We start from the raw sequence: 461,373 nt of genomic DNA, 5'->3' as shown, positions 1-461,373 counted from the left end.
CAAGCCAACACATACACCCATTGTTTTTGCGAACAACGTAAATTTGCCCAGGCGTGCCAATGCTAGCCCGCACATACTCGACGCTAAGCCAAACACTATTTTCCCGGTAGAAGGTTCAAACACCGGGAATAAAGCATGCAAAGCAACGCCACTGGCGCTCATAAGCGCAGAGCCCACAAAGAAAGACCAAAGCACAAGATAGGCAAGAAAGATCCACACAAAAACCTTCCCCAGTTTTTGTACAAGGCCTTCGAGTAAGCTATTACCGTTAACCAGTTGCCAGCGCGCAATGCCCTCGGTTAACACGTACTTAAATACACCACCCACTACCACTGCCCAAAGCACCGCCACACCCAACTCACTGCCGGTAAAACTGGCTGTGGCCAAATCACCGGCACCCACACCGGTAGCGGCTACGAGCAGGCCCGGCAATATCAGCGTAAATAGATTTCTTTTCATCTCAGCGTCTTAATTATTGTTGTTTTATTTTTTCTGGAGCAAGCGCTCGATTTACAGCTGGGCTCTAGCCCGGTAAACGATTTTACTCATGTGTATAAAGGCACAGGCGAATAGCGGAAAGTATACACGCTCGATACCGGTATTCGTTTATTGACACTATTGCATTAGCGCTACCGGCCCCCGCCATGCAGCACTTTAAGAACCGGTTAATACTTCATTAGTGGTTTATTGCGACTCCAAATAGCGTCAATCGAGGCGCAGCGGAAGCGAACATACCCAACCCCCCCCCCCATTTAAGCAACTTGGGCTCAGTGACTTATCGGCTTTCGCCTCACCTGTCGCTCAGCCGCCCACGGGCATTCAGCTGTGTGCATTCGGCTAACCCTGCGAATTTGGCACAACAAGAGCCGCCCGCATCCCCGCTTAGCCAATCAAAAGCACAAAAATGGCGTAAATTTCATCTATTAGCCCTCTCACTCATCTCATATCACATTTAGATGTATACAAGTGTGGTGCGCATCACATATTGTTGCACTTGTCGCGCAAGGCGTCCTGGAAGGGAGGGCCAGACGCTTCCTTAATGATATGAGCAATACTTTAGTACTATAAAAGTACAGTATTAATACAAGGTTTGAAAACTTAGGGGAGGGCTAGAATGCATTTACGTAAAGGTGAGACAAAAAAGAAGAGCTGCTATCGCTCAGACCGTTTTTTCCGTAGCGGTGAAAGCTGGTATTTTACCACCAGAGAAAAATGGGATATTGGCCCATTCAAAGTCCGGGATGAAGCTGAGCGCGCAGCCTTGCGCTACGCCAACGCCATTCAGGCACAAAAGACGAGTACCGTAGCCAGAAAGATTGCACTAAAAGAAGGCTGGGATACCCTGGACCTCGACTATAGCTAATAGCCCTTGTGCGTGATTTTTGCTAAGGAGCACAATTTAGCTCCCTAGCAATACGCCATACCCCCATTTACCACAAAAAGCCTTAAAAACGTTTACCCGAGGGTAAAGCGCGTTTAAGGCTACGCATATTCTGGGAGTGTCATCGAGCAATTTCTATTTCCGGGGGCCTGGGCTTTACCAGTACTGTTTTGTACAGTAGGTATTTATTGACGAATTTTCGATGGGTTGTGTCAGATGTGAGGCCTGACTCGAATAGCGATTACTTAAAACGCCAAGCGCATTAAACATTGGGCTTTTAATACAATAAGGCAAAGCTGGAATTATTGGTTTCGATTTATTTTGCAGGCTTCCCCAAAATTTGGATAGGTAGAACGAATTCACCCATTCAATAATGGCCCCCTAAGCCCCTTTATTACTAATACTAGGCTTAAGTAGCTACCATTCAGACCAAACCCCATGTTTTTCATGTATTGAGCGGGCGACTCATTTTTCTCCGGTAAGGGCGCGAGCCTAATTAGCAAAATCGTTCACACGGAATAATCGACTATATTGTGGTGTGACAATATGACTCATTTACATTACCAATAACTAATTTACTATTGGGGTGTATTCTTAAGGAGTCATAGAAAATGAAAATTCCCAAACTACTTACGGTTTCATCTTTGGCATTCCTAACTGTGGCCTGTGGTGGCTCATCCGGTTCGGGTGCAGTGCTGGCTGCAAATCTCGATGAACAAACATCGTTCAAGCCCAACAACCTCAACACTCAGATCGAGCTGCTGCCTCTGGGTGAGATCAGTGAGCAAGAGCTCGAGGGGCTTTTATACATGCGCGAAGAAGAAAAACTGGCGCACGATGTTTATAGTGCGTTATACACCCTATGGAACATGACAATATTGAATAATATTGCGGCATCGGAATCTACCCACACCGAAGCGATTAGGGTTCTGCTGGAACGTTACGGTATAGACGACCCAGTTACGGACTCAACCATTGGCGTCTTCACCAACGCCACCTTACAAAACCTGTACGACTTACTCTTCAGCATTGGCAGTGCCAGTAAGATTGATGCCCTGTTAGTCGGCGCGGAGATTGAAGAGATCGATCTTATCGATATTCAACACTACATCGACCAGGTAGAAGGCAACGATGACATCGTTATGGCGTACCAAAATCTGATGAAAGGCTCGCGCAACCACCTGCGCGCTTTCGTCAAAGTGCTTAAACGGCAGGGTGTGGAATATACGCCGGTTCACCTCGATCAGGAAACCTACGAAGCAATTATAAACGCCGCTACAGGGGCGGATTAGAACACTTGCGCTAAACACCTGTGGACACTTAGCACACTTGCGGACACCCACACTAACATTTGCTCGATGAGGCCCAATGGCTAGCCGTTAAGAAAAAGCTAGGTCAATAGCGGCTTGAGCTAGCCAATATCAACCGATTTACCCAGAGGGGAACACTTTCGGACACCCACATTAACACTTGTTCGCGCCACCGATAGTTAGTTTCAACAATGTCAATTGTAAGGCCTGGCCCGAATGGCACTTTCTTCGGTGTGGTTCCACCATTTTTCAGTTGCTTTACCATCTCCCTACGCTCTCAGCGAATGCTCTGATATTACGCCTTCCCTTTCGTCTTTATCTGCTGTCTTTGATTCACCACACCCTACCACACCAATAATACTTACCGTAGCACCAATAGCTTTTAACATTTTCATTGTATTGGCCCTATTATTTCGATACCGAAATAATGAAAGAGTACTACTCCCTTGTGCAATGCAGCGGCTCTAGCGGTTCTTTTCGCTCCGCCCAGAGCGCATTTCGGCGATGCCAACGGTAGAGTATTAATGGGTCGGCAGTATTGTGAGAAACAATTTCGTAATGTTGGCCCGGCTTTACCTGCCACTTGAATTTACAGCGCAGCACATAGCGATGCGTTTTATACAGAGCTTCCACGGTGTGTATGCCCTGCGATAATTGCACACTATGGTGTTCGCTATTGTTTTCGCCATCAATACTAACAATAGGGTAATTGCTCTTTAGGCTAGCAGAATATTCGTCTTCCAGCTGGGGAGGGTGAACACAACCAAAACACAGCCCACACAGGCTAATTATAATCAAGCGATGCTTTTTCATTGTCCGGTAAGCCCTATGTTGAACCCTTCTAGGGTGTCACCAAAAATAAGCCCGGCACTTAGTCCCACAGAGTTCACGCCAAACCAATCCAAAGGCTTGATATTCCACTCCCAACTCATACCACCACCCAGTTCAAAATAATGGGTAAACCCCAAAGCCAATTCAGATTGGTTGATAAAATCATGGTAATTTAAATAAGCCTTCACTCGCCAAGGGCGATTGAAGCTAAGCCAGTTTAGCTTGGTGCTTATTTCACTTTTTAAAACCAGCGTTTGGCTCCACCCCCAGGTATTGAGGTGCTCGAATTCCTGACTATGAGTGTCACTGTAGTTGAGATTGTAGTGCGCTAAAAATTGGGTTCGATAGCGGCGCTTGATCCAGTGCTTATATTCAGCTTGTAAACTGCCTGTCATGCCAGTGGAACTAAAATGCGTTAAGAACTCGGGCTTGTCCGTTGGGAAATGCACATCAACATTGGCTCGACCTTCAATGAGGTAGGAAAACGTTTCCGTTTGCGTATAAATGGCTGAAAAAAAGGGGCGTAATTTGAAGTGTTCTGTTATAGGTATTACCACACCAAAACTGCCGCGTATTCCCATGATATCCCGGTCGACCGCTAGCAACACCGGAACATCATTACGACCGATAAACATAAGCCCTTCGTCAAGTTGACCTTGAATTAGCGCTGCGCCCCAATGACCATCTACAGGCCAATCCCGTAGACTAAAATCGGCGGAAAACCCCAGGCTTGAACGCGCAATAGACGATTCTCTTTGGGGTTGCGCTAACGACAGGTTTAGCCCTTCAATACCCGGTGAAGTAGTCAGGTTTACAAAGGCTAACGCTGCTTCCTGTATCTGCAGGTCGGTCAGGTCTTCTAAGCGATCAAGCGAGTGGCTATTTAACGAAATAAACAGTAGCAACAGTATTACGCGGTTTAATAGTGCCAAAATGTTCGCCCTTCACACAGGTTAGCCGCAGCTCTAATTGTTCTCTGTCTCATGGTGGTTATTCTAATTAAAATGGTTGTTAATGTGTTTGATCTTTATGGCCTGCTAGCGTTGGGGAAATGACATATTCATAGTCTTTATCATTTGCCGGTTTATTCTGTTGCCCAACCCCTGATTTTTCGTGCATGTATTTAAAACAGCCGCGTAGGACTAGTACCGGTAGTAGCCGTAGCACCAACAGTTTCGGACACCGACCTTAACACTTGAATCCACACTTGCGGACACCCACACTAACATTTGCTCGATGAGGCCCAATGGCTAGCCGTTAAGAAAAAGCTAGGTCAATAGCGGCTTGAGCTAGCCAATATCAACCGTTTTACCCAGAGGGCACGCTGATGTAGGCCTGCCGGTATGGCAAACGCCAAAGACAAATGCACAGGGAGGTTCTGGACTTGCCTCCCATTCTTGAGCGCCTCAATATCTCCAGCCGTGAATGGCTTATTCTCACCACCCCGTTTGAATCCAAACTCAAAAGTTTAGTTGGCTGTAAGGAGAAGCTTATGCTTGCTGCAAAAGCTTTAGGTTTGCAAAGAAGACCCGCATACGCCAATTGTGAAGCGACATTCCACTAACTATTCGACTGTACTTTTTCTTAATATGGCTGTCTTATTTAGCTAGTTATATTAGCTGCCCGGCGGAAACAAACTTACCGCAACTGAAAAGCGCACCAGCCTCCGCTGATAGCGACGGCATGCCAGATAACTGGGAATGTGCAAACGGCCTGAACCCAAATAATGCCAGTGATCGAAATAACAAAGACTCAGTGGGCTATACCATGCTGGAGAACTACCTAAACAGCATTGATACGATTTGATATAAAGCATCGGGAAACTAAGGCCTGCTTAATAACAGTAAAAGCGTGATAATTTTGGTTATCCGCTTGAACAAGGAATGGTTAACAGGCCTTTGTGATCCTCCCACGATAAAACTGATACCAACTTTATCGTACTGCCCGTATTCTATGGGCAGTACTTAATGCACGCCCACATGTCAAGCTTTGATGGTTAGCCCTCGTTAGGCGTATTCGCCAAATCAACATGATTATTTCCAGCCATGAATCCAGTTGCCATCATTTTTTAGCTCATGCCAATTTATCAGCATTGATTGTTTCGACATCACCGCTTCTATACTGCATGAAACAACCAAGCCTTCATCATCAAATTCAACTTCAGACACTATGAAATGCTTTTCCTTATTGCTAGGTATCGTGGCCGTCCACTTACTGCCAAGTAATTTTTTTGAATGTATTTTATTCATTAATCGGAACCCATTAAAATAGTCATGGTAGGAGCGTCATTCACACAAAGCCCCCCACACAGATCCGCACGTGCGGTTTTCCCGCATCCAGCCCCTCGACTGAACTCGCTCTCGCAGCGCAAAACATCTCTCAACTGCCACCATACCTTCATTCGCCATGCCCCAGCGTTTTTGTGTAAAATGGGGCTACGCAACATACACAAAAACGCTCTCCGCCATATTTATCAAGTGTGGCTATCTATACCATTCGGCCCGCCCCACCCCACATAAAAATTATAGCAAACATCTTACTTTCAATACCTTTGTACGAGTAGTGATGGTAGTCTAAAATCATCGCTTTTCGTCATTGGCAAGAGGAATTAAAAAACTTCACCCTTGCGATCTGTTTTCCTTTTTTTTCGCAATATCGTTATGTGAACTAAGTTTCACGGCAATACTGCTTATATCCTCCACTTCGTAGAAGCTCGTAAATTTTTGCCGATAGTAACTTCGCTGTTTAAAATCGCGAAATCAATTTCTTGAATTGGGAAACCACCTTTATCTTTTAATTAATATTCTACTTTGCTTATAAAAACACTATCCATTTCTTGATAGCCAAGCAAAATATCGCCTGTAACGCATATGCAATCAACCTTCCCTTCACAAACAATAGTTTGGCAACCTTCAAAATATACGTATGGTGAAGGCTGCGAAAACTAACCCCATATTCACCTAAAACACTCCTGCAAATATAACGTTTTCAGCAGCGGCAGATTGCATGAAGCTTGTATATTATGGGGCGCAGCAACTATACAAACGAGTGATGCGCTAACTACTTTTTCTTAATATGGCTGTCTTATTTAGCTTGTCCAACAATAAGCGCTTGGCACTTTCGCGCAGCAATGCGGTAGAAAGAGCTTATCCCAATGCGTATTTTATTGGTGAGCTGAAGCAGTTTATCCGCTAGACCGAAATGAAGAAACACCGGTTTAGTCTTCGTCGTTGGTCACGTTTAATGTGAGGAGCAGCGTACGTGACCCGTACGCACGGTTCGGTGGGCATACGGGGCTTCGGCTCTTCTGACCCGATAGCAAAATGGGTCCGCGTGCAGCTACTGGTTATGTTGCTACCTATACTGAACTTTAAAATCATACTCAGTAACTGCTGGCTGCATATTTTTGTAAGGTGCAACTCCCTGAACCTCACACGCATACTCTGGAATAGAAAGTGAGACCACCTCTTTTAACGTTTCATCTTGTATTGAAAGCGAACATTTCATCCCCTCATCCGAGACCTCAAGGAACGCTGCATATTGATGATTTTCAACCGGAGAAAACTTAACGGTAGAATTGCACGCCCTGTTTTCATTAAATCGAGCGTCTCCATAAATTACACTTAAAGTAATTTCTTTCTCCGCGGGTATTTTTGCAGAGTGCAGCTCCTGGAAACCCTCATTTTTTAGGGTATTGCCAAGTCTGGTGCCTTCTTCGAATTGTTGACACTTCCCTTCAAAGACAAATCCAGCCAATGTCCGCACAGTCGTTTTTGTAGAATCATTAGCTGAAGTAATCGCTATAGATGCGACTTTAGAATCAACCTTAGGTACATAATCTGGGACATTTACACAACCCATAAAAATGGTGCAGAAAAATAAAACTGAATACTTTTTCATGAATTTTACTCTTGGTTCAACTCAAACATAACGCCAGAATTTTGCACCTTTTTTGTGTTGCTTAGCCTTTTCAGGCAACGCAAAAAAGGTCGCTCAAGATACTTTTGTCATACATTTACTACCAATCTACTGTCAAAATCTGGATTTAATTCATCGGAATAACCCTTTGGATTCCATGCTATTTGGCAATCGCCAAGCTTATATGATGATGAATTATGTAGATGCCCATGAAGCCAGAGATCTGGTTCATATTCCAATATAGTACTTTCCAAATTAGACACATAATTAGACACATAAGATGAAGTGACAACATCACCAATATACTCTTCAGGAACTGATTTTTCACTTGGACCGTGATGTGTAACAACTACACTTTTAAGCCCGCGTAACTCTCGCAATCTCTCTTCCAGCCACCGAAGTGATTTACGATGTATTATCGAGACGTCAAGCGAACGGATTTTACTGTACCGTGGCAGTATTTTGATTTTCTTATAGTCAGTCATTACATCTTGGCAGCGAGCACCTGCTAGTCTAGGGTCCCCGTACAATTCAAAGTTCGTCCACAAGGCGCTATTTGGCACCAGGAACAGAGCAGGTGAGATACAAAGACCCGACTTACTTTAACGCCGCGAGACTCTCTACAACGTGCCGTAAATCAAACACTTGACTCGTTTCATTTATTTTCGAACCGCCGCGCTCATAACATTTGTTTATGCGACTCCACCATTGAAAATACTACCGAAATATTCGGTTAAATATCTCAGATAATAACGAGGGTGGGCTAATTGCCTCCTTATACGCCTCATCACCCTTACGTCTCTCTTCTTCCGCCACCTCAGATTCGCCGATAGACTGATGCTCTGCAGCTCTTTCGTGATAACCCTTCGCTTTCTCAATATGATCGGAAGTAGTAGCAACACAGCTAGTGACACAGCAAATCAATGCTAAAGCAGAGAGAAATTTTTTCGTAGTCATCATACCGATTCCCTAATGATTTTTAGGTATAAATATTTACAAAAAACAAAGCAACGGCCAAAATGTTCTGTTGATAAACTTGTATGGCGATTCACTATTCATTGTTTCTATGTTTAAATTCTTGTAATTCTGTTGGTAGCTCGCCGTAAATTTTTGCTTTACGAAGGGACTCTAGCGCTTTAGGAGTAGAGCCTGACGATATATGAGCTTGAGCTAGATCCAGATGATGCTTGAGCCGTTTTCTCCGCAATCTATCCCCTTCGTTGCTCAAGTATTTCTTCGCAAGATAAAAACCAGAAAACGATATTGGAATTACTGTAAAGAACAGCCAACCATTTTGCAGAAATACTGCAATAAAAAAGGCCATAGATAGTGATGCAACATACACGAAAATCATACTAAAACACCCCATGCCGCCAGCATAACTGGAGTCAGGGTATTTGAAACCGAATCGTTTGTACCACATACGAATCTCTATTCGTTCATGACAATACTAAAACACTTTTGCACTCCCACATTAACACTTGAACCCAGGGATTAACCACTGTACATTACAACAGCAAAAAAAACTCATGGAATGAGCAATGCCCCGCCCAAGGAAGCAACAAATCTCCCTAGAAGCCACACCTTACTACCACTGCACCTCCCGCTGCGTACGCCGTGCATTCCTCTGTGGGCTTGATTCTCTAACAGGCAAAGATTACGAGTACCGCCGTCAATGGGTTGAAGACCGTATTCTATTCCTCGGTGAGGTATTCTGTATTGACGTATGCGCCTATGCCGTTATGAGTAACCACCACCATGTGGTGCTACACATCAATATGGCTGAAGCCCAAAGCCTAACGGACCTAGAAGTATGTGAACGCTGGCACAAGCTTTACAAGGGCACCCTCTTAACTCAGAAGTTTGCAAAAAGTGAACCGCTCGACGAGGCCCAATGGCTTGCCGTTAAAGAAAAGCTGGATCAATGGCGGCTTGAACTAGCCAATATCAGCCGCTTGATGTGGGCCTTAAACGAACCCATTGCCCGTATGGCCAACGCCGAAGACCAATGTACAGGACGCTTTTGGGAAAGTCGGTTTAAATCACAAGCGTTGCTCGATGAAAAAGCCTTAGCCGCCTGTATGGCCTATGTGGATTTGAACCCCATTCGAGCCAGAATGGCCAAGACACCAGAAAGCTCTGACCACACCTCAATAAAACGCCGTATTGAAAACCAAGAGACTAATAACCCACAACCGTTAAAGCTCGCCGAATTTGTGGGTAACCCAAGAGAACCCATGCCCCAGGGCCTACCCTTTCATTTACAAGATTACGTGCAGCTTGTGGATATTACCGGAAGGGCTATTCGTGAAGACAAACGTGGCTTTATCGACAACAACTTACCCCCCATTCTTGAGCGACTCAATATCTCCAGCCGCGAATGGCTTGTACTGACCACCCAGTTTGAGTCTAAATTCAAAAGTTTGGTTGGCTGTAAGGAAAAGCTAATGCTTGCAGCAAAGGCATTAGGGCTGCAAAGAAGGCCGGCGTACGCCAATTGTGAAGCGATACTCCACTAACACTCCCAACCGATATTAAGCCCGCCCCACTTTCTCCCGAAGAGAGGATTAAGCTCGTTCGAAAATTGGCTACTTTAGCCATTTGGCGCCTATTTTTGGCACACAGGTAACGAGGAAAAATATTAACAACCTAGCCTATAAACCCACTAACTATTCGACTGTACTTTTTTTAATATGGCTGTCTTATTTGTCTGTTCTTTTGTAATATCGATTTTAAAAATACTCATCTCACAACCTTAGGTATAACGCCCGGCTCACCAGCGCCCAAGCCGGAGAGGTTTTTGTGGTAGCGTGTAGCGCAGCGAAACCCACAAAAATAGCGTAGGTTTGGGCGTCTGCGTGGAGCCGTTTGTTAACTGTTTTCTCTCGTTATAGTTAAAACACCAGCTGTATTTTTCCCGCGCTGCCACGCCCTATTAGTCCAGTATGTTCCTTTCAAAACAGTATCCTCAGCACTTACGATAATCTCAAGTTTTGCAGCGCCTTCAAAAGCTCGGTCGTCCGATTCATCTGGAATAGGCACAGATGCCTCGAAAATATAGGACAAATAGAAAGTATTTGTTCTAGGGTCTTTGTATAGTTCACTCTGAATTACTTTGCTATCTTGGTATCCGTCAGACGAACGCAAACTGATATCAAACCCAAATATGTCGGCTTTAATAGTGAGTTCGACATCCTTAGCAGCGTTGTTACCATCAGCATCTCTATAGCTGGATTGGATTTTACCTAACCACTTCCCATTTAAGTTGGGGCATACAGAGGCATGCATGACCCGACCGAGGATTGGCGCCTTCCAGAGAAACAGCCATCCCCATTTTCCAACTACATATATGAAACCAATAAAAATTAGTGTTATAGGTGTCGCTAGCCTAAAGGCTGCGCCAAAATCACCCCAGGTTAGTCCGGCGCCTTGGTCGCCACCTACAACTATTATAAGCACCGTCAAAAACAGTGCAGAGAAAATTGAAAACAGCACTTTAAGAAGCCCAACCTTAGGAAATACCTTCCACATACCTATCGACCTTTATAGTGTTTTTTTCTTGGTGGGTTTCTCAATGGGCGAGAAAATCCAGTTATTCGAACCTTAACTGCACCGATACCTTTAATATTATTCTGATCTAGTATTAAGCATTCCATGTAATGCGTACCGCTATAGCTACACCCTTCATAACGTTCATCCTCAACGCTCAACACAGTTGTATGCCCAAGGTCATTTACCCTCATAGCCTCGGCGTCTTGATTTCTTACGATCCAATGTACTTCAGCTGTTTGACTGTAATCCCCTTTATTATCAATAGAGAAATAGAGCTCTTCATCTCTAAATACTCTTATTTCACTCGTGATATTATTTGATAGTGAATTTTTTCTTTTGTCGTTATGGCGGACTCTAATTTTAGGAGGGGTTGTGATAGCTGGAAGGTTGGTATTTTTAGATACTTCATCTGCCCTCTCAATAAATGGCGGGAACATGTGTTCAAATGTAGCGCTCCATAATACGTACTGCTGGAAACTATCCGTTGACTGACTGATAAACTCACATGAATTTTTAAGCGCCAGTGCCTTCTGCCTTATATTTATGTGGTCATTATCTTTAAATCCAAATAGTTCCCCGCTCTGAACAGGATTGTCAAGCGTCGTATTTTCAGAAACATAATCCATAATTTTTATGGTAGTTTCTACAAATGAATCATCATCGTCTTCCGCCTCTATGTAGTTTAAAACTACTAAAACTGTAATAGCTATCGAAGGGATGGTAATACCATCATCTTTTCCCTTAATGGCACTCCATGTTTTAAGGTACTTAATTACTCTTCTAAGCTGGGATAATGATTTCGAAGATAGGCCAGACGTTTTACTATTGAACCAGTCCTGTAGCGCTTTTGGGTCGCTATTAATCCATTCGTCATCTTGCGTAGCAAGCTTACAGATATTCGAGTCACTATCGAAATAGTAAATTGGGATATCTATATGAAAAGATGATGGGTAACTTAGTCTTTCGCAGCTCGTCTTACTATTCTCAAGCTTTGCCTCGGGTCTATTTGATACGAACCACTCAAGGACTTGCCTATTTAAATTTTTCACCTCAAGTGCAGAAAAACCTTCTTCCTCTGCATTGCACAAGATATAGATACCTACATCTATATCAAATTCATTACCTTTCTGAATTGGTCTAATAAGCGTGTGATTCTTATATGAACCCTGTAGCCAGTGTTTTACAGAAGTCTCTAGTGAAGAGGATAGCTCGGGCTTAATTAATTCTAGAAGCTTATCCTTTTTATCCCTTGCATCCTCGATTTGCTCTGGCGTTAGAGAAATTCTCCTACATAAGGTTTCAGTATCAGTAACATCAAAAAATAATTTTGCACTTAAACCCATAATTCCCTCTATTTAATAGTGCTGACTCGCAGCGGCAGTTAACGCCGTTAGCAGCGGCCGTAGTGGAGGCATTTTTTTGTGTTAGCGTGAGCGGCCAACGCAAAAAAATACCGGAACGGAGGTCCAGCCCGTTTGCGGGCGATGCTGGCTAACCTTGTTAGCTTATGGCCTGAACTTGAATATGAGACCCAAACCTAAGAATAACCACCAATACGTAACCAGGTTAAGCAGAACACGTTCCCCTAAACTCGCTGCCCCAGACATAACTCTTAGCTTTGCCATAGATTTCCAATAGCAAAACAAATGATACTTACTATGTATATATCCAATTAAACCCGCTGTTATGCCAACATGGCATTCTTCAGCACCATCTACTTCTTCAAAATTTGGGTTGTTTTCGAGATTACCTATATAAGGAACCTCTATCCCATTGAAATAATCGTAACCCAGATCAAGTTCAATTATATTCTCCTCAGCCCACTCCACAAACTCAGATTTAAGCGTTTTAGAAATCTCATTATCTAGAACCAACAATCCAATTGTGTCATCGCCAACGTGGTCTTTCACAAGCCAGAATGTATATTTTCCATTTAAAAGCTCAGCCAATGAATTTATCGTTATAAAGCGATCGTGCTTTGTAAAACTAAGCGGTAGCTTAATTTTTTGAGAATCGATATTTAACCAAAGCTCATCATCCTCCCAGAAAGAGCTTAAAGCGACAGAAATCCGACTGGATACGCCTTCAATCACCTCTTCCTCTTCGGATCGGTGATCTATCCATGACACATGCGTATCGTAAAGCGTTTCAATATCTAAATTTACAAGATCACTTGCGGAAAGTGGCATTATTTCTCCATCTTAAGCTAACGCCCAGCTAAGCCGCCGGAACGGAGTTGATTGTTTTGTGCGAGCGTAGCGGAAAAGCACAAAACGAGCAACGCAGTGGAGGTCGGATTGAGCTGTTTGTTAAGTGCTGCTCTAATTGAATTCAGTTTCAATACTTTCATTAGACCAAACCAGCTTCCCTTTTGGCTCAGTAATTGACCATGTGCTAAAAATACAGCCATACGATAGTGCGACGTCATGCATGAACTCTACCCAGCCCAAATGTTGTTCCGCATTAAGATTTACAGCGTATGGCCGCGAAGTGCCATTGATGTGCCAATACTCATCTTTTTTACTGATGATCATTTCGTAGTTTTCACTGAGCTGTTTTTTAATACCATTTGCACCAGCTTCGTCCTGAGTAAAAAAACTAAAGTCTAGAACTAAATCTGTTTCGCTAGTTATATCATTCTTCACTAGCTCAAGATTAATAACTTTAGCCTCAGCAAGGCGACGACTCTTTATACGTTCATGATATTCGTCCCAGGTTTTCTGTGCGTCTTGGTCACTCATCATTTTCTCGTCTGCAATTGCAGCTCCACTAAAGAGTAGAGCGCATAATGTGAATTTGGCGAAAATCTTCATAGGCACTTAACGCCTTTAGCAGCGGCCTGCGAAGCGAGTTGTTTTTTGTGTAGTGGAGCGGGAGCGTAACGAACAATAAAACAAACGTAGCTTTGCAGGTCCGCTGGCTAAACTTGTTATGGGTTTTCGTCTCGCTTAAAAGATATTACCCGCGGACTCTCGCCCTCATCTAAATACCAATACTTGTGCACAACCACCTCCTTTTCTGAGTACTCAACTATTTTCCACTTACAATGATCCGTTGTGAACCCAAAAACTTTCGCATGAATAAGGTGATCCTTTGTATCAACGAAACAAATATGTTCGTTTGCAACGTACCAGCCATAGTAGTGGTTACCAAAACTATCATCAGCAATCTGACAATTTTCCGAACTACGTGAATATTTTCCCGATCGTTTGAACGAGATCCATCCCGACTCAGGGCATACATCGGAACTAATAGAATAAAACCAGCTGCCAAGCATTTGATTAGTAATTACTTTATCTTTTTCCCTCACCAATACAGGATGAGCGCACGAGACAAGTATAAATGAAACTAAAATAATGATTACTCTGATCATAGGCTTACCCATAACGCCCAGCTAAGCCGCCGGAGCGGAGTTGATTGTTTTGTGCGAGCGTAGCGGAAAAGCACAAAACGAGCAACGTAGTGGAGGTCGGTTTGAGCTGTTTGTTAAGAGGCATTTGCACGATCTGATTCCACAAGTTTTTTTAATGCGAATTTCCCTCTTTCAGAGACAGCATCGGAATTATCTGATGCAAATTTTTCCGCTAATTCTTTACCTGTGCTACCTAGAGTATCTAGCTCGCGAATTAATATCTCTGCGGAAACTCGGCGTACAATTGATGACCTATCATTTGCAGATTCATGCAGTAGATCGAGTATAGGTGTTTCAACGCTCAATTTCCGCTCGGATACAATAGGGATTAGCTTTTTTTCACAATATCGAATATCTGTCCATACCCATTTGCGTCCTTCTAACCAAGTTACTCTTTTTTCAAATAGGCTTCGATAAGCTTTCGCACGTAATGATGGTTGTACGGCGAGTGATGCGATTTCATCCACACGCCCGTCCAATATAGGGGTGCGGCCTAGTTGAGAAAATAGAGAGGTCATTGGCCCAGAAGCTGAAAACATTATTTTTTGGATAAGTGATTGCGCAATACTTACATCACTTATAATTTTTAGAAGAACGGTTTTATCTGCATCCTCGATTCTACCCCACGAGCCCCAGTTTGAAAGAGCAATACACAACGCCTCAACTACGTATTCGGGGTCGGATGCCTTGGCTAATTTTAAAAGTGTATCTCGCGCCGCAGCACGAACCTCTGGAACCCAATCATTTAGCCTCCTAACTGCTAATGAAAAAAAGAAAGTGTTTGGCGCTGCTCCGGAAAGGGTACGTAAAGTTTTTTCACGTCTATAACCATCCCAACTGGTAAGATCTAGCCAAGTTAAAATCTCGATGGGCTTTAACCATGGCTTCCATTTAGAAGGGGCGCTTTCTCTCATAGCAAGAGAAAACTCAGATCGGATCAAACGCTCCCAATAGTCGAAATTTGAAAGGGGAATTTGAGACGTAGCGTCAACCAGCGACGACATATCAGCCAAGACTTTGCTTCCTGGTTTGATCGACCTAGCAAATTCTTTGACTGCTGAAACGATTCTATCTTCCATGATATTTGGCTGGTACACCTTCTTGCCTCTTAACGCCGCTATAAATTGCGGCTTTGGAGTTGATTGTTTTGTGGTAGCGTAGCGTTAAGCCACAAAACAAGCGACGGAAAAGCCGTCAATTTGATAGCTTTGTTAGGAGAGTACATATCTATTAAGTAAAACAGCTTCGCAATAATTTCTTAATTTGGAATTCGATTCTCTGTCAAATACATAGAACTTAAAAAACCTTGTATATTCTGAACCAGATGGCGTATATGCTTGAATATTTACACTACAAAGTGATTCAACAACCTTGCTAGACATGGCAGCCATCGCCGTTGCTATAAAGATAATATTAGATATTTCTTTATACCATGACTCCTCATCACAAGACAAATCACCTTCAACTAGGCTACTTACGTAGGTTGAGAGCGATTTACATGCCGGTAGACTTTTACTACCATCAAAATATAAATCTAAATCAGCGCATTCAGCTACTTCAGTTTCGCTTACACCTGCTGGGATAAGTGAAATACTAATACCGCCATGCTGGCCAGGGAAAACATCTACCGCCAGCCCGGAGACGCTTATAAATACTTCGGTAGGTGATTTTTTCTTATACGAAACAATTTTTTCGGAATTATTTTCGATAATCTCAATGATCGCTGACTGAATTAATGTTTTTAACCTTTCTTGAATTTCTTTCATGATTTTTCTCGCGTGAACATGGACTCCTAACATTTGTATATAACACTTCCTATATCTAGACATAATGTCCATATATAGGCATAAAAGTACAGATATAGACACTAGATGGCTACATCTAGACACCTTAACCCAATCAAACCAACCTCTTCAGCCAACCCTCTCCGAATAACAATCATTAACCGAGACAATGCGTTCTTCTTGGAGCATCCGTTTTCCATCCGAAAAAGGTAATTACCACCGTTGTTGCTTGTATCTACCACCGTTGTTGCTTGTACCCCAATTGTCGCCGAACACTCGCATTATCCCCGTATAGCGGCAATGCGCAATCGCTGAAATTCTGGAATGCGTTCATCCACTATCAGCCCCTCATAACCCTATACACCGATGGCGCTCAACTCTGAATCAAACAGTCGGTACTGTATTGCCACAATATAATTACGTGGCAATTAGGCCTCCACAAATAGCCGCCTTCACCCTATTCAGCTTAGAGGCTAGATAAAGTAAATAATTGCGCCAGCTCAATTATTGTTTAGTCCCTACGGTATTGTCAGCGCTCAAACACAGCCTTGGCACCAGCCAACCTCTATTGGCGCGACACCTTCCCTCGCTAACCCGTGCAGCCCAGCAGTTCACGCAGCGGGATTTAAAAATAATTCCAGCTTAAGTTACAAACACAAAAAAGCCTGCTTAAGTAGCAGGCTGCTAATGCGCTATTTTTCAGCGGTTATTGGGCTAGGGTGATCCATGTGAACAGCTCACTACACGCCCAGCGTTACCAATTCCAAAGGGTGCCGTCTTCCAGTCGATTTACGGGTAAGCATGCGCGTTTGTAGGGGTACTTTGCGGCGAGTTTTTCATCGATATCTACGCCATGCCCCGGTGTTTCACCCGGTGTGAAGTAGCCCTTTTCAAATTCAAATGCATGGGGAAAAACCTCCAGCATTTGCTCACTGTGAGCCATATGTTCCTGAATGCCAAAGTTGGGCACCCAAAAGTCAAAGTGTAGGGCTGCACCCATGCAGATGGGGGAGAGGTCTGTGGCTCCGTGAAAGCCGGTGCGCACATGGTAGAGCGCGGCCAAGTCGGCTATACGGCGTAACTGTGTTATGCCGCCGGCATGCACGATGGTAGAGCGAATGTAGTCGATTAATTGATGCTGAATAAGCTCGCGGCAATCGTGAATGCTGTTAAACACTTCACCCACCGCCAGTGGCGTGGTGGTGTGCTGGCGAATGAGTTTCCAGGCTTCTTGGTTTTCGGCGGGTACGCAGTCTTCGAGCCAAAACAGGTGGTAGGGCTCTACCGCTTTACCGAGGCGAGCGGCTTCTATGGGCGTTAACCGATGGTGAACATCGTGCAGAATGTGCAGGTCGTCGCCAAACTGTTTGCGCATTTCTTCGAATAATTGCGGCACATAATTCAGGTATTTTTCGGTAGACCAACAGGCCTCTGTGGGCAGGTCGGCATCGGCGGGTTCGTAGGTTTTACCGCCTTTAGCGACACCGTAGGTGCTGCCAATGCCGGGAATACCACATTGCACACGCACGGCCTTGTAGCCCATTTCTACATGCCGGGCTACCTCTTCCAGCGTATCTTCTAGGGTGGCCCCATTGGCATGGCTGTACACCATTATGCGGTCGCGGCTGCGGCCACCCAGTAATTGGTACAGGGGCATGTTGGCCAGTTTGGCTTTTATGTCCCACAGGGCGGTGTCGATGGCGGCAATGGCGGTCATGCCCACTGGGCCACGTCGCCAGTAGGCGCCACGGTAGAAAAATTGCCAAATATCTTCTATACGTTGCGGGTCGCGGCCTATCAAGGCGGGGCAAAGGTAATCTTCGAGGTAAGAAACAACGGCTTTCTCTCGGCCGTTTAGGGTGGCATCACCCACCCCGTAAACCCCTTCATTGGTGACGATTTTAAGGGTGACAAAATTGCGGCCGGGGCTGCAGACAATAACCTTGGCTTCTTTAATTTTCACAAACTTTAATGCTCCGTTCCTGGGCGGGTGACCACTTAAACATGTATACAAGTGTATTAGATGGCGGGGTGGATGTCTTTGATTTTACTTTTGATTTTAGTCGTGGTTGGGTTTTATCAGCATTTCCTTGCACTAGGCGTCCATTTTGGCGATGTTTAGGCTTGAATCCTAGCGCCAAAAGCTGAATATTGCGACACAGCATTGTTGTTTGTCATTCACGTATAAAAATAACTCGAAATCACCCTATGCCTACTATTGCCTATTATCGCTACCACGTGATGTTGCTCCTTCTTCCGGCGTTTGTAGGGCTATTTAGCGCCTTTGCGCAGGCCCACGACGCTTTTGCCAGTGATGTTCGCGCACAATTACAGCAAGGCGGGCAACTGGAAGTGGAGTTAAAATTTGCATCGGTTACGGTGGAAGGCTTTACCCAGGGCATTTCCGACCGCGACAATCAAGTGAGTGAAGCTAACCTTTTCAATATTGAAGCGCACCTTATACATCAGGCGAAATCGTTTTTTGTTGTGACCAGCAACAACCGCAAGTTGGAGCCAACCGACATTGCGGTGGTGATTAAGGATAACGACGATGCGGTTGTTTTTTCCCTGCATTACACCGGTGTAGAGGTGGGCACTCTGGCCATACTGAGTGAATTTATTACGCGTACTAACCCGGAATTTACCGCAACCTTAACGATTCTGGATACCAACGGCGTACAGCTGGGCCTATTTATTCAATCGCAGAGCCACCTTTTCGACGAGGTACAGGTGGCCAGTACAGCGGCAAAAGTGGCTAACTCTGAGGGTGTGTTCACTAGCTTTTTGGTTCAGGGGTTGGTGCATATCGTCACAGGTTTCGACCACCTGCTATTTCTCTTCGCGCTCTTAATTGTATGCCGCGATTGGCGTTCAACGATTACGATTGTTACCTGCTTTACACTGGCACACTCGGTTACGCTTTCGCTCGCCAGCTTAGATATTATTAGCCTGCCTGCTCGCGTGGTCGAAATCGTTATTGCACTGACTATTGTGTATGTGGGTGTGGAAAACCTGGTAACCCGCCACAAACCGAAATTTAGGTGGGTGCTCACCAGTAGCTTCGGGCTAATACACGGTTTTGGTTTCGCCAGTGTGTTGCGCGATATTGGCTTAGGCAGTGACGGGGCACCTATCGTTATTCCATTATTTGCTTTTAACTTGGGCGTGGAAGCGGGGCAAATTGCTATTGTTGCTCTTTGCCTGCCGCTGTTGTGGCAATCAAGAAAATTAAAGGTTTTTGAAACCTATGGCCTGCCGACGGCGTCTGTTTTTGTGTCCGCTATGGGCGTTTTTTGGTTGGTCGTGCGTGGTTTTAGTTTGTAAATGTATAGTATGCCGCGTTCGCGTATGAGTGTGCGAAATACGTTTAGTCGGCTTGTACTTAAACCTGTGTGCGACGCCTGTAGGCTAGTGTTTGTGGTGGTTTACACCCTTGGTGCAAAGAGTGTGTTTCGAGCGGGGCCAATATTATTTCGTATGCTTGCGCTAGAGGTAAGTAGCATGAGGTATTTTGGGTATTAATTTATGCAGAGGGGTTTTTATTCAATCTGTGCGTAAAAAATAGTGAGGCAATGCAGCAAAATGTTGAAGGGTATAGATACTATTGCCGATGTGCGCGACGGCTTAAATAGAAAAGAGCGGGCCATTCTTTACTGTTTGAAAAAAACGCAGGAAGAAATGGGCGGGCGTAATGTGCCAACCCTTATGCTCTATGGGCGTGTGCTGGAACTCATCGATATTGGCGAGGAAGAGTTTCAACTAATTCTTTCACGCTTTGTGGGGTTAACACACGGGTAATGGCCATATAGTGGTGATTAACAGGGTAAGTGCAATTCGTTTTTTCATGCCTTTACTTGCCCTTTGTTGGCGTTATTGGTGGAAACGAATACGGGTAAAGGTAAACAGCGGAACGCTACCATTCTAATGGAATTATAACGATGATCTAGCGCAGGCAGTTGCCGGTTAGTGGTTCTAGAGGGGGGGGCAGTGAAAAGAGGGAAAACGAAAATTCAGCCACCAATAATGGCTTGCTGAAGAAGAGGGTAATTATTGAAATACGAGAATTTTTAGGTAAAAAAACGCTATGCTTCGCCAAGCTCAGGCATAGCGCGGTATGTTGGTTTCTCCTTAGGGTTATGAGGCTACTATTTTTTCGCCAATTTCATTTTCCCTTTTAATATACGCTCAAGATCTTTTTCGAAATCCTTAAGCAGCTCCTGATACGATACTTTCCAGGCGTTTTTATGTGATGCGCGGTTGTTGCGTGCCTTGGTAACGGGCTTAACCTGAAGTGAATCTTCAAACATCGCGACCATGGCTTTAGTTTTGGTGTCCATTACCACAATGCGATAGGACACGGCGGCGAAATTCCATAGAAATTCAACGCCTGCGGTATCCAGGCCATTATCTAGGTAGGCACTCGGGTATAGTTCGTATAGCTTTACCTGAAAAGCTAGGGTAGGCCCTTTGGGTGATGGTGCCCATTTCAGTACTTTATTTTTTGAGAAAACGGTTTCGGTTACCGCATCGGTAATGGGCGCAATTTCCTGCCACTCTTCGGTATGAAAATTTTGCCAATTTTTTTGTAGGCGTAAACTTACTTGTTTTGAAATGCTGAGCTCTTCTGAGTTTACAGGGTAGTACATAATGCTTTCGTATTGACTGAAATCGATTTTTGTATCGACTAATACTTTGGAAAAATTCTTCGACTTTATAAATTCAAAGGTATTTTTAGAGTCGCCTTCGCTGGTGTTTGCGGCAAAAGCTAAAGTAGGCAAGAGGGCGGCTAAAAACGCGAGGGAGAGGAGTTTTTTCATCGGCGTATCCTGAATAGTGTTTGTCTGCGATGGCAGAGGTAAAGATTGCGCTTAGGCGGTACCTTTTACTTCCAGACCCTACCGGTTTATTGTCGAGTAATAGTAGACGTTCAGTTGCCGTGACGGACGGCGCTCTACCTGCCGTTAGGCTTACAGTGTCATTCTAAACCAGAGTATGCGTTCTAGCCCGTGAAAATTAGGGAATTTAACCCCATAGCGACCTGTTTGAGTAGGCCGTACTGACACCTAAAGCCACTAATTTACGCGTGTGTTAACTGTTTCGCACGGACAGTGTTCGCTTCGTGGGGGTTATCAACGCTCGCATTGCGGGCCGTTACCCGCTAACAAACGCGGTGCTACCCTGAGGGCAAGTTAACGAGTGTATACGCAACCGTGGCGATGAATACCTGAAGCCACCTGCTGAACGCCTGGCTATACACGGTTAGTGGCTTGTGGTTAGCTGCTTCTGGTTAGTTGCGTATACTCTGTTCCGGCCCCAAATAACTAGGCTTTAGGCCACCGGTATTCACCAGTATTTTTTGTATTGCTACACCGGAATCTAGCGCATAAATGCGTAATGTGTTTCGCCCAGCTTTTACGACTTTGTGCACAGATGTACCTATGCGTACACCGCTTTTTACCGTTTCTTCCCATGCTTCGTCGGTACCGGAAAAGCCCTGGGTTAAATCGACAATTTGCGGTTCTTCACCACTCAAGGCAATTGCATAGCGCAGGCCTCGGTTGGGGAGGAAGGGCAAGCTTGGTGCTGCGTGTATGTGAATGTCGAACTCGCCGGTATGGAAAAACGTGAGGTCGTACTCGACGTAGGGCGCCTTGCTGAGATCAGTAAAGCTTTTATGGTTAAACGGTAAGGGTGTGATGGCGCTCTGCGTGCGTCCGTGCTGGGGTATTTCGGACCAGCTAATGCCCAAGGCCGATTTGCCACGGCTAGCGTTGGCGGCTTCAATAGCAATGTAACCATCGGCATCTAAAAACCCCCGTGCTTTTCTTCGCCGTTTTTCATTGGGTTTAAACGCACTTATGTGAATAGAGGCTTTTGCCCAGCTATTTCCTTTAATTACAATTTCACCGAGGCTAGTACCTTCCGATAATTGTTGCCAATCAACAGCAGCCTCAATTTTTTGCACGGAAGCAATTTCGCCCTGCTCGAGTGATAATTTTAACCAGGCGGGTTTTTCCAAAATTTTAAAATTGACCGGTTGTGTACCGCGATTAAACAATTCAAACCCCTGCTGGTTACGACCGTTTTGATCGAAGCGGAGGGTGTGGCCGCCGGCATCTGGCCATACGTGACTATAACCTTCTACAGCGACCGCCATATCGCCGTAATTACCGGGGGTGTATTGATGGATTGAGGGCATTTGGTTGCCGGCGGGGTTGTTCCAGTTAGTGTAACCAATACGCGGCTGGCTCATAAAATGATTCCACTTGCCGTTATTCAGCGCGTGGTATTGGGCTTCTAATGCGGCATCTAGTTTAAATAATCTTTGCGTTTCTTTGGCCCAATGGTTGGCCTCCGCCCTACCCTGTTGCGCATAGAGGCGGTTTTTACCAACGGCAATATTAAGTTGGGTGACCGTGGCGCTGGCTTTAACGGGGTATAAAACCAACTGAAAAAAAGCGTTCTTTTTATTCGTTGGGATAGTGTTATAAAGCGTTTCTGCGCGCCTGACTAAATCGTTTAGTTCGTTGCTAATGCGCTCGGCTTCGTTGTAATTGAGTAGGCTGTAGGTGTCTGGTGCCATTAGTTCGGGTTTGCGCCTGCCATTGTGCCGGGTATAACCGGTAATCAATGATTCAATTTCCTCGGCATATTGTTCACCAAATTCACGTGTGGCCCACAACTGGCCAAACTCCTGCAGCCGTGTGTGTGGCCAGTTCTCTGGGTTCCAGGCCATGCGCAGAAAAAACTCAATGGGGTATTCCATGGGCTTAAGGTCGCCCACGTTGACTATCCAAATAGTGTCAGCCTTGGTGTGATAGGCGAGATTCATTTGCTCCCACACTTTGGCGATGGGTACGGTATTCAGCCAGCGGTAAGAGCGCGGCCCGCCGACATAGTCGAAGTGATAGTAAACACCGGCGCCGCCAACACGATTGCGCTCTTCTGTTGTGGGTAGGCGGCGAATATTGCCCCAGTTGTCATCGCTCCACAGCAGGGTTATATCGTCTGGTACACGCATACCTTTTTCATAGTAGGCTTGCACCTCTTTATATAAACACCACAGTTGCGGCACTTCGGTTAGTTCGCGGTCGGAGAAAACATCGCTGAGAATGCTGCGCTGGTCTTTGACGATGGTTTCCAGTAATTCAATATTTTCGCCTTCGCTCATGGGCTCGTCTTGTTGGCCGCGCATACCCATGGTGTATAGGCTTTCATAGGGTTTATTGCGTTTGGCACCCGCTTGCCAAAAGTCGTAAAGTTCTTTGGGGTTACTGGAATATTCCCAGGGGCCCTTACCGTGGCGATCCCATTCTTTATCGGCGCGCATCATAGGTTCGTGGTGCGAGGTGCCCATAACAATGCCGTATTCATCGGCGAGTATCATGTTAAGAGGGTCGTCGTCGGCAAAGGCGCTGTTCCACATGGCGGGCCACAGGTAGTTGGCCTTTAAACGCAGCAGTAGCTCAAACACTTTTTCATAGAATGCGTGATTATAATCGCCGTGATTTTGCTTAACCCAGTTACTAAGTGCCGGGGCCTCATCGTTTAGAAAAATACCCCGGTATTTCACTTTGGGTGCGTCCTGCACTAGAGTATTTTTACGAATATAAATGTTACTTTTTTTCTGTACAGGAACATCGGCCCAGTAGTACCAAGGAGAAACGCCGATTTGCTCAGAGACATCATAAATGCCGTAGAGGGTGCCACGCTTATTCGCGCCAGCAATAACCAGTGCGCGTTCCACCCCTGGCAGGGGTTTATTCACCACTTGCAGGTGGTAGGCGTCCCATTGGCCTGTTATGGCGCTGGGTTTTAATTTCCCTGTGCGTATCAGTGTGTCGATAAGGTTACTTTTACCGATGGTGCCGACAATAACGCTGTGGCTACCTAGCGCTTGTCGTTGGTGAATGACCGTCGGTGTTTTACCGGTTACCCGCGCGATATCCTGCTGTAAGTCCCCTAGTGCCCGAATTACACCCTTGTGGTCGGTAGGGTCTACGTAAAGGGGGGCGACCGTTGTTTTTCCGACCAGAGTAAGAGCGCCTCGGCTGGGCAAATGACTGACATAGCTTTGCTCGCCCAGTGCTGCTAGTGCCGTAATAGGTGCAAGGCTAAGCAGCACGGCCAATAGCGATTGTTTACTGAACCTAAACATGAAAGGGATCCTTGAGCTTATCGCGCTTATAAATAGTGAAAGCTTTTCTTATAGTTTTAATGACTATAAGCTGGATGTAAAGTGTTAATTTTAAGGAACTTGATGAAAAGTGGTTTTCTAATGGACGAGAGCCTGCTGAAATGGGCCAAGAATTAATTAAGTGAGCAAAGCTATGGGTTGTAAACGATTCAACATTTTTCTGTTAATGCTTTCAGTTTTAGCTATAACCGCCTGTGAAGGCTCGGCCGGCTGGGAAACCGGGCCTACAGCAGAGCCTACCGCAGAACCAACGGCCGTTCCCTCCACAGAACCGACTGCGGAGCCAACAACCGAGCCAAGCGCAGAACCCACGCCGCAGATTAGTGTAACCAGCCTGCATGCCGAAGCCGATTTCCCTATTGGTGTTGGCGTACCGGCTGGTAATGCGTCGAACAGCCTTATCGACAGTTTGGACCGCCAGCAAATAGTAAATGCTCACTTTAGCCAGATAACAGCCGAAAATATTATGAAGCCGGACGCGCTGCACCCGGCTGAAGATGACTATTTTTGGGATGACGCTGTGGCGCTAGTGGATTACGCCGCCGTTAATGGCATGAGCGTACATGGCCACACCTTAATCTGGCATAACCAGATTCCAACTTGGATGTCGAACCACACCGGTACAGCTGAGCAGTGGACAACTATGATGCAAACGCATATCAATACTATCGTTGGGCGCTTTGCCGATACGGCCGCCGTTGTTAGTTGGAATGTGGTAAACGAAGCCTTCACCGATGATGCGCCCAGTGTTTACCGCAATACGCTGTGGTTTAGTAATATTGGTGAAGATTACTTTGCGCAAGCCTTTACCGCGGCCCGGGCAGCCGATGAAGATGCAGACCTCTACTACAACGACGTGCGCCTAGAGCTTAACGGCAGCAAAATGAATAGGGTGGTGACCATGATTGAGGCGTTTAAAGCGAATGGTACGCCTATCGACGGCATTGGTTTTCAAATGCATGTGTCGTTAACTTCACCGGAGAAAACCGCTATTGAATCGGCGTTCGCGCGCGTGGTTAACTTGGGCTTGAAGGTAAAAATAACGGAAATGGATGTGACGGTGAATGATGATAAAAGCCTTTCGGCTCTTGCACTAGACACTGAGCTAGCACAGGCCGCGCGTTATCAGGAAATTGTGAAGGCCTATATGGACGCGGTGCCAGCGGCTCAGCGTGGTGGTATTAGTGTGTGGGGTATTACCGATGACGATAGCGGGTTACCCGAACTTCACCAACGCGATGAATGGCCGCTGTTGTTTAACGCTAACTTTACGCCTAAGCATGCACTCCAGGGGTTTGCTGATGGTTTGGTTGGTGGTGGCTCTGAATAATATTGGGTTATCGAAGCGGGGTGATTTTCTGCACTAAAAGTCGCTTGCAGGTGCACTGGCTATTTCCAGTGAGCGGCTACGGCGTTTGGTGGCTATGGCGCCTGCTTTACGTTTTGGCTACGCAAAAGGCACTACACTAGAACCAGCAACCCCGGTAACCGTGGGCCATAAACGCCGATTTGAGCTGTAATTTAAGATGATAAACCTAAAGAATATCCACAAGTCTTACGGTGTAGGCAGCCAAAGGTTACATGTGCTTAAAGGGGTAGACCTTTCGATTGGTGGCAACGAGCTGGTCGCTATTATGGGTTCCTCTGGTTCGGGCAAATCTACATTGCTTAATATTCTTGGCATTCTCGACAGTTACGACGAAGGTAGCTATGAGCTTGCCAATATTCCCATTCGCAATCTTAGCGAGCGTCACGCCGCCAGTCTGCGCAATCAGCATTTGGGTTTTGTCTTCCAGTCATTTAATTTACTGCCGTTTAAAACGGCGTTGGAAAATGTTGCTTTGCCGTTGTACTACCAAAAAGTTTCGCGCAAAGAACGCAATAAGCGCGCGGCAGAATATTTGGAGCGCGTGGGCTTAAGTGACCGCAGTACTCACCTACCGGGCGAACTATCGGGTGGCCAGAAACAGCGGGTTGCTGTGGCCCGAGCACTGGTGACGAACCCAAAAGTGATTCTGGCCGACGAGCCCACCGGCGCCTTAGACAGCGCGACCTCTGAAGAAGTGATGACGCTATTTAAGCAGGTTCATCAGGGGGGTAAAACCGTTGTTATTGTTACCCATGAAGATGAAATTGCGGCACAAACCGAGCGCGTTATACACATTAAAGATGGCCTGATTGTGGCCGATGAAAGACAGGAAACCGTTGCATGATGGCGACCTAGATGTTTGTCGATAATTTTCAGGAAATTATTTTCACACTGCGCAAAAATAAATTGCGTACCTTCCTTACAGCCTTCGGCGTGTTCTGGGGCATTCTCATGCTTATTCTTTTACTCGGTGCGGGTAAGGGGTTGGAGAATGGCATAGAAGCAGGTTTTGGCACCGACGATAGAACCAGTATTTGGATAGGCAGTGGCCGCACAGCGGTACCCTATAAAGGCATTCCCCATGGTCGACATATTGCGTTTACAGAAGACGACCTAGACGCCGTGCGCCGAGAGTTTGATGGTATTCAACATATTTCAACCGAAATAATGGCGGGCAAACGTTGGCGGCGTACGATTAACGTTGCCTATAAAGAAAAGTCCGGTGCCTTTAGCGTGCTGGGCGTTGCCGACGAATTTTTTAATATTAAACGGTATTTGGAATATCCCGCGGGGCGTACATTAAATGTATTGGACAGCGCCGATATTCGAAAGGTCGCCATTATCGGTACCGCCGTGCGTGACCGTTTATTTGGCCCCGAAGCCGACCCAGTAGGCAAAGACATAACCTTTCACGGCATTGTACTTAAAGTGGTAGGCGTATTTTACGATTCCGGGCGGCAGGGACGAATGTCGGAGCGCGTGTATATACCCTTGGCAACGTTTCAGAAAACCTTTGGCCGTGGTAATAAAGTGGGGCAGCTCGCGCTTACGCCAAAACCGGGTGTAGATTCCTACGCGCTAGAAGAGCGTATTGTGGCCTATTTAAAGCAGAGGCACTGGGTAGCGCCAGAAGATGTTCGCGGTATACGTTCACACAACCGCGCTAAACAAATGGAAGAAACCACGCGAATATTCACCGGCATAACGGCCTTTATTTGGTTTGTCGGTTTGGGTACGCTGGCGGCGGGTATTGTGGGTATCAGCAATATTATGATTATCACCGTAAAAGACCGCACCCGTGAAATTGGTGTACGCAAGGCTTTGGGTGCAACTCCTAGCTCTATAGTCTCTATGGTGTTAACCGAATCTGTTTTAGTTACGGCCATAGCCGGTTATTGTGGGTTGGTTTTAGGGGTAGGCCTTATTGAGCTGGTCGCCATAATGGTGGAAAAGGCTGGCGGCAGCATGGGCTTTTTCGGTGCGCCGGAGGTCGACATTATTATTGCGATTAAAGCCATTGTTATTCTCGTGGTGTTCGGCGCATTGGCGGGTTTAGCACCCGCATTGCATGCGGCAAAAATTCATCCGATCGAAGCGATGCGAGAATAGAGGCGCTGTGAATTAAAATGCATATACTCGACCGAGACATTTGGCAGGAAATATTCGACAGTATACGTCGGCATAAGCTGCGTACATTGCTTACCGCCTTTGGTGTTTTCTGGGGGATTTTTATGCTGGTAAATTTGCTGGCCGCCGGTAATGGACTAGAAAACGGCGCCAGTGCAAGTATGGGCAAGCTTCAAAATGCCGTGCATATTTGGGCGGGCCGGCCCACCAGTATTCCTTACAAGGGTTTAACCAAAGGCCGCTACATTCGCATGAACGACGACGATGTTGCGGCCATCGCTAAAATGAGCGACGTCGATGTCATTGCGCCCATGAACGGTTATGGCGATCAATACACATCGCGCGGTACCCAGGGCGATACCTTCCGAATTACCGGGAATTGGCCAATCGAGTTTTCAGCCAAAGGCTACCATCTGCTTGAAGGCCGTTTTCTTAACGATTTGGATTTAAAGGAAGAACGTAAAAATGTTGTTATTGGCGAAACCGTGCGCGAGCTATTGTTTAAGCCGGGTGAAGTGGCAGTAGGCCAGCTAGTTAAAATTCTTGGCGTACAGTTTCAGGTGGTAGGTGTATTGCGCCCTTCTGCGCTAAACGACTGGGCACAGCGCGATCTTAAGCGCGTTTATTTACCGCAAACAACCCTGCGTAAAACATTTAATCAGCGCGATACCGTACATTCAATGCTGATAACCCCCATGCAGGGTGTCGATTCCAGCCGACTGGAAACGCAGGTTACCGCTCTTTTACAGTCGCGCCATCGAATACACCCAAAAGACAAAGGTGTAATTGGCAGCTGGAACGCACAGGAAAGTTACGATCGGGTGCAGGGTTTGTTTTCCGGTATTACGGCTTTTAGTTGGTTTGTTGCCATAGGTACCATTATTGCCGGTGTTGTGGGGGTGGGCAATATTATGCTTATCTCGGTAAAAGAAAGAACCAAAGAAATTGGTATACGTAAAGCCATAGGGGCTACACCGGCTTCTATTGTTAGTTCTATTTTACAAGAGTCACTTATTATTACGTTTTTTGCGGGTTATTTGGGCTTGGTCGCGGGGGTGCTTATGGTTGAGCTGGTAGGCATGCTATCACCCGAGGCTAATACCACTTTCATGAACCCCGAAATCAGTTTTTCTACGGCTCTTTGGGCTATTGTGGTTTTATTAGTGGCGGGAGGCCTGGCTTCTATATTGCCAGCGAGAAAGGCCGCTATGGTTGACCCCGTAATTGCATTACAAGATGAATAAAACAGGGCACATTGTTAAATGAAAAAATTCTTCGCCATATTATCGGTAATTTTAATAGTAGGTTTGTTTGTTGGTACGGCCGTATTTTTATACAGTAAGTCTCAGGAGAAGCCGGTCGTTTTCGAAACAGAAAAACCTATTGTGACCGATATTGTTAACAAAACGGTGGCTACCGGGAAAATTATTCCACGCAAAGAAGTAGAAATAAAATCGCAGGTTTCGGGTGTGGTCGAACGCATTTATACGGAGGCTGGCGAAGCTATAGCTAAGGGCGAGCTTATTTCTAAAATTCGTATCATACCCAATATGGAACGCCTCAATCGTGCCGAGTCGCAACTGGAAACCGCAAAGCTAGAATTTGCAAATGCTAGCCGAGAGTTAGAACAGCAGAAGAAATTATTTGGCGAACAGTTAATATCGCAGTTTGAGTACAATAAGTATTTTCATGAATATAACCTACAGGCTGAAACGCTGGAATCGGCAGAGAGTAATTTAGCTATTATTCGTGAAGGTGCCTCTCAAAAAGCAGGCAAAGTGTCTAACCTTGTCCATGCAACGCTGGAAGGCCTAATTTTGGATATTCCCGTAAAAGAAGGTACCTTCGTTACGGAAACCAATACCTTTAATGCCGGTACAACCATAGCGACAATTGCTAATATGCAAGACATGATTTTTGAAGGCACAGTAGATGAAGCCGAGGTGGGGAAAATACACGAAGGTATGGAGTTGTTGCTGAGCATTGGCGCAATGGAAGCCGAGCCTTTCAAAGCTGAATTGGAATACATTTCACCTAAAGGTTGGGATGACCAGGGCACCATAAAGTTTCAGATTCGCGCTGCGGTAAAGCTTCGCGACGACAAATTTTTACGCGCGGGCTACAGTGCTAATGCCGATATCGTATTGGCCAAGCATGAACAGGTTTTAGCCATTAATGAGCGATTATTGATTTTTGAGGGTGACGAAGTTTTTGTAGAGGTTGAAACGGCGCCGCAGATCTTTGAAAAACGACAGGTTAAAACGGGTTTATCTAACGGTATTCATATTGAAATACTCGAGGGTGTGAACAAGGATATGTCGCTTAAGAGGCAATAAAGGCCGAATGCAAAAATTAAGTGCACCGCTACACTAGGCTAGTGTCCGGAAAACGGTCACACCGCCCTCCAATCCGTTATTCCTCGCTGCGATTTAGCCACTTCCGTGAAAGCGGGAGCCTAGTGTTTTCTAGGCTTTGTGGAGCAGTTAAAATATCAGGGGCATGACCCCGTGTGAGTTTAAGTGGCGCTAGCCCAATACAAACACCGACAGAATGTGCAGACATAAAAAAACCGGGGCGTGCCCCGGTTTTGTGTGTGTTGTACCTTTACCCTTCCATATCTTCCAGCTCGACACCCTTTGTTTCGTATACATATTTAATAACAAAGAAGATCGAAACAACGGCACCAATGGTATAGAGGCTATAGGCGAAGGCGAGGCCCATTCCTGTGAGCAGCGCGGGGAAACTCAAGCTTACAACAAAGTTTGACAGCCATTGTGCCAAGCCAGCAATGGCAAGGCCCGACCCACGAATTTGGTTGGGGAACATTTCGCCTAGCATTACCCACATTACCGGGCCCCAGCTGAAGTTGAAAAATACTACATAAACATTAGCTGCAACCAATGCGAGTATACCCATGCCGCCTTCGAGCGAGAGCTGGCCTTCTGCGTCGACAGTACCGGAAGAAAAGGCCACAACGGCAAGCGCAAGGGAGATGGACATGCCGATGGAGCCCCACAATAGTAACGGCTTACGGCCAACGCGGTCGACTAGCACTAAACCAAGAATGACCGCGCCAATACTCAAACCACCGGATACAACATTAATTAATAATGCATCGCTTTCAACAAAGCCCACCGCCTGCCAAAGAACGGAACCGTAGTAAAATACAACATTAATACCAACAAGTTGTTGGAACGTGGCGAGGCCAATAGCTATCCAAACAATGGGCCTGACTTTGCCGCTGGCTTTGTCCAATAGGTCTGAGAGCTTTGGTTTGTGGTGGTCTTGAGCCAGTGAAGAATCAATCTGCTCTAATTTAGCCGCCCCAGCCTCACTACCGTAGAGGCGTTGCAAAACTAAAAGAGCTTTTTCTTTATGCTGTTTTACCACCAGAAATCGTGGGCTCTCTGGAATAAAGAAAAGCGCAAAAAGAAAAATTACGGCGGGAATGAGTTCCATCCAAAACATCCAGCGCCAGGTTTCATAGTCGAGCCAGAATTTACTCAGGGACGAGCCAGAAATATCGGCCAAAAAGTAGTTGCTCAAAAACGCCATAAACAAACCGGAGATAATGGCAACCTGCTGAATAGTTGCCAAGGCGCCGCGATAACGAGCGGGTGCTACTTCGGCAATATAGGCCGGAGCCATTACGCTAGCAGCACCTACGGCCAAACCCCCAATTATGCGGTAAATGATAAATTCGAATGAAGAGGTGGATATGCCGGAGCCCCACGCTGAAATAATAAAGAGCACTGACGCGATTATGAGCATGAACCGGCGGCCGTAATGGTCGGCGAGCCGACCGGCAAAGAAGGCGCCTGCCGCACAACCGAGTAGCATTGAGGCTATGTTAAATCCGCTAGCAAAACTTTCGGTGTTAAATGCGGCATCGAGGCCAGCCTTGGTTCCATTAATAACGCCACTGTCGAAGCCGAATAAAAAGCCTCCAATGGTGGCGACACTACTGATAAGTAGAATAAATGCAAAATTCTCAGAATTTTGCCCGCTTGCTTGGTTCATAGAAACTTCCTAATGGTTAATAGTTATAGTTGTGTAGCTATGAGATGAATATTGTCTTGTTGCGTCGGCGCGGCTCTTTTTATTGTTATATTTTTCTATGCCTTTTTTGTTTTATCGAGGTGCATTTACACTTCAAATGTAAAACCTTGCTCCGTTAGTTGCGCGTAAGCGTTCTTGTCGAATCGGTACAAATTGGCGGCCCGATGTGCCACACCCTGTTGCTTTTCATTGCAGGTGGTTAGCAAATTCATCTTCATTATTTTGCGACGAAAATTGGGCTTGTCGAGCTTTGCGTCTAGAATAGCTTCGTACAATTCCTGTAACTGCAGTAGAGTGAATTTCTCGGGCAGTAAATTAAAGCCCACAGGGTGATGCCGAACTTCGTGCTGTAAATGTTTAATACCGTATTCGAGAATTTCCTGGTGGTCGAATACCAGCGGGGGTAAATCGTGGACATTGAACCAGTCGGCTTCAGATGCGCTGAAACCCGCCATTAAGGCGTAGTCATAGGCGCTTACCAGCGCGTAATAAGCGACAGTAACCACGCGCTCAGCCGGGTAGCGATTCACCTTGCCAAATGTTTTTAGCTGCGAGAGGTAGGGGTGTTCTACGCCGGTAAGATCGCGTAGTAGCCTACGGGCGGCATCACGCAGGTCTTCTTCCTGCTTAATCCAGCCGCCGGGTAGTGCCCAGTCACCCATGCGAATACCTTCGCCGTGTTTGATCAGTAGCACCTTCAGCTCGCTGCCATCGAGGCCAAAAATAAGGTTGTCGATGGACAGACCGCGGATAACACCGTCTGGAAGCGGCGCGGTTTCATTACTCAGGCTTACAGAAGTAACTTCCGCCACGTTAATCGGTTTTCTAATTCCTGATGCTTTATTCATCTGACTCAAATATCTATTACGGCTAGAATTTAGTGCGTTCAATAACCAGCACAGGCTATGTTTTTACTGGCAAAAAACAAAGTGGCTGAAAAGCGTGTATCCCCAGTATTTTCGCGAGATAGCGTGCATTTTGGGATGCGGTTTCTGAGACGCATCAAAGTTGATCGATGCTAGCACTAAAGAGTATTGTAGTCAAAACGACAATAAGGCTATACTTCGCCTTCTGAATACAGCGTAAGCTAAGGTTAGAACCCGGTTGCCCTGTTTTCGTAAAACCCTGAACAGGCGTGGCGATGTTTAGTATGGCCAAAAGATGAATCAAAAGGCGCATTCAGGCAGCACAGCATTGTTCAGCAACCCTGTTCCACCAAACCAAATAACAACAGCTTCGGCAGGTAATCATGCTTTTTCTTGGAATCGATGTTGGCAGTTCTTCCGTTAAACTTTCAGTGCTAGATGGCGATACCGGTAAGGCTTTAGCGTCTACTCAATATCCGGATACCGAGCTGGATATTGCCAGCCCACAGCCGGGCTGGGCCGAACAAAACCCCGATACCTGGTGGGACTGTATCAAGCAGGGCTGCGCAAAGTTGTTTAGTACGCCGGGTGTAGATGCCCAACAGATCGAAGCCATTGGTATTTCTTACCAAATGCATGGCCTAGTATTGGTAGATGCCAACCAGCAAGTGTTACGCCCGGCCATTATCTGGTGTGATAGCCGTGCTGTGCCCCACGGCGATGCAGCGTTTGAAGCCCTGGGTAGCAACTACTGTTTCGAGCATTTACTGAATTCGCCCGGAAACTTTACCGCGGCTAAGCTGCGCTGGGTTCAGCAAAGTGAACCTGAAGTTTTTGCCAACATTGATAAAATGATGTTGCCCGGCGACTACGTGGCGATGAAATTATCGGGGCACATAAACACCACGGCATCCGGGCTTTCGGAAGGCACGTTGTGGGATTTTAAGCAGCAGAAGGTAGCTGAAGCGCTGCTACAACACTGGGGAATTGACAGCCGATTAATCCCCGAAGTGGTGCCGAGTATTGGTGAGCAGTCGCAAGTGAGTGCTAGTGCCGCCGCCGAATTGGGTATACGAGCAGGAGTTAAAATTACTTATCGTGGTGGCGACCAGCCCAACAACGCGATGAGCTTGAATGTATTGGAACCCGGAGAAGTGGCGGCAACGGCCGGTACTTCCGGCGTTATATACGGTGTAACCGACAAGCCCGCCGCCGATATTGAATCGCGGGTAAACACCTTTCTCCATGTTACCAATACGCCCGAAGCACCGCGCAACGGAGTGTTGGTGTGTGTGAACGGTGCCGGTCGTTCCTATAGCTGGTTGCGACAACTGTTAAGCGTAGACGGAACGGCGGTCGATTACCGGCTGTTGAACGAGCGCGCAGAGCAAGTACCCGTGGGCAGTGAAGGCCTCATTTTCCACCCTTTCGGAAACGGTGCCGAGCGCATATTCCAGAATCGTAATTTGGGTGCTCAGCTTCGTAACATTGATTTAAACCGTCACGGCCTTGGGCATATTGTTCGGGCTACTCAAGAAGGCATTGTGTTTGCGCTTAACCAGGGTTTTGATGTACTTAAATCTCTGGGGGGAAGTTGCGACGTTGTGCGCGTAGGCCAAGGCAACATGTTCCTCAGTGACGTATTTGCGCAGGCCTTTGCCAACACCACCGAAGCCGCTGTGGAGGTGTATGAAACCGATGGCGCAGAAGGCGCGGCCCGCGCTGCAGCAATAGGCTGTGGATATTTTGCTTCAGCCCAAGAAGCCTTTAGCGGCCTTGCGCGGGTAGATGTTATTGAGCCGGAGACCAGCAAAGTAGAGCAATACCGGCACGCCTATGGAGAGTGGGTGGAGGCCTTGCCAAAACTCAATTGATTTTTGGCTTTTAAAATTGTGCACTGACGACTGCGAATATGCGTTGGTGGTTAGTGCTATGCAGAAGCGCACGTTTGTTGTGAGTTTGCTGAATATTTGCAAGGAAACTAATTCCAACATTATTTAAAGAAGGTAAAGCTATGAGCGTATTAATTGGTGATAAAGAATACTTTCCGGGTGTAGGTAAAATTGCCTATGAAGGCCCGGAATCTGACAATCCACTGGCCTTTAAATACTACGACGAAAATCGCGTAGTGGCCGGTAAAAGCATGAAAGAGTTTTTTAAATTCGCCACCTGCTACTGGCACACATTCTGTGATACCAGTGGCGATCCGTTTGGCCCTGGCACCCGTCGTCACCCCTGGTTCGACGGTCCCGACGCCATCACCCGCGCCAAGCAAAAAGCCGATGCCGCTTTTGAATTTTTTACCAAGTTGGGAACACCCTATTACTGCTTCCACGATGTGGACGTTATTGAAGAAGCGGGCACTACCCGCGCCGCGTTCAGTGATCGTGTTGCCACCATGGTGGATATTCTAAAAGAAAAACAAAACGCTTCTGGTGTGAAACTGTTGTGGGGTACTTCTAACCTGTTCACCAACGCGCGCTTTATGAATGGCGCTTCTACCAACCCAGATTTTAATGTGGTGGCATGGGCCGGCGCACAGTTAAAAGACGCGCTAGATGCAACCATAGCGCTCGACGGTGAAAACTACGTTTTCTGGGGTGGCCGAGAAGGTTACATGAGCCTGCTCAATACTGACCAAGGCCGTGAAAAAGAGCACATGGCACGCTTCCTAACCATGGCCCGCGATTATGCGCGTGCGCAGGGCTTTAAAGGTACGTTCTTTATAGAGCCCAAGCCCATGGAGCCCTCCAAGCACCAGTACGATGTAGACAGTGAAACGGTTATTGGTTTCTTGCGCGCCCATGGTTTAGACAAAGACTTTAAACTTAACATTGAAACGAACCACGCAACACTAGCGCAGCACTCTATGGACCACGAGCTGCAGGTAGCGGCCGATGCCGGCATGCTAGGTAGCATGGACGCCAACCGAGGCGACTACCAAAACTCTTGGGATACGGACCAGTTCCCTTACAACATCAATGAAACCGTTGAAATGATGTTGGTCATTTTACGTGCTGGTGGTTTCCAAGGTGGCGGTATTAACTTCGATGCAAAAGCACGCCGTAACTCTACCGACCTGGAAGATCTATTCCACGGTCACATTGGCGGTATGGATGTTTTCGCGCGTGCACTAATCGTTGCCGACGACCTGATTCAAAACTCTCCCATCGAAAAAATGCGCGCCGAGCGTTACGCTTCTTTTGATGCCGGTAAAGGTGCCGATTTTGAAGGCGGTAAGTTAACATTGGAGCAGTTGGCAAACATTGGTAATGCGGTTGGTGAGCCAGCGGTTACCAGTGGTAAGCAGGAATTGTACGAGAACATTATTAATCGTTATATTCGTTAATGGCTTGATGCGGTTTTAGTAAGAAAATCGTTAACAGTAGAAAACCCTGTGGCTGAGAGGCTGCGGGGGTTTTTTATGGTTTTTCTGAGTTAGTGTTATGGCGCATAAAATACATGGCAAATTAGAGCGTTTATGGGTTTTCTAATATTAGTACTAATTCTGTTTCTTCTGTTTTTTCGCCTATAGCGTTTTTTTATAGTATATGGGAAAGAGGTTTTGGGAAGGAATAACTGTAAGCTAGCGGCACAACCCTAGCTCTGCTCGCGATTGTTTAGGTGCAGTGACCCACCATGAAACTCAGCTTTTTGACGGCAAAGCACAAGGCCGATACCTAAGTCATCTTTTTTGGTTTTGTAAAAGGGGATGACAAAAAAATAGCTCCATATGCATCGCAGGCTACCTCAACGTTAGGCTTTACGGCAGTGCGTTTCAAACCATTTAGCCAGTTGAGTCTCATTAAGCTGGCCTGCCGCTAAATTTGCATAGGTGATAGCTGCATCTGGTTCTGGTGCCGTTAATATGTATCCATTTATTTCCAAAAATAAAGTGCCAATGGTAAAGGCTGTGCGTTTGTTCCCATCAACAAATGGGTGGTTCTTTGCAATCCCAAAACTATAAGCAGCGGCAAGTTCAAAAATTGAAGTTTCTGGCTCGTAAGTATATTTTTGTTTTGCTCTTGTCAGCGCAGAATCAAGCAAGGCTTCGTCTCTAATTCCGATGCCTCCGCCATGTTCCGCTAAAAGCATAGAATGTACTGCTTGCACTACATCATCTAGTACCCAGGTTGGCTCCTTCATTTAGCCAGCTCACGAAGGGTGTTTTTATAGCGCTTCATAACTCCTTCAGCGGCTTCAATTTGGCCATCAAAGTCCTGCTGGTAGGGCGTAAGCGTGTAGCCGTCAGGGCCTTCAACCAAGTAGAGAGTGTCGCCTTTAGCTGCTTTCATCTTGCTAAGTGCTTCTTTTGGCAGCAAAATTCCCATTGAGTTGCCTACGGCGGTAACTTTAACTTTTAACATAGGTTTGGCCTGCAAGTAAGTTATAACAAATGTTATTACGTAGTGTAGCCCAGCCTAGCAAGGCAAGCAACCCGGCGCCGCAGGCGCGGGTTCTTTTGGCGTTAGATTTCAACCTGAGAATAGGGTTCTATGTATAAAACTATTTTGGCTTGTATAGCTGTTGTATTGAGTTATCCGGTGTTGGCACAAGATGATTTTGATCGTGAAAGTGCGCTCGAATCTTATAAATCCGAAGATCAAAAATTTAAAAGATAAAACATAAAAGGACATCCATAAACTTGCTAGACTTGGAGAGGAAATAATAGCTATTGGTTTCTCTCTCCATGGGGTGCTTTCTGCGGACCCAAGCTTAACGGCTGGTAATGTTAACGCTCTCTCTGGTCTAGAGAATGATAAGAATAGCATTCAAATATCATCGCCAATTCAACCGGATAATAGTGGTGGCCCATTACTAAATAAAAAGGGATATTTAGTTGGTGTAGTTCAGAGTAAGCTAAATACGTTGCAGCTCGCCCAGTACACCGGCGACATTGCTCAGAATGTTAACTTCGCCGTAAATACTTCAGCATTGATTCAAGCTCTTGATGCAAGCGGAATTACCTACAAGCGAGAAAAGCAAGTTGAACGAGAAGAACTTCCTACACCGGATATTGCTGATGAGGCTATAAAATACACTGTTCAAGTAATGTGCCGAGGGTGACATACCACCTATATAACCATAGGGTCAGACTTTAAAGCACACAAAGGGAAAAGGGGGAATGCCAAATGTAAGGCCTGACCCCTGTAGCCTACCGGTGAAGAAGAGCACTGAGAGCGATTTCTTTTATCGTGGGCAAAGACGGATGGAGTTAATGGAGGTGGGCAATGGGCTACATAAGCTTAAATAAAATGGTGAGGTTGGAGCTTGATGGCGAATTAATTTTTTCATCCTCACAGGAGCAGGTTCAGGCCATACTTGAGCAGGGTGAGTTAGACGGGGCAACAATTTCTGATCCTAGGTTATTAAAGCTATACAGTGAAAGGGCTCAATTAAGTGAGGATCTTTTACTTGGCTTTAGGCGTGGGGCCTTTTCAAGGAATAAGTGGTGGCCATGCTTTTTGTTGAAACGTGATGGAGGCGTGTTGAGGGTGCATGTACTACCTAGGCAGCAGCAAACGATACAGTTGCCTCTTGAAAAAACGATTTAATCAGGGCCTTATCCCGTTTGATACTTTCCAAATCTAAAACGGCACGATTCTTTAGTGATTCCCCCTTCTTGAGTGGCTTTTTTGATGTGCCGATATTTCTCACCTGATTCCACACAAGCTCGTCTGGGTTTAAATCCGGTGCGTACGGTGGTAGAAACACCATTTCAATTTTTCCTTCAAGTGTTTCAATATAGTCCGTGACCTTCTTTGATTTATGTACGGGATGCCCATCAACGATGAGTATGACGGGGTGGTTACGGCCTTTTTGGAAACTTTTTAAGCATTCAATACATTTATCCGCATTAAATTTTCCGTCAAAAACGTGATACCAAAAGCCCCCCTTATTTGATAACGCTGAGATCGCATTAATGGCCTGTCTTTGACCGCTTGTTCTGACGACAGGTGTCTTTCCTTTTTCACCCCAGGTACGCTGTAAAGGATCATCAGAACGAATAGTGGCTTCATCCAACCAAAATATCTCAGCCCCTTTCTTTTTAGCGTATGCCCTAACTTTAGGGTAGACGTCGTCAACCCATTCTTGCACCGCTTTCTCGTCCCGCTCATAAGCTCTACGTAGCGGTTTTTGTGGCGTCAAGCCCAAGCCATGCAGAATTTTACCGACACCGGAAATGCTTAGGGTAACGCCAAACCGTTCAAGAATTAAATCAGCAACAATTTGGCGTGTCCACAAACCAAATTCAAACCCATGCTGCCTAGGATCTCCGCCGATTATCCACCTCTTTATTTCTTGCTCTTCAAGATCGGATAGTGTTCGATTGCGTCCAGTGCGCGCCTTGGGAGCCAGAGCTTCAATTCCTTTTTCACGCGCTAAACGCAACCAAGTGAAAATTGTTCGGCTTCCAAGACCAAAACTGCGTGTCACTTCGGCCGCACTTTCACCATCATGCACTCGCTGCACGGCTATCTTGCGAACTAAATGCTGCTCTTCTGTACTAAGTTTTCTTGCGTCATTTTTCATGACTTCAATTATACAGGTTTCAAATGAAATGTATTGTTTTTTAGTGGCCCGCTAGTAACCCAACCCAGTGTTTCCAATCAGGTCAAAAAGCTGAGTCAGGCGCTTAATATTGAGCTCTACGAAGTGATCGGTAAAAAAATATACCTTACCCATGCGGGCGAAGAGGTTGTACGTACAGGCAAAGAAATTTTTGAATCCATTAACAGACTCGATGAAAGCATTAACAATATAAAATGTGTGAAGTCAGGCTTGCTTAAAATTTCAGTGGTAACCACGGCAAAATATTTTCTCCCCCATATGCTTGGCCCATTTTGTAAGTTATACCCTGAGATTGATGTTGAATTTAAAGTAGGCAATCGTGCTCAAATTATTGAGCGACTTAAAGCCAATCTAGATGACTTTTATATATTCAGTGACCCACCAGAAGATCTCGACATCATCCGCCATCAGTTTCTACCCAATCCATTAGCCGTCATTGCCTCCACTGACAACCCGCTGAGCAAACGAAAAAAACTACGATGGGAAGATCTAGCAGGCGAGAAGTTTCTTATGCGCGAGCATGGTTCAGGCACCAACAACGCCATCATCAATCATTTAAAAGAACATCAATTAAAAATTGATAAGAAAATGGTGATTGAAAGTAATGAAGCGATAAAGATATCCGTTGCGGAAAACATGGGCATAGCCATTATTTCGGCTTATGTACTCTCCAGCTCAAAAGAAGACGGATTAAAACAACTACGTATACCGACCTTCCCAATCATGTCGTATTGGCAAATTATTCATTTACGAGAAAAAAGGCTGTCGCTCATTGCACAGCATTTCTTAGAATTTGTGCTAAACAAACGTCAGGACATATTGCCGATGAAAAAAATCGAAGCGCATATTAAAAAGTCCCTGCAAAAAAGTTCATGAATGAAAGTAGCATCATGAAAAGATATCTTTAGCGGCGTCCACCAATAGCTTAACGGCTGGGTGTTTGATTTTTCGTTCTGGAGAAATAGCGTAAAACCTTTCACTAACAGCCTCAGTTCTACCAATGACTGAGACACCGTATTGCTCCGTCACATGCGATTCAATCGTGCTCGGTGTAGTAAACACACCATAACCCGACTGGCCAAAAAACTTCATAAGAGCACTATCATCAAATTCAGCTACTATCACCGGGTTTATTTTTTCATCATCAAACCAAGACTGTAGACCAATTTTTTGATTGGATTTATCTCCACAAATAAGAAAAGGATATTGGTCTAATGTTTTTGGAAAGCCTTTCTTTAATGAGGACGCCGTATCATTAGTCGAATAGAAACTAACGCCGCACTCCCCCAAATAGTGATTATATGCTTTAACGGCCACGCCGGGAGCCAAAGCCCTATCCGAGATAATCAAATCGATTTTATTCAGCGCCAAATCAGCCAGCAAATCACCATAGTCACCTTCACGGCTCACTAACTTGATAGATTCATCCAAATCAAAACATTTTTCTAAAATATTGAATGCTAAAATTTTGGGTATCACATCCACAACACCAACGGTAAATACGACACTTTGCTTAGGATCATGCATATTAAGAGACTGCTGAAGTTCAAGCCCTAATGCAAATATATCCTCTGCATAGCTATAAACCAGTTTACCGGCATCATTAACGATTAAGCGCTTACCCTGCCTATCAAATAATTTAAGACCTAAGTACTCCTCAAATACAGTGAGCTGACCGCTAATAGTCTGTGGGGATAGGTGCAGTAGCTCGGCAGCCTTCACAATGCTGCCCTCTCGAGCAATGGTAAAGAAATAGCGTAAATGGTTGTAATTTAACTGCTGTGCCATGACGGTTAGACCTTTATGGTGTATTCCAATTGAGCAATAACAAGACTGAAATTATCGTTGATGTTTTGTTATTGCTTATAGTTTATACGGTTTTTACGATGTTTAGATCAATTATGTACGACTTTTCTTGCTGTTTTTTAGTACCTATAGTTTGAACCTCATGAAACGCAACACATTCAACCAAGGCAACAGCGAGGATCACCATGAAAAATAAACGTTTAAAAATCTATGGTTTAGCCATACTTTTTGTCGGAATGGCTGGGCAAGTGCAAGCAGATAAGCCACTACCAGAACTATGTAAACCAGGTATATCGATGAATTCAACAGGGGTGGTTTCAGAAAAATGCCTTAACGACTTAAACCTTGGCTTCGTAGATAAAATTAAAGACAAAACGCAGGATAAAATAAACCTACGAGCAAGCCTCAAAGAAAGCAGCCAGCAGCAGAGCATAGAAAACAACGTATTTGATACCTTGGTTGCAGGCTCCGTGAACAAAATTGACAGTGATTTAGTTTTGCGCGCATGTACTGCCGAAGAAAAATACCGGCCGGAACTTATCAATAACATGGTTGACCGACTCGGATATTCGGGAGAAAAACGAACTGCAATTATCGAGTCATTCAATGAAATGATCTATCGAGGCAATATTTGCTAGAGCCATACAAATAACTAATAGATGAGGTTAATGATGAAATTAAGTATTAAGTTTAGAAAAGTGGCAGCCAATGGCGACCTGATTGACTATGTTAACCGTCGAATCTCTTTTGCATTTTCTCGAACCAAACATGCAATACACAGTACCGAAGTAACCATTAGCGATATTAACGGCCCCAAAGGCGGTATAGATAAAGAGTGTCTCGTTGTTATCAAACCTGTAGGAATGACACGAATTGTCATTTCAGAGCGCAGGGCTAATTTGCAACAAGCTATTGATCGATGTATCACCAGAGCCAACCAAAATCTAACGAGAAAGATAAAACGTAATCGAACATCATTATATAAATTACGCCCCTCAAAAAAATCACCAATTGAATCAACAGGCGAATCAGCTATGAGCACCGACAATTATTTAACCTTAGAGCCATCATATTGATCCCATAACACGGAGTTTTTGCGTTAACTCAACAAGCTACCCCACTGGATTAACTTACAATGTTTTCTATTTATGCACGAAGCGGAAGAGTATTTTCAGGGCCATTAGAACAATTACGTCGTATCGAAAAGACAGCGGCAACTCGCTTCAGGAAAGTTTCGCTTGAAGACGAAGATGAAGACAACTCGCTATATTATGTTACTGATAAAAGTTATGGGCCATCTAATAATAAATTGGCTCAATATAAAGAATCACTGCGAAGCAAAGGACAGCGTGAACCTGTCTATCATGCCTATCAAATCATGACGTCTTCGATTCATGTATTGATGTCAGATTGGAATCTCACCAAAGCTGTTGAACAGTTTAAAAAGCACCCCTATCAAGCGCTACCTATTGTAAACAGTAGACGTCAACTGATCGGCGTACTATCCAGACAAAAGCTTTATGAATTTTTTCTAAGCACCGATCAGAAAAGTATCTCGATTAACAAGACAATCGAGCAGTGCTTTTTAACTGCAGAATCTCAAATATACTCAGCTGACCCTGTTACCGACATTAGACGCATTGCAACATTACTCGTCGAGGAAAGCTTAAGCGTCTTACCCATTGTCGAAGATACCGGTAGGTTAGTCGGAATTGTGTCACGAACCGATATATTGCGCTCTGCCATTGCTGACCCTCCTTTATCGCTATGGTGTTAATAAAATATGGGGATACAAACCTGTACTAGAGAAAATATGCCTTAATTTTTGAGGTTATTTTTTTATCAAACTTTTCACATTTTTTAATATTTATTTGGGGCAATATAATGAAGATAAAACTATTTTGTACGATCAGCATACTTGCTTTACTTGTCGGAGTGAACAAAGTGAATGCCGTAGAACCACTTTCGGCCACGGAACTGGCTTCGCACTGTAAAGTTTTTCCTGAACAGGCAGAAAGTATCGATGGTCAGTATTGCATTCGCTATATTCAAGGCTTTATTGATGGCGCTGTAGCTACGGATGAGCGAGTATTGATTAACATAGAAGCGGAATTAGAAAAGAAGGAAAGCTATTCCGAGAGGGCCACTCGAACTCGAGCATTTAGCTTGCGTGATCGTGCTGCACGTTATGCAGAGTTTTGTCTTGGTGACCCTATCTCATTATACGAAGTTGTTACCCGTGTGGTTGGCGACTTTAAAAAGAGTGAGCTGGCAGCAGACGCTATGGCGCGAACTGTGGTTTATACCTCATTACGTAAACACTACCCTTGTGAGCCTAACGTCAAGAGCTAGTGGTTTTTTGTAGGAGCTGCTTATTGCAGCTATTTAGTATGTTTGACTATATTATCGATGCCGGTTCCTGATAGTCAGTAGTATCTATTTTTAAAACCGTTAATACGACAGGAAAATAAATGAAACGCATCTTATTATTTCTTATGACCAATATTGCCATCATGGTGGTGTTGAGTATTACGCTGAGCCTACTGGGTGTTGATAGCATATTGGCCGAAAATGGTTCTGACCTGAATATTCAGGCGCTAGTCATACTTTCAGGTGTTATTGGTTTTGGCGGATCTTTCATTTCATTACTGATATCGAAATGGATGGCAAAACGTATGACGGGGGCGGTAGTGATTACCAATCCAAGTAGCAATATAGAAAAATGGTTGATTAGCACGGTCGAAAAGCAGGCAAAAATTGTCGGCATAAAAATGCCGGAAGTAGCTATTTTTCCATCACCGGCAATGAATGCTTTTGCCACTGGGGCATCTAAAAATAAAGCCTTGATGGCAGTATCTCAAGGCTTGCTGGACAACATGTCGCAAGGTGAGGTCAAAGCCGTTGTCGGACATGAAATGAGTCATATTGCCAATGGAGATATGGTGACGCTGGCTTTAATTCAGGGAGTGGTAAATACATTCGTGGTGTTTTTATCTCGTGTTATCGGACATATTGTCGATCGCGTGATTTTGAAAAATGATCGTGGACACGGTATCGGTTACTTTGTGACGGTAATAATAGCGCAGGTTGTTTTATCCATCCTTGCATCAACCATTGTGATGTATTTTTCTAGAAAACGTGAATTTATAGCTGACACCGGTGGTGCCGATTTGGCAGGCCATCAGAATATGATCAGTGCGCTTAAACGACTTGGTCAAGTGGAGCCTGAACCGTTACCGGAACAAATGGCTGCCTTTGGTATCAATGATAAAGGTGGAATTATGGCGCTGTTTTCATCACACCCACCCATGGCTGCCAGAGTCAAAGCGCTGGAAGAGCGGGCAATGAGAAGCTCTTAAATGTAATGTAGGTTCGATCAAGCCAATCACCTCTTAGTGACCATCATCATCTACAGCTCGGGGTCAGAGTGTTTCTATCAAGAAAACCCCCTTGCTGTTCATCGTCTTGGCTCTTCGTCCAAATTACTTAAACGTACTTACTCAAAAATAATTGGTGAAGGATACATTTATACGATCGTAGCTGAACGTAAAATCAGTCACCCAGCTGCTTTATCGATTTATTAAACTAAAGAGCCGTATATTCTCGAGCTAAACCAGTGACCTAGCCCTCCTATATTTTTTATATCAGATATTCATCGGATAATACGATCTAATCTCTCATTTTATTCGTATTGTTCTTACTTGCACCACTGTTAGTATGATAGCCCTAAGAATGAAAATTAATCGGTAACTAAACATAATCGTGACCAACCGTAATGAAAACACACTTCACCCCAGCCAAGGCAAAACGTCATTAGCAAGCTATGAGTTTTTTATACGCTTAGCCGTGTTCAGTATTATTTGGCTACTGCTGACTGAGTGGCAACTAAGCTCGTTAATTGTGGGTAGTATTTTTATTGTTGCCGCTAGTTTATTGAGTCTCTACTTGGCACCCAAGTATCGACACACAACCCCGTTATTAAAGAGCCCTAAGAATATAGTTTTATTCTTAGGCTACTTCTCTGTTCAATCTGTGCGGAGTGGTTGGGATATTGCAAAATTAGCGCTTATACCAAAATCAAAAACATCGCCTGGCATTATCCATTACCGCACTAAGTTGATCGATGACTCGCAGGTATTCACCTTAATACAGATTCTTAACTTACTACCCGGTACCGTCAGTGCCTGTCGTGACGGGCAAGACCTTTCCATCCATGTATTGGATCTACGTTCATTTAAACAATCTGACATCGACGATTGCCAATGGTGGGTTACTCAATTGATAGGGGCTGAGCAAGAGCTTCAACCAGAGGTGAGTAAATCATGACTACTTTTCTGCTATCCCTTGTTATTATTCTGGCTTTCTTTCTACTCATAAGTTTGTTGTCTGTATTACGTACGCCTAATTATGCTGATTGCCTGCTATCAACTCAATTGATCGGAACCATCGGCGTTGCTATTCTCTCAATTTTAGCCATTGCAATAGACCAGCCGAACTTACTTGATGTCGCGTTAATTCTTGCATTGCTCACGTCAATAACACTGGTCACTTTTACACAGCTTCGTGGTCACTCTCTATGAATTTAACCGAGGTATTTAGTTATCTATTTTGTCTGACGGGTCTTTTCTTTTTCCTCGCAGGGACTGTCGGTTTAATCCGGTTTCCAGACATACTTAGTCGTATGCATGCACTAACCAAAGCCGATAATCTTGGCCTTGGCCTCATTGTCATTGGATTATTACTACAAATTCCCCCTCTGATTGATGCATTCAAATTAATCCTCGTTTGGGGTTTAGTTATTTTTTCCAGCGCTGCCTCTAGTTACCTAATCGCTTCAGAAGTAATCAATGAACAATCACTGAGTAAAAAATCAAAGGGGAATAGTTAATGAGCCTTATTACCGCCTTTGACGTATTACTTATGTTGAGTATTTTGTTAGTTGCTTGGATGAGTATTTTTTCAGCTTCACTATTTCGCTGCATCGTATTTTTTGTCTGCTTAGGACTTCTGGTCACCATCGTTTGGGGGCGAATGGGGGCATTCGATGTCGCTATTGCTGAAGCCGCTATCGGTGCAGGTTTATCTGGCTCTCTACTGCTCGCTGCATGGAACCGTATTAGGCCAACTACTGGACAAACTATACCAACACCGAAAGCAACACCTAAAACTATCGACCTAAATAGCCAGAGCAGATGATCGTATGTTTAAAAAAATGGATCTTGAATACCATGGCCGCGCACTTGATCCAAAGGCATCGAGAGTCATTGCGGCACTAGCCGTTATAGGCCTTTTATTCACACTCATTTTGATTGTGTTGAATCATGATGCACGCGGCGAAGGTTTACGGGGCCAGGTTGAAGCAAACATCGATATCAGCGGCGTCACTAATCCCGTCACCGCAGTGTTACTTAACTTTCGCGCCTATGATACGTTGTTAGAAATTGGCGTATTACTCATTGTTGTTATCGCGATTCTACCGAGTCGCAACGATAATGCCCCTCTCGTTCAATCTATTGGCAACCAACATACCGACATTGTTTTAGTGACTCTACAACGCTGGATAGCACCAACTTTAGTAGTATTTGCAGGGTATCTACTTTGGGCTGGCGCTTATAAACCGGGCGGTGCTTTTCAGGCTGGCGCATTACTTGCAGGCACCTGTGTTTTGATGTTTCAAACACAGCGCTACCGTATTAATTACACATCAGTGATTGCCCGCTATCTATTGGCCGCCGGTTTAGCCATGTTTGTCATTACCGGTTCATTACTCGCTTGGTTTGAAGGTAGTCTCCTTACTTACCCACCGGGCTCGGCTCATATATTGATATTACTGATAGAGACTATTGCTACTGTCTCAATTGCAATAGCGCTCGCCGCGCTTTATAGCAGCCTTATCGAAAAACCTCTTTCGGACATGAGTAGTGAGGGGCATAAATGATAAATTCAGAGCTACTCTACAGCATGACGGGTGTGGCACTGTTTGCCATTGGCTTGCTGGGCGTCATCTTGGCAAGCCATATCATGCGAAAAATATTAGCGCTGAATGTCATGGGTGTCGGTATATTTATCTTCTTAATCGCCTTCGCCAAACAGAGTGCATCAACAGCAGACCCCGTACCTCACGCCATGGTATTAACCGGTATTGTTATTGCTGTTGCCGGCACAGCACTGGCTTTAAACCTAATGGTTCGTCTTAGTGATATAAACCGATCTAGCTCGGAGAAACCATTCCCGGAGAAACCACTGTGATAAATGGTTTAGACCCGGCGACATTATTGCCTGTCATCGTATTTTTACCCTTGGTGGCTGGGCTGATAAGCTTTCTTATAAGCCACTCAATAAACCAAGGTCGCATCAATGTAGCGTTTGCCTGTTTGCAATTTCTAGTGGTATCGCTGACCACCATTCTATTTTTTAATGAACAGTCATATCAGAGTGATCGTTATGAAATTGGGGCTTGGGGCGCACCGCTCGGCATCGATCTGGTAGTGGATGGTTTTTCAATCTTAATGATTGCGCTGACTGGACTACTCACGCTAATTTTGACCATTTACAGTGCCGCGTATTTCTCAGGCGACCATAAGAGTCAGAGATTTTGGCCCTTGTGGTGGCTAATGATCGCAGGACTGAATGGGCTCTTTGTCTCTGGAGATGCCTTTAATATTTATGTTTGCCTTGAAATTATAGGGCTATCAGCCGCCGCACTGGTAGCGCTGCAATCAACCAAAGCAGCGCTAGAAGCATCGTTAAGATATTTGTTAGTTGGGCTTTTGGGCTCACTGTTCTATTTAATGGCTATCGTTATTTTGTATCGTAGCTATGGCACCTTAGATCTCGCTCAGATCGCAGCTAGCGCCGGTAATAGTCTTCCCGATAAAGTCGCGATGATACTAATCTCCCTTGGGCTTATGCTTAAAATCGCACTATTCCCTATGCACTTTTGGCTACCACCAGCACACGCAAACGCGCCGACCCCGGTTAGCGCGATACTTTCAGCGCTCGTTGTTAAAGCGTCACTATATGTATTAATCGAATTTTGGTTTGACGTATTAGGTGACGCGACTACGTTTGAAGCCTCTCAGTTACTCGGAGTTTTGGGCGGCACGGCAATCATCTATGGTTCTTGGCAGGCTTTTCGTGCCACGCAATTAAAAGTGCTGATCGCATATTCGACCGTCGCACAACTCGGATACATCTTTTTACTATTTCCCTTAAGCAAGGACCTGTCGGGCATCAGCACATTTTCAGGCAGCGCTTCACAAGCTGCCGTTTATTTCATCGTTGCTCATGCCTGCGCCAAAAGTGCCATGTTTTTATCAGCAGGTAATCTAATTCTCTCGCAAGGTAGTGGTGACATTGCTCAGCTAAAAGGTATAGCAACTCGACAGCCACTTAACTTACTAGTGTTTGCCATTGCCGGCGTCAGCTTGATAGGTCTACCGCCAAGCGCAGGTTTTATTGCAAAGTGGCTACTGCTTACAACCGCTATTGAAAGTGGCCAATGGTGGTGGACGTTCGTCATCATTACCGGTGGATTATTAGCGGCTATTTATTTATTCAAGATACTCGGCTTAGCATTCACTAGCGATCAGGGTAGCGCCGAGATAAATAGTCTTCCACCAGCACACGTTCCTAAGGTGCTAACAATAACCGCACTCATGCTTGCGCTCATTACACTCGCACTGGGATTCAATGCAGAGTTTATTCTCAACATCAGTAATCCATCAGTCAGTGCGGTGACTCTATGAACATGAGTGTATTGCTACCCGTGCTAATAGTTTTAGGGCCTTTTTTATCGGGCTTTGCGATTATGGCCGTACCTGAGCACAAGTTTGCTCTGCGTAAAAATATCAATATAGCCGGCTCGATTATTACCTTAGGGCTTATCGGTTTACTGCTTTGGGGAGTTTTCAACGGCTTAAACTTTGAAACGCGACTACCCCTCTTACCCAATATAGATCTCGTTTTACACGGGGACGCATTATCACTGTTGTTCGTGAGCCTCTCTGGCGTGTTATGGCCGTTCACCACAATTTATGCGATAGGATATTTTAAAAAATCAAAAAACCAAAGCCGCTTTTTTGCCTTCTTCAGCTTATGTGTTGGCGCAACGATTGGATTGGCACTGGCGGGAAACTTAGCCACGTTTCTAATTTTTTATGAACTGCTGACGCTAACCACTTACCCACTGATCGCACACAAAGGTAACGCAGAATCCATCAAAGCTGCACGAATCTATCTTACCTATACGATGATTGGCGGTGCCTTATTGCTGGCCGGAGTCGTTTGGCTCAAGGCGATCGCTGGCTCTCTAGACTTTACCTCGGCAGGCTTATTAGCTGACATGCCTTATCTTGATAGAACACACCTACAAATAATCTTCGTATTAATGATTGCCGGTCTCGGCGTTAAAGCCGCCCTCTTCCCCCTACATGGTTGGCTGCCTGTATCGATGGCAGCTCCTGCGCCGGTGAGCGCCCTACTGCACGCAGTCGCCGTGGTAAAAGCCGGTGCCTTTGGAATCGTACGAATTGTCTATGACATCTACGGGATAGAATTTGCGAGCGACTTAGGGCTAACCATATTCTTGGCCGCAATAGCGGGGTTTACTGTTGTCTATGGTTCCGTTCTAGCATTGAAGCAAGACGATTTAAAAAGACGCCTCGCCTACTCAACCGTTAGCCAAGTGTCTTATATAGCCTTGGGAACAGCAATCGCAGGGCCGATAGCCACGATCGGTGGCTTAGTCCATTTAGTGCACCAAGCACTGATGAAAATCACGTTGTTTTTCTGTGCGGGTAACCTTGCAGAAACCCTCGGTATTCATAAGGTCAGCGAAATGAAAGGCGCCGGTAAACGCATGCCACTCACTATGGGTGCATTTACCATTGCGGCGTTTGGGATGATTGGCGTACCGCCTATCGCAGGATTTGTTTCAAAGTGGTATTTAGGTGCAGGGGCACTAGAGGCCGATGCTTATTGGGTTCTTGGCGTTCTTGCCGCAAGCAGCCTACTTAATGCCGCTTATTTTTTACCGATCATTCACGCTATATGGTTTGAAGAACAATCCGCACCCTGGAAAAAAGATCACACAGAGTTCAAGCTAGAAACACATTGGATGTTACTTTTACCGCCGGTGGTGACAGCATTAGTTGCTTTGGCAATGGGACTGTTTGCGTCGACTATTGCCAGCCCACTAGCCTGGTCTACGCTAATCGCAACAAAGGAATACCAGACGGCCTTCCCTGATCTAATGGGATTAGCATTGAATTATGGCACCAGTAATCCATGGATTTTAATCCTACCAACACTGTTATTGGTGATGATGCTGTTTAAGCGTTTAACCCATCTAGCCGTTAACTTAATTCCACTAGCTCCATTGCCTGGACTTTTTGCTGCGTTCTTTATCGTTAATAATGATTTTACACAACAGGCTTTTCTAGCACTGACGTCTGCCATTTGGTTTATCGCCGCACTCTATGCCAGATCCTCTTTAGCCAGCGACACAAAACGAACAAGATTTTACTTGTTTTTCCTTCTCACGATGATTGGCAATTTAGGCGTTGTCTTATCCCAAGACGTTGCTTCTTTCATCGGGTTTTTCGCATTAATGAGTTTTTCAGCTTATCCATTGATTCTCCATTCAGGAAGTGACGAAGCAAAATCAGCCGCAGCCACTTATATTAAATGGGTAGTGCTTGGCGAAGTTATTTTATTCGCAGCACTGGTTGGTAAAACGTATTACGCTTATTTAGGTGGCTATGATGAATCACAGGTTTGGGTAACCGCATTTTTATTAATAGGCTTTGGTGTAAAAGCGGGTCTTGCGACGTTACATGTATGGCTTCCAAAAGCTCACCCTGTTGCACCCGTGCCTGCAAGTGCCCTATTAAGCGCAGTCATGGTGAAGGTCGGCCTGCTAGGCTGGATACAGTTTTTGCCCTTAGGTGAAGACGCAATCCTCGTATTAGCACAACCCATGATGGCACTCGGTTTTTCTGCCGCCTTCCTCGCCGCTGGGTACGGTTTCTTTCAAGACAATGCAAAAACGGTGTTGGCATATTCCACAGTGAGTCAGCTTGGGATTATTAGTGCAAGTATTGGCTTTGTATTGGCCTACCCGGCAAGTTGGGAATTGTTATTACCCGCGATAACTTTTTTTGCGCTGCATCACGGCATTGCCAAAGCCACTTTATTTTTTGCTGTTGGACTGAAGACAGAATTAACCCAACGCAGCCGGCTTACACCTATTCTCTGGTTACTGATACTGGTACCCGCTGTATCTTTAATTGGCCTCCCACTAAGCACTGGTGCTATCGCAAAAGCATCACTCAAGAGCGCGACATCAAATTGGCCGCTATTTTCGAGCCTGTTAGTTTTTAGCGCAATAGGCACGTCTTTATTGATGGGACGGTTTATTGAATTAATGCGAAAACCTACAAAGCCTGAACCAAGCTCAGCAGAACCACAATGGGGTCTTATCGTACCGACGGTTCTTTCAGCGCTACTGTCAGTGGGTTTGCTATACGCAACGCCGGCTTTTGAAATTAAGAGCTATCTAGGCCTTTGGTCGACGTTTAGCTGGGCAGCACTGTGGCCTGCAGCTGTTGGCATAACAATCGTATTAATCAGTTCAAAACTACGTGCTAATCTAACCGCCCCAGTAGCAGGCGACCTATTAGTTATCTATCAAAAGGTTGGGCTATTACTTATCGCGTTTATACAAAAACTTGAGAAACTGGGCTCAAATACCTTAACCAACATCAATAACGCACTCAATAACTCAGCAATAAAATTGCAATCCTCGGCTAACAGCTTAAGCAACCACCTGGCAGTTGATGCGCCAGGCACCATTATGGCAGTTATTCTGGCGACTCTTTTCTATACCTTTTTAACTAACTAATTGTGGATCATTCATTCACAGGAGAATACCAATGAAACGTTTTAAAAACATACTGGTAAAAGTTAATGAAATGCAATCACCTGAAACCGATGTTGCCGTTTTACGTAGCATCGAGCTGGCAAATAAAACCGGCGCAAAAATAATTTTCTTTGATGTCGTTGAACCACATGAATCCTTTCTTAGTACGTATGCTGATATTTTTAGTCCGACTGAACTCAGTGAATTTATTATTGCTCAGCGTCTCAATCAGCTGAAATACCTAGCACAAAATCTACAAAGTGACGGTCTGGAAATATCCGCTCAAGTGTCTAAAGGAAAAGTTTTTATAGAAGTCGTCAAAGCCGTGATCATGAATAAATGCGACCTGCTAATCAAAGTCGCAAACACAAGTGAAAAAAGTTTTGACAGTAGTGACTTTCATATCATGCGTAAATGCCCTCAGCCTGTATGGCTGATTAAAGAAAATCAGCCCATGGGCGTCAAAAAAATTCTCGCAGCAGTTGATTTATCGATGGAACAACATGCAGAAGGACGTGCACAGAACAGAATGATTATGGATATAGCAACATCACTGAGCGAGTTTAAAGAAGCTCAGTTAACGATTTTTTCATGCTGGCGGCTCTATGGAGAAGAAACATTGAGGCATGGCGCATTTACACGAATTTCTCCCGAAGAAGTTGATGCACTATTGAAAAAAGAAGAACAAGAGCATCAGAAAAGCTTTGACTCCTTGGTTAAAGAATATGAACATTCAAATTTACACCAAGTATTAACAAAGGGCACGCCTAAAACACTCATTCCAGAATATGTTAATAGCCATGATTTCGACACTGTTGTTATGGGCACTATTGGACGTTCAGGAATCCCTGGGCTGTTGATAGGCAATACCTCAGAGACGGTACTCCAATCTATCAATTCATCAGTGATCACACTAAAACCCGCCGACTTTTTGTCACCCATACAGGGGATTTAAATTCACAACTTCCGGTCAAGTACTTACCGAAGTTGGTTAAATTAGTACTTGAAAATATCTAGTAGGAGGCGGAATTACTTCCGCCGTCTTCTAAGACCACCGAGCATACGGTTTAGTAGCACGCCGGTTCACGAGAAACAGTTGAGCCGCTGATTGGGGTCACGAATAACTAGTCTAGACCATAAAAAATAAAAAAAAAATAAAAGGACATCCAAAAACTTGACATTAACAGTGAAAAACCCTGTGGCTGAGAGGCTGCGGGGTTTTTTTATGTCGCGTTTTCTCACTGATTGACGCATGAATGAGGTGGGGGCGGTTTTTATATATCGTTAGTTTTATCGATAAAGCGCCTAGTATTGTCAAAAAATAATGTATAAATCAGTGAGTCGCCTAGGGGCTGCGTGTGCCCGCGAGTTTAAATCTAAGGGGTGTGATATTTAACAGGTCCAAATGTTCGGAGTTGGTACTTTCGTGAATATTTTTCAACAATAAGGACTAATAATAAGCTTTACTAAAGTCAAAATGTAATTCGTTTCTATGAAATTTCGGCACCAATCGTTTAAATCACTTGTTTAAATTAGGTAACATACTACCTAGGCAGCAGCAAACGATACAGTTGCCTCTTGAAAAAACGATTTAATCAGAGCCTTATCCCGTTTGATACTTTCCAAATCTAAAACGGCACGATTCTTTAGTGATTCCCCCTTCTTAAGTGGCTTTTTTGATGTGCCGGTATTTCTCATCTGATTCCACACAAGCTCGTCTGGGTTTAAATCCGGTGCGTACGGTGGTAGAAACACCATTTCAATTTTTCCTTCAAGTGTTTCAATATAGTCCGTGACCTTCTTTGATTTATGTACGGGATGCCCATCAACGATGAGTATGACGGGGTGGTTACGGCCTTTTTTGAAACTTTTTAAGCATTCAATACATTTATCCGCATTAAATTTTCCGTCGAAAACGTGATACCAAAAGCCCCCTTGTTTGATAACGCCGAGATCGCATTAATTGCCTGTCTTTGACCGCTTGTTCTGACGACAGGTGTCTTTCCTTTTTCACCCCAGGTACGCTGTAAAGGATCATCAGAACGAATAGTGGCTTCATCCAACCAAAATATCTCAGCCCCTTTCTTTTTAGCGTATGCCCTAACTTTAGGGTAGACGTCGTCAACCCATTCTTGTACCGCTTTCTCGTCCCGCTCATAAGCTCTGCATAGCGGTTTTTGTGGCGTCAAGCCCAATCGATGCAAAATTTTACCGACACCGGAAATGCTTAGGATAACGCCAAACCGTTCAAGAATTAAATCAGCAACAATTTGGCGTGTCCACAAACCAAAATCAAACCCATGCTGCCTAGGATCTCCGCCGATTATCCACCTCTTTATTTCTTGCTCTTCAAGATCGGATAGTGTTCGATTGCGTCCAGTGCGTCCAGTGCGTCCAGTGCGTCCAGTGCGTCCAGTGCGCGCCTTGGGAGCCAGAGCTTCAATTCCTTTTTCACGCGCTAAACGCAACCAAGTGAAAATTGTTCGGCTTCTAAGGTCGAAGCTGCGTGTCACTTCGGCCGCACTTTCACCATTATGCACTCGCTGGGCGGCTATCTTGCGAACTAAATACTGCTCTTCTGTACTAAGTTGTCTTGCGTCATTTTTCATGACTTCAATTGTACAGGCTTCAAATAAATTGTATTAATTTTTAATGGTCTTCTAGTGCATGCAGTAACGTAGCCGTACCGTTCGTTGCCTAGTGTTTCTTTTCAGGGTAAGGCTCCGCTACGAGCACTAAAAAGGCTAATACCGCTCCGCTATAACAAGTTGCGTAAGCGGACGCGATACCTGCTGGCGTTTGCAGGTGACTGGTAGTTTTCTGTTGTCATGCACACCAATTATATCGTAAGATTCAACCGGTTTTTAAACAAGCCAAAAATAATAAGGGAATATTTATAAAAAAAAGGAGTGCTCTACCTAGCCGGTTCCACATCAACTGCCAGCGTATGATTGCTGCCTTCGGTACCTTTAGGTAAGAGAAGTTTCGCAATGCTTCCCTGTTGGAGTGGATTCCGAAATTTAAGTTCCTTCCTCATTTTGCGAATACTTTTTGGTAAGGGCTGCTCCCTCGCTTGAATTAAACGCAGAGGTAGGCGTTATCCATCCGCCCCAAAATACATTTTGTATATTCATATTATCTCATAGGATGATTTCTGTGTTTCTAATTCTCGAATTAATGTGTTTTTATACCAAAAGGCTAGTTTGTCTATTAGGGTTTTCAGTTTTCGCCTTTTCTGCTATGTCGGCGCAATCGGCATCGTTTTCTGTTTCTTCAGCAGATGCGAATGGAAAATTTACAGTGTCTTGGTCTGGTGCGAGAACCTATGCAATTATTGCAGAGGTGGGTGTCTCATCATGGACGCGTATTACATGGTTGTATGCGGGAATCTCTTCTTGAGCATAACTAAGTATGTTATTCGTCGAACCACAAGGAATTAGTATCGTGTTTTCAGTTCTCGCACTTATATGTTTTTATACCAAAAGGCTAACTTGTCTATTCTGTTTTTCAGCTTTTGCCTTTTTCTCTATGTCAGCGCAATCTGCTTCGTTTTCAATTTCTTCGGCAGATTCGAACGGAAAGTTTACTATATCCTGGACGGGAGTAAGAACCTCCGTTTCTATTTCTGAAAAGGTTGGTTCAACTTGGCGAACTGTGGTGGGCTCCACTCAATCGGGTTCAAAAGATTTTACGCGTGGTGCCGGCAGCTATACGTTTAACATGATGGATTGTTTGAATTACACCACACCCTACACCACCGTAAATGATTGTAAGCAAGTAGCTGCTCAGTCGATAACGGTTATTGCCAAGCCTGGCTCTTCCCCTAGCTTAAGCACTGCTACGAATGATAGCGATGGCTCTTTTAGTCTTACTTGGAGTGGTATACCGGGAGCAACATCCTACAAATGGAGAGAGCGGGAAAATGGAGGTGGTTGGGGTTCGGCTGTTACTGCAGCTAATTCAGGCGTTCCTCGTAATAAAACTAATGGTGTTTGGGGTTACCAACTTGCGGCATGCAATAGTGTGGGTTGTGCCGGTTTTGGTACCGAAAAATCAATAAACGTTGCTCTTAAGCCGGGTGCTCCTTCCGCGATATATATAACGCCGGAAGAAACCGCAGGTAAGCTTACAATTAGTTGGGGTACCGCTTCTGGTTCGGTAAGCCATTATGAGTTACAGGAAAGCAGCAACGGCGGTTCTTCTTATTCGAATACCTTCACTATTGACGTTAGCTTGCCTAAAGAGAAAGTGCGCACCAAAGACCCTGGCACTTACCGTTACCGAGTGAGAGCCTGTCGAAAATCGGGTAGTTATAAAAATTGCAGTGGTTGGAAAGTGTCGGATTCTGTCGTAGTCCCGACCACAACCTTTACCGTACCAGCAACATCGTCGCAGGCCACCTTTAGCCTTTCATGGTCGGGCGCGCGAACTTACGCCAAAGTTGAAGAAATAAATGGGCCCACAGTAACCTCCCATGGCGGAAAGTCCGGCAGTGTTAATGTAACGCGCAGTAACGGCACTTATACTTACCGCTTAATTGATTGCGTTACCTATACGAATCCCTACGGTGTTCCAGGCGAGTCCTGTGCGCAAGCCGCAGAAAAAACAATTGTTGTCGCTGCGCCCCCTCAGGGTGTGCCAACCATAACCAGTGCAAGCAATGATGCAAATGGTGACTTTTATGTAAAATGGAATTCCGTTGATGATGCAACCCGCTATGCTTGGACAGAAAAGTTGACAACCAGTAGTAGCACCCAATCCGGTTCTACTTCCAACTTGCAGATAAAACCCTCAATTAAGGGCAACGGTACTTGGGTGTACACCGTACAAGCCTGTAATGCTCATGGTTGTGCAGGCGACAAGGCGACTACCTCTGTAAACGTAGCCATAGCCCCAGCCATTCCCAGTAGCATTAAAATAACGCCAGCTCTGGAGAGTAATAACTATACCGTGTCGTGGTTAGCTAATGACTCGAGCACAACAAGCTATTACTTGGAAGAAAGCAAAAATGGCGCAGGCTTTAAAAAGGTTACACTACAAAACCCAACCAGTTTAAGCAAAAGTTTTGATAACTCTTACGGCACCTATAGCTACAGAGTGAGTGCATGCCGCGCTACCGGAAACTATACGAGCTGCTCTAACCCCATAGATTCTGAAGCCATACTGGTTACCAGCACTACATTTAATGTTGAGACCACCAGCACCGATGGCGAAATAGCCCTCTATTGGAGCGGTGCTGAGACTTACGCCATAATAAAAGACATAAGCCCTGGCAATGAACAAACACTTAAAGCTAGAGGAGCAACCCAAGGTAGTACTACGGTAATTCGGTCAAATGGCACTTACTCCTTCGAGTTTACCGCCTGTGCGGAGTACGTTAATCCTTATGGTACCAGTGGCACCGGTTGCGGTTCCCGCAAAGTAAAAACAATTACGGTTAGTGTTCCTGCACCCATAATTACAGCCAGCTTCGATTCCTCATCCATATATGAAGGGACAAACGCGCAGTTGAGTTGGAATGCCACAAAGGCCGATAGTTGCACCGTTTCGGGTTTGCCTGGAGTGGCTGTGCAAACAGGTCTTTCGGGTTCATTAATCTATACCGCGCCCACAGAAATAAATAACGAATTTAATGTAACGGCGGAAATTAACTGTAGCGGTTTGGGTGGCAATACATCCAAAGTGGTAGCGCTGGCGGTTAACAGGTTAATTGGTGTGCCCGAGGAAAGCATTAGTTCGGAAATTCAAGCGCCAGTTGTGGCCAGTGCCTCGTTAGTCTCCATAGAGGAGCAAAATGCAACGGACCAAGTTGGCGTCATCGCCGGTAGTTTCAGGGTGAGTGAAATGGGGGCAGCAACCTACTCCATCCCCATAACCTTGGCTGCGGGTACGGCTGGTGTAACCCCACAATTAAGCGTGGGTTATTCCAGCGGTGCAGGCAATGGACTGTTGGGGCAAGGCTGGAATTTGGGGGGGTTAAGTTCAATAAGTCGTTGCCGCCAAACCCTGCATCAGGACGCTCAAGTACAGCCAATAACCTGGAACAATACCGATAGGTTTTGTTTGAATGGCCAGCGTTTGCTGGTGCAAGATGGCGCCGTTTATGGTGAAGTGGATAGCACCTATAAAACAGAAATAGACAGCTTTGTATTAGTTACTGCACACGGTGGTGCGGCTGGTTCTCCAGATTATTTTACTGTGCAAGCTAAAGACGGTTCAACTACCACCTATGGGGGCGCGGGCGCAAGTGTTTCCGAGCAACGAGTGTATTCCGAGGCGGGAGAGCAGCAAGATAAAATACTCAGTTGGTTTATCCAAAAGTTTGAAGACAGCGTAGGCAACCCCATTCGCTATATCTATGAGTCCACAGCTGAGCACCATCAATTAAGCGAAATTCGTTATGCCTATGGCAGTTCGGTAGACGATACCAATGCCTACAATGCCAAGGTTACATTGAATTATGGCGAAAGCGCCCGAGTGGATGCCTCGCAGGCGTATGTAGGCGGTTATGCAGTAAAAAATGATAGCCTACTGCACGGTATAACGGCCTATAGCAATAATGAAAGTATTCGAGAATATAAATTTAATTATGGTGACTATAAGCAATCCTGGAGGCAGGGCGCGGGTTACCAATTACAAAGTGTGGAAGAGTGTGTAGGCAGCGTATGTTTACCTAAAACCGAATTTTCTTGGGAAGCAGAGAGCACGGCCTCGGAGTACAGCGAAGCCGATACTAACCCGCTTTATGGGCCCCCCTTATTTCTGGATGCGTTACTGCAGAACGGCTACGCCGATTTTGATGGTGACGGAGTGTCTGATCTTTATCTTATCTACCAGCGCAATGGGGATTGTTACCTGCGCGCGGCTGGCGTTAGCTTTCTACAGCAATCTTGCGCAGGTGATAACAAAATTTTTCCTTTAGATTACAACATGGATGGGCGTGCAGACCTAATTGTGCAAAATGACAGCCGTACCCGTTTGTATTTGTCTACCCTCGATGACAACAAGGCATGGACAATTAGCGAGCAATCGGTTGCAGATGTCTCCTTACCCAGTGGCGAATACGAAGCTGTCGCAGATATTGACGGCGACGGTATGGTGGATATTTTGGCACACATCGAAGATGACCATCAAAACTACAGCGCGTACTCATTGATTAATAATACAAACGCTTCCGGGGATATTCCACCATACGTATTTTCAGCAACAGGCACGTCAATCAGTGTTGATACCAGTAGCCTGCCAATGTTGGAAGGCTTCTCGCAAAACTCGTGGTCCTTGGGCCCGCACCCCAGTAGTGTGCAAGCGGATTTTAATGGTGATGGCCAATTGGACTTGGTTTTAGTGGGAGCCTATCTAAAAGAATACGATTGGACTCTTGCTGATCCAGCGCCACAAAAAGTTTATGGTCGTGCGATTTTCACCTTTATTCGCAGCGCAGGCCAATATGTTTATTATGGCCAGGCTGAAGTCACTGCAGATGGTTATTCACAAAGAACGGTCTCTGCTGCTACCGATATTGAAGACATTCTTTATCCAGACCGAGCCGGCAGGCAAGGCATATTTATCGACGTTAATGGCGATGGCCTAACCGACGTATTGGGTGTGAGTGAATACCAACTCAATACTGGCTCCGGTTTTGGTGCTAGAGTGGATTCAGGCCTAACTTGGGGGCCGGAGAATGTAGCGGTAGATTTTAACCGCGATGGTCATATCGATATTCTTAGCCATATCGACCGTTCTAACGCCGGAACGACCTCAACTCATCGCTACCTCTCTGCTTGGAACCCCAGTACTAAAACATACGATATCGATGCTCGCATCGATGCACGCCCTGCAACAAATGTTAGTTTCGAATCTTACGCCGACGTCAATGGCGACGGCTGGTTAGACCTTGTTAGTTACGACTATGCAGAAGGCAAATTTACCTATAACAACCACGCTGCAGCGGGCCTATACCCCCAAAATATACTCAAAACCATTACCAATGGTTTGGGAAATACCACCGAGATTCAATACGAAACCTTAAGTACTTCACCGGCCTATACCAGCCTGCGTGGCGTAAACGAGAGCGAAACGGATATTGAGCAATGTGATCTGGTTCAGAATGTCTATGGCTCTGGTCATAGCGCAGAAATTTGCACAAATGTAGCCGTCAACACCCTTAATGTTCTAGATTTTATGGAGCAAAAAAGCAACCCATTGTGGTGGTTGCCAGAAGAGGCGCAACAGCTATCCCTACAAGAAAAAATGCCGCTTATAGAGGCAGCTGCGCCGCTATTTGTTGTTACCAATGTTACCAGCAGCTCGCCTACCGCTGCGGACACGGAAGCAACAGCAGGAGTGGCCTATTTCTACCATCATTTACGTGTGCAAGCGGGTGGCCGTGGCATGTTGGGTTTTGAAAAACTCGCGACAGTGGATTTACAAACAGGCACAAGAACAACCACCCAATATCGCCAAGATTGGCCCTTTATTGGTATGCCGCAAAACACCGAAGTTCGCAGCGCGGCAGGGCACCTGCTTAGCCGTTCAACAAGCAATTACAAGGCCGTAGGGCTGGATAATTATACCGCTGCCAACATCTTTGCGCAGGGAACCCAAACAGCAGGCGCACTACAGGTGTATGCGCAAACGAGCGAGCAAACGGCCTATGCGCTACTGGCTAACGGTACCGCGCAAGGCGAAGCCGTAAAAACCCTAGTGACCACAAGCCAGCAAGACAGCTACGGCAATGTTGAGCAGCTTAGTACCGATACCTACGCAGGCGATAAAACAGGTGCAGCTTTTGTTAGCACCGAAACGATAAACACCTACGGAGAAACAAATGATGAAAAGTTTTTGGGCCGCTTAAGTGCTTCAACAGTAACAACCACCCGCCCAGACGCAACCCCCAGCACTACAGGTTCACGCACGTCCACTTTCAGCTACTACGACCTTAGCGGAAGCTGTACCAGTTCAGAGCACGGTGCCGGTGCAAACTTAGAGGGCTTATTGTGTGACGAAACCGTGGCCGGAGGTGCAACCGTTCGCCATTATTATGACTTGTTTGGTAATGCTACCTTTACCCAAAGCTTCTCCGCCATTGAGGGAGAGGGCTCTCGTGTAAGTTCTTACACACAATACGATGACATTGGGCGTTACGCAGCCGCAACCTATACTGCGTATAACGCGGAGGCCGTTACCGGGCCTGCGGAGGGAGTTAGCAGTGTTTACAGCGCTGCAGTGGCTGCCATCCCCGGCGCTGCGGTTGTCAAGACTAGCCAAATACCGGAAGGCGAACGCAATAAATTTGGTGCGCCCACGCAAAGCCAGGCTTACACTGGCGATCGTTGGTTAACAAGTTACATGGCGTACACACCTTTTGGTAACCTCTATTTTACCGCCAGCGATAGCGGCGGTTATAAAGCCTCCACCGCCACTACAGCCAGTACCCAATGCCCAACTGTTACCCGCTATGTTACCCGTGAGCGGGCAGCCGGTGGTGGAGAAAGCAAGGTATGCCACGACGTATTAGGGCGAGCGGTACGCAGCCTTAAAAAAGGTTTTGACGGGGAATGGATAAAAACCGATACCGACTATAACAACATGGGCCAAGTTGTAAGGAGCAGCGAGCCATACACCGGGGAGCAGGCGAGCTACTGGACCACCGTCACCGGGTACGACCTACTAGGGCGCGTTAAAGCTAGCCTGTTACCGACAGGCGCTACAACCAGCGTGAGTTACGACGACCTACTTTTAACAACCACCTACACCAACCCCTTAGACCAAATAAAAGTTGAGGGAAGAAACGTACTCGGTGAAATTACTGGGGTAACAGAGGGCACAACGGCAACAGCACATTACCAATTTGACCTGTACGGTAATCTTACAAAACTCAAAGACCCCGCCCAAAATGAGACAGACATTACCTACAATGATTTGGGCCAAAAAGAGTCTATGAACGACCCCGACAAAGGCGCTTGGCAGTATTTTTACAATGGTTTTGGTGAGCTTTACTGCCAGCAGGACGCAAAAGGGCAAATCATAAAAAACCAATACGACTTTGCTGGTCGCTTAATAGCACGGCAGGATTACACCGCAGGCAGCTGTGTAAATCCTACGGGCCTTAAAGGTAATGCACAATGGCAATACGACACCGCCAGCAATGGCCTAGGCCAACTGGCGCTGGAGAAAGACTTAACATCGGGTTACATTCAGCAGCCCTACTACGACAACTTTGCTCGAGTAAAAACGGTTGCCACCACCCTTCCGGGAGACGCGCTGCAGGCGACTGAAACGCACTACGCCAAAACTGTCTACGACCAATATGGCCGTGTATTCCAAAACTTTGACGCCGCGCGCGATGGCGAAAATTTTGATACAAACGGCACGCAAAACAAATATAACAATTATGGTTACCTAGAGAGTATTCGCAACGCCGATGAAAATGCGCCAGACGGCGAGCGCGTGTATTACCAAATTGATACTGTAAATGCACGTGGGCAAGTAGAAGAAGCCACCTTGGCCGATGGCGCCATGAATATTTCAAAAAGTTATTTTTCAGATTCTGGCTTAGTGCACGAAATACAAACGCTTGAAGGTGGGCTGTTGCCGCTACAGCATTTGGTGATGGAGTGGGATGTTGCAGGCAACCTAGAAAGCCGTGAAGACTATGGTTTAAATGAAAATCTAGACATACAGACCCGCGAGCAAAGCGAAAGCTTTACCTACGACGGCCACAACCGCCTCGAAACCTATACCGTTAACGGTGTAACCATTACCGTAGCGTACGACGATATTGGAAACATCACCAGCAAATCCGATATGGAAAACGGCGCTACCTATAATTATGGAAATGAAGCCGGCCCCCACGCTGTAACGTCTATTGGAGGAAAAGGTTATCGTTACGATGCCAACGGCAACATGATAAACGATGACCGAGGTCGTATATTAAATTACAGCGTCTTTGAAAAAGTTGAACACCTTAGCAAGGGTTCCCGTACTACAAGCTTTGAATATGGAACAGGCCGCAATCGTTATAAGCGCATAGACGAGAACGAAGAAACCGGTACCAGTAGCGTTACTTTATACTTGGGTAGTGTGGAAAAAATTTACCACTCCGACAAAACCCGCGAGTGGAAACGCACAGTCGCAGGCGGCGTACAAATCACCCAGAAATTTGATAGCAGTGGTTATGCGGGTAGAGAAACACACTACCTATTAAAAGACCACTTGGGATCTGTTAACTTAATAACGGATCACACTGCCGAAATAAAACAGCTAATGGCGTTTGACCCTTGGGGTGCGCGGCGGGACATGACTGACTGGAAGGCCTCTGCGGTTGCCAGTATTGCGAATATCTATACCAGTAGTTTGCCGTTTGAGGTGAGTTTTTATAAGGATCAGAAGCCGATAACTACACGTGGATTTACCAGCCATGAAATGGTGGATGAAATGGAAATTATCCATATGAATGGGCGGATATATGATGCTAAGATTGGGCGGTTCCTTCAGGCAGACCCGGTTATACAAGCGCCGACTAAAATAGCCAGTTTAAACCGCTATTCTTATGTTTGGAATAATCCGCTGAATGCTACTGATCCTAGTGGGTTTAATGTGTTTTCGGATGCTTGGAAGAGTATTAAGCCGTTTGCGGGGATTATTCTTGGTGCTATTTTGGTTGTTGCGACTGCTGGTGGAGCTGCTTTAGCTTCAAGTTGGTTCCTCCAAAGTGCTGGTCATGCAGCACTGCTTGGAGGAATTACTGGCGGTGTTGGAGCTGCGGCCAATGGAGGTAATGTCCTTAAAGGAATTGCGTTTGGGGCCCTTTCGGGTGCTGCGTTTTACGGCGTTGGCAGTATGTTTGATACAGGGGGCACGCTTGCGGGATTAGCCGGTGGAGTGAAAGAGTTTGCGCAAGCTGGGATGCATGGGCTTGTGGGAGGTGTGCTCGCGGAGTTGCAAGGTGGTGAATTTGGGCATGGTTTTTTAGCGGCAGGGATTGCTAAAGGGTTTTCGCTTGGAGCGGCGGCTATGACTGATAACGTAGTGGCGCAGTTCATGGCGGCTACTTTGGCTGGGGGTACGGTCAGTGAGATGACGGGTGGTAAATTCTCTAATGGGGCGCAGACTGCGGCTTTGGCGTTTGCTGTGAATCAGGCGGCGTCTGGTGCGACGAAGGGGATTAAGGATGCTGCACAAAAGGATGAAACAGAACAGCAACGCATGGGAAGGCTGCTCAACAATGTTTATGAAGACTACCCTGAGTTGAAAAAACTAAATATTCAAGTCCGAGCTGTTGATGATATTGATGGAGCTGTTGGTCTATATCAAGGTGGCCGTCGAATTGATATCAAGGCTGGGTTAGGTGATATTGGTACTCAAGCTACAATTTTCCATGAGGCGCTTCATGTGGATGAGTCCGTCGCTACTACTTTGTTTGAAGGTAAATGGGAGTATGGTTTAAAGGAAACTCTAGGGCCTAGCCACTTTATGCAACATGATCCGTGGATCGATAAAGCTGGATCTCAATATCAACATTATTTGAACTTCAATGGCAGATTGCCAGATGTTAACAAGCCTAATTTAAATGATGCGCCATGGAGAAAGTAGTGTTTACCGCCAAACCGTTATTTAAGTGGTTGTTCTTTATATTTGTAGGATTGGTTTTATTGTCTTTCCTTGTGATCAATATTTACTCTCAAAATGAAAAAGAGTCTTACAGGCATCATATAGTAACTTGTCAGCTCATAAGTTTGAGTCGAGCACTCAATAAGTATCATGCTGATACTGGCACATACCCAGAAGCTCCAGGTGGTAGGTTATTATGGGGTTCAGTTGATGTGGAATTCTCTGATTGCAGGGGTAAGTTTGAAAGAGTTGGAGAATTTATCAGCGATCCTTGGGGAGATGAAATTATTTTCGAAAAGCTAAGTGGAGAGCAGTTTGAAGTTTATTCAGAAAACTCTGAGTTTACTAGATTGTTGCTTTCTGGTGGTAGTGTAATTGGAATTGGAGAAAACAAAAAATAAAGCTACCCAGCTACTGCACAAAAGGGTGGAGATAAGAAATGGTTTTGGCAAAGGTGGAAGGATAAGCATAATGCGCGATATTCGGAATGACCAAAAATAAAAGGACATCCAAAATCTTGACAAGCCTTCCTGGTTCGCCAGCTTCAAGATTAAAGTGCACCGGCAGCACAAGTTAACTACTTTTTAGTTTCTGGATCAATGGTTTGCTTATACCAATCGACACTAAGAGATAGTTGTTTTGTGTTTTAGCTCTTGGGGCTTGCCGCCCCAAACCCCGCAGGTATTTTTGGACAAGTTAATCCTGCTGTACTACGCTAAATTAGCGGTACAGGCCGATGGCCGTGACAAGTTGAGGCCGACAGAAATTAATTTCTAGTCGGCCTTTTTCATTCTAGGCTGAGCTTATTGGAAGATCTTTGCGAAAAAAATAAAAGGACATCCAAAATCTTGACAAGCCTTCCTAACATAAAATAAAAGGACATCCAAAATCTTGACAAGCCTTCCTGGTTCCGGTAATTTGTGCAACCATGACCCAAAGCCATGAAACATTAATCTCTCTCGATTCAACGCCGTTTTACCATTGCTATGTACGCTGTGTTCGGCGTGCATATTTGTGTGGTGACGATCATTCGACGGGTGAGAATTACGATCACCGCAAGCAGTGGATAGTATCGCGCTTGCGTTTTTTGTCGTATGTGTATGCGGTGGACGTGTGTGCTTATGCGGTAATGAGTAATCACTACCATGTTGTGCTGCATGCGGATAAGGCTAGGGCGCAGGCATGGAGTAATAAAGAAGTGGCCGAGCGCTGGATGCAGTTGTATAGCGGCCATATGCTGGTTGATCACTGGCTGGAGAACCCGGAGGCTATTGATGCGGCTACGCAAGCGGCAGTGGATGAGATTATCGAAAAGTGGCGTAAGCGCTTATACGATATCAGCTGGTTCATGCGCGGCGTTAATGAAACCATAGCCCGCATGGCAAACAGCGAAGAGGGTTGTAAAGGCCGGTTTTGGGAGGGGCGTTTTAAAAGTCAGGCCCTATTGGATGAAGCCGCACTACTAAGCTGCATGGCCTATGTCGACCTCAACCCCATTCGGGCGGCGATGGAAACAGATCTTATGGAAAGTGATTTCACCTCCATACAGCAGCGTTTATTCGATTACGTGAAATACAAAAATACCAAATCTAAAGACGAGCAGAAATTGAATGCTCGTATTCAAAAGCAGCGTGAAATTAAAGCTGAAATGGGTTTGGATGCCTTACCCGAAGCGCCGTTAATGCCTTTTGATGGTTCCTCTCATACCGATACTCACCATGCCTTACCCTTTACCCGTGAAGACTATTTTGAGCTTGTGGATACTACTGGCCGTATTCTACGAGACGATAAGCGCGGAGCTATCGCCAGCGAACTTCCGGCCATTGTGTCGCGATTGGGTATTAATCCAAATAAGTGGATCGACCATGTCCAGAATTTTGGCCGCCGTTACGGTTCCAGTGCTGGTTCGGTGGCGCGCATGGCCGATTATGCCCAGGTGTTTGAGCGTAATTGCGGCAAGGGTGTGGCGTGTTCGCAGGCACTTTATTTAAATACGGGTTAGTGTGCCTGGAGTCATTGAATTCGCTTTTTTATAAAAAAGAAAAAGGGGAATTTAAATAAATAAAAAGGTGCCGTGTTGATCTGGCAAACTGAAAGAGGTAATGCTTAATCGCATTAATTGACACCAAATGACCTGCTTGGATTTCAAAAAATAGCTCTTCCTTTAGTGCCTGCTCACAGGGTCTATCAATTAAAGTCCGCCGCAGCGCGGCGACCATCCGTTTGCATGCTTCATGGAACTCGAACACTTTATCGGCGTATTGCCACAGTTGTGGTGGGGGAGAATGCCGTTACGTAGTTGTGAGTGAAATGTTTTTTACGAGATTAAAAATTTAACCAATATCACCCATGAGACTGTCGGCGATATTATTCCGCACCTCCGCACCTCCGCACCTCCGCACCTCCGCACCTCCGCACCTCCGCACCTCCGCACCTCCGCACCTCCGCACCTCCGTAAATCATATAAATCATAGGGGTCAGGCCTTACATTTGACATCAAGCCTTTTTTGAAATTATTTTCTCTTTAGTTGTAAAAGCCCCGGTCAGAGATGGTCGGAAGGTAAATAGGACATCCACTTTAAGCCCCCAAAAAAAGTTCTTTCCTTAGCCGCCTTTAGCGGCTGGGGTATTGGTGACGGAGATAATCGGGACACCCACCCTTAGGAAATCTTAGGAAATCAAAAATCCAGCCGCGTGCTGGGTTTTTTATGCCTGTTATAAACCTATTGCCTTGCCCCTAGCTGACTAGCGGTATGCTTCAAAATCATGCCATCAATCAAAGATTGGATAGCCTTCTGGTCTTCTTCCGACATCTGACTAACCGCCTCAAACTTGAGTTGTAGGTTGTTAGGTAAGTCTCTTTCCCCTTCATCAAAAAGCAGCAAGTCTGCGCTGATATTAAGCGCAATAGCGATTTTACGTAATACGTCTAAAGATGGTTGGGTGTCGCCGGACTCATAGCGCTTTATCTGGGAAACGTGGATACCGATAGTATCAGCCATGACCTGCTGGGTCATTTTTTTATCTTTACGGATCTTTGATAATCGTAGGGAAAAGCTCATGCTTAACGTAACCGTTCATTCCACCCCGTCCTACCCCAAGCCCCCCAGCTAACCTAACCTACCGTCTCAACAAATAAGAAGAGACAAACACCATGAGCAAACAACGCGCCGCCCGAAAGTCACTAACCGAATGGCAAGCATTGGTACAAAAACAAACGAATTCCGGCTTATCAGCCGCCCAGTTTTGCGAAACACACGATATTGGCTACGTTAGCTTTTGTCGGTGGCGCAATAAAGTTCTCTCGGAGCAGGTATTATCGGGTTCAAAAGAGCCATCAAACACGCGTCAAGAATAAGGACATCCACAAACTTTGTTTCAAAACAAGCCTAGGTCGAAAAGAGAGAAAAAGGACATCCAAAAACTTGACATTTAGCTTGTGGATACCACCGGCCGAAAAAAATTAAAGGACATCCGAAAACTTGACAATGAGCTGGATGCAACGCCTCAAGCGAGTGTTCGATATCGAAGTCTGCGAACACTGCGGCGGACAGGTAAAGGTGATTGCCAGTATCGAAGATCCGAAGGTGATTGAGCAGATCCTTAAGCATCTCAAGCAGAAAGCAGCTAAGGTAGATGCTGAAAAACAACACGAATTACCACCGGAGCGGGCACCACCACTGACCCCCACCCTGTTCGACCCATCACAAAGCCGCCTCTTTGACTGACGGCCCCAAATCCAACACTGCCAACTTTGAAAAGGAGCGGTGGGGCAACTTACACCCAGTCAGCCATCACTCAGTGACTTTACCACCAAGCCGAACCTTACTTAGAGTGATTTGAACTGATCCAGCAGTGAAAATTGGGGCTTGAGCGGACTTGAGCAGTAAACGAGTGAGAAGATTTCGGGTATGATGCTTCACTAGAAGGGCAAAAAGGTGGTTTATACTTCCTATACCTTGAGGTGGCACTCCATGCGCGGTGGATGTTATTTGATAATGCAGGAAAAACTGAGTTGGCTGTAGGTAACATTAACTTGTATGCGCAAGCCGAAAATGAATCGGTAGAGGCTTATGTTACTGCTTTAAATGAGTTGTTAAATAGATTTTCTGTAGAGTTGAGTGGTGCTGTTTCTGCTGTGCTCTAATCATTAAAAAAATACGGTGGGGGAATAATGATAAGGGCCGTTTGGGTTCTGTTGCTTTTTTTTGTGAGTGCTCTGTTGCATGCAGATTCATTGAAAAGTGAATATGACTTGTCTAGGGGGGATGAGGTAACTATTCCTATAGAAAAGAGTCTTGGGGATCAATTGGAGTTTGTTGCTGAGATAGAGGTGCCTGTAAATCAATATTCCGTTCCCAGTTTTTACCTTTTCTTAAAAGGCAAAAAGAAAAGCTTGGTTACGCTGGGGCTTGCCGACCATGAATGCACTGGTGCCTATGAGGTTGATCTGGACTATTGGCCCAATAAAAACGATAAAATCAGTCATTACTTTCAAAATAAAATCCCCTGGGAAAACTCTCCGTTAATACGCTTGATTTTCAACAAGAAGATAAAAAGAAAACGCTGGGAGCATACCATTATGGTTGATAATGAACTCTCTACAGTAATAACATACGAACCGGCCAAAGAAATTAAATTAAGCGGCTTCGGTAACGTGAAAGTAACTGGCGTGGCCTTTTCTCAAGCAGAGAGTAATGATAAAGAATGAAAATTACGGTTCAGGCTATTGGGTTTGTCTTGATATTTATTGCATCGCAAGTAGCGCATGCAATTACCTTTTCCGAAGCAATGGGGTTCTATAGTCGAAATGATTTTGATAGAGCTAAAGACGCATTTCTTGAGTTGGCTGTCCTGGGTAATGATCGCGCGATTTTTAATCTAGGAGTTATGAATGTTCGGGGAGAGGCTTTTGAAAAGAATTATGTGCAAGGGCACGCTTGGCTAAAATTATCCGCACTCTATGGAAATGAGACGGCTGATAGTATTGCTAATAAAGTAGCGGCGCGGTTGAATAAAGGTCAGATAGCTAGAGCTGAAGAAGTGTTCGCCGAGTTATTGAAAACCCATGGGCCAAGTGCTGTCCACAAAAACCTACTCTCCTCGGATACAGCTGGCCCATCTCTCACATATTCAAAGCCAAGAGCGCTTCGCAAACGAACCCCTAAGTACCCTAGAACTGAACAGAAAAGAGGGCGTGTAGGGATAGTGGATATTCAGTATTCTATTGGTATTGATGGGACTGTTAGAAATCCAATCGTAATTAATGGGTCCTCAAAAGCATTCGAGAATGTGGCCCTAAAAGCGATAAAAGCATTCCTGTATGAGCCGGCCAGGGTTGGTGATGTTCCCACTGAAGAGTATGGCAGGCGACTACGCTTTATTTTCCAGTTGACAGGCGCTGAAATTAATAAAGATTATGTCGAAGATCTGGTAGGCAAGGCCAAGGCGGCGGCCTATGATGGAACGGGCAAGGATAAATACATCTACGCGGTTACCTTAGCCATGATTCGCAGTGTGGGCTCTAGTATGAAAGGTTATTCAGAGCTTGAATTGGAAAGGGAAGGTAAGTGGTATCAAAAGTCTGCTCAGGATGGATTTTCAGTGGCGAAGTACGAGTTGGGGCGCCGGTTGTCATACGGCCAACAGTGTGCGATTGATCTGGATAAATCGTATTTTTGGCTGGAAAGCGCTGCGGAGGAAAAGGTGCCTGATGCTCAATTACTATTGGGCATTGAGGTTTATCATGGCGCGCGCTACGAAAGAAACGTTGACCAGGGCATAGCTTTATTGCGAGAGGCCGCTGATTCGAATTTTGTGCCTGCAAAAATCCAGTACGCTTGGGTGTTGGCGACGTCTGCAAATGATGCGATTTACAACCCGAAATTGGCGAAGCGTTATCTTGAGGGTATAGAGGCGAAGACGCTGACTGAAAAGATAGGGTATTTCGATACCATGGCGGTAGTACAGTATTCCATGGGCGATTTTAAGCAGGCAAAGTCAGCGATCAAAAAAGCCTATAAAGAACGAAAGGAATCAGACCTGCCGGGTGGGACAACGGAACAAATTGAAACGCTAATGATGAGTGGGAAATCCTTTCGGATTTAAGCGTTACTTATGGCTTTCCAGTTAATCTCGGTTTGATGGTATCAACAAGCTTTTTAGCCAATGGAAAAAACCGTTGTCTTTGTTAAATACAGCCTCCAGGGTTTCCTGGCTCTGCCAATAATCCTCAGGCTGATTAAATAAATATTCCCGTTTTAACATCCGCTTATTCGGGTTGATCTCTTTCACTATTTTTGCAGGGTTACCAGCGGCAATGGTATTGGCGGGAATAGATTTAGTGACTACTGCGCCAGCACCGATAATACTGTTCTCCCCAATAGTGACACCCTTGCCAATAATCGCCCGCTGGCCAATCCATACATTTTCTTTCAGCGTTACCGGTTTTGTGCAGCGAAATGGCCGAACGCGATTATACTGGAGTGGCAGTACGCGGGACTGGAGCAGGGTCGGGCCGGTGTGGCTAAACCCTGACGATAACAAAGCGAAGTTAGATAAAGTAATTTAAGTTGATGCGACTAAATAAAAGGACATCCAAAAAAATAAATAAAAGGACATCCAAAAACTTGACAAGCCTTCCTGGTCCGGTAATTTGTGTAACCATGACCCAAAGCCGTGAAACATTAATCTCTCTCGATTCAACGCCGTTTTACCATTGCTATGTACGCTGTGTTCGGCGTGCATATTTGTGTGGTGACGATCATTCGACGGGTGAGAATTACGATCACCGCAAGCAGTGGATCGTATCGCGCTTGCGGTTTTTGTCGTATGTGTATGCGGTAGATGTGTGCGCTTATGCGGTAATGAGTAATCATTACCATGTGGTGTTGCATGCGGATAAGCCTAGGGCGCAGGCTTGGACTAATAAAGAAGTGGCCGAGCGCTGGATGCAGTTGTATAGCGGCCATATGCTGGTTGATCACTGGCTGGAGAACCCGGAGGCTATTGATGCGGCTACGCAAGCGGCAGTGGATGAGATTATCGAAAAGTGGCGTAAACGTTTATACGATATCAGCTGGTTCATGCGTGGCGTTAATGAAACCATAGCCCGCATGGCAAACAGCGAAGAGGGTTGTAAAGGCCGGTTTTGGGAGGGGCGTTTCAAAAGCCAGGCCCTATTGGATGAAGCCGCGCTATTAAGCTGCATGGCCTATGTCGACCTCAACCCCATTCGGGCGGCGATGGAAACAGACCTTATGGAGAGTGATTTCACCTCCATACAGCAGCGTTTATTCGATTACGTAAAATACAAAAATACCAAATCTAAAGACGAGCAGAAATTGAATGCTCGTATTCAAAAGCAGCGTGAAATTAAAGCTGAAATGGGTTTGGATGCCTTACCCGAAGCGCCGTTAATGCCTTTTGATGGTTCCTCCCATACCGATACTCACCATGCCTTACCCTTTACCCGTGAAGACTATTTTGAGCTTGTGGATACTACTGGCCGTATTCTACGAGACGATAAGCGCGGGGCCATCGCCAGCGAACTTCCGGCTATTGTGTCGAGGTTGGGTATTAATCCAAATAAGTGGATCGACCACGTTCAAAACTTTGGGCGCCGTTACGGTTCCAGTGCCGGTTCAGTGGCGCGCATGGCCGATTATGCCCAGGTGTTTGAGCGTAATTGCGGCAAGGGTGTGGCGTGTTCGCAAGCACTTTATTTAAATACGGGTTAGTGTATCTGGAGTTATTGAATTCGCTTTTTTATGAAAAAGAAAAAGGGAAATTTAAATAAATAAAAAGGTGCCGTGTTGATCTGGAAAACTGAAAGAGGTATTGCTTAATCGCATTAATTGACACCAAATGACCTGCTTGGATTTCAAAAAATAGCTCTTCCTTTAGTGCCTGCTCACAGGGTCTATCAATTAAAGTCCGCCGCAGCGCGGCGACCATCCGTTTGCATGCTTCATGGAGCTCGAACACTTTATCGGCGTATTGCCACAGTTGTGGTGGGGGAGAATGCCGTTACGTAGTTGTGAGTGAAATGCTTTTTACGAGATTAAAAATTTAACCAGTATCACCCATGAGGCTGTTGGCGATATTATTCCGCACCTCCGCACCTCCGCACCTCCGCACCTCCGCACCTCCGCACCTCCGCATGGCGAATACGGATAACAGCCGTTTTTTTGTGTACCCAATGGCTTTAGAATTAAATTCTTGCCGGCACAATTATTCCTGCATTGTTCAAGCTAGTTATATGCTTGTAGCTGTGCGCGGGAGTACTAGAATTGGAGGTTTAAAAAATTCTGACAGCTGAGCGGCTTTGCGTGTTGGAAGTGTTTTGTTCTAGAAGCTAAATAAGGACGTGAGATATTAAACCCATGCACATATCTATGGGTTATGGTCAGCGAAAAAAACCGAGGGCGAAAGATTTTCGGTGCAAATAAAAACGCCCCTGCAAGAGGGGCGTTTTAGGTTCGTAGGGTTAATGCCTATCGATGGTTAATCGATCTGAATATCGGTGATTGTAAGGGTGCCGGTGGGTGCGACACTGTTGGCTTCTTTAACTTGAATACCGATTTTCATTGAATCTGTATCGTCGAAATCAAACGCGCCACTTTCTTCGACCGTGCATTCATAGGATATGCCATCTGTAGTAAGGTTGGCGCCGCCATTAATCCAGCAGCCCCACTCACCGGTGCCAGAGTTCAACTGAGCATATGGCTGAATGTTTGCGCCGCTATCTATGAACTCCTGACTCGGTTTGATGGAGAAAGTAAACTTGGATCCATCAAAGTTTTGCGGGCCAGCGTATGTGTAATACAGCTGGTGGTCCGCAGCTGTAGGTGAGTAGGAAACACCTGCATCACTGTAGTCGACAGTGAGATCAGTTGAGACTGTCCAGCCAGAGTCGAGCGGTACATCTGACCCACCACTTTCTTCTGCATAGTAAATACGCTCAATGGAAATATTTTCAACGGGATCGAAGCTTCTACCTTCGCCCTTTATTTGTAGAGCGATTCGTTGCGTATCGACGGGAGCAGAAGCTACGTTATAGCTGATTATGAACGTGCCTTCTGTAAGTGAGCTTTTGTCTACCCATTGAGACCAGTCAGCGTCATACGATCCGGAGTTTTGTTGAACGTACGGCTGGAGGCTGATTCCTGCGTCAATGAACTCCTGAGGAATATCTAGGACGTAATATATGGTAGTGCCGTTGAAGTCTTTTGGCGCTTCGATTGTATACATGGCGATTTGATCGTCATTGTCCCAGTCCGGTTCGATAACAACGCCACGGTCAGCATCATAGGACAGCGTGTTTGATCTCCAGTCAGGGCTCCAGCCGGCTAATCCAGGCTCAATAGGGATATCTACTACTTCAGATCTTGGCGCTTCGCCCTTTAGGGAGGCGTGGTCGATATAGATCACGGCGCCGTTGTTGAGTTCGTCTGATAGCTGCGCAGGCAATTGAATACTAGTAACTCCAGCAGGTACCTCAAAGCTAAAGGCCACTTTCTGCCAAGAACTGGTGATTTCAATTTGCTGTGAGCCAAGTGCTGTCCAGGGTGATTCTTCAAGTTGGGCAGTAAAGTTGGCTATAGCGCCATTGGTTCCTAGCACCCACGCTGAAAAATGGTAAGTGTAGAACTCCTCTACAGGCACGGCGACAGGGCCAGCGCCTATATCCCATAGATTATCACCGGCTGCTTCAATCGACACTTTGAATGACTGCGCGCCAGTGTAGTATTGTTCCGTACTTAACTCGAAAGTGGCTGTTCCGGAATTCGCATATCCATTCCAGCCTATGGCCTCTGTAGTACTTTCTTCAAGGTTTCCGTTTTGAACAACACCGCTATCGGGCAGGCTGGGTTCTACGCGTGGGGGAATTTCTTCGTAAGGGCCGGAGCTGTAATTCTCGTAGCTCTCCCCGAAGCAGGCGGTTAAGCCTAACGCTATAACACTGATTAGTAGGGGTCTGTATAACATTTTTAATCCTTCTAATTATTATTTGTAGGCGGAGCTTACTCTCACGTATTTTGTGTTTTTAACTGTCAAGCGGGCTGGTGTTTCTCTGTTTTTTTATAGCCAGCACAGCGCTGCTTGCCAGCTAGCATACCTGCGCAATTTCGGCGTGTCTAGATAATAGTCTTATCTACTTTAAGGTGGTGTCTGGGGGGGTGTGGTTAGCGAAACATAAGGCAATTAACGGGTTGAAAACGCTTTATGAGAAAAGCTTTTCGTAGATTGCTGTATATAATTGCGATACTTTAGCGGTAGGGTGCGAGTAGTTAGAGCGCGCTGAAAAATGGCGTCAAAAATGGCAGTGAGACTCAATTTTGGTTTGCTTGTAATACTGTCTAACCGTACGGTCATACCAAAAGCGTTATTTTTGGTATGCCGATTAAGGCGTTAATGTTTGATTGTGGTAATTAAGGTGCCGATTGGTCTTATAGGGGGCTTATTTCCCGTTTGACTAAAAGTCTTGATTGTTGCAGTATTTATCGCGCGTAATATTTATTATGTAAAAATGCTGTGTTCATAATCATAATTCGCAAGGCATTTTGCATTCGGGCGCTGTCGCTTCCCACCTGGCGGCCCAAAAACCAAAAAATTAATTTGTTCAAGAAACAATAATAAAGAGAGTTTGTGTATGTCTGCTAATACTAAGAAGTTTGGGGCTAGAGCGGGAATTAGCTTGGCGTCGTCTCTGGTGGTGCTCACAAGTGCCTTGGCAGCGCAGCGAGTGCTTGCACAGGATGCTGTAGAGGAAGCCCAACTAGAAGAAGTTGTAGTAGAGGGGTCTCGTGCAAGCCTGCAGAATGCGCAGGAGATTAAGCGCCAGGCCGATACCTTTGTGGATGCCGTTTCGGCCAATGATATAGGCGCGCTGCCCGATCGAAGTGTACTGGAAGCCATGCAGCGTATTCCTGGCGTATCTATTGAGCGTTTTCAGGCGAATGACGATCCGGACCATTTCAGTATGGAAGGCTCCGGCGCTGTTGTTCGGGGTATGACGCAGACACGATCTGAATTCAATGGTCGTGATACGTTCACCGCCAACTCTGGTCGAGGACTCTCGTGGCAAGATGTGCCCCCCGAATTGATGAAAACTGTAGCGGTATATAAGAACCAAACCGCGGATATGATTGAAGGTGGTATTGCGGGGAGTGTCAACTTGGTTACCCGTTTGCCGTTCGATGCCGACGGTATGCAGGTCGCCTTCTCGTATGATATGACATACGGCGACATTATAGAGGAGTATTCTCCTAAGTATTCCGCATTATTCAGTAACCGATGGGACACCAATATTGGTGAGGTTGGTTTCCTCGTTAATGTTTCCGATGACCATCTGGAAGGCACGTCCCACGGTATTCAAACCGATAAATTCGAATTGCGTGGTCTCGATTCTCCTCTGCCCGGGGTTATTCCTGATTTTGAGATTGCAAACCCTTATGTTTACGATGGCTCATTTGGCCGCGGTGTTGTAGATCGTCAACCTCGAACCAACATAGATGGTTCGCAATTGTTCTGTGTTGACCCCAATGCCGCAGATGCGCCGGCGAATTGCACTAATCAAGGTGCCTTGATTCCAAACGGCGCCAATATCAGTATGAAAAATGATAAGCGTGATCGTTCCGGTCTGAATGTTGCGTTGCAATGGCGCAGCCCTAATGAAACAGTTGAGGCGACAGCGTCTTATCTGCGTTCTGAAGCAACTCTGGACTGGCTGGAAAATTCACTGCGTAACCAAAGCGACTATAATTCCGCCGAGCAGTGGTATCAGCCTTATGCAGAAACCGAATATGGTTTCGACGACGAAGGTGTTTTCACCCATGGCTCATTGACCAATATTGCTACCGGCTGGCGCGGTGATGGCGACCGTATACCTCAGAATGCCGATTGGGCGGCTGCCCCAGTGCAGCATTTTGGTATTCGTTATGTTACGGAAAGCCGTCATCAAGTACAGCATACAACTGTGGAAGATACGGCATTTAATTTGAAGTGGACGCCCAACGAAAAATTGGAACTTGAGGCCGATTTTCAATATGTAAACGCCGATACCGATGACGATTCAAATACCTATATGTTCGGCACCTTTATGAACCAAGGTTACGATACTCGCGGTAAAACACCGAAGTTGACTATATACAACCCTTGGTCATTGGCTACTCAAGAAGAGGCCGATAAAGCCGCTACCGAGCCGCAAGACAACCCTACTGATTGGGCTAGCGAAGAGGCGTATTTTTCACAAGAAAGCTCCTATGTTAACTATGCGGCAATGGACCACATTGAACGCAGCAATGGTGAATCTACGGCAGGTCGTTTTGATGCGACCTATTTCATAGACGATAGTATTATTACCAAAGTGAAGGGCGGTATTCGTCACGCCGAGCGCGAGCAGATTGTGCGTAGAACTACCTACAATTGGGGCGCTATCGAGCCTTTCTGGCAGAATGATGGTGCTTGGTTAGATGAGTATCCAGACCGTCTTATGGATAATAATGGCAGAGTGGTCACGCTTGCGGACAGAATAGACTGGAGTAATTTTTTTCGTGGTGGCGTTGCAGAGTTTGATGGCCCCGATAGTACCACCATTCATCCCTCTGCAGAGTTGATGGACGCTAAAGCGAGTTGGGGTGATATGTTCTGGGATTTAATCCAAGACGATTGTGGTGACTGGCGACCACTTGACGGACGGATTGATCAAGAGCTATTTAACGATGACGGCTCTTGTGCGAACGTACCTCTGGATGATTTAAATGGCCCTTATCGCAATAATGAGATTACCGATTCTACTGAAACCAATAATGCTTACTATATTCGTGCGGATTTTGAATTGGATACAGCGGTTAGGCTTATCGGTAATGTGGGTGTACGAGTAGTTTCAATAGAGTCGACATCTGTGGGCAATACTCGATATCCTGATTTAAGGCCAGGGCGTTTACCGCCAAGTGGGTTTAATCCATATACCTTTGACCCTCACGACAGGGATTTGTATCCAAACCCTGCTACAGACCTGCCGTATAACCTTTACGATGATAGTTCTGAGTTTTTGGGTGACGTAAATAACTTTCTTCCTCAGGAGTGGACAGATTTCGGAAACGGGGTGTCGTCTGTTGATTATGCGAGTCAACGCTACACAAAAACCCTGCCGAGTTTGAATATTAAGGCAGAATTCACACCTGAACTGATTGGCCGTTTCGCGGTATCGAAAGCGATTGCACTACCTGATATTGGCGATATGCGTAATTACACAAGCATTAGTGCCTCTGAATTACAGAAGTCGAATTTGGAACCCGTGTTTACTGCGCAAAACCCTCATCCAGATGCGCCAGCGGGTTCTGGTTCGGGTAACCCTGTGGATAACGATGGTGCAGACCTTAGTCAACAGGACATAGTCGATGTTAACAGTATCACTCTTGCCAGCTGGACAGCAGACGCCGGTAACCCCTTCCTCAAACCTATGGAATCAATACAGTTTGATGCATCGGTTGAGTGGTACTTCAGCGACAGCAACAGTTTAACGGCATCGATATTTTATAAAGATTTGAAGAACTTCTTTATACGTGGAGCCGTGAATCGAGAGTTTATTAACCCGGCAACGGGTGTTGCGCAGGATGTAGTTGTTACCAGTAGAATGAACGGTGGTGAGGGCAAGATGCAGGGCATCGAGCTAAACTATCAGCAATTCTTTGACATGTTGCCCGAACCGTTTGACGGTCTAGGAACACAAATCAATTACTCCTACATTGATGCCTCTGGTGTGCCTAATACTGGTACGAATGGTGGTGATTCATTTGAAGACACTGATGAATTAATATCGGCTACTAACTCCAACGAAATTGGTCTGGAGGGGCAGTCTGAACATACCACTAACCTTATTTTGATGTACCAGAAGAGCGACTTTGATGCGCGTATTGCCTACAACTGGCGTTCAGAATACTTGCTGACATCCTACGATAATATTTCGCGCATGCCGGTGTACAATGAAGCTGCAGGCTTTATGGATGCCTCAATATTTTATAATTTAACCGATAACTTTAAGATTGGCCTGCAGGGCGTAAACTTGCTTAATACACAGACTCAAACTTACCAGTTAGTTGATGATGAGCATAAGCTTGGCCGCTCTTGGTTTGTGAATGATCGTCGTTATAGTTTGATTGTTCGCGCGAATTTCTAATTAACTCGTTCAGTTAAGCCTGTTCAATAAAAGCGCACCCATTGGTGCGCTTTTTTGTTTGTGTTAAGTGAGCGTTCGGGTTTTAAGCATGTTTGTGTGGTTTTAAAAATCTAGTAGTCAATTGAGCTTAGGTGCACTGTGAACGAAACAGTCCAAAGAAAAATTATTATAGTGGGCGGTGGAACGTCTGGCTGGATGACTGCGGCGTTAATGGTCCGATTACTTGACCAAGACAAGTTTTCCATTTGTTTGATTGAGTCCGAACAACTCGGGACCGTGGGGGTGGGCGAAGCTACAATACCCCCTATTCGCGAATTTAATTATCTTTTGGGTATAGATGAAGCCGAGTTTTTAAAAGAAACGAGTGCTACATACAAATTGGGCATTAAGTTCGAGGGTTGGGGTACTGCGCAGTCGAGTTACCTGCATTCGTTTGGTGTTCACGGCCGCAAACTTGATGGTATTAGTTTCCACCACTACTGGTTGAAGGCCAGGCAATATAGCCAAACTACACCGCCTTTTGATGGTTTTGCACTGCCAGGCCGTATGGCTAAAAACAACACCTTTTGCTACCCCGAGCATAACAACTCAAATCTACACACGCATTCCTATGCCTATCATTTTGACGCCGTTCGTTACGCACTCTTTTTGCGTAGGTGGAGCGAAGGCAAAGGGGTTATTCGCCAGGAAGGGCAAGTTGAACAGGTTATTCTGGATGCCGAAGACGGCAGTATAAGCCAGCTACGCATGACCGATGGCAGTGAGCATGCCGCCGATCTGTTTATCGATTGTTCAGGGTTTAAATCGTTATTATTAGGCGAGGCTCTTGGGGTTGGCTATGAGGATTGGAGTCAATGGTTGCCTTGCAACAAAGCCTTGGCCATGCGAACTTCGTTAGAGTGTGCACCTGCGCCCTATACTCTTTCAAGTGCAAAATCGGCGGGGTGGCAGTGGAAAATTCCGTTGCAGACCCGTATGGGGAATGGTTTGGTTTACGCCTCTGATTTTATCAGCGACGAACGCGCGGAGCATCATTTTACCGCTGATTGTAGTGGTACGCCCGAAGCTTCAATTCGAACCTTTAACTTTACCGCGGGGCGGCGTAAAAAAAGCTGGGAAAAAAACTGTATCGCAATTGGTCTTTCCTCCGGTTTTTTAGAGCCGTTAGAATCGACAAGTATTTATCTCATTCAGGCGGCTATCTACAAGTTGATGGAGTTATTTCCTCTGGATGGCCATGCGCATAGCGAGCGAGATGAATTTAATCGTGGCATGGCGACTGAATATGAACGCATTCGTGATTTCCTGATTTTGCACTACAAGTTAAATCGTCGGGAAGACAGTGATTTTTGGCGTTATTGCGCCAATATGAGTGTGCCGGATAGCCTTCAGCATAAGATGGCGTTGTTTAGAGATACAGGAGCAATTATTGAATACGATGAAGGCTCTTTTGCCGAACCTAGCTGGCTCGCGGTTTACCTTGGACAAGGTTATTATCCAAATAATGTACACCCGCTAATTGAGCGCTACTCCATAAAGCAACTGGATAGCGTGCTTTTCGATATGACCAGTGAATTGGATGCATGCATGAGCAATGCTTCGAATCCACAGGAAGTTTTAGCCAAGGTGATAAGCGGCGAAAAAATAATTAGCCGCCAGCCGGTAACCGGCATGTACGGAAGTTGATGATGACGAGTAGTGAATGTGGGGGCCGGGCTCCAGCCAGTATTTTGATTGTCGGCGATGCTGTTAGCGCCCTGATGACCGGCGTTTTTTGCAGGCGAATGTATACTGAGACAAGCACGTCCATTCGTATCGTTATAACAGATACTGAAGAGCTTGCCGATGGCCCGGTCAGTGTTCGCCCCGATTTCAAAGATTTTCTGGACTATATCGCGTTACCCGAACATCAATTTGTGGCATCTACCGCCGCTGCATTTAAACTGGCAAATGTGTACACCGGATGGCCTGCACAAGGGCATTACTTTTTTCATACGTTTGGTAGCTACGGTCTGCCTATGGGCGCTGTACCTTTCCATTTGGCCGTTAATCGATTGCGAGATTCGGGTGCTGCCACAGGCCCGTTTCATGAATATTCTCTTTCTGCAGGCGCGGCTATGGTCGATAGATTTGCGCATCCTTTGGAAGATACACGCTCGGTTTTTTCTACGTTAAGTTACGGCTTGCATTTTAATGTCAAAAAATTCTGCCATTTACTGGAATCGCAATGTGTTGATGCGGGGGTCGATATTTTAAGGGAGCGCAGCGTTGGTGTGAGCGTGTCTGAAGATGGGGTTAGTATAAGAGCCGTACAATTAGCGAACCAACACTGTGAGGCTGACTTATTTATCGATTGTTCGAAACAGCGTTTTTTGTGCGCAAAGCTCGAAACCAGCAGAAAGCAGCCGCCGATTAGTTGGCAGGGTACTATGCCATTTAATCTTCAGCGTAGCGTTACGGTGAAAAAACGACCGCGAAGCTATGCTTGCGACGCCATTGTCGCTAAAAAATTCGGTGTGGAGTTTTTGCAGGCCGATAGAGAATTTATGCGTATCACGCGGTACTCCAATACGCAGGCAGTGGATAGTGAATATGAGGCCAATATAGCGCCTGAAGGTGAATGGCCCCGCGTCGAGCAGCGCCTAGTTAATAGTGATTTTCGCGCCGCGCAGAGTTGGTTAGGGAATTGTATTGCGATAGGCCCGGCTGCTATTGAGATTAGCTCGCCTATTGTTTCGGCCGTGGATTTAACTTGGGCGGGGTTAAGGCCACTTAAGCTGTGCTCCCCGGTTGTGTCGAACAGTGAAAGTGTGCAAAAGGCCTATAGCGATAAACTTTCGTATTTATACGATAGCGTTAAAGATTACGCAGCATTGGTATATGACTTAGTTGAACCGCGCGACGGCGTTCCCTGGCGTAAAGCCTGTGAGTTTAACTACACGCCCGCAATGTTGAGATTGCTGCAACTCTACGATTCGCGAGGCAGGGCGCCAACTCAGGAGAAAGGCTTGTTCGGCGCGGAAGAGGTGCTTTCTTTGTTGATGGGTTTAGGGCGTTTTCCGCATAGTGTAGACGTGTTGACGCAACAGGTATCGATTGAGCAAGTTCAGCAGCATGTTCAGCAGATTCGAGCGGCTGTAAGTGTAGCGGTGCAAAAATTACCGCATCACGAGGACTATCTGAGGCGATTTCTGGCTAAATCGTGATAAAAAATATGATGACTAAAGTGGAAAGGTAGCGGTATGACGACGAATAATAATATTAAAAAAGTGCTCATCGTAGGCGGTGGTACCGCAGGCTGGATGGCAGCAGCGGCGATTTCAAAATTTGTCAGTGCCGAAGCCTGTGAAATTCAGCTGGTAGAATCGGAGAAGTATCCTACTGTCGGCGTCGGTGAAGCTACAATTCCACAAATAGTGGTATTCAATAAAACATTGGGCTTAGATGAAAACGAGTTTATAAAAAAAACCCAAGGCACATTTAAGTTGGGCATTGAATTTGTGAACTGGGGTAAAAATGGCGACCGTTATATGCATGCCTTTGGTGATGTTGGGCGCAATATGCATTCATTGCCTTTTCATCAGTTATGGTGGAAGCAATTCCAGCAAGGCAAAGCCGAGGACCTTGGTGCCTATGCTTTGAACAGTGTTGCCAGCTATCAAGGCAAATTTATGCGGCCGGTGAATGCGGGTGACTCGCCATTATCCAGTATTTCGTATGCTTTTCAGTTTGACGCAGGCCTGTATGCTGCTTTTCTTCGCGAGCGCGCAGAAGCGCAGGGTGTGAAAAGAACTGAGGCGCATATCGTCGATGTGAAACTCAATAATGAATCCGGTTTTATTGATTCGGTTGTGCTTGAGGATGGTTCAAATATTGAGGCGGATTTATTTATCGATTGCTCCGGCTTTAAGGGATTGTTGATTGAGGAGGCTCTGCATACCGGGTACGAAGATTGGTCTCATTGGTTGCCGGCAGACAGCGCCTGGGCTGTACCTTGTGCGCGTACCGAGCCATTATTGCCGTATACCCGCGCTACCGCACACTCAGCGGGCTGGCAATGGCGTATTCCATTGCAGCACCGTACAGGCAACGGTCATGTATTCAGTTCCAAATATATGGATGAAGCAGAAGCTAAAAATATTTTGCTGAATAATTTAGACGGCAAAGTTTTGGCCGATCCGCGGCTGATTAAATTTACCACGGGTAAGCGAAAAAAGTTGTGGAATAAAAACTGTATCGCCTTGGGGCTGTCGAGTGGTTTTATGGAGCCGCTAGAATCTACCAGTATTCATTTGGTGCAGTCGGCCATTTCGCGTTTGATGGCTATGTTTCCAACTAAAGATTTTAACCACGGAGACATTGACGAATTCAATCGTCAGATGGACTTTGAGTACGAGCGCATTCGCGATTTTGTGATTTTGCATTATAAAGCGACGGAGAGGAACGATTCAGAATTTTGGAACTACTGTCGCACTATGGCGATACCCGAAACACTAGAACACAAAATATCGGCTTTTAAATCCTGCGGGAATATACACCGCTTTAACAATGAGTTGTTTAACGAAGTTAGTTGGGCCGAAGTACTTTACGGCCAAGGGGTTCATCCCGAGCGTTATCACCCACTTGCGGATGGTATTTCAGACGTGGAGCTAGAGCAGCGCATGATGCATGTAAAAAGTGTTGTTGATAAATCAGTGGAATATATGCCATTACAGTCAGAATTTATTGACAAAAATTGCAAAGCCAAAGTGCCAGAGTGATAACGCCATTTACACGGCGCTGCGTAAAAAGGACGTAACCGTTAGTCGGCCTGTTTTTGGGTTTGGGTCGTAATTGTAGTTTTCTGCAATATCGCCGGAATGCAAGCTGGTGCCGCGATAAACTAATAGCCGATTAAAATTTGCGGCGCAGGTTTCAACTCTTTCGAAAAGTTGACTTGTGCCGTGTGTATAACCTTCAGGTAAGCCCAGCGTTTCAAATTCTTTTTCGAGTGATTGGGTAAAGCTGTTTAAGCGTTCATCGTTGATGAATTCATAGCCGGTAGCGCGATGGCGATAAAACGATGTGCCTCCGTATTTTTCATCACATAAAAAGTGCAGAAAGGCGATATCGTTTGGATTGGCGCCATCAATATGAGGGATGCGCTGTAGTGGGTGTAAATTTTTCGCTGGTGTATTGACAATGGACAGGTAAGATTCGGCCAGCTTTACATTCTGGTGATTTAGTTTAAAGGTTGAAGCAATTAAATCGCCCAGTTGTGCGCGAATGAGTTGCAAGTACTGAGGTGGCGAATGTGTGCGAATACCCGGGTATAAGTCGTTACTGGGGGTAAGCTGGCAGTGGCTGCTGGCAAATTGAACAAGCGAGTGGGGGTCTGAGAGAAAGTTCTCGACAATAATTAGGGGTTGTTGATCTTGCCCAATGGATTTAACGGAGTATGTCAAAGAGGGGTGTGCTTGAGAGCTATTCGACATGGACATTGGCGAGCTTTTACGTTGGAATTCGAACTCAGCTTAAGTGTAAAACTGCGAAAACACCAGATACAACCATGAAACGAATAGACGTACTCCTAGTAGACAATCAATTGGTTAAATCGCGTACGGAAGCGCAAAAACTGATTGCAGCCAATTTAGTTGATGTTCGCGAAATGGGTGTTTGGCGTAGGGTGCTGAAGTCGTCGGAAAAGTTTGAAGCCAGTACACTGTTTAAGGTCGCTTTTTCGCAGGAGCAAAAATATGTTTCACGTGCGGGTTTAAAGCTTGAAGCGGCACTAAATCATGTACAGTTGAGCCCGGAAGGCGCAATAGCGCTGGATATTGGCCAGTCTACCGGTGGCTTTACGGACTGCCTGTTACAGCAGGGAGCTGCACAGGTGGTGGGTATTGAGGTTGGCCGGGCCCAGATTGCATCGAGCCTTTTAAGCGATAACCGGGTGGTGACGCTGGAGCAATATAACGCCCGTAACCTCACCCTTGAAGACATGCCTGCAATGGCCCGTCAGGGCTTCGATATAGCGGTAATGGATGTATCGTTTATCTCACAGCACCATATACTTCCGCGTATTCCTGCTGTGTTAAAGCCGGGTGGTCATCTGCTTAGCTTGGTTAAGCCGCAGTTTGAAGTGGGCAAAGACTTTGTCGGCAAAAACGGTATTGTGCGCGATAAGGCCTCATTTCAGCGGGTGGAGCAGCGTATTCATGAGCACCTCACAGAGTTGGGTTTCACCGTGTTAGCGTATCTGCAAAGCCCAATAAAAGGCGGGGATGGAAATCACGAATTCTTAGTGGCAGCTCAAATGAGTAATAACTCAGCCGAGTGAAATGTGCGCCAGATAGAATCCTTGCAACTTCGAGTCAATTTGTTCGTGCCAAGTGCTCCGTGTATTGTTACATTTAGGCTGATATGCCAACGAAGTAGAGTCTGATACTGAATGCAGTTCCTCCTAACAGCCATAATTCTTTTTTGCACACTCTTGGCAACCGGGTGCGGCGGTGGTTCGGATAGCGGACAGTCGAGCCCTCCGGTTGTTGTTCCCTCCCCTGAGCCACGTCAGACACCCACATCTGGGCCTGTATTTTCGCCTGTATCGATTGAAGGTGATATTACAATCTCTGGCCACATTACCTTCGATCTTGTGCCCCACAATGCTTTCGGTGGTCTGGAATACACTAAAGCTGCCCCGGAAGCGGTGCGGGGGGTTACGGTGCAGCTTATGGATGCGACCGACAGCGTGATTCGCCAGAGCAAAACCGACAACGATGGTTTTTACTCTATTGGCGCACCGCCCAATACTCAGGCGCGTGTAGTGGTATTGGCTGAGTACTATAGCGACGCCGGGCCGCAATGGGATTTTGCTGTGGTCGATAACACCGAGGGCGACAGCCTCTACCTGCTGGCCGATACGCTGGCGTTAACCACACGGCTGAACGAAACCCGAGATATTCATGCCGAGTCGGGCTGGAATCGAGTACTCGGCGAGTTTGACGACGAAGCCCATCGCCCCGCTGCGCCCTTTGCTGTTTTACATGCTGTGTACCAAGTTGTGAGTGCTATAGCGGCCGCCGACGATTCCTTTGTTCTACCGGCCTGTACTTTGAATTGGAGTTACCGCAATAAGGCTTCGGCGGGGGATGTAACCGAGGGCTATGTGGGTACGTCCTATTACGACGTATTCAGCAATAGAATTTACATTCTCGGTGATGCCTATAACGACACCGATGAATATGATTTTAGTGTTATTCAGCACGAGCTAGGTCATTTCTTTGAAGATGGCCTATCGCGCAGCGATAGCATTGGAGGTTCGCACGGATTGAGCTCCAAGTTGGATATGCGGGTGGCTTTTAGTGAGGGTTTCTCTAATGCGCTGACCGCGCTAGTGTCGGGTGAACCGAATTATATGGATTCCGCTGGCACTGGCTTGTTCGATAGCTTTCGTTTTAATCTTGAGGACAACCTTTACGGTAATGCCGGCTGGTATAACGAAAATTCCATTGGCAAGGTGCTCTATGACCTAGCAGACAGCCATAATGAATCTGGCGATGCACTGAGCCTGGGTTTTTCTGCCATTTACGATGTTATGACCGCCGATGGTTTTATTCATAGCGATGCCCTGGGCAGTATTTTTCTGTTCAGCGAAATTTTTCGTGAACAACAGCCCACCGCGGTGACAAATGAATTTAAATCGTTGCTGGCCAGTGAAGCTATTTATGGCACAGATCGGTTCGGTTTAGATGAGTCTAACGATGGCGGTGATGTTTCCGTGTTGCCGATCTACAGCAGTATGGTTCAAGGTGAAACAATTGAGGCGTGCAGCAGCAACCGATTTTCTGAAGCTAACGGGCTGGGTGTAAATAGGTTCATTCGACTTAGCATTACCAACCCAGGTTCTGTTCAGTTTCGTATTGAGCGTGTAAATGGAGGGAGTGAAGTCTCTAATCCGAATGCGCGACTTTACAAGAATCGACGATTTATTGCACAGATGATCAGCTCAGTGAATGATCTTGAGGTGGGTGTTGCGCTTTTATCGACGGGCGAGCACGTACTTGAAATATTCGATAAGTATAACGCCGATGAAGACAGCAGTTTGCGTAATACAACCTGTTTTAACGTTAGTGTAATTTGAGAAGGCGGGAATAAGTGAAGCACTCCTATAGGCTAAAACAATGGGTCACCTTAATGGTTTTCTGCCTTATGTTGCCGTCTATTTATGGTGTTGCGGCCGGGCTACCGTATCAAAAGCCGGGGGCACCCGTATGGCTCACAACGGAGCCTATTACCTTACTGCCTGGCGAGCTGCTCAATCAAACCATCGAGCTGCAAGTACCGGATGGGCAGCATTTATTGGACATTCAATTACGAGAGCCTCGGGGGTTGGAGTTAATGGGCGCAGAGAATCGGTGGGTAATAGAAGCCACTGGCGGCGCACTAGAAATACCGGTGGTTTTGCGTGCTGGAGACCAGCCCGGCAACTATGCCATCAATTTTTTGGTTCGAGCTTGGCCTAATGAATCGAAACAAAATATTGATAACCTACGACAGCAGCCGGGGGGGTTAAGTCGTGTTTTGGGGGTGGCGGTTATTGTTGCAGGCCCCCATATTAAGGAAACCTATCAGCAAAAAACGTCAACCCCTGGGGCTCTGCCTGTTAGAGTTCTTGGCGATGGTCGCAAAGTTCGCTGGACAGAAGTGAAACAATAGAGGCGCCCAGTAGTTATACGGAATACTAAGCTGTGCAGTTACAATCTGGCTAACTTTAGGCCGTCATTTCAACAGCCGTTCTGATACAATCTGCCGCCATGCAAATCGATACCCTTCTCAAAGATCTTAACAGCGCCCAACAGCAAGCCGTAGCCGCAGATCCACAAAACCAGCTGGTATTAGCGGGTGCCGGCTCGGGTAAAACGCGTGTGTTGGTACACAGAATAGCTTGGTTAATTCAGGCCCATGGCTATTCGCCCCACCAAATACTTGCGGTTACTTTTACCAATAAAGCTGCGCGTGAAATGAAAGAGCGCCTCGGCGGGTTAATGGAAGATACGGCTGGCCCGTTTAGCACTCGAAGTATGTGGGTGGGCACCTTCCATGGTATAGCGCATAGGCTACTAAAAGCGCATTGGCAGGAAGCCGGATTACCGCAAGGCTTTCAAATCCTCGACAGCGATGATCAATTGCGGGTGGTTAAGCGTATTTATCAACAGCTTAAGCTAGACGACAGTCACTGGCCGCCAAAACAGGCGCAATGGTATATCAATGGCCAAAAAGACGAAGGCATTCGCGCGGCACATATGGACGAAAGCCGAGACCCGTTTCTGGTAATGATGAAAACGGTTTACCACGCCTACGAGGAAGCCTGTGAGCGTGGTGGTATGGTCGATTTTGCCGAACTGCTTTTACGTTCGCACGAACTCTGGTTAAAAAACCCCACCCTGCTTAAACACTACCAAATGCGGTTTCGCGCGTTACTTGTGGATGAATTTCAGGATACCAATGCGGTGCAATACGCGTGGTTGAGGGTGCTCGCGGGCAAGGAATCTAACATATGCGCGGTGGGTGACGACGACCAATCTATCTATGGTTGGCGCGGTGCTAAAATTGAAAATATTCAGCAGTTCGAGCAAGACTTTTCGCCGGTTGCCGTTACCCGGCTTGAACAAAATTACCGATCTACCGCGACAATTTTGAATGCGGCCAATGCGGTAATCAAAAACAATGCCGAGCGCTTGGGCAAATCCTTGTGGACTAGCGGCGAAGACGGTGAGCTTATAGACCTTTACGCCGCTTTTAATGAGCAGGACGAAGCGCGTTACATTGTTGATAGGGTAAAAGACTATATAGAAACCAGTGGCTGTAAAAACAGCGATTGCGCCATTCTCTATCGATCCAACGCTCAGTCACGGGTATTGGAAGAAGCGTTTATTCGTGAAAATATTCCATACCGCATATACGGCGGTCAGCGTTTTTATGAGCGGCTAGAAATTAAAAATGCGCTAGCGTATTTACGTTTACTGTTAAACCGTAACGATGATGCGGCTTGGGAGCGTGTCATTAATACGCCCACCCGTGGAATTGGTGCAAAAACCATTGAAACTATACGGCTGTTTGCGCGTGAGCAGGGCACCTCGCTGTTTGCCGCAACGGAAGGCGCTATACGCAATCAGGTTTTCACCGCGCGGGCATCCAATGCGTTAAAAACATTTATCAACTTAATAGCGGAAATGGAAGACGCTATTGACGGGTTGGACATGGGCGAAGTGGTAGAGCGGGTAATCGAGCAGAGTGGCCTGCTCGATTACCATCAAAAAGAAAAAGGTGAAAAAGGTCAGGCGCGGGTGGAAAACCTGCAGGAGCTGGTGAATGCCTGTAGGGGCTTTGACGCAGAGGATGAAGACCTTTCGCCGCTTCAAGCGTTTTTAGATAATGCCGCGCTGGATGCCGGCGATGCACAGGCCGACGAATTTGAAGATGCCGTGCAAATGATGACGCTACACAGTGCCAAAGGGTTGGAGTTTCCTTTGGTTTTTCTTGTGGGTATGGAAGAAAACCTATTCCCACACAAAATGTCGCTGGAAGAGCATGGCAGGCTAGAGGAAGAGCGTCGCCTTTGCTACGTGGGTATTACCCGCGCTATGGATAAGCTCGTCATCAGTTATGCCGAAAGTCGGCGTTTGTACGGCAATGAAAACTTTAATGCAATTTCTCGGTTTGTACGTGAAATTCCGAAATCCCTCATTCAGGAAGTGCGCATAAAAGCGACCATCAGTCGCCCGGCTTCCTATGCGCCCTCTTATTCTTCGCAATCGGAGGTTAATGATTTTCCGGATTTGTCACTGGGGCAATCGGTGCTGCACCCTATCTTTGGCGAAGGCACGATTACTCAGTTTGAAGGGCAGGGTGCCAGTGCGCGCGTGTATGTTAATTTTGCCACCGAAGGCAGTAAATGGTTGGTATTACAGTACGCAAAATTAGAAGCAATTTAATTTAAATTCTTATAAAGAGATGCTATGGAAACCCAATCGTTAATGCCGCGATACTCTCCCTGGTGGATGCCTGCGGCAATTATATTACTGCTGGGTTTGTGCGTGCTTATGTTTGCATTGCTGGTGATTAATTCGGGTAAAGAGCGTAATGCGCCGGTTAACACCATCAGCAAAACTGAACAACAAATATTCGAATGGAAAATGGTGACCACCTGGCCGAAAAACTTCCCTGGACTTGGTTTAGCTCCCGAAAATTTCGCACGCATGGTAGGCCAGATGAGTGCTGGCCGATTAAAAATTCGGGTACACGGTGCTAATGAAATTGTGCCGGCTATGGGTGTGTTCGGTGCGGTATCGTCCGGTAGCGTGCAAATGGGTCACGGCGCAGCTTATTATTGGAAGGGCAAAATTCCATCGTCGGTATTTTTCACCTCCGTGCCCTTTGGTATGAATGCGCAGGAATTAAATGGTTGGTTGCATTACGGCGGCGGTTTGGAGCTGTGGCGAGAGCTGTATGAGCCGTTCAATTTAATTCCATTTGCCGCGGGCAATACCGGTGTGCAAATGGGCGGTTGGTTTAATCGCGAAATTAATTCAATGGATGATATTAACGGTTTAAAAATGCGTATTCCGGGTATTGGCGGCGAAGTGTTTAGCCGTGCCGGTGGCGAAGCCATTAATATTCCCGGCGGTGAACTGTATACAGCATTACAGTCTGGCGTAATCGACGCGACAGAATGGGTTGGCCCCTACAATGATCTGGCATTTGGTTTTCATCAGATTGCACAATATTACTACTACCCCGGTTGGCATGAGCCCGGCCCAGCGCTTGAAATTATTGTTAACAAAGGGGCCTACAACTCACTGCCGGACGATTTAAAGGCGGTGGTGGAAGCGGCGGCGCGCATGGTTAATCAGGATATGCTCGACGAGTACACCGCACGCAATAATGCGGCTTTGGTGGAGCTGGTGGATAAACATGGGGTGCAATTGCGTCGTTTTCCCGATGATGTGTTAGCCGAATTCAAGGCGATTTCAGAAGAGCTTTATGTGGAAATGTCGGCAAGCGACCCCACATTTGCAAAAATTTACGCCGCCTATAGTGAATACTTGGTTGGGCTACGCGACTATCATGCGCTTACCGAAAAAGCTTATTATCAAACGCGTTAGGGCGAAAGAGTGGCAGCAATGCTGCCATTCTTGCGCGCCTAGTGAGCCTAGCCGGTAGTCGGTCAGCTCATTTTTTCTCCTTAAAAACTTTCTCTTTCCAGTCTGGCCCTAGCTGTTCCTCGATGTATTCGCGCATAAATTGGCGGATTTTTTGCGAGGGGGTTACGTCCTCTATATCGCATAGTTCTTCAAACGCGGTTTTTTTCTTTGGGTCTACAAGCACGGTAAGGCGTGCGGTCCTGTTTTCCATTTTAAAGATCCGAAGTTTGGAAGTGGCTGATATTAGCAGGTTATGACTCTGTGTTCGTGCCACAGGCTCAGACCTCCGCAAAGGTCGGTGCGAGTTTTGCTATGCGTCGGCACGGTTGTACCCCATTATTTGAAGATTCAAAGTACCCTTTATACGGCTCATTAGCTGAGTGATCTATGGGCTATTAAGTGCTTTATATACATATTTGATGATAATTTAATGATAATTAGAATATAATAGCATCTTCGTCTCTAGGTTAGGGGCTCTGCTACAAGTTTCGCTTGGTTTAGCGAGTCTTGGCCGATTTATCATCATGGCGGTCTACCCGACGATCTGAGGTTTGTTAGCGGCATCGGCATCGGCATTATGGCGGTGTGAACTACGCCTTATCGGCTTGCATGGGCGAGCCGATGCTGTTGCCCCCAGAGTGCGGCGGGGTAAGTTTCGGGCCAACCTCCATAGCATAGTCGTGGGGGTTACAGATTAGTTGAGGCAGCTTGCGTGGTCAGCCTTTGCTGGTGATGTGTCTAGACCTCACTTGAGTGTTATCCGAGCTAATCCTTCGGTGATGACGGCGTTTAATCTGGCCTGTTTACTCTGTTAAGGGCATGTTGCTCAACGTTGCCATACAAGCAGTCGATTGGCTGCTTGCATCATTTGTTGTCGACAACCTGCAAGCTGAAGCGCAAGGCTCTGACCGAGGCCGTATTGGCTATACATTGGTTGTGGGCGCTTAGTTCAGGCTAGTGGCAGGCTAAAAATTTGCTTTAGTCGTTTGGTGTCGCTGGTTGCTGAATAAAATGACAACCGGATATTCAGTGGGTGCTGATTAGAAAGCGAACGACGTTAAATTTGGGGTGTGTAAATGATCGAATTAACAGGCGCTATGTGGTTTTCCGGCATAATTTTATGTTTAACATTTGTAGGTATTTTCACTGAACATTTTCACGGGGTCGAGCGGGCCAAGTTCGCTATGGCCGGTGCCGGTGCAATTATTATTACTGGCCAGCTTTTTGGTTTTTATTCGCCGGAGCTAGCGCTGGAAGCAATTGATTGGAATGTGGTATTTCTACTAGCGATTATGATGATAATTGTCTCCATTATGATCAGCACCGGTGGCTTTGAACATCTGGCGCAGTATTTGGCGCGCCTAAGCGGTGGTTCTCAATTTCGTTTAATTGTGCTGCTGGGCAGTGCGGTCACAATTATTTCTCTGTTGTTAGATAACGTCACCACGGTAATAATTTTTGGCCCGTTAATCATTTTGATTTGCCAGAAAATGGGTGTGTCACCTATACCGTATTTGTTGGCAGCAGCACTGTTGTCCGATACGGGTGGTGTAGCAACTTTGGTGGGTGATCCACCCAACCTGATGATTGGTTCGGCTGCCGGCATTGACTTTAATACATTTTTTTATCACATGGGGCCACCGGTTTTGTTGGCCTGGGTTGGTATTTTATTTGGATTAAAATTTTTGTTTGCCAAGGAGCTGAGGGCAAAAGTTGAACATGAATTCGAAGTAGTCGTTGGCTACAAAAATAAGAGGTTGTGGCAAAAGTCTCTTGTGGTGATGGGCATAATGGTGGTGTTGTTTGTAGTGCACCATCACATTGGTTGGGCACCCTGGCTAGTAGCCGCAGCATGTTTGACACTGTTGGTATTTGTTAGCCGAAAAATCGAATTGGAAAAAGTAACCGCGCACTTGGAAACACCGCTACTTATATTTTTTATCTCGTTGTTTATTTTGATTGGTGGGGTAGAGAGTTCAGGCTTGTTGGAGCTGGTGGGTGAAAAATTTAAACCGGTTATTATTGAGCACCCGTTGATGGCGGCGTTCATGTTGTTGTGGATTGCGGCGGTATTGTCGGCTCTGATCGATAATATTCCATTCACTGCTGCAATGATCCCTGTGCTCGCCGGCCTACAAAACGAAGGTATAAACGTAAGTGTTATGTGGTGGGCGCTGGCGATGGGTGTAGGTATGGGCGGTAATGGTTCTCATATTGGTTCAACTGCAAATGTCTATATCGTAACAATATCCGAACGTCTTGCGCGTGAGAAAAACGACCCGAGCTTAGCGATTACGCCTGGCCTATGGTTTCGTAAAGGTACGCCGGCCATGATCATCACGCTTATGCTGTGCAGTTTGTTTATTTGGTTGGGGTACGACTTTCTGTATGTCGAACATTTTTAGACATTTTGGGTTTTTGTCATTTACAACCAACGCCGCTTGCTTGAACGTATTAGGCCCGTTTTTTGATACCCTTGGCGGTAATTTTTAGCCGCTGAAGTATACGGGCACCTTGGATTTGTCGGGTGCGGTGTTCTGAGCCGACTGGAATACGGGCCTTGCTGTTCCTATGGTTGTGGGTTTTGTAGGGTTTTAATCATGCTTTGGAATGGGCCGTATACGGCCTGTGTCGTCAATAGCCACATACACGAATTCACCCTCGGTGACCTTCTGCAGTTTTCGCGTATATTGCTTTACCCAGACTTCCACCAGCGCTTTTACGGAAGCCCTACCAACATCAATAATTTCGGCGTAGCAGGTGACGGTAGAGCCAACCGGTACGGGCCGTAAAAACGCCATACTACCCACAGCGACCGTTGTAACCCGCCCTTGAGCGACTTCTCTGGCGGCAATGGCACCACCAAGGTCCATCTGCGACATTAGCCAGCCACCAAAAATATCTCCGTTGGAGTTGGTATCTCTCGGCAGTGCTAGCGTTTGCAGTACGAGCTCTCCGTTAGGTGTTGGCTCTTCATCAATACTCGCCATTTTGGGTTTCCTTAATTGGACAGATTTTAGCATTGTTTAACGATGCCCTTGTTCGTGCTAGTGGAGAATTCCGGGCAACCATGTCGCCATTGTGGGCCATACGGCGAGTAATATCATCATCAGTACCTGTATAGCAATGAAGGGCAGCACACCGCGATATATTTCTTGGGTTGTGACCGATTCTGGTGCAACACCGCGTAAATAAAACAAGGCAAAGCCGAAAGGTGGCGTTAAAAATGATGTTTGTAAGTTGACGGCAATCATTATGCCAAGCCATATGGGGTCCACGCCCATTCCCAGTAATACCGGCCCAATAATAGGAATGACCACAAAGGTAATTTCAATGAAATCGAGAATAAACCCAAGGAAGAAAATCGCCAGCATGACCACCAGTAGTGCCATAAAGGTACCACCGGGGAGGTCTGCGAAGAACTGGGCGACTAAATGATCGCCACCAAGCCCCTGAAACACCAGCGAAAAGAGTGAAGCGCCCAGCAGTATGGCAAAAACCATGGCGGTTACTTTAGTGGTGGAGCGCACGACTGCGCGCAGGGTAGCAATATTGAGTTGCCTTTTTGTCGCCGCCAGTAGAATGGCTGCCAAGGCTCCAACACCGGCGGCCTCTGTGGGGGTGGCAGCGCCACCGATGATTGAACCTAATACCAGAATAATCAGTAATATTGGGGGTGCAATACTGAAAAATAGATCGCGTTTGGATACGTATTCATGTTCTTTGGCCGCAGGGGCAGAGTTAGGCCAAAGGCTACCGGTAACCAGCAGGTAGACTATATAGAGGATAACGAGCACCAGCCCCGGGATGATAGCGCCAATAAACAGGTCGCCAACCGACACGGGCGCGGCATTAAAAATACCTAGCTTTAATTGTGCTTGCTGGTAGGCGCTGGACAGAACATCACCCAGCAATACTAGGGCAATAGAAGGGGGAATAATTTGGCCAAGTGTGCCGGTTGCGCAGATAGTGCCGCAAGCGAGCGCGGGGTCGTAATTGCGCTTAAGCATGGTCGGTAGGGACATCAGCCCCATGGTGACTACCGTAGCGCCCACAATACCGGTGCTGGCGGCCATCAGTACGCCCACCAGAATTACCGATAGCCCCAGCCCTGCAGGCATGCCCGCGCAGGCGTGAGACATACGTTCTAATAATTCTTCGGCGATTTTCGAACGCTCCAGCATTACCCCCATAAACACAAACAGCGGCACCGCAATCAGCGTGGTATTGGTCATGGTGCCGCTGTAAATGCGGTCGGGGTAAAGCATGAGCAGGTTCGGGTCAAAGCTACCCAGCAAGCTGCCTATACCGGCAAATAACAGGGCTGAACTGGCAAGGGTGAACGCTACCGGGTAGCCCATCATTAGGGCAATGCACACTAGCAGGAACATCAGCAGGGGAAGGTATTCGATCACAATGGTTTCTTATAGTTGATGGTTGTTTTCCGGCGATGCTGTGTTGTGCTGCCAGGTTATCTTGATGAGTGAACGAAAAATTTCACTGACTGCCTGAAGGGCTAACAGAATACCGCTGAGGGGAATCAGGGTTTTAAGTAGGTATACCACAGGCAGCCCCCCGGGGTCGGCCGATGTTTCACCAATGGCCCAACTTTTGGTGACAAAGTTGATACTGGCAAACACTAAAAACAAGGCGAACGGCAAGAGAAATACCACGCTGCCTAGGGCATTTACCCAAGCCTTGCGCACGGCCGGCAGGCGACCGTAAAAAACATCCACTCTTACGTGTCCGCCCTGTTGAAGGTTATAGCCGAGGCATAGCATAAGCACGGTTGCGTGTAAGTAGGTTACCGATTCTTGCAGAGCGATAGAGCCAACACCGAAAAATGTGCGCATGAGCACAACAAGCGCCACGAGTAGCACCATCAGCAGCGTGAGCCACGCCAGCGTTCGACCAACCCCAAGGTTGATGTTATCGATAAGAGCCACCACTGCATTCCCTGGTGGCTTGGGGGCGTTGTATGTTGTTTTGTTAATCATGGCGCTTGTCTGTGGGCGAAGGCGAATTACTTTGCCGCTTGAGGGTACGCAGAGTCAAGCGTGGTTGTTCGCCGGAAGGCCGCTTTGAGCGGTTAATTTTGGTGTGTCACAAACCTGTCACAAAAGTGACTTAGTATGCCCACATCGCAGTTCTAGGGCGTTTATTCGGGTTATACCTGGTTGCGCTAGAGCTCTTGCCAGACGCTAACTTGGTTGGTGCGATTTATTTAGTCATAACATTTCTCAAAGGAGATAGTTCGTGAAAAAAGTTCTGGTTTGGACATTTGCTGCTGCGACCATTATGGCGGCTTCCTCGGTAATGGCCGCGCGTGATTCTATCAGCATTGTAGGCTCTTCTACGGTTTTTCCTTTTTCTAAAGTTGTTGCCGAGCGCTTCGGCAGAGCGACCAAGTTCAAGTCGCCTACCGTTGAATCTACGGGTACTGGCGGTGGCTTCAAACAATTTTGTGGTGGCGTGGGTGTATCCTTTCCAGACATTTCTAACGCTTCGCGTCGTATCAAGCCCGCAGAGTTTGAAAACTGTCAGAAAAACAATGTTAAAGATGTTGTTGAAGTTCTGATCGGCTACGACGGAATCGTTATCGCCAATTCAGTAAAGTCAAAGCAGGTAACACTAACGCGTAAAGACCTGTTCCTGGCGTTGGCTAAAAAAGTACCTAATAGTGATGGCTCCGAAAGCCTTATCGATAACCCCTATAAAACCTGGAAAGACGTAAACTCAACCCTGCCAGCGAATAAGATCGAAGTACTTGGCCCTCCCCCCACTTCTGGCACCCGCGATGCTTTTGTAGAGCTGGCAATGGAAGGTGGTTGTAAAAAGTTTGAGTGGATTGCGGCGTTGAAAAAGTCTGACAAGAATAGGTACAAGGAAATCTGCCACATTATTCGTGAAGATGGCGCCTTTATAGAAGCGGGTGAGAACGACAATCTCATCGTACAAAAGCTGAACGCGAATAAGAATGCTCTGGGTATCTTCGGCTTCAGCTTTCTTGATCAGAACTCGGACAAGGTGCAGGCCTCTTTCGTTGACGGTACTGAGCCAACGTTCGAAACCATTGCCGACGGCAGGTACCCTGTGTCCCGTCCGCTCTACTTTTACGTGAAAAAAGCCCACGTTGGCTTAATTCCAGGTATTGCTGAATACCTAGCTGAATTTACCAGCGAGAAAGCGTGGGGCGAAGAGGGTTATTTGACTGAAAAAGGTATGATTCCGCTGGGTGATGAAGAGCGCGCTCGTATAGGTAAGGCCGTTGCGGGTATGGAACCCCTTAAAAGCCTCTAAACTTTGCGTTTATGGGGCAGGAATTGTGGGGCTGGAATTACCGAACCGGTATATAAAATATACAGCCCAATGGCAGTAGAAGCCAACCCGTAATAAATACAGGTAAAAGTAATTCAGATACAGCTCGGACGGCAGTCATGTCGATTCCGAGCTTTGTTTACTTTGGTGAATCCACTGTTTTTTACACACAACAGTATTTTATTTCACACAGAACTTTTTTATTAGACGCAGAAACAGTGCTTAAGCTACAGGCAGAAAGCTGAATGGATATTTGGGTATTAACAATACTGATGGTCGGACTCTTCGTCGCGATCTTCTTTCTTGGCAGAGGACGCTCACTGGCGGTAGCGTCCTCCGTTGGCGGTACCCGCTACCTTAACTCGCTGCCCTACTACTATGGCATGCTTACGGCGCTTTGGGCCGCCGTGCCAGCATTGGTAATGCTGGCGCTGTGGGAGATGTTTGATACCCGTATTATTGAAGGCATTGTACTTAGCGAGCTGCCTGCGGATGTGGACCTGAGCGATGAATCCCAGCGTGGTCTGGTGCTGAACCAAATATACAATTTAGCGGTTAGCGAGTTAAGTTTACAAAATGCGCCCGATTATATGTTGGCGGCGGCGGAGCGAACGCAAGCGTTAACCAATACCAGCCGCTGGTTGGTAGGAATGCTGGCAATGCTACTAATGGCCATTTTTGGTGGGCTTGCTTGGTGGCGAGTTAACCCGCAAATGCGGGCGCGGGCTCAGGTCGAAAATGTCTTTCGCTTGACGCTTTTGTCCTGTGCGTCATTGGCCATTTTGACAACCGTGGGTATCGTGATGTCGGTGCTAGTGGAGTCGTTGCGCTTCTTCCATGCTGTGCCAATTTCCGAATTCTTGTTTGGTTTGGAGTGGAGTCCACAAACCGCGATTCGGAAAGATCAGGTTGCCGGGTCCAGCAGCTTTGGTGCTGTGCCGCTGTTTGCGGGTACTTTGCTTATTGCTTTTATCGCCATGGTGATCGCTGTGCCTACAGGGCTTATGTCGGCCATATACCTGTCTGAATATGCGCCGCGTAAAGTTCGCACTTATATAAAACCACTACTCGAAATTTTGGCGGGTATACCAACGGTGGTATACGGCTTCTTCGCGGCTATCACAGTTGCCCCTTTTATTCGCGACCTTGCATTGGCTATTGGCTTGGATAACTGGGTAACCGTAACCTCTGAAAGCGCCCTTGCTGCGGGCTTGGTGATGGGCGTAATGATAATTCCGTTTATCTCGTCGCTATCGGATGATGTTATCAATGCCGTGCCTCAGTCGCTGCGTGACGGCGCCCTAGCGCTGGGCGCTACGGGTTCTGAAATGATTCGCCAAGTCGTTATTCCCGCCGCCCTTCCGGGTATTGTGAGTGGTGTATTGTTGGCCGCATCGCGGGCCATTGGTGAAACAATGATTGTAGTGATGGCGGCGGGTCTTGCCGCCAAGCTAACCGCTAACCCACTGGATTCTGTTACTACCGTAACCGTACAAATTGTGACGCTGCTGGTTGGTGATCAAGAGTTTGACAGCCCGAAAACCCTAGCGGCGTTTGCCCTGGGGTTGATGCTCTTTATCGTAACCCTGGCACTTAACTATGTAGCCCTATATGTGGTGAGAAAATACCGTGAGCAATATGAATAATTCCCGGCCGAGCACCGCACAGCTGGTGGAGCGCAGCCTAAAGAAGCGTTATGCCGCCGAAAGGCGGTTCAAACTATACGGAATGCTATCCATTGGCATTGGCCTATTGGCATTGATCATTCTAATTACCGACATTGTTGGTAATGGCAGCGGCGCTTTTCGTCAAACCTATTTACAGCTTGAAGTTAACTTCGACGCCGACGTGCTGGATATCACCGAGGTGAACGAAGAACAGCTAATGCAGGCCAACTTCAACGGTGTTGTGCGCAAGGCGTTACTGGCACAGTTTCCCGATGTTTCGGCGCGCAAACATAAACGCAAACTTTATGCGATGGCCAGTTACGGTGCTGCTTTCGATCTGCGCGATATTCTTGAAGCCAAGCCAGCATTATTGGGGCAATCGTTAGTGGTCGACATTCTCGCCGATGACGATGTTGACACCTATGTGAAGAGCCTTAATGAAGACGAACCCTTTGTCGGTCGTTTGACCGAACAGCAGGTGACGTGGGTGCAGACTCTGGTAGAGAGAGATGTCGTTGAAATGCAATTCAATACGAATTTCTTTACCTCCGCAGATTCCGCCGAGCCGGAAATGGCTGGGATTTTAGGTGCACTCTTGGGCAGCCTGTTAACACTGGTTGTAACCGCAACCCTGTCTTTCCCCATTGGTGTTGCCGCCGCGATTTATTTAGAAGAATATGCAAAGCGCAATAAGTTTACCGACTTTATTGAAGTGAACATTAATAACCTTGCCGCTGTACCCTCGGTTATTTTTGGTTTACTGGGCTTGGCGATATTTCTTAATTTCTTCGGTATGCCCCGTTCAATTCCGTTGGTGGGCGGGTTGGTGTTAACACTGATGACGTTACCCACGGTGATTATTTCCAGCCGTGCGGCGATTAAAGCCGTACCTCCCTCGATTCGCGAAGCCGCGTTGGGTATGGGGGCATCGAAAATGCAAATGATTCTTCAGCACGTTCTACCCTTGGCCATGCCTGGAATGCTAACGGGTGCTATTATCGGTATGGCGCAGGCACTGGGAGAAACGGCACCATTGCTAATGATCGGTATGGTTGCGTTTATTGCTGATGTTCCGGGTAGTATTTCTGACCCGGCCACCGTGTTACCTGTGCAGATATTCCTCTGGGCCGACAGCCCTGAGCGCGCTTTTGTTGAGCGTACTTCAGCGGCGATTATGGTGCTGTTGGCATTCTTGATAACCATGAATACCCTCGCCATTTGGTTGCGTAAGCGCCTTGAACGACGATGGTAACAAGCGTTAATTGGCCCTAGGGGGACACGAACGTGCAAGTAATCGAAGACGCACAAGTAACCGAAAATGTACAAGACACTCAGGCAAGGGCCCAGCAGCAATTGTCGGATGCAATGCCGAAAGAGACAGCGAATATGATAGACCAAACCGCCATACAGGGTGGAACCGAGACAGGCGAGAAGAGCAAAACCGTAGGCAAGCCACTGGTTGAAAACCCAAAGTTCACCATGCGCGGCGTGGATGTTTTTTACGGGGACAAACAGGCCGTGTTCGATGTGAATCTCGATATTGCCGAAAACGAAGTGATTGCCATGATCGGCCCATCGGGTTGTGGTAAATCCACTTTTTTACGTTGCTTGAACCGCATGAACGATACCATTGAAACCTGCCGGGTTGAGGGTGATTTAAAGCTCGACGGCATGAACATTTACGATCCAAAGTTGGATGTAGTGCCACTGCGCGCGCGCGTGGGTATGGTTTTTCAAAAGCCCAACCCGTTCCCCAAATCGATCTACGACAACGTTGCCTATGGCCCGAATATTCACGGCTTGGTACGTCGTCGTACCGAGATGGACGAAATAGTTGAAACCAGTTTGCGCAGAGCCAGCCTTTGGGACGAAGTGAAAGATCGACTGCACCAGCCGGGTACAGGCCTTTCCGGTGGTCAGCAACAGCGTTTGTGTATTGCCCGTACTATCGCCGTAAGCCCAGAAGTGATTTTGATGGATGAGCCTTGCTCGGCGTTGGATCCAATCGCGACGGCAAAAATTGAAGAATTAATCGCTGAGCTGAGTCAAAATTTTACTATTGCCATTGTGACCCACTCTATGCAGCAGGCTGCGCGCGTTTCACACCGTACGGCCTACTTCCACCTAGGTAACCTGATTGAAGTGAACGATACTAAAAAGGTATTCACCACACCCGATCACGCATTAACAGAAGCCTACATTACCGGCCGCTTTGGATAAGATTAAGAACAGGAATCTCAAATGGAAACAATGAATCTTGACCAACATATTTCTCAGCAGTTTAACGCAGACTTAGAGCAGTTGCGTACCGACCTGCTGGAAATGGGTGGCCTAGTTGAAAACCAAGTGGCGAATGCTGTGCAGGCGCTGCAAGACGCCGATGCAAACTTGGCTGAACAGGTACTGCAAATTGAAAATGAGGTGAATAACCGCGAAGTCAGTATTGATGCTGAATGCACCGAGATTCTTGCTCGCCGGCAGCCGGCGGCATCGGATTTACGCTTAGTGCTGAGTGTAACCAAGGCCATTCGCGACTTGGAACGCGTGGGCGATGAAGCCAGTAAAATAGCACGTATGGCACTAGAACTCGGAGATACCGACTTTGCAGCTAAGGGCTACATTGAAATTCGTCATCTTTCTACCAACGTACAAAAAAGCCTCAATGCAGCGTTGGATGCCTTTGCGCGTTTTGATGTGCGTTCGGCGATTAAAGTGATGCAAGACGATCGTTATATCGACCGCGAATACAAATCGGCGATGCGAGAAATGGTTACCCAAATGATGGAAGATCCGCGCAGCATCTCTCGTGTGCTGAACATTATTTGGGCGTTGCGCTCATTGGAGCGCATTGGTGATCATTCACGGAATATTGCCGAGCACGTGATCTATTTGGTACGCGGCACTGATGTTCGCCACGTGTCCATTAAAGATATCGTAAAGCAGCTCGACGAAGGGAAATAGCACCGACTAAATACCCTATAAAAATAGCGTAAAAATTCAAAGGGCTGTTTGGCCCTTGTTTATCTTCTTAGCCCTAGCGTGTAATTGCCTGTTTGGAATGGAATAGCAAGCAAATATAGTCGCCATAGGCCGCATACGCGGCAACAAAAATTTGAAGTTGATCCATAATTATCGAAATGGGCGAATTTTCTATCGGTTATACCGTTAAGTTGTCATAAACTTGTCATAGTTCAGAAATAAAATTTACATTCTTTTGTAGAATCTCGCCGATTACATTCCGCGCCCTTGAGCGCATTTATATCATTCATTTTTTGGGGAAAAATATGAACAAAAAACTCTTACCTGCACTTATTGCTTTGAGCATGGTTGCGTCTGCTCAGGCAGAAGATGTCGATGTTTACGGTAAAATGAACCTTACTCTGCAAAACGCAGATGAAGGTGATACATCCGTATTCGAAGTTAAGAGCAATGCTTCGCGTTTGGGTTTTAAAGGCACCGCAGAGACTGACAGCAATTTTACGGTTGTTTATCAGTACGAATTGGGTATTAATCCTGATGACACCACTACTTGGACTCAGCGTAACTCCTTCTTGGGCGTGAAGGGTGATTTTGGTTTGGTTAAGGCTGGTCTGTTTGATACGGCCTTTAAATCGTCACAGGGCAAAGTGGATGTATTCGGTGATCTTGAGGGCGATATCGCCAGCGCGATAACCGTGAATGACAACCGTGTTGCCAACACCGTTGCTTACACCACACCCAATATGAGTGGCTTCTCGGGTACCGTTCAATATGTGGCCAGCGAAGAAGATGGCGTAGACGGGGGTATTTCATCAGCGGCAAGCTATAAAGATGATGCCCTGTATTTAGCCGTTGCCTACGATAATGGTATTGAAGAAATCGATTCCAGTGCGGTCCGACTGACCGGTACTTACCAGCTGGGTAATGCGCAGCTGGGTGCACTGTACGAAACCGTTGAGCCTGCAGAAGGCGATAGCCTAAGTGGTTGGTTGGTGTCGGCAAAGCTTGCGGTTAGTCAGTGGGATATTAAAGCTCAGTATGGTGCTTCCGATATCGTTGAAGAAGCTGCTACCACTGCCAGTGTTGGTGCTGACTATAACTTCACCAAGAAATTCCAGTTTATCTCCTACATCACGAGTGAAGAATCTGACGAAGGCATCGACGACACTTACATCGGTGCCGGTGCAATCCTGAAGTTCTAAATTACTTTAATCGTTAATCAAAAGGGGCCGAAAGGCCCCTTTTTTATGTACAGGATGTACGGTATCCGGCGGGCGCATGGATGCGCAGGAGCCGGGGTACAGGATGTACGGTATCCGGCGGGCGCATGGATGCGCAGGAGCCGGGGTACAGGATGTACGGACAGAAAATTGCTCCTCGGCAATTGCTCCTGCATTGCACTAATTTACTACGTCCGTGTAGCGATGCATTTTCTGCACTTCCGCCATCCGTGGCGGTCGTATCCGGCGGGCGCATGGATGCGCAGGAGCCGGGGTATGGGATGTACGGACAGAAAATTGCTCCTCGGCAATTGCTCCTGCATTGCGCTAATTTACTACGTCCGTGTAGCGATGCATTTTTTGCGTATCCGGCCAGCAATACGCGCAGGTAAGCGTTTCTCGCGGTCCTAGCCTCTGAACTTTAGGTCTAATAAGAAAACTGATGCCCGTATGCGCTATCAAGCGCCTTGAGCAACTCACACCCCTGTCAATCCCTCACAACTAGCGGTTATAAGCTACACTCAAAAGACGTTCTCTGCCCAAAGAGTCTTCTGGGGCGCAACGGTAAAAACCCCACAAACTGACATTGAGGCCCATGTTGATCATGAGAGTTATCGGCATTTTTATTCTAATTGCAGCTCTGCTCGGGTGTGAAGGCGGTATGCGCGGTATGAGCAATCAGGAGCTGGCAGCAAAAAATGATGAATGTGTTACCGGAAACCCAACATCACCAGGCAAAGTGACGGCCTGTGAGAATATTCGCAAGGAATGTGAGCGCCGCCGGAAAGAAGGTAATTTTGCCTGCTAAGGCCTAGCGCCAGACATTAAGAGCCTGGCGCCAAGCGAAAAATTACTGGTTGGCACCAAGAGTTTTCAATTTTTGTTGCGCCGCTTTGCCAATATCACTGTTTTCCGTTGCGGCCTGCTTGTAGTACTCAATTGCCTGCTGGCGGTTGCCCTGCTTTTCTTCTATCTCACCTAAATTATAAATGGCCAGCGAGGTTGGCAGTAGCTTTACACTTTTCTGTAGAGACTGTTTAGCATTGCTAAAGTTTTTCAATTTAACTTCGCTCACCCCTAGGCCTAGCTGGCTCATAAAATACTCAGGGTTAAGGCGTGCTGCTTTAGCGAAGGCGTCGCGTGCGCCCTTGTCGTTTTTTTGCGCAGCGAGCAGCTGCCCTTTGGTGACATAAAACAACGACTCGTTGGGCTGTTTCTTTATGGCCTTATTGGTCAGTGCTAGTGCGTTAGCGTAGTCTTTGTCACCCACGGCCTTGAGCGCTTTCGCATGCAGGTCGTAGGCAGGTTGGTCTTTTTTCACTTGCGCTATAGCTCGCTGGAAAGCTGCCTTATTACGTTTCCCCGTAGGCAGCTTTTCGGCTTTTGCGCGATTGCGGTCTACGCGGTTTTGCGAAGGGGGGTGGCTGGCAAATAACTGGCTGAAGAAATTACTTTGGCCACCGGCTGAAAGCTTCACAAATGTTTCTTGAAGTTCAATGGAGGCGCGCGGGTCATAGCCTGCGGCAACCATATAGTTAATACCTATATCATCGGCCTGTAATTCCTGCTTGCGGCCATAATGCGCTTGGTAAGCTTGAGCACCCACCACCGCACCGGTGGCAACAAGAAGCGCGCTCTTATTGTCGGACTGGGTCGCGGCCACACCGGCGAGCACAACACCTACCCCGAGAATCTGCTGTTTACGCATTTGAGTGGCCGAGTGTTCGGCCGCAGCATGCACGACCTCGTGCCCGAGCACGGCTGCCAGCTGAGCTTCGTCTTCCAGTAGCACTAAGAGTCCGCGGTTAATCGCTATTTTGCCGCCGGGCAGTGCCCAGGCGTTGGGTATGTCGCTGTTTAACACCACAAATTCGTAGGGTAAATTTACCGGGCTGGGTTGGGCTACGGCTTTACCAACTCTATTGACGTATACATTGAGGTCTGGGTCGACAACGTAACGCCCCCCCTGTTGCTGTTGAGCGGGCATATACTGTTTGCTGCCAAGGGCAATTTGTTCCGACATAGGCATGCTTAATTGGCGCTCGCCCGTTACTTGGTTCACGCTACACCCTGTGGTGGCTAATAAAAGAGCAGTAAGAGCGAGAAGGAGTCGAATTCGGATCATGGTAGGGTCCTTTTTTCCTTTGTGGTGTAAGGCCATTATAATGGTTGGTTCAATTCAAGGCATGATGAATCCATGACGAAAGAGCAACAAGTAAAAAGCATTCGCCTTTATGCTGGCGAAAAGGTAGACGGTAAACCCGTTGTTGAAGACCTCAATGTCACTGAGCCAGAACCCGGTCAGTTTCTACTAGAGCAATCCCCGGGTTTTATTCGCGGGCTTGCCCGTGGTGATCTAATACAGGTAAACGAGGATAAAGGCACGCATAAAGTTCTGAAACGTTCGGGTAACCTGTGTGTTCGAGTCATTGCTAGAGCCGAAATCGAGAAAATTGCAGCGGCACTGGTACCTGAGATAGAGAAGCTAGGGGGTACGCTGGATTTTCAAAACGCACGCATGCTGATTTTCAGCATACATGTGAGTTGCGGTTTTACCGTTATAGAGCAAATATTGAATAAGCATGCTTCCACTGAAGGCGAGAGCGGTTGGCTTTACGGGAATGTGTATACCGAACAGGATGGCGAGCTGGTGCCGATGCTCTGGTGGCAGGATATACTCAAGCCAGAATAGCGGCAGGCCATCTATTTGGCCTCTGGCTTGGCGTGCCATTTATACGCAAGGCAAAGGTACAAGTATGCTGGTGCCTGTAATTAACACTAAAAATTTTCACTGCTTTTACCGCTTGGGCGACAGAGACATAATGTGTCGCCTATTTCATTTGTGAGCCCTCCCTATGCTGATTGTCATTTCCCCCGCAAAAAATTTGGATTACGAAACCCCCACACCCACAAAAAAACATACAAAAGCGGCGTTGCTGGACGACGCCAGCGAGCTGATGGTGGGGCTGAAAGAGCTGTCGCCACAGGGCGTGTCTTCGCTTATGGGGATAAGCGACAAACTGGGCGTGCTCAATTACGACCGTTTTCAGCAGTGGAGCCTGCCTTTTAATGCCAGCAACGCGCGACAGGCTGTTTTAGCCTTTAAAGGCGACGTGTATGTGGGCCTGGATGCCTACAGCTTTGACGAACAAGCGTTTGCTTTCGCGCAGCAGCATTTGCGGATTCTTTCCGGGTTGTATGGCGTGCTAAAACCACTGGATTTGATGCAGCCCTACCGTTTGGAAATGGGTACTAGCTTTGCAAACGAACGGGGTGCAAATCTCTATCAGTTCTGGGGTGACAATATTGTGTTACTGCTTAATAAGCAGTTAAAAAAGTTGGGCACTCAAACGCTAGTAAACCTCGCGTCCAATGAGTATTTCAAATCGGTAGATAAAACCAAACTTAGCGCCAGCATTATTACGCCGGTGTTCAAAGACTGGAAAAACGGCCAATATAAAATCATCAGTTTCTTTGCCAAGAAGGCGAGGGGGCGAATGAGCGCCTATATTATTAAGAATGGAATTACCGATCCCATGAAATTAAAAGGTTTTGATTGGGACGGCTACCGCTATAACAGCGCTATGTCGGACGGCGGTGAGTTAGTATTTACTCGCATGCAAGAGTAGAGACCTGGGGGTTTGTGGCCAAGCAGGAACTATCTCTACGCTTCGGGTACAGCGCAGGTACTGTCGGAGTGTATTCCGGCTGGGGAATACAATGCCTCTAAAAGTTTTAATCGTGGATGATGCCAGTTTTGTTCGTGACACCATAAAGCGTACGCTGCGACAGTTCATTCCTAATGTCGAAATTCATGATGCCGCCGATGGCCGTAGAGCGGTTTCGGCTATGAAAATGAACAAGTTTGATATCGTTTTGTCCGATTGGGAAATGCCGGAGATGACCGGAGAGGAGTTTCTGTGTTGGGTGCGCAGAGACTCTAATAATCCTACAGTGCCTTTTATAATGATCAGTAGTCGCGGAGATCGTGATCACATTATCAAGGCAATACAAAGCGGTGTAAGCGACTACCTGAGCAAACCCTTCACCGCTGAAGAGTTGCGTAAGAAAATTGCCAAACAACTGAAGAAAATTGGACACAAAGATTCGCGCGCACAACCGCAAACTGCGAGCGGATTCAGCTCACTCGATGTGCTTACCAGTAGCTCGGTTAATCGGGTAGCCTCTGGCCCGCCCGAAGTAAAAAGTGCCTCCTTGTTTGCCAAGCCTGCAGCGGTGGTAGCGACGAGTAAAAACGATGGCATCCAATTCCAGGGTAAGGCCCAGTTGCGTTTCCCCCACCTCACCTGTGAGTGCGCGATACGCGATTTATCGCTGCAGGCCATGAGCGGTTTTATGATGCGCCCTGAAAACCTACCCACGGTATTTGATCAGGCGGTGGTAGATTTGGAAGATAAACACGGATCGGCAATGGCGCGTTTGAATGGCTATGTACACAGTATTCAAGCGGTAGAAAATAACCCCAATACAACCAAATTGAAAATTGTTGTACGATTTGTCGATAATGACCCAGACAAATTTGAAGCTATTTCCAAAGCCATTGCCCATTAAGGGTGAAACTCCGTTAGAACGAGTAAAAGAGTACGCAAATGGACAAACCTTTTTCCCAAGCCTGTGAAAACAATAAACAACCCATAGCCGATGTGTTAAAACGCGTTTTTGATCACTCGGAAAGGGTTTTTGAAATAGGCTCTGGCACGGGGCAGCATGCAAGCTGGATGGTTAGTGAGCTGACGCATTTGCAATGGTTGCCCAGCGATTGTGAAGTGAATCTGCCGGGTATTCGCCTGTGGTGTGAGGGGGTAAATACAGAGCAGCTAATGCCTCCGGTAGTCTTCGATGTAAACGATAGTGACTGGCCCGATTTACATATAGATGCGGTATTCAGCGCGAACACGGCGCATATTATGCCGCTGGATGCGGCTGAGCGGATGGTGCGGCGGGTGGCTTTGAAATTGCCGACAGGTGGGGTCTTTGCTCTTTATGGCCCGTTTAATTACAGCGGGCAGTTCACCAGCGAAAGCAACGCTAATTTTGATCAGTGGTTAAAGTCAAACAATTCTCTTCAGGGTATCCGCAATTTTGAAGATATCAATAAAATTGCCACACATTTCGGGTTAAGCCTTTACGAAGATAATAGCATGCCCGCCAACAACCGGTTGTTGGTGTGGGTAAAGCAGGCGGTAGCGCCACTCAAGCCAGAGCAATAGTCGATTTAGGCTGGGTTAGCGGGGCGAAATTCTCGACGATAGGGGCTGAAAGCTGTCGTCTTCATTACCTATAAATGTCACCAGAAAAAGTATGGGCCGTATTGCGAGAGGCTCGCAACACGAGGTGCTCTTAAGGCCGAAGTGAGTCTATTATTGCTCACGCATCAATTTTTGATTCCGAAACCACTGACGTGGCCATGCCTACAATTGCTATAAACTGCAGCTACCCGTTTATGGGTCACGATTATGAAAAGCCTCCCGGATTGTTTGGGATTGGTAATTTTTCTACATGATTCTTATGGGTAAATGAGTAAATATTTAAAATAACTAGCTGGAGGTTCGACATGAATCCACATTTCTCTCGCCGTAATTTTATAAAAACCGTAGGCGCCTTGGCCGCCACTTCGAGTGCCTACAGTCAGCGTGTTTTTGCTCTTCCTGCAAAACGTAAAATCGGTGTGGCGCTCGTTGGCCTTGGCTATTATAGTCGCGACTTACTTGCCCCCGCGTTACAACTCACGCAACATTGTGAATTAAGAGGTATCGTTACCGGAAGCCCGGAAAAAATTCCCGTATGGCAAAAGCGATACGGTATTGCCGATAGTAATGTGTACAATTATGACAATATGCATCAGGTAGCGAATAATCCCGATATTGATGTCGTTTATATTGTGTTGCCAACATCGCTGCATGAAAAATATTCGATTATCGCTGCCAACGCGGGTAAGCACGTGTGGTGTGAAAAGCCCATGGCGATGACCGAAAAAGAGTGCCAAAACATCATTAATACCTGCAAGAAAAACAAAGTACAGCTCACCATTGGCTACCGCCTGCAGCATGAACCTAACACTCAAACGGTTATTCAATACGCCAGCGCCAAACCTTACGGAAAAATAAAATCCGTTATTGCTCACGCCGGTTATGCCGGTGGCGGCCCCGGCCCCAACAACTGGCGTGGTAAGCGCGCAATGGGTGGCGGCGCGCTCTATGATATGGGTGTTTACCCCATTAATGCAGCCCGCTACACCTCCGGGCAAGAACCCATCGCGGTAACCGCTAAACTTGCCGTAGACCGAAAAGAGTTTTTCTCTGAGGTGGACGAGCATGCATTTTTAACATTGGAATTTAAAAGTGGATTAATGGCCGAATGTGCCGCTAGCGTCGGCAAAAATATGAATGTGCTAAAAGCACAGTGTGAGAAAGGTTGGTACGAATTGTCGCCCATGCAGGCTTACAGCGGTGTACGGGGACAAACCAGCGACGGAAAGTTGCTGAATAAAACCATTGTAAATCAACAGGCTAAACAAATGGACGATGATGCTTTGGCGATAATGGAAGAAACGCAAGTGCTGGTGCCCGGCGAGGACGGGTTGGCCGATATTCGTGTAGTGGAGGCTGCTTTAAGGTCTCATGGAAGTGGCAATGGGCGTATAGTACTTTGACGTGCTTGGATATGTAATGTGAAATGCTTAGTCAAGTATTGTGAGTTGCCGTAGATTCTTGATGGTCTACGGGCGAGGTAATAAAAAATAAGGGCGAGTACGAGAGGCGTTCAGTCGGAAATCTAGTTGAATATTTTTTCGATGCTGACGAAAAGGAATTGTGGTTGCTTTTACTGTTGAAAATAGTGGTTACTGTTTTTCTTGTCGTATTACCTCTCTTGTTTTTACCAAAAGCAAAACTCGAAAGAATGCTGAATATCTCAGCTTCTTCTCACTTTATTCGGCTGTACGGGCTCTCAGTGCTTCCCTTACTTATTACCTGTGCTTCGGGCATTCCTGTCGCCGAGAGTGGCGTCGTGCTTTGGTGGGTTGTGGGGATGGGGTTAGTCTCAAATAGTGGCAGTGCATTCATGTTGTTTTTTGTTGGTGGCAATACGAGAAGTCGATTGGCCGGTTATATTTTTGGGTTGGTTGCGCTTGGTCTTGTTAGTACCGTGATTTCACCTGAATTGGTTTTGAGAAAAGCTTGGTGATTCCTGCCGCTGGGTCATGGTGCCGGTTAGGCCTGGCTTAGATGTAGGCAGCAAAAGGCACACAAGTAAATGGGTCTGGCTTGACGAAACTTTACATTGGCTGGTTGTATTCCTTTGCCAAGGTTGCTTCAATAGCCTTTTCCTGCACAGATTCAATAACGTGGCCAAAATCGAAAGCCAACCCGCGCATAGCAAAAAAATCCCACCGGAAAATTTACCGGTCACTACGTTAAAGGGCGTGGGTGACAAGCTTGCGCTCACCTTAGAAAAACTCGGGTTGAAAACCCTGCAGGATTTACTCTTCCATTTACCCATTCGTTATCTTGATCGCACGCGTATTACACCTATCGGGCATTTACAAACTAACACCTCGGTTATGATTCAGGGCAATGTCTTGCGTGCGCAGGTAACGTTTGGGCGCAAGCGTAGCTTGGTTGTGCATGTGGAAGACAATACGGGTGTAACCTGTTTACGCTTTTATCATTTTAGCGGCTACCAGAAAGACAAATTCCAACCTGGTGCGCTTGTGCGCGGTTATGGCGAGCCACGTTTGGGTAGTTCAGGGCTGGAGTTTTATCATCCTGAATATGAATTTATTGATGAACGTAACCCCGAGCCCGTGGACCAAACCCTAACGCCCATATATGGGTTAACCGACGGTATTTCCCAGCAGCGTATGCGCGGCATAGTTGAACAGGCGGTGGCGGTTATTAACCAATCGCCGCCGGACGAATATTTACCGGTAGGCATTAACGATGAGTTTGGTTGTGAATCCTTAAGTCAGGCGCTGACTTATGTGCACCAGCCGCCTAAGGGCGCGCCCGTGCCAGCGTTACTCGAAGGCTTGCACCCTAGCCAACAGCGCTTGGCATTTGAGGAGTTACTCGCGCACTTTTTAGCGCGACGTAAAATCCATGAGTTGGCCGCCATTGAGCAGGCGCCGGTGCTGAAGCTTGATGCCGCATTGAAAACCCAATTTCTGCAACAACTGTCCTTCCAGTTAACAGCTGCCCAGCAGCGGGTAGTGGCTGAAATCCAAACCGATTTAGTGGCTGGCAAACCGATGTTGCGCATGGTGCAGGGGGATGTAGGCTCGGGTAAAACCCTTGTGGCTGCCTTGACGGCACTGGCCGGTGCCGGTTGTGGTTATCAGGTCGCGGTTGTTGCGCCTACGGAAATTTTGGCGGAGCAACATTTCCATAATTTTTCCGGTTGGTTGGAGCATTTGGGCTTTACGGTGGAGTGGTTGGTTGGAAAGCTAACGGTGGCGAAAAGGCGCGATGCCCTAACGCGTATCGCTAGTGGTGAAGCCCGAGTGGTGGTGGGTACCCATGCGCTATTTCAGGATGATGTTGAGTTTCACAGCTTGGGGTTGGCCATTATCGACGAACAGCACCGCTTCGGTGTGCATCAGCGCTTGAGCCTGCGACAAAAATCACGCCCCAATGCAATTGCTCACCAGTTGGTTATGACGGCCACGCCCATTCCTCGTACCTTGGCTATGACAGCCTATGCTGAATTGGATTACAGCATTATCGATGAGCTGCCTCCGGGGCGCACGCCGGTGAATACCGTACTGGTGAGTCAGTCACGCAGGGCTCAAGTGATTGAGCGTATACGGGTAGCCAGTGGCGAGGGGAGGCAAGTGTACTGGGTGTGCACCCTTGTGGAAGATTCAGAAACCTTGGCTGCCGCAAATGCTGAGGAAACCGCGGTGCTACTGCGTGAAGCCCTGCCTAATCTCGCTATTGGGCTTGTCCATGGCCGATTAAAGGCCAAAGAAAAAGAAGCGGTTATGGCAGGTTTTAAGCAGGCAGAGCTACAGCTACTGGTTGCTACTACCGTGATCGAGGTGGGGGTAGATGTCCCCAATGCCAGCTTGATGATTATTGAAAACCCTGAGCGCTTGGGCTTGGCGCAATTACATCAATTACGCGGTCGTGTTGGTCGCGGGTCGGTGGCTAGTCACTGTGTACTGCTCTATGGCGCCAAGTTGTCGGAGCAGGCCCGTGAGCGCCTGCAGGTATTGCGTGAAACAAATGATGGCTTTGTTGTGGCCGAGCGAGATTTACAGCAACGTGGGCCTGGAGAACTGCTGGGCACGCGCCAAACCGGTGAGGCCCAGTACCGAGTGGCTAACCTACTACGCGACGAACACTTAATAGAGCGCGTTAATGCTCTGGGAGAGCAACTTTTGGGCAGCCAGCCGGGTATAACCGAAAAGCTGGTAAAACGTTGGGTAGGTGAGCGAAAGGTGTATGCACAGGTATAATTTCTCTATCATTTCTCATTCAGCTTGATTCGACGCCAAAACTTTCCCTTCGTCACTAGAAAAAGGCCAGCCCCGGTCTATATTAAAAAATACACTTATAGGTTTTATTGTTTTATATGGCCCATTCCCGGATTTGGAATAGGTCGGCAATAGGTCGGCGACAACCGCAGGAGAATGCCAGTGCCCCTACCCACCAGTATCCAAGAGCTGTTAGATACGCAGAAAGTTAATTACAGCATTGCCCAAATGGATGAACGTATGACGAATATTGCGCTTGTTCACTCTAAGCAACAGGCAAGTCTTGTTCAGTCTGTCCTTTTACAAGACAGTCAGGGGCGGGTGCAGGTGCTACTGCCGGGAGGCACTATGGTCGACCTAGAAGCACTGCAACAAATTACCGGTCGTCATTTTGAGGGTGTAAATATAGAAGAAATTAAACCTTTGATGCAGGAGCATGACCTTACGGGCGTACCGGCGGTGCCGCGTTGGCAGGGTATGCCAACATTGGTCGATGAGTCGTTACTAAAGGTGAAAACTTTGTGGCTGGATGCCGGTGGTGGAAGCGATATGCTGGAAATCAGTCAGCAGGAATTTCGCACCATTATAAAATCTTCCGACCCGGTAAAATGCTCGGTGCGAGTACCAGACTTGGCGGGCGACCCAAGCAGCGATGAAGGGCAGATTTTCGATTCCGTAAAACGCTTTACCCAAAAGCGGATTAAGCAGCGCCTTGACGAAACCTTGGAGTTGCCCCCGCTGCCTGAAACGGCACAACGTATTATAAAACTTCGCGCCGACCCGAATGCCGATATCAACGACCTTGCGAATATTGTTGAAATTGACCCTAGCCTCGCAGCGCAGGTAGTGAGCTGGGCGGCATCACCCTATTACTCTGCACCGGGAAAAATTAAATCGGTGCACGATGCCATCGTACGGGTACTTGGCTTCGATATGGTGCTAAACCTTGCGCTTGGTTTAGCGTTAGGTAAAACGATGTCTATGCGTACCCTGTCGCCGCTGCATATTGCTAAATACTGGCGCGGCGCTGTGTATACCGCTGCTGCAGTGGAAGGGCTGGTAACCAGTATTGACCGTGAAAATCGCCCAGGGTTTGGTATGGCCTATCTGTCGGGGTTACTCAATAATTTTGGTTACCTTATTATGGCTGAGGTTTTTCCACCCTACTTCACTAATATTGAAAAAATGGCAAAAGCTAACCCGCATGTAAATCGTGCGGCTATTGAATCACACATGCTGGGTGTTACCGGCAATCAGGTAGCTTCGTGGTTGATGGATAACTGGAATATGCCGCAGGAAATTGTCGTGGCCTTGAGTCAGCAGCATAACCCCACATTTCAAGGCGAGTTTGGCGTTTATGCCAAGTTGGTGCATGTTGCACAAACGATGTTGGGGCAAGCGGGTTTCGGTGATAACTTGGTTCGACCGGTGCCTCTCCAATTATTTACTGACTTAAAGCTCGACCCTGAAACCGCAAAGGTTACCATAGGCAACCTGCTGGAATCAGGCGATGATCTTGATGCCATTGCTGAAAAAATGCGGGGGTAATCCTCCGTAACTTTTAACTAGTACTCGTATTCTCCGTCAAGCTTGGCGCTTTTTGGCATGCCTGGCGAAAAATTTTTCGTGTAAAATTCCACGTAAATTTCTAGCTACACAGATCTTGGCCGTAATCACTTGCAAGAAGCCACAATTTAACCGGTGGGCTTAGGGGCTGTTATGCCGATGCCGCCGATCGGGTAGTTGGGGTAAAGCCCCGAGTGTCGAGCTATTTGTAAAATAGCACGAAGGACGACATCCGATCCCGTGCTAGTGGTTGAACCATCAGCTACCTATTGAGCTTAGCTTCACAGGCGTCAGCGTAAGATAGCACAACGAATAGTGGCTTTGGTTGTGTCTAGTGGAAAAACTATCTTTAACGTCGATTCCAGTGTTGGCCATTTATATAACATCGATGCTAATCGGCGGTTTATACGCGCTTGTTATTCCTACCCTTAGCGTTTTTCTCGCTAATGAACTCTACGTTCGGCCAATTTTGATTGGTTTATTTTTTGTTTGCACTTCGTTAAGTATTTTTTTACAAGGACAGGCCGTTGCGTTTTGGACAGACAAAATAGAGGATCGACGAAAATTAATTTCAGCAGCGATGATGTTGGGTGGGTTGGCGTGTTTTGGTTTTGCCATTGCACGTAGTTACGCTCTGGTATTATTAATATCCGTTACACTTTACAGTCTGGCGTTTGTGGCTGTCGGACAAATATTTGAAATTGCTAAGGAGTTTTCCGCAAAGGCTGTTTCCGAAAAGCAAGCGCGCGTTTTTAATTACAGTTTGTGCGCGTTTATTGCGCTAGCCTGGATGTTGGGCCCGCCATTGGCGTTTGCCTCGCTTAAACTGCTCGACTTTGGTCAGCATTATGCCACAGCAGGTGTGCTGTATTTTGTGGTTGCGCTTGTCGCACTTTATTTTCTTCCTAATACCGTTAAGGCCGTGGAGATTCGGGAGTTTCCTGAGCCACAAACACATACGCGGTCTATTTATATAACCGTGATTGCTTTTTCGTTACTGTTTTCAGCTAACCAGGTTTTTTTGGTGGTGTTACCCTTGTACCTACAACAGCAATTAGCCGTAGACAGTTTTGGCGCCGGCTGGGTGTTTGGCTTGGCCGCTGGGCTGGAGATTCCTATGCTGTTTCTTGCTGGTTGGTTAACATTACGGTTTCGATTAATGTCGCTTATTAAGGTGGCAGCCTTTGCGGCGTTTTTACTCAATCTTGGGCTTTGGCAAGCCACAGCGTTGTGGCATATTTATGCCCTACAAATTTTAAATGCTATTTTTATTGGATTTATTTCGGGCGTGGGTATTACGTGGTTCTATCAGCGTAAGTTGGGGGTCGCTAGCTCGTCGTCAACACTGTTTTTTCAGAGTATCAATCTTGGCGGGGTAATGGGCAGTATTGCCATTGTGTTACTGGCTGAAAATTATGGTTATCGTCATCTTTTTGCTGTGAATGCTGTTGTTTGTTTTATCGCAATGGCGATGCTTTTTGTTATAAGCAGGCGTATGGAATCGAAACCGGTGCAACTATAAACAATTCGTCTAGATAAACACATGTTTGAAATTGACGACTTGTCTGTAACTTCTGGATAATGTGCTTAAGCATTGTTGTACGACACATTGAATTTGAGCTCTAAGCCATTAATGGAGGTGTCCTAAAGTCTAATGTAGCGAGGCGGTTAAGTTCCGGCTCACAAAAAGGCAAACCCGTGGGAACGCGGGGGCGCAAAGCCAGTGCCCGACCCTGCTGATTAGCAGCAGGTGGGTCGAACGGTTGCTGAGAGAACTGAACACATCGATCGCGAGAGCTACGGGTAGGCATTCCCTAAAATTCTCAAGATTTTTGGCGTATTGCGCCATTCACTCTAATGAGAATTTTAATATGTATATGGTGTTTGCCGATTTCGTTCAATACCACGCTCAGAAACTTCACCAGCGACTTTTTATTGTAGAAGAGGGAATCTCGCCCTGGCAGGTGCCGGGTATTCGGTTGGTTGCCGGGGTTTTGGTGTCGTTACTGTGCGCTTCGGTGTTTTACTGGTGGGGTCAGAACTATGACAAGGAAAGCCCCGGTAAGTACTTTGACGCCAATCGTGATTACACCCAGATTCCGTTCGGTATGCTGGACGCCACTGATATTTGCGCAGCGAAAACCTCCAAACGCTTCAGTGAGCAGCTAGTTATGTCATATGTGGACTATCATTCTACCCACTGGGAAGCAAATAAAAACCTCTACAAAGTCTTTATGTTAGCCCATGTAGGTAACCCGCAGATATACAGTGAAGTGAGTGTTCACTGTTTTGTTGACCCCACGCATTACATGGTTGATCACTATCGAACGTTTGGGCCAAAACGTGACTCATTGATGAGCCGTGCGGTCAAATTGTTCACCAGTTGATCCCTATCTTCAGCCCTTGAGCGCTAGTTAGTGTCTCGTTCTTGGTTGTTAGGGGTGAATTTAGCTTTTATCTCCTTTGGTATTGGGCCTAAATCAAATAAACTCCACAAATAGATCTAACCAAATTGAAGGTTAGTCGGCCAATTTCTAGAATGGCTCCAGTTTTATCGGCTATTATGCCTTAACCGTTTACGTCTGCAGTGGATGACACATTTATGATTAACGAACTTTTTGATCTCACAGGCAAAGTTGCCTTGGTTACCGGCGGTACCCACGGTATTGGCTATGCAATTGGCAAGGTTTTAGGGAAGGCTGGCGCCAAAATTTGTGTCAACGATATCTCACAAGAAAGACTTGATTCAGCAAAAGAAACCTATGCAAAAGAAGGTATCGACATCTACACACTGGTGTTTGATGTTACCGATGAAGCTGCGGTAGATAAGGGCATTTCCGAAATTGAAAAAAATGTTGGCGATATAGATATCCTCGTTAACAACGCTGGCATCATTAAGCGAACGCCTATTTTGGAAATGGATGTGGCTGATTTTCGTCAGGTGATCGACGTGGATCTGGTTTCGCCGCTGATCATGTCTAAGCGCGTTGCGCCCAAAATGATAGAAAAGCGTGCAGGCAAGATAATCAATATGTGCTCGATGATGAGCGTTTATGGCCGCAGTTCGGTTTCGGCGTATGCGTCGGCGAAAGGTGGTTTAAAGTTACTTACACAGAATATGTGCTGCGAATGGGCGAAATACGGTTTACAGGTAAATGGTATTGGGCCTGGCTACATTGCCACGGAGCAAACGGCGCCTATTCGTGAGAATGGCCACCCGTTTAATGATCTGATTATGACCCGTACACCGGCTGCCCGTTGGGGTGAGCCTGTGGATATTGCGAACGCAGCTCTATTTCTTTCTTCGCAGGCGGCGGAGTTTGTGAATGGTCAGGTGTTGTACGTTGATGGTGGTATTCTGGCGAACTTTGGCTACGTGAAGGGTGAAAACGATTTGCCAGCGGAAAAAGCTTGAATATTATTTTGTAATGTCTATACGGCCGCAATAGCGGCCGTTTTTTTATTTGGAGTGTCTGCCAAACTCGTTTACTGGCGTTTGCACATGAGCGAGCATGCTATTTTTCCTGTTCTTTTTTCGTAGCACCTTCTTCCTCGGTTACCACACAACCTTTTTCGCCTTCTTTTAGTGGCAAAATCTTTACGTCGGCGATGGATAGCTCCAACTTACCATCGGTGCCAATATTCAATGGCGTTTGTACCTTCGATAAATCGGCCCCTTTGGCCGAAAAACAATTGAGCGCAACGGGAAGTGCAAACCACTGGTTTAAGGGAGCGTTTTTCAGTGCGGGGGTGAGAGGGAATTCTGCATTGCAGTCTTTTCCACAGTTAAGGCTGATTTTTACCAGGCTGCGCGGCTTTTTATGTAGCTTGACGACCATGGAAAGCTCTGCATATTTTGAAAGATCGGTTGTGCGCCCGGTGATGGCTACGCTACCCCAAATCTGTTTTTTGTTCCAAGTGACTTTCACCGCATCGCCTTCGTTGCGAAAGGTTGTGGGTTCCATTTTAACCTTGCGTTTATCCGACTCGCCGGTGTTGCCTTCTAGCGGCAGCCACCAGTTACCTGGGTCGGAGATAACCCAGTGCCAGCCGTCGGGTGTATCGCCGCTGCTAAAAAAGACGTAATCGGGGTTAACTTTGTTTTCTGCCACTGTATTGGTGGCGGACAAAATCAATATGAATGAGATGAGTAACTGTGTGGCTCGCATGGAGGTTCCCCTATTTTTTATAATGTGCTCTAACGGTATTACGTACTGTTTTTCAGTGGCTAGTGCCGACGGTACGATCGTTACTGGGGTGTTTATTTTGCTTGATTTTCGGTCGCCTTGTGAAAATATTCGGCAGAGGTCACGCCCATGGACATATAAATATTTAACAACCCATCAAAACCGAAGTCGACCTGCTCTACCCAGTCTACGGGTACATAGAGAATGGCGCCGCCAAACGGAACCGGTGCAGTTGGAATCATAATGGCGTAGTAGCCTTGGCCCTTAAAGTCCACGGCTTGTGGGCTGGTGAGTAGCGCAAGTACCGCCGTGCCATTGCGGTCACCGCCAAAAAAACACATAACCGCCGACATGCTCTTAAACTCGGCCTGATCCTGAGCTTCAAAAATGGTAATAAATTTTGACAGGGTTTGGTAGATGGTACGTACCAAGGGAACACGGTTGATTATACCGCTGGTTAAAAATCGAAAGTGACTCTTTAAACCCAGTTGAACGGTAATACCTAGCAGGTAAATCAGTAATAGTACGCTACCAACGCCTATGGCATAGGCGGTGATTTCGGTGGTAACAAATTGTAGGCCAATGGAGCCAAACAGGCTGCCGACAAAACTTTCTGGGCCTAGGTGGCGATGCACCATTTCCCCAAACCAGATAATAATGACCACGGTAATGGCTAGCGGCAGCGCCGCCAGAAGCCCAGCGAAAAACGTTTTACTTAAACCGGAAAATATACCCGGCGCCGGATGTTGGGGCATTGCGTCTGCTCCTTACTAAAATAACGATAGTAACCCGATATTCGGCTGAATAGTAATGCCGTTAATAAGGTAAACGATAATTCATCGGTACGCTAAAGGCGAACTCTTCACCGGACAGACTGGCGGGAATAGGTGGAAATGGGGCCGCTTCGGCAACGGCGTCGAGGGCCTGTTGGTTCAACAGCTTGTGTTTTGAATCGTGTGCCAGCTCCAGTGATTTTAATTTTCCGTCGCGATGAATTTTTATCAATACGCGCACATCGCCTTCTAGGCGTCGCTGAAAAGCCTGCCGTGGCAGAGCTTGATACTTTAAAATCTGGTTGCTGAGCTGAACGTAGTATTCCTGTTGCGCCTGCAAAGTTTCTTCGCTCAGGGTAAATGACGCTTCTTCTGCTTTAGTGGCTCGGGATTTGTCGGTAGTTTGCTGTGCTTCTGTTGTGTTTGGCGTAGCGGCAACGACTGTTTCGCTCTGTGCTTTTGCTTGGGCAGCTGGCCTAGGGAATTCTGTTTTTTCGGGTTTGTGTTGGTCTGTTGTGCTGACGATACTAGATTGAACCGCCGTAAGCTGCTGCGGCTGTGTGCTTGCCGGTTGTGCCACTTTTGGTGTTGCTTGCACGGGTGGGGTTGGTTCTTGTTCCTGTGCGGACTGATGCCAATCGGCCACATCTGAAGCGCGGAGCTGGCTGGGGTTCAGGCTGCTAAACCGTTGAGTTAGTGTTTCGTCCTGATCGTTGGGGCTTAACATTTGGCTACGAAACGAAGACGAGATCGGTACTGGGCCAATCCAGCTGGCCAATAGCAGGCGGAAAAAACTGCCAGAAGTAATTTCCCCCAGCGCTACGTCATTGAGTATTACACGCATACCCGCCTGTGGCTGGTAGTCGATAACCAACTGATCGCCTTCATACAGCGAGCCTTTAAATAGTTGGTTAAAGCTAAGGAGTTCCTGCATGTGCTGTTGAACCATGGCCGAATCATTGTTTACTGTAATCGCCTCAATCCACATGGAGACGAAACGCCTTTGGGGAATGCGTTTGGTGGCAACACGCAGCTCCATGGTGGCGGGCAGGTCTTGTTGCAGTAGCGATTTAGACTCCGTGGAGGGCGTGGCAAGTGATAATTTGGCAATGTATTGTTCTCTACCTAGTGCGTGGTAACTGCCCACACCATTGACGTGCTTAGCCGATGCTATATCGCCGGTGAATAACAGGAATAATACGCAGATACAGCCGTACAGACGCGAACTGCCGCTTGCGCGGTATAAACGAGTGGTCAACATTACAATGAGTTACTCCGCCAGCAGATCAGCTTTGAATAGGTGAAGCTTGGGCTTCGAGAGCGAAGAGACATCGAACAGAAACCGATAGCGCTTACCGTCATCTTCACTGGGGATGGTATGCCAATGGTCTTGGTTAAATAGCGCAAAGTTCTGGCGGCCTGCCTGTACAGAACGCGTTACTGAATAAAGGTTGTTACCGAGGTATTTCAGTTCTGCTTTACCAAATGAACGTCGAGCAAGGATTTCAACTTTGTCTAGCGGAGCCTTATCTGTTTCGCCGCGCTTTTTCAGCTGCTGGAGCTCTGCCAGCGTTTGTTGTGCAAACACGATGTTTTGCTCGGTTGCCTGATTAAGGTATGGCCAACTAAAGGATATAGGTTGCTTGGGCTGCTCAAGTGCCAAGCTGCCGGTAGAACCTAGTGTTGGCGGTTTTTTTTCCGTGCGTTTCGCTGCATTTTGTTTGTCCTGCTCCACTAAGTCGCGCAGGGCATTGGTATAGCGAATTCTCTGTTGCTGGAGCGCATTCACTTTGGTTTCCAGCGCTTTAATAACGGCGAGGGAGTGGACTTGGCGCTCTTTCTGACGGGTGACTTTGGCCGAGTGGCGATTAAAGCGAATCTGAATGCGGCGTGCATCCCGTTGCACAGCTTCGTCTTGGTTAGCCGCTGCAGCAGTACTTGCGACGCTGAGTTCAAGTTCGCTCTGGCGTTGTAATTCTACCGCATTCGACAAATTGTGATTGTGCCGCTCCAGTATCGATTGTTCTGTAGCTAACTGCGTACGCAGGGTTTTTAGGGTTTGCTCGATTTTGTCGAGTTTAATGCGATGCGTTTGCACGGTAGGGCTAGCGCTCGCTTCTGCTCGAGCCGGGATCACAGCGGTGGCTATGAATACCGCTAGGCAGGGCAAAAAAAGCTTATACATCAGATAGATCCGTTCAGTTAAACAGGTGTTTGGGGGGGCGACGGTGGCACAAGATACCACATGATTAAAATATGTACAGAGGGAGGATGGTATAAAACCACTGAATTTGAGTTTACAGGATATATTTCAAGTGGTCGTTTAAAATCACATCTGTATATCTTGTAATCACACTTTGGTATGAATATAATGCGCGTGCTTGTCCACATGTGTATGCATTGGCACGGATGAAAGCGGCCCTAAAAAAATTCCTAAACGGTAACCACCCAGTTGTAGGTTACCCGGTCTGCACACCAATCGAAGAAAGTTAACGGCTGTCGGCTGCGATTCGGCAGGGGGACACTTTTGCGTAAAAATTGAGGACATTGAAGCTGGCACGGCTGTTACAGCGGTGGTGATTTAACTGATTTCAAAGTATGGATTTTCTATGAGTTACGCTTTTTTTAAAAAACTTCTGCCGGTTCTGGGCGTCGTGTTTGTCGCCGCTTCTGTAAACGCGGCAGAAACAACCATTAATGGTTTTGCCTCCATCGTAGGTGGCAAGGCGCTGAATTCGGTTGAATTGCCTAATGGCGAGGAGAGTCGTTATGTGGCCGACCGTGGCTATGCAACCACGGAAGCGGGGGCCGCTAATAAAAACGCAATCTACGGTGATCATTTGTCGTATAGACCAGACTCCAATTACGGTCTGCAGATTAAGTCTGACCTGAACCGCGATCTTACAGTAACGGCGCAATTAACCGGTCGCGGCGCGCAGGACTTTGAAACTGAGCTGGAGTGGGTATATATGTCGTATGACCTTACATCAAGCTTTACCGTTCAAGCTGGTCGTCAGCGCATACCGCTTTACTACTATTCTGACTTTGTCGATGTAGGTTACGCCTACCACTGGGTTCGACCACCGGTAGATGTGTACTCCAATACCTTGCGTACTTACGAAGGGGTATCGTTGATTCATAACGGACAGTTGGGCAACTGGACAACCAAAACCCGTGTATACACGGGTACAACATCGAATAAAACGTCGCGATTCGGTAATTTTAGTTCTGATGGAATCATGGGAGCGGTCTTTAACGTCAATAACGAATGGCTGCGTTTGCGAGCATCGGTAATTGACGGCGAGTTTTATATTGGCGGCAACCCTCTAACCGGTGAAGACAATCCGCAGGACGGCCAGTTTGTTTCTTTGGCGGCGAACCTTACGCTGGGTAATGGTTTTGTTATGGCTGAAGCAACAGGCGGAAAGATGGCGGACGATGGTTTTTTGGTGGTTTCTTCAAACGGTGAATTTGTGCCATTGGACGAGCTGGGCTCGTTAATGCTTACGGCAGGTTACCAATTCGGCGATTTTACGCCACACATCAGTTACTCCGATTCTAATGTAAATTTTTCACCTGCACTCGACCCGAGTATTGGCGACTGGTATATCAAAACCGAAACGCTAACGGCAGGCTTGCGTTGGGATTTCCACCCGTCGGCGGCTTTCAAAATTGAATACGCCAGCACTGCGGATACTTCACACGACGGTGTTGTTTTTGTTCGTGGGAAGGTGGATGAGGTGGATGTGATTACCTTTGGTGTAGATCTATTATTCTAATTGAGTCGGGTAAAATTAATGAAAATGGTTTTTTCAGTTAAACCCGTAATTAACGGGATATTATTGATGATGTTGGTCTTGTCTGCAGTGGTTCAGGCAGAGGTTGCTGTAGTTGTGCACCCCAGCAATACTAATGAGTTTAAGCGTGCGGATATAGCGAAAATTTATCTGGGCCAGCGTAAAGTGTATGCCGACAAGTCGCGTGCACTGCCGGTTAATCAGGCAGAAGGTTCGTTAATAAGTGCAGCGTTTGCAAAAAGCGTATTGAAGAAAAATAACAGGCAATTAAAAGCCTATTGGGCGCAGCAGATTTTTACCGGCGGTAGCACGCCCCCCTCTACTGTGGCTTCGGATGCAGAAGTAAAACGTCTGGTGGCGGAAGATCCAGCCAAAATCGGTTATATGGAGGCTTCCTCGGTGGATGAGTCAGTGCGTGTTGTTTATACGTTTTAATGACAATTAAGGGCATCCTTAGTAATAAATTTTTCCTCTGCGCGGCTTAGCATGCCAGAGCCCAAAAGCAATTATTAGAAGTGTCTTAAAGCCGAAAGAAAATCCCGCTGCGTACACAGCGGGATTTTTCTTTTTTCCCTAACAGGAAAACCACTAAAGTGAACTGTGGTTTAAATGATTTAGCTATACCTATGATCGCTAGTTGTTATCCATATTAAGCTTAATTAGGTAGGGTTGGTCACGCTCATAGATACCTGGCTTCAAATTTGTATTTTGTAACCGGTATATTTTTCGCCCAGGCTGCAAAATTATTTCTATAGCTTCAGTAAAGTATTCGGTGAGCAGGCTGTCGATCTCACCGGTGGAGTACATTATGTTCAGTCCATCCTCCAGCCTTTTAGCTAATGCAGGTTGTCGTTTTGTTACGTGGAAATAGGTAGGCAAATAGGTGTAAAGGGCAAATGTATCCACAACAAATATGTCGTCTTCACGTTCATCAAAAAGTGGTTTTTCCAAAATTATTTCATGAGCGCTACGCATAAATAAATCGAAGCGGTTTGCTAGCAGCATTTTAAATAGACCCTGGTAGTTTGCGCCGTAAACGACCTTGAAGTCATGATCTTCCAATATTTTGGCTGTAGACCAGCCGTGCCCTTGACCGAAACTAAACGTTTTCAAATTTTCAAAGCTAATGGCCTGCAGCAGCTTTTCTTTCTGGCTCGTTTTGGCGAGGAATAAGCGGTAACTTGCCAGCCCACGAATCAGTGGTACGGGCACTATCAGCGTTTGCCCCTCCCACGTCGGTTTGTAGGACGATATACCCACGGATAGGTTATCACCCGTAGTGAGTTCAGCCATCATCCGTTGGCTGCTCATGGTGAGGTTGGGTTTAATGATTTCGTAAGGCCCGTATTCTGCGTTGGTGTTATCGAGCGCGGCAATCATTACGCGGGTGAAATAGACCTGCCTTATATCACGCTTACCCATATCCGGTAGGCCAATAACACGCTCAATACTGTGCGCGATAGAGGGAAATGCTAGGCAGATAATGAGAGTTAGCTGTCTAAAAACACCAAAACCAGCCATAGGAACCCCATAACAACCGTTTATGCCAAATGTATCAAGTACGATATCGTTTTAAGCGTTTGTTGATATTAAGGCACAGATTTTTTGCGGACCTTATGGAAATTTCTTCATAAGGAATGACTCTTTCTTTAGGGGAGTATAGAAGAAAGCGCTTGAGTTATTAGCGTAGTTAAGGCGATTTATCGGTTATGAAAGAAATTGGTCTAGCTTGGGTGACTGAAATAATGTTTAGGTCTTGAATTGCTTAACAGAATTACGCTGCAGACTGCTGAGCAGCGCTATAAAAATCAAGGAGATAAGTTTCTACTTATGGGTGTTTTGGGTATTTCGAGGGTCATTAAGTAGGGCTTGTCTCTTTCAAAAACTCCCTGGGGAAGATTGGTGTTCTCCAAGTAGAATATTTTTTTGTGAGGCATCAATACTAGTTCAATCGCTTCGTCGAAGTGTTCAGTTAGTAGGTTGTCGACTTCGCCAGATGCATAGAGACTTTTAATGCCTTGTTCTAGTCGTTTTGCTAAAACCTTATTTTTGAGAGTTACGTGGAAGTAATAGGGTAAATAACTGTAAATGGCAAAACGCTTTTCTATAGTAATGTTTGATTCTGCAGAAGAAAAAATAGCTTTTTCAGAGATGATTTCATGGGGGCTGCGCATCAACAGATCGAATCTGCCGGCTTCCAGCATTTTGAACATGCCCCGATAGGATGCCGCATAGACGATAGAAAGTTTATGATCCGTCAATATTTTTGCGGTAGACCAGCCCTGCCCCTGGCCGATTTTTAGCTGGCGTAAATCGTTAAGGTGCTGTACTTGAGCGAGTTTTTCTTCGCTTTTTTTCGACGCAAGAAATAGTCGATAACTGGCAAGGCCGCGAATCAGTGGGACCGGCACTATGTGGGTTTTACCTTCCCAGGCGATTTTATAGGGCGATAGGCCTACAGAAAGATTGTCGCCGGTTAGCAGCTCCATCATCATGCGTTGGCTGCTCATATGAAAGTCGGGTTTTACCAGCTCGTAGGGGCCAAATTCGTCTTCGGTTGTGGCAAGCGCTGCGCGCAGTAATTTCGCAAAGTAGACTTGCCGCGCATCGCCCGTGCCCATATCGGGCAGCGCCGTTACTCGCTCTATAGCGTTAGCGGATAGCGACAGCAGGAGGGAGCAGCATGCGAACAAATAAAATATAAACGGGCGTATGAAGCGATTGTTAGAATACATCTTGTCTGTAATACTCGGAAGACACCCCCTATTATACGGCTATTAGCTCAATTTCTTTATCTCCTTTTTGCAATGAGCATGGCAGCGATCAAATAATAGTGGGGGCCGAGGTTTGTTTTTTTGTCAGCCGTTCGGTTTTTGTACGACGACATTTTACGTTTCAGCTTTGTGGTTTAATTCTGAGGCTTGGGAAGGTTGTCGGTTATCGCAATAGCCGTTTGCTCTCCTTCGGTTCTTGCCACAAAAGTTGCACAGCAACTATCGCTGAACACGTTCACGGCTGTTCGCAACATATCCAGAATTCGATCGGTGACCAATAATAAACCAATGCCTTCTGCCGGCAAGCCAACAGCTGAGAGAATTACGGCGATTGCCACTAGGCTGGCGGCGGGTATACCGGCAACGCCAATGGAGGTTAATAGTGCGATGAGCACAATGGTAAATTGCGTAGCAAAGGTGAGGTCGAGGCCATAGGCCTGAGCGATAAACATAGCGGCTACACATTCGTATAGCGCTGTTCCGTCCATGTTAATGGTGGCTCCTAGGGGCAGTACAAACGATGTTGTGCGGTTGGAAACGCCCACATTCTTTTCCATACATTCCATGGTGATGGGCAGGGTGCCGGAGGAAGAAGCGGTGGAAAATGCGGTTAGCAGGGAGGGCGCCATGGCGCGAAACTGCGCTAATGGATTTACCCCGGCAACAAATTTGAGCACCAGTGGCATAGTGACAAAAACATGTATGCCCAATGCAAGCACAACGCAGATAAAAAAGATCATCATCGGTAAAAAAGATTCGATGCCCGTTTCGGCAATGGTGTTGCCCACTAGCCCAAAAACACCAATGGGTGTGAACTTCATAATGAACATGGTAATGCCCATCATGGTTTCGAAGATGCCCTGCCAGAAATTACTCAAGGTTTCTTTCAGTGGGTTGTCGATGCGCGTCATAAAGAAGCCGAACAATAAACCGAAGCAAATCAACCCCAGCATTTGCCCATCGGCGGCGGCTTTTACGATGTTTGGCGGCAGCATGCGGTGGAATACGGCGGCTATATCACCGGTGCCTTTGCCTTCAATTTTTTCCAGTGCCTGGCTAACCTGCTCGGTACTGCTTAGGTTTAAGCGGTCTTTGGCGGGTTCGCCGTCGATAATGCCGGGGGTGAGTAGGTTAACTACCAGCAGGCCGGTTAGAATCGCCATTAGGCTCGAGGCCATATAAAAACCCAGTGTTTTGCCGCCAAGTCGGCCGAGATCGCTGCCCTGCCCAAGCGTGGATACCCCGCTAATAATCGACGATAAAATCAGCGGAACGATGATCATCTTAAGACCGTTGAGAAACAGCTTTCCAACAAACGCCATGGACGATTGGATATGGGCTCCAGCGGCGATGTCGTTTGCGTTTAATTGGAAAACCATGAGGCCGCAAACAATGGCTGCGAATATGGCGATGAGAATTTGCCAGTGTAGAGGCAGCTTTAGCATCCTGAGCTCCTGGTGATTTATTGGTCGACGAGAGCGCGCAGTTTTGCGCTGGGTTTAAACTGCACCTGCCTTTTTTCTGGAATGTGCAGTGTTTCGCCAGTTTGCGGGTTTTTACCCGTACGGGCGGCGCGTTTTTTAGGGGTAAAGCTGCCAAAGCCCACAAGTGAAATTGATTCGTTGCGCGCGAGTGCATTGGTGATTTGTTCGAACAAGCTGGACACAGCGTCGTCGGCCTCGCGTGACGATAGGTTTGCGGCTTTGGCCACGGTTTGGATAAGGTCAGTTTTTCGCATTGTTATTTTACTGTGGGTAAAGGGTAGAATATTACCGTGATTACATGTGCATGATGTTCAAATGCATGACACCCATTCGGTGAGCACCTTCGCCGGGTCAATATAACACTATAAGCTCTCCATTCATGAATGCCCACTCGAACAAGCACACACTGCCGGCCTCACCGGGGAAACTGATCAGTTATTTTCGCCTGATGCGACTTAACCGCCCTGTTGGTATTTACTTGGTGCTGTGGCCAACGTTGTGGTCGCTGTGGCTTGCGGCAGAAGGGGTTCCGGACCTAAAAATGCTGAGTATTTTTGTTGCTGGTGTTGTGTTAATGCGATCGGCGGGCTGTGTTATTAATGATTTTGCCGATCGCAAAGTCGATGGTCATGTAAAACGCACGGCTGGCCGCCCGATAGTCGTTGGCCATGTGTCAGCTTTCGAAGCGGCGGCACTGTTTGTATTGCTGGCATTTAGCGCATTTGTGCTGGTGCTTTTTACCAACGAACTTACGGTCTATCTGTCTTTTGGTGGCGTTGCGCTGGCGTTTATTTACCCCTTTATGAAGCGCTACACCCACCTGCCACAGGTAGTGCTAGGGGCCGCTTTTGCCTGGGCGGTGCCGATGGCGTTCGCCGCTCAGGCGGGGGAGCTTAGCCCCGACATCTGGGTGTTGTACACCGCCGTCGTTCTGTGGACTGTGGCTTATGATACTTTTTACGCCATGGTCGATCGTGATGACGATATTAAAATCGGGGTGAAATCCACGGCCATACTGTTTGGCGAGGCTGACCGGGTAATGACCGGCGTTCTACAGTTTATGACGGTGATGGCGCTAGGTATGGTTGGTCAGAAATTTGAGCTGGGTTGGATCTATAGCCTCTCGGTTTTGCTGGCGGCTTGTTTGATGGTGTGGCAGCAGTTCCTTATTCGCAATCGAGAGCGGCAAGCATGCTTTAAAGCGTTTTTAAATAATAACTGGGTTGGTATGGTGCTTTTCGTGGGCCTGCTGTTGGACTACCAATTACTGCACCAATAAAGTTCAAATAGTGTGTTTTTGCTGTATTTCCCACCGAAAATACAGCAAATGCTAGAAAATCATGGCTTTGTTAGGCCGTGTCATAAAAGATTCACAAAACCTTTATTTAATTGGGGTTGATTCGGTGAACCTTCTATTCTCAAAAGATAAGCTTTTGTTGAGGTAGCATTTGAGAGGTCGCCGTTTAGTGCCGGTGATCAAGCTTTAAGGAGCATCGGCAAATGCCCAACAAGCAAGGTGAAACCTTCATGGTTGATAAAAAGATTCTTGTCGTTGACGACGAACGCGCTATACGCGATATGCTCCGGGTAGCGCTGGAAATGGCCGACTACACCGTGATGGAAGCGGGTGATGCTCAGGAGGCCCATAAGATCATCGTGGATGCCCGCCCAGACCTTATCCTGCTCGATTGGATGATGCCGGGTATTAGTGGTATAGAGCTGGCGCGACGTCTCAAAAGTGATGAGGTGACTCGGGAGATTCCCATCATTCTGCTTACCGCCAAAAGCGAAGAAGACAACAAAATCCAAGGGTTGGATCTTGGTGCCGATGATTACATTACCAAGCCTTTCTCTCCCCGTGAACTGGTGGCCCGTTTGCGCGCGGTGCTGCGCCGTAGCGATGCGCTGGCGAGTGGCGAACCTATCGCGGTAGAGGGACTTTGCCTAGACCCTGTTAGCCACCGGGTGACTATCAGCGATCTGCCGATACAGTTAGGGCCAACCGAATACCGGCTGTTGGAGTTCTTCCTTACTCATCAAGAAAGAGTATACTCCCGCAATCACTTGCTGGACTGTGTGTGGGGCGGCAATGTCTATGTTGAAGAGCGAACAGTCGATGTGCATATTCGACGTTTACGCAAGGCGATTCAACTGGGTGGCCACGACAGGTTGGTACAGACCATTCGTGGTGCAGGTTATCGCTTCTCCAATAAATTTTTGGTAACAACTGAATAACTGACAGCCGATTGATTAGAGGTTTCCTCAAAAGAAGTCGGGTAAAATTGCGGCGAGTAGAAGTGTCTACATAAATTGGAGTTTTGTGCGAGCTTAGTCAATTGGGGCCGTTCGCATACAACAGCTTAATTAACGGGCAGAGAATCGGCTAGGCTAAACTGGCCTTTTGGGTTGCCGAGTAAATAGAACCACTCCATGTTTCGAAAGGGTATAGCGACCGAACTCTGGTGGCTGATGGTGTATCTGTGCGTGGCACTGGCGATAGGCTTTATGCTGGGCGCTGTTTGGCCGGCCCTGTTCCTTGGTGCATTGGTGTATCTCGGCTGGATACTCTATCAAATTCAACAACTTGAAAAGTGGGTTACCGTCGTTCGGGTAAACGGTCTGCGAGACCATAAATTGCGCGGTATCTGGGGAGAAGTTGCTGAAGATATTGAGCTAATGATTAAGCGCGCGGATAAGGGCAAGCACCGTTTGCAACAGGTGGTTGCCCGTGTGCAGGACATGACGTCGGCACTCACGGATGGCGTTATCATTGTCGATAATGACGATAATATTGAGTGGTGCAACCGCTCCGCCGAGCGACAGTTTGATTTTGAACCTCAGGACATCGGCCGCAAGCTTACCAACTACATTCGTCACCCCACCTTTGTTAGTTACTACGACAGTGACGAGTACGAAGAGCCTTTAGACTTGCCCTCCAAGCATCATGAAGGCGAATTTCTGCAATTTCATATACACCGTTTTGGTGAAGGCGATCGTTTAGTCATTGTTCGCGATATTACCCGTGTCGCCAATCTTGAGCGCATGCGCAAAGACTTCGTCGCAAATGTCTCCCATGAATTACGTACACCGCTTACGGTGTTAGGTGGCTATCTGGAAACGATGGTTGACGCCGCCGATAACCTGCCGCCGACTTGGGCGCGCGCATTGGATCAAATGCGTGATCAGACCAAGCGTATGACCTCATTGATTACTGATCTTCTCACGCTCTCGCGGCTTGAAACCGAAGACCGGCAAACCGGCCAAGAGCCGGTGAGTTTGCGGCCATTAATCGAACAAATTATTGCGGATGCGAAAGTGCTGAGTGGGGACCACCAGCATGTGTTCAATGTTGATTGTGAACCCTCCATTCAGCTTGTTGGGCAAGAAAATGAGCTTCGCAGTGCGTTCGCTAACCTGGTGTATAACGCGGTGAACTACACACCGGATGGGCGTGAAATCTCTGTGGATGTAGAGCTCACTCCGCTGCAACTCATAGTAAAAATTAAAGATAACGGTAATGGTATTGAACCCCGTCACTTGCCACGGTTAACCGAGCGTTTTTATCGTATAGATGAGGGGCGTTCTCGGGAGTCGGGTGGCACTGGCCTCGGTCTTTCAATTGTGAAACATATTCTTATGCGGCATGATGCGGAGCTGAGAATTCGCAGTAAAATGCACAAGGGCAGTACCTTCTCCTGTCATTTTCCGTTAAAACGTTTTACCAATAGTTCGGTTGAACAAGTACACTCCTGACCTCCGATATTGATGGTTCAGAGGGGAAGGGTTAATTGCAGATACAATTTCTAACATCCATCCTCGATTGCTCAGCCAGTGAGTGGGACGCGCTTTGGCCCCTTGCTTACCCCTTTACAAAACATGCCTTTCTTGCAGCACTTGAAACTTCGGGAAGCACAACAGCTGAAACCGGGTGGCAGCCCGCGCATGTGCTAGTACGACAAAATGGGCAGGTTGTTGCTGTTATGCCGTTGTACCAAAAAAGCCATTCATACGGAGAGTATGTGTTCGATTGGAGCTGGGCCGACGCCTGCCAGCGAGCGGGTATTCAATATTACCCCAAACTGCTGTGCGCAATACCCTTCACGCCGGCCACCGGGCCAAGATTAGGTTTTATAGCGAGTTTAACTACTGCACAAAAGCAAGAGGCTGTTCAAACTATTGAGCAGGCCGTGCAAGAAAAGCTGGAGCAGTTGGGGGGGTCGGGTTTTCACTGTTTATTTCCCTCCGCAAAAGAGCGGCCATTATTTTCTAACGAAAAATACGCCCAGCGACAGGGGTGCCAATTTCACTGGTTTAACGCAAACTTTGAAAGCTTTGATGATTTTTTGTCGACGTTTAATTCGCGTAAAAGAAAAAACATTAAACGTGAACGTCAAAAAGTTGTGGCGCAGGGGCTATGCTTTAACATGCGACTTGCCGCTGAATTGAATAGCGACGACTGGAAAAGCTTTTATCTTTTGTACCAGCGGACTTACTTTAAACGCAGTGGCCACCAAGGGTATTTAACCGCTGATTTTTTTCAGCAATTGGCAAAAGCCTTACCGCAGCAAGTGCTGTTGTGTAGCGCGCATAAGCATAATCTAGACAGCCCAATGGTGGCCGGCGCTCTCTACCTTAGAGACAGCAGCACACTTTACGGTCGCTATTGGGGTACGCAGGAAGATCTTGATGGCCTGCATTTCGAGACCTGTTATTACCAGGGTATTGACTACGCGATAAAAGAAAAATTGCAGCGTTTTGACCCTGGTGCTCAGGGAGAGCATAAAATACAGCGTGGGTTTACGCCGGTTAAAACCTGCTCCTATCATTGGTTGAAAATCCCTGAATTACACAATGCGGTGAAACACTTTGTAGTGGAAGAGCAGCAGCACAATAACGCCTACTGTGAAGATGGCAGGCGTTATTTGCCGTTCAAAGAAGGGTGTAATGTTGTGTCTAGTGAAAAATTACTTGAGAACTTTTGATATAAGTCTAAGCGTGCTTTTTGTGATGGTGATCGCCGTTTAATTGGTTTGGTTTTGTGGTGTTTTTAGAACAAGATAATCGTAAAAATGGCCAAATACTAGGCGTGGTGTCTCGACATTTTAAGTTTCAAGCCGTATTTTGGTGGGCTCTTTAAAGCCTATTGCTGGAGTATATTCAAATGGCTATTCGAGTCGCCTGTTTTCTTTGCTTTTTCTCTATTTTGACAGCCTGTGGTGGAGATGGAGATCCTGCCAGTTCGACTCCCACAGCAGCGCCTACAACAGCACCTACAACAGAGCCCACAGCAGCGCCTACAGCAGAGCCCACAGCAGCGCCTACAACAGAGCCCACAGCAGAGCCCACAACTGCACCTAATGGAGACCGGGTAACCAGCATAGTTTTGAGCGCTAGCAATATTGACGACGGATTACCGCAGCAGATAGAGGCGGTAGTGAGCCCCTCGAATGCGGCTAATCCTAGCGTAAGCTGGAGTGTGGACGATACCAGTATTGCCACCATTTCGTCAGATGGTGTGATTACGCCCAAAATGGATGGGGCCGTAACGGTTACCGCCATGGCTCTGGATGGTTCCGAAACTACGGATACCGTGGATCTCACTATTCAGTTACTGGGTTCAGTGGTTGATAGTGAAAGTGCAATTCTTTCGGCTTTATCCGGTGCTTCGGCGGGCAGCATCATTTATATTCGCGGTGGTAGCTATCAGTTCAGCTCAAAAATCTCACTCAGTAAAAATGGCAGTAGTAATTCTAAAATAGGCTTGCGAGCATACCCCTACGATAGCGAAAGACCGTTGTTTGATTTTTCTGCGATGTCTGAGAATTCGAGCAATCGTGGGTTAGCCTTATCCGGGGACTATTGGCATATCTACGGTATCGATGTGTATAAGGCGGGCGACAACTGCTTAAACATCAGTGGCGATAACAATACAGTGGAATTTTCCACGTTCTATGAATGTGCCGATACCGGATTACAGTTAGGTAATGGTGCTAGCAATAATCTTATATTGAACAGTGACTCCTATTTTAACGCTGATTCTTCTAATGAGAATGCAGATGGGTTTGCGGCAAAACTCGACGTAGGTACAGGTAATAGATTTGTTGGGTGTCGCGCATGGAACAACCTAGATGATGGCTGGGATGGTTATCTGCGGCCTGTTGATGGTATTACCACTACCTATGAAAATTGCTGGGCCATTGATAACGGCAAAAACAAAAGCGGTACAGTTGGGCTTGGTGACGGCAATGGTTTTAAAACCGGTGGTAGTGATACCAAAGACCTGAGTCATAACGCCATCTATAAAAACTGTATCGCTGCGGGGAATGTGCACGACGGTTTTGACCACAACAGTAATCGTGGTGAGGTTACCTTGTTGAACTGCGCTGCACATAGTAACGGTCGCAATATTAATTTTAGTAGCAGCAATATTGCCGCATCGTTAACCATTAAAAATACTGTTTCCTTTAGTGGTAGCAGTAGCGATAGTCTGAATGCTACGATGAAAGACATTACCTTTAATAGTTGGCAAAATGGCCTTTCCGCCAGCAGTGCAGATTTTGAAAGTGTTGATACGCAATTGCTAAAAGCCCCGCGTAAAAGCGATGGTAGCCTGCCCGATATTGATTACTTAAAGTTAAAGGTTAGCAGCGATTTGATTGATGCGGGTGTGGATGTAAATTTGCCGTATAACGGTAGCCAGCCAGATGTTGGAGCCTTCGAAAGCGACTAGATGGCGTGAAGTCTTGTTGTTTAAGGTAAATAAAAACCGTTTCTATCATTGGTTAAAATCCGTGAGTTACACGTTACTTTGGGGTAATTTGCACGGAAAAAGAGCGAGGATATTAACGCCTACTGTGAACCAGTTAGGCGTTATTTACTGTTTAAGGCGGGCTTTGAACGATATCGCTAGTCAATATTTCCGGTTGTTCGGAATGCGGGTGTATTCATAAAGCCCTGCCAAGCGTTGTCCGCTAATGGAGCCGTATAGCGCAGCCGATATCTTCGCCAAAGATTACCCTCCCCCATTTCAATTGTATTGCCTTTCTTATCCATAAAATGCCAACGGGGCTTGCTCATGTCTATTTCGACGGTGTGATTTTCGCCCGGTGCAAGGCTGATAAGTTGAGCCGTTTTTTTGGCATTTTCTGTGCAGCCAGTGTCGATATTGACCTTGGATTGGTCTTGGTCGACTTGGCTTAGAGAAAAATCACAGTCGTCTCCTCTGGTAGCAAAAACCAAAGCCTTGTTAGACACGTTTTCCAAAGACACCAGAATCAGCGGGCTGATAATAGCATCACCTTCACTTGAGTTGCTGGCCCTGGGGGTTGCTCTTTCAAAAGATAATTGAACGCCAATATTACTCCAGCGGTGATCACCAATAACCGCCGTGCCGTCGTCTCCTAGAGCGATTTTCATTTCTACCGGAACTTGCAAGCTGTTGCGGCTACCCAGTGTGGCTTCCATTTCTTTGCCTTTACCCTGTTGCACAAAATATTGCTCAATACCGAATTTAGCGTTGAGATGCGTTGGATTCGGCTGCCGGGAATAGGCTTTGGTTGTGATCCGCCCCTTGATGGCAAGTTCATCGTTGGTGGGAGAGTCGGTAAAGTGATTAACGAAATAAACCTGGTCATCTTGAGGTTTTAACACGCCGTAAATAATGTCGCCTCGACGGAATTTGGCGAACGGTTTTTGTCCGTGGTACTCGCTTATAGAAATGCGGTTAAAGTCATATTGTAAACGTACAAAATCACCCCGGAAGGGGTCGCGTGGGTCTATGGGGGCTGAGCGCAAATAAACGATATCACCCTTGGCTAGAATGAATTCTCGTTTGCCGGCCATTACCAGTAATACCAATAATTGTGCAGCAATGGCCACAATGATGAGCTTGCGTATAAGTGATCGACTAATCATTTGTAGCGCCTCCCTGCTGTTCGGCCAATTGTTTTTGTCGGGAATAGTAAAGGCCAATACCAAATAGCATGGCACCAACTACCAAGAAGGCCATGCCTCGCCACAGAAGGCTGTCGAATAAATCCATGAACCGGGCAAAGGTATAAGACGCTAGCATTAGCCCGCCTAATGTTGTGGACTGCCAGCGCAAGTAGCGGGTGCCACGGTAAATTAACACGATGCTGTAGGCGAGAAAGAGCAGGCTGTAGATTATCCAGGCAATGCCGTAAAGCCCTAAAGACGAAAACGCAGAAATAAAAGCGATGTAGCAGGTGGCTGATACCAGTAGTATTTCTATTAAGTCGATTTTATCTTCAAGTGCATGGCGAAACCGAGCGAGCACAAAAAAAAGAGCCGTTGATAGCAGTACAATAGGCAAGCAGTAATAAAGCCAGGTTAGTGTTGTAACCTGCGATATGGGTTGGGCAAAAAAAGCATCGTCAAATTCCGAAAAGGAAAAAATAAACAGTAGTACGGCGAAAACGCTGACCCCGACAAAACGAATAATGTTCTGACTTTGCGGGAAATATGATTTACTGGCAAGGAAAGAACCGATAATCATACTACCGCTCAGGGCTATCATCACATTGAAAAGCGTTTCTTCGTTGCTGTCGGCGACTATGATATAGGACGCACTGTAGGAAAAAATGGTCAGGCAGCAGGTGAGGAGCACTGTGCCGCGTGAGCGAAGCCTCCAGGCTAAGGGAAGTATCGCCGCCAGTACTAGCCAAATAGCGAAGTGGTTGCGGGAGTGGAACTCAAAAACTTCAAACCAGTGCCATAAAAAAACTAGCCCTAGCGCGAGAATAGTGTGACTAAGGGAGGGTAGTAGCCAGGCGATCAGTAAGGCCCCCAGCGCCCAGACAAAGAGTGCGTTGGGGTAGTGTTCGTCGATATGGTAAACCTGCGCGACTAGCCAGATACCGGCACCGAATAACATGGTGCCGAGGAGGTGCAGGCTTTCCCCCACTTTTTTATGAGCCGATTGGTCGTGAGAATAATAAAAACCAATGCCGTGCGTGATGGCAACGGACAGCAGCACAACCCCTAGTTTGGTAAAGCGGTGCATATCCTGCCAATTGTAGGCAAACACCAAAATAATGCCGAGGCCAAAAATAACCGAGCCAATACCGGCAAACACAATTTTTCCCCAGTTGGTATCCGCCTGATAGGGGTAAAGCGTAGAGATTTTATTCGCTTGTTCGCTATCAATAATCCCTTGATTCAGCCAAAGCTCTACTTCGCTTAGCAGCCACTTTCTATAGTTGCTCATTAGGTAATTCCTTTGGTGCGAAACGGTAGTGGCCGGTGATGGTGAAGCTGAATAGGTTGTCGTCCATTTTAGGACCGCTACCAATATTATGAACAATGAGCGGGTTGCCGCTGATAGAGTCGTTTTGATTTGCCACAATGCCAATATGTGGAAGGTTGCCGGGTAGCATCCAGGTTACCAGATCTCCGGGCAGATAGTCTTCGGGCTTGTTGCTGAGTGAAAGTGACTGACCGTTGCGGGTAAAAAAAGTTTGCAGATTGGGTACGCGGCGATGGTCTATATTGGTGTCGGGTTTATTCTGCCCCCATATTCGTTTGGAGGGGTAAAGCGTAAAGTGCCGGCGTATATCTTCGTGCACGAGCTGCTGTAAATCGATGCCAAGTTTACGGTAACTACGAATAATAACGTCGGTGCAAACACCTATGCCGGCCTCTACATCGCCGCCGGGGTAGGCGATTTTGCGATAACGGCCATCGTACACAATAGTGTGTTGCGTACGTTCGATGGCCGCTAGGGATAGTTGTTCAGGGAAAGTTTGCGCGTTGCTGCTATGGCTAAACAGGGTAAGGTAAATAGCTGCCAGAATCGTTTTATTGAGCATTATTATCCCTTGACGTGTGTGGGGGGCTAGGTATTGAAGTTGAAAATGGAGTTTACATTAACGGCGCGCCTGTACCTCTTGCTGAAATTTCTCGATTAGTTTTTCGGCCACGGCCTGCACGGCAGGCCCGGCATTGCTTTGGTTGGCGACTACTAGTTGCAGGGGAATGCTGCGTTCGGTACCCATTTGTAGCGGCAATATCTTTAGACTACCTTCAGTCAGTAATTGTTCCACGCAGTGCCGGGGTAGAAATGCAAAGCCGAGCCCGGCTTTAACGGCTTCTATGCTGGTAGCGAAGCTGGAGACTGTCCAGCGTTGGTTTGCCCCAAGCCAGCCGACATCTTGTTGTCGCTTGGTGCCAGAGTCACGGACAACAATTTGTCGTTGTTGCTTCAAATCTTTTTCCGTCACCGTTGTCAATTGTGCTAGCGGGTGGCTGGTTGCAGTAACGGGAACCATGGTTATCGTTAGCAGTGGTGTACCAAGGAAGCCCGGCGGAACTCGACCGGTGATGGCAATATCAACTTGCCCGGTCAGCAGGGCTTCATCCGTACCCGATAACGTTGTTTCAAATAGGCGAATACGGGTAGCAGGGCTAAGGCTTGAAAAAGCCTGTAAACCACATAACAGTGCGGCTGTGGGTGTGAGTGCATCGGCGGCGACTGCAACTTCGGCTTCCCAGCCGCTGGCCAGGTAAGCGGCGGTTTTTTCCAGTTGCTCCGCTTCCTGAAGCAGGCTGGCGGCGTGTCGATAGAGCACTTTACCGGCTTCCGTGAGCTCGGCTTTACGGCCGCGCTGTACCAGCGGGGGTACAGGTAATTGCTCCTGAAGACGGGCGACTATATAGCTGACACTGGATTGACTTTTGTTCAGCGCCTCGGCGGCTTTGGCGAAGGATCCCTCGTCGATGACGGTTTTAAAGGTCTGCCACTGTTCTAATGTGATTTTCATAATTGGTTAAAAAAGTTGATCAATTGATGCAAATATAGCGTACATTCAATCAAATATTAAGATTTATACTGGCTTCATTGTTTGAAACCACCGTGGTTTATATACGTAAGCAGGCAAAGGAGTAGATTTATGAGTACCAAGGTATTGCACATTGATTCCAGTATTTTTCCGGCCAACAGTGTTTCACATCAGTTAGGACAAAACCTAATGACCCAGCTTGGCGAGCAACTCGGAGGGCTGGAGGTTGTCCACCACGAGCTGGGAGAAACCCCCATTCCCCATTTGGATGCCGTTACACTCAAGTCGATTGGTGAAGGCAAGGCCGAACTCGCTGATGCACTGATAGCCGAATATTTAGCGGCGGATATCTTGGTGCTGGGCATACCGATGTATAACTTCGGCGTGCCGTCTACCCTTAAGGCCTGGTTTGACCACATAGCGCGAGCCGGCGCTACTTTCAAATATACCGATAACGGCCCCGTTGGTTTGGGGGGCGAAAAAAAGGTTTTTGTTCTTTTGACTCGCGGGGGAAATTATCAGGGCACTCCCGCCGACAGCCAGACAGCATTTTTGAAAACTTTTTTGGGATTTATTGGCCTTAAAAATATAGCGTTCATTTACGCCGAAGGTTTAAATAAATCCGGTGACAGCCGTGAGCAGGCTATCGCTGATGCGCAACTGCAAATTGCCAAACAGGTGAAATTAATAACTGAGCATGAGGTAGCGTAATGACCGGCAACGTTATTCGAGAAGTGGTAGAACAAATACATGGGCAGCCTGCCTCTGATGGTGCGGGGGTGAACTTGTTACGGGTATTTGGTGGAAGCCGTCCACAACGTTTTGACCCGTTTTTAATGCTGGACGAATTTGGCTCCGAAGAAGCCAGCGACTATATCGGTGGCTTCCCCTCTCATCCGCATCGCGGTTTCGAAACGGTAACCTATATGCTCCAGGGCAAAATGGAGCATCGTGATCATATGGGTAATGTCGGTTTGTTAAATGACAGTGATGTGCAGTGGATGACAGCGGGGCGAGGTGTTATTCATTCTGAAATGCCAAAACAAACCGAAGGTAAGATGCGCGGCTTCCAGCTGTGGGTGAATCTACCAGCAGCGCAAAAAATGAAACCAGCTTACTATGAAGATGTGCCTGGAAACGAGATCCCTGCTTACCAATTGAATAAACTGTTCGTTAAAGCTATTGCGGGTGAGGCCTGTATTGACGGGCAGCAAATTCAAGGCTACTTCACTGTCCCCGATACTGACGCACTGTTTTTGGATGTTCATCTTCAGTCTAATTCAGAGGTCACAATGCCCGTTGCAGAAGGGTATAACCTACTCGTGTATGTGTATGAAGGAGAGGAGTTGTTGCTCGGCAGAAAAGCAGTAAAAACCAAAAGCCAGATGCTTAGCCGATTTAACCCCGAAGGCGATCTTTTGGTGACCAATAACGGGGAACATCAAGCGCGTTTTATTGTACTTGCGGGTAAGCCAATAAAAGAAACTATTGTGCAGCACGGTCCTTTCGTAATGAATACGGTTGAAGAAATTCAGCAGGCCGTGCGTGATTACGACGCGGGGGTGCTAACAGCATAGCGGCTGGTCTCGTTGGAACGACTAATAGCTAGCCATTGCGCTATAGAGAATTTACGCTGGAAAAGTCGCAATAGAGTGACTGCTCCTGCATGTTTTCGCCTAGACTGTTGCAGGGCTGCTGTGCGATGACGTAACGGATAGCAACTGAATACTCCCCATCACCGATTTCCCTCGGGTATCTACTGGAGAAGCTTATGAAAAGTTTGTTTGTCATTATGTTATTGCTTGGCGTTTTGTCCTGCTCCAAAGGTGTAGAAACGCAACCGGTGGATGAAGCGCCAGTACCAATGGCAGCTAACAGTGGGGACTTTCAGCAGGCACCAACGGATGTCGACCTGCTGGTGTACAAAAGTGCCTCTTGTGGCTGTTGCGCCGATTGGGTTGCGCATATGCAAGAAGCCGGCTTCACGTCAAAAGTCGAACACCCAGAAGACTTGGTTGCGGTTAAGCAGAGCTGGAATATCTCCAGTGAATACCAATCTTGCCACACGGCCGTTTCCCGCCAAGGCTATATTTTTGAAGGCCATATACCCGCTTATGTCATTCAACGTTTTCTCGCGGAGAAGCCAGCCAATGCTATGGGCTTGGCCGTAGCGGGTATGCCTATAGGCAGCCCGGGGATGGAAATGGGGGATAAATTTGAACCCTACGATGTACGGTTGTTACGAAAAGATGGCAAGACAGAATTGTTTACGCGCATCACTAAGCCGAGGTGAGTATGGGTTTTACATGAGGTTGAAGGGCGCTCCAGCCTGCCGTAATGCAGTGTTTCGCTGGTGTTACCAGTGAAGAGAGTTTTATTTTTACTGGCACTCTGCCCAGTTATCCACTAGGTCACGCACACCATCCAGCAGGGCGTAACCTTCACGAAAGCTACCCAACTGCCCCTGGCGGGCAATAAGACCGAAGGCGCCGTTAGACGTGTTTAGGAAAGGGTAAGCGCCATAGGCGCCGGGGCTGGAGACTGTGGGAGTTTCCGCACAGGTACTGTTAAACGATGATTCGTGGCATTCAATCCACAGGCCAAAACCGTAGTGCCAGTCTTCGCTAATGCCGCTCATCGCGGGAGAGTTACTGATCACAGCGCCCACAATTTGATCGCTGGTAGCTTGCTCAACCGGGGCTGTTGAACTGTAAAAATCGGCATCGCGGAAGGCGCGAATGAAGTCGATATAGTCGGTGGCCGTCCAAGTCATACCGCCAGCCAAGCGCGGATTATTCTGTGATGGCAGGCTGTAATGAGATGAAGGGAACAGCCCAGTTACGGCTTTAAATTCGTCGAATAACTCTAGCCAACTACTGTAACCACCTGCCTCAACGGCCATAGCGCCGGCAACCTGCAAGTGATTGCTGCCGTAATGAAAAATGCCGCCGGGTAAATTTGTCGATTGCAAATGGTCGTCGGCAATATTACTAACGCACTGGAAAAAATCGGCATTGGGTAAATTATCGCATAGCTGCGGTTGGTCTAGCCCTGAGGTAAAACTTAAGAGTTGGGCCAAGGTAATATCTTTAAGCACACTGTCTTCTGGTAGATCCCATACGCTTTTCGGCAGATAGTCCTGTGGATGGTCGTCCAGGGCCATTAAGCCGCGATCTACCACTTGAAGAATGATGGCGGCACTAACCCACTTTGATGTGGATGCCGATTCGTAGCTACGCGTGAGGTCGGCATTGCCACGGCTGTAACTGAATGCTTGGCCGTCGCTGCTTTCCAGATAAAAGGTAAAGTCGGTGTCGGTAGAAGCTGATGCGAGTCGGCTACTGAGAATGGACTCTATATCGCTGCGGGCACATTGTTCGACTGATTCCAGATTGGGTGTTAACACGGCCGCGTCTAACGGGTTCTCTGAATTTCCTCCACCACAGGCCGCCAGTAGTAGACTGGTGCAGGCAAGTATTGTTAGGCGCAATATATGCATTGTGGTTGAGCTAATTATTTTTTGGGCAACTATTTGACCACAGTTTAGGCGATCAGTGCTAGCAATGGCCTAGGATCAGTCAATAAAACGGGTAAAAACCTCTACTGGCTCTCGCGGTGTGCGATAACTGTTAACCAGTGCGCCTTTGTCTTCGTAGCCCACGGCCATGCCGCATACCAACGTCATACCTTCATAACGTAGTTCTTTCTTGACGATTTCCGGGTATTGCCCCAGTGCAGCCTGGGGGCAGGTTGCTAGCCCTTCTTCAACTGCGGAGAGCATTATGGACTGTAAAAACATGCCGTAGTCCATAAACGAGCCTGTTTTCATCGCCGGATCGATAAAAAAGTACAGCACAATGGGTGCCTCAAAAGCTGTGTAGTTGGCTTGCCATTGCGCGCGCTGGCGATCCTTCTCTGCACGGGTAATATTGAGTGCAGTATAGAGTTGTAGGCCGCAAGCGCGTCGACGTGAGCGATAGGGTTCTATCCATTCCAGCGGGTAATAGAGGTAGTCCATTTTCTCCTCGTCTCCACACTGGAAAGCGGTTATCAGTTTTTCCTCTAGCGCCTTCTTTTTTTTACCACTGACAACGGCAACCTGCCAAGGCTGTGCATTGGTACCAGAGGGCGCATGCCGGGCTGCGTCCAGAATACGGTGTATAGTTTGGGTTTCGACGGGCTTGTTGAGAAAGGCTCTAACAGATTTTCGTTGTTGTAGTGCTGCTTTAACGTCCATAAACACACCCATCATTGATTGAATCGCTATTGTCTCAGACCTAGCGCTTATTGCTAGCGGCAGAAAATAAATTTTCACTTATACTTATATCATTTAAGAGTGAATTTAACTCCATGACGTTGGTGTGTGCGCTTGAGGTTTGTGAAGTCCCTGAAACGAACGCTTTGGCACACTCAATCGCTCGGGTGACGGCTGCAGGAGCGGATGCTTTGTGCATTCTTGCCTGTGATGCAGACAACTGGACCCCGTCCCTAGCTGATCCGGCTCTTACCGGTGTCGGAATCCCCCTTTTTGGTGGTGTTTTTCCAAAGCTAATTCGAGGCGCCGAGGCGCTAGATAGTGGCACGTTGGTATTGGGGTTAAAGGGGCATTTTGAGGTGTTTACTATCGAGCAGCTCAGTCGTGATGAAGCGGCCGTTACCGAACAAGTAGCCGCTATGCAGGCGTCACTGGAAGCCTTCCCTTCGCTGATTGTGTTGCCCGATGGATTGGCGAGCAATATCGAGCGATTGGTAGAGGAGCTGTATTCCTCGGTGGGTGGCGACTGTAAACCGGTGGGTGGCGGTGCCGGTTCGCTTGATTTTATTCAGAAGCCCTGCTTGTTTAGTAATAAAGGCATGCTTGAAGATGCTGCGCTTATTGTCGCTACTAAGCGGCGCTATGCGGCGGGGGTGAGCCATGGTTGGCAGACGTTAGAGGGGCCTTTCTTGGTTACCGGTGCCCACGGCAATACGTTAGAGTATCTGAATTACCAGCCAGCATTCGACGTATATCGCAAGGTTGTTGAAGCGCATGCGGGCATGCGCTTTTCTACTCATGCGTTTTTTGATATTGCCAAAACTTACCCCCTGGGTATTGCGAGTGTTGATGGCGATATCTTGGTGCGAGACCCCCTTAAGCTCGATGGCACCTCATTGGTTTGTGTGGGGGATGTGCCGGTTAATTCAACCGTCTATTTACTGGAGGGGGTATGCGAAAGCCTGGTGGCGGCCTCGGCCGGGGCGGCTAAAGAAGCGCTGGTCGCCAGCGGCATATCTGCGGATGTTAAGCCTGTGGAAGAGCGGCAAACCGCACTGGTATTTGACTGTATTAGCCGCAGCTTATTTTTAGCAAATGAATTCAATCGAGAATTGGAAGCCATTGTTGGCCATTTAAATAAAAGTACCGAGGTGATAGGCGCGCTAACATTGGGGGAGATTGGCCAATCCCGTCATGGCCCGTTTCAATTGTTGAATAAGTCTACGGTGATAGCGTTATTTTCTTGAGAGACGTATAGGCCTTGTTTCCGCGCTTCACTATGAATAATAGTTTTAAATTCGAGTAAAAAAGTCAAATGACGACTAACAACGATGCGCTCAGTTTAATCTCTATTCAGCATGAATTAGGTATGGCCATTGGCCGGCAGTTATTGTTGAGGCCGATGCTTGAGCATTTTTCTAGAACCTGTATTCGTCGACTGGGTATTGCGGAATTGCATTTTTACCTATATCTAGATGCTAACAATGCTGTGCAGTGTACCAATATTTTACCGGATAGTTTCGTCACACCTTTTTTGAGCACCCCCCACAGAAAGCAGTTACAGCAACCGCTTAGCCTTAATGCTTATTTTGAAAAAACGGAAAGAGATAACGGTAACTTTGTTACTGAAGCGCAATTAGATTACGGTAAGGTTCTTCATTACTATAACCTTGCAAATTTTGGTGTTGTGGTACTCCATAGAATGGACAAACCACTGGCTGACGCTGTGTTGCAATTGTTACGGCCGATATTTCAACGGTTGGCAATTAGCTGTCAGGCGTCGATTGAGCACGAGCAGTTGTTGCTGGCAATAGAGGCTCGAGAAAGGGCAGAGAAAAAAGTACGCTTTCAGTTGTATCACGATGAGCTCACGCAGCTACCCAATCGTCGGTTTGTATTAAAAAAGCTGGAAGATGAGATTGTTCTCTGTCAAGACTACGGTATTCGGAGTGCGTTGTTGTTTATTGATCTTGATCGTTTTAAATCTGTTAACGATTCCTTAGGGCATTCAACCGGCGATGCGCTGCTAGTGGCGGTTGCACGTATATTGCAAACGCTCGTATTCGATCGGGACGTTGTTGCTCGCTTGGCGGGTGATGAATTTGTGTTGTTGATTTCTGGACAGGGAAATACCGATATAGAAGAAACGATCCATTGTGTACTGGGTAAATTACGAGACGCCTTTTCTATACCGGTACTGGCAAATGGGCATATGCTCCACATTACCCCGAGTGTAGGTATTGATGTTTTTCCAGGTAAGTGCAGTTCGGCAGATATCGTGCTCAGAAACGCCGACAGTGCGATGTATATTGCGAAATCCCAAGGCCCTAATTCTTCCGCTTTCTATAATGAAGAAATGTCCCGAGAGATTGAGCGTCGCCTGGAAATAGAAAAGGAGCTTCAGGCGGCGATTAAAGATTTTAGTGATTTCACGTTGCACTATCAGCCACAGTTTTGTGATTCGGGCGAATGTGTTGGCGCCGAAGCATTGATTCGCTGGAATCACTCAAATAGGGCGATTTGCTCGCCGGCCGTTTTTATTTCGGTAGCGGAAGATACCGGCCTAATGCTGGAAATCGGCCGCTGGGTCATTCGTCGTGTTTGTGAGGATATTAAACAACTACAGCGCCATGGGTTACCCGAGCATTTTGACTGTATCGCGGTAAATGTGAGCGCACTACAATTTAATCAGTCTGGATTTGTGGATGAATTATTTGAGGTGATTTCACGCACAGGCGTTGATCCGGCCTTGCTCGAAATAGAATTAACGGAAAGCACGCTGGTTAAGAATATGTCTGAGACAGCAAGCAAAATGCACCGCTTGCGTAATTTGGGGGTGCGCATATCTGTTGATGACTTTGGTACTGGCTATTCGTCGTTAGCTTATTTGAACCGGTTTCCAATTTCTACGCTGAAAATTGATCAGAGTTTCGTCCGCAATATGGATAAAGATGTGGGCAATCGAGCCATCGTCGAAACGATAATTGCGCTCGGCAATAGTTTGGGTTTAGCGGTTATTGCCGAAGGTGTTGAATCTGAAACCGAATTGAACAGCCTTAAATCTCTTGGTTGTGAATACTATCAAGGTTTTTACTTCGAGCGTCCCCAGCCGCTGGAGCGTCTACAGCGGCTGGTTACGTCTACGGCAATGTACTTGCACTAATTGCTTAGCCTATATACTTGGAATAAGCCTAAAAGTTTTCCCCTACTTTACAGTCGGTAATAGAGTCTCGAATGGCATCGATTGCCTGTAGCCTGGGAAAGCTTGCACGCCATGCTAGCGCTACGGTTCTTTTCGGTACCGGGTCGACAAAGGGTTTAATAATGAGGTCGTCACTAAGGTAATGGCCTGTCATTGCGGCAGATTGCGGCAAAATAGTAATACCCAATCCTGAGGCGACCATATACTTTAATGTTTCCAGTGAGCTACCTTCGGCGGCCGTGCGAATATTTCCGCGGGGGTCGTCTACGGAGGGCTTTAGCGTGGGGCACGCCTCTAAAACCTGATCGCGGAAGCAGTGGCCTTCTCCGAGTAGTAGCACGTTGTCTTGGTTAAGTTCTGCGGGTTCGATGTGTGTTTTGTTGCTCAGGGGGTGGCCTCTGCCCAATAAAACAACAAAAGGTTCTTCGTACAGCGGTTGGGTAACTACATCGGCCTCGGTAAAAGGCAGGGCGACAACAATGGCGTCTAAGTCACCGTGGCGAATTCGACGGCGTAGCGTAGCTGTATAGCTTTCTTCGATATAAAGCGGCATGTCTGGCGCTAGTTTTTGCAATGAGGGGATCAGTCGCGGAAATAGGTAGGGGCCAATCGTGAAGATGGCACCAATGTGAAAAGGGTTGGTCAGTTGGTTTTTACCTGAGTTGGCAATGTCTTTTATCGATGCCGCCTGCTCAAGAACTTTTTGCGCCTGCTGAATAATGTTTTCGCCCAGCGGTGTTGGTGACACGCGCGTTTTGGACCGCTCAAAAATGGAAACCTTTAGCTCTTCTTCCAGTTTTTTAACGGCGATACTCAGGGTGGGCTGGGAAACGTGGCAGCGATCTGCGGCGCGGCCAAAATGCTGTTCCTGTGCAAGGGTTACGATATAACGCAGTTCTGTCAGAGTCATGATGGGGTTGCCCCTGAGTTGGTTTGATAACCTAGGTTGAAAATCTAACCACAACTAATTTTTCTTTTATGCCCTAAATCTATTAGTTACGAATCGTTAATAAGCCTACACTAGGGTCTTCAGTTGGTAAATCATCCTTTCATTTAATTTTTCCTTTCTGATATTGAGAGCGCATCATGCAGATTAATGTTGTTGATTTTGTTGCGGGCGCTAAGCAGGCGCGCGGGGTTACGGTTGTGATTGATGTGTTCAGGGCTTTCACTACAGCGTGTTATTGCTTTAATGCGGGTGCGGAGACGGTTATTGCGGTAGACGACAGTGATAGAGCACTGGCGATGGCGGATACGTTGTCTCGCCCAGTGTTATTGGGGGAGCGGTATGGTAAACGCCTACCGGGATTTGATTTTGGTAATTCGCCAAGCGAAATCGCCGGTGAGCGATTGCAGGGTAAAACCGTTGTGCACACTACGCACGCGGGCACGCAGGGATTGGTTAACGCGAGAAACGCCGAAACAGTGTATACCGGTGCCTTTGTGAATGCGCGTGCAACAGCAGCGGTCATTCAGAGCTTGTCACCCAAAATTGTTACCTTGGTAAGGATGGGGCTCAACGCCAACGAGGCATCGGATGAAGACTGGTTATATGCTGATTATCTTACCGAGTTATTGCGGGGGCGCGAAGTGGATGATGGTATTGTTTATCGAAAACTAAGAGGATCGCCCTATTCGGCACGATTTTTTGACCCCGCCCAGCCGTGGTCGCCCTCGGCGGATTTTGATTGCTGTCTGAACTTTAATCATTTTAATTTTGCGCTTCAGGCGCAAGCGATAAGCGCAAACGCCAGTGAACTTTCGGTGATTAAGGTCTCTTAAACTACCATTATGCCGTCGGCTTCAACCAAGGCGCCTTTGGGTAATTCTTTAACGCCGATGGCCGCACGAGCGGGGTAGGGTTCTCGAAAATATTTAGCCATGACGTCGTTGATACTAGGAAAGTGGCTAAGATCGGTGAGGTATATATTGAGTTTCACAATATGCTGAAGACTGCCATCGGCTGCTGTGCATACCGCGCTTAAATTCTTAAAAACCTGTTCGGCTTGGGCGGCGAAATCGCCTTCGACCATAGTCATGGTTTCCGGGACCAATGGAATTTGCCCCGAGAGATAAACCGTATTGCTGACTTTTACGGCCTGAGAATAAGTGCCGATGGCTTTCGGCGCATTTTCTGAATGAATAATGGCTCTGTTGGGCATGGTAAGAATTCTCTTGGCTTGTGGTTGGCTAGTTTTGTGGTCGGCTAACGCTTTCTACTGAACGCATGTTGCGAACAGAGCGCATTACATTGGCGAGATGGACTCGACTGTTTACTTCAATAGTGAGGGTAATGACGCTGTGTTCAGCGTCGCGTTCGTCAACTTGAATACCTTCGATACTGGTGCTGGTATTAGCGATACGGGTAGCGAGGGAGGCGATAATACCGCGTTCGGCTTTCACTTCAACGCGAACCTGGGTCAGAAATTCGCCCTCTACGGTAGAAGACCAGCTGATATCGGAGATATTCTCATTTTTCGAGCGCAGGCCGCTGACGTTTTTACAGGTCTCCCTGTGTACCACCATACCCTTGCCGCTACTTAAATGCGCAATAACCGGGTCGCCCGGTATGGGGCGACAGCAGCGGGCAAAGCTGATCAGCAGACTGTCGGCAGAATCGATTGTTATGGGGCTAGTGGTGTTGGCATTGTCATTACCAGAGGTTTCGGGCGATAGAATTTTGGTGATGGTAACGGTTGCAATTTCGCCTAAGCCAATGCGCTCGTACATGGTGTCCAGAGAGTCACAGCCGGTATTGTCCTGCAGTGATTTAAGATGTTCACCTGTTAATTTTTCGAAATGAATATTGTTGTTAGTAAGCGCGCGAATCAGCATGCGCTTGCCCAGCTCAATAGATTCCGTATGACGCTGGTTTTTGAGATAGTGGCGAATGGCCGAACGCGCTTTTGCGGTAATCACAAAGTTCAGCCAGTTGGGGTTGGGCTGAGATTTCTCGGAGGTAATCACTTTAACCTTCTGGCCACTTTCCAGCGGCTGCGACAGGGGTGCGGGCCGGTCATTAATACGGCAGGCGACGCAGGTATTACCGACCTGAGTATGCACGCCGTAGGCAAAATCGACCGGCGTGGAGCCGGCCGGTAGCTCGATAATTTCGCCATTAGGGGTGAACACGTAGACTTCGTCGCGGAACAGATCGATTTTAACGTTTTCAACAAACTCTACCGAACTGTTGGTATGTTGTTGGATTTCCAGTAGACGTTTTATCCAGCGATTGGCGCGGTCGTAGCTACCGTAAGATGTTGGTTTATCATCACCAGATGATTTATACAGCCAGTGTGCCGCGACGCCACGGCTGGCAAGTTCGTCCATTTCTTTGGTGCGAATCTGTACTTCGATGGGCACGCCCTGGGTGCCTATGACTACAGAATGTAGCGACTGATAGCCATTCTCTTTGGGGATGGCAATGTAGTCTTTAAATTCGCCAGGCTTGGGCTTGTATAAGTTGTGAATCGCGCCCAAGGATCGATAACAAGTATCGATATCTTCCACAATGATGCGAAATGCATAAACGTCCATAATCTCTTTGAACGATTTATGCTTGCTGCGCATTTTGTTGTAAATACTGTAAAGGTGTTTCTCGCGGCCGATGACCAAGCCTTCAATATGTTCGCGCTGCAAACGCATTTCAATAGCGGCCTGAATTTTTTCAACCAGTGTTTTTCGGTTGCCGCGTACCTGCTGCAAAGAGGCGTGCAGGCGTGTGGCGCGCAGTGGATGCATGGCGGAAAAGCCACGATCTTCGAATTCAATACGCCAGTCGTTCATGCCTAAGCGGTGGGCAATGGGGGCGTAGATTTCTAGGGTTTCCTTGGCGATGCGACGTTTTTTTTCGGCCGGAAGTGCGCCAAGTGTGCGCATGTTGTGTAAGCGGTCGGATAATTTCACCACAATTACGCGCAGGTCTCGGGCCATGGCCAGGGCCATTTTTTGGAAGTTCTTAGCTTGCTTTTCTGCCTGGGTTTCGTATTCGATTTTGGCGAGCTTACTGACGCCGTCAACAATATCGGCGACCTGTTCGCCGAACTGCTTGGTGATGGCTGCTTTTGCTATACCCGTATCCTCGATAACATCGTGAAGCATTGCGGCCATTAGGCTTTGATGGTCCATGTGTATAGAGGCGAGTATGTTGGCGACGGCTAGGGGGTGGGTAATATAGGGTTCGCCGCTGCGCCGATACTGGCCCGAGTGGGCCTGTTCGGCGTAATAGTATGCGTGCTTGACCCGGCTAATTTGTGCCGGTTCGAGGTAAGAGGAAAGCCTGTGGCTTAACGAGTCAATGGTGAGCAACGCTTTCCCCGCGGCATTTAAAGGTCTGTAGTTGGAGGCGTGAGGCTTGCGTCTAATTCTACTGGTGCTTCGCTAAGCAGTATATCGTCGCGGGTGTCTTCGTCGTCTTGGTCGAGAATACTAGCGTCAATTAGGCCTTCTTCGATTTCGCGCAGGGCGATAACGGTTGGCTTGTCGTTTTCGGCCGGAACCAAAGGCTCTTTACCTTGAACCGCGAGCTGGCGAGCACGCTTGCTGCCAACGATGACCAGTTCAAAACGGTTGTCAACGTGATCCAAACAATCTTCTACTGTAATTCGTGCCATTAATCTGATTCCGCTGGAGTTGCTAAGGGGCTGTTTTGGCTTCCCGAAAAGGGCCGGGAAGTGTACGCAAATTGGGCAGCTACCTCAATAGGTCTATGAGTAAGTTTTGATGCATTTGCTGCTGTTTTTCGAGCTTTTGGCGCTGGGCGAGTACTATTGCGCGAAATTCGGTGAGCGCTTGATCAAAGTCGTCGTTAATAACCAGAAAATCGGCTTCGACATAGTGCGACATCTCGTTCTTGGCCTCGGCCATTCTCGCCTGTATCACCTCTTCTCCATCTTGCCCGCGCCCAGTCAGGCGCTGATGCAATGCGTCGCGAGACGGCGGCAGTATAAATACGCCCACCGCTGCGGGGATTTGTTTGCGGACCTGCTGTGCACCCTGCCAGTCGATCTCCAGAATAACATCTACGCCTGAATTTAGGGTTTGTTCCACCCATGATTTGGAGGTGCCATAGTAGTTGGTAAACACCTGTGCGTGCTCAAGGAACTCGATTTGTTCCACCATTGCTGAAAATTTTTCGTGACTGACGAAATGGTAGTTCACACCGTGCTCTTCTCCAGGGCGAATGGGCCGAGTGGTGTGTGAAACAGAAACGCGAATATTGTTGGTGTTTTCAGCCAACATCTTCACCAGGCTGGTCTTGCCCGCCCCAGAGGGGGCGGAAACGGTATAAAGCGTACCACGGTAGCTCATTGAGTGTATTTATCCTCCGCAAGTGAAGAGCATTGAACAGGTTAATTGGAGTATAGCGCGATTGACCTATCGAGCTTATTCGATGTTTTGCACCTGTTCGCGCATTTGCTCAATCAATACTTTTAGGTCAACGGCAATCTGCGATGTTTCGCTGGACATGGATTTCGATGAAAGCGTGTTGGCTTCGCGATTCAGTTCTTGCATGAGGAAGTCTAGCCTGCGACCAACGGGACCTTTTTGTTCGAGGGTGAGAGTAACTTCCTGAATATGGGCTTCCAGTCGATCAAGTTCTTCCGCGACATCTGATTTTTGGCAGACATACACCACTTCTTGGTTGAAGCGGTCTTCATCCACCTCCACCGCTAGGGCGTCAACCCGCGCGCGTAGCTTGTCTTTGTACGCTTGCTGTAGCTCTGGCAGGTGTGTACGCATCACTACTACGTGCTTGCCAATGGTGGTTAAGCGCTGAGCAATAAAAGATTTTAATTCTTCCCCCTCGCGCTCGCGGTTCGCAATAAGCAACTCAAGGGTGGTGGTGAAGAGCTTGGTTGCCGCTTGGTTGAGTGTGTCGGCGTCAATTTCGGCGGACTGCAATACTCCGGGCCAGCGCAAAATTTCAAGTGGGCTCAGCGGTGCTGCGTCGTCAATATTCGCAGCGAGCTGCTGTGCCAGCTGGGTGATCTGGTTGGCGAGCGGCTGATTCAGTGCCAAGTCGTCATCGACGGCATTTTCAGTTTTAAGCTGAATGCTGATGTCGACCTTGCCGCGACTCAGGCTGTTGCGCAATTTTTCGCGTAGTGGCGTTTCCAGTGCTCGCAGGGCTTCGGGGAGGCGAATGCTGGGTTCGAGATAGCGGTGGTTCACACTGCGTAATTCACAGGTAAGGCTGCCCCAGGAGTGCTGTGCTTGCTGGCGGGCAAAGCCTGTCATACTGCGTGGCATAGTTTGTCCTTCATTAATTTATTGCCCTGTAATAGTAACACAGCGATATAAAAAACCGTCTGGGAATAGCATAATAGCGACCCATTCCTCATCTCTCTCAAGGTAGTCAAATATGAGCAGAACTAGTGGCCGCGCTGCGGATCAACTACGCCCTATTTCCATTGAACGAAACTTCACCTGTCATGCCGAAGGCTCGGTATTGGTAAGTTTTGGTAATACTCGGGTTATCTGTAACGCTAGCGTGGGGGAAGGGGTGCCACGGTTTATGAAAGGCGAGGGGCGCGGTTGGATTACCGCAGAATACGGCATGTTGCCTCGCTCCACTGGCTCGCGTATGGGGCGTGAAGCCGCGCGCGGTAAGCAGGCGGGTCGCACCGTTGAAATTCAACGGCTAATTGGGCGCTCTTTGCGGGCCGCTGTGGATTTGGCTGCGCTGGGAGAGTACACCATTACACTTGACTGCGATGTTATTCAGGCTGATGGCGGTACGCGCACAGCTGCGATCACAGGCGCCTGTGTTGCTTTAGTGGATGCATTGAGGTACTTGCAGCGCAATCGAAAAATCACCACCGACCCGCTATTACATATGGTGGCTTCGGTTTCCGTTGGCATTGTCAACGGTGTAGCGGTTTTGGATTTGGATTATCCCGAGGATTCTTCGGCCGATACTGACATGAATATCGTTATGACTGATGCCGGTGGCTTGATCGAGATCCAGGGTACTGCGGAGCAGGAGCCTTTTACCGAACAGCAATTCGCGGAGATGTTTGCGCTCGCTAAAAAAGGTATTGCTGAATTGAACGACCTGCAAAAACAGGCATTAGCTGAGTAGCGCCGTACTTCTGTGATGGGTTCTTATTTTTACATTTTTTGAACAGCTCTATCACCTTTAGGGCTGTACAATCCTCGCTGTTAACCATCCACTAACTACCCACTCTGAAAAAGATTGGTTATATGGTTGGCGTTTTTAATGGTATACATCTTAAAATAGCGACTTGCTCCGTACGGGCAATCGTAGTATTTGAGATAATGGATTAAGACGGTCGGAGAGCCGTTCTGTGGTGTCTGGCAGTATTTTTACTGTTCAGTTGGATGGACTACCGGGGTGCACAGGGGGGCAGAGATGTCATGTGCGATACAAATCCCGGCTTATTTTGAGTGAGGCTACACATGAAGAAACTGTCACAAGGTTTGGCGGTTCTTGGTTGTATTTTTTTCCTGTTTGCCATGAGTGCGTCAGCTGAGACAATCAGCATGAAAGCGCCTCATTTTTCAGATGATGGCAGCTTTGTATTACGCGTTGAATCCGCGTTAAGCACCTATGAATCATCTAAGCAGGGTATGCACCTAGAAATATACCGCAATAAAGACGGGGGCGAGTACCAGCGTATTTTGAGGGGGCCGCATTTTGCAGCGCTTTCGGAGTTGGTGAGAGAGAACGGGCTATACGGTTATAAAGCACGCTGGGTGGCGAGCGATGCCGCCGATGAGGGCGCGCAGCTGTTTAGTGAGCCAGTTTACATCGAGGTGACCACCAAGGTACCCCGTATGGTTAAGCCCCGCAGTGATCGTATTGCGAGCAATGCGTCTCCCGCTGGTATTGGCGTGTATTGAATCTCTAGCGCTGGCATTGGGTGCAATAAATTGTTGCACGCTGTGCCAGTCGTTTCTCTGTAAGCGGCTTGCCGCATTGACTGCAGGGCTGTCCTGCGCGTCCGTATACTTTCAGTTTTTGTGCAAAATAGCCTGGTTTCCCTTCGCTATCGGTAAAGTCCTTTAGGGTGGTTCCGCCCTGTGCTATCGCTTCCTTAAGTACCTGCTTTATTTCCAAGCATAGCTGTTCAACTGCTGCGCGAGATACTTTGCCCGCGGCTTTTAGTGGATGAATGCTTGCTGCGAAGAGCGCTTCATTCGCATAGATATTGCCTACTCCTACGACTACTTTGCTGTCCATTATTAAGGCTTTGATTGGTTGGCTGCGTTTCCGTGTGCGTTGGTACAGGTAGTCAGCATCAAAATGGCTACTGAGGGGTTCTGGGCCTAAGTGGGATAATAGCGGGTGAGTGTCTGGCGTGTCATAGGTATACAGTAGAGCACCGAAACGACGCGGATCATGGAAGCGCAGGCATCGGCCATTTGTGAGAGTGAGGTCGACGTGGTCATGTTTTTCGGGGGTGGTTGAGCCAGTGAGAATGCGCATGCTACCCGACATCCCTAGGTGCCATATTAAGCAGGCGCCAGATGAAAGGTGTAGCAGAAGGTACTTTCCGCGCCTGTCTATGGCGTTAATAGTTTTGCCTTTACATAGCCCGGATAGTTCTTGGGGTATGGGCCAGCGCAAGTTTGGGTTGCGGACGGTCAGGCTGCGAATGGTTTGCCCTAACAGGTGTGGGCTAATTCCGCGACGGGTTGTTTCTACTTCGGGCAGTTCTGGCATGGTCAAATAGTATAATTGACGTTTCTTTTCTTTCGGGCATAAAAAAACCGGCAACTGCCGGTTTTTTTTGAAAGCGCAAACTACTTAATTTTGCCTTCTTTATACATCACGTGCTTGCGAACAACGGGATCGTATTTTTTGATCTCCATTTTGCCAGGCATAGTTCGCTTATTTTTGTCAGTGGTGTAAAAGTGGCCGGTACCGGCACTTGAATTCAAACGGATCTTGTCTCGCATGATATTTCTCCAGTGTTATCCGCAGTTTATACTTTTTCGCCGCGGGCACGCATATCGGTCAGAACAGACTCGATACCGTTTTTGTCGATGATACGCATACCCTTGCTAGAAACACGGAGTTTCACAAAGCGCTTCTCGGATTCAATCCAAAAACGATGGGAGTGCAAATTAGGCAGAAAACGACGCTTAGTGTGGTTTTTTGCGTGAGATACATTGTGGCCTGTTACCGGGCGCTTTCCAGTAACCTGACAAACCTTAGCCATTGTCTTACCTCTTTCTTTATAGGTGCAGGACCATGGCTCGTGAGCCAGTAGTCGGTAAATTAGTTGGGTTAATTTCGGCCTGATCGGTTAAAAATTGCGCCGCATAGAGGGCTGACCGAAAAGAGGCGCGTTTTATACCAAAATGGATGATCAATAGCAACCAGAGTTTAGCGAATTAACTATAACCCTGGCTGCTAGCTGTGAATTATGGGTTTTCTTCGAGCATTACTTTGCGGAAAAATTCGCCCTGTTCTGTTGGTGTGTACTTCCAATCGGAAATCATTTGCGGTGCCCAGTCGGGGTCGAAGCACCACGCTGTCCAGGAAACACCGTGTTTATTCATATAGTCGATAATGGCGGGCCCATAGCTTCCGTCATCGATAACGGGAATGTGGGCGCCGGGCTGGCCGTCCTGCATCCAGCCAATTTCGGTCGCTAATATGGGGTACTTTTTGGCCATATAGCCCCAGCTTTTATCCCAGTCCTGGGGTTTTTCGGCTATAGGCTTTTTGGATTTTTGAGGGTAGGGGTGGGCGGCGTAGGCAACCCCTTCGGCTCGAATAGGATTACTGCCAGCTTCGCTTAAATCATAGGCCCAGTTAAATCCGCCGACCAGAGGAATAACATGGCGATCGTGAGCGTAAATGATGGCGATAAGTTCTTCGTTTACCTGTCGCCATTCATCCCAGCTTAGCGAGCCCCACTTGCCGCCAGAGGTGGTTGGCTCATTAAAAAGCTCGTATACGGCAATGGTATTAACACCCTGGTAGCGGTGGGCGATCTGCCGCCAAAACTCGCGGGTTTCTGTGAGCGAGGTGTTGTACATGGGGTGCTGAAAGATTTCAGCTTTAAGATTGCCGATAGAGTGCCAATCAATAATCAGGTACATATCCAGCTCATTGGCCCACACGACCGCTTGGTCAAGTAGCGCTAGGTAGTCTGTTTTTCCGCGTTTTTGCCAAGCGGTTGGATGGATCGGCAGGCGAATGACATTGGCGCCCCAAGCCTTTGCTTGTGCAAAGTGCGCTTTTTTCCATTTGCGGTTTGTTTTCAGTTTATCGGGGTCTGAAAAGTTGACGCCGCGAAGAATAATGGTTTCTCCGGCTTCGTTGATCAGACGATTGCCGTCAACGCTAATGCGGCTCGTTTTGATTTTGAGCTGGCTGGAGTCAAAGGTCTCCGGGTAGGGTTGGTTCCACCATTCGCCGGGTTTTGCTTTAGCGGAAGCTCCTGCGTGGGTGACAGCGGTAAAGAATAGGGAAAAAACCGCAATACAAGCAATGACATTTGCCCGTATGCGTGGGGCCTGAGTAGTGTTCATGATAGCACTCGCGTGAGTTTTAATTATTGTGTGTAAAAAAATCGCAACTACAAATAGCAACTAATAATTATAGCGTGTTAAACGTTAAGTTAATGTTATCGATCAAAGCCAGCCGTTGTCAGCAAAAGACACGACATTACCATCGCCGACAATCAGGTGGTCCAGGGTGCGGATATCTACAAGCTTAAGTGCGTCAGTAAGACGTTTGGTTATGTTGTGATCAGCGCTGCTGGGCTCGGCAATTCCCGAGGGATGATTGTGGGCTAAGATAATCGCCGCTGCGTTGTGCGAAAGCGCTTTTTTAACGACCTCGCGCGGATACACGGCGGCGCCATCAATAGTGCCTTGGAACAGCTCTTCGAAGGCGATAAGGCGGTGCTGAGTGTCGAGAAATAGTGCTGCGAATACTTCCGAGGGGCGATCACGAAGCTGCGCAAGAAGGTATTGTTTGACGGATTTGCTGCTGGAAAATTGCGTTTCACGCTGCAGCTGTTCACCGAGGTGTCGGCGTGACATCTCCAGTACCGCCTGAAGCTGTGCATATTTGGCGCTGCCAAGCCCAAGAGCTTGGCAGAACTCTTCCTGGCTGGCGTCAAGCAAGGTGCGCAGGCCGCCAAAGTGCGAAAGTAGTTCGCGGGCTAGGTCTACCGCGGATTTGCCGGCGCACCCGGTGCGCAGAAATATCGCCAGTAGCTCGGCATCGGATAAACTATTGGGGCCTTTTTGCAGTAATTTTTCGCGTGGGCGCTCCTGCGCGGGCCAATCGGTTATAGCCATAGGTGCTTCCTTGTTATACTTAACGACTTGCCGGTAAGGACTCGCCAGCAGATCTCACGTCCATGAATCTGTTATCTTAGCTGCCAGAGTCGCCGATGTGAACACCCCTAAAACTTCGAATTTTGCGTAATACTCTCGAGTAAGCGCGCGTATATTGTTTCCGAGCCGCCACATGACATCTAACAGCCAACCTGAATCACTTTATTCGCTCACCCACAAAAATCTATTGCTGGGCATTTCTGGTGGAATTGCGGCTTATAAGTGCGCCGAACTTGTGCGCAGGTTTAAAGTTTTGGGGGCCAATGTGCGCGTGGTTATGACCGATGCAGCGCGAGAGTTTGTCACGCCCCTCACGTTGCATGCGCTGTCGGGCAACCCTGTGTACTACTCATTGCTTGATGCTGATGCCGAGGCCGGTATGGGGCATATTGAATTGGCTCGGTGGGCTGACCTGTTGCTGGTGGCTCCAGCTACAGCTAACACGCTTTCGCGGCTAGCTAATGGCGAAGCATCTGATCTGCTTAGCACTTTGGCGCTAGCCACCAAAGCTCCGTTAATACTGGCTCCAGCGATGAACCAGGGGATGTGGTTAAACGCAGCTACACAAAAAAACTGTCGGCTATTGCGAGAGCGTGGGGCTAAACTATTGGGGCCGGCGGAAGGTGAGCAAGCTTGTGGCGATGTTGGCCCTGGTCGTATGCTTGAGGTTGAATTACTGGTTACGGCGGTTGCGGCACAGTTTGAAACTGGGGCGCTGGCAGGGAAAAAAGTGGTAATTACCGCGGGCCCAACGATCGAAGCGTTGGACCCAGTACGCTTTTTGAGCAATCGCAGTTCAGGTAAAATGGGTTACGCGCTCGCACAGGCGGCTGTTGATGCGGGGGCGCGTGTGGTGTTGGTATCTGGGCCGGTCTCCATGTTACCCCCTCCACACGTTGAGCGAATAGCTGTGGAAAGCGCGTTGCAAATGTATGAAACTGTAATGGCGCAAGCTGAATCGGCTGACGTGGTGATTGCGGCTGCAGCCGTTGCCGACTATCGCCCGAAAGAGTTTCGTCAGCAGAAAATCAAAAAGGGCGGCGACGATTGCTTGGTGTTGGAGCTAATTAAAAACCCCGACATAGTGGCGAGTGTGGCACAAATGGCGGGTGAGCGCTTTGTGATGGGGTTTGCTGCGGAAACGCAGAACGTGGAGCCGTTCGCTCTGAGTAAACTGGAACATAAGCAGTTAGATGCCATTGTTGCTAACGATGTTGCGCGCGCTGATATTGGTTTCAACAGCGACGACAATGCCGTAAAAATATTCTCAAAAAACGGTGAGCAAGCGGTTTTTGAGAAGCAAAGCAAGCAGCAGATTGCTCGCAATATTGTTAATTGGGTAGCTAAGCATTTGCCATCCAATGATAAAAACTAAATGATAAGTCAAGAAACAAGGAACGGTCAGTGGCTGATAATTTTGAAAAATTTTCTGATCCGGATCGACTGCCGAACGCAGTACAGGTTAGCGAAGAAAAACCAAAAAAGAGCCGAATTTCACCGGTAGCAATAAGCCGTATTGTAGCGATATTGCTCGCAGGTTTGATTAGTGGTCTTCTTGTGCGTGAAGTGCATCGGATCCAGGTGTTAGATAAGCAGTCTACGCGCTTAAGTGAGCTTTCTCTGCAAAGGGCACAGCTCACCGCGCAGAATGTTGAGGTCTACTTGCAAACAATTAGTCGTGCCATCGGCCAGTTTGCTAGTAAGCCTATATTGGAAACGGCTTTGCGGAAAAATGATGCAGCACAGCTGGAGGATTTTTCGAGCCTGTTGCGCAGCCAGCTCGAGCATGTCGAAAGCGTGCGTTTTTTCCTGCCGGGAAAGGCAGTGCTTAACGACAAAATTTTTCCTCCTGTTCGTTTTTCAGAGTTAGAACTTATTCGTTTCGCCGAAAACAGAAAGCCAACCAGAGTCGAAGCTTTGATTCAAGGTAAAGAGCGGCTTATAACTATTGTTGTGCCTGTGCCGGCTACTGAAACTGCACCGGTTGCTGGCACTATGATGGTGAGCCTTTCGGTCGATGGACTGTCTGCCGCTCTAGAGCAAAATAATATTGGTATGGGTCATGTTGAGTTGACTCAATATTTTGGCAAAGGAAAGCCGACGCTGGTTGCTCACTACCGGGGCGATACCGTCGGAGGGTCCAGCGAATATAAAGTGGGGGGCACGCCTTGGGATGTTAAGTTTTCTCCCAGTTTTCGATTATCGGAACAGGCGCGCGTTAATATCCCCTTTATTCTCTTTGGCCTAGCTGTGCTCTCCCTCGTTTTGATGGCGGCAGCGTTGTGGTTGGGTTCTCGTGTGGGCGAAAAAGTTGTTAAGGTGCGCGAAAGCGGTGCCAAGGGCGCTTGGGGCACTATTACTGCCGTGGCAGCAAAGGTAGCCGATGAAGAGTTGTCTACGCTTCACTCGAGAAAAACGAATATTCTCGACGTTGACATCACTCTTGGAGACGAACAGCTTCTAGGTTTAGAGGAAGAGAAGAAAGCCTCTAAGCACAAGCCATCCACAAATAAATCCAAAGAAGAGCCTGCAGTAGCCGATATCAGTATTCCCGATGTTGTATTCCGTGCGTATGACATTCGCGGAAAATACGGTAGTCAGATCAATGAAGACTTCGCTTTGAGGTTGGGCGCAGCGCTTGGGAGTGAGGCTTTGGATGTTGGCGAAGACACGCTGCTTGTCGCAAGAGATGCTCGAACCCATAGCCCTAAATTAACCGAATATCTAATTCGTGGCATTCTCAACAGTGGGTGCCATGTAGTGAATATTGGCACAGTGCCAACGCCTTTAATGTATTTCGCTACCGAAACACTGGAGCAAAGTTCTAGTGGCGTTATGGTTACGGCAAGTCACAACCCCGCCGATCAAAATGGTTTTAAAGTGGTGATGGACGGCAAGTGCCGCTCCGAGCAAGATATTAAATCTATCCGTTCACGCATGCTGTCGAACGATGTTTATCAGGGTGCAGGCGAAGAAAGTCGAATAGATATTACCCCCAGCTACATTGATGCGATTTTCTCCGATGTCGCTCTGGCAGGAGATGTCTCCATTGTTATCGATGCGGCAAATGCGGTCGCTGGATTGGTGGCGCCTCGTTTGTTTGAGGAGTTGGGTTGCCGGGTAACGCCGCTTTTTTGTGACCTCGATGGTAAGTTTCCGAACCATGAGCCTGATCCTACCGTAGAGAAAAATCTCCAGCCGCTGATTGAAAAAGTAAAGGAAATGAATGCGGATCTCGGTGTTGCGCTTGACGGTGATGGTGATCGCATTGTCGTGGTTACCTCTTCAGGAAAAATTATTTGGCCGGACCGGCTGTTGATGCTGTTCGCCAAAGATATTGTTTCCCGTAATCCCGGAGCAGATGTGGTGTTTGATGTAAAGAGCACCCGGCATTTGAATAATTGCATCTCCGAAGTCGGGGGGCGACCGATTATGTGGAAGACTGGGCATTCGCCAATGAAGGCCAAAATGGCGGAAACGGGTGCACTGGTCGGTGGTGAATACTCTGGGCACATCTTCATTAAAGATCGATGGTACGGCTTTGATGATGGGCTCTATGCAGCCGCTCGTTTGATTGAAATACTCAGCTTGCAGGGCCAAACCTTGGATGAGTTGTTCGCGGAATTCCCTGAATCGCCCGCTACGCCGGAAATTCGTGTGGAAGTACCGGAAGAAAGGAAGTTTGAAGTCGTAAAAGCATTGATTGAAAAAGGCGAATTTGGTGGAGGTAAAATTACAACGATTGACGGAATTAGGGTTGATTATTCCAACGGTTGGGGGTTGGTGCGTGCGTCCAATACATCGGCACATTTAACCCTGCGTTTTGAGGCTGACGATGATAATGCGCTTCATCAGTTGAAATCACTTTTTGTTAAAGAGCTGAAAATTATTGACAGCTCGCTCTCTTTTGATTGGAACAGCTAGCCGTAATGCAAAGTAATAATAGTAATAACCCTGTACAAAAAAACAGATCTGAGAATAGTCCAGCCAAAGTTGCCGAAGTTTTAACAGAGGCGCTACCCTATATCCAAAAGTTTACGGGCAAAACCGTCGTTGTTAAATATGGCGGTAATGCCATGACTGACGAGACACTGCAGCGAAGTTTTGCTCGTGATATTGTTTTGATGAAGTTGGTAGGCATGAACCCGATCGTAGTTCACGGCGGTGGCCCGCAAATTGGTGAATTGCTGAAAAAACTCAACATTCAGTCCGAGTTTGTTCAGGGTATGCGTGTTACTGATAGTCAGACAATGGACGTTGTGGAAATGGTTTTAGGTGCGACGGTCAATAAACAAATTGTTAGCTTAATAAATGGAGCAGGTGGTCAGGCGATTGGCATTACAGGAAAAGATGGCAATTTGATTCGAGCGAAAAAACTGATGCTTAATCGCCAGTTGAGTGCTGAAGAGCAGGCAAATATTAATGCGCCTGAAATTATTGATATTGGCCATGTTGGCGAAGTAAAAACAATTAATCGTAGTGTTATTGACTTGTTGGTTGGAAGTGACTTTATTCCCGTGATAGCACCCATCGGCGTGGGCGAAGATGGAGCCTCCTATAACATTAATGCCGATCTGGTTGCAGGCAAGGTTGCGGAAATAATGCAAGCGGAAAAATTAATGTTGCTGACAAATGTGGCCGGCTTGCAGGATAAGCAGGGAGACACATTAACTGGCTTAACGACTGAGAAGGTGGATGAGCTTATAGCTGACGGCACTATTTATGGTGGAATGCTGCCAAAAATTCGCTGTGCACTGGATGCGGTGAAATCGGGTGTCGCAAGTGCCCATATCGTGGATGGTCGAGTGGCGCACGCTGTATTGTTGGAAATTTTTACAGATTCTGGGGTGGGAACCCTGATTACGGATCAACATCGCTAAATAAATCACGCTTACGGCCAATCTCTTGTTGAAGCTCTAGGAGCGACCGGCTAGGATTAGATGGTTTCTGTCGTTGCGCCTCAATATTTGCGCGGAGGCGCAAACTTTGTGTTTTCTGAGTGCTTTTTGGACTACGCTCTTGTGTTGTTAGAGGGGATTGCATTTGGGCTTCACATTCGGGATTATTTTTTGCTTGGTTAACTTATAGGTAGTGAAACGGGATTGTTTCCATACTGAGCAACAACACAATGCACCTGCATGGCGCGTTACCTGTATCAGGTGGTGCGATTCAAGAGAGTTCATGAATTGACAACATGAGTACAAATAATAAAAAGCCGCGACGGCAACAAATATTAGAAGCTCTCGCTCATATGCTGGAAGTAAAGCCCGGTGCGCGCATAACAACGGCGGCTTTGGCTAAGGAAGTGGGTGTGTCAGAAGCGGCGCTTTATCGGCACTTCCCAAGCAAGTCAAAAATGTATGAAGGACTGATTGAATTTATTGAAGAAACGCTCTTTTCCCGTATCAGTATTATCAATGCAGAAAGCTCCGATGCTTTACTGCGCCTAGAAAAAATTCTTCATTTGGTCTTGGCTTTTTCTGAACGAAATCCGGGTATTACTCGAATACTGACGGGCGATGCGCTGGCCGGTGAAACGGATCGTTTACGCTTGCGCGTTGTGCAGTTGTTCGAGCGTTTGGAAACGCAAGTGCGTCAAATTTTTCGAGAGGCCGAATTGAAGGAGGGTTTGCATTTTGGCATGTCCATTTTCGATACGTCCAGTTTAATGCTAGCGCTACTTGACGGGAAAATGTCTGCCTATGTTCGCAGCGAGTTCAAGCGTTTGCCCACCGAGGGGTGGGCGCAACAGTGGCCTCATATGATTCATGGTATATTCGCCACTGAGGCACAAATAAGCTAACAGGTTTTAGGTCTGCTCAAGTTTACGGCTACTGAATTTTTGCCGCAGAGATTTTTTCCATGGCTTCACCTTTGGCAAACGCCAGAATATCTTGGTCAAACTTACTGATAACCTCCTGATGCTCCGTGTTTCGGATTTGCAATAGCTCTTCTGCAATGGTTAGTTCTACGCGCACGGCTGCTAGGTCATCCAGTATTTTCTTGGGTACTTTTTCTCCTCTTCGTTCAAAATCCGCCGCCTTGCTGGTAATGCCTTCGATTTGAGCGCTGAGGGTGTTGATGTTTCCATTAAGTATGGAGATGTTGGTGCTAATGTTGCGCAGGCGGCGTTGCTTAGCTGATTCAATGTCGTCGGTCGATGAATAGCGGCGTTTAAGGCGCGCATAACGCTCCTGAATTTCGCGCTCTATGGCGTTGCGTGCAATTTCATCTGCCGACGGCGCCGGGGGTACTACTTTAACCACTTGGCCGGAGGCGTTAAGCACCTCATAGCCGGTCTGGGCGTATTCCGGTGGAATAGAGTGATCCAGCACTTTAACCCCGTCTTCGTTTATATAGCGGTAGTAAACGTGCTGACTTAGGGCGTTTGCGCAGAAAGCGGCTAATAGCAAAGCGGTGGCCACCGTCGAGAGTAGGCGGCCTAGCGTAAAGCGGGTTCGGTGTAGGTTTGGTTTGATCATGGGGTACCGTATTGATTGCGATATTCGGTAACACTGGATAGTGTGGTTTTATCGCCCTTGGCGTCAAGATAGGTCATTATGTCGCTTAAGTCGATAATGCTGACTACAGGTACACCAGTGGACTGTTGTAGTTCGTCGATGGCGGAACGCTGACCCTGGCCTTTCTCCTGGCGGTTTAGGCCAATCACTATTGCCGCGGGTTGGGCGCCTGCAGAGTCGATAATGGACAATACCTCTCTTACCGCAGTACCTGCTGTGATGACGTCGTCAATCACAGCGACACGGCCGCATAGTGGCGCGCCAACCATCATTCCTCCTTCTCCGTGATTCTTTGCCTCTTTGCGGTTGTAGCACCAAGGTATATCCCGATGGTGATTGTCGGCCAGCGCGATGGCGGTGGCTGTAGCGAGCGGAATACCCTTATAGGCCGGCCCGAACAGCATATCGAAAGTAAGATCGGCATCGATCATAGCCTGGGCGTAGGCCCGGCCGAGGCGGGCGATATCTGACCCGGACTGAAAACAGCCAGCATTAAAAAAATACGGGCTCTTACGACCTGACTTAAGAGTGAACTCACCAAATTTTAGCGCCTCACTGGCAATTGCCATTTCGATAAATTCTTTTTGGTAGGGTTTCATTCTCTCTCCGGGAATAGGTTGAAAGGTTTTTTTCAGGCTTAGGACACTGTTTTACCTAGTCTAAACCCGCTTAAAGACGGGTTTTGCTGTTTCTCTATGCTATGCCAAAGCAACGAGAAGCCTTCTAAGCGGCCGATATCCGTCTATTATAAGAAAAACACCCTCTTACGGACAAATTTACATTAGTGTACTTGGCTTGCTATGCAATGTTAGTCAGGCATAAATAATAAAACTCTAATACTGAATACCAGATGAATTTTGTGATAATTAATGACAATGAATTACAACTATCTGTATCATATCCAACCGTTATTAAGGGGTTGGTATGAGAGTGATCAGTCTGTGCGTTGATGGTCTTCATCAAGCGGCACAAAGAGGTTTATATGACTGGATAGACGAGCAGGATGCGGACATCATCTGCTTGCAGGATATTCGTGCCTTAGAGTACGAGTTGGACGACGCTATTTTCCATCCCGAGGGTTACTTCGCCTATTTTTTCGATTCTGGTATTAAGCACTACAACGGTGTTGCCATTTACAGCCGTCATCAGCCGAAAGCATTGATCTACGGTTTGGGGTTTTCCAGTGGTGTCGATATGGAAGGCCGCTATTTGCAGGTGGATTTCGAGCGCTATTCTATCGGTTCTCTGCTGGCGCCCAGCGCTTTTTCTGCAGCAGAATCTCAGGAGGTGAAAATTAAGTTTTTCGATGACTTTCAGGCGTTGCTACATAAAATCACTCGCAAGCGTAGGCACTATATTTTTTGTGGTAACTGGGCGATGGCCCACACCAAAAAAGATGTAGAAAACTGGCAGCAGAATACCAGTCAGCCGGGGTTTCTTGCTCACGAACAGCAATGGATGGATCAGTTATTCAGGCAGTTGGGCTACGCCGATGCTTTTCGTTTGGCGGTTCCAGAGGCTGGTGAATACTCCTGGTGGCCAAGCGGTAACGTAGGTGAAGGTGATGGCTGGCGAACGGATTGTCAGGCGATCTCTGATTCTCTGTCGAAAAAGGTCGAATATGCCGCGCTTTATAAAACCCGGAAGTTCTCCAGTCACTTGCCTGTAATTGTCGATTACGATATTGATGACCTGTAAAGCGATTACGCACCAAGATTAGATTCAAAAAAGGCGAGCTCTGTGCTCGCCTTTTTTGTGTGCGGTTAGCGAGAGTTAATGTCGGTTTTAGCCACTTTAACGGCATTTAATACCTGTTGAGGTGCAGTGCCACCAATATGGTTGCGGGCCGAGACTGAGCCTTCTAGCGTTAATACATCAAACACGTCGTTGTCGATGATACTGGAGAATTGTTGAAGCTCCTGCAGCGACATTTCGGAAAGGTCCTTGCCTTGCTCTATGCCGTAGGCAACGGACTTGCCGACCACTTCGTGGGAGTCGCGGAAGGGAATGCCCTTGCGTACTAGGTAATCGGCGAGATCGGTTGCGGTGGAAAATCCACGTTTTGCCGCTTCGTACATAGATTCTCTATTGGCTTCTAATGCAGGAATCATATCGGCGAAGGCGCGAAGACAATCTTTAACCGTGTCGATAGTATCGAACAGTGGCTCTTTATCTTCTTGGTTATCCTTGTTGTAGGCCAGTGGTTGTGACTTCATTAGTGTCAGCAGGCTGACTAAGTGGCCGTTTACACGCCCAGTTTTACCGCGCACCAGTTCGGGCACGTCCGGGTTTTTCTTCTGTGGCATGATTGACGAGCCGGTGCAAAAGCGGTCGGGCAAGTGGATAAAGTTAAACTGCGCCGATGTCCAGAGCACTAGTTCTTCGCTGGCGCGAGATAGGTGGGTCATCAGTAATGCGGCGAAGGCCGTAAACTCAATGGCAAAGTCACGATCGCTTACGGAGTCGAGTGAGTTGCGGGTTGGTTGGCTGAAGCCCAGCAGCTGAGATGTTTGTTCTCGGTCGATCGGGTAAGTTGTTCCCGCCAGTGCGGCGGCACCCAGGGGTGATTGGTTTGAGCGCTTACGGCAGTCCATTAATCGACTGTAGTCACGATTAAGCATTTCATACCAAGCCAGTAAATGGTGCCCGAAAGTAACCGGCTGTGCCGTTTGTAGGTGGGTGAACCCCGGCATAATGGTATTTGCTTCGCGTTCGGCAATGGTCAGCAGGCCCTGCTGCAGGCGCGTAAGCTCTTTGGCCACAGCATCTATTTCGTCGCGCAGGTAAAGGCGGATATCAGTGGCAACTTGATCGTTGCGCGAGCGCCCTGTGTGCAGTTTTTTACCGGTGGTACCAATACGTTTGGTTAGCTCGGCTTCGATGTTCATGTGCACATCTTCCAAGCTTACCAGCCAGTTAAAATTACCCTGCTCTATGTCGCTGCGGATAGTTTCCAGGCCATCGATAATGGAGGATGTTTCTTCGTTTGTTAGCACGCCCACGGAGGCGAGCATAGTCGCGTGAGCGATTGAGCCGTTAATGTCGTGATGGTAAAGCCGCTGGTCGAAATCAACGGACGCTGTGAAACGTTCGACAAAGGCATCGGTTGCTTCGCTGAATCGGCCCCCCCAGGGTTTTACAGAGTTGTCTTCTTGGCTCATAGTTAGTTAAATCCTGTAATACTCATATTGATGGAGCAGGCCTAGCCTGCACTCAGACGGCGCATTATACCCGAGCTCCAGCAGGTTTGATAAAAGCGATTTAGAAGGACTTTACTCGAGGTGCCCTTGACTGATAATACAGACCTTTCCCCAAGCTTAAGCAACGACGGCGACTTTTTGCCGGATCTTTGTGGCCCCCAGGCAGTGCTCGCCCTTATTTTGATCGCCGAACTGTTTGTTGGTGCGTTTATGATCGCAGCCTACAGCTTCGATCATTTTGATTGGGCGAGGTTTGGCATGGTGTCCATACTGGCTCAGTGGGTAGTGCTAACCAGTGCCGGCAGTTTGTGTCTGTTGCGTCGTTATCTGAATCAGGTCCACCCGATGGTGGCAGGCTTGGGCAGCTACAGTCTGGTACTGTTTTGCACCTTTGTTTTTTCATTTCTTACGCATTGGATTGGTCAGGGAAATTTTTACGGTATAGGCCAGGTGTTAATTGGCAACTTGATGGTTGCTGCTGTGCTGGCGGGCGTCGGTTTACGGTACCTGTATTTACAGCAGCAATTACGCAACCAGCAACGGGCGGAAATGGCCTCTCGCCTGCAGGCGTTGCAGTCGCGTATTCGGCCACATTTTTTATTCAACAGTATGAATACAATAGCGAGCTTAATCGCGGTGGACCAAGATACGGCTGAGCGCGTGGTGGTAGAGCTGGCGCAGCTATTTCGAGCAAGCCTCAGTGAGCCAGGCTTGATTCCTCTGCGCAAGGAAATTGATTTGTGCCGTTATTACATGGATATTGAGCAGATGCGCCTTGGCGAGCGTATGCGCATGGAGTGGACGTTTTCGGCGGAATCTGGGGGCGGGCTTGACCCCGCAGACGAGCGTTTTGACCACTGGCAAATCCCTAGCTTTCTGCTGCAGCCGTTGTTTGAAAATGCGATCTATCACGGTATTCAGCCCATGCCGTGCGGTGGCATGATAACGGTGAACATTGTGCTGGGGGAAAAGCAGGCGGTGGTATCTATTCGTAACCCGGTTGGTGAAAATGAAGATAAAACACAACAGCTAGATAAGCCAGAAGCCGGTGGTAATGGCATAGCCTTGGATAACATTCGCCACCGGTTGGTGGCCTACTACGGTAGTAATGGAACACTGGTAACAAACAGCGACGCAGGCGAGTTTATTGCCGTGCTAAGCTTTCCTAATCAAACCTTACAAAATTAGGCCTCAGGAGAGATCCCCATGCATATGTTAATTGTTGACGATGAACCTCTCGCGCGTCAGCGTTTGATACGCATGATCGAAAGATTCGACGGTTATGAGGTTGTTGGTGAAGCCGCCAACGGCATAGAAGCCGTTGCCGCCATCGACAAATTTGATCCAGATATAGTGTTGCTAGATGTGCGCATGCCGGGGGAGGATGGCCTGGAAGCCGCGGGGAAAATTTCGGCAATGCCCGAGCCGCCGGCCGTGATTTTCTGTACAGCATACGATGAGTACGCACTGGAGGCGTTCAAAACTTTGGCTGTGGGCTACCTGCTTAAGCCCGTGCAGGAACAGCAGCTGCTGGATGCGCTGGAGAAAGCGCAAAAGGTGAATAAAGTTCAAAGAAATGCCGCTACAGCCGAAAAAGTACCCGATGGTCAGCGCCAAAATATTGCAGCAAAAACCCGCAAGGGTGTGGAGCTGATCGCTATTGCGGGGGTGCAGTGCTTTATTGCTGATCAAAAATATGTGACGGTAAAGCATGCCACGGGCGAAACGCTCATCGACGACACCCTTAAAGAGTTGGAACAAGAGTTTCCAGCTTTGTTTCTTCGGGTACACCGCAATGCATTGGTGGCTATAAAAGAGATTGAAGCATTAGAGCGTACCGGTAGTGGACAATTTGAATTGCGGCTTAAATCTACCGACTATCGGCCAACGGTTAGCCGGCGCCATGTGTCAAATGTTCGCGAGCTTCTTTCGCGGCTGTAAATCGTATCTCATTGGCTCTGAAGCCACCTCCGTCTGGTATTATGATGGCGAATTCAGAGAGGATTGTCGTCGTGACCCAAACCCTTCGTATAGCCACCCGAAAAAGCGCGCTTGCACTCTGGCAGGCCGAATATGTAAAAGCGGAATTAATAAAGTATCACCCTCAGTTGGTCGTGGAGTTGGTGCCCATGACTAGCCGTGGCGACAAAATCCTCGATGTGCCACTGGCAAAGGTGGGCGGCAAAGGTTTGTTTGTGAAGGAGCTGGAGCACGCATTACTAGAAGATGAAGCTGATATTGCCGTGCACTCGATGAAAGACGTACCCATGGATTTCCCCGACGGCCTTGGGCTTGCGGTTATATGTGAACGTGAAGATCCGCGCGATGCGCTGGTTTCGGGTAAGTACTTAACGCTTGAATCTATACCTCCGGGTGCGATTATTGGCACTTCAAGCCTGCGCCGCCAAAGTCAGTTGTTGGCAATGCGCCCCGATCTGGAGGTAACGTTTCTGCGTGGTAACGTTAATACCCGCTTGGCGAAACTCGATGCAGGTGAGTTCGACGCCATACTGCTTGCCGCAGCAGGATTAAAACGATTGGGTTTTGATGACCGTATCGCTTCCTGCCTTGCACCGGAAAACCTGCTACCTGCCGGTGGGCAGGGCGCTGTCGGTATTGAGTGTCGCACCGGCGACACAAATGTTTTAGCGCTGCTGCAGCCTTTGCATCATCGGCTAACGGCACAGGCCGTTATGGCTGAGCGTGCGATGGTTCGTGCATTGGAAGGTGGTTGTCAGGTACCTATCGGCAGCTACGCTATCCACAAGGATGGAGGGTTGTGGTTGCGGGGCTTGGTGGCCGAGCCCGATGGCAGCAAAACAATTTATCGCGAAGTAAAAGGCAGCGTCGATGCCGGTGAGCAAATGGGTGAACACCTAGCCCAGGAATTGCTGGCGGCAGGCGCCGATAAAATTCTAAAAAACGTCTACGGTAATTCTGTTGGCCGTTAAGCCACTTCATTATCGTGTAATGGCCACGCGGCCCGGTACCCAAAATCACGATTGGTGTGCATTACTGGCGTCATCGGGCTTTTCGGTTTTATCCATGCCGATGTTGGCGTTAGTGCCGGTTGTGGACGCTCAGCAGCAAAATGCTGTTCGTCAAAAAATATTGGATTTTGATCTTTACGACAAGGTTATATTTGTTAGTCAAAATGCGGTGCTGCATACCCGCGAGTGGTTGGATCAGTACTGGCCACAGCTACCGTTGGGTATTGAGTATTTTGCTGTCGGAAAAAAAACAGCCCAGACTTTACAGCAAGCGTTGGAACTTTCGCCTGAACAGGTTAGTTCGACAGCATTGACGATGAATACCGAGGGGTTGTTACAACACTCGCTATTGCAGGACGTTACGCATAAAAAAATATTGATTTGTCGCGGAGTGGGGGGTCGACCTCTGTTGGGTGAAGCCCTAAATGCTCGCGGTGCGCAGGTTGAATTTTGTGAGTTGTACCTAAGAGAAATTCCCGAATTGGCGTTGGCGCAACTGGCGCAGCAAAAATTTGATTCACGTACCGATATCATCTCGGTATTCAGCGGTGAGACGTTGAATAATTTACTTACGGTGGCGGCCGCTGTTAGCATGGATAAAAAGGCCGAATTGTTACGCTTGGCTATTCTTGTGCCCGGTGAGCGTGTAGCCGAGTGCGCTCGCGAAGCGGGTTTTAGTCGTATCCTTACTTCACAAAATGCCAGCGAACTCCAAATGTTAGAGACTTTACAGAGACTTATGAATGACGGACAAAACGCAAGTTCCTGAGCAGCTGGATGATGAAGGCGTCGGGGGGAAAACTGATCAAAACGTTATTCCCAATGATGCTGAAAACGCATCTGGGACAGAGGTGGAATCAACCGAAGCGGCAACAGCGGAAGTGGTTGATGCAAGTGCTACCGATGCTAGCGACAATGCCGTCGAGCACAGGTCAGCACACGAAAGCAGAAAAGTGGCCGAAGCCCCAACTGAATCACAGCCCACAATAAGGTCCAAGCGTGGCTTTCCCTGGTTTGGTTTATTGCTTGCTCTGTTAATGCTAGTGACAATCTTCGTTGTGGTTTGGTTGGCGTGGCAGGGAGATCAATACATTAAGGGCGATACCGAAAAATATGCCCAAGTTAAAATACTGGAAAGCCAATTAAGTCAGCAGGCGCAACAGCTTATTGCCATTAATCAGGCTCTTGGGGAATCTTTAGCGGCGGCTAAAGCCAGCGGTGAGCGCGCTAACGAGCGCCTGCAAATCCTTGAGCAGCGTGTTATTGCACAGAATAAGCGGCTATTGGCGATGTCTACGGTTACTCGCGAAGACTGGCTGTTAGCGGAAGCCGAGTATTTACTGAAGCTGGCTAATCAGCGTGTGTTAATAGAGCGCAGTGCAGAGGGGGCTGAAGCCCTGTTAACGGAAGCCGACGCAATCATGCGCGACCTAGCTGATCCGGATTTATACCCGTTGCGCAAAGCCATCAATAATGACTTGGCAGCATTGCGCTTAGTACAAAAAATTGATGTGGAAGGAATCTACCTCGCCATCGATGGGCTGGTTAATCATATCGAAGCGTTGCCGCTGCAACCGACACGGCAGCAAGTTATGATCAATAGTGAAGATAGTGCTCTGCGGCAGCAAGCGGAGCCCGGAGCAGGTGCAAACGTTGAGGCAGTTGAGGCAGAGTCGGGTTGGTTAGCGAAGGTGCGTTCCAGCTTCTCCGGGTTTACCGAAGGTTTGAGTGAATACATACGTGTGCGCGACCACAGTGTTGAGGCGCGTGCGCTATTGGCACCCGATGCAACGCACTATTTGCAGCATAATATTCAGTTGTTACTCGAGCGCGCGCAGTTGGCGTTGTTGCGAGAGCAGCCACAAATTTATTCCCAGAGCTTGTTGCAGGCAGAAAGCTACATCAGCAAATTTTTACCAGCCTCTACCGCCGCCGATAATTTTCGCGCACAGCTAAAGGCGTTGTCGGATAAAACGATTGTAGCGCAGCTCCCGGACATCTCACCGTCCCTTGAGCTACTGCATACTTATATTGAAGAGCTGCATAATCTTAAAGGGGCAACGCCTGCAGCTGGAGGCTCCCAGCCATGAACCGCATTCTGTATGTCGGTGCCCTGAGCCTATTGATTTTGGTGGGTGGCTCCCTTGCCATTGAACTGGTTCGTCAGGACTCCGGCTATATTTTGATTAGCGTAGGCAATACAACAGTGGAGGCCAGCTTCTGGCTCGTTGCATTGCCTTTGGGGTTGTTCCTAATTTACGGATGTTACCGGTTTGGTGTTCAGCTATTGCGTTCGTTTGGCGTGGGTTTAACGGTATTTTCTAAGCGTCGTAGCCAACAGTTTATACGTAAAGCTAATCGCGGTCTTTTGCGTTATATCGAAGGGGATTGGCGGGCTGCCAAAAAAGATTTACTCAGCGTGGCCAAACAGAGTGAGCAACCCCTTGTGCATTTATTGGCGGCTGCTCATGCTGCAAATGCATTGGGCAATACAGCGGAAGCGCAGCAATTGTTGGAGATGGCAGAAAAAAGCGCACCGGAAAATGAGCTTGCAGTTTTGTTGAGCCGCGCGCGCCTAGATATGTCGACGGATAATCTAGACGCTAGCTTAGCTACCTTACAGAAAGCCTTTTCGCTGGCGCCTTCGCATCCGGTGGTACTGGCGTTGTTGCAGAAGGTGTATGCGCAATTAAATAACTGGGATGCATTAATCGAGCTATTGCCACGGTTGAAAGCCAGCAAGCAATATAGCCAAGAACAATTTTCTGGGTTGGAAGTGAATGCTTATTGCGCTCTTCTACAGGGTGAAAATAAATTGGGTTCACCCGCCCAGAGGGAGCAGCGGTTAGCTTCCCTGTGGCAAAAATTACCGCGGCACTTAAAAACATCGCAAACCCTTATTGCTCAGTATTGTGTGATTTTATTGCAACAGGACAAGCACGACAAAGCCGAATTGATGTTGCGCCAGTCGCTGAAAAAAAACTGGAATACCGAGTTGATAAAATTGTATGGTCAATTGACGTTGTCGCAGGGTGTCGATCAATTGGCACAGGCCGAGCGCTGGCTTAGCGACCACCCCAAAGATGCTGACCTACTCATGGCGTTGGCACGTATAGCTAATCGTTGCGAACTTTGGGGTAAAGCAAGAAGCTATTTTGAGACCAGTTTAAGTTTGCAGGAAAGTCCGGTTGCCTATGCTGAACTGGCGGCCTTGGTAGCGCAACTGGGAGACCACCAAAAGAGTACGGCGTTGTACCAGAAAGGTTTGCTGCTTACCACGCAGCAGTAGGGTGCCATGTCTCTGATTAAAACATTACTGTTGCTGTTGGCGTTTCTCTATTTTGGTATTGGCACCGCGCTTTATTTTTTTCAACGCAGCTTTATTTATTTCCCCACGCTTCCGATGGAATTTTCCGGGTTGTCAAATGTTTACCGTGACCATGGTGACATTCGCCTACAGGGGCATGTGGCAAATGCCGAACAATCGCAACTTATTCTGTATTTTGGTGGTAACGCCGAGCAAATTGGTAGCAGCTTGCAGGAGCTTGCGCTCCACTTTCCCCAGTATTCGGTAGCGGGATTTCACTACCGTGGTTATGCCGGTAGTAACGGTGAGCCTAGCGAACAGGCGTTAATCAGCGACGCACTTTTTCTCTATGAGCAGATGGCCAAGGAATACGAAAAGGTGGTTGTGATGGGTAGAAGCCTCGGTAGTGGTGTCGCTACTCAGCTTGCGAGTAAGCGCAAAGTGGATGCGTTGGTGCTAGTAACGCCCTTCGACAGCATTACGGCCGTTGCCGGAAAAGTGTATTGGTTCTATCCGATTAGCTGGATGATTACTGAGCGTTACAACTCCCTAGCTGTTGCCAATAGTATTACCGCTCCGACGTTGTTATTGATGGCCGCTGACGATAGTGTTATTACCGCCGATCACAGTGAAAAATTGTTAAGTGGGTTCACTAATGGCGTTGCGACGGCGGTAACGATTGCTAATTCAGGACACAACTCCATTGCTGATAATAGTGATTACTTTGTCGAGCTAAAGAATTTTTTGCGTTGACGTTAGCCTTAATTAACAATATCAGGCTTGTTCGACAGGGTGTTTCGCTATTATGAAAATAGGGGTGTTTGTTGTAATAGCCGTTTTATTTTGGCTACCGCAAAGTATCAATGCACAGACGATTATTGAACAGCAACAAAGTGCTTTATACCGTCTTTCTGCAACCGGAAAATTACGCTATTCAAAAGATGATAAGGGAAACCGGATTCCGGACTTTTCCCACGTAGGCTATCACTCCGGCGAGCAGGGGATTCCAAACGCTGCGGTTAAAATTACGCTGAAGCCGCAGCTAGGTGATGATACCAAGCGTATACAAGACGCTTTGGATAAAGTAGGGCGGCTGCCTCTGGATCAGAATGGACTTCGTGGTGCTGTACTCCTTACGCGCGGCATTTATCGCGTAGAGGGAAAGCTCGTTATTTCGCAAAGTGGGACGGTGCTGCGTGGCGAGGGAGGTGATCCTAGTGGCACGACTATTATCGCCGCCGGGTATGACAATAAAAAATATAAACGTACGCTTATCACCGTTGGGAACGCCAATAAAATAGAAGTCGATAGCACTTCGAAACGAGTAATCGTGGATAAAACGACGCCGATAGGGTCAAACTCGTTTGAAGTCGATTCGGTTTTGGCATACGCCGTTGGAGATAAAATAGTCGTATATCGGCCCTCGAACGAGGCATGGATTAAATTTATCGGCGGCGACCAATTGTTACCGAGATGGCGGTCAGTTCACGGGGCTCACTGGGTCAAGACCGGCGCATATCCTGGATGGTATTACCGATTACCCAATGACCAAACAGCGCGTTCTATTTTGCAAAAAACGGGTGAATCTTGGTCGGATTTTGTTCGTCGAGTTCCGCTGTCTGCGGACGGAAAGAAGCTCAATACCACCAAACAGTGGCAAGCCGGGCGCTATGATTTTTATTTTGAGCGAAAGATTACCGGCATAGAAGGGCGTCGTGTTTTTGTTGATGCGCCAATCGTACATTCGATGGAGCCAGAGTTTGGGGGTGGCGCAATATTTCAGTACCACGCACCAGCACGAGTGACTGAAGTGGGTATTGAGCGGGTGCGTTTGATGTCGGAGTTTGGTTCATCGAGTTCAGCGCACCCATACGGAGACCCTAAAGTGGCGACCCGCGCTGAAAATCATGGCTGGACGGGTATTCACATTGAGAAAAATACTGAAAATACTTGGGTTCGAAATATTACTGGAAACTATTTTGGTTGGTCCTTAGTGTCGGTTTCGGGAACGCGTTCGACTATCCAGGACAGTATTAATCTTGGACATGCCTCTAGAGTTAGTGGCGGTCGTCGTTACTCCTTTATGGTTGATGGTCAGCTTAATCTCGTGCAGCGCTGCCTCACGATTAGTGGCCGCCATGAGTTTGTCACCCAGGCTCGCACAGCGGGGCCGAATGTTTTTGTCGACTGTATTGGAATGGATTCCAAAGCCTTTGCTGGACCGCACCATCGCTATTCCATTGCCACCTTGTTTGATAATGTGAGTTCTGAGGCGGGAATGGAGTCGCGGTTTCGCGGCAATAGGGGAACGGGCCACGGTTGGGCGGGTACACAGACTTATTTTTATAATTGCGTAGCACCCAGCTTCAAGGTGCAGGCTCCCCCCGGTGGCGTTGTTTGGCTGATGGGTTCTGGCGCAGCTGCTGCTGAGGATATTCGCGCGCAGCCCGCTAGTCTTTATTATCAGCAAGTGCGGGATCGCCTAGGGCAGGCGGCTTTAGATCGCCTAGCGTCAAAGGCACAAAGGCAGTCCTTAGGAAGCTATCGCTGGGCGAAGGAGCGGCTTAAAGCCGAAGGTCTATAGGCTCAAGTCAATGCTTGAGCTGCTGGCAGAAAAAAATATTCGATGTGTCGCTCAGTTTGGCAGAGCACTGTCTTCGCGAGTATGCTGCCAAAAGTACAAATCCTTTCATGTGAACCGACGATTTTTCTTCCGTTTCTATGGCCTAGCGATTTTGTATTAGCTATTAATAGGTCAATAACTGTAATTTAATTACGCAAGATACAGTGTTATACGCAGGGGTAAAAAGGCCGCTGGATTACGCTAGTATTAATCGATTATGCCAAGGCTGTCCCATAGGTCATCAACCTTTTGTTTGACCTCAGTTGTCATCTCTATGGGTGTTCCCCATTCTCTGTTTGTTTCGCCCGGCCATTTATTGGTTGCATCGATGCCCATTTTTGAGCCTAAGCCCGATACCGGCGATGCGAAGTCTAAATAATCGATGGGGGTGTTGTCGATGAGGGTGGTATCGCGCGAGGGATCAACGCGAGTGGTAATAGCCCAGATCACATCTTCCCAATTGCGTGCGTTTACGTCGTCATCGGTAACAATAACAAATTTGGTATACATAAACTGGCGCAAGAAAGACCAAACGCCGAGCATTACCCGTTTAGCATGACCGGGGTACTGCTTTTTCATGGTCACAACAGCCAAGCGGTAGGAACAGCCTTCCGGCGGCAGATAAAAATCAACAATTTCCGGGAATTGTTTTTTCAGCAGCGGTATAAACACTTCGTTGAGCGCCAAGCCTAGTACAGCGGGTTCGTCGGGTGGGCGGCCCGTATAAGTGCTGTGGTAGATAGGCTCTTTGCGGTGGGTAATACGTTCCACGGTAAAAACAGGGAAGCTATCCACCTCATTGTAATAGCCGGTGTGATCGCCAAAGGGGCCTTCGTCGGCCATCTCATTTTCGGCGATATAGCCTTCCAAAATGAATTCGGCACTGGCGGGAACCTGCAAATCATTACCAATACTTTTTGTGACTTCGGTTTTACTGCCGCGAAGTAAACCGGCAAAGGCGTATTCGCTAAGCGTATCGGGTACCGGTGTTACCGCACCTAATATTGTTGCCGGGTCTGCGCCCAAGGCTACGGATACGGGGAAATTCTCACCGGGGTGCTGCTGTTGCCATTCGCGAAAATCCAGTGCGCCGCCGCGATGACTGAGCCAACGCATTATTAGTTTGTTTTTGCCGATTAACTGCATGCGGTAAATGCCGAGATTCTGCCGCTCTTTGTTGGGGCCGCGGGTAATAACCAATGGCCAAGTAATGAGTGGGCCGGCATCGCCCGGCCAGCAGGTTTGAATAGGCAGCTGGGTTAGGTCGACTTGATCGTTTGCCAATACGATTTGCTGACAAGCGGCCTTTTTCACCTCCTTGGGCGACATGTTCAGTACTTGTTTGAATATCGGCAATTTTGCCCAAGCGTCTTTCATGCCCTTGGGAGGCTCTGGTTCTTTCAAAAATGCCAGTAGTTCGCCTACTTCGCGTAACGCTTCTACACTTTCTTGCCCCATACCCAAAGCAACGCGTTCAGGTGTACCAAACAGATTACCAAGCAGCGGAAACGTGTGGCCTTCAACATTTTCAAATAACAGCGCAGGCCCACCCGCGCGCAACGTGCGGTCGCAGATTTCAGTGATTTCGAGGTGAGGGCTAACGGGGTGCTTAATGCGCTTCAGCTGCCCTCTTTTTTCGAGCAGTTCGATAAAGTCTCGCAGATCTTTGAACATGTTTTACTCTGATAAAAAGTGTGGATCACGGAGTGCGAACGGAGTTTGCTTCTGGAGCGCTGCCTTTGGCAGCTGGAAGAGGCTGTTGTTACGTTTTTTCGGGTTTCCCCAGCAGGCTGCAAAGCAGTCCAGAAGCAGCGAAGCGCCCCAGAAGTGGAGCGCAGCGGACGTTTCCAGCAGGCGGTGCCGCCGCTCTATACGGCGCTTAAACGCCGTTTATTTGGACTTCATCGACAGGAAAAACTGCTCGTTGGTTTTAAAGCCTTTTAGTCTGTCTGACAAGAATTCAATTGCACTGACATCTTCCATATCGTGTAACAATTTACGCAGAATCCATACACGCGCAAGCTCGTCTTCTTTCATCAGCAAATCTTCGCGGCGGGTACCCGAGCGGCGAATGTTAATGGCGGGGTAAACACGTTTTTCCGCAATTTTTCGGTCGAGGTGTAGTTCTAAGTTGCCGGTACCTTTGAACTCTTCGTAGATAACCTCGTCCATTTTGGAGCCGGTATCGATAAGGGCCGTCGCGACGATGGACAGACTACCGCCTTCTTCGATATTGCGCGCAGCGCCAAAGAAACGTTTTGGGCGCTCCAGCGCATGGGCGTCAACACCACCAGTAAGCACTTTACCGGAGGATGGGATTACGGTGTTATACGCGCGGGCGAGTCGAGTAATGGAGTCGAGTAAAATCACAACATTTTTTTTGTGTTCAACCAAACGCTTGGCGCGTTCAATAACCATTTCGGCTACCTGTACGTGGCGCGAAGGTGGCTCGTCGAAGGTGGAGGCAACAACTTCACCGCGCACTGAGCGCTGCATTTCGGTTACTTCTTCTGGGCGCTCGTCGATAAGTAGAACAATAAGATGACATTCGGGATTATTGCGGGTAATCGCCTGTGCAACATTCTGCATCATAATAGTTTTACCGGCTTTCGGCGGTGCCACAATCAGGCCGCGCTGACCTTTACCAATAGGCGATATTAAATCGATAATACGACCAGTTAAATCTTCTGTAGAACCGTTACCGGCTTCCAAAACCAAACGCTCGGTTGGAAACAGGGGGGTGAGGTTTTCAAAAAGAATTTTATTGCGAGAATTTTCCGGTTTGTCGAAGTTAATTTGGTTAACTTTGAGCAGGGCGAAATAGCGCTCGCCTTCTTTCGGTGGGCGAATTTTGCCGGAAATGGTATCGCCTGTACGCAGGTTAAAGCGGCGAATCTGGCTCGGTGAAACATAGATGTCATCAGGGCCAGCAAGGTAGCTGGAGTCTGCTGAGCGCAAGAAGCCGAAACCGTCCTGCAGTATTTCTAATACGCCATCGCCGTAAATATCTTCGCCGCTACGGGCATGGCGTTTCAGGATATTAAAAATGACATCTTGTTTGCGCGAGCGGGCAAGGTTTTCCATGCCCATTTCTTTTGCGATTTCGATGAGTTCTTCGATGGATTTTTGTTTAAGGTCGGTAAGGTTCATAAGATTAATACGGTAGGCAGGGTGATGGCTTCGGCCGAAGGCCAGGATTAAGGATGTTTACTTGTTTTACTAATATGTTAATGGTCAGCGCTATTACTTCTAGTGTTATTTGTTCTGTAATCGTTTCTTAGGTAAATGCTGAACGCTTGGAATTCTGTTGTAAAACCCAATGGTTTTGAGTTGCTGCTGCTTTCGGGCAAGCGGGGTAATGTGCTTGCTTAAATTGCTCAGTGTTACGAAGCTAAACAGGGTAGCCAGGGGTAAGGCTAGGATATGCTGTCGATAACACAGGTAAGGTATTTGAATGGTCCGATTGGGCAACTATTTTCGCCTAGGGCCGGTCATCGGGTTGCTGTAAGTCTAGGGTTGATTGACTGCAGGAGAGATGAACGGATGTGTACAGAAGCGATACATTTGCAGTATAGCCACAAAAATTGGGGAGTGCAAAGCTCAAATGAACGGCATTTTGCAAGACATGGTCGCGCTGGCAACCATGTCACACTCTTTTACAGGTTACTTTCGATAAATTCTTTCAGTTGTGCTTTGGACAAAGCGCCAACTTTGGTGCCTTCTGCAGAGCCATTTTTGAAAATGATTAAAGTTGGAATTCCGCGAATATTGAATTTTGCGGGAGTTTGCTTGTTAGCATCAACGTCCATTTTGCAGATCTTGATCTTGTCGCCGTATTCTTGAGCAAGTTCATCCAAAACGGGCGCGATCATTTTACAGGGACCACACCAAGCTGCCCAGAAGTCAACCAGTACAGGGCCTTCAGAAGACAATACGTCTTGTTCGAAGTTGGCATCGCTTGTGTGGACGATCGCGTCACTCATATTTTGATTCTCCAAATGGGGGGGGGGGATTGCGGAAATAGGCGGTAATGATAAGGATAGCCCGATTTCGATACAAGGCCAAATAACCTAGTAGGGGCTCATTAGCGACGAAAGATCAGGGGCTTGATGGTGATCAATTGCATGATTATTGGGCTAGCAAGCTAAGCAGTTCATCCTGAGCGCCGACTACTGGCTCTTCGGCCTTGCGGCTGTTTACGCTGTAACGGCCCTCGGTATCGAGCTGCCAGCTACGCAGGTTGTCTTGTAAGTACAGGTTTAGCTCACGGTGTATTCTTTCTGCCAATTCGGGCTGTAATATGGGGAAACAGGTTTCTACCCGGTGGTTGAGGTTGCGTTCCATCAGGTCTGCGCTGGCGCAAAAAACGGTATGTTCATTGTTGGCAAAATAGTAGGTGCGGGTGTGTTCCAGGAACCGCCCTACAATGGAGCGTACGCGGATTGTGTCGGAAACGCCTGGAATCCCTGGGCGAAGGCAGCACATACCGCGAATAATGAGGTCGATGGGCACGCCTGCCTGGGAGGCTTTATACAGGGCCTGTATTATTTTGGGTTCAGTGAGACCGTTGCATTTCAAAATGATGTGAGCGGGCTTGCCCTCTTTGTGGGCTTTTACCTCACCATCGATCAGGCGCACTAGCTGGCGTTTGAGGGTAAAGGGGGCGTGCAGCAGTTTATTCATACGCTCGGTTTTACCCATACCGGTTAGCTGTTGGAAAACACGGTGCACGTCTTCGCACAGTGCGTGATGGGCCGTAAGTAATGAGTAATCGGTGTATAGCCGGGCATTGCCACTGTGGTAGTTACCGGTGCCGAGGTGGACATAGCGTTTGAGATCACCTCCTTCGCGGCGCACGATAAGAATCATTTTGGAGTGGGTTTTGTAGCCCACCACGCCATACACCACTACCGCGCCGGCCTCCTGCAGGCGGCTGGCGAGCTCAAGGTTCTCCTCTTCATCGAAGCGTGCCCGCAGCTCAACAATGGCGGTTACTTCTTTACCGTTACGGGCGGCATCGATTAGCGCATCGACAATGGATGATTTGATACCACCAGAGCGGTAAAGGGTTTGTTTAATGGCGACCACATTGGGGTCTTTGGCGGCCTGGCGCAACAGCTGTATGACCGGAGCGAAGGACTCAAACGGGTGCTGCAGCAGGTAGTCCTTACGGGATACGGCATCGAATATATTGTCTTTACGGGTAAGCCCTTTGGGCATGCTGGGCGTAAAGGGGGGGTAGAGTAGATCCGGGCGGCCCACTTGTCCGGGTACTTTCATCAGTCGCTTAAGGTTTACAGGGCCGTGAACACGGTAGAGTTCTTTTTCCGTTAGGCCAACTTCCGACAGTAAGAATTGAGTGAGTTCTTCTGGACAGTTGTCGGCGACCTCTACGCGCACGGCGGTCCCGAAACGACGGGAATGTAGCTCGCCACGCAGGGCGCGGGCGAGATCGGCAATACCTTCAATATCGACGTCTAGGTCTGCGTTGCGGGTGATGCGGAACTGGTAGCAGCCGAGCACCTTCATACCGGGAAATATTTTTTCCGCATTGGCGTGAATCATGGAAGAAAGGAACACGAAGTTGTGCCCTGGCTTGCCAAGGCCATCGGGTAATTTGATGACTCGAGGCAGGGTTCGGGGTGCGGGAACAATAGCGTAATTTAGGTCGCGGCCGAAAGCGTCTTTGCCTTCGAGCTTAACGATAAAGTTGAGGCTTTTATTCACTAGCCTTGGAAAAGGGTGTGCAGGGTCAATGCCGATCGGGCTAATAATAGGCAGCACTTCTTTTTCAATGAATTGTTCCACCCACTGGGTTTGTTCATCTGTCCACTTGCGTCTGCGTAGAAATCGAATGCTCTCCTTTTCCATTGCTGGAATAAGGATGTCGTTTAGTGTGCGGTACTGCTGCTCTACGGTTCTATGGCATATGTCACTAATTTCTCGCAGTACTTCGCTGGGATGCATGCCGTCTGGGCCGGTGGTTTCGCGTTCGAATTTAATACTTTGCATTAAGCCAGCTACGCGAATCTCAAAAAATTCGTCAAGGTTCGAGCTGAATATCAGCAGAAATTTGAGGCGTTCCAGCAGCGGGTGGTTTTCGTCAAGGGCTTGAGCTAGCACGCGTTGGTTGAACGACAGGTGGCTGAGTTCGCGATTAATGTAGTAGCTGTTGTTGTCGAGTGAAACCTGATCGGAAGATTCGCTACTGAGGGGCGTGACTTCTTGTTCTGGCATTACCTTTGATTCCTGAAGGTATTCATCGGTTGTAGACAATTATCGAGTTAACAGTATGCCAGTATATACAATATGGCCGTGTTGTTGCGTGAGTGAGTCGGCTTGGGGTGTTATGTGTCACGCTCGCCTAGGCTTAATCAGGTTGCTTAAGCGTCTGTCATTACTCCCACAGATACCAGCGACTCTCTTAGCTTTTCCATCGTAACCGGCTTAGTGAGGTAGTAGTTCATACCTACGTTAAAGACGCGTTGGCGGTGTTCGGCTTCTACGTGTGCGGTGAGTGCGATAATCGGAACAGGGGTAAGTGCTTTGTTGAATTCCTGCTCGCGAATCTTTTCTGTCGATTCAAAACCGTCCATTTCTGGCATTTCGCAATCCATGAAAATTAGGTCGAATTTTGGATTTGCTGTTAGGTAGGCTTGTAGTGCTTCCGCGCCGTCTTCGGCGAATATCGGCTCAATCTCAATTTTATTCAACAGGCCTTCAATGACCATACGATTAACGGCGTTGTCTTCAGCGACAAGTACATTAAGTTTGCGCTGTGGTTGGATGCTGGTGCTTTCATGGGTGATGAGCTCGTTAAGCATAACGCCAGTGGCCTGTGCGAGCAGTGTATTTTTCAAGGCTTGGATCGTTAGCGGTCGCGGCAGAATAGAGGTGATGGGCATTAACTGCTCCATCGAAAAGTTGGTGGTGCGTTCGCGCGTAAGCAGGATGATGGACGATTCGGCGTAGGGTTCAAGCGCGCGAATGTCGCGCGCTACTGAAAACCCGTCGCGGCCATTAATGGTTTGATCAATAAAAATGAAATCGTACTTTTTTTCCACAGGCAGTAATTTTAAGCGTTCTAGAGCTTGTTTGACGTCGCTGAGGCTGTCGCAGCAAATATTCCACGAAATACAATGCTCACCAAAGGCTTCGTTGAGAATAGGGGAATCGTGAATGGTAAGAATTCGCTTGCCCGATAATGCAAGGCTGGAGCTGGGTGCTGGGCGTTCAGAAGAGTCTTCGGGTAATGCAAATTTTGCCGTAAACCAGAAAGTTGCTCCCTGCCCTGGCAAGCTGTCTACACCGATAGTACCGCTCATTAATTCCGCCAATTGTTTGCAGATGGCAAGGCCAAGACCGGTACCCCCGAAACGGCGGCTGGTGGTACTGTCGGCTTGGCTGAAGGCGTCGAACAGGTGTACCTGCTTTTGCGGTTCAACACCGATACCGCTATCGCGCACTGAAAACTCTAGGCTTGGGGTTTCGCTAGTGCGGGAATCGGTGCACTTTACCTGAACGAATACATAGCCGCGTGAGGTGAATTTGAAGGCGTTGCCAATTAAGTTCACCAGTATCTGTCGCAATCGAGTTGGGTCACCCCTAAGGTAGGTGGGTGCTTCTGGGCTGATATTACTCACCAGCTCGATGTCACGTTTATGCGTTGTTGCACTGAATAATTGCAGGCAGTCGTTAACCAGCTCGTTAAGGTCGAATTCGACGTTCTCCAGATTCATTTTGCCCGCTTCAATTTTCGAGTAATCGAGAATGTCGTTAATGATTTCGAGCAGTGATTCCCCGGAGCGAAAGATAACATCGAGGTAGTGTTGTTGGGTGTCGTTTAGCGGGGTATCGCGGAGCATTTCAATCATACCGATCACACCATTCATGGGGGTGCGGATTTCGTGGCTCATGGTGGCGATAAACTGGCTTTTAGCAAGGTTGGCGGCTTCGAACTGGCGAATCAGCTTGCGTGTTTCTAGCTTTTCTTCCTTTTCCGTGAGTAGCGCTTGTTCAATTTCACTACGTTGCTGGATATCATCGCGGAGGCTTATCCGCATGGTTTCCAGCGTTTCGACTAAAACATCGAGTTCATCTCTATTATGGCGTGAACGCTCTAGGCGAATGGGTTGGTCTAGGTTTTCCAGTGAAACCGATTTGGCTTGACCGGAAATTTGGTGCAGCGGGCCGATAATGAGCTTGTTTACAAGAATAACCAGTGTTGCGGCTAGCAGCAAAATCACAACGCTTTCATTCAGTAGTTTGTGAATAATGGCGGTTACAAACTCTTTGTTGAAATAGGTGTCCGCGCCGGTCATAAAAAGAAGGTATTGAGCGTTGGGTGTTGCAAAAGCTGAGGTGGTTTGGCTGTAGCGCTGCCAGCCGCTCGTTTTGAGCAGCTCAAAATTAAAGAGTGTTTTTTGCTCTGGATGAACCTGCAGTAATCGAAGGCCAATTTGGGGTAGTTGTGTGTGGTGCTCCTCAAGCAGTCGGCTAACCATGGTTGGCTCTTGCTGGGCCAGGGCTTGGGCGAGCTTGGGGGTGATGACTTGGGCGCGTTGTTGAAGATCAGCTTTTAACTGTGTGGTGTAGTGGCCCTGCTCGGTAATCAGGTGTTCGATGGTTGCGGCCAATGCAATGAGAGTACCGACTAGAATGACCAAGGTCGTCAGGCGCTTGGCGAGGCCATTGGTTTGGACTGAGTCAGGGCTCTGCATTTGTCGGTGGGCTATTCCATTAATCGGGGCGCATTCAGCTATTCCTTAAGTGTAGCAGTCATCCTTCCAGTGGGGGTAGGCAGCAACCATTAGGGATCGAGGAAATCTTCCAGCAAACTATTGAGGAACTGGTGCCCCAGGGCCGTAGTGGCGAGCCGGGTAGGGTCGTTGACCAGCGAGCCTGCGCGTCGGTGTTTATTTAGTTTGGGCTCAATTAGGGCTAGGGGTAGGCCTGTTCTTTGACTAAACAGATGAGCAGGAACGCCTTGCGTAAGTCGGAGCCCGTTCATTAAAAACTCGAAGGGTAGGTCCGTTTCGCTCACTACCTTACGCTCAACGGTGAAGGGGTTGCCTTCGGTGTGTTTTATTGCGGCTGCTAGATAGTGTTCCGGCAGGCGGGTTTTACGCAGTCGAATAATCGAGCGGGTGCCGGGCAAGGTGATTTTTCCATGGGCGCCAGCGCCAATGGCGAGGTAATCTCCAAATTGCCAATAATTAACGTTATGTTTTGCCGCCCGCCCACCAGTGCTGTATGCCGATACTTCATATTGGTCAAAACCTGCGTCAGCCAGTTGTTCGCGACCGGCCTGTTGAATATCCCAGGCAAGGTCGTCACTGGGAACCTGTGGCGGTCGGCTGTAAAACTCGGTATTGGGTTCTATAGTGAGTTGGTACCACGACAGGTGCTCCGGCTCGAGTGCTATTGCGTGCTGTAGATCATTTTGCGCTTGTTCCACCGTTTGCTCTGGCAGGGCGAACATTAAGTCGAGGTTGATGTTGTCGAAACCGGCTTTCCGCGCGAGAGCATAGGCCGTATCAACCTCTTCCGGGTTGTGAATTCTACCCAGTTGCTGCAGATGGTCAGCATTAAAACTTTGCACTCCTATCGACAGGCGATTAACGCCAGCCTGCCGATAACCCTGAAAATTATGGTATTCCGCGGTGCCGGGGTTGGCTTCCAGAGTGATTTCGCAGTTTTGGCTTAAGCCAATTTTAGTATCAGCGGCCTCGAGTATGGTGTCGATGGCGGCCGCGGGCATTAGGCTGGGGGTGCCCCCACCAAAAAAAATCGACTCGATTTGGCGCCCGCAGGCAAGGTGCGCATCCAGCGCTAGGTCTTGTACTGTGGCCTTGACGTAGTCATCGATCGGTAGTTCACCGCGTACTTGGTGGGAATTGAAATCACAGTACGGGCATTTACGCACACACCAAGGAATGTGGACATAGAGTGCTAAGGGCGGTAAAAGGTTTGATTGAGTGAAATTGGGCATGGTCGATGGCAATGGCTGGCGCAGAAGGTTATTTTCAGTGTTAACAGCGGCTAGTGTAAGTCAACTTAATACACCACCGATACCTCCAATCGATGCGTGACAACCGTATCGACAAGTTTTAACAATTCAGTAGTAGCAAACGATTAAACTAAAAGTAAACCAACGGGACAGGACATAAAAACCCATGAATTTTTCTCGCTTCACGCTGAAAGCCCTTACGCTTGCTGTGGCCTGCAGTTCGCTCGCCGTTGAGGCTGCCAGCTATGGTATTTACGATCCACGCGGGCTCGCCATGGGGGGAACCGGGGTCGCATCGTCGAGTTGGCATCAGGCGCAATATTACAATTCAGCGCTGTTGGCGTTGCACGATGAAAATGAGGACGACTCACGCGATGGTCGTTTTATTATCCCTAACGTGGTGGTGCAATTTGACGATGTTGTGGAAGATATTGTCGATGCCGCCTCAGACGACCTCGACCAACGCTTGTCTGCCTCCATCAATGATTTCAATACGGACCCAAACCAAGCTACCGCTGGAAACGTGGCGGGTGATGCCCGAGAACTGCAGGGCCTGCTAGATAACCTCGCTAACGAAAATGTTAACAGTGAGGCTTTTGTCGGTTTTTCTGTGAGCGAGCCCAGCCTGCTTGAAGGCGGCGCCTTCTACTTTGGCGTGCGTATGCTTGCCCTAGGGGATTCCACTATCACCGATGAAGATCAAATTTTGTTGGACCGCTATATCGGGGCGCTGGAAGTCATTGCCGCCGGAGGTGATGTTTCTAGTATTCCTGCCGATCTTGTAGATGCCAATGGGAATTTGATTGATCCGACTACCCAGTTTAATTCCTCTGCTGATTTGGGCGGTGTCGCTATTAGCGAGTGGGCGGTGGCGGCGGCGAAGCAATTTGATTTTTTTGGCCAATCACTAGCTGTGGGTATTACGCCCAAAATTATGCGGGTCGATGTTATCCGAGAGACTACTGACTTTGCGTCTACTGAAATTGATTTTGCCAATAGTCAGAGAACCTACGTCAACCTCAATGTTGATATGGGTGTGGCGCTGGAAATGTTTGATCATTACCGTATTGGCTTTGCGGTAAAAGATCTGGTGCCGGAAGAATTTGAAACAGCCAATGGTTTGATGTTGCAATTAAAACCGCGACCACGGTTTGGTGCGGCTTATGTTAACGAATGGGTGACGTTTGGTGTCGATGTGGATGTAATGGAAAATGAACCCATTGCCGGTGAAGCCACGACCCAAGATGTGAGCGCTGGATTGGAAGTCTCGCCGTTCAAAGCTTTTGATTTTCGCTTGGGTTACATTCAAGATTTAACGGGGATGAAAGAAGACACCTTTGCCGGCGGCATTGCTTATCAGGTTAAAAGCTTAGCGTTCGAATTATCCTATTCGCGCGGCGCCTTAAGTACCGGGGCGGCTTTTCAGTTTGGCGTGGCTTTCTAAAAAGGTGTGATTGTTTAAAAAGCCATTATTAGAGGTGCTTATAAGTTTTTTGATGCAATATTAAGCTCGGATAAGCGTGTTATTCTAAGTGCGCATCCGTTGCCTGTAAGGCATCAAGTAACCGTTCCAGCGCTTTCCCTCTATGACTGATTCTGTTTTTTAGGTCTTTATCCAGTTCGGCCGAACTACAGTTATAATCTGGCACAAAAAACAGTGGGTCGTAGCCAAAACCATTTTTGCCGGTGGGCTCTTTTAATATGTGCCCTTCCCAGCTTGCCTGGCAAATAATGGGGGTGGGGTCTTGTGCATGACGCATGTAAACCAAAACACACTGATAGCGGGCCGATCGTTTCGTGTTTGAGTCGATGGTCTTTAGCTGGTCGAGTAAATAGGCATTGTTGAGTTCATCACTGGCGGGTTTGCCCTGCCAGCCGGCAGAAAACCGTGCGGAGTAAATACCGGGTTTGCCGTGCAATGCATCCACCTCAATACCTGAGTCGTCGGCAATGGCCGGTAGCTCTGTGTGCAGGCAGGCGTTACGTGCTTTGAGTATGGCGTTTTCTACAAAAGTGAGGCCGGTTTCTTCTGCCTCCGGCACGTCAAATTCGGATTGCGGCAGCACATCAAAATCTGCCTGTGCCAATAGTCTTTTGAATTCACTTAATTTTCCTGCGTTGCCGCTGGCCAAAACCACCTTGTGTTTCATTGTGCTACCAGTTTGCTGCTGAATTTTGCTGAGAGGGTTTTACTATTTGTGAGCGTGGCGTCAACTTTAAAGTGTAAAATTTCCTCGCCTGAAATGCGTACGGGCGCAAGATAGTAGGTTGCGGTTTTTTCCTTTATCTCAATAAACTTTAAGGTTTTTTGCTGCTGTAAAAGGTTGGTCGCAGTTCCGTCTATGGAAACACTTAAACCGCCGTATTCCCCCTTCGCTGTGACCGATATATTCAGCAGGCTTTCATATTTGCTGCGTTTAATCCCGTAGGCGGAAGCGACTTCGGGCCTTAAGAAGGTGCTGGGAAATACACTGTAGTGTATTTCGTGGTCGCCTGCTTGGACGCTACCCTGGGGGCTGGTTTCAGCGAATGCCGGTAGTGCGAGTGCTGCGAACAGCCAAATACAATTTTGCAGTGAAAATTTCATTTTGTCAGCCTGTAAAGTGCTGTTACGCCAAATAAATTGGGGTGGAATTTTTGTAGTGCGGAGCCGATGGCTCCGCTGCCAATAACTTCGCGATTGAGGGTTGTTAAATTGTGCGCTTCACACAATGTTTCAAAATCGCGAAAGGTGCAAAAATGGATGTTCGGTGTGTTATACCATTCGTAGGGAAGTAAGTCGGATACCGGCATTTTACCGTTAATAACCAGATGCCAGCGGGCTTTCCAATGGCCAAAATTGGGAAAGGTTACGATGCACTGGCGGCCTATACGTAGCATTTCATGCAATACCAAATCGGGGTATTGCATGGTTTGAATGGTTTGCGACATAACAACGGTATCAAAGCTCTGGTCGTCGTAGTCGCTTAGGCCTTTATCGAGGTCTTGTTCAATAACATTTATGCCGTTTTCGATACTACGCAGTATGTTTTCTGAATTGATTTCGATGCCGTAGCCGTGAATATTTTTACGTTCATGAAGGCTTTTTAGAAGGGATCCGTCTCCGCAGCCTAGGTCGAGAACGCGAGAGTTGGGCTTTACCCAGCTTTCAATTATCGTGTGATCGATACGCATTAATCGTTCACCTCGATTTTTTTCATATATCGGTTAAATAAATCCCAGTAGCGTTGCTGGTTGGGAATTAAAAAGGCGTCGTGGCCGAATTGCGAATTCACCTTTCCGTAGACAACGTCTTTATCTGCGCGAATAAGGGCATTGACCATTTGCTTTGAGCGCTCAGGGGAGAAACGCCAGTCGGAAGTGAACGAAATGATTAGGAATTTGCACAGAGCATTTTTTAACGCGGCAACAGGGTCATTGTTGTATTCGCGTGCTAGATCGAAATAATCGAGTGCGCGCGTCATAAGTACATAGGTGTTGGCATCGAACACCTTGGAAAAAGAGTCGGCTTGGTAGCGCAGATAACTTTCAATTTGAAACTCCACTAAGTCTTCACTGCCTTGCTGGAAAGAGCCAGAGCGTAGGTCTCGACCGAATTTTTTATCCATACCATCGTCAGATAAATACGTAAGGTGAGCGATAACGCGCGCCGTGGATAGGCCGCGAATGGGCAGTGTGTCGTTTTGCTGATAATTGCCGCCATGAAAATCGGGATCCGTTAGTATGGCTTCTCTGGCAGCGTGGTTAAAGGCAATGTTCTGTGCCGTTAAGCGCATAGCCGAGGCGATCACTACACAGTGCTGTATGCGGTCGGGGTATTCCAGCGCCCAACGCATGGCTTGCATGCCGCCCAGGCTGCCGCCGACGACGGCTGCCCATTTTTCAATGCCCAGTTTGTCGGCTAGGCGAGCTTGGGAGTGCACCCAGTCGCGTACGCGCAAATTGGGGAAATCGGCACCCCAGGGTTTGCCGGTAGCGGGGTTTAGTGTTTGCGGCCCAGTAGAGCCGTGGCAGCCGCCAATATTATTGAGCGATACAATAAAGAATTTGTTGGTATCCATCGGTTTGTTTGGGCCGATGTAAGCGTCCCACCAGCCGGGCTTGTGGTCATCCATGCTGTGATAACCGGCGGCGTGATGGTTACCCGATAAGGCGTGGCAAATTAACACCGCGTTGGATTTTTGCGCGTTGAGTTCACCGTAGGTCTCAACCACCAGTTCGTAATGGTCGAGGGATCTGCCGCTGGCGAGTACCAGCGGTTCATCGAAGGTGTAGGTCTGTGGTGTAACCAGGCCTACAGAATTTTCCGGAAGGGTCTCTGGCATTCTTTTTCTTTTTTCTTTGCGTGGATTAAGCGTTTGTGGCGCGAGCTGCAGTTTAGTTTATCTTGTGGCCACTGTTAATGACCCTGCACAAGTAATCGCGTGTGTTCAGTAGCCAATAATAACGGTGGGAACTAGGCTAAGTTTATAGGCAAAAATGTCGATAACTTTCTGTACTACGTTAACGGCAAGAAAAACAAACAGCACCGAGAAGTCGAGCCCACCGATGGGCGGAATTATACGCTGCACGGGGCGCAAAATGGGTTCCATCAGTTGGCGGATCAGTACAAGCGCCGGGTGCCCGCTGTGGGGCGCTACGAAGCTGGTGACCACCATTATTATCAGGCCAACCCAAGTAATCCAGGTTGTTAGCTTTATTAGGCCGAGCAAGCCCCAAATAAGCATTAGGCCTGGATTAATCAGTGTTTGGAATGCGACTAAGGCGAGCAGTTCACCAATAATAACTTGTAGTAAGAGAGCGAGCACCAGTGAGGCGAGATCAATTCCCCATAGCCCTGGAATAATTTTGCGCAGGGGCATGAGCAGGGGGTTGGTCACTTTTACAATGGCTTGCGAGAATTGATTATAAAAATCAGCTCGCGCCATTTGTAGTAAAAAACGCAGCACCACAAACAGCATATACAAGCTAGCCAATGTTCTAATAATGTGAACAAGAATTTCAGCCCATTGATTCATACTTTTACTCTACTTACGTGGTTGTTGTGGGATTGTTGTGTGGTTGTTGCGTTAGGTGGTTTATCGGGTATTACCCCAGCTCCTCGGCCAGTGCCCGTGAGCGGTTTGCACAGGCTTTCATAGCTTTGCCGACAATGCCACGAAAATCACTTTGCTCAAATGAGGCAATGGCTTCGGCGGTGGTACCGTTGGGCGATGTTACCCTGCGACGTAGCTCGCCAACGTCAACATCACTGCACAGGGCCAGTTTGGCGGCTCCGTAGGCGGTTTGGCTGGCAAGTGTGGTGGCGGTCTCACGTGTAAGACCTTGCTTGATGCCAGCGTCGATCATGGCTTCTATCATTAGGAAGAAATAGGCTGGGCCGCTGCCCGATACCGCTGTCACCGCATCGATGTCTTTTTCGTTATCTACCCAGTTTACAGTACCGACTGCGGCGAGAATTTCTTCCGCTTGTTTGCGCTGTTCGTCACTTACACGCTTGTTGGCAAATAATGCACTGGCACCGGCACTCACCAGTGCCGGAGTATTAGGCATACAGCGCACAACGGCCTGCTTTTTATTCAGCCATTGCTTCAGGCTTGAACAGGTAATGCCCGCAGCGATGGAAATAACCAACGTTTCGGCTGCGAGGTGGTCGACAATAGACTCGCAGGCCAGCTGCATTATCTGCGGTTTTATCGCCAATACAATAATATTGGCTTGTTTGACTGCTTCGGCATTGTCGGTGGTGGTGTGAATACCGTGACTGTCGGCTAGGGCGGTAAGCCCCTCGATATTAGGGTCGCTGGCGACAATCGACGTGGTTGGTCGACCATTGGCCACTAGGCCGCCGATAATGCTACCGGCCATATTGCCGGCGCCGATAAATGCAATTGAGGGAGTAGAATTCATAGTTGCAGGGTTGCCCGTTTAATTCAATTCAGTGGATTTCCAGAATTTAGTGCCTTTCACCGTTGCTTGCAGTGCAAGCCCCGATTCAGTGAGTTGATAAATGGTAATGCCGTTGACCACGGCTTCGCCACCAACGGCGGCGCCTTTGTCTGACGCTTTGGCTGCGGCATCGGCCTGCCCGCCAAATACCCAACCCTGGTTGATGAACTTGTTCATTACTTCGGTGCTATCAAAAACCATGACAATACGAAAATCTTTCGCACCCAAGCCAAGGCCAAGGCCCACTTCACCCATATTCATGTAAGTGTGCTGTCCGGTCTTCATATTCTTTACCACCCCGTAGCCGCCGCCGAAGCTTGCCAGTACTAAGTTGACATTAGCGTTACTGAAAACAGCGTATCCGGGCGCCTCGTTGAGTTGACCGCGGACGTGAGGCTTTACCTTGAACAGGCGGCTGAGGGTGTCGTTTTTCATTTCCAGTATGGATTGCTGCTTGTCGGCCTTGGAGGCTCCTTGATTGGTTACACAGCTGGCGGTAATGCTGGCTAGAGCCAGTAGCAGGGCAAGCTTAAGCAGTGACAATTTCATATGGTGATCCTTGAGGGTTAGTTTGTACGGGGCCCAAAAAGCGCTGTTCCAACGCGAACAATAGTTGCACCCTGCTGAATGGCCGACTCCATATCGGTAGACATTCCCATAGATAGGGTATCTATAGTGGAGAGCGAGTCGTGTTTTTTCAAGCGCTTGAACAGTTGCTTCATGCGGGTAAAGGCATCGTCGTTGTGCTGCGGGATAACCACTCGCAGTGGTATGGCCATAAGGCCGCGCAGCTTTAGGTTGGGAAGTTCGGTAATTTGCAGTGCCAACGCTTCGGCGTCTTCTGGGGTTACGCCCGCTTTTGTCGTTTCATTATCGATATTGATTTGTAAGCATACGTTGAGCGGTGGGTATTTCGGGTTGCGCTGTTCGCTCAGTCGGCGTGCAATTTTTAATCGTTCGATAGCGTGCACCCAGTGAAAGTGCTCGGCGATTTGGCTGGTTTTGTTGCTTTGGATTGGCCCAATAAAATGCCAAACGGCCTGTGGCAGTTTCAGTCGCTCGATTTTTGCCAGCGCTTCCTGTACATAGTTTTCACCAAAGTGGCGCAGGCCAGAACGGTATGCTTCGAGGATGGCATCTTCTGGCTGGCGCTTGCTTACCGCCAGGAGTGTGATGTCTTGCGGGTTTCTGTTGGCATGCAATGCTGCTTTTTCGATTCGTGTGGTAACTTGGGTTATCTTGTGTGGGATGTTGTGCATATACTTAATCCATCGGGATTATCCCCCGGAAACTCATTCAACTCTTTTTTTAACCTGATTAAAACCTGAAACGTAGTGTATTAGCGTTGGGTCGCAGCTGAAATAAGGCTTTTCTATGGATATTACTGAATTACTTGCTTTTTCTGCCAAACAGGGTGCTTCCGATTTGCACCTTTCCGCAGGTTTACCACCCATGATCCGTGTGGATGGCGATGTTCGCCGTATTAATTTGCCGCCAATGGAGCACAAGCAAGTTCACGGTCTGATCTATGAAATTATGAACGACAAGCAGCGTAAGGACTACGAAGAATTTCTGGAAACAGATTTTTCTTTCGAAGTGCCTGGCGTTGCTCGCTTCCGGGTGAACGCTTTTAACCAGAATCGCGGTTCTGCTGCGGTGTTCCGAACCATTCCTTCTAAGGTGTTAACCATGGAGGAGCTGGGTATGGGGCAGGTGTTCCGCGATGTATCTTCGGTGCCTCGTGGCCTGGTGTTGGTGACTGGCCCCACGGGGTCGGGTAAGTCCACAACGCTTGCAGCGATGATGGATTATATCAATGAGAATAAGTACCACCATGTTCTTACCATTGAAGACCCTATAGAATTTGTGCATGAAAGTAAAAAATGTTTGGTGAACCAGCGAGAAGTGCACCGCGATACCCACGGTTTTGCTGAAGCCTTACGTTCGGCATTGCGTGAAGACCCGGATATTATCTTGGTGGGTGAGATGCGTGACCTAGAAACTATTCGCTTAGCGCTGACGGCGGCAGAAACCGGGCATTTAGTGTTTGGCACCTTGCATACCACCTCGGCGGCTAAAACCGTTGACCGTATCGTGGACGTATTTCCCGCCAATGAGAAATCCATGGTGCGTTCAATGCTCTCGGAGTCCCTTGAAGCCGTGGTTTCGCAAACACTGATGAAGCGCAGTGGCGGCGGCCGAGTAGCGGCACATGAAATTATGCGTGGCACACCGGCGATTCGTAACCTGATTCGTGAAGACAAAGTGGCGCAAATGTACTCTGCGATTCAAACTGGTGCTTCAGTGGGTATGCAGACAATGGATCAATGTTTGGCCGATATGGTTGAGCGTAGAATTATCTCCCGCGATGTCGCTAAAGAGAAAGCGAAAATGCCCGATAGTTTTTAATCGGCCGGGTATAGCGCGCCCCTTTGAAGAGCAGTACAGAAGGCGTTCAAGGCATGGCCTGAAAAGCCTTGCTGAGGGTTTTCAGGCCAGCAAAGGCCTCTGTGCAGGCTGCCTCGCGCTAGAGGTTGAGAGGACGCGCAGAGGCTAAGAGCAATCAATCGGGTTGCCCTTAATTAAGTGGTTCGCCAGTTGTGGCAAAATAACGAACCTGTTAACAGAACGTTGTAACTAACAGAACGTTGTAACTAATAGAACGTTGTAACTAATAGAACGTTGTAACTAATAGAACGTTGTAACTAATAGAACGTTGTAACTATAGGAATCCCCATGGATTTTGATCGTTTGTTGTCGTTGATGGTAGAGAAAGGTGCGTCAGACCTGTTTATTACCGCGGGTGTGCCACCTTCAATGAAACTGCACGGTAAGATTGTACCCGTGTCTTCAACACCGATGTCGCCTGAAAAGTCGCGCGAGACAGTGTTGAGTGTGATGAACGAAAAGCAGCGTAAAGAGTTTATGGAAACCAAAGAGCTGAATTTCGCTATCAGTGCGCGTGGTGTGGGGCGATTCCGTGCCAGTGCATTTTATCAGCGTAACTTAGCGGGTATGGTACTGCGTCGAATAGAAACCAAAATCCCGTCGATTGACGAGCTAAGCTTGCCGGAAACTGTTAAAGAGCTGGCCATGGTGAAGCGTGGCTTGGTGTTGTTTGTGGGCGCAACCGGTACCGGTAAGTCAACGTCGCTGGCGGCGATGATTGGTCATCGCAACCGAAATTCGAAAGGCCACATTATTTCCATCGAAGACCCTATCGAATTTATCCATCAGCACCAGGGCTGTGTTATTACCCAGCGCGAAGTAGGTATCGATACGGAGTCGTTTGAGGTTGCCCTCAAAAATACGCTGCGGCAGGCGCCCGACGTGATATTGATTGGTGAGGTGCGCTCACGTGAAACCATGGATCACGCTATTGCCTTTGCTGAAACCGGCCACCTGTGTCTGGCGACTCTGCACGCCAACAATGCCAACCAGGCGCTGGATCGCATTATTCACTTCTTCCCAGCCGACCGACACTCCCAGTTATGGATGGATTTGTCCTTAAATTTACGTGCCATTGTTGCCCAGCAGCTTATTCCGACACCGGATGGTCTGGGTCGCCGTGCTTGTTTGGAGGTCTTTTTAAATACGCCCTTGGCGCAGGATCTCGTGCGCAAGGGGCAGGTGCATGAACTGAAAGAATTGATGAAGAAATCAACAGAGTTGGGTATGCAAACTTTCGATCAGGCATTATATGATCTCTATGACTCTGGTGAGATTACCTACGAAGATGCGCTTTCTCATGCGGATTCACCTAACGATCTTCGTTTGATGATTAAACTTGGTTCGGAAACAGATGCGGAGTACCTGTCCAATGCCGCCGATGAGTTGAGCATTCAGGACGATGAGGCTTCGAAAACGCGGCGTTTCTAGTTTCAAAAGGTGTGTGGGTTGTGAGTAAACCTCAGGAGGTGTTTTTGTGTGTATGGCCTATTGGATGATGAAACACAGGATTGCCTTCTAGCGGCTTGTTTACGCCGCCGCTCTTCCTTGGTGGGAGTCTAGTTCTGTGTCATCCAGCTTTCGAGAATTAGACGTGCAGCAATGGCGTCGATGGGGTTGTTGCGGTAGTTTCCACGATGCCCTTGAGTTGCCGCCTCGGCTTTTGCTTCTCTTGTGGTGAGGCGTTCATCCATAAACGCGATTTTGTAGCCAAAGCGACCGTTAATGCGGTTTCCGAATTTTCGTGCGCGGCGCGTCATTTCCATTTCGCTGCCGTCCATATTCACCGGCAACCCCACAACCACTATGTCTGGCCGCCATTCTGTTAGTAGTTTTTCCAGTTCAGCCCAGTCTGGAATGCCTTCTTTAGCGCGCAAGTTCGACAGCTCTGTGGCCGTTTGTGTGAGAGTCTGACCAACCGCAGCGCCAATGCTGCGGGTGCCAAAATCGAAAGCGAGTACGGTGGTGGGGTTGTCAGGCATGGCCTGCCGTGGTGGAGATCAGGTTCATATCAACGCCGAGCTGACGCGCTGTGGCCCCCCAGCGGTCTTCGACCGGTGTGTCGAACATGATGCCGGTATCGGCCGGCACAATTAACCAAGAATTCGCGCTAATTTCTTCTTCGAGTTGGCCGGGGCTCCAGCCAGCATAGCCCAGCGCAAATTGGGCGTGCTTTGGTCCCTGCTCGCGAGCGATGGCTGCAACGATATCTCGTGAAGCGGTAAGGCTGATTTCGGAGGTGATACGCAGGGTAGAATCCCACGTGCCCTGATCGCGGTGTAATACAAAGCCGCGTTGCATATCGACCGGGCCTCCCGCCAGCACTGGGTAGTTGTCGAGTGTACTGTTGTACTCTATGGACAGTTGGTCGAATACATCGCCCATTTTTAATTCGAGCGGTTGGTTAAGCACAATGCCCATTGCGCCTTGGTCTGAATGGTCGCAGATATAGGTGACTGATCGGTTGAAAATGGGGTCAGTCAAAGACGGCATCGCAATCAAAAAATGATCGCGAAGACTGTCGGCTGTTTCCACTGTTGGCCACTTTGTATCGCTCATAGGTTCAGTATGCGTGTGCAATTAAATAAAACAAGCGCTTAGGGTGAATATTCTGATCGAAGGCCAAAAAATTCGGTATCAATATCGCTGGCGAGTATATTTAGAATTAATGTGCGTTGTAGGAACGCTAAAATCAGCTGCGCTATTTTGATGTGCGAAGCCCGGTAATTTCAAAGCGCCAGGTTCGAATAATCTCTAGCTGGTCCGCTGTTTTCCGAATTTCGGGTGGAAAACGGTCAAAAGGCGCCGCTAGGCGAACAATCTGCAGGGCAGCGTCATCGAGTAATTTGTGGCCGGAGGACTGAAGGATTTCAATGTTTTCCACGCCACCGGTGCGATTGATTAATACCGCTAGGCGCAGATTCCCAAATATCTCCTTGGCTACGGCTTCGGCAGGGAAGTTTTTGTTGCCGATTAATTCTATTTTTTCTTCCCAGTTGTTCAGGTATATGGCGTCGTGTGCCGCTCTGGTGGAAACTGAAATTAGTCGCCGTACTCGAGGTTTCTTGGCTTCGGCCTGCTTAAGTTTGTCGAGGTGTGCCTGCAGGCTAGCAAGTTCTAAGTTTACCAGTGGTGTGTCGACTTCCTGGCCTTGCTTCTCTTCACGGTTAACGGTTTTTTCTGGGTTTTTCTGCTTGAGTACACGGGTTTCTTGCGGGCGTGTTGTGGACAGTAATTGCGTATTACTCTGGCTTTTACTGGAGGCTTTTTGTTGTGCAATAGGGTTTACGTCGCGCACATTCGTATCGGCTATTTCTGCCTGTGTACGCGAGGTAATCTCCTTAACAATATCTATTGTGCCGCTGGCTTGCTGGTTGTGTTGCGCAAGGAAGTCGGCTTTCTCTGGCGCACGCTCATCGCTGTGGGTGGCCAGTGTAATGTTAAGCGTTGGGGCTATTTTTTGACCACTCTCAATGGAAAATCCGAGGCCAAAGATAACCATTGCATGCACGGCAGCGGCAATGAAAAACGTAAAGCTTAGTCGATCACCACTGCTGGGTTCTGGGAGTAATACGGCTGTCATGGGTTCTAGCGTTTTGCCTCAATGGCTATGATTAATTTTTCGCCGATACGTGTGTTATAGGCTTTGTCTATTTCCCGCACGCAAGTGGGGCTGGTAACGTTAATTTCGGTAAGGTAATCGCCGATAATATCCAGCCCAACGAACATTAACCCTTTTTCCACCAGAGTTGGCGCTACCTGTTCCACAATCCAGCGATCTCGGTCGCTTAGGGGCTGCGCAATACCGCTGCCACCGGCGGCAAGGTTGCCGCGCGTTTCGCCCTGGGCCGGAATTCGAGCAAGGGAGTAGGGTATGGCTTCGCCGTTCACGACCAATACGCGCTTATCACCGTTGCGAATGTCGGGGATAAATTGCTGAGCCATGATGAAGCCTTCGCCCATTTCGGTGAGGGTTTCGATAATCACGCTCACATTGGGGTCGTCGGCTTTGCAGCGAAAAATTCCCGTACCACCCATGCCGTCTAGTGGTTTAAAAATAACATCGCCATATTGTTGGTGGAATCCTTTGAGTTGCTGGGGGTCACGGCTGACAAGCACGGGGGGGCAGCACTGCGGGAACTGGGTGGCAAAAACTTTTTCGTTGCAGTCGCGAAGGCTTGCGGGTTTGTTTACGATCAAGGTTCCAAGCTGTTCGGCGCGCTCGAGTATGTAGGTTGCGTAAATATACTGGTTGTCGAACGGCGGATCTTTGCGCATCAGTACGGCATCCAGTTCAGATAACGCCTTTTCTTCGGTTTGTTCAAGCTGATACCAGTGGGCCTCGTCGTCGAACACTTTTAGTACAGCCATTCGGGCGCGAGCTTGCCCTTGAGCGAGAAATAGGTCACGCATTTCCATATAAAAAAGCTGATGGCCTCTTTCCTGTGCAGCCAGAAGTAATGCCAGCGTAGTATCCTTGTAGTGCGTAATCGTGGATATAGGGTCCATGACCACACCGATAGCGAGCGTAGTGTTCAATGCAGGGCTCCAGGTTCAGGTTGAAGTTTGATTGGCGAAAGCGGGAAACTTGGACGATTATAAAGGAATCTTAGAATAAAACGTTGTGCCTCTGTCTTTTGGGGGTGTTTTTCATTTTGGGTGTGTCATGTAGGTGGCCTTTCTGTGTATCGAAAGGTTGAATTGCTGGGTACAGTGTTTCTCTAGGTCCTTTTGGCTTGAGAACTCTGTTCAGTGGTTCCATGCGGTATATCCGGAAGTTGATGCTTTGAGACGGTAAAATACTGGCTTTGGCCGCAGCCGGAGAAAAGTGGAGAATTCTATTTCTATCAAGCGTTTATGGATTAAACTGCAAAACTATGTTAAAAGTTGTCTCATACTTTAGTTAGAGTAAGTGTGTGGCGCAGTTATCATCATTCTTACATACGAATTAGCAAGGTCACTTTATGGATGTCAATCTAGAACACTTAAAAGTGATGGTTATCGACGACAGTAAAACCATCCGCCGAACAGCTGAAACGCTGTTGAAAAAGGTGGGGTGCACTGTTGTCACGGCTACAGATGGCTTTGATGCCCTCGCGAAAATAGCCGATACCCGTCCCGATATCATTTTTGTCGATATCATGATGCCCCGTTTGGACGGCTACCAGACCTGCGCATTAATTAAAAATAACAGTGAATTTAAGTCGACCCCAGTGATTATGCTGTCCAGTAAAGACGGCTTGTTCGATAAAGCTAAGGGGCGCATTGTTGGTTCAGACCAGTACCTCACGAAACCATTCAGCAAGGGCGAGCTGATTGGGGCGATTGAAGCGCATGTAAAAGTAGCGCGAGCCAGCTAAATATATGGACCAAATATAACCTGTTCTGCCTCAGAAACCTCCGGGGGAAGTATGGCGAAAGTACTGATTGTTGATGACTCTCCAACAGAGACCTACAAACTAACCGGGATGCTCGAAAAGAACGGGCACAAGGTGATTACTGCAGTGAACGGCGAGGAGGGTGTAAGCACCGCTAAAGTCGAGCTGCCAGATGTAATCCTTATGGATATAGTGATGCCGGGGCTTAATGGCTTCCAAGCCACTCGCCAGCTAAGTAAGGCAAGTGAAACGGCTCATATCCCTGTCATTATCGTTACCACCAAGGATCAGGAGACTGATAGGGTTTGGGGTATGCGCCAGGGCGCAAAGGCTTATCTCACCAAGCCTATCGACGAAAAGGAACTCTTCACAACCATCGCCAAAGTTAGCGGATAGCTGAGGTGCGAGCTTGTGATGCCAGCCAAAGCTGTTGTCGGGGATTAGATTAATGGCTGAGCGTTCCGCTTATGCAGTACTGCGTGATCTGGCCGCGAAAAGTCGTCAGTCCGCCCGTGGTCTACCTGCTCGTCAGGATACAGCTCCGCGCTGGAGTGGTATTGGTTTTTCGATTCTAGGGCACAAGTTTGTTGCACCCATGAGCCATGTTGCTGAACTGATGGAGGTGCCAAACTCCACTCGCCTTCCGGGGGTTCATTCCTGGGTTATCGGTCTTTCGAATGTGCGAGGCCGATTGCTGCCGCTGTTCGATTTGCCGCTATTTTTTGGCGGTGTCATAAGTTCTGGTAAGAAAAATCATCGTGTATTGGTGTTAGAAACCGACGTGCTCTACAGTGGAGTTGTGGTGGACATGGCGTTTGGTATGCAGCACTTCACCTCCGATAGTTATGGGGCTTTCGACGAGCCATTGCCAGGAGGTTTGAGCGGCTACATTGAAGGTGCCTATCAGGATGCTGATGGCAACCCTTGGCCGGTATTTAGCATGGCCAAACTGGCCGCAGACGCAAAGTTTAATAACGCGGCACTGTTATAACCAGTGTATCGCGGTGTGTTGGCTCCGCTGCTTTTAGCTTAAGTGCTGCAGCACCGAGTGGACGCATATTTGCCAACTTGCAGTTTAACCCTGTAATTGGCGATTGAAAGATAACGAGCGCACGTTTTTTTATTTGATCGTGTACTTGTTTTTCGGGGCGCAGTTGTTGCGCGTTAGTTTAGAGCCATACATTCGCTTGGGAGCGTCGTATGAAAGGTGATTCCGCGGGCTTGTTTGCCCGGACTAAATCGAACCCGCTACTGGCTGGGTTGGTAATTGGGCTAATAACCCTGACCGGCTTGATCGGCTTTGTGATTTATCAGTTGTTCACAAATGCTGAGCGTGATCAGTTTTACCTGCAGCAGGCAAGTGACCTGCGTGCATCGTCCTTCCGTCTGGCATCTCTTTCTCGTGATGCGACAGCCGGTGATGAGCCGGCCTTCGGCGAGCTTCAAGGTGTTGTCGCGGCTATGGAGCGCTCCTGGGCTCAGCTCAAAGCTGCAGACACCCAGACGCGCATAGTTTTAGCCGATCAAGTCGCCGCGTTTGACGGTGTTTGGACACGGGTGAAGCGTAGCTCGCAGGTAATTACTGAAAATAAAGATACAATTATCTTTTTACACGATGTGGCAACTACCCTGAACGAGTCGCTCCCGGAGCTTCAGGCGGAACACAACAACATCGTAGAAATCCTGCTTGAAAACCGAGCGCCGGCCGACCAGGTTTCTGTTGCTCAAATGCAGTCTTGGCGTGCTGAGCGCATTGGTCGAAACGTGGATAAAATGCTAGTGGGTGGCGATGGCGCCGACCGTGCAGCTGACCAGTTTAACCTCGATGCCAGCCTCTTCGGTAAAGTCCTTAACGGTATGCAGGACGGCGATGTGGCGATGAGTATTTCTCGGGTAACGGACGGCGAAGCGGTGTCCTCTCTGGAAGAGATTTCTGAGCTATTTGAATTTGTGAGCGGCTCGGTGAGGGAGATTTTCGAAGCGTCTCCTGCACTTTTTAAAGCGCGTTTAGCTACAAATAGTATTCTCGATGAAGGTCCTATGATTTTGCAAACTCTCGGTGCTTTGTCCGATGAGATTGTTGCGCTCCCACAGAATCGTACCTGGAACAACAACATACTGTTGGGTGTAGGTGCTGTATGGCTGGCTCTCCTAATCTTAGTTGGTTGGGTGCTTATTCAGGCGACCAACCAGCGCGCGAAAGAAACCGCCGAAACGAACGAACGAAACCAAAACGCGATTTTACGACTGCTCGATGAGCTGGCCGACCTCGCTGATGGTGACCTGACAACCACCGCAACGGTAACCGAAGATTTCACCGGTGCCATTGCCGACTCCGTCAACTACACCATTGACCAGCTGCGGGTATTGGTTTCGCGTATTAACGAAACGTCCGAGCGTGTTGTGGACGGTTCTAAAGATACTCAGCAGACCGCGCTGCACCTCGCCGAAGCTTCCGAACATCAGGCGCAGGAAATTGCCGGGGCATCGGCTGCGGTTAATGAGATGGCAGTAACTATCGACCAAGTATCCGCTAACGCCGCCGAATCAGCGGGCGTTGCGGAGCGATCGGTATCGATCGCGAGTAACGGTGCGAAAGTGGTACAGAATACTATTCACGGCATGGATACCATTCGTGAACAGATTCAAGATACTTCGAAACGAATTAAGCGACTGGGTGAATCTTCCCAGGAGATTGGTGACATCGTATCGCTGATTAACGACATTGCCGACCAAACAAACATCCTTGCACTTAACGCTGCAATTCAGGCATCGATGGCGGGTGATGCCGGTCGAGGCTTCGCCGTGGTAGCGGATGAAGTACAGCGCCTTGCGGAACGTTCCGCAACAGCAACTAAGCAGATTGAAGCGCTGGTTAAAACCATTCAGAACGATACCAACGAAGCGGTAATCTCGATGGAACAAACCACCTCGGAAGTGGTGCGCGGAGCACGCCTAGCGCAGGATGCGGGTGTTGCCCTGGAAGAGATCGAGGCGGTATCGGCGAGTCTTGCGGAATTGATCCAGAATATTTCGAATGCTGCGCGTCAGCAAGCCTCCTCAGCGGGCCACATTTCTAATACGATGAACGTGATTCAGGAAATTACCTCACAAACGTCTGCCGGTACCAATGCAACGGCGGCCTCGATTGGTAATCTGTCTGACTTGGCTGTTGAGCTGCGAGGTTCAGTATCGGGCTTCAAACTGCCTGATGAGCTGATTGAGCGCGAAGGTGACGATGATTTTGATATGGATTTAGAAGCCGACACGGAATTAGATGTGGCGACTCTGGGTGATGACGATGTTGTTGACCTCTCTCTAGATGATGCTCTGGATGATGATGCTGACCCCACGTTACTTCACGCGATTGATGACGAGCATAACGCAGGTGTACGGGCGTAGGGGTTGGTTAAATATCCATGATTTGGTCTTTACAGGCAGCGCCGGATCTTTCCGACAAGCAATTTGATCAGTGGAGCAAATTGCTGGAAGACCGTGCTGGAATTTGTCTCAGCGATCAGCAGCGGGTATTTCTGCAAACGCAGGTTACTATGCGCATGCGCGAGCTCGGTCAAACCGATTATTCACAATACTACAATCGTGTTGTGGATGGTGTTTCGGGGATGATGGAGTGGTCGGTGTTAATCGATAGGCTGGTGGTTAAAGAAACCAGTTTCTTTCGTCATCGTCCGTCTATCGACTGCGTTCTTCAATTTTTGCAGCAGCACATCGACGAGAGTAGCTTTAAAGATACCTTCGAGGTCTGGAGTGTTGGCTGTTCATCGGGGGAGGAACCATACTCCCTGTCAGTTGTTATCAACGATACCTTCGATACCGCAAACATTGACCCTTACTATGGTGTAACGGCAACTGATATCAGCAGGGCGGCACTTACTATTGCGCGCAACGGTATTTATCCGCAGCGCAAAGTCGAGATGATGGAGCCGTCGATTCGCCAGCGCTACTTTACCCAGCAGGACAATGGTCGCTACCTGATATCGCCAGAATTGCAGGATCGTGTGTGCTTTAACCACGCGAATGTACTGAACATTAATGAGATGCCGAGCATCATGCAGGATGTGATTTTTTGCCAGAACCTGTTGGTGTACTTTCGTCGCTGGTTACGCCACGAGATTATGAACGCTTTTGTTGACCGTCTTAAACCCGGTGGTTTACTCGTGGTTGGCCTAGGTGAAGTGGTCGATTGGTCACATCCGGAAATGGCTCGGGCGCCCTACGACGAAGTTCAGGCGTACATAAAAAAAACCGAAGCTGCTTAATGCAGTTTTCATTTATCAAGAAATAGTGGTGCAGGTCTTCAACTATGGCAGATAAACGAAATTTTGCCGCGCTCGATTGGGTGATGGGGGAAATCAGTGAAACCCTCAATGACGCTCGACAAGCGCTCGAAGCCTACGTGGAAGACCCAAAGGACACCACGCGTATTCGCTTCTGCCTGACCCATATTCATCAGGTACATGGCAGCCTGCAAATGGTTGAATTCCATGGTGCTTCACTGTTGGCTGAAGAGATGGAGCAGCTCGCACAGGCGTTGATGGATCACAAAGTTACGAGTGCGCCAGAGGCTCAAGAAGTACTGATGCGCTCGCTATTACAGCTTCCTATTTACCTTGAGCACGCCAGAGTGCAAAAGGAAGACCATCCGGGTTTGGTTCTACCGCTACTCAATGATCTGCGAGCCGTTCGTAATCAGTGTTATTTAAGCGAAACTAATTTATTTGCGCCCAACCTGCAGAGTGTCAAAGAAATTTTTGGCAGTCGTCACCCCATTACTGCCGATAAAGCCAAGCTACAGCAGGTGTTGAAAAAGCTGCGCGAAATGTACCAGTTTGCGGCGGCCAGTGTGCTTCGAGAAATTAAGGTCGATGAAAACCTGAATTATCTCGGTAAGGTTTTCAGTCGTATGGAGGCGCTTACACTGGGTACGGCCAGTTACCCACTATGGGAAGTGTCTGCCGCATTAATTGAAGGCTTGCTACGTGGTGACATTGAGCTGTCAGTAGCGGTGCGTGGCTTGCTTCGTCATCTTGCGCGCGAGTTGCGTGTGCTGGGCGAGAAGGCACCGGGCGCGCTCGATTTAATGCCGCGTGAAAACTTGCTGAAAAACTTGCTCTACTATATTGCGCGGGCAGAGAGCGGTGGTAAAAAAGTTAACCGGGTTAAACAGCGTTACAGTTTGTCTGAAGCGCTACTCGACGGTGTAACCATTGGTGAAGATGGCGACGGAGATTCGCTTTCTGCGCCCGACCCCGATGCGATTCGCTCCGTGGTCGTTGCCCTGAGTGACGAAATTAATTCGATTAAGCATGCGCTGGATCTCTCCTTGTCCGGTCATGGTTCTCCTGAAGATTTAAAAGAAATTCTGCCTATTATTAAACGTATTGCCGACACCTTGGCGGTATTGGGTATTGGTGACTTGCGCAAACAAGTGACTACCCAGGCAGAAGAGCTGGAGAAAATGAGCCAGCAAAACAGTTTTGATGAAGCAAAATTGTTGGATGTTGCGGGTAAAATTATTGAAATTGAACACCGCTTAGAGGCCATTGCCAAAGTGGTGGGAACCAACCGTGATCTCGCCAGCGTTAACGAGCGCGAAATTGAAATTGATCAGGCTAAAATTACGGTACTTAAAGAGTGCCAGCACGGGCTTGAGCAGGCTAAAGATGCCATTGTTGAGTATATTTCATCGAAGTGGGATAAGAGCCACCTACTGAATGTTGGTGGGCTGTTACATAATATTCGCGGCGGTTTGGATATGATTCCACTGCCTCGCCCTGCAGCCATACTTGAATCCTGCAGTGCGTACATCCAAGAGCAATTAATTGATCGCAATATTCAGCCCGGTTGGGAGTCACTTGATACATTGGCCGATGCTATTGCCAGCCTCGAGTATTATCTAGAGCGCCTATTGGGTGATTTGGATGATGATACTGAATCTCTGCTAGATGTGGCCGAATCCAGTGTTGCCTCACTTGGCTATCCGCTAGACGGCTCAGCTAAATCTAATGCAGGATTGTCAGCATCAAGTGCTACCGCTACGGGGATTGAACCCGAACTTACCCTTGTGGAGCCTGCTCTGGCAAAAGCACCAGAACCCGCAGGTAAATCACCGCGAGGGTTGCCCCAGGAGGCGTTTGCGCCATCTAGTCCACAAGCCCCGGCGGCCCCACCAGTTGCTGAAGTTTCGTCCCCGGCTGAAAGCACGCCAGTAGTGGCTGAGCCAAGGGTGTCTCTCGACCAAATTAGTGTTGATGACGACGGCGAAGAAAGTGATATCGATGATGAGATCGTAGAAATATTTGTTGAAGAAGCGATTGAGGTTAAAGAAACACTCGACGAATATCTTCCGCAGTGGAAGGCCAATATGTACGACCAGGATTCACTGGTCGTTGTGCGCCGTGCATTTCATACGCTCAAGGGCAGCGGTCGTATGGTGGAAGCGCACGATATTGGTGAATTAGCCTGGTCGATTGAGAATATGCTCAATCGGATAATCGATAACAGTGTTAAAGCACAGCCGGCTTATGGCCACATTATTGATCTGGCTATCAATTTATTGCCTGATCTTATTTCCGCATTTTCGGCGAAAAAAGCCAATCCCCACAAAGCGCTTGCCGACCAATATATGGCATGGGCCGAAGCCCTTGCGGAAGGTCACGTTCCACCGGAATTGGCTGCAGTGCCGGCCGGTGAAGGCGTACCACTACCCAACCTTTCAGTTGCTCCGGCTCCAGCAGCGGAACCCCCGGTTGCCACGGCTGAGGAAAAGGAGCGCCAGCAGGAAGAAGACGAAAACCAAGTGTTGTGGGATATCTTCTCCTCCGAAGCGGTTACACACTTAGCGACCATGGAGGCGTTTATTGCCGAAATGGAAGCCGATGCGCCGCTCTACTCGCCACCCAGTGATGAATTTCAGCGGGCACTGCATACCCTTAAGGGCAGTGCCAAGATGGCTCAAGTTGCTGATATTGGCGCCATGGCGGAGCCACTGGAGTCTTTTGCCAAAGAGCTTGTGACATACCAGGTCGATATCAACGCCGATATTCTTCAGCTCTATCGCGATGCTGTCAGTTACGCGCGCGCAAGCCTCGCTCAAATCAGTGCACGGCAGACAGTCCAGATACCGTTACTCAATCAGTTTATCGCGCGTACTTTTGAGTTGCGTGAGCTGGCGGTTGGACACCTTATCCGTTTGAAAGAAATGGAAAAGGATGGGCAGAAACAAGTAGATCCGAGATTGCTCTCCATCTTCATGGCAGAGGAGATGAATTTACTGTTGGACGCCGATCAAATAATTGAAGGTTGGCGAGAGAATGACAGTATTAGTGGGCAGTTAGAGCCTGTTATTCAGGAGTTAACAACGCTTGAAGCGGGTGCTGAACAAGCGAATTTACCGGATATGGCTGCGCTTAGCGCACAGGTAAAAACTTTATACGAACAGTACAAATCTGGTCAGTTGGAATCCAATGAAGATTTTTTCGTAATCCTTGCGTCCGGTCATGCAGCGCTACTGGATATGGTCGATGCGGTTGCCGCAGGCCAGAATGTTATTCCGCCTTCAGAAGAAGTGACTTCGGCACTGGCATCACTGATTCACAGCGGGTCTTTGCTGCCGGTACGTCAGGATACCTACGACGAGCCAATATACGACGAGCCAATAGATGAAACGCTAGTGGTCGATGAAATGCCGACTGTTGAGGGCTTAGACGAGTCGGGGGTGATTGAATTTGATCTTCCTGTGGACCAAAGCTCGGCTAACGATGCGGTTGATGTTGATGCTTCAGAAGCAGAGGCTACAGAAGCAGAGGCTACAGAAGCAGAGGCTACAGAAGCGGGTGATCGCCCCTTGTTTAAGGAGGCTTTATTTGAAGAGGCCTTGTTCGAAGAGCCTGTTGACGAATTTAGACTAGAGGAAGAGGCTGAAAGCGAGCAGCCACTTCTCGAGGAAGCCGAAGAAGAGATACATTTCGAATCCCCTCTGGTGGACGGTGATCTGGGTGCAGACTTAGATGATGACGGAGAGTTACTGCTGGGGGACGATGGTTTCGTTTTGGACACGGGCGATGAAGAGCATACGCCAGTTGATTCCGAAGCGGGTGACCACGACTTTACGCTGGTTGAGGAAGAGGAAACCGGTGAACACGAGTCTATCGATTTTGGCCTGTTCGATACCCCAACCACAAACGAAGAAGTCGAAAGTCCGCAGAATGCTGAGGGCTTAGACAAAGTTGAATTTGAAGAGCTATCGCTCAACAGTGCTGAAGCAGAAGAAAGCGTGCTCGAAGATTTAGTGGCGATTGACGAGCCTGTGGTTGATGCAGGTTCCGAAGGTACAGAGCCGGCCGAAGACGCCCCCGTTGAGCTTATACGCGAAGAACCTGAAAGCGAGCCAGAAACACCCTCGAGTATTGCTGTCCCTGGTTTGCTAGACACCATTGACACAGCTGATGAAGACTTTGAAGAAGACATTCTTGAGGTCTTTCTTGAAGAAGCCGACGAGCTTATTGAAGAAATGGACGAGGCGATACATACCTGGGAAGGTGACTGGTCCGATGAAGAGTGTCCAGAGCAAATTAAGCGCGCGTTGCACACCCTAAAGGGCGGTGCTCGACTTGCGGGAATGAGTAACTTGGGTGAACTTACTCACAACTACGAAAGCTATCTGATCGCCACTAAAATGGACGATATTGACGATCTGTTTTTCGCGACGATTCACGATTATCAAGACCGTGTATTGAGCGGTGTGCGGGCGATACAAGTCTTTATGGTTGGGGGTACCAGCAGTGCTGAGGCCGATGGATCACTCGGCATAGAGTCAGGTACAGAGCCTGGTACAGAGCAACTTCCACAACCCCCTGAAGTGCAAACTCCTTCGGCTGCGGAGCCTGCGAGCGGTACACCAGAGGCCGCAGACGACGGCCAAAGTGATTCTAATGTACTTCCCTTTGCGCCCACTAAGGTGCGTGATACGGGTGAATCCGAGCCTGGTGAGTTCACCATGCCGAGTGTTAGCGGCGGCGGTGGTGGGCAACAGGCTGCCGTGCGAAAAACGGCTGGGCCGCAAGAAGTTATCAAGGTTAATTCAGAACTACTTGAAGAACTGGTGAACCTAGCCGGTGAGACGTCCATCAGCCGAGCACGTATTGAACAGCAAGTGAGTGATTTTTCGCAATCGCTTGATGATATCGATTCGACCATTGCGCGCCTGCAGGAGCAGTTGCGCCGTTTGGATATTGAAACCGAAGCACAGGTTATATTTCGCCAAGAGCAGTTGGCAGCCGACGAAGAATTCGACCCACTGGAAATGGACCGTTATTCCCAGTTGCAGCAGTTATCGCGCTCGTTGATCGAATCCGCATCCGACCTTGTCGACTTGCGTCAGACCCTTACAGATAACATTCGCGATACCGAAACACTGTTATTACAGCAGTCACGTATTAACACGACTTTGCAGGAAGGGCTAATGCGTTCACGTATGGTGCCCTTCTCTCGGCTGGTACCAAGGTTGCGCCGAATTGTGCGGCAAGTTTCCACTGAACTCGGTAAAAACGTAAGCTTTGAACTTGACAATGTTGAAGGTGAATTAGACCGCTCTGTACTTGAGCGTATGGTGCCACCGCTGGAGCACATGCTGCGTAATGCGGTGGATCACGGTATTGAATTACCCGAAAAAAGAATTGAAAAAAGCAAACCTGAAACCGGTCGTATTGTCTTGTCACTCGGGCGTGAGGGTGGTGATGTAATTCTTCGTTTGGTCGACGATGGGCGCGGTGTGGATTTACGTCGCGTTCGTGAAAAAGCGATTGAGCGCGGGCTCATGAGTTCAGATTCAGACCTTAGCGATTTCGATGTTATGCAGTTTATTCTGCACGCTGGTTTTAGTACCGCTGAAACCGTTACCCAAATCTCCGGTCGTGGAGTGGGTATGGATGTTGTCTCCTCTGAAATTAAAGCCATGGGTGGCTCGGTGGTGATCAACTCCCAGTGGGGGAAGGGCACAGAAATTGTGGTGCGCCTGCCCTTTACCGTATCGGTTAACCGCGCGCTGATGGTTGAAATAGGGCTAGATCAATACGCGATTCCATTGAACACTATTGAAGGTATTGTGCGGGTTAGCCCGTTCGAGCTGGAACATTATTACAGCACCGCCGATGCGCGTTTTGAGTACGCCGGTGAAAAATACATGGTGCGCTATCTTGGCTCCATGTTAAATGCCAATATCCGCGCCAAGCTGGATGGCCAAGCACTACCACTACCCGTTTTATTGGTGCGTTCTGCCGATAGAACCATGGCCGTACAAGTGGACCATCTCTTGGGTAGCCGTGAAGTGGTTGTGAAAACGCTGGGCTCGCAGTTTAGCTCCGTACAAGGGCTTTCAGGCGCTACCCTGATGGGTGATGGCAGCGTGGTTGTGATTTTGGATCCGCACGCCTTGGTTCGTCAGGAAGTGGCTAACGCTAATAATCTCGAAATGCAAAAAGCCTTGGCCAACCGGCCGGTGGAAGAAGAGCCTGTCGATATCATCAAAAACATTATGGTGGTGGATGATTCCGTAACAGTACGAAAAGTGACTACCCGTTTCCTTGAGCGAGAGGGCTTTAATGTCATCACCGCCAAAGACGGGGTTGATGCTTTGCGTGTACTTCAAGATGAAATTCCCGACCTCATGCTGCTCGATATTGAGATGCCGCGCATGGATGGTTTCGAAGTGGCGAAAAATATTCGCACGACCAGTCGTTGGAAGCATCTACCCATTATTATGATTACCTCGCGAACGGGGGATAAGCATCGCGATCGCGCAATGGAGCTGGGTGTTAACGACTATATGGGTAAGCCTTATCAGGAAGAAGCCCTGTTAGAAGGTATAAACAAGCTCTTATCGGAGCAGAAGAAGAGTTGAGCCTGTGCAAGCCCTTAAATTCGGGCTATTAGCCGAAACAGCCGCGCAATTGGATGACCTGGTGCAATTGGTCAACCAGACAGGCCATGAAGTGGCACTGGCTTTAAAGGCCAGCAGCGGCTGCCTTGAGAATGTTGCTGAGGTTGAAGCCTGGGTTGCCCGCCTTGATTTACAGCACGAAAAATCCATTACCTTAATGGAAGAGTTAGAGGCTTTCGACGTACCGGTGATATACGACGATATCGAAAGCTATTCTGCTCTAGGGCAAGCGGAGCGCGTAAGCCGGTTCGCCAGCAAAATCCAATTGTGCACAGGCACTGGCGCTCAATCGGGTGAAGTCGCGAAAGCTGACGAGGTTTGGGTGCTGGCCGGTTCCACTGGTGGTCCTGAGGCCGTAGGTTTATTTTTAAAGGCTCTTCCTGAAGATATAACCGGTGTTGCGTTTATATATGTGCAACATATTAACGCCGAGATAAGCGCGACGTTACAGCGAGCGTTATTGCTTAGTACCTCTTGGGCAGTCTTGAGTTGCGATCGTGCCCAACCACTACTGGAAAAATGTATTTATATTGTGTCGCCATCCCATCAGGTCGATATTCACAATACCGGTGTCATTGCACCGGTTGCAGAAACCTGGGTTGGGCTTTATCAGCCTTCGGCCGATCAGGTGATTGCCAAAGTAGCGAGAAATTTTGGTAAGCGTTCCGGGGTAATCGTATTTTCGGGTATGGGCGATGATGGCGCCCAAAGCTGCAGCTATATGCGTGGTTCCGGAGGCGTTGTCTGGGCACAGTCACCGGACACCTGCGCTGTAGATTCGATGCCGGTATCCGCAATAAAAACGGGAGCCGTCACTTATCAGGGGCCACCGGAAACACTGGCCCGACAATTCGTACATGGGCGCCACCTATCCCAAGTACCGAGTGCAAAAATAAATTAACATTATGAGTCAATCAAAACCGGTAAAAAACAATGAGTGAAGGACAGGTTGCAACAGTTTCCAAAGGTTCAGACATTCCCTGTATGCTGGTTCAACTGCTTAATTGTACGCTGCTATTACCCACCGTTAGCGTTGCTGAAATGGCACCGATGAATCCAATCGGCTCCATCACCAATGCACCTAACTGGTTGCTGGGTACTTATGAGTGGCGCAACACGCGGGTGCCAGTTATTTCTTACGAAGGCATCAATGGTGGCCCGGTAACACCGCTAAACCCTCAGGGGCGTATGGCAGTGTTGAACAATACCGGCATAGATCAGCGCCTGCCCTTCGTTGCTATTCCCACCCAGGGAATTCCGCGCATGGTGCGTGTTGGCGAGAGCGATATCGTCGAAAATACGGACAAGCAACAGCGCGCCTATGACGACATGCAAGTAAAGGTTGGCATGGAAGAGTTTGTTGTTCCCAATATCGCCGCGCTTGAGCAGGCATGCATTGATACAGGGCTGCTGGTTTCAGACTAGCGTGTTGAGTGTGCTAGATTACTGCACTCGAATCCGGCCAATGTCGATACCGTCCTTTGGTTTTTCGAGCCGTACGGTAGTAGTTTCACGTTTTTCATTTTCTCGGCCATAATTGCGGTAAATATCCAGCGTTACCGCCACCGGGCCAATATGTTACTGTCAACTTTGCCTGACAACCCAATATAAAGCGTGCCGTCCGGATTAAATTGAAGAGCGATAATATTGTCTGCGTGTGTTGCCTGTTCTGCGGGGAGCCAGCGTCCGCTAGTGTCATTAGTATTGGCAATGTTTACCAGCAGCAGAGGCATTATCAGGCTAGCGAATAGTATAGATAATGTAGTATTGAACTTGGTAGTAGCGCAACGGAAAATGCGTAAAAAGTACATTCTTGGCCCCCCGGAAAATGCATAGTTCTGGAAGGCGGAGATTAATAGGGGCGCCCTAAAGGCTGTTTGAAAAACAGTTAATGCAGTGCGCCGTTAGAACCCTCTTTTCCACCAAAAAGACCTTCCAGGTCATTTTTATTAAAGGAGTAGTGCTTTCCGCAGAACTGGCAGTCAATGCCTATTTTGCCTTTTTCTTGCAGCAGCTCAAAGGATTCCTGTTTGCCCAAGGATGCAATAGCGTTTTCACTGCGCTGGCGGCTGCAACTGCACCTGAATTGAATCTCTCGCGCGGGAAATACGCGGCATTCGAACTCATTAAATAACCGGTAGAGCAATTGTTCATGGGCGAGCTGGAACAACTCATCGGCGGTGACAGTATTGGCAAGTTGTACAGTGGTATTCCATTGTTGTTCGCGTTCGCTGTGGTCTTTAACCTTTTGTGCAGGCAGGCTTTGCAACATTAAGCCACCACAATTTTTATTGTTGGCGAACAGCCAGATGCGCGTGGGCAGTTGTTCCGATTGCTCAAAATAGTGGGCTAAACTGTCGCCAAGTGACTCGCCTTCAAGCGGAACAATACCTTGGTATCTTTCGCCCTGTTGCGGGTCTACGGTCATAGTCAGTACGCCTTCGCCCACCAATTTTTTCAGGCTGGAAATATCGAATTGCGTGCAGTCTGGCAGGGCTCCGTTTTCGGTTAGATCAGGGCGTAAATTCATGATTCCGCGTACGTGGCCACTGTCATTGGCCTCGGCCATAATCAGCGGCACTAGGCCGTCGCCACGAACCTGCAGGGTAAGAATACCTTCAAATTTTAATACTTCACTGAGCAACGCTACAGCGGCTATGAATTCGCCTAGTACTGGCAGTAATACAGGGGGCAGTTGTTGTTGTAATAACACCTTTTGATAGCTTTCCTGAAGGGAAACTAATTGACCGCGGAGGTCGGTATTGTCGAAAATAAATCGGTGGGTTTTATCGTGTAGGGTATTACTCATGGTCTTCAACATTAATACGTTTAAATCGATGAATTTGACGGCGCTGTTTGCCCGTGGGTTTGCTATCTGAATGCAGTCCGCCTGTGGCTTTGCGTTGCTCGGCTTTTAGGGCGCGTACTTGTTCACTTTGCGGTGTTTCTCGGTAAAGCATGGCGGCTTCTGGGGCGCCGCGCCGTTGGTTGGAAACCGCGAGTATATCAATAATTTTTTCATCCCAGCCCTGACGAATAACCAGTTGCATACCCACTTCAACATCTTTACTGGGTTTTATGCGGGCGCCATTAAAGTGAACCTTGCCACCGTCTATGGCTTGCTTGGCGAGGCTTCGGGTTTTAAAAAAACGTGCGGCCCAAAGCCATTTATCTATGCGTATTTTATCCACGGTTTATCAGCCAGTATGAATGGGCGGCATTATTTCATCGAAATGACAAATGTCGAGATATTTTTCTGAACGTATGGGTGGTTTCTGGCTGTCGGGTTGATTGATACAAACCAGATGCGCAATACCGTATTCGGCTGCTTTCGCGAGCACTCTAGGGGTGTCGTCGATAAAAACGGTACGTTTAGGGTCAAATTGTTCCTGTGCCTGCAGTTCATGCCAGAAGCCTATGTCTTCTTTAGGCAGCTGATAGTCGTGAGACGAAATGACGATATCTAGCCATTGATCGATAGCCGTGATATCGAGTTTCAGTTCCAGCCCCTTGGGGTGTGCATTGGTAATGAGCACCAGTTTTTTTTGCAGCTGACGCAGCGTACTAAGAAAGTCTTGTGCGTACGGGCGCAATTGAATTTTGTGCTGAATTTCACGCTTGAGTGCGGGAATATCCATTTTTACCAGTTCCGACCAGTGGTCGAGGCAGTACCATTTTAGGCTGCCCTCATAGAGGCGGATATGCTCCATTAGGAAGGCGTTGGCCTCCTCTTCGCTTATCTGGTGTGCCTCTGCATAGCGCAACGGTAAGTGCGTCAGCCAGAAGTAGTTATCAAAATGGAGGTCGAGGAGGGTGCCATCCATATCGAGTAACACGGTATCAATCGTTTGCCAGTCAATCATTGCTATAATACTCAGCCCTTTTTTCTGGATATCACCATGCCCGATAAACCCGAGATACTCAAATGTGAGGATATTGCACGTACACGGTTATTTCATGTGCAGCAGCTAGATCTTCGTTTTAGCAACGGCGAGCAGCGCACATATGAGCGTTTGGCTAGCGACGGTAATCCGGCGGTGATTATAGTACCAATGCTGGATGAAGATACGGTGCTGTTAATTCGTGAATATGGGGTTGGGGTTGAAGAATACCAATTGGGCCTACCAAAAGGTCGTGTGGAGCCTGGCGAAGACCCCTTGGATGGCGCCAACCGCGAGTTAATGGAAGAGGTTGGTTATGGTGCGAAATCCTTGCGCCACCTTAAAACCCTCAGCCAGTCCCCTAGCTATCTGCAGCATCACACCCAAATTGTACTTGCCCAGGATTTATACGCGCAAACAGCCGAGGGTGACGAGCCCGAGCCCCTTGAGGTGGTGCCCTGTAAGTTGTCCGAACTTGAAGATTTGATTTACCGAGAAGATCTGACCGAGGCGCGCTCAATTGCGGCGCTGTTTATGGCGCGGGCCGTGCTTAACGCTGAAGTAAGTACCTAACTTTACGGCATCTCTAATTATAGTGGTGCCGTTTATAGTAATAATGTGGCCGACACTGAATTCCAGCTTAAGCCCAAGCCGTAAAGCGACCCCTTTATGATCGATAATGCCCTATTGGACCACGTGGCCAGCATTTGCCGAGCCGCTGGCGAAAGAATAATGGCGGTGTATGAGTCCTCCGACGAGCTCGAAGTCACGAGTAAAGCCGACAATTCTCCCGTCACCCGCGCAGACATCGCCGCCCATGACGTACTCGAACCTGCGCTCAAAGCGCTGTTGCCGGGGGTGCCGGTGTTATCCGAGGAGGCAGCAATACCGAGTTTTTCCATTCGCAGCCAATGGCAGCGCTATTGGCTTATCGACCCCCTAGACGGCACTAAAGAATTTATTAATCGCAACGGTGAATTCACCGTTAATGTCGCGTTAATCGACGGGCATAAGGCGGTACTTGGGGTGGTATATGTGCCAGTACTCAACATTATGTATGGCGGTATTGCCGGTGTCGGCGCTTGGAAAACAGAGCGGGGTAAAACAAAACCGATTCAAACTCGACCGCTACAGGCTCAAATAGAGTGCGGTAAACCTGTAGAGCTGGTGGCTAGCCGCCATCATGGCGCTAGAGAAGTTGAAGGGCTAATAGCGCGCATAGAAGCCGCCGCAGGGCTGGTTGCTACCAAAAGTATGGGCAGTTCACTCAAGCTTTGTTTGGTTGCCGAAGGCCAGGCAGATCTCTATCCGCGTTTGGCGCTCACCAGCGAATGGGATACGGCCGCCGCGCAGGCGGTGGTCGAAGCTGCAGGAGGCAAAGTGGTGGATATCAACCTTGAGCCACTGCTCTATAACGCCAAAGCCGACATTTTGAATCCGTTTTTTTACGTCATTGGTGACACCCAATACAACTGGGAGGCACTGCTAATAACGGAATAGCGCCTCAAGTCACAGCCATATTCCATGTTGGCGCAAAAAATATTTTTTATTCGTTCATTGGCCCCAAAATGGGCTATTAACCGTTGAATTTTAAGAAGAAAATAGTGGCGCAAGCTTCCTTGTGTTGTTTCATTTCCGTTAACTCATGCCTGTTCTATTGGGTTTTATTGTCTATATTTGATTGACCGGCGATTGAGGTACAGCTGTATTACTTCTCGCGCCAACGAATGGGCATCAAAGTAATGTCCTTGGTCTGCTAACAAGGCAATAGTTTGCCCTGTGCGAAGCTCACGAAGAGCCTCGGCAGTATCCAAGATCCAAAAGAAAAAATTGACGGAAAAAAGGGATATGAACCGGGCACATCAAACGAGTCACCTGCGTATTGCATACAACAATACTTCTCTTATGCGCCAGCAACTGGTCCGCGAAATCACCTGTCTCGAGCGACAGCTCGAAAGGTTGAGACTTCGTGACGAACTGCTGGATCTAGCCACAGTGCACACTTACGAAGAAATGATCTCCAGTCGAAAGGGCATGCTTGATAACCTGCCCTGGGATGACTAGGCTTTGTAAATGGCTTGTGGTTGATTTGTCGCTCATTAGGCAAGGTGCGGCGGGTTTTGTTGCAAGAAATTAGTGGAAAATCAGGCATGCTGATTTGGCTATTAACAAAGCGTTGGTTGTCGATAACTCAAAAACATCTCAGGCTATTCTGGGGCAAATATTCTCTGTCAACGACATTGAGGTAGATGTTGTCGGTGATACCGAGAATGCATTCGCACAACTCAATAAACAGGATATACCCTACTCCCTTATTGTTGTTTCCAGCTCACTTCTAAAAGACGAACCCGAATACTTCGCGCTTAAACTTCGCACCGAAAAAAACTACGCCCACACACCGCTGGTTTTGTTAACCACTCGCAGCACCGAATTCGACCGCAGCTATTATGCTGTTGGTTACACGCAAATTTTCACCCGCACTGAAATTGGCAAATTCAAAAACTATGTCGAACAGGTACTTTGCCGAAGTACCTATGCCAAGAACAATGAAAATAAGGTGATTATTATTGAAGATGATCTATCACAACAGTTGGTACTAAAAGCGATATTGGAATCGAATTTTTGTGAATGTACCTGCTATAACGCCGCAGAAGAGGCGCTAAAGCATGCCGGCGACGCTGAAGCCGATGTCATTATTGTCGATTTTTTTCTTAACGGGAAAATGACGGGCATGGAGTTTATCAGTGAAGTGCGGAACCTAGATCACCCGTGGAAACGTATCCCCATATTGGCAACAACAGCACTAGACGACCCCGCAAGAAAATACGAATTCTTGCGTGCCGGGGCTAACGATTACCTCGTTAAACCTATAGAAACCCTGGATGTTACTGTTCGCGTTGAAAATATGATTAAGTACAAACGCCTTGTCGACACCGTAGAAGCGCAGCGTGAAGAAATGCATTACTTGGCCATGCACGATCAGCTAACCGGTTTGTATAACCGCCATTATATGGTGAGCCAGGTGGGCGGTCGAATAAAAGAGGCGCAGCGGCACAGAATTCCCTATTCGATAATTGTGCTCGACATAGATCACTTCAAGTCCGTCAATGATACCTGGGGGCATGATAAAGGCGACCAAGTACTAAAGGCGATTGCCGATATATTAAAAACACATTCGCGTACTGAAGACATTGTGGCGCGCTTAGGTGGAGAAGAATTTATTTTATTACTGGCACATTGTGACTTGATGTTCGCGGTAAAAAAAGCTGAAGAGCTACGAGCCAAAATCGAAAGCGCAAAACCGGCAGGGCTGGCTTTAACCGCTAGTTTCGGAGTGGCGGAATTGTCACAAGCACTAAATAATTTTGATAGCCTTTTTAAAGCGGCAGACAATGCTGTTTACCAAGCAAAACATGACGGGCGTAATCGAGTACAAACGGCGCAATAGAGCTGCCCTTAAATTACGAGTGCTCTTCGTAGCCCAGTGCGAACAGTTCCTCCAGTGTCGGTTGCCACTGATAAATAGACATACGTACTCGGTTGTTTTCCACAATAACACCTTCGTGTCTCAACAATTGCGCTTGCTTTTTTGCCATAGTCGAATGGGCTGTGAAGGCAATTTCGCCACTTGAGCGCAGCACCCGTTGCCACGGAAGTTGTAATTCTTTGGGTGCCAGCCCCATTACCTTTCCCACCATGCGCGCCCTGCCGGGCAGGCCAGCCAAAGTTGCAATATGCCCGTAGCCCGCGATTTTCCCCTCAGGTATTTGCGCGATGGTATTCCATATTCTGTCGTGTTTATCGTGTGTCATGACTTTTACATTATAAGCCGTGTGATTTTTGTTTGGTCAGTCGTGATTATTCAATGTTTTGTGCATTAGCAGAAGGAGGCATAGCCTAAATTATCCACTCACTAGACTGATTTTGCATAACCTCGCTTTAACTGAGGTCTCTCGTTCGCTATTGGCTAAACTTTTCGGGTGGACTGTCCAAAATAGGAGATTATGTGAGAAAGATACTCGCCATTATCGTCACAGCGACTATTACGCTGGAGGCCAATGCGGGCTCCAACGGCGTATACGCTGGGCCCAACTACACTACCGGAGATACCCCCTCGGAGCATTCTATTTTTGCTGCGGCAACAAACCCCGCCTATGCTGCGCTACCAGTGTTTGAGTACGACGCGTGGCGTATGAATATCCTGCCCACATTCTGGAATCGTCATGAATTGGGAGAGGTAGACAATTTTATCGACGACCTCGATGAGCTTATCGATCTTCTGGACGACCCCAGCTCTATCGACGAACCGGTGCAGGATGTATTGGACCGGTTTAACGAAGTACTCGTTAAGATGGGCGAAGATGGTTACACAAGAAATAATGTAGGGCTTACTGCCCCGCTAATGCCGTTATATTTCCGCAGCGAATCGCTCAACGCGACTTTTTTTGCAGAATTTAGCTACGGCGCCACGGTGGGGATGAGCATACTCGACGATGAGCTAACTTTTGATATAGATACCCTCTTCAATACTAACACCTCTGCTTACCTCAAAAGTGGTCTAGAGGCGCGCCTGTCTGGAGGCGCGAGTAAAAAGATTTTCGCTTTCGGTAACCAAAACAAAAAACTGGATGTGTATGCCGGGGTAAAGCTAAATCTCGTACGCATGGAGCTCAGTAAGCAGATTATTGCGCTGCAACAGCTTAATGGCGAAAGCATAGAAGATGTGATTGTCGATAGTTACGATCAAAACCTGAATGCTTCTACCAATTTCAGCGTGGATATCGGTGTGATGGTGGATGCCGATCGGTATCGTGCCGGATTGAGTATTACCGATTTGAATTCACCCGCTTATAGCTATGGTGCCATCGGCGTTGCCTGCGACGGTTTTCCCGAAGACAGCATTGAGCGCAGTAATTGCGATACAGCCCAATATTTTGTAGAGGTGTTGGGTGAGGTTGTGGGGCATGAAGAGCATGAACAAAAGGCGTTAGCGACTTTGGACGGGGTCTATTTTTTGACAAAAAAATGGTCGGTTAGTGGGTCCATGGAATTAGCCGCTTACGATGATGTTGTTGGCCAACAAAATCAATGGATGACCTTAGCAACATCCTACCAATCAGAACATAGGTTCTGGCCAGCGATTCGGGCAGGCTACCAGAAAAATTTGGCGGGATCAGCGTTAACCAGTTTTAACTTAGGGTTCACGTTTTTTCAGCGGCTAACCATGGATGGTTCTTGGGGTTTAGAGTCTGTCGATGTTGATGATGTGCAGGTGCCACGTACGTTCGGGTTTTCCATCGGATTGAATCAAAAGTTTTGACAAATATTTAGGGGGATATACGCCTACGGTAGTGAATTTATTCGTGTGTATTCCAACTTATTTGCTTTGAGGTAATAAAGTATGTCTAGTAGTAATGGGTTAAAAGCAGGGGCTCTAGCAAGCATGTGTTTGGTATTAATGGCATGTGGAGGTTCAGGGCAGGACGATGGAACGCCAAGTAACATCAGTACTCATTTATCGGGTAGAGTCATTGATGGCTATTTGGCGAGAGCAACGGTATTTGTCGATACCAATAATAACGGCCGCCGGGACGCCTGGGAAGCCTATGCGTACACCGACGACGAAGGCTATTACAGTTATAACCTGAACACCAATACAGATTACTGTGTAGCCGGTATAGACCCCGCGCTAGGCCAATACTGCCTGAATCTACAGGTTGATATCAGCCATTTTGTTATTCGAATCGATAGCGGTTACGACCTACAAACCGGTGAACCCTTTTTCGGTCAATTAAGCCGCCGCGTGAATATACAGGAAAATTCCGATCCCAACTTTATCATCTCGCCTATTACCACATTGGTGACCGCATTGGATGATGAGCAATCTACGCTAACGCTTCTCAATAAGTTGGGCCTTAATGAGGCGGATTTGGATGTCGATTATCTAAGTGACCGTGAATTCAATGCAGAATTATTGAGCAAGGCCATTACTATTCACAAAACCGTATCGGTAATAGCTGACCGCCTTACCGATGTGTACGATGAAATAGGGTCTAGCCTAGGGACGCCCAACGATGCATCCCAAGCTGTGTATCTAAATCTTGCTATGCAAATAAACGGCGGTACGAGTACGGCAGATGAAGTGCTGCGTAGTGCCGACGATTTAGTTGAGGTAATGAACGAAGCGGAGGCGCGACTGCGCAGCATATATGAATTGCGGGAATTGAATTTGCCGACCGACATTGGTTCGGTAAATGATACTTCTGGGTTTAGCCGTGCAGTGAATATTGCCAGGCAAGTACCGACTATTGTCGATACTGTATTTGGTGGAGATGTCGATTCACTTACAAGAGACGATGTTGATGGCAAAATAAAGCTAATTGAATCGGTTGTTGTTAAAAGCTTGGATGAGCAAGGCGGTCAGGATTCCACTATAGATAGCGCCATTGCGTTTATAACCGCTGTAGGAAATGCAACTTTGGTTGAAAGCCTTAGCGGGATATTGAATAGCGGGGACACCTTTGTCTCAGCGCTCAAAAACAATGATTTTTCTGGAGAAGACTTTGATTCACCAGAAGACTTTGATTCCGCCGTTAGTCTGCCCAGTGGCGCCGAAGCATTTAGTTTAATTGCGGGGAAAACTGTGCGTCTATCAGACCCAGAGTTAGGTGATGGGCCGAATGACCTGAAGGACATTGAAGTGGCTTTCTTTTTTGAGGGCGAGAGCGTGGCCGATGCGGGCACATTTAAAGCCTGTGTCAAATATATTGATGGCGCCAGTAGCGATGGTTCGCTGGGTGACGGTAATACCCGCGGCGAATTGATTGAAGGTTTCTGGACACTGTTGAACGCTCAAAATAATGAGTCCTACAGTATCTTAATGACCGCAACCTTCTTAGGTGGGTCATATCAGTCTGTTATTAAACCGGCAGGCTTCATAATGGTTGATGGTGAAGAACGCTACGCATTGCGGTTTGATTTTGATGGTGATATTCGCGATTGGCACACAGAAAACGGTTTTAACTTCGCAACCACCGTACCGAATTCGGCTAGCGAATGTGAACAGCTATTGCCCTCTCGCGTTGGAATTTAGGGGGTAGAGGCACGCTTTATCAACTGTTCACGCTACAGTATTGGGCGTGAACAGTTTTTAACGGATTTTTTTTGTAAAAGTGGTAGAGTTAGGCGTGCCTCCATACTCGGAAACCGCCATGAAAAAGTTACTTTTACCTCTGTGTTGTGTTTTGGCCGTATCGGCCTGTGACGATAACGATAAAGCTGATTTTGTACGTGATGCCGGTAATATCGCTACGGCGGAGATTACTCAGGTTATCAACATGGAAGTGCATGAACAGGATGACGATGAAGCGGCTCATACTCACCTAAGCTTAGAATTCTTTGGCCTCGACCACGACGGCTATTACTATCTTATACAGCTTGAAGATAACGACGAACTGTCGATTGCGCTTAATGGCGAAAGTACGGTGGTAATCGGCGAGCCCCTACCCTCAGAAGATGACCCCTACTTTATTGAATACAGTGAAGAATTTGAAACAGCCGAAGCCGGTACTGAGTTTTTGGTGGCATTGGACCGCGACAGAGAATCTTCTGTGCAGACGACAAGCCTTTTGATTCCCGAAGCGACGGTGTTTACGCTGCTGCCCGCAGACAATCCGTTAGACCTTCAATCTGAGCTAACGCTGGAGTGGCTTGAAAACGAAGAACATAGCTACGGTGTGCGTGTTCACTACGGGTGTGATGTTATCAATAATCACCCGGTGAACATTACCGTACACTTTCCCAACCGGGGCGCCCCGGAATTAATAAGCCCGTTTAGCTTTATGCCTGGGGACTATTTTACACCACCGGCAGATGTGGAAATTCTCGGCTGTGAGCTTACCATACGACTGTTAACATTCGCAGAAGAAGAGCGTTTCGGCGATACCGATTTTGAACGGGTGATTATTCAAACCATGCGCAGTGTATCGGAAGTGCGAGTGCTCAATATCGAAGCGCCGCTGTAGCCGTTGCCGGTGTTTTTTCGCTAAATCAAATATTACTAAGTTAAATATTACTAAGTTAAATATAGGGTTTCGTGCTGCGAAACCCAACAGATTTATCCTCGTAAATTTATTTTTTGGGCTCTCCCATTACAATTCCCCGGCCATCCGTCGCCACATAAATACGACCTGCATTGCGTGGATCGCCGGCCAATGTGCGAAACCGCTGGCCATATTGATGGTGCTTATCGTTTAAGCTGTTCCAGCTTTTACCTAAATTATCTGAGCGCAATAATCGGCGCTCGCCATCGCAATGACCTATGGCAAGCATTGCTGGTACGTCGCCGGTAAGTGGTTTTCCGAATGCCAGCTCTTGAATATTCGCAGTAGATGCAATGGATCGAAAGTTTTTACCCGCGTCTTGGGAGAAATAAAGTTTTTTACCCGTTACCAGCCAAAGCTGATCTTTAGTGTTCGGTTGTGCTAATAAGGGCCACATTTTTTCTCGCCACGTGGGAGCCATTTTTTTCAGATTATTGGGTAAGCCCTCACTGGCATAATGACTGAAGGTAAAACCGCCGTCGTGACTTAGATACATTTCCGCTTTTTCAAAATCCAGCCCATAGAAGCGTTTCCCATCGGATTTATCGGCGATTGGCCGAACATTTAAGGGGAGGCCTTTAACTGGCTGCCACGATTTACCCTTGTTTGCGCTAATCATTGCTCTGGGGCCAGTAAAAATAAAAGTTTCACCATCGGCAGAGACAATAATTGCGTGGTTACCACTCAAGTCGTGTCGTTTTGGTGACGATGTGCTATCTGTTTTATGTTCGGGGACCGACAAGGGTTTCCAGTTCATTCCGTGGTCGTTGGACCAGGCCAAGGTTGGTGCTTTCCCTGTTTCATCTCGATGGGGTTGGGTACCGCTGCGCACAACAATATTGGGCTGCAGCGGTGCATAGTCGATGGAGTTGGTGTTGGCGAATACCGGCGTGGTAAACATCACCTGTGGTGACTCATCAAAGTTAGTATGAGTAAAACCGCTGATGTCGCCAAAGCCACTGAGTAATTCCGGTCCCTCTGGCAAACTGGTTAGGGTAATGACGGCGGTTTGTTCAATGCCTTTTATCCACGGTGTCCACAGTAGATTGGTATGCTTGTTGTTGTTTTTGTGTAATTGCGTCGTACGGTACACTGTGGCGCCAGTGGTATAACTTAGATCAGTATCATCAAACGGATTTAAGGCGAGGCCTGCCATCCACCAACCAAAATCGGCTTCGGGGTTGCCCCAGTATAAGTACGGTGTAGCACGCACATTGCGTTTGCTTTGGGGGCCAATATTTTCCCAAGTGCTGCCGGCATCGTTGGAAATAAAAATAGTGTCGTGGGGCTGCCAGCGATTCATTGTGGCCACCACAATTCTATTCGGGTTAGAGGCGCTGGCGGTGATACCCATAAAACCCCCGCCGGGGCTACTGCCTTTTTTATTGGGCGTGTGGTTGTGGCCGGGTGTTATATCTGTCCATTTTGCTGATGCCAAATTTAGCCGATAGACCGCGCCATTGGTTACGCCATTGGGGCCGGTGTTGTTGCTGTAGGCGATAAAAAAATTGTTGCCGGCTTGAACCGCCTGCGCAGGCCGCAGGGTGCTTTTCGGTTCACCTTTTATGGGTGCCCAAGTTTTTCCTGCATCGAGTGATAGGTATAGGTGTTGAGAGGCGTTGTCGGCAACGGCAGCAATTATTGTGTGTGTTGACGTTTTATTTTCAGTGCCGCGAACAAAATGGATAAAGCTTATACCGGCGTTTGTGGAGCGCCCTTCACTGGGTACGCCTTTACCTTGGTGGGGAAAGCTTTTTACAGTCTGCCAGCTTTTGCCTTGGTCCACACTTTTAAATAAGCCGTCGTGGCGCGAGCCAAAGAAGAGAATATTGCCATTAATAGGGTCAACCGCTAGGCGTTCGCCCATACCACGACCATCTTCGTTACCGCCCATACGGAAGGGTACCGGGGTAATTTCCCAGCTATTGCCCCTATCAAATGAACGTAGCATGGCCGCAGGTTCGTGTTTGTACATTCCAGCTGCTACGTGAACAATGTCGGCATTGCTAGGGTCTAGGGCAATACTTTCAATGCCGAAGTAATTGGACTGCTTCATGCCGTCCTGCAGAGGTATCCATTCTGGGTGTTGCTCGTCGCGGCGATAAACGCCACCCATATCCGTTCTTAGATACGCCAGCCCTTTTTCGGCTGTACTGTAGATGAGGTTGGGGGCAAACCCCCCCGCGCCTACGGTAATGTTGCGCCAGCTATAGTCTTGCAGCGGACAGTTATTCGCTTGAGTAGCGCTGGCGTAAAGAAGAGTGACAACAAAAAGGCTGAGAAGCCGGGGCATAAGGCGAAACAAGTGAAGCACCTCCCGTGCAATTGTCAATAACGTTGGCGACTGCTGCGAATTATAGGTAAAACTACTTCTATATATGATAAAATTTTGAAGATGTTGCAGATAGGTCAAATAGGGGTGAGAAGAAAGCCGGGTTCGCGGCCTGCTTTTTAGCGCCCTGCGCTGATTATGCTCACGTATCAAGGTAATGAGTGCGTTTAGCGTGAGTGGCGGTTGCTCGTGCGGTCTTTACGTTGAGACGATCCGCGCTTAACGGTCGTACTTTTGGCTTGGGTACGGCCAGTGCTGTAGGTACGAGTGGTGCGCTTGTTTTGTTCGTATTTCGGTTGTTGTTCAATTTTTGGCTGTGGCTCATACCGCTTGGGCGGAGAGCTGCGCGGCTTTGGTGGTGGCGTACGTACATTGGTCGCTTCGTGATTATTGTTCCGCTCCGCGTTCCGCACATTGGCGTGTGCGGCTGTTGTTGTTTGTCTCGGTTTGGGAGTATTGGTGGTGGCGGGTGGTTGTGTGGGGCGTCGAGTATGTACGCGTACATCGCCACTGATATTAGTTCTACTTTGCGGCCGAGCTTCACGCTCCACCTGAAGGTTCTGAGTGTTACGTCTGTTTGAGGTGGCTGTACTGCGATGTTTGTTCCAGTTGCCTTCCGTGCGTTCGGGTGTGCGCGGTGGTCGCGAAGTGTTTGTGCTAGCGGTGACGCTGGTTCGTCCCCGGTTAAGAGTTCGGTCGTTATTACCATAGCGTTCGCGTACAACAGTATTACGATAGTTTACGCCCCGGCGATGCTGAGGGTTGTGAACCCAGTGGCGGGCATCGCGGTGGTGCACAATACGCTGGCGATTGTAAACGCGGTGATGTTGGTGATTATTAATCACCACTACATGGCGGTAGCCCCAATGAATAGAACTGTGAAAATAGAAGCCAGAGTTGATGTATAAACTGGGCATCCATACGAATACAGAACCGCGATGTTGGGCTGGGTAGTGCGCCCAGTAATGAGGGGGGTGGTGTGGCCACCACCAGTTACCGTAAACCACAACGGGGTCGTAGTAGGGCACATACACCACTTCGCGCCTCACCGATTCAATCACAATGTTGTTATCTTCCTGCAAGACTGTTTGGTGTTCTCCTGTCTCCAGGTGGCCTTCATTCTGGGCGCGCGTGCGTAATTTCTGCACGCTGGCCATCACCCGCCCTTCTGATTGAAGAAAAGCCTCACCCAAATTCTGGGTCCAGTTCAGGTCATTACTCATGCGCTCAAGTATGTGAGGAAAAGGTACTAAGGCTTTTACGCTGGGGTCCCAATCCTTTTGTTCAACGGCCTTTAGGGCTTCCTCACCATCCATATCGGCGTTTGTACTGGCCCAGCGCTCTGCTTGTACTACTTCCAGTGGGTAGGTAGCAGCGATAAGGATGTGGGAGAGAACTGTATCGGGGTAAAGCGCGATAGGTGCGAGCACTTGATCGAGTTCGGCATCGGTAAACCGTGCGTCATCGCTGTTGGCTAGCGCAAATCCGTTCAACGAGAGTGTGGCCAGCAGAAATATGGCCAGATACTGTGTGGCTCTGATCATAGTGGGTTCTCCCGGTACGCATTGTAGGAATATGGCGTTATTAAACTACAGTTTACCTTAATCCTAGCTGAACGCTTTGCACAAGCATGTAGCGAATGAGGCTTTGAAGCGTGATAGGCCGCGCTTATTGTGTGTCATTCCTGTGCGGGCGGGGCTATAAATTAGCGCACCGGCCAATACCCATGCACCAATATGTTTCCTGGCGGGAGGGCGCAATTCACCGTTGTGAATCCTCGAGGGGCTGAGAGTCCCATCACTGCCATTAATTTAGCGAGTTAAGCTTTAAATAAGCCGTTTTTTCATTGTGGGCATAGCTATTGCTCTGTGACTGTTGTGACTTAGCGTCAACAGGACCAATTCCAATTAACAAGAGAAAACATTATGGCTTACATTGAACCCAGCGAATTCGTAACCAAAATGGTCGATTCAGGTGAGCAGAAGTGCTACATGTCTACCAAAGACACGTTTATCCGCGCGTTTATGGCCGGCGCAATTCTTGGCTTGGCGGCAATTTTTGCGATTACCGTTGCCGTGAAAACGGGCTCACTTTTGGTGGGCTCGATTCTTTTCCCCGTTGGCTTCATCATGCTGTACTTGATGAAGTTCGATCTTTTAACCGGTGTATTTACCTTAGTACCGCTGGCACTCATCGACAAGCGTCCAGGTGTTACGGTCAAGCAGATTTTGCGAAATTGGGGCTTGGTATTCTGTGGTAACTTTGCGGGCGCACTTACCACGGCATTTATGATGTCCTTTATCCTAACTTACGGTTACAGCGTTGATGGCGGTGCAATTGCGGATAAGGTCGGTGCAATTGGTGAGGGGCGAACCTTGGGCTACAAAGAACACGGTCTCTCCGGCTGGTTCACCATCTTCATTCGTGGCATGTTGTGTAATTGGATGGTGTCCATGGGCGTTGTTGGCGCCATGATTTCCACTTCTGCTGGCAGCAAAATGATGGCCATGTGGATGCCGGTAATGCTCTTCTTCTTTATGGGTTTCGAGCACTCTATCGTTAACATGTTTCTCTTTCCGTTCTCGATGATCATGGGCGGTGATTTTACTGTTGTTGACTACCTCATCTGGAACGAAATCCCAACGGTACTGGGTAACTTGGTGGGCGGCTTCCTGTTCGTGGGTTTACCGTTATACCTCACGCACGTTCGTACCAGCCCAGAGCGTCAAATCGCCTAATATACTATCAACGGAATCTCTACCGCATTGGCAGCTAGCCTATGCGGTAGAGACAACTTTTATGAGAAAGCAACTCCGGGTTTCCATTGGTCAGTATAGTGATAAAGGCCGCAAGACGCTTAACCAAGACTGTATTGGAGCCTTAACACCTAAAGAACCGTTGCTGAGTACCAAAGGCATCGCCATAGCCATTGCCGATGGTATTAGCTCTAGTAATGTTAGCCAGATAGCCAGCGAAACGGCGATAAGTGGTTTTCTTGGCGACTATTTTAGTACCTCGGAAGCTTGGTCGGTAAAGCAGTCGGCCGAAAAGGTGTTGCAGGCAACCAACTCGTGGCTTTTTGCCCAAACACAAAGCAGCCCTCATCGGTACAACAAAGATAAGGGCTATATCTGTACCTTTAGCGGCCTAATATTCAAATCCAATGCCGCCCATATTTTTCATTCAGGTGATACGCGTATCTATCGCCTTGTTGATAATCACCTAGAGCAACTAACAGAAGACCACCGCCACCAGGTGGATGAAGGCAATAGCTACCTTACCCGCGCACTGGGCGTACACCAGCAACTCGATATGCAATACCGCACCATTCCCGTGGAAGAGGGAGACACCTTTGTTCTTGCCAGCGACGGCGTATATGAATTTATTGCGCCGCACTTGGTGGCCGAAAAATTGCGAGAATATGCAAACGACCTAAACGCCGCTGCACAAGCCTTAACGCAAGCGGCGTTTGATGCTGGTAGTGATGACAACCTCAGCATTCAAATTGTACGCTTGGAGCAATTACCCGACAAAAAAGTAGATGAAATTCAGCAGCAGGTGGAAACCTTACCGTTACCACCGCGACTGCAGGCACGCATGCATTTTGACGGCTACGAAATCGAGCGCGAAATTTACATAAGCAGTCGTAGCCACGTATTTTTAGCCAAAGACGAAGAGAGTGGTGAGCAGGTCGTCATAAAAACCCCGTCAACCGAAATGCGTAACGACACCCTCTATCTCGAACGTTTTTTAATGGAAGATTGGATAGCAAAGCGTATAGACAATGCCCATGTAATGAAGGGAACCCCAGTTACCCGCAAACGCAACTATTTGTATATTTCCACAGAGTTTATAGAGGGCCAAAATCTCGCCCAATGGATGCGTGACAATCCAAAGCCGAGCGTAGAAGCCGTGCGGCATATTGTGGAGCAAATAGCTAAAGGCCTGCAGGCGTTTCATCGCCAGGAAATGGTCCACCAAGACCTGCGGCCAAATAACATTATGATCGACCAGTATGGCACCGTTAAAATTATTGATTTCGGCTCCACAAAAGTAGCGGGTATTACCGAAATACAAAAAACCGATGACATACAGGGCACCGCACAATTTACGGCGCCGGAATATTTCATTGGTCAAGAAGGTAAAACCCGATCTGACATATTTTCCCTGGGTGTTATCTGCTATCAAATGTTAACCGGCGGCCTGCCCTATGGTACAGCCGTATCCATGGCTAATTCCGCAAGCGCACAGAATAGGCTGAATTACACACCTTTAACCCATAAACGCAAAGATATACCTGTATGGGTAGACGACGCGATTAAAAAGGCTGTGGCTATAAACCCCATAAAACGCTACCAAGTGCTTTCTGAGTTTGCCTACGATCTACGTCATCCTAACCCAGTATTCGTAAGCAAAACGCGCCCTCCTTTAATCGAACGTGACCCCATTACCTTTTGGAAGTGTGTGTCATTGGCATTGGCCATATCTGTTGTTGTATTACTTTACCAACTCTACATTCCGTAACAGAGGATTACTAACATGACTAAACTCGACGTAACCGAAGCGATTATTCTTGCCAAAAAAAGTAAAGGCTTAAGCTGGGAAGCGATTGCCAGTGAAATTGGCGCGGGCACTGTATGGGTAACTTCCGCATGCCTGGGCATGAACAGCATGCCAGAAGTCTTCGCAACAAAACTGGTGGCGCTACTGGGCCTTTCGCCCGAAGCCAAAACCACGCTAATGGAATACCCAACAAAAGCGTGGGAAAGAGATGTACCCCAAGACCCGCTCGTATACCGCTTGTATGAAGTTGTTGGCGTATATGGCGACACCCTGAAAGAAGTGATTCAAGAGAAATTCGGCGACGGCATAATGAGTGCTATCGACTTTAGTATGGATGTGGACAAGGAAGAGAATCCGAAGGGTGATCGTGTTGTTATTACTATGAACGGTAAGTTTTTACCTTATAAGGCTTGGTAGGGGGTTACTACTTATCTATGCATCAGATAAGTAGTAAAATACTTTTGATGGGGCCTGATCTAAAGCATTTGTGCGCAGCCCCTTATTTTATTTAATTTATTTTCTGCCTGGAGGTGAACGTAAAAATTCTACGTTGAATCAGTTTTAGTTGTTGATAAAAGTGAATATTAGAAAAGACCAGCATATCTATCGGCGAACGGATGTTGACATGGCCGAAAGTAAGCGTAAAATGCCCAAAAAATTCATTTACCTCAAAGGAGCACTTTGAATATGCCTAATACAGAAAGCCATAAAATCTAAACCTTTCGAGTGCTCAAACTTGGAAGGTTATCCTCTAGATGCCTTCCAAGCCGGAAATAAAAACCCTGGCTGGGAAACTAGTCAGGGTTTTTTTATGCGCAGGGAGTACGGAATACAACAGTGTAAAAATTGTGTAAGAAGCGCACCTGCGTAAAGACGCTAATGGGAGGGCAAAAAAAAATACATGCCGATAAATCGGTAGGAGCCAGCTATGCCGGTAAAAATGGAATTAAACAAGAAGCAAACCAATGGTGTAAAGCCAGTAAAAATTTATACGCGCGATATAGACAATACCGCGTTAACGCAATTAAAAAATATTGCCCAGTTACCCATTATTCACTCGCATATTGCCGCCATGCCCGATGTGCATGCGGGTATAGGTGCTACGGTTGGTTCGGTTATTCCCACTCTTGCTGCCATTATTCCGGCTGCGGTGGGTGTGGATATTGGCTGTGGAATGATGGCCGTACAGTTGTCGTTGAGGTCATCACAACTGCCAGACAGTTTGGTGTCCATGCGCTCGGCCATTGAGCGTGCGGTACCTGTTGGCCTCGGTGCCCACAAAACGGTTTCGATTCGTGAAGGGGCTTGTAAAAAGCTGGAAGTGCAGGTGAATACCCTGTTCGACAAACACCCGAGCCTGCTGAAAATGCAGAAGCACCCACGCCAAACTTGGGCCAAGCAATTGGCCACCTTAGGTAGCGGCAATCACTTTATAGAGGTGTGTGTCGACGAAACTAAACAGCTGTGGGTAATGCTACACACCGGTAGTCGCGGTATTGGCAATTGTATTGGCCGCTACTTTATTCAGATGGCAAAAAAAGATATGCAAAGGCACATTCATAATTTGCCCGATAAAGACCTCGCATATTTCAGTGAAGGCAGCGAGAACTTTGACCACTATGTGGAAGCGGTGAATTTTGCTCAGGCGTACGCGAGACTGAACAGGGAAGAAATGATGAAGATAGTACTGGCGGCCATTAAACCAATACTACCGGCGTTTATCTTGCAAAAAGAAGCCATTAACTGTCATCACAACTATGTGAGTAAGGAAACCCACTACGGTGCAGAGGTATTTGTTACCCGCAAGGGTGCCATTAATGCCGAAAGTGGTCGGTTGGGCATTATTCCCGGCAGTATGGGCGCTAAGTCATACATTGTGCGCGGTAAGGGTAGTGCAGAATCGTTCTGCTCGTGTGCCCATGGAGCAGGCCGAGCTATGAGCCGGTCGGCGGCGAAAAAAGTATTTCGCCGTGAAGACTTGGTTGCGCAAACTATAGGTGTTGAATGCCGTAAGGATAAAGGTGTTCTCGACGAGATTCCGGCAGCCTATAAGGACATTGATAAGGTAATGGAAAACCAAAAAGACCTTGTGGAAATAGAGCATACGCTTAAGCAAGTGCTGTGTGTAAAAGGCTAAAAAGATCGATACTGAGCGTTAAATTTAAACCTATTGGACAAACTATGCGGAAACAAGATTATGGAAAAACAACTATTACAGGAGGTGCTGGGCTGTCTCTGCGGTGAGCGCACACTGTACTACTATCATGCGGATCAATATGCGGTTTACTTACTGCGACGGCTGCTAAGTAAGCAGCCGAAAATGGCTATTCGCGAACTTCGTAATAGTCGTTGGTCATCATTGCTTAAACGGCCATTATTAAAAAGCTTGGTGGCTGAATGTGGTAATGGCTATTTAGAGAAAGGCATACTTGATAACGTGTGGCCGGAGCAAGCGGAACCGTTTGTGATGACGTTGGGGCGTTGGGGTGGCGTAAGAACCCAGGCCTGGTCGCAAACATCACGGCCAGGCACGAACTTAGTGTTACAACTTAACCTGTCGACTAAGTGGTGCCGCGAATTTGAAAAAGCCGTAAAGCTGTCGGCGAATCGTTTTTTTGATTGTGGTCACCCGCTCAGCGATACGCGAGCGACTACCCTTGCTTGGGCGCGTTTGGATATAGATTTCGGTACCGATGAAGTATTAGTAGAAGAAATACAGTCAGATCTGGTTCGCGGTATTGTCAACATGTACCGGCTGGCACAGCGGGCTAAGGCGAAGGGCCTAGCGACATTTTGTTACCGGCGCCATGAACTGGAAACCACGTTGATTATCGCCTTTGCAGTAGAATTTTTAGCTGCGTTTGCCAAGAATTGGCAGGAAATCATGCTTTCGGCCACTCTTGATTTCGTGTTTGATGAGCTGGGTATTTCACTACTGTATTACCATAGCTTTGAAACGGGCAATCAACTGAAGCATTTACATTGGTCTAAACCACCCCGGTCGTTGTATACCGATTTGCCAAAGCGTTTTTGCTTTACACAAACAAATGATGCACCGATATTTTTACAGCAAGAGAGGACGTTGCGACGTAAATTCAAAAAAATGGAGAAAAATCAGTGGTTTTATATGGCAGCTTGAATCAGGGAAAAACTATTTATTGTACATGCTTCACAAAAACCACCACACAAAAACGGAAGGAGGTTAACCATGCCTAAACGGCAAAAAGTCAGAAATTTTCACGCTTGCCATCCAATTATGGCGAAAGGCGGCGTTCACCAAAAGTCTAAAGGGGCAAAACGGGCAGCGGCCAAACACGATACTCGTCGAAAGGCGAGTGAGTGGCTTGGCCGCCCTTACGCCATATACCCGTTTTATTTGCGAGCCCTGTTCATCTCCATACCGCGTACTAGCGCGAAATTAACCTGTTTGAGCTTTTCTTAAAGCGCAACTGAATGGCGTATTCAGTGGTCTAAGCACATGAGATTAAACCGGCTACCACGTGTAACAAATATACAGCCTACCAGACGACAATCGAAGCCACTATTTGCCTACTCCCCCACTACTCCCCACTACTGCACTAAATAATCGTACTGGCTGGCGGCCGGTGATTCATCTTTGAGGTTGGCTAAGCTTTGCATATGGGTGGTAATATTCAATACAGAGAATATTCCAATACCCTAAGAGATTTGATTATGAAGCGTATTTTTGGCGTTTTTCTTGCCGTATGTTTTTTTGCTGTGTCTGCTGTTACCTATGCTGCTGCGCCAGTTTGGAAAGTAACGTACGAAAAAAACATTACCTATATTGGTGGCACAGTACACCTTTTGGCTGCGGAAGATCACCCGCTTCCGGATGCGTTCGAGACGGCTTATAAACAGTCAGCTTCGCTTATATTCGAAACCGATATTGATGCTGCCTCCACGCCGGAATTTCAGGCAAAAATGATGCAAGCGATGATGAGTAAAGATGGCCGAACGTTAAAGCAAACACTAAAAGAAGACACCTACAACAAACTAAGCGATTACATGAGTGCTCGAGGGAGCTTTATAGCACAGTTTGCTCAGTTCAGCCCTTCTGGCGTCTGCCTAATGGTTGCCATGATGGAGCTGCAGTTTATGGGGCAGTCCCCCGAGTGGGGTGTAGATGTGGTGTATAGCCGTAAAGCAAAACTGGACGGAAAGAAGTTGGCCGGACTTGAAACGGTTGACGAACAGCTTTCATTCTTTACGGATATGGGCCAGGGCGACGATGACGAACTAGTGCTGTACACGTTGAACGATATCGACAAAATGAAAAGCTATATACAAGAACTAAAGAGGGTATGGCGAGCGGGTGATCTTGCTGGTATCGATACGGCCGTTTCTCAAGATAAGGACAAATTTCCGCAAATGCACAAAGCGCTTATTGCTGATCGCAACAATAACTGGGTTCCGAAGATAGAAAAAATGATTAAAGCAGAAGGCACTGAATTCATATTGTTTGGCGCGGCTCACTTGTCGGGTAAACAAGGCGTGATCGCCCAGTTAAAAGAGCGAGGTTACAAATTAGAGCAGCTTTAGCCCTCCCTGTGCACGCTTGAGATGACGGTGTGGGCCGTATATTAATCGAATGCGTGTCTTTGGTCACTGCAATAAAGCCTTCTTTTGAGGGCTTTTTATTGGCGACTTTTCTTCGTTCGCCTGCAAAGGCTTTAGTAGGTAGGGCCTGTCACTCTCCATATAGGTGGGGCTTATATTTGTATTTTCGAGATAAAATGTCTTTCGTTCCTGTAGATTTAACAGATTGAGTGCAGCTTCAAAATGATGAACAAATATTTTATCTATTTCACCGGTTTTGTAGGCCAACTTTAATCCGTATTCCAGGCGTTCCGCCAACAAAGGCTGATGTTTACTCACACAAAAATACATTGGTAAATAGGTGTAAATGGCAATGTTGTCCGCAACATCAAGGTTTGGGATAACTGGGCTGAAAGCTCTTAATTCAGGTTCTATTTCGTAAACACCACGCATTAGTAACTGGAAGCGATCTGCCTTAAGCATCTTGAATAGACCGGGGTAGTTACTGCCGTACACGACATCGAAACCGTGCGTTTCAAGTATTTTTCCTGTGGACCAGCCTTGCCCCTGTCCCACGGCAAGGGTTTTCAAATCGTTCACGGTGGTTATCTTATCAACTTTAGCCTTAGTTTCTTTTAGCATAAAAAAAATACGGTAGCTAGCTAGACCTTTTAGTAGCGGAAAATGGACGACCTGAGAGTGCTCCTCCCACTCGGCTGTTGGCATAGATATAGCCACCGATAGATCACCTTTAACAATTTCCTGCAACTGCCGCTGAATGGGCATGTGGCCTATTTTGCGTAATATAAGATAGGGGCCGTATTTTTCCGCCGACAATTCAAGCGCGGTGGCGAGTAGATAGTTAGCGTAGGCGTGGTGTTGGCTGGCACGATTGACGACGGGTACGTGTACAATTTCGACGTTGTTATTAGGGGTTTCCGCAAAGCAAAAAATCGGTATAAAAAGCAATATACACGTTAGAAAATATTTCATAGTGGCCAAGTAACCTAAGTGATGTGCCAAAACAACCCACTGTTATAGTATTTTGGTTAGCTGATACACGTTTTTATGCATTTTGGTTTCTGATTCGCGGCGAATATTGGTATAAGCGTTAAGTATAGGGTGTTTTGGCGCGCGTTACTTAATTGGCCTAGCTTATTACGATGAATAATACGTTAGCGCTACTATTTGTTTTTGTTTTTGTTTTATATGATTATGTGGCGCCATTGGTCGATCTGCTTGCTGGCTTTCCGCGCGTACGCTCAAAAAGTGTAATAGAGGGTATTTGTAAAAACATTTTGGCATAAATGTCGTTATTTTAGTTACAAAAATAGAATATTCTACTGAAGTTAGGCGTCTATATTTGTGTGAAAAAACACAATCACACAAGGGCCGTGAGATGAGCGGTAGGGTGGCACGCAAGAGTGGGCTTCATATCTGGTTTTATAAATATTTATTTTCGCGCTAATGCGTAATACAGCGTGTAAACATCTGTTTACGGTAACATTATTTTGGTTAGACGGGTCTACACTCTTAGGATAGCCTGAAATTTTTCTAAGGAAGTTCAATAACGCAAAAATACGATACACCAACCACGGCTGGTGGGTTATACCGCAATGTTTTTGGTGTTTTCAATAGGAGGCAAATGGACTAATGCCGAATTCGATATTCCATGTGCGTGCATGGTTTAAAGCAAGTAAGTGGGACTTTGCTGGTCTAACGCTAACGCTTGTGCTTATTTTAGCATTGGTGGGTAACGTTGTACGCATTCAAATTCAGGATGATAGCCTGTACCACCACCCCTTTGTCGTCTCCAATACAGCTAAGGATATGGAGGTAAGTGTACTTCGGGTCAATCAGCTCTTGTTAGAGGACAATAGCTTTAAGCTTAAATCTGATGCGCTTTTATTGCAGCAACATATTGATACTATCCACGGACACTTGAATACGCTTAACGCACTTTACTTAGGGGATAAAGGTGACCTTCGTGCAGCTAATGCCAGTGTTCACCAGTGGGTTACTTTGGGTGAGCAGTTGGTAAATACGGACTCAACAGACCACGCTAATTTTCATCAAATGTTGCTTTTATATCGAGCCTCGTTAAACACCTTAATGGCCGACTTGGGTGTTGTACATAGTTACGCTATTGATAAGGCCGATCATTTTCACCGTTCTTCACAGTACGCGCTTGTGGGCAGCCTGATGAGTATAGGCATCATAGCGTTAATGGCGTTCGTATACTTATTAAGGCGATCAAAGATAGCGCTTGAACGAATTTCAAGGTATGCAGAGCGAATCGAAAATTCAAGAAATTTGTATAAGCATATTCTCAACTCTTTTCCCGATTCAGTTATTATTTCATTAAAAGACGGAACAATTTTGGACGGAAATGTTCAGGCTTCACAGTTACTCGGGTACAGCACGGGCGAATTTAAAAATATTTTCGTTAATGATCTAATACCCGTAGACCTGCATGAACAGTACGGCGATTATAGGGATCGATTTTTTAATGCTATCAGTGAAAAGAGTGTGCAATCAGCGAGCACGAAGCATCGTAGCTTGCGTGCTGTTAAGAAATGCGGTGATGAAGTGGATGTTGCCATTTCCATGAGCGTAACGGCGGTTGGCGATAGAGAGTTAATCCTCCTATCTCTTCATGACATATCTGAACAGATAGCCAATCAGAAAAAAATATTTCATCAGGCGAATTTTGATTCGCTTACCAACCTACCAAATCGTCTTTTAGCGGAAGACCGTTTTTATGCAATGTGCAAAGTTGCACGTCGGAATAACCGAAAACTGGCATTGCTCTATATAGACTTGGATGACTTCAAAAAAGTTAACGATTCATTAGGGCATGAGGTGGGCGATCAACTACTTACCGAGGTGAGTACGCGTATGCAGGCCTGTATACGCGAAAGTGATACGCTCGCGCGGCTGGGTGGTGATGAATTCGCCATATTTCTTGGTGATATTCATTTCGTAGTAGAGGCAGAACAAAAGGCCAAAGAGGTGATTCAGGCCATATCTCGCGATATCACATTGGATCGATACGAAGTGCAGGTAGGTGCTTGTATCGGTATTACCATATTCCCGGATAACGGCGCCAGTTACTCGGAATTAATGCGCAGCGCAGACGCGGCAATGTATCATGCAAAATCCCTGGGGCGAAATCGTTGTTGCCTGTTTGTAGATTCCATTGCCGTTAATATTTCCCAGCGGTTTAAAATTGAAACAGAAATGATGTCGGCGTTGGAGCAGAATGAATTTAGTGTTGAATATCAACCCCTATTGCGCGTTAGTGACGGTAAATTGCTGGGAGTAGAGGCGTTACTGCGGTGGGATAGTAAAAGCCTTGGTTGTTTGCGCCCAGATGAGTTTATCACCATTGCAGAAAACAACGGTCTAATTATTGAAATTGGTAATTTTGTTATTAATAGCGCAATAAAATATGTTGGTGATCTCGAAAAATTAGTAAATTTGGATGAGTTTAAGTTGTCAATAAACCTATCGCTTAAGCAATTGGTTGACCCAAATTTGTATAACACTATCTGTAATGCAGTGACTGCGTCTCAGTTGCGTTTCCCCAATATTGTCATTGAGATTAACGAAAATGCATTGCTGGATAATTCTTCCACGGTGTTGAATGTGATTAGGCAGCTTTCTCGCAATGGCATAGAAATATCCATGGACGATTTTGGTACGGGGTATTCATCTCTTAGCTATCTCCGGAAATATCCCTTCGATTATATTAAGTTGGATGGCTCGTTCATTCAGAATATGGACTCAGATGCGTCAAATGTTAAGCTCGTTGAAGCGGCAATACTTATGGCACATGCTCTGGACATTAAAGTTGTAGCCGAAGGGGTTGAAACCAATAATCAGCTCGATATTTTGGCCGGGCATGGGTGTGATGTAGCACAGGGTTACTATTTCAGTAATCCTTTAACGATGCAGCAGTTTAAAGCGTACTGCACAACCCAGAAAAAGGTAGTCGCTTTTCGCAGTTAAAACGTTTTCGTTTATGTTACTTATTAACGTCAAAATACCTTCCTCCCCTCCCAGTTTTAGCTAACAATCAGCTTTGCGAGTACTTTTTCTACTGTTTTGGTGGGGTTTGCAAAAATAGCGATAGCTTAGTTTTTCAAACTCGGTTGCTGCTCCTACACCTTAACGTGTAACACGATCACAATTTCAAAGCGGCTTATTTCCACGTGCTAGCCGATGCGCTTACGTCTGTATTGGCAATTGTGGCGCTTTTTGCGGGTTGGTTTTTGGGCTGGATTTGGTTGTACGCCATAATGGGTATTGTGGGTGCGGTTATTATTGCCAAGTGGGCATTTACTTTAATACGTGAAGCAAGCCCTATATTGTTAGATAAAAGCAGTTCTTCATTGGGGGCGTTAAAAATTGAATTAGAGCAGCGCAGAAACCTAGAGGTTAAAGATCTACACGTGTGGACACTTGCGCAGAATCACCTCGCGGCCATTGTATCGGTAGTGCCAGGCCAAGACGTAGACAGCGAAATGATTAGGCGTGATTTGCAAAAATTACTGCCGAGGCTTTCGCATATAACCGTAGAGTTGTTAACTGAAGGGTAGCTTACATTTGATACCCATTTTTTATTCAGGCATGTTGCATTTTTTTGTTTTTTTGCCTTAGTTACTTAAATGCGATGGCAGATTGTGCTAACAATACGATCTCCTGTCGGCACACCTACAGGAAATAATTATTGAGTTATTTTATCAATTGCCCCCGTTGTAACAAAATAGCACTTAACCCTCTTCAGCAGGAATCACAATGTGAGGAATGTACAACCGCCTATACGGTTGCGGCTCAGTGTCCTACCTGTGAAGCAGAGCTAGAGAGAATAATAGGCTGTGGCACAACTACTTTTTTTTGTAATGACTGTAAAGCTATGGTTTCGAAGCGTGAGGCGGTTTATCGGTTAAGTAGTCATTAGCGGCCATTTTGCCGTCATTGCTCAATTAATCTGCGGGCTATTTTCCGTGAAATAGTATTTAGCCGAAGAAAGTGCTCGATTAAATCCGATTCAATTTTAAACGCAGCTACTCGGTTGGGTTCGCTGGCCACTAGGCGTTTAGTCAAATGGTTTGCGGCTTCTTCGGCTAATTTCGCTAGCGCAGCTTTATTGTTTACCGCCTTTTCTGCAGCCGCTATTTCCTTCCGCTCCAAGGCTTTCAGCATATTGCTGTAGCTCTCGTATACTTTTTTGTAAACCGGTTGCAGTGTATGAATGGTTATGGGGCTGATATTGATATGCAGGCGCAGGCGTTTTTCGGCACAGTGAAGAATATTGTCTTGAATTACATCGCCAAAACTCTCGAGGTCGTTGGCTATAGCCATGTAGTTGGAAAGCATTCTGTGCTGTTCGTCTACCAAATCTTGTTGCGAGAGCTTTCCCAGGTAGCGAACTATTTCGCCGTGAAGCTCGTCTAAGCCGCTGTCTTCCGTTGAAAGCTGTTGTATTTGGCTTTTCTTACCCTCCGTGGCCACATGAAATGCGCGAGAAAGTGTACCCTTAGTCATTTGTGCCATGCGCACTAATTCGCGCCTAACCTGATCAAGTGCTAGCGAGGGTTCTTCTAGGTAAATTTTATCCAGGTACAGAGCTTTGGTTTTTTCTGGCGTGGGTGCTTTTGGCACAAGGCGTTCTACAATTTTCGCCATGGTGGTGGTAAAACCAATAAAGATAAGTGCGTTGGCGATATTAAAAATAGTATGGGCGTTGGCGATTTGCCTTGGGGTGTCGGCAGCGAGTTGTTCCGTGTTGGTAAGGCTGTTGGAGCTGGGGGACAGTGTTGCTATTAGCTCAGCAAATTGCGGAATGAACAGCACCCATAGCAGTACCCCACCTACATTGAAGATAACATGCACCCACGCCGCTTGAACGGCCTCCCTTGGTCGCCCGATTGCGGAAATACTCGCGGTAATACAGGTGCCAACATTGGCGCCAAAAAGTAGAGCAATACCGGCTTCCAGGCCAATTAAGCCTTGGCTTGCCAATACAATAACGATGCCCGTGGTAGCGGAGGAGCTTTGCACAACAGCGGTAAATAGCATGCCTATGGCGATACCTGCTAAGGGTGAAGAAAGTCCCTGCAGGGTATCTATAAAAGGCTGCCAGCTACGCAATGGCCCGGTGGCGTTGCTCATAAGCTCCATGCCAAAGAAAATGAGCCCTAGCCCCATAAGGGCTACGCCCCACTTTTTTAGACGCTCGCGTTTTGCCAGTACTTCTATGAAAAAGCCAGCGGCAATCATAAGCAGGCCGTATTTGTACACTTTAAAGGCGATGATTTGCGCGGTTATGGTAGTGCCGATATTGGCACCTATAATCACGCCGATGGACTGACTCAAATTCAGTAGCCCCGCCGAAATAAACCCCACCACCAATACGGTAGTAACCGAAGACGATTGAATGACACCGGTGATAATAGTGCCGGCCAATGCTGCCGTGAAGCGGTTGCGGGTTAAGTTGGCGAGCAGGTTCTTCATTCCGTCGCCGGCCGCAGCTTTGAGGGCATCGGACATTTTGCGCATACCGTAGAGGAAAAGCGCCAAGCCTCCGCCTAGGCCGGTAATGAGAATACTAAGGTTTAATGCATCGGTTGCTTGGGTCATATGGCCTGTAGCTTTGGTGATTACGCGTGTTAGTTCACATGCTAGCGGGTTTTTACGGGTGGCCTCTACCTAGTAAATCAATAGTTCATAGGTTCGGCTCAGTTGCTGGCCGCAGAATCGAGAAGCTCATCCATACTTCCTTTGTATTGCCCTTAGGGAAGGTAAATTTGGCCAAGCAACGCTATACAAAATCCAACCTATATAATGCCCTGCGCTTGGGGGCGGGTTTGTTGACGGTTGTGGCCATGGTCGTTAACCAGTATTTGCCCGACAAAACCCTTATCGTTCACCCCAGTGAGGTTGTTGATCACTCCATTTATTGGGACAGCAAAGAGGGTGAAGAGCCTTCGGCAGCATGGGTGGATGAAAAGCAGGACCATTGGCGCTGCTCCTTTCTGGACCACCATGATTTTTCGTGTGGTTACTCTCTCAGCTTTAATCCTGACTACAGAAAGGGCGTAGACCTTTCGCAGTTCTCCGGGTTTAAAATTAAGCTGCAGTACAAAGGCGATGCACAGCGCATTCGAATATTTATGCGCAATTACGACAGCGTTATTGACCGGGGCGACCCGTTACAGTCGGCGAAATTTCAGTCTACGGTTATTCGTATTTCGGATTTACAAACCGAGACATTTGTAAAGCTCAGTGAGTTCAGCGTTGCTGAATGGTGGGTGCGGGCCTACGATGTGCCACGAGAGCATGCCGCGCCGCAGCGCGATAATGTTATTACCTTTGGGTTTGATTTTCTTACCGCTGGTGAGCATGAGATAAAAGTAGAAAAAATTGAATTTTCTGGAAAATGGATTTCCTCTGAAATATTTTATATGAGTATCCTTGGGGTATGGATGGTGCTCATTATTTGGGAGGGCTTAAGTCGCTTTTATATAATTTATCGTGAATCTTATAGAAGTAAAAAGCAGATAATTGAGTTGCAAGCTAGCTATAAACAGCTTGAGGTTGAAAAGCGCGAGTTTTAACAATTATCTACTACAGATGTGCTAACCGGTATAACGAACCGTGCGGGCATTATTCAAATTATTGAGCGTTTATTTAGTAGTGATTTCGACCGGAATAAAATTGGTTTTATGATGCTCGACTTAGACCATTTTAAGCGTATTAACGATACCCGTGGCCACGATGTCGGCGATCAGATACTTAAAGGTATTAGTAAAGTAATTTCGGGCTGTATTCGACAGTCAGATGTGTTTGGACGCTGGGGAGGAGAAGAATTTGTGATTCTTTGTGCTCAAGTAGAAGAAGAAAATTTTGTCGCGTTGGCGGAAAAGTTACGTAGTGCTGTACAAAAATTCGAATTCGAACTAGATGAAAGCCTGAACGTCAGTATTAGTGTTGGTGCAACGCTGTGTGGTGACAATGATAGTTTTGATGTTACCTATAAACGAGCCGACCTTGCTTTATACGAAGCAAAAAACAAGGGCAGAAACTGCGTGGTATTTAAGCGCTAAACCTTAGAGGTGAAAGGCTACATATGTATTCAATCAATTGCGCGGTTCAATAATTTTTTCTGTGCGCTGATTAGCCGCGTATATCGCCAGTATTAATTCTGTTGTTTTACGCGCGCTCTTACCACTGGCTATAGGTGTTCCGCCCGAGTTCACAACCGCTTCAAAGTTTTGCACAATCGCTTGATGTGCGCGAGTATCGGTAACGGCGGCGCTTGTGGCGCCGTCATGCTGGCTGCTGTACTGGGTATTCTGCGGGTTGGCAATGCCTTCTATGTGCCATTCAGTAATAAAATCGTCTATTAGCGTAATACTGCCTTTTTCTGTGTGAATCTCCATGCGTGCGCTGAAGCCGGGTTTGGCAACGGTTGACGCTACAACGCTGCCAATCATACCGTTACCATGTCTGAATAACGCCGCGCCGTGATCTTCGGCCTCCATTTTGTGGTTGAAGGTATCGAGCATACTGACCACGGTTTGGGGCACGCCGAAAAACCAGGCGTAGAGATCCAGATTGTGGCTTGCCTGCTGCATAAAAGGGCCTCCACCATCAATACTGTAGCCCCCGCGATAATCGCCGCTGTCGTAGTAAGCCTGTGGTCGATAAAACTTCGCCGCAAGGTCTACAGCAAAAACGCGACCGAAGGCATTTTGTTCCAGTAATGTCTTAATGGTTTGGTTGTCGGGCGCCGTGCGGTGTTGAAAGGCGACCGCTAATGTTACGCCGGCGTTATTGCAGGCCGCTATTGCCTTGTCGATGGCAGCCAGTGAAATATCCAAAGGTTTTTCCACTAATACATGTTTGCCAGTCGTCGCGGCAGCCAGTACGCCTTTGTGGTGTTCGCCATTGGGCGTGGCAACAATAACGGCATCGAACGCCGGTTCAACCCTATTAAGTTCAGACCAAACGGGCAACGCGCTATTCGCCGAGGGTGCGCGGCCACTGCGTGATATGCAGCCAACAACAGTACTGCTTTCTAGCGCGTTTATAGCATTGATGTAGGTATTGCTGATATTGCCAGAGCCAATAATGACGTAACGCATAAACTTTTCCGCACTTAATATTGAAATACTGTGAAATTAAAAAACCACCACTGACTAATAGTGGTGCATTAATGGGTGTCCTTCGCTTCGATTTCGGCCGCCTTATATTCGAGGAAAGCCGTTAAGAGTATGCCCATGTTGCGAATATAAACACCGGTTGAAATGCCCATTTGCGGTTTGTCTGTGTAATAGGGCGAGGTGTCATATTTATCGCCTACTCGCGTACCGCTGTAATCGCCAGCGGCGGGCGTGCGATCCCCCGGGCCAATATAGGGGTTACTGGTAGCCTTAAGGGGCGTGGGCCAATAATCATCGCTATTCAAATCGTTGATAATTTGCTGCGCGCTAGCCTTATACTGGGCAGATGAATTGCGACTGCGAGAATTTAAATCTGAGGCGCGGCTTTTAGCGAGCGTAAAATATCTAGGTAGTGAAACAACAGTGTCAGCCTTAAGTGGAGAATGTGCAATTAACGCCGTTTTTTCTTTCGCTAAAGCCGATTGATACCGGGCTTCGAGTGCGGGGATATCAAGTTCCCGTAGTGGACGGTTATGAATAAGCGGTCGTTGGGGGTTGTAGTCTACGTAGTATTTTCCATTTACACTGTTTGAACCATCCCGGTGAACATAGAGCGCGCGATCGGTTTCCAGTTCCACGGCTAGAGGGTAGCGCGGTCCCTCAGGTGTTTGGACGACAATGGATTTCAACCAGGCAATGGTTTCCGGTATGCGGGCGATAAATTTTGATTCACCGGTGAGTTCGTAGAAATAAATAAGTTGTTCCACGTTTTTGTACGTTAACGAAGCAGACAGCGACTTAGGTTCGTAAGTGCGAGCCGCCGCCGGTTGTAGGTCCAGAGAATACTGCATGGCCCAGCCGGGTTGTGGTGGCCCCAGATGTGTGACGAGAAAGGCGTTCATACCGCGCACCATGGAGTCCAGAACACGGGTATCGCCTGTAGATTGATAGTAAAACAGCAGAAAGTGAATATTGGCTGCCGCTACGTCGTCGTTGAAGGTAATGTAGTGGGAATAATCGGCAAGGCCGTGGCTGGAGAATTCACTTGTCGCTGGGTAGCGCTGAGGCCAGCCGCCAATGGGGTATTGACTGTTCAATACAAAGCTAATGGCCTTGTCGAGTGCCTTTTTTACTTTCGAATTACCTTTTTCCAAATACAGGCGCAGTAAAAATTCGGCGGCTTCAATAGTGGCGCCGTCGTCAAAGGTGGCATTACCATAGTAATGATGAAACTCTTCTAGCCGCCAGCCACTGGTACCAATGGTTTCGTACCAGCGTTCGATGGATTTCTCGCCGCCAAAGTCGATGAAATAATGCCAGCCACCACTTTTATGCTGGCCTGCCATAAGGGCGTTAGCCACTTTTAGTGCAGCGCGGTAATAATAGTTATCGTTGGTTGCATGGTAGGCATCCATAAATAGATGGCCCATGGAAGCGGTACCGGGTTTTTGCACCCAAATCATAGATTTGTGGGCTTCCATCTCACCCCAGCGACGAGAAAAGTCGGGTAAATAGGCCCACAGGTATCCACCTTTGTAGCTAACTTTTTCGACCAAGAATTGTGTTGCTTTTTTCATGGTGTGGGTAATGTCTTGTTGCTGCGTTAAGGCTGGTGAAGTGGCGGCGAAATTAGCAGAGGATAGAAGCAGTAGCGTAAAAAAAGCGAAACCGGCGGAATTCACTATTTTGAACATAAGTCTTAACTCGTGATGGGTGGAGGCTATCACTACGCTATTACCTAAAGAGGCCTGGTGATGAGTCAATTATTAGAGGTGTCATATAAGCACTATCGATTATAGCCCGGTTATAGGCAATCGTTTTGAAATATGTAGCTGTCTGGTTATGCAAGACTAATGCGCTCCTGGGCAACGGCCTCGTTAGCCGAGTACTTTGCGACTGGTTTCCATTTTCATCTACTTTCTTATTAAAATTTCAGGTTTGGTGTAGGCCCTTTATGCCGATTTTTAGAGTAGGGTGGGGTGAGTAGGGTGGGGTGAGTAGGGTTAGCGTATGGCCGTTAACCAATCTGCCGTTAACGAATGCTCCATCGTTTCTAGAGCGTGCGGGTAGCCGCGCTAGCTATACTTGGGCATGCGCCCAACAGTAGTAAGTGCAAGAGCGGTTTTCTGATTGCCGGGAATCGCAAAAGCTGAATCTGCTTCACCAAACCACGAGCCTAGTATAAACTGGGCATTCTTTTTTAACTGGTTAGGAAATGCAACATGATTGTTACACCCCTAACCGGGCAACAGTTCTAGAACCCTAGACTCCTCAGCCCGGTATTCTTACCGGGGCAAATAGCCCCCATTCTAATTAATTCTTTTAATTAAGGGATTGCTATGTCAAATTTATATAGCCTAGTTAATTTAGGTTGGCAGCCATTTTTTCAGCAACAACTTTCTCTGCAAGAGTGGACCGACTTTACTCCTGCACGCATTATTGAACAGCATAAAACCGAAGTTGCCTTAGTAAACGAAGCCGAGAGTTTTACCCTAGGGTTACAGCATACAATGCCCGACATGGTTGTCGGTGACTGGCTGTTGCTAGATCAGCAAAAAAAGCTTGTGCGACTACTAGAAAGAAAAACTTGTTTTCAGAGAAAAGCAGCCGGCAGCAAAGTAGGTAAACAGCTTATTGCGGCTAATGTGGATACAGCGTTTATTGTGTGCTCTATGAACCATGACTTTAATTTGAATAGAATTGAGCGATTTTTGTCTCTGGCAAACGATGCCGGCGCGGAGCCCGTAATTCTTTTGAGTAAAAGTGATTTGGTCGAGACTCCCGAGCATTATATTGCCCAAGCTCAAAAGCTTGATAACCTACTGAATATTTTGGCGATTAATTGCCTGAGTCTTGAGAGTACGGCGAATCTTTTACCCTGGGTAAAGGAGGGTAATACGGTTGTCGTTCTGGGTTCCTCCGGTGTTGGTAAATCTACGCTGGTAAATGCGTTACTGGGTGAAAGCAAGCAAAGTACGGGGGGCACTAGAGCCGACGATGATAAAGGCCGTCATACCACAAGCCGCCGTTCACTTATTGGCTTGAGCGCGGGCGGTATGATTTTGGATACGCCGGGTATGCGAGAAGTCCAGCTCGCCAATTGCGAGCAGGGTATTTCAGCCACCTTTGCCGATATTGAACAGCTTGCGCAACAGTGCCGCTTTAAAGATTGCCAGCATCAAGGTGAACCGGGGTGCGCTGTTCAGCATGCGATTGCTCAAGAGCGGCTAGAGCAAAGACGATTGGATAACTATTTGAAGCTCCGCAGAGAAGAGATGCAAAATTCAGCGAGCCTTGCCGAAAAACGCGCAAAGGATAAAGCCCTAGGTAAGTTTTATAAGCGCACGATAACCGATACACGTAAATTAAAAAGTCGTTAAAAGGGTAGTGATTAGTGATTGTAGGGTCGGTTAGCCGGTGTTATGCACCTGCTTGCTGACCCGATCTTTCATGCTGGAAAGTATGGTGTTTCGTTTACACTATCAATGTGTAGTAAAGCTATTTTGCATTGCATCTGGCGCCAGCGCTGAATGTGGGTTTCAGGGCGTTCACGGTACCGCGGGTGTTGAAACGCCAACGGTAATAGGAGGGGTGTGCGGTAATAAACAGTAGTATTTGAGGCAGGCGGTTTTTGACCGCCTGCCTCGCTCCATTTTCAGTCTAGAATACTTTCCAAAAGAGCGGCTTCTTGGTTGCGCCGAGTAGGGAAGGTATCATCAAAACATTTCAAGCTATTAACTGTCTCATGCCAGTCTAGGGCGCACACGGCTTGCCAAAAAATAGGCGTGGCCGTTTCTAAATTAACCCCGTATTGAAAAGATACAGAGGCAATAACGGTTTGTGCTTGTGCTGGCAGGTCAAAGAACTTTGTCTTTTCGGTGTTATGGGTGCAGTTTTCGTATCGGTTAACTAATGCGTTAACGTGGGGCTTTTTCACTGCTCTATCAATGCTTTTTGCTTCGTCGGCGGTAATGATAAGCGGTTTTGCCTTTATCAACTCCGCCGCCTCCCGGCCCATTTTACCCAGGTAAGGTTGTAGTTTATTTACTAGGGCCACTGATAACCCTAGGGCTTTTAAATCGGTTTCTGTACGCGGCCCCAATTCAAAACCCGTGGCAATAGCCACGCCACAGTTAACGCCAGCGGCGGGAGGTACATAGCCCAGTGTTTTACTTCCGCCGTCTAAAACGCTAAGAAATTTATAATCAATATTGTCTGGCATAGCTGCCCTTACTATGTGTAATGAAGTAAACGGTTTTTTGGCGGTTTCTCGGTGCAATGTAAGCTAAAAGCGCGGGAGATAAGCCATTCAGTTATAAGCCACTTTATAGCAAACAAAATGCCGTATGTCGCTAACGTGATGCGTGTAATTAAAGTTGAGGGGGCGCATGGGCAAAATAGAGGAGGCAGTGTTTTAAGGGGCGCTGAAGAGCTGGGGGATGATCACGCGATCTTCGCCTTTGCTCAGGCCCCTTTGTTGCAATTTCGGCTAGCGAATTCTGCCAGAAACGGAAACATTTACGCGCATGTTGGAGTGGCTAGTATTGTACCCACCCCAAGAGCTGCCAACACTAACACCACCATATACAGCGGTGTTGTCGCAGCCAGTAAGAACCAAGCAGCTTCCTATAAGAATCAAAGTAACAAATCGTTTTAGCATGTTGTATCGTCCTTCTTCATTATCGTTCCCAGGTTTGAATAACAAAACCAGCACCATCCGGGTCCCGGATAATAGCGATTTGCCCGCCGATTGAATTTTCTTGCACATCCAGCAGTACTTCACCGCCCAAGCCCTCTACTTTCGCGACAATGCTGGCTGGGTCTTCAACGCGTATAAATGTGGCCCAGGTAGTATCAAGACCGGCTATAGGGTTGCTTATTACCGCTGCACGGGGTTTGTCGGCGCTGGTAAAGTAGTGGTAAATCTCGTCTTCTTTAAGTGGGGCACTTTCAGAATTGTAGCCGAACAGCTGCTGGTAAAAGTGCGTTGCTTGCTCGGTATCGCTGGTCCACAACTCATCCCACAGAAATTCGCCTACGGCAGGCTTTCGCTCAGCCGGGTCGCCAAGTTTGGTTTGCAATAGCCCAAACAAACCACCTTGTGGGTCAGCAACAACGGCCAATTTGCCTCGCTCGCCCACCGAGGTTGGCTTAGCGTGTACCGTACCGCCGCCTGTTTCAATTTGCCCTATAGCACTGTCGATATCGGCTGTTGAAAATACAGAAACCCACTGAACAAGGTTTACGTCTTTGCGCAGCTGGGTAGTGTCTACCATACCCGCAATGGGGCGACCCTGATGAAGTATAAGAGAATAGCTTCCCGATTGGCCGCTAGCGCCAAATAGCCCAACCTCTTTAAACTCCCAGCCGAACAGAGCGCCATAAAATTTCTGAGCGGCTTCCTTGTCTCGCACTAAGAGGTCATGCCAAATAACACGGCCTTCATCGTGTATGCCGGTATTTTCCTGGCTAATGGCGGGCAGTGAAATCGGTACATTACTACAAGCGCTTAACGCCAGTAGAAATGTAAATAAGGCCAAACCAAAGGTACTTTTTAAGAGCTTCACAAAATCATTCCCTATCAAGCTAATGTGTGCCGGGATTATGTCATCTTAACTCTCGGTTGTCCGTGATTTTTTGCGCCGTAGTTGTGTCTATGGTTGCTCGGTAAGCACCGATATTTATGGCCGAGAGTCGTGTTGGCGCCCTGCATGGCGATCGAATTCGGCAAGGGCTAATGGCTGAAATCAGCCTTGCGGGCACTCGTATAGTTACCTAACAGTGCATTCAAAAAGTGTGAATAGTAACAACAATGGTGTAAGTTTACAGAACATAGGTTGGTACCTCTAAGCATACAAGTGGGAGTAAAATTATTTGAAAAATAGCCAGAATATTACCGTTAGTGTTTGCCGGGCAAATGTATATTCGGCCAATATTCGCAGGGCAATTACAGCCATGGTGTTGGTATCTCTCCTGGCATGTACAAGCCCGCCTCCTGAGCCGCAACCTACCGATGGCTTAGACCAAGCCTACCTAAAGGATATTGTTGGCGTGCTCAGCGAGGATATTGGCCCGCGAAATTTCCGTTACCTAGAAAACCTCAATAAAACCAAAATGTATATTGCAGAGCAATTTAAAGACATGGGGTATACCCCCGTATTTCAAAAATATACGGTAAGAGGAAGAGTGTTTGCCAATGTGGTTATATCACTAGGGCCAAGTGATGCACCTTTGCTGGTAGTAGGCGCACATTACGATACCTACAATGACACGCCGGGTGCCGACGATAACGCCAGCGGCATAGCCGGTTTATTGTTATTGGCGCGAAAGCTAAAAAGCGTCTAGCATACGCTAAAAAAACGCATTGAACTGGTCGCTTATACGCTGGAAGAACCGCCTTTTTTTCGCAGTACCGAAATGGGCAGTTTCATTCATGCCGCGAATCTGCATAAATCTAATGCCAACGTAATTGGCATGATATGCCTAGAAATGATCGGCTATTTTTCAGAAAAGCAAGGGACGCAAAGTTACCCATTGGGTTTTATGAAGTTGGTATACCCAAGCGAAGGCGATTTTATTGGTGTAGTCAGTAATTTTGGCAGTGGTAATTTAAAGTCGGTCGTAAAGCGTGGAATGGAGAAAGCTGGAATTCCTGTCGAAACACTATCAGCCCCAAAAAGCGTGGCTGGAGTAGATTTTTCTGACCACTTAAACTACTGGCAATTCGACTACAAAGCCGTAATGGTTAGTGACACATCGTTCTATAGGAATCCACATTACCATGAATTGACGGACACAATAGACTCACTGGATTTTACGGCTATGGCCAGGGTGGTTGAGGGTGTATTTGTTGCGGCACTGGAGCTTGCGGATGGTGAATTTATCCGAAACTAGGCGAACAGAGATACCGGGTTGCGATTTTCAGTACCGTCATAATGTTGGGTATCCAAGTAAAACAAACAATAGAACTTTTGACAAACGTATTACTATCACAGCAGCTCGGCTGCGGGGGCGTTAGCCGGTATGGAGACCTATGCAATCAAAACTAAAAAATATGACAGATAGTGTATTTTCGGAATATTTGAAAACAGCTATTCCAAATTATGCCCATGATAATATTGAGTCTGGACGATGGGCTGAAAAAGGCGCGATTGAGCGGTCTAGTAAAGATCATAAGCGCTTACTTCCGCAAGGCACTAAAACCGATAACAATTATTTATTCGAGATTATTTCGAAAAATAGAGATTGTTCCGTGGGTATTCTTTGGGTTGCCGTTGAGGAAAACTATGGTATTAAAACGGCATTTATATATGACATTGAGGTAAAGAAGGCGTATCGCAGAAAAGGTTACGCTCGAAGTGCGCTTATTGAGCTGGAGCGTTTTGCGAATGATCTAAACATACACAATATTGGCCTCCACGTTTTTCGCCAAAATAGATCAGCACAGGCTCTGTATAATTCATTGGGCTACAATGTTGTAAGTACCAATATGGTAAAGTCAATTGCCTAATAGAAGCATACAAATGGAGCCGTAGCCTGTTTATACGGAATTACTGCCTAGCGCATTCGCAAACCAATGAGCGCTATGGCTTTTATTACTTATAACAGCAATAAATTGCTGTTATAAGTAAAGCACCTTGGTTGCTGTGTCACGGGGTCAATAAACCGCAGTTCCTTTGCTAGTAACTGCAATGGTGATGCATAGTCATCTGCGGAAAGAGGCTGTAATTGAGGGTAGTATTTGTCATTCAGTATGGGCCAGCCCAGTGACTGCATGTGAACGCGTAATTGATGGGTTTTGCCTGTAATGGGGTTTAGTTCAAATAAAGCCGCCTGAGTAGATTGCTGCAAGCATCGAATTAAAGAGTGGCTATTCGCTTTGCCCTCGGTTACTTGCATGCGAAAGCGTGGTTCGGCCGGTACGATACGATTTTTAACTTCCCACGCCTGACCGATAAGCTTTTCATCGCCACTAATGGTGGCAATGGCCTGGTAGGTTTTGTGTATTGTTCGTTTTTCGAATAACTGATGGTAACGATGGCGGCTATCAGGGTTAACCGAGAACATAACCAAACCGGCTGTAACTCTATCTAGGCGATGCAAGGCTTGCAAGCGCTCAATGCCGGTGCTGCGCCGTAAGCGATTTTGTAAGCATTCATTCACATAAATCCCACCAGGCGTTACGGCTAGAAAGTGGGGCTTATAGGCTACTAAAATATGTTCGTCCTGAAATAAAATGGCTTCCTTAAAGGGAATACTTGGCTCGGTTTCAACTTCCCTGTAATAGTAAACCCGTTGCTGCGCTTGAAAGGCTGACTGTGTTGTAATCGGTGAGCCATCGTGCCAGTGCACCTTACCGTCGGCGATTCGCTGCCGCCAAATTTCAGCGTCAACATAGGGGAACTTATAGATAAGATATTCCAGCACAGTAGCGAAGCCGGGGTTAGCCTGGGGTAAACTCAGCTTTGAGGGGTATTTAGAAATTGCCATTGAGTGGTCCAAATTTTTGGCTTTAGTATAAGCTTAATAGCACCAACCTTTGGCGGGTATTCATTAATGGTACATTCACAATTTTAAACGGTGTTTAAAAAAGGTGAACTTAAAGTTTTCAATCGGGCTGACAATAAGTAGAGTATCACCGGAACAATGGTTGTTGAATACGCATCCAAAAAATCAACTCACTTTAGGGTAACGCATTTGGAAGCGTATCCAGTTAAGAAAAGTCGAATCAGTGATGGCATTCTTCCGCCTAGCTATACAGGAATAGAGGCTGGCGAGTAGCCATGCCAGGCAAGAAGAAAAACTGGCTGATTGAATAGGCGGGGTGTTCTGGCGGGGGCTTGTCCAATACCTACTGAGCCAAAATTATTTCTTCTTTAAATGTCAGGCATTCATTTTCGATAATGGCTCTAACGATATGGATTTCCATTGCTTTAGTGCCAAAGTTTTTATAATACAGAAACATATTGGTATCGTTGGGGGTATTGCCACTTGAAAGTGATCCATTCTTATACTGAGTGAATGAATGATTGTGATACAGATCAGTTGATCGCATTATTGAAAGCTGATGCGTATGGCCACAAAAAACATGTTCTATATTATTCTCTCTTACGAATTCAACAACTATCCTTGAATTAAAAAGAGGGTCTGAATCTGTATCGAGTATGGAGTGGTGATTTAGCAGAATTATTTTGTCGTAACGGGCTTTTCCAATTGCATGCGTAAGTGTTCTCAGCATTTCGGTATCGACAAAACCTTTGTCTTCATAGAGCGTGTTGGTGTCGAGGCATACGAATAGAACGGACTCGCCACTAATTGTAACTTTTTTTAAAAAGTTGATGTCGGTAAAATGCTCTTTTATGCCATTGATGTTTGCATCAATAAAAATACTCTTCTTTTTGCAGTTGTCGCGATCCAATGGATGAATGACATCTACATCGTCGATATACTGCCGAAAATAGCCAGCACTACGCATATTGCGTTTGTCATGATTTCCGGGAATCGAAACAATGTGTTGGCACTCAATAGACCTCAAAAAATCTCCAGCGGCTTGAAATTCATTTTCCAGAGCATCCGTTGTATTGTCACCGGTATTGATTACAATATCGGCGGCATAACTATTCAATCGCTCTAGCAGCAATTCACTTTTTCCAATCCAGTGACGAGGGCCAAAATGCATATCTGAGATGTGGAGTATATTCATTTCGTTTCGCGTAAAGCCTTTTTCCTGAGCGGGTAATTTGTGACCTATAAGCTACATTGAGGCCTATGATCTTTGGGTCTGATGCCCATTGAGCATGGCAGCCATTGCACCTGGCAATTAAGTGAATCTGCCAAAAAGCGAGCTGGGCGAGCATCACCACAACCACCATCAATAGGTGTAGAGTATGCCATAGTTATTGTGACAATAGCGCGACCGGCAATACTTCGGGTATTTTACCTGCGGTGGGTAGAAATTGGCCCACAGGTGCTCTATAGCCGCCGTTATACGGCGATGCCCTTTGGGGTCATCTTCATAGGTCCCCCATAGTGCATCAAACCGCTGTGTTGCGCCCAACGGAATTGCGCTAAATTGACGGGGCACTCAAAAGAAAGGGATGTTCAGCCGAGCAATGCCGAAATAAGCCAATGAATCAATCCTTTGTATAACCCGGCTGAAGCACGCATTGTGAATACGAGGCCCATCTGCCGGTTGCTATGTGAATGTCGAGGTTGGCTTGTGTTTGGGGGTAGGCCCCTTAGTACGGCATTTTGGCTTCCGCGTTGGGCTTTCCCTGTTGTACCGTCAGGCCTAGCGCTATTTATTCTACAAGTGTTTTGAAAACCAACGGACGAGGTAAGGTATGAATACTACTAATTTGCTAAAGCCCAGTGGCTTAATGTTTGCTCTGATCATGCTGTGCATTACCGGCTGCGCGGGTAATCGAGTTAATACCAAGAGCAGTGTGATGGAGTATCTGTACCCGAACTCAGGGGACACATTCGTAACGCCCTCTACACCCCACTTAAAGCTACCTTTACGTGTTGGCGTTGCGTTCGTGCCGGTTAGCCGCGAAAGTTCCAGTGCTCATAACGTCTGGACCGGTAGCACCTACTCGGGGTCTATTTCCGAAGCGAAAAAGAGCGAGATACTCGAAGACGTATCTAAAAACTTTAGAGGGTTAGAGTTCGTTAGCGGTATAGAGGTTATACCAACCGCCTACTTAACACCGGGTGGTAGCTTCACCAATCTAGATCAAATTAAAACTATGTATGGCATAGATGTAATTGCGCTTGTCTCCTATGATCAAGTGCAGTTTACTGATGAGGGTGTATTGTCGCTCAGTTACTGGACTATTATTGGCGCCTACGTTGTATCCGGTGAAAAAAATGACACCAGCACATTAATGGATACCGTGGTGTACGATATCTCCAGCAAAAAAATGCTTTTTAGAGCCCCAGGAACAAGTAACATAACAGGCAATTCTACGCCTATTAATTTAAGCGAGGAGCTTAGAGCCGATAGCATTCAAGGGTTTGAGCAAGCCGCGGCAAATATGGCGGTCAACTTAAAAAGCCAGCTGTCAATATTCAGAGAAAGAATTAAAAGTAATCCAGGCGAGGTGGAAGTTAGTCACCGCGAAGGCTATACCGGCGGTGGCGGTGCTGTTAGTACGTTGGGTATTATACTTTTAATGTTTCTATCGCTTATTCATTCGTTAAAAACACGCAACAAAAAAATCCACGGGCGCAAAAACACCGCAGCTAATGTGGGCGTTAACGCTACCAAGAGGAATTGACATGAGCACATACCCTAGAACCTTCTCACACATTGGTATTTCAGTGCCAAACGTAGAGAAAGCGGCCAAGTTTTACAGCGATGTAATGGGTTGGTATCACATAATGGAACCCACGGTTATAACCGAAGAGGCCAACACGCCCATTGGCCAAATGTGTATTGATGTTTTTGGTAAGGGCTGGGGCTCGTTTAAAATTGCCCACATGTCCACCGGCGACAAAATAGGCGTTGAAATGTTCGAATTTAAAAACAATGAAACGCCGAAAGATTTTGAATACTGGAAGACAAGCACCTTTCACTTCTGTGTTCAGGACCCAGACATTGAAGGGCTAGTAGCGAAAATTGTGGCGCACGGCGGTAAGCAGCGAATGCCCATTCGCGAATATTACCCAGGCGAGAAACCCTACAAAATGTGCTACGTAGAAGACCCGTTCGGTCTAATATTTGAAGTCTATTCACATAGCTACGAATTGACGTATTCACAGGGTGCCTACTAAATCGTTTGCCCGTTAAACCAGCCGCGCGATTCACGGCCAAAAGCCTAAGTGCGCGCCCCCGTTTAGCGTAACTAATACACTACGCGTAAAAAATGCCTAAAAACGAAGTAAATAGTACCGAAAATGTTCAATCGCCCTGCATTAAAAATTGCTGTTTAGATAGCGACGAAGTGTGTTTGGGTTGTAAAAGAACCCTCGCCGAAATTGTTGAGTGGAGTGCGTGTAATAATAACGAAAAGAACGAAATATTGCATCGGTGTGAGCTACGAAAGCTCAGTAACGGGCGAACGTGAATCGCTAGAATAATAGGCCTTTAACGCTATAAGCTGTGGTCTACTAGAGGTGCCCATATGAAAATATCCAAAATTAAATTCTCAAAAGCTAGCGTTTCACTTCTCCTATGTATTCTTACGGCTTCTATTGTTTCCACACGGTTGGCCGCCGAAACCTTGAGGGATAAAAACGGTGAGGTTATGAGGGGTACGCGTATGGTTATAGGTAAGCCGTATCGACCCGGCTCCAGCACCCCAACCGTAGAGCGTACGATCGATTATGATCATTGGGTCGAGTTAAAATCGATGGGGTTTAATACAGTGCGGGTTGTTTGAGTAGACCCTTTTGTTAAGCGAGACCCAGATTGGACACCTAAGCCCGGAGCCTGGTGGGAGGTAGATGAAATGCTTCCCTATCTGGATTCAGCCGTAAAAAATGCCACAGAGTCGGGCATGAATATCATTATTAACTACCACAACGTGGGTGAGTATATTCATACGAAAGGCTTCGGCATGATGGCAGAGTTTTGGCAAAAAGTTGCCCCGAGGTACAAAGATAACTCCCTTGTTTACTTTGAGCTGAACAACGAACAAACATGGAATAGCGCCGACTACTTTAATAAAGCGTTTAAATCTACAATGCGGAGTGTTTACCAGCAGGTGCGTACTGCGGCCCCTAAACGCCACATTATAATGTTTTCCTTTAATTCAATGGGTCAGCCAATGAAGGCTATCGCTGACGACTATGCATGGGTTGATTGGGGCGTTACCTCAGTAGGCTTCCACTTCTATGGTTGGCAAACACAGAGCGAAGAAAGTGAGCTTGCAAACCTCAATGAACTCATTAATAGTGAATACACCACTATTTGTACGGAGTGGGGTTACAACTTAACAGAAGACTTTATGAAGCCCTATTACGGCTATCAAGTAAACGCCCAGGCTCTAGAGCAATTAAAGCAATCGTGGATTGATTGGCGAGACTGGAGCGAAATGGATCTTGCTGAAACACGTGACCTACTCATTCCTGATGCAAAATCAAAGGGGTACTGGTGGGCTGACGCTACAGTTTCGTCGTCTAGCCGTAACCTAAAAAGCGCTATACCTAAATAGGAATTACCCCCATAGGGGGTTAGTGGTATTGGTATGGAAGTTTTAAGTTTCAGCCTCAAGGGAAATATAGATGGGGCACACACAAATAGAGAATTCTGATTCCGTATTAATACCTGTGTCTCTCCGTGTGGTTTAGTTACGCTGGTTGACGGCGCTTGGCGCTATTCGGCCCGGACGGTTTTCCGTTTGCTGGCAAAATGCCCTACACTCATACCAACACTTGCCTCCCCAAAATGAGATGGTGGTTACAATAATAAGCCGTGATCTATACCTCATTGCGTGAGCGGTGTTATCCGTTACGGCAAGCTGGTTAGTATGCTTAAAAGCGCCTCCGGCGCAGCAATGTTTAATGTGGCGTAATAGTTACCGAAAACATTTCGCGTAAATCATTCTGATATAAATCTAACCAATAAATTTCGGTTCTAGCTATTTTTTTAACCCTCAATAGGGTACTTTTGACAAAAATAAAAAAGTAGAACTACATTCAATCGAAAATAATCAATCGAAAATTACAAACACTTCGGCGCTTGCTATTTATAGGTTAAAGCAGCTTGATGCTGTGTGAGTATCCTGCTGTAAATGATTTAGTTAGTTCGGCAGAATAAAGCTGTGTAATTCTTCCGCTGAAATACAATTTTTGCCGACTCTGGGATGAGCGGTTACACCGCAAGGGTGAGCTGTAGTTTATTTATTCTGCGGAGCATTAAGGAAGTCACTTCTAATACTAACCAAAACTGGGTATAACTAAAGAATGAAATATTTAAATATAGTACTGACCTTTGCGTTATTTTTGGCCTTGCCTTTATCGGCTTCTGCGGATAACTGCTCATGGACACATGCAAGCGTACCTTCTGGCGGGGCTGCAGCGAGAGTAGCCTACACCTGCGCTATTAACGGTACCGTTGCGGCAACTAAATCCGTTTCTACGCGTGCGGTTGGTTCCTCATACTGTTCTCTTTCACTCAGAAGCGGGTATTACAATTCAGGCACTTGCGATTCGCCAAATATCAGCACAGTTAATCTTTGCGTAAACTCGGGTTCAGTTTACGGCATTTTTTGGGCGAGCCAGTGGTCTAACCATGTCAATGCTATTGAATCGTTTTGCGGTACATGCGGATACAGCACTACTCCTATTTGGCAGCCCCAAGGTGGTGAGCCAAAGCTAGAGGTTACCTGTAGATAAGTTGTAGTTATTGGGGGCAACCCCGAATGCCACTTACTTAAGTTTTTGAGAGGCCATTTTTTATGGCCTTTTCTTTTGCCTACTCTTTTGATGATTACCGGGAACAAATACACGCCATAAACACGTGACGGCTGGCACTGCAAACAGCGGCGCGCCAGTACAGGCGGGTAGCTTTACAACGGCTAGCAGTAACACCAACACCGCCAAAGGCAAGCTAGACCCCATGGTGAAGTAGGGCGGGCTTGTCGTCTAAATCAAATAAAACTCAAACAGTGCGCCGTTAACGAATTCGGCGCCACTTCTTGCGGCTCTAAAGCTTCCTTCTTAACCTTATGGTAGCTATCATCAAAGCTAGCGAGCGTCCACTGTACGCCCGATTCACGCATCATGTTTAACACGTCGCGGTTTGTGGCGTTTGAGTTCTTCGATAACATCGTAAATGAGAATGCGTAATAAATCTTTGTTGCTGATGTTGGGGAAGTCTGATTTAACGGTTTTTTATTTTTTCTTGTAGGGTTTTTATGTGGGTGTTTCAATCCGTGAATACTGAGTTATCGAAGTTATAGTTATACAAAAGAAATAGCGCGTGATCAATAAGGTATTGATGTTGTACGGCCATATATGCGGGTGCAGATTGTAATTTTGCGTTTGGTGGTCAGGTCGTTGAATATGGGATTTTTGTCTGCTATCGATCCAAAGCGGAAGTTGGCGAAAGAATTTTTAAGGCCTGCAATTCGTGTTAATGCGGACATTTATCGAAATTTCGTATATTCCGTCACCTTGACGCATATCCAGTAGAAACCCGTTATGAAGACAGCTATTTCGGCTTTTCTGGGAATATACGTCAAAATGGCGCTGAACAAACTGTTAAGCATCATGATAGATCAACAATACATAAATAAATATGCAGAGTGCATGGAAGAAATAAAGAAACGAACCGAAGTGATTCGAGCGTTTCTAGACGGCCGATGTAATGCTTTATATAAGCAAACTTCCGCCGAATCCATTTGCCTTCAAGTACGAAAGATTTTAGAGCTTATTGCTCTAGCGTCTCTCGTAGCTAATAAAGAAGAATATGCTAAAAATCGAGCTAACTTCTCTAAAGACTGGCATGCCAAAAAAATTCTGCAAAGTATTGAGGAAATCAATCCTAAGTTTTACCCGTCACCAAGTACTCAGATACTGGATGAGGTAACAGGAAAGCTACTGGAGGCAAAGCCCATAAAGTCAGGCTTTCTTACGAGAAAGGATTTCGAGAACATCTATGATCGGTGCGGAGGTTTACTTCACGCCCAAAACCCTTTCTCTGCATCCAAGGATATAGACAATTTTTTAAAAATGGTTCCGGCTTGGCTTGAAAAGATCAAAGTACTTCTTAATCACCATCATGCTCAGCTAGTACAAGAAGATCTTCAGTTTTGGGTGGTCATGCAATCAAAAACGGATGGTAAGGTTCAGGTTAGTCTTTTTCAAAAAGTAGGTGAAAATGCTTAACAAGTTTGTCAACGAACGCACTTCGTGCTGGACCGCTAAAAGCGTGGCTTCGCCACAACGCGGCCCGTTACAAAGGCGTTGAAGCTGTCGAAAAACGCCAAAAACAACTAAATTCCTGCTGAATTGACCACTTTGTTGAAGTAAAATGGGCCTATTATCCATTTACTGGAAATGCAGATGGTCAATAACTTCAAAGAGAGTGATTCAAGCCAAGGGCGATTTATATCCGTTATCCCGTCAGAACAAGTAACCGAGGGTAGTTTTGATGAAACTGTTCAGCTTTTAATTGATCACGTCGCTGATTTAAGTGCATTCGATGCTCGTTACAATAACGCTAAGGGCGGAGCCTCGGCTTACCCGCCGTCAGTGTTGTTAAAAATCATACTGGCCGCCTATTCTCGCGGTATCACCGGTAGCCGTAAAATTGAAAATCTTTGTAAGTTCAACACAGTCTTTATGTGTTTGTCAGGATTTCTTACTCCGGATCATTCGACAATAGCCGCATTCGTATCTAAACAGCATAAGCAAATCGAAGATCTATTCGTTCAAATTGTCGTAGAGTGTGATTACCTGGGTTTGATCGGAGGTAATTGTTTTTCAATCGATGGTACGAAGTTATCTTCTAATGCAAGTAAAGATAAATCGGGCACAATTTCTGAATTCGAGAAGAAATACAAAAAAATAAGGAATGGCGTTAATTACCTGTTAAGGCAGCATCGTGAAGAAGACAAGGCCGGTGGCGTGGACCCAGATCGTCGAGAGAGAGAAAAGAAGAAAATCAAAAAGTTGCGAAAACTCGCTAAGGATCTAGAAGCTCCTCTTAGAGAAATGACGGACAAAATTGGCAGTACAGGCAAGCCTAAAAAGACCAATCTTACGGACCCGGATAGCAGTACTCTAATGTCCGGAGGTGGTGGTGCCGCACAAGGGTTTATGGCCGTTGCTGTTGTAGATGATAAACATCAAGTGATTTCTGGTGCGGGAATAGCACATGAAACGGAGCAAAAATGCTTTATCCCAATGCTTGAACAGGTCGAGGAAAACTTAGGTATAAGTCTAGAGGGGCGAAAGATGCTAGCGGATGCGGGGTTTAATACTATTGAAAACGCCGACTACTGTTTTGAGCGGGAGATTGATGCCTATTTAGCGGATGGGGATATGCGAGCTAGAAATCCACTCTATAAAGACAGGGATCGCAAGAAGCCGGAATCGCGCAGACGGAAGTATTTTAAGGTCAGTGCGAATTAACGGGGTCAGGCCTTACGTTTGACATTTTGATTTTGTCGTTGTCCTTCTCTTATTGTTTGATGGGTTGGCTTGCGGGATGCTTGGGGCAGAAACCCGAGAGGCGGCGTGTCTAAATATAGGAATGCTGTGTCTAGATGCGGCCATAAAGGTATAGATGTAGACATTATGTCTACATCTGGGATGACGTATATTCAAATATTAAGTATCAAGGAGAGTATGTGATTTTTTCAATATCTAACGGCCTTGATAAGGCTACAAAAATAAAACGAAGTAGCTTTACCAATCTCAATATTTGGGAGAGAACTCATATAGAGGAGTGGGTAAGAACTAATCCAGAAATCCTTGGAGAAGACTTACTCATTGTAAGCATCGAATTTGATAGATTCTCTAACAGCAATGACCGCTTAGATTTATTGGCAGTAGATCGCGAAGGTAACTTGGTAGTTGTCGAATTAAAGCGGGACTCTGCAGCAGGCTACGCCGACCTACAAGCTATAAGATATGCTGCAATGGTATCTTCAATGACCATTGATAAACTCGTTCCATACTACATTTCTTATAAAAGGAAATATGACGATGAGCTACTTACTGATCTGGAAGCAAAAGAGCAGATCATTGAGTTTGTCGAATCTGATTCTTTCTCAGAGCTATCAACAAAACCTAGAATTATTCTATGTTCAGAAGGATTTTCGGCCGAAATTACCACGACAGTTTTGTGGCTCCGCCACCATAAGGAGGGACACCCACTCTTAGAGAATTTGCGAAAAATTCATTGGGGAAAATACGAAAGATCAAAGTTTTAGGGTATTAATTGTAAATGCTGGAAGAGTGGCGCGTACGAGCACGAATTGGTCAGTTTGGGCTATAGGCAGAGCCTGGCTAGCGTGATCCCGTTTTAATTGCAGTGTTTTTTTAAAGGACTAAGCGACGTTTTTATCTCGCCGCCTATAATGGAATTTTTTATAGAAGATCGCTTCAAATTTTTGCGTGTTATCCAGCCAGTCGTCAGCGTCGATGCCTAGCCGTTGCAGAATGGGTAGAGATTCACTGGCGATGTAACCGCGCTTATCTTTACGCTGAATACGGCCAGTCGTATCCACTAACGTGAGGTAATCTTTGATATCGAATAATACGCCGTGTTGTATATCAGACCGAATATTCCCCTCAAAAGCGGCTAATTCTTTAACGGAAAAGCGGCTGAAGTGATGAGGGTTGATATCCGGGTTGTGGGTTAAAGCTTGTTTCAGTTCAAAGCGAGGGTTTATTCGCTCTTGAACGCTGGTGTGTTCAGAAGTTTCGGGTGACTCGGCCATTTTTGCGCGTATGGGGTTTAAATCCACGTAGGCCATAGCGGTTAACAGAGCCTCCTCGGTCAATAAGGCTTGAGATTTAAATCGCCCCTCCCAGAATCGGCCAGTGCAGTGTTCTTCTTGGTTGGCCTGGCGTGCGATGACTTGATTTAGTTGCTGCATAAACGCGCTTAAGCTGCCAAGGCGTGTGTAAGCGCCAATCCAACCACACCCTACAAGGCGCGACATTAACATAATAACCTATAGTCTCCATTACTAAGGAGGCTATCATGTCCAAGCGCCGCACCTACAACTGGCCCCAACTTTTCGCAGAATTCGAGCGGTCAGGCCTATCGCAAGTCGAATTTTGCAAGCAACACGACCTCAATCCAAAATATTTCAACTTAAAGCTTTCCAAGCTCAAAGCGCAGGAAGACAGTGCGTTCGCGCATGTGGTTGTACAGCCTGAACTTTACTCGCGGCAGGGGCTTGTCCTCGAAGTGGGCAACTGTAAAGTTCATTGCCCACCAGCCATGTCTATTCCTTCCTTTGTATCATTGATTAAGTCCCTCGCATGATCCAGTGGTCCAATGCGATTCCCATATACCTGCACCGCGACCCAGTAGACTTTCGCAAAGCGATCAATGGCCTAGCGGTTATCGTGAGTGAGGAGATGGAGTTGGATGTATACAGCCAGGCGTTGTTCGTGTTTTGCAATAGAAACCGCAGTCAGCTCAAAGTGCTCTATTGGGACAGTACGGGTTTTGCCCTGTGGCAGAAACGCCTAGAGAAGGACAAATTTAAGTGGCCGAGTAAAGACCCGCTTGCAACCGCATCAATTACCTACGAGCAATGGGATTGGTTATTGCGGGGTTTTGACTTTGCTAAATTTAGACCACATAAGCAGTTAAAATTCACCGAGGTGGCCTAATATTTTGTATAATAGCCGCTATGAAATATGCGGCGGCTTTACAGAAAGAAAATGATTTATTGCGCGAAAAGATTGCCGCGCGCGATACGCAAATCGCCGTATTAAACGAACAGCTTAAACACCTGCTGAGCAAACGCTTTGGATCTTCTAGTGAAAAAATATCGGCTGATCAGCTAGGCTTATTTAACGAAGCCGAAGCATGTGTAGTTGAAGTTGAGGCCGCCGAAAGCGATAGCACCACTGTAAAAAGTTATACTCGCAAGCGTAAGCCTCGCGTTACTATACCCGACAACCTTCCCCGTGAAGACATCATTCACGACATCACCGAAACGGAAAAAGTCTGCCCTCACGATGGCAGCACTCTTAATATCATTGGCAGCGAAGACCATGAACAACTGGAAATCATCCCCGCTAAAATCAAAGTGGTTCGCCACAAGCGACTAAAATATGCCTGTCCCTGCTGTGACAATCACATTGTAACGGCAGGCAAGCCCAAACAGCCTATCGAAAAAAGTATCGCCAGCCCCAGTCTACTCGCTTACATCGCGGTGCAAAAATATGCGGATGCTTTACCTTTATACCGTCAAAGCGAGATATTCAAACGAATCGGCATAGAGCTGGACAGAACTAATATGGCGAACTGGATGGTGAAGTGTGGTGAGCTGACACAGCCCCTTATCAACCTGTTAATTGATTACCTCCACAAGCCACCGTACATCCACATGGATGAAACCACACTACAGGTATTGGAAGAGCCGGGAAAGACCGCACAAAGCAAAAGCTACATGTGGGTAATGACCAGCACAGGTCCACAGTCGGTTTGCGTATTCCACTATGCGGATAACCGAGGGCAACGGGTACCCATCGAGCTACTTAGCGCCGAAAATACCGCCATTATGGTCGACGGCTACGAGTGGTACCAAAAAGCCTGTGATGAGTACGGTATTACCCGCTTAGGTTGCTGGGCTCATGCCAGAAGAAAGTTCAAAGAGGCTCAAAATTTACAGAAAAAGGGTAAAACAGGCAAAGCTGATCAAGCCTTAGCCTATATCCACAAGCTGTACGCGATTGAAAAGAAAATAAAGGACGAACCACCGGATAAACGCTACCAAGTTCGCCAAGAGCAGGCAAAACCCATCCTCGACAAAATCAAAGAATGGTTGGATAAAAGCTTACAGTCGGTGGCACCGAAAACAAAACTCGGTATAGCATTGGTGTACCTGAACAACCAGTGGGATCGATTAATCGCCTACCTGGAAGATGGGTGCTATCCCATCGATAATAATGCTGCCGAACGTGCAATACGCCCCTTTGCTATTGGTCGCAAAAACTGGATGTTCAGTAAGAGTCAGGCGGGCGCTAAAGCTAGCGCAAATCTTTACAGTCTGATAGAAACAGCCAAGGCTAACGACCTGAATACGTACGACTATTTGCAACATATTTTTGAAGAACTACCCAATGCGCAAAATGTTGAGCAGATTGAGGGATTGTTGCCTTGGAATGTCCAGCTTGGTTAGGGTGTGGTTGGTTTGGCGCTTACTGCGTAAGATCTAAATATAAAGGTAATAAGTGTGAATACTGTAAGAGTGGCGCGTACGAGCACGAATCACGCTGATTAAACCATCGGCAGAGCCTGGCTAACGTGAGCCCGCTTTAATTGCAGTGAGTTTACTAAAGGACTAAGCGACGTTTTTATCTCGCCGCCTATAATGGAATTTTTTATAGAAGATCGCTTCAAATTTCTGCGTGTTACCCAGCCAATCGTTAGCGTCGATGCCTAGCCGTTGCAGAATGGGTAGAGATTCACTGGCGATGTAACCACGCTTATCTTTACGCTGAATACGGCCAGTCGTATCCACTAACGTGAGGTAATCTTTGATATCGAATAAGACGCCGTGTTGTATGTCGGACCAAATATTCCCCTCAAAAGCGGCTAATTCTTTAACGGGAAAGCGGCTGAAGTGATGAGGGTTGATATCCGGATTGTGGGTTAAAGCTTGTTTTAGTTCAAAGCGAGGGTTTATTCGCTCTTGAACGCTGGTGTGTTCAGAAGTTTCGGGTGACTCGGCCATTTTTGCGCGTATGGGGTTTAAATCCACGTAGGCCATAGCGGTTAGCAGAGCCTCCTCGGTCAATAAGGCTTGAGATTTAAATCGCCCCTCCCAGAATCGGCCAGTGCAGCGTTTTTCTTGGTTCGCCTGTCGTGCGATGACTTGATTAAGTTGCTGCATAAACTCGCTTAAGCTGCCAAGGCGTGTACGCCAATCTTCTACAGTATCTTCGAGTACGCGTTGTTCTGCCGTATCTAAGGTTTCGCCTTTTTGATATTTTTGTACCAAAAAAGGGCCTTTGTATAAGCATAGCCAGCGCTGAATGACTTCGTCGAAGCTCCAGCTTTGCGGTGCCTGGGCATCAATTTTGATTACGATATGGTAATGGTTACTCATTACGGCGTAACTGCAGATATCGATAGCAAAAATGGTGGAGAGTAAGCGAATACGCTCTGCAATCCATTCGCGCCGGTGTTCGTAGCATTGCCCGGTATGAATATCTGTACCACACAGGTAGGAGCGGCGAACACAGCGGGACATAACGTGATAATAGGGTGTGTCACTGATGGAGACTTGATGCTTCCGTGCCGTCGTCATAGGTGTTCTTCAGCTGTTTATATAAACAGTTAATTATCGTAGGGGATGTTCGGTATGATGTCAATGGCGAGTGGGTGTCCTCGTGTGCCTTTAAAGAAGCGAGCAATTGAAAAGTACAAAGCATTTGTAGCAGAGGGCAAGGGTGTGCCGCTGTGGGATAAGGTACAAAATCAGGTTTTTTTGGGCAGTGAAGAGTTTGTTGAGGAGAAAAGGAAGCTAATTGAGCTTGAAAAGGACTTATCGGAAATTCCAACAGGCCAAAAAAGGCCGCTAGCGAAACCGCTGGAACACTACGAAAAACAAGCGGGTTCGCGCGATGAGGCCATAGTAAATGGGTATGATAGTGGCCGGTATAGCTTGAAAGAAATTGGTGAATATTTTGGTTTACATTATTCAAGAGTCAGCAGAATAGTGAAAAAGGCAAAAGACAAGACTTGACCCCTATCGTGTTACTATCGTGCTCTCTTATTCAAGAGTAAGCAGAATAGTGAAAAAGGCAAAAGACAAGACTTGACCCCTATCGTGCTCTAAGGATTTGAGACCTGCTAACTCTTATAATCCACGCCAAACTCGTTTAGCCCCCATAGACGAATTCATTAGAGGAATGAGCTACACTGTAAAGCACAAGGGGAGCTTACGATCAAAATGAAATTTGCGCCACCAATTGTTTTTCTCACTTACATGCTCACAGCAACTTACCCAGCCTACTGTGATGAGGATTTGTTTTCACTTTCCCTTGAGGATTTACTCCAGGTTAGCCTCACAGGCGCAAGCCTGCGTGAACAAACAATCAGGGATGCTCCAGCTAGCGTTACCGTATTCAACACCGAATCCTTTAAGCAGCTAGGCGCACAAAAACTAAGCGATCTGCTGCGATTCGTGCCAGGCTTTCAACAGCTTTATTTCGACCAGGCTGCAGGTATTAGCCCCGTTGTGCGTGGTCGGTCTCTTGCTCCGACCAGCCGGGAATACCTGTTTATTGTTGATGGTGTGCGCATGGATAGCTGGATCGAAGGCGCCAATATCACACGGCTACTACGCTTTCCGTTGATTGGTGTAAAACGCGTGGAATTCATACGCGGCCCCGTCTCACACATGTACGGCAGTAATGCCTATATGGGAGTTATCAATATTGTTACTGGCACCAGTGGCAGTAAAATACGACTCGCTTCCGGGCAACCGGCAGATATGCAGTTGACGCTCAGCCACCCCTTCAAACTTGGAACCAGTAAACACCACTTGTCTTTTGAAATCTTTAATGACCAGGGGCTGAGCCATGAGGTACCAGACCCATTCAACCCAGAAGAGACTCTTCCGCTAAAAGATCAACTTAACAGCAAATCGCTTTCCTACACGATTGAGTTGGGAAATTGGCGCATATCTGCGCGCGGCCATCAGGCAGAAGCCTCCGGTTTTTATGTGGGAGGTCGGCTGGACCCGGAATTTTCTGACTTGCGCTACAGCATTGCCTCAATAAACCTTGAAAACACACAAACTATTTTCGGTGACAGCGAAAACCAAGTAATGCTTGGCAGCAAACAGTATAAAAGCAGTACAGAAGCGATTTTCGCAGGGGCAGGCAGCCTCAACGACCTTAGCAACCCAGCCAGCAACGACCCTCTGTGGGTAATATATCGCTATGCTGGCAGCGAGCAATGGCTAATCGACCGGCTCACACTAAATACAAAGAGTGGTTGGACTTATCAAATGGGCTATGAGTTTCGATATATCGACACCACAAATATGGAGCTGTACAACAATTATGATGTGGAAGCTTTTGTAAACCAGGATTTCCCCATCCCTTATTTCGGTCACTTCGATGAGAAAACCATTATCGGCGATGTGGAGACAGAATACTCCCACGGCATTTATGCCCAATCAAGCTACAACTGGGGCGACAAACTTGAATCAACACTCGGGATTCGCTACGACAACTCGAAATTAGCGGGAGATAACATTAGCCCGAGAATCTCCTTTATCTATTTTCCAACATCCGATCATTCATTAAAACTCATTTATGGGGAAGCATTTCGAGCACCCGCTGCCAATGAGTATTTCACCAAAAACAACCCCGCACTCATCGGAAACCCTGATCTGAAAGCCGAAACGGTCGCAACAACAGAACTCATATGGGTATATGAAAATAATCTGCGGCACCTACAGCTATCGTTTTTTTACAACGATTTTAAAAACACCATTACCAGTGTAAACCCAGACGGCTCAAGACGCTTCAACAACAGTGGGGAAAGTTCAAACTCAGGAGCAGAAATTACCTTAGCTCTGCCAATCAGCAGAGACAAGCGCTGGTCGATTCGGGCTAACTTATCTAAATTGTTTGATATGCCCGAGGACACCTTCAGGCTCTCCAATGCTCAGGCTAACCTGTTGCTTAATTACAAACATACGAAATGGAACTTATCACTAGATTATGAATACTCCAGCGAGCGCCGATACCTTATGAGGGGCAATACCCAACCCACACCCATCGATGCCTATGGCTTGGTTAACGCGCACTTCTCCTACAAATTAACTCCTCAATGGAAACTCACGCTCTCGGGTAAAAACCTTTTTGATAAAGCCTACGCCTACCCAAGCGTTGGCTCCTCCCTAAACCCTATCCCTGCTCGCGGTCGAGAGTATGTGCTGGGCATAGAAAGACACTTTTAATCAGAGTGCAAGAGCATTTAGACCACCTCGAACCTATTAGTCTCGAGTAATGCATAAAACCCCACCAAAAAAAGTTAAGCACTTGCCTCAAGGCCGCAACAAAATTGGCCTGGTTTGCAATTGGATCACTCTCATCTGCAACAAGCGCATGTAATTGCTCAGCGAGACCTAGAAGCGAAATCTACGGGTCAGAGAAACTTGAACCGCAAAAGCAAGATTGAATATTATTAATAATGGGGACCGAATAAAGGGGAGAGATTTTTTAAAAGTCCTCTTCAAGGCGAAAACTGACAACATGAAACCATTTCGCTGGAACTTAAAGAAAAGCGAACAACTTGGCAACTTGTTGATGCTTCTATTGAGCAAATGAACGCTTATGCAGAACTAAAGGTAAACGCACGAAAATCAATCGATGATTTTGCAAATAAAAATGCTACACACAATTTAGATCGAACCCACCTCGAAGCCCAGCACCCACCATGGAACGTCGAAAAATATTGGCAACTACTATTCTAGTGGGGCTGAATTGTATCGTAGCTACTGGAGATTCAAATGACGAAGAATGTGAAACCGGTGAGCATGGCGAATAATTATATAGACGGATAGATAGGCAAACACGGGCGGAGGACCAAGGCACTTGAAAATGAAGGGAACAAATTTATCCCTATATCTAAGCCAATTAGGAGGAAGAGGGGTCGGGTCTTGTCTTTTGCCTCACATCTTAATCTAAGCTATTCTAGTGGTTATATGAGTCGACTGGAGTGGTGACGAGTTATGGCAAGGCCGTAGAGATTGGGATTTTCGGGTGCGTTGTACCATGTGACAGCGAAGGGAGACAGACGAGAAGATATTTACGAAACAGATGACGACAGGCATGCCTTTCTGGCTTTGTTGGGAGATGTCTGTGAAAGGTTTAATTGGGTATGTCATGCCTATTGTCTGATGAATAATCAGGTTAAATAGCTAGGGATATGATGCTTAGCACCCGCAAAAATTATGTAACCCCTAGTCGGAACCCATTCCGTTTTTAAGCTCCTAAAAATCGTTCCATCGGCGCATTGTCCCAACAGTTTTCTCGACGACTCACGCTTTGTTGTATTTTGAATCGCTATAAGGTTTGTCGAAATTCCAAGCTTGTATAATGGCTTCCTTGATCCGAGTGATACATTAAACCTTTTGGTTGACCACGCGCTTCGTACGCCATTTTCAGTGCTTTTTTGTCAGTTGGCTATCAGGTGAAAGTGACAGCGACCAACCCACGGCCTTAAGTGCATACAGGTCGATGACCACAGCAAGATAAGCCCAACGGCTACCAATCCAAATATAAGTTACATCACCGCACTTAACACTATCCAAAGTAAAGCTGAGCTTGCAGAAAGTAATTCGCTTTTTGCAATCACATTTATTTGGCTGGGTAGCGATCCAGGAGATATTTGATCCTCCACAAAGGGAGAAGAGGCGTGAGCCTCCTCAAATGTCTCAGGATCTCGTCCGGCGTTAGTGGGACAAAAGTGATGCAGAACCCTTGATTCGTAAAATTGCTTTCAGGGCGCTAATGAGAGATAACAGTATTAACAGAGTAAGATCGATACTGCCTCCACCGGAATCTCCACCTGCCCCGCCACCATTTCCTGACGAGCCTGAAGAGGGCGCCGCACTTGACGACGAACTGCTTGACGAAGAACTGCTTGACGAAGAACTGCTTGACGAAGAACTGCTTGACGAAGAACTGCTTGACGAAGAATTGCTTGACGAAGAACTGCTTGACGAAGAACTACTTGATGAAGAACTACTGCTGCTCGAACTGCTATTTACAACAAGGGTCGCAGTTGCAGAGGGGGAATTTGAAACCTCGCTCCAGTTAACACCGTCACCCACCTTAATAGCAAAATAATAAATGGCTCCTGCAGTGAGCCCCCCAACGGTAAATGATTCGCCAGTTCCTGAATCGGCAGGAGCAGTCTCTCCAAATACTTCCTGGGCAGAACTAAAATTTGATGAATCGATTGGCGAAGAGCTGTAACGGATGTCGTAGCTGCTGGCCTTGCCTGACACTCCGTCATCACCAGTGGCGGCCCAGGTTAGGTTGATCTCACCATGGGAGGTACCTTCAGATGCAGCAAGATCGTTAATTGCATCAGGCGCAATGGTGTCCGGCTCACCATCAGAGCTATTGGTGAACTTTAAAACATGAACTATAGGTAAGCTGCCACCGCCACCATTGTCCTCAACGATAAAAAGTCGCCTGTTGTCTACATCCCAAATGGCACCACGGTCGGACCGGACGTACGAATCATTATCAAAGCTGAAGTCCATGTCATGGACAGCATAGGGCAGGATGCCTTCTTCATCGGAGACAACCCCGTCAAAGGCGTCTTTAAGGTCCCGCGCATCGTACAACAAGAACCGGTCATATACTCTGCTAAGTGAAATGGGTCGCTGATACCCGGAGATCACCCCACCGGAGTCATAGGTAGTATTGGCAGCCCATGGACCGTAGGCAAGGACAGTCCTATAATCAGGCAGCATGACAGTACCGCGGTGCATAGACATACCGGAGAAGAAGGCATCAGGGTTGTTTCCCATGTAGGGGTAGGTCCCGCCATCGGCTATAGCCCCATTGGTATGTCTCAGAATGGCGGTGCCTGGCACGTTGCCGTAATCAGCAAGGCCCTCCACATCGTTGTGATTGATGACCCAAAAACCAGGTCCGTAGTTTACGCCATACAGCAAGGACAAACCGTGTCCACCGCCACCCATTAGGGTGGCTCCACCGAAAGTCTCCTGCCAGTTTTCTGGTATCGGACATCCCATCCCATTGCCCATTGCCCGTTGATTTAAGGTAGAGCTCACCACCGAGTACGGGCCATCAACGTTATTGTCTGAAAGGTCTGCACTTCGGCGAAACAATGTCGTGGACTGAGTATCTCCACGATAAACACCGGCAGCGGTAAAATAGAGGTATCCATCTTTATAAAGCATTCCTGTGGCAGCAGTGCCATTAGCCCCAGAGTGACCGTTTGGAAAATTGCCCAGAGTCCCGCCCAGTAATTCACAATCCTGAACCAGGGTTGCTCGATTATAATTTGACGTCTTAAGTTCAGGAATACTGATCTCGCAGATCACAGGCTCATTTGGATTACCTGCCACAAGGCCGGCAGCCAGAAAAAGTGAACCCTTTCCGCCATCTCCATCAGGATTGTAAGCAAAGGCACCATAGCCTTGTATTCCGTATTGCAGGCCGGTTAAATAAGTACCGTTACCCAAATCCCTGCCGCCGTCGGGAACCAGGAAAGCGCCCTCGTATTGGATATTCGAGGGATCGTACAACGGCAGATCCAAAGGATTACTTCTCGCATTGTCCGCGACAATTATGCCAACTAGCAAAGTATAAATACTTACCATTGTTATAAACTTCATAATGTAATATCTCCAATTATCGGGGTAGAGTTTTACGTTTAGGTAACAGTAAGTAAGCGGTAATCCAAAAAACCCTTCTTCGAAAAGTGAAGTCCGATTTCTATGCTGGAAATCTGTCCGAATGGCAGTTGTAGAAAGGAATACAAATTTGATACTAAAGTAATACTAAAATCTGGCTGGTGAACGGTGTCACAAAAATCAACAAGCTCACAAGCGGATACGTAAATTCAGTGAACCTATTCCCGAAATACCAAGCCACAGAAGAAAGTGAACAACGCGTCATTTGATAAAAAAATGCTGAAAAGGTGTCAGACTTCTATTGGACTTTAATAACCTGCGCTAGCCATCTTGCTTGGTTTGGTTGGTTTTCCTATCAATGGCAATATCATAGTATTTTTTAACCAATTCAGGAACCGAGTTATCGAATTGAGGCAAACCCATTCTGTCTCTACTATCTTCCAGGGTCGCATAAATATTTTCGAAGCTATCTCGATACCTTTGTTTTCACTAACTGAAATAATATTTGGGAATTCCCGTTCAAAGATTATCTTATCCAAGGAATAGAATAAAGAGAATAATAGACAGTCACTTTAAAAAATCGTTGTAGAAATTTCCTGTACATTTCCCGTAAGGGCTCACGAAAATCATCACTGTTTAGTTGCTAGGTTAGGAAATATTCAAAGAGGGGTAATATTCAATATTTTACGCGAGCGGAATCTAGCTCTTGCGGAACGTCTTATGCGATAAGATTTTTGCGGTAAATATTAATGCAAAAGCGCTTCGTATTAAGTCGGTCGAGAATGGGGGGTAGCTGGTTGTCAATAAAACGGCGTTTGTATTCCCGAATCGCTCTACCGATAAGGTCCACCAGTTCTATATAGTCTTTTAAGTGAAAGGGTAAACCCTGCGGCATGGGCTCTCTGGGATTGCCTACAAACTCAGCTAATTTAACTCGCTCAGGTTTCTCGTTTTTTTAAATGTTCGACCCGCCGCTTAATAGAAGTATGTTCAGAATCTTCGGGTGTGCGGTAAGCGCCAAACGAACTACACCCTTCAGTCAGCTTGAATCACTCACTACTCTACAGCCTCACTTATCAAGGAGGCTGTATGGCTTACCAAAAATACAATTGGCCCGAGATTTTCGAAAAATTCGATTCGTCAGGGCTCTCGCAGACAGAGTTCTGCAAACAACACAATCTCAATACCAAATATTTCAACTTAAAGCTCTCCAAGCGCAAAGCTCAAGACGGTGGTGCTTTTGCGAAAGCTATTGTGCAGTTGGAGCCAGCCTCACCTGAAGGCCTGACTGTAGAGGTGGGCCATTGTAAAATCCATTGCCCTGCGACCATGTCCATACCGTCCTTCGTCTCATTGGTGCGCTCTCTGGCATGATCCAGTGGCGAGATTCAATTCCAATCTACTTACACCGTGACCCTGTAGATTTCCGCAAAGCCATTAATGGATTGGCCGTCATCGTCAGCGAAGAGATGGCGCTGGATGTTTACGATAGTGCCTTGTTTGTCTTCTGCAATAAGAACCGTAGCCAGCTTAAAGTCCTGTACTGGGATAGCACCGGTTTTTCCCTCTGGCAGAAGCGTTTAGAAAAAGCTAAATTCAAATGGCCTAGGAAAGCGCCGCTGGCGACGGTTTCAATAACCTACGAGCAATGGTGTTGGTTGTTACGCGGCTTCGACTTTGCCAAATTTATGCCCCATCAGCAATTAAAGTATACCGAAGTCGTTTAAATATTTTGTATAATAGCCGCTATGAACGATGCAGCGGCCTTACAAAAAGAAAATGATTTATTGCGTGAGCAGCTCGCCGCTGAAAAAGTAAAAAGTGGAGAAAGAATAGCCGCGCGTGATGCACAAATATCGGCTCTTCACGAACAAATAAAACATCTTCTCAGTAAGCGCTTCGGCACCTCTAGTGAAAAATCATCGCCAGATCAGATGGGCTTATTTAATGAAGTAGAAGAATGCCTGGTTGATGAAGCTTTAATCTCAGAATCTGAAACTACGGTTGTTAAAAGCCATACACGTAAAAGTAAACCTCGGATCACCCTTCCAGACAACCTCCCACGTGAAGACATTATCCACGACCTGCCGGAAGAGGAGAAAGTATGCCCGCACGATGGCTCCGAGCTTAAAAACATTGGCAGTGACGATCATGAGCAATTAGAGATCATTCCAGCCAAGATCAAAGTGATACGGCATAAGCGGCTCAAATATGCTTGCCCCTGCTGTGACAATCATATTGTTACTGCGAGCAAGCCAAAACAACCCATCGAAAAAAGCATTGCTAGTCCTAGCTTACTTTCCTACATCGCCACTCAAAAATATGCTGACGCCTTACCGCTGTACCGCCAAAGCGAGATGTTCAAGCGCATAGGCATTAAGCTGGATAGAACGAATATGGCCAACTGGATGGTCAAATGCGGTGAGCGAGTACAACCACTTATTAACTTACTGATCGATCATCTCCATAGTCAACCGTGCTTGCATGTAGATGAAACCACGCTGCAGGTATTAGATGAGCCCGGAAAGGCAGCGCAAAGTAAAAGCTACATGTGGGTAATGACCAACACCGGCCACCAGCCCGCATGCGTGTTCCATTATGCTGATACGCGTAGCCAGCAAGTACCACTAAACCTGCTCAGTCAAGATAACGCTGCGATTATGGTGGATGGCTATGAGGGTTACCAAAGAGCGTGCACTGAGTACGGCATTACTCGTATAGGTTGTTGGGCGCACGCCAGAAGAAAGTTTAAAGATGCACAAGCATTACAAAAGAAAGGAAAAACGGGCAAAGCCGATCAAGCTTTAGCCTATATCCAAAAGCTCTACGTCATTGAGAAGAAAATCAAAGGCGAACCGCCGGATAAACGCTACCAAATTCGTCAAAGCGACGCCTTGCCGATCCTCGAAAAACTAAAAACATGGATGGAGAAAAGCCTTGTTACTGTGCCACCACAAACGGCAATCGGTAAAGCCTTGGTGTACCTGAATAATCAATGGGGTCGCTTGGTTGGCTATGTCGACGATGGTCGATACCCAATTGATAACAACGCGGCGGAGAGATCAATACGTCCGTTTACAATTGGTCGAAAGAATTGGATGTTCAGCAAAAGCCAAGCGGGTGCCAAAGCTAGCGCCAACCTTTATAGTTTGATCGAAACCGCCAAGGCGAATGAGCTAAATGTGTATGACTACCTCGTACAGGTTTTTAGAGAGCTTCCAAACGCTCAAAGTGTCGAACAGGTTGAGGCCTTACTGCCTTGGAATACAAGCCTGTAGTCGGATTGGCGCTTACGGTGTGCGCGCTATTTTGGCTCGTACAGGGTTTAAATCCACATACGCCATGCAAGCCGCCAGCGCTTTTTCATCTAACAAGGCTTGTGATTTAAACCGGCTCTCCCATAAAAATATCTGGAATATTTTTGAACGCCTTTGGCGGCCCGAAGGGTAAAACACATGGATGTGTTTTGTAAAAACGGCTGATATTGGCCAGCTCAAGGCGCCAGTGCTCCAGTTTCGCCTTAACCGCCTGCCATTGGGCTTCATCTAACGGTTAGCCTTTCACAAACCGCAGGGTAAGCAAAGTGCCCTTGTAGAGTTTGTGCCAGCGTTCACACGCCTCCAGGGGCCATCAGGCTGTGTGCTGGACAGGGTGGCGATGGTTACTCATGGCAGCGTAGGCGCAGACATAAGGCAGTAAGGACATATATGGACGCTCCCTGTTTGTCATACGAACGGTGTCAAAAACTTCAAAACTGGCTGAGGTTTTCCCGTTAATGTCGACGAACTATTCGTGAGCTAGTGCGAAACGCCACACTGCACGGACCTCTTGGCATTCTAAAGATTATCTTTCAATTCGTTTTCATACCTTTGCTGGGCCGGTATTACTGGGCCCTCCGAGCCATAGAAAATTGGCCATACCATATCTCCAAAGAAAGAAGGTTTACTTTGCAAAAATAAGGAAGAAGGCATTTCCCCGTATTCTATTTCTTGATCCCATTCAATGCTTTGTGTGGTGTAATTGAAATTCCCATGAACAATATTTTCATCGGGATGATTGACTTTGATGGCTGTATCGGTTGGAAAGCTAAATCGATTTCCAAGTTCATTTCCAATAATATTGCTAAACAGATTGTTCTCATGAATTTCTATAAAACTAAATCTTTCTGGCTTCGTTATACTCGCTGTTATTGTTTCGGCGTTTTTCTCCACTCTGTTTCTAAAAAAAGTGTTCGGGCCGTTGGTTCCATGAATATCGTCTGAAATGATATGTTGCACGACGTTCCCCTCAAATAAATTCATATAGGGATAGCTACCATGAATAGTAATATCTGAAGTCAGCCAACTGGGTGACTGACTGGTGTATGGGTCCAGGGAATAGTTGTAAGCATGAATATTGCCGCTCGCACCCAGTTGCAATACCATCGAGTGTCGAAGATGTTTAAATACATTATCTATTATGAGGTTATCGCTGGCATATCTTTCAAATCGGGTTCCATAGGCTTGTCCTCCAGCGCCATGGTCATGTGCCGAATTGAAAAAGCTACTTCGCACTTCATTCCCGTATGCATGCCGAAACTCAATATGTGCTTTGTCAGTCTTCTCGCTCCTTACTCCTTGCACCCAGCAATGAGCGGCTTTGAAAAACGTGATTGATCTTGAGGCTCCATCACCATTGGTCTTTTCTATATAAATGTTTTCAAGGCCGGCCCCTGTGAGCATTTTTCTATAGGTAAATTGAGGGTTCATGGAAGCCTTGTAGGAATAGTAAAGAGGCTTCTCTAGGTGAAGGTCATCTCCTGAAACGTCTTTAATCTTCAATACTTGCCCTACTGCATGAGTGGCCCATTCTCGGGCGTATTTGATTACAGCGGGGTCATTGTGCTGGCGAATCATAATGAAATCTCCGGCTTGAATGCCGGTAGCATCTGATGCGCTAATGATGTTTGATCCTTTATCTAAATTTCCTGATATCCCCTTCCAGGACTCCCCGCCATTTGTCGTAAATTCAATTAACGAATCGCTCGTATTAAATATTAGCCTCGTTTTGTCTGCGCCATTGCCTCTTAGTACGATACTTTTTGTAATAGGAATCTTTTTTGATAAGTTATAGGTTCCGTCTGGCACGAATACGACTGAACCAGTGGAGGCTGAATCGATTGCATTGATAAAGGCTTGAGTATCATCTTTCCCATCATTTGCAATGGCCCCATGGTTATTAACATTTTGGGAAATAGTTGCGTAGTAGGGAATGCCGCCTGGTATTCCGGCACTCCACTCAATACGCCGGCTAGCAGGAATGATGTTTGAGGTATCGCCCGGCTCAACAGGAGTAGGATTTGTTGGATCTGGATCTGGATCTGGTTCATTAGGCGCATTGTCAGTGGGAAGCCCAATGACCTCAACTTCAGTGAGACTATTCCAGGCATTGACTGAATTGCCATGTCCAACAATTCTCAAGTATTGGGCATCTACACTCCCGACATCGAATACTTCAAAAGCAGTAGACTGTCCGCTGGATTCCAGGTTGTTTACCTGTTGCTGAAAGTTAATGCCATCTGAAGAGGTGAGGATGTCGAAGTATGCTTTTCTTAAGTCTCCTTTATAAAAAGCGATATTCACTTGATCCATTCTTGCTGATTGTCCGAGATCAAATGTGATAAAGCTTCCATCGCCCGATGCAGACCACCGTGAATTGAAACTTCCATCGATAGTGTTAGACGCAATGTTTCCGTCGTCTCTATTTGCGCTCACAGCTTGTATTGATAAACTCGAAGGGTCCAAGCCGGGCTCCGGTTCCGGTTCCGGTTCCGGTTCGGGGTCTGGCTCCTGGCTCCCGGCAACAGCGCTGATGCCGACCTCAATGATCCTTGTGGACGGGTCGAGATCATTGCCATAAGCGACTATTCTTAAAAACTTACCTTGCGTAGGGATAAAGCTATATTGTTCATAGTCAGATTGGCTGACCATTTTTGAACTTTGTTCCAGCTCAACGACGGTAACCCAGTCGCTTTCATCTTCTGAGATTTGAATGCTAAATCTATATGACCGCTTGGTGTTTCCATACCAAAGTACATCCAGAGAGTTTATGTTCTCTATGTCCGCTAATTCATAGGTAATTGATACGGGGTCATTGCTCCAGCTTTTCCATGAGCTGGAAGGGTCCTCGATACTGTCAATCGTTTTAAATGGTGAAAAAGAAGCTCCACCACTGGTTTTGCTTGCAGCAACGTGAACTATGGCAACTTTTTCCTGAGCCAAAACAGAATTTCCTGCAAGGGTGGATACTGAAAAGAAGAGTGTAAGCAGGCAGCGCAAGATAATTTCTTTATACATAATTTCGGTCTCGTAGGTCAGCTTACCAATAGCCAGGAATTGGTGCTCGCAAGCTTATGAATAGTGGTATTCCCATCAAAAAGAACCTTATGGGTCAACAACGTAACTGGGAAGCATATGGCACTTTAAGCCGGCTAACTCCGGCTCTGTTCACATTAACCACCTTGAGTTTAGTTTTTTGGAAGAAAATTTGACAACTAGCTCTCAAAATATTTTTGATTCAACTGCTATGGTTCTAACAGTTTAATAATAGGAGTAAGACATGTTTTTTATTAACATCGCTAGTAAATAATCCCGATTACTTACGATCGTTTTGCTATTTATTGGTTTGCATGCGAATGCAGATGTTAGTGCTATACCTCCCGAGAAACACCCAAATTTGTTTTTTTAATAGTGCTGAAATATCTGCTTTACGACAGGCGATTATTCAGGACAGAGGCCCGGCTTACGCTGTCGCCAATGGCGAGTGGGTGTCCTCGTGTGTCTGTCGTGTGTCTGAGTGGGTGCCCTCGTGTCCCTTTTAAATGTCTGCTCTTGGCTGAAAGCGGACAGAATTGTTTTTTTGAAGGGTTTCCATTATTAGAGTAAGTCTGTCACCATTTTCACAAAAGTCTGGTTGCGTGGCCGATTACAGTCGCAATGACCTTCGGGCCAAGGTGCTAGCCCAAAATATTTATAGCCATTTCCATGTTTAACCTGTCTGTCAACTTTCCATTCCGCAAAAACGGCTAACGGCTCCAGAAGCGGGCTTTTAAGAAAATGTGGTCTGTCCCGAATGGCACTTGGTGCCCATTCATGAATGGGCACCAAGTGGGAAGTAAACTATTCGGATGCAACGTCACTTAAATCATAAGCGATGATAATCGACAGATCACTCTCGGAATTCCTATGGCTTCTGGGTTCGGCGTCGTGGGCCACTAAGTAGAGAATTCTATTCTCCGTGTCGTAAGAGCCACCGCGAATAAAGCCGGCGTAAGGCACGGAGAAAGGTTGTCCGTTGGCGTTAAACTGGTTGTCAATGGCGCCATGCTCATAGGGCTTGGGTGCACCGGGGCTGGAAGCAGCCAAAATTTCATCCAGGTCGAACAACCAGTAGTGACTGTCGTAATCGGAGCGATCGTTAGCGTAGTAGGATTTCACACCTAGCCACGAAGCATCACCATAAGACACTCCCGAGCCATGGCCGCCGGAGTAACCAAACACGGCATAAGTTCGGGTGCCGGGTACAATGAAACCGTAGTAGGCTTCGGAGATGTTGGTCCAAATAGACCCAGCGGCATTCTGGTCTGGCGAAAGTTCGTAGATGCCAAAGTCCATAAACCGGTTGAGATCGAGCTTACTGCCATTGGCAGGAGGAGAATTGCTGGTAATGGAATCGGCAGTATCAAAATTATAAGTGAATAAAGACGGCCCATTCGAGCCACGGAAATTTAGAGAGCGCGCGTTTCCTTGTGACATGCCAAATAGGTGGCTGCCTCGAAGCGCTTGTTGGTACTCTTGCGGAACGGGTGAAATCCAACCGGCGTAGTGGGAGCCATCAATATCGGGGCTGTCCCACATACCGCGAATACCTTGCCCGTTTAGCTCTGTGTTATCCAATACCCAAATAGGTGCCATGGACGTGTCGCCTACGTACATTCCATAAAGCGTGCCGACAAGCCTGTCATTTACAACGCACATACCGCCAATGAGCAAGCCGTTAAACGCGCCAGAAGTGAAACTGGAGTCCTCCCAGAGATCCGGGTAGGGCCAGTAAAAATTCTGTGAGACGGTAGCAATGGGTAAATCATCAAGGTTGTCTGACTTCGACAGACTCGATGGAATGTCCAACTCTGCAACGCCTGCGTAGCGGTTGCTGCCGTACCTGCCGCGCATAAACATTTTGTAGGAACCGTTGACCGCAATGGTTGGGTTATCGTTGTAGAAGAAGGTGTCTTCTGGATGATCACCCGAGGGCTCGCGAGGAATCAAAAATGCGCCCATGTAGCTTTCGTCGGAATGATTGATGTTCCAATAAACATAGCCAGATTGGCCTTGATGTTCGGCTCGCAAAGTAAGTAAATTATTTGAACCACCGCTTGAGCTGGAGCTACTGGTAGAGGAACTCGAGCTGGAACTACTGCTTGACGAGCTGGAACTACTGCTAGATGAGCTCGAACTTGAGCTACTGCTAGATGAACTCGAACTGGAATTACTGCTCGATGAGCTTGAGCCATCTTGATTTGCGAGCCATGCGATATCCGCTTCATCCAGTTGCTCCGAGTGTAAATAGACAGAACCAATTTCACCGGTAAAAGGCTCAATAATTTGATCTGCTACCTGGTCACCACTGGCCCATTGGTTTGCTCCAATAACAACTGGCTCCTTATTCCCAACAAGTGCGCCAGTCCATGAGAGATCGCTAGCCTCAAAGAGCCCATCAATATAAATACGCAAGCCCGCATCACCCAGGGTAATTGCCACATGGGTTTCCACACCTGATTCGAATACACCCACTGCAGTCACTTCCGATTGGCTACTCAGGCCTTGAGAGCGTACTAACAGATCGGTGCCGACTATAAAAATTGATAAGTGCCCACCATCGTCATAGTACGCAGAGTCCTTGGAAAACAATCCACGACGCGCGCCCACAATGGAAGTCGGCTTAACCGCAAACGACAAGGTTCCTCCATTTACTTCGTAGGTGCTATTGTGCGGCAAAACCACGACATTACTTATGGAGCCGTCAAAAACAAAACCGTCTGTTGCCAGCAAGAGACTGTCTGCCCCGGGGATCTCTCCACCACCCGAGCTACTGCTTGAGCTTGAGCTTGAGCTTGAGCTTGAACTTGAGCTTGAACTTGAGCTTGAACTTGAACTTGAACTTGAGCTTGAACTACTGGTAGATGAGCTAGAACTGGAACTACTGCTCGATGAGCTTGAGCCATCTTGATTTGCGAGCCATGCGATATCCGCTTCATCCAGTTGCTCCGAGTGTAAATAGACAGAACCAATTTCACCGGTAAAAGGCTCAATAATTTGATCTGCTACCTGGTCACCACTGGCCCATTGGTTTGCTCCAATAACAACTGGCTCCTTATTCCCAAAAAGTGCGCCAGTCCATGAGAGATCGCTAGCCTCAAAGAGCCCATCAATATAAATACGCAAGCCCGCATCACCCAGGGTAATTGCCACATGGGTTTCCACACCTGATTCGAATACACCCACTGCAGTCACTTCCGATTGGCTACTCAGGCCTTGAGAGCGTACTAACAGATCGGTGCCGACTATAAAAATTGATAAGTGCCCACCATCGTCATAATACGCAGAGTCCTTGGAAAACAATCCACGACGCGCGCCCACAATGGAAGTCGGCTTAACCGCAAACGACAAGGTTCCTTCATTTACTTCGTAGGTGCTATTGTGCGGCAAAACCACGACATTACTTATGGAGCCGTCAAAAACAAAACCGTCTGTTGCCAACAAGAGACTGTCTGCCCCGGGGATCTCTCCACCACCTGAGCTACCGCTGGAAGATGAGCTGCTACTGGAACTACTGCTCGACGAACTTGAGTTACTGCTTGAATTGCTGGAACTGCTGCTAGAAGACGTGCTGCTACTGGAGCTCGTACTGGATGAGGAACTGCCGCTGGAATTCCCGCCACCCACAGCGCCTTCGGGGTATACATCACCTAATACTCCCCAAAGAGGTAAGGTGGTATCAAATATCCACTTTAAATCGCTGCGCGCAGAAGGTTTGGCAACAGCCTCACTGATGACGCTATCGCTTGGGTAACGGCGGTGCGCTACCCAAAAATAAGGTTGCCAGTTATGGATAAACTCGCCGCGCTTAGCTGTTTCGGCCCAGGACGCGCCAACTTTGAAACTGCGCAATAAGGCATTATCTTTGTAAGACCATGCATCAAAGCCATTGTGAATTGCGGCTTCAGCACCCAGGGCTGCGGGCAGTAAAGAATAAAAATGGTAGTGTTGCCCCTCAAAAGTGTATGCACGATGGTAGCCATCAAAATTGTAACCACTCGGATACACAAGGCCATTAATCATGTTTTTCAGGTCACGCGTATCCGGCGCAAATTGTGTAATGTCCTGATAAAAGTAATCTTCCGGCACACTGGTTTTAAATATTCGATCAACTGCAGATTGGTCGTGCGAGACCAGAGCAAAAACAATCCCCGCGTGAAAATCAAGTTGCCACCAATTTTCATAGGATTCGCGATAGGAACCCTCCTGGTTAACATTGTGGCGAGTGCTGTTGGTCCAGGCTTCATTACTGAATGCCACCAAACGGGAAATATCACTAAAGAAATCATCAATACTGGCTTTTTCACTATCGCTCAAAACGCCAGCGTTATAAATCAAGTCATACATCCAGGCGAGGGCAAAATGGGCATGCCCTGCACCTTGCACATCGTGAGACCAACCCCTATTAGGGTCGCTAGTCCAACTCAACAGCGCTGCGCGCATGCTCTGCGCTTTTGCCTGGGTGGGCTCTATCATGTAGTTGAAGTTGGCTTTCATGTTGCTATGTGTAGCCAAACGCCCAGCATTGTAATTTTCTGGCCATGGCAGGGAATTCAAATTGCCAGGCTTGTGAACAGCCGCAACATTTTTTATCGAATCGTAAGTCGCGACAGCGTAAGCCGGGCTTCTGTCCTGAATAATCGCCTGTCGTAAAGCAGATATTTCAGCACTATTAAAAAACAGATTTGGGTGTTTCTCGGGAGGTATAGCACTAACATCTGCATTCGCATGCAAACCAATAAATAGCAAAACAATCGTAAGAAATCGGGAGCATTTACTAGTGAGATTAATAAAGGACATGTTTTTCTCCTGTTTTATTAAACTGCAAGAACCGTAGCAGTTGAATCAAAAACTTTATGAGAGCTGGTCGTCAAATTCATTATCCAGAGAAACTAAAAGTTGTTTTTAAAAGAAGGCAGCGGGGTCGTTGAAAAAATTGGACAGCCACTTAAAAAAAGAGCCGTTAAAACTGCCGTTACTTTTCCGGCAACGGCTGACCAAAATAAAAAAAGCAGGGGGTCAAACCTTACCTTTGACATAATCTCAACAGCGGAAAATATTTGCCCAAAGCTCAGGAAACGATACCCTGAAACCTCAGAAACTGGCAACGGCAAAACCACTGATTCATTATTTTGAGTCCTGGAGTGGCTGGAATAACCAGTTAAAAATAGCCTCCAAAACGGCCGTGCGCGGAATTTTGCTTACAGCCAAAGAGCTTGGTGATGATGGGCGTGATGGCATACTGCTTAGTACGCGTGCAAGTCTGGATCATAAGTTTAGCTCTACTGTTAGTGCTGGTATCGATATGTACAGCGTCTATGGCTCAACGAATGATTTGCGCGGTGCAAGTGATCAACTGCATCAGTTTGGCCCCTACGTTGCGACGGTCTTTGCCGAGCATTGGTTTGTTTTCGGCAGTGTGCTGCTCGGAGTAACCGAGCCTACTCCAGACAAGCAGTTTCGTATATTCCTGGGGCGTTCGTTTTAGAGGCTTGTCGCACCGGAAAATTCTATTCGGAGCGGTGCTGCCATATTCCCTGGTAAGCTTTTGGGCAAAGGCTACGAAGTACCATTTAGATTTATTTTCGACAGCAAAAAAAACAATTACAAATAGATTAAAAATGGTCTTAAATAAACAAGCAATATCACTAAGGCAAGCAAAACCAAACCAAACCAAAACGATGGCCTAAGCTTCGCCCGCTACCTCGACCATGCTGCAGAAGGTTTTTTCCGCATGGTGTTGGGCCGTCACTCAAAAAGCATTATTGCATCCGCATTCATAGCCCCAGGCCATTCCCTTTCCTTCGAACACGTTGTATTCGCTGAAACAGAAAACCAAATAATCGGTATGTATTCAACATTTACAGAAACACAACAACGCACCTTCTCTGAAGAACCATTGCAACGCGCCGCAAAAAAAACGCGCTGCGGCTCAACATTGCACGCATAGTATTTGCCCCCTTCTGGCGTATCCTCGAGACCATTCCAGAGGCGGACTGCTACGTACAAGGCATCGCGATAAAGCCGAAACATAGAGTGGCAGGTATTGGCTCACTGCTCATGCGTGACATAGAGGCTCGCGCAAAAGCTAAAGGTGCAAGCAGGTTGAGCTTAGACGTTTCAGCAAAAAATGAAGGCGCAAAGCGCTTATACAAACGCCTGGGAATGGAAGAGTGTTCTAACTGGCCAAACACAAGATTACTGCCAACGGTGCTTGTTCGAATGGCTAAAAACCTTTGACAAATTTGAGTGGGGCCATTGATTTCTCGTGCCAACAAAAAAACCGGACTGTGATTTAGCACCCTGTGCACATAGAAGAGGAAAAAATAGGACAGCCAATTTAGGGAAAGAATGAATATTTCTTCAGAGAGAAAAAGTCAAATTCAGTAAGAATTGGTTTGAGCGAACATGTGCTTAGGGATGCTCAATTTAACAGAATAAAGTTAAGATGAAGACCAGCGGAAGTACCCTGATGCAATAGAGTACGTAGAGGGCGGGATAAAACGATGGCTTAATTAGGAAGCGCTTCGCCATTGGAGAGGGTAGGCCTACGCTCAAGCCACTCTCTGGGGGCAGACGGCTAGGCTGTCCAATATGGGTGGGAGGTTGTTGTCAATAAAGTCCCGCTTGTTTTCACGAATAGCTCTTCCGGTAATATCAACCAGCGTTACATAACCCTGCTGGTGGAAAGTTAGGCTTTCTCTCTAGGGTTGCCGACTAATTCAGCCAGTTTCAAGGCCTCAGGTTATTCGGTTTTCAGCTTGTCGATTTGTCTTTTCATCGATGTGTGTTCGAATTTCTCCGTAGTTTTAGCCATTTTAGTCCGTACAGGGCTTAAGTCGACATAGGCCATACAGGCCGCTAAAGCCTTTTCATCCAATAGTGTCTGTATTGTAAGGCGGTCATCCAAAAAGCGACCTCTACAGTGATCTTCAGCATTGGCCATGTGTGCATTTGGTTCGTTTATGAACCACATGAACGGCTTGGGAAACTAGGTGGTGATAGCGAATAAGGTTGTAGAAACGTGTAGCGGTGTTTTTTCAAGCGATGGACAACTACTGCCATCGCCTGGTTTTACCAATGAGCTTTCTGCAAACTACGCGGTTCTCCGCTTTAACTGGCTGAGCCCCTGTTTCGGCCTCTCGCTTCAATTTACAGGGCTAGACTATATGCTAGCCCAGTAAGCCTATAGCTGGCACTAGCGTGTTTGCAGGGCTGCGCCTAGCGGTACGTTGCTAGTAAAAATACCTTCCACGCCCCACATCTCAAACATCTGCCACTGTTGCTCGGTATCTGCGACATAGCCAGTAACGACAAAGCCCAGTTGCTTTGCCTGCGCAACCAGGGCTGCAGCGGCGCCGGGCTGGAGTTGGTCGGCTTGAGCGAGGAATGCCCAATCCAGCGCGATTAAGCTTACGCCGGCGAAATAGGCAGTTACAAGATATTGCTCAACAGATTCATAACCGGGTAAGCGATAAAAAGGGCCTGTTTCAGCCCACTGTAAACTATAACCAGCATCTTTATCGATTAACACTACGGGCAAACCCGTTGCCGCTTCTATTTGTGCTTCGCTTAAAAACTGGAGTGCTGTCATGGTTAAATTGAGAGGTATCTCGGGGGCTACATTCGCAATTTTATTCAAAATAGCCGGTGAAAAGCTTTCGATTATTACTTGCTTGTGAGTACGAGATTGCCGCACAGCTTTGATTACAGCGTGGGTTAAAGCATTCTCTGTGCTGTCCGTTGCATCGCATAGTGGTGAAGGCGTTTTAATCTCTATCATCACTAGCCCCTGAGCAAGGTCACTTCCCTTAAGTTTACCCCCTGTTTTTTTAAACTGCCGCTTTGCTTGGCGATGAGAGCCCTTATATTTGCGTGCATAAGGTTTGGCCGTTTTTAGTAAGGCCTTTAATGTCGGTATCTCGGGCCTTACCGTTCGTAACTCCTCATAACTTAGCGCGTTTACGCAAGTAAGGTCTGCTAGATAATCATCATGCATTACAACAGCTTTACCATCTGCTGTTATAGAGACATCCACTTCAACAATACTTACACCACTTTCATAAGCAGCAACAACAGCAGCAATCGTATTCTCAATGGGTTTATCAGGGTTTTCTCCCAGGTTACTACCAAAACCGCGATGGCCAATAGCAAAGGTGCCTTGTAAATCGCTAAGAAAATCATCGACTGTTGCAGCCGAATGGTTGCCTGCCCAGGTTTTACCACCCGCTAAGGCATTGAAGGTTGATAGCAATAACAGTGCAGTACACAATAATTTAACAGCATTTTTCATCACAGATCCTTTTATTTCAGAAAGAAAAGTACACAGCACACTCGAAAACTCCACATCATTCTGGAGCACACAGGAAAAAAATACGAGTCTTACGGACAACTTTTGGCACACAAAAAGCTATCCTGAGTAAATCGATTTTTTTGTGCGAAGTATAGCCGCTACCTGTAGCGGCGATTTTGGATAAGGAGGTGTTCCAGGTAGTTTGTGGAAAGCGCTTTGATATTTTTTGTAGAATGCGTAACCGATGTTACTGTCGTCGATGAAAGCAATTAGTCGCCGTTTAACTGAATTCGTGTGTATAGACTAGTAATTAGAGTTATTTATTCGGAGGTCTTCTTCGTAAAATGCCACGCGGTTAATGTGAGATAAATGATTATTGTTGCCTGCGTAGTTGCCAAGGCAAAACCAAATACGCCCATGAATCCTTTATAGAACGTTTGTCTTTATGTTTCTAAGCAAAATTACGCTTGCTTAAGATCTAAGCCCTGCCTGGTGTGTTCTCAACAATTTACCCAGGCGTTGCAGCCAAGCACGCTACCCTTGCAGTTTAAGCGGCTGAATTCTGTAGCTTCTTGCACGGAAGGCTTTACAGAGTTTTACAAGGGCTTCCCAAGCCGTATAAAGTCACATTTATCGCTCGTTTATGCTTAGTGGCTAAAGCCTCCCCTTGAGCCGGTGCTGTGGACTTTGCATTTTGGGTTTATATATAATTGGCGCGTGTATACATGGTTTCCTAGAATAATAACCTAGATAAGGGCGACAATATGTTCAAGATATCAATTAATTACTGGTTTTTTTTGGTTCTGCTGCTGGCAGGTTGCGGCGGCGGGGGTAGTGAAGGCGGTACGAACTCGATTCCCAATCCCACGAGCTCACCGGTACCCGATTTTGATGCTGATGGAATCAGTGATGCTTTGGATTCAGATGACGATAATGATGGGGCCGAAGATAGTGCAGATGCTTTCCCAAAAGACGCCAGCGAGCAACTGGATACCGATGGGGACGGTGTAGGCAACAATGCCGACAACGATGACGATAATGATGGTGTAACCGATGATAAGGATCAACTGCCTTTGGACGCGAGCGATTCTGTCGATACCGACGGCGACGGTATAGGCAATAGTACCGATCTGGATGACGATGGCGACGGTGTTGTTGACAGCCTTGATCCATTTCCGCTGGATGCAAGTGAAAGTCTTGATACCGACAATGATGGAATTGGCAATACTGCAGATACGGATGACGACAACGATGGCGTAATTGATATTGATGACCAACTTCCGTTTGATGATAGCGAATACCTGGATACCGATAGTGATGACTTAGGTAATAATACTGATAGAGATGACGATGGCGACGGCGTTTCTGATGAGCACGACCAGTTACCCCTCGACGGAACAGAAGCATTGGATTCCGATGTTGATGGTGTTGGTGATAATGCCGACACCCAAATCGAGCATTTTGTGTATTACAAAAATAAGATTGGCCGCTGGGATGCCTTTGTTGCCTGGGATAACCTTGCGGGAAATTACAATATGGCGGGTGCAGACAGCCATATTACTTGGCAAGAGGAAAGTACCAGTGATCCCAGTCACGAACGCGTGCTGAGAGTCAAATTTAATAAGCAGCTTGACGGTAACTTTTTTATCATTGAACGTTTTAATTCCCCCTATGATTTTTCTTCCTATGCAGAGGGGGCTGTCACCTTTGACATTTTCCCGCAAAGTTATGGCCAGTCAGTGAATAGTTTGTTGATTGGTCTCGACTGTGTATGGCCTTGTACCGGTGGGGTGTTGTCGATCGGTCGGCCGCCGTTAAACGTGTGGAGTAATATTCGTGTTTCGCTCGACGAGTTTGTAGCAGCTGGCCTGGATCTCTCTAATGTGAACACAGCCCTAAAAATTATGCCTACGGCTGGTGAGCAGCAGGGTGTTGAATTCCTTTTGGATAATGTTCGCTGGGAATCGGCACAAGCCAAAGGCTTAATCGATAACCCAGGTTTTGAAGACGCATTACCGACGAACGCCATTCGGGGGTGGGATGAAACCTTGCAAGCGCATACTCAGGGGGATCCGGCCTCACGTTGGTCTTGGTATCTGCAAACGGCGAGTGCAGATTTTAGCATCGTGACCGCCGCGCAAGGTCAGGTACGTACAGGAGGCCATTCTTTAAAAATCGATGTGAACAGCTTGACGGCACCTGTTCCTGAAGCTTGGCACGCATTGGTGGATCATGAAGCTATTCCCGTTGAAACAGGCAAAACCTATAGTGTATCTTTTTGGTTATACGCAGAAGGCGGCGATGCTACCGTTAAGACAGGAGTACAATTACCTGCCGAATTCGACCATGCGTATAAGGTTGTGAACGAGACAACGATCAGCGCGGGAGTTTGGACGAATATAAGCTTCGACAATGTGAGCTTCGAGGCTGATGAAACCGAAGCAGTTCTTTCTTTTCACCTTGGGTATCCTTCTAATGAAGGGGTATCGGTTTACATTGACGATATAGTATTCGAGTAGTGTTTACGAGGCGGGGCGGTACTACCAAGGGAAAAAAGGACCACCACTGTATGCAGCGGCCCGGCTGCAAGTATGGATTCTTGTGAACAATAGGTGAGGAATACAGAGGACGCTCGTTTTTCAACACGAGCGTCCCTTACAAGTAAAAATGTCTTATGCTTTTCAATATCCCGCCAATAAAATAGCGTTAAAACCGTAGTAAAGAGAGGAAGATTAAAGGAGGAAGATAAAGGGACACCCACTGGCAGAGAATTTTGATGGAAGAAAGAAGATTAAAGGAAGATTAAAGGGACACCCACTGGCAGAGAATTTTGATCGATGCCATTGTAAAGATTAAAGGGACACCCACAAGATTAAAGGGACACCCACTGGCAGAGAATTTGTGAAAAACCCACTGGGCGAAATGCGTAAGATCTAAATATTAAGGTAATAAGTGTGAATACTGTAAGAGTGGCGCGTACGAGCACGAATCACGCTGATTAAACCATCGGCAGAGCCTGGCTAACGTGAGCTCGCTTTAATTGCAGTGAGTTTACTAAAGGACTAAGCGACGTTTTTATCTCGCCGCCTATAATGGAATTTTTTATAGAAGATCGCTTCAAATTTCTGCGTGTTATCCACCCAGTCGTCAGCGTCGAGAAGATTAAAGGGACACCCACTGGCAGAGAATTTGTGAAAAACCCACTGGGCGAAATACGTAAGATCTAAATATTGAGGTAATAAGTGTGAATACTGTAAGAGTGGCGCGTACGAGCACGAATCACGCTGATTAAACCATCGGCAGAGCCTGGCTAGCGTGAGCTCGCTTTAATTGCAGTGAGTTTACTAAAGGACTAAGCGACGTTTTTATCTCGCCGCCTATAATGGAATTTTTTATAGAAGATCGCTTCAAATTTCTGCGTGTTATCCAGCCAGTCGTTAGCGTCGATGCCTAGCCGTTGTAGAATGGGTAGAGATTCACTGGCGATGTAACCACGCTTATTTTTACGCTGAATACGGCCAGTCGTATCCACTAACGTGAGGTAATCTTTGATATCGAATAATACGCCGTGTTGTATGTCGGACCGAATATTCCCCTCAAAAGCGGCTAATTCTTTAACGGAAAAGCGGCTGAAGTGGTGAGGGTTGATATCCGGATTGTGGGTTAAAGCTTGTTTCAGTTCAAAGCGAGGGTTTATTCGCTCTTGAACGCTGGCGTGTTCAGAAGTTTCGGGTGACTCGGCCATTTTTGCGCGTATGGGGTTTAAATCCACGTAGGCCATAGCGGTTAACAGTGCCTCCTCGGTCAATAAGGCTTGAGATTTAAATCGCCCCTCCCAGAATCGGCCAGTGCAGCGTTCTTCTTGGTTCGCTTGGCGTGCGATGACTTGATTTAGTTGCTGCATAAACGCGCTTAAGCTGCCAAGGCGTGTACGCCAATCTTCTACAGTATCTTCGAGTACGCGTTGTTCTGCGGCATCTAAGGTTTCGCCTTTTTGATATTTTTGTACCAAAAAAGGGCCTTTGTACAAGCATAGCCAGCGTTGAATAATTTCGTCGAAGCTCCAGCTTTGCGGTGCCTGGGCATCAATTTTGATTACGATATGGTAGTGGTTACTCATTACGGCGTAACTGCAGATATCGATAGCAAAAATGGTGGAGAGTAAGCGAATACGCTCTGCAATCCATTCGCGCCGGTGTTCGTAGCATTGCCCGGTATGAATATCTGTACCACACAGGTAGGAGCGGCGAACACAGCGGGACATAACGTGATAATAGGGTGTGTCACTGATAGAGACTTGATGCTTCCGTGCCGTCGTCATAGGTGTTCTTTAGCTGTTTATATAAACAGTTAATTGTCGTAGATGATGTTCGGTATGATGTCAATGGCGAGTGGGTGTCCTCGTGTGCCTACGTGTGCCTATCCTCGTGTGCCTCTACATTATTTTAGTCCGGTAAAATCGTATGTCTCAAGGTAATAATAAAAAGTTATTAACTAAAAAAATTAGGAAAGGCGATAAAGGCTACCCTATAGCAACTATAGCTTTCTATGGGCCAAATAATATTAAGGCTTCAAAAGTAGTTTGCGCCATAATTCCCCATGATGGCGCTGAAGCCGGTCCCATAAAAAAATGGTTTTCAATATCAGATATTAGAAAGTCGGAGAAAACTATGGGTGAAATATTGATTTTTATCGAAGAGAATCACGCGAATACAGTAGGTATGATGGATGGCATTATTGGGTGTCCGCACGAAGAAGGTATAGATTATCCTATTGGTGAATTTTGTCCAGAATGTGAATATTGGAGTGGGCGAGATAGGTTTAGTCATGCGAGAATCCATTAAAAAATATAACAAAAAGTTGCACGCGGACTTGGGTAAGCTGTCATATTTGTTTCCAAAAAATCCGCCATCTCACCTAAGTTGGTGAGTTTGTCGGTATGCGAATAAAAATTTCGGAGATCGGTGAGTGGGTGTCCTCGTGTTCCGTGGCAAATTGGAAAGTTTTGCATATCACTTTAAGTTCATGCGCTTGATACCGGAACATGATCTCGCGAGTGACAATTTAAATGTAAAAATGCGATATATTACAACGCTGATAGAGACGAGGGTGGTGAGGCGTGATGAGGTTCGACAAGCAAAGAGTAAGAGGTAAGTACGTGCTTATAGTTCTAGAAAAATTATTGATTGTATTGGCTGTCCTATTTTTCACAGTGTCTTGCGGCGGTGGAGGCGGTCAGGGTGATGGAGGCGGTGGAAACAGCAGTCAGCCCCAAATACAAAGTTACACTATCAGCTCAGAAACCGAGGGTAGTGGAACGACAAGTCCAGCTACGGTGGCAGTAGAGCGGGGGAGAAGTACTTCATTCTTGCTCAATCCTTCGGAGGGTTACAGGTTAGGGCCGGTAGACGGTTGCAATGGTAGCTTGGCCGGTAACACATATACGCTTCCATCAGTTACAGAAGACTGTACTTTTACTGCGCGTTTTGTGGTTGAAGGCTTCTATCTGCTCAACCTTGAGGTGGGTGAGAATGGGGTGTTTGAGACGGCGACAGATCAGTTGACCGTAGCCGGCGGTTTTGGACTGACGCTTGCGCCGGATGCAGGTTACATAGTGGACGAAGTAACTGGATGTGGTGGGACTCTTGACGGTTTGGAGTACTCGGCATCTGTAATTTCCGAAGACTGTACTATAACCGCGAGCTTCGCTCGTGGCTCTTACCTAGTTCTACAAGAAGCCTCGTTTAAAACGCTGGGTTTTTCTTGGGGTGATACACCAGGAGCAACACATTACAAACTCTTTGAAAACCCGGATGGAATTTCTGGCTTTGAGCAGATAGCTACGGACATAGAGCCAGGAGTAGGCTTTTATAAGCACACAGTGCCCTTGCATATGAGATTTAATGCGCGTTACCTGCTGCAAGTATGCGAAGGAGCTACTTGCTTCGACCGAAATACCCTGAGCATCGATAACAGTATGCTGCTAGAGGGAACAGGCTATATCAAAGCGAGTAATCCTGATAGCGCGGATCAATTCGGCCAGACAGTTAGAGTTAGCGGTGATGGCAATACACTTGCTGTGGCGACACTACTGGAGCAGAGCAATGCAACGGGTATTGATGGTGAACAAAGCGACAACTCCCAGGATCAGGCGGGAGCCGTTTACCTCTACGACAATACTGCGGGCGAATGGCAGCAACAGGCTTACGTAAAAGCGAGTAATACGCAAGCTTGGGACAGGTTTGGTTCTGCAATCGATTTAAGTGCAGATGGCTCCATTCTGGCCGTTGGCGCGCCAGGAGAAGAGAGTAATGCAACAAGCATTAATGGTGACCAGAGTGATAACTCCGGTGTAGCGACGGGTGCAGTTTATGTGTTTTCTCGCACGAACGGCAAATGGGCTCAACAGGCCTACATCAAATCTACAAAGGCTCCGCTTCCCAGCTACCTTCTCAATTTTGGAATTTCTGTATCGTTGGACGCGGCTGGCGAAACCTTGGCTGTTGGAAGCCCGAATGGCGAGGTGCATCTTTTTAAGCGTGAAGGGGATTCTTGGAGCTTTCAGCAAATTGTTAGCACCGAAGCATCTGGTGGTTTTGGCAGTGAGGTGAAGCTTAGCGCTGATGGCAACACCCTTGTAATGGCTGGCCCGCATAAAACAATCCTGGGTGTTGGAGGTGATACCGATGTTGATAGTGCAGGAGCGGTTTATATTTATACCCACAGCGGCGGGGTATGGGCTGAGCAAGTGTATCTAGAGCCAACAAACCCGGTTGAGTTTGGGTTGTTTGGCCAACAGCTTAGCCTGAGTTCTGATGGAAACAACCTAGCAGTTGGTGTGCATAGGGGAAACAATTTTTCGGGAGTGGTTTACGTTTATACGCGTAAGGGAGAGAGTTGGAGTTTGGTTGAAGTTCTTAACGCTTCGAATGGCGAAGGCTCGGATCGTTTTGGAGAGGCGGTGAGCTTTAATGGTGACGGCACTTTATTGGCAGTAGGAGCCCCAGCTGAAGATGGCGAAGGTGTTGGTTTTTACGGCGACAAGTCTTCTAATTTTGAGGAGTTCTCTGGGGCGGTATATCTTTTTGAGCATACAGAGAGTGGTATTTCAGAAACGGCTTACATTAAATCGAAAAACTCTCATGCCTATATGAGGTTTGGTCGCGCAGTTAGTCTAAGTGATTCTGGCCATACTCTTGTGGTCAGCGCACCCCATGAAGATGGTGAAAGTAGTGGTGTTGGTGGAGATCACGCCATGATAAGGGATACAAACTCTGGTGCAGTTTATTTATATTAATGAAATATAAAGTGCTGGGGTATCCGGAAGTAAAATTGTATATGTAAGACTTTTATTGCAGCGCAAGAGGCGGAACTGCCTGGGTTAGCGTTCTATAAGGTTTGTACGTTGCAGCAGGTCGGTGTAAGTATTCAAACAGCCTTAGGGCTGTTTGTCAGCGCTCGAGGCTCATTGCTACGCGAGCGAAGAGGTTCTGGTTCTTCTGCGAGCAGGCATAAAAAAAGCCCCGAAAATGCGGAGCTCTATTTATGGTGCCCAGACCCGGAATCGAACCAGGGACACGGGGATTTTCAATCCCCTGCTCTACCGACTGAGCTATCTGGGCAAATTTTGTTCGCTACCATTGTGTGGCTGCGAAGGCCGCGTATTAAACCTTCCCCGGCGGATCTAGTCAAGGGGTTGTGGGCGAAATTATTACCTAGTTTTAGGTTTGGTTGTCGCTCTTTTCGGGTGCCACATAGCCATCGGCTTGATCGTAGCTTTCGCCGCTCAAGAATTTGGCCATCTGTTCTCCGAGGTAGGCTCGGGCGGTAAGGTCCATTAGGTTCAGCTGTTTTTCATTTATTAGCAGGGTTTGATGGCTTAGCCATTCCTGCCAGGCTTTTTTCGATACATTTTCAAAAATATCTAAGCCTTTGGGCCCGGGAAGCGGGGGAGCCGTTAGGCCTTCTAGTTCTTGCTGGTTTTTTCGGCAGAATACGGTGCGCGCCATGTTTAGTTGTCCTGGGTAAGTGAGCCTAGGCGTTCCAGTAGCTTTTTTACCGGGGCTGCTAGGCCAAGTTCGGGTGGTTGCTTAAGGTTATACCAGAGCTGTTTATTGCTTTCCATAATACCCGGAATTGGTTTGTGTATGTCGATCAGTACGGGGGTTATGTCGAGGTGGTAGTGGCTGAAGGTATGACGGACTTCTTCCCAGCTTGTGTGAGCACTTACTTCGCCTGTAACGCCTGCAATTTTGGCTGTAGGCTGTTCATCAACGTGTACTTCGGGCAGGCTCCACAGGCCTCCCCAAATACCGGTTGGCGGCCGCTGCTCTAGCAGTATGTCACCCTGCGGGTTGCGCACCATAAGCATTTGTACTTGTTTTACGGGCAGGGTTTTTTTGGGTTTTTTCCCTGGGTAGTTCTGTGGGTTTCCTGCTGCGTGGGCTTTGCAGCTTGCCTTTATTGGGCAGCTATCGCACTGCGGGCGGCTGCGTACGCAGAGTGTTGCGCCTAGGTCCATTATCGCTTGGGTGTAGTCGCGGCAGCGGTTGGCGGGCATATGGGTTTCGGCGTGTTGCCATAGTTTGTTGAGCACGGCGGGTTTGCCGGGCCACCCTTCTACGGTGTGCTGGCGAGCGAGTACGCGTTTTACGTTACCGTCGAGTATGGCGGTGGCCTGCTCGAAGGCAATGCTGGTAATGGCCGCTGCGGTAGAGCGGCCAATACCGGGCAGTGATTGTAGGGCTTCAATATCGGCAGGCAGTTCGCCGTTGTATTGCTCCATAACTATTTGAGCGCATTTGTGCAGGTTTCTGGCGCGGGCGTAGTAGCCGAGCCCGGTCCATAGGTGTAGCACTTCATCTTGCTCGGCGGCGGCAAGTTGCTTAAGGGTGGGGAAGCGCTCTACAAAGCGGGTGAAGTATGGAATAACGGTGTCTACCTGGGTCTGCTGTAGCATTATTTCCGAAAGCCATACCCGGTAAGGGTGTATGGGTGTTTGCCAGGGCAGGTTTTTACGCCCGTGTTTGTCGTACCAGGCGAGTAGCTTGTTGGCGAATGAAGGCATAGGGCTGTGTGCATTAAGCACGTGTAGGTAATTAATTGGGCGGCTGTTGTACCACAGCCGCTTCTTTAGGGCACCTCTATTAATTGATTTTAGCTTCTGCCTGGCAAGCCTTATTGCGCCGTTGGCCGTTAGTAGAAGTGCCTATTTAAACTCAATTGGGGGTAACTCTTCGGGTTTTTCTTCGGCTAGGGCGGTTGGCTCGGCGGCGGGGCTAGCGATGTTTTGCGGTGGTGGTTCTATGGTGGAAACGTCTCGTACCGCAAATCGTTCTAATGCGGGTGCGGGTGCGGGTGCTTGTTCCGGTGCCTGTTCTGGGGTTTGCGGTTGTTTTTTCTTTTGTAGCTTTTGCGCTTGCGCCCGACACTTTTCGGCCTGCGGTTGCATGTGCAGGTCGTCGAATGCTTTTGCCATGGTGGTAAATACGCTGTCTAGTTCGGCAAATTGCGGATGCGCCTTGGCGATGCCGTTAAGTAATTTAACGGCGATTTTGGCTTCGCCTTTGGCTTGGTAGACTACCGCCAGTTGCAGGCGTACCTGTGGGTTTGAGGGGATTAGGTTGGGGTTTATTTGTCGGGCCTTGGTGTAGGCAACATTGAGTTTGTCGAACTCTCGGTTTTTGGTCAGTATGTTCAGGTAATGATTTAGACTGGTTTCGACAAGTGCGGGGCGTTTGGCATTAAATGAAAATTCGAAAAAATTTTGCGCAAGGGTGTTGTCGGCCGGAAATACTTTTATTCCTTTTTCAAAGAGTGTAACAACGGTTTCGTAGTTGCCTTCTTTTAGGTTTATATCAATTTTAGCGTTGAGAATGCTGAGGTCATCGCGTTGATCATCTAGGTTGTCGGCGCGTGCGGAGTAGCCTAGTTTGTCCTGATATTGGAACAGCATGTAACCCATAATGTGAAATACTACAATGGTGTAGTAGTTGGAAATAATCGATTGCAAGCTCATGCTAAGGAAAGAAAATCGGTCGCCTATGAGTTCGTTAATCACACTTACCGAACCTGTCATGATCATTATAAAGGCAATAAGAAGCCCGTAGGACAAGCCAATGGTGGTGATTAAGCGAAGAGCATTTAACGGGTTTAGGGCGTCGATAATATTTTCGGTTTGTGCGAATTGAATTAATACGGCAGGTAAGCTAATAACGAACAAGGTACCCAATATTCCCGCTACGGTAGGGCCTATAAAGACGGCCGCCAGTGTTAGGCTGCCACCGGCAATTATACTAATTAAAATAAGTTTCAATAATAGGCTTAAGCCGCCGGTGTAAGCATCACCCGCAGAGGGGGCGCTCATTTCTCCCGCCGCCGTTCGCTCCAAGCAGCGAAATGCATATTTGAATAACGCCCCCGTTAACGCGAGGTATACCAGTAGGGTAAATATCCACACCAGTGGAAATGCCGACAACAACGAGGTTACAACTGCGACGGTAATAATAACCGGTAGCGCCTCCCAGTTAAGGGGGTAGCGAAACGCCTCTTGAAGATGGCGCCAAAAAGGCTCCGCCGCAGCGCCGGTTCCTAGGCTGTCCATTTTTGATTCGCAGAAATGGCATAGTGTATTGCCGTGGCGGTCTTGATTGCCGGCGCATTGATCACAATGGCTAAGGGTACAGCGCGGGCACTCGTATGTGGCGGCTTGTAGAGGGTGGTATTTACAGTGCGCCATTGTGGCCCCCGCTTACAAACTGTTGAATAAAATTGTCGTATTTAGCTTGCTTTTTTTTGTAACCATTTTGAGCAAACGTTTGTGACAGTTTTTTCGCAAAAACAAAAAGCTCTTGGCTTTTGTTGCCGCGCTGTAAAAGCAAATCGAAAACTTGTTCTGCGGCTGCTGGGTTTTGCAGTGAGGCGAATTTCATGCCCAGGTTTACGGCGTACTCATCTTTTAGGTTGCCATGTAGTTCGGGGTGCTCCTGCCAAAGTGTTTGCAAGCGTTCTACTTCCTGAGTCGATAATTTGCCCAGTTGCCATAGGCGTAGCACGCTTTGGGCGAAACCCTTGCCTCGGTTAATTTTGAGTAGGTTGTAGCGAATTATCGCCAGCTCGAAAGTTTCACCGTGGTCTTTTATAGCCTGGTTAACACGTTTGTAGGTTTCGCCGAAATTGTATTTTTCGAGCGCTTTATAAATGTCTGCCAGCGCTAGCCTAGATTCATCTACTGTGCTCTGGTCGCTTTCAATGTAGGTTTCGTTTACCGTTTTTTTGTCAAGTAAGAGAGATAAACCGATTAGAATTCCCCCGGCAATAAACCCACCGGCATGGGCGAGGAAGGCAACGTTGGAGTCGGGGTTGGTGTAATAGCTAAAGAGTTCTTTACCGACATAAACGGGCAATATTACCAACGCGGGTGCGCGAAAATAGCCGACAAAAAAGAAGATCCAATAAAAAAATTCAATTTTTCGTAGCCGAAATACCGCCAGGTACATAGCCATAACCCCGGATATAGCGCCCGATGCGCCCACCAGTGGGGTGGTGCTAGTCCAGTCGCGCATTACTTGGGCCATACCGGCAGCCACACCGCATACGAGGTAAAACAGCAGGAAACGCCAGTGACCTATGGCGGCTTCTACGGCGAAACCACAGATAACCAGAAAAAACATGTTACCCAGCAGGTGCATGACGCCGCCGTGCAGGAACTGGGAGGTAAACAGTGCGGATATTTTGAAGTCGCTGGCGATTAGGCCGTGGGCGATCCAGCTAATTTCATTAAATGCGGCTTGTATTTGTGGCCGCTCGTACTGCCAATCTTCATAAAAGTCTCGCCTGAAGGTGGTTCCGGCGGCGGTGGTTAGGTGTTGGTAAAACCCTGGGTTCTGCAGTATGGCCATGGCCAGTGGTTGATGTTCGCCAGCGGTGTAGAGTTCGGCTAATTCGCTGGCTCTGGTTGCACCTTCGTGGTCTGCAATGTATTGCTCAAACAGCGGCCATTCCTGTGGCAGGTAGTCGGTTTCGAGGTAGGTGCCAACCGCCGTGTAGAGTTTTTCGGTATCACCACTTTGATAAAAAACGAAGACCATTACGTTCAGTAATACGATTGAGAACAATACCACTGGCGCATGGCGCCAGTCGAATTGCTTTTCTGTGGGTACAACTATCATAAAGTCCTTCTTTTCTTAGCCGTTGGTGCCATTTTAGCCATCAATATGTGTGGATGAAAATGGCTACACTAACAAAATCATTCATTAAGCCAAAATGATTGATCTAAAACGGGTAAAATGAGGCAAAATTTTTTGAGGTTACAGCGTGATGCTAAAAGAAACATCTCTGGTAAATGTGCACCGACAGATGAGTGGCAAGCTGGTCGACTTTGGTGGTTGGAATATGCCGGTAAATTACGGCTCTCAAATCGAAGAGCACACGGCGGTGCGGGAAGCGGCGGGCATGTTTGATGTTTCCCATATGACCATCGTCGATGTTGAAGGCGGCGGGGCTAAGTCGTTTTTACAGTATTTGTTGGCCAACGATGTAGGCAAGTTGCAGCAGCCGGGTAAGGCACTTTATACGGCCATGCTCAACCCTGAGGGCGGAGTTATCGATGACTTAATCGTCTACCTGATGAGCTTCGGTTATCGCCTAGTGGTGAATTGCGCTACCCGCGAGAAAGATCTCGCTTGGTTGGCGCAGCATTCGGCTGCGTTCGAGGTAAGCATTTGTGAGCGCCACGAGCTGGCGATGATAGCTGTTCAGGGCCCGCAAGCTCGTGAGCGTGTACATGGCCTTTTGGAGCCTGCCTTAATAGAGGGGCTTGGGCTTTTTCAGGGCGCTTTTCTGGCTGAGCCGGGCCGTGCTGAATGGTTTGTGGCGCGCACGGGGTATACCGGTGAAGAGGGTTATGAAATTATGCTGCCCAATTCAGATGCCCCCGCCTTCTGGCAGGCGTTGGCGGATGTGGGGGTGAAGCCCTGCGGCCTTGGCGCGCGCGATACTCTTAGGTTGGAAGCCGGTATGAACCTTTACGGTCATGAAATGGATGAGCAAACTTCGCCGTTGGTTGCCAATATGGGTTGGACAGTGGCATGGCCGCCAGAGAGCCGCAATTTTATTGGCCGTGAAAAGCTGGAGCAAGAGAAGGCTACCGGTGTGCGGGCAAAGTTAGTGGGCCTGTTATTACACGGCAAAGGTGTGCTGCGTGAAGGGCAGGTGGTTACTGGAGAGGATGAGCATGGCGTAAAGCTTCAGGGTATTGTTACCAGCGGTACTTTTTCGCCCACCCTAGGCCACTCTATTGCTTTGGCGCGTGTGCCCATGAATTTTAGCGAGAATGCTGTTGTGGAGGTGCGCAAGCGAGCGCTTGCGGTTACGGTGGTGAAGCCGTGTTTTGTACGTAATGGCCGTAAGGTTGTTTAATCGCTTTCTATTAGCCTGTAAAATGGCGGCCATTAAATCTAGAGCTTAGTGAAGGAAACCAGCATGAGTGAAATTCGATCCGAGTTGAAATATATGGCCAGCCACGAGTGGGCGCGGGTTGAGGAGGATGGCACGGTGGTCATCGGTATTACCGACCACGCCCAGGAAGAGTTGGGCGATGTGGTATTTGTAGAGGCGCCCGAGGTGGGTACTCAGGTGAATGCGGGTGAAGAGGCAGGGGTTGTTGAGTCTGTTAAGGCGGCCTCCGATATTTATTCTCCAGTAACAGGTGAAGTTGTTGCGGTTAATGAAGCTTTGGAAGATGCGCCGGAAACGGTTAACGAGTCACCTTATGATGAAGGCTGGTTTTTTAAGGTGAAGCCTTCCGAGGTGTCTGAATTGGATACTGCGCTAGATGCAGATGGCTACAAAGAGTCGATTGAAGCCGACGACTGATTAGGTTTGGTTTCACGAGTAAAAAAGGTTGTGATATCTACCATCACAACCTTTTTTTGCGCAGATTAATTGCGGTTCATATTACGCTTTAAAACGAAAATACAACCTTCACACTGTCATCTACTTGGGTGGCGTCGATGTATCCAATAATGTTGGGGTTGTTGGCCACTAGGGCTTTTATTTCTGCGTCGTTCTCCACTTCTTTAGGGGGCGTTCCCTTGCCGGTAAATACCAGCTTTGACCAGTAGGCTTTAATCTGACTGGAGGACTTCCCTAGAACATTCTGGTCGAACCCAGCGCGTGTTGCATCGCCATCTTTTTGATTGATTGGCACGGCTGTTCCACCACTAGGGAAGGATTTCGTTTTACCTAAAAATATTTTTTTTACCGTATCTTTATCCAGTGCGGAGGCATTTGAAGGGTGGATAATAACGGCAGTGTCCGCTATTACTGTGGCAGCGCAAAAGAGCACTGGAATAAAAAGCAAACGGAGAGCAATTTTTACTATTGTCATTTTAGTTCTCCTTAAAAAACGGTTACGACGGCGAAGCGCAGAAGATTGTCGGTATCGTCGGTTAGCTTATTGGTTTGGTATTTGTAATCCAATTTAAATGCTGCCGAGCCATGGAAATCCCAGCGTACGCCCAGTATGTAATATTCCGCTTCATTGGTAGCGCTGTTGATCAATTCTGAGGTGACTGCAACTAACCCATCCAAACCTGGATCTATTCCTAGAGGTACATCGTCGAGGAACGAGTCATCTATAGGTGTTTCATCGTCTTTACCGAAGGTAAAGTGCGGCATTACGTTGCCAAAGCGATAGCCTACGGAGGTGTACCAGGCGCTGCGGGTGTCGGAGAGGGGAACTCCAGTTAGGCTGAGCTCAGTATACTCGGCATTGATCAGCCAGTTTTCGTAGTCTACGGTAAAACCTAGGTCGAGAAACGAGCCGCTATTATCGTCGTCGGAAGTAGAGATAATGGGCACAAACTGATCGAAACCAGCTTCAGCCCAGCCAGCCGCAAGTGCTTCCATTTGCTGAATATGCAGTTTCAGTCTATCCGCTTCAGAATAGCCAAAACGCAGTGAGAGCCACTCCCAGTTAAGATTCCAGGCCGCTGATATTTGCGCACCTACTTCGGTGAGCGCTTCTTCGCCTTGCACGTTAATAGTATTTTCGTGTGCTCCATACACAAAGTGCAGTGTAGATTCGAACGGGCCTAGCTCGTTGGTAATTACGGCTCCCACACCGTTGGTGGTATCGAACGGTAAGTTGTACACGCTTTCGGGTGGTGTGATCCAATGGTAGGCGTAACTTACATCCAGATAATCGGAATAGTTGTAGTAGGGGGCGCGTTGGCGACCGAGTAAAATTTTAATGTTGTCTGATGCTTCGTAACCGATATAGGCCCACTCAAACTTTGCGTTCCAATTTTCGCTGCCTTTAGAAATTATCTGCGCTGTGGCAGTGAGTTTATCGCCTAGATCTGCCTTAATTTGTATGCCGAGTAACGAATTTTCGGTAAAACTAAGATAGTTATCATAGCCATCAAGACTCTCCTCATCGGAAAATGTCATACCTCCGGCCATGGTGGCGAATCCGTTCATATTTAAATCTGCGTAAGATGAAGCACATAAGCTTCCCGCTAGACAGACAAAGGCCAGTCGACGGTGTTTCTTCATGATTGATCAACCTCATACTTGGTTACTTGTTTAAAAGCTTTGTGAATTGTTTAAAAACTTACACCCGGAATTGCCGAGTGATGTGCTCCAAATTCGAAGCCAAAGAATTCAATTTCTCGCTTACATCTTGCAGGCGAATAGCGGAGTTTGAGGTGTTTTCTGTTTGCTCTTGTATGCGTTCGGCTTCACCGACCAGCTGATTGGAAATATTTTGTTGTTCATCGGTGGCGCTGGCGATTTGTTCGTTCATAGCATTAATGGTATTTACGGTGTCGGTAATGGCCTGCAGGCTTACGCCGGCTAAGTTGGCTTCTGTAACCGATTTTTCTACGGCGACGGTGCTCTCTTCCATGGTGCCAACGGCGGCGGTAGAAGCCGTATGTAGTTGTGCGAGAATGGTGTTTATTTCTTCGGTGGATTCTTGGGTGCGTGAGGCGAGGCCTCGAACTTCGTCAGCTACTACAGCAAAACCTCGACCTTGTTCGCCTGCTCGTGCCGCTTCGATAGCCGCGTTGAGGGCAAGAAGGTTGGTTTGCTCGGCAATGCCTTTGATGACCGCGAGCACTACATTCACACTGGTGGTGTCTTCTTTTAGTTTTGCAATAACGTTGGAGGCTTCGCCGATACTGTTGGACAAATGCTGAATGCTCTTAACGGTATCACCAACAATTGTTTGGCCTTTGCTGGCTTCTTCATCGGCGATACGTGCCGCCGAAGCCGCTTCGGCGGCGTTCTGTGCGATGGTGGCAACATTGTGGCTCATGAGCTCAATATTGTTTTTAGATTCACTGACGCTGTCGTTTTGTTTGACTAGGGTTTGCCGCATGTCGCTGGATAAGCTGTTAACGTCGGTTGATAGGTTTGCCAGTGGCGGTGCCGTTTCGACGATTTTCTGCATAACCGATTGCAGCTTGTCCATAAAAGAGTTGAACCATTTTACCAACTCGCCAATTTCATCGTGATTGCGTGTTTTTAGGCGAATGGTTAAGTCACCGTTGTCCTCGGCGATGGTTTTAAGGCTATGAATCAGCCGGTCGATGCTGTTTTTTATCATGCTGCTAATCACAACGCCGATAATGATGAGCACCAGGCTGATACTTACCCCAAGAATGGCACCGATGGAAAACATGCTTTGAGCTTGAGATTCGAAGTTTAGAAACGCCTGATCAAAAGTTTCGGAACGCGCCTGGTAAAACTGCTGCAGAAGATTTTGCAACTGTTGTAGTGAGTCGGTCATTTTTTTACTGCGTTCGCCCACCGCGGAAAAATTGATTGAGCCGTCAATCATGCCTTCGGAGATACCGTAGGCAGCGGAAAAATAGTTGTCGAATACCGTTTGAATGTTGTTTAGTTCGCTGTCAAGGGAGGGTTCTATGGCACGTGATTTATTAATGTCGCCAGTAAAGTCGGTGGAAAACTTTTTGACGGAGTCAAGCACCTCCATTTCGGCTGAAGAAACCGCATAAGCGAGAGCCTCCTGAATATCGTTCACCCTTCCTATATTTGCTTCGGTCATACGCAGAAGGGGGTATTGTTTGTCGCGTGCGCCCTCAAGAATTTCTAGCGAGTTGTTCACCAGGTAAATGCTGACAAACAAATAGGTAAAAAACCCCAGCGCACCGACTATAGGAATTAGGAGTATTTTTGTTCGTATTGATAAATGGCGAAGCATATTGAGCAACGGGGTACCCTCGGTTTTTCCTTTGTTGTTACGGCTGTTGTTGTTATAGCTGTTTAAAAAGGCACAACAATTTAATTGAGTCTAGGTTACGCAAGCGTAAAAGCAATTGGGCGGCCAGACTGAGAGGAAAAAATAATTGATAGGGGCGCCCTCAATAGTAGTTTTTGACGCCAAGGCCAAGCTCGGTAATTTGCGCTTCGAGGTTGGCGTACTCGTATTCGCTAATGCCGGTATAAATGAGCACGGTATCGACAATGCGTTCCCATTCGTGATCCACTTGCTGCTGGCCGAGAATTTTGTAATTACCGCAGATGTGTTCGGCCATTTTGATAATGGCCAACAGCGTTTTTTTACGGCTGTTGGCTTTGTCATCGGCGAATGTTTTCATAATCCCGTGGTGTTCATGGATGGCTTCGCAGAGGTGCGCCGGGAGGTTCCATGATTTACCAACGTAATAACCGACTACGGCGTGGTTGGTACTGATAAGCTCGTTTTCGACTTCCGTAATATCTTTTTCTGTGGCGGCGTAGGCTTGTACTAAAACGTCTTGATAGTGATCAAAGCGAGACATTAGTAGTGGGATACCGCAGTTATGGAAGAGCCCCAGGGTATAGACCTCTTCGGAATTGGGCACGCCAATTTGTTTGGCGATAAATGACGCCGTGAGGGCTATATCCATGGCGGAATCCCAGAAACGGCCCATGGCAATAATGTCGTCATCGGAAAGCGCACCCTTGATAGACAGCGCGTTCATCAGGTTTATCACGCTGTTTGCACCGAGCAGGTTTACCGCCTGAGAAATGGAGGTAATGGTATTCGAGTGCTTGTACAAAGGTGAGTTGACGGTTTTTAGAATACTGCCGGAAAGCCCGACATCCTGGCTGATTAAGCGTGCGATTTCGGTAATGCTGTAGTCGGGCTTGCACTGCTCCATTTGTAGATCAACCAGCACCTGAGGTTGCGGTGGAATGGCGATTCCCTGAAGGATTTTTAAGATTTGTTCCTGGGTGAGTTCTGTGGACATGCGTAACCTGTGGATCGAATCAGCGTGCGGGGTTTCACTGTTTCAGTCTAGCTGGTGATTAGCGGCTTGCCTCAGAAGTTGGCGTGAAATGTGGGTTTTGCTGTTGCGGTTTAGCTGTTGCGGTTTAGCTGTTGTGGTTTAGGTAGGTGTCCATGGCCATTTTTAACGCACGGTAGCCCTGTTGTAGGGTGTCGGGTGCTCTTTCGGTGGCGCTCAATTGTGCGTGTGCCGATTGAAGATTGTCTTTGATGGTTTTACGTGAGTCGGGCTCTAGCCAGGGGTAGGCGGCCTGCAGTGATGCGATACTGATGGCCAGTAGTGCCGGATCAATTCTATTTGCCGCCTTTCCATCTTCGCTGGGGGATGAGGCCGACGCCGTTTGCAGCAGAAGCTTGGTGAGTGAACGTTCAAAAGTTTTGCGAACGGTTAATCGGCGTGCGCTGTCGGGCAGGGTTTGCCAGCGCGGAAAAACGGCCGTGGCTTTTTGACTTTGCCATTCTTCAATCAAGGTATTAACGCCGTCAATTAGCAGTGTGCTCTGCAATTGCAGTAGTTCTCGCCTGCGATTGTTGGGCGTTTCTTCTATTGATTTAAAGCCTCGTTGCTTTTGTTCCAGCGTTAATGTTGATGTTTTTTTGTAGTCGTCAATGGGCCTTGCACCCTTCTCGCCAAAGAGCATGAACTCGATGGCGTAGAGACCGAGCACAACATCTTCGGGGTCGGTCATACCGTGTTGGTTTATCAGGTTTTCGGCATTCAGGGTCACGCTAATGTCGTGTACTAGACCAGAATAGGGGTAGGGGCCAAAGTAATCGAGGTAGCCGGGTTGAATGGGGTGGGCGGCTATTGCGAAGTTTGCCCTGGCTATGGGTGCGAAAATTTCAGGCTCAGTTACGCCGAACTGGGTAAAAAAATAAAACTTTTGGTATACCTCTTCTGAGGCGCGCCATGATGAGCGAGCGGCGACAAGGCTCTCTTCTGTGGGGTTGGCAATCAGCTCAGCTATGGCTGCGTGCAGCGCTTGGTCGCTTGTGCGAATGTCGCCTAGTGCGTTAAGGCCTAATAGCCAGAGCTGTTTACTGGCGTCTTCGGCTTCTCTGTAGTGGGCGCTCACCGGCTCTGGTTTTACGGCGCTGGGGGCGTCGGGCTTTTGGCTGTCACATCCTGCGAGCATAGCCAGTAGGGCGGTTATTAGCAGGGCGAGGTGTATTCGCTGTTCCATAGAAATATCTCAAATATGTCCTGAATGCCCGTGTGGCTGCCAATGTGTTAGCGCAGGCTGATGATTGGCCAGCCACGTTTTATGGCTGTTTGCCTCAGACGTGAGTCTGGGTCAACGGCGACGGGGTGATCAACCACCTCCAGTAATGGTAGGTCGTTGGCCGAGTCGCTATAGAACCAGCTGCCGTCGAGAGAGGCGCATTGCTGCTCTAGCCAACTGTTTAACCGTGTCACTTTGCCGTGCTGGAAACAGGGTATACCGGCGGGTTCTCCGGTGTAGCGGTTGCCAACAATTTCACCTTCACTGGCGAGAATCTCGCTGATACCCAGCGCTTGCACTATAGGTTCTGTTACAAATCGGTTGGTAGCGGTAATAACCAGTATTCTATCGCCTTTCTCACGATGTTCCGTGATTAAAGCCTCGGCTTTGGGCAGCAGCATGGGTTTTATTACGCGCTCGAAGAAGCGTTGATGCAATTGCCCCAGTTCGGCCATGCTGAAACGGGTTAGCGGCGCGAGGGCAAAGCGCAGATAGGCGTGGATGTCTAAAGTACCATTCTCGTAGTCGCTGTAGAACTTATCGTTGGCGGTTTTAAATGCTTCGCCGTCCACTATGCCTTCGGCGATGATGAATTCTCCCCAGGCGTGATCGCTGTCGCCCGCAATCAGCGTATTGTCCAAGTCAAATATTGCTAAACTCAAGGGGGTGCTCCGAATAAATCGAGTGGGTGCGGCGGGAAGGGCAATTTAAGGTGAATGAGGCGCCACGGAACCAGAGATGCCTTAAATGCCTCTTTGTGAAACAATAGGCCGCGATTATAACAACAAAATTCACACCAGATTTTCTAAAAGGGAGGTTTCCTGTGATCGATAGCGATGGCTTTCGCGCAAATGTTGGCATTGTGCTGGCAAACGGCAGTGGTAATGTTTTATGGGCGCGGCGTGTCGGCGGTCAGGATGCCTGGCAGTTCCCTCAGGGTGGGATAAAAGCAAGTGAATCTCCCGAGCAAGCCCTATACCGCGAACTGCAAGAAGAGGTGGGGCTAGTTGCTTCCGACGTCGACATTGTGGCCGTCACTCAGGGTTGGCTGCGTTATCGGCTACCGCAACGTTTGGTTCGTCAGAAAGAGCCCTTGTGTGTAGGCCAAAAACAGAAGTGGTTTCTATTAAAACTCAATTCACCCGAGAGTGCGGTGGTACTCAATACTGGTGGCCCCCCCGAATTTGATGACTGGCGTTGGGCTAGCTATTGGTATCCGTTGTCTAAAGTGGTGACGTTTAAGCGCGAAGTTTATCGCCGCGCCCTCAAAGAGCTGGCTCCGGCGCATAATCGCTTGATTCAGAGTGCCCAGGAGACCGCTGCATGCTGAATTCGCTGCGCAGTATTGTTCAGGAGGTCAATGGCGCCGCAGACTTACAGTCTGTTCTGGACATTATTGTCAGTCGTGTTCGCGATGCAATGAGCACGGAAGTGTGTTCAGTTTACCTGCGCCAGCAGGTCAGCCGTAATTTTGTATTGATGGCTACCGAGGGCCTGCATAAAGATGCGATAGGGCAGGTTAAGCTGGAATTGAATGAGGGCCTTGTCGGTTATGTGGCAGTGAGAGAGGAGCCGCTAAACCTCGACGACGCCGAATCGCATCCCAAATTTCAATATTTTCCCGAGACGGGCGAAGAGCGCTTCAGTTCATTTTTGGGTGTACCCATTATCCACCAGCGCCAAATCCTTGGTGTTTTGGTTATTCAGCAGCGCGCAAGACGCAAATTCGATGAAGGCGAAGAAGCTTTTCTGGTCACCATGTCGGCACAGTTGGCGGGGGTGATTGCCCATGCCGAGGCAACGGGTGTGCTGCGCACCATTGGGCAAAAAACAGAAGCGCGGTTTATGGGTGTGGCGGGCGCCCCTGGGGTGGCTATTGGCAAGTGTGTGGTGGTGTCGCCTGTTGCCGACTTAAATTCGGTGCCCTACCAAACGTGCGACGCTATTGAGGAAGAGCTGGTGTTTTTCCAGCAGGGCTTGTCTGCGGTACGAGAGGATATTAAGCGTCTTGCGTCCGAGCTGGAAGATCGTCTAAATAAGGAAGAGCGCGTGCTCTTTGATGCCTATATCGGCATGCTCGACGATACGGCGTTGGGCGGAGAAGTTATAGAGCGTATTAAAAGCGGGTTGGCAGCGCCCTATGCCTGGAGCGAAGTGATTCAGGAGCATGTCAAAATTTTCTCCAGTATGCACGACCCCTACCTTCGCGAGCGGGCTTCCGATGTGCGCGATTTGGGCAGTAGGGTGCTGGCCAATCTGCAGGAGTCATCGCAGAAAGAATTGATCTACCCCGATAAAACTATTCTGGTGGGCGAAGACCTTACGGCGTCGATGCTGGCGGAAGTGCCTTCAGGCAAGTTGGCGGGCATTGTCTCCATACGCGGTTCCAGTAATTCACACATTGCTATTTTGGCCCGGTCAATTGGCATTCCAACGGTTATGGGGGCCGTGGACTTACCTTTTACGCGGTTAGACGGGCGAGAGCTAATTGTTGATGGTTACCGTGGCAGCGTATACAGCGACCCCAGTGAAGAGCTGTTACAGCAGTACAGGGCGATTGCAGAAGAGGATGTTCAGCTCACCGCCGGGTTGAATGTACTTAAAGATTTACCCTGTGAAACCATAGATCACCACCGCGTTGCACTGTGGGTTAATACCGGGCTTATCGCCGATGCGATGATTTCCTTGGAGCGTGGTGCAGAGGGCGTGGGGCTGTACCGAACCGAAATCCCTTTTATGCTGCGCGACCGTTTTCCCAGTGAGGAGGAGCAGCGTCAAACCTATCGCGACCAGTTGGCGGCCTTCGCTCCCCATACGGTTACCATGCGTACACTGGATGTTGGCGGAGATAAATCACTGCCCTACTTCCCGATAGAGGAGGAAAACCCGTTTTTGGGTTGGCGTGGTATCCGCGTAACGCTTGATCACCCCGAAATATTTTTGGTACAAATTCGAGCCATGCTCAAGGCCAGTGAAGGTCTGGGCAATTTGCGTATTATGTTGCCGATGGTGAGCAATATCAGCGAACTGGAAATCGCACAAATGCTGTTGTACCGCGCTTTTGATGAGCTGCTTGAGGAGGGCCACAATATTGAAATGCCGCCTTTGGGGGTGATGATCGAAGTGCCCGGTGCGGTTTATCAGGTGCGGGATTTTGCTGCGCGGGTCGATTTTCTGTCGGTCGGTAGTAACGACCTTACCCAGTACTTGCTAGCGGTAGACCGCAATAACCCTCGGGTTGCCGACCTTTATCATTCGATGCACCCCGCCGTGCTGCGAGCATTGCAGCAAATAGTGAAGGACTCCCATAGCCAGGGAGTGCCGGTGAGTATTTGCGGTGAGCTAGCGGGTGAGCCCGGTGCCGCTATGTTGCTAATGGCAATGGGCTACGATGTGTTGTCGATGAGTGCCACCAACCTGCTTAAAGTGAAATCGGTGATTCGTAGCGTAACCCTGCAGCAGGCCGAGGATCTGCTAGAAGAGGTTATGCAGCTACCCGATACCGAGTCTATTCACCGTTGTCTCGATGCCACCTTCCGGCGTACTCAGCTTACCCGTATTGTTCGCCCGATTGGCGCGGAATAATTCCCACCTTGTTTGCTGTCGCAAATTTACTTGCACGTCTGGTATGATCTGCCCGCCCACCCGCCACGCTATTCAAAAATTTAAGTGACGACTACATGCTGACCTATCCCGAAATTGATCCTGTAGCGATATCGCTCGGTACACACACTGTTTTTGGCAAAACATTCTCCCTTCCCGATGTTCATTGGTACGGGTTGATGTATTTATTTGGCTTTGCCGCCGCCTGGGGGCTGGGTATGTACCGCGCCGGGAAACCCCATACGCCGCTGCAGCGCGGGCAAGTGGAAGATATGATTTTCTATGGTGCCGTTGGTTTGGTGGTGGGCGCCCGTATCGGTTATGTGTTCTTTTATAATTTCGGCGCGTTTCTTGAAGACCCCATTTGGCTTTTCCGGGTATGGGAAGGCGGCATGTCGTTTCACGGCGGTGCATTGGGCGTACTTGCAGCGATGCTGCTCTACGCGCGAAAAATACAGGTGAACTTTCTCGACCTAATGGATTTTCTCGTACCTCTGGCGCCCCTGGGGCTGTGTTTTGGCCGTTTAGGTAACTTTATTGGCCAAGAATTGTGGGGCCGTGAAACCACGGCAGACATCGGTATGGTTTTCCCGAAGGATCCAGAGCAATTGGTACGGCACGCCTCGCAGCTGTATCAGGCGGCTTTGGAAGGCGCAGTACTGTTCGTTATTGTGTTCTGGTTCTCGCGCAAACCACGCCCGCGGGCGGCCGTAGGCGCGCTGTTTCTTATTATGTACGGTGTGTTCCGTTTCTTTATTGAATTTTACCGTGAGCCGGATGCGCATATTGGCTTCGATTTATTCGGCTTTTTCTCCCGAGGCCAGCTTTTAACCTTCCCAATGATCGTAATGGGAGCGTTAATCATGTTTTGGGCATACCGCCGCGAAGCGCGGGCGGGTGCCGCGGGCAAAGTAAATGTCAAAAGCAAATAACAGGTAAGAGGTTGTTTTGTGCAGCAATATCTCGATTTGATGAGGCACGTGCGCGACAGCGGCGTGCGCAAAGAAGATAGAACCGGTACTGGCACTGTGAGTGTCTTTGGTTATCAGATGCGTTTTGACCTCGCCGAGGGCTTTCCGCTGGTGACGACAAAAAAATGCCATTTGAAGTCAATCATTCACGAGTTGCTGTGGTTTTTAAAGGGTGAAACCAATACCCGCTACCTGAATGAAAACGGGGTGAAAATTTGGGATGCTTGGGCGACAGATGAGGGTGAGCTCGGCCCGGTATACGGTGCTCAGTGGCGTTCGTGGCCTGCCACAGACGGCGGAGCTATTGATCAAATAGCTGAGCTGCTGCAGATGATTAAAAATAAGCCGGATTCTCGGCGTTTGATTGTTTCGGCTTGGAACCCAGCGCTACTGCCTGACGAAGGTGTTTCTCCACAGCAAAACGCAAGCAATGGCAAACAGGCGCTACCGCCCTGCCATACGCTCTTCCAGTTCTATGTGCTGGATGGAAAGCTATCGTGTCAGCTTTACCAGCGCAGTGCCGATATATTCTTGGGGGTGCCTTTTAATATTGCATCCTACGCGCTGTTGACCATGATGATTGCACAGGTGTGTAATTTGGAGCCTGGCGAATTTGTGCACACTTTTGGCGATGCACACCTGTACCTTAATCATTTGGAACAAGTGGAAACGCAGCTGCAGCGCAAGCCATTGCCGCTGCCCAAAATGATGATTAACCCCAAGGTCAAGGATCTGTTCGATTTTCGCTTTGAAGATTTTGAATTGCAGGGTTATGAGGCTCATGCTCATATTGCTGCCCCTATTTCCGTTTAAAAAACCATAAATCGATGTCGTGTGTGAGAAAAACATGAATTCAATTGATCTAGCTATAGTGGTAGCTGTCGCTGAAAATGGCACAATTGGCCGCGATAATGAATTGCCCTGGTATTTGCCGGAAGATTTAAAGCACTTCAAGCGCATCACCCTCGGTCATCCGGTGGTGATGGGGCGGAATACCTATGATTCGATAGGGAAACCGCTACCGGGTCGTGCCAATATTGTTGTTACCCGAAACCCCGATTGGGTGAGGGAAGGCGTATTGGTCGCCCATTCGCTGGAAGAAGCTATTGAAATCGGCCGAAAAGAAGCCGAGGGCGCAGGGGTGAGCACTGTGATGGTGATAGGTGGAGCTGAGTTTTACCGCCAAACATTGCCGTGTGCACACAGACTGTACCTGACAGAAGTTCATGCAGAAGTCCTGGGGGATGCCTATTTCCCAGAGTTCGATAGAAGTGAATGGCAGGAGCTGAAACGAGAGAATTTCCAGCGAGATGAGCGAAATCCTTTCGATTATTCCTTTATTACACTCGAACGTCGTCAGTAGTTGCTAGAATAACGGGTATCCTTGTGTATTGAGGCTATACGGAATTCAACAAGTAGCTGTCTAGCGAGCAAATTCTGTACTTGTGTTACCGAAGTGTTACCTGTTTCGGGTGGTTACAGTTTTTGGTGTTACCTTTCGTTATGGATTGTTGGTCCGAATTTGTGCGTTTTTTTTTGTGTTTGTATGTTTAGGAGTGGTCTTATTAAAATGCGCAACTTTGATGATCACCAAGTATCTAACCTTTTTATTTAAAACTTTCTGGATAAAAGCATTTTTTGTATGTTTAATCCGGTCGCAATCTTTTTACCGTACGTACCCGAGATGAGGGAATTATGAAGAAGCAGCGAATCAAAGCTGTGGCACTAACCACAGTTCTTTCTGCTGGAGCGCTCCTGGTTGGCGTAGCCCATGCAGATAAAACCCTAGATTCGATCATGCAAGTTAGTCAAAGTAAGACTACTGCTGGTCAGCAATCTCAGAAACGCATCGACAAACTTCAGTCAGACACTTCCAGTCTGTTACAGAAGTTCAAGGTGGTTAACAAAGAAATCGATGGCTTGCGTGTTTATAACACTCAGCTGGAGAAACAGTTGGCTAACCAACGTAAGGTGATTGACGACCTGGAAAACTCCATTGACCAAGTGACAGTCATCGAACGTCAAATTCAGCCCTTAATCCTGCGCATGCTGGACGGTCTGGAGCAGTTTGTCGATCTGGACGTGCCTTTCCACCAGGAAGAGCGCCGTATGCGCGTAGCGAAGCTCCGTGCTAACCAGGACCGTGCTGATATCTCTGTTGCAGAGAAGTTTCGCCAAGTATTGGAAGCCTACAACATCGAAGCTGAATACGGACGTAAAGTGGACACCTATGTTGATTCGCTCAACGTCGGTGGTCAGGAGCGTCAGGTAAACATGCTGGCTATTGGCCGTATTGCGCTAATGTATCAAACCACTGATACCAAACTCTCAGGCGCTTGGGACAAAACACAGCAGGCATTTGTTGAACTGGAAGCGGGTGAATACCGCGCCTCAATTCTTAAGGGTATCCGTATTGCGAAGAAGCAAGCTGCTATCGACGTATTAGAGTTGCCGATTCTGGCTCCGGAGGCAGCACGATGAAAATGAACTTTAAACAAACTCTTTTAGCTTTTACCGCTGCTGGTGCCTTAGTGCTTTCGGGCAGTGTGTATGCTCAGAAAGACAAAGCGGCTTCTCTCGAAGAGTTGCTGCAAATGGTTAAGAGCTCTAAGATCTCCGAAACTAAAGAGCATCGCCAGCGCGAAACTCAGTTCAAGAAGCAGAAGAGCAATCAGGCTAACCTGCTGAAGCAAGCAGAAGCGACTAAGGTTTCTGAAGAAAAACGTTCCGAGCGACTGGAAAATCAATACAAAGAACAGGAAGTACTGGTTCAGGCCAAGCGCCTCCAGTTAGATGAGCGTCTGGGTTCTTTGAAAGAGCTCTTCGGTCACCTCACTTCTACTGCTGGCGACCTGCGTGCAGCTATCGATACGTCTATCGTTTCGGCTCAAATGCCAAACCGTACTGACTTTGTTAACGAACTCATCGAGAAGATGAACAGCGAAACTAAGTTGCCATCGATTGAAGAAATTGAGCGCCTGTGGTTCGAACTTCAGCGTGAAACAACTGAATCGGGTAAGGTCGTTAGTTTTACGGCTACAGTTGCTGACCCTGCTGGTGGTAAGAGCGAGCGAGAAGTTGTGCGTGTGGGTAACTACAACCTCGTTTCAGATGGTAAATATCTGACTTACGATGAGGGTAGTGGTAGCTTGAACGAGCTGCCTCGCCAGCCAAGTAGCAAGCGACAAGCTGCTGCAGCAAGCCTACAAAGTGCAACTGGCACTAGTGGCTTCACCAAAGTCGGTGTCGATCCAACTGGCCCGTCTGGTGGTACTTTGATGTCTGCTCTTATTAACACCCCGTCTATCCCAGAGCGCTGGCATCAGGGTCGACTGGTCGGTTATATCATTAGTGGTGTTGGTGCGTTTGCATTGCTGCTTGCGTTGTTCCGCTTCTTTGCATTGAGTGGCCTCAGCTCTAAAGTTAATCGCCAGCTGAAGACTGACACACCTAACGACAACAACCCTCTGGGTCGTGTGTTGAAAGTGAATGCCGACAACCCGAAAGCCGATACCGAAACACTGGAACTGAAGCTGGAAGAAGCTATTTTGAGAGAGATTCCACCTATCGAGTCTGGTCTCAATATACTGAAAATCATCTCTATGGTTGCTCCGCTGTTGGGTCTATTGGGTACGGTTACCGGTATGATTGTTACCTTCCAGGCTATTACCATATACGGTGCTGGTGATCCTAAGGCGATGGCCGGCGGTATTTCTGGTGCACTGGTAACCACTGTACTCGGTCTGGTTGTTGCTATTCCAACTGTACTGCTACATACCTTCCTTAACGGTAAGGCCAAGCGCATTATTCATGTTCTTGAAGAAGAAAGTGCTGGTCTGATTGCCGAAAAGTCAGAGCGTAAGTAATCAACCTAAGTTACGGCGGTGATGTGAGTTACTCAGTCACCGCCTAAATACTGATTTATATTGAGGAGATAGACATGCTGGCATTGATGGAAGCGTTAGCAGCCATTAAAGCCTTTGTGGCGTCGGGTGGTCCCATACTGTATTGGATTGCCATACTGGCGTTCGCCATGTGGACTTTAATCTTCGAACGTCTCTGGTTTTACAAAGGTTCTTTAAACAAAATGAAGAGCTTTACTATTGATACCTGGGAAGCGCGCCCCGAGCGCAATTCCTGGAATTCACGTCAGATTCGTACTGCATTGATTTCACGCGCATCAGCTAAAATTAACCAGAACCTCGATGTTCTCGGTACCATGGTTTCCCTTTGTCCTCTGTTGGGGCTGTTGGGTACGGTAACGGGTATGATCGAAGTGTTTAACGTACTTGCCGTAACCGGTGGTGGTGATGCCAAATCTATGGCATCGGGTGTATCCCAAGCAACCATCCCAACTATGGCAGGCATGGTGGCAGCACTGTCCGGTGTATTCGGGACAACTCTGGTTAATCGTATCGCAGAGCGTGAGAATCATTTGCTCGAAGACCAATTGACGATGGACCACTAAGGTAGCATCACATTTTTGGCCTGATTTAAGAGAGAAGCCATGAGCAGGAAAAAGAAAGCAGAAGAGGAAACGGGGGCGATTGATTTAACCCCTATGCTCGACGTGGTATTTATCATGTTGATCTTCTTCATCGTAACTGCGTCATTTATTAAAGAGCCCGGTATTCAGGTGAATCGTCCGGACGCAACTACCGCCCTGATTAAGAAGAACGCCAACATCCTGGTGGCGATCAATGCTGATAATGAAATCTGGATCAATAAAAACGAAATTGATCCGCGTCAGGTGAAAACCCAGATTCAGCTCTTGTTGGCGGAAAACCCTAAAGGTGCCGTTGTGATCCAGGCAGACAGCGACTCCAACATCAAGACACTCACAGAAGTTGCCCAGAGGGCTCGCGAAGCTGGCGTGGCCGATGTGTCAATTTCCGCGGAGAACAAGTAGGTTTCCTATGAGCATAGCAAGATTATTATCATCACTGGCTCCGGCGGCACTTGTCACTCTTGGTTTGTTGCTGTTGATGCACTTCCTGATTCTTCGCAACATGACGGAGCGGCAAGAAACAACGGAATTCAAGATTCCAGAAATCGTAATGCCCGATCGTGAAATTTCCACTGAATACGATACGCGCAAGCCAGACAAGCCCGACGAGCCGGAAGAACCACCACCCGACTTACCTGAGCCTGAGTATGAAACACCCGATATCGAGGCTGAGATTTCTTTTGCTCCGCAGATCGATACAGGTATTCAAATTGCGGGTATTGGGGGATTCTCTAGTGACGGTGACTACCTGCCAATCGTAAAGGTTGCACCTAAGTACCCTGCACGAGCGGCTAATCGAGGTTTGGAAGGCTACTGTACTGTGCAGTATACGGTAACGGTTACCGGTGAAACTCGCGACATTACCGTTGTGGATTGCCCGCAAAGCGTCTTTGCCAGTTCTTCCGTTAAGGCGGCAAAGAAATTTAAATATAAGCCCAAAGTCATCGACGGCGAGCCTATTGAAGTACCGGGTGTACGCAATAAGTTCACTTTCCAGATGCAACAAGACCAGTAATGGGGGAGAGCACAATGAAATTACAATTTGCCAACTCCATAAATAAGTTTGGAGGCGTATTACTGCTGAGTCTGGCTGCCGCTTTTGTAATGCCGGTTGCTGTTGATAAAGCATTTGAATCGGTAGGTTTTGACAGCCAGCTGGTTGAAGATGCCAATGCACAAAGCAAAAGAGCCAAGCGCAAGTTGCCGGGTATCAGTGAATCATTCTTTAAAAAGCTCGGTAAAATTTCCGACTTGGCTTCTCCTCCAGAAGAGGAAAAAAGGAAGCCAGATTTTCAAGGCGCTATTAAAGCACTGAAGAAAATGGAGAAGGATTGCGGTGCTGATAAGTGTAACGAGTACGAGAAGGCTCAGATCTATAACTACTTTGGTTGGATCTACTACTCGGTTGAGGACTACAACAACTCAATTAAATATTACGAGCTTGTTGTTAATCAGGCACCCCATATTCCTTGGGGTCTTGAACTTCAGGTTATGTATACCTTGGTTCAGCTTGAGTTTTCTCAGGAACGTTACAGCAATGCGTTAAAGCGACTTGACCAGTGGATGAAGTTATCTGAAACCATCGGTGCAGACGTTTATAACCTTCGCGCCAGTATCTGCTATCAAATGGACGACAAAAACTGTGCATTGAAGTCCATTAAGACCGCAGTGAAAATGGTTGAGGATAAAGGGAAAGTCGCAAAAGAGGCGTGGTACAGCCTAGAGCGTGCACTCTACCTAGAAAAAGAAGATTACAAATCTTCCTTACCGGTTTTGGTGAAGCTTGTACGCCACTACCCTAAGCACTCGTACTACCAGCAAATGGGTAGTGTTTACGGGATGTTGGAAAAAGAGAAAAGCCAGCTCGCTATTCTCGACTCTACCTACATCATGGGTGGCTTGGCTAAGGAGCAGCAGTTACTGAACCTTTCTTACTTAATGATTCAGAGCGACTACCCTTACCGCGCAGCCAAAATCCTCGATAAAGGCATTAAAGGTAAGGTCATCAAGCGTAGCGAGAAGAACCTCGAAACTCTGGCGAAAGCCTGGGGCATGTCTCAGGAAAAGAAAAAAGCGATTCCTTATATGACAGAAGCTGCAAAGCTTTCCAAAAAAGGAGACCTTTACGGTGTGCTGATGGGGCTTTACCTTGATGTCGATGACAGTAAGAGTGCGATTAAGGCCGGTAGAGACGCGATTAAAAAGGGCGAGCTTAAGCGCCCTGGTGAAATTAATTTGAATATCGGTATTGCGTATTTCGAGCTTAAAAACTTCGACGATTCTATTAAGTACCTAAAGAAAGCCGCAAAGTACGAAAAAACTCAACGATTTGCTTTACGCTGGATAAAACACGTAGAGCGTGAACAGGCAAGAGCAGAGCAGTTAGCTGCAAGCTAATCGTTAGTTGTTTTCAATCGCAAAAAGGGGCTAATAAGCCCCTTTTTTTATGTACAGGATGTACGTATGCCGCGGGCGCATGGATGCGCAAGAGCGGCGATGACAGGATGTACGTATGCCGCGGGCGCATGGGCAGCTCCATTGCATCCATGCAAACGCTGCATTAGTGCGTCCATGCACGTCATGCGCAAGAGCGGCGATGACAGGATGTACGTATGCCGCGGGCGCATGAGCAGCTCCATTGCATCCATGCAAACGCTGCATTAGTGCGTCCATGCACGTCATGCGCAAGAGCGGCGATGACAGGATGTACGTATGCCGCGGGCGCATGGGCAGCTCCATTGCATCCATGCAAACGCTGCATTAGTGCGTCCATGCACGTCATGGCAAGAGCGGCGATGACAGGATGTACGGCAAAAATTGTGTCCTCGGTAATTGCTCCTGAATTACGCCAATTTGCTGCACTCATGTTTCAATGTATTTTCTGTATTTTCATCTTTTACTGCCCGCAAAAGTTCCAATCACTCGCTGTAATCCTATGTGCGTGGGCCGTTAAACTGAATGAGTTCATTTAAAGCTTCATTATCGGTCGTACCACTAGCGACTGGATCGGCGGTAGATTAGGTTTCTAGGGCTGCCCTTGAGTGCCGAAAACCCAACTAGACTGTAAGTATCTGTGTTTCGGCTACTATCCATGCATGAGTCTTACAGCGTATATAAATCTCTGGTACAGAAGGTCATGCTCGACCCCGAGCAGTTGCCCTCGCTGCCAGCTGTTACGCTGAATATTCGCACTGCGTTAAACGATGAGCGGGTTACCAGTGAGCGCCTTGCGGTCATATGTTCCAAAGACCCGGCATTTAGTGCGCTGTTAATGGCTACCGTTTCTAGCCCTCTGTATGCGCAGTCTTCACCACCGACCACCCTTGCGGCGGTTATCTCTTTGCTAGGGCTGCCGCGGGTTTCTAGTCTTGCAATGGCGCATTCGGTAAAAAGTTTGTTTATTCTTCGCAGCGCCAATGTCACTAAAATGTATCAGCAAATATGGCAGCGGTTAATGATAAAATCCGGTGTTAGTAGTTTTCTTTCGTTAAAAATAAAAAAAGGTGTGCCGGAACAGGTGATGCTGGCGGCTTTGCTAAGCGAAGTGGGTACGTTGGGAATTTTAAGTGCGCTTAAGGAAGGACGTGAATTCCCAGACAGCAAAACTTTTTATCAGCTGTGTAGAGAATACAGTAAAGGATTTGGCGCAATTCTTTTGAGTAAATGGGAAATAGAACGTGAATTTATTGATGTATTGAAATTTTGTGGTCGCTGGAAAAATACGTCGGCGGGTGAGTTGAATACTTTGGACTTGGTTAATCTTGGTTTGTATGCCACGGTAAAACTCATTAACCCGAGGAATAATTTACCACCGATAACTGAAATTCCTTCCTACAAAAAATTAACGCCGCCGTTTAATGCATTAAATGAACAGGGTTCACTTTGTATTGTGAGCGACCATCTGGACGAAATTGAATCGATTAAAAAGGTGTTGGCGTAAAAAACCCGGCATGTGCTTGTGCCGGGTTTTTAGTGCGAGATTTTTACGGTTTACTCGGGTAGTTTTGACAGGTCCCGAACCGCACCCATGTCGGCACTGGTTGCCAGCAATGCGTAGGCTCTGAGCGCTGCAGACACTTTCCGTGGGCGTTTTACGGCGGGTTTCCAGCCCTTTGCGTCACGATCGTTACGGCGTGCCGCTAACACTTCTTCGCTGAGCTTCACGTCAATTGTGCGGTTGGGTATATCGATATGAATCAGGTCACCGTTTTCAATTAAACCGATTGCGCCACCGGCGGCCGCTTCGGGTGATACATGCCCTATAGATAGCCCGGAGGTGCCGCCGGAAAAGCGGCCATCGGTAAGCAGTGCGCAGGATTTACCTAAGCCTTTGGATTTTATGTAGGAGGTTGGATAAAGCATTTCCTGCATACCTGGGCCGCCCTTGGGGCCTTCGTAGCGCACAATAACCACATCGCCTTCCTTCACTTTGCCGTCGAGAATATTTTGTACGGCTTCGTCTTGGGACTCGGTGATATGCGCTGGGCCTTCAAAGACCAGAATAGACTCGTCTACACCGGCGGTTTTCACTACGCAGCCTTTTTCAGCAATATTGCCAAACAAAACCGCAAGGCCGCCTTCGTTGCTAAATGCATGTTTTAAATCGCGAATACAACCGTCGGCTCTGTCGCCGTCTAGTGTTGGCCAGCGAGTGCTTTGGCTAAACGCAGTTTGAGTTGGAATACCTGCGGGGCCAGCAGAGTAAAATTTATTCACTTTGGCGTCATTTGTAGATTTAATATCCCACGTTGCTATGGCTTCGCCTAGGGTTTTTGCATGTACTGTGGGTACGCTCGTGTCGAGTAATTCGGCACGCATCAATTCGCCTAGAATCGCCATTATGCCACCGGCACGGTGCACGTCTTCTACGTGATATTTCGGTGTGTTCGGCGCTACTTTGCAGAGCTGAGGAATTACCCGGCTCTGGCGATCGATATCGTGTAAATCGAAATCGACTTCGGCTTCCTGGGCAATGGCCAACAGGTGGAGAATGGTGTTGGTTGAGCCGCCCATGGCAATGTCGAGGGCTATCGCATTTTCGAAGGCGGCTTTACTGCCAATGCTGCGCGGTAGTACGTCGGTATTGTCGTTTTCGTAGTAGTCGCGGGTGATTTCCACAATTAATTCACCGGCGCGTTCGAACAATTGCCTGCGGTCGGCGTGAGTAGCCAGCATGGTGCCATTACCGGGGAGGCTGAGGCCGAGTACCTCGGTTAAGCAGTTCATGGAGTTGGCGGTAAACATACCGGAACAGGACCCACAGGTTGGGCAGGCGCTGCGTTCTATTTCGGCTACGGTTTCGTCCGAAGCGCTGTCATCGGCAGCGATTACCATAGCGTCGACTAGATCGAGACCGTGTTCAGAGAGTTTGGTTTTACCGGCTTCCATTGGGCCGCCAGAAACAAATACCACGGGAATGTTTAAGCGCATGGCCGCCATTAGCATGCCCGGTGTGATTTTGTCGCAATTGGATATACACACCATGGCGTCGGCGCAATGGGCGTTGACCATGTACTCTACGGAATCGGCAATGATGTCACGGCTGGGTAGGCTGTAGAGCATACCGTCGTGGCCCATGGCAATACCGTCGTCTACGGCAATAGTATTGAACTCTTTGGCGACACCACCGGCTTTTTCAATTTGCCGAGCAACCAGTTGGCCCATATCTTTTAAATGGACATGGCCTGGTACAAATTGGGTAAAGGAATTAACCACGGCAATTATGGGCTTTTGAAAGTCGTCGTCTTTCATGCCCGTTGCGCGCCAGAGTGCGCGGGCGCCGGCCATATTACGGCCTTCAGTTGTGGTTTTGGAGCGATATTGCGGCATGTTACTCTTCCTCGACTAGCCAGTAATTCAAGATCGCGAAGAATAGCAGAATCGGCGAGCCTTAACTAATGGCCTCAGGGTAGTGTTTTTCGAGTTGTTTGCGTAGGAAGCTGTAACGTTTGTACTGTTTGTTATCGGGGCCGATATCTCCAATGGCTCGCATACTGCGACGACAGAGCTTTTCGTATTTTTCTTTAAAGCCACTTGCTTCAGTATCGGCGATTATGGCCTGCACTAAATTGAGGTTAAGACCGCTGTGTTTGGGGTAGGTGGCGAGGGCTTCAATAAATACATCAATGGCGGTTGAGAACGACTTGGTTTCGTACGAGCTGATGCCTTCTTTGGTGAGCTTTGCGGCCACAAGCTTACCGCCGTCACTGATAGGTTCGGCGCTGATGCCATCGATGAGCTGCATAATGTCTTCGTCGTGTTCGTGTCGAGCAGCTAAATGGGTCAGTAATTCTTTGGCCGCTTTGTCTTCGTTCATCGCCTGCATACTGCGCGCGAACTCCATTGTGGTTGCTACGGGTGGTGCGGCTAGGTCGTTGTACATGGATTTAGCTTTAGTGGCGCTTGCCTGGGCTTTTTTCTCATCACCCAAGCCAACTTGTACCTGGGTTTCTACCATTTGTGCCTGCACCATTACTTCGGGTTTATCAGAGTAACGTTTACGTGCGCGGTCGAGCATATTCATGGCCTGACGTCCGAGCATCTTAGCGTCTGTTGATTCATCGCCTTTGATTACCTCGGACACTTTGCGGGCGTAATTGAAGTAATCCTGCTCGGATTCATGGCAGGAATTCATCCCCCATTTGATCGAGTGCTGGTGAGATTTAATTGCGGTGTCGTCGTCGTGGTTATATTCGGCAAGCTTGGCGAGCTTTCGATGCCGCAAGACTGATTTGGGTGATATACGGGTGGCATTCTCGGTGGACTGCTGCGCTAGATTCATGTCTTTGCGCTTAGAATAAACGTCTGAGAGGATGTCGTGGGCTTCAATATAACGGTCGTCTTCGGCGATTACGCTTTTGAGTACTTGTTCCGCAGCATCGAAGTTTCCCAGTTCCAGTTGGGTTTTACCTAGGCCGAGCTTGGCCCATATAACCGGCTTTTTCGATAGTACGCTTTCGTACATGTCTTTCGCCTCTTTCAATTGCTTAAGCAAAAAATGCAATTGGCCCTTCATTTTTAGACAGTCGGAAGCGTAGCGGTGCCCCTGGGTAATTAACTCATTACAAGTATCTAAAGCCGCTTGATAATTGCCTTCTGAAATAAACTTTTTGATCGGTAACAGTGTTTCGTGGCGCACAATGGCTTTGTTTAGCCGAACTTGTAACGATTGCTGGGTGTAAGGTTTGGTGATGTAGTCGTCGGGCTGGCATTCAAGTGCGCCAAGCACCATTTCGCGGGAAGATTCGCCAGTAATCATCACAAACAGGCTGGTCATGAGGAGCACACGCAGGTAGCGAACCTCTTCTAAAATTTGCTGACCGTCTTTGCCTGCGCCCAAGTTGTAATCACATAAAACCACGTCGTATTTCTTGTGGCCACAGGCTTTAATGGCTTCTTCACCGTTAGCGGCGGTATCGATACTGGGAACCCCAAAGGTGCGCAGCATTCGCGTTAGCGAGCCTCGAATTTCAGGGAAGTCGTCGATTACGAGACATTTTTTATTACTGTAGATTTTAACGATGTCGATCTGGCGCATGCCTTGGTTGCCGGCGTTATGTAACAGCGGATTATTCATAGGATGTTGCCGAGTCGTTACGCTTATTAAATTGGAATGCAATTGAGAAACTCAACTGAGCTCAGTAGTTTATTAAAGAAGTTTAGGCAAAAAATGAACAGTCTGCCGAAATGCGGTTGGGGGCACGCGGGTTGCGGGTGGGTTGTGAGTGAGATATGAGAGGTTTTAGCCGGTGGATACCGGCTAGCATTAGGATTTGATCGATTTTTCCAGAACTTTGGAATTGCGCTGAAAATTGTATAGTTCTTTACGCTCACCGGGAAGTTGTTCCACCTGGCTTTCACTAAAACCCTGTTCGATAAACCAATGGGCGGTTTGCGTGGTGAGAGCGAACAGGCGCTTCATCTTAAGTTTGAGTGCGTGGCGCTCAATGTGGGTAAGCAGTTTCGCCGCCCGCCCGCCACCTTGATAGTCGCGGTGGATGGTGACGCAGGCGAGTTCGCCGGCGTTGGAGTCCGCTATGGGGTAGAGGGCCGCACAGCCAATGATCAGATTGTCTTTTTCCATAACGGTGAAAAAGCCAATTTCGGTTTCCAGCAGCTCGCGAGAACGTTTGACCAAAATGCCCTTTTGTTCGAGTGGCTCGATCAAGTTAAGAATACCCACCACATCTTCTATGCGGGCACGACGAATGGTTTCGTAGCTGTCGCGGTAGACCATGGTGCCAGAGCCATCGCGCGTATACAGCTCCTTCAATAAAGCACCGTCTTCCCCGGCCGACACGACATGGGCACGAGCCACGCCGCCATCACAAGCTTTGTAGCAGGCGCGCAGGGCGAAATAAGTGTTCGATAGGGTGTGATGCTGCTGTTCCACCAAGAAACGCTCACACTGCAACAGGGTGAGTTCTCGGTACTGCTGGTTTCGTTTATCGAAAATGGGGCCATCGTCGTTGTAGGCGATAAGCTTGTCGGCACCGATAGCGGTGGCGATGTGGGTAGCAACGTCGGCAAAGCTAAGATTAAAAGCCTCGCCGGTAAGGGAATAGCCCAGCGGGGATACTAGTGCGAGACTGTTATCGTCCAAGAGTTTTTTTATGGCCTCGGCATCGGCGCTGCGCATTTTGCCGGTGAGTTGGAAATCCACTCCGTCGATAATTCCCCGTGGCATCGCGGTCACGAAATTACCACTGCGTACACGAATCTTGGCACCATACATTGGCGATTCAGGTAAACCACAGGAAAACGCAGCTTCAATGGTGAAGCGTGTTTCGCCTATCGCTTTCATCACATCGACGAGATGTTCTCGTGCGGTGATACGCACACCTTGATGGAATTGGGGTTTTACCCCGGATATCGCCAGTTGGCGTTCAATTTGTTTACGCGCGCCGTGCACCACAACCAGTTTTACACCGAGGCTGTTCAGTAGTGCCAAGTCGCTAATAATATTGGGGAAATTGTCGGATTCTAGGCAATCGCCGGGGAGCATCACCACAAAGGTCTTACCCCTGTGGTTGTTGATGTACGGCGAGGCATGTCGAAACCAGCTAATGTATTGGTCGGCTTGTTCTGTCACGGGAGAGATCCAAAGTGCATTTTATGAGGGATTATAGGGTTAAAAACAAAGATCGCGAATAAGCGAGCGCACAATATTTACCGCAGGCGCAATTTGGTTTATTTCAATGTATTCGTTTGGCTGGTGGGCCTGATCGATAGAACCGGGGCCCATAACCAGTGTTTGCATGCCAAGGTTTTGTAGAAGGGGGGCTTCCGTGGCAAACGCAACAGACTCGGCTTTGTGGCCAGTAAGCTTTTCCGCAAGCGCCACCAGCTCGCTTTGCTGGGGCTCCTCATAGGCATCTATGCCCTCAATGAGGCTTTCGAGCTGCAGCGGCGTGTGGAATTTGTCCGCTACCGGCTGCAGACGCTGTAATAGGTTGCCGCGCAGTTCATCGATATTCATGCCTGGTAGTGGGCGCAAATCGAAATGCAGCTCACAGTGGCCGCAGATTCGGTTGGGGTTGTCGCCGCCGTGAATATGGCCCAAGTTAAGGGTTGGAAAATTTACGGCAAAACCGGGGTTGTCATAGTGGGCTTTCAGGTCGCGCCTGAATGTAATCAGCTCACTTAACACCTCGTGCATGGCATCCAGTGCGTTGTGGCCCAGGCTGGGGTCTGAGGAATGCCCGGCTAGACCTTGTATGCGAACGGCCTCCATCATTATGCCTTTGTGCATACGGATCGGTTTCATGTTGGTGGGCTCACCAATAACTGCATAACGGGCCTTCGGGCGGCCAGCGGCGGCGAGCGCACGCGCACCGTTCATGGACGACTCTTCGTCGGAGGTCGCCAGTACAATAAGTGGTTGCCGGAGCTTTTTTAGCTCGTCGCCAAGGCCGTCTATGGCGGCGAGTACCACCGGGAAAAAACCTTTCATATCGGTGGCGCCCAAACCGTAATAACGGTTGTTGCGCTCGGTAAGTGCAAATGGGTCCTGCTGCCAGCGTTCGGGGTTGCAGGGTACGGTATCGGTATGACCGGACAGTACCAGCCCGCCTGGCCCGCTACCAAGGGTGGCAATAAGGTTAACTTTGCCCTCGGCTACGTCCATTAGTTCAATGTGAAAGCCTAAAGGTTTTAGCCAACTGGCCAGCAGCTCGACAACACCGCGATTGCTCATATCCAGTTTCGGGGAGGTGCAGCTCACAGAGGGCTGGGCAATAAGTTGGCTTAGCCTGTGGGTAAACAGCCGGGTATCGATCATAAATAAAAGCAGCCTTTGGAAACGGTTATGGCTTTTCCTGCGATCTTTACGCGATTGCCCTCCAGAGATAGGGAGAGGTCGCCACCGCGAGCAGACAACTGACGGGCGGATAATGCCATTTTATTCAGGGTTTGGGCGTAGTATGGCACAAGGGCTGTGTAAGCGGACCCGGTAACCGGGTCTTCGGGAATACCGATAGCGGGAGCAAAGTAGCGGCAGACAAAGTCGTAGTTACTGTGGCGGTCGGTACCGGGCGCTGTAACACAGATACCCCGCTGCTCTAGATCGCCGAGCTTGGCGAAATTTGGCGTTACTTGGGCAACGATTTCGGAAGACGCTACAACCACCAACATGCGCGGGCCGCCAATACGCACCTGCAGTGGTTCAATGCCAAGCGCCTCTACCAGTGCGGCTGGAGTGGCGATAACGCTGGTGGGGTTGGCGGGGAAATCCAGCTCCAGTAATTGTTGTTTGTTTATTTCAGTGGGCAAGGGGCCGCTGGCGGAGTGAAAGATAATACGCTGGGTTTTTACGCCGTAATGTTTGAATAATACATGAGCTGATGCCAAGGTGGCGTGGCCGCACAGATCTACTTCTGCCGTGGGGGTGAACCAGCGGATACCGTATTCGTTTGCCGATGAACCCCTGGCAACCACAAACGCGGTTTCAGATAAATTTATTTCCGCTGCGATGGCTTGCATCTGTACTTCGGTTAGCCCGTTTTCCAGCACCATAACGGCGGCAGGGTTTCCGCAAAAAGGTCTGTCGGCGAATGCGTCTACGGTGTAAAAGGTGATGTCCATGGCGTTATCAGCCACTCCTGTTTTAAGAATCGGTTTAAAAAGGGCTACAATCCTCTCAAATGATCATTAATGGCTAAGTGATGAAATCTGATTTTGTACCAGAACGTGCATTAGACCTGCGAACCCTCTTGCTCGACCTTGTTGATGAAGGTGTTATCCAAAAAGAAGACGCTAACGTGTTAATGGGTGCTCACCGTACCCGCGAACAAACCCTGATGCACCCACTTTCCTATATTGCTCAGCAGTCTTTGGAGGATTTACGTACACCGGGGAAAACGCTCGACGAAATACACCTTGCCCAGTGGATGGCCGAAAAGTGTGGCATGAGCCAGTTTCATATCGACCCCATGAAAGTGCCCGTCGCGTTGGTGGCCGACGTGATGTCGTATCAGTTTGCTAAGCGCCATGGTCTGCTGTGTGTGGGCATGAATGCTGAGAGTGTCACCGTAGCGGTTACCCAGCCGTATATTTCCGATTGGGAATCACAGTTAGAGCAAACTGTTCGTCAACCGATAAAAAAGGTTTTTGCGCTGCCGTCGGATGTTGAGCGCTACCGTGTTGAGTTCTATTCGCTGGCGAAATCGGTATCCGGTGCAGAAGATGGCGGCGGTAATAAAGCGTCGGGTGCGACCAACTTTGAGCAGCTACTAGAGCTAGGGAAGCTAAAAGACCCCGAAGCCAACGACCAGCATGTGGTTAATATTGTGGATTGGTTATTGCAATATGCCTTCGATCAGCGCGCCAGTGATATTCATATTGAGCCGCGCCGGGAAATTTCACGCATGCGTTTTCGCATTGATGGGGTGCTGCACAGTATCTATGAATTTCCGGCAAACGTAGCCACCGCTATTGTCAGTCGATTAAAAATCCTAGGGCGCATGAATGTAGCAGAGAAGCGCAAGCCTCAGGACGGACGCCTGAAAACCAAACGCCCAAATGGCATGGAAGCGGAATTGCGTCTATCAACCTTACCAACGGCGTTTGGTGAAAAGATGGTGATGCGTATCTTCGACCCGGATGTGCTGTTTCGAACGTTCGAAGAGCTGGGCTTGATGGGCGAAGACTATAAACGCTGGCATAGCATGACCGAAAGGCCTCATGGCATATTACTGGTAACGGGCCCTACTGGTTCGGGCAAGACGACCACCCTCTATTCTTCTCTGCGGGCGCTGGCGACTGAGCAGGTAAATGTTTCCACCATTGAAGACCCTATTGAAATGGTGGAAGAAGCTTTTAATCAGACCCAAGTGCAGCACAATATTGATTTCGATTTTGCCTCCGGTATTCGCACGCTTATGCGACAGGACCCAGATATTATTATGGTGGGCGAGATTCGCGACAGAGAAACAGCGCAAATGGCGGTACAGGCTGCACTTACAGGGCATTTGGTACTTTCTACGCTGCATACCAACGACGCCTCCGCCGCTATAACCCGTCTGCTAGACTTAGGTGTGCCCAGTTATCTTCTTAAATCTACGGTGCTGGGGGTAATGGCACAGCGTCTTGTGCGCACTTTATGCCAGCACTGTAAAACCGAGTCGACCATTAGCAATAGCGATTGGGATATGCTGATAAAGCCGTGGAAGGTGGCCAAGCCAGAAAAAATATACGAACCTGAAGGCTGTTTAGAGTGTCGAAATACGGGCTATCTTGGGCGTCAGGGTATCTATGAGATTTTGGGCCTCTCGGAATCTGTACAGGCCTATATTCGCGACGATGTAGATTTACTCGCTATGCGCCAGCAGGCCATGCGCGAAGGTATGCGTACGTTGCGTTTATCGGGTGCGCAGAAGATTGCGCAGGGGAAAACCACGCTTGCCGAAGTCTTACGTGTTGCCCCGCCCCCGGAAAAGTAGGCTAGTATTTTTACAGGGTAGGTGAGCTCCTAGTGGGGCCTGGGCGTAATATTGGCGGCGAAAAAATGCTGCACCTGCACAAAAAAAGCAGTTTTTAGAGCATTCTTTAAGCTGTCCAATTAAATACAGGAATGTTTTTTATAACCAGTATTCACCAAAGTGATTGCAAGACTCTGTACCCTAACGCCACTTGTTCTGTATCAAATTTTACTGAGTTAAGAGGCGTACAATGTTCATATCGACTTACGAATTCCCGGAAATTGTTCCCGTCGAGCTGTATGTGAGTTCTTCGACTCCTTGCCAAATAAGCCGTTACCCCGTGCTCATTATTTGAATCCACCGAAGAAACACAAGGTGTAGGCAGAGACAGTTTTTGGAATAGTGTTTTAATTTAGCGTCTGTACTTCAGGCATAACTTTTAGAAGAATCGACCAAGCCCAAAAGGCAAGGCGATTTAGCGAGGCTTCCATGAATATCAAAGCGGAAATTCCCAACAAAGAAACAGCCAAAAGCGTTGACATGTCAGCGGCCAACCCTTGGGAGAATTTTGCTCCCGGCAATTGGCAGGAAAACGTAGACGTACGCGACTTTATCCAGAAAAACTATACCCCCTATGCAGGCGATGATGCCTTTCTTTCCGGCCCAACCTTCCGAACAGAGCAACTGTGGGCAGAAACGCTAGAGCTGCTGAAAAAAGAGCAGGAAGCGGGTGGTCCCCTAGAAATTGATGCCGATATTCCAGCAGGCGTAACCGCGCACAAGCCCGGTTATATAAACGCGGAGCTGGAAACGATTGTTGGCTTGCAAACCGACGCACCACTCAAGCGCGCTATTGTGCCCCTTGGTGGTATTCGTATGGTGCAGGCGTCCTGTGATACCTACGGTAAGCCTTTGAACCCAGCCGTTCTCGAAACGTTCTCGAAATACCGTAAAACCCACAACAACGGCGTTTTCGATGCTTATACCCCCGAAATTCTGAAGTGCCGTAAAGTGGGCGTAATTACCGGTCTGCCCGACGCCTACGGTCGTGGTCGTATTATCGGCGACTACCGTCGTGTAGCACTCTACGGTATCGACTTTCTGGTAAAAGACAAGAAGGCCGAAAAGGTGGAAACCGAGAGCTGGGCTCTCGACGAGAAAACAATTCGTCTGCGTGAAGAACTCTCTGAGCAGGTTCGTGCCTTAGAAGAAATTAAAGTAATGGCCGCCAGTTACGGTTGTGATATCAGCCGTCCTGCCGTCAGCGCACGCGAAGCTGTGCAGTGGACTTACTTTGCTTACCTTGCTGCGGTTAAGTCTCAGAATGGCGCCGCTATGAGTTTTGGTAGAACCACTACCTTCCTTGATATCTACATGCAGCGCGACATCGACGCCGGCCGTATTACCGAAGCCGACGCCCAAGAGATGATTGACGACTTGGTCATTAAGTTACGTCTTGTTCGCTTCCTGCGTACCCCAGAATATGATGAGCTGTTTTCCGGTGACCCCACCTGGGTAACCGAATCTATTGCCGGTATGGGTAAAGATGGACGCTCATTGGTGACAAAAACGTCGTTCCGTATCCTGCAAACCCTCTACAACTTGGGGCCAGCACCAGAGCCCAATCTGACGGTGCTTTGGTCTGAAAAACTGCCAAAGGGCTTCAAAAATTACTGTGCGAAGGTGTCTATCGATACATCGTCTATTCAGTACGAAAACGACGACCTAATGCGCGAGAGGTTCAGCGACGATTACGGTATTGCCTGTTGCGTATCGGCTATGCCTATCGGTAAGCAAATGCAGTTTTTCGGCGCCCGTGCAAACCTCGCCAAGACGATGCTTTACGCCATTAACGGTGGTATTGATGAAAAGTCTGGTTTACAGGTAGGCCCTAAAGCTGAGGTGTTGGACGACGAGTACCTAGATTACGACAAGGTAATGGCGCGTTTCGACGACTACATGTCTTGGTTAGCAAAAACCTATGTGGGTGCACTGAATATTATTCACTTCATGCACGACAAGTATGCCTACGAAACACCGATGATGGCCTTACATGACCGCGATGTTCATCGCACCTTGGCGTGTGGTATTGCGGGCTTATCGATTGTTGCAGACTCACTCAGCGCTATGAAGTACGCCAAAGTGAAGCCGGTTCTTGGCGAGAGTGGTTTAGTAGAAGATTACGAAATTGAAGGTGATTTTCCTAAGTATGGCAACAATGACGATCGTGTAGACCAGATTGCAGTAGACGTTGTGTCCCGCTTTATGGAACTTGTGCGCGAAACCCCTGCTTACCGCGATGCGGAGCCCACTCAGTCGGTTCTTACTATTACATCTAACGTTGTTTACGGTAAGAAAACAGGTAACACCCCAGATGGTCGACGCGCTGGCGAACCTTTCGCTCCCGGAGCAAACCCCATGCACGGTCGCGATACTAGCGGTGCTTTAGCTTCTCTGCTGAGTGTTTCCAAGCTTCCTTACTGTGATGCGGAAGATGGTATCTCCTACACCATGAGCATGGTACCCAACGGTTTGGGTGATGCCGCTAACGACAAGATCCACAACTTGGTTGGTCTACTCGACGGTTACTTCGGCGCTGCTGGTCACCACATTAACGTGAATATATTCAGCCGAGAAATGCTCACGGATGCCATGGAGAATCCAGGGAAATATCCTCAGCTAACGATACGTGTTTCTGGTTACGCGGTTAATTTTAACAAGTTAACCAAAGAACAGCAGCAAGACGTCATTAGCCGAACTTTCCACGGCTGCGTGTAAAAGAATCCATGACCCCGGGTTAGCAATAACCCATTGGATACAAGAGATCGCAATAATCTCATTTTAAGGAACCCAATTGGGTTCCTTTTTTTATGTCCAGGGATGGACGGTATGCCGCGGGCGCATGGGCAGCTCCATTGCATCCATGCAACCGCTGCATTAGTGCGTCCATGCACGTCATGCGCAGGAGCGGCGATGACGGGATGGACGGTATGCCGCGGGCGCATGGGCAGCTTCATTGCATCCATGCAACCGCTGCATTAGTGCGTCCATGCACGTCATGGCAGGAGTGGCGATGACGGGATGGACGGTATGCCGCGGGCGCATGGGCAGCTCCATTGCATCTATGCAACCGCTGCATTAGTGCGTCCATGCACGTCATGGCAGGAGTGGCGTCTCCCAGTATTGCACACACACACAGAAAAGAACGCATGTGCACGAATAGTTTTGGATGCCTTTTTATCGAGTAAAAATCAAAACCGTATGCGCCGGCGCGATGCCCTCAAAGCGAATTGGCTTTAGTCTGTAGAAGGAAATTTTTGCCGATTTATTTTGCAAAAACCAGATGCCAATTTACGGATATGCCTAATAGTTATAGGTGCACTAAAGTTTTTCCAGTATTTTGGCAATGTTTTTCTGCAGGAATTCCAGGTCTCTTTCTTCAAAAAATAATGTCTTTTTTGTTCTAAATTGTTTTCTATTGGTGTCGAAAGTGTAGGGTACGGCAATACCTATTTTTTTTACTTCAATCAGCGTTCCTTCAGAATCATAAACATCTAATTTCAGTGAAAGGGCATTATAGTCTGCGTCCTTCATGCCTTTTCCTGTCATAGACTCTTGATTAAGCTGCTCGGTAATATCGCCGCGATATTGGGTTTTTAAGCTGCCGGATAAAACTAGGTGTTTGCGCGTATCATCCCAGATGATTTTTCCTCGTTTAAATTTTGCCGGTCGATTGATAACAGAGGTGAATATGGCGAACGTGAAGTTAACTTGCTCCTTTAGCTGGGCGACAAACTCTCTGCGTACGTCAGCTTTGTCCGATTCACTGGCTGTATTGTCTACTAGGTAGTCAATAAGCTCTATTGATCGTGGGTCGGTAAAGGTTACTGGCAGGGCCTTGTAATCCTTGGTATTCAATTGGGCGAGCAGCGTTTGGTTTACAATGTTCAGTTCAGATGTTGCAGCAGGGAAGTCAGTAGAGGCGGGAAAAACAACAATTCTTTCTTTGGCAAAGGCCTGTGTGCTTACCAGCGTAAGGCAGAGAGTGCTGATCAGAAGTCGAAATTTAGTCATGGATCCTTCTCCTGTGGGTGGGGGCTGAAATGCTTGAAAAGTGAAAAAATGGTGCAGTACTGTTGTTATAGTAACGAATACTGTTGCGTTTCATAAGGGTGATTTGGCAAGTTTATACTTCATGCGATACAAACAATTAATACAGACATTGATGTACACAACACTAGCCATTGCGACTACTTTTAGCTGGGCGCAGGCTACCCATGAATCCAGCGCTAAAACTAGCGGTGACGTTGTAGATACGATTGAAGAACAAAACGTTAAACCAGACGTGCTCGACAAAAGCCGTGACTATATTGGTGATTCCTACGTTTCGTTAGCCGAAAAGTTGGACATTTTTATTGCACGTAAACCAAGGGATCGCAATTACAATAATAGCGCGCTGAGTGTGCTGGTGAGTGCAACCAATTTTGAGGGTAGTGAAGCCGCTCACGATATCAGTATCCGCAGTAAGCTCGATTTGCCCGGTACAAAAGATCGGTTTCAACTGTTTCTCGAAACCGATCCCGATGAAAGTGATACTTTGGCGAATGCTAATCGGCCGGTATCAACGGGTGAAAGGATTACACGGCAAGATGCTGTGGCCGGCATTGAGTTTTCGACAAAAGAACAGCTCGCACGTTGGCGGCACTCGGTGAGCTTGGGCGGCAAATTAAATGACGGCATTGATTTGTTGGTGCGCTATCGTCTGCGAAAAAGTTGGCAGTTGCCCAATAGGTGGATGTCTCAGGTTCGCCAGGATTTTTGGTATCAGGATGGTATTGGTTGGGGGGAAACTAGCCACCTAAAATTTGCGCGGCCGATTGCAGATAAATACCTTTTCGATGTTGTTACCCAGTTTCGAGCCGAAGATAGTGATGACCCCTATGAATATGCCAATGTTTGGCGGCTTGACCATCGATTCCGTGATTCTTGGAATGTTACATATAAGTTTGGTCTGCTCGGGGAGAGTGATGGAGGCACAATGTTGGATGATTTCTTTATTAACTTCAGCCTTGGCTACCGCTTGAAGCGCAATTGGGTTTATGTGTTTCTTACACCAGAAATTTTCTACGCAGAGGAAAGCAGACATAAGCCTGAACGTTCTTTGACGCTCAGTTTTGAGCTGTTATTTACGGACTAACGGTTTTATTCAACAGGGTGCAGGTGCTGAATGATTTTTTTGGCGCCAAAGTTCATGTCTGTAACCGGTTCCAGCCAAAAAACTCGCCTGTTTAGACTTTGGTCTAATTTTCGTCGCTACATTTTAAGCTTATAGTCATACAGACAATAATAAAGCTAAGGCGCCAATGTAGCGTCTGTATGCCGGTTAGCGCTTTTCTGTTTGCTTTCGGTAAGTCATCCAAACCTAATTTGATTTAACGCTCGTATAGGCTGGTTAGTCGTTGTCGTTCGTAGGCCGCCGTGTGCTCGTGGTTTTTTCAGCAATGGACATATGGATATCGTCGCCAGTTGTATGGCTAGAAGCCTTTATTGCTAACGAAGTTATCGCGTTCGATTCATAACGTTGATTTCGTGCGATGGGAAATTTAACCCGTTCATTACACTATGCGAGAACAAATTTTATGAGAGCACAATTAAACAAAAGGTGTTTCCGGAGCGCAGCCCGGTTGCTGAGTTCGCTGGCATTTACCTTGTCGGCGGCTTCTGTCACAGCCGCGCCAGACCCTGATTTTCATATTTACCTGATGTTTGGCCAATCCAATATGGAAGGGCAGGGTGAAATCACGTCCCAGGATCAGCAGGTACCAAGCGGTTTGCTGGCTATGCAGGCTGACGATAACTGTAGTGTTAATGGCGCTAGTTATGGTCAGTGGCGCGAGGCAACCCCGCCTTTAATACGTTGTTACAGTACGGCTCACAGTTGGAATAACGGTGGCCTGGGTCCGGGTGATTATTTTGGTCGTACGATGCTAGAAAATAGTGGCTCTAATGTTCGGGTTGGCCTTGTTGGTGCGGCTTATCAGGGGCAGAGCATTGATTTTTTTATGAAGGATTGTGCTGCGAGAGGTAGCTGTCAGCCGAGCGGTGCAAATGGTTCGGTTCCGCTTGGTCAGGGAGGTTATGCCTGGATGCTGGATTTGGCTCAGCAAGCCGAGCTAGACGGTGTAATTAAGGGCATTATTTTTCATCAGGGCGAAAGTGATACTGGCGATGCCAGTTGGCCGGGCAAAGTAAATCAGGTGGTCACTAACCTGCGCAATGATCTTGGTTTAAATGCCAGTGACGTGCCTTTTATTGCCGGTGAAATGGTGCCCGGTGCCTGCTGTACAAGTCACAACACCTATGTGCATCAAATTTCTTCGGCGGTGAGCAATGGCCATTGGGTGTCGGCCGATGGCCTGGGATCCCGAGATGAATATCATTTTAATGCGCAGGGCTACCGTGCAATTGGCCGCCGCTACGGCAACAAAATGCTGGAGTTGGTCGATACTTCAAATTCCGGTTCCAGTTCTTCGTCATCATCCAGCCAGAGCGGTAGTCATTCGATTACTGTACGCATGAGCGGCGTGGTTGGCGACGAAAGCGTCAGCCTAGAGGTGGGCGGCGCAAGCGTTCAGACTTGGACGTTGAGTACTTACATGCAGGACTACTCTGTTGACGTTAGCGGTTCAGGCGAGCTTCGTGTGGCCTTCACCAACGATGGTGGCGACCGTGATGTACAGGTAGATTATGTCATTGTGAATGGCGCGACCTACCAGGCCGAAGATCAGCAGGATAATACCGGGGTCTACTCGGGTTCCTGTGGCGGCGGCTCCTACTCGGAAATGCTCCATTGCGCAGGCTCTATTGGTTTTGGCGATATTGTGCCGCAATCGGGCTCCAGTAGTAGCTCCAGCAGCAGTTCCTCTTCCTCTTCTTCCAGTAGTAGTTCCAGTAGTAGTTCGAGTAGCTCTTCGAGTAGTTCGTCCTCCAGTTCCTCTAGCAGCAGTTCGAGTCAAGCGGCTGGTAGTTGTGACGGCGTGAATGTGTACCCTAATTGGACAGCGAAAGACTGGGCCGGGGGTGATTACAATCATGCTGAAGGTGGTGATTACATGGTCTATCAAAGCGTGCTTTATCAAGCTAACTGGTACACCAGCAGTGTTCCCGGCAGTGATGCGACTTGGACCAACCTCGGTACCTGCGGCGCTATCTCAAGTTCAAGTAATTCCAGTTCTTCGTCCGTTTCGACATCCAGTTCAAGCTCCTCCTCCTCCTCCAGTTCATCATCCACCGGCGATAACAGTATTGTTGTGCGTATGAGCGGTGTAGTCGGTGATGAAAGCGTGAGCTTGGAAATTGGCGGCAGCACAGTTCAAACTTGGACGCTGAGCAGCAGCATGATGGATTACAGCCTAGTAACCAGCGCGACCGGCGAATTACGCGTGGCGTTTACCAACGATGGAGGCGACCGCGATGTGCAGGTGGACTACGTGGTGGTAAACGGTGTTATTTATCAAGCGGAAGATCAACAGGATAATACCGGTGTTTATTCTGGCTCCTGTGGTGGAGGTTCCTATTCAGAAATGCTGCACTGTAGTGGTTCTATTGGTTTTGGAAATCCGTTCGATGGGAGTTCATCTTCCAGTTCGAGCAGTTCCTCAACCGGTAACCCCGGTTTCCCGAATTTTTTCGTGGGTAACATTACAACGAACGGCAGTATTCGCTCCGACTTTGGCCAATATTGGGATCAGATTACGCTGGAGAATAGCGGCAAATGGGGGCAAGTAGAAAGTTCTCGCGACCAATATAATTGGAGTGGTATAGACGACGCTTACAATTATGCAAAGCAAAATGGCATACCCTACAAGCAGCATACATTCGTCTGGGGAAGCCAATACCCAAGTTGGATCGACTCCCTTAGTGCAACTGAAAAAGGCGAAGAGATTGAAGAGTGGATTCGCGATTACTGTGAGCGCTACCCCGATACGGAAATGATTGATGTGGTGAACGAAGCAACACCCGGTCATGCCCCTGCGAATTTCGCGCAGGATGCTTGGGGTAACGATTGGATAACCAAATCGTTTCAGCTTGCTCGACAATACTGCCCTAATTCGGTATTGATTCTTAACGACTACAATGTGTTGCGTTGGAACACCGACGAGTTCATTCAAATGGCGCAACCGGCTATTAACGCTGGCGTTGTAGATGCTATTGGTTTACAGGCTCATGGCCTTGCAGGGCAATCGCTGTCGGAACTAGAAAGCAATTTGCAGAAAATCGCTAATCTTGGTTTACCCCTTTATATCTCGGAATACGATATTGAGCGAACCAATGATCAGGAGCAGTTGCAGGTGATGCAGGAGCAATTCCCCGTGTTCTACAATCATCCCTCGGTAAGAGGTATTACGCTATGGGGTTATGTGGTTGGCTCAACTTGGCGTGATGGAACGGGCTTGATTCAAAGCAATGGCCAGCACCGGCCCGCAATGGATTGGTTGATGAATTATATTGGCCGGTAATTTCAAGGCGCTTAGCGTATAGGTTCCATAAGCATCAAAAAAGGCTATCTACTGTGTATATGGCCTTTTTTTTGTGTGTGAAAAACAGTAATCAGTCCAGCCATTTTGGTTACTGATGCTCGCCTTTGATTTAGCTAAAGATGCTAACCATCGATAGTTCGTACAATACCGCAAGGGAGGATGTCCTATGCCGCTTTGTATTTCCGATCTCGACAAGAGCTTTTTATCGGCTTTTGAAAACAGCACGCTGGAGGTTGATGCTTTTCATCATCGTGAGCATCTGCGTCTTGCGTATATTACATTGGTCCTGAATGATGTTGATCTGGCCTACCGGCGTATTAGAGCTGGCCTTTTGCGTATGCTACAGCGTAATGGGGTAGGTTCAGTTAAGTATCATGACACCCTTACTTTTGCTTGGATCCAGGCGGTTAAACACTTCATGTGGTTAACAGAAAACGCAAATTCATCAGAAGAGTTTCTTTCCCAGAACCAATTATTATTGGATAAAAACGTCATGTTCACGCACTATAGCCAGGCGCTAATAAACGCTGAGCAAGCGCGCAAACAGTTTGTGCCACCGGATCTAGTGCCCATACCCGATCACGGTGGGTTGTAATGTATTAGGGTTATAGTTGTGGATAAGGTGCTTCTCATTCGTAACCTTCAAATAGATGTAGCCCCCAAGTAGTTATTCCCAACATGAATCGTTTTCAGGATATCAATATTATCGACATCGACCAGGAGCATATGCTCGGTCGAATTCATTCGTTTGAAAATAGCAGCGCACTTGACGGCCCGGGCCTTCGGGTGGTGGTATTTATGCAGGGCTGCCAGTTTCGCTGTAAGTATTGTCATAATCGCGACAGCTGGGATCTGCATGCGGGTAGCTTGTATTCCGTTGCTGAAGTGGTAGAAAAAGTGCTGCCTTTCCGCCCTTTTCTAAATGCTTCCAACGGCGGTGTAACCGTCTCTGGTGGCGAGGCTGTATTACAGGCAGAGTTTGTGACGATGCTGTTTAAAAAGCTGAAAAAGCTCGGTTTTCACACCTGCTTGGATACCAACGGTTATGTGTCTAATCATCTCTATGGTGAGAAGTTGGATGAGCTGTTGAAGTATACGGACCTGGTGTTGCTAGACCTTAAACACATCGACCGACGTAAGCATGAAGAATTGGTGGGGGTAAGTAACGATAAGCCACGGAATTTTGCTCGTTATCTTTCTGATATTGGTCATCCCGCTTGGATTCGACACGTACTCGTGCCGGGTTACACGGATGAAGAAGAAGACCTGCGTGCACTGGCGCAGTTTTTGGCGCCTATGAAAAATATTCAGAAAGTCGAAATTTTACCTTATCACCGTATGGGTAAGGACAAGTGGGAGGAAATGGGTTTTGAGTACCCGCTGGGCGATTTAGAACCACCGCCAAGAGAGCAGGTAAGCGGCATTGTAGAGATGTTTAAGCAGGAATATGGCTTGAATGTATTTGCACCATAGTGCTTTGCCCAGCCACATAAAAAAGCCGGCGAATATAAGCCGGCTTTTTTATGTGGCTGGGTTTAGGGTAATTAATGCGGGTGCAGTTGGAAGTGCAATGGGTTAACCGGCTGCGGTGCTGTGGGCTTGGCAAGCACCGCAGCGCTGGGTGCTTGCAGGCACCAGTCACCGGTACTGGACAGAGCGGGTGTGTCCAGATCTTGGTAGAACATGGTTAAGTCCACGTCTGGTAATAGCGCATTGGTCACAAACATAGCTCTGTCTTTTACATCGGTGTCGCCAAGCCAGTTAAGCCCGGCCCAGCCAATAAGATACTCGTTACAATAGGTCGCATCGTCTATGGGTTCGACAAAGGCTACTTGATAATCCAAACCCCAAAAGCGTTTCATAATCGCTATTTCAAAGAGCATGGCCAGGTCTTCAAATTGAGAGCTGTAGGCGTAGCTGTCGGCGGCGGCATCGGCTTCAAATTCGGCGCCCACCTCTGCGGCAGTTAATTGTGTTTGCGCAGTGGAGGGCGTTTCGCCCTGATACATCACTTGCCCCAGGTCTTCAAGTAGGCTGGATGTGAGCGCACTATAGTGACTGAGCTGGTCTGAAACTCGACCGTTGGTTAGGCTGTCGATGGCTTGGGGTACGGTGCCGGTTGTGGTTAGGCTGGAGTAGTTGTCGTAGGGTAAAAAATCATTTACATGGGCGAGCTCGTGGAGCAGTAAGCGAGCGCTGATGAGCACTACATCGGCGATGGGCCGGGGGTCTGTATTATCGAGACTGCCGTAGGAAAAGGCGTAGTCACCGTTATGCAGATAACGCCCCCAAGCCCGAAAGGCCAGTGGGTCGGAGAAGCCAGCGCGATAGTCTTCTTTGGGGTTGATCGTGGTTTTTTCGGCGTTGTTGGTCCACAGGTAGAACGGGTCTAGGTATATGGCGCCGGTATGGCTACTGTAAAACGCTGGGCGAATATCATCGTCAATGACAATCGCCGTCAGTCCGCGAAACAGGGGCAAGATTTCTTCCGGGTAGGCAAGCAGTACCTCTTCAAAGCGCTCCGCCATCCAGTCGTGAGACACCAGTACCCGGCCCATAATGTCGGCTACGGAGGGCGTTTCGGTTTGCATGCCCAGTAATGGCAGTTCTTCTAGGGTACAGAGCTCGGAGGTGGTGTCGGCTAGGACGCAGTTGTAGAGTGCGCTGGCATGCGCGGCGTTGGGCTTCCATGCCCGCACGTCCTCTAGGGAGTCTTCGTCAGTGTTGCCGCTACTGCCACCACAGGCAGTAAGACCTAGAACGGCATGTGCGAGTATCATTTGAATAATGTGCGTTGGTTTCATAACCGACCCATTTATAGATAAAAATACATAAAGCATTATGACAACACAAACGTGGGTTTGATGTAAAAGGCTGTAGGTTTTTGTGATAGGTCAGGTTGGGAAGAGTAGGCCTGTAAAATGATTACGCGACCGAGATGGCGGTGATGAGGGCTGTTTTGGCACGGAATATCCTCATCCCAAACGCGGGAGATTAGACGTTATGCTCTTATGCTCGGCTCGAGCGAAGTCCAGCTTATCAATCGGTAATGTGGCAAAACAGGCCGCAATTATTTTGGTTAGTTGTTGCGTCTAGGCGTCATAGTGTCCGGGGTAATGTTATACCCCGGAGAGCAGTGCACCTAGTAGGTGTGCTGGGTTTAGGGTAATTAATGTGGGTGCAATTGGAAGTGCAACGGATTAACCGGCTGTGGTGCTGTGGGTTTGGCAAGCATCGCAGCGCTGGGCGCTGGCAGGCACCAGTCCCCGGTAGTGGACAGCGTGGGTGCGGCTAGATCCTGGTAGAACATCGTTAAGTCCACGTCTGGCAGTAGCGCATTGGTCACAAACATGGCTCTGTCTTTTACGTCGGTGTCGCCAAGCCAGTTAAGCCCGGCCCAGCCAATAAGATACTCGTCACAATAGATGGCGTCGCCGATGGGTTCGACAAAGGCTACCTGATAATCCAAACCCCAAAAGCGTTTCATAATGGCTATTTCAAAGAGCATGGCCAGGTCTTCAAACTGAGAACTGTAGGCGTAGCTGTCGGCGGCGGCATCGGCTTCAAATTCGGCGCCCACTTCTGCCGCGGTTAATTGTGTTTGCGCAACGGAGGGTGTTTCGCCCCGATACATCACCTGCCCCAGTCCGCTAAGTACGGAGGATGTGAGCGCACTATACTGGCTGAGCTGGTCTGAAACTCGACCGTTGGCTAGGCTGTCGATGGCCTGGGGTACGGTGCTGGTTGTGGTAAGGCTGGAGTAGCTGCCGTAGGGTAAAAAATCATTTACATGGGCGAGTTCGTGGAGCAGTAAGCGAGCACTGATGAGCACTACATCGACGAGGGGTCGTGCCTGGGTATTGTCGAGACTGCCGTAGGAAAAGGCGTAGTCGCCGTTCTGCAGGTAACGACCCCAATCTCGAAAAGCCAGCGGGTCGGAAAAGCCGGCGCGATAGTCTTCTTTGGGGTTGATCGTGGTTTTTTCGGCGTTGTTGGTCCACAGATAGAACGGGTCCAGGTATATGGCGCCGGTGTTGCTACTATAAAATGCGGGGCGAATATCATCGTCAATGACAATCGCCGTCAGTCCGCGAAACAGGGGCAAGATTTCTTCCGGGTAGGCAAGCAGTACTTCTTCAAAGCGCTCCGCCATCCAGTCGTGAGACACCAGTACCCGGCCCATAATGTCGGCTACGGAGGGCGTTTCGGTTTGCATGCCGAGTAATGGCAGTTCTTCTAGGGTACAGAGCTCGGAGGTGGTGTCGGCTAGAGCGCAGTCGTAGAGTGCGCTGGCATGTGGGGCGCTGGGCTGCCAAGCCCGCACGTCCTCGAGGGAGTCTTCATTAGCGCTGCTGGAACTGCTAGTGCTACTGGAGCTGCTGCTGGATCGGCTAGTGCTACTGATAAAACTGTTGGAACTACTACTACTGGAACTACTAGTACTGCTGCTGGAGCTGAGGGCATTGCGTGAGTCGCTAGGTAAAAGGCTACCGCCGCCGCTACTGCCACCACCGCAGGCTGTGAGGCCTAGCACGGCAAACGCGAGCATCGTTCGAATAATATGCGTTGGTTTCATAACTCATCCCTGTAACGATAAATGCATGCAGCAGTATGACAACACAAACGTGTGGGTGTTGTAAAAGGCTGTAGGTTTTTGCGATAGATCAGGCGGGGGAGAGTAGGTCGCCCCAAAGGGACTGTACAATGGATAGAGCCGCAATGGGGGCGGTTTCGGTGCGGAATACCCTCGGCCCAAGTGCTAGGGACTTGAACCCTTGTTGTTCTGCGTGAGTGATTTCGTTGTCGCTTAGGCCGCCTTCAGGGCCTATGAGCAGCGCCACTGATTGAGGTTGTTGCAGTGCGTTAAGTGACGCTTCTGCACGGTGGTGTAATACGAAGCGGTATTCGCTAGTGCAGGCTGTTAGGTATTCGTCCAACGGCTGCGGTGTGGCGAGTATGGGAAGTGTATTGCGCTGGCACTGTTCGCAGGCAGCAATGGTAATTTTTTGCCACTGGCCAAGACGTTTTTCTAACCGCTCAGCATTCAGTTTTACTTCTGTGCGCTCTGTAAATAGCGGCACAATACGGGTAATCCCCAATTCTGTTACTTTTTGTAGAACCCAGTCGAAACGGTCGCCACGGGAAATACCAATAGCCAGCTCTGTTTCCAGTGGCGACTCGCGATCAATATCGCTTTGTTGGTTTATAGCAACCGTAGCGGTTTTCTTGCTGACGGCGGTAATAACGGCGGAGTATTCACTACCGCTATTATTGAATAGCGTAAGTTCGCGGCCCGGTTGCATGCGCAAGACTTTAAGCAGGTGGTGAGAAGCACTCTCTTCCAGTTCCAGTTCGGAAGAAAGTGCAAGGCTCTGTGCCGTGAATATACGTGGGATTCGCACTAGTCAGTTAAACCCAAGTTGGTGATGATATTGCGCGTGGGTTCAATCTGGTTCATGGTATAAAAATGCAGCCCTGGAGCGCCATTCTCTAGCAGTGTCTCGCACAATTCGGTTACGAGGTCTGTTGTAAACGACTGCAGGCTCTCCTGGTTACTTCCAAAATCTTCTAAGCGTTTACGTATCCAGCGTGGAATTTCCGCACCACAGGCATCGGAAAAGCGTGCAAGGTTCTGGTAGTTGGTGATGGGCATAATGCCGGGGATAATCGGCGCGTCGATACCCTCCTTTGTGCACTGCTCTACAAAATAAAAGTAGGCGTCGGGATTGTAAAAATACTGGGTAATCGCGCTATTGGCTCCGGCATCAAATTTACCTTTTAAATAGCGGATATCCTGTAAATAGCTGTTGGCCTCTGGATGGATTTCCGGGTAAGCCGCTACGCACAGGTGAAAGTGGTCACCAAATTTTTCGCGAATAAAAGCAACGAGTTCGTTGGCGTATACCATTTGCATTGCGGCGCCCATGCCTGAGGGCATATCACCGCGCAGGGCGACAATACGATTAACGCCGCAATTTTTGTATTCGTCGACCATTTCGTACAGGGTTTCTTCGTGGTCGCCACCAAACGACAGGTGTGGTGCTACGGAAAGGCCTTCGTTGCGCATGGCCTTAATAATACCTTTAGTGTTGTCGCGGGTAGAACCACTGGCACCGTAGGTAACAGAGAAAAAATCTGGATTGAGTTTGTTCAGTTCCGCTCGAACCGTTTTCAGTTTTTCCTGGCCTACGTCGGTTTTTGGAGGAAAAAACTCGAAACTTAGGTTTACTTTTTTTTCGCTTGTCATGGCTTTGTCCATTTTGTAAGGCTTCGCGTTGCTATACCCCGCCAGCTAGAGGCTGGCGTTCGATGGGCTGGGTGCAGCGAAATCCCACATGGTTATTAATACTTATAAAACTCAGGCTTGTAAGGCCCATCAACGTCAACGTTGATGTATTTTGCTTGTACTTCGGTGAGTTGAGTCATAACTCCGCCAAACCCTTCAACCATGGCTTTGGCTACTTCTTCATCCAGTTTTTTCGGCAGTACTTTTACGTAAAGCTGCTGTGTTTTTTCGTGGGAAGGGAAATCGGCAAATTTATTTTCGTACAAATATATTTGCGCAAGCACTTGGTTGGCGAAGGAGCCGTCCATAATGCGCGAGGGGTGGCCAGTTGCATTGCCCAGGTTTACCAGACGACCTTCGGAGAGCAGTATTAAATGGTTATTGCTGGCCTTATCGCGATAAATTTTGTGTACCTGGGGTTTGATTTCATCCCATTCCCAGTTTTCACGCATATAAGCGGTATCGATTTCGTTATCGAAGTGGCCGATGTTGCACACCACTGCAGCGTTCTTCAGCGTTTGTAGCATGGCTGAATCGCATACATTAGTATTGCCGGTGGTGGTTACGATTAAATCGGTTTTACCTAACACTTCGAGGTTTATGTCTTCGGTTTTACCGGTGTTAACGCCGTTGATGTAGGGAGCAACAACTTCGAAGCCGTCCATACAGGCTTGCATAGCACAAATGGGGTCGATCTCTGTTACCTTGACAATCATGCCTTCTTGGCGCAATGAGGCCGCGGAACCTTTACCGACATCACCATAGCCAACTACCAGTGCTTTTTTACCCGCAAGCAAGTGGTCTGTGCCACGCTTAATGGCGTCGTTCAGGCTGTGTCGACAGCCGTACTTGTTGTCATTTTTAGATTTGGTTACCGCGTCGTTTACGTTAATGGCAGGCACTTTTAGTGAGCCTTCTTCCAGCATTTCCATTAACCTGTGTACACCCGTGGTAGTTTCTTCGGAGATACCGTGAATGTTGTCGAGCATAGTGTGGTACTTATCGTGTACCGCCTGAGTTAGGTCGCCGCCATCGTCGAGAATCATGTTGGCTTCCCAGGGCTTGCCGTCCTTCACAATTGTTTGCTCGATACACCACCAGAACTCTTCCTCGGTTTCACCCTTCCAGGCGAATACGGGAATACCGGCGGCGGCAATGGCGGCTGCGGCGTGGTCCTGGGTGGAGAATATGTTGCACGAACTCCAGCGCACATCGGCGCCTAATTCAATCAGCGTTTCAATGAGCACGGCGGTTTGAATGGTCATGTGTATACAACCCATGATCTTTGCGTTGGCCAGTGGCTGCTCGGCTTTATAGCGCTTGCGTAGTGCCATTAGCGCGGGCATTTCGCCTTCGGCGATGTCAATTTCTTTGCGGCCCCATTCGGCTGCTTTCAAGAATTCCTCTTGAGTTTTAGCGGCTACTTTGTAGTCGTTGAATTCGGTGGTCATATTTCTCTCCGAGAAATGCCGGACGTTTGATATTGGACGTCTGACGCTATGTGAATTAATTCATTAATTGTGTAAAAACTTTTTCTGGCTGCTGAAGTAAAGGCTAGATGTCTTCGGTGAAGCTCAAGTAGTTGTAATCAAACAGGTCTTCCGCACCAGATTTATGGCATCCCGTTACACAGCTTAGTAGCCGCTTAAATTTCCATCGTCCGACTAAAGCGCAGCTTTGAGCGCTTCTGCTTTATCCGTTGCTTCCCAGGTGAAATCAGCAATCTCTCGGCCAAAATGCCCATAAGCGGCTGTTTGGCGATAAATTGGGCGCAACAAATCCAGCATTTCAATTAAACCGCGTGGGCGAAGGTCAAAATGCTCAGCAATTAATACTTGAATCTTGTCGTCGTCAATTTTGCCCGTACCAAAAGTATTCACCGAAATAGAGGTAGGCTCGGCAACACCAATAGCGTAGCTCACCTGAATTTCACAGCGGTCTGCCAAGCCGGCGGCGACAATGTTTTTTGCCACGTACCGAACAGCGTAAGCTGCGGAGCGGTCTACTTTGGATGGGTCTTTACCCGAGAACGCACCACCACCATGGCGGGCCATGCCTCCGTAGGTGTCTACGATAATTTTTCGCCCGGTTAAACCACAGTCGCCCACAGGGCCGCCAATAATAAATTGGCCGGTGGGGTTAATGTGGAACTTGGTGTCGGCGTGCAGCCATTCGGTTGGTAACACGGGTTTAATGATTTCTTCCATTACGGCTTCGCGAATGTGCGATTGCGAAATGTCGGGTGAGTGCTGTGTGGAAAGTACTACAGCATCCACTGCGATCGGTTTGCCATCTTCGTAACGCAGGGTAACTTGGCTTTTTGCATCTGGGCGTGCCCAGGCGTGAGTGCCGTTTTTACGCAGCTCGGCCTGCTTTTCTACTAGCCGGTGCGAGTAGTAAATGGGGGCGGGCATAAGCACGCTGGTTTCATTGGTGGCGTAACCAAACATTAAGCCCTGATCGCCTGCACCCATGTCTTTGTCGGTGGCTTCATCTACACCCATGGCAATGTCGGAAGACTGTTTGCCTATGGCGTTGATCACGGCACAGGAGTCGCCGTCGAAACCCACCTCGCTGGAGTTGTAACCAATATCGGTAATGACATTTCGGATGAGGTCTTCAAGGTCAACGTAGGTGGAGGTGCGTACTTCACCGGCGACAATGGCCATGCCGGTTTTCACCATGGTTTCCACGGCCACACGTGCGTTCTTGTCGTCGGTTAAAATCGCATCCAGCACTGCGTCGGAAATCTGGTCTGCCATTTTGTCGGGGTGGCCTTCGGAGACAGACTCCGAAGTAAACAGTGAATACTTCGCCATTAATTCCTACTCCTTAATAAATTGCCGTAGTTGAATTTGAAAACCATTGCGAAGAGCAAAATAAATACTTTGTCCTTCAGTAAAATTAGCATCGTTGGCCCAGCGGCCAAGATCCTGTGGGTCGAAACCGAGCCAGATGTCGCCGCAGGCTTGCCGCGCCCAGTCCTGATCGTGGTTGCATAGCTCGCATACCAGCAGTACGCCATTGCTTTTCATGGCCAGGCCGACATCGGTAAAAATCTGCGCCGGAGAAGAGGCGTGGTGTAAAACCATGTTAATTACCACGCAATCGAATGGTTCGCTGGTGGTTCTGCAGTAACGGGTATCGTTGTGAATAAAGTCGATATTGCCCAGTTGCTGTGTTTGACAAAACTGCTTGGCCGTCGCTAGCAGTGATTCTGAATTATCCAAAGCGGTAACGTGCAAAAAGGTCTTGGCCAGAACTTCCAAAAACAACCCTTCGCCAGGGCCCACTTCAAGTGCCCGTTTGCGTTTAGTTAAAGGGCTTGCGGCGAGCATGTCGGCTACCTGCCCGGCATACACGCTGTAACCGGCAATTAAATCCTGCTTTTCCTGAAATTGGTCGGCGTGCTCGGTAAAAAATATACGCGAAGCCTCTGCTCGCTGGTGATGAATATCGTCTACCCTACTGTGCAGGCTTTCGTCTATCTGTAACTGGTCCGTTGTTTGGTAGAGCGCCATTTGTAATTGACTGGCAGCACTTTCGCATGAAGGGAAGTTACGGCGATAAAAAATTGAGTTGCCCTCGCGCCGGGTTGTAACTAGGCCGGCACAGGCCATCACCTTAAGGTGATGGCTCATACTGGACTGCTTTACTTGGAATAGGTGGCAAAGCTCCAGCACCCCAAATGAATCGGTTCTCAGTAGCCGCAGTATCTCCAGTCGCAAAGGGTCCGCCGCTGCTTTAAGCAGTGGTGATAGCTGATTTGCGCTGAGCTGTTGGCTCTCGCTGGCTGGAATTGGGGTATTCATAGGGAGGCAGTCTAGCAGCCGCACAAACCTATATCAAAATATTTTGATATAGGTTTGTGCGGCGCTTATTACCAATGGCCTTGCAGATGGCTGCTATCGATCAAAAAGTGGGATAAAATAGTACCTAAAAGTCAAAAAGACTATATGATAATTGTTTACCTTATCGTCAATGTAAGGGAGAATACGCGCTCGAAAATTTGGGGGCTGTAAACTGTTTGCAGTTGTACTGAACTTCCTCATTTTCCCGGTATTAGCTCGTTTACCCTTCGATTTACCGGGATACCAATTCAAAAAGAGATACCAGGAGTTATTTTCACATGCCTTCACGCAGAGAACTTGCCAACGCAATACGCGCCCTGAGCATGGACGGTGTTCAGAAAGCCAACAGTGGACACCCCGGCGCCCCAATGGGAATGGCCGATATTGCCGAAGTTTTATGGAACGATTTCCTCGACCACAACCCTAGCAACCCTGAGTGGAGCGATCGAGACCGTTTTGTTCTTTCCAACGGCCATGGCTCTATGCTGGTTTATTCTCTACTGCATTTAAGTGGGTATAACTTACCCATCGAGGAGTTGGCTAACTTCCGTCAGTTGCATTCTAAAACGCCGGGTCATCCCGAGTACGGTTATACCCCTGGTGTTGAAACCACCACTGGCCCGCTCGGCCAAGGTATATCTAACGCTGTCGGTATGGCGATAGCGGAAAAAGCATTGGCGGCGCAGTTTAACCGCGACGGTCATGAGATTGTCGATCACTTCACTTACTGTTTCCTCGGCGATGGTTGCATGATGGAAGGTGTTTCCCATGAAACCTGTTCGCTGGCAGGCACTTTAGGCTTGAATAAGCTGGTGGCTTTCTGGGACGACAACGGCATCTCTATCGACGGTGAAGTAGAAGGCTGGTTTACCGACGATACGCCTAAGCGTTTTGAAGCTTACGGTTGGCATGTTATCTCCAAGGTAGACGGCCACGACTCTGAAGCCATAAAAGCGGCCATTGAAGCGGCACAAGCCGAAACCGGCAAGCCGACTTTAATCTGCACCCAAACCACCATTGGTTTTGGTTCGCCAAACAAGCAGGGCACCCACAACTGTCACGGTTCCCCTCTGGGCGCTGAAGAGATCGCCGCTGCCCGAGAATTCCTTAACTGGAAGCACGAGCCGTTTGTTATTCCCGAAGATATCTACGCGGGCTGGAATGCAAAACAAAAAGGTAATGCAGCTGAGCAGGCCTGGAACGATAAGTTTGCGGCCTATAAAACGGCGTACCCAGAGCTGGCTGCCGAGTACGAGCGTCGCGTGATTAACAACGATTTACCGGCAGACTTTGAAGCCAAGGCCAATGCGTTTATTGCCGAGTGCCAGGAAAAAGCTGAAAAGATTGCCAGCCGAAAAGCGTCGCAAAATACGATTGAAACTTTCGGCGCATTGCTGCCTGAATTTATGGGCGGTTCCGCCGATTTGGCCGGTTCTAACCTTACGTTATGGTCTGGCGCCAAAGGCTTAACCGCTGAGGACGCTAGCGGCAACTACATTTATTACGGTGTGCGTGAATTTGGTATGAGCACGATCATGAACGGTTTGTCTGCTCATGGTGGTTTTATTGCCTACGGTGCAACCTTCCTGATGTTCCAGCAGTACGCGGCTAATGCCGTACGTATGGCGGCGTTGATGAAGCTGCGCAACGTATTTGTTTATACCCACGATTCCATTGGTCAGGGCGAAGATGGCCCAACCCACCAACCGGTTGAAGTACTGGGTACGCTGCGCCTTACCCCCAATATGGACACCTGGCGCCCAGCGGATGCAACAGAATCGGCGGTAGCGTGGAAGTCAGCTGTTGAGCGCAAAAACGGCCCAACGGCATTGGTATTTAGTCGCCAAGGTCTCGATCCTCTTGCGCGCGATGCCAAGCAAGTGGCCAACATTGCCCGCGGTGGTTATGTGTTGAGAGACTGTGAAGGTGAGCCTGATATTATTCTGCTGGCTACTGGATCTGAAATGGGTATAACTCTGAAGGCGGTTGAACAGTTGCAGAGCGAGGGTGTTAAAGCGCGCGCCGTGTCTATGCCTAGCACCTCAACTTTTGATCTGCAAGACGCCGAGTACAAAGAATCTGTACTACCCTTGGCCGTATCGGCCCGCGTTGCAGTTGAAGCTGCAGCGGCCGACTTCTGGTACAAGTATGTAGGCATCGATGGCCGAATTGTGGGCATGACCACCTTTGGTGAATCGGCGCCCGGCGGCGTTTTGTTCGAGCACTTTGGCTTTACTGTAGACAACATTGTCAACACGGCAAAAGAGCTTATAGAAGATTAATCACATCAAAGGGTTGCGGGCTGGCATTTCTATTCTGGCCTGGATCCCGGCTGTTTTTATAAGCAGCCTCTTCTTGTATTTCCAATCTTCCGGCTGTGGTTACACAGCCCAAAAATAAATTGATTACCTACTGGAGAAACACATGTCAGTAAAACTCATGAAAGACCTAGATCTAAAAGGTAAGCGAGTATTGATTCGTCAGGACCTGAACGTACCCATTCAGGACGGCGAAATTACCTCGGATATCCGTATTAAGGCTTCACTGCCTACCATTAAGCTAGCGGTCGAGCAGGGCGCTAGAGTTATGTTGATGTCCCACCTTGGCCGGCCAACCGAAGGCGAGTACGAAGAAAAATATTCTTTGAAGCCGGTTGCCGTACGCTTAACCGAACTGCTGGGTAAAGAAGTAAACGTTGTAAAAGACTGGCAGGCCGGTGTTGAGCTGAATGATGGCGACGTTGTGCTGTTAGAAAATGTTCGTTTTAACGCGGGCGAAAAGAAAGACGACGAAACGCTGTCTAAAGCTTACGCTGCGCTGTGCGATATATTTGTGATGGACGCTTTTGGTACGGCTCACCGTGCCCAGGCTTCTACCCACGGTGCGGCTAAGTTCGCCCCTGTTGCCTGTGCTGGCCCGCTGTTGGCCGGCGAGCTGGATGCGCTTGAAAAAGCGCTGGCAAAACCTGCTCGGCCGATGGTTGCGTTGGTGGGTGGTGCAAAGGTGTCTACCAAGTTAACCGTGCTGGATGCCCTTTCTAAAGTGTGCGACGTGATGGTTGTTGGGGGTGGTATTTCTAACACCTTCGTTGCCGCCGATGGCAACGAAGTAGGCAACTCACTGTACGAGAAAGACCTGATCCCGGAAGCCCAGCGTTTGTGTAAAGATACCGATGTTATTTACGCCACTGACTGCACAACCACAACCGATGGTTTTGACGATTGGGCCGATGATTCACCGGTTGAAATCAAAAAGTGTAACGAAGTTAAGCCCGGCGAAGAAATTATCGATTATGGCCCCGAAACCGCCGCTGCCGTTGCACAAATAATGAAAGACGCCAAAACCATTCTGTGGAATGGTCCCTGTGGCGTGTTTGAATTTGATGCATTTGCGGCGGGTACCAAAATTGTAGCGCAGGCCATTGCCGACAGTGATGCTTTCTCACTGGCGGGCGGTGGTGATACTTTGGCAGCCATCGACAAGTACGGTCTCTCTGACAAAATCTCCTACATCTCTACGGGTGGCGGCGCTTTCCTCGAATACGTAGAAGGCAAAACACTACCGGCCGTTGCTATGCTGGAATCCCGCGCGGCAGAATAAGTTTAAACCGGCATTTGCAGGTGGGGGCACTTTGCTCCTGAGGGTTTGTAAATAAATTCTCGTCTATTCATGTTGAAAGCCGGGCAGCCGAAGGGTTGCCCGGCTTTTTTATGCCTGATATATCGGCTAGAGACTTTTTCGTCTGGCGCAATTATCGACTAGAATAAAGAGCACTTGTGTTACTACGGCATCTCGCTATGGATCAGTCAGACCGTCTCTACCTGCGTCAGCAGTTTCCCCTCCTCGATTTTGATAAACCGTTTGTAATCGGTGGCTGTAAGCCGGAGTTGCAGGAGTTTTTGCAGCAGTATGGCTATGTACAACTGCTGGAGTGTACCCCCTGTGAGTATTATGCCGGGCAAGCAAAGCTGGGCGGCTTTCGTTGCGTTGCCCATTGCTGGGAACCGCCTAGGGAAGAGGGGGTGGCATCGAAAACAGCCATTATCGCCCACGGCTTGTTTGATCACACCGGGCTGTATTTGAAGCTAGTGCGAGCCCTGTTGAACGCAGGCATTACCGTGTTTGCGATAGACTTGCCGGGGCACGGTATTAGCGAAGGAGAGCCTGCGAGTATTGAATGCTTTGATGAATACGCCAATGTTATCGCTGATAGTGTGCTTCTGTTGGGTCAATGGCCGTCAAGATTCGGTACAATCTCGCTGATTGGACAAAGCACAGGTGCGGCCGTTGTTTTATGGTATTTGCTCGATCAGGTTTATCAGAGCAATATTCACCGAGTTGTGTTGTTGGCGCCCTTAATGCGCCCGGTTCGGTATCATCTAATTCAGTGGTTGTTTCCGCTGGCCAAGCTAATGGGTGTTACACCCAAGAGACGGTTCACTCAAAATTCAAGCGACTTGGATTTTTGCCGATTTCTCGAGAACGATGACGAGCTGCAGGCTCATCATATTCCTCGGCGTTGGATCAGTGCGATGCTGGATTGGGTGGTTTGGTTTGAGCGCCGCTGCCAAAATTGTGATGATAAATCGAATAAACTAGAAGTGCCGTTGCTTGTTGTGCAAGGCGATTTGGACCAGGTAGTGGATTGGCGTTACAACCTGCCTTGTATTACCCGAATTTTTAAGCAATTTGACACGGTCACTGTTACCGGTGCTCGGCATCATTTAGTCAATGAATCGAAAGCACTGCGGCAAAAAATATTCAGTCCCATTGTTAAATTTTTGGAATAATCACCGTCGATACGGAATGTTACCTCAATGAAAATATTGTCCTTATGGATGTTGGTTTTTTTATTTTCGGCCTGCTCACAAAATACCCCTCTGGCTGATACTAAATCGAGCGAAAGCGGCGTAACGAATGCTTTCCTTGAGTACAAAAGACAATTGGTCAGTATTGAGCAGGTCGGGGTTATTGAACAGGAGCAGGTCAAGGGGGTGGTTTTCGATGACGGTTTTTCAGAATCCCGCTATTTTGTACTGCACTGGGTGTCTGATTATTGTGTGGATGGGTACACTGTGTTCCAAAACTGTGCCAAAAAATCGTGTGAATACAAGTTTGAGTGGGTTGAAGGTGTGTGTGAATAGTGGGAATTTGGGCGTCCATTCATATTAAATTCAGCTTTGATATGGCAATGTTCTGCCTAATATTTTTGATAATAACGTGTTAATTAAAAGGAGTTTGTATGAATTCAATATTATGCCGGAATGCTTTTCTTGTTGGGTTTATGCTGTTGTCGAGTATTGCCAGTGCTGGAAGTGCTCTCGATGAATCAACGGTTAAAAGGTTGATAGCTGCGAGTAGCCAACTCGAAACGCTAGAGGATAAGTACCCTGATGTAATGGACGCCGATTTCGGGTTAGATTCTTTTTCCGATGGCGGAAAAGCCTTCGTTGCACATCTTGCGTCAACGCCTGCCTATGGCGGTGTAAAGTCAATTGCAAAGGAGAATGGTTTCAAGTCTGTCGAGGATATGTTCTCGACGTTATTTCGTGTGTTTCTGGCCAAAATGGCGGTCGAAGTAGAGCGGCACCCGGAAATGGCGGCTATGTGGGAAGGCGCTAATGTTGAGAAGTTTCGAGCACAGATGGCCGGAAGCGGAATGCCAGAAGAGGTTGTCGCACAGCAAATGAAACAAATGGAGGCTATGCTCAAACTAGCCGACTCAGCTAAAAAGGCTCCTGAAGCGGACAAGGCTTTCGTTAGAAACAATTCAAAGCTGATTTCTCAACTCACTAAAGATAGTGAGGAAGATGAGGACGCAGAAGAGTAGTTTCGGAATTTACACATGCACAAGCAGTGAACAATAGGATTATACAAAAAAGCGGGCAATTGCCCGCTTTTTTGTGCAAAAACTAAACGGAAAATTTGTTCTTTTTTAATTTTTTGCCATTCGAGCATTAAACCACTCGCCACGGTATTGAAGCGCGTGTTAGCCACTGTAGGTGTTAGGTTGTAAATACAGCTTCAGCCAAGAAAATATTGATAAGCCTCATTATTGGTTTCGTCTGAATAGTTGTAGCCTAGTTCTTTCAAAAGCTTTTCAAGCTGCTTACGCTCTTTTTTTGGCACTTGCAGCCCAACAAGTACACGACCAAAAGCGGCGCCGTGGTTGCGGTAGTGGAACATGGAAATATTCCAGCGGCCAGCAAGTTTGGTTAGGAAATTAAGCAGTGCTCCGGGGCGCTCCGGGAATTCAAAGCGGTAAACAATCTCGTTTTGTGCCTGTGGTGCGTGGCCACCTACCATATGGCGAATGTGTAGCTTGGCGACTTCGTTTTCGGTCATGTCGACAACTTTGTAACCTTTGCCCTGCAGCGTTTCTACAATTTCAGTGCGATCATTTTTATCGGGCGATATTTGCAGGCCTACAAAAATATGGGCGTCGCGATTATCGGCGTAGCGGTAATTAAATTCGGTGATTGAGCGCTTACCTATCAGGTGACAAAATTTTCGGTAAGAACCGGGCGCTTCTGGAATGGTTACAGCAAAAACCGCCTCGCGTTTTTCGCCCACTTCGGTACGTTCAGAAATGTAGCGTAAACGATCGAAGTTAGTGTTAGCGCCGCTGGCGATGGCCACCAGTGTTTTTCCTTTACAGTCCGTTTCCTTGACGTATTTTTTTAGTCCTGCGAGTGCAAGTGCGCCTGCAGGCTCGGTAATGGAGCGGGTGTCTTCGAAAATGTCTTTAATGGCTGCGCACATTTCGTCGGCATTAGCGGTAATAACACCGTCGATGGTTTCCTTTATGACGCGAAAAGTTTCTTTGCCTATTTGGGCAACGGCAACGCCCTCGGCAAATATCCCAACCTGCGACAGCGTAACTCGGCGCTTTGCATCCATTGCCGCCTTCAGGCAGGCGGCATCGTTCGGCTCTACGGCGAAAACTTTGGTTTCTGGTCTAACGTATTTGATGTAAGCCGCCATACCGGCGCAGAGTCCGCCACCGCCCACGGGAATAAAAACGGCATCAATGGGGCCCGAGTATTGACGTAACAGCTCCATGGCCACGGTACCCTGGCCAGCAATAACATCGGGGTCGTCAAACGGCGGGACGTAGGTCATGCCTTTTTCGACAACGAGCTTTTTTGCGTGGGCTGAAGCCTCGTCATAGGTGTCGCCAGTTAATATTACCTTGGCGCCTCGGCGTTTTACGGCGTCTACCTTAATAGCGGGCGTTGTGCAGGGCATGACAATAATGGCATGTACCCCGAGGTGCTGAGCAGAAAGTGCTAGGCCTTGGGCGTGGTTGCCAGCAGAGGCGGCCACTACCCCGGCAGCACGCTGCTTGTCCGAAAGCTGCAGAAGCTTGTTGTAGGCGCCGCGAATTTTAAAAGAGAAAATCGGTTGTAAATCTTCGCGCTTTAACAACACCTTGTTTTGAGTGCGCTCGGAAATTAAGGGCGCTTCATCCAGTGGCGTTTCCACCGCTAGGTCGTAGATGCGTGCGTTGAGTATGCGTTTTATGTAGGACTGTGGCATGGGCGTGGGTCTTTAAGCGGTTTTCGCAATTTTGGAGGGCAATGGTAAAGGATGCCGGGGGTGAAGTCAGTAAATACAGCGTGGATTCAAACGGCGCTCGCGCCATAATTATACTGGGTCAATGAGTGCTGCTTGGAAACTGATTTTGGCCTGAGGCATCCGTTAACCAACGGACACAAAAGGAAGCTTTAAATTAGCGCCCACAGGCCCTAGAATGCCCACTCTTTTCTCCCCTGTAGCGATACCATTTCCCATGAACCAGGACGACCTGAAAAAATCCGTTGCCCAGGCAGCGGTAGACTATATTCTGCCTAAACTCGAAAACGATACCCTGCTGGGTATTGGCACCGGTTCTACGGCCAATTTCTTTATTGATCTGCTGGGCGAGCATAAAGCCAAATTTGATGGTGCTGTGGCTAGCTCTGAGGCGTCTGCCGAGCGGTTGCGCAAACTGGGTATTCCGGTTTATGAGCTGAATGCGGTTGATCAGTTGGCGTTCTATATAGACGGTGCCGACGAAAGTAACGCCGGCCTGCAATTGATTAAAGGCGGTGGTGCAGCGTTAACGCGGGAAAAAATCGTTACCGCTTGTGCTGGCGAATTTATCTGCATTGCTGACGAAAGCAAGTGGGTGGAAATATTGGGTGCATTTCCATTGCCGGTGGAGGTTATACCCATGGCGCGGTCATTGGTTGCACGCGAGTTGGTGAAATTGGGGGGAGACCCTGTACATCGAGCTGGCTGCATAACCGATAATGGTGGCGAGATTTTGGACGTTCACGGTTTACAGATACAAGACCCGGTTGGATTGGAATCGGCCATCAATCAGATTCCCGGAGTGATTACTAATGGCTTGTTCGCCCTGCGCTCAGCCGATGTGCTCTTACTGGCAACCGATAGCGGCGTCAAAACCCTATACCCAGCCCGATAGCCGTAACTTAAAAGTGAGATAGACCTATGGCCAACCCGATTACCTCCCTTGGCAAAGAAAAAATTAAATTTGTACTGCTTGAGGGCGTCAACCTCTCCGCTGTTGAAAGCCTGAATGCAGCGGGTTACACCAATGTTGATTATGTCAAAACAGCGCTGGCCGATGATGAGTTAATTGAGCGCATTAAAGACGCTCACTTTGTTGGCCTGCGTTCGCGTACTCAGCTTACCCGGCGGGTATTTGAGAACGCACCTAAGCTGATTGCTGTCGGCTGCTTTTGTATTGGTACTAACCAGGTCGACTTACTAGCGGCGCAAGAGCATGGGGTTGCCGTATTTAATGCCCCGTTCTCTAATACGCGCAGTGTTGCTGAGCTGGTGATGGCTGAAGCGATACTGTTGTTGCGCGATGTGCCCGCTAAGAATGCCGGTTGCCACCGCGGTGAATGGAAAAAGTCGGCGGACGGCTCCTTCGAAATTCGCGGTAAAACGTTGGGTCTGATTGGTTATGGCTCAATTGGCAGTCAAGTGAGCGTGATAGCTGAATCATTGGGTATGAGCGTGTTGTTTTTCGATGTGGTGAATAAGTTGCCATTGGGCAATGCCACGCAGTGTAAATCGTTAACTGAACTGCTGGCTAAATCCGATATCGTTTCGCTGCATGTACCGGAAATAGCGGCGACCAAAGATATGATAGGCGCTGAGGAAGTCGCGGCAATGAAGCCGGGCGCGATGTTGATTAATGCTTCCCGTGGTACGGTTATCGATATTGACGCCCTGGCGTCGGCTTTGGCGTCGGGCCATATAGCGGGCGCGGCGATTGATGTTTTTCCGGTTGAGCCTAAAGGTAATAATGAAGAGTTTGTTAGCCCTCTGCGCGCATTCGACAATGTTATTCTCACGCCGCATATTGGTGGGTCAACCATGGAAGCGCAGGAAAATATTGGTTTTGAAGTAGCAGAAAAGCTGATTAAGTACTCGGACAACGGTACAACCACTTCTTCTGTGAACTTTCCTGAAGTGGCGTTACCCGCTCACAACAACGTGCACCGTTTACTGCATGTCCATAAAAATGTACCCGGCGTACTCACCGCCATCAACCAAGTGTTTTCGGCAAACGATATCAACATTACGGGTCAGTATTTACAGACCAATGACAAGGTCGGTTATGTGGTGGTTGATGTGAATTCAAAATACAGTGATTTGGCATTATCACAATTAAAAGGAATTGACGGCACCATTCGCTGTAGGGTGTTATTTTAAGGGCAGTCGAACGTCGACACTGGTGGGGTGGTTTCCCTGAGGAATTGTGGGGTGTTTATCCGTAGGTCGGATAAACGCATCTATTGGGCCTCGGAGCAGGCCCTCAGACCGCTCTAGATTTCACCGGCGAAGCCCGGTATCCCTCAACCGTTAGGTGGCAAATTCACCACCGGAATATGATCTTCAATGCCTTTCTTCATGTACATAATAATAAAGCGGTAACAACCGTATAGTACGGCAGTGGAGCCAATAATCCAGACTAGCGCGGCAACAGGGTTGCCAGCGAACATGCTTAAGTGCCAAAGCAGGGTGGCCAGCCAGTAAGACAGTAATAGGCTCCATAACACCGACGCTGTAAGCCAAACATGCCCCGCTTCTTTCTGCATTACGCCAATGGTTGCTACGCAAGGCGCGTAGAGCAAAATAAACACCAGATAACAGAACGCCCCCCAAGCTGAAGGAAACATTTGCTGCATGGCCGTGTAGCTTCCTGGTTGGGTCGCCGAGGCATCATTTTGCGCAGAGCTAATGCCAAGCGGGTCTGCCAGGGCGCCCACAAGGCCTGCGGCATTCGCCACAATACTGGTAAATGCGGCTTTAATGTCGTCAATAAAGTCCGGTTGCTCATCGGTGTTTTTGTCGTCCGGTGGTGCGTAGAGCGTATCGAGCGTACCCACGACCACTTCTTTGGCAAACAACCCAGTAAATAGGCCCACCGTTGCGGGCCAGTTTTCTTCGCCTACACCCATGGGAATAAACAGCGGTGTTAAGGCTTTTCCGGTAGCCGAAAGGGCCGATTTTTCTGTGTCTTGGTTGCCCCAGCTGCCATCGGTGCCAAATGAGGACATAACCGACAGTAGTATTACCACGGCTACAATGCGTCGGCCTGCACGCCAAATAAAGGAATACAGTCGGTGCCAGGTTTGGGTGAGTACGTTGCGCAGCAATGGGCGATGGTAGGCGGGCATCTCTGTAATGTTGGCGGTAACCAACCCAGAAAACAGTTTTTTACGCAGAATCCAGGCGGAGAGAACAGCTACCAGAATACCGAGGATGTAGAGCGCGAAAATGGCATTTTGAGCTTGGCTGGGGAAGAACGCGGTGCCTACAAATACATACACCGAAAGCCTGGCGCCACAGCTCATAAAGGGCGCAATAAAAATGGTGGTTAAGCGGGCGCTGGCATGGCCGAGGGCACGGGAGGCCATTACTGAGGGCACGTTGCAGCCGAAGCCAATGATCAGTGGGATAAAGGCCTGACCGGGTAGGCCAATACGCGCCATGAGCCTGTCGATGACAAATGCAGCGCGAGACAGGTAGCCGGAGTCTTCCAAGAACGACATACACAGGTAAAGGAAGCCGATGACCGGTATGAAGGTACCCACTAGTTGAATACCTCCGCCAACGCCATCGGCGACAATAACGGTGAGCCATTCAGGGCTCTGCAGTGTAGACATTATCCAGCGGGTACCATCAACAAACCAGCTGCCGAGAATAATGTCGAAGAAATCGATAAAAACCGCGCCAACATTGACCGCTACGGTGAACAGTAGATACATCACAAGCAGAAAAAAGGGCAGGGCCAGCTTGGGGTGAAGTAACCAGCGGTCTATTTTTTCGGTGCGGCTGGTTTGCCCGCTCTCACGAAAACAGACGCTTACAGCCCGGTCCAAATCCAGCGAACCTTTGGTGGCGGGGTAGGATTGCAGGCTCTGTTCAATGGTCTGGCGAAGTTCGTTAATACCCTGCCCTGTGGAGCCGACTACACCAACAACGGGGATTTCAATTTCACTTTTGAGGGCGCCCAAGTCCAGCTTAATGCCTTCGGCCTCGGCGCTATCGAGCATATTGACCACGAGTACTACGGGGGTACCGGCAGTGATCAGTTCGGGCAACAGTTCCAGTTGCTGTGGCAGGCGCGTGGCGTCCACTACCAGTAGTACCAATTCGGCTTTGCCGCTGGAAACATAGTCCAGCGCAACCCGTGCCTCCAGCCCCTGAATATCATCATGTAGCGAATACACACCGGGCAGGTCAATAAGCAGGGTGTGCTCTTCGCTTAACCTTAACTGTCCGTCTTTGCGTTCAACGGTTACGCCCGGCCAGTTACCTGTGCGCTGACGGGTTCCGGTAAGACGATTAAATAGGGTGGTTTTGCCACAGTTAGGGCCACCAATGAGGGCGATCTCTTTCACAAGCTTCTCAGTGCGGAATTAGGCGTTAGTGGTGACTTGGATAAGAGAGGCTTCGTAGGGACGAATGGAGAATAGCGTGCCGCGGCACTTTATCTGCATTGGGCCTTTGCCTCGGCTTTTGTGGAGTACCTGAAGGTTTTCGCCAGGCTTGATTCCGAGGGAGCCACATTGACGATGAAGAGCCTGATTATCCCCAAGTAGAGAGTGAATGGTGGCAAATGCACCAACGGCTAGATCGTTGAGGGTGGTAGACATAGGTTGAGTGCAGCTCCGTTATTTTTCCGGAAAATCTCGGTTATCAATAATAATTCTTATTATCGGTTGAATGTTGATATCTATCAAGCAACTTCCGTTCAGCCCGGTAGAGAATTACGCCATCACTCTAGATGGTTGCTCTTTATTTAAACGCACTTTAGTATGGATGCCCCAGCTTTGTGCAGTATTCAATAGCTTGATTCTTAACCTGACCGACTGTAGTAATCATTAAGAATAAAAATTGGCACGCCAGCAGGAATCAGGTCACGCTTTTAAGTAAGTATTCACTATTAGTGTGAGCCTGTATTCATAAGGGCTATGCTGGGCTGGTTATTGGGTTTTCCCGTCGTAAACTAAAGCCTGAACACTCGAATTGACCTGTATTTAGGCTATTTGGCGCTTAAATTGGTATAACTTGTGCTCTTTGGGTGATCTTGGGGAGCTGCTTTTTTCGTTTGGGCGGCTTTGATACAAACAAACATCATAAGAGCGCAGAGGAAGTAGTCATGAAAACTGATGCCTTGACTCTAGCCGCCATAATTTTTGTTGTTGGATTATTGGCCACTGGATTGAGCGTTTCCGAAAAAGGGGAAAGCTCTGCAGAGGACGCACCTGCCGCTGAATTGCACCAAGGCGTAATCGTCAAGCGCTAGCGCAGCTTTAACAACCGTTAGGGATAGCGATACAACTTTTCTTGCGCCCCTCTTATATAGCGTGGTGTTTTGGGTCTTATTGGGCCTGGGATTTCGCTTAGCGGGAGTGGCGGCTTAACTGTGTGTATCTTGCTGTGCGGTTTATGTTGCCTCGCCTATTGCGCCCGCCCAGTTCACTCCCGCCCAGTTCACTCCCGCCCAATTTAATACGGCCCAATTTAATACGGCCCAATTTAATACGGCTTAGTTCACAGCGATAATTTCTCGGTCGGTCACAATATAATCCAGCGGGATATCCCAGTTATCGGCGGTTAGTTCAGTATGTTCCTGTAGCGCGTGCGCAAGACCTACCAGTAGCGGCCCGTGATGGGGTATACGGCGTTTAAAGGCGAAGGTGCGATCATAGTAGCCTCCACCCATTCCCAGGCGGTTGCCGGCTCTATCGAAAGCGACCAAGGGCAATAACACTATATCCAGCTGGTTCGCACCAAGGCATTTTTGTTTGGGCAGTGGCTCGGCAATGCCATAACGATTGCGCCATAGCTTCGATCTGCCATTGTTTACCCGAAAAGACATCTGTTTGCGGGTTAAAACCGGATACCACGTTATTTTGTTCTGTGAGCGCGCGCGGTAGGCCAGCTTGTGGGGTGATATTTCACCGTCGTTGGCGAAATACAGGGCAATATTTTTTGCGCCGTTAAAATGCGGCAGACGGAGGATTTGGCGGCATAGGTTGTCGGCGGCAGTACGCTGCTGGCTTGTATTCAAGGTTCTGCGGCGATTCCGAAAAATACTGCGCAGGTTTGCCTTGTTCATGTGCTAAATGCCGTGCGTGGCGATGAGATAGGAAAGATTCCCGGGAATGCCGCTGTCAACCTTACCTTGAACCCGACAGTTCAAGGGGGAGGGAACTGTCATGCGTCAGGCTTTCCGACAAGCGGACATGCGCACAGCACAAACGAGTAGCCTCCTGAAAAAAATTTATCGGCTCAGGGAATTAGCCAACTGGCGAGCACCCCAGGAATGTTAAGTATAGCCATTGCGCGGCCAAGGAAACAGTCTTGACAAGTATAGAGTTTGGGCACTGGAGAAATTGAGGCTTACTAGGTGCTTGGTTTGTCTAGTGCGCGGGCAAGTTTGGTGGCTATACGTTCTAGTGCCACAGCGTTCTCGGGGGAGGATTGCTGTGGGCTTTTTGTCGCTTGCTGTAATTCGTAGCACAGGTTGAGTGCCGTCATAACCGCAATGCGTTCAAGGCCAACTACATTGCCACTGCCGCGAATGACGCGCATACGTTCATCCAGTTCTTCGGCGGCGTGATGCAGGGACTCTCGTTCACTGGGTGGGCAGGCCACCTGATAATCTTTATCGAGAATGCTAACGTTAACGCGCTGTTGGTCGCTCATGGCCGCTGCGGGTTCCTTATTTCAGTCGCTGCCATCAGGATTCGGCTTCGATATTTTTTAACCGGTTAATCATGGTTTCTACCCGGTTACGGGCTAACTCATTTTTTTCGGTTAAGCGGGTGCGCTCTTGTTGCCAGTTAGTTTCTTTGGCGCGAAGGGTGGCGTTTTCCTGTTCAAGGCGATCGCACAGGCTGATGAGGTCATCTAGCCTAGCTTCGACTTCACTGAGTAATCGGTCGGTCATACGTGCAAATGTGCTTATAATGTCTGGGCTACATGTTAATCGCAATTCAGTAAAAGTATAGTGCTTTCTTCACGGTTACAGAGCTTAACCGTGGTCTGTCACAGAGGTATTTATGAGTGGTTTATTCGAATTTCATTTTATTAACGATCAGTTAATGAATATGGGCAGCGTTAATTCTGCTGCCGAGTTACAGGGTCTGCTCTGCGGTCGCTTGAGTGCGGGTGAGGATTTGACCGCGGCGCAATGGCAAGAAATAGCGCTGGAGTATCTTGAGCTAGATTATATTACACCTAATGAAGAGCACCAGGCGCTGTTCTTGTTGCTGCTGGAACACTCTGGCCGGCTGCTGAAGGATGATGAGTATGTCTTTCAGCCGTTACTGCCAGACGATCATGCGAGTATGGATCACCGTGCACGTGAACTCAGTGGCTGGTGCGAGGGTTATCTCCATGGTTTAGGTCAGGCTATTGGTAAAGCCGGTCTGGGCGAAGGCGACAAATTACCCGATGAGGTGGCCGACGCCCTGCGCGATATGGCGCATATTACCCAGGCTGATGTTGGTGCTGAAGGTGACATGGACGCCGAAGAGAACGAGGTGTACTGGACCGAATTGGTGGAGTACGTAAAAGTCGCGGTGCTAACAGTTTATACTGAATTGACAGGCGCTAAGGCGAGCAAGTCTGAACCGGCAACGGTTGCCGACCTGCTTAAAACCGGTCAGAACAATAACGATAAGCTTCACTAGCGATGAAATAGCACACTATGAGTATTACCAAACAGGAATTTGCCCGGCGCCGAAAAGCCTTAATGGCGATGATGGAGCCCAACAGTATTGCGATTCTTCCTTCCGCTAAAGAAAAAATTCGCAGTCGTGATACCGACTATCCGTTTCGGCAAGACAGCGACTTCTACTACCTAACGGGTTTTTCCGAGCCTGGTGCTGTACTGGTTTTGTTACCGGAGCGGGAGCACGGGGAGTTTGTTTTATTCTGCCGCGAAAAAAACCGACATAAAGAAATTTGGGACGGTTATCGTGCAGGCCCCGAGGGCGCTTGCAAAGACTATTCCGCGGATGATGCCTTTCCCATTGATGATATTGACGATATTTTGCCCGGCTTAATCGAAGGCCGTGAGCGAATGTATTACGCCATGGGCAGAGATGCCGATTTTGATCGCCATGTTATGGAGTGGGTTAATCTCATTCGCGCCAAGGTGCGTGCCGGCGCTACTCCGCCCGGCGAGTTTTTAGACCTCGATCACTTTCTTCACGATATGCGCCTCTACAAAAGTGCCGCCGAAGTGCGGTTAATGGAGGCGGCCGCTAAAATATCGGCGCGCGCCCATTGCAAGGCTATGAAAACCTGCGCGCCTGGGCGGTATGAGTACGAACTTGAGGCCGAAATACAATATGCGTGCGCACTCGAGGGCGGCCGCCGCTCGGCCTATAACAGCATTGTGGGTGGCGGCAAGAATGCCTGTATCTTGCACTATGTCGAAAACGACCAAAAACTTAAATCCGGTGACCTCGTGCTGATTGATGCCGGGTGTGAATACGAATACTACGCATCAGATATTACCCGCACCTTTCCGGTAAACGGCAAATTTAATCGTGAGCAAAAAGCCATTTATAATCTCGTACTGAAAGCGCAGGCTGCCGCTATTAGTAAAATTGTGCCCGGCAATCACTGGAACGAGCCGCACGATGCCTCGGTGCGCACTATTGTTGAGGGTTTGATTGATCTTGGCCTACTGAAAGGCAAGGTTGAAAAAAATATTATAAAAGAAGCTTACAAAGATTTTTACATGCACCGTATTGGTCATTGGTTGGGTATGGATGTTCACGATGTGGGTGATTACAAAGTTGGCAGCGAGTGGCGAGTATTGGAGCCCGGTATGGTGATGACCGTGGAGCCCGGTATATACGTTGCCGTCGATAACAAAAAAGTCGACGCCAAATGGCGCGGTATTGGTGTGCGTATAGAAGATGATGTGCTGATCACTAAAGACGGGTGCCGGGTGCTGAGCGACGGCGCGCCCAAGACTGTTGCCGATATCGAAAAATTAATGGCCGGGCGAAAAAAAGCGCGGGCATAGAGGTTTTATGAGCATGTATGGCCGTGAGGCAGTAATCGAAAATGCCGATATCGCTATCGTTGGTGGCGGTATGGTTGGCCTGTCGCAAGCGTTATTACTGGCGGGCGAGCTGCCCGGTGCACGCATAGTGCTATTTGAAAGCCTCGCATTTGCCGCCGACGAAGCCGCTTTATTGCAGCCAAGTTTCGATGCACGCTCTACGGCGCTTTCGGCGGCAACGGCAGAGCTGCTGCAGCTAATGAATGTGTGGTCGCCGCTTGCCCAAAGAGCACAGCCAATAAAGCGCGTGCATGTAAGTGATCGTGGGCATGTCGGCGCAACGGATTATTGCGACAGCGATAACCATGGCAAGCCGCTGGGCTATGTTATTGAAAATCGCTGTTTTGGTTATTATTTAAGTCAGGCGGTATTGCGCTGCGACAATATCACCGTAATTGCGCCAGCCTGTGTTACCGCGATTCGCCCTAAGGTGTTGGGTGCGGAGCTGCAATTTGAGTGCGAGGGCGAGCGCAAATCGCTCAATGTACAGTTAGTGATTATTGGTGATGGCATGGCGTCGCCGCTGCGCAGCCAGTTGGGGATAGGTGTAGAGAGCCACGATTATCAGCAGGTGGCGGTCATTGCTAATCTTGAATTTGAGCTGCCCCATAATGGGCAAGCGTTTGAGCGGTTTACCGAGGCTGGCCCTTTGGCTGTATTGCCGCTTCCGCCTGAGGCAGCGGTTAGCGCTGGTGGTAGTCGTCGCGCAGCACTGGTTTGGACCCAGGCATCCAAATCGCTGGCCGAAATTCAGAGCTGCACTGATCAGCACTTTATTCAGCAACTTCACCATGCATTTGGTTTTCGGCTGGGTAACTGCACACGGGTAGGTGAGCGCCATAGCTACCCGCTGAAAATGGTCTTTGCCAAAGAGCAGGTACGTTCTTCTATTGTACTCATTGGAAATGCCGCGCATTTTCTCCACCCGGTTGCAGGTCAGGGTTTTAACCTCGCCATTCGTGATTGCGCGCAATTGGCTGCCGTATTGTCCCAAGCCGTGCAAAACAATCAGCCGCTCGGCGATTTAACGGTGTTGCAGCGCTACCTTAAATTACAGGCTTTGGATCAGCAGGCAACGGCGTCCATTAGTCATGCGTTTATTCGCGTATTCACTCACCCCAATATAGGGGTAAAGCTGGGCCGAAACCTTAGTCTTTTGGGGTTGGGGTTGTCGGACACGCTTAAAGGTGAATTTTTTGCGCAGATGATGGGGCAAAGCTTGCCTAGAGCAAAAGTAAACTGGTCCGCTTTAGGAACCTACAATTGATGAGCGTGGAATACGATATTGTTATTGTTGGCGGCGGCATGGTGGGCGCTGCTTTAGCCGCGAAGCTTGCTTCTCAAGAAGCGACTAGCGGCTTGCGTATTGCCCTCGTGGAGGCTGGCCCTCAGCCACCGTTATTCACGGGTGATAACTTCGACCCGCGTGTTGTGGCGCTTTCGCAAAAGTCGGCGGCACTGCTGCAAAGTTTGGGTGTTTGGCAGGATATAGTGCAAGTACGTGCCTGTGCTTACACAGCCATGGACATCTGGGATGCCGAGGGTACCGGCAACATTCAGTTTTATGCTGAAGACGTTCACCAGCCTTGTCTGGGGCACATTATCGAAAACAGCGCAGTCGTGCGCTGCTTGCGCAATCGATTAGAAAGCCTGCCATCGGTCACGCTGCTAGACGATTACCGCGTTGTCGGTTTCGACAATAGTACGCTGCCGGGGAAGTTAACTCTGCAGGGCACCGATAATCTGCAGGACACCGATAAAGAGTGCACCCGAGAATTACATGCGTCGCTGGTGGTGGCCGCCGATGGTGCTCGCTCGCAAATGCGTGAAATGGTGGGCCTGAAAACCCGCGAGTGGGATTACCACCATACCGCTATTGTAACCACCGTGCGCTGCGAGCGCTCGCATCAGCACACCTGTTGGCAGCGATTTACGCAGCGCGGCCCCATTGCTTTGCTGCCCCTACAGCCGAGTGCAAGTGCAAGTGCAAGCGCCGATAGCGGTAGCCGCCATTTTTGTTCATTGGTGTGGTCGGCCCAAAGTGATTTGGCCGAAGAGTTGATGGCGCTCGATACGCCTGCATTTTGTCATCGCCTGGGCCAGGCGTTTGAATATCGCCTTGGGGCTGTGGAGCAGAGTGCCGAGCGCTTTGCCATACCTCTTCGTCAGCGCCATGCGGTGGACTACATCGGCTCGGGGTTTGCGCTTGTGGGTGATGCCGCGCATAGCATTCATCCATTAGCTGGCCAGGGGGTGAATCTCGGTTTTTACGATGTTCAGGCGCTGGCAGAAGAAGTCTCGCGTGCGTGTCAGCGCGACATTCCGCTTGTTGACGGTTCCATTTTGCGGCGCTATCAGCGCAACCGTAAAACGCAGAACCTGCTGGCGATGGCCTCTATGGAAAGTTTTAAGCAATTGTTTGCAGCCGATGACCCTTTTGTGCGCTGGGCACGTAACAGCGGCATGTCATTAGTGAATAATCAGTTTTTTTTGAAAAAACAATTGGCGCAAATCGCTGCGGGATAGACCCAGAACCAAAAGATGTCAGATCACACTTCCATACATAATCACGAAAACGTTGTTCAGCCTCACGCTGAGCATCGCGACTGGCTGCTGTGTCACGACTGTGGTGAATTACAAAAAGTTGTCTCGATTTCATCGGACAACGAAATGGTGTGCTACAAATGCAATGCCATATTGCATAGCGGGCAAGCGCGGCGGCTGGAGTTGGCGGCGGCGCTGGCGGTTACGGCTATGATTTTGTTTGTACTGAGCAATACGCTGCCGTTTATTACGCTTGAAGTGGCTGGGCAAAGCCAAACGGCCACGATACTCGACGGTTTTTTTGCGCTGGTTGAACGCAATCAGTGGATATTGGCCGGTATGGTTGTCACAACCATATTTCTATTTCCCTTGGTTGAAATATTTTCATTCCTATATCTACTTATTCCTTACACCTACAATCGTCGGTTGCCGGGGCACACCATTATTTTGCGGTGGCTTATTCGCGCGCAGAATTGGAGTATGCTGGAAATATTCATGCTCAGTGTGGTGGTGGCATCGGTTAAGTTGGCCGACATGGCGATTGTTCATTTGGAGGTGGGGGCTTACGCATTTTTTGCGCTGGTGGGGGTTTTATTGCTGGCGTATGTAAAGCTTAACCGTCGTCGCCTATGGAATTGGATAAATACCAATAATTATTTTTCCGCTTTCGAAAATGAATATGTTTACGATTGCCGTACTTGCCGGGCAATGGTGGGAGAGTCCATTGTCGATAATAGCCATGTGTGCCCGCGCTGTGGTTCGGATATTCACCGACGTATACCGAAAAGTTTACAAAAAACCACAGCCCTGGTTGCGGCTTCTGTGGTGCTGTATGTACCAGCCAATATTTTGCCGATAATGACCTACTCGACGCTTGGCGAAGTGTATTCCGACACCATTTTTTCCGGTGTTATTGAATTGCTAAAAGAAGGCTTATGGGGCGTCGCGGTGGTGGTGTTTGTGGCGAGTATCGTTGTGCCCATAACCAAACTGGTTATACTGATTTATCTTATCTGGTCGGTTAAAACCGGCCTGCGTCGTGGCGCCAGGCACAGAGCAGTGCTTTATCGCTTAACCGAACTCATTGGGCGCTGGTCTATGGTGGATGTATTCGTCGTCACCCTGTTGGTGTCGCTGGTGCAATTTGGATTTATATATACAGTGGAACCAGAGGGCGCGCTCATCGCTTTCGGTGCTGTTGTTATTCTTACTATGGTCGCCGCAGAAACGTTTGATCCGCGACTAATCTGGGATATGTTGGATGAATAGAGTCCTTAACAAAGCCACTACAAAAGAAGTAACGGGAATATCACCAGTATGGATAGTTCCAGCGGTGGCGTTACTTATTGCGCTTTGGCTTGCGGTTCAGGCACGTATGGAGCGCGGCACTGTTATTGAAATAACCTTTGATAATGGCACCGATATTATCGCTGGCCAAACCCAAATAAAACTTAACGAGGTCAAAATTGGTCTAGTGCAAACCGTTAAGTTATCCAGTGACCTTAAGCATGTGGTAGTAAGTGCTGAGCTGGAGCGCGATATTGCGCCGCACCTGAGCGAGAACTCGCGATTCTGGATTGTTACCCCGCGCATCAGCGCAACCGGTGTGTCTAACCTCGGAACGCTAATTTCCGGTGTATATATTGTGATGGACCCAGGCCCATCAGGTGCTCACACGACCAATTTCCGTGGGCTAACAGAGCCACCCGTATTTGAATCTGATGAGCCTGGCACCCAGTACGTGCTCCAAGCTGAAGAGCTTGGCTCCCTTGATATTGGTTCGCCCATCTACTTTCGCCAAATTCGCGTGGGAGAGGTTACTGGCTACAAGCTTTCCGGCAGTATGGATCATGTTGATATCAACTTTTTTATTCGTTCCCCCTACGATGAGATGGTGCAGACACGAAGCCGTTTTTGGAACGTAAGTGGCTTTGGCGTTTCAATTAATGCTGATGGCATGAAAGCGCGTATGGAATCGCTTGCTTCGCTCATTAATGGTGGTGTTGCCTTCGACAATACTGCCGGTTTCGAAAACGTTCAATTAGCCGATGCAGCCCATCGATTCTACCTATATTCCGATCGAGAATCGGTGCTGGAAGGTCGGTTTAATATTAAGTACTACTACCGATTAAAATTCTCGGGCACGGTACGGGGTTTAACAGTAGGGGCGCCGGTAGAATTTCGGGGTATAAAAATTGGCGAAGTGGTGGATGTAGAATTGGCTAGCGCCGAAAATGTACACGAAAGTTTGCATGTTTTTATTGCGATGGAACCCGAACGGCTACAGCCTGACGAATCACCCTCGCGCGAGGAAGTCGATAACCGTATGGAGCGCATGGTACAGCAAGGGCTTCGAGCGCAGATGAAAACGGCAAGCCTGATTACCGGCTCCAAATTTATAGATCTATCGTTTATCGACGATCTGCAGCCGGTTGAATTTGTGCGTGCAGAAAACTACTCCGAAATACCAACGGTACTCGACACCATTGACCAGGTGGGTCAGCAGGCGTCGGATGTACTGGCAAAAATCAGTAAAATACCGTTTGACGATATTGGTGTTGAACTGGCTGGCAGCCTAGAAAGCCTCAACCGTATTTTAACCGAAGTCGAAAAGCGCGATACGGCGGTTAAGCTAGATAACACCATTGCCTCTGCAAATGCAGCACTTGCACAGATGACGATGGCCATGACAAGTTTAGAGCAAACCATAGCGCCGGATTCAGAATTGAAATATGAATTAACCGAGATGGCAAGATCCATGAGCGATGCTGCACGTGCACTTGAGCTGTTTGTAAATGAACTTAACCGCCACCCTAACGCCCTGATTTCCGGAAAAGAAAAAGATGAATAGTAAGGCTTTATGCGGCAGTTTAATTCTGCTTATGCTGTTAACCGCCTGCGTCAGTAGCGGCCCAAAAACGCAGTACTACACCCTGTATACGCAAGTGCAGCCGGAAACCCATACGCCGTTGGTTGGCGACAAGCTGTCGTTCGGTATAGGCCCCATTATATTACCCGAATACCTCGATCACCCCGCAGTGGTTAGTCGTACGCAAACTCAGCAAATACGTGTTTCGGGTACTTATGCCTGGGGTGGAAATTTAAAAGCGACGGTGGGGCGTGTTCTGGCCAGTAATCTTTCTGAATATTGGCAGCAGGATAGTGTGTGGGCCTTCCCTTGGGACAACCGCGCTCGGCCTGAGTATCAAATTAGAATTGTGTTCGACGATTTTGCCGGTGTCCGTGGTGGTACTGTTAGCGTTAATGCACGCTGGATGTTGTTTGAACAAGGCGGCAAAAAAGAAATTGCTGTGGGTACAATACAGTTGTCTGGTGAAACTACAGATGAATCTGTGGAGGCCTACGTAAAAAGCCTAAACAGTTTGCTGAACGCATTTTCCGTAGAGTTAGCGAAAGAGGTTGCTGAAGAGTTATCGGCTTTTCAGTAAAAACTCTTTAGAGCCCCTTAAAATACCGGTTAATTCAAGCTACCTGAAAGGCTTCGTTAGGGCGGTTAGTCTTTTTGCGAGGGCCAGATTAATGTTTTCAGCCAATAGAAAAAACGGTTGTTGGCATTAAAGGCCCTTTCCAGTTCTTCCTGTGTTTGCCAGTAGTCGCCGCTGTTTTGAAAAAGAAATTCCCGTTTTAGCATGCGCCTTTTGGGGTTTATGTGTTTAACAATTTTGGCGGGGTTGCCAGCGGCGATAACATTGGCGGGAATGTTATGAGTAACCACCGAGCCTGCTCCAATAATACTGTTTTCACCAATGCTCACACCCTTACAAATAATGGTGCGTAAGCCCACCCATACATTGTCTGCCAATGTTACCGGTGAGGTGCAGCGAAACGGACGTATGCGATTGTAAGTACCGTGCCAGTCGCAATCAGAAATGGTTACTTCGGCCGCCAGCATGCAGTTGTTGCCAATCATTATCGACTGGGCCGCCGCCAGTTGCACGCCGGGTGAAATTAAACAGTAATGCCCAATATGAATGTATCCGCGTTGCTGCTTGCTGCGCCAGCTGGTGAGGGTTACCGGTTGATGTCGGTTGCTGATAATATGCAGGTAATCCCCGGCTTCTATATCGCACCCTGTAATTTGCACTGTTGGTGGTTGGTGTATGGCTGGGTGTACACCCAGCTTGTCGAACTGGGGGCGCAGTTTTTTTTCCACTAGCCATCGGTTCAGTTTACGCTGAAGGCTTTTAACGAATAACGGAGTATGGTTTTTGCGCACGTCTATGGGTACCGGGTTAAATACATTTAAACATCCATCTACATTTTTTCAACAGCATAGCATTAAAGGCTTTCTTGCTAGCCATGAAGGCGAAGCGCTGTTTGAATATGCCGGTAAAGCAAAGGCCGTTGGTCCCTGCCTAGAGATTGGCAGCTACTGTGGTAAGTCGACGGTGTATATTGGCCTTGCCTGTAAAGGTTCCGGGAATACGTTGTATGCTGTTGACCACCACCGAGGGTCTGAAGAGCATCAGTTAGGCGAAGAGTATCACGACCAAGCGCTCTATGATCACGGGTTCAGCAAATGGATAGCTTCCCCTGTTTTCGTGAAACCTTAAAGCTTGCGCAGCTAGAGGATACCGTTATACCGGTGGTGGCCAGTTCGGCGCTAGCGTTACGTCATTGGCAAACGCCATTGGGTTTTGCCTTTATTGACGGCGGCCATAGCCCGCAAATGGCCATGGACGACTGCACCGGCTGGGCCGAAAAAATTGCACCCGGTGGTTTGCTCGCCATACACGATATTTTTGAGCGACCAGAAGACGGTGGCCAAGGCCCCTATCTTGGTATGCAAGCGGTACTGAATAGTGGAAAGCTTAGCGGGAAGGTAAGTGAAAAGGTAAGTGAAAAGTTTATAACGATTGACCGTATCGATTCTTTAGCTATTTTACAGCGTCAATAAAACTTGAGCGTGTGGTGAATAGTTTTGACGCCGGTGTGAGTGTGTACAGGGCATCGGCGGCGAGCAGAATGGCGGCGGATGTCCAGCTGGTTTTTTCCTGTGGCCATATTACTTTGTCGCGAAAACTGTAGCCCGTCCAATAGCCACCGTCGGTGTCTTGCCACTGCGCTAACCATTGAAACAACTGCGTTGCTTCCTGCTGTTTTCCTGCGGCTAGGGTGGCCATAACCAGCTCGCAGGATTCGGCTACCGTTACCCAGGGTTCATCACTTACACAGCGGCAGCCTAGGCTTTCTTCTACAAATTCATGCCAGCGTTTTTTCAAACGCAATTGCGCCTCTTGCCGGGAATAAATACCGGCGAGAATAGGATAAAACCAATCCATTGAATAGCGCGATTTGCTTTCCCATGTGCGGTCGAAGCGCCAGGGTTTGTTGAGTAAAGCATCGGCCAAGCGGTGGTAGCTTTCCAGCCAGTCTGGTTTTTTTATGCCTAGGCTATGGGCAAGGTTTAGTGCGCATTCCAAACTGCGCAGAATGGATGAGCAAGCGGTAACGAGGGCATCTTTAGGTAACGGTTGTTTTTCTGATGTTGCCCATTGAATATCGCCTTCGCTGTGTTGATGGCGAAGCACAAAATCTATGCCACGCTCGACCATTGTAAAGTGTGCTTGGATGAAGGTTTTATCGTTAAAAATTAAGTAGTGATGCCAGACGCCGGTAGCCGGGTAAGCAACAAAATTGGTTTCAATTTTGGTTGGGTCTTCGGCGACAAAATAATGGGCCAACCAGCTGCCATCTGCCCGCTGATTCTTCCGCAACCAAGTGTAGGCCTTTTCAGCCCTTGCCTTTTCGCCGGCAATGGCGAAGGCCATGGCGGCCTCGGTGTGGTCCCATGGGTCCAGTTTATCGTTGCCGTGCCAGCGAATAGCGCCATCGTCAAGTTGGCAGCTGCGCAAAAATTTCAGGTTTAGTTCTATATTCAGCGGCGCGTTGTTTTGCCGAAGTTTATTTTCCAATGCACTATTCATCATTTATAAAGTAGAGCACCAAGCTCTTTCCCATTATGGGGTTTAGTAGCGTATCGAGCCATTGGGTAATCCAGGGTTTTTTGAATAAATCCCACACCAACAGTTTGTGATAAAGACGTACAGGTAGAAAACCTTCGCCCCGCTGCCAAAACAGGCAGCGCAGCCACCAGTAGGGAGCGTGCAGTGAATGGGCCCAGTGTTTTTTCTGAAAACGGTAACCCTGTTGCTGTATTTGTTGCAGAAGTTTGCGGCCGTTAAAAATGCGAACGTGGCCACCTTCTACTTGGTGGTAGGCTTTTTCTAGCCACCAGCATAGGGATTCTGGCCACTTCCTTGGGACGCTAATACACAGGCTACCACCGGGTTTTAGAATACGCTTTATTTCTATGAGCATGCACTCGTAATCGGGGATGTGTTCGAGCACCTCGGAGCAAACGATATGCTCGACGCTGTTGTTAGCAAACGGCAAGTTAAGGCCGTTGCTATGAATAAAAGAAATGCTTGCCTTACCTGGCTGGGTAAGCGGTAAATCGGCGATACGCTGCTGTGCGGTATCTAAATCGTTGCGGTTTAAATCTAAGCCAATGAAGGCTACCGGTTGTTGGTGAAAGTGAAAAAACAAACCCAGCGTATGACGGCCCTCGCCGCAGCCGAGGTCGAGCACCTTGTCGCCAGCTTTTATCGATAAATTTTCGAGTTTGAGGGTTAGCATGATGGTGTTTGGGCAATAATATCCTGGTAGTAGTTCGTCATGTTTTCGGCAACGTGGTTCCAGCAAAAACGGTTAACAATGCGTTCGCGTGCACGGAGCGATAGTTCTTCGGCGAGTTGTGGCTCGCGTAGAATGCACAGTATACCCTTTGCTAGGGCCTCTGCATTACCCGCCGGCACTAGCAGGCCGGCATCGCCCACCACTTCGGGTAAAGCACCACCATCGCTACTAACAACCGGTAGGCCACAGGCCATGGCTTCGCCTGCGGGCAAACCAAATCCTTCGTAAAGAGATGGGCAGGCGGCGAGGCTGGCGCGGTTGTACTGCATAACCAGTTGTTCGGTGGAAAGCTGTGAACGAAAAGATATGTGTTTTTGCAATTGGTGGTGTGCAATACGCTTTTCGGCGGCGCCGCCTTTTTTTAGTTTTCCGATAATGCGCAGTTGCGCTTGGGGAAATTGTTTTACCACCAGCGCAAAGGCATCTAGCAGGCAGGTAAGCCCTTTAAGTGGTTGATCTGACGAGGCTGTAGTAATAATACGGAAAGGGCTTTTTTTAATGCTAAGCGGTTTAAAGGCCTGGGTGTCTATGCCGTTGGGTATCACCTTAATGTCGTGATGACGATTAAAGCAGGTGGCAATATCTTTTGCAGAACTGTCGGACACCGTTGTTACAAAGTTTAAGCGGCGTGCCACTTTCTCTTGCATGCTCAAAAAACTGTACCAGCGGCGAACCAACAGCCGGTACTGCCAGTTGGGCGCTGCGGCAAGCGCGGTTTCACGGTCGCGATGAATGGGGTGGTGAATGGTCGATACCACGCGGTGCCCGTTTTGCTGCAGTTTTAGCAGGCCGTGGGCGAGGCTTTGATTGTCGTGAATAATATCGTAATCGCTGCTTGACAGTTTTTTGGCTACTCGCCTACCAAAGGTATAGGGTTCTGCAAACCCGCCGGTAAGCATTGCCCACCACTCCCAAGTATCGGTAAATGAGCGCAGGTGGCGAGCACGCAGTGCTCGGGTGTGATCTGTTGCTTCAAATAGGTCTAGGCTGGGCACCTTAAATAAGGTTACCCCTTGGCTGAGCTCTGGGTAAGGTGGCCCAGAGTAAACGTGCACCTCATGTCCAACCTGTGTGAGCGCACTACTGAGGTACTTCAGGTAAATGCCCTGGCCGCCAACATGGGGCGCACTGCGGTAACCCAGTAAGGCAATCTTAAGCGGCTTTGCGGAAGCAAGTGGTCGCAACTCGGCGGACGACGGTTGATGTTCTGCAGCGGTCATGGGTGGGCCTAGGGTAACGGAAGCCGAAGAATCGCAAATGACCGCGGGCGAGGCAAGCGTAAATATGTAAGCCGCCGCTGAAAACCAGTGTCTACTGGTGGTTAGGGGCCAATTAATTGTTTAAACGCGTCTGGGTCGTAGGTGCGTGGCAGTTCGCGTAACACATTTCCTGCGCTGTCTAAAATAAGGAGGGTAGGGTAACCGCGAATATCGTATTTTTTCTGTACAGCAACACCCTCATCGGATTCGTACTCAACGCGGGCGAATTCATAATTAGCTTCGATGGTCTGCTGAACGCTCGGGTCTGACAGTACTTGGGTGTCTAACTTACGGCAGCTTGGGCACCAAATGGCCGAAACATCCATGAGAACTGGGCGCCCGCTAGCAGCCGAACGCTTCAGCGCTTCATTTAGGGTTACCCGTTCGAGGGCAACTTTATCGAGTGCGGCCTCGCCGAGGTAGGTTTGGATTTCTACATGGCCAAAATAGAAAGCCGCAAGAATTCCGCCGTATATGAGCAGGTTTTTCCAGCCCTTAAAATTTTTGGGCTGCTCGGGAGGGAGCTTTTTGTCGTTGGGTTCAGGCGGTGGGTTTGGGGTTTCAGGCATGAGTGCTCCAGTAAAACGCGTACCATAATCAGTGTAGTACGTGCTTTGACTGGGGCTGGGTATAAATGTTCCTTAGCTCAGTGGCCGTCGCCATGCTCTATACGTGGGTCTAGGTAGCCAAGTATGCCAGCGGCTACCAGTGCAATCACAACAATTAGGCCCATACTGCCGAGCATAGCGTACCCGCCTACCATTACCACTTCATTCATTGTCAGCATCTCCTGTTATTTGGAACATTACCTTCAATATGCATCAGCGTCATAAGCATTGCCGTGATAAACACCGGTTCGACGCTCTCGTTGAGGTTAATACAGAGGTGAATGGGGATATTGATATACGTCAATCAAAGCCGGGCTGGCTCTGGGGTAGTTTCAAACGATATAATTCCCGCCTTTGTAATGCCTCCAACTGGACTCTCCCCAATGACAGACAGAACAGCAGCGGTAAATCGCGATACGCTGGAAACCCAAATTTCGGTAGCCGTTAACCTAGACGGCTCCGGTAAAGCCCGGTTTGATACCGGCGTGCCCTTCCTTGAGCACATGATGGACCAGATTGCCCGTCACGGCCTGATCGACCTAGATGTGACCTGTAAAGGTGATAATCACATCGATGATCACCACAGCGTGGAAGATATAGGCATTACCTTAGGGCAGGCGGTTGCGAAAGCTGTTGGCGACAAGCGCGGTATTCGCCGTTATGGTCACGCCTACGTGCCTTTGGATGAAGCGCTGTCACGCGTGGTTATTGATTTTTCTGGTCGCCCTGGGCTAACAATGAATATCCCCTTTACTCAGAAGCGCGTCGGCAGTTTTGACACAGAGCTGTTCTATGAGTTTTTTCAGGGGTTTGTTAACCACGCTCAGGTAACGCTGCATATTGACTGTTTGCGCGGTGAGAATTCGCATCACCAGATAGAAACCGTGTATAAGGCTTTTGGCCGGGCCCTACGCTTTGCGTTGGAAGTAGACCCTCGTCTTGGCGGCGCCATGCCCTCTACAAAAGGCACACTGTAAATTGAGCGGGGGTTACCCGCTTTTCAACTTCACATAGTAAGAATACACTTATGAACCGCAAACAAGTGGCCGTTATTGACTACGGAATGGGGAATCTTCACTCCGTTGCTAGTGCTTTAAAGCACGTGGCGCCGGGCTTGGATGTTGCTGTAACCAGTGATAATGAAGTAATTGCCAATGCAGACCACGTAATATTTCCAGGCGTTGGCGCTATTCGAGATTGTATTGGCGAAATTCGCAAACAGCAGGTAGACCTAGCGGTAAGCGAGGTTATTCAGTCCGGTAAGCCATTGCTTGCCATATGCGTTGGCCTGCAGGCACTAATGGATTATTCCGAAGAAAATAATGGTGTCGACTGCTTAGGCGCATTTCCCGGTAAGGTTAAGTTTTTTTCCGGTAATACACAGTTCAACGCTGCTCACGATGAAGGCTCTTCATCGGGTGAGCATTTAAAAGTACCGCACATGGGCTGGAATAATGTCGCCCAAAAAATGGACCACCCTTTGTGGCACAACATAGAAGAGGGTGGGCGTTTTTATTTTGTGCACAGCTATTATGTGCAGTGCGAAGACCCGAGCATTGTTGCGGGCGAATGCCACTACGGTATTGAATTTACGGCGGCGATTGCGCGCAATAATGTTTTTGCGGCGCAATTCCACCCGGAAAAAAGCCATACCAATGGCTTGCAACTGTTAGAGAATTTTTTAAAGTGGAACGGCAAATGGTAATTATCCCCGCAATTGATTTAAAAGACGGCCAGTGCGTACGCCTGCGCCAAGGATTAATGGAAGATTCCACCGTGTTTGGTGACGACCCGGTGGCCTTCGCTCGCCAGTGGGTAGAAAAGGGTGCTCGCCGCTTACATTTAGTCGACTTAAACGGTGCTTTTGCCGGAGAGCCAGTAAACGGCGAAGTGGTTAAGGCTATAGCCAAGGCATTTCCTGAATTACCCATTCAAATTGGTGGCGGCATACGTTCGGCTGAAACCATTCAGCATTATTTAGATGCGGGTGTGGATTACGTTATTATTGGCACAAAGGCGGTAAAAGAACCGGTATTTGTAACGGAAATGTGCAAAATATTTCCCGGTCATATTATTGTTGGCCTAGATGCGAAAGATGGCTACGTTGCCACCGACGGCTGGGCCGAAGTATCTGAAATAAAAGCTACCGACCTTGCCAAACAGTTTGCCAACGATGGCGTTAGCGAAATTGTATATACCGATATTGCTCGCGACGGCATGATGCAGGGCGTAAACGTAGAGGCAACGGTAGCGATGGCTGAAGCATCCAATATTCCTGTTATAGCCTCTGGCGGCATTACCAATATGGACGACATTAAAGCGCTAGCGGCAAAAGCCGGTGCGGGTATTTCCGGTGCCATCACTGGTCGCGCAATATACGAAGGTATGCTGGATATAACCGAAGCACAACACTATTGCGATAGTGTAGGAGCCTAAAAATGCCGCTCGCAAAACGCATAATACCCTGCTTGGATGTGGATAAAGGCCGCGTTGTTAAAGGCGTGCAGTTTGTCGATATTCGCGATGCTGGCGACCCCGTTGAGGTGGCAAAAAAGTATAACGAACAGGGAGCCGATGAAATAACCTTTCTCGACATTACCGCCACGCACGAAGCGCGCGACACTACGGTGCAAACCGTAGAAAAAATTGCCGCAGAAGTGTTTATACCGCTAACGGTTGGCGGCGGAATACGCGAACTCGTCGACATACGTAATATGCTCAATGCCGGTGCGGACAAAATCGGCATCAACTCCGCTGCCGTTAAAAATCCAGAATTTGTAAAAGCCGCCGCCGACAAATTTGGTGCGCAGTGCATTGTTGTAGCCATTGATGCCAAAAGGGTAAGTGCACACAACGAGGCCCCGCGCTGGGAAATATTTACCCACGGTGGACGCAAGCCAACTGGGCTTGACGCCGTTGAGTGGGCCATTCGTATGGCTGAATATGGGGCAGGTGAAATACTGCTCACCAGCATGGATAAAGACGGTACAAAAGATGGCTTTGACTTAGGCGTTACACGCGCTATTTCCGACGCAGTGCCTGTGCCCGTAATTGCTTCAGGTGGTGTGGGTAACCTGCAGCACTTGGTTGACGGTGTGGAAAAAGGCGCAGCCGATGCCGTATTGGCAGCGAGCATTTTTCACTTCGGCGAATATACCGTACCTGAAGCCAAAGCGTATATGCGTGCAAAAGGTATAGAAGTACGCCTTTAGGGCGTCGCTCTAGGTTTATTTTAAAGAGCTACTGGCAGCAGCAAACAATACAGCGGTCTCTTGAAAAAACGATTTAATCATAGCCTTTTCCCGTTTGATGTTTTCTAGATCTAAAGCGGCTCGATTTTTTAATGATTCTCCTTACTTGAGTGGCTTTTTTGATGTGACGATATTTCTCATCTGATTGCGCACTGCTCATTTGGATTTAAATCAGGTGCATACGGTGGTACAAATACCATTTCAGCTTCCCCTTCAAGCGAATCAAGGTAGTTCGTGACTTTCATTGATTAATGTACGGGATGCCCATCAAGGATGAGTATGACGGGGTGGTTATGGCCTTTTCGGAAACTTTTTTAGGCCTTCAATACATTTATCCGCATAAGTTTTCCGTCAAAAACGTGATACCAAAAGCCCCCTTATTTGATAACGCTAAGATAGCATTAATAGCCGGCCTTTGATCGCTTTTTCTGACGACAGGTGTCGTTCCTTTTTCACCCCAGGTACGCTGTAAAGGGTCATCAGAACGAATAGAGGCTTCATTCGACCAAAATATGTCAGCCCCTTTATTTTTAGCGTATTTATTATCTTTAGGTTAGACTTCTTCAACTCATTCTTGCACTGCTTTCTCGTCTCGCTCATACGCTCTACGTAGCGGTTTTTGTGGCGTGTCCACAAACCAAAAGCAAAGTCATGCTGTCGAGGGGCTCCGCCAGGTATCCAACTTTTTATTTTTTGCTCTTCAAGATCGGATAGTGGTCGATTGCGTCCAGTTCGCGCTTTGGGTGCCAGAGCTTTAATTCTTTTTTCTCGCGCTAAACGCAACCAAGTGAACATCGTTTGGCTTCCAAGGCCGAAGCTGCGTGTCACTTCGGCCGCTGTTTCACCATCATGTACTCGCTGCACGGCTATCTTGCGAATTAAATGCTGTTCTTCTGTACTAAGTTTCCTTGCGACATTTTTCGTGACGTTTATCATTCATATTTTAAATGATGTGTATTGATTATTCGTGACTCACTAGTATGTGCAAGGCTTAAATCTCCCCGTTTTTATAGTGATGGGTAGCACTTTCATTGTATCAACCTGTTTGGGTTTACCCCTTTTTGTGGGACAGCAATGAGCTCATATATAAAATGAGGTCAAAAAATTCGAGTCAGGCCTATGGTTTATGATGTCTTCTTCGCGGGTGCGTACCATTATGCTACCTATTTTTACGAGTTGAGTTCGAAGTTGATTGAAGCCAGTAAAACAAAAAACTCCGATTTTTTAAGCAAGGCCTAAGCAGTCCTCCCTCTCCAACAGCGTTAGCATTGTTGATTAAAAATATGCTGTATATGCTCGTGGATATTTAGCTGGTTGATCTTGGTCGTTTCTATAGGTTAGCGCCATCTATCGCTTAACTTTTGCTAAGCGGTAGAGTCTTACGACCAGATATTAATTTCTGCCTTTTATTCTTGCCTTATAGCTTCGAGCTTTATGGGGTGAGGTTATTTTGGTGCTTACAATTTCCAGTGTGATTTGCGTGATTGCGCATACATTGAAAAAACTTGGGTGGCTGAACATTGATCAGTTAGGCTGGAAGTTGAACACTTTTTACTTTACTTGCAAAATAATTAACTTTTTTATCCTAAACCGCTAAACATTTTTCTAAAAACTCAGACTTTAATATATGTACCAAATTTATAGCGCAAACTTGTGGGCGTTTTTAACCGCGGGTTTATGCATTTAACGTAAAGAATACATTAAGGGAAGCGTTGTCATGGTCGCGATAGTTGCGGGTAATGGGTTAGGTTTGTTGAACGGTTCAGCAATCAATGTTGGGTCGGCTGGTACCTTTGGTCAGGGTTCGCTGGGGCAGGCGGGTAGCGCCACCGTTAACCTTTCAACGGGTAACCTACTGTTACAATTTAATGACGAGCAAATAACCGGCACCGGGTCAGATCTATTGGCTTCGCGCACCTACAATGCCCTGGGCGGCGTCACCGACGGAGACGGTGACAGGTGGCGTTGGAGCGGCGAGAAAAAGGTTGTGCAGAGTGGCAGCAATGTTATTCGTACCACCGGCGATGGCCACGAAGCGGTATACACCTGGAATGGTTCTGCCTACGTTTCTAACACCGGCTCGGGTGCACACGACAAAATCACCAAGGTGGGTAGTGAGTGGATTTGGGAGGAAGGTAGCTCCAAGACCGTTGAGCGGTATAACACCAGCACCGGCTGGATTAAAAACGTACGTGATACCAGCGGAAATGGCTTTGATTACACCTTCTCTGGTAGCAAGTTAACCAAAGTGCGTGACATAGGCTCCGGCCAGGAACTGCAATTCGTTTATGGTTCCAATGGAAAAGTGTCCCAGCTAAAAACCCGCACGGAATACGCAGGTTCGATAAAAACCCTGCAGCAGGTTTACTACACCTACGATTCCTACAATCGTCTAAGTGTAGTTAAGGTTGATTTAACACCCGATAATAACAGTATTAGCGACAACAAAATATTTAGCACCACTTATGGGTACGATGGCAGCTCTACACGTGTAACGTCGGTTTCCCACAATGATGGCACCTCGGCCAATATTACCTACACCTATCATGGTGGGGCGTACAAGGTACGAACGGTCACCGATGCTTCAGGTACCACCACGTTTACTTATGGTACCAATCAAACCACGGTAAGCAACGGTACTGGAGATGCTTGGGTCTACAGTTACGACAGTAACAAACAGTTAACGTCGGTTACCTCCGCACTTGTGGACGGTGTAACGCAAAAAGTCAGTTACACCTACTATAACGGTGAAGTGAAGACTGTCACGGACGGTTTCAATAAAACCGTGACTTACGTTTACGACAGTAACGGAAACCGCACCAGCGAAACCGATACCCAAGGCAATACCGTCACCCGTTTGTTCAGCAATAATCTGTTAGTCAACGAATCACGCACTATCGACGGTGTGACCCAAACGGATCGATTTGTGTACGACAGTGCGCGCCGTTTACGTTATACCGTGAGCGCAGAAGGTCGAGTCAGTGAAAACCGTTATGACAGCAACGGTAATGTTACCAGTAGCCGCGAATACACTGGCACCACTGCGTCTTACGCCTATCAGGTAATTAACCTGGGTGGCGAAAAAAACCTTAATGACCTGGCAACCTTTGACATTGATGAAGTCTGGGAGATGACCCTAAACATCAATGGTACGTCTCGATTTTTTGTGGTTGGAGCAATAGGGCCTGATATGAGCTATCAGGACTTCATTACTGCCATGAACGCGCAGTTGAATCCGTATGGAGCGAGTATGGCGTTGGCGGGGGGGAACCTTATCTTTCGAACCGCCAGCGAAAGCTCCAGTGCATCGATTAGTTTAACGGGTGGTTCTGGCTACTTTAGTGCCTATATAGCTGGGTACACGGGATTGGATCCTGCTGTTTCGGGGCGTTCATCTTCATCGGGTTTGTACAGTGTGGGTGGCCTTGCTAGTACCACCACGTTAAGCGAATCTCAGCTGAATAGCTGGGCTAATAGTCAGCAAAAATCTGCCGTGCAATTAACGGCTTATAGCTACGATCACTTGGGTCGCCTGACTCACAAAACGGCCTATGCCGAAGTGAACAGTGCCGGTGCCGGTATTTTGAATCATGCGGCAGAAGTGACACAGTATGTGTACAGTGAATACGGTCAATTGTTGAGCACCATCGCCAAGCGTGGCAGCGGTCACAATGTTTCCACCACCCTCACCAGCATGGTGTACGACGGAATGGGCCGGCTGACCAGCAAGGTTGGTTCATCGGGTACCGAAACCACCAGCTATGGCTACCGCGCCATTACCACCTCGAGTAATACCTCGGGTTTAAGTGTAACCCAAAGCTTCGATGGCCGCGGCCGATTAGACTTCGTCACCAGCAGAGCAAGTGGCGAAACTAGTCGGTTAACGGAATACTATTATGACGGTGCAGGCCGTCTTATGCGTACGGATGACGAGTCTTTGGGTAGCAGCTATGTGTTCTACAACAAGGCTGGCCAAGTTAAATACAAAGTGGATAGCCATAATCGAGCGGAGGGCTTTACCTATAACCAGAACGGTCAGGTTATTAAAGAGGTTCAGTACTACAACGCGTTTAACCATGTGTCAAAAAGTGTATCGGCAAACAACACCTACGATATTGAAACGCGCTACGGCTACAACAGTAACGGTTTGCTCGAAACCGTTACCAAAGAGAATGGCGGTAGCGATATTGCTGTTACCACCGCCTACGACAGTGCCTCACGCAAAGTTAAAGAAACCCAGGGGTCACGGGTAACGCGATATTTCTACGATAAAGATGGCTTGTTAAAAGGCGTGCTGAACGCCGAGGGTTATCTGTCCGAAAATGTTTATGACGCTGTTGGGCGGCTGAGCCGAACGGTACGTTACGAAACAGAAGTGACAGGCAGCACCTTTGCCTCGGGTACGCTTACCAGTGTGCGCAGTGTGGCAGACAACGGTACAGAGCTTTACACCCACTATTACTACGACGCGCAAGGCCGTCAAATTGGTGTTGTTGATGAGCAGGGTTTCTTAACCGAAACCTTGTTCGAGCCCGCGTTGAGCCAAACCCACACTATTAAGTACTTTGCCCCGGTCAGTGTTTCCATCAGTGACTCGTTTTTAGATGTGAAATTAAAAGCGGGTGCGGGAGGGCAGGTTGCTACGCACACGCATTTCGACAGCTATGGTCGCGTTTCCAAAGTGGTATCACCCGATGGCACAGAAACACAAAGCATATACGACAGCGCGGGTCGGCTGGCGCGTACCGTTGAAAAGGTAGCGACTAAACGCATGCAGTCAACGGGCTTAACCTTCGAAGATTCTGCGACCTCAAGTTGGAGTATCAACAATAGTTACTGGCGAGTAAATAGTGGCGGTACGTCTTCCTATGGCACTGGTCCATCGGTGGGTTCGCAAGGGTCTACAAGCTATATCTATATGGAAACTTCCGGCGGACAAGCTAATGCTGCTGGAAATGCCGGTCAGTTTGTTAGCGACTTTTTCTCTGTGAATGGTTCGAATAGTGTGAGTTTCGACTACCATATGTTTGGTTCAAATATGGGTACGTTGGCACTGGATGTTTATGTGGTTGATCCTAAGCAGCGAGGGGATCAGTATGTTTACCATGGTTACCAAACGATCAATATTGGCGGCGATAAAAGCGGTGATGATATTGTTTTTGACAAGCTGGATGACTCCTTCGACTTTACTGTTTATGTGAACGGGAGCGCACAGCAAGTATCATTCAGTGTTTATGAAGATGAAGTTCATACTTACAACTCTTTAATCGGTATGATCAATGCCGATCTTACAGGTGCTTCAGCTGCATTAGTTGATGGGAATTTAAGGATATCTTCAGACCGTACAGGAACTAGCTCTAAAATCACGCTGGCAAATTTTGGTGCCTATGATGCGGATTTACGCTCCGAGCTGGATGGTTATACCGGGCTTAGCGCTGAGGTTAGTGGTAACACGGGGTATTACAATTGGGAATACGCACGTTCAAATAATGTTTGGAGTAAATCAGGACAGCAGCAAACATCTAACACCGATGCCTGGAAGTCGGCGACGGTCGATTTAAGTCAGTTCGAAGGCGATATTAAATTACGTTTCCGTGGTGTCGCAGTTGGCGGCTACATGGGCGATATGGCTGTGGATAATATTGCCGTACACAGCAGTATTTTCGAAGAGCGTGTTACCCACAACCGATACAACGCCTTTGGTGAGGTTACCGGTGTTGTCAGTGGCGAAGGGAGTGAAGGTTTAGCCGCATCGCCTACGGGTTCGGCACTGAACACCGCCATCACGAATTACGGGCAGAGCTTTAGTTATGACGGCATGGGCCGCAAAATTTCTGAAACTGGGCCCGATGGTCAAAAAACCTTGTTCTTTTACGATAAAACCGGCCGCCCTACCTACACTGTGAATGCGTTAGGTGAAGCAACGCAAACGGTGTATAACGGCCTGGGGCAGGCAACAGAAACGCGTGTACTAACCAACCGTATCAGCATATCGGGTTTTGTAGGGGGGCGTGAAACGTCTACGCTTACTACACGCGTGAATAATGCTAAAAATAACACCACCGATAATGTTGTAAAACAAACCTACAATAAGTTGGGTCTCCAACACATTACAACCGATGCCCAAGAGTTTACTACTGAAAAAACCTATAACAGCTATGGTGAGTTGTACCGCACCATTCGTAAAATTACATCCGGTACCAGTAATTACACCTATCACTATTACGATCTACTGGGGCGAGAGACGCGAACCTATAGCAACGGTGTTAACAATTACACCAATTACGACGCCTTTGGGCGCGTGTCCGGTGTGCGTGATGGCAACGGTAACTGGACCAACACCGCGTACAACTACGGTGGACGTGAAGTTGTTGTTACTGACGCAGCGGGTAAATCCAACACGACTACGTATGATGCGTATGGCCGTACCCTCACCAGCAAAGATGCTTACGGCAATGTCACCACCTACCAGTACGACGACAAACAAAATGCCGTAACCGTTACCACGCCATCAGGCGCGTCTGTGACTACCTGGAGTAATGCCGATGGCGATACCCTGCAGTTGAGAGACGGCAATGGTTACGTCACCTATTACAACTACAACAAAGATGGTCAGCTAGAAAGTGTTAAAGACCATAACCGCAATACCATTAGCCAAAAAACCTACGACGACAGTGGCCGTTTAAAAGATGTGATCGACGGTAATGGCAGGGTTACACGTTTTAGTTACGATGCGGCGAACCGCACGGTTATGGAAGCGGTGGATCCCGACGGCAGCTTAAATCTGCGTACTTCCTACACCTTTGATGGCCAAGGTAGGCAGTTCACCGTTACCAAAGGTTATGGCTCCAGTACGGCATCAACAACAGAGTACCGTTACTACGCCGACGGCCAAGTAAAACAAATTATTGTAGACCCCACCGGGCTTAAACTTAGCACTCAATTTTCCTACGACGGGCTAGGAAATACCTTAACCGTTGAGCAGGGTACAGTGAGCAGCTCGTCTCAGCGCAAAACGCAGTACACCTACGACAACCTTGGTCGCAAAACCTCTGAAGTAATTGCGCCAGGCGTACTGAATATCACCACGCAGTATAAATACGACCTTAATGGCAATATGACGCGCATGATCAACGCGCGTGGTCACTCCACCTGGTTTGTGTACAACAATTTGAATCAAAAAATTGCGGATGTGAATGCCGCAGGTGGTGTGACTAAATACGAGTATGACGACAATGGTCGTTTGCACCATACGCGTTCGTACGTATTTACAGTGAATGATGAAACGTCTGAGTGGGGCGATGTGGTGACGTCATATGAAGTGGATTATGACGCGTATGACCGTCGTAGCTACAACGTTTACGGCGAAGATGGCCGTGTCAGTTACGTGGTTACGGCGCAAGCCGATGACGCCTGGATGGTGAGCGAAAGCCGCTACGACGGAAACGGTAATGTTGTTGCCTTAGTGCAGTTTGATAAAACCCTTACTAATCAAATCATCACCAATATGGGTGTCCAGCTTACCGAAACGGAACTGAAAAACGCGCTTTCGGGCGTGGGCCGCGGCGGTGCCAGTTTGGGTGATACCCGTATTACCCGCTATGAATACGATGCATTAAACCGCCAAGTAAAAACTATTTTACCGGGTTATTTTGATCCAAATTCTGGTCGCGTATGGTCCACCAATAACAGCGCCCGATTTGAACGTACCATTGAAGTCACCTACGACGGTGCGGGTAACGAAGTGCGTAACCAAATTCGTACAGGTCAAAGTGACTACAGCTACCAATACAAAACCTACGATGCCGCTAACCGCATGGTGCATGACATCGATGGGGAAAAGGGGGTAACCAAAAACACCTACGATACGGTGGGGAATATTACACACGTAACGCGATACAATTCCGGTGCAAATTCTGAACCCAGTCGTGGTTATTACCTACCTGCAGACAATGTAGTTTCCGCGAGCTCAACCTATGACCGTGTCATCATTAATCAATACGATGCGGCTGGCCGAAAAACCAAAACCACCATGCCGACCTCTCGTCTGTCCACTTATGCGACGAATGGTGGTGGCACATTACGAAATGATGCGGCTGTCACCGAGTTCCAGTATAACGCCATGGGCGAAAAGGTTAAGCAGCGAGTTCAGACCGATAGTTCCGTGTGGCGTGATACGTATTACTATTACGACGCTGTGGGCCGCCAGGCTATGGAAGTTAATGCCAAAGGCCAGGCTACCAAAACTGAATACGATGGTATGGGTAATGTGACACGAACGGTTCAGTTGTATTACACCACTAGTCCGTCCAGCCTTAATACCACCAGTGCGCCTTCAGTTAGTGAGCACTCCAGTTACGACCGTGTAACACGCTTTACCTATGACAGCGTTGGGCGAAATACCTACGTTTATAAAGATAATACCACCTATACCACCAGCCAGAACTCGGTAGCCACATCCAATCGCGACGGCTTGCAAGTGCAGCGCAATGTCTATAATGCGTTTGGTGATGTGTATTTCCAACAAGATGCTGCGGGTAGTTACTCCTACCACTACTTTAACCGTGATGGGCAGGAGAAATACAGTTATTCACCCCACTCCACGGTTACGCGTGATTACTTAGATCCCTTCTCTTCGGTCAACAGTAGTGCGCGAGTTTATACCACGCTAACGTATAACGCCTTTGGTGAGCTTTCGCAGCAAGTGCAAAGCGACACGTATAGCTATGCGGATGCTCGAACCTCAACAATTACATACGATCATGCCGGTAATGCTATCAGCTCTACCGATGCCGAAGGGGGCGTACATACGCAGGAGTTTGATGTGGCCGGCCATGTGACGGCTGAACAAACTGTAATTGGAGGCGATGTGGTTCGTAAAGAATTTACGTACGACAAAACCGGACGTCAAACTGCCGCGTTGGATGTGTTTACGTTAAACGGGGCCGAGCACAAGGCCGGTAAGCGAACGACCCACAATAAGTTTGGTGACGTTACTCATGAATACACTGTTAGCGGCGTGGGCGGCGGTAGCTCCCAGTTAACGACTTATTACTACTATGACCGCTCTGGGCAGATGTACTATAAACGTGATGCTCAGAACTACCATTATTACCGCTACGACTTAACGGGTGAGGTGGTTCGAGAAACCAGCTTGGGGCACAACACCTACTACCAGCGCGATGAATTAGGGCGTGTCACAAAAGAAATCAAGCCAAGCTTTCAAGGGCTTTTAAATGCGACCAATCATCAAAACCAACGTACGTTTATACCTGTAGTTACCCAAGAATATGATCGATGGGGGAATATTGTTAAGTCAATTATCTCTGACAATGGTGATGGGGCTAATTCGCGGGTTACAGAGTATAGATACGACCACAACGATCAGGTCATTGAAGAGATTCTGCCAAGCATTTCACGTATGGCGGAAAATGGCACTACTGCCAATGTTAAGCTGCACAAAAAATACCATTACGATAAAGCTGGCCGCCTAATACGCCAAGCTGAAGGTGTGAATGGTTCAGAAACTAATGTGCGTAAACAATATTTCTACACCAACGGCAATGTGTATCAAGAAATCGACGCCACAGGGGTTAAAAAGGAATACCGCTACAACGTATTCAATGAAAAAGTGGCAACACGTGATGGCGTGGGCAATGTTATGGTGCACGACTATGATCGTCTTGGTCAGCTTACGGCAACTTCCGTATACATGGATGACGCCCGCTATGTTGTGAGTGAATCGACCTATACCACAACAAGCGATACGACCTATAGCACCAGTACTAATACTTTCACCAATATAAATTACGGTACTCGCGCGGAGCGTGTGTTACTGAATAGCTACGATTACGATGCTGTGGGTCGAAGAACGAAAGAAACGACTTATTCCGATAGCCTCGATAGCGTAGGTGCCAGCGTTCGATACGTTTACGATGAGCGCGGTAAGAAATTGCAAACCATCGACCAGCTGGCGCGCAGTACTTATTACACTTATGACTCTCAAGGGAACAAAACTGAAGAGCGTTTTGCGATTGGTTCGAGTCTTGATAACATTACCAAGTGGACCTATAACACTACCTCTAGTTACAAAACGGGGCAGATGACTACCAAAACGGCAGCTGGTGGTCGTTTAACGAATTACTATTACGATCCCTATGGTCGTTTGATCACCGAGCGTTATAACAGTAGTACCAACACTCAGCGAAGCTACACGTACCTCTCGGGTACCATGCTGCAGTCGATAGTTAAGGATACAAACAACTGGTCTAATTTCCGTGGCTACAACAACTCTGTTCGTACCTCGAATTACGCTTACGACTTTACCGGTAATCGTGTCAGCGAAGAAATTATTGATGACAACAATTGGAACTACACCTCCACCTATACGGTAACGAGTGACTACTACAGTTCAACCAGCACCTACACGAATACATTCAGTGGAAGCACTCAGTCTAAAGTGGTTACGCGCTCTCTTTACGATGACCATAACCGGTTAATAAAAGTCACCTCACCCGAGGTGGCGGGCAATGAGGGCTTGTGGGATGAGCGTGCATCGCTAACCTCGCTTGAATACAGTTACGACGAATTCGGAAACCGCAGGCGGGTACATGCTGTATACCAAAAGCCAAATTCCAATTACAACGACACAGAAACCGGATGGTATCGATACGACGGTGAAGGCCGAGCTTTGGTCGCGAATGGTGAATACAGCAGCGATACAGGCAGAATTGAAGCCAAAGGCGCCAAATCTTACGCATACCAATACGACGGGGCAGGCCGGGTATCACAGGAGAACCAGTGGACCAAGTCTGGTATTTCCACCCGTCATATGAATATCAGCACGTTCAATAGTTATTTGAACAATAGTTGGGGAGGGAATGTTAACTCTGCTGCGGCTCAGGCGTATTTCGGTGGTGAAGTAATTTCTTATAACGTTGATACCTACACCACGACATCATCGGACTGGTCGTCCACCTATACCTATACCTATACCGAAATGAAGGTTGTGGTGGATAAAGGAGACCACTACACCCAGCGCACCTACGCCTATGATGACCTAGGGCATCGAACAGCATCAGACAAGAAAACCGTGCGTATACGTGATGGTGTTCAGGTGTATACCGGCTCAACAACCGCGGACTTCCGTGCGGTATACGACAACCGAGGCCTGAAAAAATCGCACACGGCGTACGATTCCTCGGGTAACCAGCAATCACGTTCTACCTCTACCTATACCAAAGACGGTAAGTTGGCGGCACAAACTAACTACGATAAGAACAATCGAAAGTCTGGTTATACCTCCTATATCAATGGTTACGACGGTGCGGGCAATGTTGCACGTTATACCTATAGCCACTACGACAACGGCAGTTACAAGTTTAAATACACCTACACCCAAACCTATAGCTTTGTGAACGGTGAGAACTATTTGCAGAAAAACACCAAAGTTGAACGCAGCAATGGTGGCTGGAAGCCCGGGCACAGTAGCTTTAAATACGATATTCGTGGCAACCTGAGTTCAGTGAGTATCTGGGGCGGTGAAAGCGGTAAGAAATCTTTTATCTACGATAACGACGGCAAAATTCTGGCTAAAAGTGAAACTGTCGACGGTCGAACCACGAAAGACACTTACTTCTACCAAGCGGGTAACCGATTGGGCTCTGTAGGCAATCGCACCGTAGATTTAATGCCCTCGGTACAAATGGCCGGTGGCACAGCCCCGGGAAGCTACACGGTTTCCGGTGGCGAAACCCTCCACGGGTTAGCGCAATCGCTCTACGGTGATTCCAATCTGTGGTACCTCATTGCCGATGCTAATGGCTTGGCATTAGGGCCGGGCGAGCAGTTTAAGTCGAGTGATTCGGGCATGCTGCTGGAGATTCCCAGCGTAGATGCCAGCCTGCAGAATAAGGCTGATAACTTTAAGCCTTATAACCCGGGCGAGATTATTGGCGATACCACGCCTAGTCCACAGGCGCCACCGCCGCCGAGTTCAAGTTGTAATGCGCTGCTGACCATTGTAATGGTGGTTGTGGCTGTGATCGTGACGGTTTATACGGCGGGGGCAGCTGCTGGGTTGATGGCGAATGCAGCTGCCGTTTCTGGCGGTACTATGACCGCTGGTGCAGCAATGTCTGCGGGTGTTTCGGCTGGTTTGGCTGCAACAGCAGCCGGGAATGTTGGCATTTTGATGGCTGCTTCTGCCATTGGAGGCTTCATGGGAAGTATTGCTTCTCAGGCGGTTGGAGTCGCTGGAGGAGCTCAAGATCGGATTAGCTTTAAGCAGGCCTTTACCGAAGGAGCGGTGTCTGGGCTTACGGCGGGAATTGGTAAAGGGTTTGGTGCAGCAGCCAAGGGAGCAAGTCAAACAACACAGTACGCATATAAAGCAGGGAATATTGCTGCAAATTATGTTGCAAGCCATGCCGTGAAAAAGATTGCAGGCATGGATGTCAGCTTTAGCTGGAAAGGAATGGCTGCGAGTGTTGCTGGTTCTATGGTGAGCTCTGGTGGCGATAGTATTGTTGGGCAAACTGTGGGCGGGTTTGTGAGCGGTGCAATTACAGCCAAGTTGAGTGATCAGTGGGGCGTTGGGCCGAAGGCGGACTATGGGCAGATTGCTTTAAATTCATTTGCGTCGGCGCTGGGGAACTCAGTTGTCGAGAAAATGAAGTCGGGATCAGGCTCTAATGTCGAGAAGAGGGATAAAATTAAAGCTGACCAGGCAAAAGTAGATCAGGCTGTCGAACACCTCAATGCCGCAGCTACGGGATCTGCGGCTGGAGGAAAAGAATCCTCCCAATATATCCGCAATGCGAATGGAGATATTGTAACTCCTGAGCAGGCGGGGATGACTCAGCAAGAATATGATCAGTATTTGGAGCAATATGGCCCTGATGGTGGTAAGGGTGGCCCGGCGGGCGCTTCCGCAATGGGAATGGCCGCAGCGCCTCTTCCTGAGACTCCATCGAGCCCTAACCCACGCTCTCCCGGGAGAGTCGGTTCATGGCCGACGGGACCAGCCGCTAATGATGGCAATTTTAATTTTAAGAAAGGCGTTGGTTTGGGGCGCAGCCTTGGCGCTAGGCTTTTGGGTGCGATAGGCTTAGCGTTACATTCTTCAAAAACTGCCGGACCCGAGACTTGGACAAACGACGGAATTGAATATACTCGTAACGATGATACTGGAAGACTCTCTGTAGAATATGGTGACGGTGAAATTGAGTATTACGGTATCGGTTCGGAGGGTGAAGTCTGGGACTATGACTATGAGACAGGAGCCAGTATTACCTTCGGGGTTATGGGTGATGATGGGGGGTTTGCCCCAATAACAGACCAAGATGACATTATGTATAGATCTTGGGCGTATAATAACGAGGGGTCGCTTGCAGATTGGGTTTCCTTAGGGCGGCCTGGGGGAAGTGGGGAGAGTTCGCTATCCTCTACTCAACGTCCAATGCCGCCAGGTAACTGGGAGTCTGTCAATGAATCGATGTCGGATAGCGCAAGGGCCTATCAGACTCAAATTAGCGGGCGGGCAAACGAGGCATATGTTGTAAACGGGGTGAAATTTGATGGAGTCACTCCCGACGCCTATTTAGATGCCAAAGGGCCAAATTATGCAAATTTTCTAAACAAAGATGGTGAATTTCAAGGGTGGTGGCGAGGGTCGGATAAATTGGCCGATCAAGCAGTTAGGCAGTTGGATGCGGCTGGAGACGTGCCGATTCAATGGCATTTTGCGGAGTCAGATGCGGCTGATGCCACGAGGACGTTGTTGAGCGAGCGAGATATTTTTGGAATTGATATTATGTATACTCCACCTTCACTTTAAGAGAGTAGTTTATGAGCATCAATACAGTTGGAGTTTACTGGGGAGATAGGCGAGAAACTACCGAGGCTTGTGCTGAGCGCATGTTGAAGTTTATCACCGTGTCTTCTAGCTGCTTTCCATTTTTGTCAAATTGGCGCAGCAAAGCATCGTCCAGTGAAAAATGTGATTTACTTGACGTGGGGAACGTTTCAGGCGTGATCCAACTCTTTCGAGATGGGGTCCAATGTAAAGATATTGGCGGAGGGAGTATCCCAGAGTTAGGATGTAGTGTGGGAGTGGTGGCCGATTCAACGTTTATGCCTAGCGTTAGCGTTGGCGTTCGCTGCGGCGTGCATTCTAGCAATAAAAATATTGGGAATTGTGTTGTGGTAAAATTTCCGACTAATCTTGGGATAGAAAACCTAGAGTATTTTGAAAGCTTACTTAGTTTAATGGTTGAGCTGTGGGAGCCAGATTGGGGAGCGATTTTCAGTACCAAGAATAAGGCGTTTAAAATGCGAACCCACGGGGGACCATTTTTAGATTTAGCAACTTGGGTTAGTAGTGATTTTAAGTTCGAAACCGTGCTTGGTGGGGGGGAGGAGCATCAGGGCTGGTGTATGGGGACGTTGTACATTGCGGCCTGCGCGCGGCGGCATTAGAAGAGCAGGGAGCTATAGGGGTCAGGCCTGAATGGCACTTACTTAACTCAATAAAAATAAAAGGACATCCAATAAAAGAAAAGGACATCCAATAAAAGAAAAGGACATCCAAAAAATAAAAGAAAAGGACATCCAAAAAATAAAGAAAAGGACATCCAATAACTTGACAAGCCTTCCGGCCTCTAGTAATTTATGCAACCATGACCCAAAGCCGCGAAACATTAATCTCCCTAGATTCAACACCGTTTTACCATTGCTATGTACGCAAAATTAAAGGACATCCAAAAACTTGACAAGCCTTCCGGGCTCTAGTAATTTGTGCAACCATGACCCAAAGCCGCGAAACATTAATATCTCTGGATTCAACGCCGTTTTACCATTGTTATGTACGCTGTGTTCGGCGTGCGTATTTGTGTGGTGACGATCATTCGACGGGTGAGAATTACGATCACCGCAAGCAGTGGATCGTATCGCGCTTGCGGTTTTTGTCGTATGTGTATGCGGTAGATGTGTGTGCTTATGCGGTGATGAGCAACCACTACCATGTTGTGCTGCATGCGGATAAGGCTAGGGCGCAGGCATGGAGTAATAAAGAAGTGGCCGAGCGCTGGATGCAGTTGTATAGCGGCCATATGCTGGTTGATCACTGGCTGGAGAACCCGGAGGCTATTGATGCGGCTACGCAAGCCGCAGTGGATGAGATTATCGAAAAGTGGCGTAAACGCTTATACGATATCAGCTGGTTTATGCGCGGTGTTAATGAAACCATAGCCCGTATGGCCAACGAGGAAGAAAACTGTAAAGGCCGGTTTTGGGAAGGGCGTTTTAAAAGTCAGGCCCTATTGGATGAAGCCGCACTACTGAGCTGTATGGCCTATGTCGATCTCAACCCTATTCGGGCGGCGATGGAAACGGATCTCATGGAAAGTGATTTCACCTCCATTCAACAGCGCTTATTCGATTACGTAAAATACAAAAATACCAAATCCAAAAGCGAGCAGCAGTTAAATGCTCGTGTTCAAAAGCAGCGTGAATTAAAAGCGGAAATGGGTTTGGATGCTTTACCCGAAGCCCCGTTAATGCCCTTTGACGGCTCCTCCCATACCGATACTCGCCATGCCTTACCCTTTACCCGTGAAGATTATTTTGATTTGGTGGATACCACCGGGCGTATTCTGCGAGACGATAAACGCGGAGCCATCGCCAGCGAACTTCCGGCCATAGTGTCGCGGTTGGGTATTAATCCAAATAAGTGGATCGACCACGTTCAAAACTTTGGCCGCCGTTACGGTTCCAGTGCCGGTTCAGTGGCGCGCATGGCCGATTATGCGCAGGTGTTTGAGCGTAATTGCGGCAAGGGTGTGGCGTGTTCGCAGGCGCTCTATCTAAATACGGGCTAGTGCCCGAGCACCAAAATATAGAGTCCATGGGGCTTTGGGGCTTTGGGGCTTTGGGTCATTGGTATAGCGTCAAGTGTAGAAAGTGGGGTTGGGTCTGAGTGGTACTTTCTTAAGGTCTAGGTTGCAGATTATTCGGGGGGCTGTAGATGGGCTTTATGTTCTATCTGTTTTTGTTCGCGGAGAAGTGGCTGAAAGCATCGTGCTTAAAGGTGTTGTGTTTAGATGGATTCCATTTGTGCCAGGCCGCGGATATGCGATTAATCTCGATTCGTCAATGGCGCGCTATCGTGTGGTAGGTGGCGCTTACACCGGGATGGTCGTGTGTGGATAATTTCGCATGTAAAGCAGGTCGAGAAATTTGGGCGTATTTTGTTAACCTGGGTGGAATAGTATGTGGATAAAATTAAGTCGTGTGAGTTGCGTTGTTTTGGTCGCTGTACTGTTCGTTGGGTGCACCACGGCCTACAAAAAGAAGAATCCTTATTGGGATAATATGGGATACGAAGATAAGACGCTGTCGGTTGGTGTATATGAAATATCTGTTTTAGTGAACACTTATACCACGGCAGAGACGGCGCAAAAATATTGGCACATGCGAGCGACAGAGCTTTGTGGGGGTAGTAATTACGGTCATAACGAAAAAGTCTCGAATAAGGAAGTGGCTACCTATGGTGCAGGTGGCGTTGTAACGATTAATGTATTTACTCAGGTGGAGGGTGTAGCCGAGTGCGTAATGTAGTGAGTGTTTGTGTGTTTGGTTAAAAAGAATGGGTTACGGTATGTTAATGCACTATAGGGGTCAGGCCACACATTGGACATTGAGTCTTTTTTGAATTTATTTCTCCCTTACCTGCAAAAGCCCTGGCCAAAGATGGCCGGGGCTTTTTGGTTTCTTTCCTTGAAGAAATGGGGCAGGCAGGTTAAGAAAAAGTAAAGCCGAATAGTTGGTGGGTTTGTAGGCTAGGTTGGTATTTTTTGTCCTCGTTGTTTGTGTGCTATATTTGGGCGCCAAATCGTTTAGTTAGTCAATTTTCGAACGAGTTTAATCCTCTATCGAGGAGGAAGTGGGGTGGGGCTTAATATTGGTTGGGATTGTTAGTGGAGTATCGCTTTACAATTGGCTTATGCCGGTCTTCTTTGCAGCCATAATGCCATTGCCGCAAGTATTAGCTTCTCCTCACAGCCAGCCAAACTTTTAAATCTGGATTTAAACTGGGTGGTAAGTTCAAGCCATTCCCGGCTGGAGATATTAAGGCTTGTATACTCTTTTGAATACAGACAAAAATACTGATGGTTTCCTCAGTCGATATAAATATAGTAATGTTGGCCGCAAGGCCTACCCTCCTGAGCTTCTCCTTCGCGTTATCTTTAGTGCCTATTATCGAGGAATCACCTCCAGCCGAGTGATTGCTAAGCTATGCACAACTGATTTGACGTTCATGGCCCTGGCTGTTGGTACCACGCCACACTTTACAACTATTGCAAATTTCGTCTCGGGTAATTGTGAGGCAATTAAGGAGTTGTTTCACAAAATTCTACTCATTTGCGATGAGAGTGGTTTAATTGGTAAGGAGCATTTTGCTATTGACGGATGCAAGCTTCCTACCGATGCTTCCAAGCAATGGAGTGGAACCCATCCTGAGCTGGAAAAGAAGTCTACTAAGATGCGTGCTAGAGCCGAAAGAATCGTGGATAAGCACCTGGAATCGGACTCTACAAAGAATAATCAAAGCGGCCATTATAAAAAGGATATGCAAACGGTAGAAACCTTGCTAAAGACAGCCGATAAAATTGATGGTTTTCTGGCTGAGAATGAACCTCGTATAGGGCATTCAAAAAGTAAGAAAGAGGTACAGAGTAACATCACGGATAATGAGTCGTGTAAAATGACCACTAGTAAAGGCACAATTCAAGGAATGGCTTGTGTGACTGCTGCGGACGAGAAGCATCAGATTATTATTGAAGCAAGAGCCTTTGGTGTCGGTCAAGAACAGATTACGTTGAAACCGATGGTCGAGAGTATTAAAGACAAATTTGAAGAAGATGTATTTTCCGCTGGATGTGTATTAACAGCTGATACAGGATACTGTAGTGAAGATAACCTACAGTTTTTACACGATGAGAATATTAAATCTGTCATACCAGACAATCAATTTAGAATGAGAGACCCGGTTTACTCCGACTCAGAAACGTTTAAAGCGCACAAGAAAAAACGGCAGAAAACCAGAACAGATAACAAAAAAACAAGAGACGTCTTTCCGGGTAGCGAGTTTGTAATTGATTTTGTTAAGAAGGAAGCTGTGTGTCCTAATGGTAAAGAGATGATCTATTTGGGTGATGATTTCGAAACTAAAAGTGGACCCCACATTCGATTCCGAGGTTATTTGAAAGACTGCCGAGAATGCCCATTGCAAGAGCAATGTATGCAGAAAGAAGTCAAAAGTCAGGGGCGACAAATATCAGTTTTAATCGAATCGAAAAGAAGAGTGACACAGTTAGATAAAATGAAAAAGATCATCGATAGTGATGATGGTAAAAAAATGTATAGCAAGCGAATGTATACAATCGAACCGGTCTTTGGAAATATTTGTAGCAACAAAGGTTTAGACAAATTGAGCTTGCGAGGGGAAAGCAAGGTGACGGCGCAATGGCAGTTGTATTGTATGGTACATAATGCCGAGAAGTTGTGGAGGTATGCCTCATAGAGGGATAGAAAGGGCCAAATGGCGCCCTATATGGCAATATTCGATCATTTGTCGATCAGGCAATGTAAAGATTAGCTAGATTCATAATTGTGGTCATATAATGAACGCCTCAAAAAACAATTCAGAGGCGCAAAAAAGTGACGGTCAAACCCGAAATTTTCTACAGCCTCGTTAGGCGCTCAAATATAATGCATATAAAGATCAAAGGTGTTTTTTTGTGAAACAATTTTCAGAGTTCGATATAAATATAAAAATCAAGCTTAGCGCGCTTTGGGGCTCTGTAATGTCCTGCTATATTTATTGTGACTATTTCCAGCTATATGTACCCGGCAAGTTAGAAGATATGATTAATTTAGTCACCAAATTTGGTGCAGGTGATCAAAATGTTTTACTTGGGTTGTCGTCGATACTGTTGGTAACTAGCTTAATGATTTGTTTATCCGTACTTTTACCAGCTACTATCAACAGGATTATAAATATCGTTGTTGGCCTAATAATGACGCTGTTTCTAGGTTTTCTAGCTTATAAAGTCGGATGGTATTTTTACAAAATGTATGCAATTGTAGAAGCTATTCTAACTTTTTATATTGCGTGGCTAGCATGGAATTGGCCCAAAGAATCAAATGCATAACAATACGCACTGATGAGTAGAGCGGGGATGAGTCAACGGTACTACAGAGTTTATAGAGGCCCTTGGTTCAAGGTAAACGTAACGTTAAAGCTTTCGAAGCTTAAGTATACGGTTTGTGTGAGTATTTTATTTTAGAGGGCTGAAGCAGTGGTAAAGGGAAGTTGTATATGTAATGGAATTGTCTTTCAGTTTGAGGGCGACAACTTTGATGTCATTCAATGTCACTGCTCAAACTGTCGAAAAATAACAGGTAGCACTGCAGATGCAATGATTGTAGTGCCTAAAGAAACATTTAACTGGGTGCATGAAACCGAATCAATTACTACCTATAAATCAGAGAATGGTCTCGCGAGGTCGTTTTGTAGTAATTGTGGCGGCTCGCTACCTAACCAAGACGGTGATGTTTACTGGGTTCCCGTTGGAACGATAAATACAGAATATAGTGCGTCAGTTAAGGCGCATATTTATGTGGGTTCCAAATTGCATTGGGAAGAAATTGGTGGTGACGCCCCTCAGTATGACAAAGATATTGTATAATTATTTTTGTTAGGCCAGAAAAATCCAGAATTTTATGTTGACCTGGTTTTGGTTGGCGTAATAACTTATTCCGAATGCCAGATTCTCTAGGGTTTTTAATTGGAGGCCCAATGTTTTACGCAAAATTGATAGCTGTTAACCTCTCTATAAGCTTTCTGTCTGCGGGGTATCTGTTGTTTTTTTTCACTATCCTATTAATTTGTTATTAACTCATACGTTAATTTGTTTTTCAGCTTATTTGATTTCATTTGTCTTTTCCCTTGTTTTAGGGGGATTCCCTAGAATTTCTTCACTACGCATAATGCCATTACTGTTTAGCATATTCACCACAATATTAATGTTCGTGTATTTAGGTAGCTGGGTAAGTAATCATTTTTGGAAAGAGAATCTGAATTTTGGTTTGATCAATCGCGTAGTGATCCACTACTATCAGCTATATCATTTTGAAACTATTCTGATAGTCTTCTTTGTTCCGCTAATAGCATTCTCTTTAATCCATCTACTATACGTTAAACTATATAGGAAAAATTGCAAACCATTAAAGCGTCCGTTTTTGGCTGTATTATATGCTATATCAGCACTTTTATTTATAGCTATACAAGCAAGCACATTTTACAATAATAGTAACAATCGTTCCCTTAATAAGTATTTCTATGGCGAGTTGGTGTTAGATTTATTCAGAAAGTACACGGATTCGCATGATGATTATATAGCTAACGCAGATGATGTCACTGATATGGTAGCGCATTCCGTCAGTTATGTTGAGCAGCAAAAGTGGACCATTCAGGAAAATAAAAAAACATTGTATTCATTGTTGTTGATTGCTTGAGAGCCGATCACTTACGCGATTACGGATACACCAGAAACACTACGCCCTTTATTTGAATTAATTGATAACTACGAGGGTGTGTTGGTAGAAAAATTCTATTCGATGTGTGATGAATCAAAATGCGGAATTAGATCGTAAGCGCCAAACCAACCACACCCTAACCAAGCTGGACATTCCAAGGCAACAATCCCTCAATCTGCTCAACATTTTGCGCATTGGGTAGTTCTTCAAAAATATGTTGCAAATAGTCGTACGTATTCAGGTCGTTAGCCTTGGCTGTTTCTATCAGACTGTAAAGATTTGCGCTAGCTTTAGCGCCCGCCTGACTCTTACTGAACATCCAGTTTTTGCGACCAATAGCAAAGGGGCGTATTGCACGTTCGGCAGCATTATTATCGATGGGATAGCACCCATCTTCCAGGTAGGCGATTAATCGATCCCACTGGTTGTTCAGGTACACCAATGCTATACCGAGTTTTGTTTTCGGTGCCACCGACTGTAAGCTTTTATCCAACCATTCTTTGATTTTGTCGAGGATGGGTTTTGCCTGCTCTTGGCGAACTTGGTAGCGTTTATCCGGTGGTTCGTCCTTTATTTTCTTTTCAATCGCGTACAGCTTGTGGATATAGGCTAAGGCTTGATCAGCTTTGCCTGTTTTACCCTTTTTCTGTAAATTTTGAGCCTCTTTGAACTTTCTTCTGGCATGAGCCCAGCAACCTAAGCGGGTAATACCGTACTCATCACAGGCTTTTTGGTACCACTCGTAGCCGTCGACCATAATGGCGGTATTTTCGGCGCTAAGTAGCTCGATGGGTACCCGTTGCCCTCGGTTATCCGCATAGTGGAATACGCAAACCGACTGTGGACCTGTGCTGGTCATTACCCACATGTAGCTTTTGCTTTGTGCGGTCTTTCCCGGCTCTTCCAATACCTGTAGTGTGGTTTCATCCATGTGGATGTACGGTGGCTTGTGGAGGTAATCAATTAACAGGTTGATAAGGGGCTGTGTCAGCTCACCACACTTCACCATCCAGTTCGCCATATTAGTTCTGTCCAGCTCTATGCCGATTCGTTTGAATATCTCGCTTTGACGGTATAAAGGTAAAGCATCCGCATATTTTTGCACCGCGATGTAAGCGAGTAGACTGGGGCTGGCGATACTTTTTTCGATAGGCTGTTTGGGCTTGCCTGCCGTTACAATGTGATTGTCACAGCAGGGACAGGCATATTTTAGTCGCTTGTGGCGAACCACTTTGATTTTAGCGGGGATGATTTCCAGTTGTTCATGGTCTTCGCTGCCAATGATATTAAGAGTGCTGCCATCGTGAGGGCAGACTTTTTCCGTTTCGGTGATGTCGTGAATGATGTCTTCACGGGGAAGGTTGTCGGGTATAGTAACGCGAGGCTTACGCTTGCGAGTATAACTTTTTACAGTGGTGCTATCGCTTTCGGCGGCCTCAACTTCAACTACACATGCTTCGGCTTCGTTAAATAAGCCTAGCTGATCAGCCGATATTTTTTCACTAGAAGATCCAAAGCGTTTGCTCAGCAGGTGTTTAAGCTGTTCGTTTAATACGGCGATTTGCGTATCGCGCGCGGCAATCTTTTCGCGCAATAAATCATTTTCTTTCTGTAAAGCCGCCGCATATTTCATAGCGGCTATTATACAAAATATTAGGCCACCTCGGTGAATTTTAACTGCTTATGTGGTCTAAATTTAGCAAAGTCAAAACCCCGCAATAACCAATCCCATTGCTCGTAGGTAATTGATGCGGTTGCAAGCGGGTCTTTACTCGGCCACTTAAATTTGTCCTTCTCTAGGCGTTTCTGCCACAGGGCAAAACCCGTACTGTCCCAATAGAGCACTTTGAGCTGACTGCGGTTTCTATTGCAAAACACGAACAACGCCTGGCTGTATACATCCAACTCCATCTCCTCACTCACGATAACCGCTAGGCCATTGATCGCTTTGCGAAAGTCTACTGGGTCGCGGTGCAGGTATATGGGAATCGCATTGGACCACTGGATCATGCGAGGGACTTAATCAATGATACAAAGGAAGGAATAGACATGGCTGGTGGGCAATGAACTTTACAGTTGCCCACTTCGAGGACAAGCCCCTGCCGCGAGTAAAGTTCAGGCTGTACAACCACATGCGCGAACGCACTGTCTTCCTGCGCTTTGAGCTTGGAAAGCTTTAAGTTGAAATATTTTGGATTGAGGTCGTGTTGCTTGCAAAATTCGACTTGCGATAGGCCTGACCGCTCGAATTCTGCGAAAAGTTGGGGCCAGTTGTAGGTGCGGCGCTTGGACATGATAGCCTCCTTAGTAATGGAGACTATAGGTTATTATGTTAATGTCGCGCCTTGTAGGGTGTGGTTGGATTGGCGCTTACATTAGATCGGTCTTAACCTCCAGGGGATTTAAGCATCAAAATTCAGTTCAGGCATCGCGCAATAGTTTGCATAGCAAGCTGAAGGAACATGGCTATCAAATTAACTTCCTGCTTACTTCGGATCATGCGTTTGGAGGGCTAAAAAAGATATACCACCCCTCAGATTTCTACATGGATGGTATCGGGTTTAAGGCTCACCCGCTCAATGATGACAGGGGTATTATTTCAGCAGTTGAAAACTGGCCGGAATATAATGGATCACCAAATTATTTTCATTTCCATCTGTTTTCAGCTCATGAGGCGGGCATTAGTTATGGTAGATATTTGGGCGAGCCTGTAATGGGGATTAAGCCTGGTTTTTTAGTTGATAATTCTGTGGCGCCGCGATATTCGACAATAAAACCTATGGCGAATCAAAAATTAATTGACGCGCAAGATAATAGAATATTTCAAGCAGATCTCATCGTTTCTAGAATATTCAGTTTGCTCGAACAGAAAGGGTATATGGAAAATGCCGTAATAGTAATAACGGGTGACCATGGTCAGGGACTAAATGAGCATGGTTATTTCGGGCATATTAGCGGGCTATATAATGAAAGCTTACATATTCCGTTAATTTTGGTGGATACTTCTGGTGATTCTTTAGGCATTAGAGAAACTACATTTGGGGTCCAGCTTGATATAGCGCCTACGGTACTCAATATTTTAGATGTGCCCATCCCTAACTCATGGGAAGGGAAGGCGTTGCAGCAGGAAAAGCGCGCCATTCAAATTACACAGCATGTTATACCTAACAGATCCAGTTCATTTGCGAAAATATATTTCGATCCAAGCAGTGGAGCTTTGTACAAGTACATTTTTCTATCTACAGTTGGAGGGCTAAAAGAAGAACGTCTACTTTTTGACTTAATCAACGACCCTAAGGAGCAGAATAATTTACTTGGCCTTGATGAATTTAGTGAAGTTTACCTTGATTTTAGTTAAGGCTTGGAACCTTGATGTTTATGACAACTAAGCATTCCTCCTCACTAGTTCAACGTTATAACGTTTGTTCCATTTTTTCCCAGTAGCCATTAATAATGTACTAAAGGATAGCTGTTTATGTTTTCTGATTTTCTAGGTGTTATTTATAAGCCCTACTGGATCATAATGAGTTTCTTAGGCTTGAATCGTCAAACAAAAAGGTATGTGCATACGGTAATTGGTAATGACTGGGGTGTTGAGGCTATTCTAGACGCCGGGTGTGGTACCGGTGCTGCTGGTATAGGTTTAAAGTAAATGTTCCCCGCTGCGAGTGTTTTATTTACAGATATAAATAAGGACATGTTACTAAAGCTTGATGCAAGCCTTCCATTGGGGCATTCATGCTCCATTGGAGTATCTGACTTATCATTACCTGATCACGTTACTCTTCTCGATGGAAAAAAACTAGTTATTGAAAGACATACCTATGACATTATAAATGCGAGCGCCAATATGGGGTATTCCTTAGATCCAGAAAAAACTATAGCAATTTTATACGGGGCACTGAAGCCTGGAGGTGTCATTCTTAATTTGGAAATGAATTGTAGTGTCTGGGGGCGTATAGTCTCATGGGTTTATGGATATCGCATACTTCAGTTTAATCAAATTTGCATTTCTTTAGCTAGCACTGGTGCCAAAGTTTCGAAGAGGCGAATTTCGTTTCGCTATTTCCCTCTGAATTTAACGCGAGAATGTATTTTAATTGAAAAGCCTGTGCAGCATAGTTAAATTCCATATTAGGTAGTTGCTGTCTGAATAGAATTTGACAAACGGTAGGATAGAGAAGGGGCAGGTGATCGTCGGCATTGGCCATACGGATAACGATTCGTTTAAGTGCCAGATCGATCGGCTGATATTGATAAACTCTAAGCGAAAGTATCTAGCTGCTCTAAACCACAAGGCACAGGGACTCATTCAGTTACGAATTTTTCCAGTTGAGGGCGGGCATATAGCGCTTGGGCCTACATTTTCCTACCTCTAGGGCACTCAACCCGTGGGGTTCAGTGATATTAATATGTAACCCGACATATTGATTGCTGATTACTGCATAGGCATACACATCAATACGGAAGCTCTCACATAGGCTTAATATGCGGTCTTCAGCCCATTGGCGGCAGTGTTTAAGTGTCAGTTTGAATGTCTGAAAAGTGGTGTGAAAGGCTTGAGAGGGTGATCTGTTTTAAAGTATGAGATGATACCCCTTGGTTTTGCCCGGCGTTCATGCGCAAAGGTTGGACGTTGGATTATCCGTTTTTGGCGTGTTGGGGCCTTTTTTTAGCCTTTGAGGCTATCTTGTAAAGTGTTTACTGCAGGTTCTCAATTTTTTATAAAACAAAAAGGATTCGTTTATGGAAGTTTTTCAGTCATTAATTACAAGCCCGTTTTTCTGGATCGCGATAGTTGCGATTTATACTCTGAAGAAAGGTATCTATTTTGTGCCTCAAAACCGAGGTTATGTCATTTATACTTTGGGGCGATATGATAAAACCCTTCGTGCCGGACTAAATTTTATTATTCCTTTTGTTCAAACGGTTGCGGCAGATCGCAATTTAAAAGAGCAGTCTCTCGATATTAGCGCTCAAGCCGCTATCACCAAAGATAATATAACATTGCTACTAGACGGCATTTTATTTATGAAGGTAACGGATGCCGCTGCCGCAACTAATAACATTACCGATTACAAGGTGTCGGTGGTGCAACTGGCTATGACTACTATGAGAAATGCCATTGGCGAGATGGAGCTGGATGAGTGTTTTCAAAGCCGCGATGCTATTAATGCGAAGATATTAAGCGCTATGACTGAAGCCACTGCACCCTGGGGTGTTCAGGTTACGCGTTATGAAATAAAGGATATTACGCCGCCGCAGTCTATTCGCGAAGATATGGAAAAACAAATGACGGCAGAGCGTGAAAAACGTTCTGTTATTTTGACGGCCGAAGGTGTAAAAACCGCCGCGATTACCCGTGCAGAAGGTGAAAAACAAGCCCGTGTACTCGATGCAGAGGCTGCTAAAGCGGAGGAAGTGCTGGCGGCGGAGGCATCCAAAGCATCTCAGGTGTTAACGGCGGCGGGTAAAGCAGAGGCGATAATGCTGGTGGCAAAAGCTGATGCCGAGGCGTTAAATGTTGTTGGTGAAGCGGCAAATTCTGAGCAGGGTAGAGCTGCAGTTACGTTAACACTGGCTCAAGATGCTATTAAGGCGCACCAAGCGATTGCCGCTGAAGGTACTGTGGTATTAACCGATGGCAAGACTGGCGATAACATTTCAAGCACAGTAGCGCAAGCCATAGCGGTTTCGAGCAGTTTAAAATTGACCGAAGGCTAGAGGTACAGAATGGACATTATCCAATACCTGCTCGATAATCATGATCAAGTTTTATATTTGATCGGCGGTGTAAGCCTGATAGTTGAACTGGGTGTGCTTGGCCTGAGTGGGCCGTTGCTATTCTTTGGAATTGCCGCGTTTATTACGGGTGCACTGACTAGCTTTGGCATTATTGCTGGATGGGAAAGTGAAATTTTTACATTAGGTGTTTGTACGGCCTTACTTGCAGCAGTGCTTTGGCAGCCACTTAAAAGGTTTCAAAACTCGGGTGGTGGCCCTGATTCCAGTAGCGATATGATTGGCATTAAGGTGCCGGCTTCAACGGTTATTGACCTAAACGGCGGCAAGATTCGTTACTCGGGTATTGATTGGAACGCACGTATCAGTGAGGACGCGGGCGTTGATTCCATTACCGAGGAGAGCCTCTGTACTATTGTGGGTGTAGAGGGCACAACGATGTTGGTTAAGCCTGTTTCGTAAGGTGTTTTGATAGGGTTTTATTACGCTATACGCGTTAGGTTAAAGCGACAAAATAGATGGTCATATGTAGGCTATATTTTGACTGTTGTTGGTATCGACCCATAAGTGGGTCGATACTTTTGCATATTCTGCACGTGTGATGAATTTGCACACGCTCTAAGCTCGCTTTTAGAGAGAGCGGCTGAAATAACCCATTCAGGAGGAGCGCCCCTTGAGTGAACGAGCTTCGGTTAAAATGTGTATCGTGTAATTGACCGTTGAGTTTTTCTCGAGTGAAGAGAAAAATTGAAGCCGACTACGAGCTTTATAGTTCGGCTGAACATCCGTTGACGGCACAAGTAAGACACTCGATATTGTCAAATTTGGCAGGTTATTCCCCCCATTAGAAGGGAAGTGCTACCCGACGTCTGCCACTGTTAGTTTGCTTTAGCTGGTGTTGCTGTTGAGGTAAGGCGATAGGCCTTTGTTTTGTCTCCCAAAATAAAGGCCACCGAAAAAGCTCGATGAGTATTCCGCCCTTTAATTGCCTAAAACATTGGTTGTTGTTTTTTTGGCGGCCTTTGCCGCTTTCTTTTCTTTTGGGGTTAAAAGCGGTTTCTTTTTAGCGCTTTTTTTACTGTCTTGTCCTTTGCTCATGATACTTTCCTCTTGGGGTAACCTCTTAAACCTAAAGCTAGTTGGAGCTAGCTTGAGGGTGTGGCCACGCAATGATCTCGAGTCAAACAGCCAAGTCGAGGCGTAACGATATCAGTATGGCCCTATGCACGAACAATTGATAGAAATAGCGTACATTTGGTGGTTGCGCGCGCATTGATGCCTATTATTGGCGGATTCTTAACGTTTTATGCAGGCGCTGCGCTTTATGTGCGGCTTACTAAAAGGGGGTTCAATGTTTATGGCTTTGGGCTTGGCGCGCTATAGGCGCTTCCCTGCAGGCGACTCATTAAGTCAGGCGTTAGCCGGCATAGGAAGTGCTGTTTGTTTGAGCTGGCATAGCGAGGTGTATAGCTGTGCGCATTACAACTCCACACCATTATAGGGTGTTATTCGTGTATGTCTCTCGGTAGCGCTATCGCCACCATTAGCCCGCCGCCGTCGTTATTTTTAATGTTCATTGTACCGTGGTGCTTTTGTACGGATTTGTGGGCAATGCTAAGCCCTAGGCCAAACCCTTTGGCGTGCATTTTGTTGCCTGCGCGATAGAACGGCGTTGTGAGTTTTTCGATGTCTGAATGGGGCACACCTTCTCCGTGATCTCGGATATTAATGTGTAGCGTGTTTGCGTTGGCCGTAAGGCTGATATCAATAGCGGTGTCTAATGGCGTGTGTACACACGCATTTCTGATTATATTTTCCACCGCACCCGTGAGTAGATGGGGGTATATTTTTATGGTTGAGTCACTATCGTTATGGGTAAATATAATATTTTTATTCGGGTGCTCGATTTTAATTGTCTCTATCACATCTTGGATAAGCGACTTAAGTGGGGTGTTTTGTAGCTGTTCACTATCCCGGTTTAGCCGTGAGTAATTGAGAATTTGCTGTATCAAGTTGTTGATGTATGTGAACTCTCTATGTAATCGTTCGGTATATTTTTCATTGACGCTATCTGTTTCCAGTAACCCTGCGATGGCTTGCATTCTAGCGAGTGGCGCTCTAAGTTCATGCGACACATCAAAAAGCAATTGTTGCTGTGAATTAAGTGTTTCGCTTACCTTGCTCGTCATTAGTTCAATGTCGCGGGCTAGGTCTCCTAGTTCGTCTCCACGGTTGGTAAGGTTCGGGCTTATGTGTAGCCCGCTTTTTCCTTGTGCATACTGTTTACTATGTTGCCCCAACTCTTTGAGCGGGCGTGTAATTGTCCAGCTCAATATTGCGCTTACCAGTGTGGAGGTAATAAATATAAGAATAAATTGAAATGAATAGAAACGTGTTAATACTTCGCGAAAAAAAGCGGGGGCTTTGGCCGCGTACGCTTGTACCTTGTAGGCTTTTCCCGATTCTGACGTTAAGGCTATTACATAAGTTTTTTTAGCTTTTTTTGGCCCTCTAAACTTGTGTTGAAAAATAATGTCGCCATTTTCGGCACTAATTTTTAGACCGTTCATGTTTTTGCGTTCGTATGGCGACGATTGCGGAGGTGGTTCATGCAGCCCCGCCATGGGGTTGATTGGTGGGCCGCCATTATGTCTGTCGTGGCGCATGTTATGTCGAGGCATGGGTTGATTTGTTTCATGCCGGTAGATGATGTCTTGTGCAATATTCCGGACAAGTTCTTGATGGCGTTTGTGAAATTGCTTAGTTTGCAATTCGCCTATAACGACATAGGCTGTTGCAAACATGACGGCAAGGCTGGCGAACCAAAATGAAATAAAGAATTTCCAAAATATGCGATTGAATATTTTCACTTGTGGTTACCCGCAGAAATCATTTGGTAGCCCGCTCCGCGAATGGCCTTGATAATATCGGTAACGCCAACCGCGGCGAGTTTTTGCCTTAAACGGCTGATGTGTACATCTATACTTCGGTCGTACACTTCTAGTTTTCGGTGAAGTACTTGTTCGGTAAGGGTTTGCTTGGTTAATGTTGTGCCAGCACTTTCCATAAGCAGGCGTAGTGTATTTAGCTCTGCACTGGTGAGTTTTAACGAGGCGTTATTAACCTCTGCGGTTAGCATACCTAGATCGAGGGTTATACCGTGAAGTTGCAAAGGCTGGAGGTTGTCGATTACTTGCTGTGGTTTTACTCGGCGAAGCACGGCGCGCAGGCGTGCGACCAGTTCGCGTGGATTGCAGGGCTTTGCTAGGTAGTCGTCGGCGCCCATCTCCAGGCCGAGTATGCGGTCGATATCATCTCCCCTACCGGTGAGCATAATTACTGGAAGGTTACTTTTTTGCCTTAGCATTTGCAGTACTTCTAGGCCTGAGAGGCCCGGCATCATGATATCTAAAACCATGGCTGCAATGGTATTTGGCTGGGATAGGTGCTGCAGCGCGGCTTCGCCTGAGTGTACCGATTCAACGGTGAAGTTGTCGCGTTGCAGGTAGGCCGATATTAGCTCGCAGAGTGTTTGGTCATCGTCTACTAACAGGATATTGGCTGTGCTGTTAAATTCAGGTGTGTTCATAAGAGAACTTTATCTAATCATAGGTGTTAATTTTAGGGCTTTACCTAACTTTACACTGCCTTAACCCAACTTAGCGTGGATAAGGCGCAAACTAAGCCTGTCAACTTAATTAATAAGGAGCAAGTGTGATGAAAAATTGTATATCGGCGTTGGCCTTTGGCGTACTCATGTCGGGTTCGGTTGTTGCTGCGGCTGGCCATCATGGTCAAAAGTGCGGTGGTGGTGGTTATGGCGATGGTGGTGGTTTTAAGCGGTTTGAAGTGTTGGCGGAAAAGCTGGAGCTTTCTGATGAGCAGCGTGAAGCTGTAAAGGTGCTGCATGAAGATACACGTGCAGCGGCGGGAGATCGGCAGGGCCGCCGCGGAGGCATGGCTGCGGGTATACATAAGCTGGATCCCGATGCAGCAGACTATGACTCCCAGGTTGAAGCGTTGGCGGCAGAAGCGGCTGAGCGGTCTCGTGCACGAGTGATGAGCAAGGCTGAGCGGCACAAAGCATTTATCGAAATTCTTACCGAAGAGCAGCGTGCAGAGCTTCAGGTAATACACGAGAAGCGAATGGAGGGAAGGGGTCAGGGTCGCTGGCGCAATGACGGCGAAGAGTAAGCTAATTGTTTTTACTATAAAGACGTCAATATTAGGCCCGGTACTCTTACCGGGCCTTTTGTATGTAGGGGTTTTTAGCTGTTGGTGTTTGACAGCCTGTGGGCATAAGTCCAAGTGCCTGCCAGAACCTAGCCACGTTTTACAATCCATAGTGATGGCAACGGAGTGAAACGGTTTCAGTTGACGGTGCAGTAGGCGCAAGCGGGGCGTGGAAATGGCGGCATTGATGGTAAGGGGCGGGGTGCAAGGGCAGGGATAAGCGAAGCTTACGGAACCAGGGTATTGTTGAGAAGGCTTCAGTAATACCGACAGCTATGCGTTCAGGGGTTCTGTTCGAGGGGCTTGTCTTGAGGTGTCTAGCGGGGAGTATTTAAGACGGTTCCCGAATATGGCGTTACGGCAACAGGTTCTACCCAAGGTTAGACAGGAATCCTTGGGTTTAGGTTAGGCAACAAGGGGTTGAACGGGGCTGTAAAAGAAGAAACGGGAGGCACTGCCTCCCGCTGGAATTTTTTTTATTAGGCCGCTTTACCTGAGTAACGCTCGAGCGTTTGAATAACATCAGGCTCGGCGTGAATAATAAAGTCGATAAAATCACTCGCGCCTGTTTCGGCTTCGTGCATGGTGTCGAAAGGACCGATATCTACGCCTTCTCGCGTGCTGTAATACCAGTACTCACTCTTTTGAAAATAACGATTGGAGCGGTTTGGTAAACCACATTCTTCGCCAGTTCTGTTCATAATATCTACTCCTTTACTTAACTCATTCCATACATTCGATTATCGATACGCGGGTTACGCGCATGCACACCTATTGTAGAGGTGCGGCTAACAGGCCCCAATTTTCATATCTTGTCACGCGCGGTTAATCAGCACTTGTCTGAATTGGGGTGCCTGAAGGGTGGTACGAGCTTGTAAAAAACGCAACACCTTAGGCGAAATTATAGGCTGAGGGCCTCTAATTGCAGCTCAAATCGGGCTAAAATGTGAACTGGATCACAAAAAGAGTGTGACGCCGTCGGGTTGATTAAGGCGCCTCGGGATGAACGGTCATTAGTTGCGGCTGAGTGGTTTCAAAGGCGTATTGAGCGTGCCCGGTGGTGGCTTTGATCAATGTGGAGATACGAACGATCTGAACGCCACGCGCGGACAGTTCCGGCAGTTTTGACTCTAAAGCTGCGAGGGTTTCTGGGTAGGGGTGGCCGATGCCGACAGCGTGGCCGTATTTACGAGCGAGCTGTTCGAGCTTATTGAGTTGTTCCAGTATTGCCTCGGTATTACGCTGATTATCAAGAAATACATCGCGAGACATCTGAGGTACCCCGGCATTTTGGGCCGATCGGCTGGCGACACTAGCGGCCGACGTTCGGCTGTCTACAAAGTAGAAGTTGGTTGTTTTCAGCTCGTCCATTAGCCAGCCCATATGCTCTGTACGTTGGGTGAGTAGGCTGCCACCATGGTTATTTAACCCTTGAGCGTTGGGCACAGCGGCTAGCATTTGCTGGCTCAATTCTCGAATTTGGCGTTGATCCATTTTCGCCAGCAGCGCCTGTTCCCAGGGAATTTCATGTAGGGTTTCCATGGGCGCGTGAACCATGACCTCGCGTTGCTGTTGGTGCGCAAGTGTTGCCAGTTTACGGCCGTAGGGGGTAAAGGGAATGATCGAGAATGTTAGCTCGCGATGAAGTTCGAGCAGGTGCAGGGCTGGGCCCATTTGATAGCCCAGGTCATCAATAATAATCGCCACCATGGGCTGCTGAGTGTTTGGATGAGGGACAGGGCAGCTGTGCTGCCAGGCATTATCGGTAGTGGCGTTTGTGCTGGCGTTGGCGTTCATGGCCATTGCGCATGCGGCTAAGAGGGCTGCAAGCCCCCGTGCGGTGTTCTTTAGGTATACAAGCAAAACGAAGGCTCAGGTTTACACGAGGCGTTAGCCCTGTGCGCTATCGTTAGTGGCATCGGCTTCTACCGGGGACTGACGGAAGAGGTCTAGGCTCTTCAGAATATTGAGTGCTTCGTAGAGTTGGCTGTCTCGGTTGTGTAGGCCGGTTTCGGCTTTGTCATCTTTGGAATTAACCTCTTCTCCACCTTTTTTGTTTTTGAGGTGGCCACTTAAGTCGGCTTCTTTTACCGATATACGTGGACGGACCGCCGTGACTCTTACGCGCTCGACATTGATGTCGGGTTCGATGCCCTGAGCCTGTATAGAGCGACCGTTGGGCGTATAGTAAAGTGCAGTGGTAAGTTTAACGGCGCGATCATCGGTGATGGGAATAACGGTTTGCACCGAGCCTTTACCGAAACTGCGGGTGCCCAAAAGCAGTGCGCGGCGGTGGTCTTGTAGGGCCCCGGCGACAATTTCTGAGGCGCTGGCAGAGCCATCGTTAATTAACACCACCAGTGGCATTGCGTTGGTCATATCACCAGGGGTGGCTTGGTATTTGGTGTTAGCTTCGCTTAGCCGCCCTTCGGTATACACGACTAGCCCGCCGTCTAAAAACAGGTCGGTAACGCCAACAGAGGCTTGTAATACGCCGCCTGGGTTGTTGCGTAAATCCAGAACCAGACCGCGCAAGTCACTATTTTCTTTCAGTAGTTTTTTATAGGCGGCTTCTAAATCCCTCGCCGTATTCACCTGAAATTGTGCAATGCGCAGATAGCCAAAATCGTTTTCGAGAATTTCGGAGCGAACACTGCGTACTTTAATAATGTCGCGGGTAAGGGTCAGATCAAACGGTTGGTCTGTGCCTTCGCGAACAATGGTCAGTACGATATCGGTATCTTTATTGCCGCGCATTTTTTCCACGGCTTCATCCAGTGTCATGCCTTTGACTGTAGCGTCGTCAAGTTTGATGATGAGGTCGCCGGCTTCTACGCCCGCACGTGCGGCAGGTGTTTCGTCGATAGGTGATATAACTTTGATGAAGCCGTTTTCCATGCCTACTTCAATGCCTAGCCCGCCGAACTCGCCGGTGGTGTGCACCTGAAGGTCATCGAAAGAGGAGGCGTCGAGGAAGGCCGAGTGCGGGTCTAGTTGTTCGAGCATGCCACGAATCGCGTATTCCAGCAGGGTGCGGTCGTCGATATCTTCGATATAGGCATGGCGAATGTGGTCGTAGGCTTTGGTGAATATCCGGAGGTCTTCGAGAGGCAGAACACTAATGGTTTCCTCTTCGGCCTTGGTTTCGCTGGCCACGAGTTCCTCGGCAGACAGGTTCACACTAAAAGCTAGGGTGAAAAGTAAGGTGGAGCAAATAAGCAGGTGTAGACGAAGAGCAATGAATTTCATGAACTAAGCACTTATCGTTAAATTAATTGTGTTGTGCACTATTGTGGCAGTTTATGCCGATTTGAACCATCGTTTCGGGTTCGTGGGCTTCCCCTTGTAACGCAGCTCAAAGTATAGGGCGAATTTCTGTTGGCCTCCGCTGTTACCCACCGAGGCAATCACTTCTCCGACACCTACCCATTCGCCCAGTTCCTTGTACAGCGCTTGGTTATGCGCGTAAAGCGTCATATAGCCATCACCGTGGTCGATGATTATGAGTAGCCCATGACCACGAAGGTAGTCAGAAAAAATGATGCGCCCATGGTGCACGGCCGAAACGGGAGCACCCGATTTTGAGCCGATCAGCATACCCTGCCAGGACATTTTGTTGCCCACACGTGAAGCACCGTAGTTTTTCAGTACTCGCCCATTGGCGGGCCAGGGCAGTTTGCCTTTAAATTTGCTGAATTTACCGGTTTGCGGCACTTTAATGTCATCTAGCCACGCGGTTACTTGGTTGAGCAGCTCTTCTAAACGGCTGCGGTCCTGGTTGAGCGATTTGAGCTCCTGGCCCTGATTAGCAATACTGGAGTCGAGCCGGCTAAGTGTGGATTTTCTTTTTTTTTGAGCCGATTGTAGTTGGGTCTGCTTTTCTCTCAGTTGGTGATGGTTATGTGCAAGCTTTTCAGCTTGGTAGCTAATCTCGGGTTCCAGGGTGTTAATACGCTGAATAGTTTGGGTGAACGCGTCTATTCGGTCACTGCGCGCACGTATGACATAGTCGTAATACTTGAGGTTACGCGCAACGGTGGAGGGGTCTTGTTGATTCAACAGTAGGCGCAGGTTGCTCTGTTGGCCCAGCCTGTATGCGGCGTTGATGTGCTGCCCCACTAACGATTGTTGTGAGGTTTTATGTTTGTGCAGCTGGCTGCGTTCGTCGCGTAGCTCGTTCAAATTCTTTTGCTGGAGATTAAGCTCGCCCTTGAGCTTATTGGCTTTGGTGCTGAGGTTGCCAATTTCCTTTTCTGATTTTTCCAAACTTTTAAGCATTTGCGCGCGACTGCCCTTGGTCGCTTCCAGTTCGGCCTTTAATTCGGCGATAGCCTTTTTGACTTTATCCAGCTTTTCTTGGTCGGCCTGCTCGTCGGCAAACAGGCTGCAACTGTAGATACAGATGACACTGGTTAGGGCGACGATGAAGGAATACATAGGGCTTCTCATGGGGCGAAGTGTAACGCAATTTCCTAGAAGGCGAAGGGGGATTTGTGCTTATCGCCGGGTTTTTGATCTTAATCGCGCTAAAGGCCGCGCTGGCTCTGGATTTTGCTGCTCCAAGCTGGGATCATTGCGGCCGCAAAAAGCAACTGCACAGCAAGCCCAAAGGTCGATTGTATTCGGGGATGTTTTACGGTTGCGTAACCTATCTCGCAGAGGACTGATTATATGTACAAATTGGTATTAATTCGCCACGGCGAAAGCCAGTGGAACCTAGAGAACCGTTTCACCGGTTGGCACGATGTGGATCTGACTGATGCCGGTATCGCGCAGGCCCGCAATGGCGGTCGCTTGCTGAAAGAGGCGGGTTTTGAATTTGACCTGGCGTACTCTTCAGTTCTTACCCGCGCTATGCGCACTTTGTCGCTAGCGCTAGAGGAAATGGGCCAGATGTGGCTGCCTACTCAACGCCATTGGCGTTTGAACGAGCGTCACTACGGTGCGCTTACTGGTTTGGATAAAGCTGAAACTGCCGCCAAGCACGGCGAAGATCAGGTCAAGGTTTGGCGTCGTAGCTTTGACGTACCGCCACCTGAAGTGGGCGAAGATAGCGAACACTTTCCGGGCCAAGACCCACGTTATGCGGGTATTGACCTTCGTATTTTGCCTAAGGCTGAGAGCCTTAAGCTGACCATCGATCGCGTACTCCCCTATTGGCATGACGTTATTCGCCCCTCTATTTTGGACGGTAAGCGCGTTATCGTTGCCGCACACGGCAATAGTCTGCGTGCATTGGTTAAGTACCTCGATGGCATGAGCGATGAGGAAGTGCTCGAACTCAATATTCCTACCGGTGTACCTTTGGTGTATGAGCTGGACGAAAACCTGAATCCTCTGAAGAAAGAGTACCTTGGCGATGCCGATTCGATTAAAGCGATGATGGATGCAGTGGCCAAGCAGGGCCAGGCCAAGTAATAACGTATTGGTAGTTAACAGAAAAGGCGCAGCAGGGTAGCCTGCTGCGCCTGTTTCGTTAATGGCTATCGTGTATACTCGCGCACCAACATTACTTAGACGCAGGTTTTGATTCGTGGACATCATGGTATTTCTTACCGAGCAGTGGATGTTAGTGGCCATTCTCTCGGTGCTGGCTGTTGCTTTTTTTATAGTTGAAAGCCGCAAAGGCGGTGCAGCGCTTACTCATCACGAGGTTGTTCGTTTATTAAATGACGATAATGCGGTTGTGGTGGATGTGCGTGACAGTAAAGAATATAAGGCCGGGCATATTGCCGAAGCGATTAATATCCCTTTCGCTAAAATTGCTACGCGTTACACCGAGCTGGAAAAGCATCGGGGTAAGACCTTGGTTGTCGTGTGCAAAATGGGGCAACGTTCCGCCGCCGCAGGTAAAACGCTTAAAGACAAGGGCTTTACCGTGAGTCGCTTACAGGGTGACATGGTTGAATGGCAAAACCAGAATTTGCCCGTGATTAAAGGTTGATTTCAGCCCAAACACCATCATATAGCACAACAAAGTAAAAACGATATAAGGCTTTAGCATGTCAGAAGAAAACCAAACCCCAGAACAAGTCGCTGGCGGCGAAAACGCAGCACAGCCACAATTTTCTATTAAGCGTGTTTACGTTAAAGATCTCTCTTTTGAGGCGCCTCAGGGAGCTAAAGCTTTTACTACTCAGTGGCAGCCAAAGGTGAGTCAGGATCTAAACACCCAGATAGACCGTCTCGATGAAGGTCATTTTGAAGTTGTGTTAAAAATGACTGTAACAGTGAAGATGGATGAAGAGAAAACGGCATTCCTTGCTGAGGTTCATCAGGCCGGTATTTTTGAAGTTAAAGGTGTGGACGGCGTGCCGTTGCAGCATATGCTGACTTCCGCTTGTCCGCAGATACTTTTCCCATACGCACGTGAAGCTATTGATAACTTAGCTGTACGCGGAGGCTTCCCTCCGCTAAATTTACCTCCGGTTAATTTCGATGCGCTCTTTGCTCAGGCCGTAGCCAAGGCTCAGGCTGAAGCCAAAGTGGCAGAAGAGGCTGGCGAAACCCAGTAAGTTGCTTATCGCATAGTTTTTACAGGGGGCTTTTTAGCCCCTTTTTTGTGTGTAATCAATTCAGGATCGATTCATCCCCACTTTCATAGACTGGCCCTGTCGTTAATAAAACGCGAGGAAAGATCTATGCATACTTACGGTTCTATTGTGGCTTCGGCCATTATTCTTCTATTCGCTTCTGCTGCTTACAGCGCGCCGGCTCAGGCCGAGAGTTATCGGCAAAATGAGCAGCACAAGCAGCACAAGCAGAAAAAACAGCACAAAAAGCATGCGGGTGAGCGCAGGGTTGCACAGGAGCATCATGGCGTGCAAAAGCGCGAGTATTCTAGCCGTGGCGGTCATCAGGGCGGCCATAAAGCAAAGCGTCATGGCCACGGCGAACGTGCCCACAGTAAGAGCCACAATCATTCGAAACATTATAAGCGTCAGTACGCCCGCTCTCACTACAGTCATCCCCCCCACAGAACTGTAAGCTGGTATGTAAACCTGGGTTTAACACCGGTTTACAGCAACGCGAACCAGAGTGTTTATTTCCGCTGGGACGATTATGAGAATCAGTGTTTTCGAGTGGAAGAGCGACGAGATAGAACGGTGTGGGTAGAGGTTCCCAGCTACAAATGCTTCTAAATGGGTGTTATGTACAGGATGTACGGTATCCGGCGGGTGCATGGATGCACAGGAGCCGGGGTACAGGATGTACGGTATCCGGCGGGTGCATGGATGCACAGGAGCCGGGGTACAGGATGTACGGTATCCGGCGGGTGCATGGATGCACAGGAGCCGGGGTACAGGATGTACGGACAGAAAATTGCTCCTCGGCAATTGCTCCTGCATTGCTCTAATTTACTACGTCCGTGTAGCGATGCATTTTCTGCACTTCCGCCATCCATGGCGGTTGTATCCGGCGGGTGCATGGATGCACAGCAGCCAGCACCACTTTCTGGAATAATTTTAGCTACTTGCGCTAACGCTATGCACGGTCAGCGCTTAATTTGAATGAACTCAACTAAGGCTCAAATCTCGGCCATGCCGGAGCCGAAGTAAGGGTGCACTTTTCCGCGCAGCACATTGTATTTTTCCCCGCGCTACATTGGTGCATTCATATGCGTCGAGACCGTGAGTGGTGTTGCCTCTTTAGTCTTCCGTAGCCGTCATGCCTAATTCTTTCAGTTTTCGCGTTAAGGTATTACGGCCCCAGCCCAGCAGGTTGGCGGCATCGCGCTTGCGCCCGGCGGTGTGTTTTAGGGCGGTTTCAATGAGCGCGCGTTCGAATGTGGGCACCGCTTCAGAGAGGATTTCTTTTTGACCGCAAGCCAAGGCCTGATCTGCCCAGTGCCGCAGGGCTTTATCCCAGTCACCGCTGGGGGTTTCGGCACGTTTAACTTCCATCAGCTCTGGCGGTAAATCCTGGACATGCACTTCACGACCGGAGGCCATCACGGTAATCCAGCGGCAGGTGTTTTCCAGTTGGCGAACGTTGCCGGGCCAGCTTAAATTAGCGAGGTAGGCTTCAGTTTCAGGCGTGAGGATTTTGGTTTCTACGTCTAGCTCCTTGGCGGCGCGATGTAAAAAATGTTGCGCCAGCTTGGGAATATCTTCACGCCGGTTGGCGATTTTGGGCAGGTGAATACGAATAACGTTTAACCGGTGGAACAAGTCTTCGCGAAAACGATTTTCTTCTACTAGGCTTTCCAGATTTTGATGAGTAGCCGCAATGATGCGTACATCTACTTTAATAGCGGTGTGGCCACCAACGCGATAAAACTCGCCGTCGGCCAGTACACGCAGTAGGCGAGTTTGGGTTTCGGCTGGCATATCACCAATTTCATCAAGGAATAGTGTTCCACCGTCGGCCTGCTGAAAGCGCCCTTGGCGTTGTGCGCCGGCGCCGGTAAAGGCGCCTTTCTCGTGCCCGAATAGTTCAGATTCAATTAAATCTCGGGGGATGGCGGCCATATTTAGCGCGATAAAAGGGCCGTCTTTACGCGGGCTGTGGCGATGTAGGGCGCGTGCAACCAGCTCTTTACCGGTACCCGACTCACCGTTAATAAGCACGGTAATATTCGATTGTGACAAGCGGCCGATGGCTCGGAAAACCTCTTGCATGGCCGGCGCTTCACCAATAATTTCGGTGTCCATAATCGGTTCGGGTGCGGCAATATCTTCCTGTTGTTCGCTGGCGTGGGCTAGTGCGCGCTGGGTGACGGCAACGGCTTCGTCCACATCGAAAGGTTTGGGCAGGTATTCGAAAGCGCCACCCTGGTAGGCCGACACCGCGCTTTCCAAATCTGAATGAGCCGTCATGATAATAATGGGTAAGCTGGGGTGTGCTTTATTCAGGTTTGCGAGCAGAGCTAAGCCGTCGGTGCCGGGCATACGCACATCGCTGATAATAGCGTCTGGACGCGAGTGCTGAATTTGCGTCAGCGCTTTGTCTCCGCTTTCAAAGCTTTCGGTGGAGATACCAGACTGCTGCAGGGCCTTTTCTAGTACCCAGCGAATGGATTTGTCATCGTCGATTATCCAAACCAAATTTGGCTTATGCATGTTGGTTTTCCAGTGGTAAATAAAGGATGAATTCTGTTCGACCTTTCACGCTGTCGCACTCAATAAGGCCGTTGTGCTGGCTTATCAAATTTTGTGCGATGGCTAGGCCAAGCCCGGTACCTTCAGCGCGGCCTGTGATCATTGGGAAGAAAATATCTTCGATCAGATCCGGCGCAATACCGGGGCCGTTGTCGGTGATTGAAGCTTTTACTACCAGCGGGTGATATTTACGGCCGATGGTGTAACGTCGCTGTATACGTGTGGTGAATGTAATAGCGGGTGGTGGTTTATGTTCATCTTTGTTTTCTGTAAGTGCCTGCATTGCGTTGCGCGCGATGTTTAGCGTGGCCTGAATTAATTGCGCTTTGTCGGCTTCAATGTCGGGAATGCTTGGGTCGTAGTCGCGAGCCAGCTTTATTGAACCGTTGGTTTCCGCTCGCAACACCGACATCACGTGCTCTAGCGTTTCGTGAATATTCATCTCTTCGCGCTGGCTGACCTTGTGCGGGCCCAGCATTCTATCGACAAGGTCGCGCAGGCGATCGGTCTCGTCGATGATGATGCGCGTGTATTCTTCTAGGTCTTCATTATTCAGTTCGCGTGAAAGTAATTGCGCTGCGCCACGAATTCCGCCCAGCGGGTTCTTTATTTCGTGCGCCATGCTGCGTACAAGGTTGCGTGATGTTTCCTGCGAAGAAATCATCGCCTCTTCTCGGCTGATGCGCAGTAACCTGTCCAGTGGCTGCACCTCAATAACTACGTTACCAGATTCGGCGTTAGGCGTTACAGAGTAGTCCACGGTCAGGCTTTTCTGATGGTGCAGCTTCCAGGTTGCTTTGCGCTTAGTAAAATTGGTGTTTTCGCGCAGTGCGTCAGCCAGTGATTGCGGCGTGCCATCGTGGGGCGAAAACAATACCTCGATGGGTTTTCCGATAACCTTACTGCCACTGACGCCCAGGGTCATTTCCGCTGAGATATTCATGTGCTGAATCGACAGGTCGTCATTCAGCACAATAACGGCTGTCATTAGGCTGTCGAGAATCTGGCTGTAGGGAGTTTGTGTCACGTTTGGTTTCCAAATACCCGAGTTAAGAGCGGGTGTTTTAATGCCTTAATGCAATAAACAAACCAGCTTTACTGTGGGCATTAAGCCGCAGTGTTTGCTGTGAGCAGGCGTTGAGCTGAGGGGGTAGTCTGCATCAATCGCAATGGCAATTGGCCCTTTTTGTGGGGGTTTGGATCGTTTTGGCGCCAGGTTGAGTGTTTATCACGCGAGGCCGGTTGTCTTGTGATGAGGCAGGCGAAGCACCAGTATGGGTGGCTCTGTGGGCCATGATAGATTGAAATGCCCCAACTATGAGCGGTGCCTGAATAATCAGGGGTTATTATGCCTCAATCTGGGGCGTTTCGGTGGTGTAGATTTAGCGGGTGAGGGTGGCGCTACTTGCGAACAGGGGGGCGAATGACGTAAATAGTACGGGTTTCTGCCGAGGTCGTTATAACGTTACCGGCTGCATCGATGACGTTGGCGCTAAGAACACGCTTGCCCTGAAGGCTTCGCTGCAGAGGAATGTTGAAATTATTTGATTTGCCGGGTTCACCGAATGGGGTGCCATCAATCAGCAGTTGAATAAACTGGCTGTCTTGCAATTTATGATTGGTTAGTAAAATTACCGTGAGTGTTTGTTCGCTTGGGCCTGCTTGGTAATTATTTGCCGGGCTGACAAACCGTAAAGCCAGCGGCTGAGGTTGGGCTTTTTCTTCCTCTTCTGGTTTAAGTTTTAGTGTTGGTTTGAGTTCCACCGCGGGCGTGGTGTTAATGGGTTTGAGCTTCAGTGTTTTTGCGTCGGCGGTGGGGGGGTCATCCGTATAGGTAACGTTGCCGTATTCATCGACGTGTTTGTATATCTCGGCCGCAGCGTTAGAGGCGAAGCAGGCAAGGAGGATGATAGAGAGCCAAATTTGGGTTCGCGTGTTCATAGATAGTTTTCGTCGTTATGAAATACCGTTAATGTACTTTAGCGCGAATTGGCGAGGGATAAAACCGATAGGGTGGGAATAAAAAAACCCGGCACTAGGCCGGGTTTTTGTCTGTCTGCTTAAGCGCTTTGCTTATACAGAGTAGTACAGGTCGAACTCAACCGGGTGAGTGGTGTGCTCAACGCGGTGTACATCGTCCATTTTCAGTTCGATGTAAGCGTCGATCATGTCGTCGGTGAATACGCCACCGGCAGTCAGATACTCACGGTCTTCGTCCAGGTTGGACAGTGCTTCACGGAGGCTGCCACAAACTTGTGGGATAGCATCTGCTTCTTCTTTTGGCAGGTCGTACAGGTCTTTGTCTGCAGCATCGCCAGGGTGGATCTTGTTCTTAACACCATCTAGGCCAGCCATCAACATGGCAGCGAAGGCCAGGTATGGGTTGGCAATGGGGTCTGGGAAGCGCGCTTCAATACGTTTACCTTTTGGTGAAGCAACGTAGGGAATGCGGATAGATGCAGAGCGGTTACGGGCAGAGTAAGCCAGCATAACCGGTGCTTCGAAGCCAGGGATCAGGCGCTTGTAGGAGTTGGTGCCTGGGTTGGTGAAGGCGTTAAGCGATTTAGCGTGCTTGATGATACCGCCAATGTAAAACAGGGCGGTTTCAGACAGGCCAGCATAGCCGTCACCGGCAAACTGGTTTACGCCATCTTTCCAGAAAGACTGGTGGCAGTGCATACCAGAGCCATTGTCACCAACAACGGGTTTTGGCATAAAGGTAGCGGTTTTGCCGTAAGCGTGCGCCACGTTGTGTACGCAGTACTTCAGAATCTGAGTTTCGTCAGCTTTCTTAACCAAGGTGTTGAATCTAACACCAATTTCGTTCTGTCCAGCCGTTGCCACTTCGTGGTGGTGCACTTCTACGTCCAGTCCCATCTGCATCATGGCGTTACACATAGCTGCACGGATGTCGTGAAGGGAGTCGACTGGGGGAACAGGGAAGTAGCCGCCTTTAACACGTGGACGGTGGCCCATGTTACCTTCGCTGAAATCGTTGCCGGTAGACCATGCGGCTTCTTCGGAAGAAATCTTCACGAAGCTACCACTCATGTCCTGGCCCCACTTAATGTCGTCAAAGACGAAGAATTCTGGTTCTGGACCGAAGAAGGCTGTGTCGCCAAGGCCAGTAGATTTCAAGTACTCTTCTGCGCGCTTGGCAACAGAGCGAGGATCGCGCTCGTAGCCTTGGCCGGTAGAAGGCTCAACGATGTCACAACGCAATATTACGGTTGGTTCGTCGGTGAACGGGTCTAGCAGAGATGTGGTGTCGTCCGGCATTAGAATCATGTCTGATTCGTTAATACCTTTCCAGCCCGAGATGGAAGAGCCATCAAACATTTGGCCGGTGGTAAAAAAGTCTTCGTCCACGTAGGAAGACGGGATGGTAACGTGCTGCTCTTTACCCTTGGTATCGGTAAAACGCAGGTCTACCCAGCGAACTTCATTTTCTTTGATCAGATTCAGAGTTTGCTCTGACATTGAGATTCCTCCACAGTCATGGCCCTAGCCACTAGTTGTTATTGAAAAAAAGGGTGTAAAAAAAGATGTTTACCCCGAACGCCCCCCGCACGATACCGGCGCCAGCCGCTGTCCATTTTGGGCGCTGGGCTAAGTGGCTCTAGAATCGCAATTAATGTGCCATAATACCCGCGTTAGCCAAGAGCTGTAAAAACAATGGCTTAGCGCGAGCGTGAGCAAAATTGTTGCAGAATGGCGCACTGATATGGTGCGTTGTTGCGGTACTGCACCAAAAACGCTCCAAGTATGTGGGGCTTGCGGTGAAGTAGCGGCTCATTATACTCACACCTTCCTTTTTGTGTAGATATTAGGTCAAGTGTTCCATGATCTTTAGTGTTCGTCTGTTCCCCGAAATAACGATTAAGAGTAACCCTGTTCGCAAGCGCTGGACTCGCCAGCTCACTGAGAATATTCGCCTGCTGGCACGGCGTGTTCATGAAGGTACGAAAGTCATACAAGACTGGGATCGAATTGAGGTTCGTGTACCCGATGACTCTAAAGAGTACGAAGGCCAGTTTATCGACTTGCTCGGCCGTATTCCCGGTATAGCAAATTTTTCTCTGGTACGTGCGCACCCCTTTGAGTCACTGCATGATATCTACGAAGCGGCGCTGCCGATTTGGCGTGAACAACTGACAGGGAAAACCTTTTGTGTACGGGCAAAACGCAACGGCACCCATGAATTTACCTCCACCGAAGTTGAGCGCTACGTGGGTGGTGGCTTGAATCAAAACACCGAAGCGTTGAGGGTGAAGCTCAAAGATCCAGATGTCACCATAAGGCTGGAGATCAAAGATGACTGCTGTTTTATGGTTGTGGCCAAATACAGTGGTCTTGGTGGTTTTCCGCTGGGAACGCAGGAGCATGTGCTTTCGTTGGTTTCCGGTGGTTTCGATTCAACGGTGGCTAGCTACATGATGATACGCCGTGGATTGCGTACCCATTATTGTTTTTTCAACCTAGGGGGAAAGCAGCATGAGCTGGGGGTGAAGGAAATTGCATTCTATTTGTGGAATCGTTATGCCTCCAGTCACCGTGTTCGCTTTATTACGGTGCCGTTTGAAGGTGTGGTTGCAGAGATTCTGGAAAAAATAGATCCGGCGAATATGGGGGTGGTGCTCAAGCGGATGATGTTGCGCGCCGCCGATAGGATAGCTGAGCGCGGTAAGCACCCGGCTATGGTAACGGGTGAGGCTATTTCACAGGTATCCAGTCAGACTATTCCCAACCTCGCGGTGATCGATGAGGTTACGGATCGCCTAGTACTGAGACCGTTAATTGTAATGGACAAGCCTGAAATCATTCGCTTGTCTCGGGAAATTGGCGCGGAAGAGTTTTCGGCCAATATCCCTGAATACTGCGGCGTGATTTCGGTAAAGCCGTCTTCGAAAGTTAAGCGTGAGCGGGTGGTAGCTCAGGAAGCGGAATTTGATATGTCCATTTTCGAGCAGGCCATAGAGCAAACGCGGGTGCAGCCTATTGATGCGGTGATGGAAGATTTACAGCAGACCGAATACCAAGCTGAGGAAGTAGAGGTGCTGCAGGCTGGCGATAAGGTTATTGATATTCGTCACCCGGCGGAAATTGAAATGAAGCCACTCAAGCTCGAGCCGGATCAAGTGATTGTAATTCCGTTCTATAATCTTAGTGCTCGCTATGCCGAACTCGACGCGGGTTCGCGCTATCTGCTTTACTGTGAGAAGGGGGTGATGAGTAATTTGCACGCTGCACACCTCTATGATGAGGGTATTCGTGACCTAGCGGTGTATCGTCCGTCTCAAAAACCTTTTTAAATAGGCTTTAGTCGAAGGTGCCCTATGGCAGAAAGTTCCGCGCGCAAACAGAATATTGTGGTGCTAACCGTTGCGGCTGCCATTATTTTGCTTTCGGTGGTGATGACTTTGCTGTTTTCGGGGCGTTTTCTGGAGGGGTTACTATTCGACTCGTCGAATAAAGGCTACCAGAATATTACCTTCACCGATGCGGTCATTACCTGTCGTGAGCGCACTGAAAGCCAGTTTGGCCGCCGCTTGCGCACGTTGGAATTGGATAACCACTCCTCTCGGTTCGACGAGCGTGAATTTCTCTACAAAATTTTTATCAGAGTTGAAACCCCCGCGGCCAAAGCGGGTGGCTTGACGCAGCATTACGTGAACTGTTTTGTTAAATCCAGCAGTGGACTTATTGGTAAGTTCGAAGCTTGGGAGGATAAGCAGGAAAAGGTTAGCCCGGTAACTGAAAATGACACCAACATGTTTGGTTGGCCAAGGTAGGAGGTGGGAGATAGGTGGCGGGCAGTTTGCGGAACTGGCCCGCAAGCTGCCGTATGTTCGAGCACTTAGAAACGGTAGTCGAAACCAATGCTGAGGCTGGTGAACTCGTTATCCGATGAGTTCAGTAGCTGGCGGTATTCAAAATTCAGGTTGGCGCTTTCGTGTATTACAAAACCAACGCCAAAACCGTATGAGGGGCCTGAAGCGGAAGTGCTTTCGTCGCCTGAGGTCGTTTGCACGTTGCTATAGCCGAGTAAGCCATAGAGTTTTGCGGTGGTATTAGCGGCTTCCGCACGGTAATAAATACTTTCGAAGTGGTCGATATCGACATCGACATCCACTAGCGCGTTGCCAGATTGCATGGAGAACGTTTCGCCAGACATACCAAAGCCGACACGTGCTTCTGCCCCTAGCCAGCTGTTGTATTTGTAGCCGCCGTGAAATTCAATTCCGCGAAAGTCGACATTGTTGTTGGAGGCATCGGTGGCATTGCCGTCTATAAAATCAAAGGCTGCACCTGCGTAATAGCCTTTTAGGTTATCGGCAAAGGTGGGTAGTGAAAACAGGCAGGCAGCAACGAGGGCAATCTTTTTCATGGGCGGTTCTCCAAATGGCCGGTGTTCTTTTTAGTTTCGATTAACGAGGATACTTGTTTTTAGCTTCCCTCGATTTTAGCTAATCATAAGCCTATGCGTTAGTAGTTGTACCACAAATGTTGAGAAATAGCGTTAAATCGCCCACTATGCCCGCCGTTTGTAATCGTTTTCTCGGAGACTCGCGATGCCAAGTACTCAATTGAAGGAAAAAACAGCTGGTTGGGTGAATTGGATGAAGCAGCATTCACTGCCTCGCTGGGGAGCTGAAGGAATTAACCCCGAAAATGCGGCGGCTTATGAACAGTTTCTCTTCAGCGGTGCCGTGGACAGCTCGGCGCGTATGCGCATGCGTGTTCAGGCTCGGCAGATGTATACCTTCTCTATGGCTAGCGCGCTGGGGTGGATGGATAGCGTTGAAGCGAAGCGGATAGTGGATGGCATTGCCGGTTTTTCAATGCGTTATGGACAACACCCCAGTGGCGAGGGTTTTGTGCATATTCTGGCTGCGGATTATACGATTGCAGACAGCAAACGCGATTTGTATGACCACGCTTTTTTTCTACTTTCCTGTGCCGCGCGCTACAAGGCGTTTAAAGATGAGGCGGCGTTGGCATTAGCGGAGCAGATTATTGCCTTTTTAGATCGCGAGTTTGGTCAGGTTGGCGGTGGCTGGCTGGAAGGTGATTACGATACTGATCGGCGTCGACAGAACCCTCATATGCATATGTTTGAAGCGCTTCTGTCTTTGCATAATGCTACCGGAAATGGAAAATGGTTGGCGCGGGCAGGGGAAATTTTTGGCTTGTTTGAAACTCGGTTTTTTGATGCAAAATTTGGTGTGCTGCGAGAGTTTTTCGATCACAGCTGGACACTGCTGGAGCACCCGGACGCCGACATAATTGAGCCCGGTCATTTGATGGAGTGGGTGTGGTTGTTGCGTTGGTACGAGCGTGTCAGTGGTCACAATACTTCGGTTTACGCCGACACACTGTATGAAAAAGCCCTTACCGATGGTTTTGCCGATGATGGCCTACTGATGGATGGCGTTAGCCCTACCGGTGAGGTGATTAAAGGCACTAAGCGCAGCTGGCCGATGACTGAATTAGTCAAAGCCTCGCTGGTACAGGCACAGGCTGGCTACGTCGGGGCAGAAGACATTGCGCTGGAGGCGTTAAACCGTCTAGAAGAGGCTTATATTAGCCGGGAGCATTTGGGTTTGTACGTCGACCAATTAGACGAGCACAGTCTGGTTATTGGTGATACCGCCCAGGCCAGCATTCTTTACCACTTGCTAGCGGCAGTTATGGTGGCCGAGGCCCATTGCGCTTAGTTAGCACGAGCTTAGTCGCCAACGGGGCCTGTACTTTTCCGTACAACGAAATCGTAGGGCAGCACTTGCTGAGTATCACGTAAAACTTCGCCGTTTATCATGCGTAGCAGCATATCCACGGCGATGGTACCCATATCTTCTGCTGGCTGTGAGATGGTTGTTAGCGGCGGGTCACAATAGCGCGCATAACTAATGTCATCAAAGCCGGTAATCGAGATATCTTCAGGCACCCTCAAGCCTTGGGTGCGAACAGCCTGAATTGCACCAATAGCCATTTCGTCGTTCATGCAGGCAATTGCTGTAGGTCGGTTGCTCTGCTTGCACAGTTCGTTTGCAGCATTCACCCCAGACCAGATGACGTATTCCCCCTCCGCTATTAATGCCCCATCAAATTCGATGCCGGCTTTTTCTAGCGCTCGTTTGTATCCCTTTAGGCGGTCTACGGTGTGAGGGTTGTTGGCCAGCCCGGTAATCAGGCCAATACGCTTATGTCTTAGGGATATTAGGTAATCAATGATGTGCTCGAAGGCAGCCGAATTATCGACTCGAATGTTGGGCCCCGGGGTCGATTCCGTGGAGCACAAATGCAGGTAGGGGAAGTGGTATTTACTCGGATTGGTAAACGACTTTGATAGCGGCCGCAATTGAATAATACCATCGGCCAGGCGTGTTTCAACGAGACGAATATAGTCTTGTTCGCGGGAGTTATCGTCTTGGGTATCTCCCAGTAGAACCGAGTAGCCTTTTTTCTGAGCCTGCTTTTCGATGCTGCGAATAACTTGGGCAAAGAAGGGGTTGGTTATGTCGGGTACGAGCACAACAATGGAGTAGGATCGGGCGGAGCGAAAATTACGTGCGAGCATGTTGGGCCGGTAGTTCACTTTTTCGATAGCTTCGTGAACTTTCTTTTTGCTGGGCTCGGAGACCTTGTCTGGGTGGCTAAGGGTGCGCGATACGGTTGCGACGGAAACCCCAGCGATACGGGCAACTTCTCGGATGTTCGACATTGAATACGCCTTCGTGCAAAAAAGTCTGTTTATGGCTGTAACAGTTACAACCAAATTATTGTTGGTATTACATGCTGCTGCGAGCTTTGCTGCAAAACACCGGCTTTTTTTAATTCTTTCGAGTGATTTCGGCTGCATTCGTAGCGATTTGTCAGTGTAACAGTTTACACGCCTCGTTACATATGGGCTTGGTATAAAACACACATGATCCAAACGGGTTTTTCATTCTTGATTTTACCGGTGTAACCGATTACATTTGCGCCTCCTCGAGCATGGTGGCTGGAGGAGTTTTGGCCGTTAGAGTAGATTTTGACCAAAAGCCTGTTGAAGCGACGTTATTTGAATGTCGTTGCCGGGTTTAATGGGCGCTTTTATCTATTGCTTGGCTGGAATCTGCTGTAGGCTTCCGCGAGAAAGAACAATAAAAAATAAAAAGCTCATGGCCCGCATCTGCTTCATCCGCAATCCGCTGGTTGGTTTTGTGGTTCATGAATATTACTGAGGTCGCGATTGAATGAGTGAATTCAAGTCCCTTCTTAAGCGTAAATTATCAGCCCATCAAGCACTGATTTCACGTGAAAATAAACCTGCTGAAAGTAATGGCGTTTACCAACGCTGGCAGCACCCCGTGCTAACTGCCGAGCATACCCCGGTGTATTGGCGCTACGACCTGAATGAGGCCACGAACCCTAGGTTACTGGAGCGCATTGGCGTAAATGCCGCTTTCAATTCTGGTGCTCTCTACCATGAAGGTAAGTACATTCTTGCAGTGCGTGTAGAGGGCTACGATCGCAAATCATTTTTTGCTATTGCTGAGAGCAAAAATGGTGTTGATCACTTTCGTTTTCGCGATTACCCCATCACCTTGCCTGAAACTGAGCGGCCGGATGTGAACGTGTACGATATGCGCTTGACCAAGCACGAAGACGGTTACATATATGGTCTGTTTTGTACCGAACGCAAGGACGAGTCGCAACCCAATGATATGTCTGCCGCTGAAGCGCAGTGTGGTATCGCACGCACCAAAGACCTGGAAAATTGGGAGCGCCTTTCTGATCTTGTTACTTACTCGGGCCAGCAGCGCAATGTGGTGCTGCATCCCGAATTTATTGAGGGTAAATACGCCCTCTATACCCGCCCTCAGGATGGTTTTATCAGTGTTGGCGGCGGCGGCGGTATTGGTTGGGGTTTAACTGACTCTATGGAAAACGCTGAAGTTAAAGAAGAGGTTATTGTCGACCAAAAGGCTTACCACACCATTAAAGAAGTTAAAAATGGCCAGGGGCCTGCGCCCATAAAAACAGATAAGGGCTGGCTCCATTTGGCTCACGGTGTGCGAAATACCGCGGCTGGTTTGCGCTATGTGCTCTATGTTTTTATGACCGATCTGGAAAAACCTTGGCTTGTTACCTATCGACCTGGCGGACACTTTATTGCACCTCGGGGTGAAGAGCGTGTTGGTGATGTATCCAATGTGGTATTTACTAACGGATGGATAATAAATGAAAAAAATGAAGTATTTATTTACTATGCCTCTTCCGATACACGCATGCATGTAGCAACATCTACAGTGGAGCAAATGGTTGATTATGCGGTCAATACCCCCGAAGATGGTTTACGTTCTGCTGCTTCGGTGGAAACACGTAATAAATTGATAGCAGCCAATCTGGAAATAATAAAAAAACTGGACCTGTGAGGTACCTATGAGCGAGACCCTTATTTCAGAATTTCGTAAGGAATTACACGAGATTGCCGACTGGTGGTTGGCCAATGCAGTTGATATCGAAAACGGCGGTTTTATTGGTGAGATAGGGGTAGACAACCAAAGGGTTGTTGATGCCAGTAAAGGGGTTATCCTGAACTCCCGCATTCTTTGGTTTTTTAGCGAAGCGGCGCTATTTTCTGGGCGTGATGAATACCGCGATGCCGCTGTGCGTGCCTGGGAATATTTCCGCGACTATTTTATCGACCGTGAAAATGGCGGGGTGTATTGGGAGTTAGATGCCCAAGGTAACTGCACAGAAAACCGCAAGCAGATTTACGCCCAGGCATTCGCCATTTATGGGCTGAGCGCCTACTACAAGCTTACAGGAAGTGAAGAGGCCATTGCAGAAGCCGATGCTCTGTTTGAATTGATAGAAAGCCGGGCGCACGACGACCAGCAAGGTGGTTATTTGGAAGCTTTCGGTGGTGCTTGGCAGTCGCTAGAAGATGTGCGTTTGAGTGACAAGGATTTGAACTCTCCAAAATCTATGAACACCCACTTACATATTTTGGAGGCCTATACCGCATTCCATCTGGCGAAACCTTCGGACAAAGTTGCGCGCTCAATCAAGCGTTGCCTTACCTACTTCGATGAAAAAATACTGAACAAAGAAACCTGGCATTTGCGTATGTTTCAGCAGATGGATTGGGGTGATGTGTCAACGTCGGTTTCCTATGGTCACGATATTGAAGGTAGCTGGCTAATCTGGGAAGCCGTAGAGGCATTAGCGGATGAACCGCTGGCTGAGCACTTTAAGCCGATAGTCATTGCTATGGTCGAAACCATTCTAAAGCAGGGTGTTGGCGCTAATGGTGAAGTGTTAGATGCCTACAATTTTGAAACCGACACATTACTTGAAGAGCGGGTTTGGTGGGTGCAGGCGGAAGCTGTTGTCGGCTTTCTTAGTGCTCACTGCATGACTGACGATAAAGTGTTTTTCGAAGCGTTCGAGGAATCTTGGTCGTTTATCAAGCAGCACCAAAAAGATCACATTAACGGTGAATGGCACTGGTTGTCTACGCTGGACCTTCCGCACAAGGGTGACTGTAAAGTTGGCTTTTGGAAGGCGCCTTATCACAATGGCAGAGCCATGATGGAGGTGTGTAAAATGCTGGCGAAGTTGGGTTCACAAGCCTGATTTGAAAAATAAGCTTACAGATGCCTTTGGGGGGGAGAAATTGAGAGGATTAAGCGACGCACTTAAGGGTGCCTGTTTGTTACCGGTTTTCTATTTGTTGGCTAGCTGTTCGCCGGCTGAAGATACGCAAGAGAAAACTGCCGTTACCGAATCGATAGAAGCGAGTATGACAAAAAGCCCGTTTGTTAGCGTGGTGGGTAATCGTTTTTACTTGGAGGGCAAGCCCTACAGTTTTGTTGGTACCAATGTCTGGTTTGCGCCTTACATCGGCTCCGAATCAGCGGATATTGGTGATCGTTTGCGATTACAGCGCGAGCTAGATTTTCTCAAGAAAACCGGTATTACTAATTTGCGCATTCTCGGCGCATCCGAGCGTTCACCGCTGGATAACTCCCTCAGCCCTGCCATTATGCACAAGGGTAAAATTGAGCGGGAGGATATTTTCGTAGGCTTGGATTTCACGCTTGCTGAAATGGCCAAGCGCGATATGAAGGCGGTTATTTTCCTGAGTAATTTTTGGGAATGGTCCGGCGGTATGGTGACTTATCTAAGCTGGGTAAACGGTGGCGAATACATTAACCTTGGCGATCCTGATCAGCCATGGCCAGCTTTCGCACTGTTTGCCTCACAGTTCTACAGTAATTGGGAAGCGGTCGATATGTATCACCGCTACGTTTCTAATTTGCTGGAGCGGCGCAATACCATCTCCGGAAAGCTCTACAAAGAGGATCCCACCATTATGTCGTGGCAGCTTGCTAATGAGCCGAGACCGGGCGATGGCGAGCAGAGCCGGGAAAACCTGCCAGCCTATTACCGCTGGATTAAAGACACAGCCAAATTAATTAAAGCCCATGCCCCAAATCAGCTGGTATCGGTGGGTAGTGAGGGCACTATGGGTTGCTTGGAAATGGATGAGTGCTATCTCGGTGCGCATGCAGGCAATGGCATTGATTATGCCACTTTCCATATGTGGCCAAAAAATTGGGGATGGTTTGATGTCCAAAAGCCAGAAGAAACTTTTGGCCGCGCTGTCGAAAAAGCCAGAACCTATATTGAAAAACACGAAGGTCTAGCCAATCAACTCAATATGCCAATTGTGCTTGAAGAATTTGGTTTGGAGCGTGATCTGGGTGCTTTCGCGCCAGAAAGCAGCACCAAATACCGTAATGATTTTTACCGGTTTGTGTTTGAGCAAATTAATCGCAGCGTAAAATCGGGTGGTCCGTTTATGGGGTCCAACTTCTGGGCCTGGGGTGGTTTTGGTGAGGCGCTGCATGATGATGCCAAATGGCGACCCGGCGACAAAACCTTTGTCGGTGATCCACCTCAGGAGCCGCAGGGTTTGAACTCTGTTTTCGCCAGCGATACCGGTACTCTTGATGTAATCAACACCCATTACCGCAATTTAGCGCAATAACCATCTTATCTGTGGCCGCGATCTGCGGCCCATTTCTCTTTGTTCTACGCTGTCTGGTATTACATTGGACTGAGATTGTAAGGCCTCTCCCCAATGCATTGCGTCTTCGCTACGGCCGAGCTTTTACAAAACTACGACCGAGTATATGCTAAAAAACGACCAAGCTTCTGCCAAACAAATACGTTAATTGTGAGGTTGGCGTCAGCTTTTACATTCCCTCGCCTCTCAAGCGGCTATACTGGCGCCCGTTTAAAATCTTAATACCTCTCCTTGATGTAAGGAAATAATCTGAATGAAAAAATATCTGGTCACTATCGCTGGCTTAGTTGGCGTACTCTTGGTTGTTGCAGGAGTGAAAGGCTCCCAAATTATGTCGTTAATCAAGATGGGCGAGACCATGGTGCCGCCGCCAACGGTGATTTCTGCCACCCAGGTAGAGCAACAACAGTGGGAGCAGGTATTGAATACCGTGGGTACTTTGGAGGCCGTGCAAGGGGTGGTGGTTACCGCGGATAACCCTGGACGGGTTACGGATATTCTTTTTACGGCAGGTACAGAAGTTAAAGCGGGTGATGTACTCATCCATCAGGATACTTCCTCGGAAAAGGCCCAGCTACGTGCTGCCGAAGCGAGTGTTGCTTTGGCTAAGGCTAATCTTGATCGTGTAAGTGCGCTGTTCAAGAAAAAAGTTTCCTCCAGGTCTGAACTGGATGCTTCAGAGGCCCGCCATAAAGAAGCCGTTGCTCAGGCCGATAATATTCGTACAAGCATCGATAAAAAAACCGTGAAAGCGCCTTTCGATGGTCGTCTTGGTATTCGCCTTGTGAACGTGGGCTCGGATTTGAGTACCGGCAGCGCTATTGTCTCCCTTCAAGAGGTAGACCCAATCTACGTTAACTTTTCACTTCCTCAACGAGACTTGCCGAAACTGGCCGCTGGCTTGAAAGTACGTCTAAGCAGTGATGCGGTGCCGGGTAGAGTATTTGATGGCGACATCAGTACCATTAACCCTGAAATCGACCCGGCTACCCGCAGCGTAAAAGTTCAAGCAACGCTCTCCAACGAAGACCTTTCGCTGTTGCCTGGCATGTATGCCAAGGTTGAAATTGTTTTACCTCAGGCCGAGCCGGTACTGGTGGTGCCGGTTACCTCGGTGAGCTATGCAACCTACGGCGATTCAGTTTTTATTGTGGAAGAAGAAAAAAATGAAGAGAGTGGCGAAACCTCTCAGGTGGTGCGACAAAAATTTGTAAGGCTCGGTGAAACCCGCGGCGATTTTGTTACGATCAAGGCGGGCGTCGAAGAGGGAGAAACAGTAGTAAGCACCGGTGTTTTCAAACTGCGGAATAATGCGCCGGTGAACATTAACAATGAAACCCAACCCGAATTCAGCCTGAATCCGACCCCAGAAGATTCCTGATTATTTGTTGATAACCTCCAATGTTGAAAGGCTGAAAAATGAAATCTGCATTTACTGATATTTTCGTTCGCCGACCGGTTTTGGCCATGGTTGTTAACCTGGTTATTATTATTGCCGGTATTCAGGCGATCAGTTCTCTTACTGTACGTCAGTTTCCACGAAACGATAACGCCGTTATTGTTGTGAACACGGCCTATATTGGCGCAAACTCTGAATTGGTGCGTGGTTTTATAACCACGCCTATGGAGCGTGCCATATCCGGCGCCGATGGGATTGATTACATCGACTCGCAAAGTGGGCAGGGTATGTCCACTATAAATGTTCACCTCGAATTAAATTACGACCCGATTAAAGCGCTTTCGGAAATTACCTCCAAAGTGAATCAGGTGCGCGGTGATTTACCACCAGAAGCCGAAGTGCCGGTTATTAACGTGCAGTCGGCCGATAGCGCCATTGCGGCCGCCTATTTAAGTTTTAGTTCGGAGATTTTGGAATCCAATCAAATCACTGACTATTTGGTGCGTGTGGTGCAGCCGCGGCTTTCGGCCTTGGAGGGTGTGCAGCGTGCGGACGTATTAGGTGCGCGTACCTATGCCATGCGTATCTGGCTGAAGCCCGATCGCATGGCCGCTTATGGCGTAACGCCGGTACAAATTCGTCAGGCGCTTTCGGCCAACAACTACTTGGCTGCTTTGGGTAGTACCAAGGGTTCATACATGCAGGTAAACCTGTCGGCCAATACCGATTTAAATACCGTAGAAGAATTTAAAGACTTGGTGTTAAGGGCAGAAAACGGTGCGCTGGTACGTTTAAGTGATGTTGCCGATGTCGTGCTCGGTTCCGAAAGCTACGATACTGAAGTGCATTACTCTGGAGACTCGGCCACTTTTATGGGTATATTCCCTATGCCCCAGGCCAACACCTTAGATGTAATGGCGCTAGTGCGTACCGAGTTAGAATCTTTGCGCGAAGGTATGCCAAAAGGCTTGGAAGCGACCATCGGTTACGACTCCACCGATTACATTCAAACCGCCATTTCTGAAGTGGTGAAAACACTAGGCGAAACATTGCTTATTGTTATCGCCATTATTTTCTTGTTCCTTGGCTCGGTACGTTCGGTGATTATTCCCGTGGTTGCCATTCCAGTGTCATTAATTGGCGGCATCTTTTTAATGCAGATGTTCGGCTTTAGCTTAAACCTACTTACCTTATTGGCCATTGTCTTGTCGGTAGGTTTGGTCGTCGACGATGCCATTGTCATTGTTGAAAACGTCGAGCGCCATATTGCCAATGGCGAGTCCCCGGCTCAGGCCGCCATACTTGGCGCGCGGGAACTGGTGGGGCCGGTAATTGCCATGACCATTACGCTGGTTGCGGTGTATTTGCCTATTGGCTTGCAGGGAGGGTTAACGGGGTCGTTGTTCCGGGAGTTTGCGTTTACGCTGGCGGGCGCGGTTACTATCTCGGGTATTGTTGCGCTAACGCTATCGCCCATGATGTCGGCCAAGCTTCTAAAAGAAGGTATGGAAGATCAGGGGTTTGCTCACGTAGCAGCACAAGCGTTTGAAAAAATCCGTCGAGGCTATATTCGTTTTTTGGATGTGACCTTGAAAGCGCGGGGCGCGGTGTACATGCTCTGGATTGTGCTTAGCGTACTGGCCTTCGTCATGTTTATGCAGTCACCAAAAGAGTTGGCGCCAACGGAAGATCAGGGTTTTATCTTTGTTATGAGTGAGGGGGCTTCCAGCTCTACCATTGACCAATCGCGGATCTATTCCAAAAAGGTAAATGAAAAGCTTCTGGCCACACCGGAAGGGGATTTCACTTTCCAAATCACCTTCCCCGATGGTGGTTTTGGCGGCATGTTGTTGAATAACTGGGACGAACGCGATAGAACCGTATTTGAAATATTGCCAGAAGTCAGTTCTAGTCTGTCGCAAATAGGCGGTATTAATGTGTTTGCGCTGGCGCCTCCGTCTTTACCTGGCGGCGGTAATTTTCCTGTTGAATTTGTTATTGCTTCCACCGCCGAGGTGGAGGATATTCTTGAATATGCCGAGCAATTGCAGCAGGCCGCCATGGCGAGCGGAAAGTTTGCGTTCCCGCCACAAATTGACACCAAGGTAGATGTGCCGGAAGCCCAGTTGGTTATTGACCGTGATAAAGTCGCCGACCTTGGTTTAAGTTTGCAGCAGGTCGGTGCTGATGTGGGCGTAATGCTGGGTGGCGGTTATGTGAATCGATTTAATATTGGTGGCCGCAGTTATCGGGTGATACCGCAAGTGAAGCGCAGTGAGCGTTTAAATTCAGAACAGTTACAGGATATATTTATAACCGGGCCCGAGGGTAAATTAATTCCGCTCAGTACCGTTGCGGAAATAGAACAAAATACCGTTCCGCGTTCGCTTAATCGATTCCAGCAGTTAAATGCCGTTAAGCTCAGTGGTGTTTCCAATGTGCCGCTAGACGAAGCGTTGGGGTTTTTGGAAGCCGAGGCAGCCAGAATATTACCCAGTAATTATATGATCGACTATACCGGTGAAAGTCGACAGCTGCGGCGAGAAGGCAATAAATTTGTCCCCGCTTTTATTCTTTCGTTGGTACTTATCTTTTTGGTGTTGGCCGCACAATTTAATAGCTTTCGTGACCCGTTTGTTATTCTCGCAGGTTCCGTACCGCTGGCGATGTTCGGCGCATCTATATTCACCTTTCTTAAATTCCCGGTGCCGGGGATGTCCTATTGGACCGACGGTTGGACCACCACATTGAATATTTATTCTCAGGTTGGCCTGGTAACGCTGATTGGTCTAGTGGCGAAAAATGGTATTTTGCTGGTGGAGTTTGCGAATAAGTTGCAGGAGCAGGGCGTAAACAAGTTACGTGCGGTGCGTGAATCGGCTTCTACGCGGTTGCGCCCCATTCTTATGACCACCGCTGCGACGGTAGCCGGGCACTTCCCTTTGGTGTTGGTTAGCGGTGCCGGTGCCGAAGCGCGAAATTCCATTGGCTTAGTGCTGGTAGGCGGCATGGCAATAGGAACGCTCTTCACGCTGTTTGTGGTTCCGTCTATTTACATGCTCATCGCTAGGGATTTAGAGGGCGAGCTGGATGAAGTACCTGAAGACGAAGCCTCGCTGGAGGTCGTTCCGGCCTAACCTGCTAAGTTTTGTGTTGTATTGAGGTTGCCGAAGTAAGCAAGGCAAGGAGCGGAAAAGTGGAGCCCGGGCTGAATGACTTCAGCTTGATAACTCCTGCGGGCAAACTGTCATTATATAAAGTGTAACGACAGTTTGCCCATTCGACGTTTAAATGTGTTGCACGTAAATAATATCAGCCTTCACCTTCGGAAATTTATAGCGGCGTGCCTAAATTTATTGGCAGTGTATTTAGTGTCAGCCCCTGCTTAGACTAGTGGTGTGCGGTGGTACTGGCTATTCCATGTCTTTTGTACCTTCCAGTTCAGGTCGTTCTCCTGCTGTATCGCCACTTCCGGTTTTGTCGGCGAAGATTGGGCGGGCATATTTTAAAAGCTGCTTTCGATATAAATTTACAAAATGTTACATCAGAACAGTAATATGCAGCCGTGTATTCGTATTGCCCAAATAAAGCGATGTTACCCGGCTTTGCTGGGTTTAAAGAAACAATGACAGTCAAATAAAAGTATCTGGATTGTGAGCGGGTAGACAGCGTATTGCACCAGATTGGATAGTCAGCTGACTATAGTGACGAGTAGCGACTAGGCAGCTGCTTCGATTTAGAGATGATGTGATCTTGGGGGCGCTCAGCGCCTCTTTTTTTGTGATGCTTCGCACGCTTTCGTGTAAATCAATGTAAAAGGCGCCAGATTAGCGTGGAGGGGCGGCGGCGTTCAGCTATCTTACAGAACAGCCAAATAGCCGGGATAAGTGTATGCGTAAGATAGAGTCGATTGTTTTGATGGGTGTTGTGTCGTTTTTGGCCGCCTGCGGAGGCGGAGGCGGTGGAGGTGGGAGCGCTATGTCCGACAACTCCAGCTCGTCTTCATCTTCGGCACAAACAACCGGCAGCCATAATGCTGGCATGGATTGTCTGGCGAGCGGTTGTCATTCCTCGGGTGGAGACGGCACAGAGTTTAAGGTAGCCGGTACGGTGTACCGTCGTGGTGGCGCTGCGCAAACGAATGCAGAGGTGCGTTTGTATATACACAATACCAATACGCTTTCAGCGCAAATGCAAACGGATGCGAGCGGAAATTTTTGGACAGCCAGTAACGTGGATGGTATATCCGATGGTTCCGGTACGCCGGTGACGGGGGTTGATGTTGAAGTGGAAGGCCCTGGCGGTATTCGCACTATGCCGGGTTTAGTGACCAACGGGTCCTGTAATAGTTGCCACGGAAATTCAAATGGCAATGTTGTCGCTAATTAAATCTGCGCCTTTTTTGTTCCGGTGGGCGCCTGCTTGCCGGATTCCTCCTTTTAGCCACTCATTTTTCTGTGCAAAATTTCGTGGATTCTTTGAGGGTGGCACTGCTGCGCGCAATAACTACATCCTGTTATTTTCGTGCTTGGCCATTACTATCCAGGATAGTTTGGGAATGGTCTAACTACCGTGTTCCCGTCTAGGGAGGACTATGTTGTGCTTGAGCGTTTTAGGTTTTTCGAGTATTAGGGTTGTGAATGTGCCTCATTTGCGCACAGTCGCCCGGATTAATGTTGGCCAGCTGGGCATAAGCCCCACTTTGCCCTTAAGTACAAGAGGCTAGAATCACCTCGGACATTAGTGCGTATTCGCGAGCATGGGGGGCATTTGAGCTAACAAAAGCATTGCCCGCGCGGAAGTGATTCAATGAAGCGGGTCGTTCTTGTTGCACATATTTTTAATATGGGTCATAAATAAAAGAAAAAAAACCGCAGCCATGGCCGCGGTTTTTTTGTTACAGCTGTTGAGTAAAATCTAATTACTGAACAGTGCAGCTAGGTGTTGCAATGCTGCCATCAGAATTGCCCTGCAATCCAACGCTGGTGCTTTGGCCCGGTGCTAAGTTACCGTTCCAGCTGATATTGCTGGCGATAATGCAGTTACCGGATTCAGAAATCGACGCATTCCAGCCGCCAGAATATTGTGGATCTTCGTCGAAGCAAACTTCAACTGTCCAACCAGAGATGCTGGAGTTGCCGGCGTTGCTCACTTCAACATTCAACTGATAGCCACTACTCCAGCTATTAACAATAGCCGCATCACAGGTAACACCGCCGCTGCTGGAAGACGAGCTGCTAGAGGATGAGCTAGAGCTGCTGCTTGAAGAGGAGCTGCTGGAGGACGAGCTAGAGCTGCTGCTTGAAGAGGAGCTGCTGGAGGACGAGCTAGAGCTGCTGCTTGAAGAAGAGCTGCTGGAGGACGAGCTAGAGCTGCTGCTTGAAGAAGAGCTGCTGCTTGAGCTACTTGAAGAAGAGCTGGAGCTAGACGCAGTACCACAAGCACCTAAATTACTCCATGTACCATCGCTACCGGGCACAGAATTGGTATACCAGTTAGCTTGGAATAGGGTATTTTGGTACACCATTTTGTCGCCACCTTCGGCGTGGTTGTATGCACCGCCGGCCCAGTCTTTGGCTGTCCAGTTTGGATAGACATTTACACCATCACAATTACTGTTGCCATTGCTGGAGCTACTTGATGAAGAGCTGCTCTGGCTGGAAGACGAGCTGGAGCTGCTGGAAGAGGACGAGGAGCTGCTGGAAGAGGACGAGGAGCTGCTGGAAGAGGACGAGGAGCTGCTGCTGGAGCTGGAGGAAGAGCTTGAGCTGCTGCTAGAGGAGCTAATAGTGGTGCCCCAGTTTTCTACGACATTTTTAACATACCGGCCAGAAGCGGTTAGATCTGAATCGCTCCAATTACCAAAGGGGTTGGCGCCGGGCTTCATTACTGAAGATCCTTCCTCTTTATCACTCATGGCCCAATTAAGGTGAGAGATGTTGTTCTGCTTCATCCAAGCCATCCACTGATCAGCTTCGCCTGTAGCAACAGCTCCATCACCATCGGCATTTACCGCGCCCCACTCGGTTACCATTAAGGCAATACCGTTATTCATCGCAGTATCGGCTTTGTTTCGCAGCCACTGGCCATGGGTACCCGCGTAAAAATGCAGGGTATAAGCGATATTGCTATAGCCTCTGATGGGGTCTCGCGAGGCTTCGTCAACATTCTGAGACCAAGATGGTGTTCCCACAATAATCAGGTTGTCGGGGTCGATCGCACGAATGGCTGCAATAACGTCTTCAGCGTAGGGTTTAATAACACCGCTCCAGCTGATCTGCAGGGGTTCGTTATAAATCTCATAGACTACGTTGTTGTAGGAGCCGTATTTGGTTGCCATCTCTTCAAAAAAGTCGATGGCCAGTGCTTTCTTGTCTTCGGCGTGGTGGCTGTGAAAATCGATAATTACATACAGGTCTTCGTCGATGGCGGCTTCTACTAGCGTTTCAACGCGTGCTTGGTTGCCATCGGGATCTTCTTCATAACTGCCGTCCTCATCGGCACCCATAGCGGCGCGAACGATCGTGGTATTCCAATCGTCTTTTAGCCAGCGAACGAGGTCTGCGTTATATTTATCTTCTTGTGCCCATCCGGTGTTACTCCAAAACCAGCTATTACCAGCAAAGCTTTTTGCTTCGCCGCCGCTAAGAATTTGGTTGCCGCTCACGGTGAGTGGTGGAACGCCAGCATTGGCATTAAATGCCGTTAATACTGTAGCGCAAAGCGTAGCGCCAAGCAGGTGCTTGTAGGTTTTTAGTTTCATTTAAGTAGCCTTTTACATAGTCGTTAGTATTATTTTTATTATTAATCGTCTGTGCCTAAAGAATGACAATTGGGGTGAATACTATAGATGTGATAACCCATTTGCGGTATGGCAGAAACCAGTTTACAAGAAAACGCGTGTGTTGAAAGTGATTTTTTAAATCTAAAAAAAGCAAAGTGTGAAGTGTTTAACGGGTTTAATGGTATGTTTATGGGGTTATATAAAAATAGAGCTGCGTATTTTAAGCATTATCGGCGGAGTTTTTCATTGAAATAATACGGGTGGTGTGAGCCGTTATGGCACGGGAGATATTAAAATTGGTACTGGTTACATCACTCGGTTATTTCTTTTTTACGATTACTGGAGGGAGGGTGCTTGTTATGGCCATACAGGTAACGGCGATTGGAGGGCGGTGTAAGGCTCCTGCAGAAGGGCATGATTCTATTGGTTAATGCGTTATCGCAAGCGCTGCCGACCGAACCTATATACACTCTAAAGTACACGCTTTTGTGTTGTCTTAGAGTAGACATTTGGACAGATCGTACGCCGAAAAAAATTTACTGATACACAGAAACGGCTTTAAGATCGGCGGCCGTGTTAACCCGTGTAAACAGTGCCGCAGTGGTTTATCTGTGAATTTCATTGTGCCGGTAAAAGCGTGTGGGTGGTGTCGGTGCATTTATCTACGCATCCACTAAACCGGTTTGGCTGCAATATAGAATTTGATGGGCAAGGGAAGTACAACGATTTTTAGTTTGATTGCGAAGCCTTAGCGTAACGCTGGTTGCCATTTCAAACCGGTCAACGCTGCATAAATCCAGAGATTAAATGTAATTAATAGCGGTTCCGTTTAGTTTGCAACTAGGTGCTTCTAAGTTTGGGGCGATGAGCACTACCCGGTAGATTTTACGATTCTTTGTCAAGCGTTCGTTAAGTTATGGGCTTGGGATTTAATGTTTGTCTGCACATTGGGTGCAAAATTCAACGGCTGGACTTATTTCTAATCGCTTCATGTTGATCGGTTCACCGCAATCCATACACCAACCGTAGTCGCCCTCATGAACACGCTTGAGGGCGGCATGAATCTGCTTTACTTTTAATTCTCTACGTCTATTTTGTTCTTGCTGCATGGCCTGTTGTTGCAGTGCGTCCATTCTTGAAAGGCGGCCGATTTTGGATTGGTCAAGCTCAACAGTATCTGCACCCTGCTTTGAAATGGCATCCAGTTGGGAGAGTTGTTCTAAATCTTTCTCGAGCAGCGATTTGTATCTGGCTAGATCGATAGGCATGTGGGTGGACTTTCTAGTGTTAGAAGCTACTCAGCCTAACCGAATTGGCCTTCGGGTACAAAATGTGTGGGGGATGGTTGAAGGGTGGTTTGGGGGAAAGGTTGTTGGTTTTAACTGAATTTCTCTGTACTTTGCCGCAGAGCGAGGTGTAACCCCATTTCCACCTGTTCCCACGCTGAGGTGCGGGAACAGGGGATAGCTGGAGGAGTGCTGTTTATTTTGCCGCTGCGTTTTTCGCGCGCTTGCGTTCGTTCTCTGCAAGCAGTTTTTTACGCAAACGGATGCTGTGTGGTGTTACTTCCACTAGCTCGTCATCCTCAATAAACTCCAGCGCCTGCTCCAGCGTGTGCTTAATAGGTGGTGAAAGGGTGAGTGCCTCGTCGGTACCCGCAGCGCGGATATTATTCAACTGTTTGGCTTTGGTGGGGTTCACTACCAAGTCATTGTCGCGGGAGTGAATGCCAACAACCTGACCTTCGTACACTTCGGAGCCATGGCCCAAAAATAGTCGACCGCGATCCTGTAGGTTAAACAGGGCGTAGGCTAGAGTTTTACCCTTTACCATGCTAACCAGTACACCATTTTGGCGGCTAGTCACTTCACCGGCTTTTACCGGGCCGTAGTGATCGAAAATACTGGTCATAATGCCCGAGCCCGAAGTGAGCGTAAGGAACAGGCCTCTAAAGCCAATAAGTCCGCGAGATGGAATAATGAATTCCAGTTTAACGCGGCCCTTGCCATCGGGTTCCATGTTGGTGAGTTCGCCTTTACGTAGGCCAATCTCTTCCATGATAGAGCCTTGATGTTGGTCTTCAACGTCAATAACGACCTGCTCAAAGGGTTCGTGAATTTCACCATCCACTTCTTTCTGGATAACTTCAGGGCGAGACACGCCCAGCTCAAATCCTTCTCGACGCATATTTTCGATGAGTACCGAAAGGTGTAATTCACCGCGACCCGAGACAATAAATTTATCGGGGCTATCACCCTGAACAACGCGCAGCGCCACGTTGTGAATCAATTCCTGATCCAAGCGCTCTCGTATATTGCGCGAAGTGACATATTTGCCATCTTGCCCGGAAAAGGGTGAGTCGTTCACCTGGAATGTCATGCTCACGGTGGGTTCGTCCACACTTAAGGGTGGCATAGCTTCAATGGCGGTCGGTTCGCAAAGGGTGTCGGAGATGCCCAGTTTGTCGACACCGGTGATGCAAACAATATCGCCAGCGGTGGCGAGTTCAGTTTCTACCCGCTCAAGGCCGTGGTAGCCCATTACCTGCAGAACTTTGGCCTTGCGGGTTTTACCTTCCGAGTTGACCACTACAATTTGCTGATTGGGCTTGAGTTCGCCGCGGCTTATGCGGCCAATACCAATAACACCCACGTAGCTGTTGTAGTCCAGCGCCGAGATTTGCATCTGGAAAGGTTTGTCGATTTCTACTTTGGGTGGTGGTACTTGATCCACAATTAATTTCAGCAGCGGCGTCATATCGTCGGCCATATCGTCCAGGTCCAAACCGGCATAGCCGTTAAGTGCTGAAGCGTAAATCATGGGGAAGTCGAGCTGCTCTTCGGTGCCGTCTAGGCGGTCGAATAGGTCGAATACTTGGTCGTGTACCCAGTCTGGGCGAGCGCCGGGGCGGTCGACTTTATTAATAACAACAATGGGCTTAAGACCTTTTTCGAAGGCCTTACTGGTAACGAAACGGGTTTGCGGCATTGGGCCGTCTACCGCGTCTACCAGTAAAAGAACACAGTCAACCATAGAGAGTACACGCTCTACCTCGCCACCAAAATCGGCGTGCCCAGGGGTGTCTACAATGTTGATGCGGTAACCGTTCCAACTGATGGCGGTGTTTTTGGCAAGAATGGTAATGCCGCGCTCACGCTCCTGATCATTGGAGTCCATTACGCGCTCAGCGCCTTCATCTTTGCGGTCCAAAGTACCGGACTGGCTTAAAAGCTTGTCCACTAGGGTGGTTTTGCCATGGTCTACGTGGGCAATAATGGCGATATTGCGCAGTTTTTCTATCACAGGAGAAGCCTCAAAAGAGCTGGGGTGGGAATCGCATTGGAATCGGTTGGTTTAAGCCAGTATGGCGAGAAAAAGCAATTTGTACGCTCTATTGCGTAACAACGCGCGTAGATCCTGCTTTTTAACGACAAAATAGTGATAAAACCAGCGTCCTCTCAGGACGATATTGATCAAAAGGCGCGCATTATAGCCGTGTAATATGGCGTTAGATAGGGGCTAACAACACTAATTGAAGTCCCCGAACCTGTGCTTTTGCTGCCGCTGTTAGGGTTGGTCTACAATGCTGGTCTATTGGCTGGGGGAAAGCCCCGCAGAATAATAAATATTAGTCTCACTCAATACCTTTCTAACAGGGGCCACGAGTGCCCGAAAACCACAAGGAGACCCGCAATGGTCAAGCGTTACGACAACATCTTGGGCACCATAGGCAACACCCCCGTTGTAAAAATTAATAAGCTGGCGCCGGCTAACGTAAACCTGTTTGTAAAAGCTGAAAGCTTCAATCCCATGAGTTCGGTGAAAGACCGTTTGGCACTGGGCATTATTGAAACGGCTGAGAAGTCTGGGGAGCTTAAGCCCGGTCAAACTGTTGTGGAGGCTACAAGCGGAAACACCGGCATTGGTTTGGCCATGGTGTGTGCGCAAAAGGGGTACCCGCTGGTTATCGTTATGGCTGAATCGTTTAGCGTTGAACGCCGCAAACTTATGCGTTTTCTTGGCGCCAAAGTTGTATTGACCCCGGCACCGAAGAGTGGAACCGGTATGGTGGATAAAGCGAAGGAGCTAGCCGAAAAGAATGGCTGGTTTTTAGCGCGACAGTTTGAAAATGAAGCCAACCCCGATATGCATTCGCGTACAACTGCGCGTGAAATCATTGATGCCTTCGACGATATTTCACTGGACTACTGGGTAACCGGCACAGGTACCGGTGGTACGTTAAAAGGTGTTGCCCGAGTGTTGCGGTCAGAAAGCCCCAACACCAAAATTGTGGTCACTGAGCCAGCGAATGCGGCTGAAATTGCCAGCGGTATTCGCCAAGAGCGTAATGCCGATGGCTCGCCCGCTGCCGCGCACCCAACGTTTACGCCGCACCCTATTCAAGGCTGGACACCCAATTTTATACCCAAGTTGGTGGAGGACGCCGTAGACGAGCAATACTTCGATCAAAACGTTGCGGTTACCGGCCCTAGAGCTATTGAGTGTTCTAAACAGCTGGCTCAACAAGAAGGTATATTTGTGGGCATATCGGCCGGCGCCACATTAGCTGCGGCACTAGAAGTGGCTAAAAATGCGCCTGATGGCAGTAATATTTTATGCATGCTGCCGGATACCGGAGAGCGTTATCTATCTACCCCCTTGTTCGAAGATGTTGGTGTCGATATGAACGAAGACGAGCTGGCAATATCCAAATCTACGCCGGGGTTTCAGTTAGGTTAGTCGGGGTACTCTAAAAAAGGCAGCCTAAAAAGGGTGGCCATTTTTTTGTCGGAAATGCACTAGGCAATACTAGGCGCAGGGAAATGGACAGGGGTTTCGAGTAATATTTTCCAAGTATACCAACCCCTTTGGTAAGCACGCGCGAATAACCAAAATAATAGAAATGTGGGGAAGAAAATGAAGCCTTTAATAACAATAATAATAGCTTTTCTGTTCTTTCAGGTTGCAGCTGTTACAGCCGACAATGTTAATGTAAAAAAATTAATGAATCGAAACTGGGTTCAGGTAGAAAGCGAACACTTTTCAGCGTTATCTGAAGCTGGAGATAAGAAAACGATTGCCATGCTACAGGAGTTGGAAGACTTCAATTATTTCATGAGCGACCACTTAGGCTATCAACAGAAACCCTTAGAGCATAAAGTGCCGGTTATTCTTGCCAAGAGTGGAGGCACCTTTAGGGCCTTGGGTATGCCAAGAAATTACGTTGGCATTTTTTCTCCTAGCGGAAAGTTTTTCTTTGCTCGGGCTGATAGATTTCGTTCATCGGCAAAGGGTAGCGCGAACTGGGGGCGCTCCGTTGTGCTCCATGAACTTGTGCACCTACTGATTTCGGGGCAATCCTACAAAATGGCGACCCCGCCGTGGTACAACGAGGGTATTGCTGAATATTTTGGTACATTTAAACAGGAAAATAATTCGGTAGTATTGGGTGATATGTCTGTTTTGGGTGATAGGTTTTACAGCATATTAAGCTCGACAGGGCAAAAATTTGAGTCGGTAGACACTGAAGCCCTGTTTAAAGTGACACAGGAAGAGCTGAAAGTTGGTTCGGGTAATGGCCGTAAGCATAAGAAAATGTTAGAAAAGTTCTACGCGCGTTCGGCGGCCGTTGTGCACTACCTGAATGCTGATCGTGCTAGGCGTAAGCAAATGCATGTTTATCTCGTTTTGCTTAAGCGGGGATATACAGTGGACAAGGGGTTCGAGGCGGCCTTTAAAACGACTTATGCGGAATTGGACAAGGCTGTAGATGAATATGTAAGTGGCCGCTGGATGATGTCTCGCGTATTTCCCATTGGCACCCAGGCCGGGATGGTCAATTTTCCTATCGTGAAAACCGAAACAATCGAAATAACTAATCGAGATGCTATGGGTTTTATCTACGATAGGCTCGTGTATTTTTCTGATCAATTCTTAGGCGAAGGTGCTCGGGACAAAATGAATGCTGATTTTGAAAGGCTGATTCCAGGGTTCTTCGAAAACTAATGCGCCTCTTCGCTGTTATATTGTTTTGGGGTATTGCGCTGTCAATAGTGGCAGAAATTCCCGAGAGTGCGCGTTCTCGCGTCGCAGTAGAGCGACATGCGCCCGCATTAAAAACTGCACTACAAGCTAAAACTCTACAGTTGGGTTCGCCAGTTTTTATTCGGGTATTTAAGCGAACGGGAAAGCTAGAAGTGTGGATACAGAACGCTGCGCAAACTTACTCGCTGTTTAAAATCTACGATATTTGTTATTTTTCTGGAAACCTTGGCCCTAAAACTAAGCAAGGCGACATGCAAAGCCCCGAGGGCTTTTACTACGTAACACCCGGCCAATTGAATCCTTGGAGCCGTTTCCACTTATCTTTTAATTTGGGCTACCCCAATGCCTACGATCGTTACCACGGTCGTACCGGTAGCGCCTTAATGGTTCACGGCGATTGCGTATCCATTGGCTGCTATGCCATGACCGATAAAAAGATAGAAGAAATCTATACGCTGGTTGAAAGCGCATTGCGTAATGGTCAGCCATTTGTACGGGTGCATGTTTTTCCGTTTAAACTTGAGGATAATAAGTTACTTTTGTATTCGGGGAATAAGTGGATAGATTTTTGGAAAAATCTACGGGAAGGCTACCAGTTTTTCGAGAAGTATAAGGTTCCACCGAATGTTGAAGTGGTTGGTGGGCGGTATGTGTTTGAGTTTGATGAGATTTAGGCTGCTCGCTTAGTGGATTTATATGTCTGGTGAGCCAACACCAAGTACCAGCTTGCTATTGGTTTGATAATGCAGTGGCACATACAGGTCAGGAGATTGTGTGGACCGGCTTCTACCGTTAAAGTCGTATACTAAGTGTTCAATCCAGAAGTCATCGACAGACAGCGCGCAACGAAAACCTGCAGGCGTAATGGTAGTTCCGTGACGGTAAGGCGTAACAAAAAGCGATAGGTTCGCGCAGGGCAGTTGGTAGTGGTGCCATTTCCTATAAGGGAAAACCATGTGCCCGCCAGCTTTGCCAAGCATAAATACTTTTACAGGGTACTGTGTTCGAGGCAGGGTTTCTGGTGGATCGAGTACACCTGATTTTTTGTTGAGGTGATTATCTTCTGTGAGCAAGTACTCTGTAGAGGGTTTGAACACAATATAGGCGGTATCAAACCAGTAGTAGAAGTACAGGCGGTTTTCTTCAAACTCAGAAATGTCGATGATTTTTCTGGCAGTATTGTTGTCGCAGCCCGGAAGTAACCAAAGAATGACAAATACCGCTGTTATGCGAACGCTGAAAAATTTCATTATGAGTAGCCCGTACGATAGCGTTCTAGGGGGGTTCATTCTATATGTCGTTCTTCGATTCAGTAAAGGCTGCGCAGTGGCAGCTGCAGACGCTTACTTGCGTTTAGCGAAAGCAGAGCTTAGGCCGGCTTGCTTGTGTTTTTGCTTCTATGTGTATTCAAATTCCCGAATAACGTCAATGAAAGCCTCGCCAAACTGCTCCAGTTTTCGATCTCCAACACCGGAAATATTCAACAGTTCATAATCTTGTAGCGGTCGTTTCTCAAGCATTTCCCTCAGTGTGGAGTCATGAAAGATAACGTAGGGCGGTACGCCATTTTCATCGGCCAGTTGTTTACGGCATTGCCTTAAGGCGTTCCACAGTCCCATGTCTTCTTCGGCTATATCTAATACTTTTTTACGTAATAGCGGAGATTTTTTGCTGACTTTATCTTTGCGCAAATAAATAGTTTCTGCGCCGCGTAAAATTGGCCGACAAGATTCGGTGAGACGCAGACAGCCATAGCCTTCATGGTCAACTGTTAGCAGGCCTCGGGCAATAAGCTGGCGGAAGATGGTTCGCCATTCGTTCGCAGAAAGCTTATTGCCAATACCGTAGGTAGAAAGCGCCTGGTGGCCAAACTGACGAATTTTCTCGTTGTCGGCCCCACGTAAAATATCAATTAAATGCCCCGCACCAAAACGCTGGCCGCTGCGATACACTGTGCTTAGTGCCATCTGTACAGCTTCACTGGCATTCCATGTGTCGGGTGCTTCGAGGCAGTTGTCGCAATTACCGCAGGGCTCTGGCATTTCGTCACCGAAATATCGCAGTAATACTTGTCGCCGACAGCTCGCTATTTCACATATGCCCAGCATCGCATAGAGTCTTTGTTGCTCCTGGCGCTTAAATGCTTCGTCACCTTCGGAGTTTTCGGCCATCTGGCTGAGCTTTACCACATCTTCTAGACCGTAGAGCAGTAGTGCCGTTGATGGCTCGCCATCGCGTCCGCCGCGTCCGGTTTCTTGATAATAGGCTTCTACACTTTTGGGTAAATCCAAATGCACCACAAAGCGTACGTCGGGTTTGTCTATCCCCATACCAAAGGCGATGGTTGCAACAATAATAATATTGTCTTCGCGTAAAAAACGATGTTGATTGGTTTGCCTCGCGTTCGCACTCATGCGCGCATGGTAAGGCAGTGCATTAAACCCCTGTTGTGTTAGCCATTCGGCGGTGTCTTCCACTTTTTTTCGTGAAAGGCAGTAGATGATGCCCGTATTGCCTTGCTGCTCGCTGCGTAAAAAATTAAGTAGCTGGTCGCGGGGCTTATTTTTCTGTTGAATGCGGTACTGAATATTAGGTCGGTCAAAACCGCTAATAAATTGTTGCGCACGGGTTAGTGATAAACGCTCAATTATTTCGGCGCGAGTACGTTCGTCGGCTGTTGCAGTGAGGGCTATGCGTGGAATAGTGGGGAACGTTTCGTGCAACAGGCTTAGGCGTAAATAATCGGCCCTAAAATCATGGCCCCATTGCGCAACGCAGTGGGCTTCGTCGATGGCAAATAATGAAATGGGTGATTCTTGAAGGAGTGCCAGCGTACGTTCTTGAATAAGGCGTTCCGGTGCGATGTACACTAAGCTCAGTTCGCCATTGCGTATGGCGTTCTCAGTATGCCAAGTGCTGTCCCAGTCGAGAGTTGAGTTCAGGTAACCGGCATTGACTCCCAGTTCGCGCAGAGCGCTTACCTGGTCTTCCATTAATGCAATAAGCGGGGAAATAACCACACCAACGCCTCCTCGCGCGAGGGCGGGGATTTGGTAGCATAGCGATTTGCCGCCACCGGTAGGCATAAGAACTAGGGCATCGCCGCCGGCAACTACGCAGTCAATGATTTTTTCTTGCGGTTGGCGAAAACTGTCGTAGCCAAAAGTGTGTTGTAGAATATGTAGAGGAGAATTTAACATTAGGGTACGGCGTAGCCTTTTGATGCTTCCCAAATACGGTACCACTGTTCGCGGTTTAGGGTTAACTCGTCGGCCTGCACAGCGACTTTAATACGCTCGATTTTACTGGTGCCCAACAGTGCTAGCGGAGCACTGGGTAGGCGTAAAACCCAAGCATAAATTACCGGTTCAATTTCATTAAGGCCTAGCTCGTCGGCAACTATTTGAAACGCTTGGTGTAACCGATGGCCTTTATCATCACTCGGAGACATTAGTTTCCCGCCTGCCAGGCACGACCAGAGCATGGGCGAAATTTTATGGTTGGCGCATTGTTCAAATATACCGTTATCCAACGCGTCTAAGTGATATGGCGAAAACTCTATTTGGTTGGTGACCAACCCCTCAGGTATAAAACTTGTAACGGCTTGTTGCAACCGTTCAAATTGCGCCACAGTGAAATTCGAAACACCAAAGTGTTTTACTTTACCACTGGTTTTTAGTTGTAGAAATGCTTCCGCTAGTGCTTCCGCATTCATTAAATAGTCGGGCCGGTGTACCAGGAGTACATCGATATAGTCTGTATTCAGATCGCGCAATGAGGCTTCCACTGATTTCAATAGATACTTGGCGGAGCTATCGTAGTGATTGATCGCCTGAGCGCCTATCGGCCCAAATCCACAGGGGCGAATGCCAAATTTAGTGATAATTTCTAGTTGTGCACGCAATTGCGGCTTCAATGCTAGTGCACGGCCAAATAGCGCTTCGCTACGGTAGACCATGGCATGATCGACGGTGGTGATACCCATTTCTAGGTGTTGTTCAATAAAGGTCAGTAGCTCCTGATCACTTTTCCCCCAATGTTTTAGCCGCCAGTAACCGGCAATTAGGCGGGATACCTCGGGGCCGTCGCCGGTGGCTAAGGGTATTCGGGAAATGGTCATAGTGGGGAGCCTTATCGGTAGATGGGCGTTATTGTATCAGTTCAAACAGAATTCTGGGTGTAATGGCTGGCCAGTAAGCGATTGGCAATTGTTAAGTGAGCGTTTAAACTGCGGGCACTAAAGGAAAGCTTTTAACCTAGCAACAAGGAGCTAGTTCCCGCCATGTTAAGAAATAAATGGCTACAGCTGTGTATTGGTTTTGTACTTGCTGCCAGCAGTATTCTACTTTTTGTTTTTATTCAAAATCCCCAACTGCGATCATCCACGGATGATCGACCTCGTTTAGCGTTGCAGAAGGCTAATGCCATTGCTGACTTACGCGCTTCTCTTGAGCAAGAAAACAAAGTAGTTGCTGAAAGCGCAGAACAGGTTGGGAATAAAAATACGGAACAAGTAGGCAATAAAAACACTGGCAATGAAAAGCAAAAACCGAAACGTCAGCTTAAAAAAGTAAACAACGATATCTTCTTTAAGTTTGTTACCGTACACAGAGAAGAGCTTAAAGAAGAGCTTGATAAGCAACTTGCCGCGTTTGAAGCAACTCGCGATGCCGGTGTGGCCTATGAACTGAGCAAACTCTACGCGCAGTGTGCGGCTATTCCTCAGGATAGAACAGCCTTTGAGCAGTGGGTGCATGAGCGCAGCAACAGGTTACTGGAGCGGGGAAAAAGTAATGGGGAGCTTGCAGAGGCCGAATCCCGATGGGAAAAAAACTACAGCGATTGCCAGCAAGTTCCGGTAAACGGGGAGACGCGTGACTATGAAAAAGAAGCGCTAAGTTTTCTGGAGGAGGCGGCGTATGCCGGCAATTCTAATGCCGTATATGAATTGGCTACAACGGATGCTGCCAGCTACCTCGCTAGAGATAAAACGCCAGACGAAATTAGCCAATTAAAAAGTGATATTGGTGAGATGCTGTTGAATGCGCGGTCAAGTTGTGACCCCTTTATCTTTTCTACGCTCGCCGGCGGGCGAGGAAAAGATGAGAATTGGGTTCTCGAACTAAAGGTGCCGGAAGCGGGATTTGTTTGGGCAAATTATTGGACGATGGCGGCAATATATATACGTAATATTGAAGTGGATGACGGGAAGAGGCAGCAGTTCGGGGACAACTTGCGTGAGCTGGAGAAAAAGTATGACATGAATGCGCAGGACATTAAAGTAGCTAAAAAAAATGCAGAGCGCTATTACAATCATTTTTGTACAGAAAAAAATAGAGGGAATTCCTGATAATGTGGGATCAACGCTATTCGGTAGAGGAATACGTTTACGGTAAATCCGCCAATGCTTTCCTTCGGGCGTATAGTGCTAGCCTTCCAAAAGGCAAAGTACTTTGTTTAGCCGAGGGCGAAGGCCGAAACGCCGTATATCTTGCGAGTTTGGGATATGAAGTGTGGGCAGTAGACGCATCCAGTGCGGGCCGTGATAAAGCACTAAAGCTTGCGAAAGAAATGAACGTTAGTTTGAATTACGAGGTGGCCGATCTCGCCGAGTACGATCTGGGTAACAATGAGTGGAGCGGTATTGTCTCTATCTTTTGCCACTTGCCTCCAGCTTTGCGTGAGTCTTTACATCGTCGTGTTGTTGCGGCACTTAAACCCGGTGGTGTCATACTGCTTGAAGGATATCGGCCAGACCAATTAGAGTTTGGCACCGGTGGCCCGCCCAGCAAAGAGTTGATGATGTCGGCGCAACAATTACAATCGGATTTTGCTTTGCTTTCGGTGGTGCACCTGCAGGAGCTTGAGCGCGATGTTACTGAAGGCATTTGTCATACAGGTGAGGGGGCTGTGGTGCAGATGGTGGCAAGTAAGTAAATAACGAAATAATTGGCAGAAAATTTGCTCAATATCATTGGTAGCGAGCGCAAGTGTGACGAGATGCGTTTTTTTGCCAGTGTTCTTTTGATTTTTTTACGTTTATACCTAAGACTCTGTCTAAAGTTATTGTGTGAAAGATTCACTGTTTTATTCACCTTTTTAATTGACCTAGGAGTTTCACCGCTATGAGCTTGGATAAGCGCTACTTAAAAACAAAACCCGTATGCAAAGTAAAATTTATTGCCCCTGCCACTTTGGCAGAAAGTGCGAAAAGTATTTATTTGGCGGGTGAATTTAACGGCTGGGATTGCTCTAGGACGCCTTTGAAAAAGCAAAAAGACGGTAAGTACGCCACCACGCTAGATTTGGCGACAGGAAAAGAATATGAGTACCGTTATGTACTAGACGGTGAGCAGTGGGAAAATGATTTCGATGCCGATAAGTATGTGCCCAATACCTGTGGTACCGATAATTCAGTGGTTGTGGTGTAAGGCGTAGTTTTCTGAGATGCCAAGCTTGGGATCGCACTTATTTAAAACATTTTTATAGGGCCGGCACCGAGTAGGTGCAGCCCTTCATATAGCAAACACCTTTTATAAAGCTGCCACGCCAGAGGTTTTAATCAGCTAGTGGTGATGACCACCTTCACCGTGGGCATGGCGGTGGGTGATTTCGTCTTCTGTCGCTTCACGCACACTTTTAATTTCTAATTCGAACTGCAGTGTTTTGCCGGCAAAGGGGTGGTTCATATCCACCGTTACCATTTTTAAGCCCGGCTTAATAACGCTGGCGTTAACGACACCCTTTTCGGTGTTTACCCGCACAATCATTCCTGGCAGTAATCGTTTATATTTACCGGCCAAATGTTTAATGGGTATCTTCTGTTCTGCGTTATCGCGCTTGGGGCCATAGGCATCTTCTGGGGGAAGGGAGACCGTTTTGGTTTCACCTTCAGACATGCCTGCCATTGCTGTTTCCAGCCCCGCGAGGATATTACTGTGGCCATGCAGGTACGCCATTGGTACTGAATCGTGATTGGTTTCGAGTTGTGCGCCACCCTCTTCACTGAGGGTGTAGTGAAAGCTAACGACGGTGTTATTGGTAATCTGCATGTATGTTTCTCTAATGGGTTCCAATTTGGGGTTTATACGAAAAAATTAACGGCGGCGATTATAGCACTGCGGTTGAAAGAGATGTTTTGTGACAGCAAATTGACTTCAAAACTGAGATAATCGTTGTTTATCTAGGCCAACGGCCTGATGCTCTACTAAACTAAGGGTGCCTGGGAGTGACCCCCATGGCTACCGAGCTTGCGCCGTCCAGTAATTTAGGGCGGCGTTTTCTTTTGTCGGTAAACAAATATGGTTCAAACTTTCAGTACCCCTCTTTCCTCGCGCACTCTTTGGGTCAGCGTGCTCAGCTTGGCATTGCCTGTGGCTGCGCAAATGATCCTGCAATCGCTTATTGGCATGGCCGACGTTCTAATGGTTGGCAACTTGGGGCCAGCGGCGCTAGCTGCGGTAGGCCTAGCGGCAAAACTGCATTTCCTTCTATTGGTGTTAATGGCCGGCCTTGGCGCAGGCTGCGGCATACTGGTAGCCCAATACACCGGGGCCAGCAATATGCCTGCCTGCCAGCGTACGGTAGCACTTACGTTGTTTGTTGGCGCTGTGGTGATGATTCCCTTCACTTTAGCCTTCGCATTTCTCAGTGAACTCTGGGTGCCACTTATCAATCCAGATGCGGAAGTCGCACGTCTAACAATCACTTATCTGAAAATTACCGCTCCGGTATTATTGATTACCCAGGTCATCATCATTTACGAAGCCGGATTGCGCGCTTTGGGTAATACCGGCCTACCCTTGGCTATGGGGGCGCTCGCCGGTCTGTGTAATATTATCCTTAATTACGCGTTGATCTTTGGGCATTTCGGCTTTCCCGCAATGGGTGTGGAAGGTGCCGCGTGGGCAACACTGGTGGCGCGTGCGCTACAGCTAACAGGTACGCTTTTGTGGGTTTACCACAAAAAGCATGCGTTTGCGTTAGCGAAAAGCCATTTTGTTGCTGCAGCTAACCGTCAGGACTTAAAACGATTTGTAAATTTTTCTCTGCCGCTGGTGATCAACCATATTGTTTGGGGGGTTGGTAATGCGACCTATCATGTGCTTACTGGCTACGCAGGAACAGATGCGCTGGCGGTAATGGGTATTGTGGTGCCTATAGAAAGCCTATTCTTTTCGATATTTATAGGGCTTTCGAATGCGTCAACCGTGTTGATTGGTCGCGCACTCGGAGGCGATAAAACCGACGAAGCGTGGCAGTTGTACGGTTTCTTTATCCGTTTAACGATGGTGTTGGCTGCCGTGCTGAGCGTAAGCCTTTGGTTTGCACGACCTCTTGTGGTAGGTATATTCGATGAACTCGACGTCCAAACAGCGACGTTGTTGAATAACACTCTGGCGATATTCTGCGTGTTGGTGTGGATTAAAACCATGAATATGGTGCGTATACTGGGTGTGTTACGCGCGGGTGGCGATAATCGCTTCTGTCTTACTACTGATACCCTTGTGATGTGGGGGCTGGGCGTACCACTATACGCTTTTACGATATTCAGTTTGGATGTATCTTTTCTGGTGATATTTGCATTAATGTTTGTAGAAGATACGGCAAAGTTTTTACCTGTATGGGTGAGGATTCGTTTTCGCCGCTGGATGAAAAATTTGACGGTTGCGAAAGCATAGAGGAAGCAACAGTGATGAGTTGTATTCGGCTATTACTATTATCAAGGCTTTGTTTGCAATTGGCTCCTGAAAAGCGCTAAGTTCGCTCCAAATAGAGGTCGATTGTTGGGGGGGGGGGGACGAATTGTGGGCGAATTTCAATTGAGGTTCGCGGTTCGAATGGGCTAGATTATGATTGACCAAATGATGGTTGTAACGAAGCCCCCGAAGGTAAATATGTTTGTCTAAAAAACAACTTTTTTCGTTGCTTGAGTCATTTACTATTTCACTCATTTTCCCAACTTTGTTGATACAGCGCTATAGCACTTTCTTGTAAAGCTCTATCAGTTTTTCCTGCTGGTTCGGGCTTAACTGAGATGTAAGGTCGCTTGCGATATGCGCAAAGCTAACACTGGCTTCATCCAGTACACGCTGGCCGGTATCGGATAGTTTTGCGAGGCTTTGCCTTGCGTCGCGGGGATTCTTGATTTTTTTAACGATTCGATTTTTCTCCATTGGCATAAGTAGACGGGTTACGCCGGATGCACTCATGCCTAGATGCTCTGCCAGTTCAATTCTTGAGACCTCTTTATGGGGGCAGCTGCTTAAGTAATCCATAACGAGATATTCAGTAAGACTGAGCCCATGAACACTTAGTCGGTTACCGACCTTTCGCGATAATCGCGATGCAATGAGTGAGTTTTGGATGATGAATGCTGAACTAACGCAGTTTTGTGTCATAATTAATATGCTTTACATATGGTTGATTGCTCAAGTATATATGAAGCGTATTGATTGTCAATTAAGGCCATCTTAATTACGAGTTTGATCAATATCCGTATTTAAGTTGGGTGAGCGGACTTTTATCTTGAGGGAACTCGCTGAATATGGAAAACTAAATACACCCAAAGAGTAAGCCTGTAATATTATTTCGAGCGCTATTCAATGTGTCACTTAGAATTATTATCTTATAGATATGCCCTTGAATCAGCGAATTGCATTTCAGGCTTGAAGCTAGATCAGGTCTTTCATAAAACGTGGCATGGGAAAATGTTCCCCCGGACAATGAGTAGACTCCCCCTGCGTATGGCCGTGGCCGGTAATATTCGATAGCGGTATAGCAAATTCTAGCATCAGGTTTTTAGTTAGTGCTAAAAGAGCCATATATTGAGCTTCTGGTACAGTGTGCTCTTCAAAATTCCCAATGAGGCAAATACCGATGCCCCTGAAGTTCCGGTCGGTATTTCGGCCGGACACATGGGCACCCCAGATATGATTTTTCTGTCGCCAATCGCTGGCGACCTCTCCCATTTTTAAGCCGTTCCCGTTGCCAATCACATAGTGATAGGGAATGGCGTCGACCGGATCGCCTTGCTGTCGTTCACGGTGTACTTGCTGAAGAAACTTGATGGTGCCGAATTTACCCGCGCTATGGTGCACAACTATATAGTGCCAGCGGTTAGGCCAATAAATAATGCCGGTTGTTAAGCTGGCGGCAATAGCGGTAGAACTAAGTATAAAACGTCTACGATTCATAAAGCATTCATTCGATATGGTTTAACTGGAGCAATGCGGTAGGTTTGTTATGTCTGACAGCATAGACAGCAATAATGCCAATTAGGTTTCGCAAAGCCGTTCAACATATCGCCAACTCTCTACCTTGCGTTGAGCATCCTGTATATCAAAGCCGTTGGGTATTTTGCTAATGAATAAAACCCTGGCAATAAATACGTTTTTTTGTGCAATTGCTTAATTGGTATGACCGCATTCGCTCTGTATCGATATTTAGCAAACCTAAAGTATGAAGTTGATAATACTGATACTGTTAAACTTATGATTGTCTTAGCAGTTCTGGGGCTTTCTGTTTCCTCGTGGATGCTAAGGCTGCGGACGTGCGCAAGGCGATAGATTATTCTACGTAACGGCCTATTGTGAGTTGCATGCGATGGCGCATCCATCAACCCTCCAAATAAAATTTTAAGATTAGAATCAGGGCCATCTCTGATGACGGCAGCCTTCTGTTACGCGTTAAAAATCGACTTTTTGTCGTCCATATTCTTTAGTTCCCTCCGCGCATACGCCTCTGACGATTTTGCATACTATATAGCATTCGGCAAATGAGAATGAATTGCATTAGTATTTGCGGCAATTGATAATCATTCCTATTGAGGTGTGCCGATGGATAGCTCAAGTGCCGTTCAAGACAGTGTCGTTTTACCGTCGTCTTCTCTGCTGGAAAGCTACAACGCCAGTACGGATAATTACTTTTCAGCGCCGGATTATCGGTTGTTGGCCAAGCCGCCCTTTGCCCAGTTATTGCCAGGGGTTGACCGTACCGACCTGTTTCACCGGGTATCGGAATCGCTCCGGTTTGCTACCGAGTTAGGGCATGAAGAGGCGATTGTGATCGGCGCTGTGCCGTTTAATGCGTCCAAGCCCGCCTACTTACGTTTAAGCACCAACGCCGAGGTGAATCAAAAATTGAGTGTGCTTGACAAGCGGCTGGCACCACTAATGCTCCCGGTGAGTGAAGTAGCTTTTTCGGTTACGCCGCTGCCCAATGCAGAGGTGTTCAAAAATAGTATTAACGAAGCTTTGTCATTAATTGATAGTACAGAGCTAAGTAAAGTTGTGTTGTCGCGCCGTTTACAGTTGCAGTCCTCTACACCGTTTGAAGAAAAAAAAATTGTCCAGCGATTGGAGAATGCCAACCAGAGCGGTTATACGTTTTCCATTGATCTAGTTGGGGAGCTGGAATATGAGGCTGAACGCTCCACCTTAATTGGTGCCAGCCCTGAACTATTAGTATCGCTGCGTGACGGAAAATTAATAGCCAATCCATTGGCCGGTTCGGAGCCGCGTACCGGTGATGAGCAACGGGATGCCGCCTTGTGTGAAGGTTTACTGCGTTCCGAAAAAGACCTGCGCGAACACAGTGTTGTGGTCGATGACGTTATAAAAATATTAAAACCTCTGTGTTTCAATTTAGATAGTCCTGAAGGCCCCTCTATTTTGCGTACGCCGACAATGTTGCATCTATCCACTGAAATTGTCGGTGAATTGAAAAACCCCGCAACCACCTCCGTTGAAATTGCACTTGCGTTGCACCCTACGCCAGCGGTGTGTGGTGAGCCCCGAGAGAGGGCTCAGGAAACGATTGAGCGGCTGGAAAACTACGACCGAGGTGCTTTCTGCGGCATGGTGGGGTGGTGCGACGCGAAAGGCAATGGCGACTGGGTGGTTACCATTCGCTGTGCAACCTTAAAGGGTAGTACTGCTACGTTGTATGCGGGTGCGGGTGTTGTGGCGGGGTCTTGTCCCGACAAGGAGTGGAAAGAAACCGGTGCAAAATTTAAAACCATGTTAAATGCTATAGGGATTTAATCATGGATGATAACGGTTTTGTACCATGGCCCGAAGGGTTTCAGCAGCAGTATCGGCAAAAACAGTTTTGGCGTGGTGACTTATTACCGTGCATTCTTGAAGACCGTGCTAGAGAAAATCCCGATGCGCCAGCACTAGTGGCAGGTGATAGCCAATTAAGTTATGCGGAGATGCTGGCAGCGGTAAACGGATTGTGTCATCAGCTGTTGGCTGCTGGTGTAGCGCCAGGGCAAAACGTTGTGCTACATACGCCCAGCGGTGTGGAATTTTACCTACTATTTTTTGCTTTGTTGAAGTTGGGTGTAAAACCTGTGTTGGCTTTGGAATCCCATCGACTCACTGAAATTCGCTATTTCTGCCAGCATGTTGAAGCAAATTTTTATCTCAGTAGTTTTTCTAGAAATGACTGTGTGTACCGTGACATTGCCGTACAGCTGCAGAAGGAAAACGTAATTGTTAAGGCGTTAGATATAGCCTGGAGTGACGAGAGGGACGGCACGCTATGTAAAGATATACGGGGCGAGTCCCTCGTGCGCGACGCTAACGCTGGTGGAGTAGAGATCAATGAAGCAGGTATTGGTAAAAATCACACTGATTGCGTGCGCATGGACAAAACGCTTGATGCGCGCATAAAGGTTAAGCCTGATACTGTAGCTTTTTACCTTCTATCGGGGGGCACCACCGGTACACCAAAATTAATTGCCCGCACGCACGACGATTATTTCTACAGCGTACGTGTTAGTGCCGAGGTGTGTGAGCTTTCTTCCAGCAGCGTGTATTTATTGGTAATGCCAGCTTCGCATAATTTCACACTAAGTTCTCCCGGTGCTTTAGGTGTAATGTTTACGGGTGGTTTAGTCCTGGTAGCAAAGGCGCCAGACCCGGCGAGCGCTTTCCAGTTAATTGAGCAGCATCGTGTTTCCATGGTGGCGTTGGTACCACCGCTGGCAGCGACCTGGGTTAATGCGTTGGAGCAGTTGCGCGCGCGCGGTGGCGACGTATTGTTGGATTCGCTCAAGCTGATTCAGGTGGGCGGTGCCAAGTTGAGTCTCTCTCTGGCGGAAAAAATACAACCTTTATTCGATTGCCGGCTGCAGCAGGTCTTTGGCATGGCCGAAGGCTTGGTGAACTATACCCGCGTGGACGACAGCGACGATATTGTGCTCGAAACTCAAGGCAGCCCCATGTCGCCTGCTGACGAAATTCGAGTGCTGGACGATAACGACCAGCCGGTCGCCCCGGGTGTTCCCGGTCATTTGCTTACTCGAGGCCCGTACACTATTCGCGGCTATTACCGTGCGCCAGAGCATAATGCACGGGCATTCACGGCCGATGGTTTTTATCGCACCGGCGATATTGTGGCTTTAACCGAAAACGGATATCTCATTGTAACTGGTCGCAGTAAAGACCAGATTAATCGCGGTGGGGAAAAGATTTCTGCGGAGGAAGTGGAAAACTGTGTGTTGGCACATAACGCTGTGATTGACTGCTCGGTTGTTGCTATGCCCGATGTTTTTTTGGGTGAGCGTGTGTGTGCTTTTGTTGTGCCTAAGAGCGCAGCCGAAAATCAATCTAACCCGACTGTACTTAAGCGCGAAATTCTTGCTTATTTGCGCACGTTAGGAATTGCCGCCTTCAAAATTCCAGACCGTATCGAGTTGGTTTCTGCGCTACCTATAACTCAGTTTGGTAAGGTGGATAAAAATCGGTTGCGTAAAATTGTTGCTGAAATTAATAAATCGGCAATGGCGTCTGCTTAATCGTTAACAAGGAAACCCATGAGTATTCCCGCTCTACCTGAATATACTTTAAATCAAATTGTGTGTAACCAAAGCAACAAGCCTGGATGGCAAGTGGATCCGAGTCGTGCAGTATTGTTGATACACGATATGCAACGTTATTTTGTCAATTTTTACGGTAATGATTCCGCTTTTGTTTCCAAGCTTATTGTTCAGATACAGCAATTAAAAAATTGGTGTGCAAGTAACGGTATACCCTGTGCTTATACGGCCCAGCCGGGAAACCAGAATCCAGAAGAGCGCGCGCTACTAACCGATTTTTGGGGGGGTGGCTTGAATGATGATCCAGACGTAACCGGTATTGTCTCGGGGCTTGCTCCCGTAGCAGACGACAAGAATTTTACGAAATGGCGCTACAGTGCGTTTAAGAAAAATAATTTCGACAAATGGTTGAGAGCCTCAAATCGCGATCAGATAATTATAGTGGGTGTGTACGGCCATATAGGCATTTTGTCCACGGCTCTCGAAGCCTTTATGCTCGATTACCAGCCCTTTATTGTCGCCGATGCTATTGGCGATTTTTCGCTGGAAGACCACCAGTACACGCTGGACTATGTAGCTAAACGCTGTGGCGTAGTCACTGATGTATCCACGCTTACTGCCGGTAGTGCAGTTAAACTCCAGGCCGACACCGCTTTCTATTCGCATACAGCTATTCGAAAATGTGTAGCCGATATTATTTACGAAACCCCCGATGTCATTCCTACCAATGAAAACCTACTGGATTACGGTTTGGACTCCATTCGTTTGATTACCTTACTTGAAGTTTGGCAAGCCGAAGGCGTAACCCTGGATTTTTCCGAATTCGCTAGCACAATGACGATTGAAAGCTGGTCGGCCATTTTACAGCGAGAAGCTGAAGCCGTAATGCGAATGCCGGTTGAGGTTGTTGCCTGATGGATGCTGTCGATGGGAGAACTGCGTTGGGGCTGACACCCGCGCAACAGGGGATATGGATGGGCCAGCAAATGGATGCGTCCAGCCCCCGCTATAATACGGCCGAGTGTATTCGCATTGAGGGGCGTGTTGATTTGCAGCGATTGGCGGGTTGTGTTGAGGCTGTTTTTAACGTTGCTGATGGCTTGAATGTACGCTTCAGTGTTGCTCAACCGCTACAGGAAATCGTACCGCTTACACAAAGGCGCTGTTCTATCATAAAACACCATTTTTCTTTGATGGAAGATCCTAGTGTTGGCTCGATATCAGCGTTACAAGTTAACGCGTCTACCGCGTTACCTACCGAATTACCCACTGAGATATCGAAATGGGTAAGTGATCAGTTGCGAAACCCTCTTAATATTGGCAATGGGGAGCTCTACCAGCTAGCGTTGCTCACCACAGATCAGAACAGCTGTTACCTATTTATAAAAATTCATCATATTGCGATTGATGGTTTTGGTTTTTCGCTACTTATCGATGCCATTCTAAAAACCTACGAAGGTAGGCACTTACCTGAGCCACTATTTGGGGATTACCGTGCTGCAGTGCTCGAAGCAAATAGCCAAGTGGCGTTGCCCCAATACCAAGAAACTGAAGACTATTGGCGAGCACATCTCTCCGGGCACCAGCCTCCCCACAGTTTTTCTGCATCTAAAGGTGAATATGATAAATCATTTATTCGTGCTCGCCAGCGACTGCCCACGCATACCTACAGACAGTTACAGCAGGCTGCCCGCGATGCTGGAGTGACGTGGCCCGACCTGGTTTTGTCCGCTCTCACCCTATTGTTGTGCAGGCATACGGGTTGCAGTCATCAGGTTTTGGGCTTACCGCTTATGTCGCGTATGGGTAGTTGCAGTGTGAACGTGCCGATGATGGCAATGAATATTACACCCTTGGTCGCCCACATGGCGGCGGGTGATAGCGTGTTGAGCTGCGCTAAAAATATAGCTGAGCAGTTTAAGCGGGATCGACCATTTCATTATTATCGTTACGAAGCCCTGCGTGCACTTGCTCGAAAAGATAAATGGATGGCTGATGAAAATGTGTGGGGACCGGTGGTTAACATTATGCCTTTTACCCGCCGCGCTACCGTGGGTGGATTGAATCTGTCCTATATTAATCTTTCGGCCGGACCGGTAGAAGACATTAGCTTCGCGTTTAGTGTTAATGCCGACCAGAGTTTAGCGTTAACCGTAGATGCTAATCCAAATCGCTACACGCAATCGTTATTGCATCAGGTCGCGGAAGAGCTGGTGGCCGAGCTAACATGCGATATCAGTGAATTGAGCCAGCCGGTAAAATTTGACCCCGTACCTTTATCTTGGATGCCAGCAAAGCAGTTTCCCAAACAACATCTTGCGGATTCCGATTTGAATTTTTGGCTGCGGGTGAAGAATATTAGCCAACTATCGCCCAATCAGCCGGCCATTGAGCATAAGGGGCAGTGCTTTAGCTACGCTGAGTTGGTAAAAAAAGTTGAGCAGTTTTCCGCTCAGCTGGAAAAATTGCAGATTGGTGACGGTGCGCGATGTGCTCTTGTTCTCCCCCGTGGTGTTAGTGCGATTGTGGCGAGCTTGGCTTGTATTGCATTGCGCGCTACGTTTATTTTTGTCGATTGCGGCGCGCCGAAAAAGCGTAACCGAATTATTTTTGAGGATGCTCAGGTTGACCTGATTCTTGCGGATGTTTCTGAAGCGGTTAACGATTACGGTGATATTGCCGATGTTATGGTTGTGCAGAATTCGAAAATTACTGCGCGGACTTCGTTCGCTCAAGGCGGAAAAATAATAGACCACCATCGCTTCAGTCAGAGTGATACTTGCTATATTGTTTACACCTCTGGTTCTAGCGGTCGACCTAAAGGCGTCGCTATTGGGTATGAAGCTGCACAACAATTCGTTTCGGCAGCGGTACGCCACTATGGATTTTTAGCCAACGATCGCGTTCTGCAGTTTGCGCCCCTGCATTTTGATGCGTGCATTGAAGAAATCTTCTGTACTTTAAGTGTAGGTGGCACTTTGGTCATTCGTACCGACGATATGCTCGATTCTACGCACACTTTTTTATCGCTTTGTCAAAAGTGGCGAGTTACGTTGCTCGATTTACCAACAGCATACTGGCACGAAATGGTTGCTGCGATGGAAAACCAATCACTGGTTTTCCCTAAAGCTATTAACACTGTAATTCTTGGCGGCGAAGCGGTAAAGCGAGAAGTTATTTTGGCCTGGCAAAAACGTATTGAAGGGCATGTGCAATTATTCAATTCCTATGGCCCTACCGAAGCGACGGTTGTTGCAACGGTGGAACCGCTGCACAAGTATTCAGAAAAGCAAACGGATGTGGCCATCGGCGGGCCATTACATGGTCGTGCACTGGCGGTAGTGGATGCGCGGATGCGCGTTTTACCCAGGGGCGAAAGTGGTGAGCTGGTACTGACTGGCGCAGGCTTGGCTCAGGGCTACATTGGCAGCAAGGTGACGCAAGCACCGTTTATACACGTGTATTTACCCTGGTGCGAGCAACCGTTGCGCGGCTACCGCACGGGTGACCGCGTGGTACTGACGGGCGATAACCGTTTGGTCTATTTGGGGCGTGTAGACAATGAAATAAAAGTCAGCGGCCATCGCATTGCCCCGCAGGAAATTGAAATGGCGCTGGAGAATTTAGCGGGCATTCAACAGGCGGTGGTAACGGCACAAAAATTTTCAACCGGTGTACATATTGTTGCTCACCTGATTGTCTGTGAGGGCTCGGAGCTGCGTAATTTAGTAGCTCTGCG

387 protein-coding genes, 1 tRNA gene, 1 other RNA gene, 7 pseudogenes and 1 riboswitch (2 of these 397 running past the window's edge) are annotated in these 461,373 nt (G+C 47.8%); of the genes and pseudogenes, 227 read left to right on the top strand and 169 right to left on the bottom strand.

Annotated features, from left to right (window positions below; translation table 11 throughout):
- On the bottom strand, window positions 1-459 hold the beginning of the coding sequence (locus H5336_RS10065) for an Nramp family divalent metal transporter (protein WP_185233803.1). 768 nt of this gene lie to the left of the window's left edge; only the first 459 of its 1,227 coding nucleotides appear in the window; the start codon lies at window positions 457-459; the stop codon falls past the left edge of the window.
- Between the two features lie 655 nt (window positions 460-1,114).
- Between H5336_RS10065 and H5336_RS10060 the strand changes: the two genes are divergently transcribed.
- Window positions 1,115-1,363, top strand: a complete 249-nt coding sequence (locus H5336_RS10060; protein WP_185233801.1) for a DUF6316 family protein — start codon at window positions 1,115-1,117, stop codon at window positions 1,361-1,363.
- 629 nt (window positions 1,364-1,992) lie between these two features.
- Entirely contained in the window at window positions 1,993-2,673 is a 681-nt protein-coding gene (locus H5336_RS10055) for a DUF2202 domain-containing protein (RefSeq protein WP_185233798.1), read from the top strand.
- A gap of 456 nt (window positions 2,674-3,129) precedes the next feature.
- On the opposite strand, the gene H5336_RS10050 is transcribed toward H5336_RS10055, so the two are convergent.
- Window positions 3,130-3,504: a hypothetical protein gene (locus H5336_RS10050; RefSeq protein ID WP_185233796.1), complete on the bottom strand. Its 375-nt coding sequence runs from the start codon at window positions 3,502-3,504 to the stop codon at window positions 3,130-3,132.
- Window positions 3,501-4,454 carry a hypothetical protein gene (locus H5336_RS10045; protein ID WP_185233794.1) on the bottom strand — a complete coding sequence of 318 codons (954 nt, stop codon included), beginning with the start codon at window positions 4,452-4,454 and terminating at the stop codon, window positions 3,501-3,503. Before H5336_RS10045 ends, H5336_RS10050 begins: the two co-directional genes overlap by 4 nt.
- A 751-nt stretch (window positions 4,455-5,205) precedes the next feature.
- Between H5336_RS10045 and H5336_RS23405 the strand changes: the two genes are divergently transcribed.
- Window positions 5,206-5,328 (top strand): hypothetical protein, encoded by a 123-nt coding sequence (locus tag H5336_RS23405; RefSeq protein WP_281385501.1) that lies wholly within the window; start codon window positions 5,206-5,208, stop codon window positions 5,326-5,328.
- 227 nt (window positions 5,329-5,555) lie between these two features.
- On the opposite strand, the gene H5336_RS10040 is transcribed toward H5336_RS23405, so the two are convergent.
- From H5336_RS10040 to H5336_RS10020, 5 genes are all read right to left on the bottom strand, one after another.
- Window positions 5,556-5,771: a TIGR02450 family Trp-rich protein gene (locus tag H5336_RS10040; RefSeq protein WP_185233792.1), complete on the bottom strand. Its 216-nt coding sequence runs from the start codon at window positions 5,769-5,771 to the stop codon at window positions 5,556-5,558.
- A gap of 1,105 nt (window positions 5,772-6,876) precedes the next feature.
- Entirely contained in the window at window positions 6,877-7,422 is a 546-nt protein-coding gene (locus H5336_RS10035) for a hypothetical protein (RefSeq protein ID WP_185233790.1), read from the bottom strand.
- Between the two features lie 107 nt (window positions 7,423-7,529).
- Entirely contained in the window at window positions 7,530-7,820 is a 291-nt protein-coding gene (locus tag H5336_RS10030; protein ID WP_185233788.1) for a metallophosphoesterase family protein, read from the bottom strand.
- Between the two features lie 337 nt (window positions 7,821-8,157).
- The gene (locus H5336_RS10025) at window positions 8,158-8,400 is read right to left on the bottom strand and encodes a hypothetical protein (protein ID WP_185233786.1); all 243 of its coding nucleotides are present in this window, start codon (window positions 8,398-8,400) and stop codon (window positions 8,158-8,160) included.
- A gap of 91 nt (window positions 8,401-8,491) precedes the next feature.
- Entirely contained in the window at window positions 8,492-8,863 is a 372-nt protein-coding gene (locus H5336_RS10020; RefSeq protein WP_185233784.1) for a hypothetical protein, read from the bottom strand.
- A gap of 118 nt (window positions 8,864-8,981) precedes the next feature.
- On the opposite strand from H5336_RS10020, the gene H5336_RS10015 reads away from it, so the two are divergent.
- Window positions 8,982-9,959 (top strand): hypothetical protein, encoded by a 978-nt coding sequence (locus tag H5336_RS10015; protein ID WP_185233782.1) that lies wholly within the window; start codon window positions 8,982-8,984, stop codon window positions 9,957-9,959.
- A 352-nt stretch (window positions 9,960-10,311) separates the two neighbouring features.
- On the opposite strand, the gene H5336_RS10010 is transcribed toward H5336_RS10015, so the two are convergent.
- From H5336_RS10010 to manD, 7 genes are all read right to left on the bottom strand, one after another.
- Window positions 10,312-10,971: a Cap15 family cyclic dinucleotide receptor domain-containing protein gene (locus H5336_RS10010; protein WP_185233780.1), complete on the bottom strand. Its 660-nt coding sequence runs from the start codon at window positions 10,969-10,971 to the stop codon at window positions 10,312-10,314.
- 2 nt (window positions 10,972-10,973) lie between these two features.
- Window positions 10,974-12,335, bottom strand: a complete 1,362-nt coding sequence (locus tag H5336_RS10005) for a CBASS cGAMP synthase (RefSeq protein ID WP_185233778.1) — start codon at window positions 12,333-12,335, stop codon at window positions 10,974-10,976.
- A 162-nt stretch (window positions 12,336-12,497) separates the two neighbouring features.
- Complete coding sequence (locus tag H5336_RS10000; protein WP_185233776.1) at window positions 12,498-13,181, bottom strand: hypothetical protein; 684 nt, start codon at window positions 13,179-13,181, stop codon at window positions 12,498-12,500.
- Window positions 13,182-13,313: 132 nt separating this feature from the next.
- On the bottom strand, window positions 13,314-13,805 hold the full coding sequence (locus H5336_RS09995; protein ID WP_185233774.1) for a hypothetical protein: 492 nt from the start codon (window positions 13,803-13,805) through the stop codon (window positions 13,314-13,316).
- Window positions 13,806-14,478: 673 nt separating this feature from the next.
- Entirely contained in the window at window positions 14,479-15,483 is a 1,005-nt protein-coding gene (locus tag H5336_RS09990) for a hypothetical protein (RefSeq protein WP_221628027.1), read from the bottom strand.
- Between the two features lie 132 nt (window positions 15,484-15,615).
- Window positions 15,616-16,170, bottom strand: a complete 555-nt coding sequence (locus tag H5336_RS09985; protein WP_185233770.1) for a hypothetical protein — start codon at window positions 16,168-16,170, stop codon at window positions 15,616-15,618.
- A 772-nt stretch (window positions 16,171-16,942) separates the two neighbouring features.
- Window positions 16,943-18,151 (bottom strand): D-mannonate dehydratase ManD, encoded by a 1,209-nt coding sequence (manD, locus tag H5336_RS09980; protein WP_185233768.1) that lies wholly within the window; start codon window positions 18,149-18,151, stop codon window positions 16,943-16,945.
- 245 nt (window positions 18,152-18,396) lie between these two features.
- Here manD and H5336_RS09975 point away from each other — a divergent pair, with 245 nt between their 5' ends.
- Both H5336_RS09975 and H5336_RS09970 read left to right on the top strand, forming a co-directional pair.
- Complete coding sequence (locus H5336_RS09975; protein ID WP_185233765.1) at window positions 18,397-19,512, top strand: HupE/UreJ family protein; 1,116 nt, start codon at window positions 18,397-18,399, stop codon at window positions 19,510-19,512.
- Between the two features lie 258 nt (window positions 19,513-19,770).
- Window positions 19,771-19,986, top strand: a complete 216-nt coding sequence (locus H5336_RS09970) for a hypothetical protein (protein WP_185233763.1) — start codon at window positions 19,771-19,773, stop codon at window positions 19,984-19,986.
- Between the two features lie 347 nt (window positions 19,987-20,333).
- Here H5336_RS09970 and H5336_RS09965 read toward each other — a convergent pair whose 3' ends face one another.
- Window positions 20,334-21,005, bottom strand: a complete 672-nt coding sequence (locus H5336_RS09965) for a hypothetical protein (RefSeq protein ID WP_185233761.1) — start codon at window positions 21,003-21,005, stop codon at window positions 20,334-20,336.
- 470 nt (window positions 21,006-21,475) lie between these two features.
- Window positions 21,476-24,346 carry a glycosyl hydrolase 115 family protein gene (locus H5336_RS09960; protein ID WP_185233759.1) on the bottom strand — a complete coding sequence of 957 codons (2,871 nt, stop codon included), beginning with the start codon at window positions 24,344-24,346 and terminating at the stop codon, window positions 21,476-21,478.
- A 160-nt stretch (window positions 24,347-24,506) separates the two neighbouring features.
- Between H5336_RS09960 and H5336_RS09955 the strand changes: the two genes are divergently transcribed.
- The 5 genes from H5336_RS09955 (at window position 24,507) to H5336_RS09935 (ending at window position 30,217) form a co-directional block, all read left to right on the top strand.
- Window positions 24,507-25,715, top strand: a complete 1,209-nt coding sequence (locus H5336_RS09955) for an endo-1,4-beta-xylanase (protein ID WP_185233757.1) — start codon at window positions 24,507-24,509, stop codon at window positions 25,713-25,715.
- Window positions 25,716-25,911: 196 nt separating this feature from the next.
- Window positions 25,912-26,598, top strand: coding sequence for an ABC transporter ATP-binding protein (locus H5336_RS09950; protein ID WP_185233755.1), 687 nt, complete (start codon window positions 25,912-25,914; stop codon window positions 26,596-26,598).
- A gap of 11 nt (window positions 26,599-26,609) precedes the next feature.
- On the top strand, window positions 26,610-27,863 hold the full coding sequence (locus H5336_RS09945) for an ABC transporter permease (RefSeq protein WP_185233753.1): 1,254 nt from the start codon (window positions 26,610-26,612) through the stop codon (window positions 27,861-27,863).
- A 17-nt stretch (window positions 27,864-27,880) separates the two neighbouring features.
- Window positions 27,881-29,125 (top strand): ABC transporter permease, encoded by a 1,245-nt coding sequence (locus tag H5336_RS09940; protein WP_185233751.1) that lies wholly within the window; start codon window positions 27,881-27,883, stop codon window positions 29,123-29,125.
- An 18-nt stretch (window positions 29,126-29,143) separates the two neighbouring features.
- The gene (locus tag H5336_RS09935; protein WP_185233749.1) at window positions 29,144-30,217 is read left to right on the top strand and encodes an efflux RND transporter periplasmic adaptor subunit; all 1,074 of its coding nucleotides are present in this window, start codon (window positions 29,144-29,146) and stop codon (window positions 30,215-30,217) included.
- 268 nt (window positions 30,218-30,485) lie between these two features.
- Here H5336_RS09935 and H5336_RS09930 read toward each other — a convergent pair whose 3' ends face one another.
- Together H5336_RS09930 and H5336_RS09925 are read right to left on the bottom strand one after the other, a co-directional pair.
- Entirely contained in the window at window positions 30,486-31,901 is a 1,416-nt protein-coding gene (locus tag H5336_RS09930; RefSeq protein WP_185233747.1) for a sugar porter family MFS transporter, read from the bottom strand.
- 125 nt (window positions 31,902-32,026) lie between these two features.
- On the bottom strand, window positions 32,027-32,788 hold the full coding sequence (locus tag H5336_RS09925; RefSeq protein WP_185233745.1) for an NUDIX hydrolase: 762 nt from the start codon (window positions 32,786-32,788) through the stop codon (window positions 32,027-32,029).
- Between the two features lie 401 nt (window positions 32,789-33,189).
- Here H5336_RS09925 and H5336_RS09920 point away from each other — a divergent pair, with 401 nt between their 5' ends.
- Both H5336_RS09920 and xylA read left to right on the top strand, forming a co-directional pair.
- Window positions 33,190-34,680, top strand: coding sequence for a xylulokinase (locus H5336_RS09920; protein WP_185233743.1), 1,491 nt, complete (start codon window positions 33,190-33,192; stop codon window positions 34,678-34,680).
- 140 nt (window positions 34,681-34,820) lie between these two features.
- A complete protein-coding gene (gene xylA / locus H5336_RS09915; protein ID WP_185233741.1) occupies window positions 34,821-36,155 on the top strand; it encodes a xylose isomerase in 1,335 nt (444 codons plus the stop codon).
- A 407-nt stretch (window positions 36,156-36,562) separates the two neighbouring features.
- Here the strand turns inward: xylA and H5336_RS09910 are convergent, their stop codons facing one another.
- A complete protein-coding gene (locus tag H5336_RS09910) occupies window positions 36,563-36,952 on the bottom strand; it encodes a type II toxin-antitoxin system death-on-curing family toxin (protein WP_185233739.1) in 390 nt (129 codons plus the stop codon).
- Window positions 36,949-37,173, bottom strand: a complete 225-nt coding sequence (locus tag H5336_RS09905; RefSeq protein ID WP_185233737.1) for an AbrB/MazE/SpoVT family DNA-binding domain-containing protein — start codon at window positions 37,171-37,173, stop codon at window positions 36,949-36,951. Before H5336_RS09905 ends, H5336_RS09910 begins: the two co-directional genes overlap by 4 nt.
- 268 nt (window positions 37,174-37,441) lie before the next feature.
- Between H5336_RS09905 and H5336_RS09900 the strand changes: the two genes are divergently transcribed.
- Entirely contained in the window at window positions 37,442-37,873 is a 432-nt protein-coding gene (locus H5336_RS09900; RefSeq protein WP_185235715.1) for a trypsin-like peptidase domain-containing protein, read from the top strand.
- 441 nt (window positions 37,874-38,314) lie between these two features.
- Here H5336_RS09900 and H5336_RS09895 read toward each other — a convergent pair whose 3' ends face one another.
- The gene (locus tag H5336_RS09895; protein ID WP_185233735.1) at window positions 38,315-39,340 is read right to left on the bottom strand and encodes an IS630 family transposase; all 1,026 of its coding nucleotides are present in this window, start codon (window positions 39,338-39,340) and stop codon (window positions 38,315-38,317) included.
- Between the two features lie 33 nt (window positions 39,341-39,373).
- Here H5336_RS09895 and H5336_RS09890 point away from each other — a divergent pair, with 33 nt between their 5' ends.
- On the top strand, window positions 39,374-40,255 hold the full coding sequence (locus H5336_RS09890) for a LysR family transcriptional regulator (protein ID WP_185233733.1): 882 nt from the start codon (window positions 39,374-39,376) through the stop codon (window positions 40,253-40,255).
- A gap of 12 nt (window positions 40,256-40,267) precedes the next feature.
- On the opposite strand, the gene nhaR is transcribed toward H5336_RS09890, so the two are convergent.
- Window positions 40,268-41,167, bottom strand: a complete 900-nt coding sequence (gene nhaR / locus H5336_RS09885; RefSeq protein WP_185233731.1) for a transcriptional activator NhaR — start codon at window positions 41,165-41,167, stop codon at window positions 40,268-40,270.
- Between the two features lie 203 nt (window positions 41,168-41,370).
- Here nhaR and H5336_RS09880 point away from each other — a divergent pair, with 203 nt between their 5' ends.
- The 14 genes from H5336_RS09880 to H5336_RS09815 all read left to right on the top strand — a co-directional run bounded on the left by H5336_RS09880 (window position 41,371) and on the right by H5336_RS09815 (window position 53,061).
- A complete protein-coding gene (locus tag H5336_RS09880) occupies window positions 41,371-41,823 on the top strand; it encodes a hypothetical protein (RefSeq protein ID WP_185233729.1) in 453 nt (150 codons plus the stop codon).
- A 30-nt stretch (window positions 41,824-41,853) separates the two neighbouring features.
- A complete protein-coding gene (locus H5336_RS09875) occupies window positions 41,854-42,261 on the top strand; it encodes an HPF/RaiA family ribosome-associated protein (RefSeq protein WP_185233727.1) in 408 nt (135 codons plus the stop codon).
- 59 nt (window positions 42,262-42,320) lie between these two features.
- Entirely contained in the window at window positions 42,321-42,962 is a 642-nt protein-coding gene (locus H5336_RS09870; RefSeq protein WP_185233725.1) for a CBS domain-containing protein, read from the top strand.
- Window positions 42,963-43,069: 107 nt separating this feature from the next.
- Window positions 43,070-43,537: a Rap1a/Tai family immunity protein gene (locus H5336_RS09865; RefSeq protein WP_221628025.1), complete on the top strand. Its 468-nt coding sequence runs from the start codon at window positions 43,070-43,072 to the stop codon at window positions 43,535-43,537.
- A 119-nt stretch (window positions 43,538-43,656) separates the two neighbouring features.
- Window positions 43,657-44,544 (top strand): protease HtpX, encoded by an 888-nt coding sequence (gene htpX / locus H5336_RS09860; protein ID WP_185233723.1) that lies wholly within the window; start codon window positions 43,657-43,659, stop codon window positions 44,542-44,544.
- Window positions 44,545-44,947: 403 nt separating this feature from the next.
- The gene (locus tag H5336_RS09855; protein WP_185233721.1) at window positions 44,948-45,511 is read left to right on the top strand and encodes a Na+/H+ antiporter subunit E; all 564 of its coding nucleotides are present in this window, start codon (window positions 44,948-44,950) and stop codon (window positions 45,509-45,511) included.
- The gene (locus H5336_RS23795) at window positions 45,508-45,765 is read left to right on the top strand and encodes an MrpF/PhaF family protein (RefSeq protein ID WP_185233719.1); all 258 of its coding nucleotides are present in this window, start codon (window positions 45,508-45,510) and stop codon (window positions 45,763-45,765) included. The genes H5336_RS09855 and H5336_RS23795 overlap by 4 nt, the downstream gene beginning before the upstream one ends.
- On the top strand, window positions 45,762-46,073 hold the full coding sequence (locus tag H5336_RS09845; protein WP_185233717.1) for a cation:proton antiporter: 312 nt from the start codon (window positions 45,762-45,764) through the stop codon (window positions 46,071-46,073). The genes H5336_RS23795 and H5336_RS09845 overlap by 4 nt, the downstream gene beginning before the upstream one ends.
- On the top strand, window positions 46,073-46,381 hold the full coding sequence (locus H5336_RS09840) for a hydrogenase subunit MbhD domain-containing protein (protein WP_185233715.1): 309 nt from the start codon (window positions 46,073-46,075) through the stop codon (window positions 46,379-46,381). Before H5336_RS09845 ends, H5336_RS09840 begins: the two co-directional genes overlap by 1 nt.
- Before the next feature lie 4 nt (window positions 46,382-46,385).
- A complete protein-coding gene (locus H5336_RS09835) occupies window positions 46,386-47,123 on the top strand; it encodes an MnhB domain-containing protein (protein ID WP_185233713.1) in 738 nt (245 codons plus the stop codon).
- Window positions 47,120-47,434, top strand: a complete 315-nt coding sequence (locus H5336_RS09830) for an NADH-quinone oxidoreductase subunit K (RefSeq protein ID WP_185233711.1) — start codon at window positions 47,120-47,122, stop codon at window positions 47,432-47,434. Before H5336_RS09835 ends, H5336_RS09830 begins: the two co-directional genes overlap by 4 nt.
- The gene (locus tag H5336_RS09825) at window positions 47,431-48,933 is read left to right on the top strand and encodes a complex I subunit 5 family protein (RefSeq protein ID WP_221628024.1); all 1,503 of its coding nucleotides are present in this window, start codon (window positions 47,431-47,433) and stop codon (window positions 48,931-48,933) included. The genes H5336_RS09830 and H5336_RS09825 overlap by 4 nt, the downstream gene beginning before the upstream one ends.
- A gap of 62 nt (window positions 48,934-48,995) precedes the next feature.
- Window positions 48,996-52,088 (top strand): complex I subunit 5 family protein, encoded by a 3,093-nt coding sequence (locus H5336_RS09820; protein WP_221628023.1) that lies wholly within the window; start codon window positions 48,996-48,998, stop codon window positions 52,086-52,088.
- Between the two features lie 31 nt (window positions 52,089-52,119).
- Complete coding sequence (locus tag H5336_RS09815; protein WP_185233707.1) at window positions 52,120-53,061, top strand: universal stress protein; 942 nt, start codon at window positions 52,120-52,122, stop codon at window positions 53,059-53,061.
- Between the two features lie 593 nt (window positions 53,062-53,654).
- Here H5336_RS09815 and H5336_RS23400 read toward each other — a convergent pair.
- Together H5336_RS23400 and H5336_RS09805 are read right to left on the bottom strand one after the other, a co-directional pair.
- Window positions 53,655-53,864: a transposase gene (locus H5336_RS23400; RefSeq protein WP_281385494.1), complete on the bottom strand. Its 210-nt coding sequence runs from the start codon at window positions 53,862-53,864 to the stop codon at window positions 53,655-53,657.
- Window positions 53,865-53,977: 113 nt separating this feature from the next.
- Window positions 53,978-54,715 carry an IS630 family transposase gene (locus tag H5336_RS09805; RefSeq protein ID WP_185233705.1) on the bottom strand — a complete coding sequence of 246 codons (738 nt, stop codon included), beginning with the start codon at window positions 54,713-54,715 and terminating at the stop codon, window positions 53,978-53,980.
- 919 nt (window positions 54,716-55,634) lie between these two features.
- Here H5336_RS09805 and H5336_RS09800 point away from each other — a divergent pair.
- The 3 genes from H5336_RS09800 to H5336_RS09790 all read left to right on the top strand — a co-directional run bounded on the left by H5336_RS09800 (window position 55,635) and on the right by H5336_RS09790 (window position 66,720).
- Complete coding sequence (locus H5336_RS09800; protein WP_185233703.1) at window positions 55,635-64,700, top strand: SpvB/TcaC N-terminal domain-containing protein; 9,066 nt, start codon at window positions 55,635-55,637, stop codon at window positions 64,698-64,700.
- The gene (locus tag H5336_RS09795) at window positions 64,700-65,119 is read left to right on the top strand and encodes a type II secretion system protein GspG (RefSeq protein WP_185233701.1); all 420 of its coding nucleotides are present in this window, start codon (window positions 64,700-64,702) and stop codon (window positions 65,117-65,119) included. The genes H5336_RS09800 and H5336_RS09795 overlap by 1 nt, the downstream gene beginning before the upstream one ends.
- 611 nt (window positions 65,120-65,730) lie before the next feature.
- Window positions 65,731-66,720 (top strand): transposase, encoded by a 990-nt coding sequence (locus tag H5336_RS09790; protein WP_185235711.1) that lies wholly within the window; start codon window positions 65,731-65,733, stop codon window positions 66,718-66,720.
- Between the two features lie 721 nt (window positions 66,721-67,441).
- On the opposite strand, the gene H5336_RS09785 is transcribed toward H5336_RS09790, so the two are convergent.
- Window positions 67,442-67,780, bottom strand: coding sequence for a helix-turn-helix domain-containing protein (locus H5336_RS09785; RefSeq protein WP_185233691.1), 339 nt, complete (start codon window positions 67,778-67,780; stop codon window positions 67,442-67,444).
- 92 nt (window positions 67,781-67,872) lie between these two features.
- On the opposite strand from H5336_RS09785, the gene tnpA (H5336_RS09780) reads away from it, so the two are divergent.
- The 5 genes and pseudogenes from tnpA (H5336_RS09780) to H5336_RS09760 all read left to right on the top strand — a co-directional run bounded on the left by tnpA (H5336_RS09780) (window position 67,873) and on the right by H5336_RS09760 (window position 70,826).
- Entirely contained in the window at window positions 67,873-68,076 is a 204-nt protein-coding gene (gene tnpA, locus H5336_RS09780; RefSeq protein ID WP_185233689.1) for an IS66 family insertion sequence element accessory protein TnpA, read from the top strand.
- Between the two features lie 130 nt (window positions 68,077-68,206).
- Window positions 68,207-68,446 (top strand): annotated as a pseudogene (locus H5336_RS09775) (IS91 family transposase); the annotation flags it as partial.
- 257 nt (window positions 68,447-68,703) lie between these two features.
- Complete coding sequence (locus H5336_RS09770) at window positions 68,704-68,865, top strand: hypothetical protein (protein ID WP_185233687.1); 162 nt, start codon at window positions 68,704-68,706, stop codon at window positions 68,863-68,865.
- 27 nt (window positions 68,866-68,892) lie between these two features.
- On the top strand, window positions 68,893-69,429 hold the full coding sequence (locus H5336_RS09765; protein ID WP_185233685.1) for a hypothetical protein: 537 nt from the start codon (window positions 68,893-68,895) through the stop codon (window positions 69,427-69,429).
- Entirely contained in the window at window positions 69,426-70,826 is a 1,401-nt protein-coding gene (locus H5336_RS09760) for a TonB family protein (protein ID WP_185233683.1), read from the top strand. The genes H5336_RS09765 and H5336_RS09760 overlap by 4 nt, the downstream gene beginning before the upstream one ends.
- 21 nt (window positions 70,827-70,847) lie before the next feature.
- On the opposite strand, the gene H5336_RS09755 is transcribed toward H5336_RS09760, so the two are convergent.
- Entirely contained in the window at window positions 70,848-71,264 is a 417-nt protein-coding gene (locus H5336_RS09755) for an acyltransferase (protein WP_221628021.1), read from the bottom strand.
- Between the two features lie 203 nt (window positions 71,265-71,467).
- On the opposite strand from H5336_RS09755, the gene H5336_RS09750 reads away from it, so the two are divergent.
- Window positions 71,468-72,457: a transposase gene (locus H5336_RS09750; protein ID WP_185235709.1), complete on the top strand. Its 990-nt coding sequence runs from the start codon at window positions 71,468-71,470 to the stop codon at window positions 72,455-72,457.
- A 766-nt stretch (window positions 72,458-73,223) separates the two neighbouring features.
- Here H5336_RS09750 and H5336_RS09745 read toward each other — a convergent pair.
- Entirely contained in the window at window positions 73,224-74,708 is a 1,485-nt protein-coding gene (locus H5336_RS09745; protein ID WP_185233680.1) for a family 15 carbohydrate-binding domain-containing protein, read from the bottom strand.
- Window positions 74,709-75,372: 664 nt separating this feature from the next.
- On the opposite strand from H5336_RS09745, the gene H5336_RS09740 reads away from it, so the two are divergent.
- The 4 genes from H5336_RS09740 (at window position 75,373) to H5336_RS09725 (ending at window position 83,663) form a co-directional block, all read left to right on the top strand.
- Window positions 75,373-78,903, top strand: a complete 3,531-nt coding sequence (locus tag H5336_RS09740; RefSeq protein ID WP_185233678.1) for a TonB-dependent receptor — start codon at window positions 75,373-75,375, stop codon at window positions 78,901-78,903.
- Between the two features lie 138 nt (window positions 78,904-79,041).
- A complete protein-coding gene (locus H5336_RS09735) occupies window positions 79,042-80,589 on the top strand; it encodes a tryptophan halogenase family protein (protein WP_185233676.1) in 1,548 nt (515 codons plus the stop codon).
- Window positions 80,590-80,591: 2 nt separating this feature from the next.
- Window positions 80,592-82,109: a tryptophan 7-halogenase gene (locus tag H5336_RS09730; RefSeq protein WP_185233674.1), complete on the top strand. Its 1,518-nt coding sequence runs from the start codon at window positions 80,592-80,594 to the stop codon at window positions 82,107-82,109.
- A 36-nt stretch (window positions 82,110-82,145) separates the two neighbouring features.
- Window positions 82,146-83,663 carry a tryptophan halogenase family protein gene (locus tag H5336_RS09725; protein WP_185233672.1) on the top strand — a complete coding sequence of 506 codons (1,518 nt, stop codon included), beginning with the start codon at window positions 82,146-82,148 and terminating at the stop codon, window positions 83,661-83,663.
- Between the two features lie 9 nt (window positions 83,664-83,672).
- On the opposite strand, the gene H5336_RS09720 is transcribed toward H5336_RS09725, so the two are convergent.
- Window positions 83,673-84,377, bottom strand: a complete 705-nt coding sequence (locus H5336_RS09720) for a DUF6445 family protein (RefSeq protein ID WP_185233670.1) — start codon at window positions 84,375-84,377, stop codon at window positions 83,673-83,675.
- Window positions 84,378-84,451: 74 nt separating this feature from the next.
- On the opposite strand from H5336_RS09720, the gene H5336_RS09715 reads away from it, so the two are divergent.
- The 5 genes from H5336_RS09715 to H5336_RS09695 all read left to right on the top strand — a co-directional run bounded on the left by H5336_RS09715 (window position 84,452) and on the right by H5336_RS09695 (window position 91,049).
- Window positions 84,452-85,222, top strand: a complete 771-nt coding sequence (locus H5336_RS09715) for a TlyA family RNA methyltransferase (protein WP_185233668.1) — start codon at window positions 84,452-84,454, stop codon at window positions 85,220-85,222.
- 111 nt (window positions 85,223-85,333) lie between these two features.
- Complete coding sequence (locus tag H5336_RS09710) at window positions 85,334-87,025, top strand: hypothetical protein (protein ID WP_185233666.1); 1,692 nt, start codon at window positions 85,334-85,336, stop codon at window positions 87,023-87,025.
- A 14-nt stretch (window positions 87,026-87,039) separates the two neighbouring features.
- Complete coding sequence (locus H5336_RS09705) at window positions 87,040-87,600, top strand: hypothetical protein (protein ID WP_185233664.1); 561 nt, start codon at window positions 87,040-87,042, stop codon at window positions 87,598-87,600.
- Between the two features lie 98 nt (window positions 87,601-87,698).
- On the top strand, window positions 87,699-89,879 hold the full coding sequence (gene uvrD, locus H5336_RS09700; protein WP_185233662.1) for a DNA helicase II: 2,181 nt from the start codon (window positions 87,699-87,701) through the stop codon (window positions 89,877-89,879).
- Between the two features lie 24 nt (window positions 89,880-89,903).
- The gene (locus H5336_RS09695; protein ID WP_246439070.1) at window positions 89,904-91,049 is read left to right on the top strand and encodes a TRAP transporter substrate-binding protein; all 1,146 of its coding nucleotides are present in this window, start codon (window positions 89,904-89,906) and stop codon (window positions 91,047-91,049) included.
- Window positions 91,050-91,116: 67 nt separating this feature from the next.
- Here the strand turns inward: H5336_RS09695 and H5336_RS09690 are convergent, their stop codons facing one another.
- On the bottom strand, window positions 91,117-91,299 hold the full coding sequence (locus H5336_RS09690; protein WP_185233660.1) for a ribbon-helix-helix protein: 183 nt from the start codon (window positions 91,297-91,299) through the stop codon (window positions 91,117-91,119).
- Window positions 91,300-91,907: 608 nt separating this feature from the next.
- On the opposite strand from H5336_RS09690, the gene H5336_RS23395 reads away from it, so the two are divergent.
- Both H5336_RS23395 and H5336_RS09685 read left to right on the top strand, forming a co-directional pair.
- Window positions 91,908-92,036 (top strand): hypothetical protein, encoded by a 129-nt coding sequence (locus H5336_RS23395; protein WP_281385484.1) that lies wholly within the window; start codon window positions 91,908-91,910, stop codon window positions 92,034-92,036.
- A 128-nt stretch (window positions 92,037-92,164) separates the two neighbouring features.
- Window positions 92,165-93,493 carry an ArsB/NhaD family transporter gene (locus H5336_RS09685; protein WP_185233658.1) on the top strand — a complete coding sequence of 443 codons (1,329 nt, stop codon included), beginning with the start codon at window positions 92,165-92,167 and terminating at the stop codon, window positions 93,491-93,493.
- A gap of 189 nt (window positions 93,494-93,682) precedes the next feature.
- Here H5336_RS09685 and H5336_RS09680 read toward each other — a convergent pair whose 3' ends face one another.
- The 3 genes from H5336_RS09680 to H5336_RS09670 are packed head-to-tail and all read right to left on the bottom strand — an operon-like array spanning window position 93,683 to window position 96,085.
- Window positions 93,683-94,078, bottom strand: coding sequence for an acyl-CoA thioesterase (locus H5336_RS09680; protein ID WP_185233656.1), 396 nt, complete (start codon window positions 94,076-94,078; stop codon window positions 93,683-93,685).
- Window positions 94,079-94,135: 57 nt separating this feature from the next.
- The gene (locus H5336_RS09675) at window positions 94,136-95,452 is read right to left on the bottom strand and encodes a TRAP transporter large permease (RefSeq protein WP_246439239.1); all 1,317 of its coding nucleotides are present in this window, start codon (window positions 95,450-95,452) and stop codon (window positions 94,136-94,138) included.
- A 60-nt stretch (window positions 95,453-95,512) separates the two neighbouring features.
- Complete coding sequence (locus tag H5336_RS09670; protein WP_185233654.1) at window positions 95,513-96,085, bottom strand: TRAP transporter small permease subunit; 573 nt, start codon at window positions 96,083-96,085, stop codon at window positions 95,513-95,515.
- 259 nt (window positions 96,086-96,344) lie between these two features.
- On the opposite strand from H5336_RS09670, the gene H5336_RS09665 reads away from it, so the two are divergent.
- The 7 genes from H5336_RS09665 to H5336_RS09635 all read left to right on the top strand — a co-directional run bounded on the left by H5336_RS09665 (window position 96,345) and on the right by H5336_RS09635 (window position 104,080).
- The gene (locus H5336_RS09665; protein WP_185233652.1) at window positions 96,345-97,388 is read left to right on the top strand and encodes a PstS family phosphate ABC transporter substrate-binding protein; all 1,044 of its coding nucleotides are present in this window, start codon (window positions 96,345-96,347) and stop codon (window positions 97,386-97,388) included.
- Between the two features lie 263 nt (window positions 97,389-97,651).
- The gene (gene pstC, locus H5336_RS09660) at window positions 97,652-99,052 is read left to right on the top strand and encodes a phosphate ABC transporter permease subunit PstC (protein WP_185233650.1); all 1,401 of its coding nucleotides are present in this window, start codon (window positions 97,652-97,654) and stop codon (window positions 99,050-99,052) included.
- On the top strand, window positions 99,045-100,325 hold the full coding sequence (gene pstA / locus H5336_RS09655; protein ID WP_221628020.1) for a phosphate ABC transporter permease PstA: 1,281 nt from the start codon (window positions 99,045-99,047) through the stop codon (window positions 100,323-100,325). Before pstC ends, pstA begins: the two co-directional genes overlap by 8 nt.
- A gap of 134 nt (window positions 100,326-100,459) precedes the next feature.
- Window positions 100,460-101,293, top strand: coding sequence for a phosphate ABC transporter ATP-binding protein PstB (pstB, locus tag H5336_RS09650; protein ID WP_246439238.1), 834 nt, complete (start codon window positions 100,460-100,462; stop codon window positions 101,291-101,293).
- 21 nt (window positions 101,294-101,314) lie between these two features.
- Window positions 101,315-102,034 carry a phosphate signaling complex protein PhoU gene (gene phoU, locus H5336_RS09645; protein ID WP_185233646.1) on the top strand — a complete coding sequence of 240 codons (720 nt, stop codon included), beginning with the start codon at window positions 101,315-101,317 and terminating at the stop codon, window positions 102,032-102,034.
- Window positions 102,035-102,357: 323 nt separating this feature from the next.
- Window positions 102,358-103,254, top strand: a complete 897-nt coding sequence (locus tag H5336_RS09640) for a porin (protein ID WP_185233644.1) — start codon at window positions 102,358-102,360, stop codon at window positions 103,252-103,254.
- Window positions 103,255-103,867: 613 nt separating this feature from the next.
- Entirely contained in the window at window positions 103,868-104,080 is a 213-nt protein-coding gene (locus H5336_RS09635) for a hypothetical protein (RefSeq protein WP_246439069.1), read from the top strand.
- 42 nt (window positions 104,081-104,122) lie between these two features.
- Here H5336_RS09635 and H5336_RS09630 read toward each other — a convergent pair whose 3' ends face one another.
- The gene (locus H5336_RS09630) at window positions 104,123-105,436 is read right to left on the bottom strand and encodes a M48 family metalloprotease (protein ID WP_376766542.1); all 1,314 of its coding nucleotides are present in this window, start codon (window positions 105,434-105,436) and stop codon (window positions 104,123-104,125) included.
- Between the two features lie 33 nt (window positions 105,437-105,469).
- Here H5336_RS09630 and H5336_RS09625 point away from each other — a divergent pair, with 33 nt between their 5' ends.
- The 11 genes from H5336_RS09625 (at window position 105,470) to H5336_RS09575 (ending at window position 117,749) form a co-directional block, all read left to right on the top strand.
- A complete protein-coding gene (locus tag H5336_RS09625; RefSeq protein ID WP_185233640.1) occupies window positions 105,470-105,964 on the top strand; it encodes a DUF4265 domain-containing protein in 495 nt (164 codons plus the stop codon).
- A gap of 163 nt (window positions 105,965-106,127) precedes the next feature.
- Window positions 106,128-106,901, top strand: a complete 774-nt coding sequence (yaaA, locus tag H5336_RS09620) for a peroxide stress protein YaaA (protein WP_185233638.1) — start codon at window positions 106,128-106,130, stop codon at window positions 106,899-106,901.
- 91 nt (window positions 106,902-106,992) lie between these two features.
- On the top strand, window positions 106,993-107,844 hold the full coding sequence (locus tag H5336_RS09615; protein WP_185233636.1) for a response regulator: 852 nt from the start codon (window positions 106,993-106,995) through the stop codon (window positions 107,842-107,844).
- A 38-nt stretch (window positions 107,845-107,882) separates the two neighbouring features.
- The gene (locus H5336_RS09610; protein WP_185233634.1) at window positions 107,883-108,503 is read left to right on the top strand and encodes a DUF938 domain-containing protein; all 621 of its coding nucleotides are present in this window, start codon (window positions 107,883-107,885) and stop codon (window positions 108,501-108,503) included.
- Between the two features lie 344 nt (window positions 108,504-108,847).
- Window positions 108,848-109,945: a Gfo/Idh/MocA family protein gene (locus H5336_RS09605; RefSeq protein WP_185233620.1), complete on the top strand. Its 1,098-nt coding sequence runs from the start codon at window positions 108,848-108,850 to the stop codon at window positions 109,943-109,945.
- 176 nt (window positions 109,946-110,121) lie between these two features.
- A complete protein-coding gene (locus H5336_RS09600) occupies window positions 110,122-110,478 on the top strand; it encodes a hypothetical protein (protein ID WP_185233618.1) in 357 nt (118 codons plus the stop codon).
- A 160-nt stretch (window positions 110,479-110,638) separates the two neighbouring features.
- A complete protein-coding gene (gene recG, locus H5336_RS09595) occupies window positions 110,639-112,750 on the top strand; it encodes an ATP-dependent DNA helicase RecG (RefSeq protein ID WP_313556771.1) in 2,112 nt (703 codons plus the stop codon).
- A 180-nt stretch (window positions 112,751-112,930) separates the two neighbouring features.
- Window positions 112,931-114,316, top strand: coding sequence for an aminoacyl-tRNA deacylase and HDOD domain-containing protein (locus H5336_RS09590; RefSeq protein ID WP_185233615.1), 1,386 nt, complete (start codon window positions 112,931-112,933; stop codon window positions 114,314-114,316).
- A gap of 352 nt (window positions 114,317-114,668) precedes the next feature.
- Window positions 114,669-115,856: an MFS transporter gene (locus H5336_RS09585; protein ID WP_185233614.1), complete on the top strand. Its 1,188-nt coding sequence runs from the start codon at window positions 114,669-114,671 to the stop codon at window positions 115,854-115,856.
- A gap of 157 nt (window positions 115,857-116,013) precedes the next feature.
- A riboswitch (cyclic di-GMP riboswitch) is annotated at window positions 116,014-116,105 on the top strand.
- 100 nt (window positions 116,106-116,205) lie between these two features.
- Window positions 116,206-116,721, top strand: coding sequence for a hypothetical protein (locus tag H5336_RS09580; protein WP_185233613.1), 516 nt, complete (start codon window positions 116,206-116,208; stop codon window positions 116,719-116,721).
- A gap of 215 nt (window positions 116,722-116,936) precedes the next feature.
- Window positions 116,937-117,749 carry a gluconate 5-dehydrogenase gene (locus H5336_RS09575; protein ID WP_221628018.1) on the top strand — a complete coding sequence of 271 codons (813 nt, stop codon included), beginning with the start codon at window positions 116,937-116,939 and terminating at the stop codon, window positions 117,747-117,749.
- A gap of 100 nt (window positions 117,750-117,849) precedes the next feature.
- On the opposite strand, the gene H5336_RS09570 is transcribed toward H5336_RS09575, so the two are convergent.
- The 4 genes from H5336_RS09570 to H5336_RS09555 form a co-directional block, all read right to left on the bottom strand.
- A complete protein-coding gene (locus tag H5336_RS09570; RefSeq protein ID WP_185233611.1) occupies window positions 117,850-118,503 on the bottom strand; it encodes a putative glycoside hydrolase in 654 nt (217 codons plus the stop codon).
- A gap of 92 nt (window positions 118,504-118,595) precedes the next feature.
- Entirely contained in the window at window positions 118,596-119,276 is a 681-nt protein-coding gene (locus tag H5336_RS09565; RefSeq protein WP_185233610.1) for a DUF502 domain-containing protein, read from the bottom strand.
- A gap of 61 nt (window positions 119,277-119,337) precedes the next feature.
- Window positions 119,338-120,555 carry a TonB family protein gene (locus tag H5336_RS09560; protein WP_185233609.1) on the bottom strand — a complete coding sequence of 406 codons (1,218 nt, stop codon included), beginning with the start codon at window positions 120,553-120,555 and terminating at the stop codon, window positions 119,338-119,340.
- A 9-nt stretch (window positions 120,556-120,564) separates the two neighbouring features.
- Entirely contained in the window at window positions 120,565-121,479 is a 915-nt protein-coding gene (locus H5336_RS09555; RefSeq protein ID WP_185233607.1) for a hypothetical protein, read from the bottom strand.
- Window positions 121,480-121,903: 424 nt separating this feature from the next.
- On the opposite strand from H5336_RS09555, the gene H5336_RS09550 reads away from it, so the two are divergent.
- Complete coding sequence (locus H5336_RS09550) at window positions 121,904-123,073, top strand: hypothetical protein (RefSeq protein WP_185233605.1); 1,170 nt, start codon at window positions 121,904-121,906, stop codon at window positions 123,071-123,073.
- Window positions 123,074-123,091: 18 nt separating this feature from the next.
- Window positions 123,092-123,526, top strand: coding sequence for a phosphate ABC transporter substrate-binding protein (locus H5336_RS09545; protein WP_185233603.1), 435 nt, complete (start codon window positions 123,092-123,094; stop codon window positions 123,524-123,526).
- Between the two features lie 198 nt (window positions 123,527-123,724).
- Here H5336_RS09545 and H5336_RS09540 read toward each other — a convergent pair whose 3' ends face one another.
- From H5336_RS09540 to H5336_RS09525, 4 genes are all read right to left on the bottom strand, one after another.
- The gene (locus tag H5336_RS09540) at window positions 123,725-124,612 is read right to left on the bottom strand and encodes a transporter substrate-binding domain-containing protein (protein WP_185233601.1); all 888 of its coding nucleotides are present in this window, start codon (window positions 124,610-124,612) and stop codon (window positions 123,725-123,727) included.
- Between the two features lie 287 nt (window positions 124,613-124,899).
- Window positions 124,900-125,826 carry a substrate-binding periplasmic protein gene (locus H5336_RS09535; RefSeq protein ID WP_185233599.1) on the bottom strand — a complete coding sequence of 309 codons (927 nt, stop codon included), beginning with the start codon at window positions 125,824-125,826 and terminating at the stop codon, window positions 124,900-124,902.
- A 173-nt stretch (window positions 125,827-125,999) separates the two neighbouring features.
- Complete coding sequence (locus tag H5336_RS09530; protein ID WP_185233597.1) at window positions 126,000-127,310, bottom strand: dicarboxylate/amino acid:cation symporter; 1,311 nt, start codon at window positions 127,308-127,310, stop codon at window positions 126,000-126,002.
- Window positions 127,311-127,327: 17 nt separating this feature from the next.
- Window positions 127,328-127,603: an HU family DNA-binding protein gene (locus H5336_RS09525; RefSeq protein ID WP_185233595.1), complete on the bottom strand. Its 276-nt coding sequence runs from the start codon at window positions 127,601-127,603 to the stop codon at window positions 127,328-127,330.
- A 125-nt stretch (window positions 127,604-127,728) separates the two neighbouring features.
- On the opposite strand from H5336_RS09525, the gene ubiA reads away from it, so the two are divergent.
- The 4 genes from ubiA (at window position 127,729) to H5336_RS09505 (ending at window position 132,331) form a co-directional block, all read left to right on the top strand.
- Window positions 127,729-128,628, top strand: a complete 900-nt coding sequence (gene ubiA, locus H5336_RS09520) for a 4-hydroxybenzoate octaprenyltransferase (protein ID WP_185233593.1) — start codon at window positions 127,729-127,731, stop codon at window positions 128,626-128,628.
- Window positions 128,629-128,876: 248 nt separating this feature from the next.
- On the top strand, window positions 128,877-129,584 hold the full coding sequence (phoB, locus tag H5336_RS09515; protein WP_185235704.1) for a phosphate regulon transcriptional regulator PhoB: 708 nt from the start codon (window positions 128,877-128,879) through the stop codon (window positions 129,582-129,584).
- A gap of 195 nt (window positions 129,585-129,779) precedes the next feature.
- Window positions 129,780-131,102: a phosphate regulon sensor histidine kinase PhoR gene (gene phoR / locus H5336_RS09510; protein WP_185233591.1), complete on the top strand. Its 1,323-nt coding sequence runs from the start codon at window positions 129,780-129,782 to the stop codon at window positions 131,100-131,102.
- 35 nt (window positions 131,103-131,137) lie between these two features.
- Window positions 131,138-132,331 (top strand): GNAT family N-acetyltransferase, encoded by a 1,194-nt coding sequence (locus tag H5336_RS09505; RefSeq protein ID WP_185233589.1) that lies wholly within the window; start codon window positions 131,138-131,140, stop codon window positions 132,329-132,331.
- A 175-nt stretch (window positions 132,332-132,506) separates the two neighbouring features.
- Here H5336_RS09505 and H5336_RS23790 read toward each other — a convergent pair whose 3' ends face one another.
- Window positions 132,507-132,728 (bottom strand): glycine zipper domain-containing protein, encoded by a 222-nt coding sequence (locus H5336_RS23790; protein ID WP_185233587.1) that lies wholly within the window; start codon window positions 132,726-132,728, stop codon window positions 132,507-132,509.
- Between the two features lie 4 nt (window positions 132,729-132,732).
- On the opposite strand from H5336_RS23790, the gene H5336_RS09495 reads away from it, so the two are divergent.
- A complete protein-coding gene (locus H5336_RS09495; RefSeq protein WP_221628017.1) occupies window positions 132,733-134,079 on the top strand; it encodes a right-handed parallel beta-helix repeat-containing protein in 1,347 nt (448 codons plus the stop codon).
- A 176-nt stretch (window positions 134,080-134,255) separates the two neighbouring features.
- On the opposite strand, the gene H5336_RS09490 is transcribed toward H5336_RS09495, so the two are convergent.
- The 4 genes from H5336_RS09490 to H5336_RS09475 are packed head-to-tail and all read right to left on the bottom strand — an operon-like array spanning window position 134,256 to window position 138,127.
- The gene (locus H5336_RS09490) at window positions 134,256-135,263 is read right to left on the bottom strand and encodes a GDYXXLXY domain-containing protein (RefSeq protein WP_185233585.1); all 1,008 of its coding nucleotides are present in this window, start codon (window positions 135,261-135,263) and stop codon (window positions 134,256-134,258) included.
- Complete coding sequence (locus H5336_RS09485; RefSeq protein WP_185233584.1) at window positions 135,256-136,575, bottom strand: DUF2157 domain-containing protein; 1,320 nt, start codon at window positions 136,573-136,575, stop codon at window positions 135,256-135,258. Before H5336_RS09485 ends, H5336_RS09490 begins: the two co-directional genes overlap by 8 nt.
- A complete protein-coding gene (locus H5336_RS09480) occupies window positions 136,562-137,176 on the bottom strand; it encodes a DUF1287 domain-containing protein (RefSeq protein ID WP_185233582.1) in 615 nt (204 codons plus the stop codon). Before H5336_RS09480 ends, H5336_RS09485 begins: the two co-directional genes overlap by 14 nt.
- 57 nt (window positions 137,177-137,233) lie before the next feature.
- Window positions 137,234-138,127: a LysR family transcriptional regulator gene (locus tag H5336_RS09475; protein ID WP_185233580.1), complete on the bottom strand. Its 894-nt coding sequence runs from the start codon at window positions 138,125-138,127 to the stop codon at window positions 137,234-137,236.
- Between the two features lie 129 nt (window positions 138,128-138,256).
- Between H5336_RS09475 and H5336_RS09470 the strand changes: the two genes are divergently transcribed.
- The 3 genes from H5336_RS09470 to H5336_RS09460 all read left to right on the top strand — a co-directional run bounded on the left by H5336_RS09470 (window position 138,257) and on the right by H5336_RS09460 (window position 140,438).
- Window positions 138,257-138,856: an FMN-dependent NADH-azoreductase gene (locus H5336_RS09470; protein WP_185233578.1), complete on the top strand. Its 600-nt coding sequence runs from the start codon at window positions 138,257-138,259 to the stop codon at window positions 138,854-138,856.
- A 14-nt stretch (window positions 138,857-138,870) separates the two neighbouring features.
- Entirely contained in the window at window positions 138,871-139,722 is an 852-nt protein-coding gene (locus H5336_RS09465; protein ID WP_185235702.1) for a pirin family protein, read from the top strand.
- A gap of 194 nt (window positions 139,723-139,916) precedes the next feature.
- Window positions 139,917-140,438 carry a DUF411 domain-containing protein gene (locus H5336_RS09460; protein ID WP_221628015.1) on the top strand — a complete coding sequence of 174 codons (522 nt, stop codon included), beginning with the start codon at window positions 139,917-139,919 and terminating at the stop codon, window positions 140,436-140,438.
- Between the two features lie 87 nt (window positions 140,439-140,525).
- Here H5336_RS09460 and H5336_RS09455 read toward each other — a convergent pair whose 3' ends face one another.
- Window positions 140,526-141,644: a serine hydrolase domain-containing protein gene (locus H5336_RS09455; protein WP_221628014.1), complete on the bottom strand. Its 1,119-nt coding sequence runs from the start codon at window positions 141,642-141,644 to the stop codon at window positions 140,526-140,528.
- Between the two features lie 75 nt (window positions 141,645-141,719).
- Window positions 141,720-142,382, bottom strand: a complete 663-nt coding sequence (locus H5336_RS09450; protein WP_185233576.1) for a nitroreductase — start codon at window positions 142,380-142,382, stop codon at window positions 141,720-141,722.
- Window positions 142,383-142,495: 113 nt separating this feature from the next.
- Here H5336_RS09450 and H5336_RS09445 point away from each other — a divergent pair, with 113 nt between their 5' ends.
- A complete protein-coding gene (locus H5336_RS09445) occupies window positions 142,496-143,647 on the top strand; it encodes an FIST signal transduction protein (protein WP_185233574.1) in 1,152 nt (383 codons plus the stop codon).
- 68 nt (window positions 143,648-143,715) lie between these two features.
- On the top strand, window positions 143,716-145,563 hold the full coding sequence (locus H5336_RS09440; protein ID WP_185233572.1) for a putative bifunctional diguanylate cyclase/phosphodiesterase: 1,848 nt from the start codon (window positions 143,716-143,718) through the stop codon (window positions 145,561-145,563).
- A gap of 28 nt (window positions 145,564-145,591) precedes the next feature.
- On the opposite strand, the gene H5336_RS09435 is transcribed toward H5336_RS09440, so the two are convergent.
- A complete protein-coding gene (locus H5336_RS09435) occupies window positions 145,592-146,512 on the bottom strand; it encodes a hydrogen peroxide-inducible genes activator (protein WP_185233570.1) in 921 nt (306 codons plus the stop codon).
- Between the two features lie 176 nt (window positions 146,513-146,688).
- On the opposite strand from H5336_RS09435, the gene H5336_RS09430 reads away from it, so the two are divergent.
- Complete coding sequence (locus H5336_RS09430) at window positions 146,689-147,384, top strand: 2-phosphosulfolactate phosphatase (protein ID WP_185233568.1); 696 nt, start codon at window positions 146,689-146,691, stop codon at window positions 147,382-147,384.
- On the opposite strand, the gene ridA is transcribed toward H5336_RS09430, so the two are convergent.
- The 5 genes from ridA to H5336_RS09405 form a co-directional block, all read right to left on the bottom strand.
- Window positions 147,381-147,764, bottom strand: coding sequence for a deaminase RidA (gene ridA / locus H5336_RS09425; RefSeq protein WP_185233566.1), 384 nt, complete (start codon window positions 147,762-147,764; stop codon window positions 147,381-147,383). The genes H5336_RS09430 and ridA overlap by 4 nt on opposite strands.
- A gap of 28 nt (window positions 147,765-147,792) precedes the next feature.
- Window positions 147,793-149,910, bottom strand: coding sequence for a RelA/SpoT family protein (locus H5336_RS09420; RefSeq protein WP_185233564.1), 2,118 nt, complete (start codon window positions 149,908-149,910; stop codon window positions 147,793-147,795).
- A 17-nt stretch (window positions 149,911-149,927) separates the two neighbouring features.
- Window positions 149,928-150,215: a DNA-directed RNA polymerase subunit omega gene (gene rpoZ / locus H5336_RS09415; protein ID WP_185233562.1), complete on the bottom strand. Its 288-nt coding sequence runs from the start codon at window positions 150,213-150,215 to the stop codon at window positions 149,928-149,930.
- A gap of 79 nt (window positions 150,216-150,294) precedes the next feature.
- A complete protein-coding gene (gmk, locus tag H5336_RS09410) occupies window positions 150,295-150,912 on the bottom strand; it encodes a guanylate kinase (RefSeq protein ID WP_185233560.1) in 618 nt (205 codons plus the stop codon).
- A 75-nt stretch (window positions 150,913-150,987) separates the two neighbouring features.
- Entirely contained in the window at window positions 150,988-151,854 is an 867-nt protein-coding gene (locus tag H5336_RS09405; protein ID WP_185233558.1) for a YicC/YloC family endoribonuclease, read from the bottom strand.
- Between the two features lie 112 nt (window positions 151,855-151,966).
- On the opposite strand from H5336_RS09405, the gene rph reads away from it, so the two are divergent.
- Window positions 151,967-152,686, top strand: a complete 720-nt coding sequence (rph, locus tag H5336_RS09400; protein ID WP_185233556.1) for a ribonuclease PH — start codon at window positions 151,967-151,969, stop codon at window positions 152,684-152,686.
- A 338-nt stretch (window positions 152,687-153,024) separates the two neighbouring features.
- Complete coding sequence (locus H5336_RS09395; RefSeq protein WP_246439067.1) at window positions 153,025-153,468, top strand: hypothetical protein; 444 nt, start codon at window positions 153,025-153,027, stop codon at window positions 153,466-153,468.
- A gap of 4 nt (window positions 153,469-153,472) precedes the next feature.
- On the opposite strand, the gene mutM is transcribed toward H5336_RS09395, so the two are convergent.
- The 5 genes from mutM to radC form a co-directional block, all read right to left on the bottom strand.
- The gene (gene mutM / locus H5336_RS09390; RefSeq protein WP_185233555.1) at window positions 153,473-154,291 is read right to left on the bottom strand and encodes a bifunctional DNA-formamidopyrimidine glycosylase/DNA-(apurinic or apyrimidinic site) lyase; all 819 of its coding nucleotides are present in this window, start codon (window positions 154,289-154,291) and stop codon (window positions 153,473-153,475) included.
- Window positions 154,292-154,371: 80 nt separating this feature from the next.
- Window positions 154,372-154,527, bottom strand: a complete 156-nt coding sequence (gene rpmG / locus H5336_RS09385; protein ID WP_075187169.1) for a 50S ribosomal protein L33 — start codon at window positions 154,525-154,527, stop codon at window positions 154,372-154,374.
- A 26-nt stretch (window positions 154,528-154,553) separates the two neighbouring features.
- Window positions 154,554-154,790, bottom strand: a complete 237-nt coding sequence (rpmB, locus tag H5336_RS09380; protein ID WP_185233554.1) for a 50S ribosomal protein L28 — start codon at window positions 154,788-154,790, stop codon at window positions 154,554-154,556.
- A gap of 205 nt (window positions 154,791-154,995) precedes the next feature.
- The gene (locus tag H5336_RS09375) at window positions 154,996-156,111 is read right to left on the bottom strand and encodes a glycoside hydrolase family 5 protein (protein WP_185233553.1); all 1,116 of its coding nucleotides are present in this window, start codon (window positions 156,109-156,111) and stop codon (window positions 154,996-154,998) included.
- Window positions 156,112-156,213: 102 nt separating this feature from the next.
- The gene (radC, locus tag H5336_RS09370) at window positions 156,214-156,888 is read right to left on the bottom strand and encodes a RadC family protein (protein ID WP_185233552.1); all 675 of its coding nucleotides are present in this window, start codon (window positions 156,886-156,888) and stop codon (window positions 156,214-156,216) included.
- A gap of 172 nt (window positions 156,889-157,060) precedes the next feature.
- On the opposite strand from radC, the gene coaBC reads away from it, so the two are divergent.
- The 4 genes from coaBC (at window position 157,061) to slmA (ending at window position 162,730) form a co-directional block, all read left to right on the top strand.
- Window positions 157,061-158,302, top strand: coding sequence for a bifunctional phosphopantothenoylcysteine decarboxylase/phosphopantothenate--cysteine ligase CoaBC (coaBC, locus tag H5336_RS09365; RefSeq protein ID WP_185233551.1), 1,242 nt, complete (start codon window positions 157,061-157,063; stop codon window positions 158,300-158,302).
- Between the two features lie 29 nt (window positions 158,303-158,331).
- Window positions 158,332-160,851 carry a phosphomannomutase/phosphoglucomutase gene (locus H5336_RS09360; RefSeq protein ID WP_185233550.1) on the top strand — a complete coding sequence of 840 codons (2,520 nt, stop codon included), beginning with the start codon at window positions 158,332-158,334 and terminating at the stop codon, window positions 160,849-160,851.
- A 5-nt stretch (window positions 160,852-160,856) separates the two neighbouring features.
- Window positions 160,857-161,807 (top strand): acetylglutamate kinase, encoded by a 951-nt coding sequence (gene argB, locus H5336_RS09355; protein WP_185233548.1) that lies wholly within the window; start codon window positions 160,857-160,859, stop codon window positions 161,805-161,807.
- Window positions 161,808-162,121: 314 nt separating this feature from the next.
- Entirely contained in the window at window positions 162,122-162,730 is a 609-nt protein-coding gene (gene slmA / locus H5336_RS09350) for a nucleoid occlusion factor SlmA (protein ID WP_185233537.1), read from the top strand.
- A 28-nt stretch (window positions 162,731-162,758) separates the two neighbouring features.
- On the opposite strand, the gene H5336_RS09345 is transcribed toward slmA, so the two are convergent.
- Together H5336_RS09345 and pyrE are read right to left on the bottom strand one after the other, a co-directional pair.
- On the bottom strand, window positions 162,759-163,409 hold the full coding sequence (locus H5336_RS09345; RefSeq protein WP_185233536.1) for a hypothetical protein: 651 nt from the start codon (window positions 163,407-163,409) through the stop codon (window positions 162,759-162,761).
- Window positions 163,406-164,047 (bottom strand): orotate phosphoribosyltransferase, encoded by a 642-nt coding sequence (pyrE, locus tag H5336_RS09340; protein WP_185233535.1) that lies wholly within the window; start codon window positions 164,045-164,047, stop codon window positions 163,406-163,408. The genes H5336_RS09345 and pyrE overlap by 4 nt, the downstream gene beginning before the upstream one ends.
- Window positions 164,048-164,372: 325 nt before the next feature.
- Here pyrE and H5336_RS09335 point away from each other — a divergent pair, with 325 nt between their 5' ends.
- Window positions 164,373-165,146, top strand: a complete 774-nt coding sequence (locus tag H5336_RS09335; protein WP_185233534.1) for an exodeoxyribonuclease III — start codon at window positions 164,373-164,375, stop codon at window positions 165,144-165,146.
- 65 nt (window positions 165,147-165,211) lie between these two features.
- On the opposite strand, the gene argH is transcribed toward H5336_RS09335, so the two are convergent.
- The gene (gene argH / locus H5336_RS09330) at window positions 165,212-166,609 is read right to left on the bottom strand and encodes an argininosuccinate lyase (protein ID WP_185233533.1); all 1,398 of its coding nucleotides are present in this window, start codon (window positions 166,607-166,609) and stop codon (window positions 165,212-165,214) included.
- Between the two features lie 126 nt (window positions 166,610-166,735).
- On the opposite strand from argH, the gene H5336_RS09325 reads away from it, so the two are divergent.
- From H5336_RS09325 to H5336_RS09290, 8 genes are read left to right on the top strand one after another with little or no spacing between them, the layout of a single operon-like run.
- The gene (locus tag H5336_RS09325; protein ID WP_246439066.1) at window positions 166,736-167,836 is read left to right on the top strand and encodes a sensor histidine kinase; all 1,101 of its coding nucleotides are present in this window, start codon (window positions 166,736-166,738) and stop codon (window positions 167,834-167,836) included.
- A gap of 18 nt (window positions 167,837-167,854) precedes the next feature.
- Window positions 167,855-168,589: a LytR/AlgR family response regulator transcription factor gene (locus H5336_RS09320; RefSeq protein ID WP_185233532.1), complete on the top strand. Its 735-nt coding sequence runs from the start codon at window positions 167,855-167,857 to the stop codon at window positions 168,587-168,589.
- Window positions 168,590-168,630: 41 nt separating this feature from the next.
- Window positions 168,631-169,599, top strand: a complete 969-nt coding sequence (hemC, locus tag H5336_RS09315; RefSeq protein ID WP_221628013.1) for a hydroxymethylbilane synthase — start codon at window positions 168,631-168,633, stop codon at window positions 169,597-169,599.
- Window positions 169,589-170,407, top strand: a complete 819-nt coding sequence (locus H5336_RS09310) for a uroporphyrinogen-III synthase (RefSeq protein ID WP_246439065.1) — start codon at window positions 169,589-169,591, stop codon at window positions 170,405-170,407. Before hemC ends, H5336_RS09310 begins: the two co-directional genes overlap by 11 nt.
- The gene (locus tag H5336_RS09305; protein ID WP_185233529.1) at window positions 170,382-171,728 is read left to right on the top strand and encodes a uroporphyrinogen-III C-methyltransferase; all 1,347 of its coding nucleotides are present in this window, start codon (window positions 170,382-170,384) and stop codon (window positions 171,726-171,728) included. The genes H5336_RS09310 and H5336_RS09305 overlap by 26 nt, the downstream gene beginning before the upstream one ends.
- Window positions 171,725-172,927: a heme biosynthesis HemY N-terminal domain-containing protein gene (locus H5336_RS09300; RefSeq protein WP_185233527.1), complete on the top strand. Its 1,203-nt coding sequence runs from the start codon at window positions 171,725-171,727 to the stop codon at window positions 172,925-172,927. The genes H5336_RS09305 and H5336_RS09300 overlap by 4 nt, the downstream gene beginning before the upstream one ends.
- Before the next feature lie 6 nt (window positions 172,928-172,933).
- Window positions 172,934-173,698, top strand: coding sequence for an alpha/beta hydrolase (locus tag H5336_RS09295; RefSeq protein WP_185233524.1), 765 nt, complete (start codon window positions 172,934-172,936; stop codon window positions 173,696-173,698).
- 52 nt (window positions 173,699-173,750) lie between these two features.
- Window positions 173,751-175,529 (top strand): hypothetical protein, encoded by a 1,779-nt coding sequence (locus H5336_RS09290; RefSeq protein WP_185233522.1) that lies wholly within the window; start codon window positions 173,751-173,753, stop codon window positions 175,527-175,529.
- Between the two features lie 246 nt (window positions 175,530-175,775).
- Here the strand turns inward: H5336_RS09290 and ubiD are convergent, their stop codons facing one another.
- The 6 genes from ubiD to hemW all read right to left on the bottom strand — a co-directional run bounded on the left by ubiD (window position 175,776) and on the right by hemW (window position 185,559).
- Entirely contained in the window at window positions 175,776-177,242 is a 1,467-nt protein-coding gene (ubiD, locus tag H5336_RS09285; RefSeq protein WP_185233520.1) for a 4-hydroxy-3-polyprenylbenzoate decarboxylase, read from the bottom strand.
- Between the two features lie 216 nt (window positions 177,243-177,458).
- On the bottom strand, window positions 177,459-178,718 hold the full coding sequence (rho, locus tag H5336_RS09280; RefSeq protein ID WP_185233519.1) for a transcription termination factor Rho: 1,260 nt from the start codon (window positions 178,716-178,718) through the stop codon (window positions 177,459-177,461).
- A gap of 506 nt (window positions 178,719-179,224) precedes the next feature.
- A complete protein-coding gene (gene trxA / locus H5336_RS09275; protein WP_185233518.1) occupies window positions 179,225-179,551 on the bottom strand; it encodes a thioredoxin TrxA in 327 nt (108 codons plus the stop codon).
- Between the two features lie 145 nt (window positions 179,552-179,696).
- Complete coding sequence (ppk1, locus tag H5336_RS09270; protein WP_185233517.1) at window positions 179,697-181,805, bottom strand: polyphosphate kinase 1; 2,109 nt, start codon at window positions 181,803-181,805, stop codon at window positions 179,697-179,699.
- A gap of 146 nt (window positions 181,806-181,951) precedes the next feature.
- Window positions 181,952-184,288: a response regulator gene (locus H5336_RS09265; RefSeq protein WP_185233516.1), complete on the bottom strand. Its 2,337-nt coding sequence runs from the start codon at window positions 184,286-184,288 to the stop codon at window positions 181,952-181,954.
- Between the two features lie 89 nt (window positions 184,289-184,377).
- Window positions 184,378-185,559: a radical SAM family heme chaperone HemW gene (hemW, locus tag H5336_RS09260; RefSeq protein ID WP_185233515.1), complete on the bottom strand. Its 1,182-nt coding sequence runs from the start codon at window positions 185,557-185,559 to the stop codon at window positions 184,378-184,380.
- A 184-nt stretch (window positions 185,560-185,743) separates the two neighbouring features.
- On the opposite strand from hemW, the gene H5336_RS09255 reads away from it, so the two are divergent.
- Window positions 185,744-187,021 (top strand): conjugal transfer protein TraF, encoded by a 1,278-nt coding sequence (locus H5336_RS09255; protein WP_185233514.1) that lies wholly within the window; start codon window positions 185,744-185,746, stop codon window positions 187,019-187,021.
- A gap of 79 nt (window positions 187,022-187,100) precedes the next feature.
- Here H5336_RS09255 and rdgB read toward each other — a convergent pair whose 3' ends face one another.
- The 8 genes from rdgB to H5336_RS09215 form a co-directional block, all read right to left on the bottom strand.
- On the bottom strand, window positions 187,101-187,727 hold the full coding sequence (rdgB, locus tag H5336_RS09250; RefSeq protein ID WP_185233513.1) for an RdgB/HAM1 family non-canonical purine NTP pyrophosphatase: 627 nt from the start codon (window positions 187,725-187,727) through the stop codon (window positions 187,101-187,103).
- Window positions 187,724-188,164, bottom strand: coding sequence for a DUF4426 domain-containing protein (locus H5336_RS09245; RefSeq protein WP_185233511.1), 441 nt, complete (start codon window positions 188,162-188,164; stop codon window positions 187,724-187,726). The genes rdgB and H5336_RS09245 overlap by 4 nt, the downstream gene beginning before the upstream one ends.
- A complete protein-coding gene (gene metW / locus H5336_RS09240) occupies window positions 188,161-188,751 on the bottom strand; it encodes a methionine biosynthesis protein MetW (RefSeq protein WP_185233509.1) in 591 nt (196 codons plus the stop codon). The genes H5336_RS09245 and metW overlap by 4 nt, the downstream gene beginning before the upstream one ends.
- Entirely contained in the window at window positions 188,751-189,902 is a 1,152-nt protein-coding gene (gene metX, locus H5336_RS09235) for a homoserine O-succinyltransferase MetX (protein ID WP_185233507.1), read from the bottom strand. The genes metW and metX overlap by 1 nt, the downstream gene beginning before the upstream one ends.
- Window positions 189,903-190,007: 105 nt before the next feature.
- The gene (locus H5336_RS09230; protein ID WP_185233505.1) at window positions 190,008-190,595 is read right to left on the bottom strand and encodes a YggT family protein; all 588 of its coding nucleotides are present in this window, start codon (window positions 190,593-190,595) and stop codon (window positions 190,008-190,010) included.
- Window positions 190,596-190,665: 70 nt separating this feature from the next.
- On the bottom strand, window positions 190,666-191,487 hold the full coding sequence (proC, locus tag H5336_RS09225) for a pyrroline-5-carboxylate reductase (protein ID WP_185233503.1): 822 nt from the start codon (window positions 191,485-191,487) through the stop codon (window positions 190,666-190,668).
- Window positions 191,488-191,505: 18 nt separating this feature from the next.
- Window positions 191,506-192,075, bottom strand: coding sequence for a lipid-binding SYLF domain-containing protein (locus H5336_RS09220; protein ID WP_185233501.1), 570 nt, complete (start codon window positions 192,073-192,075; stop codon window positions 191,506-191,508).
- A 17-nt stretch (window positions 192,076-192,092) separates the two neighbouring features.
- Complete coding sequence (locus tag H5336_RS09215) at window positions 192,093-192,785, bottom strand: YggS family pyridoxal phosphate-dependent enzyme (RefSeq protein ID WP_185233499.1); 693 nt, start codon at window positions 192,783-192,785, stop codon at window positions 192,093-192,095.
- 115 nt (window positions 192,786-192,900) lie between these two features.
- Here H5336_RS09215 and H5336_RS09210 point away from each other — a divergent pair, with 115 nt between their 5' ends.
- Window positions 192,901-193,935: a type IV pilus twitching motility protein PilT gene (locus H5336_RS09210; RefSeq protein ID WP_185233497.1), complete on the top strand. Its 1,035-nt coding sequence runs from the start codon at window positions 192,901-192,903 to the stop codon at window positions 193,933-193,935.
- A gap of 327 nt (window positions 193,936-194,262) precedes the next feature.
- Entirely contained in the window at window positions 194,263-195,405 is a 1,143-nt protein-coding gene (locus H5336_RS09205; protein ID WP_185233495.1) for a PilT/PilU family type 4a pilus ATPase, read from the top strand.
- Between the two features lie 128 nt (window positions 195,406-195,533).
- Here the strand turns inward: H5336_RS09205 and ruvX are convergent, their stop codons facing one another.
- The 4 genes from ruvX to gshB form a co-directional block, all read right to left on the bottom strand.
- A complete protein-coding gene (ruvX, locus tag H5336_RS09200; protein WP_185233493.1) occupies window positions 195,534-195,956 on the bottom strand; it encodes a Holliday junction resolvase RuvX in 423 nt (140 codons plus the stop codon).
- Entirely contained in the window at window positions 195,949-196,533 is a 585-nt protein-coding gene (locus H5336_RS09195) for a YqgE/AlgH family protein (RefSeq protein ID WP_185233491.1), read from the bottom strand. The genes ruvX and H5336_RS09195 overlap by 8 nt, the downstream gene beginning before the upstream one ends.
- Window positions 196,534-196,675: 142 nt before the next feature.
- Window positions 196,676-197,557, bottom strand: a complete 882-nt coding sequence (locus tag H5336_RS09190; RefSeq protein ID WP_185233489.1) for an energy transducer TonB — start codon at window positions 197,555-197,557, stop codon at window positions 196,676-196,678.
- Window positions 197,558-197,562: 5 nt separating this feature from the next.
- Window positions 197,563-198,513, bottom strand: a complete 951-nt coding sequence (gshB, locus tag H5336_RS09185; RefSeq protein WP_185233487.1) for a glutathione synthase — start codon at window positions 198,511-198,513, stop codon at window positions 197,563-197,565.
- A gap of 425 nt (window positions 198,514-198,938) precedes the next feature.
- Between gshB and pilG the strand changes: the two genes are divergently transcribed.
- From pilG to H5336_RS09145, 8 genes are all read left to right on the top strand, one after another.
- Window positions 198,939-199,334, top strand: a complete 396-nt coding sequence (gene pilG / locus H5336_RS09180) for a twitching motility response regulator PilG (protein WP_121467187.1) — start codon at window positions 198,939-198,941, stop codon at window positions 199,332-199,334.
- Between the two features lie 51 nt (window positions 199,335-199,385).
- On the top strand, window positions 199,386-199,748 hold the full coding sequence (gene pilH / locus H5336_RS09175) for a twitching motility response regulator PilH (protein WP_185233485.1): 363 nt from the start codon (window positions 199,386-199,388) through the stop codon (window positions 199,746-199,748).
- Between the two features lie 52 nt (window positions 199,749-199,800).
- Window positions 199,801-200,343 (top strand): chemotaxis protein CheW, encoded by a 543-nt coding sequence (locus H5336_RS09170; RefSeq protein ID WP_185233483.1) that lies wholly within the window; start codon window positions 199,801-199,803, stop codon window positions 200,341-200,343.
- Window positions 200,344-200,552: 209 nt separating this feature from the next.
- Window positions 200,553-202,754, top strand: coding sequence for a methyl-accepting chemotaxis protein (locus H5336_RS09165; protein WP_185233481.1), 2,202 nt, complete (start codon window positions 200,553-200,555; stop codon window positions 202,752-202,754).
- Between the two features lie 17 nt (window positions 202,755-202,771).
- Window positions 202,772-203,632 carry a CheR family methyltransferase gene (locus H5336_RS09160; RefSeq protein ID WP_185233479.1) on the top strand — a complete coding sequence of 287 codons (861 nt, stop codon included), beginning with the start codon at window positions 202,772-202,774 and terminating at the stop codon, window positions 203,630-203,632.
- A 44-nt stretch (window positions 203,633-203,676) separates the two neighbouring features.
- Window positions 203,677-210,273 (top strand): hybrid sensor histidine kinase/response regulator, encoded by a 6,597-nt coding sequence (locus H5336_RS09155; RefSeq protein ID WP_185233477.1) that lies wholly within the window; start codon window positions 203,677-203,679, stop codon window positions 210,271-210,273.
- 4 nt (window positions 210,274-210,277) lie between these two features.
- A complete protein-coding gene (locus tag H5336_RS09150; RefSeq protein ID WP_185233475.1) occupies window positions 210,278-211,213 on the top strand; it encodes a chemotaxis protein CheB in 936 nt (311 codons plus the stop codon).
- 32 nt (window positions 211,214-211,245) lie between these two features.
- Entirely contained in the window at window positions 211,246-211,737 is a 492-nt protein-coding gene (locus H5336_RS09145) for a chemotaxis protein CheW (RefSeq protein WP_185233473.1), read from the top strand.
- Between the two features lie 18 nt (window positions 211,738-211,755).
- Here the strand turns inward: H5336_RS09145 and H5336_RS23785 are convergent, their stop codons facing one another.
- From H5336_RS23785 to yrfG, 4 genes are all read right to left on the bottom strand, one after another.
- Window positions 211,756-211,878 carry a hypothetical protein gene (locus tag H5336_RS23785; RefSeq protein WP_376766529.1) on the bottom strand — a complete coding sequence of 41 codons (123 nt, stop codon included), beginning with the start codon at window positions 211,876-211,878 and terminating at the stop codon, window positions 211,756-211,758.
- Window positions 211,879-212,200: 322 nt separating this feature from the next.
- The gene (hslO, locus tag H5336_RS09140; protein ID WP_185233471.1) at window positions 212,201-213,121 is read right to left on the bottom strand and encodes an Hsp33 family molecular chaperone HslO; all 921 of its coding nucleotides are present in this window, start codon (window positions 213,119-213,121) and stop codon (window positions 212,201-212,203) included.
- Window positions 213,114-213,503 carry an Hsp15 family ribosome-associated heat shock protein gene (locus H5336_RS09135; RefSeq protein ID WP_185233469.1) on the bottom strand — a complete coding sequence of 130 codons (390 nt, stop codon included), beginning with the start codon at window positions 213,501-213,503 and terminating at the stop codon, window positions 213,114-213,116. Before H5336_RS09135 ends, hslO begins: the two co-directional genes overlap by 8 nt.
- Before the next feature lie 6 nt (window positions 213,504-213,509).
- Window positions 213,510-214,175, bottom strand: coding sequence for a GMP/IMP nucleotidase (yrfG, locus tag H5336_RS09130; protein WP_185233468.1), 666 nt, complete (start codon window positions 214,173-214,175; stop codon window positions 213,510-213,512).
- Window positions 214,176-214,211: 36 nt separating this feature from the next.
- On the opposite strand from yrfG, the gene nudE reads away from it, so the two are divergent.
- From nudE to H5336_RS09110, 4 genes are all read left to right on the top strand, one after another.
- Window positions 214,212-214,766, top strand: coding sequence for an ADP compounds hydrolase NudE (gene nudE / locus H5336_RS09125; protein WP_185233467.1), 555 nt, complete (start codon window positions 214,212-214,214; stop codon window positions 214,764-214,766).
- Between the two features lie 96 nt (window positions 214,767-214,862).
- A complete protein-coding gene (gene cysQ / locus H5336_RS09120; RefSeq protein WP_185233466.1) occupies window positions 214,863-215,693 on the top strand; it encodes a 3'(2'),5'-bisphosphate nucleotidase CysQ in 831 nt (276 codons plus the stop codon).
- Between the two features lie 348 nt (window positions 215,694-216,041).
- Window positions 216,042-216,257: a hypothetical protein gene (locus H5336_RS09115; protein WP_185233465.1), complete on the top strand. Its 216-nt coding sequence runs from the start codon at window positions 216,042-216,044 to the stop codon at window positions 216,255-216,257.
- 94 nt (window positions 216,258-216,351) lie between these two features.
- Window positions 216,352-217,641, top strand: coding sequence for a diguanylate cyclase (locus tag H5336_RS09110; protein WP_185233464.1), 1,290 nt, complete (start codon window positions 216,352-216,354; stop codon window positions 217,639-217,641).
- 13 nt (window positions 217,642-217,654) lie between these two features.
- Here the strand turns inward: H5336_RS09110 and H5336_RS09105 are convergent, their stop codons facing one another.
- A complete protein-coding gene (locus H5336_RS09105) occupies window positions 217,655-218,005 on the bottom strand; it encodes an MGMT family protein (protein WP_185233463.1) in 351 nt (116 codons plus the stop codon).
- A gap of 194 nt (window positions 218,006-218,199) precedes the next feature.
- Here H5336_RS09105 and traF point away from each other — a divergent pair, with 194 nt between their 5' ends.
- The 3 genes from traF to H5336_RS09090 all read left to right on the top strand — a co-directional run bounded on the left by traF (window position 218,200) and on the right by H5336_RS09090 (window position 222,217).
- Window positions 218,200-219,513 carry a conjugal transfer protein TraF gene (gene traF / locus H5336_RS09100; RefSeq protein ID WP_185233462.1) on the top strand — a complete coding sequence of 438 codons (1,314 nt, stop codon included), beginning with the start codon at window positions 218,200-218,202 and terminating at the stop codon, window positions 219,511-219,513.
- A gap of 81 nt (window positions 219,514-219,594) precedes the next feature.
- The gene (locus H5336_RS09095) at window positions 219,595-221,286 is read left to right on the top strand and encodes a hypothetical protein (RefSeq protein ID WP_246439064.1); all 1,692 of its coding nucleotides are present in this window, start codon (window positions 219,595-219,597) and stop codon (window positions 221,284-221,286) included.
- 118 nt (window positions 221,287-221,404) lie between these two features.
- Window positions 221,405-222,217: a hypothetical protein gene (locus tag H5336_RS09090; protein WP_185233460.1), complete on the top strand. Its 813-nt coding sequence runs from the start codon at window positions 221,405-221,407 to the stop codon at window positions 222,215-222,217.
- A gap of 106 nt (window positions 222,218-222,323) precedes the next feature.
- Here H5336_RS09090 and H5336_RS09085 read toward each other — a convergent pair whose 3' ends face one another.
- Both H5336_RS09085 and H5336_RS09080 read right to left on the bottom strand, forming a co-directional pair.
- Window positions 222,324-224,600: a beta propeller repeat protein gene (locus H5336_RS09085; RefSeq protein ID WP_185233458.1), complete on the bottom strand. Its 2,277-nt coding sequence runs from the start codon at window positions 224,598-224,600 to the stop codon at window positions 222,324-222,326.
- Window positions 224,601-224,794: 194 nt separating this feature from the next.
- The gene (locus H5336_RS09080; RefSeq protein ID WP_185233456.1) at window positions 224,795-226,171 is read right to left on the bottom strand and encodes a DUF3300 domain-containing protein; all 1,377 of its coding nucleotides are present in this window, start codon (window positions 226,169-226,171) and stop codon (window positions 224,795-224,797) included.
- A 381-nt stretch (window positions 226,172-226,552) separates the two neighbouring features.
- On the opposite strand from H5336_RS09080, the gene H5336_RS09075 reads away from it, so the two are divergent.
- The 6 genes from H5336_RS09075 to H5336_RS09050 all read left to right on the top strand — a co-directional run bounded on the left by H5336_RS09075 (window position 226,553) and on the right by H5336_RS09050 (window position 233,750).
- The gene (locus H5336_RS09075; protein ID WP_185233454.1) at window positions 226,553-227,365 is read left to right on the top strand and encodes a formate/nitrite transporter family protein; all 813 of its coding nucleotides are present in this window, start codon (window positions 226,553-226,555) and stop codon (window positions 227,363-227,365) included.
- Window positions 227,366-227,426: 61 nt separating this feature from the next.
- Window positions 227,427-229,151, top strand: coding sequence for a bifunctional protein-serine/threonine kinase/phosphatase (locus tag H5336_RS09070; protein WP_185233452.1), 1,725 nt, complete (start codon window positions 227,427-227,429; stop codon window positions 229,149-229,151).
- Between the two features lie 15 nt (window positions 229,152-229,166).
- Window positions 229,167-229,607, top strand: a complete 441-nt coding sequence (gene cynS / locus H5336_RS09065; RefSeq protein ID WP_185233451.1) for a cyanase — start codon at window positions 229,167-229,169, stop codon at window positions 229,605-229,607.
- Window positions 229,608-230,118: 511 nt separating this feature from the next.
- The gene (locus tag H5336_RS09060) at window positions 230,119-231,327 is read left to right on the top strand and encodes an RtcB family protein (protein ID WP_185233450.1); all 1,209 of its coding nucleotides are present in this window, start codon (window positions 230,119-230,121) and stop codon (window positions 231,325-231,327) included.
- Window positions 231,328-231,387: 60 nt separating this feature from the next.
- Window positions 231,388-232,329 (top strand): hypothetical protein, encoded by a 942-nt coding sequence (locus tag H5336_RS09055; RefSeq protein WP_185233449.1) that lies wholly within the window; start codon window positions 231,388-231,390, stop codon window positions 232,327-232,329.
- Between the two features lie 554 nt (window positions 232,330-232,883).
- Window positions 232,884-233,750, top strand: a complete 867-nt coding sequence (locus tag H5336_RS09050) for a TraB/GumN family protein (protein WP_185233448.1) — start codon at window positions 232,884-232,886, stop codon at window positions 233,748-233,750.
- Between the two features lie 63 nt (window positions 233,751-233,813).
- Here H5336_RS09050 and H5336_RS09045 read toward each other — a convergent pair whose 3' ends face one another.
- A complete protein-coding gene (locus H5336_RS09045) occupies window positions 233,814-234,740 on the bottom strand; it encodes a substrate-binding periplasmic protein (RefSeq protein WP_185233447.1) in 927 nt (308 codons plus the stop codon).
- A 660-nt stretch (window positions 234,741-235,400) separates the two neighbouring features.
- On the opposite strand from H5336_RS09045, the gene H5336_RS09040 reads away from it, so the two are divergent.
- From H5336_RS09040 to H5336_RS23780, 3 genes and pseudogenes are all read left to right on the top strand, one after another.
- Window positions 235,401-237,758: a putative bifunctional diguanylate cyclase/phosphodiesterase gene (locus H5336_RS09040; protein WP_185233446.1), complete on the top strand. Its 2,358-nt coding sequence runs from the start codon at window positions 235,401-235,403 to the stop codon at window positions 237,756-237,758.
- Window positions 237,759-237,943: 185 nt separating this feature from the next.
- Window positions 237,944-238,348 (top strand): annotated as a pseudogene (locus tag H5336_RS09035) (cation efflux transmembrane domain-containing protein); the annotation flags it as partial.
- 131 nt (window positions 238,349-238,479) lie between these two features.
- Window positions 238,480-238,710, top strand: a complete 231-nt coding sequence (locus H5336_RS23780; protein ID WP_185233443.1) for a YfgJ family double zinc ribbon protein — start codon at window positions 238,480-238,482, stop codon at window positions 238,708-238,710.
- 14 nt (window positions 238,711-238,724) lie between these two features.
- Here H5336_RS23780 and H5336_RS09025 read toward each other — a convergent pair whose 3' ends face one another.
- Complete coding sequence (locus tag H5336_RS09025; RefSeq protein ID WP_185233442.1) at window positions 238,725-240,392, bottom strand: Na/Pi cotransporter family protein; 1,668 nt, start codon at window positions 240,390-240,392, stop codon at window positions 238,725-238,727.
- A gap of 167 nt (window positions 240,393-240,559) precedes the next feature.
- Between H5336_RS09025 and H5336_RS09020 the strand changes: the two genes are divergently transcribed.
- Window positions 240,560-241,369 carry a hypothetical protein gene (locus tag H5336_RS09020; RefSeq protein ID WP_185233441.1) on the top strand — a complete coding sequence of 270 codons (810 nt, stop codon included), beginning with the start codon at window positions 240,560-240,562 and terminating at the stop codon, window positions 241,367-241,369.
- A 15-nt stretch (window positions 241,370-241,384) separates the two neighbouring features.
- A pseudogene (locus tag H5336_RS09015) lies at window positions 241,385-241,858 on the top strand (GGDEF domain-containing protein); the annotation flags it as partial.
- A gap of 33 nt (window positions 241,859-241,891) precedes the next feature.
- Here H5336_RS09015 and H5336_RS09010 read toward each other — a convergent pair.
- Both H5336_RS09010 and H5336_RS09005 read right to left on the bottom strand, forming a co-directional pair.
- Window positions 241,892-242,899, bottom strand: a complete 1,008-nt coding sequence (locus H5336_RS09010; RefSeq protein ID WP_185233439.1) for a Gfo/Idh/MocA family protein — start codon at window positions 242,897-242,899, stop codon at window positions 241,892-241,894.
- Window positions 242,900-242,967: 68 nt separating this feature from the next.
- Window positions 242,968-244,611 carry a pectate lyase gene (locus H5336_RS09005; protein ID WP_221628012.1) on the bottom strand — a complete coding sequence of 548 codons (1,644 nt, stop codon included), beginning with the start codon at window positions 244,609-244,611 and terminating at the stop codon, window positions 242,968-242,970.
- 645 nt (window positions 244,612-245,256) lie between these two features.
- Between H5336_RS09005 and rsgA the strand changes: the two genes are divergently transcribed.
- On the top strand, window positions 245,257-246,297 hold the full coding sequence (gene rsgA / locus H5336_RS09000; protein WP_185233438.1) for a ribosome small subunit-dependent GTPase A: 1,041 nt from the start codon (window positions 245,257-245,259) through the stop codon (window positions 246,295-246,297).
- A 275-nt stretch (window positions 246,298-246,572) separates the two neighbouring features.
- On the opposite strand, the gene H5336_RS08995 is transcribed toward rsgA, so the two are convergent.
- The 3 genes from H5336_RS08995 to H5336_RS08985 all read right to left on the bottom strand — a co-directional run bounded on the left by H5336_RS08995 (window position 246,573) and on the right by H5336_RS08985 (window position 248,484).
- Complete coding sequence (locus tag H5336_RS08995) at window positions 246,573-247,139, bottom strand: pesticin C-terminus-like muramidase (protein WP_185233437.1); 567 nt, start codon at window positions 247,137-247,139, stop codon at window positions 246,573-246,575.
- A gap of 267 nt (window positions 247,140-247,406) precedes the next feature.
- Complete coding sequence (locus H5336_RS08990; RefSeq protein WP_185233436.1) at window positions 247,407-247,577, bottom strand: hypothetical protein; 171 nt, start codon at window positions 247,575-247,577, stop codon at window positions 247,407-247,409.
- A 19-nt stretch (window positions 247,578-247,596) separates the two neighbouring features.
- Window positions 247,597-248,484 (bottom strand): VOC family protein, encoded by an 888-nt coding sequence (locus H5336_RS08985; protein ID WP_185233435.1) that lies wholly within the window; start codon window positions 248,482-248,484, stop codon window positions 247,597-247,599.
- 388 nt (window positions 248,485-248,872) lie between these two features.
- On the opposite strand from H5336_RS08985, the pseudogene H5336_RS08975 reads away from it, so the two are divergent.
- Window positions 248,873-249,811, top strand: a pseudogene (locus H5336_RS08975) (M28 family peptidase).
- Window positions 249,812-249,950: 139 nt separating this feature from the next.
- Window positions 249,951-250,427 carry a GNAT family N-acetyltransferase gene (locus H5336_RS08970; RefSeq protein WP_185233433.1) on the top strand — a complete coding sequence of 159 codons (477 nt, stop codon included), beginning with the start codon at window positions 249,951-249,953 and terminating at the stop codon, window positions 250,425-250,427.
- A gap of 89 nt (window positions 250,428-250,516) precedes the next feature.
- On the opposite strand, the gene H5336_RS08965 is transcribed toward H5336_RS08970, so the two are convergent.
- Both H5336_RS08965 and H5336_RS08960 read right to left on the bottom strand, forming a co-directional pair.
- Complete coding sequence (locus tag H5336_RS08965) at window positions 250,517-251,407, bottom strand: pseudouridine synthase (RefSeq protein WP_185233429.1); 891 nt, start codon at window positions 251,405-251,407, stop codon at window positions 250,517-250,519.
- A gap of 361 nt (window positions 251,408-251,768) precedes the next feature.
- Window positions 251,769-252,620 carry a metallophosphoesterase family protein gene (locus H5336_RS08960; protein ID WP_185233427.1) on the bottom strand — a complete coding sequence of 284 codons (852 nt, stop codon included), beginning with the start codon at window positions 252,618-252,620 and terminating at the stop codon, window positions 251,769-251,771.
- A 640-nt stretch (window positions 252,621-253,260) separates the two neighbouring features.
- On the opposite strand from H5336_RS08960, the gene rhlP reads away from it, so the two are divergent.
- The 9 genes from rhlP (at window position 253,261) to H5336_RS08915 (ending at window position 260,802) form a co-directional block, all read left to right on the top strand.
- Window positions 253,261-254,196, top strand: a complete 936-nt coding sequence (rhlP, locus tag H5336_RS08955; RefSeq protein ID WP_185233425.1) for a rhombotarget lipoprotein — start codon at window positions 253,261-253,263, stop codon at window positions 254,194-254,196.
- A 1-nt stretch (window position 254,197) separates the two neighbouring features.
- Complete coding sequence (locus H5336_RS08950) at window positions 254,198-254,692, top strand: lactoylglutathione lyase family protein (protein ID WP_185233423.1); 495 nt, start codon at window positions 254,198-254,200, stop codon at window positions 254,690-254,692.
- Window positions 254,693-254,784: 92 nt separating this feature from the next.
- Window positions 254,785-254,985: a DUF1289 domain-containing protein gene (locus H5336_RS08945; protein ID WP_185233420.1), complete on the top strand. Its 201-nt coding sequence runs from the start codon at window positions 254,785-254,787 to the stop codon at window positions 254,983-254,985.
- 57 nt (window positions 254,986-255,042) lie between these two features.
- Window positions 255,043-255,300 carry a hypothetical protein gene (locus tag H5336_RS08940; protein WP_185233418.1) on the top strand — a complete coding sequence of 86 codons (258 nt, stop codon included), beginning with the start codon at window positions 255,043-255,045 and terminating at the stop codon, window positions 255,298-255,300.
- 69 nt (window positions 255,301-255,369) lie between these two features.
- Window positions 255,370-256,074 carry a cellulase family glycosylhydrolase gene (locus H5336_RS08935; protein ID WP_185233416.1) on the top strand — a complete coding sequence of 235 codons (705 nt, stop codon included), beginning with the start codon at window positions 255,370-255,372 and terminating at the stop codon, window positions 256,072-256,074.
- Window positions 256,075-256,825: 751 nt separating this feature from the next.
- Window positions 256,826-257,257, top strand: a complete 432-nt coding sequence (locus H5336_RS08930) for a hypothetical protein (protein WP_185233414.1) — start codon at window positions 256,826-256,828, stop codon at window positions 257,255-257,257.
- 807 nt (window positions 257,258-258,064) lie between these two features.
- Window positions 258,065-258,751, top strand: a complete 687-nt coding sequence (locus H5336_RS08925) for a hypothetical protein (RefSeq protein WP_185233412.1) — start codon at window positions 258,065-258,067, stop codon at window positions 258,749-258,751.
- Window positions 258,752-258,928: 177 nt separating this feature from the next.
- Entirely contained in the window at window positions 258,929-259,999 is a 1,071-nt protein-coding gene (locus H5336_RS08920) for a transposase (RefSeq protein ID WP_185233410.1), read from the top strand.
- Between the two features lie 218 nt (window positions 260,000-260,217).
- Window positions 260,218-260,802: a PDDEXK family nuclease gene (locus H5336_RS08915; RefSeq protein ID WP_185233408.1), complete on the top strand. Its 585-nt coding sequence runs from the start codon at window positions 260,218-260,220 to the stop codon at window positions 260,800-260,802.
- Between the two features lie 117 nt (window positions 260,803-260,919).
- On the opposite strand, the gene H5336_RS08910 is transcribed toward H5336_RS08915, so the two are convergent.
- The gene (locus H5336_RS08910) at window positions 260,920-261,543 is read right to left on the bottom strand and encodes a transposase (protein ID WP_185233406.1); all 624 of its coding nucleotides are present in this window, start codon (window positions 261,541-261,543) and stop codon (window positions 260,920-260,922) included.
- A 35-nt stretch (window positions 261,544-261,578) separates the two neighbouring features.
- Here H5336_RS08910 and tnpA (H5336_RS08905) point away from each other — a divergent pair, with 35 nt between their 5' ends.
- Genes tnpA (H5336_RS08905) through tnpC (H5336_RS08895) form a run of 3 tightly spaced genes read left to right on the top strand, consistent with a single transcriptional unit; the run spans window position 261,579 to window position 263,736 of the window.
- Window positions 261,579-261,866, top strand: coding sequence for an IS66 family insertion sequence element accessory protein TnpA (tnpA, locus tag H5336_RS08905; RefSeq protein ID WP_185231017.1), 288 nt, complete (start codon window positions 261,579-261,581; stop codon window positions 261,864-261,866).
- Complete coding sequence (tnpB, locus tag H5336_RS08900; RefSeq protein ID WP_185231015.1) at window positions 261,863-262,219, top strand: IS66 family insertion sequence element accessory protein TnpB; 357 nt, start codon at window positions 261,863-261,865, stop codon at window positions 262,217-262,219. The genes tnpA (H5336_RS08905) and tnpB (H5336_RS08900) overlap by 4 nt, the downstream gene beginning before the upstream one ends.
- A gap of 20 nt (window positions 262,220-262,239) precedes the next feature.
- Window positions 262,240-263,736, top strand: coding sequence for an IS66 family transposase (tnpC, locus tag H5336_RS08895; protein WP_185231013.1), 1,497 nt, complete (start codon window positions 262,240-262,242; stop codon window positions 263,734-263,736).
- 162 nt (window positions 263,737-263,898) lie between these two features.
- Here the strand turns inward: tnpC (H5336_RS08895) and H5336_RS08890 are convergent, their stop codons facing one another.
- Window positions 263,899-264,867, bottom strand: coding sequence for a transposase (locus tag H5336_RS08890; protein ID WP_185233404.1), 969 nt, complete (start codon window positions 264,865-264,867; stop codon window positions 263,899-263,901).
- Between the two features lie 84 nt (window positions 264,868-264,951).
- Here H5336_RS08890 and H5336_RS08885 point away from each other — a divergent pair, with 84 nt between their 5' ends.
- Together H5336_RS08885 and H5336_RS08880 are read left to right on the top strand one after the other, a co-directional pair.
- Window positions 264,952-265,305, top strand: coding sequence for a sigma-70 family RNA polymerase sigma factor (locus H5336_RS08885; RefSeq protein WP_185233402.1), 354 nt, complete (start codon window positions 264,952-264,954; stop codon window positions 265,303-265,305).
- A gap of 207 nt (window positions 265,306-265,512) precedes the next feature.
- Window positions 265,513-267,534 carry a TonB-dependent receptor plug domain-containing protein gene (locus tag H5336_RS08880; RefSeq protein ID WP_185233400.1) on the top strand — a complete coding sequence of 674 codons (2,022 nt, stop codon included), beginning with the start codon at window positions 265,513-265,515 and terminating at the stop codon, window positions 267,532-267,534.
- Window positions 267,535-268,490: 956 nt separating this feature from the next.
- On the opposite strand, the pseudogene H5336_RS08875 reads toward H5336_RS08880, so the two are convergent.
- The 3 genes and pseudogenes from H5336_RS08875 to H5336_RS08865 form a co-directional block, all read right to left on the bottom strand.
- Window positions 268,491-268,887, bottom strand: a pseudogene (locus H5336_RS08875) (DDE-type integrase/transposase/recombinase); the annotation flags it as partial.
- Between the two features lie 144 nt (window positions 268,888-269,031).
- Window positions 269,032-270,954, bottom strand: coding sequence for a hypothetical protein (locus H5336_RS24010; RefSeq protein ID WP_246439063.1), 1,923 nt, complete (start codon window positions 270,952-270,954; stop codon window positions 269,032-269,034).
- A 784-nt stretch (window positions 270,955-271,738) separates the two neighbouring features.
- Window positions 271,739-271,979: pseudogene (locus H5336_RS08865) on the bottom strand (hypothetical protein); the annotation flags it as partial.
- 82 nt (window positions 271,980-272,061) lie between these two features.
- Between H5336_RS08865 and tnpA (H5336_RS08860) the strand changes: the two are divergent.
- From tnpA (H5336_RS08860) to tnpC (H5336_RS08850), 3 genes are read left to right on the top strand one after another with little or no spacing between them, the layout of a single operon-like run.
- Complete coding sequence (tnpA, locus tag H5336_RS08860) at window positions 272,062-272,346, top strand: IS66 family insertion sequence element accessory protein TnpA (protein ID WP_185231924.1); 285 nt, start codon at window positions 272,062-272,064, stop codon at window positions 272,344-272,346.
- Window positions 272,343-272,699, top strand: coding sequence for an IS66 family insertion sequence element accessory protein TnpB (gene tnpB, locus H5336_RS08855; RefSeq protein ID WP_185231926.1), 357 nt, complete (start codon window positions 272,343-272,345; stop codon window positions 272,697-272,699). The genes tnpA (H5336_RS08860) and tnpB (H5336_RS08855) overlap by 4 nt, the downstream gene beginning before the upstream one ends.
- A gap of 21 nt (window positions 272,700-272,720) precedes the next feature.
- Window positions 272,721-274,250 carry an IS66 family transposase gene (gene tnpC, locus H5336_RS08850; RefSeq protein WP_185231928.1) on the top strand — a complete coding sequence of 510 codons (1,530 nt, stop codon included), beginning with the start codon at window positions 272,721-272,723 and terminating at the stop codon, window positions 274,248-274,250.
- A 558-nt stretch (window positions 274,251-274,808) separates the two neighbouring features.
- Here the strand turns inward: tnpC (H5336_RS08850) and H5336_RS08845 are convergent.
- Window positions 274,809-277,307: a discoidin domain-containing protein gene (locus tag H5336_RS08845; RefSeq protein WP_185233398.1), complete on the bottom strand. Its 2,499-nt coding sequence runs from the start codon at window positions 277,305-277,307 to the stop codon at window positions 274,809-274,811.
- An 822-nt stretch (window positions 277,308-278,129) separates the two neighbouring features.
- Window positions 278,130-282,128, bottom strand: a complete 3,999-nt coding sequence (locus H5336_RS08840) for a LamG-like jellyroll fold domain-containing protein (protein WP_185233391.1) — start codon at window positions 282,126-282,128, stop codon at window positions 278,130-278,132.
- Between the two features lie 99 nt (window positions 282,129-282,227).
- On the opposite strand from H5336_RS08840, the gene H5336_RS08835 reads away from it, so the two are divergent.
- From H5336_RS08835 to H5336_RS23770, 3 genes are all read left to right on the top strand, one after another.
- Window positions 282,228-282,464 (top strand): hypothetical protein, encoded by a 237-nt coding sequence (locus H5336_RS08835; protein ID WP_185233389.1) that lies wholly within the window; start codon window positions 282,228-282,230, stop codon window positions 282,462-282,464.
- 61 nt (window positions 282,465-282,525) lie between these two features.
- Window positions 282,526-282,816, top strand: coding sequence for a hypothetical protein (locus tag H5336_RS08830; RefSeq protein ID WP_185233386.1), 291 nt, complete (start codon window positions 282,526-282,528; stop codon window positions 282,814-282,816).
- Between the two features lie 410 nt (window positions 282,817-283,226).
- On the top strand, window positions 283,227-283,568 hold the full coding sequence (locus tag H5336_RS23770; RefSeq protein WP_185235692.1) for a GNAT family N-acetyltransferase: 342 nt from the start codon (window positions 283,227-283,229) through the stop codon (window positions 283,566-283,568).
- A 505-nt stretch (window positions 283,569-284,073) separates the two neighbouring features.
- On the opposite strand, the gene H5336_RS22975 is transcribed toward H5336_RS23770, so the two are convergent.
- Window positions 284,074-284,274 carry a hypothetical protein gene (locus tag H5336_RS22975; RefSeq protein ID WP_246439062.1) on the bottom strand — a complete coding sequence of 67 codons (201 nt, stop codon included), beginning with the start codon at window positions 284,272-284,274 and terminating at the stop codon, window positions 284,074-284,076.
- A 252-nt stretch (window positions 284,275-284,526) separates the two neighbouring features.
- Complete coding sequence (locus H5336_RS08815; RefSeq protein WP_185233385.1) at window positions 284,527-285,621, bottom strand: glycerophosphodiester phosphodiesterase; 1,095 nt, start codon at window positions 285,619-285,621, stop codon at window positions 284,527-284,529.
- 764 nt (window positions 285,622-286,385) lie between these two features.
- On the opposite strand from H5336_RS08815, the gene H5336_RS08810 reads away from it, so the two are divergent.
- A complete protein-coding gene (locus H5336_RS08810) occupies window positions 286,386-288,140 on the top strand; it encodes a carbohydrate binding domain-containing protein (RefSeq protein ID WP_185233383.1) in 1,755 nt (584 codons plus the stop codon).
- A gap of 833 nt (window positions 288,141-288,973) precedes the next feature.
- Here H5336_RS08810 and H5336_RS08805 read toward each other — a convergent pair.
- Window positions 288,974-289,942: a transposase gene (locus tag H5336_RS08805; RefSeq protein WP_185233381.1), complete on the bottom strand. Its 969-nt coding sequence runs from the start codon at window positions 289,940-289,942 to the stop codon at window positions 288,974-288,976.
- Between the two features lie 142 nt (window positions 289,943-290,084).
- Between H5336_RS08805 and H5336_RS08800 the strand changes: the two genes are divergently transcribed.
- Both H5336_RS08800 and H5336_RS23620 read left to right on the top strand, forming a co-directional pair.
- Window positions 290,085-290,465 (top strand): hypothetical protein, encoded by a 381-nt coding sequence (locus tag H5336_RS08800; protein ID WP_185233379.1) that lies wholly within the window; start codon window positions 290,085-290,087, stop codon window positions 290,463-290,465.
- 314 nt (window positions 290,466-290,779) lie between these two features.
- Window positions 290,780-292,918, top strand: coding sequence for an FG-GAP repeat protein (locus H5336_RS23620; RefSeq protein WP_185233377.1), 2,139 nt, complete (start codon window positions 290,780-290,782; stop codon window positions 292,916-292,918).
- Between the two features lie 249 nt (window positions 292,919-293,167).
- Here the strand turns inward: H5336_RS23620 and H5336_RS08790 are convergent.
- The 5 genes from H5336_RS08790 to H5336_RS08770 all read right to left on the bottom strand — a co-directional run bounded on the left by H5336_RS08790 (window position 293,168) and on the right by H5336_RS08770 (window position 297,791).
- Window positions 293,168-293,243: transfer RNA gene (locus tag H5336_RS08790), tRNA-Phe, on the bottom strand.
- A gap of 99 nt (window positions 293,244-293,342) precedes the next feature.
- Window positions 293,343-293,630: an oxidative damage protection protein gene (locus tag H5336_RS08785; protein ID WP_185233375.1), complete on the bottom strand. Its 288-nt coding sequence runs from the start codon at window positions 293,628-293,630 to the stop codon at window positions 293,343-293,345.
- Between the two features lie 2 nt (window positions 293,631-293,632).
- Window positions 293,633-294,688, bottom strand: coding sequence for an A/G-specific adenine glycosylase (mutY, locus tag H5336_RS08780; protein ID WP_185233373.1), 1,056 nt, complete (start codon window positions 294,686-294,688; stop codon window positions 293,633-293,635).
- Between the two features lie 141 nt (window positions 294,689-294,829).
- Window positions 294,830-296,359 (bottom strand): tetratricopeptide repeat protein, encoded by a 1,530-nt coding sequence (locus H5336_RS08775; RefSeq protein ID WP_185233371.1) that lies wholly within the window; start codon window positions 296,357-296,359, stop codon window positions 294,830-294,832.
- Window positions 296,346-297,791 carry a rhomboid family intramembrane serine protease gene (locus H5336_RS08770; protein WP_185233369.1) on the bottom strand — a complete coding sequence of 482 codons (1,446 nt, stop codon included), beginning with the start codon at window positions 297,789-297,791 and terminating at the stop codon, window positions 296,346-296,348. The genes H5336_RS08775 and H5336_RS08770 overlap by 14 nt, the downstream gene beginning before the upstream one ends.
- A gap of 148 nt (window positions 297,792-297,939) precedes the next feature.
- Here H5336_RS08770 and gcvT point away from each other — a divergent pair, with 148 nt between their 5' ends.
- On the top strand, window positions 297,940-299,040 hold the full coding sequence (gene gcvT, locus H5336_RS08765) for a glycine cleavage system aminomethyltransferase GcvT (protein WP_185233367.1): 1,101 nt from the start codon (window positions 297,940-297,942) through the stop codon (window positions 299,038-299,040).
- A gap of 63 nt (window positions 299,041-299,103) precedes the next feature.
- Window positions 299,104-299,496: a glycine cleavage system protein GcvH gene (gcvH, locus tag H5336_RS08760; protein WP_185233365.1), complete on the top strand. Its 393-nt coding sequence runs from the start codon at window positions 299,104-299,106 to the stop codon at window positions 299,494-299,496.
- A gap of 88 nt (window positions 299,497-299,584) precedes the next feature.
- Here gcvH and H5336_RS08755 read toward each other — a convergent pair whose 3' ends face one another.
- From H5336_RS08755 to H5336_RS08730, 6 genes are all read right to left on the bottom strand, one after another.
- Complete coding sequence (locus tag H5336_RS08755) at window positions 299,585-300,010, bottom strand: type 2 periplasmic-binding domain-containing protein (RefSeq protein WP_185233363.1); 426 nt, start codon at window positions 300,008-300,010, stop codon at window positions 299,585-299,587.
- A gap of 11 nt (window positions 300,011-300,021) precedes the next feature.
- Complete coding sequence (locus H5336_RS08750; protein ID WP_185233361.1) at window positions 300,022-301,179, bottom strand: porin; 1,158 nt, start codon at window positions 301,177-301,179, stop codon at window positions 300,022-300,024.
- A gap of 58 nt (window positions 301,180-301,237) precedes the next feature.
- On the bottom strand, window positions 301,238-302,755 hold the full coding sequence (locus H5336_RS08745; protein WP_313556700.1) for a methyl-accepting chemotaxis protein: 1,518 nt from the start codon (window positions 302,753-302,755) through the stop codon (window positions 301,238-301,240).
- A 256-nt stretch (window positions 302,756-303,011) separates the two neighbouring features.
- A complete protein-coding gene (locus H5336_RS08740) occupies window positions 303,012-303,884 on the bottom strand; it encodes an HDOD domain-containing protein (protein ID WP_185233357.1) in 873 nt (290 codons plus the stop codon).
- A gap of 124 nt (window positions 303,885-304,008) precedes the next feature.
- On the bottom strand, window positions 304,009-305,106 hold the full coding sequence (locus H5336_RS08735; RefSeq protein ID WP_185233356.1) for an imelysin family protein: 1,098 nt from the start codon (window positions 305,104-305,106) through the stop codon (window positions 304,009-304,011).
- Window positions 305,107-305,153: 47 nt separating this feature from the next.
- Complete coding sequence (locus tag H5336_RS08730; RefSeq protein WP_185233354.1) at window positions 305,154-305,807, bottom strand: histidinol-phosphatase; 654 nt, start codon at window positions 305,805-305,807, stop codon at window positions 305,154-305,156.
- Between the two features lie 161 nt (window positions 305,808-305,968).
- Between H5336_RS08730 and H5336_RS08725 the strand changes: the two genes are divergently transcribed.
- The 12 genes from H5336_RS08725 to H5336_RS08670 all read left to right on the top strand — a co-directional run bounded on the left by H5336_RS08725 (window position 305,969) and on the right by H5336_RS08670 (window position 318,166).
- Entirely contained in the window at window positions 305,969-306,475 is a 507-nt protein-coding gene (locus H5336_RS08725; protein ID WP_185233352.1) for an RNA pyrophosphohydrolase, read from the top strand.
- The gene (gene ptsP, locus H5336_RS08720) at window positions 306,469-308,730 is read left to right on the top strand and encodes a phosphoenolpyruvate--protein phosphotransferase (protein ID WP_185233350.1); all 2,262 of its coding nucleotides are present in this window, start codon (window positions 306,469-306,471) and stop codon (window positions 308,728-308,730) included. The genes H5336_RS08725 and ptsP overlap by 7 nt, the downstream gene beginning before the upstream one ends.
- A gap of 95 nt (window positions 308,731-308,825) precedes the next feature.
- Complete coding sequence (gene lgt, locus H5336_RS08715) at window positions 308,826-309,680, top strand: prolipoprotein diacylglyceryl transferase (RefSeq protein WP_185233348.1); 855 nt, start codon at window positions 308,826-308,828, stop codon at window positions 309,678-309,680.
- An 18-nt stretch (window positions 309,681-309,698) separates the two neighbouring features.
- The gene (locus H5336_RS08710; RefSeq protein ID WP_185233346.1) at window positions 309,699-310,532 is read left to right on the top strand and encodes a thymidylate synthase; all 834 of its coding nucleotides are present in this window, start codon (window positions 309,699-309,701) and stop codon (window positions 310,530-310,532) included.
- A 34-nt stretch (window positions 310,533-310,566) separates the two neighbouring features.
- Entirely contained in the window at window positions 310,567-311,082 is a 516-nt protein-coding gene (locus H5336_RS08705; protein WP_185233344.1) for a dihydrofolate reductase, read from the top strand.
- 332 nt (window positions 311,083-311,414) lie between these two features.
- Complete coding sequence (locus H5336_RS08700; RefSeq protein ID WP_185233342.1) at window positions 311,415-312,200, top strand: DUF3450 domain-containing protein; 786 nt, start codon at window positions 311,415-311,417, stop codon at window positions 312,198-312,200.
- Entirely contained in the window at window positions 312,197-313,585 is a 1,389-nt protein-coding gene (locus tag H5336_RS08695) for a MotA/TolQ/ExbB proton channel family protein (protein ID WP_185233340.1), read from the top strand. The genes H5336_RS08700 and H5336_RS08695 overlap by 4 nt, the downstream gene beginning before the upstream one ends.
- A 74-nt stretch (window positions 313,586-313,659) precedes the next feature.
- Window positions 313,660-314,187: a MotA/TolQ/ExbB proton channel family protein gene (locus tag H5336_RS08690; RefSeq protein WP_185233338.1), complete on the top strand. Its 528-nt coding sequence runs from the start codon at window positions 313,660-313,662 to the stop codon at window positions 314,185-314,187.
- 39 nt (window positions 314,188-314,226) lie between these two features.
- Window positions 314,227-314,628 (top strand): ExbD/TolR family protein, encoded by a 402-nt coding sequence (locus H5336_RS08685; RefSeq protein WP_185233336.1) that lies wholly within the window; start codon window positions 314,227-314,229, stop codon window positions 314,626-314,628.
- Window positions 314,629-314,635: 7 nt separating this feature from the next.
- The gene (locus H5336_RS08680; protein WP_185233334.1) at window positions 314,636-315,241 is read left to right on the top strand and encodes an energy transducer TonB; all 606 of its coding nucleotides are present in this window, start codon (window positions 314,636-314,638) and stop codon (window positions 315,239-315,241) included.
- A gap of 14 nt (window positions 315,242-315,255) precedes the next feature.
- A complete protein-coding gene (locus H5336_RS08675) occupies window positions 315,256-316,623 on the top strand; it encodes a tetratricopeptide repeat protein (RefSeq protein ID WP_185233332.1) in 1,368 nt (455 codons plus the stop codon).
- Between the two features lie 694 nt (window positions 316,624-317,317).
- Window positions 317,318-318,166 (top strand): HDOD domain-containing protein, encoded by an 849-nt coding sequence (locus tag H5336_RS08670; protein WP_185233330.1) that lies wholly within the window; start codon window positions 317,318-317,320, stop codon window positions 318,164-318,166.
- Window positions 318,167-318,216: 50 nt separating this feature from the next.
- On the opposite strand, the gene ilvD is transcribed toward H5336_RS08670, so the two are convergent.
- The 5 genes from ilvD to H5336_RS08645 all read right to left on the bottom strand — a co-directional run bounded on the left by ilvD (window position 318,217) and on the right by H5336_RS08645 (window position 325,308).
- Complete coding sequence (ilvD, locus tag H5336_RS08665) at window positions 318,217-320,055, bottom strand: dihydroxy-acid dehydratase (protein ID WP_185233328.1); 1,839 nt, start codon at window positions 320,053-320,055, stop codon at window positions 318,217-318,219.
- A 61-nt stretch (window positions 320,056-320,116) separates the two neighbouring features.
- Window positions 320,117-321,802 carry a response regulator gene (locus H5336_RS08660; RefSeq protein WP_185233326.1) on the bottom strand — a complete coding sequence of 562 codons (1,686 nt, stop codon included), beginning with the start codon at window positions 321,800-321,802 and terminating at the stop codon, window positions 320,117-320,119.
- Window positions 321,803-321,991: 189 nt separating this feature from the next.
- Window positions 321,992-323,317 carry an amino-acid N-acetyltransferase gene (gene argA / locus H5336_RS08655; protein ID WP_185233324.1) on the bottom strand — a complete coding sequence of 442 codons (1,326 nt, stop codon included), beginning with the start codon at window positions 323,315-323,317 and terminating at the stop codon, window positions 321,992-321,994.
- A 39-nt stretch (window positions 323,318-323,356) separates the two neighbouring features.
- Window positions 323,357-324,505 (bottom strand): acetylornithine deacetylase, encoded by a 1,149-nt coding sequence (argE, locus tag H5336_RS08650; RefSeq protein WP_185233322.1) that lies wholly within the window; start codon window positions 324,503-324,505, stop codon window positions 323,357-323,359.
- Window positions 324,502-325,308 carry a PhzF family protein gene (locus tag H5336_RS08645; protein ID WP_185233320.1) on the bottom strand — a complete coding sequence of 269 codons (807 nt, stop codon included), beginning with the start codon at window positions 325,306-325,308 and terminating at the stop codon, window positions 324,502-324,504. Before H5336_RS08645 ends, argE begins: the two co-directional genes overlap by 4 nt.
- A gap of 80 nt (window positions 325,309-325,388) precedes the next feature.
- Between H5336_RS08645 and tfpB the strand changes: the two genes are divergently transcribed.
- Both tfpB and pflB read left to right on the top strand, forming a co-directional pair.
- A complete protein-coding gene (gene tfpB, locus H5336_RS08640) occupies window positions 325,389-327,164 on the top strand; it encodes a type IV pilus assembly ATPase TfpB (RefSeq protein ID WP_185233318.1) in 1,776 nt (591 codons plus the stop codon).
- 468 nt (window positions 327,165-327,632) lie between these two features.
- Entirely contained in the window at window positions 327,633-329,921 is a 2,289-nt protein-coding gene (gene pflB, locus H5336_RS08635) for a formate C-acetyltransferase (RefSeq protein ID WP_185233316.1), read from the top strand.
- A gap of 603 nt (window positions 329,922-330,524) precedes the next feature.
- Here the strand turns inward: pflB and H5336_RS08630 are convergent.
- Window positions 330,525-331,217: a hypothetical protein gene (locus H5336_RS08630; RefSeq protein WP_185233314.1), complete on the bottom strand. Its 693-nt coding sequence runs from the start codon at window positions 331,215-331,217 to the stop codon at window positions 330,525-330,527.
- A 121-nt stretch (window positions 331,218-331,338) separates the two neighbouring features.
- Between H5336_RS08630 and H5336_RS08625 the strand changes: the two genes are divergently transcribed.
- From H5336_RS08625 to pflA, 4 genes are all read left to right on the top strand, one after another.
- Window positions 331,339-332,340 carry a hypothetical protein gene (locus tag H5336_RS08625; RefSeq protein ID WP_185233312.1) on the top strand — a complete coding sequence of 334 codons (1,002 nt, stop codon included), beginning with the start codon at window positions 331,339-331,341 and terminating at the stop codon, window positions 332,338-332,340.
- A 397-nt stretch (window positions 332,341-332,737) separates the two neighbouring features.
- Window positions 332,738-335,662, top strand: a complete 2,925-nt coding sequence (locus H5336_RS08620; RefSeq protein WP_376766528.1) for an endo-1,4-beta-xylanase — start codon at window positions 332,738-332,740, stop codon at window positions 335,660-335,662.
- Between the two features lie 187 nt (window positions 335,663-335,849).
- A complete protein-coding gene (locus H5336_RS08615) occupies window positions 335,850-336,278 on the top strand; it encodes a hypothetical protein (RefSeq protein WP_185233308.1) in 429 nt (142 codons plus the stop codon).
- Window positions 336,279-336,361: 83 nt separating this feature from the next.
- Window positions 336,362-337,156, top strand: a complete 795-nt coding sequence (gene pflA, locus H5336_RS08610) for a pyruvate formate-lyase-activating protein (RefSeq protein WP_221628010.1) — start codon at window positions 336,362-336,364, stop codon at window positions 337,154-337,156.
- Between the two features lie 71 nt (window positions 337,157-337,227).
- On the opposite strand, the gene H5336_RS08605 is transcribed toward pflA, so the two are convergent.
- The 7 genes from H5336_RS08605 to H5336_RS08575 form a co-directional block, all read right to left on the bottom strand.
- Window positions 337,228-338,487, bottom strand: a complete 1,260-nt coding sequence (locus tag H5336_RS08605) for a hypothetical protein (RefSeq protein ID WP_185233306.1) — start codon at window positions 338,485-338,487, stop codon at window positions 337,228-337,230.
- A gap of 365 nt (window positions 338,488-338,852) precedes the next feature.
- Window positions 338,853-340,259, bottom strand: a complete 1,407-nt coding sequence (locus tag H5336_RS08600) for a hypothetical protein (protein WP_185233304.1) — start codon at window positions 340,257-340,259, stop codon at window positions 338,853-338,855.
- Window positions 340,260-340,347: 88 nt separating this feature from the next.
- On the bottom strand, window positions 340,348-341,085 hold the full coding sequence (locus H5336_RS08595; RefSeq protein WP_185233303.1) for a 16S rRNA (uracil(1498)-N(3))-methyltransferase: 738 nt from the start codon (window positions 341,083-341,085) through the stop codon (window positions 340,348-340,350).
- Window positions 341,085-341,930 (bottom strand): methylenetetrahydrofolate reductase [NAD(P)H], encoded by an 846-nt coding sequence (gene metF, locus H5336_RS08590; protein WP_185233302.1) that lies wholly within the window; start codon window positions 341,928-341,930, stop codon window positions 341,085-341,087. The genes H5336_RS08595 and metF overlap by 1 nt, the downstream gene beginning before the upstream one ends.
- 95 nt (window positions 341,931-342,025) lie before the next feature.
- The gene (gene ahcY, locus H5336_RS08585; RefSeq protein WP_185233301.1) at window positions 342,026-343,420 is read right to left on the bottom strand and encodes an adenosylhomocysteinase; all 1,395 of its coding nucleotides are present in this window, start codon (window positions 343,418-343,420) and stop codon (window positions 342,026-342,028) included.
- Between the two features lie 213 nt (window positions 343,421-343,633).
- Window positions 343,634-344,788, bottom strand: a complete 1,155-nt coding sequence (gene metK / locus H5336_RS08580; RefSeq protein ID WP_185233300.1) for a methionine adenosyltransferase — start codon at window positions 344,786-344,788, stop codon at window positions 343,634-343,636.
- A 6-nt stretch (window positions 344,789-344,794) separates the two neighbouring features.
- Window positions 344,795-345,781, bottom strand: coding sequence for a metalloregulator ArsR/SmtB family transcription factor (locus tag H5336_RS08575; RefSeq protein WP_185233299.1), 987 nt, complete (start codon window positions 345,779-345,781; stop codon window positions 344,795-344,797).
- Between the two features lie 317 nt (window positions 345,782-346,098).
- Between H5336_RS08575 and tkt the strand changes: the two genes are divergently transcribed.
- The 5 genes from tkt to H5336_RS08550 all read left to right on the top strand — a co-directional run bounded on the left by tkt (window position 346,099) and on the right by H5336_RS08550 (window position 351,650).
- Window positions 346,099-348,102, top strand: a complete 2,004-nt coding sequence (gene tkt, locus H5336_RS08570) for a transketolase (RefSeq protein WP_185233298.1) — start codon at window positions 346,099-346,101, stop codon at window positions 348,100-348,102.
- Between the two features lie 142 nt (window positions 348,103-348,244).
- Window positions 348,245-349,420, top strand: a complete 1,176-nt coding sequence (locus H5336_RS08565; RefSeq protein WP_185233296.1) for a phosphoglycerate kinase — start codon at window positions 348,245-348,247, stop codon at window positions 349,418-349,420.
- Window positions 349,421-349,617: 197 nt separating this feature from the next.
- Complete coding sequence (locus H5336_RS08560) at window positions 349,618-350,610, top strand: alpha/beta hydrolase (RefSeq protein WP_185233294.1); 993 nt, start codon at window positions 349,618-349,620, stop codon at window positions 350,608-350,610.
- Between the two features lie 27 nt (window positions 350,611-350,637).
- A complete protein-coding gene (locus tag H5336_RS08555; RefSeq protein WP_185233292.1) occupies window positions 350,638-350,964 on the top strand; it encodes a hypothetical protein in 327 nt (108 codons plus the stop codon).
- A 98-nt stretch (window positions 350,965-351,062) separates the two neighbouring features.
- Window positions 351,063-351,650: a hypothetical protein gene (locus tag H5336_RS08550; protein WP_185233290.1), complete on the top strand. Its 588-nt coding sequence runs from the start codon at window positions 351,063-351,065 to the stop codon at window positions 351,648-351,650.
- A 194-nt stretch (window positions 351,651-351,844) separates the two neighbouring features.
- Here H5336_RS08550 and ilvA read toward each other — a convergent pair whose 3' ends face one another.
- Window positions 351,845-353,359, bottom strand: a complete 1,515-nt coding sequence (gene ilvA / locus H5336_RS08545) for a threonine ammonia-lyase, biosynthetic (RefSeq protein WP_185233288.1) — start codon at window positions 353,357-353,359, stop codon at window positions 351,845-351,847.
- Window positions 353,360-353,612: 253 nt separating this feature from the next.
- Here ilvA and rpiA point away from each other — a divergent pair, with 253 nt between their 5' ends.
- Complete coding sequence (gene rpiA / locus H5336_RS08540; RefSeq protein ID WP_185233286.1) at window positions 353,613-354,290, top strand: ribose-5-phosphate isomerase RpiA; 678 nt, start codon at window positions 353,613-353,615, stop codon at window positions 354,288-354,290.
- A 26-nt stretch (window positions 354,291-354,316) separates the two neighbouring features.
- The gene (gene serA, locus H5336_RS08535) at window positions 354,317-355,552 is read left to right on the top strand and encodes a phosphoglycerate dehydrogenase (RefSeq protein ID WP_185233284.1); all 1,236 of its coding nucleotides are present in this window, start codon (window positions 354,317-354,319) and stop codon (window positions 355,550-355,552) included.
- A 143-nt stretch (window positions 355,553-355,695) separates the two neighbouring features.
- On the opposite strand, the gene feoB is transcribed toward serA, so the two are convergent.
- Both feoB and H5336_RS08525 read right to left on the bottom strand, forming a co-directional pair.
- On the bottom strand, window positions 355,696-357,747 hold the full coding sequence (gene feoB / locus H5336_RS08530) for a ferrous iron transport protein B (RefSeq protein WP_185233282.1): 2,052 nt from the start codon (window positions 357,745-357,747) through the stop codon (window positions 355,696-355,698).
- Window positions 357,748-357,765: 18 nt separating this feature from the next.
- Window positions 357,766-358,002, bottom strand: a complete 237-nt coding sequence (locus H5336_RS08525; RefSeq protein WP_185233280.1) for a FeoA family protein — start codon at window positions 358,000-358,002, stop codon at window positions 357,766-357,768.
- Between the two features lie 506 nt (window positions 358,003-358,508).
- Here H5336_RS08525 and H5336_RS08520 point away from each other — a divergent pair.
- On the top strand, window positions 358,509-358,655 hold the full coding sequence (locus tag H5336_RS08520; protein WP_185233278.1) for a hypothetical protein: 147 nt from the start codon (window positions 358,509-358,511) through the stop codon (window positions 358,653-358,655).
- A 243-nt stretch (window positions 358,656-358,898) separates the two neighbouring features.
- On the opposite strand, the gene H5336_RS08515 is transcribed toward H5336_RS08520, so the two are convergent.
- From H5336_RS08515 to H5336_RS08500, 4 genes are all read right to left on the bottom strand, one after another.
- Complete coding sequence (locus H5336_RS08515) at window positions 358,899-359,471, bottom strand: 5-formyltetrahydrofolate cyclo-ligase (RefSeq protein WP_185233276.1); 573 nt, start codon at window positions 359,469-359,471, stop codon at window positions 358,899-358,901.
- A gap of 33 nt (window positions 359,472-359,504) precedes the next feature.
- A non-coding RNA gene (ssrS, locus tag H5336_RS08510) (6S RNA) lies at window positions 359,505-359,682 on the bottom strand.
- A 76-nt stretch (window positions 359,683-359,758) separates the two neighbouring features.
- A complete protein-coding gene (locus tag H5336_RS08505; RefSeq protein WP_185233274.1) occupies window positions 359,759-360,061 on the bottom strand; it encodes a cell division protein ZapA in 303 nt (100 codons plus the stop codon).
- A 34-nt stretch (window positions 360,062-360,095) separates the two neighbouring features.
- A complete protein-coding gene (locus H5336_RS08500; RefSeq protein ID WP_185233272.1) occupies window positions 360,096-360,305 on the bottom strand; it encodes a TIGR02449 family protein in 210 nt (69 codons plus the stop codon).
- Window positions 360,306-360,417: 112 nt separating this feature from the next.
- Here H5336_RS08500 and H5336_RS08495 point away from each other — a divergent pair, with 112 nt between their 5' ends.
- The 7 genes from H5336_RS08495 to H5336_RS08465 are packed head-to-tail and all read left to right on the top strand — an operon-like array spanning window position 360,418 to window position 368,431.
- Window positions 360,418-361,050 carry a UPF0149 family protein gene (locus H5336_RS08495; protein WP_185233270.1) on the top strand — a complete coding sequence of 211 codons (633 nt, stop codon included), beginning with the start codon at window positions 360,418-360,420 and terminating at the stop codon, window positions 361,048-361,050.
- Window positions 361,051-361,067: 17 nt separating this feature from the next.
- Complete coding sequence (gene pepP / locus H5336_RS08490) at window positions 361,068-362,399, top strand: Xaa-Pro aminopeptidase (RefSeq protein ID WP_185233268.1); 1,332 nt, start codon at window positions 361,068-361,070, stop codon at window positions 362,397-362,399.
- Window positions 362,400-362,406: 7 nt separating this feature from the next.
- On the top strand, window positions 362,407-363,705 hold the full coding sequence (ubiH, locus tag H5336_RS08485; protein WP_246439061.1) for a 2-octaprenyl-6-methoxyphenyl hydroxylase: 1,299 nt from the start codon (window positions 362,407-362,409) through the stop codon (window positions 363,703-363,705).
- Window positions 363,705-364,964, top strand: coding sequence for a UbiH/UbiF/VisC/COQ6 family ubiquinone biosynthesis hydroxylase (locus tag H5336_RS08480; protein WP_185233266.1), 1,260 nt, complete (start codon window positions 363,705-363,707; stop codon window positions 364,962-364,964). The genes ubiH and H5336_RS08480 overlap by 1 nt, the downstream gene beginning before the upstream one ends.
- 15 nt (window positions 364,965-364,979) lie before the next feature.
- A complete protein-coding gene (locus H5336_RS08475) occupies window positions 364,980-366,251 on the top strand; it encodes a paraquat-inducible protein A (RefSeq protein ID WP_185233264.1) in 1,272 nt (423 codons plus the stop codon).
- Window positions 366,244-367,833 carry a PqiB family protein gene (locus H5336_RS08470; protein WP_185233262.1) on the top strand — a complete coding sequence of 530 codons (1,590 nt, stop codon included), beginning with the start codon at window positions 366,244-366,246 and terminating at the stop codon, window positions 367,831-367,833. The genes H5336_RS08475 and H5336_RS08470 overlap by 8 nt, the downstream gene beginning before the upstream one ends.
- Entirely contained in the window at window positions 367,826-368,431 is a 606-nt protein-coding gene (locus tag H5336_RS08465) for a PqiC family protein (RefSeq protein ID WP_185233260.1), read from the top strand. The genes H5336_RS08470 and H5336_RS08465 overlap by 8 nt, the downstream gene beginning before the upstream one ends.
- 65 nt (window positions 368,432-368,496) lie before the next feature.
- On the opposite strand, the gene H5336_RS08460 is transcribed toward H5336_RS08465, so the two are convergent.
- Window positions 368,497-369,219, bottom strand: a complete 723-nt coding sequence (locus H5336_RS08460) for an acyltransferase (protein ID WP_185233258.1) — start codon at window positions 369,217-369,219, stop codon at window positions 368,497-368,499.
- A gap of 4 nt (window positions 369,220-369,223) precedes the next feature.
- Here H5336_RS08460 and H5336_RS08455 point away from each other — a divergent pair.
- Window positions 369,224-369,900: pseudogene (locus H5336_RS08455) on the top strand (class I SAM-dependent methyltransferase).
- Here the strand turns inward: H5336_RS08455 and H5336_RS08450 are convergent.
- The 5 genes from H5336_RS08450 to H5336_RS23390 all read right to left on the bottom strand — a co-directional run bounded on the left by H5336_RS08450 (window position 369,881) and on the right by H5336_RS23390 (window position 373,739).
- On the bottom strand, window positions 369,881-370,933 hold the full coding sequence (locus H5336_RS08450; RefSeq protein WP_246439060.1) for a prenyltransferase/squalene oxidase repeat-containing protein: 1,053 nt from the start codon (window positions 370,931-370,933) through the stop codon (window positions 369,881-369,883). The pseudogene H5336_RS08455 and the gene H5336_RS08450 overlap by 20 nt on opposite strands.
- Window positions 370,923-371,642: a class I SAM-dependent methyltransferase gene (locus tag H5336_RS08445; protein ID WP_185233256.1), complete on the bottom strand. Its 720-nt coding sequence runs from the start codon at window positions 371,640-371,642 to the stop codon at window positions 370,923-370,925. The genes H5336_RS08450 and H5336_RS08445 overlap by 11 nt, the downstream gene beginning before the upstream one ends.
- On the bottom strand, window positions 371,636-372,922 hold the full coding sequence (locus tag H5336_RS08440) for a glycosyltransferase family 4 protein (RefSeq protein ID WP_185233254.1): 1,287 nt from the start codon (window positions 372,920-372,922) through the stop codon (window positions 371,636-371,638). Before H5336_RS08440 ends, H5336_RS08445 begins: the two co-directional genes overlap by 7 nt.
- Before the next feature lie 101 nt (window positions 372,923-373,023).
- Window positions 373,024-373,530, bottom strand: a complete 507-nt coding sequence (locus tag H5336_RS08435; RefSeq protein WP_185233252.1) for a thioredoxin family protein — start codon at window positions 373,528-373,530, stop codon at window positions 373,024-373,026.
- Window positions 373,531-373,607: 77 nt separating this feature from the next.
- On the bottom strand, window positions 373,608-373,739 hold the full coding sequence (locus H5336_RS23390; RefSeq protein WP_281385443.1) for a hypothetical protein: 132 nt from the start codon (window positions 373,737-373,739) through the stop codon (window positions 373,608-373,610).
- 213 nt (window positions 373,740-373,952) lie between these two features.
- Here H5336_RS23390 and hisB point away from each other — a divergent pair, with 213 nt between their 5' ends.
- Genes hisB through hisF form a run of 4 tightly spaced genes read left to right on the top strand, consistent with a single transcriptional unit; the run spans window position 373,953 to window position 376,781 of the window.
- On the top strand, window positions 373,953-374,546 hold the full coding sequence (gene hisB, locus H5336_RS08430) for an imidazoleglycerol-phosphate dehydratase HisB (RefSeq protein WP_185233250.1): 594 nt from the start codon (window positions 373,953-373,955) through the stop codon (window positions 374,544-374,546).
- A gap of 50 nt (window positions 374,547-374,596) precedes the next feature.
- On the top strand, window positions 374,597-375,274 hold the full coding sequence (gene hisH / locus H5336_RS08425; RefSeq protein ID WP_185233249.1) for an imidazole glycerol phosphate synthase subunit HisH: 678 nt from the start codon (window positions 374,597-374,599) through the stop codon (window positions 375,272-375,274).
- Window positions 375,268-376,005: a 1-(5-phosphoribosyl)-5-[(5-phosphoribosylamino)methylideneamino]imidazole-4-carboxamide isomerase gene (hisA, locus tag H5336_RS08420; protein WP_185233247.1), complete on the top strand. Its 738-nt coding sequence runs from the start codon at window positions 375,268-375,270 to the stop codon at window positions 376,003-376,005. The genes hisH and hisA overlap by 7 nt, the downstream gene beginning before the upstream one ends.
- 2 nt (window positions 376,006-376,007) lie before the next feature.
- On the top strand, window positions 376,008-376,781 hold the full coding sequence (gene hisF, locus H5336_RS08415) for an imidazole glycerol phosphate synthase subunit HisF (protein ID WP_185233245.1): 774 nt from the start codon (window positions 376,008-376,010) through the stop codon (window positions 376,779-376,781).
- Between the two features lie 429 nt (window positions 376,782-377,210).
- Here the strand turns inward: hisF and H5336_RS08410 are convergent, their stop codons facing one another.
- Window positions 377,211-377,756, bottom strand: coding sequence for a helix-turn-helix domain-containing protein (locus H5336_RS08410; protein WP_185233243.1), 546 nt, complete (start codon window positions 377,754-377,756; stop codon window positions 377,211-377,213).
- Between the two features lie 781 nt (window positions 377,757-378,537).
- Here H5336_RS08410 and H5336_RS08405 point away from each other — a divergent pair.
- From H5336_RS08405 to H5336_RS08375, 7 genes are all read left to right on the top strand, one after another.
- Window positions 378,538-390,657, top strand: a complete 12,120-nt coding sequence (locus tag H5336_RS08405; RefSeq protein WP_185233241.1) for a Tox-REase-5 domain-containing protein — start codon at window positions 378,538-378,540, stop codon at window positions 390,655-390,657.
- Between the two features lie 11 nt (window positions 390,658-390,668).
- Window positions 390,669-391,298 (top strand): Imm52 family immunity protein, encoded by a 630-nt coding sequence (locus tag H5336_RS08400; RefSeq protein ID WP_185233239.1) that lies wholly within the window; start codon window positions 390,669-390,671, stop codon window positions 391,296-391,298.
- Between the two features lie 410 nt (window positions 391,299-391,708).
- Entirely contained in the window at window positions 391,709-392,698 is a 990-nt protein-coding gene (locus H5336_RS08395; RefSeq protein WP_185235688.1) for a transposase, read from the top strand.
- Between the two features lie 391 nt (window positions 392,699-393,089).
- Complete coding sequence (locus H5336_RS08390) at window positions 393,090-393,437, top strand: hypothetical protein (protein WP_185233238.1); 348 nt, start codon at window positions 393,090-393,092, stop codon at window positions 393,435-393,437.
- 529 nt (window positions 393,438-393,966) lie between these two features.
- Window positions 393,967-395,403, top strand: a complete 1,437-nt coding sequence (locus H5336_RS08385) for an IS1182 family transposase (protein ID WP_185233237.1) — start codon at window positions 393,967-393,969, stop codon at window positions 395,401-395,403.
- Window positions 395,404-395,620: 217 nt separating this feature from the next.
- Window positions 395,621-396,034 carry a DUF6326 family protein gene (locus H5336_RS08380; RefSeq protein ID WP_185233235.1) on the top strand — a complete coding sequence of 138 codons (414 nt, stop codon included), beginning with the start codon at window positions 395,621-395,623 and terminating at the stop codon, window positions 396,032-396,034.
- Between the two features lie 147 nt (window positions 396,035-396,181).
- Window positions 396,182-396,571: a GFA family protein gene (locus H5336_RS08375; RefSeq protein WP_185233233.1), complete on the top strand. Its 390-nt coding sequence runs from the start codon at window positions 396,182-396,184 to the stop codon at window positions 396,569-396,571.
- Window positions 396,572-397,557: 986 nt separating this feature from the next.
- Here H5336_RS08375 and tnpC (H5336_RS08370) read toward each other — a convergent pair.
- The 3 genes from tnpC (H5336_RS08370) to tnpA (H5336_RS08360) are packed head-to-tail and all read right to left on the bottom strand — an operon-like array spanning window position 397,558 to window position 399,715.
- Window positions 397,558-399,054 carry an IS66 family transposase gene (tnpC, locus tag H5336_RS08370; protein WP_185231013.1) on the bottom strand — a complete coding sequence of 499 codons (1,497 nt, stop codon included), beginning with the start codon at window positions 399,052-399,054 and terminating at the stop codon, window positions 397,558-397,560.
- Window positions 399,055-399,074: 20 nt separating this feature from the next.
- Window positions 399,075-399,431, bottom strand: a complete 357-nt coding sequence (gene tnpB / locus H5336_RS08365) for an IS66 family insertion sequence element accessory protein TnpB (RefSeq protein WP_185231015.1) — start codon at window positions 399,429-399,431, stop codon at window positions 399,075-399,077.
- Complete coding sequence (gene tnpA / locus H5336_RS08360) at window positions 399,428-399,715, bottom strand: IS66 family insertion sequence element accessory protein TnpA (protein WP_185231017.1); 288 nt, start codon at window positions 399,713-399,715, stop codon at window positions 399,428-399,430. The genes tnpB (H5336_RS08365) and tnpA (H5336_RS08360) overlap by 4 nt, the downstream gene beginning before the upstream one ends.
- A 35-nt stretch (window positions 399,716-399,750) precedes the next feature.
- Between tnpA (H5336_RS08360) and H5336_RS08355 the strand changes: the two genes are divergently transcribed.
- The 5 genes from H5336_RS08355 to H5336_RS08335 all read left to right on the top strand — a co-directional run bounded on the left by H5336_RS08355 (window position 399,751) and on the right by H5336_RS08335 (window position 403,625).
- Window positions 399,751-400,779 (top strand): sulfatase-like hydrolase/transferase, encoded by a 1,029-nt coding sequence (locus H5336_RS08355; RefSeq protein ID WP_185233232.1) that lies wholly within the window; start codon window positions 399,751-399,753, stop codon window positions 400,777-400,779.
- A gap of 117 nt (window positions 400,780-400,896) precedes the next feature.
- A complete protein-coding gene (locus H5336_RS08350; RefSeq protein WP_185233230.1) occupies window positions 400,897-401,073 on the top strand; it encodes a hypothetical protein in 177 nt (58 codons plus the stop codon).
- Window positions 401,074-401,547 (top strand): class I SAM-dependent methyltransferase, encoded by a 474-nt coding sequence (locus H5336_RS08345; protein WP_185233229.1) that lies wholly within the window; start codon window positions 401,074-401,076, stop codon window positions 401,545-401,547.
- A 620-nt stretch (window positions 401,548-402,167) separates the two neighbouring features.
- On the top strand, window positions 402,168-403,145 hold the full coding sequence (locus H5336_RS08340; protein WP_185233227.1) for an SPFH domain-containing protein: 978 nt from the start codon (window positions 402,168-402,170) through the stop codon (window positions 403,143-403,145).
- Between the two features lie 9 nt (window positions 403,146-403,154).
- The gene (locus H5336_RS08335; RefSeq protein WP_185233226.1) at window positions 403,155-403,625 is read left to right on the top strand and encodes an NfeD family protein; all 471 of its coding nucleotides are present in this window, start codon (window positions 403,155-403,157) and stop codon (window positions 403,623-403,625) included.
- A 1,043-nt stretch (window positions 403,626-404,668) separates the two neighbouring features.
- On the opposite strand, the gene H5336_RS08330 is transcribed toward H5336_RS08335, so the two are convergent.
- Together H5336_RS08330 and H5336_RS08325 are read right to left on the bottom strand one after the other, a co-directional pair.
- Complete coding sequence (locus tag H5336_RS08330) at window positions 404,669-406,033, bottom strand: sensor histidine kinase (RefSeq protein ID WP_185233224.1); 1,365 nt, start codon at window positions 406,031-406,033, stop codon at window positions 404,669-404,671.
- Complete coding sequence (locus tag H5336_RS08325) at window positions 406,030-406,752, bottom strand: response regulator transcription factor (RefSeq protein ID WP_185233223.1); 723 nt, start codon at window positions 406,750-406,752, stop codon at window positions 406,030-406,032. The genes H5336_RS08330 and H5336_RS08325 overlap by 4 nt, the downstream gene beginning before the upstream one ends.
- Before the next feature lie 128 nt (window positions 406,753-406,880).
- On the opposite strand from H5336_RS08325, the gene H5336_RS08320 reads away from it, so the two are divergent.
- The gene (locus H5336_RS08320; RefSeq protein WP_185233221.1) at window positions 406,881-407,357 is read left to right on the top strand and encodes a Spy/CpxP family protein refolding chaperone; all 477 of its coding nucleotides are present in this window, start codon (window positions 406,881-406,883) and stop codon (window positions 407,355-407,357) included.
- Window positions 407,358-407,875: 518 nt separating this feature from the next.
- On the opposite strand, the gene H5336_RS08315 is transcribed toward H5336_RS08320, so the two are convergent.
- From H5336_RS08315 to H5336_RS08300, 4 genes are all read right to left on the bottom strand, one after another.
- Window positions 407,876-408,097, bottom strand: coding sequence for a DUF6316 family protein (locus tag H5336_RS08315; protein WP_185233220.1), 222 nt, complete (start codon window positions 408,095-408,097; stop codon window positions 407,876-407,878).
- A gap of 286 nt (window positions 408,098-408,383) precedes the next feature.
- Window positions 408,384-409,199: a divergent polysaccharide deacetylase family protein gene (locus tag H5336_RS08310; RefSeq protein ID WP_185233219.1), complete on the bottom strand. Its 816-nt coding sequence runs from the start codon at window positions 409,197-409,199 to the stop codon at window positions 408,384-408,386.
- An 87-nt stretch (window positions 409,200-409,286) separates the two neighbouring features.
- Entirely contained in the window at window positions 409,287-410,645 is a 1,359-nt protein-coding gene (locus tag H5336_RS08305) for a S41 family peptidase (protein ID WP_185233217.1), read from the bottom strand.
- Between the two features lie 51 nt (window positions 410,646-410,696).
- Window positions 410,697-411,833 (bottom strand): murein hydrolase activator EnvC family protein, encoded by a 1,137-nt coding sequence (locus H5336_RS08300; RefSeq protein ID WP_246439059.1) that lies wholly within the window; start codon window positions 411,831-411,833, stop codon window positions 410,697-410,699.
- 234 nt (window positions 411,834-412,067) lie between these two features.
- Between H5336_RS08300 and gpmA the strand changes: the two genes are divergently transcribed.
- The 4 genes from gpmA (at window position 412,068) to H5336_RS08280 (ending at window position 414,538) form a co-directional block, all read left to right on the top strand.
- The gene (gpmA, locus tag H5336_RS08295; protein WP_185233214.1) at window positions 412,068-412,814 is read left to right on the top strand and encodes a 2,3-diphosphoglycerate-dependent phosphoglycerate mutase; all 747 of its coding nucleotides are present in this window, start codon (window positions 412,068-412,070) and stop codon (window positions 412,812-412,814) included.
- A 124-nt stretch (window positions 412,815-412,938) separates the two neighbouring features.
- Complete coding sequence (locus tag H5336_RS08290; protein WP_185235687.1) at window positions 412,939-413,340, top strand: rhodanese-like domain-containing protein; 402 nt, start codon at window positions 412,939-412,941, stop codon at window positions 413,338-413,340.
- Window positions 413,341-413,398: 58 nt separating this feature from the next.
- Window positions 413,399-413,911 (top strand): protein-export chaperone SecB, encoded by a 513-nt coding sequence (gene secB / locus H5336_RS08285; RefSeq protein ID WP_185233212.1) that lies wholly within the window; start codon window positions 413,399-413,401, stop codon window positions 413,909-413,911.
- A gap of 126 nt (window positions 413,912-414,037) precedes the next feature.
- Window positions 414,038-414,538, top strand: coding sequence for a hypothetical protein (locus tag H5336_RS08280; RefSeq protein ID WP_185233211.1), 501 nt, complete (start codon window positions 414,038-414,040; stop codon window positions 414,536-414,538).
- Window positions 414,539-415,045: 507 nt separating this feature from the next.
- Here H5336_RS08280 and glnG read toward each other — a convergent pair.
- The 4 genes from glnG to glnA all read right to left on the bottom strand — a co-directional run bounded on the left by glnG (window position 415,046) and on the right by glnA (window position 419,977).
- Complete coding sequence (gene glnG / locus H5336_RS08275; RefSeq protein WP_185233209.1) at window positions 415,046-416,458, bottom strand: nitrogen regulation protein NR(I); 1,413 nt, start codon at window positions 416,456-416,458, stop codon at window positions 415,046-415,048.
- Entirely contained in the window at window positions 416,451-417,524 is a 1,074-nt protein-coding gene (gene glnL / locus H5336_RS08270; RefSeq protein WP_313556631.1) for a nitrogen regulation protein NR(II), read from the bottom strand. Before glnL ends, glnG begins: the two co-directional genes overlap by 8 nt.
- Window positions 417,525-417,898: 374 nt before the next feature.
- Window positions 417,899-418,438 carry a DUF4124 domain-containing protein gene (locus tag H5336_RS08265; protein ID WP_185233208.1) on the bottom strand — a complete coding sequence of 180 codons (540 nt, stop codon included), beginning with the start codon at window positions 418,436-418,438 and terminating at the stop codon, window positions 417,899-417,901.
- A gap of 132 nt (window positions 418,439-418,570) precedes the next feature.
- Entirely contained in the window at window positions 418,571-419,977 is a 1,407-nt protein-coding gene (gene glnA, locus H5336_RS08260) for a glutamate--ammonia ligase (RefSeq protein ID WP_185233206.1), read from the bottom strand.
- 362 nt (window positions 419,978-420,339) lie between these two features.
- Here glnA and thiI point away from each other — a divergent pair, with 362 nt between their 5' ends.
- Complete coding sequence (gene thiI, locus H5336_RS08255) at window positions 420,340-421,809, top strand: tRNA uracil 4-sulfurtransferase ThiI (protein ID WP_185233203.1); 1,470 nt, start codon at window positions 420,340-420,342, stop codon at window positions 421,807-421,809.
- 24 nt (window positions 421,810-421,833) lie between these two features.
- A complete protein-coding gene (locus tag H5336_RS08250; protein WP_185233201.1) occupies window positions 421,834-422,289 on the top strand; it encodes a hypothetical protein in 456 nt (151 codons plus the stop codon).
- A gap of 65 nt (window positions 422,290-422,354) precedes the next feature.
- On the opposite strand, the gene H5336_RS08245 is transcribed toward H5336_RS08250, so the two are convergent.
- Window positions 422,355-422,885, bottom strand: coding sequence for a porin family protein (locus H5336_RS08245; RefSeq protein ID WP_185233199.1), 531 nt, complete (start codon window positions 422,883-422,885; stop codon window positions 422,355-422,357).
- A gap of 184 nt (window positions 422,886-423,069) precedes the next feature.
- On the opposite strand from H5336_RS08245, the gene H5336_RS08240 reads away from it, so the two are divergent.
- Window positions 423,070-424,215 (top strand): AGE family epimerase/isomerase, encoded by a 1,146-nt coding sequence (locus H5336_RS08240; RefSeq protein WP_185233198.1) that lies wholly within the window; start codon window positions 423,070-423,072, stop codon window positions 424,213-424,215.
- 11 nt (window positions 424,216-424,226) lie between these two features.
- Here the strand turns inward: H5336_RS08240 and H5336_RS08235 are convergent, their stop codons facing one another.
- The gene (locus H5336_RS08235) at window positions 424,227-425,222 is read right to left on the bottom strand and encodes a LacI family DNA-binding transcriptional regulator (RefSeq protein ID WP_185233197.1); all 996 of its coding nucleotides are present in this window, start codon (window positions 425,220-425,222) and stop codon (window positions 424,227-424,229) included.
- A 514-nt stretch (window positions 425,223-425,736) separates the two neighbouring features.
- On the opposite strand from H5336_RS08235, the gene H5336_RS08230 reads away from it, so the two are divergent.
- The 6 genes from H5336_RS08230 (at window position 425,737) to H5336_RS08205 (ending at window position 435,369) form a co-directional block, all read left to right on the top strand.
- On the top strand, window positions 425,737-426,918 hold the full coding sequence (locus tag H5336_RS08230; protein WP_185233195.1) for a glycoside hydrolase family 130 protein: 1,182 nt from the start codon (window positions 425,737-425,739) through the stop codon (window positions 426,916-426,918).
- A gap of 7 nt (window positions 426,919-426,925) precedes the next feature.
- Complete coding sequence (locus H5336_RS08225) at window positions 426,926-428,125, top strand: AGE family epimerase/isomerase (protein WP_185233194.1); 1,200 nt, start codon at window positions 426,926-426,928, stop codon at window positions 428,123-428,125.
- A gap of 40 nt (window positions 428,126-428,165) precedes the next feature.
- A complete protein-coding gene (locus H5336_RS08220; RefSeq protein ID WP_246439058.1) occupies window positions 428,166-429,542 on the top strand; it encodes a glycoside hydrolase 5 family protein in 1,377 nt (458 codons plus the stop codon).
- A gap of 292 nt (window positions 429,543-429,834) precedes the next feature.
- Window positions 429,835-430,962, top strand: a complete 1,128-nt coding sequence (locus tag H5336_RS08215) for an efflux RND transporter periplasmic adaptor subunit (protein ID WP_185233192.1) — start codon at window positions 429,835-429,837, stop codon at window positions 430,960-430,962.
- 38 nt (window positions 430,963-431,000) lie between these two features.
- Window positions 431,001-434,117 (top strand): efflux RND transporter permease subunit, encoded by a 3,117-nt coding sequence (locus H5336_RS08210; protein WP_185233191.1) that lies wholly within the window; start codon window positions 431,001-431,003, stop codon window positions 434,115-434,117.
- Window positions 434,118-434,871: 754 nt separating this feature from the next.
- A complete protein-coding gene (locus H5336_RS08205) occupies window positions 434,872-435,369 on the top strand; it encodes a hypothetical protein (protein WP_185233189.1) in 498 nt (165 codons plus the stop codon).
- 532 nt (window positions 435,370-435,901) lie between these two features.
- Here the strand turns inward: H5336_RS08205 and H5336_RS08200 are convergent.
- The 3 genes from H5336_RS08200 to typA all read right to left on the bottom strand — a co-directional run bounded on the left by H5336_RS08200 (window position 435,902) and on the right by typA (window position 441,067).
- Complete coding sequence (locus tag H5336_RS08200) at window positions 435,902-437,743, bottom strand: cellulase family glycosylhydrolase (protein WP_185233188.1); 1,842 nt, start codon at window positions 437,741-437,743, stop codon at window positions 435,902-435,904.
- Window positions 437,744-438,693: 950 nt separating this feature from the next.
- Window positions 438,694-439,032 (bottom strand): TraR/DksA family transcriptional regulator, encoded by a 339-nt coding sequence (locus H5336_RS08195; RefSeq protein WP_185233182.1) that lies wholly within the window; start codon window positions 439,030-439,032, stop codon window positions 438,694-438,696.
- Between the two features lie 214 nt (window positions 439,033-439,246).
- A complete protein-coding gene (gene typA, locus H5336_RS08190) occupies window positions 439,247-441,067 on the bottom strand; it encodes a translational GTPase TypA (protein ID WP_185233180.1) in 1,821 nt (606 codons plus the stop codon).
- Window positions 441,068-441,457: 390 nt separating this feature from the next.
- On the opposite strand from typA, the gene cysK reads away from it, so the two are divergent.
- From cysK to H5336_RS08175, 3 genes are all read left to right on the top strand, one after another.
- A complete protein-coding gene (gene cysK, locus H5336_RS08185; protein ID WP_185233178.1) occupies window positions 441,458-442,504 on the top strand; it encodes a cysteine synthase A in 1,047 nt (348 codons plus the stop codon).
- Between the two features lie 177 nt (window positions 442,505-442,681).
- Entirely contained in the window at window positions 442,682-443,770 is a 1,089-nt protein-coding gene (locus H5336_RS08180) for a hypothetical protein (RefSeq protein ID WP_185233176.1), read from the top strand.
- Entirely contained in the window at window positions 443,770-444,483 is a 714-nt protein-coding gene (locus H5336_RS08175) for a L,D-transpeptidase family protein (RefSeq protein WP_185233174.1), read from the top strand. The genes H5336_RS08180 and H5336_RS08175 overlap by 1 nt, the downstream gene beginning before the upstream one ends.
- An 18-nt stretch (window positions 444,484-444,501) precedes the next feature.
- On the opposite strand, the gene H5336_RS08170 is transcribed toward H5336_RS08175, so the two are convergent.
- The 3 genes from H5336_RS08170 to H5336_RS08160 form a co-directional block, all read right to left on the bottom strand.
- Window positions 444,502-445,059, bottom strand: coding sequence for a hypothetical protein (locus H5336_RS08170; protein WP_185233172.1), 558 nt, complete (start codon window positions 445,057-445,059; stop codon window positions 444,502-444,504).
- A gap of 147 nt (window positions 445,060-445,206) precedes the next feature.
- Window positions 445,207-447,009: a DNA helicase RecQ gene (recQ, locus tag H5336_RS08165; RefSeq protein ID WP_185233170.1), complete on the bottom strand. Its 1,803-nt coding sequence runs from the start codon at window positions 447,007-447,009 to the stop codon at window positions 445,207-445,209.
- Window positions 447,009-447,929, bottom strand: a complete 921-nt coding sequence (locus H5336_RS08160; protein ID WP_185233168.1) for an aldo/keto reductase — start codon at window positions 447,927-447,929, stop codon at window positions 447,009-447,011. The genes recQ and H5336_RS08160 overlap by 1 nt, the downstream gene beginning before the upstream one ends.
- 162 nt (window positions 447,930-448,091) lie before the next feature.
- Here H5336_RS08160 and H5336_RS08155 point away from each other — a divergent pair, with 162 nt between their 5' ends.
- The 3 genes from H5336_RS08155 to H5336_RS08145 all read left to right on the top strand — a co-directional run bounded on the left by H5336_RS08155 (window position 448,092) and on the right by H5336_RS08145 (window position 450,240).
- The gene (locus tag H5336_RS08155) at window positions 448,092-449,159 is read left to right on the top strand and encodes a hypothetical protein (RefSeq protein ID WP_185233167.1); all 1,068 of its coding nucleotides are present in this window, start codon (window positions 448,092-448,094) and stop codon (window positions 449,157-449,159) included.
- Window positions 449,160-449,161: 2 nt separating this feature from the next.
- The gene (locus H5336_RS08150; protein WP_185233165.1) at window positions 449,162-449,746 is read left to right on the top strand and encodes a class I SAM-dependent methyltransferase; all 585 of its coding nucleotides are present in this window, start codon (window positions 449,162-449,164) and stop codon (window positions 449,744-449,746) included.
- Between the two features lie 188 nt (window positions 449,747-449,934).
- Window positions 449,935-450,240 (top strand): isoamylase early set domain-containing protein, encoded by a 306-nt coding sequence (locus H5336_RS08145; protein WP_185233164.1) that lies wholly within the window; start codon window positions 449,935-449,937, stop codon window positions 450,238-450,240.
- A gap of 135 nt (window positions 450,241-450,375) precedes the next feature.
- Here H5336_RS08145 and H5336_RS08140 read toward each other — a convergent pair whose 3' ends face one another.
- Window positions 450,376-450,861, bottom strand: coding sequence for an FKBP-type peptidyl-prolyl cis-trans isomerase (locus H5336_RS08140; protein WP_185233163.1), 486 nt, complete (start codon window positions 450,859-450,861; stop codon window positions 450,376-450,378).
- A 249-nt stretch (window positions 450,862-451,110) separates the two neighbouring features.
- On the opposite strand from H5336_RS08140, the gene H5336_RS08135 reads away from it, so the two are divergent.
- Window positions 451,111-452,490, top strand: a complete 1,380-nt coding sequence (locus H5336_RS08135) for an MATE family efflux transporter (RefSeq protein WP_185233161.1) — start codon at window positions 451,111-451,113, stop codon at window positions 452,488-452,490.
- Between the two features lie 297 nt (window positions 452,491-452,787).
- Here H5336_RS08135 and H5336_RS08130 read toward each other — a convergent pair whose 3' ends face one another.
- A complete protein-coding gene (locus tag H5336_RS08130; protein WP_185233160.1) occupies window positions 452,788-453,210 on the bottom strand; it encodes a MarR family winged helix-turn-helix transcriptional regulator in 423 nt (140 codons plus the stop codon).
- 273 nt (window positions 453,211-453,483) lie between these two features.
- The gene (locus tag H5336_RS08125; RefSeq protein ID WP_185233158.1) at window positions 453,484-454,005 is read right to left on the bottom strand and encodes a peptidoglycan recognition protein family protein; all 522 of its coding nucleotides are present in this window, start codon (window positions 454,003-454,005) and stop codon (window positions 453,484-453,486) included.
- 642 nt (window positions 454,006-454,647) lie between these two features.
- Here H5336_RS08125 and H5336_RS08120 point away from each other — a divergent pair.
- The 4 genes in view from H5336_RS08120 to H5336_RS08105 are tightly spaced (at most 18 nt apart) and all read left to right on the top strand, a layout consistent with a single transcriptional unit that may run on beyond the window.
- On the top strand, window positions 454,648-455,853 hold the full coding sequence (locus tag H5336_RS08120; RefSeq protein ID WP_185233157.1) for an isochorismate synthase: 1,206 nt from the start codon (window positions 454,648-454,650) through the stop codon (window positions 455,851-455,853).
- A 2-nt stretch (window positions 455,854-455,855) separates the two neighbouring features.
- Window positions 455,856-457,613: a (2,3-dihydroxybenzoyl)adenylate synthase gene (locus H5336_RS08115; RefSeq protein WP_185233155.1), complete on the top strand. Its 1,758-nt coding sequence runs from the start codon at window positions 455,856-455,858 to the stop codon at window positions 457,611-457,613.
- 18 nt (window positions 457,614-457,631) lie between these two features.
- Window positions 457,632-458,549 (top strand): isochorismatase, encoded by a 918-nt coding sequence (locus H5336_RS08110; protein ID WP_185233154.1) that lies wholly within the window; start codon window positions 457,632-457,634, stop codon window positions 458,547-458,549.
- Window positions 458,549-461,373: the 5' portion of a non-ribosomal peptide synthetase gene (locus tag H5336_RS08105; protein WP_185233152.1), read on the top strand. It continues 1,585 nt past the right edge of the window; only the first 2,825 of its 4,410 coding nucleotides appear in the window; its start codon is at window positions 458,549-458,551; its stop codon lies beyond the right edge, outside the window. Before H5336_RS08110 ends, H5336_RS08105 begins: the two co-directional genes overlap by 1 nt.

Origin of the sequence: Teredinibacter franksiae, assembly GCF_014218805.1 — a bacterium.
GTDB classification, from domain to species: Bacteria; Pseudomonadota; Gammaproteobacteria; order Pseudomonadales; family Cellvibrionaceae; genus Teredinibacter; species Teredinibacter franksiae.
This window is presented reverse-complemented; position numbering and strand designations above follow the sequence as displayed.

Coding starts and splice junctions, on each gene's coding strand:
- H5336_RS10060 (WP_185233801.1), top strand. CDS start 1,115: ATGCATTTACGTAAAGGTGAGACAAAAAAGAAGAGCTGCTATCGCTCA.
- H5336_RS10055 (WP_185233798.1), top strand. CDS start 1,993: ATGAAAATTCCCAAACTACTTACGGTTTCATCTTTGGCATTCCTAACT.
- H5336_RS10050 (WP_185233796.1), bottom strand. CDS start 3,504: ATGAAAAAGCATCGCTTGATTATAATTAGCCTGTGTGGGCTGTGTTTT.
- H5336_RS23405 (WP_281385501.1), top strand. CDS start 5,206: ATGCCAGATAACTGGGAATGTGCAAACGGCCTGAACCCAAATAATGCC.
- H5336_RS10040 (WP_185233792.1), bottom strand. CDS start 5,771: ATGAATAAAATACATTCAAAAAAATTACTTGGCAGTAAGTGGACGGCC.
- H5336_RS10035 (WP_185233790.1), bottom strand. CDS start 7,422: ATGAAAAAGTATTCAGTTTTATTTTTCTGCACCATTTTTATGGGTTGT.
- H5336_RS10025 (WP_185233786.1), bottom strand. CDS start 8,400: ATGATGACTACGAAAAAATTTCTCTCTGCTTTAGCATTGATTTGCTGT.
- H5336_RS10020 (WP_185233784.1), bottom strand. CDS start 8,863: ATGTGGTACAAACGATTCGGTTTCAAATACCCTGACTCCAGTTATGCT.
- H5336_RS10015 (WP_185233782.1), top strand. CDS start 8,982: ATGCCCCGCCCAAGGAAGCAACAAATCTCCCTAGAAGCCACACCTTAC.
- H5336_RS10010 (WP_185233780.1), bottom strand. CDS start 10,971: ATGTGGAAGGTATTTCCTAAGGTTGGGCTTCTTAAAGTGCTGTTTTCA.
- H5336_RS10005 (WP_185233778.1), bottom strand. CDS start 12,335: ATGGGTTTAAGTGCAAAATTATTTTTTGATGTTACTGATACTGAAACC.
- H5336_RS10000 (WP_185233776.1), bottom strand. CDS start 13,181: ATGCCACTTTCCGCAAGTGATCTTGTAAATTTAGATATTGAAACGCTT.
- H5336_RS09995 (WP_185233774.1), bottom strand. CDS start 13,805: ATGAAGATTTTCGCCAAATTCACATTATGCGCTCTACTCTTTAGTGGA.
- H5336_RS09990 (WP_221628027.1), bottom strand. CDS start 15,483: ATGGAAGATAGAATCGTTTCAGCAGTCAAAGAATTTGCTAGGTCGATC.
- H5336_RS09985 (WP_185233770.1), bottom strand. CDS start 16,170: ATGAAAGAAATTCAAGAAAGGTTAAAAACATTAATTCAGTCAGCGATC.
- H5336_RS09975 (WP_185233765.1), top strand. CDS start 18,397: ATGCCTACTATTGCCTATTATCGCTACCACGTGATGTTGCTCCTTCTT.
- H5336_RS09970 (WP_185233763.1), top strand. CDS start 19,771: ATGTTGAAGGGTATAGATACTATTGCCGATGTGCGCGACGGCTTAAAT.
- H5336_RS09965 (WP_185233761.1), bottom strand. CDS start 21,005: ATGAAAAAACTCCTCTCCCTCGCGTTTTTAGCCGCCCTCTTGCCTACT.
- H5336_RS09960 (WP_185233759.1), bottom strand. CDS start 24,346: ATGTTTAGGTTCAGTAAACAATCGCTATTGGCCGTGCTGCTTAGCCTT.
- H5336_RS09950 (WP_185233755.1), top strand. CDS start 25,912: ATGATAAACCTAAAGAATATCCACAAGTCTTACGGTGTAGGCAGCCAA.
- H5336_RS09945 (WP_185233753.1), top strand. CDS start 26,610: ATGTTTGTCGATAATTTTCAGGAAATTATTTTCACACTGCGCAAAAAT.
- H5336_RS09940 (WP_185233751.1), top strand. CDS start 27,881: ATGCATATACTCGACCGAGACATTTGGCAGGAAATATTCGACAGTATA.
- H5336_RS09935 (WP_185233749.1), top strand. CDS start 29,144: ATGAAAAAATTCTTCGCCATATTATCGGTAATTTTAATAGTAGGTTTG.
- H5336_RS09930 (WP_185233747.1), bottom strand. CDS start 31,901: ATGAACCAAGCAAGCGGGCAAAATTCTGAGAATTTTGCATTTATTCTA.
- H5336_RS09925 (WP_185233745.1), bottom strand. CDS start 32,788: ATGAATAAAGCATCAGGAATTAGAAAACCGATTAACGTGGCGGAAGTT.
- H5336_RS09920 (WP_185233743.1), top strand. CDS start 33,190: ATGCTTTTTCTTGGAATCGATGTTGGCAGTTCTTCCGTTAAACTTTCA.
- xylA (WP_185233741.1), top strand. CDS start 34,821: ATGAGCGTATTAATTGGTGATAAAGAATACTTTCCGGGTGTAGGTAAA.
- H5336_RS09910 (WP_185233739.1), bottom strand. CDS start 36,952: ATGAAGGAGCCAACCTGGGTACTAGATGATGTAGTGCAAGCAGTACAT.
- H5336_RS09905 (WP_185233737.1), bottom strand. CDS start 37,173: ATGTTAAAAGTTAAAGTTACCGCCGTAGGCAACTCAATGGGAATTTTG.
- H5336_RS09895 (WP_185233735.1), bottom strand. CDS start 39,340: ATGAAAAATGACGCAAGAAAACTTAGTACAGAAGAGCAGCATTTAGTT.
- nhaR (WP_185233731.1), bottom strand. CDS start 41,167: ATGGCACAGCAGTTAAATTACAACCATTTACGCTATTTCTTTACCATT.
- H5336_RS09880 (WP_185233729.1), top strand. CDS start 41,371: ATGAAAAATAAACGTTTAAAAATCTATGGTTTAGCCATACTTTTTGTC.
- H5336_RS09875 (WP_185233727.1), top strand. CDS start 41,854: ATGATGAAATTAAGTATTAAGTTTAGAAAAGTGGCAGCCAATGGCGAC.
- H5336_RS09870 (WP_185233725.1), top strand. CDS start 42,321: ATGTTTTCTATTTATGCACGAAGCGGAAGAGTATTTTCAGGGCCATTA.
- H5336_RS09865 (WP_221628025.1), top strand. CDS start 43,070: ATGAAGATAAAACTATTTTGTACGATCAGCATACTTGCTTTACTTGTC.
- htpX (WP_185233723.1), top strand. CDS start 43,657: ATGAAACGCATCTTATTATTTCTTATGACCAATATTGCCATCATGGTG.
- H5336_RS23795 (WP_185233719.1), top strand. CDS start 45,508: ATGACTACTTTTCTGCTATCCCTTGTTATTATTCTGGCTTTCTTTCTA.
- H5336_RS09845 (WP_185233717.1), top strand. CDS start 45,762: ATGAATTTAACCGAGGTATTTAGTTATCTATTTTGTCTGACGGGTCTT.
- H5336_RS09840 (WP_185233715.1), top strand. CDS start 46,073: ATGAGCCTTATTACCGCCTTTGACGTATTACTTATGTTGAGTATTTTG.
- H5336_RS09835 (WP_185233713.1), top strand. CDS start 46,386: ATGTTTAAAAAAATGGATCTTGAATACCATGGCCGCGCACTTGATCCA.
- H5336_RS09830 (WP_185233711.1), top strand. CDS start 47,120: ATGATAAATTCAGAGCTACTCTACAGCATGACGGGTGTGGCACTGTTT.
- H5336_RS09820 (WP_221628023.1), top strand. CDS start 48,996: ATGGCCGTACCTGAGCACAAGTTTGCTCTGCGTAAAAATATCAATATA.
- H5336_RS09815 (WP_185233707.1), top strand. CDS start 52,120: ATGAAACGTTTTAAAAACATACTGGTAAAAGTTAATGAAATGCAATCA.
- H5336_RS23400 (WP_281385494.1), bottom strand. CDS start 53,864: ATGGTGTTTCTACCACCGTACGCACCGGATTTAAACCCAGACGAGCTT.
- H5336_RS09805 (WP_185233705.1), bottom strand. CDS start 54,715: ATGAAAAATGACGCAAGACAACTTAGTACAGAAGAGCAGTATTTAGTT.
- H5336_RS09800 (WP_185233703.1), top strand. CDS start 55,635: ATGTCAGCGCAATCTGCTTCGTTTTCAATTTCTTCGGCAGATTCGAAC.
- H5336_RS09785 (WP_185233691.1), bottom strand. CDS start 67,780: ATGAGCTTTTCCCTACGATTATCAAAGATCCGTAAAGATAAAAAAATG.
- tnpA (WP_185233689.1), top strand. CDS start 67,873: ATGAGCAAACAACGCGCCGCCCGAAAGTCACTAACCGAATGGCAAGCA.
- H5336_RS09770 (WP_185233687.1), top strand. CDS start 68,704: ATGTTATTTGATAATGCAGGAAAAACTGAGTTGGCTGTAGGTAACATT.
- H5336_RS09765 (WP_185233685.1), top strand. CDS start 68,893: ATGATAAGGGCCGTTTGGGTTCTGTTGCTTTTTTTTGTGAGTGCTCTG.
- H5336_RS09760 (WP_185233683.1), top strand. CDS start 69,426: ATGAAAATTACGGTTCAGGCTATTGGGTTTGTCTTGATATTTATTGCA.
- H5336_RS09745 (WP_185233680.1), bottom strand. CDS start 74,708: ATGTTATACAGACCCCTACTAATCAGTGTTATAGCGTTAGGCTTAACC.
- H5336_RS09740 (WP_185233678.1), top strand. CDS start 75,373: ATGTCTGCTAATACTAAGAAGTTTGGGGCTAGAGCGGGAATTAGCTTG.
- H5336_RS09730 (WP_185233674.1), top strand. CDS start 80,592: ATGACGAGTAGTGAATGTGGGGGCCGGGCTCCAGCCAGTATTTTGATT.
- H5336_RS09725 (WP_185233672.1), top strand. CDS start 82,146: ATGACGACGAATAATAATATTAAAAAAGTGCTCATCGTAGGCGGTGGT.
- H5336_RS09720 (WP_185233670.1), bottom strand. CDS start 84,377: ATGTCGAATAGCTCTCAAGCACACCCCTCTTTGACATACTCCGTTAAA.
- H5336_RS09715 (WP_185233668.1), top strand. CDS start 84,452: ATGAAACGAATAGACGTACTCCTAGTAGACAATCAATTGGTTAAATCG.
- H5336_RS09710 (WP_185233666.1), top strand. CDS start 85,334: ATGCAGTTCCTCCTAACAGCCATAATTCTTTTTTGCACACTCTTGGCA.
- uvrD (WP_185233662.1), top strand. CDS start 87,699: ATGCAAATCGATACCCTTCTCAAAGATCTTAACAGCGCCCAACAGCAA.
- H5336_RS09695 (WP_246439070.1), top strand. CDS start 89,904: ATGGAAACCCAATCGTTAATGCCGCGATACTCTCCCTGGTGGATGCCT.
- H5336_RS09690 (WP_185233660.1), bottom strand. CDS start 91,299: ATGGAAAACAGGACCGCACGCCTTACCGTGCTTGTAGACCCAAAGAAA.
- H5336_RS23395 (WP_281385484.1), top strand. CDS start 91,908: ATGTTGCTCAACGTTGCCATACAAGCAGTCGATTGGCTGCTTGCATCA.
- H5336_RS09685 (WP_185233658.1), top strand. CDS start 92,165: ATGATCGAATTAACAGGCGCTATGTGGTTTTCCGGCATAATTTTATGT.
- H5336_RS09680 (WP_185233656.1), bottom strand. CDS start 94,078: ATGGCGAGTATTGATGAAGAGCCAACACCTAACGGAGAGCTCGTACTG.
- H5336_RS09675 (WP_246439239.1), bottom strand. CDS start 95,452: ATGATGGGCTACCCGGTAGCGTTCACCCTTGCCAGTTCAGCCCTGTTA.
- H5336_RS09670 (WP_185233654.1), bottom strand. CDS start 96,085: ATGATTAACAAAACAACATACAACGCCCCCAAGCCACCAGGGAATGCA.
- pstC (WP_185233650.1), top strand. CDS start 97,652: ATGGATATTTGGGTATTAACAATACTGATGGTCGGACTCTTCGTCGCG.
- pstA (WP_221628020.1), top strand. CDS start 99,045: ATGAATAATTCCCGGCCGAGCACCGCACAGCTGGTGGAGCGCAGCCTA.
- pstB (WP_246439238.1), top strand. CDS start 100,460: ATGATAGACCAAACCGCCATACAGGGTGGAACCGAGACAGGCGAGAAG.
- phoU (WP_185233646.1), top strand. CDS start 101,315: ATGGAAACAATGAATCTTGACCAACATATTTCTCAGCAGTTTAACGCA.
- H5336_RS09640 (WP_185233644.1), top strand. CDS start 102,358: ATGAACAAAAAACTCTTACCTGCACTTATTGCTTTGAGCATGGTTGCG.
- H5336_RS09635 (WP_246439069.1), top strand. CDS start 103,868: ATGTTGATCATGAGAGTTATCGGCATTTTTATTCTAATTGCAGCTCTG.
- H5336_RS09625 (WP_185233640.1), top strand. CDS start 105,470: ATGACGAAAGAGCAACAAGTAAAAAGCATTCGCCTTTATGCTGGCGAA.
- yaaA (WP_185233638.1), top strand. CDS start 106,128: ATGCTGATTGTCATTTCCCCCGCAAAAAATTTGGATTACGAAACCCCC.
- H5336_RS09615 (WP_185233636.1), top strand. CDS start 106,993: ATGCCTCTAAAAGTTTTAATCGTGGATGATGCCAGTTTTGTTCGTGAC.
- H5336_RS09610 (WP_185233634.1), top strand. CDS start 107,883: ATGGACAAACCTTTTTCCCAAGCCTGTGAAAACAATAAACAACCCATA.
- H5336_RS09605 (WP_185233620.1), top strand. CDS start 108,848: ATGAATCCACATTTCTCTCGCCGTAATTTTATAAAAACCGTAGGCGCC.
- H5336_RS09580 (WP_185233613.1), top strand. CDS start 116,206: ATGTATATGGTGTTTGCCGATTTCGTTCAATACCACGCTCAGAAACTT.
- H5336_RS09575 (WP_221628018.1), top strand. CDS start 116,937: ATGATTAACGAACTTTTTGATCTCACAGGCAAAGTTGCCTTGGTTACC.
- H5336_RS09570 (WP_185233611.1), bottom strand. CDS start 118,503: ATGCGAGCCACACAGTTACTCATCTCATTCATATTGATTTTGTCCGCC.
- H5336_RS09565 (WP_185233610.1), bottom strand. CDS start 119,276: ATGCCCCAACATCCGGCGCCGGGTATATTTTCCGGTTTAAGTAAAACG.
- H5336_RS09560 (WP_185233609.1), bottom strand. CDS start 120,555: ATGTTGACCACTCGTTTATACCGCGCAAGCGGCAGTTCGCGTCTGTAC.
- H5336_RS09555 (WP_185233607.1), bottom strand. CDS start 121,479: ATGTATAAGCTTTTTTTGCCCTGCCTAGCGGTATTCATAGCCACCGCT.
- H5336_RS09550 (WP_185233605.1), top strand. CDS start 121,904: ATGAGTTACGCTTTTTTTAAAAAACTTCTGCCGGTTCTGGGCGTCGTG.
- H5336_RS09545 (WP_185233603.1), top strand. CDS start 123,092: ATGAAAATGGTTTTTTCAGTTAAACCCGTAATTAACGGGATATTATTG.
- H5336_RS09540 (WP_185233601.1), bottom strand. CDS start 124,612: ATGGCTGGTTTTGGTGTTTTTAGACAGCTAACTCTCATTATCTGCCTA.
- H5336_RS09535 (WP_185233599.1), bottom strand. CDS start 125,826: ATGTATTCTAACAATCGCTTCATACGCCCGTTTATATTTTATTTGTTC.
- H5336_RS09530 (WP_185233597.1), bottom strand. CDS start 127,310: ATGCTAAAGCTGCCTCTACACTGGCAAATTCTCATCGCCATATTCGCA.
- H5336_RS09525 (WP_185233595.1), bottom strand. CDS start 127,603: ATGCGAAAAACTGACCTTATCCAAACCGTGGCCAAAGCCGCAAACCTA.
- ubiA (WP_185233593.1), top strand. CDS start 127,729: ATGAATGCCCACTCGAACAAGCACACACTGCCGGCCTCACCGGGGAAA.
- phoB (WP_185235704.1), top strand. CDS start 128,877: ATGGTTGATAAAAAGATTCTTGTCGTTGACGACGAACGCGCTATACGC.
- phoR (WP_185233591.1), top strand. CDS start 129,780: ATGTTTCGAAAGGGTATAGCGACCGAACTCTGGTGGCTGATGGTGTAT.
- H5336_RS23790 (WP_185233587.1), bottom strand. CDS start 132,728: ATGCTGGTTACCCGGTCTCCATTAGGTGCAGTTGTGGGCTCTGCTGTG.
- H5336_RS09490 (WP_185233585.1), bottom strand. CDS start 135,263: ATGATTAGTCGATCACTTATACGCAAGCTCATCATTGTGGCCATTGCT.
- H5336_RS09485 (WP_185233584.1), bottom strand. CDS start 136,575: ATGAGCAACTATAGAAAGTGGCTGCTAAGCGAAGTAGAGCTTTGGCTG.
- H5336_RS09480 (WP_185233582.1), bottom strand. CDS start 137,176: ATGCTCAATAAAACGATTCTGGCAGCTATTTACCTTACCCTGTTTAGC.
- H5336_RS09475 (WP_185233580.1), bottom strand. CDS start 138,127: ATGAAAATCACATTAGAACAGTGGCAGACCTTTAAAACCGTCATCGAC.
- H5336_RS09470 (WP_185233578.1), top strand. CDS start 138,257: ATGAGTACCAAGGTATTGCACATTGATTCCAGTATTTTTCCGGCCAAC.
- H5336_RS09460 (WP_221628015.1), top strand. CDS start 139,917: ATGAAAAGTTTGTTTGTCATTATGTTATTGCTTGGCGTTTTGTCCTGC.
- H5336_RS09455 (WP_221628014.1), bottom strand. CDS start 141,644: ATGCATATATTGCGCCTAACAATACTTGCCTGCACCAGTCTACTACTG.
- H5336_RS09450 (WP_185233576.1), bottom strand. CDS start 142,382: ATGGACGTTAAAGCAGCACTACAACAACGAAAATCTGTTAGAGCCTTT.
- H5336_RS09445 (WP_185233574.1), top strand. CDS start 142,496: ATGACGTTGGTGTGTGCGCTTGAGGTTTGTGAAGTCCCTGAAACGAAC.
- H5336_RS09440 (WP_185233572.1), top strand. CDS start 143,716: ATGACGACTAACAACGATGCGCTCAGTTTAATCTCTATTCAGCATGAA.
- H5336_RS09435 (WP_185233570.1), bottom strand. CDS start 146,512: ATGACTCTGACAGAACTGCGTTATATCGTAACCCTTGCACAGGAACAG.
- H5336_RS09430 (WP_185233568.1), top strand. CDS start 146,689: ATGCAGATTAATGTTGTTGATTTTGTTGCGGGCGCTAAGCAGGCGCGC.
- ridA (WP_185233566.1), bottom strand. CDS start 147,764: ATGCCCAACAGAGCCATTATTCATTCAGAAAATGCGCCGAAAGCCATC.
- rpoZ (WP_185233562.1), bottom strand. CDS start 150,215: ATGGCACGAATTACAGTAGAAGATTGTTTGGATCACGTTGACAACCGT.
- gmk (WP_185233560.1), bottom strand. CDS start 150,912: ATGAGCTACCGTGGTACGCTTTATACCGTTTCCGCCCCCTCTGGGGCG.
- H5336_RS09405 (WP_185233558.1), bottom strand. CDS start 151,854: ATGCCACGCAGTATGACAGGCTTTGCCCGCCAGCAAGCACAGCACTCC.
- rph (WP_185233556.1), top strand. CDS start 151,967: ATGAGCAGAACTAGTGGCCGCGCTGCGGATCAACTACGCCCTATTTCC.
- H5336_RS09395 (WP_246439067.1), top strand. CDS start 153,025: ATGAAGAAACTGTCACAAGGTTTGGCGGTTCTTGGTTGTATTTTTTTC.
- mutM (WP_185233555.1), bottom strand. CDS start 154,291: ATGCCAGAACTGCCCGAAGTAGAAACAACCCGTCGCGGAATTAGCCCA.
- rpmG (WP_075187169.1), bottom strand. CDS start 154,527: ATGCGAGACAAGATCCGTTTGAATTCAAGTGCCGGTACCGGCCACTTT.
- rpmB (WP_185233554.1), bottom strand. CDS start 154,790: ATGGCTAAGGTTTGTCAGGTTACTGGAAAGCGCCCGGTAACAGGCCAC.
- H5336_RS09375 (WP_185233553.1), bottom strand. CDS start 156,111: ATGAACACTACTCAGGCCCCACGCATACGGGCAAATGTCATTGCTTGT.
- radC (WP_185233552.1), bottom strand. CDS start 156,888: ATGGCTATAACCGATTGGCCCGCGCAGGAGCGCCCACGCGAAAAATTA.
- coaBC (WP_185233551.1), top strand. CDS start 157,061: ATGACATCTAACAGCCAACCTGAATCACTTTATTCGCTCACCCACAAA.
- argB (WP_185233548.1), top strand. CDS start 160,857: ATGCAAAGTAATAATAGTAATAACCCTGTACAAAAAAACAGATCTGAG.
- slmA (WP_185233537.1), top strand. CDS start 162,122: ATGAGTACAAATAATAAAAAGCCGCGACGGCAACAAATATTAGAAGCT.
- H5336_RS09345 (WP_185233536.1), bottom strand. CDS start 163,409: ATGATCAAACCAAACCTACACCGAACCCGCTTTACGCTAGGCCGCCTA.
- pyrE (WP_185233535.1), bottom strand. CDS start 164,047: ATGAAACCCTACCAAAAAGAATTTATCGAAATGGCAATTGCCAGTGAG.
- H5336_RS09335 (WP_185233534.1), top strand. CDS start 164,373: ATGAGAGTGATCAGTCTGTGCGTTGATGGTCTTCATCAAGCGGCACAA.
- argH (WP_185233533.1), bottom strand. CDS start 166,609: ATGAGCCAAGAAGACAACTCTGTAAAACCCTGGGGGGGCCGATTCAGC.
- H5336_RS09320 (WP_185233532.1), top strand. CDS start 167,855: ATGCATATGTTAATTGTTGACGATGAACCTCTCGCGCGTCAGCGTTTG.
- hemC (WP_221628013.1), top strand. CDS start 168,631: ATGATGGCGAATTCAGAGAGGATTGTCGTCGTGACCCAAACCCTTCGT.
- H5336_RS09305 (WP_185233529.1), top strand. CDS start 170,382: ATGACGGACAAAACGCAAGTTCCTGAGCAGCTGGATGATGAAGGCGTC.
- H5336_RS09300 (WP_185233527.1), top strand. CDS start 171,725: ATGAACCGCATTCTGTATGTCGGTGCCCTGAGCCTATTGATTTTGGTG.
- H5336_RS09295 (WP_185233524.1), top strand. CDS start 172,934: ATGTCTCTGATTAAAACATTACTGTTGCTGTTGGCGTTTCTCTATTTT.
- H5336_RS09290 (WP_185233522.1), top strand. CDS start 173,751: ATGAAAATAGGGGTGTTTGTTGTAATAGCCGTTTTATTTTGGCTACCG.
- ubiD (WP_185233520.1), bottom strand. CDS start 177,242: ATGTTCAAAGATCTGCGAGACTTTATCGAACTGCTCGAAAAAAGAGGG.
- rho (WP_185233519.1), bottom strand. CDS start 178,718: ATGAACCTTACCGACCTTAAACAAAAATCCATCGAAGAACTCATCGAA.
- trxA (WP_185233518.1), bottom strand. CDS start 179,551: ATGAGTGACGCGATCGTCCACACAAGCGATGCCAACTTCGAACAAGAC.
- ppk1 (WP_185233517.1), bottom strand. CDS start 181,805: ATGCCAGAACAAGAAGTCACGCCCCTCAGTAGCGAATCTTCCGATCAG.
- H5336_RS09265 (WP_185233516.1), bottom strand. CDS start 184,288: ATGCAGAGCCCTGACTCAGTCCAAACCAATGGCCTCGCCAAGCGCCTG.
- hemW (WP_185233515.1), bottom strand. CDS start 185,559: ATGCCCAATTTCACTCAATCAAACCTTTTACCGCCCTTAGCACTCTAT.
- H5336_RS09255 (WP_185233514.1), top strand. CDS start 185,744: ATGAATTTTTCTCGCTTCACGCTGAAAGCCCTTACGCTTGCTGTGGCC.
- rdgB (WP_185233513.1), bottom strand. CDS start 187,727: ATGAAACACAAGGTGGTTTTGGCCAGCGGCAACGCAGGAAAATTAAGT.
- H5336_RS09245 (WP_185233511.1), bottom strand. CDS start 188,164: ATGAAATTTTCACTGCAAAATTGTATTTGGCTGTTCGCAGCACTCGCA.
- metW (WP_185233509.1), bottom strand. CDS start 188,751: ATGCGTATCGATCACACGATAATTGAAAGCTGGGTAAAGCCCAACTCT.
- metX (WP_185233507.1), bottom strand. CDS start 189,902: ATGCCAGAGACCCTTCCGGAAAATTCTGTAGGCCTGGTTACACCACAG.
- H5336_RS09230 (WP_185233505.1), bottom strand. CDS start 190,595: ATGAATCAATGGGCTGAAATTCTTGTTCACATTATTAGAACATTGGCT.
- proC (WP_185233503.1), bottom strand. CDS start 191,487: ATGAATTCTACTCCCTCAATTGCATTTATCGGCGCCGGCAATATGGCC.
- H5336_RS09220 (WP_185233501.1), bottom strand. CDS start 192,075: ATGAAATTGTCACTGCTTAAGCTTGCCCTGCTACTGGCTCTAGCCAGC.
- H5336_RS09215 (WP_185233499.1), bottom strand. CDS start 192,785: ATGCACAACATCCCACACAAGATAACCCAAGTTACCACACGAATCGAA.
- H5336_RS09210 (WP_185233497.1), top strand. CDS start 192,901: ATGGATATTACTGAATTACTTGCTTTTTCTGCCAAACAGGGTGCTTCC.
- H5336_RS09205 (WP_185233495.1), top strand. CDS start 194,263: ATGGATTTTGATCGTTTGTTGTCGTTGATGGTAGAGAAAGGTGCGTCA.
- ruvX (WP_185233493.1), bottom strand. CDS start 195,956: ATGCCTGACAACCCCACCACCGTACTCGCTTTCGATTTTGGCACCCGC.
- H5336_RS09195 (WP_185233491.1), bottom strand. CDS start 196,533: ATGAGCGATACAAAGTGGCCAACAGTGGAAACAGCCGACAGTCTTCGC.
- H5336_RS09190 (WP_185233489.1), bottom strand. CDS start 197,557: ATGACAGCCGTATTACTCCCAGAACCCAGCAGTGGTGATCGACTAAGC.
- pilG (WP_121467187.1), top strand. CDS start 198,939: ATGGATGTCAATCTAGAACACTTAAAAGTGATGGTTATCGACGACAGT.
- pilH (WP_185233485.1), top strand. CDS start 199,386: ATGGCGAAAGTACTGATTGTTGATGACTCTCCAACAGAGACCTACAAA.
- H5336_RS09170 (WP_185233483.1), top strand. CDS start 199,801: ATGGCTGAGCGTTCCGCTTATGCAGTACTGCGTGATCTGGCCGCGAAA.
- H5336_RS09165 (WP_185233481.1), top strand. CDS start 200,553: ATGAAAGGTGATTCCGCGGGCTTGTTTGCCCGGACTAAATCGAACCCG.
- H5336_RS09160 (WP_185233479.1), top strand. CDS start 202,772: ATGATTTGGTCTTTACAGGCAGCGCCGGATCTTTCCGACAAGCAATTT.
- H5336_RS09155 (WP_185233477.1), top strand. CDS start 203,677: ATGGCAGATAAACGAAATTTTGCCGCGCTCGATTGGGTGATGGGGGAA.
- H5336_RS09145 (WP_185233473.1), top strand. CDS start 211,246: ATGAGTGAAGGACAGGTTGCAACAGTTTCCAAAGGTTCAGACATTCCC.
- hslO (WP_185233471.1), bottom strand. CDS start 213,121: ATGAGTAATACCCTACACGATAAAACCCACCGATTTATTTTCGACAAT.
- yrfG (WP_185233468.1), bottom strand. CDS start 214,175: ATGATTGACTGGCAAACGATTGATACCGTGTTACTCGATATGGATGGC.
- nudE (WP_185233467.1), top strand. CDS start 214,212: ATGCCCGATAAACCCGAGATACTCAAATGTGAGGATATTGCACGTACA.
- cysQ (WP_185233466.1), top strand. CDS start 214,863: ATGATCGATAATGCCCTATTGGACCACGTGGCCAGCATTTGCCGAGCC.
- H5336_RS09115 (WP_185233465.1), top strand. CDS start 216,042: ATGAACCGGGCACATCAAACGAGTCACCTGCGTATTGCATACAACAAT.
- H5336_RS09105 (WP_185233463.1), bottom strand. CDS start 218,005: ATGACACACGATAAACACGACAGAATATGGAATACCATCGCGCAAATA.
- H5336_RS09095 (WP_246439064.1), top strand. CDS start 219,595: ATGTCTAGTAGTAATGGGTTAAAAGCAGGGGCTCTAGCAAGCATGTGT.
- H5336_RS09090 (WP_185233460.1), top strand. CDS start 221,405: ATGAAAAAGTTACTTTTACCTCTGTGTTGTGTTTTGGCCGTATCGGCC.
- H5336_RS09080 (WP_185233456.1), bottom strand. CDS start 226,171: ATGATCAGAGCCACACAGTATCTGGCCATATTTCTGCTGGCCACACTC.
- H5336_RS09075 (WP_185233454.1), top strand. CDS start 226,553: ATGGCTTACATTGAACCCAGCGAATTCGTAACCAAAATGGTCGATTCA.
- H5336_RS09070 (WP_185233452.1), top strand. CDS start 227,427: ATGAGAAAGCAACTCCGGGTTTCCATTGGTCAGTATAGTGATAAAGGC.
- cynS (WP_185233451.1), top strand. CDS start 229,167: ATGACTAAACTCGACGTAACCGAAGCGATTATTCTTGCCAAAAAAAGT.
- H5336_RS09060 (WP_185233450.1), top strand. CDS start 230,119: ATGCCGGTAAAAATGGAATTAAACAAGAAGCAAACCAATGGTGTAAAG.
- H5336_RS09055 (WP_185233449.1), top strand. CDS start 231,388: ATGGAAAAACAACTATTACAGGAGGTGCTGGGCTGTCTCTGCGGTGAG.
- H5336_RS09050 (WP_185233448.1), top strand. CDS start 232,884: ATGAAGCGTATTTTTGGCGTTTTTCTTGCCGTATGTTTTTTTGCTGTG.
- H5336_RS09045 (WP_185233447.1), bottom strand. CDS start 234,740: ATGAAATATTTTCTAACGTGTATATTGCTTTTTATACCGATTTTTTGC.
- H5336_RS09040 (WP_185233446.1), top strand. CDS start 235,401: ATGCCGAATTCGATATTCCATGTGCGTGCATGGTTTAAAGCAAGTAAG.
- H5336_RS09025 (WP_185233442.1), bottom strand. CDS start 240,392: ATGACCCAAGCAACCGATGCATTAAACCTTAGTATTCTCATTACCGGC.
- H5336_RS09010 (WP_185233439.1), bottom strand. CDS start 242,899: ATGCGTTACGTCATTATTGGCTCTGGCAATATCAGCAATACCTACATC.
- H5336_RS09005 (WP_221628012.1), bottom strand. CDS start 244,611: ATGTTCAAAATAGTGAATTCCGCCGGTTTCGCTTTTTTTACGCTACTG.
- rsgA (WP_185233438.1), top strand. CDS start 245,257: ATGTCAAATTTATATAGCCTAGTTAATTTAGGTTGGCAGCCATTTTTT.
- H5336_RS08995 (WP_185233437.1), bottom strand. CDS start 247,139: ATGCCAGACAATATTGATTATAAATTTCTTAGCGTTTTAGACGGCGGA.
- H5336_RS08990 (WP_185233436.1), bottom strand. CDS start 247,577: ATGCTAAAACGATTTGTTACTTTGATTCTTATAGGAAGCTGCTTGGTT.
- H5336_RS08970 (WP_185233433.1), top strand. CDS start 249,951: ATGCAATCAAAACTAAAAAATATGACAGATAGTGTATTTTCGGAATAT.
- H5336_RS08965 (WP_185233429.1), bottom strand. CDS start 251,407: ATGGCAATTTCTAAATACCCCTCAAAGCTGAGTTTACCCCAGGCTAAC.
- H5336_RS08960 (WP_185233427.1), bottom strand. CDS start 252,620: ATGAATATACTCCACATCTCAGATATGCATTTTGGCCCTCGTCACTGG.
- rhlP (WP_185233425.1), top strand. CDS start 253,261: ATGAATACTACTAATTTGCTAAAGCCCAGTGGCTTAATGTTTGCTCTG.
- H5336_RS08950 (WP_185233423.1), top strand. CDS start 254,198: ATGAGCACATACCCTAGAACCTTCTCACACATTGGTATTTCAGTGCCA.
- H5336_RS08945 (WP_185233420.1), top strand. CDS start 254,785: ATGCCTAAAAACGAAGTAAATAGTACCGAAAATGTTCAATCGCCCTGC.
- H5336_RS08940 (WP_185233418.1), top strand. CDS start 255,043: ATGAAAATATCCAAAATTAAATTCTCAAAAGCTAGCGTTTCACTTCTC.
- H5336_RS08935 (WP_185233416.1), top strand. CDS start 255,370: ATGCTTCCCTATCTGGATTCAGCCGTAAAAAATGCCACAGAGTCGGGC.
- H5336_RS08930 (WP_185233414.1), top strand. CDS start 256,826: ATGAAATATTTAAATATAGTACTGACCTTTGCGTTATTTTTGGCCTTG.
- H5336_RS08925 (WP_185233412.1), top strand. CDS start 258,065: ATGAAGACAGCTATTTCGGCTTTTCTGGGAATATACGTCAAAATGGCG.
- H5336_RS08920 (WP_185233410.1), top strand. CDS start 258,929: ATGGTCAATAACTTCAAAGAGAGTGATTCAAGCCAAGGGCGATTTATA.
- H5336_RS08910 (WP_185233406.1), bottom strand. CDS start 261,543: ATGTTAATGTCGCGCCTTGTAGGGTGTGGTTGGATTGGCGCTTACACA.
- tnpA (WP_185231017.1), top strand. CDS start 261,579: ATGTCCAAGCGCCGCACCTACAACTGGCCCCAACTTTTCGCAGAATTC.
- tnpB (WP_185231015.1), top strand. CDS start 261,863: ATGATCCAGTGGTCCAATGCGATTCCCATATACCTGCACCGCGACCCA.
- tnpC (WP_185231013.1), top strand. CDS start 262,240: ATGAAATATGCGGCGGCTTTACAGAAAGAAAATGATTTATTGCGCGAA.
- H5336_RS08890 (WP_185233404.1), bottom strand. CDS start 264,867: ATGACGACGGCACGGAAGCATCAAGTCTCCATCAGTGACACACCCTAT.
- H5336_RS08880 (WP_185233400.1), top strand. CDS start 265,513: ATGAAATTTGCGCCACCAATTGTTTTTCTCACTTACATGCTCACAGCA.
- H5336_RS24010 (WP_246439063.1), bottom strand. CDS start 270,954: ATGAAGTTTATAACAATGGTAAGTATTTATACTTTGCTAGTTGGCATA.
- tnpA (WP_185231924.1), top strand. CDS start 272,062: ATGGCTTACCAAAAATACAATTGGCCCGAGATTTTCGAAAAATTCGAT.
- tnpB (WP_185231926.1), top strand. CDS start 272,343: ATGATCCAGTGGCGAGATTCAATTCCAATCTACTTACACCGTGACCCT.
- tnpC (WP_185231928.1), top strand. CDS start 272,721: ATGAACGATGCAGCGGCCTTACAAAAAGAAAATGATTTATTGCGTGAG.
- H5336_RS08845 (WP_185233398.1), bottom strand. CDS start 277,307: ATGTATAAAGAAATTATCTTGCGCTGCCTGCTTACACTCTTCTTTTCA.
- H5336_RS08840 (WP_185233391.1), bottom strand. CDS start 282,128: ATGTCCTTTATTAATCTCACTAGTAAATGCTCCCGATTTCTTACGATT.
- H5336_RS22975 (WP_246439062.1), bottom strand. CDS start 284,274: ATGGCCAATGCTGAAGATCACTGTAGAGGTCGCTTTTTGGATGACCGC.
- H5336_RS08815 (WP_185233385.1), bottom strand. CDS start 285,621: ATGAAAAATGCTGTTAAATTATTGTGTACTGCACTGTTATTGCTATCA.
- H5336_RS08810 (WP_185233383.1), top strand. CDS start 286,386: ATGTTCAAGATATCAATTAATTACTGGTTTTTTTTGGTTCTGCTGCTG.
- H5336_RS08805 (WP_185233381.1), bottom strand. CDS start 289,942: ATGACGACGGCACGGAAGCATCAAGTCTCTATCAGTGACACACCCTAT.
- H5336_RS08800 (WP_185233379.1), top strand. CDS start 290,085: ATGTCTCAAGGTAATAATAAAAAGTTATTAACTAAAAAAATTAGGAAA.
- H5336_RS08785 (WP_185233375.1), bottom strand. CDS start 293,630: ATGGCGCGCACCGTATTCTGCCGAAAAAACCAGCAAGAACTAGAAGGC.
- mutY (WP_185233373.1), bottom strand. CDS start 294,688: ATGCCTTCATTCGCCAACAAGCTACTCGCCTGGTACGACAAACACGGG.
- H5336_RS08775 (WP_185233371.1), bottom strand. CDS start 296,359: ATGGCGCACTGTAAATACCACCCTCTACAAGCCGCCACATACGAGTGC.
- H5336_RS08770 (WP_185233369.1), bottom strand. CDS start 297,791: ATGATAGTTGTACCCACAGAAAAGCAATTCGACTGGCGCCATGCGCCA.
- gcvT (WP_185233367.1), top strand. CDS start 297,940: ATGCTAAAAGAAACATCTCTGGTAAATGTGCACCGACAGATGAGTGGC.
- gcvH (WP_185233365.1), top strand. CDS start 299,104: ATGAGTGAAATTCGATCCGAGTTGAAATATATGGCCAGCCACGAGTGG.
- H5336_RS08755 (WP_185233363.1), bottom strand. CDS start 300,010: ATGACAATAGTAAAAATTGCTCTCCGTTTGCTTTTTATTCCAGTGCTC.
- H5336_RS08750 (WP_185233361.1), bottom strand. CDS start 301,179: ATGAAGAAACACCGTCGACTGGCCTTTGTCTGTCTAGCGGGAAGCTTA.
- H5336_RS08740 (WP_185233357.1), bottom strand. CDS start 303,884: ATGTCCACAGAACTCACCCAGGAACAAATCTTAAAAATCCTTCAGGGA.
- H5336_RS08735 (WP_185233356.1), bottom strand. CDS start 305,106: ATGGAACAGCGAATACACCTCGCCCTGCTAATAACCGCCCTACTGGCT.
- ptsP (WP_185233350.1), top strand. CDS start 306,469: ATGCTGAATTCGCTGCGCAGTATTGTTCAGGAGGTCAATGGCGCCGCA.
- lgt (WP_185233348.1), top strand. CDS start 308,826: ATGCTGACCTATCCCGAAATTGATCCTGTAGCGATATCGCTCGGTACA.
- H5336_RS08705 (WP_185233344.1), top strand. CDS start 310,567: ATGAATTCAATTGATCTAGCTATAGTGGTAGCTGTCGCTGAAAATGGC.
- H5336_RS08700 (WP_185233342.1), top strand. CDS start 311,415: ATGAAGAAGCAGCGAATCAAAGCTGTGGCACTAACCACAGTTCTTTCT.
- H5336_RS08695 (WP_185233340.1), top strand. CDS start 312,197: ATGAAAATGAACTTTAAACAAACTCTTTTAGCTTTTACCGCTGCTGGT.
- H5336_RS08690 (WP_185233338.1), top strand. CDS start 313,660: ATGCTGGCATTGATGGAAGCGTTAGCAGCCATTAAAGCCTTTGTGGCG.
- H5336_RS08685 (WP_185233336.1), top strand. CDS start 314,227: ATGAGCAGGAAAAAGAAAGCAGAAGAGGAAACGGGGGCGATTGATTTA.
- H5336_RS08680 (WP_185233334.1), top strand. CDS start 314,636: ATGAGCATAGCAAGATTATTATCATCACTGGCTCCGGCGGCACTTGTC.
- H5336_RS08675 (WP_185233332.1), top strand. CDS start 315,256: ATGAAATTACAATTTGCCAACTCCATAAATAAGTTTGGAGGCGTATTA.
- H5336_RS08670 (WP_185233330.1), top strand. CDS start 317,318: ATGCATGAGTCTTACAGCGTATATAAATCTCTGGTACAGAAGGTCATG.
- ilvD (WP_185233328.1), bottom strand. CDS start 320,055: ATGCCGCAATATCGCTCCAAAACCACAACTGAAGGCCGTAATATGGCC.
- H5336_RS08660 (WP_185233326.1), bottom strand. CDS start 321,802: ATGAATAATCCGCTGTTACATAACGCCGGCAACCAAGGCATGCGCCAG.
- argE (WP_185233322.1), bottom strand. CDS start 324,505: ATGATCGATACCCGGCTGTTTACCCACAGGCTAAGCCAACTTATTGCC.
- H5336_RS08645 (WP_185233320.1), bottom strand. CDS start 325,308: ATGGACATCACCTTTTACACCGTAGACGCATTCGCCGACAGACCTTTT.
- tfpB (WP_185233318.1), top strand. CDS start 325,389: ATGAAATCTGATTTTGTACCAGAACGTGCATTAGACCTGCGAACCCTC.
- pflB (WP_185233316.1), top strand. CDS start 327,633: ATGAATATCAAAGCGGAAATTCCCAACAAAGAAACAGCCAAAAGCGTT.
- H5336_RS08630 (WP_185233314.1), bottom strand. CDS start 331,217: ATGACTAAATTTCGACTTCTGATCAGCACTCTCTGCCTTACGCTGGTA.
- H5336_RS08625 (WP_185233312.1), top strand. CDS start 331,339: ATGCGATACAAACAATTAATACAGACATTGATGTACACAACACTAGCC.
- H5336_RS08620 (WP_376766528.1), top strand. CDS start 332,738: ATGGGAAATTTAACCCGTTCATTACACTATGCGAGAACAAATTTTATG.
- H5336_RS08615 (WP_185233308.1), top strand. CDS start 335,850: ATGCCGCTTTGTATTTCCGATCTCGACAAGAGCTTTTTATCGGCTTTT.
- pflA (WP_221628010.1), top strand. CDS start 336,362: ATGAATCGTTTTCAGGATATCAATATTATCGACATCGACCAGGAGCAT.
- H5336_RS08605 (WP_185233306.1), bottom strand. CDS start 338,487: ATGAAACCAACGCACATTATTCAAATGATACTCGCACATGCCGTTCTA.
- H5336_RS08600 (WP_185233304.1), bottom strand. CDS start 340,259: ATGAAACCAACGCATATTATTCGAACGATGCTCGCGTTTGCCGTGCTA.
- metF (WP_185233302.1), bottom strand. CDS start 341,930: ATGACAAGCGAAAAAAAAGTAAACCTAAGTTTCGAGTTTTTTCCTCCA.
- ahcY (WP_185233301.1), bottom strand. CDS start 343,420: ATGACCACCGAATTCAACGACTACAAAGTAGCCGCTAAAACTCAAGAG.
- metK (WP_185233300.1), bottom strand. CDS start 344,788: ATGGCGAAGTATTCACTGTTTACTTCGGAGTCTGTCTCCGAAGGCCAC.
- H5336_RS08575 (WP_185233299.1), bottom strand. CDS start 345,781: ATGAATACCCCAATTCCAGCCAGCGAGAGCCAACAGCTCAGCGCAAAT.
- tkt (WP_185233298.1), top strand. CDS start 346,099: ATGCCTTCACGCAGAGAACTTGCCAACGCAATACGCGCCCTGAGCATG.
- H5336_RS08565 (WP_185233296.1), top strand. CDS start 348,245: ATGTCAGTAAAACTCATGAAAGACCTAGATCTAAAAGGTAAGCGAGTA.
- H5336_RS08560 (WP_185233294.1), top strand. CDS start 349,618: ATGGATCAGTCAGACCGTCTCTACCTGCGTCAGCAGTTTCCCCTCCTC.
- H5336_RS08555 (WP_185233292.1), top strand. CDS start 350,638: ATGAAAATATTGTCCTTATGGATGTTGGTTTTTTTATTTTCGGCCTGC.
- H5336_RS08550 (WP_185233290.1), top strand. CDS start 351,063: ATGAATTCAATATTATGCCGGAATGCTTTTCTTGTTGGGTTTATGCTG.
- ilvA (WP_185233288.1), bottom strand. CDS start 353,359: ATGCCACAGTCCTACATAAAACGCATACTCAACGCACGCATCTACGAC.
- rpiA (WP_185233286.1), top strand. CDS start 353,613: ATGAACCAGGACGACCTGAAAAAATCCGTTGCCCAGGCAGCGGTAGAC.
- serA (WP_185233284.1), top strand. CDS start 354,317: ATGGCCAACCCGATTACCTCCCTTGGCAAAGAAAAAATTAAATTTGTA.
- H5336_RS08525 (WP_185233280.1), bottom strand. CDS start 358,002: ATGTCTACCACCCTCAACGATCTAGCCGTTGGTGCATTTGCCACCATT.
- H5336_RS08520 (WP_185233278.1), top strand. CDS start 358,509: ATGAAAACTGATGCCTTGACTCTAGCCGCCATAATTTTTGTTGTTGGA.
- H5336_RS08515 (WP_185233276.1), bottom strand. CDS start 359,471: ATGAACAAGGCAAACCTGCGCAGTATTTTTCGGAATCGCCGCAGAACC.
- H5336_RS08505 (WP_185233274.1), bottom strand. CDS start 360,061: ATGAGCGACCAACAGCGCGTTAACGTTAGCATTCTCGATAAAGATTAT.
- H5336_RS08500 (WP_185233272.1), bottom strand. CDS start 360,305: ATGACCGACCGATTACTCAGTGAAGTCGAAGCTAGGCTAGATGACCTC.
- H5336_RS08495 (WP_185233270.1), top strand. CDS start 360,418: ATGAGTGGTTTATTCGAATTTCATTTTATTAACGATCAGTTAATGAAT.
- pepP (WP_185233268.1), top strand. CDS start 361,068: ATGAGTATTACCAAACAGGAATTTGCCCGGCGCCGAAAAGCCTTAATG.
- ubiH (WP_246439061.1), top strand. CDS start 362,407: ATGAGCATGTATGGCCGTGAGGCAGTAATCGAAAATGCCGATATCGCT.
- H5336_RS08480 (WP_185233266.1), top strand. CDS start 363,705: ATGAGCGTGGAATACGATATTGTTATTGTTGGCGGCGGCATGGTGGGC.
- H5336_RS08475 (WP_185233264.1), top strand. CDS start 364,980: ATGTCAGATCACACTTCCATACATAATCACGAAAACGTTGTTCAGCCT.
- H5336_RS08470 (WP_185233262.1), top strand. CDS start 366,244: ATGAATAGAGTCCTTAACAAAGCCACTACAAAAGAAGTAACGGGAATA.
- H5336_RS08465 (WP_185233260.1), top strand. CDS start 367,826: ATGAATAGTAAGGCTTTATGCGGCAGTTTAATTCTGCTTATGCTGTTA.
- H5336_RS08450 (WP_246439060.1), bottom strand. CDS start 370,933: ATGATGAATAGTGCATTGGAAAATAAACTTCGGCAAAACAACGCGCCG.
- H5336_RS08445 (WP_185233256.1), bottom strand. CDS start 371,642: ATGCTAACCCTCAAACTCGAAAATTTATCGATAAAAGCTGGCGACAAG.
- H5336_RS08440 (WP_185233254.1), bottom strand. CDS start 372,922: ATGACCGCTGCAGAACATCAACCGTCGTCCGCCGAGTTGCGACCACTT.
- H5336_RS08435 (WP_185233252.1), bottom strand. CDS start 373,530: ATGCCTGAAACCCCAAACCCACCGCCTGAACCCAACGACAAAAAGCTC.
- H5336_RS23390 (WP_281385443.1), bottom strand. CDS start 373,739: ATGAATGAAGTGGTAATGGTAGGCGGGTACGCTATGCTCGGCAGTATG.
- hisB (WP_185233250.1), top strand. CDS start 373,953: ATGACAGACAGAACAGCAGCGGTAAATCGCGATACGCTGGAAACCCAA.
- hisH (WP_185233249.1), top strand. CDS start 374,597: ATGAACCGCAAACAAGTGGCCGTTATTGACTACGGAATGGGGAATCTT.
- hisA (WP_185233247.1), top strand. CDS start 375,268: ATGGTAATTATCCCCGCAATTGATTTAAAAGACGGCCAGTGCGTACGC.
- hisF (WP_185233245.1), top strand. CDS start 376,008: ATGCCGCTCGCAAAACGCATAATACCCTGCTTGGATGTGGATAAAGGC.
- H5336_RS08410 (WP_185233243.1), bottom strand. CDS start 377,756: ATGATAAACGTCACGAAAAATGTCGCAAGGAAACTTAGTACAGAAGAA.
- H5336_RS08405 (WP_185233241.1), top strand. CDS start 378,538: ATGGTCGCGATAGTTGCGGGTAATGGGTTAGGTTTGTTGAACGGTTCA.
- H5336_RS08400 (WP_185233239.1), top strand. CDS start 390,669: ATGAGCATCAATACAGTTGGAGTTTACTGGGGAGATAGGCGAGAAACT.
- H5336_RS08390 (WP_185233238.1), top strand. CDS start 393,090: ATGTGGATAAAATTAAGTCGTGTGAGTTGCGTTGTTTTGGTCGCTGTA.
- tnpC (WP_185231013.1), bottom strand. CDS start 399,054: ATGAAATATGCGGCGGCTTTACAGAAAGAAAATGATTTATTGCGCGAA.
- tnpB (WP_185231015.1), bottom strand. CDS start 399,431: ATGATCCAGTGGTCCAATGCGATTCCCATATACCTGCACCGCGACCCA.
- tnpA (WP_185231017.1), bottom strand. CDS start 399,715: ATGTCCAAGCGCCGCACCTACAACTGGCCCCAACTTTTCGCAGAATTC.
- H5336_RS08355 (WP_185233232.1), top strand. CDS start 399,751: ATGTTAATGTCGCGCCTTGTAGGGTGTGGTTGGATTGGCGCTTACATT.
- H5336_RS08350 (WP_185233230.1), top strand. CDS start 400,897: ATGTTTTCTGATTTTCTAGGTGTTATTTATAAGCCCTACTGGATCATA.
- H5336_RS08345 (WP_185233229.1), top strand. CDS start 401,074: ATGTTCCCCGCTGCGAGTGTTTTATTTACAGATATAAATAAGGACATG.
- H5336_RS08340 (WP_185233227.1), top strand. CDS start 402,168: ATGGAAGTTTTTCAGTCATTAATTACAAGCCCGTTTTTCTGGATCGCG.
- H5336_RS08335 (WP_185233226.1), top strand. CDS start 403,155: ATGGACATTATCCAATACCTGCTCGATAATCATGATCAAGTTTTATAT.
- H5336_RS08325 (WP_185233223.1), bottom strand. CDS start 406,752: ATGAACACACCTGAATTTAACAGCACAGCCAATATCCTGTTAGTAGAC.
- H5336_RS08320 (WP_185233221.1), top strand. CDS start 406,881: ATGAAAAATTGTATATCGGCGTTGGCCTTTGGCGTACTCATGTCGGGT.
- H5336_RS08315 (WP_185233220.1), bottom strand. CDS start 408,097: ATGAACAGAACTGGCGAAGAATGTGGTTTACCAAACCGCTCCAATCGT.
- H5336_RS08310 (WP_185233219.1), bottom strand. CDS start 409,199: ATGGCCATGAACGCCAACGCCAGCACAAACGCCACTACCGATAATGCC.
- H5336_RS08305 (WP_185233217.1), bottom strand. CDS start 410,645: ATGAAATTCATTGCTCTTCGTCTACACCTGCTTATTTGCTCCACCTTA.
- H5336_RS08300 (WP_246439059.1), bottom strand. CDS start 411,833: ATGTATTCCTTCATCGTCGCCCTAACCAGTGTCATCTGTATCTACAGT.
- gpmA (WP_185233214.1), top strand. CDS start 412,068: ATGTACAAATTGGTATTAATTCGCCACGGCGAAAGCCAGTGGAACCTA.
- H5336_RS08290 (WP_185235687.1), top strand. CDS start 412,939: ATGGTATTTCTTACCGAGCAGTGGATGTTAGTGGCCATTCTCTCGGTG.
- secB (WP_185233212.1), top strand. CDS start 413,399: ATGTCAGAAGAAAACCAAACCCCAGAACAAGTCGCTGGCGGCGAAAAC.
- H5336_RS08280 (WP_185233211.1), top strand. CDS start 414,038: ATGCATACTTACGGTTCTATTGTGGCTTCGGCCATTATTCTTCTATTC.
- glnG (WP_185233209.1), bottom strand. CDS start 416,458: ATGCATAAGCCAAATTTGGTTTGGATAATCGACGATGACAAATCCATT.
- H5336_RS08265 (WP_185233208.1), bottom strand. CDS start 418,438: ATGAACACGCGAACCCAAATTTGGCTCTCTATCATCCTCCTTGCCTGC.
- glnA (WP_185233206.1), bottom strand. CDS start 419,977: ATGTCAGAGCAAACTCTGAATCTGATCAAAGAAAATGAAGTTCGCTGG.
- thiI (WP_185233203.1), top strand. CDS start 420,340: ATGATCTTTAGTGTTCGTCTGTTCCCCGAAATAACGATTAAGAGTAAC.
- H5336_RS08250 (WP_185233201.1), top strand. CDS start 421,834: ATGGCAGAAAGTTCCGCGCGCAAACAGAATATTGTGGTGCTAACCGTT.
- H5336_RS08245 (WP_185233199.1), bottom strand. CDS start 422,885: ATGAAAAAGATTGCCCTCGTTGCTGCCTGCCTGTTTTCACTACCCACC.
- H5336_RS08240 (WP_185233198.1), top strand. CDS start 423,070: ATGCCAAGTACTCAATTGAAGGAAAAAACAGCTGGTTGGGTGAATTGG.
- H5336_RS08235 (WP_185233197.1), bottom strand. CDS start 425,222: ATGTCGAACATCCGAGAAGTTGCCCGTATCGCTGGGGTTTCCGTCGCA.
- H5336_RS08230 (WP_185233195.1), top strand. CDS start 425,737: ATGAGTGAATTCAAGTCCCTTCTTAAGCGTAAATTATCAGCCCATCAA.
- H5336_RS08225 (WP_185233194.1), top strand. CDS start 426,926: ATGAGCGAGACCCTTATTTCAGAATTTCGTAAGGAATTACACGAGATT.
- H5336_RS08215 (WP_185233192.1), top strand. CDS start 429,835: ATGAAAAAATATCTGGTCACTATCGCTGGCTTAGTTGGCGTACTCTTG.
- H5336_RS08210 (WP_185233191.1), top strand. CDS start 431,001: ATGAAATCTGCATTTACTGATATTTTCGTTCGCCGACCGGTTTTGGCC.
- H5336_RS08205 (WP_185233189.1), top strand. CDS start 434,872: ATGCGTAAGATAGAGTCGATTGTTTTGATGGGTGTTGTGTCGTTTTTG.
- H5336_RS08200 (WP_185233188.1), bottom strand. CDS start 437,743: ATGAAACTAAAAACCTACAAGCACCTGCTTGGCGCTACGCTTTGCGCT.
- H5336_RS08195 (WP_185233182.1), bottom strand. CDS start 439,032: ATGCCTATCGATCTAGCCAGATACAAATCGCTGCTCGAGAAAGATTTA.
- cysK (WP_185233178.1), top strand. CDS start 441,458: ATGGTCAAGCGTTACGACAACATCTTGGGCACCATAGGCAACACCCCC.
- H5336_RS08180 (WP_185233176.1), top strand. CDS start 442,682: ATGAAGCCTTTAATAACAATAATAATAGCTTTTCTGTTCTTTCAGGTT.
- H5336_RS08175 (WP_185233174.1), top strand. CDS start 443,770: ATGCGCCTCTTCGCTGTTATATTGTTTTGGGGTATTGCGCTGTCAATA.
- H5336_RS08170 (WP_185233172.1), bottom strand. CDS start 445,059: ATGAAATTTTTCAGCGTTCGCATAACAGCGGTATTTGTCATTCTTTGG.
- recQ (WP_185233170.1), bottom strand. CDS start 447,009: ATGTTAAATTCTCCTCTACATATTCTACAACACACTTTTGGCTACGAC.
- H5336_RS08160 (WP_185233168.1), bottom strand. CDS start 447,929: ATGACCATTTCCCGAATACCCTTAGCCACCGGCGACGGCCCCGAGGTA.
- H5336_RS08155 (WP_185233167.1), top strand. CDS start 448,092: ATGTTAAGAAATAAATGGCTACAGCTGTGTATTGGTTTTGTACTTGCT.
- H5336_RS08150 (WP_185233165.1), top strand. CDS start 449,162: ATGTGGGATCAACGCTATTCGGTAGAGGAATACGTTTACGGTAAATCC.
- H5336_RS08145 (WP_185233164.1), top strand. CDS start 449,935: ATGAGCTTGGATAAGCGCTACTTAAAAACAAAACCCGTATGCAAAGTA.
- H5336_RS08140 (WP_185233163.1), bottom strand. CDS start 450,861: ATGCAGATTACCAATAACACCGTCGTTAGCTTTCACTACACCCTCAGT.
- H5336_RS08135 (WP_185233161.1), top strand. CDS start 451,111: ATGGTTCAAACTTTCAGTACCCCTCTTTCCTCGCGCACTCTTTGGGTC.
- H5336_RS08130 (WP_185233160.1), bottom strand. CDS start 453,210: ATGACACAAAACTGCGTTAGTTCAGCATTCATCATCCAAAACTCACTC.
- H5336_RS08125 (WP_185233158.1), bottom strand. CDS start 454,005: ATGAATCGTAGACGTTTTATACTTAGTTCTACCGCTATTGCCGCCAGC.
- H5336_RS08120 (WP_185233157.1), top strand. CDS start 454,648: ATGGATAGCTCAAGTGCCGTTCAAGACAGTGTCGTTTTACCGTCGTCT.
- H5336_RS08115 (WP_185233155.1), top strand. CDS start 455,856: ATGGATGATAACGGTTTTGTACCATGGCCCGAAGGGTTTCAGCAGCAG.
- H5336_RS08110 (WP_185233154.1), top strand. CDS start 457,632: ATGAGTATTCCCGCTCTACCTGAATATACTTTAAATCAAATTGTGTGT.